This is a genomic window from Dokdonia sp. Hel_I_63 (genome assembly GCF_007827285.1).
GTDB lineage: Bacteria > Bacteroidota > Bacteroidia > Flavobacteriales > Flavobacteriaceae > Dokdonia.
Genome location: NZ_VISD01000001.1, coordinates 2,314,364 through 2,775,736 on the forward strand (window position 1 = coordinate 2,314,364; position 461,373 = coordinate 2,775,736).

Sequence of the window (461,373 nt, forward strand, 5' to 3'; positions counted from 1 at the left end):
TTGCATCTTCTCATTTAACAATGCTCTAATGCGTTAAAACACTCTTATCACCTTCTTAAAATACCATTAAGACCCATGGTAAAGCTGTAAAGTCCACTTAATTTTATAAAAAAACAAAATTATGGAACTTACAAATAAGACAATAATCATAACAGGAGCATCAAGTGGTATAGGTGAAGCAACCGCACACAAACTAGCATCACACGGTGCAAATGTGGTATTAATGGCTCGTAGTGAAGATAAATTGCAAGAGCTACAAAAAGCAATTACCGATAATGGTGGAAAAGCGATTGTAGCAACAGGTGATGTAACAAGCAAAGAAGATTTTGATAAAGGTGTTGCTGCCGCGGTAAAAGAATATGGCAAAGTAGACGGCCTTATTAATAATGCAGGATTAATGCCATTATCTTTTGTAGAAAAGCTCAAAACAGATGAGTGGATGCAAATGGTAGATGTAAATATAAAAGGAGTATTAAATGGAGTTGCAGCCGTTTTACCAGAACTTAAAAAGAATAAAGGAGGCCATATCATAAACATCTCTTCCATGGCAGCACACCGCTATTTCCCAGGTGGAGCTGTGTATTGCGCTACAAAGAGCGCCGTAAAGATGTTTTCTGAAGGACTACGTCAAGAGCTAGCTCCAGAATATGGAATTAATGTTACCTCTATCGAGCCAGGCGCAGTAAGCACTAGCCTTACTGAGACAATCACAGATGAGGATGTCAAGGAAATGATGGAAGGAATGCAAGAAATGACAACGCTAGAAGCAGAGGATATTGCAAGTGCAATTTACTACTCTTTAAGCCAGCCAGCGCGTGTCAATATTAATGATGTGTATATTGTGCCAAGTGAGCAAAAATAAGCTTAGATAAGAATTACAATAGAAATAATGTAGGGTATGCTTTCGCGAAAGCATACCCTATTTTTTTTACCAAATTTCTATACGCTCCTCCTCGGTCTTAAAGTTCTCTTGTCCTTCAGTAACATTAAAGGCTTCGTAAAAAGGCGTAAAGTTCATTAATGGTCCGTTTACACGCCACATAGGTGGTGAGTGTGGGTCTGTAGCAACATAGTTACGCAAATACTCATCTCTTGTCTTTACTCTCCATATGCGAGCTACAGACATGAAAAAACGTTGATTAGGAGTATAACCGCCTATAGAGATTGTGTCTTTTCCTTGCTCTGTCATTTTAAAAGCATCATAAGCTATTGCGATTCCGCCATTATCTGCAGTGTTCTCACCTACTGTGAGTGCTCCTTTAAGGTGTACACTATCTAACACAGTAAAAGAATCATACTGCTCGATAATTTGCTGCGTCTTTGCCTTAAATTTTGTGTAGTCATTATCAGTCCACCAGTTTGTTACATTTCCATCTTTGTCATACTGCGCTCCTTGATCATCAAAAGCATGTGTAAACTCATGTCCTATTACCATACCTATACCTCCATAATTTACAGCATCGTCTGCATAAAGATCAAAATAAGGCGGCTGTAAGATTCCTGCAGGAAACACTATTTCATTAAGAGATGGGTTATAATATGCTGTAACAGTGGATGGAGTTGTACCCCATTCATCACGATTAGGCGCTTTATTCAATTGTTTAAGTTCGTATTCATAACTATCTTTACGCAAGTCTACTACGTTTTCAAAAAACTGCCCTCTGTCGATTGACACATTATACTCGCGCCATACATCTGGATATCCTATTTTCTTGTTGATAGCATATAGCTTTTCTTTAGCTTTTACTTTAGTGCTATCACTCATCCATGCTAGGTTTTCAATGCGAACTTCAAGTGCGCTTTGAAAATTATTTACAAGTTCCAGTGCTCTCTTTTTTGCATCCTCATTGAAGTAACGCTTAACATATAATTGTCCTAATGCAAACCCAATTTGCCTGTCTACATTGCGCACCATACGTTTAGATCGAGATTGTTGCTCAGACTGTCCAGATATCACCTTAGTATAAGCAAATGCCGCATCTTGAAATGGAGTGCTCAACATAGTATCATGACTGCTTAGAGAATGCGCTTTTAGATATAATTTCCATTGCGCTAGTGGCACACTTGATAACATACTATTTAATGCATCATAGTATGCAGGCTGTCTAACGTCTAGAGAGTCTACGCTTGCTCCTAAGTTTTCTAGCATTTTTGGCCAACCTATAGCAGCTTGTTTAGCTGCTAGATCTTCCACAGAAAACTTATTGTAATTATCCTTTATGACTCTGCGCTCGATACGTGTTTTATGAGCGCTCGCAAGTTGTTGTTCAATGCTGTATACTGTTTCCGCTTTCGCGAAAGCGTTATCTTCACCCACTAATTCAAATATGGTAGCTAGGTACTTTTTATAAGCCTCTTGTATAGCTTTTGAAGAGCTATCTTCATTGAAATAATAATCACGGTCAGGTAATCCCAAACCAGTCTGACCAATATGTAAAATATTAATCTTACTGTTTTTTTGATCTGGAGATATATAAGGAGCAATTACCGAATAATCTCCACTCATGATTTGCGTGCTCACAAAGTTCATCATCTCTGAAACATTACCAATGAACTCAATTCGATTGAAAATAGGTTCCATAGGTTCAATCCCTCGTTTATCAATACTTAAAGTATCCATACCTGAAGCATAAAAATCACCTACAAGTTGCTCGACAGAACCTTTAGGATGAGTTTGCGTTGAAACTTCTTCTAAAATATTCTTTAACAACTCTTGTTGCGGAATATTTAAAAATCTATAGGCTCCTACTCCTACTTGGTCATCTGCTATAACGGCTTTGTCATACCAGGTTTTATTGACGTGATTGTAAAAATTATCTCCCGGTGCAATGGAAGTATCTATTCCGTCAAAGGTGATGGCTTGTTGCTTTTTATGAGCTTCGTCTTGACCGTCATTCTTAGTGTTGCAAGAAATTACCAAAACAGCAATGACTGCCGAATAAATGAGATTTTTCATAATGTTATACTTTTAATCTAGATACAATCAATGTAAGAATTAAAATTAATCTTCTGATCCCCATGGAGCTCCAGGAGTTTCTATAGGATTTGTAAGATCCATAACCACTGTAAATAGTCGATCTGTACCCAGTCTTCTTAAATTATATGTAAATGAAGTTTCATCTACGGTAATCCACCATACATTAGTCGCTGCTCCCGGAATCATTTGCTGTGTGTGGACATCTGCAGGAAAAAATTGAATATTAGCTTTTCCAGCATTACTAGCAGTACCTCCATAGAAGTTTACTTCATCCTCGCTACCATCCTCATGACGATGATCATGTTTTAACGAGATAATACCGTCATTCATAGTCAGTATCCACGTACGCGACTTATCATCACCTACAAAAAACGGGATTCTAATCTCGTTTTCATTGCAAAAACGCACATGCATAGTGAGTTGTTTACCACCGAAAGCCTCATCTTCTTTAGGTTCTTCAAGTACTCCTTGGTATGCTTTGCCACAATGAGCCTTGAGCGTATTCCAAAATTGTTGAGAAGGCAGCTCTGTTTGTGAAGTGGCAGAAACTGAAATTAAACTGATTACGAGGAGAAAAAGTAGCTTTTTTATCATTCTCAAATGTAATTAAATTTGAGATGGCTCAGATTATATCATAATCATTAAGAATTTATATGCAAAAATGATACAATTTATCAAATACAAGTCTCCCTAAAAATTGACTAGTTCTTGTTTCTAAACCAGTTAAACTCTGTACTCTTAATTACGTATCCTAACCTAATGATACTACTAGATTGCTGGTAATCTAGCAAGGATTCTGCTTGACCTAAGTACCACTCCAACATGATGTATTGGTTGAGTTTACTGGTTTTAAAAGGATTATAATATAATCTAGAACGTAGTACGCCTCTACCATCAAAACCTAGTCCTTTGCGTAGCATGAGATTAAGAGTAAGCTTATCATGTTTAATCTCATGATTTATATGAACTTCCCCCACTCCTACATAGTCTAACAAATCTGCATTACTTTCTTGATAGCCGAAAGGCAGCCATAGTTCAAATCTTGCCGTTGTATTTTTAAATAGTGGTGTAGTGTATCCGGCTGTAATACGATTCCAACTACGAGAAGAAATACTATCTCTACCGTTAGACTCATGCTCAAACTCAAGTGAGGCAATACCTTTTAAGTGATTATCTTTATTGTAAATCGCTTTACCTATAGCGATAGAAGGATTAAAATTCACATCTCTAAAGGGCAATGACTCTTTATAAATATTCCAGAATGCCTTTTGTGTGTACGTCAAGTATAAATAGGACTCAAATGGAAGTAAATCTCTGGAGATAATTTGCTTGAAACTTACTTGATACTTAGCATCTGCGCTATTGCGATCTATATCTCTGTTAGTAGGTAAGCCCGTTACAAAGTAATTATCTTGGTAACTAGAAAATGAAGGTAAACCTTGTAAAGAATCATTAAACTTTTCACGTGTGATTTCTTGTCCAAATGAAAGGCCGTAAGATAACAGTAGTACAAATATGAGAAGTTGTTTTTTCATCATTTTAAGAGATTAAATTACTAGTGTAAAAGCTGAGCTATTGTAATTTAATACTTAAACTGAATCAGTGAAAGAAAAAAACAACTCTCTATCCTTAGATCCTATTTCCTTTTCTTCTTCTTTGGAAGTACTTTAAGCTCGATACTTTTAATAGCGGTTGCGATACGCTCTGCCATAAGTTTATCAATAAGCTCCTCCTTTGTTAGGTGATGGAAAACTGCGTGAACGCTCTCTTTTAGCTCCGTAGCAATTTCTCTGTTAGGCTTCGTTTTGAAGATTTTCTTAGCCCAAAGCACCGTATTATTATCCTCTATTTGTTGTGGTGACGCTTTCGCGAAAGCGGAAAAAGAAATACCAAGCTCATGTTCAAACTCAGGAATCTCCTTTACTTCCTCTTCTTGCAAAATAGTTAAAGCATATCCAGTTGCACCAGCACGAGCTGTACGACCACTTCTGTGCACATACATGTCGTAAAATTCTGGAAGGTGGTAATTTACTACGTACTCAATCTCCTTTACATCAATACCTCTAGCAGCAAGATCTGTTGCTACAAGAATGTCAATATGCCCTTCTCTAAACTGTCCCATCATACGATCACGTATGGGCTGACTCAAACTTCCATGGATTGCTCCCGAGGAAAATTTATTAATCGCTAGATTTTTGGCTAGCTTGTTTACTGCTGCTTTTGTTTTACAAAAAATGATACCCCTCTGCCCTATTCTTGAGTTCAAGAAATGCATTAAAACGTCCAGTTTTTCAATAGGCTCAACAACTACATATTCATGTGTAATTTTTTGACTACCTAGGGTTGCCATTTCGGCGCTAACTTCTATTGGGTTCTTAGAAAGGTAGTTTTGAACTATTTGTTTGATTGCTCCTGGCATGGTAGCAGATAATAGAAAAGTCCTTCTATTATTAGGCATAGCAGTAACAATAGTATCAAGACTATCTTTAAGTGAGCTTACCATCTCATCTGCCTCATCAAGCACAAGATAATTTGCTTGCGTAATATTGATAGCCTGGCGTTCCATAAGATCTATGAGACGTCCAGGTGTTGCTACGATTATTTGAGCAGGTTCCTTAAGTCGTTCTATTTGATCTTTTACAGGGACCCCACCATAAAAAACGGCAGTCCTCACCTCAGGAAGATGCGCAGCAAGTGCCGCAATGTTAGATTGTATCTGTTGCCCTAATTCCCTAGTAGGCACAAGAATAACAGCTTGTGTAGTTGGGTTTGTGCGATCTATAAGCTGTAATAACGGTACCCCAAAGGCTACCGTTTTTCCAGTCCCAGTTTGTGCGAGCGCTATGACATCCTTTTTAGACGTGAGCATTGCTGGTATAGCCTGCTGCTGTATATCTGTAGGAGAAGTAATCTCTAGTGATTTTAAGGCTTCTTGGATAGCATCCATTACACCTAATGCTGTGAAAGTACTTGTCATAGTCTCAATATTTATTAAATAATAATCTCCTATTTACTGCAATGTGCGATGACTATCTAAGTAAAAGGATGTAGTAATCTTATGCTTCTTGTAAGTGTCTTTTAGACTTACGGTAGTTATGCTTAGGATAAATATTGCGCTTTGCAAAACGATTAAGGTTTCCAGCATTTACCATTTTAATATAAATAGGCTTCGTAACTCCAAAGTACTCATAGGTAGTCCCATCTGTAAATGTGATTTCTAGTAGTAATCCTTTGTGCTGGTAATCTGCGATAGCGGCATTTGTTATCGTATCCGTATATGCTTCTAGGTTTGCAGCTTTGGTCTCTGGTGCCATACTTACTAAAAAATGGTAACCATCAATAATGCGACGGCTCTGTATCTCTGCTTCCTCTTGTTTTACATCGCCATCTTGAAATTTATCTGGGTGCCATTCTTTTACAAGGTTACGGTAGCTCTTTTTGAGCATTTTAAGGTCAATTTCTTTTTCAACTCCAAAGAGTTTCTTGTATTCATTTATTCTCTTCATAATCAGGGCTTTTATCAAAGCGCGAAAATAATCTTTTTTAATGTAATTTTGCTTATTGTAGATTATTAATCTCTTGCACGTTTTTTGAATAAGATATTTATATAATCTATATTATTTTTACTGCTTAGTTCATTGTGAATGAGATTTTTGAAAGCATTCAAAAGGGTTTAGCTTATTGCAACATATTTTTTAAAGAATTACGAGTATCATGTCTGAAGCTTTTCAAAGAAACACAGAAAACGAACTAGCCTCTATTAAGAGTGCTTTTGAGTCTAATCAAGACCTCTCTTACGAGATTTTCCAGCAAATGCCTATTGGTATCTGTATTACAAATCCAAAAGGTTACTTTACAGATGTAAATACTACTTACTGTGACATCTATGGCTATACTCGTGAAGAACTTATAGGAAAGCCATTTACCGTAGTTGTACCAGACCAAAGTCTTGCTGTTTTAGAACAACTGCATGCAGACTTTATGGAACAGGAGCAGGAGTTACAAGGTAGATGGACGGTAAAAAATAAAAATAAGGAAGAGTTTGAAATCATTACAAATGCAGCCTTTTTACAAGATGCAGAGACTAATGAAAACCGAAAAATGACATTAGTCGTAAAAGCTAATGAGCTAGAATTAACCATACAGCGGCTAAAAACCACTATTGATATTCTCGAAAATAAAATAAAAACTCAAGATATTGCAAATAAACTTGCCGAACATGATATGCGTAACCGCATAGGCTCTATGGTTTCTATTGCAGACATTCTTTCAAAATCAGACCTTAATCCGTCACAAAATAAATGGGTACGTATGCTTAAGGACATAGGTAATGATACCCTAAACTTACTTACCTCTGCAAAAGATTATGCAGAGATGGAACGTGGAGAATATACTCCAGAAATTTCTACTTTTGATCTTATAGAGCTCATTGCTAGTACAACTAGCGAGATGAGAGACCTTATAGATGAAAAAGAAACCGAAATTGAGCTATATCTCAATGAAACACTAGCCGAGCCGGAAGAAGATATCTTAGAAATAAAAGGAGATAAGTTCTACATGAGCCATCTATTTCAAAATCTGCTACGCAATGCTATAGAAGCTTCTCCAATAAAAAAGAAAGTTTTAATTCACGTAGAAACCAGTAATGTTATTATAATCAATATAAAAAATACTGGGACTATCCCTCAAAAAATCAGAAACAATTTCTTTGATAAGTACACCACAGATGGTAAAGAAAGAGGAACGGGATTAGGTACTTATATCTCAAAAATGGTTGCCGAAATTCACCACGGTAACCTCTCTTTCCTCACAGGAAAAGATGACACTACTACGCTTATCTTAAAACTACCAGCTACTATCATTGTATAATAGCAAAAAAAATCCCGTCAAATTTGACGGGATTTTCTCTTAATTGAAAGTATATATAACTTAGATAACTCTTACGTTAACTGCATTTAATCCTTTGTTACCTTCTTTAAGGTCAAATTCCACTTCATCACCTTCTCTAATCTCGTCGATTAATCCAGAAATGTGTACAAAGTGATCTTTCTCAACTCCTTCTTCAGTGATGAATCCAAAACCTTTAGTGTCGTTGAAAAATTTTACTGTTCCTTTACTCATTGTATTATAATTTAATTTATTAATAATTAAAGTTATGCAAACATGGTGCCATAAGATATAAGCGTACTGTTGCATTGTGAAAGTAAACACACCAAATTGAAAAAATATAAATTATACACTTCACAAATTCTTTAAGATTATTTTTTGAATTAAAACTTATAATTCTTGAGATAGCTCTCGTGATAGCATATAACAGCAACAATAAAAAGCATCCGCATAAATAAATGATAATAAGGCTTTTATCAGTTTTCATTTCTATCCTAGTCAAGAAACTGCGATATAATTTCACCCAATAGTTTCATAAGAGTAATAGACTCTTCGGGTACTTTGTAAAAGGTCATTTATCGTTAAACTAATTATAAAACGTTCAGCCTTAGATTTTTGTTAACACTTTAGATTTTAAATTTACGAAACCAAAAACATCAAAAGCTATGCAACACTCAAACAACACCATCTTAAAAAGTCTCAATGATTTAATTGAATATTCAACAGATTTTAGGTTTCAACGTAGTGCTAGCTTTCAACAGCTTCACATTGCATTAATCAAACATTTTTTTAATGCATCATCTGTTGTTTTAGATATTGATACAAATAGCGTTTGCTTAGGAATAGATGTACTAAACAAAGGTGCCGAAGTGACTATAGAGTTTGATAATCTAGAAAAATTCTTAAAGTCATGTATTCGCAATAAGCCAAGTAACGTGGCATTTTATAAAAATATACTACACTACTACGCAAGTAATGCTGCGGTAGCTTAATAGTAATTAAAAGCGGTTCTTATTGAGTCGCTTTTTTTATGCTTTCGCGAAAGCGTAAAATCAAAAAATAGCATACACCTCTCACTTGTTAATTCTTAAAAAGCAGGTGTTTATTGCCAAAAATATATTAATTAAAACACAATCTAATCATAGTATTATCAATAGCTCAAATTTGACATTATCTTTATATCACAACAATCAAACCCACTTAATTATGAATAATAACACAAAAGGTATATTAGGACTAATCGCTGTAGCAGCAGGAGCTTTAGGATTATACAAATACAAGAAAATGTCTCCTGAAGAGAAAGCAGCTTTAAAAGACAAAGCGAGAAAAGCCGGAGACGCTCTAAAAGAAAGTTACAATGAAGTTGAAGACCAAGTGTCTGAAAAACTTACAAGCTTAAAAAACGCTTTAGAGCGCGAGACTGCAAAAGCTAAGAACTCTGTAAATAGAAATATAGATCACGCAGAAGATGTAATTGACATCACTGCAGAGAATATTGAAAAGACGGTAAAGTCATAAAACGATTTTAAGTAAAAAAAAGTCCCATCTACACGATGGGACTTTTTTTGTTTTCAAGAGTTTGATTAGACCCTACCCCTTCTAAAACGCATCTTCTTTGTTTGCGTCTTATCATTTTTACACAAACTATTGGATGATTATAGAATAATCTAATTAATCGCTGTTCAGGTTAATAGTTTTTGAAAGGATTTTTGTCATGCACATTTAAAGCACTCTAATTTAGGACGGAATAGCTATATCATTTCAATAGTCCGCTTTCAATCAGAAAGCGGACTTTTTTATGCGCTGTTTTTTTCAACTTCCACTTGTAAAAATTCACTCCAAAATGATGAAATCGGATTAATAAGGTTCAAATGAGCCATAATTTGCCTACAAAAATTCTAAATAGCTCAAAAAGTCCCTACAGAACTAACACAATGAATGATTATTAGCATTGTGGCTAACATATATCAACCAACTTGAAGACATTGGTATTACACATTTTAATCTATGTCATTAATCTAGTTATAATATTCATGTTAATTTCATTAAAAACTTCTTTTCAATTTGTTTTACTGCGTTCAAGATGACTTCTTTGCTTCATCAATAACAAACAACGCATCTAGTAACAATCAAAAAGATCTATTATGAAAACGCAAGCAAACAACAAGCCGCAAGTAAAAACAAACAAAGTTTTAGGAATCTATACCGTATTTATGGTAAGCCTTAGCATCTCTTATATAGTTACTACCTTTTTACAATTAGGGAATTAATCAATCAGCTTTCATCAATCAGCATTCATCAATCATCAATCATTAATCATTACTAATCCATCAAAAACCATCCATTATGAAAACGCAAGCAAACAACAAACCGCAAGTAAAAACAAACAAAGTATTAGGAATCTATACCATCTTCATGGTGAGCCTTAGCATCTCTTATATAGTAACTACATTTTATATTTAGGGAATTAATCACTCCGACATTCATCAATCAACATTCATCAATCAAGATTCATCAATCAGCATTCATCAATCAATCATTACTAATCAATCAAAAACCATCCATTATGAAAACGCAAGTAAACAACAAGCCGCAAGTAAAAACAAACAAAGTACTAGGAATCTATACCGTATTTATGGTGAGCCTTAGCATCTCTTATATAGTAACCACATTCTTGCATTTAGGAAACTAATTATTACGTAATTCATCAATCAACATTCATCAATCAATCATCAATCAAAAAATCTTATTATGATCCAAATTATCATCACTGCATTAGAACTTATCTTCGGATAAATAATTGACCTCTTCACACCGCCGAGTTAAGGCCTGCTCTGTGTGTGTTTTTTAAAAACTTACTTTAGATATAGCACGTTTTCGCGAAAGCGTACTAATCACATCCTTCCCATTCTTTCCGATAGTATATTTTCAGCTACATTTGGGCTTTTATAAATTTGGCACGCTCGTTGGAGTTGTCATCACCAATCAATACCCATTGTACGATGAAAAATTTATTTCTCGCAATCCTTACTACCGTATTTGTAGTAAGCTGCAATTCGGTAAAAAAGACTACTGCAACGCTTAATAGCGGTAATTATGATGATGCCATCGCAATTACTCTTAAGAAGTTGCAACGAAATCCAGATAAAAAGAATAAGCAAGATTTTGTACTCCTTCTTGAAGATGCATTTGCAAAAGCATCTGCGCGCGATACAGATCGTATTTCATTTCTCGTAAAAGAAAATCAGCAGTCAAATCTTGAAGAAATATATGAGACCTATGTATCGTTACAAAGACGTCAAGATCGTATAAGACCTATCTTACCTTTACAAGTAATTGACGAGAATAGATCTGCACGTTTTGAATTTGTAAACTACACAGATAAACTCATATCTTCTAAGGAAAAACTAGCTGCTTCGTTATATAGTAGTAGCCTTGATGCCATAACCGCTGCATCATCAAAAGAGGATTATCGTAATATTTATGATGATCTAGCTTATTTAAATACGCTTAAGCCAGGTTATAAAGACATCAAAAATATGATGGAATCTGTACATCTTAAAGGGACAGACTTTGTTGCTGTTACTTTATTTAATGATAGTAACATAGCGTTACCAGTGCGATTAGAAAACGAGCTGTTAGACTTCTCTACCTACGGCCTTAACGATTTCTGGACCGTGTATCATAGCAATCCGCTTAATGAGGTATCCTACGACTACAATATGGAAGTTGCTTTTACAGAGATTAATATTTCACCAGAACGCATCAAAGAAAGAGAGGTGCAACAAGAAAAACTAATTAAAGACGGTACCATCGTTCTAAAGGATGAAGATGGTAATGTGGTTTATGATGAGGATGGTGAGAAAGTACTGGTAGATAATATGATTACGGTACGTTGCACGTACTTTGAGTTTATCCAGAACAAAGCTGTAAATGTAGTAGGCCGCGTGCGCTATTCTGATAGTAATACTAATCAGGTCTTGCAGTCGCTTCCGCTAGCATCTGAGTTTATTTTTGATCACAGATATGCTACCTATAGAGGTGATAGAAGAGCACTAGAAGATGAGCTTTATGACCGTACTCGCAATAGAGCAGTTCCGTTTCCTACTAATGAGCAAATGGTGTACGACGCTGGTGAAGACCTCAAAAACCGTATAAAAGACATTATTTTAAGAAATAATAACTAGTCTTTATAAATAGATAAAAGCCGTAACGCATAGCGTTACGGCTTTGTTTTTTAGCTACTTTTGACGGTATGCAAACACTCTATAAATTTCTTGCCAAAGTTAATAAGGCAGTACTTCCCTCCTATTCAAAACGTGGTCTCGACCTTACACAAGCTAGTAAAGTACAGCTTGCGATTATCGGGTATAGAATCTGGGTTACAAAAAGAGCGTTAGATTAAATCTTTTCGGCGAGTGCTTGTGCACTTATCGCTCCATGACTATCTGCATAAACCGCTGTCCCATTTTTGATTAAAATCATCTGAGGACTTTGGTGTATTACTTGAAATTTATATCCTACTTCGTTAGACACTTCTCTATACGCCTTAAGGTCTAAATAATAAATATCTAACTGATTAGGGTCTATATCGTACTGAGATTCTAACTGGCGTATTACCATACGGCTTATACCGCAAGTTGTAGAATGCTTGAAAATTGCCTGTGGCTTCGTTTCAGAATCTTTTGCGATTTGATCGAGTTGCTCTAATGTGGTTAATTGCTTCCAAGGCATAGGTGCTTTTTCCTCTTTTGGCTCCTTATCTCCTCCAAACATTGAATTGAATATTCCCATTGTAATTAAGTTCTTTTTTACAAAGGTAGTCGTTGTGTCTGTGTTACGCTTTCGCGAAAGCGTGAAATAGTTCTTAAATAAGTCATAAAGTCAGCTGATACAAGAGTTTACAAGACATTTTGTCTATAAGCCGCTGTGGAATAATAATTGACTTTAGTCCATCAAACAAAGGACAAACCAAGACATTAAAGAGAGGTACTTATCTCTTTTAAAGTCTATTAAACATATACTATGAATATAAATAATTATACCATAAAATCACAGGAGGCCATCCAAAGAGCACAGCAAATTGCTCAGGAAATGGGCCACCAGCAGATAGAAAATGAGCATATTTTTAAAGCAATCTTTGAAATAGATGAGCACGTTACACCATTCTTACTTCAAAAGCTTGATGTAAATATTCCGTTATTCCAGCAAGTTTTAGATAGTACGTTACAGAGCTATCCTAAAGTATCTGGTGGAGATATTGTACTAGGTCGCGAGGCAAATAAAGCACTCACGGAGGCTAGTATTATTGCTAAAAAAATGAACGATGAGTATGTCTCTATCGAGCATTTGATACTCGCAATCTTTAGCACTAAAAGCAAAGTTGCTCAAATCTTAAAAGATCAAGGAGTGACAGAAAAGCATTTACGCGCAGCGATTGACGAAGTACGTAAAGGAAATCGTGTAACTTCTCAAAGCGCTGAAGAAACCTATAATTCTTTAAACAAATACGCAAAAAACTTAAATGAACTTGCGCGTAATGGTAAACTAGATCCTGTAATAGGACGTGACGAAGAGATACGACGCATATTACAAATCTTAACGCGTCGTACAAAGAACAATCCTATACTCGTAGGAGAGCCAGGTACTGGTAAAACAGCCATTGCCGAAGGTCTTGCACATAGAATTGTAGATGGTGACATCCCAGAAAACCTACAGAACAAGCAAATATTTGCCCTCGATATGGGTGCACTTATTGCTGGAGCAAAATTTAAAGGAGAGTTTGAAGAACGTCTTAAAGCGGTTATTAAAGAAGTAACAGAAAGTGATGGCGATATCGTACTCTTTATAGATGAGATACACACACTGGTGGGAGCCGGCGGCGGACAAGGAGCGATGGATGCGGCAAACATCTTAAAACCCGCACTAGCCCGTGGCGAACTGCGCGCCATAGGTGCTACTACGCTTGATGAGTATCAAAAATACTTTGAAGCAGATAAGGCACTTGAACGTAGATTCCAAAAAGTGGTGGTAGATGAGCCAGATACGGAGAGTGCAATTTCTATCTTACGTGGTATCAAAGATAAGTACGAGACACACCACAAAGTGCGTATCAAGGATGATGCAATCATCGCAGCGGTAAAATTATCACAACGCTATATCACGAGCAGATTTTTACCAGACAAGGCGATTGACTTGATGGATGAAGCTGCCGCAAAAATGAGAATGGAAATCAACTCTAAGCCAGAAGAGCTGGATGTGTTAGACCGTCGTGTGATGCAACTAGAGATTGAGATTGAGGCGATAAAGCGTGAGAAAGATGAAGATAAGCTCAAAAGCCTACGTGCAGATCTAGCAAACCTTAAAGAGGAGCGCAACGATCTTAACGCGCAGTGGCAATCTGAAAAGGATATTGTAGAGAGTGTACAAAGTGCAAAACAAGACATAGAAAACTACAAGCTAGAAGCCGAAAAAGCAGAGCGCGAAGGAAACTATGGCCTGGTAGCAGAGCTACGTTACGGTAAAATAAAAGAAGCTCAAGAGCATCTTGAGGAGCTACAAAAGGATCTTGCAAGTCAAGCAGATACTTCGCTTATTAAGGAAGAAGTAACCAGCGAAGACATTGCAGAGGTAGTTGCAAAATGGACAGGAATCCCAGTGCAAAAAATGCTACAGGGAGAACGTGAGAAACTACTCAAGCTAGAAGACGAGTTGCACAAACGTGTGGTGGGACAACGTGAGGCTATTGTTGCCGTAAGTGATGCCGTACGACGTAGTCGTGCAGGTTTACAAGATCAGAAAAAGCCAATAGGTTCGTTCTTATTTTTAGGAACAACCGGTGTAGGTAAAACAGAACTTGCAAAGGCACTGGCAGAGTATCTCTTTGATGATGAGAATGCAATGACCCGCATAGATATGAGTGAGTATCAAGAGCGTCACAGTGTGAGCCGTCTGGTGGGAGCGCCTCCAGGATATGTGGGATATGATGAAGGTGGCCAGCTTACGGAGGCCGTGCGACGTCGCCCCTACTCTGTGGTGTTACTAGATGAGATTGAAAAAGCACACCCAGATACTTTTAACGTGTTATTACAAGTGCTTGATGAAGGTAGACTTACAGATAACAAAGGCCGCACTGCCGACTTTAGAAATGCCATTATAATTATGACTTCAAATATGGGTAGTCATATCATAAAAGAGCGTTTTGAGGCAATTCCAGATGTAGATGCTGCGATGGAGTCTGCAAAGGTTGACGTATTAGGTTTATTAAAACAAAACATAAGACCAGAATTCTTAAATAGAATCGACGATATTGTGATGTTTAGTCCGCTTACGCGAAAGGATATTAGGGATATTGTGAAGTTGCAGTTTAAAGGGATTCAAAAAATGCTCTCTCAACAGAACATTACCCTAGATGCTACAAAACAAGCAATAGACTTTATCTCGGAAGCAGGTTTCCAGCCAGAATATGGTGCAAGACCTGTAAAACGAGCAATGCAGCGCGAGGTGCTCAACCAGTTATCAAAAGAAATTTTGAGCGGTAAAGTTGCATCAGACAGTGTGATATTAGTAGATTCCTTTGACGACAAACTCGTTTTTAGAAACGAAGGAGAACGCACAGGAGAAGAAGAATAAAGATTGATTGATGAATATGTAAAGTGGATATCTAGCAATAGGTATCCACTTTTTTTTGTGTTTTAAAATGACTGCCCTAAAATCCGTTTTTGACTATTCTAGAATGGTCATCTCTACTCTACGATTCTTAGTTTCTTCCCAGTCTAACGGTTCTGTGTAAGCCTTTCCACGATATTCTAATCTATCTGCCGAAATTCCGTTTTTTATGAGATAATCATATACCATTTTACCCCTATCTTCAGATAGTGTCATACTACCTGTTCTGTTATTATATCCATCTAGTTGTGGTTCTCTATCAGGGGAGCAACAAATATGGCCTGTTATTAAATTCTTTCTAGTAGGATATCCTTCTAAAAAACGTACTACTTTTCTAAGCGTTATAACACTGCTACTACCCAGCATTTTGTCTGTTCCACCTTTAAAGAAAACGCCAAATAAAACAGTTGTTTCATTAATTTCTAATTCGCTATAAGAAGTAATATCAAGATTTCGTGAAGACAACATTCGTCTTTTATTTCCTTCATTTTTTGGTTCATTTACAATAAAGTTAGAACTATCTGGAATATTCTTTTCTTTAACTATTACAGAAATATCTACGCGTCGTGCTCTCCACGAAGCATCTTGTAGCTCACCTATTGCTTGAAGCGTATCTATTGTAAAGGCTTTAAGGAACTCTTTTGTTGCTGCTACTCTTCGTTGTGCTAGTTTCAGGTTATAATCTCTTCCTGCAAATTGATCTGTATACCCCTTTAAAACAAGTCTAATAGAATCTCTATCATGATGTTTGACTAAACTATCTAGCTTTACTCTCTCCTTAGATACAACCTCATAACTGTCTGTATTAAAATATATGGATAAGTAGCTTACTTCCTGAGTATGAACAAGCATGGAAGTAAATAGAAGTATAATTGTTAAACGCATAGATAACAGCTTTAACGGTAAAGATGTAGAAAAATTATTTTTTGTGAAATAAAATGGAATAAAAAAAGATTACATAATCAATAGCGATTGAAAGTATAAGATGAATTTTATTAATATTCTCATCATTCGGACTTCCCTATGTTACGCTTTCGCGAAAGCGCCATCTTTATTAAATAAGTGTATATTTAAGCAATCAATTAAAAAATAAAAAAATAGGCACATCATAAAATAAAGCACTCGCTTTGTGTGTTGGCTCGTGGGCCATAATTAAAGAAACATATGAGTAAAGAAAATAAAACTGAAAAGTGTGGAATAGTGATGCCTATTTCAAAATGTGATGGTTGTACACCAGAACATTGGAAAGAAGTTTATAATATTCTTTGTGAAAGTATTTACGATTGCGGCTTTGAACCCAATTTAGTTAGTAATAGTAAAGATGTAGGTGTAATTCAGAAAAGAATCATTCAAAACCTTTATAATAATCCAATTGTAGTTTGCGATGTAAGTGGTAAAAATCCAAATGTTATGTTTGAGTTAGGTTTAAGGCTTGCATTTGATAAACCAACGATTATTATTAAAGATGATAAAACAGATTATACTTTTGATACTTCACCAATTGAACATTTAGAATATCCGAGAGACTTAAGGTTTACTAAGATTAAAAAATTTAAAGACAACCTATCTAAGAAAATCGAACATACCTATAAGGAGTCTCAAGAAAATTCTAACTACACCACATTTTTAAAACATTTTGGTGAATACAAAATTCAGAATTTAGACCAAACAAAAATTTCTTCAGATCAATATATAATTGATTCCCTTGACAGTATTAAAGAAAGAATTGAATCTCTCAAATCAAATCACGACAATAATAGTCTATTAAAATATTTTGATGAAAGAGAAATTGATTCAAGAATAATTGATTCTGCAGTTGGTGAATTTTGTAAAATCCACGGATTTACTGATATATACGATGTAAAACCAGCAGGTTATAAAAAAGACTTAATAGAGTTTTTATTAAATTCAGAAGAGGTTAAACTAACAAATAATACTAGAAAGGATATTACTGAAATGGTTGAGTTTATGACAGAGGATTTACCATTTTAACTGTGCCTAACATCGATTCATCTCAAATAACGGGTTAAGTCTAAAATGCGTTATTTTAGAAACCAAGAAAGAAAATAGTTAATCCAGCAACTCGGCATCCCTACTCCCGCAACTTCCGATAATCGCAACAGTGCCGACGGATTACCTAAGGTCTCGAAGTTCACGACAAAATAAGCCATACAAAAGGCAGTTGTATACTTTGTCATTATTATAAATCGTATAGCTACACTTCAAAATCGGTTTTAGAGCGATTGTAAAGTCGGTGTTAAGGTTCTTTAAATACACTTCAATCCATAATTCACACCTCAATGTCTTCCTCAATTTATCCTTTCGCGAAAGCAACATCTTTCTTAAATACTTGTATATTTAAGCAATCAATTAAAAATAACAAAACAGGCGAAAAAGCAGTTCCGATAGTTACAGGAGATGCACTTGGTTTACGTAGTGGCTTGTTGAGATGCATAATCACTCAGCAAACTGATAAAAACTCTTTTTGTATATTTGATGAGTTAACTCAATTAATATGGATATTCAATCAACAAAAATAGAATTAGTAAAAACTATCTTAGCGATAGAAAATAGTGATTTTATTCAAAAAGTAGCTGACTTTGTAAATGCTGAAAAAGTTGATTTTTGGAATGAATTAACTACTTCTGAACAAAGTGAAATTAATGAAGGAATTAATCAGCTTGATAGTGGAAAACGAGTTTCTTTTGATTCATTCTTGAAAAAGATTTCTTAATGAAGGTATTCTTATCTGAATTAGCAGAAAGAAAACTCCTGATACTATCCGAATATCTTTTAGAAAATTGGAATTCAAAAACACGTGATCAGTTTATTGAAAAGCTAACTGAAAAAATTAAACAGATATCTTTTCAACCAGAAAGCTGCCCTCAATCCTCAGAACTCAAAGGCTTGTATAAATGTGTTGTAACAAAACAAACTACCTTTTATTATAGAATTTCGACAGGACTAGACGAAATTGAAATCATTACAATTTTTGATACAAGACAAAATCCTGACAAACTAAGAAAGGATATTTAAAAAAACTCACCATACATAAAACCGCTGCGGCTGTTTGCCAAAGAGTATACGTCTCATTTATAGAAAGTTCAATATTGGTTGCAACGGTCACAACAATACATGAAGCGTCCCGATTACACTGAAAACTGTATTGTGCACACATACACAAATAAATTTACATTAAATTAATTAAAAATAAAAACAGGCTCACTGCATCCACGACAGCTATCGGGAAATGCGCTTGCTTTATATCGTGGTCATTTAGCTTTAATTGTTTTGAAAAATGAAAATCGTAACCGAAAAAATAAATAACGAACCAAATCATTCTATCTCGAAAAAGGACGTTAAAGCGATTATTGAAATTGTTCCTAATGATTGGATTGGAATTGCTTCCATTTTTTCAATTTCTTCTCAATTATTTGAGAATTCGAATTGGGACAGACCAGTTATTCAGAATAATACAACGTTTAAAATATTATCACGCGGAATTGAACGTAACGAAATAATAAAAGAATTATTAATTGAATTGGCTATTAGACCAACCAAAGCATATCCACCGACAGGACATTCTTTGACTAAATCGCAACGGAAAAAATTAGAAGATTTGATAATGCCATATTACAATAAATTAACTGAATAAAGAGGGGTTATCACTCAAGAGGAATAACAATAAAACGTGCTCAATCTGAAGCGTCAAAACTAAAAGCTCATAAAGAAATGTATTACAAAACAAGTTTCTCACTTTACAGCGCTTTAAACATTGTTTACTAAACTCACCCCTAACCCACACTAAGGCACGATAAATGTATATAGGTGAACGTTAGATACCATTAGTTATCTTTGTTACACATACCTATGATGATGAAAAAAATTCCGTTGCTATTTATTCTATTTGTTGCGTTCTCTTTAAGTGCTCAACAAAACTACTATACCTTTCAAGGTGACACCTATGACGAAGAAAGCTTTCAAGCTAAACTGAGATCTATAGAGGAGGTTTACGGTGCGCAAGGAAGCTGGAAATACACTAAAGCCAACTTTAAAGTTCGCCATTCTCGTGTGCGACAAGATTCAATTATACAAGAGGTCGAGGTGATGCTTTCGCAATCTAATAGCGCGCCTCTAGACATTAATGTAGGAGTAAATGGCTTAATTAATAAACCCCTACCCGACTTTCAGTTGCAAGACCTTGCAAACGGGCTTAAGTCTAAGGAGAGTTATAATGATAAAATTACACTCATCAACTTATGGTTTACAAGCTGCCCTCCTTGTATTGCTGAGATTCCATACCTTAATGATCTTAAAAAGCAATATGAAGATCGCGTAAATTTTGTCGCCATTACTTTTGAGCCAAAAAGTAAAATCGACGATTTTTTAACCAAGAAACCTTTTGATTTTGAACACCTTGTAGATGGTGCTAGCTATTTAAAACAGGACTTAAAAACCAATACGTATCCTAAGCTCGTATTTATGGATCGCAATGGTACGGTGCGCTTTGTAGAAAATGCAGTAATGGCTCAAGGCAGAGGCCCAGCCGCAGAGGTTACAGAAATTCTTAAGGAACACCTAGATTACTTACTTGCAGATAACTAATGGAAAACACTGTACAACCAACTCCAGATTACTCCCCACTTGAGGAAAAGCTTAATATCTGGACGCATGGTTTTGGTTTTGTAGCAAGTGTAGTTGCATTGGGTTTTTTATGCTTTCGCGAAAGCGTATCAACCACAGCAACCATTAGTCTCATTATTTTTGGAGTAAGTATGTCTGTGCTATATTTTGCATCTACGGCTTACCACAGTGCTGTAAAACCTATACGTAGAGCTAGATTAAAGATATTTGATCATGCGGCTATCTATGTGCTCATTGCAGGTACTTACACACCTTTTACACTTGTAACTCTGGAAGGAAGTACTGGATGGTGGATTTTTGGGATTGCATGGTCTATCGCGTTATTCGGTATTGTTTTAAAACTCTTTTTTACAGGAAGGTTTGATATTCTTTCTACCATACTTTATGTGGCGATGGGATGGCTTATCGTTTTTGCATACAAACCATTACTAACAAACCTTGACCCAGCTGGTGTGCAATGGCTTTTTACTGGAGGTATTTTATATACGATAGGTGCTGTTCTTTACAGCATTTCTCGCATTCCTTATAATCATGCTATTTTTCATGTGTTTGTTTTGGGAGGCACAGCCTCTCACTTTATTGCAGTTTACAACTACGTAGGAGTTTAAACCTTTTCGAGGATTATAAAACAAAAAATGCCCCTCAATGAGGGGCATTTTTATTGCTAATAATAAGAATCTACAATAGCTTAGTTAAAGATATAACGTAGTCCTAATTGTGCTTGCCATCTGTTTAAAAGACTTGCATCTGTTCCAAATGTTTGAGTAAGCTCTTCATTGAACGTGTATGTAGGTACACCGTCTGCAACGCTTACACTTACTGGCTGGATACTGTTAGGTTGCTCAACAAGTCCCCAATCAGAATTGATGAAGTTTCCTAAGTTAAGAACGTCAACACTAAACTGGATTGTGTTTTTCTTTCCTTTTACATCAAAATTAAAATCTTGTAATAAACGGAAGTCAACACGGCTTCTCCATGGTGCAAGTGCTCCATAACGCTCTGCATACTGACCACGATTATCACTTAAATAATCATCTTGCTCGATGTACTGGTTAAATGCTGCTGCTTGCTCTGGTGTAGCAAAATTTTGCTGTGATACTTCTCCAGCAGTTGGGATGTAAATAAGGTCGTTAAAGTTACTTCCGTCACCGTTAACATCTCCAGCATACGTATAGTTAAAACGTCCTCCTCTAGCCCACTCTGCAAAAGTAGAAATGGTAGTAGCAAACTTGCCATCGCCATACTCAAATTTCTTTGAAGCTACAGCAATTACTCTGTGCTGATCACCATAACGTGAGTTCGATAGTACTGCATCATTTGCATTACCACGTATTGCATTTGCGTTAAAAGCATCACCTGTAATCTCTGCATCAATAGAGTTTACATTTTTAGAATCTAAGTAGTTATATGCTACACTTGCATAAAGTCCGTTACCAAATGATTTTTCTGCTTTTAACGTAGCGTTAATTGTACGACCGTTATCAGAGTTTGTAAATACATACGCATTTGTAGGTCCTCCAAAAGCATTAGTAGAAAAATCTGAAGCTTGATAGATAGGTCTGTTATCTACTCCTTGTAATGTAGCAGATGGATTATCAAGTGCCCAGTTTTGAACGTGTGCAGCGTTAAGATCTTTTGTGTAAGAGAAGTCTCCTGTAAGTACCACACCATTATCTAGGCGGTAATCTACACCTATGTTAGATCTCCACACTTGTGGCCATTTGAAATCTTGATCTACTGTCTGGTAGAAGAAAAAGTCAACACCTTGTACTTGGTTACCTAACCATACAAAAGGAAAACGACCTGTAAATATCCCTGTTCCTCCACGTACTTGGAAAGTCTTATCGCCTTCTACATCCCAGTTAAAACCTAATCTAGGTGAGAATAAGAATCCATTGTCTGGAAGTACTGTACTATCTAGAAGAATATCTTCTCCAGTTGATGGATCTACATAAACGTTTTCTGGCTGGTACGTTCCTTTACGATCAATGTTCTCTTGAATTTTATCTTCTGTATCAAAGTATAATGGCTTATCAAGACGTAGTCCTAGTGTAAGCGTTAAATCGTCTGTTGCTTTCCATTGATCTTGTCCATAAAGAGAAAACTGCCCTACGTTAGTTTCGGCAAGAGCCCATCCATTAGGGTCGCCAATAGGAAGCCCATTATTCTCGTTAAATTCTGCCTCTGCAGATAAGAAAGTACCTTGATATTGGTTTACTAAGAAATCTTGAAAAGCAACAAGATCAGTTTCTCCCGTTGTATCATTTACATAATCTGTATCAAGCACTCCATCACCATCAAAATCCATGTCTTGATCGATTGCTACACTTCCAAATAAATCAAAACCGTAACCTGTTAAGTTAAATGAGTTGTAAAAGCTAAACTTCTCAAATGATGTTCCTAAAGTAAATGTGTGACTTCCAGAGACAATATTCAAGTTGTTTGTGATTTGGAAAACTTGTTGCTCAAGTACATTTGAAATTGAAAATGGCTCATGACCAGCTATGATATAGTTTTGTCCTCCTTTTGTAATGTTTATAGATGGACCTGGTGTAGAAAAAGGCTTTCTAAAATCATCAAAGAACGTGTACCCTACTTGTAATTTGTTTGAGATGTTACTAGCAATGTCGCTATTCCACTCAAACTGGAAAGAATCTATGTTGTTGTTAATTTCATATCCTGCATTTTCAAACTGCAGTGTAGTCTGGTTAGGTCCACGTAATGCAATAGCATTTGGGTTTGCTGGATTTTCCTTAGAAGAGCGTAGTAAGTTATAAACAAGTGCTACACGGTTCTTGTCATTCACGTTCCAATCTAACTTGAAAAGTGCTTTTGTAGAACCTGCATCAAAGTTAAATCCTTCATATCTTCCTGGCTCATAAAAAGAACCATCTGCATACTGGATACTTCCTAGTGCAGCAGAAACAGCATCAAGATCTGCTGGTAATACGCGAGACTCATTGATTGCTCCAGTATTTCTGTTAGGTGCCCATGGAGCTCCAAGATCTGATCTAGATTCTTTTTCAAAGTTTGCAAAGAAAAATAGTTTGTTTTTGATAATAGGTCCTCCTATAGAGATACCATAAGTATTCTGGCTTTGATCTGCTTTAAAAACATCATCTCCAGCAACTTTGCCTCCTGTAAGATCTTCATTTCTGTAAAAACCGTAAACAGTTCCTTTTACTTCATTAGTTCCACTTTTTGTTACAGCATTTACAGAAGCTCCTGTAAATCCAGATAGCGTTACATCATAAGGAGCAGTACTTACTTGAATTTGCTCAATAGCATCAAGAGATATAGGTTGAGAACCTGTTTGTCCTCCTGGAGTTGCTGCATCAAGTCCAAATGGATTGTTAAAAACCGCGCCATCAAGACTAAAGTTATTGTACTGATCATTACGACCTCCAAAAGATCCGTTACTAGAAGCACTAGGCTCTAAACGGTAAAAATCTGCTGCAGATCTAGATATTGTAGGAAGTGACTTTAATTGTCTCTCACCTACATTTGTCGCTGCACCTGTACGGCCATCACTAAATGTGTTGTTGCGAGAACCTGTAATTACTACTTCTTCTAGCGCATTGTTATCTTCACTAAGAGTTACTTCAACGTTATACGTTTCTCCTAAGTTAAGATTTACACCTGTAAACTCTTGACTTTGGAAACCTACATAACTCATGGTGATCGTATAAGGTCCACCCACACGTAGGTTTAATAGACTAAAACGACCGTCAAAGTCTGTAATAGCACCATACTTTGTACCTGTAGGAGTGTGTACTGCTAGTACGTTTGCTCCCGGCAAAGTCTCGCTACCTCCATTTACTACTCCCGAAATAGAGGAAGTAGTTACTTGTGCTTGCAAACTAAAAGCGCCAAGTACTACAATTAATAAGAAAATTTTTTTGAACATAAAGTTTGAATTTGTTTCCGTAAAAATACTAGAGTAAATCAAGGTAGACGCTCATTTTAGTAACATTTCTTTAGCATTTTCTTAACAATTGTTAAATACTTTTTAGGTGCGCTTTCGCGAAAGCGTAAAATCATCACAAACAATATCAATAACACCTCATTATCATCATGTTATCAATCCAAAATTTTCTAAAATAACTTATTTAATTCACAAACAACAATTACACATGTACTCTATAAAATATGATAACTCATGAATGAATAATTATCTTTGCAGTCTATGACAAGTAACCAAAAAACGCAAAAACAAATCCTTTCTAAGCTAGGGATTAAGACCCTCAATGAGATGCAAGAAGCAGCTCAACTAGCAATACAATCTGCAAGAGAGGTGATATTACTATCTCCTACGGGTACTGGTAAAACACTCGCTTTTTTATTACCTGTAATAGAAGCACTTGATCCAGATTGTGAAGAAGTGCAATTACTTATTGTCGTTCCTTCTCGAGAACTTGCTATCCAGATAGAAAATGTAGCTCGTAACATGGGGACAGGATATAAAATTCATGCTGCTTATGGTGGGCAAAGTTTTAATACAGATAGGCAAGCTATAAAACATCGCCCAGCTATTTTAATAGGTACGCCTGGTAGACTAGCAGACCATATGCGCAGAGAGACATTTTCTACAGATCACATTAAAACTTTAATTCTAGACGAATTTGATAAATCACTAGAGGTAGGTTTTGAAGGAGAAATGACAGAAATCCTTAGTTTTCTACCAGCTCTAGAAAAGAAAGTGCTTACCTCTGCTACACAAGGAATAGAGATCCCAAAGTTTGTAGGCCTTACTACTCCGGTGGAAGTAGACTACTTGCATGAAGGAGGATCAAAACTTGAGATAAAAGCTATTGTATCCCCAGATAAGGATAAGCTAGATATGCTTGTTAAGGCGTTGTGCCATCTAGGCGATCAGCCAGGAATTATCTTTTGTAATTTCAAAGGGACTATCGCACGTATAAGTGAATACCTTAGTGATCGTGGTATTGCTCACGGGACTTTTTATGGCGGTATGGAACAAAGAGAGCGTGAGCTGTCGTTAATTAAGTTTCGTAATGGTACACACCAATTACTACTTGCTACAGACCTTGCAGCCCGTGGTATCGATGTCCCAGAAATAAAATTTATACTTCACTACCACTTACCTATTCATGCAGAAGAATTTACGCACCGTAATGGTCGTACTGCTCGTATGCAGTCTGAAGGTACCGCATATGTATTACACTGGAAAGATGAAAAACTGCCAGAGTTTATGCCACAAATGGATGAAGAGTTTATACATGACAAAGGTATCCCTGACGGATCACAGTGGCATACTTTAGAACTTTCTGGAGGGCGTAAGGATAAGATTTCTAAAGGTGATATTGCTGGTTTCTTTTTTAAAGAAGGAAATATAGACAGAGCACACCTAGGAACTATTGAAGTAAAAAACACACAATCATTTGTATCTGTACATAAAAGTATCGCAGAAGAAATGATAAAAAGACTAGATAACAAGCGACTTAAAAAGGCAAAATTAAGAATACAACACGCTTAGAGAAGCCTTTAAAAAAAAAGGATTGTAAAACTACGTTTTATGAATAGTCTTTACAATCCTTTTTTAATGATAACTAATTTGGTCTATAAGAATTACTTTACCTCTACAAAGCGAGCAAACCATTTATAAAGGTCTCCTCGAGTTATCACAGCACCTTCACTTATAAGTTTAAACTTATCTGCATTACGATCTGCGCTATAATCTTTACTTGCACTCATAAAGACAACATCATCATCCCCTAAGTTTTCTTTAAGCCATGCATAGCCTTCGGCAGTGGTGATGTCTATATCTTCCTTATTGATTTTTACGGCAATAAGTGACATATTATTTTCTCCTAGTAAGAATAAGTGCATCTGGTTAGGAGATACGTGCTCAAGGTATTGCGCTTTAGTAAGCACACCTTCCCACACAAGATCTGAGAAAACATCTATTTCCTCTTCGGCTACTTGTGGTTGTTTTTCTTTGATGGTTGCCCATTCATCACCAGTGATAGATTGCGTTGCTAGAAAATTTATAAATTCTGGCTTTAGTTCTTCTAGTTGTTCTTTTGTAAGGCGAGCGTATTTCATTGTGAATCACTTTTTCGCGTAAGCGTATTAAAAAATAAATTTCATAAAAAAGCCGTCCTTACGGTTGTAAGAACGGCTTTTCATATAATGTCTAATGACTTAGTTAGCCTCTGCTACTACGTCAAAAGGAAGTGTAGCTACCACATTCTTGTGGAAACGTACTTTTGCTTCATAGTTACCTAAGCGTTTTACAACGTTTCCTGCGATAGAAATAAATTTCTTATCGATAGAAACACCTTCTTTTGCTAGGTATTCTGCAACGTCTGCATTGTTAATAGATCCAAAAAGCTTGTCTCCATCTCCAGTTTTTGCAGTAATCTTAACTTCAAGTCCATTAAGTTTATCTGCTTGCTTCTGTGCATCGTCCACAAATTTTTGTTCTTTGTGAGCGCGTTGCTTAAGGTTCTCTGCAAGTACTTTCTTTGCGCTAGGCGTTGCAAGTACAGCATGACCGTTAGGGATTAGGTAGTTTCTACCGTATCCGTTTTTTACTTCTACTAGATCGTCTGCAAATCCTAGATTTTCAACGTCCTTCTTTAATATAAGTTCCATCTGTTATCTAGTTTCTATTTGTATAAATCAGTTACATAAGGCATCAATGCAAGGTGACGTGCGCGTTTTACTGCTACAGACACTTTACGTTGGTACTTTAAAGAAGTTCCTGTAAGACGACGAGGTAACAATTTACCTTGCTCGTTTACAAAACCTGCTAGCCAGTCTGCATCTTTGTAATCTACATACTTGATACCAGATTTCTTAAAGCGACAGTATTTCTTTGCTTTGTTAGTTTCAATATTAAGAGGTGTAAGATATCTGATATCTCCGTCCTTCTTTCCTTTAGCTTGTTGTTGTAAAGATGCCATAACTTACGCTTTTTGCTTTTTTAGTTTTTCACGTCTTCTTTCAGCCCACGAGATCGCGTGCTTATCAAGTGTTACCGTTAAGTAACGCATCACACGTTCGTCACGGCGAAAAGCTAGTTCGTAATCATTGATAGCTTGTCCATCAACAGTAAATTCAAGTAAGTGGTAAAAACCGCTTTTCTTGTTTTGGATAGGATATGCAAGCTTTTTTAAGCCCCAATCCTCTTTACTAATCATCTTAGCGCCCTTTTCTTTAAGAAGACCTTCGTACTTCTTTACTGTTTCCTTTATCTGATCATCAGATAAAACGGGATTCAAGATGAAAACAGTTTCGTAATGGTTCATATAATATGAGTTTAATTAAAAATGAATGCAAAAGTAACGATTTACTTTTAATATTCAAATAGCAATTAGTTTATAAATTTAAAAAAAAAGCTACCTTAATTATAGAACCTCGTTTTTAGCTTTGCTTTCGCGAAAAAGTGAATTTATAAAACCACGCAATTACTATATAATAAGGACACTTCTCAAGTAGTTCTAAGTATCATCTAGTTCATAGATTATAATTAAAGTTAAGTCGTTTAAAAACTGAAATTTTAGGTCTCTTTAATTTGTCTAAACCTACGCTCAATCGTCAATAGTCAAATTTTTACCGATTAAGACGTTAAAATCGCCGTTCCCTATGAGAATAAAGGAAAAATCATTCGACCAATCGCACAAATAATCGACGAAAGTCGCATTTTTGTTGGTAAATAGGTTATTTTTACCTAATATTGACGCACTTAACCTAATTAAATATTGATCGCCGTGGAAGGAGTACTATTAGACTGCGCAGTTGTAGATGATTCAAGTTTACAACGTCTAGCTATCGTAAAGATGATTAATGATCATCCTAATTTACGCCTAGTTGCCGAATATAATAACGCCATAGAAACTAAAAATGGCCTTATCGAGACAAAAGTGGACCTACTTTTTCTTGATATTGAAATGCCTATCCTATCTGGATTTGATTTACTTGATGATCTTATCCATAAGCCACAGATTATATTTGTGACGGGTAAAACAAAATATGCTTACAAAGCTTTTAACTATAACGCAATCGATTACTTACGTAAGCCCCTCACTAAGGATCGCTTTACAAATGCTGTTTACAAAGCCATAAGCCTGCATAAACTTAAAACTGAAGGTGCTGTAGAAGATGATGACTACATCTTTGTAAAAAGTAACCTTAAGAAAAAGAAAGTGATGCTCAATGAGCTTAAATATATCACTGCCCTTGGAGACTATGTAAAATTAGTTACTGTGCATGATCCTATTGTTGTGCTTGCAACGATGAAATCTTTTGTAGCACAATTACCACCGGAACGTTTTATGCGTATACACAAGTCTTATATTATCAATATAGACAAGGTAGATAAATACAATAGTAGAAATATTGAGATAGACGGAGAGAAAATTCCTTTATCAAGACATAAAAAGTCAGAGCTTATAGATGCTCTATCTGCATAAATAGACGTTAGACAAAATTTAGATATAAAATTTAAAATCCCGCTCGTTGAGTGGGATTTTTTATATCTAAAATGAAGTGAAAATTTCATCTAATAACAATCCACATCTATCACAAGCCGTACACTTCTGTAAGGAGCAATCGCATTAAAACTAGTGACAACTCGCTTTATAGCCTTCTTTGTTTCTAAAAGTTTCTGGCGGCGGCTTATCTTAATTAGTACATTACGTCTATATTGATTCCTTATTCTAGCTACAGAAGGCGTCTCAGGCCCTAAAACAGTATCTGCTCCTAGTGTTTGACGCAATGCTTTTGCGAGCCAGATACTCGCCTCTTCTATTTTTTGATAATCTCGATGCTTTAAAGTAATACGTATCAATCTATGAAAAGGTGGATACTTAAAATTACGTCGTTCTTCTAATTGCTCCTTGTACATCTCTTCAAACTTATTTGCAGAAACCTGCTGTAGGATCTGATGGTAAGGATTATAAGTCTGCACGAGTACTTTACCTTGTTTTTCTGTTCGCCCTGCCCTACCCGACACTTGTGCAATCAACTGGTAACTACGTTCATGTGCTCTAAAATCTGGAAAATTAAGCATGCTATCTGCATTCATAATTCCCACAAGAGTCACATTTCTAAAGTCTAAACCTTTAGTTAGCATTTGTGTACCTACAAGAATATCTATTTGCTCTTGTTCAAAGGCAGTAATGAGCTTTTCAAATCCATATTTGCCACGAGTAGTATCAGAATCCATTCTTGCAATAGATTTATCTGGATATAGCTCTTTGAGTTCCAATTCTATTTGCTCTGTACCAAAACCCTTAGTAGTAAGCTCTGCACTTCCACAAGCCATACATTTCTGCTGTAAAGCGATATTATAACCACAATAATGACAACGTAGCTGTGACCTGTATTTATGATAGGTAAGACTTACATCACAATTAGGACATTGTGGCGCGTGACCACAAGTAGTACATTCTAATATAGGTGAGAAACCTCTACGGTTTTGAAAGAGAATTACCTGCTCCCCTAGTGCTAGTGCATCTGTAATTGCGCGTATTAAGGTATCAGAAAAGTGACCCGTCATCTCACGCTTTTTGCTTTTCTCCTTAATATCTACAAGATTAATCTCAGGCATTAAAATACCTCCATGTCTTTGTTTTAAAGACACATAACCATATTTCCCTTGCTGTGCGTTGTATACTGTTTCTATAGATGGCGTTGCAGAACCTAATAACACTTTTGCCTTAAACATGGCACCTAGCACAATAGCAGCATCACGAGCATGATATCTTGGTGCAGGGTCGTATTGCTTGAAACTACTTTCATGCTCCTCATCTACTACAATAAATTTTAAGTCTCTAAAGGGTAATAAAAGAGCACTACGCGCCCCTATAATAATTTGAGCTTTATCTAGCTTTTTCAATACATTATTCCACACCTCTACTCGCTCATTTACTGAGTATTTAGAATGAAAAATCGCTACGCGCTCACCAAAGTATGTTTGTAGCCTAGTTATTAACTGGGTAGTAAGTGCTATTTCCGGAAGTAAATACAGTATTTGATCACCAGAATCAAGCATCTCTTCTATGAGCTGCACATATATTTCTGTCTTTCCTGAAGCAGTTACTCCATGCAACAAGGCGACATCTTTTGTTTCAAAATGACTTTTTATTTCATCATAAGCCGTCTGCTGATATTCGTTGAGAACCTTTGTTTCAAAAACTTCGCCGTCAAAACCTACACGGTCCTGTCGTTTTTGATAGGTTTGAAAAACACCTTTATCAACCAGTGCCTTGAGCTGACTAGCAGTAGCGCCAGATGCTTTTTGTAAGTCCTGAGATGATATTGGTTTATTTGTTTTCGCTTTAAGCGAGAAAAATGTGAGCACCATCTCTCGTTGTTTTGGAGCTCGCGATAATTCCTCTAGCACAGTTGTAAGTCCCTCCTCGCCTTCGTATGCTGGGGCAATAGTGATAAATTTTACAAGCTTAGGTACATATTGCTCATAAATCTCTTCTTGCATCTCGATCACACCTTGATCAATTAAACGCTGTATAGAAGGTAGGATTTTTTTCTTATCAAGAATATCCATTACCTCATGAACCTTTAATTCTGAACGATGCTGTAATGCTTCATATATGAGAAACTCATCATCCTTAAGCGATGTCTCATCTATGTCAAGCCCATCTTCCTTAAGTCTTATCACAGTCTCGCTTTCCAGTAAGAAAGCCTTAGGGAGTGCAGCGCGCATGACCTCTCCTTCGGTACACATATAGTAATCTGCAATCCAACTCCAGAATTTCAGCTGCTCTTCAGTGACTATAGGGTCCTCATCTAGAATTTGCTGTATTTCCTTGGCTTCATAAATGGTAGGTGCCTGCTCATGTTTGTTTTTTACGATAGAAGCATATACTTTCTTTTTACCAAAAGGAACAGCAACCCGCATCCCTTTTTGAATATAGTTATACTCTGCCTCAGAGACGAGGTACGTAAACGTATTCTCTACAGGGATAGGAAGTATAACATCTATAAAATAAGGCATAGTAAATTGTGATAAGAAAGTATGAATATACAAAGTTACAGAAGCAGATCAAACGTAGGTGCTAATCGTAAATAAAAAGACTATTAATGTTTGACATACGCTTTCGCGAAAGCATAAAAAAAGCCGCTCCCAAAAGAAACGGCTTCCTATATTAAACAGCATCATCACTAGCGTCTTACCCACTGTTGCGTTCTAAACAAGAATGCTATATACCCTCGTACGTTTAAGATGTTTTTATCATCCTCGTCAATCCATAATTTAGCTTTATATTCCTTTCCTTTTTCTGGATCAAAAATAGTTCCTCCCTCATATTCGTCATCATCTTTTTCAAGACTCTTAATGATATCAAGACCTATGAGTGGTTTATCATAGTCTTCACCTTTACAGTAAATACAAGTCTTGTCACGATTTGCTGGATTTAATATATCTATAATCTTACCAAATACTTTATCATCCTTTTTATAGATTTCTATGATTGACATTGCCTCACCAGTCTCATCATCTATAGTTTTCCATTGACCAAAAATAGTTCCTTGTTGCGCTTGTATGCTCACTGCAAAAAATAGCAGCATAAGTAGGGTTATGTGTTTTTTCATAGTATTCAAGTTTTAAGATTCTAAAATTAATGTGATTTACAGAGAGATTATAATGCATAAAAAATGGCGAATCACAAGTGATCGCCATTTTTAATATGATTGTGATTATTAGTTTTTACCTAACATCGCATCTTTAAGATCATCATCTGCTGGGTCGTTACCTAACCAGATTCCGAAAAGAGCTTTCTTAAAATCAAGACCTGCAATAGATCCTACTTCTTTTCCGTTTTTATAAACTACAGTTCCTTTACCTTTGATGTAAGCAATATCAAAAACGTTTGTTTTTACAATCTTATCGCTAAAAAAACCTTTGAACTGCTCAATCTTCGCATCTAGCGAACTTGTGTTTCCATTCATTGAAGCATCAAAACCATCATCTACAGCTCCTATCATTTTCTTACTAGAAACCATTCCAGAAACGATGTCTAATTTAAGCGCCATAGTCTCGTCTGCATTTATGATAGCTGCAGCATCACTCTTTTTTGACGCTAGATATAATCCTCCAGCATAAAGGTCAAATACTACCTTCTCTCTCATACCAGCACCGTTAAGGATGAGTTCTGTACCTCCCATTGTTACTGAGTTAGGTAAGGTTGCATCTCCTACTACTGTTTGTGCCTGGCTAACTGTAAGACTACATACGGCTACTAAAGCTAATAAATACTTTTTCATAATTTGTGTGTGTGTGTGTGTGTGTGTGTGTGTTATTTAATTTGTACTAGGGTTTTTATGTAAAATTCGTAATTTTTGAAGGGTAGCGTTAAGCTCATATCCCAATAAAATCAAATTTGAATTTAACCAAATATAAAGCATCATTATTAATAATGCACCAATAGAGCCATACAACTCATTATATGTGCCAAAATTATCAATATAAATACCAAATAAATAAGTAGTTATCATAAATAATATTGTTGTCATCAATGCTCCTGGTGAAAAGAAACGGCTTTTACGCCCTTCTTTGGTTCCAAAATAATATAGCGTAGCAATTACCGAATAAATCATAATGATTAAAAACAGGTTCTTACCTATACTTAATAGCGCGATATCCATATCATTACTCATAAAGTCACGCTCTCTCAATGAATTAAGTAATAATTCAAAATAAATCACTACTGATATAGTAGTAACCAACAACAATGCCAGAATAATAGAAGTCCCTAAAGCAACCGCATATTGTCTAAAGAAATTACGACTTATCTCATTGTAATGAGAACCCTCAAAACCACTAAAAATAGCATTAACACCGTTTGCCGTTAAAAACAAGGCAAGCAAACCAGCAAAGGAAGCAAGACCTGCTCTCTCATTCTGTGAGATATCGATTATGATAGGTTTAAAGAAATCTAAGGATTGCGCAGGTATGAGCTCATAAATAAAAGCCATGAATTTGATATCAAAATTCTCTATAGGCACATAAGGCACTAGATTGAGTAAAAATAACAAAGCCGGAAAAATGGCCATAAAAAAACTATAAGCAATAGAACTTGCGCGGGATCCCAGAGCTCCTTGGATAATCCCATTAAAATATGCGCGTAGCAAGTAAAGAAGCGTCATTCCCTCAAACCCAGGAATAACGACACTATCCAAGATACTCACAAGCCAACAAAAAGGCTTGAATCTCATTAAACGTTGCTCTATCGTCTTATCTGATGCCATTAAACTGCTTTCAGACTAAGATCTAAGTTATAGACAGAGTGCGTGAGCGCTCCACTAGAAATAAAATCTACACCACAAAGAGCGTACTCACGTATCGTCTCTTCATTAATACCACCAGAAGATTCTGTAAGGCATTTATCGCCTATTAGTGCTACTGCTGTGCGAGTATCCTCATAATTAAAATTATCTATAAGAATACGATATACATGCTCGTGATTTTCAAGTATTTCTTTAATCTCTTCTAGACTTCTAGCCTCTACAATAATCTTAAGATCTCGCTGCTCTTCCTTAAGATAATCTACTGTTTTGAGAATCGCTTTTGTAACACCACCCGCAAAATCGATGTGATTATCTTTAAGCATAATCATATCATACAGCGCAAAACGGTGATTCTCACCACCACCTATTTTTACAGCCCATTTTTCTAGCGCTCTTATTCCTGGTGTGGTCTTTCTTGTGTCTAGAATTTTAGTATCTGTTCCTTCTAAAAGGTTCACAAAGAACTTTGTCTTCGTCGCAATAGCACTCATACGCTGCATAGCATTAAGCACTAAGCGTTCCGCTTTGAGAATGCTCTGGCTTGAACCAGATACATAAAATGCAATATCACCATATTTTACAGCGTCTCCATCCTTTAATACGTCCTCTACTTCTAATGAAGGATCTACGTGTGCAAATACCGCTTTTGCGAAAGCGCAACCCGCAAGAATACCTTCATCCTTTACAAGTAATTTTGCTTTTCCAGTGGCGGTGGCTGGTATACAAGCCAGTGAGCTATGGTCTCCATCACCTACATCCTCTCTTATAGCATTTGCAATTATACCTTCTATCTCAATCTGAAATTGTGCTTCTGAAATCATATTTGTATTATTCCTTTGATGTAAAAATAAGCAAAAGGTAAAGCTTCTTACTTCTGTATGGTAGTTTTGTATTTTTGCCACATGAATATTAAACTTCTCTGCGTAGGCAAGACCGATAATAAACAGTTGCAAGCACTGATAGATGCGTATAGTAAACGGCTCAATTTTTATGTGAAATACTCCATAGAAATTCTCCCGGATATTAAGAATGTCAAAAATCTTAGTGAGCAAGAACAGAAAAACAAGGAAGGCGACCTTATTTTATCAAAAATAGGGCCTTATGATCACCTCTTGCTATTTGATGAAAATGGAAAAACGTTTACAAGCGTAGGCTTTTCAAAATTTCTACAAAAGAAAATGAATAGTGGTATTAAGACCCTAGTCTTTGTTATAGGTGGTCCTTATGGATTTTCGCAAGAGGTTTATGCAAAAGCACAAGGAAAAGTATCCTTATCATCCATGACCTTTTCTCACCAGATGGTTAGACTCTTTATTACTGAGCAAATTTATAGAGGTTATACTATATTAAAAGGGGAACCATATCATCATCAATAAGGATAATTTCTAAAATAAGAATGAGCTTACAATTACCTTGAGTTTATAACGTTAAATATTAAACGGGTTTAACCTATATTTATGAGCATAAGTAGCAATATAATTACCGCTACGTGTTATTTTTGTATGCTCAATACGACTACAATTACATGGGATCACAATCAGGTACAAAAAAGAAAAACAGGCTGCAATTATTGCACCAGTACTACGTGTACACTGGTTTTTATACTTTTTTAAAGGACGCTCTTAAAAAAGCACTCCCTCCTATTCTACTTGTAGTAGCAGCTATAGTTCTTATTCACTTCTTTGTAATAGACCTTAATACGGCATTGCAATATGTAATAGACAACTATTCAAACCTGCTTGTCCTTACCTTATTTTTTGTTTCAGAATCTATACTTGGTATAATTCCTCCAGAGCTTTTTATAGCATGGAGTGATAAAACGAGTAATCCTATTTTATACCTAACTCTTATAGCAATATTATCTTATGCTGGAGGGGCAGTTTCCTATTTTACAGGAAGAGCAACTTTAAAAATTCCATCCGTTCATAATTACCTAGAGGTAAAGATGGAGAAGCACTTAAAAAATGCTCGTAAATGGGGAGGCTTTTTAATTCTCGTAGGAGCTTTACTCCCGCTTCCTTTTGCCGTAGCAAGTCTTGCTGCGGGTATGATTCGCTTCGAGTTTAAATATTGGGCATTATTTGGTCTTGCTCGTTTTGTAAGATATGCAATATACGGAGCAGCAATTTTTAGCCTTGTATCATAATGAAACTAGTTTTTGCAACACACAATCACAATAAACTTCGCGAAGTTCAAGCATTAGTGCCTGATCATATTACCCTCCTATCTTTAACAGACATAGGATGCACAGAAGAAATCACTGAAGATGCAGATACCATCGAAGGTAACGCACTTCTTAAAGCAAATCATGTGCTAACTAACTATGGGTATGATTGTTTTGCAGATGATACTGGTCTTGAAGTGGACGCACTTGATGGTGCACCAGGAGTATATTCAGCAAGGTATGCTGGTGAGCAAAAAGATGATTCAGATAACATGAACAAGCTTTTAATTAATCTCGCTACTAAGCAAGACCGTGGAGCACAGTTTAAAACAGTTATCGCTTTCGCGAAAGCAAATAAAACAGAAACCTTTACAGGTATATGCAGAGGTAAAATCACTAAAGAGCGTCATGGTGATGGCGGTTTTGGGTACGATCCTATCTTCCGACCAAAAGGTTACGATGCAACTTTTGCACAAATGGCTCCATCTTTAAAAGGAAAAATAAGCCACAGAGGCTTTGCTGTTTCTGCTTTTCTTGAGTTTCTATATAATCAGGAATAAGTTTTTTGAACCCAAATGCTTTCATTATAGTTTTATTGAGTACTTTTGCACCTTGAAAAACCTCAGGGTGAGGTATTGCCAGATTTTTTGGCACGTGTTGATCGAAGCAATTGGTTTATAAGTCGTTGCGCTTCCTATACACGCTAACACTTATATATACTATTGTCATATGACATTTGATGAACTAGGCCTAAATGCGCCTTTACTCCAGGCTATTGCCGATATGGGATTTGAAACCCCATCAAAAATTCAAGAAGAAGCTATCCCACAATTACTCGCAGAAGACCGCGATATGGTTGCTCTTGCACAAACAGGAACAGGAAAAACAGCTGCATTTGGATTTCCATTATTACAAAATATAGATGAAAATAGTAAGACTACTCAAGGTCTTATTATAGCTCCTACTCGCGAACTATGTCTCCAGATTACAAACGAGATGAAACTGTATTCAAAGCATATGAAAGGTGTGCGTGTTGTTGCAGTTTATGGAGGAGCAAACATACAAGAGCAAGCTCGTGAGATTTCTCGCGGAGCACAAATTGTAGTAGCTACACCTGGACGTATGCAAGATATGATGCGTCGTCGTATGGTAGATATTACAAAATTAAGCTACTGTGTTCTTGATGAAGCAGATGAGATGCTTAACATGGGATTCTATGAGGATATCACAAATATTCTTGCAGATACTCCAGAAGATAAGCTTACATGGTTATTTAGTGCTACAATGCCAAGAGAAGTATCACGTATAGCAAAAGAATTTATGGTAAACCCGTTAGAAATAACGGTAGGACATAAAAATGAAGGTGCAAAGAACGTATCTCATGAGTATTTTGTAGTACACACTAGAGATCGTTACCAAGCACTTAAAAGACTCTCTGATGCAAATCCAGATATCTTCTCTGTAATCTTTTGTCGTACTAAACGCGATACACAAAAAGTTGCCGAGCAACTTATTGAAGATGGATACAACGCAGGAGCATTACACGGAGATTTAAGTCAGAACCAGCGTGACCTGGTAATGAAGAGCTTTAGAAACCGTCAGATACAAATGCTTGTTGCAACAGATGTTGCTGCACGTGGTATTGACGTAGATGATATTACACACGTAGTAAACTACCAATTACCTGACGAGATAGAAACCTATACACACCGTTCTGGTCGTACTGGTCGTGCTGGTAAAACCGGTACTTCTCTAGTGATTGTTACTAAAAGTGAAATGCGTAAAATCAAACAACTTGAGAAAATCTTAGGTAAGAAGTTTGAACAAAAAACCATTCCAGACGGAAAGGAAATCACGCAAGTACAGTTATTTCACCTTGCAAATAGCATTAACACAACAGAGATTAATAACGAGATTGATGCTTATCTTCCAGAAATAGAAGAAGTATTAAAAGATAATACGAAAGAAGAGCTTATTAAAAAAGTATTTTCTGTAGAGTTCACACGTTTCTTTAATTATTATAAGAAATCAAAAGACCTTAATCAAAATGCAGTTGGAGCGGCTAAGGAGCAATCTGGAGACTCTACACGTTACTTTATAAATGTAGGTAGCAAAGATGATTTTGACTGGATGAAACTTAAAGACTTCTTGAAGGAAGAATTAGGATTAGGTCAAGATGGTGTATACCGCGTAGACTGTAAAGATGCCTTTTCATTCTTTAACACAGATACTGAGCACAAAGATAAAATCTTATCTCACTTTGAAAACTTTGAGCTAGATGGTCGTCGCGTGAGCGTTGAGGAAACTCAAGGCGGCGGTGGTCGCAGTAGTGGCGGAGGTCGTAGCGGTGGCGGAGATCGTCGTCGTGGTGGCGGAGGTCGCAGCGGTGGTGGTGATCGTCGTAGAGGTGGTGATGATGGATTTAGATCTAGTGGTCGCAGCGGTGGCGGAGATCGTCGTCGTAGTGGCGGAGGATCTTCAGATAGAAAACGCAGCGATCGCAAATCAAGCTATGGAGATGACCAAGGTGGTCGCTCTAGAAGTAGATCAGAAAGGCCAGCAAGGTCTGAGAGATCAGAACGCAGTTCTTCTCCACGCACGCCAGATAACAGGTCTGAAGGAAACAAGAGCCCATTTTCTGGCAAAAGACGTCGCAGAAGCTAGTCTAACGCACATTAAATGTTAGAATTATTGTAAATAAATAGATTTGGTATGATTTTCCTTATGGAATGCATAAATTGCCTTAGCATATGAAGAAGATCATACTAAACCTACTTATATTCTCTGCCATTGCAGTAGGATATTCACAAGAAATAGATACTACATCAGACCCAACTGAAGCTCAAGAAAAGCTAGAGGATGGATTTATTGATGGAAAAGTATTAAGCAGTAGTACAGATATTGCATTACAGAACGTAAACATTCTCAACCTCTCAAATTTTAAAGGAGCTACTACTAATGAGTATGGTAAATTTGAAATTAAGGCTGAGGTAAATGATACGTTATACTTCTCTTACCTAGGATACAAATCTCTTAAAGTACGCGTCAGCGGTGACTGGATTAAATACGGTGACGTAAAAATCCAAATGACAGAGATAGGTATCGCACTTGAAGAAGTTGTGGTTCAAGAAATTGAGCTTACTGGATATTTAGAAATTGATGCAAAGAGAGTTCCTATTTACAGCAATCAGCGATACAGTATATCTGGTCTAAATTCTGGTTACGAGGTAGGGAAAAGTCAGCCAGGAGCTATATCTAGAGTATTGAGCTCTATTTTCAATCCTGCAGATTTTCTTTATAATATTTTTAGTAGAAAGAAAGGCCAACTTCGCAAGCTTAGGCAAATGAAGGAAGATGATAAAGTGCGTAATCTACTTGAACGAAAATTTGACCGTGAGACACTAAGTGCTTTACTTCAAATAGATCGTGTTGATATAGACGCAATACTTAAAAATTGTAGCTACTCAGATAATTTTATCATGAGCGCAAATGATCTTCAAATTCTCGATGCAATAAGTGAATGTTATGAAGAGTACAGAGTTCTTCAAAGAAAAGATTAATTATCTATTATATATAAACAGAAAGCCCGCTATATTTAGCGGGCTTTCTGTTTTATGTACTATTCTAAATAATACGCTTTCGCAAAAATATGCTTTTTATAATGCAGCTATAATATCTTCTGGATCTGCTCTAAGTTTATAATCTTCTGACAGAAAGTGATAAGAAACCTCTCCGTTTTGATCAATAATATACGTGGCAGCGATAGGAAGCTCATTTGCATCATTACCTTGACTCTCTAAAAGATCAATACCAAAATTCCCATATAATTCTGCAAGCGCCTCTGGAAGTTTAAAAACCAAATTGAGTGATCTTGCTAATTCGTTATTTTCACTAGTAAGGACTTCAAAATCCAGCTCATTTTTCTCCTTAGTAGATAGCGAATTGTCCGGTGTTTCTGGAGTAATAGCAATAAGCGTTGCTCCTTTCTCCTTAATTTGGGGTAACACCTCTTGAAAAGCTTTAAGCTCTAAGTTACAATAAGGACACCATCCACCCCTATAAAAGGTAATCACTACCTTACCTTTTTGTAATTGCTTACTTAGCGTGATAGTTTTTCCTTGAGCATTTGGCAATGTAAAGTCTGGAAATTTATCTCCTGTCTTTACAGCATGCTTCAATATACCTGTAGCATCAAGATCTTCAATAGCTTTTCTCATGATATCTTGAGCAGCGCCAGGATGACGTTTTATACTGTTATCTGCAAGTTCTTTTAGCGATACGGTAAGTTTCATAATTTGAATTTTTCAATTTACATCTTGGTCTTTGAAAGTGCATCAACTTTATACTTATCGACAGCTTATATTTTAAGAAATCAAATTTTCGCAAAAGCGTACTTCTACCCTCTTTCTTCTAGAAATCTTTGCTCAATTCCTTCCACATCTTTAATCATCTTACGTGTCCACTCAAGTTTTTTATCAAAAAGCTCTTGCTCCGTAAATTGCCAAGAATTACTTGATTGCTTGAGCTTAGTCATAATATGCTGTAAGGTTATTGCCGCAGAAACTGAGATATTGAGACTCTCTGTAAAACCCACCATAGGTATATAAATAAAATCGTCTGCCATGTCAAGCACCGTATCACTTAATCCCTCTGTCTCACGACCAAAAAATATAGCCGCCTTTTCAGTAATGTCAAAATCCTCTAATCGATGAGCATCTTTATGAGGTGAAGTGGCAACAATCTTATATCCTTGCTTTCTTAGGTTCTCAATACAATGTTTTGCACTGCTATGGCGCTGCACATCTACCCATTTTTGAGCACCCATTGCAATCTCACGATCTATTCTCTTAACATTAACCTCTTCTATAACGTGTAGTTCTTGAACCCCAAAAGACTCACAGCTACGTATTACAGCGCTGGTGTTATGCAATTGATACACATCCTCCACCGCAACAGTAAAATGATTTGTACGCTCTTTGAGCACTTTATCAAATAATTGAACGCGTCTTTCTGTAAGAAATGATTGTAAATATGCTAGCAGCTCTTGATCCATGATTGTTGTTTACAGGCCAAAGATACTGTACTTTTAAAATGCAAAACAAACTAGAATGTCTAAACAAAATATAGTAGTCCTCTCTGGAGCAGGAATAAGTGCCGAAAGTGGTTTAAAAACCTTTAGAGATGCAGATGGTCTTTGGGAAGGTCACGATGTGATGGAAGTCGCTACTCCAGAAGGATGGCGCAATAATCAAGAACTCGTTTTACGTTTCTATAACGACAGAAGAAGACAACTGCTAGAGGTCACACCTAATGCCGCACACAAAGACCTTGTACAACTAGAAGAGAATTATAATGTTACAATTATCACTCAAAATGTAGACGACTTGCATGAACGCGCAGGTAGCTCAAATGTGATACACCTGCACGGCGAGTTGCTCAAAGTGCGCAGTAGTAAAGATGAAAGCGATATAAAACCATGGACAACCGACTTAAAAAAAGGGGATTTATGTGCACTAGGGTCCCAACTAAGACCACATATAGTATGGTTTGGCGAAGAGGTACCACTTCTAGAAAAAGCTGCAGAGCTTGTGAGTAAAGCAGATTTTATAATCATTGTAGGAACTTCCATGCAGGTATATCCAGCCGCTGGACTTATTGATTTTGCAAAAGCAAGTGCTCAGATTTATTTTATAGATCCAAAACCCTCAATAGCACAGAGAGAACGTCTTACGATAGTGCCAGAAATAGCATCTACAGGTATAAAAAAGGTGGTTACCTCATTATTACATTGAGTCCAAACACTTAATAGATGACGTTATCCGAACTTTATAATGAGCTAGCATATGTAAATCACTCACGTGAGAAGCGTGCGTACTACGCACAGTTAATCTTAAATGAGCCTGGTCTTATGGAGCTCGTTCTAGAAATTCTATTTATGGTAGATGACACTAGATCTCCCAAAGCTGGATGGATAGCAGAATTTGCAACCAAAGAAGATATCACAATCATTTTTCCACACCTTGAATTATTTACAACTAAAATGCATACTGTTTATCAAGATACCGCACTGCGACCCGTGAGTAAAATCTGTGAAGAGCTTGCCATCTCCTATTTCAAAATAAAAAATCTACAAACGAGAGCTTCCCTAACCAAAATTCAAAGGGAGCGCATGGTCACTGCAGCTTTTGACTGGTTAATAACTGACCAAAGAGTCGCTGTCAAAGCATACTCAATGACGTCGCTATATTATCTAGGCACAGAATTTAATTGGATACATGAAGATTTACAACGTATTATGGAGGAAAACTACATGACGAGCAGTGCAGCATATAAAGCAAGATGCAAACACATTACCGCATGGATAAAGAGAGATCATAAGTACAAAAATTCTTAATATCTACATGATGAACAGAAATGAGGGTATATCTCAAATAATTATTGATATTTTCGCAGCTCTACTTTATGATGCAAAAACTACTTACTGCTACAATTGCCTTGCTATTTCTTATACAAGCAAATGCCCAAGATGTAAAACCCTACGAACTAGAAGCCAACTATTTTTATGGTAGCATCCTAAGGCATAATAAAGATGTATCCTCTCTTATTACTGGGCATCCCGAAGGAATTATCCTGAGTTATAATAGAAAAACTTATGGGCTAAAGGAGTGGGAACGACTCTATAATTATCCAGACTGGGGATTTACCCTTGCATATCAAGATCTTAAAAATGAAAATCTAGGAGATACCTACAATGCACTTGCTCATTACAATTTTTATTTCTTGAACCGCAAGCTCATGTTTAGAATAGGTCAAGGTATTGGTTATACTACAAATCCCTTTGACCTAGAAACTAATGTGGAAAACAATGCGTATGGCTCTCGTTTATTTAGCGCAACACTCGTAATGCTTAACTATAAACAAGCCATCACTCCTACGCTTTCATTTCAAACGGGACTTACTTTTTTACACGGCTCTAATGGAAATTTACGAGCACCTAACACTAGCACAAACACACTAGCATTAAATGCTGGTATTATCTATAAATATCAAGCCGTACCAGATTTTATCCCAAAGGGAGAAAAAGTATCTTACAAAGAGCCCATTCATTATAATATTGCCTTAAGCGCTGGACTCAATGAAAGTGATTTTATAGGTTTAGGCAGAGAGCCATTTGTAATAATCTCTGCCTATGCAGATAAGAGATTAAGCAAGAAAAGTACTGTTCTTGCTGGCGCAGAAGCTTTCTTTTCAAAATTCCTTGATAATGAAATTGAATTCTTATCTGTTGCTTTTCCTGGACGTGGTGTAACTGCAGATCAAGACTGGAAACGCGCAGGAGTATTTATTGGCCATGAGCTACACCTCAACAATACAGCATTAATAACACATGCGGGATATTACCTTTATTATCCGTATGATTTTGAAGGTAGATTTTATCAACGCGTAGGACTTAAACGCACCTTTGGCAAAAAGTACTTTGGTAGTGTGGCTGTAAAAACCCACGGAGCAAAAGCAGAGGCAATAGAATTTGGATTAGGGATACGATTATGAGTTTACAAAAACAAAAAATACATTTTTTATGTACGCTTTCGCGAAAGCGTAACCTCATACTACAACTTCTACTTGCTGTTCTGTTATTCTCTTGCGATACAGAAAATGCAAATGATTGCCTTCAAACCGATGGTGATATCATCACTTATGAAATTGAAGTACCTGTTTTTACTAAAATCCAAATGGAAGACGATATTCGGGTGCTCTTAAAGCAGGGAACAGAACAACAAGTAATTATTGAAACAGGAGAAAATCTTGTATCGGACTTAAATTTTGAAGTGATAGAAGAAACACTAGTACTACAAAATAATAATAGCTGTAATATTTTAAGAGAATATGGACGCACACTAGTGACCATAACGTCTCCAGACATTAATTTTATAAGACAGGCATCTTCTTTTGACATAGAAAGTGAAGGAGTCCTCTCCTACCCAGCTCTAACATTATGGAGCAACACAAGTCCAAATGGCGTTAACATAGATGATCCTAATAAAAGCGGTAATGTGTATTTAACTCTAGATGTACCGTCGTTAACAATATCTGCAAATGGTTCTAGCAACTTTAAAATATCCGGCAGAGCAGATCAAATGAATATCAACTTTAGTGATGAGTTTCCGCAGTTTGATGGGAGAGACTTTCTCGTAGATGATATCCAGTTTAGACACACAAGTGCTGCGGCTATGGTAATAAACCCCATAAATAGCCTTAAGGGCACCATACGTGCGACGGGTGATGTATTAGTTGTAAACGAACCACCTTTAGTCGAGGTAGAAGTGCTATTTACAGGACAACTTATCTTTGAAGACTAAAGAGTATCTAATTGTAGAAAACATTGTATCTTTTAATCAGTAATAACAATAAACTTGAATAATGGTAAAAGCAAAATATCAAAACGTTCTTGATCTAGGAGAAAAACTAAACATCCAGAACGGAGATGTAAAAGAAGAAAACGGAGTACTTCACGTAACAGGTACTGCTACAAATCAGTATGAGAAAAACCAACTTTGGGATGCTATTAAAGCTGCTGGAGGAGAAAGTCCAAGTGATATAGTAGCCGATATTAAAGTTGCAGATACATCTGTATATGCACAACACACAGTGGTAAGTGGCGACACTTTAGGAAAAATTGCAAAGCACTATTATGGTGATGCAATAAAGTACAAAGAGATTTTTGAAGCAAACAAAGACATCTTAAAAAACCCAGATGTTATACACCCAGATCAAAATCTTGTGATTCCAAATTTATAAGATAGCATCATTTTCTTATAGATAATTATCTATAAGAAAAGCTCCCAAATTGGGAGCTTTTTTATTTTTAGTCTAAACTAAATTATATGCATAACCATCTATAAATCAAATATATAAATTGACCTATTAAAGTAATTATTTAATTACGTATTTTAGGCTAATCCTGACAAGTAAGACCCATAAAGATCATTAAAACGCATACCAGTCGTAAGCTTATATTTTGACAATTTCTTGAATTCTACTAGTCCGAAAAGTATAAATTCTTTTAAGAAATATGTATCCTCTTTTGCTATTTCAGGTTGATATTTCTTGATTAAATCATCAAGAGGTGTAATACTATCTAGCATAAGTTCATATTCTTTATTGGTAAGCGTATCTTCTAGCTCAAAACCGCTTTGCTCAAAAAACCATGCTAGTACTTCTTCATAAGGATCTTTCTCATCATCCTTAGTTAGTTTTTCAATCTTAGGGAAATAGTCATCAAACAAAGAAGCTGTTGCATCGCCTATTAAAATTTTGGCAACCTCTCCTGCACCTTCTTGTTCCCCTTCGTAAACAAGTTCTACCTTCCCTGTAATTGCAGGAACGATTCCTAGTAGATCTGAGTAACGTATCGTAGTAGTTTCATCTCCCGATAGCAACATACGACGTTCTGCAGTACTCATTAGGTTTTGAAAAGCAGTAATACTCATTCTGGCACTTATCCCACTCTTTTCATCTATAAACTCACTTTCACGAGCAACAAATCCTATTTCTTCAATTAAGTCTTTCACTAGATTAGGAACATGAACCTTCGTTTTTTGACGCTCGTCAAGATTTGCTTCTTGATCTGTTATGGTTCTTGCAATAGCTACTGTTTCTGGATAGTGGGTAAGTATTTGCGAACCTATACGGTCTTTAAGCGGTGTTACAATGCTTCCTCTATTTGTATAATCTTCTGGATTTGCAGTAAATACAAATTGCATGTCAAGTGGCAATCTTAATTTGAATCCGCGTATTTGAATATCTCCTTCTTGTAGGATATTAAATAGCGCCACTTGTATTCTTGCTTGTAAATCCGGTAATTCATTGATTACAAAAATTGATCTGTTTGCACGAGGAATCATCCCATAATGTATCACGCGATCATCTGCATAGCTCAGTTTTAAATTTGCTGCTTTTATAGGATCTACATCCCCTACAATATCTGCAACAGTTACATCTGGAGTCGCTAGTTTCTCTGCAAAGCGCTCAAAGCGATGAATCCATGTAATCGGAGTGTCGCTGCCTTTTTCTTCAATAAGCTCCGTAGCGTATCTAGAAATAGGATTAAGTGGATCATCATTAATTTCAGATCCGCCTACTATAGGCATCCACTCATCAAGTAGATTTACCATTTGACGTGCAAGACGTGTTTTGGCTTGTCCTCTTAGCCCAAGCAAGTTTATGTTATGCTTACTAAGAATAGCTCTCTCAAGCTCAGGGATAACTGTGTGCTCATAACCGTGTATATCTTCAAATGTAGGCTTACCAGATTGTAATCTTTCTATTAAGTGTTCTCGTAACTCATCCTTTATGCTACGAGATATCCATCCGGCTTCTTTAAGTTGTCCTAGTGTATTTATCGTTTCGTAATTCATAATATTTTTTTATTTCCTTTTTGTAATAGCTGCTTGTATCTATAGTCTACAAGCAACGGTATCTTCTTTGTAACAAGTGATTATTATAGAAGTTCTTACTTAATTCTCTTTTTTCTATTAGTCTCGTAGTCTTGAAAAATCATCTCACCTAATCCTTGCAGGCCTGTAAAAAATGCTTTTCCTTGGTTTGCTTCTGTAAAATTATCTACAAACTGTTGTAAATAAGGATCATTTGCTATCATAAAAGTGGTGATAGGTATATGAAGCTTGCGTGCTTGTCTAGCCATGCTGTAACACTTGTTTACAATATACTCGTCTAGTCCGTTAGGATTTTTATAATAGCGCCCATCTTTAAGTTTTAAACAAGATGGCTTCCCGTCTGTAATATTAAATATCTGTTTATTTGAGTTGCGCTTGCGCCTCAAGATATCCATAGCGAGATTAAGACCAGCTACTGTATTGGTGTGGTAAGGTCCTACTTGTAAATACGGTAAGTCTTTAATTTTAATAGGCCAGGCATCATTACCGTACACGATTATGTCAAGAGAGTCCTTGGGATAACGGGTGGTAATAAGCTGTGCGAGTGCCATCGCTACCTTCTTTGCAGGTGTAATACGATCTTCACCATAAAGAATCATACTGTGAGAGATATCAATCATTAACACAGTACTCATTTGAGCTTTAAAATGCGTTTCCTCAACGATTAGGTCACTTTCGCGTAAGCTAAAGTCATCTGCTCCATTATTAATTTGCGCATTACGCAAACTCTCAGTCATAGATATACGATCTAGCGGATCGCCAAATCGATATTCACGATGATCCCCCGTGTGCTCATCACCTCTTCCATTTAGTTTGGAACGGTGGTTTCCCTGGGAGCTTTTCTTGAGTTTACCAAAAATTTGATCAAGAGCACGCTTTCTTATGGCGCGTTCTGTCTTTTCTGTTATCGCGGTACCACTATTGCCGTCGGGCTTTAATTCTTCTCGTATATAGCCTTTATCCTTTAACTCTTGAACAAAGTCGTCTAGAGTGTAGTTCTCGTTTGTTAGTTTATATTCTTTATCCAAGTCTTTAAGCCAATCCATAGCCTCATCAAAGTCTCCAGAGGTATGTGTGATTAGTTCTTGGAAAATATCGAGCAACTGATCAAATAATGATTGTTGCGGAGCATCATAGGTTTTAAAGACAAACCCACTCCTTTCTTGTTGTCTTCTCATAGCTCTATAAAAATACTACCTAATAGTCCAATAAAAAAGCACCTCGACAGAGGTGCTTCATAAATCTTTATTAAGAAAGGTACTTATGCTTTTGGCATAATCACAGTATCAATAGCGTGTATAACTCCGTTTGAAGCTGCTACATCTGTCATAATGATTGTAGACATTCCGCCCTTAGCATCTTTGATTACAACATTCTCTCCATCTAACATTAAAGTAATTTTCTGTCCCATTACTGTATTAGTCTCAAAAGATCCGTTGTTTTCTTTAATTGCTGCGACAACATCACCAGCCATATATTTTCCAGACACTACGTGATATGTAAGAATATCAGTTAACATTGCTTTATTTTCTGGCTTTACCAGAGTTCCAACAGTTCCTTCTGGTAATTTAGCAAATGCATCGTTAGTAGGTGCAAACACAGTAAATGGTCCTGCACTATTTAACGTTTCTACTAATCCAGCCGCTTTTACTGCTGTAACGAGTGTTGAGAAATTCTCATTTCCAACGGCAATCTCTACTATAGTACCAGGCTCATCCATCACTGGCTCCTCTACTTCCATTGTTGCTTCTGCTACTTCGTTGTTTACTTCTGTAGTTTTCTCTTTAGTTCCTTCGGCACATGAAGCAAATAATAATCCTGCTCCTGCAACCATTAATAACATCTTTTTCATAATAATTGGTTTTTTGAATATTAATTTGTTCAAAGATAATGCCATTTCATTAGACAAACCATAATAATATCTCAATTCCTTGTTAATCATTTCATAAAGCTTTCAAAGTTTTAAGTTATGCTTTCGCGAAAGCGTGAATAAAACCTTTACAACATAGCTCATCCATTAACATCCCTTTAAGAATTTCAAATTAGCTTTTCTTTAACTTTAGTCCCTTGACTGTAACGTCATAAAGAATCAACCAAATAATATAAAATGAAACAACTCTTCTCTCTGTTGCTACTGTGCGTCTGTACGGTAGTTTCTGCCCAAAAACTTGACATGTCTTTACTAAAGGACATGCAACCACGTAATATAGGTCCAGGCGGTATGTCTGGTCGTGTGACTGCAATAGATGTAGTTACAGATAATCCAGATGTAATGTACGTAGGTACTGCTTCTGGTGGTCTATGGAAATCTACCTCTGGCGGAATTAAATGGGATCCTATTTTTGAAAACGAGCTTACGGCATCAATAGGGGCTGTTGCGATACAACAATCTAATCCATCTGTGATATGGGTAGGTACGGGAGAAGGTAATCCTCGTAACTCTCTTAATGGTGGTTATGGTGTTTATAAATCTCTTGATGGTGGTAAGTCTTGGAAGTCTATGGGACTTGAGAAAACTAGACATATACACCGCGTAATTATAGATCCTACTAATCCAGATATCGTTTACGTAGGCGCTATAGGTTCGCCATGGGGTGAACACCAAGAAAGAGGTGTTTATAAAACTACAGATGGTGGTAAGACATGGAATAAGATCTTATTTACAAACATAAAGTCTGGCGTTGCAGATATGGTGATGGACCCAACTAATCCTAACAAGCTTATTGTTGCCATGTGGGAACACAAGCGTGATCCATGGTTTTTTAAATCTGGTGGTGAAGGTTCTGGCATCTTCATGACTCATGATGGTGGTGCTACTTGGAAACAATTGAGTGATAAAGATGGTTTACCTAAAGGCGAACTAGGACGTATAGGTTTATCTATCGCCCCAGGAAGCCCTAATGTAGTGTATGCACTTGTAGAGGCAAAAAAGAATGCTCTATACCGTTCTAACGACGGTGGTTTCAACTGGAAGAAGATTAACGATAAGAGTGATATAGGGAACAGACCATTTTACTACAGTGATATTCACGTAGATCCTCAAAATGAGAATCGTGTATTTTCGGTGTTTACGTATGTAAATGTATCTGAAGATGGCGGAAAGAATTTTGACCAACTTATGGGAGCGTATGGAGTAGATAATGGAGTGCACCCAGATCACCACGCATGGTGGATTCATCCTAATAATGGGAAGTTCATGATGGACGGTAATGACGGCGGACTTAACATCACAAAAGATGGTGGTAAAACATGGCGTTTTATAGGAAACTTACCTGTAGCACAGTTCTATCATATTAATGTAGATAATGAATTTCCTTATAATGTATATGGAGGAATGCAAGATAACGGCTCTTGGAGAGGTCCTGCTTATGTGTGGAAAGCTCAAGGAATACGTAATGATTACTGGCAAGAGATTTCCTTTGGAGATGGATTTGATGTAATTCCTGATCCAGATGATAGTCAGTTTGGGTGGACTATGAGTCAGCAGGGATCTGTGAGTCGCTACGATTGGAAAACTGGAAACAACTATGGAGTAAAACCTACACATCCAGACCCAGATGTATTTTTACGTTTTAATTGGAACTCGGCTATAAACATTGATCCTTTTGATAATAGCACTATTTACTTTGGAAGTCAGTTTGTACATAAATCTACAGATAAAGGACTTACGTGGGAAGTGATCTCTCCAGATCTAACGACAAACGATCCAGAGAAACAAAAACAATCAGAATCTGGTGGGCTTTCTATGGATGCTACAGGAGCAGAAAATCATACAACGATTCTTGTAATTGAGCCTTCGCCATTAGAAAAGAATATGTTTTGGGTAGGTACAGATGATGGTCGTGTTCATTATACTCAGAATGGTGGGCAATCTTACACTGATGTATCAAAAAGCCTAAAAGGGCTTCCAGAAGGAAGCTGGATTGTACAAATCAAGGCTAGTAATAAAAATAAAGGGGAAGCACTATTAGTCGCAAATGATTACCGTCGTTTCAACTATACTCCTTATGCATACAGAACTACAAACTATGGTAAATCATGGACTCGCATTGTAGATGAAAATGATGTACAAAGTTATGCGCTAGCTATTATAGAAGATCCAGAAGAGAAAAACCTACTCTTTCTAGGTACAGATGATGGCTTATATGTGTCTATTGATGCTGGTAATAACTGGCAAAAATGGACTAAAGGATTCCCTACCACTTCGGTCAAGGATCTTGTAATTCATCCTAGAGAGCAGGATCTTGTAATTGGAACTTTTGGACGTGCTGCATGGGTTCTTGACGACATAAGACCGTTACGAGCGATTGCAAAGGATAGAAGTACGCTTTCGCGAAAGCTTCAACTCTTCAACCCTCCGACAGCTTATGATGCCGCATACCAGCAACCTACGGGAAGTCGTTTTGGCGCAGATGCTCTTTATAACGGAGAAAATCGCGGAAGTGGAGCGCAAATAGCGTATTACTTTGTAAAAGATGAAACAGCATCTTCAAAAACATCCACAGATGATACTGATGAAGAAGATACTGATAGCGATACAGAAGTTAAAAGTGTAACGTGGGATTCTATCCATTTAAAAGTATACGACGGCGCACGCCAGATTCGTCATTTGAAGTGGAAAACTCCAGACAGTACAGGAATTCATAAAATGACTTGGTATATGCGTGAAGCTGGTGGAGATCGTCCTTCTCGTTCTATTAGAAAATCTAAGAACGAGCCGGGAGGAGTTTCTGTAAAGCCAGGCACTTACAAACTAGTAATGCAATATGGTGATCAATCAAGTGAGTCTTCTATTGAAGTAGCGAGTGATCCTCGTTATGACGTTCCTGCTAAGGCTATTAATGATGCTTATAACACCGGAAAGCAACTTGAAGCAATGACACAAACTGCTGCAGACGCTGTAAAGCAACTAGTACAGAGCAAAACAATCGCTAGTGACTATAAGAAGATGATTAAAAAACTAGATGATGACAAGGCTTATAAAAGCGAACTCAAATCTATAGGAGAAATGACTAAGCGTATTGATAAGGTTATTGCTCTTTATATAGGTACTATAGATAAAAGACAGGGGATTACTCGTAATCCAGAAATCACCGTCATGAATCGCATAAGATCTGCAAGTGGTTACGCTCGTAGTCGTCCTAATGGACTTACATCTACAGAGACTACTTTAATATCGCATGCTCGCAACGAGTTACAAACTGCGCTTGATAAGACAAATACCTTCTTTGCAGAAGAGTGGGCTCCATTTGAGAATAAACTCAAAGCAATGAATGTAAGTGCATTTAAAGAAATCAAAACCTTTACCATAGACTAATGAGAAAAGGAATTCTTTTAATAGTATTTACCATAATTATGACAGCCACCCTTACCGCGCAAGATCGCGGTGAGGACAAGCTAGGATCATGGGGTATGCTCTTTACTACAAATCAAATCTCAGAAAAATTAAGTATACACGCAGAGGCGCAGTATCGTACTTATGAATTTGGGAACAATTTTAATCAGTTGCTATTGCGTACTGCTTTAAATTACCATATTTCTGAGAATGCTATGGCATCTTTTGGCTATGGATATATCACTACAGACACCGACTTTGAGGAGTTTGACGGTGAAAAGAATGTAACTGAAAATAGACTTTATGAGCAATTTGTATTAAAAAACTCCTTGGGTAATTTTAAATTCAGTCATAGGTACCGTTTAGAGCAACGCTTCATTAATAGACCTTTTGGTGAGAACACTACAGAGCATAGAGCACGTTACTTTTTACGAGTAACCTATCCTCTTAATGACACCTGGTTTTTAACGGCTTATGATGAGATTTTTATTAATCTGCAGAATGACTTTTTCGGTCAAAACCGTTTATATGGCGCAGTAGGATATAATTTCAATAAGAATGTGAGCACGCAAGTGGGCTATCTTAAAAATGATTTTTCGGTAGACACCTACGATCGTTTTCAAGTAGCACTGTTTATCAAAACAGATTTAAGAAAGAAAAAAGGGTGACATTATTCACATAGTATTGAAAAACCTCAATCTTATGATTGGGGTTTTCTTTTTTACGCTTTCGCGAAAGCGGGATAAAAATATGATAAAAGTGTAAAAATTATCAAGAACAAGCTCTTTAACTTACTAAGTAGCCGTAATAATCGTACATTAAAATCTTTAAAGATAGGTTGCTCGATTTCCTACGACAGAAGAGCTACAACCATTCAACTAATAACTTATTATGAGATCTAGCAAGATAAATTTTACAAATGCACAAGGAGAAGTACTCTCTGGAAAACTTGACTTACCAGCAAACCAAGACCCACATAACTTTGCCATTTTTGCTCATTGCTTTACATGTACAAAAGATTTTAGCGCAGTGCGCAATGTGAGTCGCGCTTTGGCTTCACAAGGGTTTGGAGTACTTCGCTTTGACTTTACTGGTTTAGGAGATAGCGATGGAGACTTTGCCGATACTAATTTTTCTAGCAATGTAGATGATCTCATAAGCGCTGCAGATTTCCTTGCCAAAGAATACAAAGCTCCTTCCCTACTGGTAGGTCACTCGCTAGGAGGTGCCGCTGCAATTTTTGCTGGAGGCAAGATTGACACTATAAAAGCCGTTGCGACTATAGGCGCTCCTAGCAACCCTGTACACGTTCAAAAACAACTAGGCGCACAGCTCGCAACTATAAGAGAAGAAGGCCAAGCTCAGGTAAAACTAGCTGGGCGTGACTTTACGTTTAAAAAACAATTTATAGACAATCTAGAAGAAAATTCATGTGTAGATGCTGCTCGTGACTTGCACGAAGCGTTACTCATACTTCACTCACCGCAAGATGATACTGTATCTATTAAAAATGCAGAAGAGATTTACCTTGCAGCACATCATCCTAAAAGCTTTGTAACTCTTGATGGGTCTGAGCATTTATTAATTGACAAAGAAAATGCTTCTTATGTAGGAAAGATTATTGCGGGATGGGCTGCTCGATATATCCCTACTGAAGATGAAGCTTCAATAAGCACCACACACCAAGTAGTAGCAAGCCTAGATGCCGAAGATGGATTTTCTACACTTCTTAAGCTTGGAAGCCACCACATGAAAGCAGATGAGCCTGCGCGCGTAGGAGGAAATGACTATGGCCCTACTCCTTATGAATTACTAGCAGGAAGTTTATCTGCCTGTACTGCGATGACCATACAGATGTATGCAAAGCGTAAAAACTGGCATATTGAAAATGTTGAGGTACATACTAGCTATTCAAAAACACATGCTCAAGATTGTGCTGTTTGTGAAGAAAGTGATACAGCAGGTAAAATAGATACGTTCCATAGAGAAATTAAAATCACATCAAATCTTGATGAGAAACAACTTAAACGCATCTTACAAATTGCAGATAAGTGTCCAGTTCATAAAACACTACACAGCGAGACTCAGGTTCTTACGAAGTTAATATAGGATAGTTACGCTTTCGCGAAAGCGTACTTACTTAAATCAATAATACATACATCAAAAGTTCGAAAGGGATGACATATCCTTTTCGAACTTTTTTTATTGCCTACGTTATCAAATTGTAAATTACTTGCGATACACGCAACGCAAAGGAGATTCATGCATCTAGTTATAAACTACAACATTATGAAACACGTATGTATCCTACTACTCGTATCTTTCTCTCTACTGAGCTGTGTCACAGACAGAAGTAGTGATGATATAGATACTATTGATCTATTATCAAACTACGATGCGATTACTCTTGATCGTCCCACTTTTGAAGCAAGCGTCACTCTTGAAAACGCAAGAAACATTATCAACTCAGGGAAAATTTATGTCATTAATGATTTACTCTTTGTAAATGAAAAGAATGAAGGCTTTCACATTTTTGATAATGAAGATCCACAAAATCCTGCTGCCCTGGCATTCATTAAAGCTCCTGGTGCAACAGATCTCGCTATTAAAAACAATGTGTACTATATCAATCAAGCTGTAGATCTCATAGCAGTTACTTATGATAAACTTAATGCAAATCTGGTTGTCACGAAACGCATACGCGATGTGTTTCCCGTAAAACAATCTCCAGATGGATATATTCCAGATGTGGAGGATGGAGCTATAATTATTGATTACGAACTTCAAAACTAATTCAAGATGAGAACATATATTTTTATACTAGTATTTGCAATCGTTTCATTAGGATGCAGTTCAGATAGTAATGAGGGAAGCAGCTTTAATAATGCTGATAGTATAGGTCAAGGTGGTTCACTAGCTACTTTTGTTATTAAAGGAGATTACCTTTATACCGTAGACAATGAAGATTTAAATGTTTTTAATATCACTACAACTACAGATCCCGTACTTGTAAATACAGTTCCTATTGGTTTTGATATTGAAACTCTATTTAGCTACAGAGACTACCTTTATATAGGTTCTCGAAACGGAATGTTTATTTATGATGTGAATAATCCAGAGTTTCCTGTACAATTATCATCTGTGCAACATTTTACTTCTTGTGATCCTGTCGTAGCAAATAGCAATTATGCTTTTGTGACATTATGGAGTGATTTAGGATGTGGAGGTTTTGTAAATCAGCTAGAGGTTTATGACGTATCTGACGTGCTTAACCCTATGCTTGTTAATATTCGCCAACTTACATTCCCAAAAGGTCTAGGACTTTACGGAGACTACTTAATAGTATGCGATGATGAAATCAAAATATTTGACGTAACAAACCCAGCCGAGTCTGTGCTAGTGCATAGCATTGATAGACTGGCATTTGATGTGATAATCCAAGGAGACTTGTTAATTGCTGTAGGAGAAAGTGGCGTTTTTCAATACGCACTAAATGCTCAAGATATTACAGACACACCAGCCCTAAGTATCATAAGTATCTAAAAGGTTTTATAAATGTTTAGTATTTCTTAGCTAACCTTGGTATCTTAGAGGTTATTAAACACTAATCACAAAATTTTAAATTATGAAATTCAAGTATATTACCCTAGCAATACTAGCGACAGCAGCACTTGCAAGTTGTAAAAAAGATGTAAAGACTGTAGAAGAAGTTGAGGAGGTAACTGTAGAGGTTGAAGCTCCTGCAGCACCTCTAGCGCAAAAAATTATAATGAAACTCGAACCTAAAAGCGATAGCAAAGCTACTGGGAGTGTTGTTTTTAAAGAAGAAGATGGCCAAGTAAGTTTTACAGCTGTTATAGGTGGTCTTGATGAAGGAATGCATGCAATACACATACACGAGAGTGCAGATTGCTCTAGCGCAGATGGTTCATCGGCTGGAGGACACTGGAATCCTACTAACGAGCAACACGGTAAGTGGGGAGCAGCAGAAGGCTTCCATAAAGGAGACATAGGAAACTTCCCAGCAGACGAAAGCGGAAATGGAACTATCACTATGAGTACAGATCAGTGGTGTATAGGTTGTGGAGATCCTAAAAAAGATATTGTAGGAAAAGCTATTATTGTACATCAAGGAACAGATGACTTTACATCTCAACCTAGTGGTGCAGCTGGAAAGCGTATCTCTTGTGGAGGTATTATTAAATAAGAAATACCACAAACAAGCTTATAAGAAGAGCCTCACCATAATGGTGAGGCTTTTTTATGCGTTATTGTGACCATATTAATTGGTATTTACGTGTATTAGAATCTTTTTTACATAATACTAGGGAAGTATCACTCGCTATAAATAAGACGTTACATAGTTTCTGTTACATCCATATCTCTATGGTTGATGATATAAACTGAGTTATTTCGCTACATATTACTCATAGCAAACGAGCCATGCTTATTAAAATTTGTAACTAGAAAATATCATCACGCAAAAAAGCCCTCGCAAATGCGAGGGCTTTTTTTTATAGTAAGTTCTTTTAATAAGATTACTTCTTAACTTCTACAGCAGATTTTTTTAAGGCCTGACTCATCTCAATAGATAGAGCAGATCTCTCAAATTTCATTTTACCTGACATTGTTTCCAATACACAAGTACCGTTATCATTAAGCTCAAGAATTTTACCATGTAATCCACTTTTTGTGATCACGCGATCTCCCTTAGCAAGATCTTTATCAAAGTTCTTTTCTTGTTTGAGTTTTTTACGCTGTGGTAATACAATAAAAAATACTATAAATACCGTAAAGAGTAAAAGTGGGCCTAGTATGCCCTGCATTCCTTCGCCCATAGTGCTTATTTAGCTGCTCCAGCAGCAGGGTTTACAAATGCTTTGATAAGTACAGTTTCTGTCCCTTTCTCAGTGTTTGCTTTAATTGTAACAGTTTTAGTTACTTGATTTGCACCACTACCGTTATATTTTACAAGTAGTTCACCTTTTTCTCCTGGAGCTACTGGATTTTTAGAATATTCTGGTACAGTACAACCACAAGAACTCTTTGCATCTACAATTACTAATGGTGCTTTACCAGTGTTTGTAAATGTAAATTTATGCTCTACAGTTGTTCCCTTTTCTATGTTTCCAAAATCAAATTCAGATTCATCAAAAGCAATAACTGGATATACAGTAGCTTGTGCATCTCTCGCTGCAGCAACTTCTACATTTTCTTCTTTTACTTTGCTAGCTGCATCTTCCTTACATGAAGTAAATACCATAGCCGAAAGTACTCCTAAAACTAATAAACCTTTTTTCATTGTTGTTTTTTTATTAAATAATGATATGTAAAAATAAGAAAATTTAATTATTTTAAACCTCTACCCTCTTTCTTTAACCTTTTTTCTGACTCGTACTGTTTTACCAGTTTGTCAAGTATTCCGTTTATAAAAATACTACTCTTAGGGGTTGAGTATTCCTTTGCTATCTCAAGGTACTCATTAATAGTCACTTTCACCGGAATAGTAGGGAATTTCAAAAATTCGCAAAGTGCCATTTTTATCAATACCATGTCTACATCTGCAATACGTTCTTTATCCCAATTAGGTGTGTTTTCTGAGATTTCAGAAGACAAGAACTCTTCATTTGCAATAGTTTTCTCAAGTAAGGTAGTTCCAAATAGTAAATCCTCATCATTCTTAAACAATACTGGAAGCAACGTAGAGTCTGGAGATGCAGGTTTCATCTTCCCTATTCTTTTTAATACAGCCATATTCACCATAGGCACATCATCTACCCAAGTAAGGCGTGAATCTTCTATATAATCGTACAATTTATCATTAGGGGCGATAATTTCTGTGTAAGCCGCAACAAGGAATTTTTTATCTAATTTAAAATCAGCTTCCTCTTGTTCCATGTAAGAGACGTATAATTCACTATTTATAAGCTCATTATAAATAAGAGTTACATACTCATCATTCATTCTCCAGTTCTTGAGTTTACGCTTACTTACCTCGTCGCGTAGATCTGCATTGTCAGATAATTTGACAAGCACTTGGTTTTGGATAAACTTTGTATTGGGATTTTTTTCTTCTTCGGTTGCTAGAATCTTTTTAGAGAATTTTTCTTGTTCCGCTTTCGCGAAAGCGTGAACCTCCACCATTAAATCTAGCATTAAGAGATACAGATTGTACATCTGGTTCATACTCTCTACTGTAAATTTATCTTCTTGTTGAAGATCAAAATGCTCCTTACTACCTAGTGCGTAGATGGTTTGCATTACTTTGACACGGATATGGCGTCTGTTTAACATAGCGACAAAGAACTTTTAGTTTGGTTATAAAATGAAATAAGATCATTTTTAAAATCGGTGCAAAAATACAGTATTTCTAAAAGTATCTCCATGTTTTATGGATTATGTTACACTAAAATTTGGCTCGCATAGGTCTTAAAAAAAACCGACCTTAGCGGTTCAAAAAAACTGCACAATATCGCCATGGGCGCACTACAATCATTAAACAAATATTTCTTACGCTATAGATGGCGTCTTATCGCTGGGTTTTTCATTGTTATTGCTGCAAGATTCTTTGCAGTTTTTAATGTGGATATCGTAGGTGACATCATAAACGACGTAGAGATTTATATCGACGCTGGAGAAGATAACCTTCCTGGACTTAAAAAATCGATGCTTTTTAAACTGGGCTTATTATTAGGAGCGGCATTACTTTCTGGGTTCTTTACATTCTTAATGAGACAACTTATTATCGTAGTCTCTCGATATATAGAAGCTGACCTTAAAAATGATGTGTACCAGCAATACCAGAGACTAAGCTTAGGTTTTTACAAACAGAACAGAACCGGAGATCTCATGAACCGCATCTCTGAGGATGTAACTAAAGTACGTATGTACGTAGGTCCTGCAATTATGTATCTCTTGCAAGCACTTGTTCTATTTGCTGTAGTAATACCTTATATGGTGAGAATGGCTCCTTCCCTAGCCGCTTACACACTTATTCCATTACCTATATTGTCTATTGCTATTTATAAACTAAGTCGTGCGATACATGTAAGGAGTACTATCGTTCAAGAGTATCTCTCAAAACTTACTACGTTTACTCAGGAATCCTTTAGCGGGATATCTGTGATTAAAGCTTACACGCTAGAAGCAAATACCTTTAAAGATTTTGCACAACTTAGTGAAGATAGCAAAGAGAAAAACTTAGATCTTGTAAAGGTACAAGCCTTCTTCTTCCCTCTTATGATAGGATTAATAGGCGCTAGTAACCTTATTGTAATCTTTGTGGGAGGACAGCAATATATAGACGGTACTATACCAGATTTAGGTACACTAGTAGAGTTTATAATGTATGTAAACATGCTTACCTGGCCTGTGGCTACGGTAGGATGGGTTACCTCGATAATTAAAGCTGCAGAGGCTTCACAAATACGTATTAATGAGTTTCTAGAAATAGCACCTCAAATTCAGAATACGGTAAGTAACCACACGCCTATTACAGGTGCTATCGAATTTAAGGATGTTACATTTACCTATGATGACACAAATATCACAGCCTTAAAGAATGTATCTTTCTCTATTAATCCTGGACAGACCCTTGCTATCATAGGTCCTACAGGTTCTGGAAAGTCAACTATACTTGAGCTTATAGGTAGATTATATGACGTCACAGGTGGTGTAATTCAAATAGACGGTTATGCTATGAGAGACGTTAATCTTGACGATTTGCGTTCAGAAATAGGGTATGTACCTCAAGATGCGTTCTTGTTTTCTGATACCATAGGTGAGAATATCAAGTTTGGTGATACAAACGCAAGTGATGAACAGGTTTACGCTTTCGCGAAAGCAGCATCTGTACACCACAACATCATTGATTTTAAAAATGGTTATAACACCATTCTAGGAGAACGAGGAATCACTCTTTCTGGAGGTCAGAAGCAGCGAGTATCTATAGCAAGAGCGCTTATAGGCAACCCTAAAATATTACTTCTAGATGACTGTTTAAGCGCAGTTGACACCGAGACAGAAGAAGAAATACTTAACAATCTAGAGAAACTAACTGTCGATACTACAACCATCATCGTGAGCCATAGAATATCATCTGCAAAAAATGCTGACCAAATTCTTATTATTGAAAATGGAAAAATAACACAGCAAGGCTCTCATAATCAACTAATAGAACAACAGGGATACTATAAAGAACTTTACGTAAAACAACTAGACGAAAAAGAAATGTAGAAATAATTGGGCAATGGCTAATTTTTTATCATTTTTGAAGTAGATAAACACAATCCAAACAATAAGGACTATTATGAGTGATTACGAAGGACGTGACAATGAAGAGATTTTCTCAAAAGTATTAAGAGCAGGAAGACGCACTTACTTTTTTGATGTAAGATCTACGAAGGCAGGAGATTATTACCTTACCATTACAGAGAGCAAGAAGTTTACAAATGATGATGGGTCTTTCCATTTTAAGAAACATAAAATCTACTTATATAAAGAAGACTTCGCAGGTTTTACAGAAAACTTGAATGATATGACTTCATATATTCTTGATGAAAAAGGGGAAGAAGTAATATCAGATCGTCACCAGAATGATTACTCACGCCCAGAGCCAACAGAAGTTGTAGACTCAGGTGCTGTTTCTTCAGAGAAGCCTAGTAGCATGAGCCCAGATAAGTTTACAGATGTAAGCTTTGATGATATTTAAAGATTAAATTGCTTAAAATATTTAAATACCACTTCTCACGAAGTGGTATTTTTTTTTGCTAGTCTCTTATGAAAATTACTTCTTGAGGTCTCACACTATCCGTTTCTAGCGTGAGTATTACTTCCTTATCTAAGCTCATTAATACCACAAGACCATACGTAATATTATCTTCCATATACGTTCCCATCACAACGTATGTTCTCGTATCTAGATCTATTGACGTATTTATAATATTGATCCCTCGACCCGTTTCTTCAAAAATTCTATTTATTAAATCTGTACTATTATAAGTAATAATAGTATCTGTTTCGTAGGAGTAGATACTAGAAACAATCCCATCAAACTCCTTAAAAACCATCTCATTTTGAGAAAAATGCGCCTCATTAAAACCGTCACTTATACTTAATCCCAAAGGAAACGAATTAACCTCGCTAGTAGTAAAAGTATTTATATCAAGAACGACATGAGACACTGCATTGCCATTAAAACTAAATAGATACATCTCATCACGCACATCATTGTACATAAAAACACCATACTCACTTACATCTATAACACCTAAGCGCTCGCCATCTATTGCGCTATTTACATAGAGATTACGCACTCCCGTAAAAGTATCTACAGCTATGGCAAAAGATCTATTATCGCTGGCAAAGACATTAAATTGAACAGGCGCTATATCTGCGTTACCTATATACGACTCTGAAGACGCTCCTGATAGTTGGTTATAGCTATGCACATATATATTACAACAAGTACTAGTAGCATCTAGGTAATAGGTGAGTAAACCTTGATCTGCATTTATAGTATAGAAATTATTTGTAGTATTCTCAGGATTGAAAAAATCTGTTGCACTTCGCATACCGTCTGTAGCCACATCGTAAAATACATAAGAAGTAGTTGGAAAATCTAGAGCAAATGCAAGTTCTGTTCCTATGGTACTTTGCAAAAACCCAAACTCAAATCCTATCGTTTCTTGAAGATTTGTAGTTATCATATCCTCATAAGATGCGGTCCACTTCACTAAGTTAAAGTTTGCTCCTGTATTAAGATCGTCACCTAATATAGCTATCGTAGGTAATGTTATTTGCTCTTCATTAATAGCTGAAGAAAATGCGTCGTCATTATCGCAATTTATAAATACGATACATGTAAGTATGAAAGAGAACCTGGTTAATAGCTTCATTTTTTTCTAAAAGGTACTTATTAATTTTTAACAGCGATCACCTCTATCTCAATTTTTGCACCTAGAGCTAGTGCTTCGACGGCAAAGGTTGTTCTAGCTGGTTTCTGAGGAAAATAAGAGCTATACACTTCAGTAAATGCTTTGAAGTCTTTTATATCATCAAGTATTACTAATGCCTTCACCACATTACTCATATCCATATCGTGCTGCGCTAATACCTCTTTTATGTTTTCAAGGGTTTGCGTTGTTTCGGCAGTTATTCCACCAGGTACTAGTGTGCGGTTTTTTTGATTTAAACCTATTTGACCAGAGAGAAAATACATCTCGCCTACTTGTACTACATCAGAAAAAGGAGCGTCTTTCTTTGTGATCTCGTGAGACTTATGAAAGACAGGTTTTTCATTAATTTCAACCTTGGTTTCTAGTGCTGGTCTTGTAAGAGAATGTCTTTCTTGACAAGACAAAAAAAGTAATAAACACGCGGCGAATAAGGAAAGTCTTTTCATATAGATTGTTTTTTAGACAATAAATGTACACATAGATGAGAACCTTTTTTAAGGATTACGTATTTTTAAACTTTTAGATTACATGATGTAGTACGCTTTCGCGAAAGCGCACTAACAACCTACCCATATGGATAAAAAACAAGAATTTCTAGAATTTATTAAAGCAGGAAATACGTTTAAGGGAGACTTTATAACGATGGGAGCTGCGATGCTAGATGGTGAGACGATTACAAATGCACACGTAAAAGTGCCCCTTAAAACCTTGAATCGTCACGGCCTCATAGCCGGAGCAACTGGAACTGGAAAAACAAAAACACTACAAATAATAGCCGAAAACTTATCTGACAAAGGTATCCCTGTACTTTTAATGGATATGAAAGGTGATCTATCTGGTATTGCAAAAGCAAGCCCAGGACATGCTAAAATAGATGAGCGCCATGCAAAAATTGGAGTTCCCTTTGAAGCAAAAGATTTTCCCGTAGAACTTCTCACACTCTCAGATCAAAATGGGGTGAGATTAAGAGCTACAGTAAGTGAGTTTGGACCTGTGTTATTTTCTCGTATTCTTGATGCTACTGTTGCACAATCTGGTATTATCTCTATTCTCTTTAAATATAGTGATGATAATAAATTGCCTTTACTAGATTTAAAGGATTTCAAAAAAATCTTGCAGTACGCTACTAAGGAAGGTAAAGGAGAGATAGAAGAAAATTACGGAAGAATATCTCCTGCATCTTCTGGATCCATCTTACGCAAGATAGTAGAACTAGAACAACAAGGAGCAGATATCTTTTTTGGAGAAAAATCTTTTAATACAGATGATCTTACTAGAAAAACTGAGGATGGCCGTGGCGTTATAAACGTGATTCGTCTTACAGATATTCAAGATAGACCTAAACTGTTTTCTACATTTATGCTAAGCTTGCTGGCAGAGATTTATTCTACCTTTCCAGAACAAGGAGACAGCGGTAAACCAGAGCTTGTAATCTTTATAGATGAAGCACACCTTATATTTAAAGAAGCCTCAAAAGCACTTCATAGTCAGATAGAAAGTATTGTAAAATTAATACGTTCTAAAGGGGTTGGAATTTATTTTGTAACACAGAACCCAACAGATATTCCAGACGGAGTATTGAGTCAGTTAGGTCTAAAAGTGCAACATGCTTTACGTGCATTTACTGCAAAAGATAGAAAAGCCATAAAACTTACTGCCGAAAACTATCCAGATTCTCCATACTACGATACCAAGTCGGTACTTACCTCGTTAGGTATAGGGGAAGCATTAATTTCTGCCCTTGATGAGAAAGGTCGCCCTACTCCACTTGCTGCAACAATGTTACGTGCTCCTATGTCGCGTATGGACGTGCTTACTCAAAAAGAGATTGATAGTATTAATGATAGATCTGAACTAGTAGAAAAGTATAGCGAACTCACAGACCGTGAGAGTGCTTATGAACTTTTACAGAAAAAGATAGATAAAGCAAACGAGTCTGAAGCAAAGGAAAAAGCCAAAGAAGAACGCGCCAAAGCAACAAAGTCTTCTTCTAGATCATCTAGTTCAAAAAGCACACAAAGTGCTGGAGCAAAAGCATTAATTAAGGTACTTACCAGTGCTACAGTAATACGCGGAGTATTTGGAATACTTGGTAAAATGCTGAAATAATTAGAAATCATTAAAATGATTAAAAGCTAACCTAACGGTAGTTTTATTACAAATAATAGCATCCATCACACATGAGGTGCATCAATATTTTTATGAAAAAACACATTATAACATTATCAATTTTAGGACTTATACTCGCAAGCTGTAGTAATTCTGGCAACTTTAGCATCTCAAAGGAAACTGTAGGGCCACTTACAAAGACTACTAAGGTAAGCGAACTCAAAACAACTTTTGCAAATGATAGTCTTGTAGATGCTACAGGAGCTACAGACTTTAAAACGCCACAAGGATATGTGACCGTTTTTGAAAAAGGAGGTAAAAAGCTATTAGAACTAGGTCCAAGTTCAAATGAAACTGATGCGACTATCAACTATATTCGAGTATATGATGAGCGCTTTAAAACAACCGAAGGTATCACTACCAAAAGCACTTTTAAAGATATTCAAGATGGTTATAAAATCAAGCGCATAGACAACTTGATATCTACTATAGTTGTTCTTATTGAGGATAATGACATCTTCTTTACAATTGATAAAAAGCACCTTCCATCTGAGCTTATGTTTGACACACAATCAAAAGTAGAGTTCTCTCAAATACCAGATGATGCACCTATAAAATATGTTCAAATAAGCTGGTAATGATTAAAAAATATAAGATTCAGAAAAGTCCTTTTGTAGTTCCTACTACAGATGGTAAATTAATAGAAGAACACTGGGGTCGTGCTACAGACGGTAATACTGCTGTAAGTATTGCTCATATGGTTGCTCCGCCAGGATGGAGTGAGCCATTTCAAACTCCAGAGTTTGATGAGTATACTTATATCATACGTGGTAAAAAACAATTTATCATAGAAGACGAAACATTAATACTAGAAACGGGGCAAAGTATTAAAATAGATCGCAACACAAGAGTGCAATACAGCAATCCATTTAATGAGGAATGTGAGTATATGTCTATTTGTACTCCTGCATTTTCGCCAGATTCCGTTAACAGAGAATAATATTACTATTGAAAAAGTCACTACAACGCCTTATACCTAAACTTATAGGGGCAAAAATTAATAGCATTAGTATTGTAAATCCTGCAGCAGCAGCGCAGCAGTCATTTAATATCTTTTGTACGCCACGTAAAGGCAGGCCTTTTGGTGAGCAAATCCCATATTTAGAACAACCAAAATTTGAAAAATTAGATTCTGGATCCTGTGAGCTTCAGTCATATCATTGGGAAGGAACTGGCAAAAAGGTTCTTCTCATTCATGGCTGGGAGAGCAACACCTACAGATGGTATAGACTTATAGAAGATCTACAGAAAGAAAATTACGACATCTATGCAATAGATGCACCTGCTCATGGATACTCAACTGGAAAATTACTTAACGTTCCAAGATATGCTCAGGCAATAGAAACTGCTATCAATACTTATAAACCTGATCACATTATCGGGCACTCGATAGGCGGTCTTGCTACGGTGTTTCATCTGTTTACTTACAAGCCTCAAGGCTTGACATCTGCAGTGATCTTAGGATCTGCTTCAGAGCTTGCAGAAATTATGGTGGGCTATAAGGCAATTCTTGGCTTGAATAATAGAACTATGACTGCCTTAGAAAAATTAGTCAAGGAATTATTTGGTTATAATTTTAAAGAATTTTCTGGAGCTACTTTTGCAAAATCTCTTACCCTACCGGCGTTGATTATTCATGATAAGTATGATAAAATAACGCCTGTCTCTGCTTCACAAAATATCCATAAAAATTGGAAAGGAAGCATCTATATTGAAACCGAAGGCTATGGACATTCCTTGTATCAAGAAGAAGTACGTAAGCATATTATAGATTTTTTAGCTTAAATCTTCTATATCTTCAATGTCATCTTGAGAACTTTTAGGACCTTCATTGTGTACATTTAAATCATAACCCACGTAAAAACCTAATGGTTCATCTATAATTAATTTGACTTGTGAAGCAACTTGACCAGTATGAAATGAAAAATGCTCTACTGCGTGAAGCACAAGTCCTATTCCAGAATAATTGAATCCTTGCACTTGTCTTTTATTCAAAAGATTTTCAGGCAATGCATCTTCTATTATAATAGTTGCAGACTGTACTGTAAGCAACAATTTTTGAAGAAGCTCATCTCTTGTATAACCGTCTTCTGTCGAAAATTCTAACTCACGATCACGCTCATCTGGCTTGCCACCAAGTCCAGATATTATATACTGAGTAAGATTGCCACAGATATGTAATAGTTGGTTACCAAGTGTATTGAGCGCTTGATTTTGCTTTATCCAGATTTCGTCTTCTGAGATTTTGGATAAAGCAATACTAATCATACGCACATTTTCGTCTAATCGAAAAATAGCATTTTCTTTAAAATCTTCGTGCCAGCTACTTTGCATACTACGCCTTTGTTTCTAAAATATAATTCTCTAACTGCTTTAATGAGATTCTATTCTCATAAATAGCTTTTCCTATAATCGTCCCTTCGCAACCCATCGCTGCAAGCTTAGGAAGCTCATCAAATGTCGAAATTCCGCCTGACGCAATTAATTTCAAATCTGGAGTACTTTTTAATATCTCCTCATATAAGTCAAAACTAGGACCTTCAAGCATACCGTCTTTACTTATATCTGTACAAATAGCATAAGACACCCCTTCCTTGTTGTAAGAGTTTATAAACTCTACCACATCATCATCAGACTCTTCAAGCCATCCAGAGATTGCAATTTTTCTATTATGAGCATCTGCTCCCAAGATAATTTTATCACTCCCAAATTTTGATAACCAGCTCTTAAATGTCTCTGGATTTTTTACAGCAATACTTCCACCAGTGATTTGAGAAGCACCACTTTCAAAAGCAATCCTTAAGTCCTCATCTGTTTTCAATCCTCCGCCAAAATCTACTTTTAAACTCGTTTGAGAAGCAATTTGTTCCAGAATTTTATGATTTACAATATGCTTACTCTTTGCGCCATCCAGATCTACAAGGTGTAAGTGTGTAATCCCGTGTGCTTCAAATTGCTTTGCAACCTCAAGCGGATTTTCATTATACACTTTCTTCGTTGCATAATCACCCTTAGAGAGGCGTACACAAGCTCCCTCTATGATATCTATTGCAGGTATAATCCTCATAATTCTAAAAAGTTTTTAAGTATTTGTTCTCCCACAACACTAGATTTCTCTGGGTGAAACTGTGTTCCATAAAAGTTATCCTTTGCAAAAGCACTTCCGTAAGGAATTCCATAAGAGGTGGTTGCTATGGTTTCGGTAGTTACTGGAGCATAAAAACTATGCACCATATAAATAAATGATCCATCCTCTACTCCTTTAAACAATGGAGATTTAAGATCTGTGATCTTGTTCCACTGTATTTGTGGGACTTTTACGCTTTCGCGAAAGCGTATCACATCTACATCAAAGATTCCTAGACCTTCTGTATTACCTTCCTCAGAACGGTTGCACATAAGTTGCATCCCAAGACAAATTCCTAAAACAGGCTGCTTTAAAGTAGGAATTACGTTATCAAGACCCGTTTCTCTCAGTTTTGACATGGCACTACTCGCCTCACCTACTCCAGGGAAAATCACCTTATCTGCCGACCGAATTTCTTCTTCATCATTGCTCAAAGTAGCTTTAAATCCTAAGCGTTCTATCGCAAATTTTATGCTCTGTATATTACCAGCGCCATAATTAATTATTACTATTTTCATTACAGCATACCTTTTGTGGATGGTAAAATCATCTTATCTGCGTCTCTCTTTACCGCTACTTTAATAGCCTTTGCAAATGCTTTAAAGATGGCCTCTATTTTGTGGTGCTCGTTTGTTCCTTCGGCTTTGATATTAAGATTTGCCTTTGCACCATCTGTAAACGATTTAAAGAAGTGATAAAACATTTCTGTAGGCATTTTACCTATCATCTCACGATTAAAATCTGCTTCCCAAACTAGCCAGTTTCTTCCTCCAAAGTCTATAGCAACTTGCGCAAGACAATCATCCATAGGCAAGCAAAAACCGTAACGTTCTATTCCTAATTTATTTCCTAAAGCGATGGCGAACACTTCTCCTAGGGCGATTGCCGTATCTTCTATCGTGTGGTGCTCATCTACTTCAAGGTCTCCTTTTACTTGGATATCTAGATCCATTTGCCCGTGACGAGCAATCTGATCCAGCATATGGTCAAAGAATGAAAGACCAGTATCTATATTTGATTTACCAGTACCATCAAGGTTCAGAGTAATGTTTATGTCTGTTTCATTCGTTTTTCGCGAAAGCGTAGCTACACGTCTTTCTAACTTAAGAAACTCATAAATCTTCTGCCAATCGTTAGTCTCTAGGGCAATATCTTTATTTAAATCATCTTGTGAGATAGTGATTTCTCCCGTACCAAGATTAGTATCATCATTAATAAATATACCCTTTGCCCCTAAGTTTGTTGCAAGTTGCATATCTGTAAGGCGGTCACCTATTACAAAAGAGTTCTCAAGATCATACTCCTCAGAAAAGTATTGCTTTAGTAAACCAGTTCCAGGTTTTCTAGTGTCTTTATTTTCGTGCGGAAATGTGCGGTCTAAAAATACATTATCAAAAACAACACCTTCGTTTTCAAAAGACTTCATTATAAAATTGTGCACTGGCCAGAAGGTGTCTTCTGGAAAAGAGTCTGTACCTAAACCATCTTGATTTGTAATCATTACAAGCTCATAATCGAGCTCCTGCGCAATCTTACCTAACCAAGTAAAACACTTAGGATAGAATATCATTTTTTCAAACGCATCGATTTGTTCATCTACCGTTTCTTTAATCATTGTACCATCACGGTCGATAAAAAGGACTTTTTTAGCCATTATTTTAATGTATTTAATGCGTTTATAAGTTGTGTATTTTCTTCTATAGTTCCTACTGTAAAACGTAGTGTATTCTCACACAAAGGTTGTGTGCTTCTGTTACGTACAACTATCCCAAGAGCTATAAGTTGCTGATATCTCTGGTTTGCATCATCTACTCTCGCAAGTATAAAGTTTGCATCAGATGGGAAAATCTCTTTAACAAATGATACTTCTTGTAAGACCTTTGATAAAGCCGCTCTGTTCTCTAAAAGCGTATTTATTTCTGTATTTATAGTCTCCGTTTGCACCAACCTATTATAAGCTCTTTCTTGTGTAAGAGCGTTTACGTTATAGGGAGGTTTAATTTTATTTAAAACAGTAATAATCTCATCACTTGCAATGCATAAGCCTAAACGTATACCTGCAAGGCCATACGCCTTAGATAGTGTTTGCGTGATTATTAAATTAGGATATTGAGATAATTGTTTTGACCAACTTTCTGTAGTTGCAAAATCTATATATGCTTCATCAAGAATTACTAGAACTTTAAAAGTTTCTAAAATCTCAATAATAGCAGCTGCATCAATAACATTACCCGTTGGATTGTTTGGCGAGCAAATAAAAATAAGCTTTGTATGCTCATTTATGGCAGCCAAAATACCCGCAGTATCAAGTTGGAAATCTTGATTAAGTAAGACTTCTGTATTTTTAATATCATTAGTCCCAGCAAGTACCTTGTACATTCCATATGTAGGTGGTACAGTGATGATTTCATCCTTGCCAGGAATACAAAATGCTCTAAATATTAAATCAAGCACTTCATCACTACCGTTACCCAATAACAGTTGGCTCTCAGAAATACTACGCTGTGCAGCTATAAGGCTCTTTAAAGTGCGTTGCTGCGGATCTGGATATCTATTTACACCATTTTCAAATGGATTTTCATTTGCATCAAGAAATATCATTTCCTCATCAAAATCTGTAAACTCATCTCTAGCAGAGCTATAAGCTTGCATGCTTGCCACGTTAGGACGGACGAGACTAGAGATACTAAAGGTTTTATTCATACTAAAAGGTGTAGCTTATTGTAATTTTTTAAGTCTGAGAGTTACTGCATTTTTATGTGCATCAAGTCCTTCTGCAGCAGCCATAAGCTCAATAGCTGGACCTATATTTTGAATCCCTTTTGGTGATATTTTTTGAAAGGTCATAGACTTCATAAAACTATCAAGATTTACACCGCTGTATTGTTTTGCATAACCATTAGTAGGTAGGGTGTGATTTGTTCCAGATGCATAATCTCCAGCACTCTCAGGCGTATAATTACCTATAAATACAGATCCTGCATTCATGATATTATCCACATAAAAGTCTTCATTTTTCACGCATACAATAAAATGCTCCGGGCCGTACTCATCAATTAGTGCTAAAGCAGTTTCATCGTTTTCAACATATATTAGTTTACTGTTTTCGATGGCTTTTTCTGCAATATGCTTTCGCGAAAGCGTACTCATTTGCATTTCCACTTCTCTTTCTACATCATCTATGAGTTTACGAGAAGTTGCTACTAAAATAACTTGGCTATCAACACCGTGCTCTGCTTGGCTTAATAAGTCTGATGCTACAAAACTCGTATCTGCCGAATCATCTGCCACCACTAATAACTCTGAAGGTCCAGCAGGCATATCAATCGCTACACCATGCTTTGTTGCTATTTGTTTTGCAACTGTGACAAACTGATTTCCTGGACCAAATATTTTATATACTTGGGGTACAGTCTCTGTTCCAAAAGTCATCGCGGCAATCGCCTGGATACCTCCTACTTTAAAAATTTTAGTAACTCCGCTCAGCTTTGCGGTGTATAAAATTGCAGGATTTACATTTCCATTTTTATCTGGAGGTGTACATAATACAATTTCTTTACAACCAGCAATATTTGCTGGTGTCGCAAGCATCAATATTGTCGAAAATAATGGCGCTGTTCCTCCAGGGATATAAAGTCCCACTTTTTGAATAGGTCTTTTTTCTTGCCAGCAATCTACTCCCTCTACTGTAGTAACTGCCACTCTAGACGTTTTTTGTGCTTTATGGAAACCTTCAATGTTTCCTTTTGCTAGCTGTATTGCTTCTTTTAACTCTATAGGTAAAGAATTTTCGGCTTCTTGTATTTCACGATCTGATACAGCAATGGCGTTTAACGTGACCTTATCAAAAATAGCCGTGTATTTTGCAACCGCTACATCGCCGTCTGATTTAACTTCTTTAAATATATTATTTACAGTTGCTTCAATATCATCAACTGTTTGAGTAGGTCTTTTAAGGATACTCTCCCACTCACTTCTTTCTGGATTATAGATCTTATTCATAGCAAAATAAATTTATAGTACCATTTTTTCAATAGGGCATACTAAAATACCTTCGGCTCCTGCAGATTTTAAATTATCTATAACATCCCAGAAACTATTTTTATCTATCACAGAGTGTACACTACTCCAATCTTTTTCTGCTAGAGGTAAAACAGTAGGACTTCTCATTCCAGGAAGCATTGCAATCACTTCATCTAGTTTATTATTAGGTACATTCATAAGTACATACTTACTACGCTCACCTGTAAGTACAGCTCTTATACGAAATTTAAGCGTCTCAAGAATTGCCTCTCTCTCCTTTGAGATGTTAGGCGACACTGTCAGAACAGCTTCTGAAGTAAGCATTTGCTCCACTTCTTTGAGGTTATTCTTAAATAATGTGCTACCACTAGAAACAATATCACAAACAGCATCTGCTAGGCCTATACTTGGGGCAATTTCTACAGAGCCATTGATAATATGTAATTCTGCTTTTACACCTTTACTATCTAGATACTCCTTTACAGTGTTCGGATAAGATGTGGCAATGCGTTTACCTTCAAAGTCCTTAACAGAATTATATTTCTGACCCTTAGGAATAGCTAATGAAACTTTACACTTTGAAAAACCTAATCTCTCTACAATTGGTAAATCCTTACCTTTTTCAATTAAAGTGTTTTCACCTAAGATTGCGATATCTACAACACCATCTCTTAAGTATTGAGGTATATCTCCATTACGTAAATAAAGTACTTCTAACGGAAAGTTTCTAGCCGTTGCTTTGAGCTGGTCTTTTCCATTATCAATAGATACACCACAATTTTTAAGTAGTTGTAACGATTCCTCATTAAGGCGTCCAGATTTTTGAATAGCAATTCTAATTTTTTGACTCATGATAATTTTTTAATGTCCAAATTACTCAAAAGAAAAAACCCGCTTGAGTAATTCAAACGGGTTTTTAATATGAAATATATACATACTCTTTACCTCGCTTGAGCGATGATTGAAGTATGATGGTGATGTGTATTGTTATTATTCATTGTTGTACAAATTTAAGAAGTTCTTTGTTAAAAACAAGTGGATAACCTGATTTAATTAATTCTTAACATTGACAACTTTTCTGTAACTTTGAAAACAGTAGGCTTATATATAGTAATACTCTCTTAGCTTAATCGATGAAGGGATTTTTTGGGGCATTCTTCGTTTTTTTACTATGGACTTCTGGTTGTATTTATTTTATAAGTACAAGAGAGGTTAATAACGACAGTGATATACAACAAGTTCTTTATGAAAAGAATAATTCAAAAAAAAACATTCCTAAATCAAAAGATACTCAATCATCTTCCTCAGAAGTTTCTAAAACAAAGTTTACAACTACTAGTTTTGCTCCAGATAGTTTAGATTTATTTGGAATTGAACATGAGACTTCTTCTATGCTTGCTGAAGAAATTCAAAAATCTATCGCAATTAGTGATACTATAGATATTACAAAGGATGAGCCTGCTTTAGAATTTGAAAAGGAACTTAATTCATTAATGGGGCCTTCTTTTTCAAGTAGTATATTTTATCCTCGTTATAACAATACAGATCTAATATTAGATAAAGAGTTAGTAAAATATACGACAGAACTTAAAGCATTATTAAAAAAACATCCTGAAAAAAAAGTTACCATATTAGGCCACACCGATAATGTAGGCAGTAGTAAAGATAATTTTGATCAAGGCCTTAAGATGTCTAGACAAGTAAAATGGTATCTTACTGCGAGAAGAGGAATACCAAGACATAAGATAACGGCAACTTCCCGAGGGGAAGAAGAACCAATAGCAAATAATAAGAGCCTCTCTGGCAGACAAGAGAACAACAGAATAGAAATTATAGTAGATTAATATGTTTGTATCACAAGAGGCCATATCTATACCAGTCGCATACTTAGAGACATTTATAATGACTCTTGTTGCATTTTTAATTGGTTATATAGGCTCTAATCTGTATAATAAAATTATTCTAAAAAAGAGTCTCGCAGCTCAAAGTGAAACGATACAAAATTTAAAGAAAACTATTATTAATCTTGAGGATGAATTAGATCGCAAGGGAGATGGTGTTTTTAGGAAAGATCGAATGGATGACGAGTTTGACCATCTTAAGGTGAGAAATCGAGCTTTTTCTCAAGAAGTAATCTCTGAAAAATTAGTAGAGAAAGATTATTCTGACATAATTAATTTTGACAGAATAGGCACAGCTTCAGTTTTTGACAAAAATGAACTTCAACAAATTATAGGTATAGGACCTTACACTGAAGCAAAATTAAATGAGTTAGGCATTTACACTTTTGATCAAATAAGCCGATTAACGAAGGAAGATATTGAAATTATAACGAAACTTATTAAGTTTTTTCCGGATAGAATTAAAAATGATCGATGGGTAGCCAAAGCAATCAGGCTCAAAGAACAATTACTGGAAGATGCTCAAGATCCAAAAAAAAAGATGAAACATAAAAAAACCACCTATTAGGTGGTTTTTTTATAAGTACTATTGATGTCTAGTCTTAATTAATCTTAACTCCAGATTCATTAAACTCAACATCCATATTCTTTCCTTTTCTCTTAAACTCTACATCGTAAAACAAGCCTTTTTCAGCACTTTGAACGCGTTCTATTTCTGTTATTTCCTCGTCTGAGTAATTGTTATCTATTGCTTTTTGAACAGCTTTAGGTAAATCATCTTTCTTTATGCTTACCTCAGTCTCAATCCATGAACCGTTAGGACTAAAGTCTGCTCTGTGACGTACTCCATCTACTCTAAACCTAGACTCATAGTTCCCATTTGAATCTACATGCCAGTCTGGGTCATTCTCTCCTGGATATTTTGCTTGAAATGTTTTCTTTACTGCTTCTGGTGCATATCCCTTTTCGCTATTTTGACTTTCTACATTTTGACCACAGCTTATAGTAAGTATGAATCCAAACAAAAAAAGTATTTTCTGATAATTGTACATAAAAGAATCTTTACAATCCACACGTGAATTCGCGCGGATTGTAAAGATATAAGCTTTCGCGAAAGCGTCTTCTTAACGCTTTCTTATAGTTTTATGAAGTATTCTAATTATTTCCTAAAATTAGTGGAAGTCCAGAATCACCAGAACCAACAACGATAACTTTAGAATTAGGTGACTTTGATAACTCTATAGTTGCATCTATTCCTTTGTCTTGAAGAATTTTATCTGTCAAAGAAGCACTTAAAATCTTATTTGCATCTGCTTTACCTTGAGCTTCAATACGTACTTTTTCTGCTTCTTTAGATGCTGTTACAAGTCTAAACTCGTACTCTAGAGATTCTTGCTCTTGTCTTAGTTTTCTTTCAATTGCGTCTTTTATAGTATTAGGAAGCGTCACGTCTCTTACTAATACCTCATTAAGTTGCACATATTGCTTAGACAAAATAGCTTTAGTCTCTACAAATATTTCGTCCTGTATAGCATCTCTTTTACTTGAGTACAATTGCTCAGGTGTATATCTACCTACTACACTACGTGCTGCAGATCGTATAGCTGGCTGGATCACTCGTTGTAAATAATCTTTACCTAGTGTTTGGTGTAGATTTCCTAAATCTTTGCGCACTGGCTCATACCAAGCAGAGGCGTCAATTTGTATTTCTAATCCATTAGACGATAAAACTTTCATTTTTTCAAAAAGCTCTTGTTGTCTTACTTCATAAACGAATACCTTATTCCATGGTGCAACTAAGTGAAACCCTTCACTCATAGGTGGCTCATCTGTCACCACACCATTTCCAAACGTTTTAAATAATACTCCTGCCTCTCCAGAATCTATGGTTACAGCAGATTTTGTAACTAATACTAATAAAATAATGATACCTATAACTATAGGTACGCCAATCTTTGGTAATTTTTCCATAATAATTTTTTGATTTTTATTTACGTGAGTCCATTATACTTGCGCATAAACCACTCAATAGAAAGTAGTAAGGCTATTATAAATAATAACCATTTCCAATCTATTAAAGGTACGATTTTTTCCGTGCTTTTCTGTACAGGTTTGTATCGAGTATCTTTCAAAAGATATTCAATAAGTTGGTCTCCTGTTGCGCTCGTATAAAGGGCTGCTGCGGTATTAGACGCTAGAGTACGTAGTTCTGTTACATTTGCATTTAAGAATTGTTGTTCTATCTCAAAAGGAACTATTGTAAAACTACCAGATCGAGCGAGTCCTTGATCTATAACCGACACGGTAAACTTGTAATTACCCGGCTCTAGATTATTCATCGCAACCTGATATGTATTCTTATTAAGCAATAACGGTATATCTGTCACTTTACCTGTCTCTTCATGGACTAGACGTATGGATAAACGTGCTCGTGTATCAAAGGTGTAATTTTTATCAAAGTACTGCGCATACAATGTAACATCACCATTACCGTAATAAAAGGACTCATAATCTATGTTAAGACGACTCTTTTTCTTATTTGATGCTGCATATTGCACGAGATTATCAATAAAATTATCAAAATCTTCAAAGCTATTATTATTAATAAAACTCTGTGCTCGCCATCGCCACAAACCTTCTCCTAGAATATAAACTTCACGTTGTCCATTTGTATCTGTAGTAGCTATAAGTGGATTTTCTGTATTTAAAGATCCTATAGTTTGGGTCAGTGCGACATCTACTTCTGTCTTAAAATTAACGTCACCAAAGCTTGTTTTTAACGGCGGAAAGTCAGCAAAGCCTATATCTTCTATCACAAAAGCAGAGAAATTCACATTGAGTTCGCCTTGTACTTCTTCTTGCTGTCCAGTGATTTCTTGATTAATGGTATTCTGGAAGGTATTTACAGCATTCCAATCTGTATTTGCGCCAGCGACTATAATACTATTTTTGGATAGCGAAGTAAGTTGCTCATAGACATTCTTGAAACGTGTATCTGGCTGGTACAATATTACTAACTCATAGTCATTAAGCTTACTTATACTTTCTAGAGGATTTGAAAAAGTAACCGTGCGTAGTCTATTACTTTCTATACTCTTTTTAAGCATGCCCACATCTGGATGAATGATGTTACTTACTATAAGAACATTCGTTTTTTGATCAATAACTTCAATCGCAAAGTTCTTACTATTGTTTTTTATGTTTTTCTCTGTCGTACTAGGTGCAAGCTGTATAGCATATTGCCTAACTCCTACGCTCGTTGCAGGTAATAGCAAATTGAAAACCTGTGATTCTTTGTCTGGACTAAAAGTAACTCGCTCAGAATGTACTACTGTCCCTCCTGAACTAACCGTTAATTGTGAGCTTACTGTATTGTTGCCATTATAAGAGGCAAAAATCTCTACCGGAAACTTATTATTGATATACGCATATCTATTTACGTTTACCTGCCCTAATTTAAGATCATCGTATGTAATTGTATCTCCTAGAACTACAGGATATATCTGCTGATTAAGGTTTTTTGAGGTGTATTGATAAGCCTCACCATAGGTTTGGTTTCCATCGGTGAGTAAGATAACTGGTGCTATTTCTGTAGCATAAATGTCTTCAAGACTATGAAGAACATTAGAAATGTTAGTCTGCTTTTCTTGAAAATCTAAGGTGTCTAAACGTTTAAATTCTTGACCGAAACTATAAAACTCTACGTCAAAAGCATTGTTTAAAGGTTCGCTTTCGCGAAAGCGTGAAACTAAATCACTACTCTCATCATCATATTCCAAGTGTTTAATACTTGCCGTATTATCTACAGCTACGGCAAGTGATGGTTTTACGATAACGTATGTAACTTGTTTGTAAGAAGGGTTAATTAAAAGAATAAGCAATCCAAAAACGCTTAAGAATCTAATAAGCGCATAAACTTTATTGCGGCTGGTCTTATATTTTGCCTTATAAAAATACTGAAAAACCGCTATTCCCAAGGCGAGAATAGCAGCTCCAATAATTAATAATAATGTTTCTGTTTGCAAATGTCGTGGTTGTTCTTATCTCAAATATTTTGAGAATGGGCAATAAGCACGTAACTCGTAAATTACGTAAGCATTCCTCCGTCTACATTAATAACTTGACCTGTGATGTATGCACTCATATCACTAGCAAGAAATACGCAAGCGTTTGCAATATCTTCTGGGCTTCCACCGCGTTTTAATGGTATAGACTGTCTCCATCCATCTACAGTAGCTTCATCAAGCTTACCTGTCATCTCAGTTTCGATAAATCCAGGAGCAATCACGTTTGTACGTATGTTACGAGAACCTAGCTCAAGTGCCATAGACTTAGAGAAACCTATCATTCCAGCCTTTGAGGCAGCATAGTTTGCTTGACCAGCATTTCCTTTTACTCCTACTACAGAGCTCATATTAATGATACTTCCTTTGCGAGCTTTAAGCATCGTGCGCTGCACCGCTTTAGTCATATTAAAGATAGACTTAAGGTTTACCTCTATTACGTTATCAAAATCCTCTTCAGACATACGCATAAGGAGATTATCCTTTGTAATACCTGCATTATTTACAAGAATATCAATAGTTCCAAAATCTTCAAGCACGTTCTTTACAAGCTCTTGAGCCTGCTCAAAATCTGCTGCATTACTTTTATATCCTTTGATTTTTACACCTGTACTCTCTAGGCTTTTCTCTAGCTCATCTGCCGCAGCAGATGATGAGCTGTATGTAAAAGCAACATTTGCTCCATGCTGAGCAAATACTTCTGCGATTCCTTTTCCTATGCCACGGCTAGCACCAGTGATGATAGCTGTTTTTCCTTCTAATAATTTCATATATAAATGCTATGAATAGATAGTTAACCAGTATGATTACTATCTGAGGTTATTTTTTATTGATCTAATTAACTTAAATAGTAGGTTGTATCGTCACGCTTTCGCGAAAGCATACATCACTAAATTTACTTACTCAAATATAAGAATTACGATACCGACTAGAAACAAAAAAACCTCCCTAAAAAAGGAGGTTTCTTTATAATATATCGTAAAATTATTTACCTAAAACTTCGGCAACTTTTTTACCTATTTCTGCTGGGCTATCCACAACGTGAATACCACATTCTCTCATGATTGCTTTTTTAGCTTGTGCTGTATCATCAGATCCACCTACAATTGCTCCTGCATGACCCATAGTACGTCCTGCTGGCGCAGTCTCACCTGCGATAAAACCTATCACTGGTTTCTTACTACCGCTTTCTTTATACCACTTTGCAGCGTCACCTTCTAGTTGACCACCTATCTCACCTATCATTACAACAGCTTCAGTTTCTGGATCATTAATAAGTAATTCTACTGCTTCTTTTGTAGTAGTTCCTATAATAGGATCTCCTCCAATACCGATTGCTGTAGTAATACCAAGACCTTGTTTTACAACCTGATCTGCCGCTTCATACGTAAGTGTTCCAGATTTTGAAACAATACCTACAGTACCCTTTTTAAATACAAAACCTGGCATGATACCTACTTTTGCCTCACCTGGAGTGATAACTCCTGGACAGTTAGGTCCTATAAGGCGACACTCTTTTGTTGAGATATAGTCTGATGCTTTGATCATATCTGCAACAGGGATACCTTCTGTAATTGTGATAATCACTTTGATTCCTGCATCTGCAGCTTCCATAATTGCATCTGCAGCAAATGCTGGCGGTACAAAAATAATGGTAGTATCTGCTCCTACTTTTTCTACTGCTTCTTGAACAGTATTAAAAACAGGCTTATCAAGATGTGTTTGTCCTCCTTTTCCTGGAGTTACACCACCTACTACGTTTGTTCCATAATCAATCATCTGGCCCGCGTGGAAAGTTCCCTCGCTACCTGTGAATCCTTGAACAATTATTTTCGAATCTTTATTAACTAAAACGCTCATCGGTTTGTTTTAAAATTTTGCATTGCAAAAGTAACAGTTTGGTTAAGTATTATGAAGTAAAAACAATGAAATTTACTTCCAAGATTTCATGCTCTCTTTTGCTTCTTCTGCTGGTTGGCTCATTTGGTACCCTCTATACATCAAACCATCTTTCATTTCCCATATAGCCATAAAATGTGCCATAGGTTGCTCTGTATCTGGTTGCTCAATCGTAGTTACAAAATACGTGAACCTTATCACTACCTGATCCTCTTTAGAAAGAAGGTGTGTAATCTCTGGACGTACTGCATCAAAAGATTTACCAGCCTCTGCTGCCATTTCTTTTAATCCTGCTATTTCCATATGGTTGTAGCCTGTTTTTGCATTCCAAAAAAGCTGCATATCAGGATGAATATACTCATCAAAAGCAGTTGTGTCATTAAAAAAGTCTGAGCTATAAAACTCTTTTACGATTTTCTTATTACTCTTAGCCATTATTGTTGCTTTAGTTTTTCTAATAATTCTTGCACTTGTCTCAACGCTGCAAGCTCTTTATATTTTGTTCTGAAATCACCTGCTGGTGACCCAAAATAACTTTTTTCTCCTTCTAGGGACTTACTCACACCACTTTGTGCAGATATGATAGCCTTCTTCCCTATAGATATACCACTAGTAACTCCTACCTGACCCCATAACGTCACCTCGTCCTCTATAACGACACAACCAGCTATGGTAGTTTGAGCCGCGATTAAAACACGTTCTCCTATAACAGTATCATGCCCTACATGAACCTGGTTATCAATCTTAGTTCCTTTTCTTACAGTAGTATCACCAGTAACACCCTTGTCTATAGTCGTCCCAGCTCCTATATCTACATTATCTTCTATTACAACACGACCACCAGATTTAAGTTTATCAAAACCTTCTGGACGTTTTTTGTAATAAAAAGCGTCTGCACCTAGTATGCTTCCTGCGTGTATAGTAACGTTATCACCTATAATCGTATTGTCATAGAGACATACATTAGGATGTATGGTACAGTGATCACCTATAACCACATTATTCCCAATGAAGACATTAGGCTGTATAACGGTTCCTTGACCTATAATTGCCGTCTCTGCTATAGCAGCAGCAGCGCTTTTAAAAGGTTTAAAGTGATCTGTAAGCTTATTAAAATCTCTAAAAGGATCATCAGATATTAAAAGTGCTTTACCCTCTGGGCAAGCTACTTCTTTGTTTATAAGCACAATAGTCGCGGCACTTTGTAGCGCCTTGTCGTAATACTTAGGATGATCTACAAAAACAATATCTCCTGGTGTTACTACATGGATCTCATTCATACCCAAAACTGGAAACGAAGGATCACCCACAAAAGTGATATTAAGAAGACTTGCAATATCTTGAAGCGTATGTTGTTTTTTAAATTTCACGATTACGAATATAAAAGAAAATCCCGTCATTTGACGGGATTTATATAATAAGTTAATGGAAGATTATTTACTCCTTAACGCGCTCTTTATAGGTCCCTTTATCGGTCTCTATTTTTATCTTATCTCCTTCATTAATAAACAAAGGAACGTTTACCTCTGCTCCTGTCTCAACAGTTGCTGGCTTTGTAGCGTTAGTTGCTGTATTACCTTTTACTCCTGGCTCTGTGTGACTCACTTCAAGTATTACAGAAGCAGGCATGTCTACAGAAAGTGGTGCGTTATCTTCCGTATTTATAAGTACGGTAACAACCTCTCCTTCCTTTAATAAATCAGAACGATCTAACGCAGTCTCTTGTAAAGCGATTTGCGTGTAGTCTTCTGTATTCATAAAGTGATACCCCTCTCCATCATTATATAAAAACTGGAACTTATGTGTTTCTACACGTACTTCTTCAATCTTATGTCCTGCAGAAAATGTATTATCTAATACTTTTCCAGAGGTAACACTTTTCATTTTTGTTCTTACAAATGCTGGGCCTTTACCCGGCTTTACGTGTAAAAACTCGATGATTTTATAAATATCGTGATTGTAGTGTATACAAAGTCCGTTGCGTATGTCTGATGTTGTTGCCATATATAGTATCAAGTTTCTGCAAATGCAGAATTCTTATTTAATTAAAAGTTAATCTCGCTTTCGCGAAAATATGAAAAGATTATCAATCTCTCCGTTTTATGAATTTCACCGCTCACCTTATGTTAGGCAAAAGCATGAGTGTTATGTTGTCAAATTTTCGCGAAAGCGTAAAAAGAAAACTTATGAATTGAAGTATCCTTTCATAATACCGCGTTGAGAATTACGTATAAATTGCAATATCTCATCACGTTCCTGAGTAGCTTCCATCTCTGCTTCAATAATCGCAACAGCTTGAGAGTTGTTATAATTCTTCTGATACAAGATGCGGAATATATCCTGGATCTCACGTATTTTTTCTGTTGTAAATCCGCGACGACGTAGTCCTATAGAATTAATCCCTACGTAGCTCAACGGCTCGCGACCGGCCTTAACAAAAGGCGGTACATCCTTACGTACTAGTGACCCACCAGTTACAAAAGCATGGCTTCCTATCGTACAAAACTGCTGTATAGCAGCCATACCAGCTAGTACCACGTAGTCACCTACAGTAATGTGCCCAGCAAGCGTACTGTTATTAGAAAAAATACAATTATCACCTACGATACAATCATGAGCAATATGGCAGTATGCCATAATCCAACAATTGTTTCCTACCTGAGTTTTCATACGATCTGAGGTGCCACGGTTAATGGTCACACACTCACGTATCGTTGTATTATCACCTATAATAGTAACGGTATCCTCGTCATTAAACTTTTTATCCTGTGGTACTGCAGAGATTACTGCGCCTGGAAAGATACTTACGTTCTTTCCTATACGAGCACCTTCCATAATAGTCACATTAGACCCTATCCAGCTACCCTCGCCTATTACAACGTTATTATGAATGGTTGTAAATGGCTCGATAACAACATTCTTTGCAATTTTTGCACCTGGGTGTACATATGCTAGTGGTTGATTCATACTAGAGATTTTTTACTTTTACTATTTGCGCCATTATTTCGGCTTCTGAGACAAGTTTACCATTTGCATAAGCGCGAGCTTGCATCTGGCAGATTCCTCTACGTATAGGTGACATTAGGTCTAATTTGAAAATAAGAGTATCACCAGGTACCACCTGATGCTTATATCTTACTTTATCTATTTTAAGTAAATAAGTTAGATAGTTTTCTGGATCTGGAACGGTACTTAAAACTAAAATACCTCCCGTTTGAGCCATTGCTTCTATTTGAAGTACGCCAGGCATTACCGGAGATCCGGGAAAATGCCCCACAAAGAATGGTTCATTCATTGTTACATTTTTCACTCCAATCACATGCTCTTTTGTGAGCTCTAAAATCTTATCTACAAGCAAGAATGGAGGTCTATGAGGTAACATCTCCATTATTTGATTTACGTCCTTTACAGGGGTCGCATGCAAATCTACATCTGGAACATAATTACGGCGTTCATTCTTAATAATTTTCTGAAGTTTTTTTGCAAACTGTGTGTTTATAAAGTGACCAGGCTTATTTGCAATGATTTTACCACGTATTCTTGTACCTACTAGTGCTAAGTCTCCTATAACGTCAAGTAGTTTATGACGTGCTGCTTCATTAGCATGGTGCAGAGTAAGGTTATCTAGTATGCCGTTAGGCTTTACAGCGATATCATCCTTATTAAAGGCTACCTTCAATTTTTCCATTGTACTAGCAGATAATTCTTTATCTACATATACAATCGCATTATTGAGATCTCCACCTTTAATGAGACCGTGCTCAAGCAACATCTCTATCTCATGTAGAAAACTAAATGTTCTACTATCTGAAATTTCCTCCTTAAATTGCGATATGTGTTGTATGCTTGCATTCTGAGTACCTAGCACTTTAGTACCAAAGTCTACCATAGTAGTAACTTGATACTCATCTGCCGGCATTAAAATAATCTCACTCCCAGACTCTTCGTCTAGATAAGTGATAATTTCTTTCACCACATATTCATCACGTACAGCATCCTGTTCTAGAACCCCTGCTTCTTCAAGTGCTTCTACAAAAAACTTCGAAGAGCCATCCATAATAGGAGGCTCAGAAGCATTAAGCTCAATAAGAAGGTTATCTATTTCAAGTCCTACGCAAGCAGCAAGTACGTGCTCTGTAGTTTGAATAGAAACGCCGTTTCTTTCAAGGTTTGTTCCTCGTTGTGTATTGGTTACAAGAGAAGCATCTGCATTTAGTACTGGCTCTCCTTCAAGATCAAGGCGTTTAAATTTATAGCCGTGGTTTTCTGGAGCTGGCTTAAAGGTCATTAGTACATCTGCACCTGTGTGCAAACCTACACCTTGTAAGCTTATTTCTTTAGCTATCGTACGTTGTTGTGCTTTAGCGTTACTCATTATTTTGTTGTTTTTTTAATTCGTTTACCGTTTGTACAATTTTTGGTAAATTTTTAAAGTGTACGTAAGAACGATTCCAATCAGCATAATTAAATGATGGAGATCCCTGCAGCACTTCATTATCCTTTATATTTCTTCCTATTCCAGATTGTGCTTGTATACGCACATTATCACCTATGGTTAGGTGTCCAGAGATACCCACTTGACCACCTATAAGACAGTGCTTTCCTATTTTAGTAGAACCAGCAATACCTGTTTGTGCAGCAATGGCTGTATGAGAACCTATCTCTACATTATGTGCAATCTGAATCTGGTTATCAAGTTTAACACCTGTTCTAATCACAGTAGATCCTAATGTTGCACGATCTATCGTAGTTCCTGCTCCTATATCTACGTGATCTTCTATAATTACATTTCCTGTTTGTGGTACTTTACTATACTCTCCTTTTTCATTTGGAGTAAAGCCAAAACCATCTGCACCTACAATAGCACCACTGTGTATGTAGACCGTGTTACCTATAACACAGTCAGAATACACTTTAGATCCTGCAAAGAGCACACAATTGTCTCCTATAGTAACATTATCCCCTATATAAACATTAGGATAAATTTTTACATTACTCCCTATAGTTACGTTCTCTCCTAGGTATGAAAAAGCTCCTAGATACAGTCCGTCTCCATAAGTAGCTGTTTCAGAAATAAAGCAAGGCTGCTCTATTCCCGACTTATTAAGTTTTACTTGATTATAATATTCTAGAAGTTTTGAAAATGACTTATAGGCATCCTCTACTCGTATAAGCGTAGGCTTAACGGGTTGCTCTGGTTCAAAGTCATTACCTACAATGGCAATACTTGCCTCTGTAGTATATATAAATGATGTGTACTTAGGATTTGCTAAGAAGGTTAGAGACCCTGGGATCCCTTCTTCTATTTTTGCAAGCTTTGATACTTCTACATCGGGGTTACCTTCTATAGTTCCTTCTAGTATTCCTGCGATTTGATTTGCGGTAAATTTCATGGATGACAAAAATAGGAAAAATTAACGTTTAGGTTTTGGGTAACAGAGATAGTTTTTAACTACTTCTTTTGTAAGTGACTTTAAACTTAATTGATCACTTGCTTTTACCACATCTACAATCTTCCCACTATTGAGAAGAATATTGATTCCACCTTTCTCATAATTATATGCTTGGTTTGATATAGTACCTGTAAACACAAAGTATGATGCCTCATGTTCCGTTATATTAAACTTCTCCATTAATAAGGACTTATGTTGCTCAAGCTTAGACGGTGCAAATGGTTTCTTTTTAATTTTTACATTCAAAAGATCTCTATTTATAATCGCCTTAGACAGCTCAGAAAGCACAAAATCCTCATGAAAACACCATTCTTTCATAGCAGAAATAATATCATAATCGTCTAGCTGAGCAAACGTATCAAGGCTATTTTTTATGGTATCACTATCTATTCTATGTTGTAAAAAATACTGTAAAGCTTTACTCGAAGTTAGCACAACTCCGTTATGAGAGAGCTCTTTTGCACGCTTGAGTACCCTCGTTATTAATTGCTCTGCTACAATACCTGTTTTATGTAGGTACACCTGCCAGTACATAAGCCTTCTAGCGACAAGAAACTTCTCTACAGTATAGACTCCTTTTTCTTCTACTACAAGCTTGTCATCCATCACGTTAAGCATAGCAACTATACGCTCCGTATTAATGTTACCCTCGGCCATTCCCGTATAAAAACTATCACGTTTTAAATAGTCGGTACGATCCATATCTAGCTGACCAGAAACCAGCTGATTTAAAAAAGAGCGATGATATGATCCCTTGAAAATCTCTATTGCCAGCGTTAAACTTCCGTTAAACTCCGTATTGAGACCCTCCATAAATAAGCTAGAAATGTGCTCATGACTTACACCCTCTACAATACTATGTTCCATAGCATGAGAGAAAGGACCATGACCTATATCGTGAAGTAAGATTGCTATAAACACACCTTCTTTTTCTTCAGGTGATATCTCAACACCTTTGTCTTCAAGGACTTTGATGGCTTTCTGCATAACGCCCAGACATCCTATCGCGTGCTGAAAACGAGTATGATGCGCACCAGGATATACAAGATATGACAATCCCATCTGCGTGATACGTCGTAGTCTTTGAAAGTATTTGTGCTGTATCAAATCAAAGACTATACCATTAGGTATAGTAATAAACCCATAAATAGGGTCGTTAATAATTGTAACTTTGGGAGACCTCAATATTAAAAATTTTGGATTTCTATTTTTTATGCTTTCGCGAAAGCGTATTACTTACAAATATAAGGTTTCGCCTTGCAAACAAGGAGCCTCTTAAAAACTAACATACTTAACTAATTATATGAGCAACATACAAATACTTTGGGTAGATGACGAAATTGACTTACTTAAGCCACATATTTTATTTCTTGAAAAGAAGAATTACAGCGTAACTACTTGTGATAATGGTGCCGAAGCTGTAGAAATGATAGATGAGCAAAACTTTGACATCATTTTTCTTGATGAAAATATGCCAGGTCTCTCAGGTCTAGAAACTCTGAGCGAAATCAAAAATAAACGGGAAAATGTTCCTGTTGTCATGATCACTAAAAGTGAGGAAGAGTATATTATGGAGGAAGCGATAGGCTCTAAAATAGTAGACTATCTCATTAAACCAGTAAATCCTAACCAGATATTACTGAGTTTAAAGAAAAATCTTGATCATAGTAGATTAATAAGTCAGAAAACTACTTCTTCATATCAGCAAGAATTCCGCAAGATTGCTATGGATTTATCTATGGTAAATAGTTTTGAAGAATGGTCTGAGCTGTACCAAAAGCTTATTTACTGGGAGATGGAGCTTGAGGGGATAGAAGATACTGGAATGTTTGAAATATTAGAATCTCAAAAATCTGAAGCAAATAATCAGTTTTGTAAATTTATTGATAAAAATTACCCAGACTGGTTTAACGGCTATGAGGGACCTACGATGTCTCACACATTATTTAAAGACAAGGTACAACCACACCTTAAAAAAGGTAGTCCTACCCTATTCATTGTCATAGATAACATGCGCTATGATCAATGGAAGGCTTTTGAGCCTCACCTTAATGCGCATTATAAAAAAGTACAAGAAGAACCTTATTACAGCATCTTGCCTACTGCAACTCAGTATGCTCGTAATGCTATATTTTCTGGACTCATGCCAGAAGAGATGAAAAAGAAGCATCCAGACTTATGGCTTGATGATACAGATGAGGGAGGAAAAAATATGCACGAAGCAGATTTTCTTGAGGCACAACTTAAAAGACTACGTCTTGACCTAAGCTGGGAATATCACAAAATCACCAACTTAAAAAACGGTAAAAAACTTGCCGATAATTTTAAATCTCAGAAAAATAATGACCTTACGGTAGTCGTTTACAATTTTGTAGATATGCTTTCTCACTCTAAGACAGAAATGGAAGTAATTAAAGAACTCGCTAGTAATGACAAGGCTTACAGATCACTTACAGAGAGTTGGTTTAAAAATTCACCGTTACTCACGATGATACAGCAAGCGCAAGAGCTAGGCATGAAGCTTATACTTACTACAGATCATGGCACTATTAATGTCAAAAATCCATCTAAAGTTATTGGTGATAAGAATACAAGTCTCAACCTGCGTTATAAAACAGGAAGAAGTCTGACGTATGAAAATAAAGACGTACTCGCTGCCGAAGATCCTCGCACGATACACCTACCTACTATTAATATGAGTAGCTCATTCATATTTGCAAAGGGAGATCTATTCTTTGCGTATCCTAATAATTTTAATCACTACGTAAGTTATTATAGAAATACATACCAGCATGGTGGCGTAAGCCTTGAAGAAATGGTGATTCCTTTTGTCGTGCTTGAACCTAAATAGAAATGTTACGCTTTCGCGAAAGCGTGACCACAAACAAAAAAACCACAGCAATACAAGCTGTGGTTTTTTTATGTTTGTATATAAACTAAAAGAGCTGCTTAACCCGTTTTATTAATTCGCTCTAAAAAATCAATTACATTATCACCCTTTTCTTTCGCAGGAGCCGCTTTAATATTCTCAAGATTTTTTATGAAATAAGTCACCGAAAGCCCAGTAATACGCTTAAAGTGATTAGAAAAAGATTTTGGATTAGAAAAACCAACCTCTTTTGCTAGAGCACTCACTGTGTACGTTCTTATTTTCTCAGAACTATAGAGTAGTTTGAGTATATGATTAATACGCAGGTCATTAATATAAACAGAGAAATTCTCTGATTTGTCATCATTAATATACTTAGATAGATATGTTGAATTAGTACCTACCTGGAGAGCTAGACTCTTAAGCGTGATATTTTCCTCTGTAAACATTAATGTGTCCTCAAAAGTTTTGAGACCAGCTTTAATTTTATCTGTTTGTGTAGACTTTAATTGTGGCGGAGAACTTTTAATAGTTGTCTCAGTCGTGCTAGTAGTATTTATAGGAGATGACACCTCATTTTTAATGCGCTTTTCAATTGCCGCTTTGAGATTATCAAACCTCTTTTTATAAATAAGCCTTTTTCTATATTGAAATATCGCTACGATGACTCCTATACAACTCAAGATTAAGAATAGAATAACACCAGCATTACTTGTTGACTTTTCCTTTTCTAGCTTATGTATTAAAAGTTCCTTCTCAGCTGTAAGCTCAGGGATAGTATACATAGACACGACACCGTTACTCACTGACTCTTTAATACTACCTAATGATTCCTCATAGGCAATCATTTTATTTAGGTATTCTATTTGCTTATCTGTGTTTCCTTCATTCTTATAATGATTAAGTAAATAATCAAATGTATGCTTGAGCTCATCAAAATAATAATCAGATCCTGCTGCTACAAAAAGACTATCTGAAATTATAAATGAAGTAGTCGCCTTTTCTGTTAAATCTAATCCCTCGTAGGCTATTCCTTGCATGGCAAAAGAATGAGACAACTCATCATCTCCTTTTTCATAGTCATTAGAAATATATTGATTGGCTACATCTAACCCTTCTAGGTATTTTTTTTGTTTAATTAAAATAGCCCCTTTAAGCCCTAAGTAAGTGTTCTGATACTCTTTATCATTATCAATATCAGCATAAATCTTCACTTTTTCTATGTAATCGCTTGCAGCATCTAGACTATCTATATCAAAGTAAGAAGATGCAATAGAATATCTAACGGAAGCAAGAATATTCTTGTTCTGAGAATCACTATTGTAGATGTGAATATTCTTAACTTTTCCAGTTGTGTAAATAGACTCTACTTCCTTTAAATTTGAAATACCGCGACTTACATTTCCATAATTTATCTGTAATACCCCAATAAAATTCTTTAGAGTCCATTTGTTAGATAAATTTCCGGATTCTTCAGAATATTTATACGCCTCTTCTGCTAACTGTAAAGACATATCGATTTGATCATTATAATAATATGATATTGCCTTACTCAACAGAGCTGTTTCATACAAAACGAGCAAATTATTTTCTTCAGTAAAATTTAATATGTAATCAAATAAATCAAAATCATTATTTCTTAATTCAGCTAAAACAAGATAAAATTTAACAACATCAGATTTATTCTCACTTCGTGCTGCTCGTTTTATAAGCTCTTTCCCTTTTAATTCTAGCACCAATGAATCAACTGATGTCATATCTTCTTCAAAAAGAGCAAAAAATTCAGTTCTTAATACGGGGTAACTTTTTACAGCTATAGAATCTGGTACAGCAATTTCAGAGAGATACGGAAGTTCTTGTGCACTTATGGAGAGCAAAGAGCACAGAAAAAATATTATAAATAAAGGGGTTCTTATAGTCATTAACTAAACGATTGAGAGCACTATTTTTTAAGAAAAATCTTACTCCTATATATATTAATAATGGTTTCAGGCATAATTAAGAGGGCTGCAAGTTAATAGTTGTATCCCTATAATTAAATCTCATAACTACTAAATTCCTCAATTTTATGATTGGCACCCTTAAAAAACTAAAAATTAAAGGGAAGATTCATAAATATGGAAACAACCATAGATTTAAAAGGAGAATTTAGTGTATTGTTATTGAAGGACAGGACATATAACTGAAGTGTAAAACTGCTTACCCCGTTTTATTAATTCGCTCTAAAAAATCAATCACATTATCACCCTTTTCTTTTGTAGGTGCCGCTTTAATATCCTCAAGATTTTTTATGAAATAAGTCACCGAGAGCCCAGTGATGCGTTTAAAGTGATTTGAAAAAGATTTAGAATTAGAAAAACCAACTTCTCTTGCTAGAGCACTCACTGTGTACGTTCTTATTTTTTCAGAACTATAAAGCAATTTAAGTACATGATTTATACGCAAGTCATTAATATAAACAGAGAAATTCTCTGATTTCTTGTCATTAATATACTTAGACAGATATGCTGTATTAGTACCTACTTGGAGAGCTAAACGCTTAAGCGTAATATTTTCTTCTGTAAACATTAATGTGTCCTCAAAAGTTTTTAGACCAGCTTTAATTTTATCTGTTTGTTGAGACTTTAATTGAGGTGTAGAATTATTTATAGTTGTCTCATTCGCACTAGTAGGTTTTATAGGAGATGACATCTCATTTTCAATGCGCTTCTCGAGTGTTACTCTGAGCTTATTAAACCTCTTTTTATAGATAAGTTTTTTTCTGTACTGAAATATCGCTACGATGACACCTATGCAACTCAAAATTAAGAATAGAATAACACCAGCATGACTTGTTGACTTTTCCTTTTCTAGCTTACGTATTAAAAGTTCTTTCTCAACTATAAGCTCTGGGATTGTATACATAGTCGATACACCGTTGCTCACATATTCCTTCATACTGCCTACTGATTCCTCGTAGGCAATCATTTTATTTAGGTATTCTATTTGCTTTTTTGTGTTTGCTTCTTTCTTATAATGATTAAGTAAATAATTAAATGTTTGCTTGAGTTCATCAAAATAATAATCTGATCCTGCAGCTACGAAAAGGCTATCAGCGGTAAGGAAAGAAGTAGTTGCTTTTTCGTCTAAATTCAACCCTTCATAGGCAATACCCTGCATGGCATAAGAATGAGACAACTCCTGATTACTTTTTTTCAGATCATTAGAAATATATTGATTGGTTACATCTAACCCTTCTAAATATCTCTTTTGTTTGATTAGTATTCCTGCTTTTAAACCAAGGTAATAATCTAAATGATCTTTATTTCCTACTGATTCAGCATATATCCTAACTTTTTCAATATAATCATCTGCCTCATCAAGACTATCAATTTCAAAATATGTCTTTGCAATTGAATATCGAATAGATGCCAGCACATCTTTATTATAGCTATCTGTATTGTAAGGGTGTATTGTTTGAACCTCTCCTGTTATATAAATAGACTCTACCTCTTTTAAATGTTGCAATCCAATAGAAACATTACCATAATCAACTTGTAGATTACCAATAAGACTTTTTAAAACCCATTTATTAGATATATTTTGAGTTTTTTCAGAAAATCTATACGCTTCTTCTGCTACTGCTAAAGCCTCTTTAATTCGCTGATCATAGTAAAGAGCAATAGCTTTTTGCAACAACCCTTCTTCATAGGAATCATCTAACTCATTAGTTCTTGTATACTCAAGTATATATTCAAGTATATCATAATCACCATCTCTTACATTTTCTAAAGTCAAATAGAATTTAGCGACATCGGACTTGTTTCTACTTAATGTAGCCCGTCTTACAAGCTCCTTTCCTTTTAATTCAAGTGCCAATGAATCAACCGAAGTTTTACATTCATTAAAAAGAGCAAAAAATTCAGTTCTTAATACAGGGTAACTTTTTACAGCTATAGAATCAGGTACAGTAATATCTGATAGATATGGAAGCTCTTGTGCACTTATAGAGAAAAAAGAGCACATAAAGATTACTATAAATAAAGGGGACTTTATAATCATTAACGAAACGATTGGGAGCACTATTTTATAAGAAAAATCTTACTCCTCTATATATTAAAAATGGTTTTAGGCTAATTTAAGCGGGCTGCAAGTTAAAGTTTATATCCCTATTATTAAATCTCATGACTACTAAATTCCTCAATTTTATGATAGGCACCGTTAAAAAACGAAGAATTAAAGGGAAGATTCATAAATATGGGAAAAATCATAAATTTAAAGCGAAAATTTATGAATGTTCCTACACAACTCTTGATATCCTCTTAAGTATAGCTGACTTTTACACTCCTAATCATCAATATAGTTAGTTACAAAATAACTATATGTTCATCAATCAAAAAACGGACTTACATCATTTAGTGTTTCATCAAACACAAATTATAGTCTTACAAGTAAGAAGAATTAAAATCGGTGTTTAACAACTAGTTTGAAATTACATTTTAGGGGTTTGCACTTTAACTAGTAATTAGGGAGAATATATTTTCAATACATTCTTCAAACCTATTTATAGGTTGACATCGATTTTTATTTTACACCTACACACCTCTTACCACAACCACTCTATTTATATTATTTTTCTTTCTGTCTTTTTGAATTAAGGACACCACTCCAATAATTATATATTTAAGTATATATCCCTAGAAAAGCGAGAAATTATCGTTTAAAGGCATATAAAATCTACTTTTATAATTTAAAATCTTAAAACTTTAAGATTTTCTTATCTTCGCAACACCCTTAAATACCCTACTAATGCAGATGATTTATAATTTGTCTGAAATTGAGCATATTGCAAAAACAATAATCTCTTCTTCAAAAAGTAATATCCTTCTCTTTTATGGAGAAATGGGAGCAGGAAAGACTACACTTGTAAAATCGCTTGCAAAAGAATTAGGCGTACAAGAGACTGCAAGTAGCCCTACCTTTTCAATTGTTAACGAATATATTTCTGATAATAACGAAGTGTTATACCATTTTGACTTTTATAGGCTAGAAAAAGAAGAAGAGGCTTTGGATCTCGGTTTTGAAGAATATTTAACTCAAGGAGATTGGGTTTTTATTGAATGGCCAGAAAAAATCACCTCCTTTTTACCATTAAATGCACAAAAAATTACGATTACCACAATAAGTGCAGATAAAAGACAGTTGAGATTACATTAGATATGTTAAAAAAAAGTTAAAGCGATTATTTATAATTGTAAGAATTTTCTCTTTAGGGTTTTTTTAACAAAGGCAAAAAACAAAGGTTAAAACCTTTAAACGAAATTAAAGAATTTAATAGATAACCCCTTAAACCGTACACATATAATACTGGGTGCCTTTTTTTTCAAAACGGGCGCGAATATACATAAAAAATTAATTAGCAATATTTTGAGAGATTAGAGTGATGTTTGCAACAACAAATCATTACTCAAAACACTCTAAATTATGAAAATTAAAGCTTTATTTTTAGCACTAGTGATCGCTGGTGCAACAGCGTTATCGTACACAGCAATAACAGATAATGAATCACAAGCAATCGACAGGAGCAAAATCAAAGTACCAAAAGCTGGATAGAATAAAAATTCTATCATCAAGCACAATGATTGCATTATTTATAGTGCTATCGCCAATACTTTTTTATGTATATCAAGGATTCCCAGATGTTAAATCTTGGGAATCCTCTTTATTTGGTACTATAAATAGTTACTATTACGAGAGCATTTACACTTTAGCTTGGGTATTATTTGGCAAAATTGTACCGCTTTTCCTTCTACTTCTTTGGTTCTTTACTTGTAAGCATTGGTGGTATCACTCCATCATTGTACCTATCAGTATGTATGTAATTCAGATTTATATTTCACTTAATCAAGATTTAGAATTTAACGATACAAATGAAATCACTTATATAATTCCTATAATTGCTATTGTCGCAGCTATAACTTACGCCATAAGAACCAAAATCTTTGATCGCTTATACGGCGTAGATCTAGATCAAGAGTTCAAGCGTGTTCGCTGGAATGGAAAAATTGTAAAAATCCCCGCAGACTCTCCACTTAATATTCCCGAAGTAGGTGATGATGAAGTAGATGACGAGCTGGAGGATTAATCAATAACACTATAGTTATACGCTACAGAGGCAATTATATACTTTTATAGCACACTTTCTTTCCCTGAGGGCGTGCCCCTATCCTTCATTCATTTCATTCTTGAAGTTTAGTGACCGGGCTATACGTTTTTACGCTTCGTGCTATGTCGCTATCGCTCCACAACACTGCAGGGTAACCACTGCTATCCCTCACGCGGGTAATTAAAGGTTATCCATGCATTATAAATTGCTAAAGCTTGTTTAAACATTAAGATTGCTTAGCAGATAACTGACTATTTCTATCCTAAATATCAAGACATAAAAAAACCCCCAGTAACACATACTGAGGGCTTTTTGTAATCAATGTATGCTTTGCTTATCGTTTCAACGTAAAGTGTCCGTTTACGGTTCTCTGTGTTCCTAGCTCGTCTACTTCTGTAAACTCTACGCGGAACCAGTAATCGTTTGATGGCATAGGCTGTCCATTAAAAGTACCGTCCCATCCAGCACCTACTGGACTGATTTGCTTTAATAGTTTTCCGTATCTATCAAAGATGAAGATCTTTGCGTTTAAGTTTGGTGCTACTCCCAGTCCTATGATATTCCATGTATCATGGAAACCATCTGCATTTGGCGTGAAGAATCTTGGGTAATCAATTATCCCTATCTCTACTTCTGATACGCTACAGTTACCACTCGCCAGTCTTCCAAAAACAGTGTGTGTCCCCGGTGTTACTCCTGTAAAAGTAGTACTACTCTGGAACGGCCCATCATCTATCGCAAACTCATATGCTGAAGCGACATCTGCTCCTGTAACATTAATTACTTCTACCGTGTATAATCCGCTATTGTTAAAGGAAGATTCTACAACGACGGCTTCAAAAACGGGTGCGCTCTCTGCGCTATACACCGCTTCTGCTACATAATCACAGCTCGTGCCATCTCCATAAGTAGCGGTAATCATCACTTGATACGTCCCTGCAGCATCAATAGTTACCTCAGGGTTTAGCGATACTAATGCGCCGTCACGTGTCCAAACATAACTATAAGTAACCCCAATCTGCGGACTCTCCACCGTACCATCAATGATAAACGGATTAAGCGCTTCGCCTGTAATTTCATCTACACAAATCTGTCCGCCTTCATTAGTTAAATTGGTGTATGGCAACGGTTGTACAAATATCTCAAAACTCTCTATCGTGCTACTCTCACAGCTACTTGCAGTGTTTACCGCTCTAGCATAAATCACCTGCGGATTTATGGTGTTTTCAAAAGCACTAGGAGTAGCAATCGCATTTGTCATCGCCTGCGCATCTGCAAGGCTAGTATAATAACTTACGGAAGTTGCGGCTACGTTTCCAGTGATGACAGCGTTTTGCTGAGTAAGATCAAAAGTTGCCGTACTCTGCTCTGGTGCGATATTTACTCCAAAATCGTCTGCACATTGCACGATATTAAATGCTGGAAATACCTCTGGGCGTGACTCTACCGTAAAGATGATGCTGGTAAAACTCACGCATCCTGTGGTCGCATTTTCTATACGTACAAATAATTCCTGATTATCTGCCACCGTGTATGGCGAGCTAAGCGCTGCTGCATTTGCTGCCGCTTGCACCTCTAGTTCATGGTAAGTGATAATAAAATCACTGGTTACCTGCGGCGCAGCAAGTAATCCAGCCAAATCTGCGAGGGTTGTTAAATCGACACTTCCCATCGCGTCATCACCATCAAATTCTTCACAGAAGGTATAATCTACAGGTCCAGCTGCTGCCAAGATCGGTAGCGGGTTTACCACCACTTCAAAAGGAACAACTACAAAACATAGATTTCCGTCGCTATCCAAGTCACTATCGCCTGGCACATCACGTTCCACTCGTGCGTATAATGTTTGGTTGCCAGTCACGGTATTGATAAACGCAGTCACATCTGCAATGGCTAGCGTGGTGTCTTCTGGGTTCGCTTCCGCGAAAGCGAGCTCTGTATACACTGTTATATTCACAGGTTCTGCTCCAGCAATCTGTGCGATAGCAGGTGTTAAATCAAAGACTTCAAAACCATCTGTTGCCGAACCTGAACCTGCATCAATCACTCCGTCACCATCAGTATCAATATCTGTAGTCGTATCACACACTTCTAGCGCATCTGGGTTGGTATTCGGCGTTGGCAGTGGTAACACTTCAATATTAAAGGTCGTTCCATCACTACATCCTGCTGGGCTTGATACTACTGCCTGGATGGTCTGAGGATTTAATGTATTTGTGTACGCCGAAGGATCTGTAATAGGAGTTCCTGCATTCAAAGCTGCAAGACTCTCATAATACGTTACCGTAAGCAGCGGATCACCACCAGTGAGACCGGCTTGGTTTACGCTCAAGTCAAATACGGTAAAGGTGTCTATATCATCATCACAAATCATCAGGTCTAGCTCATCACCATTCGGATTTGCCGTAGGTGGTGTCTCTACCGATATCTGAAAAGAACCAATGGCAGCACATATATTTGGAGAGCCATCACTTACTTGTAAGCGTACCCAGATAGTTTCTAGTGGTATTATCTGTGTTGCTGTATAAGCGGTAGGGTTTACAATTGGATTGATTCCCAAATCGGCATCTACTTGTGTATTATGGTAGGTAATAACAAGGGTTGCTGGATCTTGCGTTCCTATAATCGCTGACTCATTTTGGGTAAGGTCAATGATTTCCATTAAATCATTGTTATCATCACAAGCAGCAAGAGTTGCTAATGTTGTAGGAAGTTCAGGAATAGGGAACACAATAAGTTCAAACTCATAGATCTTCGTACAACTTGTGGCTGTGGTAGCATCCGTATCTTGTGCAACGACATACAGCGAAGTCATTCCTGAAATGTTATTATAAGGAAGCGTAATATCTATTTGACCTGCTCCTGTATCTGCCGTTGCATTATCTAGTGTTTCATAAAAACGTAAGGCTACATTCGTTACTGTTGCTAGTAAGTCGTCATTATATTGCTGCAGGTCAAATGCTCCAAAGCCATCATTATCTTCATCACAAGCTACTGCCGCTGGTAATGGCTCTCCAATGACTGGCAGCGGATTCACCTGAAGGTCTACCGTAGTTTGAGCACCACACATTCCTGCCTGATTACTAGTAACTAAAATGAAAATGGTCTGCGGACTCATGCCTGTATTTACATAGGCTGTTGGAGTAGAAATCGCATTGGTTGCCCCAGCATCTAAGTCGGCTTGCGATTCATAATAGCTAACACTTAAAGTGGTGTCTCCTCCAGTAATTAAAGTATCAAGGCTCGTTAAATCAAAACTTGTAATCCCATCAGTATCGTTGCCTACCAGTGCTCCTGCGCTATCGCACTGCTCAAAAACTCCAGGAGGTGTGATTACTGGAATCATCGCTATGTTTAGATTGAAAGTGCCAACGACCGTACATCCTGTAGTTGTATTTTCTAGACGCACCCAGATTGGCGTGGTTGGCGCACTTGCTAAGTAATTCAGCGGATCGGCAACTGGCATGTCACTTGCGCTTCCTACCATCGCTTCTGCGCTAGCCAGCGTTTCATGATACGTTAAAGTAACATCAGCAGTAGTTTGTGTTCCTAGAACAATTGCATCATTTTGAGTAAGATCAAAAAGCGCTTGTCCATCTTCATTATCATCACAAGAGGTTAAATCTGGGATTACTGTAGGAAGTACAGGTGCTGGTTGTACGGTAAGTACTAGTTCGATAACACGGTAACACTGGGTTGCTGTTGCTGGGTCCGTATCGGTTGCTCGTACATATATTGTTCTAGATACAGTCTCATAAGCCGCTGGTGTTGCTATCGATGGACTGCCTAGTTCCGCGGAAGCGAGTGTCTCATGAAAAGTGAGTGACATAAACGTCTCTCCATTGATAATATCTGTAGTTACTTGGCCTGTTAGGTCAAATATGGCATCTCCATCATTATCTACATCTCCATCGTTTGCCATGGTATCACATTCTTCTACCGCTGCAATAGTAGTAGGTGATGGTAGTGGGTTTACCACTAAAGTAAGCGTGGTGGTTTCAAAACAGCTAGTTACTATATTTTCTACTCTAGCAAAAATAGTTTGGTTGGCCATTACGGTATTTTGATATACATCTGGAAGCGCTGGTGCACCTGCATCGGCATCGCCTTGGGTAAGGTGATAGCTCACTGCCCAGTCATCATTACCACCAGTAATTTCATCATCACGGCTACGTAGGTCAAAACTCGCAAACTCATCGGTATCACTACCACTGGCTAAATCATCACAAAGCTCATATTCGGCAGGTTGTATTGGTGTAGGAAGCGGATTTACAACAAGAGAAAGGGTCGCTATGTTACTACAAAAAGTAGCTGTGGTCGTTGGTTGCGCCGTATCTGTCACCACTGCAAAAACGGTTGCCGTGTTGCTGGTGTAAGCGGTAGGAGCTGCGATGGCAGGAGTTCCAGCTTCCGCGGAAGCGAGAGAAGAAAACCATACTACACTGTGGGTTGCAGGGTCTAGACCTCCTAAAATATTTACCACTTGCGTGCTTAAATCAAAAATCTGTAGTCCGTCGCTATTATCATCACAAAGCGTAAAAGGAGTTGCATTTTCATTAGGCATTGGAGTGTTAAGCACTCTCAAGGTAAGTGGTGTTGTGTCATAACAACCTATCGCATTAAATACACGAGCAAAAATGATTTGCTCAAAAGGATCGTTGTTGATATACATTGCTGCGTCCAGCTCTTGACCTACAGGCGCATTATCTGCATCTGCCTGGGTAAGGTAGTAGGCAACATTTAAACTAGGGTCACCACCAGTGATTTCGGCATCTCTAGAAGAAAGTACAAAAAAGTCAAATACACCATCATTATCATCATCACAAGCCTCATAATCCGCTGGAGTGACAGCCACAGGCACTGGGAAGCTTCGAATGCTCATACTCGTCGTTGAAAAACAACCTGTTATATTATTAGTCACACGTACCCCTACAATCTGAGGATTGCTCGTGGTGGTAAACATCGTGCTATCTGGAATACTTGCATCGCCAGTAGTAGCGCCAGCAGCGTCCAAGTGATAGGTTACCGTGAGATTTACATTAAAACCACTAGTGATTTCGGCATCTTTTTGAGAAAGATCAACCGTGGTAAATCCATCTACTACGCCATCATCATCACACACTTGAAGCTCTGATGGCGTAATTGCCACAGGATTCTGATTCACAATAATCTCAAAGTTCATTGCTGTATCAAACGTCGTACACGTGCTGCTTGTACTTCTTAGACTATAGAAAATAGTCTGCGGGTTACTACTATTTGAAAAAGAGGCAGGACTTGCAATCGCTACTGGAGGTGTAGCCGTGTAAGCTGCAATGCTCTCATAAAAAGTAACTTCTAGATCTGTATCTCCACCAGTAATCTCCGTTATATTCTGCGTCAAATCAAAAGTAGCAGCATTGGCTACAGCAGAACAGGTTTCAATACTACTGATGCTTGGTAGGAATGTTGGGTTGGGGGTGACGGTGAGTCTCACATGCTCTCCAAGACCTACACATCCACTATCTGTAGCTGCCTCTACACGAACCCAAATGTCTTGAACACCGCTAGCACTTGTAAATAGTGGGTTGTTGCTATAAGCAGCAATATCCGTAATAGGATTAATCTCAGATAAAGCCTCTTGTTCTGTTTCATAATAAGCAACAGATACTACCTGTGGTGAGAACGATGTCATTATCGCGGTGGTAGCAGCAGAGAAATCAAATACAGCGATACCATCACCATCAGTATCACACTCAATCTCATCTGCAAAGAGCGTTCCATCTGAAATTTGAGAAGCACTCACAATCACATTAATAACGCCTTCTCGTGAACATCCATCTAGATTTGTAACTGTTACAGCAATAGCCTCTGTAAAAGGAGAAGCACTATTTACATAAGCCGTTGGATCAGTTATAGGTGCGCCAGAAGCGTCTACGTATGTAAAAGTCTCATTAGCTGAGTTTGTACTTAATTCACTCTGTGACTGTGTTAAGTTTAAAGTCGTAATACCATTTGTATCATCATCACACTGACGTAAGGTTACTGGTGTGGTTATCATTGGGAGTTCACCTACAACAAGAGAAATATTTCTTGTTGCAAAGCAATTTACGTCACTACTATTTTCTACACGGACAACTATAGTTTCTCCACCTGCATTGGAATTAGTATAAGCGAGCGGCAAAGGGTTGTCATTATTATTAGCATCTACACCTCCACTGTGATAACTAACATTAAATAACGCAGGATCTTGGGTTCCTAAAATAGCATCCGTTATACTAGATAAATCAAAAACAGTAATTCCATTAGTATCATCTCCATCTGTAGCATCATCACAAACTAAAAACGGACCAGGATCATTGGCCACGGTTTGATCACTTACAGATATTATAAATGAGCCAACATCAAAACAGCTTTCACTCAGAGTGGTCTCTATACGGACAAAAATTTCTTCAGATGGTGCTGTGTTGCTATAAACCTCTGGATTAGCAATATCATTAATATCCATTTCCGCATCAACTTGTGAGCTATGAAATGTTACAAAGACATCTGTTTGTCCTGACGTTATAGCAGGAATTTGATCTTCTAAGTTGAATATTTCAATCCCATCACCAGATGAATCATCACAAACCATAATATCCATTGGATCATTATAAGTAGCAGATGCGAACTCTATTGTTACTGTATCCTCACCTAAACAACCAGTGCCAGTATCGACTAATACTCTATATTGACCATCACTTGTTACATCAAGGGTCCCATTAACTTGAGCTGGCACAAAGGGCTCAAACATATTGGTCATAGTATTCAGTTGTTGCCACTCAAATATTGTTGATGCAGTTGTATTATTAGTAGCATCCAGGGTTACTGTTTCTCCTTGACAAGCAGCATTAAAGTTAATACCTACTTGGTCTGCTCCAATATCTACCCCTAAACTTAAACTACCTCCACGTAAAAAGACAGCAGAGTCGAAACCGCTATCAGAACGATCTGCTATAACCATTTTAAGTGTGTATGTCTCATTAGGTACAATTGTAACGGTTGTTGTGGTTAGTACCGTAGTTAATCCGTCAAATTGAGTAGGCAAATCGTTAAGATTATCATTTGAATTACTTACATATAATTCTGGAAAATAGTTTACACCTAAGTCTTCTGTACCACATAAAAACCCGTTAACAGCATCTTGGGTGGGATCTAAATGTATTGTTGCTGTGCTTACAGCAACGTTTGATGAGCCTTGGATTGCTGCAATATTAGTACCTCCAAAAGCAGTACCAGAATCATCAGGGATTCCTGGACCTTTTACTAAAAATGCAAAACCATCTCTAAATACGTCATCACACTCAAATTCGTTCTCATACTCTTCAGACGCAAAAATAAATTCAAAATCAACAGTATCAATATTTGAAGAAAATGTAAACTCAAAAACAGTTGCATCATTTGTAGGCACAAAAGTCCCGTACAAATTATCTAAAATTGTTTGAAGATCAGTATCCCCATTCCAACTTCCACCACTGTTACCACCTACATCATCATTAGGTCCTTCAGCCAAACTTGCAAATCCAGAAGTAAGAATTATTCCGTCTTGAAAAGGAAAATTAGATCCATTTGCATTGAAGTAACCCCAACTTTTTTGATTAGGATTACTAACGCCACTAGGATTTTCTTGAAAATTAGTTAGCGATACATCAGCACAAGAAGAGCCACTTATTAATACATTTTGAATGAGCTCTTCTGCAGTGAATGAAGATTCGGGAAAGATTGGATTATTGACAGCTATGCTTTGTCCTAATAGTCCGCCGTAACTAGAAAACGATAAAATAATACCAAGTAAAAATTTTTTCATCAATAAATCCTTAAAATCAAAAAGCAGAAAAACACTTGGTAAATTACGCTAAGCAAATTCTTCAACACCTTCAGTTTATAATTAATATTTACTGTCCTACTATATAGAACAGCTCAAACAATAAAATCCATAACCTTTAATAAATGCACCCAAACTATTACTGAGAATATTGGAATTATCTAAGTTATTGATTGCAAAGTTCGAATATATAAAAATATGGAGCTACAAATAAGTGATTGTATGTCATATTGTTATAATTAGGTTATTTAATTTAGAGGAGCAAAAAAAAAACCACATTCTAAAAAGAATGTGGTTTTTAAAGTGATGTGAGCCCTGCAGGATTCGAACCTGCGACCGCCTCCTTAGAAGGGAGGTGCTCTATCCAGCTGAGCTAAGAGCCCTAATCAACAATAAGTCGGGGTAGCAAGATTCGAACTTGCGACCTCCTCGTCCCAAACGAGGCGCGATAACCGGGCTACGCTATACCCCGAAATATACACTAAGTGTATAAATCTTTAAATAACAAAACAGATGATTACTCATCTGTTTTGTTATGACTTGCGGAGAGACAGGGATTCGAACCCTGGGTAAGTGTTTCCACCTACGACGATTTAGCAAACCGCTCCTTTCGGCCACTCAGGCACCTCTCCTTTAATAAAATAATGAACTTGCTTGTTGTAAGCGGATGCAAATCTACATCAACAAATAGAAGAAAACAAGAATAATTTCAACTTTAATTCAAAAAAAATTAAAGGTCATATATGTCAGTAATCTATTCATTTAAAAATCAGATACTCACCTCTAATTATTGCAAATAAAATAATTTATAAATCATCAAATTTTCGCGAAAGCGGAATACCTTAATATCTTCTTAAAGCAAAATATCCTGTGAAGGTCACGTTTGAACGCGTATTTGCTTTGTACCAAAAGCTATTATCGAATAGCGCTTTACCTTGATAGCTTCCATCCCAACCTTGCCCATATGGAGAAATGGTCTTGAGACGTTTTCCAAAGCGATCATAAATTTCTATACTCGTAACCGTTTCCCCATTTACCACTACTCCCCTCACCTGCCAGGTGTCATTAACACCATCTCCATTAGGAGTGAAGTATTTTGGAAATCCTGGGTCAGGTTTGATACGTCTGCTGTCCATCCCACAACCATTGCGGTCTCTTACATATACCTGAATATCTGTCGCATCAACATCTATAAGTAATGCACTAGATTGATAAGGGCCATTCTCAGTAGTGCTAGAATATTCAAAATCGCCTTCCTCTTCTAATTCTACAAGAACGTTTACTGTGTTTCCTTGATTTGAAATCACTAAGTTATCAATAATAGGAGGATCAATTATAGAAACCTCAAACGAGTGGGTTGCTGTACAAATAATAGTTCCAGAATCAATAACTGTTTCTGTACTCACCTCCACCATATACACTCCTGAGGTATTGATTGTAACTAGAGCGTCTGATGATATACTTACCATTTCACCATCATTTATTGTATTCCACACAATGCGCTCATACGGTTCTAGATAGCTCAGGACTAATGGAGCATTATCTCTGCAAATCTCATAATTTTCGGCGAGATCAATTATGGGATTTAAATCAACCATTTCACCTGTAATTCCATCTGTGTAAGGGCCACAACCATAGGTGGTCGTAAAGCTTGTTTGCGTACAATTTTGTGCCTCTCCAGCAGCATTAAAAGGTGTTATAGTTACAAAGTATAAAGTTCCTTCAAGAAAGTCAAGTACAGCTGTAGATGTAGCTAGACCAATATCTGTATTTGCAAGTACGTCTGATCCTCCGGGTGTTGTACCTATCCTTATAAGGTAACCCTCTACATTAGTCACTGCTGGCCATTCAAGTATTGGTGTTAAGGCAACTTCAGTAGCCCCATTTATCGGCGCGATAAGTTGTGTACATTCTGGAACTTCTGTGGCAACTATTTCTGTAGTAAATGATGTCTCTACACAATTTACCGCTTGTCCATTCTCATTGTATGCTATCACGGTAACATAATACGTCGTATCAGGGTTAAAATTTACAGCGTTATTATACGTCAAAGTATTTCCTAAATTCTGGGCATTTACAACATCGATTCCTCCAGGTGAAGTACCTATATTTATAATGTAACCCGTAGCTCTAGGTGCATAAGGCCAACTTATTGTAGTGTTTAAAGGAACGTCTACTGCTCCATTTACTGGAAAACTTATTTGCGTACAGGACGGAACAACAGTAACATCTTGCGTAGTAAAAGACTGACTATTGCATGACTGCGAGCCACTTACAAAAAAGGCTCGGATCGTAATGTAGATGATTGTACTTTCTGGCATTCCCTGCGGAGGATTAAAACTCGCTGAAATACCTACACTAAAATTATTGAGTATGTCTGCACCTCCTGTAGTAGTACCTAAGTCTATAAAATAATTAACAGCTCCTGCTACTGGCTCAAAACTTATTGGCGCAATTACAGAAACATTGGTTTCTCCTTGAGCGGGAGAAATAAGCAAAGCACAGCTGGTGTCTTGAACGGCCGCTTTCGCGAAAACGTGAAAAACACAAAACAATCCTATTAAACAGAACCGAAGGCAACCCTCTCTACTACTCAAATTCATTCTACAAAGTTTTCAAAATAAAGACCTGTCAATTATACTGACCAGCCGTTAACGCATCTTGTAGGAAAAATTAGATATGATTTTGAATCAATTAGGAGCGATAAAATATTATTTCAAAATCTAAAATAAAGAAGTTTGCGACTTAGAATCATCATCATCGCTACTTACTTCACCGTCTGTTTTTTTTGCGGTTTGAGGAGAACTCTTTTCGGGAGTTACTTCTTCCTCACCTACAACATCTATATTTTCCTTTTCTTCTTCTACTTCTTCTTCATAAGGTAAAGACTCCATCCAGTTTAAACCTTTAAGTTTTTCTGTATAGAAAGTATTACCTAGAGCGGTTAACCCTTTTATTGTTATAAAGTCTTCCATGGATACTATCTCATTTTCCTTGGCTTCCTTACCTCGCTGCTTGTAAAATATCATTTCAGCGACAGGTCGCCAGTCGGTGGAGACAAGCTCTAGCACGCTATTCTCATGATCAGATATAAATGTTTCTTCTTTATCTGGAGAATCTATCAGGAATCGCTTACCATAATAACGATCTTTATTACCATCCCAATATATAGCCGTAATAGGTTTTTGCGGATTCCACTTTTCTAACACAATCATATCTTCATCAAAATGATGTGTTACTTCTGGAATAATTGTGCGCACATTACCATGCTGATTAATAATCAATAGACGATCCTCTGGACGAAATTCCCCAAGTAAATCACCACGTTCATCTAGGTTAAGACGCTGTACCGTATTGTCAAACCAAATTTTACGTGGTTTAAGAGTGGACAATCCTTTTTCCTTAAGCTCTACAGATTTTACTGCATTTTTAGAAACGATGTTACCCTTTGAAGATCTTCCTTTTATGATAACATCTGCAAAGTCTATTTCTAATCGGAGCTTCTTTATGGAGGCAACAGCTCTCAAGTATACCGTAACTAGTTCTGCTTCTCCATTAGGATTTGCACTAAAATAAAGTACCTGAGCACTCTTCTGATCACCAGCTAGCTTATAATCGTTATTACGTGTAACTGAGGTAACGTTAAAGCGCTTAACGTAAGTAGGCAATCCATTACCTGCTCTGTAAATCATATTATAAGTAGTACGCTTATCCTTTTTCTTGAAAATAGCGACATGCAAAATATCCTTACCTATAAATGTTTTAGACTCCACCTTTACCACCATCATCGTTCCAGACTTTGTAAATACAATTACATCATCAATGTCAGAACAATCGGTTACATACTCATCCTTTTTAAGAGATGTTCCCACAAACCCTTCAGCTCTATTTACGTAGAGCTTCGTGTTTCTAAGCACGACTTTGGCTGCTTGAATGTCATCAAAGATTTTAATCTCTGTTTTGCGTTCTTTTCCTTTGCCGTAGTCCTTTTTTAATCTTGTGAAATAATCTATCGCATATTGCGTGAGATTATCTAAATGATATTTCACCTGAGTGATTTGATCCTCTAGCGCATCTATCTTCTGTTGTGCTTTATCTATATCAAACTTAGAAATACGTTTTATACGTATCTCCGTCAATCTTGTTATATCCTCAACCGTAACAGCTCTTTTTAGATGACCTATATGTGGCTTTAAACCGTCATCAATCGCTTTGATTACGCCATCCCAAGTTTCTTGCTCTTCAATGTCACGGTAAATTCTATTTTCAATAAAAATACGCTCTAGTGAAGCATAGTGCCATTGGTTTTCAAATTCACCTAGCTGTATCTCAAGTTCTGCTTTTAATAAATCTTTTGTGCGGTCTGTTGAGCGACGTAACATTTCTGTTACACCTACAAAGAGTGGTTTATTATTTTCTATGACACAACTAAGCGGTGATATAGAAGTCTCACAATTTGTAAATGCATATAATGCATCAATTGTTTTATCTGGTGAAATACCTCCTGGAAGATGTACTAATATCTCCACGTTTGCAGAGGTATTATCTTCTATTTTTTTAATCTTGATCTTACCCTTATCATTTGCTTTAAGAATAGAATCTATAAGCGATGTTGTGGTCTGCCCAAAAGGCAACTCAGTAATGACAAGCGTGTTTTTATCTTGCTGACTTATACGTGCTCTACAACGTACTTTACCACCGCGCATTCCATCTTTATAATCAGTAAAGTCGGCTATACCTGCTGTAGGGAAATCTGGATATAATGTAAATTTCTTATCCTTAAGATGCTTGATAGAAGCATCAATCAGTTCTATAAAATTGTGGGGAAGTACCTTTGTACTTAAACCTACAGCAATACCCTCTGCACCAGACGCTAGAAGCATTGGGAACATTACTGGTAAATTTATAGGCTCCTTCTTACGACCATCGTAAGAAGCTTGCCATTCTGTGATTTTTGGATTGTAAACGACATCAAGTGCAAACTTGGTAAGTCTTGCTTCTATGTAACGAGATGCCGCTGCACGGTCACCAGTTAGAATATTTCCCCAGTTACCTTGAGTATCAATGAGTAAATCTTTTTGGCCTATTTGCACCATGGCATCACCTATACTCGCATCACCGTGAGGGTGATACTGCATCGTGTGACCTACCACATTAGCAACCTTATTATAGCGACCATCATCAAGCTCTTTTAAAGCATGCATAATACGACGTTGTACCGGTTTGAAACCGTCTTCTATAGACGGTACAGCACGTTCTAAGATTACATAAGATGCATAATCTAGAAACCAGTCTTCAAACATCCCCGAAACGCGGGTGATGGTTTCTCCACCTCCATCCACAACTTCTGCTGGAAGTGTCTCTGGATTTAATTCTTCGTCTTCGTTATGGTCGTTTATTTCTTCGCTCATTAATTGGTTATAATAACACTTACTTTTCTAATGGTTGCCTCAATCTTTCTTTATTCACGTTTTCGCGAAAGCGTACTACTAGTCCTCCTCCACTACTCTATCTAGTTCTACCTTGAGATTTTCAATAATAAACTTCTGTCTATCTGGCGTGTTTTTACCCATGTAGAAAGACAATAATTCTTCGATCATCAAAGCTTTATCTAGCATTACTGGCGCTAGCCTTATATCTTCTCCTATAAAAAACTGGAACTCATCTGGAGATATCTCTCCAAGTCCCTTAAATCGGGTAATCTCTGGCTTTGCTCCTAAGCGCGCCATAGCATCTGCCTTTTCTTGATCACTATAACAGTACACTGTTTCTTTCTTATTACGCACTCTAAAAAGAGGTGTTTCAAGAATATATAAATGCCCTTCTTTTATGAGCTCTGGAAAGAACTGCAAGAAGAAGGTTATTAGTAATAGTCGTATGTGCATACCGTCAACATCGGCATCTGTTGCTATCACAATGTTGTTATAACGTAAGTCCTCTATAGACTCTTCTATATTAAGTGCAGCTTGCAAGAGATTAAACTCCTCGTTTTCGTAAACGATTTTCTTTGAAAGTCCGTAGCTATTAAGAGGCTTTCCTTTAAGACTAAAAACAGCTTGTGTGTTTACATCACGTGACTTTGTAATTGATCCAGATGCTGAGTCTCCCTCGGTAATAAACAAGGTAGTCTCGAGGTTACGTTCTTTCTTACTGTCTGTAAGGTGGATACGGCAATCTCTTAATTTCTTATTGTGAAGGTTTGCTTTTTTTGCCCTGTCTTTTGCTAGCTTACGTATTCCAGAAAGATCCTTTCGCTCACGTTCTGCTTGTAATATCTTACGTTGCAGTGCATCGGCTACGGGAGTATTTTTATGTAAAAAGTTATCAAGTGCAGTTTTAAGAAAATCATTAATATACGTTCTCACGGTAGGTAACTCACCTCCCATATCTGTAGATCCTAGTTTGGTCTTCGTTTGCGATTCAAAAACAGGCTCCATCACTTTAATACTAATCGCAGATACAATTGACTTTCTAATATCTGATGCCTCGTAACTCTTATTGTAAAACTCACGAATGGTTTTTACTATGCTTTCGCGAAAAGCTGCCTGGTGCGTTCCACCCTGCGTAGTATTCTGTCCATTTACAAATGAATGATACTCTTCTGAATATTGCGATTTACTGTGTGTTATTGCAACTTCGATATCCTCCCCTTTTAAGTGGATGATATCATATAAGCGATCTCCTTCTGCGATACTTTCTGAAAGTAAATCTTTCAGTCCATTTTCAGAAAAGAACTTTTCACCGTTAAAAACGATGGTAAGTCCTGGATTAAGATATACGTAGTTCTTAATCAAACGCTCTACGTACTCAGAGCGAAATTTAAAGTTCTTAAAAATCTCTGCATCTGGAACAAACGACACTTTAGTACCGCGTCTGCGAGAGGTCTCATCTAGCAAATCTTGATTTGTTAGTTCGCCACGAGCAAACTCTGCACTTGCAGATTTTGCATCTCTAGTAGATTCTACTCTAAAGTAGCTGGATAATGCGTTTACCGCCTTAGTACCTACACCGTTTAGACCTACAGATTTTTTAAATGCACGCGAATCATACTTACCTCCCGTGTTCATTTTTGAAACAACATCCACTACTTTTCCAAGCGGAATACCACGACCGTAATCACGTACAATCACTTTTTCTCCTTGTATAGAAACCTCTATGGTCTTCCCGGCTCCCATTACAAACTCATCGATACAGTTATCAAGCACCTCCTTTACAAGGATATAGATACCGTCGTCTGCGCTAGAACCATCACCTAGTTTACCTATGTACATCCCTGGACGCATGCGGATGTGCTCCTTCCAATCGAGCGATCGGATATTATCTTCGTTGTATTGTGTTTCTTGAGTCATAAAATGTCGTGGAGTCGCTAATATAAGGACTTGCAATGGCTTAAAGAACCTCAAAATAAAGAAATAATTAACAATTTTAAAAATAGCATTGTTGATTACCAAATTCTCTATGCTTTCGCGAAAATATGATTAAATTATTCTCTGTCCTTTTTCCTTACAAACCATGTGATTTGTATCTTTCTATCCTTACAAAGTTAGATTTTATGGCAGTACTAAATGGATTAAATCGAAGATTATTATTAATCGCCTTTGTAGGTGGCGCCATTGCTATACTACTGATTTATAGAAACCAAACAACAACCTCACCCGAAGTTCATACTGCCGAAGATTTATTAGAAAAAGTAATGAACGCCAGTGGTACAAAAGAGCGTTACAAAAACATAAAAAGCATACGCTTTGAAAAAGCTTTTCATCTATACCACGAAGATGGAACTGTAGAAATAGACCGTACTGAGTTACATCAATATGATTTTAGTGATGGAACACAACGCAATGTAAGTTGGTCATCAGATACTACAAATTATGAGCTCATACAAAAGGACTCAGATATATACCAGACTATAAATGGAGCGACAGACACTACCGCAACAAAAGTTTCACTGCAAAATAAACTAAACGCCGCTACTTTCGTTTTAGGATTGCCCTATACTTTAAATACTGATAATTCAACAAAAACATACAATGGCTTACAAGATTTTGAAGGCGTAAGATCACATGAACTGGTCGTTACATTTACAGGTAGCGAAGATGTCTGGAGCCTTTATTATGAGCCAAAAACGTTCGCATGGCTCGGTTACTGGGTGCAAACTTCAGATCACTATAGCCTTGTTATTAATGATGAAATGACAGAGGTGGATGAATTTCAATTTTCGCGAAAGCGTAGCAGTTACCGCACAGATTCCTTAAAAGTGAGACAATACTTAAGAGCAGATTACGACTACTCAAACTATGAAATAAAGTAAATTAAGACTGTACTTTTGCCTCGATAATCTCGATAGCAGACTGCACCGTTTCCATTTTTTCTATCTCATCATCTTCAATAGTAATATCAAAATGATCTTCTACGTCAAGCACGATATCTACAAGGTTTGCAGAATTTACGTTGAGTTCTTGAGTTAAGTGGCTAGTAGGTTTTATATCATCTACAGAGACATCTTCTGGTAGGTAAATTTTGATGATATTCTTTAATGCTTCGTAGTGTTCGTTATTCATAATCTTATGTGTAAGCTGTGATAATTACCACAGTTTGTTATTTTTTTCTCTAGTTATTCAAATTTCTTAAAAATCATACAGCAATTAACATCGCCAAAACCAAAACTAGCTTTTGCTGCTACCTTTACAGGCATATCAATGGTTTGTGTAAGTACTTTAACCTGAGCTACTCGCTCTAATATTTCCGGATGTATGTGAGTAGAGTTAATATTCCCAAAAATACGACCTTCCTTAAGTTCTAAAATAGTCGCTACCGTCTCAATACTCCCAGCCGCCGCGAGACAGTGTCCAGTCATGCTTTTAAGCGAATTGATATAAGGAAAATCCTCTCCTTTCAATTCAAGAGCTTCACTCCAGTTTGCAATTTCTGTTGGGCACATTCCTGTAGAAGTGAGATGCCCATTTATGGTATCAATTTCCGTCGCAGATACTCCTGCATTTTTAACGGCAGTTTTTATACAATGCTGTACTGCCTCACTATTAGGTGCAGTCATGGTACCGCCATTACGCTGTCCTCCACTATTTACTGCACCACCTAAAACTTCGGCATATATCTTTGCGCCTCGTTGTTGTGCACTTTCGAGAGTTTCTAGCACTAATGCTCCTGCACCAGCACCTGGCACAAAACCATTTGCATCTTCCTGCATAGGTCTGCTTCCAGCTTCTGGATCTTCGTTATATTTTTTTGTGAGTACACGCATCGCATCAAAACCTCCCCAAATATAAGGACCGCTATCATTGCAACTGCCTACAAGCATTCGCACTGCATCACCGTTGCGCACACGCTCATACCCCATAAGTACACTTTCTAGTCCCGTAGTGCAAGCACTAGAATTTGTAGTTACTTGGTTTCCACAACCTAGATACCCTCCTAAATATGCACTAATACCACTTGCCATCGTTTGCACAACAGAAGTACTCCCTAAGCGGCGTACTTTGCCTTCATCAGTTAGGTAAATAGCACTTCTAAATTTTTCGGCGCCTAGTAAGGAAACTCCAAAGACGATTCCGCTATCATAATCGACAGTATCTTTATCTGTAGGCGCGAGTCCAGCGTCTGTCCATGCATCTACTCCAGCTATCATTCCGTACTCAATACCAGAGCTCTGTAAATCTCGAAGTTGCAAGGCTGTAAAGTAGTTTTCGAGCATTCCTTCGGGAATTTCTGGCTGTCCAGCAATCTGACACCCAAAATTGAGGTCTGCTAGTTTCTGGTGAAATTTAATTCCACTTTTACCTGAAAAAATGGCATCAGAAAATGCTTTGAGCCCTATTCCATTAGGTGCACAAACGCCCATTCCTGTTATGACTACTCTATGCTTCATTATTTAGTACTAAAAATTCCTGCAAGTGTTCCTTTTACACACACCTCATCTTGCGCATTAAGAAGCTTCACATTACATTTTAATTTATTAAATCTAAAATAGGCCTCCTCTGACACAACGGTCACTTTCTCGCCAGGCATCACAGGTTGTAAAAACTCAACATCTGCGCTAGTAAATGCTACTTTTAAAGCAGCTAGATCTTGACCTGCCAACTTAGAAATACCCAGACTTACTAAACCTATTTGCGCCATGCATTCTGTGAGTATCACGCCAGGTGTAACAGGATTACCCTTAAAGTGTCCTTCATAAAAATAAGATTCTCTAGAAAATGTATAAGAACCAACAATATATGAGTCGCCCAGCTCTTCTATTTGATCTACAAATAGAAAAGGCGCCGTGTAAGGTAATAACGCTATAATCTCTTCACTGCTCATCGTATGTGTTCCCCTCCATCTACGTGAATCACAGCGCCATTAATCCAGGCTGCTTCATCACGTGTTAACAAATACACAGCATTGCCTACATCCTTAGGCAGTGTTAATCGCTTGTAGGGATTACGTTGTTGTGCCATTTCTTTCATATGCTCACTCCCAGGTATGAGGCGTAAGCTCTCTGTATCTGTCACTCCTGCTTGAATACAGTTAGACGTAAGACCTAGTGGTGCAAACTCTAATGCAATCCCTCTCGAGATGGCTTCAAGAGCTGCTTTGGCTGCAGCAACTGCGCCATATTGTGGCCATGCTTTGCTGCTACCTTCACTTGTAAATGCAATGGCTCTTGCAGATGGGGTAAATAATTCCGCTTTCGCGAAAGCGGATACCCAATCATAATAACTCACCGCCATGGCGTCTAGAGTACCTTTAAAATCCTCATTGCTAAGTGTGGCACTATCTTCTGAATATAATGGCTTCAAATTACCACGCGCGATGCTATGCACCACTACTTTTATGGCTCCTGCACCTACAGTATCCTTTATTTCTGAAATAGTAGCTTGACGCTTATCTGCATTAAGGGCATCTGTATTATATGATAAAATGGTCGCTCCAGGTACTTCCATCTCGCGCATAGCGTCTTCAAAAGCTGCTATCACACTACGACGAGATCTGTGAATGATAATAATGTTCATTCCCTCATGCGCTAGTTTCTTTGCGGTGGCTAGCCCAAGACCTGAGCTACCTCCTAATATTACTGCGTATTTATTTTTATAAGATTGACTCATCACTTACCATTTTAATAATACACGTTGCGCCGAAAATCCTGGGCCAAAACTTAGCATAATTCCCAGATCACCTTCCTCACATTCTCTATCAAGAAAACGTTCTAAAACGTACAATACAGTAGCACTACTCATATTCCCATATAACTTAAGTACCTCCTTCGTGTCATCTATATTTTTACCAAGCTTACCAAAAAGATCTTCAACCGTTTCTACAATCTTACGCCCTCCTGGATGAAATATCAAGTGGTTTACATCTTCTATACTGTAGCCGTTTTTTTCTAAAAATGGATGAATTATATCTGGAAACTTATCTGCTATCTGTTGTGGCACCTGTTGATCTAGAATCATCTGTAAACCACTATTTACAAGCTTAAAGCCCATCATTTCCTGCGCATCATAAAAGTGATACATTTCTGTATCCACTATTTGCGGTCCGCTATCTTCTTCTTTACTTGACATGAGAACGCAAGCCGCACCATCTCCAAAGATAGCTGCACTCACCACGTTTACCATCGAGTAATCATCATGTTGAAAAGTAGCCGTAGGACTTTCAATCGCTATAACAGCTGCTCGTTTTCCAGGATTTGCTTTAAGAAATTCATTTGCATATAGCACACCACTTACTCCAGCAGCACAACCCATCTCCGTTACCGGTAATCGTACAATATCTTGGCGTAGTTTGAGCGCATTAATTAAATATGCATCTAGCGAAGGGATCATAATACCCGTACAACTAACTGTAATAATATAGTCAAGGCTAGTACCATCCCATGAAGCTTTAGTAAGCGCTTTAGATAATACCTGCTCTCCTAGCTTTACAACCTCACGAGTATAAATGTCATTCTTCTCTTGAAAACTAGTGGCTGTAAATACCTCTTCTGGCGCCATAATACTATAGCGCTTATCTACTGCTGCATTACCAAAAATCTTCTTAACCTTTCGTTTAAAACGATCTTCTTGCCCATCTAGCCATATGTCTAGAAAAGGCATTATCTCTGCTGTAGTACGTGAATATTGTGGTAACTGTTTTGCTACCGTCGTAATGGTTACGCTCATATAGTTTTTATCACCCACAAATATCTAAAGGCCCATTTCCATTGTATGGAATAGTCGTCTAGTGCAAGTTGTTTTGAATAGGTTTCTAATTCTTTTCTTCTAAAAGAGCGGGCAATGCTCACTCTTCCGTCGTATTTGGCAATCTTACTTTTCATAAATATACCGCTAAAAAGCTGAAATAAACGGTACGCTATCTTACTTCGCTGTAAATCGTTTACTATGACACCTATACTTGCCAATTTTTTAAATTTCTCCATAAACACCAGTAGTTGTTCATCAGAAAAATGGTGCATTGTTAAGGTACAGATAATCACATCACATTCAAACGTAGTTTCATCTATCGTTAATATATTCTGGCGGCTAAAGGTTAAGTTATCATAGTCTTTAGATTTCTCTCGGGCGCTATCAATACTTTTATCATTGATATCAACCCCAAAAAACGAAATATCAATAGTGCTTTTTTGAAAGTGCTTAGCTATGTGTCTCAACACCTCTCCATCGCTACACCCCACATCTACTATCTTCCATTTACTTTTTTCAGGATGCTCACTCATTAATTCTTCTAGCGCCGTAATCGTAATATGATTACCTCCTAAGTATTTATTTACCGTAGCGAGATCCTTTAATGCTAGATGTAAGTCTGCCTCTGGAAGACTGGGGTCATCCATTAACTCTGGGGTTGTACTACGATTCTTAAAATTCATTATGTTATAAGATTTCCATGTGTAGACTGTATCACGCTACTCAATAATCTAGGCGATTTTTGAAGTATCCCTACTCCTAATCTAGTTATCGTTGTATTATGCAACCCACGCTGTATAAGTGCCCCGTTGCGCATTCTAGTCGCAAAGGTTTGCTTCCACTGCTTCGTATATTCTTTTTCTAGCTGCTCCCGCTTTTTTGAAGTACTTATATGGTTACTAAGACACTCACTTGCAATCTTTGCGCTATGAATTGCCATTGCCATACCGTTACCGCATAAAGGATGTATGAGTCCTGCACTATCACCTATCATAAGTATGTGATTTTCCACAACAGATTTATCTTGAAATGAGATCTGACTAATGGTGAGTGGTTTTTCAAAAATAGGTTCCGCTTGCGCGAAAAATTCTTTTAAATAACGATTCTGCTCTAATACCTCAACTCGATATGTGTCTAAATCTTTATGCTTCTTAAATGAATTTACATCTGCTAGATAACAAACATTTATCGCATCTGTTTCCACTTTTGATAATCCGCAGTAACCTCCTGAAAAATTGTGTAAAGCCACTAGATCTTCTGGGAATTGTCCAGCATAATGTGCTTTTACACCCATCCAAGGGGATTTTGTACTTATAAATTTTCGCGAAAGCGTAATATCTAATCCGCTCCTCTTACCATAAGCTCCAAGAGCATAGGGTGCTCTAAAACTTTTATCTTTTGTGGTAACCTCAAATTCCTCTCTCCCGAAAGTAACATTTGTAGCGGTTGCCTGCTCAAATACCAACCCTAAACTTAAAGCTCGTTCGTATAGCACTAGATCTAAAGCATACCTGCTAATCCCAAAACCTCCTAAGGGAAGTGCAATCTCAAGCGCATTACCAGAGAGTCCAGAAAATTGAAAACGGTTTATTTTCTTAGCGCCATTAGTTATGGGATATATACCTAACGCATCTAGATATGGCAACACTTCATTAGAAACGTACTCTCCACATACCTTATGCTTAGGGTATGTATTTTTCTCAATAAGAACCACAGAGAAGTCAGCTTGCAGCAAGTGTACAGCGGCTGTGAGTCCCGCAAGACCTCCACCTATTATAATGATATCGCAATCTTGTTCCACTATGTGAATTTACAGATTACATTGCATAAAAAATCCCCAAAACATAAGTTTTGAGGATTTTGTGATTTCTGTTTAACAGAAGGGTTTAGTTCCCTCCGTTTGCTTCTTTCATTGCGTCTTGCTTCATCTCTTCGTTAGGAACAATAGCAAGTTGTACACGTCTGTTTTGAGCACGTCCCTCTGCAGTATCATTACTTGCAGCTGGCTGCGTTTCACCGTACCATACCGTTGTAAATCTTCCTGCAGATAATCCAGTACCCACCATATAATTAGTAACTGCGTTAGCTCTATTTTGTGATAAGGTCATGTTATTTGTATCAGACCCTACACTATCAGTATGTCCAGCAACTACAACATTAGTTTGATTATATTCTTTCATAATATTAGAAAGCTTATTTAGTAACGTCTGGCTTGCTGTATTCACGTTATACTTCGCAGTATCAAAGTAAACACCCGAATTTTCGTCAAATGTCACTACAATACCATCATCTATACGCTCTACAGTAGCTCCTGGAAGTTCTTGCTCAATTTGTTGTGCTTGCTTATCCATCTTGTTACCAATGAGAACACCTGCTCCACCACCTACTACACCACCTATTACGGCTCCTAGCTCTCCATTTCCACCTTTACCAGCATTGTTCCCAATAATAGCTCCAAGGATTGCTCCACCTGTAGCTCCTATAACAGCTCCTTTCTGTTTGTTGTTTGCATTTTTTGTAGCCTCACAACTTGTGAAACCTGTAAGCATTGCTGCTCCTAATGCTACTGCTGTAATATTTCTTACTATATTTTTCATAATCTTAATTCTTTAAGTTGATTGTTGACTACAGATTACTCTGCTATTTTTGTAAAATTCATTGTGATATTAAATGGCTTTCCTTCTACGCTTACTGTCTGTGACATTTGTAATTGGTCTTCAGAAAGGTAAGAAAGTGCAACCCTAAAACCAGCATTAGTTTCAGACTTCATTTTGGCATCTGTTGGCTTCACAAGGATGTTATAATTCATATCATCACCCTCTGTATCTGGAATACTCCAAACGAAGTAACGTTTCTCCGTATCGCAACCTACTCCAGAAAGTTCGTAGTTTCCAAAGTTATTATTAGGGATAAAACGCCATGTACTTCCTTCCATACATTCTTGTGATGCGTCATTAAAAAGGTTGATATTAAAAGTTCCTTGACGATCATAACTTACTTCGTTAAGCGTCCAAGTTCCTTTAAGTGTTTTTTTAGATTGCTTTACCACTTGAGATGGTCCACAGCTTGCTATAGTAGCAACTAAAAGAACGAGTATTACTGATTTTATATAATTCATAATAATTAGGGTTAAATTAAAAAAAGCAACCTTTCGTAAATGAAAGGCTGCATTTTAAGTATGTTTAAATAGTCTTATCTCTTGAATAATCTACTTACTAAAGAAAGCAAGAAGAGTACAATAAAGATGAAGAATAATATTTTTGCAATGCTTTCCGCACCTGAAGCGATTCCGCCAAATCCGAAGACTGCTGCGATGATTGCAATGATGATAAAAATAACTGTCCAGCGTAACATAATATATTGTTTTTATTGATTAGTATGCTGTAAAAGTATTGGGATATGTCGCTTTATTTTTATTCTTTAGCAGCTTTTAACTAGGATCTGTTAACGATACGCCAATAATACTAGCAATCACTAATTTTTGCTTAAAATATTAACATGCTTGTTTGACCATAATGGGAAAACCCCTAACTATATTCTATAGTTAGGGGTTTGTAAAAATCTCTAATTAATTACTTAGTAATCTAGCAGCTCTTGAAGTGTAGTCGCTAATCGCTCCACAGGTAAGTACTGCTTCTCAAGTTCTGCATCAAAAGGAATAGGAGTATCTATACTCGCCACTCGTCTCACTGGTGCATCTAGGCTTTCAAAACATTCCTCCATAATCATTGCAGAAATATCAGACATTACAGATCCAAAGGCACTGTCTTCTGTAAGTAGTAACACTCTCCCCGTTTTACGTACAGAGGTAATTATTGCTTCTTTATCTAACGGCTGTAACGTACGCAAGTCTAGAAGATCTGCAGAGACATTAATACTATCTAGCAACTCAATTGCCCAGTGTACGCCTGCGCCATAAGTTATAATAGTTACTTGCTCGCCTTCTCTTACTAATGAAGCTTTACCTAGAGGTAATGTATAGTAGTTAGTTGGCACCTCTTGACGTATGCTGCGATATAATTTTTTATGCTCAAAAAACAGCACTGGATTAGGGTCTTCTATTGCAGTCGCTAGCAATCCTTTTGCATCTGCTGGAAACGCTGGATACACCACTTTTAAACCTGGTGTATGGGTAAACCACGCTTCATTAGTTTGCGAGTGAAAAGGACCTGCCCCCACACCAGCACCACAAGGCATACGTATCACCACATCTGCAGGTTGTGACCAGCGATAGTGTGATTTTGCGAGGTAGTTTACAATAGGATTAAAGCCAGAAGTTGCAAAATCTGAGAATTGCATTTCCATTAGTGCTTTTTTACCATTGATTGCAAGACCCATAGCAGTCTCTACAATGGCGCTCTCACATATAGGAGTATTGCGCACACGATCGCGACCAAACTGCTCCACAAAACCATCGGTGATTTTAAATACACCTCCATATTCGGCTACATCTTGCCCCATAATCACAAGATCATCATACTTCTCCATAGACTGTCTTAGTCCTTGGGAAATTGCATCAATCAAGCGGAGCTCTTCTGTGTCTTCGCTAGGCACGCTTTCGCGAAAGCTAAACGGAGCATATACATCCTTCATCTCAGTTTCTAGATTAGGAGTAATACTCTCCTCTGCATATGCCTTATCTAGGTGTTCTGTGATTTCCTCTTTAATAGAGACTTCATAAGCATCTTTTGTCTCTTGAGAGAGAATCCCTTCATGTATTAAGTACTTTTCAAAATTAAGTAGCGGGTCTTTTTCTCCCCATGCTTCCATTAACTCCTCAGGAACATACTTAGTACCACTTGCTTCCTCGTGACCACGCATTCTAAACGTTTTAAACTCTATTAAAACAGGTCGCGGATTGTTACGTATGTCTTCCGCTATTGCCAAAATTTTGGTATAAATCTCTAGAATGTTATTCCCATCAATGATGTGAGATTCCATCCCATAGCCTTTTGCTCTATCTGCAAGATGCTCACAATTATATTGCTCACTAGTAGGTGTCGATAGTCCGTAGCCGTTATTCTCTATACAGAATAGTACAGGTAATTGCCATACTGATGCAACATTGAGCGCCTCATGAAAATCTCCTTCACTTGTTCCTCCTTCGCCAGTAAAAACAGCGGTAACCGCATTCTCATTGCGCAATTTATGTGCAAGTGCAATACCGTCTGCCACGCCAAGTTGTGGACCTAAGTGAGATATCATACCTACAATATTAAATTCTTGTGTCCCAAAGTGAAAACTACGATCGCGTCCCTTTGTAAAGCCGCTCATTTTCCCTTGCCATTGTGTAAATAATCTATATAAAGGAATCTCACGAGTAGTAAAAACACCGAGGTTACGGTGCATAGGTAATATGTACTCTTCTGGCTTCATCGCAGCAGTAACTCCTACGGAGATTGCTTCTTGGCCTATTCCAGAAAACCATTTTGAAACCTTTCCTTGTCTTAGTAAAATAAGCATGCGCTCCTCTATTAATCGAGGTTTAAGCATTGCTCTGTATAGTCTAAGTAAGGTATCGTTATCTAAGGATGCTCTATTGTAAATAAAGGGTATGCTAGATTTTGTTGTAGTCGCCATTAGGTTGTTGTCTATTACCTCAAATGTAGCGAATTATAAGAACGAAAACGATATCGCGATTTTAATTTGATTTCGTTTCTAATTTACCGTTCTCTCTCTAGCATAAAATAGCCCATTAAGATACAAGTACCGTAATGGGCTATTAGTCTATATTCAAAAAACTCTCCTATTCAGGTGCTATGTATTCTTTATGAGTAAGTATCCATAGTTCAACTTCCTCATCCTCGCGCCAGTGTTGGTCACGTTTTGTCTCTTCTGAGGCTTTTCTAACTTTCTTCTTCAAACATTTTTCTAACTGGAACCTTCCACCTTTTTCAAGCTCTTGCTCTATAGGGTGCGTGTCTATTAGGTGTGTGATTTTTGCAAGGTTTGAAAATATGAGTACTAGTTTTCCATCAGGTAATAATGCCTCTTTTGCCTTAGCAAAAAATGTTGGGAAAAGATCTTCATTGTAATACATTGCCTCATCAATATTCTCAAGCTTTTGAGAAGATGGCAACCACGGCGGATTAAAAACAATAAGCTCAGTAGGCTTATTAAATTTACCAAAATACGGCGCATAATCCAACTCAATCTTACGCGAGAGCTTTGTGTCTCCCATAGATTCCTTTAAACCTATAATTGCATTGGGGTTAGTATCTGTACCAAATACTTTTTGAAAACCAGCCTGTACCATCTGTAATGATAACACTCCACTACCTATACCTACATCAATAGCCGTTTTCTTAGGGCCTTCATAACGCTTTAACCAGTTATCAAAAAGCTTGAGATGATCAAAACGAGTTGGAAAATATGTTCCATAATAAGGATGTACCTTATTACGCAATACAGGGATTACAATTCCATTTTTATACCACTGCCATGCACTATTAAGTCCTTGAACTTGAGGAAACGTAAGTAAAAAGTCTTCTGTTTTTGGATATAGTTTTGCAAACCAACCTATGGAAGGTGCTTTTTTTACAGCAAGCGCATGATTTACCACTTCTATCACAATAAAATTTGACATTCGGTGATACGCTTCACGGTGCGCACGCTGCTCTTCAAAAGAATCATTAGGCATTGTTCTGTCTAGATGAACCTTAAGCGCTTTAAGTAGCGTCAACCCATCACTATAAAATGCTGAGATTAACACCTCTTTTCCTTGCTCTAGTAATCTAATGGTGCGTTTTACATCTGTATCACGCTCAAAAGTACCTCTTCTCTTTTCAGAAGTAATAGGAGTCGGTCTATGTAATGGTATGTCTGTACTCATGCTGTTATGTCGTTTAGTATTGGGATTGGAACTCTATAATTATAAGTTGTAGAGAACATCCCATAATCAATTATTGCAGTGCGCGAAGATATAAACTGCTTTTTAAAGGTACGCTATTAAAACCCATCAATATAGGGCGATATAAGGCGATATAAAAAGTAATTGAAGTATTTAAGGGTGACTATAATAATGTTTCCGCCTTCGCGAAAATGTGAGTAAAAGCAGCTCAACTTTTTATAATAAAACACATAGTTGACAATCTCAAACTGTACGCTATTTCCATACTTTTGTAAGATGGTTATAATTATAGGAGCTGGATTATCAGGATTACTTACGGCATATCGATTACAAGAACAAGGGATTCCCTACACCATTCTCGAGGCGAGATCTCGCATAGGAGGAAGAATACACACACTTTACAATGAGAAGCAAGCTCCCGTAGAAATGGGCGCAACATGGTTCGGAGATTATCATACGGAGGTTGTTCGACTTTTGGAGGAGTTAGACATTCCTAGGTTTACACAGCACATGGATGCAACTGTTTTTTATGAGCCTGTGGAAAGCAATGGAGCACAGCAAGTAGAAATCCCACCACAAGCCGCAAGTTATAGAGTAGCCGGCGGAACATCTGCTTTAATCAATGCGATTTATGACAAGCTTGATAGCGCAAATGTATTACTGAATCAATCCGTAAAATCTATACGATACGTCAATAATAAAGTACAAGTTTTAAGCAAAAAAGCCTTTGATGGAGATGTTGTCGTTCTGGCACTACCGCCTAAACTTTGGGGTTCTCAAATCAATTTTGAGCCGCAGTTATCAAATAACTTAAGACTACTTTCATTACAAACCCAAACTTGGATGGAAGACTCCATAAAAGTGGCGATTACCTATCCTACACCTTTCTGGAAAGAAGAGCAAAAGCCTAGTACACTTTTTAGCAACATAGGCCCCGTAACTGAATTTTACAACCATGAAAATGTAGAAAAAACAAGCTTTGCCCTTTGCGGTTTTATAAACGCCTCTTATAGCAAACTGAGTAGTGAAGAACGTCAAAAGCTAGTTATAAATCAGCTGGTGAGTGTTTTTGGTAATGGTGCTCAAGAGTATACAGCATATCATGAATGCGTATGGAGTAAAGAGCCTCAAACTCATGTAGTATCTGAGAGTCCATTATTCCCGCATCAAAACAATGGTAATCCGTTGTTTCGTGAATCTCTATGGAATAACAGTTTATTTATCTCAAGTTCAGAAAGTGCAAAAGAGTTTCCAGGATATATGGATGGTGCAATTTCATCGGCAAATGAAACTGCTACCAAAATCATAAAAAAATTAAGCTTATAATCACCTGCCTGTTCGTCTTAGATAATTATACTATAAAATAAAGAGCAAAAAAAATGCGACTTCCTTAGGGAAGTCGCATTTTTTTAGTCGGTCGTACTTTATTAATGTACGGCTACTTTATTTAAAGCGTCTGCAATGATTGTTTCTCCTTTAATGATTTCAAATGTTGACTTATTAGCTACGTCATCATTTAATGTACGTACTAAGGTTTGTGCAACGTCATTACGGCTTATCTCACCTCTTTTATTCAGCTTTTCGGCAAGCTCTATTTTATTTGTTAGTTCGTTATCTGTAAGACTTCCAGGTCTTACAATAGCATAATTTAATCCGCTATCTTTAAGATATTCATCTGCATTATGCTTTGCTTTCAAGTAATCTTGTAACTCTTCTGCCTCAGATGGATTATCTGCTCCCATGGAGCTTAACATTACAAACTTCTTAATGTCATGCTGTTTTGATGCGTCAATCATTTTCTTTGCACCTTCTTGATCAACCTCTACTACTTTCTTTCCTCCAGATCCTGCTGCAAAAAGTACTTTATCGTATGATTGATTAAAAACGGGACTTACATCCTCTTCTAGATCTCCCATAACCGTATCTACTCCTTGTGATTCGAAAAAGCTTTTTTGCTCTTCTTTTCTCACCATTGCAATCGGGATGAAATATTGAGATTCTTTTAATAAGTTAACTATTTTTTTTCCTGTGGTACCATGTGCACCTGCTACTAATATCTGTTCCATGACCTCAAGGTACGGGCTTACCGCATCTTTTGAAAAAAATGGGGCTCAGTTTAACTATGATTTAATAGTAATACGACAATATTTAAGTTATTCATTAAAGTTATTAACACTATGAGGAAACTTTTAAGAGTGCGCTTTCGCGAAAGCGTAACCCTAAAAAATCACGTCTTCACCCCTATTAACTACTGATAAAACCTATAGAAAATTCTTATCTTCGTAACACAACCCTAAAGAAGGAAAAGATGAATAATATACCAAGTGTAGATCTCGCAGATTTTTTAAGTGAAGATCCTAATCGTAAAGCAAAATTTGTTCAAGAAATAGGTTCTGCATATGAAGACATAGGATTTGTATCACTGAAGAATCACTTTCTAGATGACCAACTTGTAGACGGATTATATAAGAATGTGAAAGGCTTTTTTGCCCTTCCAGAAGATACTAAGAAAAAGTACGAAATAGAAGGTGGTGGTGGCCAGCGTGGTTACATTTCTTTTGGTAAAGAACATGCAAAAGGAAAGAAAGAAGGAGATTTAAAAGAATTTTGGCATTTTGGACAAGAAGCAGACGAAGACGCAAACCTTGCCGAAGCATATCCAGAAAACATTGAAGTAGCAGAATTACCTGAGTTCAATGAAAAAGGTATGGAAGCATATCGCATGCTTGAGAAGACAGGTATTTATGTACTTAGAGCGCTAGCGCTTTATATAGGTCTTGATGAATTCTATTTTGACCACTGGGCAAATAATGGAAATAGCATCTTGCGCCCTATTCATTACCCACCTATCAGTGAAGAGCCTAAAGGAGCAGTACGTGCAGGAGCACATGGAGACATTAACCTGATTACGTTATTAATGGGTGCATCTGCTGGAGGTCTTCAAGTATTACGTAAAGATGGAGAGTGGATAGACGCTATACCTAACGAAGATGAGCTTGTGATTAATGTAGGTGACATGCTGGAGCGCCATACTAATAATAAGTTACGTTCTACCATACACCGTGTGATTAATCCACCTAAAGAAGAATGGGGGACGGCTCGTTACAGCATTCCTTTCTTTATGCACCCACGATCAGATATGAAACTTAACTGTCTTGATGAGTGTGTAAATGAAGAGCACCCTAAAGCATTTGAGGATATCACAGCTGGAGAGTTTTTACACCAGCGCCTTGTAGAAATAGGATTGATTAAAGAATAAGTATGGACTTAGGAGATCAATTAAAGAATCTTTTTCCAGATCACACTCCGGAAAAAGATCCTATAGAAAATCTTGACATAGAAGATACGCTCTGGATTCAAAATGACCCACTCATTTGTAAATATGAGAAACGCAAAGGCAAACCCATTACAATAATTGAAGGTTATACTGGAGAAACATCAGACTTTAAAATCCTTGCTAAAGAGATTAAGGTCTTACTAGGTGTAGGAGGAAGTTTTAAAAATGAAAGTATTATCATTCAAGGCGATTACAGAGATCGCATCATGAGCTTTTTAAAAGAAAAAGGCTTCAAAACAAAGCGTGTAGGCGGCTAGTACATCTATTATTTAACCTGTTGCCATTTTAAAATATCCCTCCGTATTATGAAGAAAACGTTACACGTTACTAATGGTGACAGTCTTAATGACCGCCTATTAACTATGAAAATAGAAGGTGATTATGCAGTATGGAGAGAAATGCTTTGTGAGGGAAAAACCATAGTAGATCTTACGAGTAGCGCTTTTAGAAAAACACGTGTTGATTTTTTTAAAAACAACTACCCTGACCAAGCGGGAGATTATGATGAGAAATTTGGGAGTCAGCTAGCAATTATTGCAGATGCTCATCATTACGAAGAAATTATACTGTGGTTTGAATATGACCTTTTTTGCCATATTAATATGCTCGCCTGTATAAGTTTTATAAAATCTCGTGGATATAAAGGAAACGTTTATCTAGTATGCAGTGGCAGGATCTCTGGAGAAAAGGATTTATTTGCGCTCTCTCAATTATTTGAAAAGCAATTACTGAGTCATTATAATGATAAAGTGCTTCTCAATAATCATGACCTTTTTATTGCAGATGATTTATGGAGACTTTATTGTGGTAAAGACCCTCTTAAGTTGGATCCAAAAAGAGCCAAAGATTCTAATTTCACCTATCTATCTAATTGTATAAGCGCTCATAAAGAACGTTTTCCTAGTGTAATTACAGGGCTCAATACGCTAGAGACAAATATGCTTAGACTCATAAGAAAGTATAATATTAAAACACCACATCAATTATGTGGTTATATGCTCAATTACCAAGGTTACTATGGCTACGGTGATATACAAATCAAAAAAATGATAACTCGCATGTCTTCATTTTTTACGGACATAGAAGGTCGTCTTACCCTCACAGAGAAAGCAAATAACATTCTAGACAATTCATACAATGTTTTTAAAGAAATGAAGTACCCCTGCACATTAGGAGGTGCATCAAAATATGAATACGTTTATAAAAACGATAACCACCAACTTACAAAAGCTTAATACATGGCAATAGCACCATCAGAACTTATACTTAATCCAGACGGTAGTATTTACCACCTAAATTTAAGACCAGAACACCTTGCATCTACAATAATAACTGTAGGAGATCCTGACCGTGTAGATACGGTGACAAAATATTTTGACAGTGTGCGTTTTACAACACAAAAACGCGAATTCAAAACAAGCACCGGAACTTATAAAGGAAAAGAAATCACAGTTATTTCAACTGGAATAGGTACAGATAACATCGACATTGTACTCAATGAACTTGATGCGCTAGTTAATATAAATCTAGAAACAAGAGAGATAAATAAAGAGCACACTAGCTTAGATATTGTACGTATAGGTACAAGTGGTTCTATCCAGGCATACATTCCTGTAAACTCTTTCTTAATGAGCCGCTATGCGATAGGACTAGATGCCCTACTCCACTTTTATGATAGTAAACATGTACAGCATCCAGCAATCCAAAAAGCTTTTATAGAACACATGTCATGGGCACCAGAAAAAAGTGATCCTTATGTAGTGGCTTGCGATGAGCAACTTGCAGATAAATTTGCTTCAGACAAAATGGTCGATGGATTTACTGCTACAAATATTGGATTTTATGGACCGCAAGGAAGAGTGTTAAGACTTAAAACAACTGACGCTAACATGAATGACAAATTGGGAACTTTTTGCTTTCGCGAAAGCGCAACTAACAAAGAACTTAAGGTTACTAATCTAGAGATGGAAACTTCTGGAATATATGGCCTTGCAAAATTACTAGGACACCGTGCTGTGTCTCTTAATTGTATTATTGCCAATAGAGCAAATATGACATTTAGCGAGCAACCTACAGAGCAGACCGAAGCTCTTATCCAGTATACACTTGACGCGATTACTAAAGATTAATACGCTTTAGGTCAATATCATTTACTTTAAGAGGAGCATTTATTGCTCCTCTTTTAACATAGACTTAATCCTTTCAGGGTAGTGCTTTTGTACATTTGAGTAAATACCCTGAGATGATTAAACTTACCGACGATAATTATAGACATAGAGATTTAAACTGGCTTAGTTTTAATGAGCGAGTACTTCAAGAAGCTGAGGATGTTGAGAATAATCCGCTGTATGAGCGTCTTAAATTTCTAGCGATATATTCTACTAATCTCGATGAGTTTTTTAGAGTTCGCGTGTCACAGTTGCGCCAACTCAAAAGAGTAAAAAAAGAAATTAGAAAGCAATTATCCCTCAAACCAAATAAAATTGTAAAAGAGATAAAAGCTACGGTACATGAGCAGCAGCAACGTTTTGGTCACACGTTTAGAAAAGTGATTATCCCAGAACTTGAAAAGCATCATATCCACATCCTTACCTCAAAAACCTACACAGACAAGCATAAAATTCTTGCAGATGGTTGGTACACCTCTACCATAAGAGAACATCTTGATGTAAAAAAGGTTGACCTTGCAGCCAAGAATGATATTTTTCTAGAAGATCAGTCACTGTACTTTTACGTACTTTTTAAGGACAGCTCAAAGGTGGGATTTGTCACTATCCCTACCCATAAAGTAGATCGTTTTGTACACCTACTTAAAGATAATGGCGAGCACTATCTTACTTTTATTGATGACATTATTCATTATAAAATGGATACAATTTTTCCTGATGAGGAAATACGTGGGATTTTTGAAGTGAAAATCTCTAGAGATGCAGAGTTATATCTAGATGATGAGCTTGACGGTATTCTTGCAGATCGTATTTATGAATCCTTAAAGAGACGCCACAAAGGGCAGCCTACAAGATTGCTTTATGATGCATCTATGGATAAAGATGACGCAAAAAAATTGCGCAAGCTCTTGCGTGTAGGTAAAGTTGATATGATGCCAGGCGGTCGCTATCATAACTTTAACGACTTTTTTAAATTTCCGGATCCTACAGAAAATCCTGAGCTACACTTTAAAAAACAACCCTTAATAAAACATAATGCGCTCGAGAAAGCTACAGACTATTTTGAGGTATTAAAAGAACGTGATCATCTCGTACACTTTCCTTTTATGTCTTTTAATTATGTGGAGCGTTTTATAGAGCAGGCCTCAGAGGATAAAGATGTAACAGAAATAAAGATATCCTTGTATCGTGTTGCAAGTGAATCTCCACTTACTTCGGCGCTTCTTAAGGCGTTAGATAATGGTAAAAAGGTGTTCATCTTTATAGAAGCAAAAGCTCGCTTTGATGAAGAGAATAACATTACTTGGGGACGCACTTTTGAAGAAAAAGGAGCTACTGTTATTTATAGCTATCCGCGTATCAAAGTACATTCAAAAATATTACTTGTAAAGCGCAAAGAGGAAGGTAAAAACCGCCGATACATTTATATAGGCACTGGTAACTTTAATGCAAAAACCTCAAAAATCTATGCAGATCATGGTTTCTTTTCGGCAGATAAGAAACTGGGCAAAGAATTAAACCGTGTGTTTAAAGTGCTAGAAGGAGACCTCATTGTACCTCGCAACAAGCATTTATTGGTCTCGCCTTTTACCACGCGACGCACTTTTGAAAAGCTCATCAATGATGAGATTGATTTTGCTCAATCTGGAAAACACGCAGAGATCAAGATAAAAATGAATAGCCTTGAGGATAAGGATATGATTAAATTGCTCTATAAAGCGAGTCAAGCCGGAGTAAAAATCACAATGCTTGTGCGCGGCTTTACCGCTCTTATCCCTGGAGTAAAAGGGCTGAGCGAGAATATCTATATGACTTCAATTTTAGATAGATATCTCGAGCATGGTCGCATTTACTGGTTTAACCATGATGGCGATGAGCAACTTTTTATGGGCAGTGCAGACTGGATGACAAGAAATCTGGATAGACGTATTGAAGTATTAGTGCCTATTACAGACGCAGATTGTCGCAAGGAGTTAAAAGAGATTTTTGACATTCAGCTCTCAGATAATGTCAAGGCTCGTATTCAAAATAAAGAAGAGAATAACGCTTTCGCGAAAGCAGAAAAAGAAACACCAAAAATTAGATCACAATATGCTATTTTTGACTATCTAAAAGCGAAGCACAATTAAGCATATGACTACAGTACGAATAGGTGGAGTACCAGAACATTTTAACCTTCCATGGCATCTTGCGATAGAAGATGAAATGTTTAAAGAACAGGGAGTAGATGTACAGTGGATAGATTTTCCAGAAGGTACTGGCGCTATGAATAAAGCTTTACGTGATAATGAGATTGATCTTGCGGTTATTCTAACTGGTGGGATCATTAAGGATATCGCAAATGGTAACCCGTCAAAAATTTTACAAATATTTGTATCTTCTCCACTGCAATGGGGTGTTCACGTTGCTGGCAGCAGCACATTACAAACTATAGAAGAACTTGAGGACAAAGTATGTGCAATAAGCCGCTATGGCTCTGGATCACACGTAATGGCTCACGTTCAAGCAGAACAAAGAGAGTGGAATACGGATGAACTTAAATTTAAAGTAATTAACACCTTGGATGGCGCTATTACAGCACTTACAGAAGGTACTGCAGATTATTTTATGTGGGAACACTTTACTACAAAACCTATTGTAGACAAAGGAGTCTTCAAGAGATTAGGTGATTTTCCTACGCCTTGGAGTTGCTTTGTGATTGCGGGTAGAGAAGATTTTATTGCTGAACATAATGACGCTATTAATGTCGTACTAGAAACCATCAATACAGTTTCGGCAGATTTTAAAAATATACCTTCTATAGACCGCACGCTTGCAAATAGATATGAGCAACAGCTAGAAGATATTCAGAAATGGCTCACGATGACCACTTGGTCTCAAGAGCAAATCACAAACAAAGAAATTGAGCGCATACAATCTCGACTAGCAGATTTAAAAATGATTGAAAATAAGCTCGAAGCGAGTCTCTTTAAAGCAACGCTGTAATATTTACTACATACTCACGCAACCTTTCCCATAGATATGCATCTATAGGGTACAAACTACACATTTTTTCTAATGACCATTTTTTTTAGTGTGATAGCAATCCTTATTGCTATCAATTTCCTGCTATTGCAATTTTCATGTAATGAAGTTACAGATCCTGAAGCAGAGGAAGAAGAAGAATAACATTCAACCTTTAAAGTAAACGGCGCTGAAAGCTAATTCAAATTTTCGGCGTCGTTTTTTTTTGTCTTAATCTACCATTCAATGGGAGCCTCTCCTTTACTCAATAAAATCTCATTTACCTTACTAAAGTGCTTATTACCGAACCAGTAACCGCGATTTGCACTTAGCGGTGATGGATGCCCAGAGAGTAGTATAAAATGTTTTGAAGCATCTATTTTCTTTCCTTTCCTTTTGGCAAATCCTCCCCAAAGTAGGAAAATAATGTTTTCACGCTTTCGCGAAAGCGTATCTATCACCACATCTGTAAAATGCTCCCATCCTTGTTTTTGATGTGATCCAGCCTCACCTGCTCGTACCGTAAGCGTTGCATTAAGAAGTAAAACCCCTTGAGCTGCCCATTTATCAAGATTTCCAGAAGCTGGTGTAGCTATTCCCACATCTGTTTCTAGCTCCTTAAATATATTCTTAAGTGACGGTGGATGAGCAATACCATCTTGTACAGAAAAACATAATCCGTTAGCCTGCCCTGCTCCATGATACGGATCTTGACCTATAATCACCACCTTAACCTTATCAAAGGGACAATGATCAAAAGCCGAAAAGATCTCTTCGCCGGGTGGATAACAGGTATGTGTATGGTACTCCTGTGTTACAAAATCTGTAAGAGATTTAAAATATGGCTTATCAAATTCTTCCTTGAGTTCTTGCTTCCAGCTTGCTTCTATTTTTACGTGCATTATCCGTATTTTTGTTAAGGAGTTTGTTCTTATTATTAGACAACCCAAAGCTATAGAAAAACAAAATAATTACAAGAGTCGTTTGTGGCTCTATTACGCTTTCGCGAAAGCGAGATCCCTATGATAAAGATCACTAGTAAAACATTACAAGATTTAGAGTTTGACACCGTATGTGAGCAAGTCTCAGAGCGCTGTACTACAGACAAAGGAAAGGCAAAGGCGCTAGCTATAGAGCCTTACCCTACTCCTAAACAAGCAATTTTTGGGCTTCATCAAACTAATGAATATCTCTCTTCTCGCACTGCAGATGCCGCGATACCTAATCATGGTTTTGATAGTCTTGATCATGAGGTGAAGTATCTTGCTATTGAAGATAGTACCTTAGAAAAAGGGAGTTTTAAAAAACTTTCTAGTATTTCTGAGACTGTAAATATTCACCTCAAATTCTTTAAGAAATTTGAGGAGCTCTACCCTACTTTATATAATACGGTAAGAGAGACAGAGTATACTACAGATATTATTGATACCATCACGCGCATTATTGATAAATACGGCGAGGTACGTGATGATGCAACACCTACACTGGGCACATTACGTAGAGCAATTAACCAAACTAAAGGACGTATTAATTCAAGTTTTGCTAGCGCACTAGGTCAGTACGCTGGATATGGATATCTGGACGATATACGAGAAACTATAGTAGATAATGTGCGCGTGCTTGCTGTTACTGCAATGCACAGACGTAAAGTTAAAGGTTCTATTATGGGAAGCTCAAAGACTGGAAGTATTACCTACATCCAGCCAGAAGCGACATTGCAGGCACAAAGAGAGCTTAATAACTTAGTTTTTGAAGAAGATGAAGAGGTAAAACGTATACTCAAAGAGCTTACAAATAGAATGCGACCTTATATTCCGCTTTTTGAGGAATACCAAGAGTTACTAAGTGATATTGATCTGATTGCGGCTAAAATGAAGTACGCCGAAAAGATGAATGGCTTACTGCCTAAAATCACTACAGATCGAGAGCTCACTATAAAAGAAGCCTATCATCCATTATTGCTTTTAAGTAATAATGCTAAAAAAGAAAAAACCTACCCACAAGATATACACCTAGATCAAGGAAGCCGCATTATTGTGATTTCTGGACCTAACGCAGGTGGAAAGAGTATTACACTTAAAACCGTAGGATTACTTCAATTAATGTTACAAAGTGGGATGCTCATACCTGTACACGAGTATTCACGCATGTGCTTATTTGATAAAATCCTCACAGATATAGGTGATAATCAGAGTATAGAAAATCACTTGAGTACCTATAGTTATCGCCTTAAGAACATGAATTACTTCTTAAAGAAGTGCGATAAAAACACGCTTATCCTCATTGACGAATTTGGTACAGGATCAGATCCTGAGCTGGGTGGAGCACTGGCAGAGACGTTTCTAGAAGTTTTTCACGAGCGTGAGGCCTTTGGAATTATTACCACACACTACGCAAACCTCAAGATGATGGCAAATGAAACGCCAGAGATTGTAAATGCAAATATGCTTTTTGATGCACGCACGCTTGAGCCGCTATTTAAATTACACATGGGAGAAGCTGGTAGCTCCTTTACCTTTGAGGTAGCACAAAAAAATGGCATCCCCTACTCGCTTATTAATCGCTCAAAGAAAAAGGTAGAGCGCGGCAAAATACGTTTTGACAAGAGTATAGCAAACCTACAAAAGGAACGCAGCAAACTCTCAAAAACTACGAGTTCGCTTAAAGCGAAAGAACAACAAGCAGCAAAAGAAAAAGCACAGCTTGCCGAAATAAATGAGAAAGTACAAAGTAAGCTAGAGGCGTATCAAGAGCTTTACGACAGTAACCAGCGCTTGATCTATCTAGGTACAAAGCTAGACGGCATAAGCAAAAAATTCTACCACGATAAGAAAAAACGCGAACTCGTAGCAGAGTTTATGAAAATAGTGCAGATAGAAAATAGCAAACGTAAAAAACAAAGTGCTAAGCAAGCAAAAGCTGATAAAGCAAAAGAGCTTGCCACAAAAAAAGAAGCAGAAAAACACGTACAAGTAATACGCGAGAAAAAGAAGGAGGCTAAGAAAAAAGAACCCGAAGCAATGAAGCCAAAGGTGACTTTAAAAGAAGGAGATCGCGTGCGCATGTTTGACGGGAAGGCTGTTGGTGTTATTGATAATATAGAAAAAGGTAAAGCCACTGTAGATTACGGAATGTTTACTACAAATGTCTCTCTGGAGCAACTAGAACTTGTACAACGCAAGAAGAAGAATGCAAAATAAAAAAATCATCCTTTTTGACGGAGTTTGCAACTTGTGCAACGGTGCCATCACTTTTATTATTAAGCGTGATAAAAATGATGTGTTTAGATACGCCCCTTTGCAAAGCGAAGTGGGTAAAAATCTTGCCGCAAAACACAAGATAGATTTAGATAAAGTAGATTCTATCATCCTCGTTACAGATCAAAGTGCCGTCGCAAAGTCTACGGCAGCACTCCGTATTGCAAAGCAACTTTCTGGTGGGTGGCATTTACTGGCTGTGTTTTTAATTCTTCCGAGGTTTTTGCGCAATGCCGTGTATGACTTTATTGCGAGCAATCGCTATAAATGGTTTGGTAAAAAAGATGCTTGCATGATTCCTACTCCGGAGCTTAAAAGTAAGTTTCTGGATTACGAACAGCCACAATAGCTCGTTCACTCATTGAGATGAACCACTCACTCAATAACTATTTTATTTCCAATTGTGTGCTTATAGATTTGACCAACTATAAAAATCACACCAATGAAAAGGACTACATTATTACTCGCCTTATGTTTGATGAGTTACGCTTTCGCGAAAGCGTCTTCTACCCCACCACAAACTAAAAGTACTAACCTATCAAAAGTAACTGTCTACTTAAGCGGCGCACAAATAGAGCGTACTGCGGATGTTATGGTTACAGAGGGAACAAATAGCTTTCTATTTGATAACCTCTCAAACGATATTGATGAAAGTAGCATCCAGATTTCTGGCTTAAAAAATACCTCTATACTCTCTATTAACTTCGGAATTAACTATCTCACAGAACAACTTAATACGAAGAAAGTAGACAGTCTGCGAAGTTTAAAAACTAAACTTGAGACAGATATCCTAAAGCTCAATAGCCTCATGAGTGGTTTACATAAAGAGGAAGAAGTAATTACAGCCAACCAACGACTAGGTAGCAACACCACAGAAATAGATCTAGCTAAAATCAAGGAACTATCTACTTACTACAGAAAACGAGTAACCGAAATCAAAAATGCTATTCTCGATGCCGAAATTGAAAAAACAAATTTACAGCGTCGTGTAAATGACCTCACGAAGCAATTTAATGAGTTTAATGTCACAGAAGAAAAAAGTAAAGGACAGATTACTCTAAAACTTAATGGTGAGCAGCGAGAGACTTTAAAACTTAAAATCACCTATAATGTAAGCGAAGCAGGTTGGTATCCAGAATATGACTTAAAAGCAATTACTACAAATGCACCTTTACAATTATCTTATAAAGCTCATTTATATCAAAAAACAGGAATAGACTGGGATGATGTGAATCTTGTATTATCAACAGGAGATCCTAATACTAATAATCTTAAGCCAACTATTGACACAAAATACTTACGCTTTGTAAATCGTAATTACCGTAATAATAGTAATGCTACAAAGGCCTACAACTATAAATACAATCCAACTATTAAAACCATCACAGGGATAGTAACTGAAACTAATGGACCACTACCAGGAGCAACTGTAGTAGTGAAAGGAACAACAAACGGGACGCAAACTGACTTTGATGGAAAGTACACACTGCAAGTAAACGAAGGAGAAACGTTACAGTTCTCTTTTGTAGGGTACAATACAACTGAAATTCCTATTCATGCGAGTATTATTAATGCAAACCTAGAAGCAGATAATGCGCTGGAAGAGGTAGTTGTTGTCGCTTATGCAACCTCAAGCTCTAGGAGAACACAATCATATGCTGTTACCACTGTGGAATCTGAAGATATAAGTAGAACTTTACAAGGTAAAGCTGTTGGAGTGAGTATAAGCGAGTCAAATAGTATCAAAACGGCTACAGGTGATCAAAAAACAGAAGGAATCACCACCACTACTTTTGAAATAAATAAGAAATACTCAATTGTATCCGACGGAGATGTGACAGTTATAGAAATTGATAAGTTTGAGGTGCCAGCAACCTATGAATATTTTGTCGCTCCTGCTATAAATGAAAATGTATTTCTTACCGCTTCTATTAAAGACTGGGTACGTTATAGTTTACTTCCTGGAGAAGCAAATATCTACTTTGAAGGTAGCTTCTCCGGTAAAACATATATCAATCCGCTAGAGACTACAGAGGAGTTATCTGTATCACTTGGTGTAGATCCTAATATTATTGTAAAGCGCAAACAACTTGATAATTTTAAGTCAACTTCTTTTATTGGTTCGCAACGTATTGTTGACATGGCGTACTCAACAACAGTGAAGAATAATAAAACTACAGGTATCAATCTAAAGATGGTAGATCGTGTTCCTGTATCTCAAAACAAAGAAATCAAAGTAGATGATATCGAAACCTCTGATGCAACTTATGATAAGGATACAGGTTTGCTAGAATGGACTATAAAGCTTGCGCCATCAGATAGTTCTAAAAAGGAATTCAGTTACGAGCTAAAATATTCAAAACATAAAAGAGTAAATCTTTAAAACCTACAAGAAGGTCTTCGCACTGTACACAACAAATTGCAAATGTATGATTCATTTCACATTTTCGTGAAAGCGTGAATACCTATGAATACAAGACGTAACAGTGGTTTTACATTATTGGCACACTGATTGCAAACTACCTAACAAGCGCATACCGAAAGACGGTAACGTACAAACCCTAATACTTTTTAATATGAAAAAGCTATTACTCGCAGTATTGTTCCTAGGAGGAATGACTGCACAAGCAAACACAGTGACAGATCTCGATCACACTATAGAAAAAGGGAAACGTTACAACCAGCCACAGTCTATCACATTTACAGAACGTGGTGTTGAATTTGAAGTTTTTATAAATGGACAGTTTGATTTTGCTCGTTCTGGAGAACGTTTTCAAATTCGCAATCAAGGTCGCAGAGGATATGCTAAAAGTACACCAGGTACAACTTACGGAGTGAGTTTTCCATACAGAGGTAACAGCTTTGTAAAATATGATCGTCGCGGAAACATCTATCAAGTAGGCCGTAATGTCATAAACTATAACCGAAAAGGAAAAGTAAATCAAATAGGTACTGTTGCACTTCGTTATGAAAATGGCAAACTAGCTCTTGTAGGCGACATGCACGTTATTTATAACAGAAGCGGCCGTATTGTAAAGCTTTCAAGATTTGCACGCGAAAACAACGCACCTTATAAAGCAAATAAAATAAAAGTGAATACTAAAAATAATAAGCGTCTCAGAGGTTAGAAATAATCCCGAAGATGACTAAACGATAACTTTGGTTGGTTTTTTAAAGCCTCGGTCTGTTTCATTACAGGCTGGGGTTTTTCTATGTAATGAATTAGCTTCTTTTTCTAACGATGTTGAGTACTTTATCCATAGCAACATTAATGTCGTGAGATAACTTAAATACGTAAGAAATCAATAGATATCCAATAGTGATAACCAAGCCTTTTAAAGCAATTGCTACTAGCGGGTTTATATTAAAATCCCAAAAATAACAAAGAGAAAACACACCTATAATTAGCCCGAAAGTCTTAAGCGAATTCTTAGAAAATGGCTGCATCTTGAATTTAGATTTTACTACAAGAAGTTTGGCAAGTGAATACCCTACTGTAGCAATAAGCGTAGCAACTCCTGCACCATTAATCCCTAATGCTGGAATCAAAATCATATTCAATATGATTGCTACAATCACGGCAACCACACCTATTACTAGCACGATGCGATAATAGTCGCTATTAAAAATGATGGCATTATTGATACCCAGGCAATTATCTAATAATTTTGAAGCACTTATAAAAAGTACCACATACAAGCCAGTAGCATACTCTGGACCTACGAGTAAGTACAAGCTTTTAATGTTACAAACGATAAGGAGAAACAACAAACCAGAAATTACCAGCAAACTCAAGCTACTCTTTTTATATAGCACACTCATCTCACTCCACTGTTTTTTATTAAGCATCTCTGCCACCATAGGATACGTAATCTGATGCATCGCTCTAGAAGGCACACCAATCACCGTAGCGATGTAAATAGCAACAGCATAGTAAGCCACATTCTCTATCGCCACATACTTCCCTATCATAAACTTATCAATATCTATAAGTAAAGTCGCTACAGATCCCGCGATGATTATAAGTGTAGAATATTTAATAATTGAAGTACGTTGCACATCAAGTTTTGAAGTGGTATTCGCACGCTTTCGCGAAAATGTGATTAACGGCCTACGCTGCTTGAAGGCATACACCATCATGATTATCATTCTAACTATATAAATTACGACTGTTAGAATTATAAAGGTATCTACATCAATTGCAGATATTGCTAGTAAAACAAGTAGCAGTGTAACCCCTAAGCGATGAAAAACCTCTTTTAAGAAATTACCAAATGTACTCTTGAGCTGCACCTTTGACCAAGAAAAGAAAATCTCAAAATACGCCGAAGACAACGCTATGATGAAAATATACCAAACATAACCAGCAACAATCTCATTTTTTGACGAAAGGAAATCTGCTATTTGTTGATGTAAGAAATAGGTGATTCCAGTAAGAGGTATAATTAAGAATAATGGCAATAACAGCATCCAACTCAAAAAGCGATCTTGATCTTCTCCTTCAAAAGAAGAATAAAACTTTACCATCGTATTTTGAACACCAAAAGCTAGAAACGGCACTAAAATAAAAGCCGTAGAAAGAATAAAGCTCACTAAACCATAATACGTATCGCTCATGAAATTCACGTACAGAAACAACGTATTTACCGCTCCTAGTCCAAAGCCTAAGTAAGTCGTTATAAGATTCTGAAAAGATTGTTTTAATACAATTCCCACGTTATGACATTATAGATGCGCTATTAAATTACTCAGTTGTGCTGTGAGTTCTCTCCTATGATACTTAGCTACTTCGTTTTCATTACTAGCATACTTATAGCCACCAGTAAATAAATCTTTAATTACTGTTTTTAACTTTTTTTCCTGACTGTAATCTACAAAACTGCCTGTCGCTGTTTTTTCTATAATAGCTCCTAGATCTGCTCCTTCAGGACCTATGGCAACTATAGGTCTTTGTGCGCTTAGGTATTCAAAGAGTTTTCCGGCAATAATGCCTTTTGTTTTTTCGGCATTGATTTCTATAAGAAGTAGGGCGTTTGCTTGTTCTTGTAAACGCTGTGCTTCTTGGTGACTTACATAACCTACAAGGTTTAATTGTGACTTGAGACCTGCTGCCGTTATTTCGTCAATGATTTCTTGACTTACTTTCCCTACAAGTTGTAATTCTAGCGCTTCAGAAAAGGCTGGTAACTCATCACTTAATTCTCTCAACACCTTCCACAACAACTGCGGGTTACGGTCTGAGAGTAAAGAACCAATGTGAGATAATATAAATCGCTCTGTAGGTTTATATCGTGTGATTACTCTATCATCAAACCCGTTTGTGATAACCGTAATAGGTCTTTCGGTAATCGCTTGAAATTCTCTTTTTGTTCCAGGACTGGTTACAATTATATGATCTGCAGTGGTAAGTACTTGCTTTTCTAACTGCTTGTGACGCGCTTTTGTTTTGGCGGTCATTCGCAATTTATCGTGATACCCAATAGTCGACCACGGATCTCTAAAATCGGCTAGCCAATTAAGGCTAGGCTTCCAGTTTTTAAGTTGGTTCCCTATGAGATGTAGGCTGTGTGGTGGTCCTGTAGTGATGATTTTTTCAATATCGTTTTCTTCGATATATTTCTTCAAAAACGTTACAGAAGGTGCTACCCATCCTACTCTAGCATCAGGTACAAAAAAATTACCACGCACGTAGAGCATCGCTTTTTGCAACAGACTCTGCTTTCCTTCTTTGGGTAAAATACCCGATGAGATGGTTTTAGTTTGCTTTCGCGAAAGCGTCCCCGCCCACCCATACGGCTCTTTAATAGGTTGTTTAATCACGGTCACCTTACCTGAAACCTCAGCAACCAAAGAATCATCTATAATAGGGTAACTAGGATTTTCGGGAACATAAACTATAGGTTCTATGCCAAATTCTGGCAGGTACTTTGTAAACTTGAGCCATCGTTGCACGCCGGGACCACCAGCAGGCGGCCAATAATATGCGATGATGAGTACCTTGTTATTCATTAAGCCTGTGCTTCTGTATAACGGTTTTTTACCGTGTAGAATATTCCTCCGGCAACTAGTAAGAAAAGTAATAAACTACTGCCTAGCATAATCATCCCTCCCGTTTTTACCACTTGTGGCTCAAAAGTCATTACTACTTCGTGAGTGCCTGCAGGTACTTTTATGCCTCTCAAGGCATAGTTTACTGGCAAGATGCTAGTCTCAACACCATCTACCGTGGCAATCCATCCATTTTTGTAATAGTTCTCTGCAAAAACCATAAAGCCATCGCTTCCATTTTCTACTTGGTACACGAGTTTGTTAGGTTGCACCTCTTTAGTTTTTACCACAGCCGTGCTATCACGTTGCGGCTGAAAGTTTCCTAATTCCTCACGATATTCTTCACGGATGAGTACTGTATTTTTTGTGTCTACTTTAGTGAGACCATCAAACTCTGCATTATAATCTGGTACATACTGTATCTCATTTACAAACCAAGCTGGACCGTTTGTTTCGGGGTTTTTACTTATTTTCATACCCTGCTCGCTGTCTTGAAGGATGTATTTTACATTATACATATTAAGCACCTCGGTATTCCCTTGAGCAATCTGCTGATTGTATAAATCATCTATCGTACGCGGTTGAACGGCAGAATATCCGTTAAGCGAATTGAAATAGTACGAAGTATGGCTATTATTAAATCCTCTCGCAAGATCAATCACACGAAAGTAGCTATCATCCTTTTTGATTTCTTCATCGATAGGAGTAATCTGGAAGTTCTGATCATACTGTCGCTGGGTGATGAAGTTTTCTTCATTTACAGAACGTCTATCTACACCTACAAGGTCAAAAACTATGAGCGCACCAATGGTGATTATTGCGATATTTTCTGAAATCTTTTTCTTGAGTGTTAACCACAAGGCTACACCTATAAAAAACACAAATAATAAAGACCTCAACACATCACTTTTCAATACAGCAAGTCGATCTTCTTTTATGGCATTTAATATTTCTGGTTGCTCGATGGCCATCTGTCCTTCGGCGGCAGAGCGTAGGTTAAATAAGCTTCCGCTAAAAAGGTAGAGTACCACAAAAAGCCCTGCTAGCGAACCTATAGCGATAAGTAACTTCTTTTGCTTTTCGGCTTGATCTACGCGGTCATAAAAGAATCTGTGCAAGCCTACCATTGCTGCAATAGGTAATAACAACTCTAAAATTACCTGTATACTCGTAACCGCTCTAAACTTATTGTACAACGGCACATAGTCAATAAAGAAACGTGTAATTCCTTCTACGTTCTTTCCCCAACTTAATATTAGGGAAACGATCATACCTGCAAGTAACCACCAGCGCAATCTTCCATTTACTAGAAACAGTCCTAATAATGCAAGTGCAAAAACAGTTACTCCAAGGTATGGAGGAGCTTCTACAAATGGCTGTTCTCCCCAGTATAATCTCGTTCCTTGAGCATAATAACTTACTTCGTTTGCAGGAACTCCTAATGTGCTTAATTTTTTCGCGAAAGCGGAATCACGACCCAAATCGGCAGCGGTACCAGTTCCCATAAAATCTGATGCGATGAGATTGAGAGACTCTAGCTTACCGTAGCTCCACTGTGTGATATAATCAAAACCAAGACCGTCTTCTACGGCGTCTTTGGCAAGGTCATCTTTTAATAATTGCTCGCCACGTATACTTGTCTCTGCATACTCTGCAGTAGCAAGTAAGGTGGTTGCGTTTGTAGCGAGACCTAATAATACAGCAATTACTAGTATTCCCGAAGCTTTGAAGAAATGTGGAAGTTGTTTTTTCTTGATAGCATCTATGAGGTATGCAATCCCTAAAATCACACAAAGCAACCCTAGATAATAGGTCATCTGGTAGTGATTAGCCTGTATTTCTAGTCCCATTGCAACGGCAGTGAGTAAAAATCCCCAGAGATATCTTTTTTGATACGTAAGTATAATACCCGCAAGAACAAGCGGGAAATACCCGATGGCGTGCACCTTTGAATTATGCCCTACGCCTATAATAATAATGAGATACGTAGACAGACCAAAGGCAAGTGCGCCAACTACGGCGAGCTTCCAAGGGACGCGCATCACAAGCATTAATGCATAAAAGGATATAAAATATAGAAAAAGATAATCTGCCGGGCGTGGTAAAAAGCGAATCACACGGTCCAACTTATCCATCATATCATACTCAAACCTCGCTCCCATCTGATAAGTAGGCATCCCTCCAAAGGCACTATTAGTCCAGTAAGTCTCCTCACCCGTCTCTGCTCTAAAATCTCGATGTTGCTTTGCCATCCCTTCATAGAGCTTGATATCATTTTGATAAATGCGCTTTCCAGATAACACCGGATTGAAGTAAACCAGCGCCACGACTATAAAGCCAAGTACAACTAGAATATGCGGAAGGAATTTTTTAAAATCGATGTTCATAGGTGTTAAGTCAATAGTCGTTAGTGGCGGAGCCTTTCCGTTCTTCAAGGTTGGCTCTGTTTAAATTTTATTTCAAAGCGGCTACTAGCTCATCTATACTTACAGTTTCTTGTGAGCCTTCTACCATATTTTTGAGCGTGTATTGTTTTGCTTCCATCTCTTCTTTTCCTGCAAGTACTAAAAACGGAATATTACGTCGGTTTGCGTAGGTCATTTGCTTTTTCATTTGCTTATTGCTCGTCACGGCATCTGGATATAACTCGGCTGAGATTCCTGATTGGCGTAGCTTGCTTATCGCTTTCATTGCATAACCCGCTTCTTGATCACCAAAGTTTACAAAAAACACTTTTACACCTTCTGTCGTCTCTTCTGGAAATAAGCCTAGCTCTTCTATCACGAGGTAAATACGATCTAGACCAAAAGAGATCCCAACGCCACTCATATCTTTAAGCCCAAAAATACCTGTAAGATCTGCATAGCGACCACCGCCACCTATACTTCCCATTTTTACACCTTCTGGAGCACTTACTTCAAAAATAGCTCCCGTGTAATAATTGAGTCCGCGGGCTAGGGTTACGTCTAGTTGTAATGTTGCTGTTTGTAAACCTAAGTTCTCAATGGCATCATTGATAAATAGCAGTTCGTTAATTCCTTCCATTCCCGTCTCAGAATCTGCAAGCAAGGTTTTAAGTGTTGCTAGCTGATCACCAAACGTTCCAGATAATGTAAACAACGGTGCTACCTTATCTATCGCCTCTTGAGTAATGCCTTTGGCAAGCATTTCTTTAGTCACGCCCTCTTCTCCTATTTTATCAAGCTTATCTAGCGCTACGGTAAAATCTATGAGTTTATCACTTGCGCCTATCACCTCTGCAATACCTGAGAGAACCTTGCGGTTGTTCATCTTGATAGTCACTCCTTCTAACTTTAATGCGCTAAAAACAGCATCGTATAACTGTACAAACTCTACTTCTTGCCATAGAGAATCACTTCCTACCACATCTGCATCACACTGATAGAATTCGCGGAAACGTCCTTTCTGTGGGCGGTCTGCTCTCCATACAGGTTGCATCTGGAAACGCTTAAACGGGAATACTATATCATTCTGATGTTGTACTACGTATCTCGCAAAAGGCACGGTAAGATCGTAACGAAGTGCTTTTTCTGAGATATATCCTCCTAGATGAGTTTCTTTTAAATTAAAATAATAATTTCCATAAATAACTAGAGTTAGGTCGGTTAGGACTTCATTATTCGCATTTTTTAAAATCTCTAGCTTATCTTCTTTAATTATAGTTGATTTAATAAAATACCATAAATCGTTCGTTAGCCTCGTAAAATTGGTTTTGCCTTCTTCTAATTTTATTTCTCTAGAAGATTTAATGATTTGAGGTAAAACTTTTGTGAAATACTCTTCGAAATTTTCGAGTTGTAAATCACCCTCCGAGTTCCTTAAAAATTTTTGGAAATCGAACAATGCTTTTTTTATTAGCTCAATAAGAGAGGTGTTGAAACTTTTCAAATAGTCTCCACTATTAAGAATCTTAAATATCAAGCGGTCACCTTCTTCTCCATACTTACCCATCAATGTGCTGCTGTTTTCAAAACTAGGCGTCTCGATAGGCTGAAAACCAAAACGCTGAAACTGCGTGCGTATGGTGTTCATAATATAGCTGCGCTTTGCAACTTCTTCTGGTGAAAAATCTCTGGTTCCTTTAGGTATAGAAGGTTTTGTACTCATATTATATGTTAGACGTTAATCCTTTACGTTTTTATTTTGGTAATCTGGCAATTGATTCTTTTAGAATATCACCTTAAATTTTAATTATGCTAGAGGTAATTACTCTTGCTTCCATTTTCATGACTCTCTCATCAAAGAAATAGATTTTTAGAGATAAGTATCTGTTTTACACTTTCGCGAAAACGTGATAAACACTCACCAAAAGCTATTTGATATAAATAATTACCGAGGTGTTGTTTACAGAAAAATTACTGTAAGCTCAATAGCAACGGTAGCAAACGGCATTGCACAAATATCTTAAAAAATGAGGGGTTGCGAGCAAGATTTTGAAACTTTGACAAGACTTCTTATTTCATTCTCTTTTACTCATGTGAGTCGCTACGCAAAAACAATGCTCTATAGCCCCGATTGTAGTGTAAATCCCGCAAGCAATGGCGTGGCCATGCTGAGGAATTGCAACGGAAAGCGGGAGGAAACGCTAGCAAATACACAGAACTTAATACGCTCCTAAAAGCTAAAACAAAAAAGAATCTAGAAATAATGGTAACGTTTTGACCACTTGATAGTCTTATTGTAAATTGTTCCAACCAATTCTGATCTAAAAATATGTTTTCACTCTTCCGCGAGAATCTTCGTATTGCCTTTGATAGTATCAAAAGTCAGCTTCTTAGAACTGTCTTAACCGTTTTTATTATTGCGATAGGAATTACGGCTTTAGTAGGTATACTTAGCCTTGTAAAGGCGCTTGAGAATACAATAAGCTCAGATTTTGCAAGTATGGGAAGTAATACATTTAACTTACAACGTTATGAGTTTACCTCTAGGCGCTCTGATGAAAAGCAAGTCATAAACCCGATTATAGGCTATCGTCAAGTAAAGGAATTTACAGAACAATACAATTATCCTACTGCGCTTACGGCTATCTCTTTTCAAGGAACACGAAGTGCTGAGGTGAAGTATGAAAATGATAAAACAGATCCAGAAGCAAGCGTAGTTGGTGTTAATGAGAACTTTTTAAACAACTCTGGGCTCAAGCTAGAAAAAGGAAGAAACTTCACTTCTTTTGACGTAGACAATAATACCCGAGTGTGTATACTAGGAAGTGATTTTTATAAAAATATCTTTAAGAATGATAACCCTATAGGAAAAACGATAAGTATACGGGGTACTAAATTTAACGTGATTGGGATGCTTGAGGAAAAGGGTGCCACCTTTGGGAATAATCAAGATTTACGAGTACTTATCCCGATACAAGTAGCAAGAACCATGTTTACACAAGCTAATATCAATTACAATGTGAGTGTAATGGTAGAAGATGCCGAGTATATAGATAGTGCTGAGGAAGAAGCGATCTTAACCTTTAGAAACATACGCGGTCTCTCCCCTGTAGAAGAAAATAACTTTGGTATAGGACGTAGTGATGACCTGATTAATCAGATTAGTGAGATTACTGGTGTATTAGGTGTTGCAGCCTGGGTAATTAGTATTATCACCATTTTTGGTTCATGTATTGCCCTTATGAATATTATGCTAGTTTCTGTAACAGAGCGTACACGTGAGATAGGTGTAAGGAAAGCGCTAGGCGCAAAAAAATCTGTAATTGCTGCACAATTTCTTTATGAAGCGATTATCGTAGGGCAACTAGGCGGACTTCTAGGAATCATACTTGGTATAAGTATAGGAGCACTAATAGCCTCTGTTGCCGGTTTTGTATTTACAACTCCCTGGGGAGCAATCATTGCGGCTACTATTATCACTTTTGTGATTGCAATTCTATCTGGATTATTTCCTGCTATAAAAGCTGCTAAACTCGATCCAGTAGAGTCATTGCGCTATGAGTAGTGCGTAGTAATTATCTAGATAATTTTATTCTTACAATCTGCAATTATTTATCAAAAGGCTATATTCGTATGACCTAACGATTCATGTATGCAACCCATTCATATTTTATTTCTCATTGGAGGATACTTCGGTATCTTAATGCTTATAAGTTTCCTTACAAGTAGAGGAGATTCTAACACAGATTTTTTTAAAGCAGGAAAGCAATCCCCTTGGTACCTTGTCGCTTTTGGGATGATAGGTGCCTCACTATCTGGAGTTACCTTTATTTCTGTACCTGGATGGATTGAAGCTTCTAATTTTAGTTATTTTCAAGTCGTACTTGGGTACACTGTGGGTTATGCTGTGATAAGTCTTGTATTACTACCACTATACTATAAACTAAACCTTACCTCCATTTATACTTATCTTGAAGGAAGATTTGGTATGTACTCTTATAAAACGGGAGCTTCTTTTTTCTTATTAAGCAGAATTATAGGCGCGAGTTTTAGACTATACTTAGTAGCAAACGTATTGCAATTACTTGTTTTTGATGAGATGGGTGTTCCGTTTTTTGTAACCGTAACGATTACTATACTTCTAATTTGGCTATACACCTTTAAAGCAGGTATCAAAACAATTGTATGGACAGATACCTTACAGACACTCTTTATGCTCATCGCGGTAGGTGTTGCTATTTACTTTGTAAGTGACGAGATGGGATTGAATGCTAGTGCCGTAGTGAACCTGATCTCTGAAAGTGACATGAGTCAGATTTTCTTTTTTGACGATTGGAAAAGCGGCGACTTCTTTGTAAAGCAATTCTTATCTGGGGCTTTCATTTCTATTGTAATGACAGGACTTGATCAAGATATGATGCAAAAAAATCTTACCTGTAGAAACCTAGGAGACGCACAAAAAAATATGTTCTGGTTTACCATCGTGCTTACTATTGTAAATCTCGTTTTTCTTGCTTTAGGTTTACTACTTACAGTATATGCTTCTCAAAATGGCATCGATGCACATAAAGATGAACTCTTTCCTACTATTGCCGTAAATAGCGGTTTAGGAATAGGGCTTGCAATTGTTTTCTTACTAGGACTAATTGCTGCAGCATATTCTAGTGCAGACAGCGCCCTTACATCACTTACTACTTCTTTTAGTATAGACATATTAGAGATTGAAAAGAAATACGACGCCATCAAACAAGTTGCCATACGCAAGCGCATACACATCGCTATGTCTATAGTGCTTATACTTGTAATCATCATATTTAAATATGTAATTGCAGATGCTACGGTAATTGCAAAACTCTTCACCTTTGCCGGATATACTTACGGTCCGCTATTAGGACTTTATGCCTTCGGCTTATTTACAAAGTGGAATGTAAACGACAAGTATGTCCCTGTCGTTGCGATAGCTTCGCCTATTCTAGCCTACTTTATAAGCGCTTTTGCTTCAACGGTTGGGTTTGAATTTGGCTTCTTTATTTTGATCTTGAATGGTGCCTTAACGTTCTTAGGACTGCTTATTATTAAAAAATAATAGGTACGCTTTCGCGAAAGCGTGATTAAAAAAAGCCTAGTCTCAATATTGACCAGTAGCGAGCATTACAAGGGTACAAGCAGATTCTGTGAGAATACCTTTTGATTGTAATTTGGCAGCAAATAAAGGATTATCTGTTCCTGGATTAAAAATCACACGCCTCGGGTTGAGGTCTATGATAAAATCATAATACTCCTCTTGACGCTGTGGATTCAGATATAAAGTTACCGTGTCTGTATCTTCTTTGAAGGTGTTTAATTGTGCCACTGCAGTGTCAAATGTTACAATATCTGTAGTGCCTACTCTTCCTTCTCTCAACCCTACGGCAATTACCGGAATGTCTAGAGCGTCTAAACGTATAATAGCGCTGTGCGAATATCTCTGAGGCTTCAATGAAGCGCCTATAACCATGGTTGCTTTTAACATAAGGTAAAGTTAAATAATAATTATGGTGTAACGTTAACTCAATTAAACCGTCTATAGAATAAGTTAACTTATTTGTTAGGAACGTTTTTAATTCGTTTTGATGGTTAGTGTTTATTAAAAACGATACCTAGCAAAGAAATCCCGAGAACTCGAGTCTCGGGATTTTATTTTTGGACATTATTCAGGCCAAATGAGCCTTCCGAGGTTAAAAAATTGTTAATTCAATCCTTGTCTTGAAACTTTGCTCACTTTTTCTCGTCTATGTGTATATACTGTAGTCTCAATACTGGAACTAACATTTGGTTTTATAAATTATTTGAATTAGCCTTTAAAATATTTTAAACCTGTTTTCTAAAGAGTCTATTAGGTTTTAAAAGGTTTTTGCTAGCGCAGAAACCTTTTTTTTATGCTTGCTATTTTCTATAAACACTAGGTAAGCTCCATTTCTTTACTACTGCAAGTGTTCTTATAAGAATAGTAATACTGCCTGCAATAAGCATCGCATATACTTTAGGTAAGCCAGAAGTTTCAAGTGACAAATAGATACTTCCTCCTAGTATACATACGGTTGCATATATCTCCTTATGAAAAATCACAGGAATTTCATTACATAATATATCGCGTAGCACACCTCCAAAACAGGCAGAAATAGTACCTAGCACAATACATATTACAGGATGCAGCCCTGCCGCACTTGCTATTTGAGCTCCTGCAATGGTGTATAAAGCAATACCTATCGTATCAAACAAGAATAGAGAACGCCTCACATACTTAAGCTGACTTCTAAAAATAATAGCGATGATTGTTGCTATAAATATCACATAAACAAACGTCATATTTAGCATCCAGCTTACAGGCGTTTTACCTATAAGTATATCTCTTAGGGTACCACCACCTACAGAGGTGACAAGCGCAATAATAAGAATCCCAAAAACATCCATTTTTTTACGCATAGCCGTAAGCGCACCAGATATTGCAAAGGAGATAGTACCTAGAATATCAATAATTGTAGTAATCTCCATTATTGCTGTGTGTAGTAATTATAATCTGCGAGGACGCGCTCTACAAATTGAATATTATTCTCGTCTGGAGTAATTACATCCATTTTCTCCCTGAGCCTATCTGCTAGTTTTACAATCACATTATGATTACCATTGCGCTTAGCGTTTAAGAATAGTGTTTTAATAAGCTGTACATCTTTATCATTAAATACCGTTACTTGAGGATAGGTAGGCACATAATCTACAGGAATATCTACTATGAGACTATCAGAAAGACGCACGCGTTTCTTTTCTGTTATTACGGTAGTTCCAGCTGCCATATCTCCTAAGCGCTGTCCTTTCTCACTTATTAAGATACTTACAACGGCAATTCCTCCAGAGGAACCCGCGATATCAATAATGCGCATAATCCATCGCACAAAATAGCTTCCAAAACCTGGTTTTGAACCATCTAGTTTTACCACTCTTAGTTTCATTGCTGCTTTCCCTGGTGTTTTACCATCCCAAAATGTTTCAAAAAGAATAAAATATAAGAAAATGGGCAATCCTAATACCATATAGTACACCCATATATCACCCATAGACTGCGAGTCTAAACCAAATTGCGCAATCAAAAACAAAGAAAGAATCCAATAAGCTATCAAAATCAATCCATCAATTAGATATGCAAGAATGCGATCGCCTATGCTCGCAACATTCTGATAAATACTTACATTTTGAGCGGTTTCTATTTGAAAGTTATCCATATATTCTTTTTCTTTACCTCTATAACATAGGGTATATGCGTGAGGCTGCTTTTGTCAAGCAAAATAAGGATAAATGGTTAACATTTGAAAGTGTTCTGGTCAACAAAGATCAGATTCATCCAGATGAGCTATCTAATCTTTACATGGAAGTGACAGATCACCTTAGTTATGCACAAACATTTTATCCTCAAAGTAAGACGCTAGAGTATTTAAATCACCTCGCCTCTCAGTCTCATCAAATCATTTATAAGACAAAGCGGGAGTCAAGCAAGCGCTTTATAACATTCTTTACCGAGGAGTTCCCACTTATTATGTATCGCTACCAGCGACAATTGCTTATAGCTTTCTTAACTTTTTTACTGTTTAGTATTATAGGTGCTTACAGCGCTGCAAATGATGGCTCTTTTGTAAGGGGCATTATGGGTGATGGTTATGTCAATATGACTCTTAGTAATATTGAGAAAGGCGACCCAATGGGTGTTTATAAAAAACAAGGAGAGCTCAATATGTTTTTAGGAATTACCATTAACAATATAAAAGTTGCGTTGATGGCTTTTGTCTACGGGATCTTCTTAACTATAGGCTCTTTATATATCATTATGCGCAACGCTATCATGCTGGGCAGTTTTCAATACTTCTTTTTTGAGCAAGGCGTAGGTTGGGAATCTGTGCGTACTATATGGATACATGGTACTATAGAAATCTCAGTCATAATCATAGCAGGATGCGCAGGCATGGTGCTAGGTAATTCTATTTTATTTCCTCAAACATACACACGCCTAGAATCTTTTAAAAGAGGAATGAAAAATGGTCTCAAAATCGTTGTAAGCACCATACCTCTTTTTGTAATAGCAGGCTTTCTAGAAGGGTTTGTAACACGACACACAGAAATGCCAGACTGGCTTGCTATAGTAATTATTGCTAGCTCCCTCGCTTTAATCATATTTTATTACGTGTACTACCCTATTAAAAAACATAAAGAAGAAGCTGCTAGACTAGCGCTTGTTCCTAATCTTGAAAATCTATAATTAATGACCTTAACTAAACTAGTGGAATTTAGAAAACAGCGTGAACTTGGCCAGATCATAAGTGATACATTCACCTTTTTACGCCGTAATGCAAAACCACTTCTTAGTGTACTTGTGCGCACGTGTGCTATCCCTTTTATTCTCCTCATAGTTGCTGTAGGATTCTATACCAACGCTACGGCAGGCGCAAACTTCTTAACAAGTTTTGGTGACGGATCAGATATGAGTAGTTTCTTTATATCGGTTGTATGTCTTGCCATTGTAGGTATTATTTACAACTCAATGCTTTATGGAAGTGTTTCTGAATATATTAAAGCATACATCGCTGGAGGTGACATTCCAGACACTACTGCAGTGGTAGATACCATTAAATCCAAGACTGGCACTTTTTTAGGATTAGGTTTTACAAACTTATTAATTGTGCTAGTAGTAGCGTTAGTTCCAGTTGTATTAGGTGGCGCCATATTTGCTACGGGATCTGAAGCGGTAGGTGTCTTGGTTGTCATACTAGCTATCTTTCCATTACTTTATGTGTATGTAAAGCTAAGTGTCATCTTTCCTGCACTTATAGACAAGAAACTTAGCATAAAGGAAGCTATAAAAGAAAGTTCAAGCTTGATTAAAAATGAATGGTGGATGACGTTTATAACACTTATCATCATTGGTTTTTTAATAGGTGTAATAGGTTTTGTTTTTCAAGTTCCCGTGGTAATTTATACACTTATTAAGACCATTACAAGTGTGCAATCTGGCTCTATGGGTGATCCAGCAGCACTTTTTGATAACGTTTATCTTGTGTTGCAGGTTCTTGCATCTGCAATGAACTATATCTTATACACTATACTCGCTATCTCTACAAACTTCATTTATTTTAACCTTAACGAGCGTAAAAATCAAACGGGAAGTCTTGATCAGATAAACAATATAGGCAGCACTAATGCATAAACTGTTGTTGCTATGTATGCTGTTTCTATGTTCGCTTTGCGCGAAAGCTACCGCTATACAACAAACTAAAGAAGAAACTACTACTGAGGAAATCGTTGAAGAGAAAGTAATCTATCCCGAAAACACCTATCATGATCCTCGCGGTATTGTTACTTATGATGAGGGAACAGTAATACCGCTTCCCATCTCTGAAAATAGTCTTGATGAGTACAAACAAGACGATGAGTTCAATTATAAAGAAGCGACTCCAGAAGATACCTGGTGGTCACGTTTCAAAAGAAAAATTGATGACTTATATAACGCTTTCATACGCTGGCTTACTGGTGGTAACGAAGCAACAGGTGTCTGGGCAGTCATAGTAGAACTACTACCCTACTTATTAATTGTAGGTTTACTAGTATTCTTTGTATGGCTATTTATGAAAATAGATAGCGGTTCCTTATTAATGGAAAAAATAAAAGCTCCTGAAACGTTACTCTCAGATGATGAGGAGCTCATACAGAGACAAGACCTTGACCAATTAATAGAACAGGCTATTGCTGCTGGTAATTACAGACTAGCTGTCCGTTTTTATTATCTACGTGTACTTCAGAAAATGAGTGAGCACGATCTTATAGATTGGCAAGTACAGAAAACAAATCATGACTATTTATTCGAAATAGAAGACCTAAACTTAAGAAACCAGTTCAGAAAAGTGACAGATATTTACGACTATATCTGGTATGGTAATTTTGAGGTCGATGAGACCGCTTTCGCGAAAGCAAAAACATCTTTCACCCAAATAAATAATCAGCTATGAGCAATAAATTTAAAGTAATTGCCGGTGTGCTGCTACTTGCTCTTGCACTCGTTATTTATATGGAGTCAAGTACTAAGGAAGATATAAACTGGTATCCTAGCTATACGAAGACAGATAAAATTCCATACGGAACGTATGTGTTACACGATCTACTAGAAAACAACTGGCAAAAGGATAAGTTTAAGGAAGTGCGCATACCTCCTTATGAGTTTATGTCAGATAGTACAGATGCACGTGGTACTTACTTATTTGTAAATGATTACATCCTTTTTAGTGAAGATGAATCACTCAAACTGTTATCGTGGGTTAGTGAGGGTAACACGCTATTTATTGCAGCAAGAGGTATTGGAGAGACGATACTAGATACCTTATCACTAGAAACTGATCTATATTATGATTATGATAATTTTGAGCGCAAGCCGCTTGTAAATCTCGTAAACCCAAGCTTACGTAGAGAAACTCCTTATTATCATGACGTAGAGACCACCGCTGGTTTTTTTGAAGAGGTCGACACTATAAATACCCTTGCTTTAGGGGAGTTTGGCCTCATGGTTGACAAAGACACCATAACCGTCGCAGAGCCTAGAATAAATTTTATAAAACAAGATTTTGGCAAAGGTGAGATTATCATCCATCTTATGCCTGAGACATTTACTAACTATTTTATACTGAGAGAGGATAACTATACGTATACAAAAAATGTACTCTCCTATCTAGATCAGAATGAAGTCCTTTACTGGGATAATCACTATAAAAACGGTAAAACCATTTATACGAGTCCGCTGTATATATTCTTTCAGAACAGATATTTGAAGTGGGCTTATTACATCTTGCTCATAGGTGCCTTTTTGTGGGTAGTTTTTGAAGGAAGACGCAAGCAGCGAGCTATCCCAATCATAAAACCACTACCTAACCAGACGCTCACATTTACAAAGACTATTGCGGGAATGTATCTTGACAAGAAAGATCACAAGAGCATCGTAAGCCATCAAATAAGTCATTTTCTAGAATTTATACGCAGTAATTATGCTCTAGACACTAATGTAATAAGTGAAGGTTTTATCAATAAGCTAGCATCTAAAAGTGGCAACACACTAGAGCAAACTAAATTACTGATTAATTATATGGTGGCTCTAAGAGCTAAACAGATCATAAATCAGGAAGAATTATTAGAACTTAATAAACGCATAGAAGCATTTAAAAATCAAAAATAATGGACGATATCACACCACAAGATCCAGAAAATACAACAGATGGAATCACTAATGCTACTCCTACTCCATCGCAAGATGTAAATCAAGCAGATGAAGGAATCGCGTTTACTAATAGAATCCCATTAGAAGAACTACGCAATGCTGCCGAAGCAATACGAGCAGAGCTTGGTAAAATTATTATTGGGCAACACGAATTTATAGAGCTCCTCATTGTTGCTTTACTTTCTGATGGTCACGTACTCATAGAAGGAGTTCCTGGTATTGCAAAAACAGTAACGGCAAAGTTATTTGCAAGGACTCTAGACACACAGTTTGGACGTATACAGTTTACACCGGATTTGATGCCAAGTGACGTATTAGGAACTTCGATTCTTAATATGAAAACTAGCGAATTCGAATTCAAGAAAGGTCCTATATTTTCAAACATCGTCCTTATTGATGAGATTAACCGTGCACCTGCTAAAACACAAGCTGCACTTTTTGAATCTATGGAAGAACGCCAGATTACTATAGATGGCACAAAATATACCATGGAACCTCCTTTTATGGTGATTGCAACTCAAAACCCAGTAGAGCAAGAAGGAACATACGCACTTCCAGAAGCACAACTAGACCGTTTTCTATTTAAGATTAAAGTAGATTACCCTACGCTAGAACAAGAAGTTGCTATACTGCAGAGTCATCACGATCGTAAAGGTGGCGCTCCACAAAAAGGTATTGAAGCCGTACTTAATCCAGCTAAGCTTGCAGATTTTAGAAAGCAAACACAAGAGGTGCTTATAGAAGAAAAGATTTTAAATTATGTCGCAGAGATTGTTGTAAAATCTAGAACGCACCCACATTTATACCTTGGAGGTTCTCCTCGTGCATCACTAGCAATCATGAATGCTTCAAAAGCATTTGCTGCCATTGCAGGTAGAGACTTTGTGATTCCAGAAGATGTAAAACGTGCAGTCATACCAGTAATGCGTCACCGTTTAATACTCTCTCCGGAGCGTGAAATGGAAGGAATGACCACAGAACAAGTTATCGATATGATTGTTCAATCTGTAGAAATACCAAGATAATATTGGCTATTATAAGATTTATAAAAAGTTTTTTTGTTCACCAGCGCCTGTTTTATGCGCTGGGAGTTATCGGTGTGCTTTATTTGATTTCCTACTGGTTTCATAGCCTGTTTGGAATTACTAATAACTTATTGCTTTTACTGGTGCTCGCATTTTTTGTGGATGCCTTAGTTCTTTTTCGCGCAAGCGGAAAAATAAAAGGTGTTAGAGAGCTACCAGAAAAATTCTCAAACAGTGATGCAAACGAGCTTCCTGTCACCCTCGAGAATAAATATCCATTTGCAGTAACACTTGATATCATTGATGAAATACCAGAGCAGTTTCAAAAACGTGATTTTAGTAAAGTAATTGAGATCCCAGCACGAGAAACAAGATCATTTGTATATTCCTTGCGTCCTACAGAGCGTGGTGAGTACACCTTTGGGCATCTCAATGTGTATGTGAGTACGAAGCTTAAACTTGTAAAACGTCGCTACCGCTTTGAGAAAGATCAGATGGTAAAGGTGTACCCATCTTTTATCCAGATGAAAAAGTATGCATTTCTTGCCCTAGATAATAGACTTACTATGCACGGCATGAAAAAAATACGCCGCCTGGGACACACGATGGAGTTTGAGCAAATTAAAGATTACGTCCCTGGTGATGATGCACGTACCGTTAACTGGAAAGCAACTGCGAAACGTGCAAGCCTGATGGTAAATCAGTTTCAAGATGAGAAGTCACAACCTGTATATGCACTCATAGATGCTAGCCGTGTGATGAAGATGCCTTTTAAAGGCCTGACGCTATTAGATTATGCGATTAACAGTACGCTGGCATTTTCTAATATTGCTTTAAAGAAAAAAGACAAAGTAGGCATGCTCACCTTTGCAGAGACTATTAAAAATCACCTTCCTGCGAGTAGTAAGAAAACACACTTACAGACCATTTTAGAGGTGCTTTACAATATTGACACTAAGTTTTTGGACAGTGATTATGGTGCGTTGTACAACCAAGTAAAACGTAAAATCACACAGCGCAGCTTACTACTATTGTACACAAATTTTGAGCACATAACTGCGCTTGAAAGACAGTTGCCTTATTTAAAAGCGCTTTCGCGAAAACATGTCTTGGTGGTTATCTTTTTCCAAAACACAGAACTCGATCAGCTTATTGCAGCACCTGCCGAAACACTTCCCGAGGTGTATCATAAAACGATTGCCCAAAAAGCAGATCTTGATAAAAAAGTAATGGTTGCTCGACTTGAACAATACGGTATTCAAACCATATTAACCAAGCCAGATGATCTCACGGTAAGTACTATTAATAAATATCTAGAAATTAAAGCAAGAGGCCTATTATAATCTGTCGATTTTTGCATTAGAATTCGGATAGACGAAGTCTTCTATATATATTTGTCCCTTAACTAAAATCACAACAAATGTCGTTGTCACCACTTCAAGCCATCTCACCTATTGATGGTCGTTACGCCTCAAAAACAGAAACTTTAGTTCCTTTCTTTTCTGAAGCCGCACTTATCAAATACAGAGTAAAAGTAGAAGTAGAATATTTTATCGCCTTGTGTGAGCTACCACTTCCGCAACTTGAAGGTGTAGATAAAAGTGTTTTTACCGCTTTGCGCGAAATTTACCAAGACTTCACTACAGAAGATGCACAAGCAATAAAAGACATAGAGAAAGTAACAAACCACGATGTAAAAGCGGTTGAATACTTTATCAAAGAAAAATTTGATGCACTTGACCTTGCATCTTACAAGGAGTTTATCCACTTTGGATTAACGTCTCAAGACATTAATAATACTGCGATCCCGATGTCCCTTAAAGACGCGATGAATCAAGTATATATTCCAGAACTATTGGAGGTTGTAGATCACCTGAAGCAGCTTGTAGACGAGTGGGCAAACATTCCTTTATTAGCTCGTACACACGGACAGCCAGCTTCTCCTACTCGTTTAGGAAAAGAGATTGAGGTTTTTGTAGTTCGTATAGAGGAGCAACTTAATTTATTAAATGATATTCCTAGTGCTGCAAAGTTTGGTGGTGCTACAGGAAACTTCAACGCACATAAAGTAGCATACCCATCTATAGATTGGAGAGCATTTGGTAAGTCATTTGTACATGATACGCTTAAAATGCACCACTCCTTCCCTACTACACAAATAGAGCACTATGATCACATGGCTGCATTATTTGATGGATTAAAGCGTATAAATACAATTTTAATAGATCTTGATCGTGATTTCTGGACCTATGTATCGATGGATTACTTCAAGCAGAAAATTAAAGCTGGAGAAGTAGGTTCTAGTGCAATGCCACATAAAGTGAACCCAATTGACTTTGAAAATAGTGAAGGAAACTTAGGTATTGCAAACGCTATTTTTGAGCACCTTTCTGCAAAGCTACCTATCTCAAGATTACAAAGAGATCTTACGGATAGCACGGTATTAAGAAACATAGGTGTTCCATTAGGACATACATTAATAGGATTACGTTCTACCGTAAAAGGATTGAACAAACTATTAATAAATGAAGAAAAAATCGCTGCCGACCTAGAGAATAACTGGGCTGTAGTGGCCGAGGCTATCCAAACAATTTTAAGAAGAGAAGGATATCCTAATCCTTATGAAGCACTTAAAGCTCTTACTAGAGTAAACAGTAAGATTACAAAAAAGTCTATGGCTGAGTTTGTAGATACACTAGAGGTAAGCACTGCAATTAAAAAAGAATTAAAAGCAATTACTCCTCAGAATTATACGGGGATATAGTAGTTCGCTTTCGCGAAAGCGTTTTAAGATTACAAAGGGATAAGCACAATACTTATCCCTTTTTTTATGGCGTATCCAGAAAGTCTCAACTAAACTATAAACCAAAGTATTGTAGAGACAAGAAGTCCTACGATTGCGATAAGTGAAGTCATCACCGTCCATGACTTAAATGTTTCTTTCTCTGTGAGACCTAGGTATTGCTTTACAAGCCAGAAGCCACTGTCATTTACATGAGAAAATATACTAGCACCTGATGCTATTGCAATTACAAGTACTGCTAGCTGTGGCGCACTAGTTTCTGTTAGTCCTAACAACGGAGCTGTTATTCCAGCAGCTGTAATCATAGCAACCGTTGCGCTACCTTGTAACACTCTTACAATAGCTGCAACGAGAAAACCAAAAACCACAGGAGGAAAGAAATCACCGCTTAAACTTTCGGCAATCATTGTGCCTGCACCGGTATCTATTAATATTTGTTTAAAAGCTCCACCAGCACCCGTTAGTAAAATAATAACTCCTGCTGGATAGAGAGATTTTGTAGAAATATCAAGAAGCTCATCCTTAGTAAATCCTTTTCTAATTCCTAAGAAGTACCAAGCAACTACATTTGCAATGATGAGTGCCACAAATGGATGACCTAGTAAATCTGCTCCAAAAATGAGCCAACTAGGTAAAGTTCCTTGATCAAATAGCGGACTATTAAGTACGGTGTTACACACGATTAAGAAAATAGGAATCGCGATTATTAACAGAATAGTTCCGGCACTTGGTGCGTTTGTGGGCACTTCCATTTCGGTCACCATATCTTCAGGCGATGTGATATGCATCCTTTTTGATAAATATCTTGCAAGTAATGGCCCAGCAATAACTGCAGCAGGTAAGCCAGCTAAAAATCCGAATATTATAACATAGCCAAGATCGGCTCCTAAAATTTCGGCTACAGCAATAGGTCCTGGTGTGGGTGGTATAAAAGTATGCGTGATTGCTAGACCCGCAAGCAGCGGAATAGCATAGAGCAGTAAGGATTTTCCCGTTTTCTTCTGTAATGCGTAAACGATAGGTATTAAAATGATAAATGCTACATCAAAAAATACGGGAATAGCCACAAAAAATCCCGTGAGCATGATTGCCCAAGGAGATTTATCTATTCCAAATTTCTTAAGTAATGATTCTGCTAGTCGTTGTGCTCCACCTGAGCGCTCTAAAATGGCACCAAATAAAGCTCCTAATCCTACAACAGTAGCAACAAAACCTAGCGTTCCTCCCATTCCGTTTTTTACAGAATCGAGTATAGATTTCGGTTCCATACCAGCAACAACGCCTACAACGATACAAGTAATTAGTAATGCTAGAAATGCCTGAATTTTGAGCCTAAGGATTAAAAGAAGTAAGACCGAAATCCCAGCAATTACTGCTAGTAGAAGTTGATAATCCATAAACCTATTGTTCTATAATTTGTTGTATTCTTCTAATGATGTATTCTTTTGCTAAAGTAGCTTCTACATGAATACCATATTGTGGTACTTCTAGAGTATCAAACTGAGACTGTAATAACGAAGGATCAAAAAAATGATTCTTTCTTGAAGCTAGCCGTTTACTCAGTGCTTCAAAATTTGCATCAAGATAGATAAAGTTTTGTTTTGCTTTCGCGAAAGCGGATTCAGAAAATAGGCGCTTCCTATAAACCTCCTTAAGTGCAGAGCAGGCAAGCACCGAACCCTTATCACCTGACCACTGCTGTATCTCTAGCGCTAGACTATCAAGCCACGGCCATCTATCTTCATCTTGCAATGGTGTGCCAGATGCCATTTTATCAATATTAGTTTGAGGATGAAAATCATCTGCATCATAAAAAGGAATCTTTAATCGCTCTGATAACATCTTACCTATCGTACTTTTTCCGCAACCGGAAACCCCCATGACTATGTATACATTCTTCATTAAAATAAGGTATTGACTCCACCGCTTGCGCTATGAGGAATGTGCAGATTGATTCCTAATGCTGGATTGAGCTTCTCTATAAAATACGCAGATAGTAAGGTAGACTCGACCTCGACATTTTGATGAATAAAAAAGTGAACTTTACGCAATCCTAGACTCACCCAATACGTTAACCGGTCCACCCAAGCGTCTAGCCGAGCATAATCGCTAGGATGATTTGCTCCTACATATCGTATAAAAGCCTCTCCATTAGTAAGACGCATGTGCATAATATCGCGACGCCCCGCAGTATCTACGAGCACATTTGCCATATTGTGTTCTTCAAGTAAAAGATAAAGACGCTCTGCCACTTCTGGATTGTTAAACCAATCTGTATGACGAAACTCTAAAGCAATAGGCAAATCTTCTGGCCAGTGATTTACAAAATTATCTACCCTGTCAAAATCTTTAGGCTGGAAGTTGTTATGCATTTGTAAAAACACAGTACCAAGCTTCTCCTTAAGGATTGTTGCGTGTTCTACATATTCTGGAATAAAATCTTGTGAATCTATAAGCCGCTTGCGATGGCTTATCATATTTGTGATTTTAGGAAAGAATTTAAAACCCTCTGGAACCTTATCAAACCACTTCTGGAACTGCTCCTTCGGAAATAACCTATAAAACGTAGCATTAAGTTCTATACTATTAAACTGGCTTGCGTAATAACCAAGCTCATCTTTCGTGCCTCTAGGATAAAAGCCTTTAAGCTCTGCTTTATTCCACTTTGCGCAACCTACGTAGACTTGTAATTCTTTGTTTTCTGCTTGCGCGAAAGCATGCTCAATCACACTTCTTGTATCTGGATGGTCAGGAGGTAATGTAAAATCAATTAACTCAGGTTGCTCTACTACGCCAAATTTCATAAACTCTATTTTGTGTAGCTAAGATAAGGTTACTGATGGAATTGAGAAGGAGACATCGAGATATGACTTTTAATACAAACCGCGTTATTTATAGCATACACAAAAAAGCCGATTCATAAGATTATGAATCGGCTTTTTTTTAAATGCGCTTTCGCGAAAGCGAACTACTATTTAATATAAACCGTCTTTTTATTTACAAACTCTTGAATACCGTCTATGGAGAGTTCGCGGCCGTATCCTGAAATTTTTGTTCCTCCAAAAGGAAGGTTAGGATTACTTTTTACCATATCATTTACAAATACAGCTCCATCTTCAAACTGCGGAATCAATGTTTCCATACGTTCTTCACTCTCTGTAAAAATGGATACTCCTAAGCCAAAATCAGATTGATTTACGAGATTTAATGCCTCCTCGTCAGTTTTAAACGTTGTTACTCCTATTACAGGCCCAAAGGTTTCTTCTTTAAATATTGTCATCTCTGGTGTTACTCCCGTGACAATTGTTGGCTCAAAATAAGCCTTCTGTCTATGCCCTCCTATTAATATTTTTGCTCCTTCGGCAATGGATTTATTGAGTTGATCTTCTAGCTCTTCGGCGAGATCTTCACGTGCCATCACTCCTATGTACGTATCTTCATCCATAGGGTCACCAGATTTTAATTCTGTTACCGCTTTCGCGAAAGCTTCTAAAAACTTGTCTTGAATACTTTCATGAATTATAAGTCTCTTTCCAGCGATACAACTCTGCCCTGTATTTTGAAAGCGCGCTTGCACACACGTTTGTACCGTTTCCTCAAAATTACAATCATCAAAAACTACTAGAGCATTACTACCTCCTAACTCAAGCACAGATTTTTTAATCTCGCTTGCTGCCGTGCTTGCTACGGCTGCTCCTGCTGGCTTACTACCTGTAAGTGTTATTGCCTTAATACGAGAATCTCGAACGATATTTTCAATGCGCTCACTTCCTACCGCCATGTTTTGAAAACATCCCTTAGGAAGTCCTGCACGTTCAAAGACTTTTTGAATATTTTCTGCACTTTGCATAACATTACTTGCATGCTTCAACACTCCTATATTACCTGCCATAAGGGCTGGAGCAATGAATCTAAATACTTGCCAGAATGGGTAATTCCATGGCATTACCGCAAGTACAACTCCTATAGGTTCATATCGCACATAACTTTTTGAAGCATCTGTTTTTATCTCCTTAGGTGCTAGTTGTGATGGAGCATTTTCTGCGTAATATTCACACACCCAAGCGCATTTTTCTACTTCGGCAATGGCTTGTGTGATGGGCTTACCCATTTCCTTAGTCATTGTTTCTGCGTACTCTCTTGCATTATCTCTTAATTCTTTGGCTACATTATTAAGGTGTTGTGAGCGCTCTGCAAAAGTGGTATTGCGCCAAGAAAGAAACGTTTGTTGTGCATTTTCAATTTTATCTTCTATCTCTTCTAAGTTGAGTGCTTTTATTTTGGCTACTTCTGTTCCGTTGTACGGATTTGTAGATACTATATTCATAAGTCATTTTTTTATAAAGTTAATACGTGCCTAGTGGTAAATGAGAAAGGTTAAGAGCATTTTAACGCGCTTGTTCTAAAAGGTCTTAACAAAATGTGAATTGATAAGGTTTTAAGAATAAATGCAGGTAGGAGCAGTATTTTTAATGAACCAATCAGAATTATGTCTTTACAAAATACAAAAACGTCTATTACAGAAGCATTTCAAAACTCTGTAAGCAATTTTATCGATCAGCTACCACAAATAGCAATGGGTATTCTTATTGTTGTCTTGGGAATTTTAATAGCTGGGTGGATAGGCAGATTTGCTAGAAGAAGAATTTCTGCCAGAACAGAAGATCCATTAATGAGTAAGTTTTTAGGCACTGCTATTAGATATACCTTTATTATCATAGCTATAATGCTCGCATTACGAGCTGCAGGCTTAGGCGGTATTGCTGCAGGAATATTGACAGCAGCTGGAGCGAGTGCAGTAGTTTTAGGGTTTGCATTTAAAGATATTGGTGAAAATTTTATTGCAGGGATTATACTAGCGTTCAACAGACCCTTTGATGTAGATGATACTGTTGAAATAGGGTCTAATTTTGGCAAAGTCAAAACTTTAGATCTCAGATACACGAAGTTAAAAACCTTTGATGGTAAAGACGTCTACATACCTAATAGTGATGTACTCACTGAACCTGTTACAAATTATACAGAGGATGGCTTCTTTAGATGGGATTTTATCATTGGTATAGCATACGAGGACAATATAGAAGGAGCGAAGGAAACAGTACTCAAAGCATTGCAACAAGAACCAAATGTAATTAATGACAATATCCATGAGAACTTTGTTATTGAAGATGAACTTGCAACAAGTACAGTAAATCTGAAAGTCTATTTTTGGGTAGATACTAAAGATTTTAGAAAACAAGCTTTGATTACAAAAGGAAATGTAGTCCGTAATGTAAAAGAAGCTTTAGAAGATGCTGGATATTATATGCCAGCAGATATACAAGAAATTAAACTTTATGGCGGTGTGAAAGAATTTCCACTTAGCCTTCGTCAGCTAGCTGACAAATAATAACTATCTTAATTAAAAATAAATTCTATGGAAGTAATATTTGAATACCACGATGTAACTGCAAGTGCAGAATTAGAAGCTTTCGCGAAAGCGGAATTAAAAAAATTGAGCGATAAGTATCAATTTGCACATAGAGCAGATGTATTTTTTAAAGTAGAAAATACCTCAAGTGATCAAACAGGAAAAATAGCAGGGGTACAAATAAGTATGCCTGGTCCAAGATTATTTGCAGAACATAGCTCTGACGATTTTTATCCTTCACTAAAAGAAGCTATAAATGAGGTTGATCGCCAACTTAGAAAAAAGAAGGAAAAAATGCAGTCTCACCATTAATCTAAATCACCATGCCAACCGATATGACACTAGCAACAGATAATAATGAATTAATAGTAATCTATTCTTCAGAATCGAGTATTGGAAAACAAACACTTGGTTATGCAAAAAGTAGTGATGCAAAACTAAATCTGATTAATATATCGGATGCGGGACTTACAGGTACGCAGTGGACCGAAGTGGCAGATTTACTAGGTGCGAGTATAGATGAATTAGTATCTAAAGATCACCCAGATGTTGACGACTTTGTTAAAGATGCAACAATGAGTGATGATCACTGGATTAAGTTTATACAGAATAACCCAAATGCTATTCAAAACCCTATTTTGATACAAGGCAAGCGGGCAAAGCAAATAACCTCTCCGTCGCAGGCAATGAAATTTATAGACGTAGATTCTGCTGGGCTTGAAAAACACAACGTAGGTGATAGTCCTGAAATTTCATCTAACACTGATAATGAACATCAAGTAGATTAATTGTTTATACAAGAAATGAAAAGAGCCACATATTATAATATGTGGCTCTTTTCATTTCTTGTAGTAAAGTTTAAATTATTCTCCTTTGAAAATATTTTCATTAAAGTCTCCGTTAAAAGTGAACGAATTTTGATTTTTTCTAGAGCGAGTTTTTGTTTCCTCTTCTTGTAAATCTTCAGGAAGCTTTTCAATATCTCCCCCATAATATCCAACAGCAATACCAGTGGCAATGTGATAATTATCTGGTACATTAAATTCTGACATTGCTTTTTTATAATCTAGCCCAGCCATTTGGTGTAGTGCAATATCCATATGTTGTGCTTGTGCTGAAACGTTACCCATAAATAACCCTAAATCGTGTAAGGCATGAAAACTTTCCTTGCCGTCATCATTAGTTTTTTTATAGCCACCTAAAAAAAGTGCTTGAGCATTCTTTGCCCAAGATTGATTAAACTCATCAAGACAGTCAAAAATTCTATCAAAAGCAGAAGTTCCTTTAATGCCCCATATAATTAACCAAGGTTGCAAATTATTAGAGCTAGCTGCCCATCTACCCGCCTCAAACATAGTTCTTAGCTCTTCCTCTTTAATAACGTCATTAGTAAAAACCCTTGGGCTCCATCTACTTGCTAATATTGGAAGTATTTCAAAATCAGTATTTGCTTTTTTCATTTTATTTTTTTTTAAAAATATTTGTTCAACTAAATATACCTTGTCTATTTAATAATAATTAACAATTACTTAAATAAAATTTTAACATAGCTGTTATTTAAGAGTTTTACTCGTAAAAATGAAAAAAAATATATGAAATTTTATTACTAATCTATCAAGAAGACCTTTGTGTTAAGCTTTTGACAATAAGCCGTTAATAAATACCAAATATCTTGACTAAGATGTAAATATTGGTATTTTTGCACCTTGAATATTTCAAAACAAATACTTTATTATGAAAAAAATTTCACTTGCTATAGTTGCCCTTGTCGGAATGCAATTAGCATCAAATGCACAAGAAACACTTGATACTCCTACAAACGACTTTAATAAGTGGTCTGTAGAGCTTACTGGTGGTGTAAACAAACCTGTAAGACCATTATCTTCTGGATCTTTCTCTAACACGCCTTCTCTTTACACTGTAACTGGTGGAGCGAGATACATGTTCAACGAAAAATTTGGACTTAAAGGAGGTGTTGCTTACAACAGCTTCAAAAATGATGATGAGAGCCGCGAATTTGACACTGCACTTTACAACTTCTCTTTAGAAGGTGTTGTAAACGCTGGTAATATTCTTGGTTTTAGAGAGTGGACAGATACTTTCAATGTACTTGTACATGGAGGTATGGGATATTCTGCCCTTACAACTGACGCTCCTGCTGTTGAAAGAGATTTCGGTGATGCAGATCAAATGTTAAGTTTTATGGTTGGTGTTACTCCACAAATTAAACTTTCAAACAGAATCGCACTTGTTGCAGATCTTACTGCTGTAGGTAATGTACGTCAAGACTTAACTTTTAACGGTGCTCAAGCTGGAGGAACTAAAGGATTTGATGGTTTTTATGTAAATGCAACTGCAGGTATAAACATATACTTAGGTAAAGCTGAAAAACATGCAGATTTTTACTCTAGAGAAAATGTAGCTCAAGAGCAAATCGCAGACTTACAAGATCGTCTTTCTAAAGTAGAGACTGATCTTATTGATACTGACCAAGATGGCGTTGCTGACTATTTAGATCGTGAGCCTAATACTGTTTCTGGTGTTGCTGTAGATACTAAAGGTATCGCTGTAGACAAAAATGGAAACGGAGTTCCTGACGAATTAGAATCTTCTTTAGATGCACGTTACGCTAAGAAAGGTGAAGTTAACGCTCCATCAATCTCTTCTGGAGACGACGTAATCAAGAAACTAATCGAGGATGGATACGTAAACGTATATTTCCAGTTTAATAGCACTAAGCCTGAAACTTACAGTTTAGAGTCTATTAACTACCTTATTAAATATATGACTGAAAACTCAGGTGCTTCTGCTCAATTAGTAGGATATGCTGACGAAATTGGAAATGCTTCTTCAAACCAACGTCTTTCTGAGAAGAGAGCTCAAATGGTAAAAGATATTATGGTTGCTGCAGGTATATCTGCTGACCGTCTTTCTGTTACTGGAAATGGTGAAGATGCTTCTGTAGATAAAGCTTCTGCTCCTGCACGTCAATTAGTACGTAGAGTTACTTTTAAACTTAACTAGTCGTAAGATTATTTTAAGTGTTAATTGCAGAGCCTCCGATTTATCGGGGGCTTTGCTCGTTAATAAACTATTGAGAAGTTATGGTATATCAATTGCTAAGCGCCTAATCATTGCTTAACTTTAAATAAAAACAAAGTGTTATGAATGATAGACCAAACGATATTAAAAGAATTAGACCAGAAGTACCTAAGGCAAAAATACATGACCAGATGAGTGATGAAGAGCGTTTTCAAAATACTACTCTTAGACCTATAGTTAAGCTGCAAAACCCGCTTCTTATTGAGGTATTTAAATCATATATCATAAAGAGAAAGAATGTCTTTCATAATCTGAGCTTAGAAAAACGATTATTATATATCGAGAATGCAGTAAATAAGGATATGAAATTTCGTAATAGCGTGAGAGGTATGATTGTAGGCCACTTTACTGTAGATGAGTATCTGCTATATAATATAGATTCCTCGGCGTACAATAAACGTATCGCCAACTTAATAAGGGAACGCCTCATAAGTCAAGTTCAACTCTTTGATAAACCTATAGAAACAGTACATACCATATAATTATGCAAATACCAACAGAAGTACCTAAACCGCAAAATAATAGCCCTATAGATCCTTCATCACCTATAGAGCTATTAATATTTATAGTACTACCAGTCCTTTTGATTATTGTTTACTTCGTAAACAGAAAAAGGGTCAAAAATAAAAACAAGCAGAAAGAGAACTAGAGTAATGATTCACCATTGAGGTCTGTAGTCAATACATCACTCATATAATCAAAAAAGGGTCTCAATAATCTAAAGTGACTCAAGGCAATTTTTGTGAAGTCTGGAGATGTGATTTCTTTATCTGTGAAATTCTTCCTAACTACAAAGTTTTTGAGTCTTATGAGATCAATATTCGGGTCATTTACGTCAAAGCCCCTAGGTGCTGTCTTGACTGGATTCCATGCATCAAAGGAACCTCCGAACGCTTTCGCGAAAGTGGTATCAGAAAGAATCTCACGTATCTCACTAGCATCCATTTGAAATTCTGTACGTATACGTTTTAAATCTGCTGGTTCTGGATTGAAAAACCCGCCTGCAATTGCAGATTTATTACCGGGCTGAATTCTCAAATAATATCCACCTCGGCGATGTGCTCCTACTCTACTAAAACTTGCAGAACGATGTACGTTATATGGAGTTTTGTCATTACTAAATCTAACATCCCTATTTATACGAAATACCTTGAGTTTTTCAATTTCGTCAGTTTCATTAAGTCCATCTACTATAGATGCATAAACTTGCTTTAAGTCTTTCTCACTAGCTTGGTAATCTTTCTTGTGCTCTGCCATCCACTCACGTGTATTATTCTCACGTAGAGATTCCAGAAATGATAAAGTAGACTGAGGTATCGAAGTAGTCATATTTTGTTTTTGCTGAGTTGCTAAATTAGTTATCTAGCATTAGAGTAGCAATCCTTTACCTTAGGTAAGGTATACATTATCTAAGGTAAAGGCATTAAAAAACCATCACATGAGTGTGATGGTTTTTAAAATTATTGATGTGACAAGTAATTATGCATGTTGTAAATCATGCTTTCCCTCTTTAATTTCCTCAATCAACTTTGCGTTAAATGCTGGTAAATCATCTGGATTTCTACTTGTTACTAAAGCTTCATCAACTACAACTTCTTTATCTACCCATAGGGCTCCCGCGTTTTCTAAGTCAGTTTTAATACTACTAAATGAAGTCATTGTTCTTCCTTTTACCACATCTGCCTCAATTAATAATTGTGGCGCGTGGCATATAGCTGCTACTGGCTTACTTTGCTTAAAGAAGTCTCTAATGAAGATGAGCGCATCATCATTACGTCTTAATTTATCAGGATTAATAACTCCTCCTGGTAACATTAGTGCATTATAATCTTTTGCACTTACATTATCTAATATATCTGTTACATCATAAGAATTAGACCAATTTCCATCTGCCCATCCTTTTATAGTCCCAGCTTTTTCACTTATTATATCTACAGTGAATCCTTCAGCTTTCATAGCCTCCATAGGTGATTTTAACTCACTCTCTTCAAATCCGTCTGTTGCTAATATTGCTATTCTCTTATTCATAATCTTTCTATCTTTTGGTTATACAATTAATTATAATACAAAGATACTAGGACACTAAAGCTGTAGCCGTTAAAGAGAATATAACAATACTGAACTTTGGGTTAAACCTTTATTAATGCAATGATTTATTTGTTAAGATTGTTAAATCTGGACATTTTGAAGAAGTAGTCCGCTGGCTTGAGCAATTCTAGACAGTTTAATATCATTGCTAGCGTCTAATGTTTTCTTGAAAAAATCTAAGTCTACCTTACCCTCGCCTATATCAAACAGCATCCCCATCATTAACCTTATTTGATGCCTCTTAAAACCTTTACCGCTTACGCGAAAGGCAAAACTTTCCTTGGGAAAAAAATTTGCTGTGTATAGTTCGTTTGGCTCTATAAGAGAAGAAGATATATTACCTATAGTCTTTGTCTCTGGGTTGGGCTTATAAGCATAAGACCTAAAATCATGTTCTCCTTCAAATAATCGCGCAGCCTCCTTCATCAACTCAATATCAAGTGATCCAGCAATATTAATCATGTATGGAGCAGCAAATGGATGATTTTTTTCTCCATAAGAAAATAGATACACATACTCCTTAGCTATAGGAGCATCCATCACATTAAATTTCTTATCTACTTGAGTTATCTCAAGGCATCTTATATCTTGAGGTAAATTATCATTAAGAAGCTTGAGAAATCCCTCTTCAGGGAGCGGACTATTATTTAAAAATAACTCAACATAAGCCACATTTGCCGAAACCTTTGCATCTGTTCTTCCAGAAGCGAGCAGTTTAAAATTTTTACGATCTAATACATATGAAAAAGTACGTTCCATCATACGTTCTACAGTGAGAACATCTGGCTGTTTCTGCCAGCCATGATAACGAAATCCTAGATATTGAATTTTAAGAAGGTAATAAAAGCGCTTATCAAACATTCTTCAAAAGTAATTGCCTTACACCAATTAAAGTTTGATAATTAAAAAATAATTGTAAATTAAAACACAACTAATCAAAAACCAATCTCTATGACAACTTCACAAAAACCTTCTACGCTATTTTGGGTAGTAGCATTTGTATTGCTTCTATGGAATTTTATGGGAGCAAGTGCTTTTATAGTAGACAACTTCTTTACCGATGCACTCGCTGGCACTTATAATGAGGAACAAATGGCTGCTATAAATGCAACACCTATATGGTCAAAAATATTATACGGTATTTCAACAATAGGCGGTCTCATTGCAGCTATATTATTGATTACTAGAAAAACAAAAGCTGTTCAAGTATATGCTATATCTCTTATAGCTGTAATTATACATACAGTATATAATATAGGTTTTGCAGGCGCTATGGAACTTTTTGGTGTGGGAGAAGGACTCATATTTCCACTCGTCATTATTGTACTTGCACTTTTTGAATACTGGTGGAGTCATTATAGCGCATCAAAAGGATGGCTCAAGTAAGTCTCCACGCAAATCACTTAAAGAGCTATCACAATTAATGCGGTAGCTCTTTTTGTTTGTTATGGATTCATAATGAGTATTTTTAACATATGAAGCATATCAATGGATTTTTAGCTACGCCATCACTTTGGTCGCAATCAGCATTTGGCCTTTCCCAGTTTGAAATGCCTAGCATTAATCTTTCAACGTTCATTGCGCAGCCTATTCCTTCTAAACTTAGATTAGGCCATCAAATTGAATTTATATTCAAACAACTCTTAGACCATACAGAGCGATACGCGGTGCTGGCACACAATATTCAGATTTTGAGAGGTAAGAACACTATTGGAGAATTAGATTTTATAGTTGAAGACCGCTTTCGCGAAAACAAGAAAATCCACATTGAACTTACCTACAAATTCTACATTCTGGATGACACGATTAAAGATCCTATACATAGACTTATAGGACCCAATAGAAAAGACAGTTTTTTTACCAAAATGGAAAAAACGAGAGATAAACAGTTACCTCTTGTTTTTACTCCAGAAGGACGTGCAACCCTCTCGGCATTTAATATTAATCCTGAGGAATTAGAGCAACAAACCTATTTTCTAGCGCAGGTTTTTAAACCTTATGGCCAGTTATCAACTATTATTGAGCCACTTGACGGGCAGTGCATCGTTGGATATTGGATACGTATGGAAAATTTCGACAGCAGTGATTTTAAGCCACACTCCTTCTATATTACACTCAAAAATGAGTGGCTTCACGAGCCCCATCTAGAGAGAGATTATATAAACCACAAAAATGTACTTAAACTCATAGCTGATAAGCATATCAACAAGAGAGCACCGCTATTATGGATCAAAAAGGATAATAATGTGCTAGAAAAATGCTTTGTAGTTTGGTGGTAAAACTCCTAATTCTTAAGTTTAAGAAATTCTTCGTAGGCAATTTATGGCGATTAACTTTCAGTATAAATTATAGTTACTAGAGAAGTGAATTTTTATAATTTGAAATTAAAATAATCGTATTGAAAAAACACCCTTTCGATCCTTCCGTAAAACATCACCTTATTATAGCCTTAGGCATGGCTTTGTGGATTTTTACATTTCTATATTTTACGGAGCCACTTGATGTTTCTCAGCTACATGATAGTGAACGTCTATTTATCTTATCACTTTACGGTCTTCTGGGCGGACTTTGCTATGTTACCATACTACCATTTCAATATTGGTTATTTAAAAAAACTAAAAACCAATGGTTACTTATTAACGAGATTAGCTTTTTTCTTGTGTTTGTTATTTGGTCATTTGTCGTAATGCGTAGTTTTTACATGTACGTAGTAGTACGTGACGAACCTAACCCATACTCTCTTTACTACTATCTAACTTCTATTTTTCTTCCAGCAATTCTTACTATTTTCCCTATAGTTCTCATAGGGCGTTTTGGATTTGGGAAGTATAAACAAAAGCAGATTGAAGAGCAAAAAATAGAAATAAAAGGTGATGGTAATTATGAAGGAATCAGGTTATTCTTATCAGATTTAATAGCATTAGAAGCGTCAGATAATTATGTAGAAATTCATTTTCAAGACAATGGCTCCTATAGAAAACAATTAATTAGAGCTCGATTATCTCACCTAGAAAAATCACTGCCTAGTATGATGAGAACGCATCGCTCTTATTTAATAAATCCTTCGCATTTTTTATCCTACAAAACAGAAGTTGGTAAGTTAGGCCTCGTTCTCTCGCATGAAATCTTTATACCCGTGTCTAAAACTTTTACACTTAGCACAAAAGAAGCCTTAGATTTTACCACAAACTAAGGACATCTCACCCCAAAGCACTGTATTTATTGAGTTTGTTGATTTTGTAATTCTAGATTTGTCTCATCAAGTTTTTAGAATTAATCTTTAAAATCATCTATTATGAAAACACTTATCACACTTTCAATAGCCGTTTTTTTTCTTTTTTCCGCTTTCGCGAAAGCGCAATCTACTCAAACGTGCAACTGCGTAGAGGAACTCTCTTTTATTAATGAACAAATAAAAGAAATGACTTCATTTAAGAAACAAATGAAAGGAGATAAACTCTCAGAATACACAACCACCTTAAAAAAATTAGAGCGAGAAGTAACTGAACAAATGAATGTGACAGATTGCTTTTCTAAGCTCAACACGCTACTATCTGTTGTAAAGGACAAACATGCTCACATACGCCATATGAAGCCTGTAATCACCTCCGAAATGGTAGATGAGAATGTAGCTTTGAACCGTTTTCGCGAAAGCGAACTATTTAAGAATCATCCTAAGACCAGTACAAGTATTGAAGAGCTTATAGCAACATTATCTGAGAAGTCTTTTGAAAGTCTAGAAGGCATTTATGAGAGAAAAGATTCTATGACCGTAGGCCTTATTAAGAAAGGTGATGCTTATGAAGGAGTTGTACTTACCTCTAGTAATAAAGGCTGGATTCCTGGACAAATCGCTTACAGAATTACTCCAAATGGCGAAAATATGTATGATGTACTTACAAGCGATATTCCAGGCGGTAAGTTAAGATATGTGAGAGGTTTATTACATTCTAATGGACGACTATGGCATCTTAAAAAAGAAGCAACAAATATGATTTCTGAGGTAAAGCAAGACCAAGCTGACTGGGAATTTAAACAACTTACGCCAGACACGCAGTATGTATATATGGGTGCTTTTTCTAATAACGAAGAAAAAGTAAGTGCTTACAAGAAATTTTATGAAGAAACAAAAGATAAGTTTACTGCAAAAAATATTATCGTAGATCTACGTGATAATTCAGGAGGTAATTCTAAATATTCAGATCCATTTTATAAAATATTTAAAAAGAACAAAATGAATGTTTATGTCATTACAAACTTCTGGTGTGGAAGTAATGGTGAGCAATTTACTCTCAAATTGAAAGGATTAAAAAATGCAAAACATTTAGGACAGAGAACTTACGGAGCTCTTGCTTATGGTTCAAATTATGGAAATCTAATTGAAACACCATCGGGTCAATTTGCAATATACCCTACAGATATGAATTTTCATAAATTTATCAATTATGAATATGTAGGTGTACAACCAGAAATTAAATTAAGTTTTGACAAGAATTGGATTACTCAAACCTTAGAAATTATAGCAAATGACAACTAATTAAGTGTGATAGCTGGTCAACTGGAGAAGTAGTATTATTGCTACTTCTCCATTGATTTTTTATTTATGCCTGGAGATAAGAGTTTTCTCTACGTCACGTAAATGGAAACCTTTTGCTTGTAATAGTACCATGATGTGAAAAAGAAGATCTGCACTTTCATTTAAGAATAAGTGATCATTATCATCCTTTGCTTCTATTACAACCTCTACTGCTTCTTCTCCTACTTTTTGGGCTACCTTATTGATACCGCTATTAAATAAGGAGGCAACATATGAATCTGCATTTTCCCTATTATTCCAACGATCTTCTATAATTTCTTCTAGTTGAGTTAAGAAACTGAAGTTACTTTTATTGCGCTCTCCCCAGCAAGTATCTGTTCCTTTGTGACACGTAGGTCCTTGTGGTGTTACCTGGATAAGCAGTGCATCATTATCACAATCGTTCTTGATGTTATCTAGCAATAAGTAATTCTTAGTCTCCTCTCCCTTTGTCCATAGACGTTGCTTAGAGCGACTAAAGAATGTTACTTTATTTGTAGCAATCGTCTTCTCATAAGCCTCATTATTCATAAAACCTAGCATCAAGACATTCTTAGTTCTTGAATCTTGAATGATTGCTGGTACGAGACCATTCTCGTATTTTTTAAAATCTATTTTCATTACTTTTTTTTATGAACGAGTGTTATAATCTCATCGCTATTCCTTGCGAAGTTAACTCTTGTTTTAAATCTGTTATTTCTATTTCTTTAAAGTGAAATACACTTGCCGCTAGTGCTGCGTCTGCCTTACCTTCTATAAAAGTATCTGCAAAGTGTTGCATGTTTCCCGCACCACCACTGGCGATAATCGGTATATTTAAACTTTCAGAAAGTCTTGCTAGTGCTTCATTTGCAAATCCGTCTTTTGTACCATCATTATCCATTGAGGTAAATAAGATTTCTCCTGCTCCACGAACTTCTACCTCTTTTGCCCAATCAAAAAGATTTAGCTCTGTAGGTACTTTACCACCTACTAAATGTACTATCCACTCGCCATCTATAAACTTTGCATCTATAGCTACTACGATACACTGAGAACCAAATTTTGCTACTAATTCATTTATTAATTCTGGTCTTTTTACGGCACTAGAATTAATAGAAACTTTATCTGCTCCATTTTGTAATAAGATATCTACATCTTCTACAGATGAGATTCCTCCTCCCACTGTAAATGGAATATTTACTTGTGATGCTACTCGCAATACTAGGTCTGCAAGGGTCTTACGACGTTCTTCTGTTGCAGATATATCTAGAAAAACAAGCTCATCTGCACCAGTATTAGAGTAGAGCTTTGCAAGCTCTACTGGATCTCCAGCATCACGCAAGTTTACAAAGTTAGTTCCTTTTACAGTTCTACCATTTTTAATATCAAGACAAGGGATAATTCGTTTTGTAATCACGCGGAACGTCTAAAAGATTAGTAATTAAGGTTGCAAATTTAAATAAAAGTGCCGCTACTACCCCACAAAATGAAAACTGCTTTTCCTAAAGATTGCCAAAATGTAGCTCACATTCACAAACTCCTATTAAAACTTTGATAATGTGATGTTAACTAGTAAATCATCACTCCATCATTCAATTACTTTTGACTTTTAAATAATAAATCGAATAAGTTATGATCAAGATTATAGGAGTAATAGCGTTAATTGCAGGTGCCATTATGTTAGTACTTGGTGTTATGGGAATTTTTGGAAGTTTGAGCACAGGGATGAGCCCGTGGGCATTTACAATACTTGGTGTAGTATTTTTCTTTGCAGGCATCTCATTACTTAAACATAGAAAAGATACAGATGCAATTGCATCTGAAAAATAAACAAAGCAAAAAATGGTGTAAATTAGTACTTCAAAACATCCAATATGACAGTACGACCATTCCATCTTGCTATTCCCGTAGATGACGTAGAGAAAGCAAGAGTTTTTTATAGAGATATTTTAAATCTACCTGAAGGCCGCAGTAGCGATCATTGGGTAGATTTTAATTTTTTTGGGCACCAGCTAGTGATTCATTATAAAGAAAAATCAATAGTTGATGAAGTTCACAATGAGGTGGATGGTAAAGCTGTGCCTGTTCCTCATTTTGGAGTGATTTTAGAATGGAATCAATTTCAAAAATTTGCTGAGGAAATTACACCCCACGTCACTTTTGTAATAGCTCCTTATACACGCTTTGAAGGACTTGTAGGAGAGCAATCAACAATGTTTTTTTATGACCCTTGCGGCAATGCTTTAGAATTTAAAGCCTTTAAAGATGATTCTCAAATCTTTGCAACATAATATATGCAATCAATAAAACCTGGATTACTTAGACAAGCCTTTGTTATTTTCCTAATCATACTATTAGGATGGCTTATTTTTAAAGAAATGGCAACCTATCTCTCAGGAGTATTGGGAGCAATCACGCTATTTGTACTAATGCGCAAATGGCAAGGTTATCTTGTAAAAAAACGTAAGTGGAATCCAGGTGTCGCAGCCGGATTGTTAATGACGGCTTCTTTTCTTGTAATCCTTCTCCCTATCGCTGGACTTGTACTTATGCTTACTTCTAAAATAAGTAAGGCTGTAGAAAACAGCGGAAAAGTTATAGATATCGTAAAAACGGAATTATCATCTTTAGAGGCTAGATTTGGCATGGATCTCGCTAGTTCAATAGATACAAGCTCCATTACAGAATGGGTTAGTAATAATCTTCAAGGCCTCGTAGGAAGTACGTTTAACATCTTTATCGCTATAGGAATCATGTACTTCATGCTTTACTATATGCTCACTAATAGAAGAACATTTAGAGAATCCCTATTAGAGTATATCCCGCTTAGTGATAAAAACTTAAAGTTAATAGGAAAAGATAGTGTAGATCTTGTGAAGTCTAATGCAATCGGGATACCGCTAGTAGCGCTCTTACAAGGGGCTGTAGCGCTCATAGGTTTCTTAATTTTAGGTGTAGAAGATCCTTTTTTCTGGTTTGCCATAGTAACCGTTGGCTCTATGATTCCATTTGTCGGGACCGCCTTAGGTGTAATTCCAGTATGTATAATCTTATATGCGGCTGGTGATGTTTGGCAATCTATAGTCCTTGCGTTGTACGGAATTATCGTTGTGGGATCTACAGATAATTTATTTAGACTAGTGATACAGCAACGACTTGCAGATGTGCATCCGTTAGTAACAATTATTGGTGTGATTGTAGGTGTGCCTCTTTTCGGTTTTATCGGTTTGATTTTTGGACCTATTGTAGTTAGTATTTTTCTACTTATCGTTAAGATTTATAAGCATGAATATGGCAAAGAGATTTCTAATAAAAAAACCGAAGTACTTTAAAAAGTTGTAATTAGGATGGTTACGCTTTCGCGAAAGCGTGATTAAGATCATTCTTTAAGTTTTATTCAAAATTCCTATCTTTCACTTCCCAAAGCAAACCATCACTACATGCAAATACTAGGCATAGACATAGGCGGAACCGGAATTAAAGGAGTTCCCGTAGATCTTGAAACTCAAGAATATCTAGGAGAACGTTTTAGAATAGATACACCACGTCCCGCAAAACCCAAGGCTATTGCACAGTGCGTACAAGAACTTGTAGAACATTTTAATTGGACTGGCCCCATAGGTGTAGGTTTTCCTACAGTAGTGGTAGATGGTAAGGCAATGGCTTACGGCAATATGCATAAAAGCTGGCAAGGTGTTCAAATAGACGAACTTTTCACCGAAAAAACAGGACTCCCATGCTCTGCCATAAATGATGCAGATGCAGCCGGCCTTGCAGAAGTAAGATATGGCGCAGGAAAGGATTTAAAAGGTCTTGTTGCTGTGATTACAGTAGGAACTGGAATTGGTTCTGGCTTGTTTTATAATGGCCAGCTCATCCCTAATTTTGAATTAGGTCGTTTACCATACAAGAAAAAGCCTATTGAACAATATGCAGCAAACTCTGTACGCAAAGCAGAAGACTTGACTTACAAAGAATGGGCAGAGCGTTTTAATTTTTTCTTAAAAAATGTAGAGTTGATTTGTACTCCTAACCACTACATCATAGGTGGTGGCATAAGCAAACACATGGAGGAATTTGAAAAATATCTTACTACAGATATCCCTATTGTCGCCGCCAAAACCAAAAATCATGCAGGTATTATAGGAGCAGCTTGTGGGTATCTTGATAAAATGGAACGCAAGTAATATTAATTTTCATTTACTAGTAGTTATTATTTGAGTTTACACTTCTCACGTGCGAGCACGATTTCTTTTGTTTACTTTTAAAGCGTAACAACTTTAAATCGACCAAAAGAATGCGTTTATTACTTACACTTACTACCCTACTATTAAGTTGCCTTAACACACTTGCTCAAACTGGCAGTGTAGATATGGATTACTATCTTCCTAAAGATGTAACTTATGATCAATCTATTCCTACACCAGAAAGCATTATAGGCTATACGCCTGGAGAGTGGCACGTAAGTCATGATAAACTTTCTGAGTACATGCGTACACTCGCAGCTGCTAGTGATAGAATTACAATAGAAAACAGAGGTAAAACTTTTGAGGGTCGCCCTATTCTTTTACTTACAATAACTTCTCCTAGCAATCACAACAACCTAGAAGCAATACGCGCAGAGCATGTAAAACTTACAGAAAACGGAAGCAGATCTTTAAATACTAGTGATATGCCTATCGTAGTATATCAAGGACTTTCTATACATGGTAATGAACCTTCTGGGGCAAACGCTGGACTTGTAGCTGCCTACTATCTTGCCGCTGCACAAGATCCAAAAATCGATGACTTACTTAAGAACACGGTCATCCTTTTTGATCCCTCATTTAATCCAGACGGTTTACAACGATTTGCATACTGGGCAAATACTAATAAGAGTATAAACATCAATCCTGATCCACAAGATCGTGAATATAATGAGGTATGGCCTGGTGGACGTACTAACCACTACTGGTTTGACATGAACCGCGACTGGCTTCCTGTACAACTTCCAGAATCCCGTGCTCGCATCAATACCTTCCATAACTGGTATCCTAATATTCTTACAGATCACCACGAGATGGGATCTAACAGTAGTTTTTTCTTCCAGCCAGGAATACAATCACGTACACACCCACTTACGCCTGCCTTAAACCAAGAGCTCACAAAGCAAATAGGTAATTACCACGCAGCAGCACTAGATAAAATAGGTAGCTTCTACTACACAGAAGAAAGCTTTGATGACTTTTACTATGGAAAAGGATCTACATTTCCAGATATTAATGGAGGTATTGGGATTCTTTTTGAACAAGGAAGTAGCCGCGGCCACGCTCAAGAAACAGAAAATGGATTACTAGAATTTAAATTCACTATACGCAATCAGTTTACTGCTATCTTATCCACATTAGAAGCAGCGCAAGGAATGCGTTCAAAATTATTAGACTATCAGCGCGATTTCTTTAATAACGCTCGAGGCGAAAAAGCGAATGGTGCCTACGTTTTTGGGAGTGAAAAAGATGCAAGTAGCTCTTATCACCTCGCCGAAATACTAAAACGTCATAAAATTAAAGTACATGAAGTTGCCAAAGACTTTACAGAAGGGAATAGCAACTTCAAAAAAGGAATGAGCTATATGGTTCCAAAAAACCAGAGACAAAGCCGCCTTATAAAAGCAATGTTTGAAAAACGAACTACATTTCAAGACAGTTTGTTTTATGATATTAGTGCATGGTCTTTCCCACTAGCTTTTGGTGTAGACTTCTCAGAAAACGCATCTTTAAATAATGCTGGAAATGAGATTCAAGAACTATCAATGAAACCAACGCCTGCCGTAGCTTCAAGTACCTATGCATACTTAATGGAATGGCATGACTACTATACTCCTAAGGCACTTAACAGTATCTTAAATAAAGGAATAAGAGCAAAAGTTGGCATGGAGCAATTCACCCTAGAAGGTGCTACTTATGACTATGGGACTATTATGATTCCTGTGCAAAATCAATCATTGAATCCGCAAGAGTTAAATGCCTTTATAAATGAAGTAGCTCAAGACGCTCATGTAACCATCAAAGCTGTAAGCACCGGACTTACACAAGGAATAGATCTAGGTAGTAATCAATTTAGAGCGCTCAAGCCTGCAAAAGTTGCCATTATTGTAGGAGAAGGCATTAACCCGTACGATGCAGGAGAAATCTGGCATCTATTTGATACACGTTATAATATGCGTATCACAAAACTTGACACTAAGAGTTTAGGACGCACAGACTTATCTCAATACACAGATATCATTCTACCTAATCTATGGGGAAGCGCTATAGATAAAGGGACTACAGAAGATCTTAAACAATGGGTACGCGATGGTGGTACACTTATAGGATATAAAAATGTAGCCAACTGGTTCAAGGGGAACAAAATGCTGAATATTTCCTTTGAGGAAACTAAAAATCCTACTAAGAATGTGAGCTTTGAGCAGCGCAGAGATTTTAGCGGTGCGCAAGTAATAGGAGGAGCAATCTTTGAAGCAAAGCAAGATAGATCTCACCCTATTAACTTTGGATATACAGGAGATAAGGTTTCCTTATTTAGAAACACCACTATTTTTGTTAAAGCCGACTCTACCAGTTATAAAAACCCTATCCAGTATACTAAGACTCCTTTACAAGCTGGTTATATTTCAAAAATTAACCTAAAAGCAATTCCAGAAACAAGACCATTTGTACACCAAAGTAGTGGACGTGGAGAGGTTATTTTATTTACAGATAATACAAACTTTAGAGCGTTCTGGTATGGTACTAATAAATTATTAATGAACGCTATCTTCTTTGGTAGCGAGATGTAATCGTAACTTATAATTTGTTTTTAAATCATATTCACAATCAATATGAAAATAGACCTTTCTAATAAAACCTCTGCCCAACTTCGGTCTAATCTTAACTTGATTACAGTAATTATAGTTGCCTTGCTTATCGTGATATCATTTCTCATTGGTATCTCGATTTACGGGATTACTACAAGAGAAGACTCAAATTCTTTTATAGGTACACTAGTAGTTGGCATTTCTTGCTTGGGTACTGTTCCATTGCAGTTTATTATAAGAAAGGCTATCAAAAAAGAATTGAAATCAAGAGGAGAGATTGTATAAACGGCACGTTTTCGCGAAAGCGTACTCAACTCAATTATTTTTATAACTTTACACATAGTATGATATTAATCACAACATATACATTCATCTCGTGTGCAACGCTGCGCCGGACTTGATATGTTGTCACTATATGATTATAGAGAGTAACAATACAAAAGAGTCCGGCCACCACGCTGGACTCTTTACTTTTATGGTCTAGCGTAGGTCTTGACCATCTAATCTATCATTTATGAAAACACTACTACGCAACTATACAAATACTTTTAAGGGGCTATCTAGAGAAATCTGGTGGCTATCGCTCATCACATTGATAAACAGAGCGGGTGCGATGGTGATTCCTTTTCTTTCTATTTATTTAAATAAAGATCTCCATTTTAGCCTGCCTGATGTTGCATGGATCATGACATCTTATGGTCTTGGGTCTTTTGCAGGAGCATGGCTAGGCGGTAAATTATGTGATGTTATAGGTTATTATAAAGTCATCCTTTTAAGTTTGATTTTTACTGGAATAAACTTTTTATGGGTAATGCATGTAGAGACTTTCTGGGTTATGTGTTTCTCATTTTTTATCCTCATGGTACTAGCAGATATGGGGCGTCCTGCATTTTTTGTAGCGCTTAGTGCATACTCAAAACCAGAAAATAAAACACGCTCGCTTACACTAATACGACTCGCTATTAATCTAGGTTTTTCTGTAGGGCCAGCTGTGGGAGGAATTCTCATTGCTACCGCAGGATATGATGCACTATTCTATGTAGACGGCTTGACGTGTCTCTTTGCTGCAATCTTGATGACTCAAGTATTAAATCCTAAAAAGACTAAGGAACTTGATAAAGAGGTCATGATTGAAAACCCTAAAAAACCTTTACTTGACGCGCCTTATGTACTGTTTCTCGTTGCGCTTGCGCTATTTGGGATTGTCTTTGTGCAATACTTTTCGACAGTACCATTATATTATAAGGATGAATATAAGCTTGGCGAGGATGCCATAGGACTCATTCTTGCTCTTAACGGTATTTTGATTGTATTGTTTGAAATGCCACTCATCGCCTGGATGGAAAAGAAAAACCTCTCTAACGTACAAAGCACCATCTTGGGATTACTCATGACAGGTGCTAGTTTTGTGTTATTACTATGGGAAACATGGGTAGGCATTATAGTCATTGGGATGATTATCGCAACCTTTGGGGAGATGATTTCTTTTCCATTTAGTAATAAATTTGCTTTAGATCGCTCTAAGTTAGGAAGACAAGGTGCTTACATGGGCGTGTACAGCATGTCATTTTCAGTAGCGCATATTTTTGGGCACAATAGTGGTATGCAAATCACAGAAGCATTTGGTTTTCAAACAACGTGGATATTTTTGATAGGTCTCACGCTTATCGCTTGGCTATTGTTATATATTGTTAAGCGCATGCTGGCAAATGAAACACCGCCAGAACCTGTATCTTTAACTTCAAAATAAGATTTATGAGAATTATTATTATCATTTTAAGTGCCCTTTTGGTACAAGCATGCAATATTAATAAGGAAGATCAAAACTCATTACAAGAGCATATTACAAATGAAAATAACGCTTTCGCGAAAGCACAACCTGTATTAGATACATCTAGGTATAACGTAGCTTTCTTAATTATGGATGGCACTTTTAATACGGAACTCACTGCACCGTTTGATATTTTTCAGCACACGATTTACAGAGATAGCATTAAAGCGATGAATGTGTTTACAGTTGCAAATACACTGGATCCTATTAGAACATTTGAAGGTATGTACCTCCTACCCGATTTTGATTATACACAAGAGAAAATGCCTAAGATTGACATTCTGGTAATCCCTAGCGCAGAGCATCACCTAGATATAGATCTAGATGATGAGGCGATGATTTCGTTTGTTCAGAAAGTAGATAAAGAAGCTCTTTTTATGACTTCTCATTGTGATGGTGCTTTTGTGCTTGCACAGGCAGGACTTCTCGATGATAAAGTTTCTACTACTTTCCCGAGTGATATAGATAAAATGAGAGCTAAGTTTCCAGCCCTTGATATTAGAAAAGAAACCCTATTTGTTCACGACGGGAAATACATCACCTCTGCTGGTGGTGCCAAAAGTTTTGAGGCTGCACTCTACCTTACAGAACACTTATATGGTGCAGAAATAGCACGTTCACTAGCAGGAGGATTAGTGATAGACTGGAATCTAGATACCGTCCCACACACGATTATTGACTAAAAAAAGCGCTGTGAAAGAACAAAATATAAATACTATAATATTTGATCTAGGCGGTGTACTCATAGACTGGAGTCCAGAATACGTTTATCTCAAAGAATTTAGAGGAGATCGAGCAAAGATGGATTGGTTTCTCAATCACGTTTGCGCATGGGACTGGAATGTTAACCAAGACGCTGGTTATTCTCTAGAAAAAGCTACACAAGAACGCATAGCAATGTTTCCAGAATATGAAAGGCTCATAAAAATGTATTATGGCCGATGGGAGGAAATGCTAGGTTTTACTCATGAGGGAACTCTCAACATCCTAAAACAGCTTATAGATAATCCCGACTATAGAGTGCTTGCACTTACTAACTGGAGTGGTGAGACATTCCCTATTGCGCTTAAAAAGTTTCCTTGGTTGCAATGGTTTGAGGGAATTCTAGTGTCTGGTGATGAGGGAACTCGCAAACCCTATAAAGATATCTATGATCTTATGCTGGATCGTTATAAGATTGAACCGTCTCAAGCTTTATTTATAGATGATAGTCTAAAAAATATCCAAGGTTGTGAAGTGGCTGGAATAACAGGTATTCATTTTGCAGATGCACAAACACTTGCGGTCCAACTTAGATCAAAAGGAGTGCACGTAACACTACAAAAAAATAACTATTACATATGATTAAAATATATCACAATCCTCGCTGTTCAAAGAGTAGGCAAGGTCTAGCTTTGCTAGAAGAGTCCGGAAAAGAATTTGAGGTAATAAAATATCTTGATAATCCTCTTTCTGAATCAGCGCTTACGTCTCTTATTGATATGCTTGATATAGCTCCTATGGAACTCGTAAGAAAAGGCGAAGCTATCTGGAAGGAAAACTATAAAGGAAAAGAACTTAGCGATACGGATGTTGTAGCCGCTATGTCTCAACATCCTAAATTAATAGAGCGTCCCATTGTAGTTCTCGGAAAAAAGGCCGTTATTGGACGACCTCTAGAAAATATAGAAAAACTATTGAGCTTATAATTTTAAAAATAAATATTATGAAAATAATTATCGCATTAGTACTCTTTGTCTTTGTTGGAATATCAAATGTTCAAGCACAAAGCCCTAGCGTAAGTACTGTAAATAAAGAAAAAGTAAGTGAGATTGACATGCTTACACAGAAACTCAATCTTAGCTCAGAACAAGTAGCAAATATTTCTAAAACTATAAAAGCATTTAAATCTACAGAAGATAGACTTAGAGCTGGAGGTCTTAGCGCTGCAGATAAAAAAGAAGAGCTTGCTAAACTTGCCAAGCGTAAAGATGGTAATATGCAAACGTTTTTAACTAAAGAGCAATATGCTATATACAGCAGTCTCAAAAAACAGTAATTAAAAACTACATTATAATAACATCCAGATGTTCAAGCATCTGGATGTTATGTTTTACAACAGCTTGTTGTCATCATATCTGGAAAGTCAGGATATACATCATTGTTATGTATAATTATGTTACCTTGACTCACTCATAAAACTAAACGACTCTGTGAGTCCCAATCCCTTTAAAATTATAGGCGTAGGCGCCACCTTCTCTCCTAACCTCAAAGCAAACTTGTACGAGGCTGCTAGACTATGTATTCATTTTAATGCAACGTTAGTAGTGATTCACGTAGGTGATCATACAGATGTGAAACATCAATCTTTTGAGAAGTTACTCACTAGTTTTCATCAAGAAGGTCTTAAATCTGAAATAGTATTTAAGCCTGGAGACCCTGTTAAAGTGATGATAGAAGCTGCCAGTACTTTAAAGATTGATTTACTCATTGTTGGTGCCCTTCAAAGAGAAAATTTTGTCAATTACTACTTAGGGTCTATTGCCAGAAAAATAACGCGAGGTGCCTCTTGCTCTGTGCTCTTACTTATCAATCCCTCTGTTACACGTATTCCGTGTAAACATGTAGTTGTAAATGGGCTTGAAGATCCAAAAACAGAACAAACCATTACCACTGCCTTTTACGTTGCTCACGGTCTGAGTGCAGATAAAATGACCATCGTAGAAGAAATTACTGAGAACGAAATTCACGTAAATGTAGATGATGATACCTCACTACGCCGAGCAAATATTGCTAAAGAAAAACTGCGTAGACGAGAGGAAAGCAGAGTACAGCAAATTATAAATAAAGTGCCTAAAGAAATACAGCAACGTGTAGATGCAAGGTCTCAAGCCATTTTTGGAAAACGAGGATACTCCATCGGTCACTATGCAGAGGTCGTAAGAGCAGATTTATTAATCATGAACGCCCCATCAAAAACATCATTTTTGGATCGTTTATTTCCACATGATATTGAGCATATTCTCACAGAACTCCCTACAGATGTTTTAATTGTACGATGAGTCCAAAAGAGAATTCCATAAATAATTTTTTTAAAACGCTTCCGCGAAATATTTTTTCAGGATTCGTGGTAAGTCTTATTGCACTACCATTAGGTCTAGGACTTGCAATGGCTAGTGAGGCTCCGCCTATCTCAGGAATTATTACTGCTGTTGTAGGAGGAATACTAGTCTCCATACTTGGTGGTAGTAATGTGACCATTACAGGACCCGGAAATGGTCTTGTGGGAGTAGTACTCATAGCAATTACAGCTTTAGGCTTAGAAAGCACCTATGCTGCTATTATTTGTTCTGGCGGACTACTTATGTTGTTAGGTTTTCTGCGTATGGGAAAACTAGCAGATTTCTTTCCCTCTTCTGCCATACAAGGGATGTTAGCCGCCATCGGTCTTATTATCCTAGGAAAGCAGTTCCACATCATGCTCGGGAATAAAATTACACGCGACGGGAGCATTGACTATCTACTTGAAATCCCAAATTCAATTATTGGCGTTTTCAGTTATACAGATACAGGACTCATCTTTGCCGCTATTTTTGGCGTAGGCAGTCTTGCAATCATGATTTTTTATGGAAAAATCAGAAACAAATATTTACAACTCGTCCCTGCACCTATGTGGATCGTGTTACTCTCTATAGGTTTTAGTTATTATTATGAGCTTGTACTTGGTTTACCTAATCCTATTGCTCAAGAATATATGATAAGTGGTATCCCAGCACTAGGAGATATCGTAGAGGATTTACCTATACCTAATTTTGGGTCTGTTGGGACATTTACCTTCTGGACAAGTGTCTTGTCACTTACCCTCATCGCAAGTATAGAATCGTTGCTTAGTATAAAAGCAGTAGACAAGCTAGATCCCCTCAAACGTAGATCAAATATTAATCGTGACCTCAAGGCCTTAGGTCTTGCGACTGTAGGCTCTGGGTTTCTAGGTGGACTTAATGTGGTTACTGTAATTGCTAGAAGTTCTGTAAATGTAAATAATGGAGGTACTAATAGAAGTGCCAACTTTAGCCACGCTACATTCTTAGTTATTTTTATTGCATTATTTAGCACACAACTTACACGTATTCCATTGCCGGCTTTAATGGCTATTCTTGTATATACAGGATATAAGCTTGCTTCACCTGTAGTTGTGAGAAAGATGTTTACCATAGGAAAAGAACAAGTACTTATTTTCTTTGTTACATTACTAACTACCTTGTTTGTAGATCTTATATCTGGTATTCTAGCAGGTATTGTCATCACATTTATCATTCATATTCTTTTAAATAAAAGCACAGGGCTATTTCTTAGAAACATGTTTAAGCCTAACGTGTTGATGTTCCAAGAAACTGGAGACAAAGGAGGAAGTAACTATTATGTGAGTGTAAAACACTTTTGTACTTTTTTAAACTTTTACAAACTCAAACAAAAGCTCGAAGCTATTCCTGAGAGCCAGGATGTGGTAGTAGATTTTTCAAAATGTAGCTTTGTAGATCACACAGTCATGGAGAATCTTCACGACTTTCAAGAAGTATTCAGTAAAAAAGGTGGGCACTTTGAGGTTGTAGGTTTAGACATGCATGATACAGACTCTGCTCATCCTTTTGCACTTCGCAAGATGATAACAGTGCCTAAGATGTTTACAAAGAGTAAAACCAAACGCCAAGTATCACTTGAAGAACTTGCTCAAAGCTATAATCTAGAATATCATCCAGAAAAAAATGAAGATGTTCATGAGCTTACAGATTTCCTTTATTTCCAGACAAAACATATAAATCACTCATATAACGAGTTTAAGGATGATGATAATGTGCTGCATCTTTTTGATATTATCTATTCCGAAGGAGAATTTATAGCACAGGGAACCGTACGCTCAACTATGATCACCATAGACTTGCCTACTCCTATTCCATCGTTTACAATAGATAAAGAAGGATTTTTAGAAAAGTTTTATGCAATAACTGGGTGGAATGACATCAACATTGATGGCCATACAGATTTTTCTAATCGATTCTTTTTATTAGGAGAAAACGAGTATGCCATTAAGAGTTTCTTTTCTAATGAGCTTATTCATTTCTTAGAGAGCAATCCTTATTACCACATAGAATCAAAAGGAGATCAGCTACTTATTTTTAACAAAGAGCGACCTGCCACGATTAAAGAAATTAAAGCGTTGCTGGACTATGCTAGAAGATTACAGCAAGTTATCCATAATATTACTGGAGAACTTCTAGCGGTTATTTAAAACAACAAAGCCATCCTTACGGGATGGCTTTGTTGTTTTATAGAGCATGATACTTATGCATCTTTATGCATAAATGATTGTTTTGCTAGCAATACCTCCTCTGTTTCTACATGCTCATCATCCGGTACACAGCAATCTACTGGACATACTGCAGCACATTGTGGCTCGTCATGAAAACCTTTACATTCGGTACACTTATCTGGAATGATATAGTAAATCTCATCACTCACAGGTTGTTGTGCTTCATTTGCATCTACTTCTTTTCCGTTAGGTAAGACAACATTTCCTTCTAGGTCTGTTCCATCTGCATAGCGCCAGTCATCTGCGCCTTCGTAAATGGCAGTGTTAGGACACTCAGGCTCGCAAGCTCCACAGTTTATACATTCGTCTGTTATGATAATTGCCATAGTTTTCTTTTTGGGTAACTTTGCACAAAAATAACGCCTAGACACCGATTTGCCAAAACCTATGACACTTCAACTACGAATTAACGCTTTTATTGAGCTAGGAAAATTTTTAAGTCAGTTTACACGTGACTCAATTGCCCAAAAAGAAGGAGTATTACACAATGATCTCTTCTTTGACGGAATGCAGCATCAGTTTAAACTAGCTAGTGAAAACAACGGCTGGTTCACTAAAGAAAATATACTCTTCGCTTTAGAAGGCTGGGCACAGTCACTTACTCAAGAAAAACTTACTGAGTGGCTTGATGGGTATGATACCGCTTTCGCGAAAGCGCAATCACAACAAACCGTTGCCGTAATCATGGCAGGTAATATTCCATTAGTAGGCTTTCATGACTTTATGTGCGTATTAATTGCTGGGCATAAATTTGTAGGAAAACAATCGTCTAATGATAAGCACCTCCTACCCTTTCTTGCAAAATATCTAGAATATGCAGAACCTGCTTTTAAGGAAACCATAAGCTTCACTGAAGATAAATTACCAGCTTACGATGCAGTGATTGCAACGGGAAGCGATAACACGGCTAGGTATTTTGAATATTACTTTGGTAAAAAGCCTAACATTATCCGTAAAAACAGAAATTCTGTTGCCGTACTTACTGGTAATGAAACAGAAGATGAGCTTGTTGCACTAGGTGAAGATATATTTAGGTATTACGGTTTAGGATGCCGTAATGTATCAAAATTATATGTACCACAAGATTACAATTTTAATGCCTTTTTTAAAGCTATTTATCACTGGAGCGATATTATGAATGGTGCAAAATATGCCAATAATTATGATTACAACAAGGCGGTATATCTAATGAGCCTTTTTGAGCTCTTAGAGAATGGTTTCTTAATGCTTAAGGAAGATGGAAGCTACGGCTCACCTATTGCGACTCTATTTTATGAGAAATATGAGTCTCTAGAAAGCCTAGTTGAAAAGCTTGAAATAGATAAAGATCGTATTCAATGCATCGTTGGTAATACTACACTAGAGGATAAAGTTAAAGAACTCACTCCTATTGGAAAAACTCAGAAACCTGAGCTTTATGATTATGCAGATGGGGTTGATACTATTACATTTTTGACAACATTATAGCCAATATTTTATCAATTTATCTGTGGGTTTTTCTAACGATTTGGGCATCTTTGTAAAGCACAAAACGCATAAAAACGCACACCATGAAGAAGCACAACTTTAGCGCAGGACCTTGTATTTTACCTCAGGATGTTTTTAAAGAAGCATCACAGGCTATATTAGACTTTAATGATTCTGGACTTTCTATTCTAGAGATTTCCCATAGAAGTAAAGACTTTGTAGATGTAATGGACGAGGCTAGAAATCTAGCGTTAGAATTACTAGGCTTAGAAGGTAAAGGCTATAAAGCACTTTTTTTACAAGGTGGAGCGAGTATGCAATTTTTAATGGTCGCTTATAATCTACTAGAAACTAAGGCTGGTTATATAAATACTGGAACTTGGAGTGATAAGGCTATCAAAGAGGCAAAACTTTTTGGAGAAGTTGCTGAGGTTGCATCTAGTAAAGAGGCAAATTTCAATTACATCCCTAAAGGATTTATACTTCCAGAAAACTTAGACTATCTACACCTCACAAGTAACAACACTATTTTTGGGACACAAATTAAGCACTTCCCAGAGGTAGATTGTCCTCTTATATGTGATATGAGTAGTGATATCTTTTCTAGAGAGATTGATTTTAATCAATTTGACCTAATCTATGCAGGTGCTCAGAAAAATATGGGACCAGCAGGAACTACACTTATTATAGTAAGAGAAGATATTCTTGGTAAAGTGACTCGTAAGATTCCATCTATGCTGGATTATCAAACGCACATAAGTAAAGGAAGTATGTTTAATACGCCTCCTGTATATGCAGTATATATCTCAATGCTTACTATGCGCTGGTTAAAAGAACAAGGTGGCGTAAAAGCGATTGAAGAAATCAATAATAAAAAAGCGACATTACTTTATAGTGAGATAGAACTTAATCCACTATTTAAAGGATTTGCTGCCAAAGAAGATCGTTCTACCATGAACGCTACATTCTCACTTACAGATGGTGATCTTAAAGATGCCTTCGATGCCATGTGGAAAGAAGCAGGCATTAATGGTTTAAATGGTCACAGAAGTGTAGGCGGCTACAGAGCTTCTATGTATAATGCTTTATCTATGGATAGTGTAGGTGTACTAGTAGACGTAATGAGCGAACTAGAAAGAAAAGCTTAGATCCACAAGGACAAAACAACAATATTAAACCGCATATAATAGCATTTACGATGAAAGTATTAGCAAACGACGGAATATCACAAACGGGAGTAGACGCTCTTACAGCTGGAGGATTTGAAGTAATTACTACAAATGTTGCTCAGGACCAACTGGAAAACTACATTAATGAAAAACAGATTGATGTCATTTTAGTAAGAAGTGCTACCACAGTACGTAAGGAACTTATTGACGCTTGTCCATCCATAAAAATCATAGGACGTGGTGGCGTAGGAATGGATAATATTGATGTGCAATATGCCAGAGATAAGGGACTCCATGTAATTAATACACCTGCAGCATCGTCTGCATCTGTGGCAGAGCTCGTATTTGCTCACTTGTTTAACGGAGTTCGTTTCTTATTTGATTCTAACCGTAATATGCCACTTGAAGGTGACACAAAATTTAAAGGATTAAAGAAAGCTTACGCGAAAGGAACCGAGCTACGTGGTAAAACACTAGGTGTAATTGGTTTTGGGCGTATAGGTCAAGAAACTGCAAAAATTGCTTTGGGAGTTGGAATGAAAGTTATCTTTCATGATCCGTTTACAGAAAAAGCGACAGTTACTGTTCCTTTTTTTGACGGACAGTCAGTAGCGTTTGATCTTACTTCTGTATCAAAAGAGGAAGTTTTAAAATCTGCAGATTTTATAACACTTCATGTTCCTGCACAAAAAGACTATGTAATAGGTAAAGCAGAGTTTGATCTTATGAAAGATGGCGCTGCACTTGTAAATGCTGCAAGAGGTGGGGTTATAGATGAAGTAGCACTTGTAGCTGCTTTAGATAGCAACAAACTTTCATTTGCAGGTTTAGATGTTTTTGAAAACGAACCTACTCCAGCGGTACAAGTGCTTATGAATCCTAAAGTAAGTTTATCTCCACACATTGGAGCAGCAACTGGTGGAGCACAAGATCGTATAGGTACAGAGCTAGCAGAGCAAATCATCGAAATCCTTAAGTAACAGCACCTTTTTTAAATGCAGTAAGCACCAACATTTAATTTAAAATTTACTGTTTATCGACTTAAAACTGTCTATAATCGACAAGATTCTAAAAATACCATCCGTAAGGGTGGTTTTTTTATATGTGTAATTTTAGGACTTATAATATTTTGTACCTTGAATCTTGTAAACATTAAAAAATAACAACGATGGCAGGATTATTAGATTTATTAAATAGTGATATAGGAAAATCTCTTATTAGCGGAGCAAGTGCAAAGTCAGGACAATCTGAAGGTGCAACTGCACAGGTTTTAAGCATGGCACTTCCAGTACTTATGGGAGCTATGAAGAAAAACGTACAGACACCAGAAGGAGCAGCTGGTTTAATGGGCGCTTTATCAGGAAAACACAGTGGTGGTATTTTAGACCAACTTGGAGACCTTATGGGTAACGGAGGACCTAGTGATGACGTAGTAAATGATGGTGCTGGAATTTTAGGACACCTTTTAGGAAACAAACAACCTGCTGTTGAAAATGCATTGAGTAGCAAGTCTGGTGTAGATGCCGGGTCTGTAGCTCAAATATTAAAAGTTGCTGCGCCTATACTTATGGGAGTATTGGGAAAGCAAACTAAAGAAAATAACGTAAGTGATGGTACTGGTATGAGTGCACTACTAGGCAGCATGCTAGGTGGTCAACCTCAAGAAAACCAAAGCTTAATCACTACCCTACTAGATGCAGATGGAGATGGAAGCATCTTAGATGACGTAGCAGGAATGGTACTAGGAAGCAATAAAAAACAAGGTGGTATAGGAGGCCTTCTAGGAGGACTTTTTGGAAAATAATCCATTAAACATTTATTCATATATAAAGAGTGCCTTTTCAGGCACTCTTTTTTTGTTCCCTCATTGAGAGGTCTCCTTTACTCATTATAGCTTTAAATAAAGGTTACTGCTTAGTAAGTTTACACGGTATAACAATTAGTACTATCGTTAATACTACGATAAAACAAACCTGTATCACAGGTAAAATCTTTAACTTTAAGATTATGAAAAAGATAATTTACTTAGCAATTCTTACCGCAACCATAATAGGTTGCGCAACTACAAGTGGTACAAAAGATATAGGCAATACTGCAGATAATACATCAGACACAGTACGCATTGCAAATGACAGCCTAGAATATGAAATTATTATTATAGAACCAGGGTTTAATACATGGCTAGTTACACAAAGACCTAGAGGGTTTTATGGGCAGTTTTTCTTAGAAAATAAAAATAGGTTTTATGTCACTGAATATAACAACAGAGTAAATAACATATCACAATACGACCCTAATCTATACATCCAGCGCATAGATTACAATTCTAATACCGATTATGGGTATGAAGTTAATTACCTATTATATAATTGGTTTGAATTTTTCCAAGAACGCAACAATCAGAAACTACGATAATCGTATTTTTGCAGCGTTATGAAAGACTTTAAAAAACGCTGGGAAATCACTCAAAATTGGCAGTTTATTCATGTGGTACTTGGATTAATTGCCGCTCTTTTCTCAGGATACTTAATAGCAAGAGCTATTTATATTCCTGCCTATGAAACATCAGTTCCCATAGCCACTATATTACTTAGCTTGCCTATTACATTCTTAATTATATGGATAACGCTTTGGCTATTTAAAAAACTATATTCACGATGGGGAGTGACGTATCGCTGGGAACTTATCGCTATATTTTTAGCATTTGCGGTTACTGGATCTACTGCTGGACGTATTTCAAACCCCTTAATGGAACTTATAGGTTTAGGAAAAGACGCTACAAATGGATGGATTTATTGGCCTGTTAGAATCTTGTTAATTTTTCCCATTTATCAAGTTCTTTTGGTGATATTTGGATGGATATTTGGTCAGTATGCGTTCTTCAAAGCGTTCGCTACTAAAATGGTCTCAAGAATGGGACTAGGATTTTTATTTTCAAAGAAAGCTTGAAAAAAGACAACTCTATTATTATAAGACTTATAGCATTACTTACAATGCTTGTTCTCTTGTTGCCTGCTGTAGTTTCTTTTTCTCACAGCACAGCAAACCATGAACATTATGATACCTGTAAATTCACAGGAGATGTGCATGTTCACGAATCAAAACTAGATTGTGATCTTGGTGATTTGCATATTGTAAAGGCTGGAGTTTACGCTTTCGCGAAAGCGTACCCATCACCCACCATACACATCTCAAAAGAAGTAGATGTTTTATTACAGACATCATACACAACCACCATCTTAAGTTCCTCAGATCGTGGTCCCCCGTTTTGTTAAGCATTGAATTACATTCAATAATTAGCAAAACAATTTTATATGAAATTTTATTTATGGCTTAGCATTGCCTTGCTGAGTATTACGAGTACAGCACAAGAGTGTACCTATACCCTATCTGGTTATATTATAGACCTGCATGATAATGAAGTATTATCTGGTGCAACTATTATAGTTGCCGGGTCTGAAGATGCTGTGATGACTGATAGCCTAGGCAAATATGTTATTACAGGACTTTGTACAAACAATTACACGCTACAAGTGTCGCATCCTGCATGTAAAACTCAAATAGTAAAAGTAGATGTAAACAGCAATACTACTCGTAATATCAACATGGAACATCACCTAGAGTCACTAGGCGATGTCGAAGTTGTAGCACATGCTCATAAAAGTAAAAGTCGCACAGCGACAGAAGCTATTGTAAACCATGATTTTCTAGAAAGTAACAGTGCAGCCTCACTAGGTGATGCGCTTAAAAGTCTAAGCGGTGTCACTTCATTAAACACAGGTAACTCTGTAGTAAAACCAGTAATACAAGGACTACACTCTAGTAGGGTTGTTCTCATTACAGAAGGTACGCGTTTACAAGATCAAGAATGGGGTGTAGAACATGCGCCAAATATTGATGTGAATGCAGCTGGTGAAGTCACTGTTATTAAAGGAGCTGCCGGTTTACAATATGGCGGTGATGCTATAGGTGGTACTATAATTATAGAACCTGAGCAAGTACCTGTTAAAGACACAATTTTTGGGAGAACTATTATTACCGGCGCGACCAATGGTCGTGGAGGTTCTATTACAACTTCATTGATAAAGTCTTATAACAATGGCTGGTACGGAGGCATAAACGGGACTTTAAAACGTTTTGGAGATGCAGAAGCACCAGATTATGTATTGAGTAATACAGCACTTTCAGAGAAAGATATATCTGTACGTTTAGGAGTTAATAAATACCGTTACGGTGTGGAGGGTAGTTACTCGATTTTTGACAAAGAGTCTGGTATTTTACGCTCATCACACGTAGGTAATGCTTCAGATCTCTCGGTTGCAATAAATAGCCAAGAGCCATTTGTGGTAGAGCCATTTACATACGATATTGAGGCCCCTAGACAAGAAGTAACACACCAGATAGCAAAACTTAAATCATTCTATCGCTTTGATAACTTTGGAAAATTGAGCGCTCAAGTAGATTACCAGCGCAACAACAGACTAGAGTTTGATATACGTCGCGATAGTGATGACTTAAGACCTTCTATTGATTTACAACTAGAAACTTTTGGAGGGAAAATAGACTTTGATTATACGGCAGATAATTCCATCAATGCAAAAGTGGGAGTATCTGGTAATTATCAAGATCATTTTCCTGATCCGTCTACCGGAGTGAGAAGACTTATCCCAGATTACCAAGCTTTTGATTTTGGTGTATATGCGTTAGGTTCTAAAAACTTTGGTAAATGGACTTTAGAAGCTGGTGCTAGATTTGATTATAACCGCATCAATGCAGAAAAGTTTTATGCAACAAGCTTATGGGAAGACCGAGGTTATGATGTTCAATTCCCTCAGTTTGAGCGCGAAGAATTTCAGAATCAAATTTTTGTCAAACCTGAGTTTGAGTATCACAACTTTTCGGCAACTGCTGGAGCCTCTTATGAGGTAAATGATGCGACTACAGTTTCCTTAAACTATGCGCTGGCTTCACGGTCGCCTAATGTATCAGAATTATTTTCTGATGGATTACACCAGAGTGCTGCCCGTATAGAACTAGGTGATCTAAGTTTTAATCAAGAAGTCGCAAATAAAATTTCATTGAATTTTACAAGATCTACAGATACTTGGAGTTTTACTATTGCCCCGTTTGCAAACTTTATTGAGGATTTTATCCTTATAGAGCCTACAGGCGTACAGCAAACTATAAGAGGTAGTTTTCCTGTATGGGAGTATAGACAGACACAAGCAAGACTGTTAGGTTTTGACATAGATAACAACGTTCAGGTAACAGATCGTTTTGAATTTTCTAACCAGTTTTCACTGGTAAAAGGGAAGGATAAAACTTTAGACCGTGCTTTAATTAATATGCCTTCGGCAAGTACTCGTAATACGATTACATACCGTATTCCAGAGGTAAATAACTTAAAGCTGTCACTTGAAAGTAACTATGTATTTCGTCAAAATGAATTTCCAGATACAAATTTTGACGTTTTTATACCAGAAACAAACACTACAGAGTTAGTAGATATAAGTACACCTCCCGATGCTTATCATCTACTCAACTTTAGAAGCTCCATTGATTTTGCAATCAGTAATAAGAGTAAACTAAATGTAGGGTTAATGGTAAATAATCTATTTGACACCTCTTATAGAGAGTACTTAAATCGCCAGCGCTACTTTGCAGATGATCTAGGTAGAAATGTATTATTACAACTTAAAATTAATTATTAATATCACGCTTTCGCGAAAGCGTAACAACACACAAACAATGAAAAACTTTAGAAATTACACACTTATCGCCCTTACTGCTATTAGCCTTGCAGCTTGTTCTAGTGATGATGATGGAACAATACCAGAAATTATAAATGAAGAAGAAATTATAACAACAGTTTCTCTTACCTTAACTTCAGGTACTGACACTATCGTTCTTACATCACAAGATCTTGATGGAGATGGACCTAATGCACCTATAGTAACAGTATCTGGTGACTTAGATGTAAGTACTGTCTACAATGGCAGTATTGAGTTTCTGAATGAAACAGAAAGCCCAGCCGAGGATATCACCGAAGAAGTAGTAGAAGAATCTGACGAGCACCAAGTGTTTTATACTCCTAGTACAGGCCTTGACGCTGCTGTGACTTATGAGGATTTTGATGGTAACGGTAATCCACTAGGAACTCAAGTTACACTTACAACTGGCGCTACTGCAGGTTCTGGTACACTTACTATCACACTACGTCATGAGCCTACAAAGCCTAACGATGGAACTTTAGGTAATGCTGGAGGAGAGACAGATGTGCAAGTTTCTTTTCCTGTAGCGATTACAGAATAAGACAACTTTCATGTATAAAAAAATGGATAGCGTTTACACGCTATCCATTTTTTTTTTGATATATCTATAAATTATTGCTGTGGTGCTGCCCCACCTTCTTGCTCTGGTTTTTCAAAGAGACTCATTACTGCTCTTCCTAAAAACTCTGTCACATCACCTGCTATGAGTCCTTCTATTCCATATTGATTTACGGCAACATCTGCTGCAAGTCCGTGAAAATAAACTCCCATCATAGCGGCTTCCATAGGGTGGTAACCTTGAGCTATATGTCCAGTGATAACTCCTGTAAGCACATCTCCAGTACCAGCAGTAGATAATCCAGGATTACCAGTAGTATTTATATAAAGTCTCATATCATAAACAGTAATGGTATGAGCACCTTTAATTACGATAATGACATTATGATTTTTGGCAAATTTTGCTGTTTTCTCTAGCTTATCAAAGTCGTCATCCCACTTCCCTATCAAACGCTCAAGCTCACCTGGATGTGGCGTAAAAATAGATAATGGAGGTACTTGCTCCATAAGTGATGGTCGTTTTGAGATGATATTAATCGCATCTGCATCTATCACTAATGGTTGTTTTTGCTTCTTTAAAAAAGACTCCATTGCTCTTACCGTTTTCTCATCGGTTCCCATTCCTGGGCCTATTGCAATCGCATTTGCTTCGGTTTGAAAATCTATTTCTTCAAACACTTTTCCATTATAATTATCGGTCTCCACCATTACTTCTGGAAGTGCCGTTTGTAATATAGGAACGCCTATTTGCGGTACATAAGCAGTTACCAGACCGCTACCCGCTCTTAAAGCAGCTTTACTAGCAAGTTGCACAGCACCCATTTTTCCAAAACTACCACCTATAATTAAGCTATGACCGTACATTCCCTTATGTGAATATTGTGATCTTCCCTTATACATCTGCTGGAGTTCAGGTTTTGAAATTAGCGTAACGTCGGTAGGAGTTTTTGCAAGAAATTCTGGATCTAGTCCTATATCAATGGTATCCCACATATTGATATATTTACCCGTTTCTGGTAAGAAAAAGGCAAGTTTTGGAGACATAAAACTAAGTACAAAAGTAGCATGTACAATTACGTCTTCTTTTGCTGGTCCTCTATCTGAGTACATTCCAGATGGAATATCAATAGAAAGTGTGTAAGCCTTAGACTCGTTGATTTTTACAAAAAGTGCTTTTACCCAATCATCTGGACATCTATTTAAGCCTATCCCAAAGATTCCATCTACCACAATATCTTGTGGAGTGATTACTGGGAAGTCTTCGGCACTTTTAATGATTTCTGGCCATTTTTTTACTTCGCTCTTGAGGGCATCATACGCTTTTAAAAAATCTGGAGATCGCTTATCATTACAGTGTACTATATAAGTATCTACATTATAGCCATTCTTAAGGAGTAAACGCGCTATTACAAGTGCATCACCACCATTATTACCTATACCACAAAATACTTTTATAGGCACCGGCTGCCCTTGTAAACGCTGGTTCATCCACTCATAAACGTACCCACCGGCACGTTCCATGAGATTATAAGATGGAATCCCTTCTTTTTCAATGGTTGCTTTATCTGCTTCGTAAATTTGTTTGGCGCTGTATATTTTCATTTAGCTATAATTAGGTAGTTTCTTCATCTTCATGAAGAAAAATGTTCTTTAATTCATTAAATATTCACGAAAGTAAACGTCAAATTATCACATTATCAGTATCGTGCTAGATGTAAGACTAGAATTGTCATATCCTCAAAACTCAGAACTACATCTTGCCTCCTTAGGTAAATGTACTACATTTAACATATCATAAACAAGATGAGAACAACACAATACACTTCGATTTTCTTGACTACCACTATTACTATTGGTACAATTACCCCGTTGGGGTTATAGTCGTACATATCATCTATCTATTACTTGCGCGAGCAAGGATCTCTTCCACACACAAAAATTAATTAGTTTATTCATACCATTTTCGCTTTCGCGAAAATGTAAAATTGCATACTATGCGCGTATTAAAATTTGGAGGCACTTCTGTGGGGAGTGTTAAAAACATAGAAAAAGTAATTGCCATTGTAAATAACCAAGCTGCTTCACATCCAGTAGCTGTGGTTGTTTCGGCAGTGGGTGGAATTACAGATTTATTGCTAAAAGCCGGAACGCTTGCTGCTCAAAAAGATGAAACCTATAAAGATGTGTTTTTAGAAATACACCAAAAACACACAGCTTTTGCAAAAGCACTTACCGAAGGTGATGCCATAGTTATGGCTGATATAGGTGCGCTTATGTCGCACTTAGACGACTTACTTAAGGGTATTTTCTTAATCAACGAGCTTTCTCCTAAAACACTAGACAAGCTCGCTGCTTTTGGCGAACTTACAAGTAGTCGTATCATAACGGCAGCCTTCAACCATCAAGGGATTGAAGCTACATTAAAAGACAGTAGACAAGTTATCATTACCGATGGCACTCATACCAAAGCCAGTGTATTGTATGATCTCACTAATGAAAATATCAAGGAATTTTTCGCGAAAGCGTCACAAAACATCACCATCCTAGGAGGATTTATTGCAAGTACTGCTACGGGAGAAACAAGTACGCTAGGCCGCGGCGGCTCAGACTTTACTGCGGCTATAATTGCAGCTGCGCTAGAAGTTGACCAACTAGAAATATGGACAGATGTAAGTGGGATGTTCTCTGCAAATCCGAAGCTTGTAAAACAGGCAAAACCTATACGGGACATATCATATCACGAGGCGATGGAGTTATCGCATTTTGGAGCAAAGGTGCTCTACCCTCCTACTATTGTGCCTGCGCTTAGTAAAAACATCCCTATTTATATCAAAAATACAATGGCTCCAGAAGAAGCTGGAACTCGTATAGGAGAGCAAGAAGGAAGCAATGGAAACCCTATAAAGGGGATTTCTCATATAAGTGACGTTGCGCTACTCACGCTAGAAGGCGCGGGAATGGTGGGTATTTCTGGAATTTCAAAACGTCTTTTTGAAGTACTCTCTTTACAGCAGATTAATGTGATACTCATTACCCAAGCTTCGAGCGAACATAGCATTTGTATCGGTGTTATGGAAGCAGATGCCTTGCGTGCAAAAACAGCAATAGAAACAGAGTTTGCTTACGAGCTTTCGCTAAGAAAGATTGACCCGGTGATTGTTGAAACTTCGCTTGCAATTATTGCACTAGTTGGTGAATCTATGAAAAGTCATCAAGGCATTTCTGGTAAAATGTTTTCTACACTTGGCAAAAACAACGTAAACATACGCGCCATTGCACAAGGAGCGAGTGAGAAAAATATCTCTGCAGTAATTGCCGAGAAAGATGTAAAGAAAGCGCTTAACAGCCTGCACGAAGTCTTCTTTGAAGGAAACAGAAAGCAAATCAACCTTTTTATTACAGGTGTAGGAAATGTGGGAGCAAAACTTCTAGATCAAATTAACACTCAGAAAAAATATCTAAAAGACCACCTTAACCTTAACATAAGAGTGCTAGGACTTTCTAACAGTAGAATGATGCTCGTCTCAGAACGAGCTATCGATTTAAATAATTGGGAAGAAGCGCTGGCTCAAGGTGAAAAGGCAGATATTGTACGCTTTCGCGAAAAAGTAATTGCACTCAACCAGCGCAACTCAGTTTTTGTAGATATTACTGCAAACGAACCAGTAGCGATGGCATATGAGAAATACTTGAGAAATAGTATTGCCGTAGTTGCTTGTAATAAAATTGCCGCTGCTGGAAAACAAGAATACTATGCAAATCTCAAGCGATTGAGCAGAAAATATAATGCTCCCTTTAAGTTTGAAACCAACGTAGGCGCTGGTTTACCTATCATAGATACTTTACAAAACCTTATCGCGTCTGGTGATAGTATTACTAAAGTACAAGCAGTACTTTCTGGAAGTTTAAACTTTGTTTTTAATAACTTTAAAAGTGGTGATAGCTTTTATGATGTAGTTCAACAAGCCAAAGAAGAAGGCTACACAGAGCCAGATCCTCGTATTGATTTAAGTGGTGTAGATGTAGCTCGTAAAATCCTAATACTCGCAAGAGAAAGCGGACTTGAATTAGAGCTAGAAGATATTGTAAATACTCCATTTCTCACAGCAAACAACCTTGAAAGCACAGACGTTCCTCACTTTTTTGAAACACTTAAAGAAGACGCCGCACACTTTGAACAACTAGTTGCCGATGCTACAGCAGCTGGTAAACGCCTTAAATATGTAGCACAGTTAGATAGTGGCAAAGCAAGCGTAGGCTTACAATCTGTAGGTGCAGATAGTCCGTTTTACAACCTTGAAGGTTCTGATAATATTGTATTATTTTACACTGCACGCTACCCAGAGCAACCGCTCATAGTAAAAGGTGCAGGTGCAGGTGGTGACGTTACCGCCAGCGGACTTTTTAGCGATATCATAAGACTTAGATAATAATTATATGTCTCAAGAAATGCATAAAAAAGCCACGGTACAAAGCCTTGATAATCCTACTGAGATACGCGTATTTTGTCCCGCTACAGTGGCAAATGTAAACTGCGGTTTTGATTCGCTAGGATTTGCCCTCGAGGGTATAGGTGACGAGATGGTTTTTAGAAAAACTGAAGGTCGCGGAGTTACGATTACAGAAATTACAGGTGATAAGCTCCCAATGGAAGCTCATAATAATGTGGCTGGTGTGGCGGGTAATGCAATGCTAGAAGGCGTTAATGCAGATTTTGGAGTAGAAATAGAAATTCATAAAAAGATACGCTCCGGTTCTGGAATAGGCAGCAGTAGTGCAAGTGCTGCAGGTGCGGTGTATGGTATTAATCAGTTTTTAGAACAGCCATTATCTAATCTTGAACTCACGCGCTACGCCATGAAAGGCGAAGCACTAGCAAGTGGCAATGAGCATGCAGATAATGTGGCTCCTTGCATTTATGGAGGTACCACGCTCGTTACTGGCTACAATCCATTTAAAGTAATTGCATTACCTCCCATGGATACGGTTTTCGTCGGGATTTTACATCCTCATATTACTATTAAAACTAAAGAAGCGAGGGAGATTTTACCCACGCACGTGCCTCTCAAGGATGCCATTGCACAATCACAACATCTGGCAGGCTTTGTTGCCTCGCTTTATGAATGGGATAAGCAATTATTTAAGGAAAGCATCAAAGATGTACTTGTAGAGCCACATCGCAAGCAATTGATTCCCCATTTTGATGAGATTAAAGCGATTTCTCAAAAAAATGGATGCATAGCCTTTGGTATTTCTGGCAGCGGACCTAGTATGTTTTGTCTCGCTTTCGCGAAAGCGGATATAGATCAATACCTATCTGAAAGTACCGCACTTTATGAAGGTAATGGACTTCAAGTAGACAGCTACTCCAGCCGAATTTCTGGTAAAGGTTGTATAGTGATTAAATAGCCATTAGTAATCTACCGCAAAATAAAAGCCCGAGCAATTGCTCGGGCTTTATTCATTAATATAACTAAGAGTAAGGATTACTCCTTTTGTCCATACTTCTCTGCATAACGCTTTGCAAGCTTGGTCTGGTGAGACTCTAAACTTATATCACGCCCTTGGATAAATGCTCTCGAAAGAATGTTTCCTCTCATGTCTAGTGCATTTCCTTCACTTATAAAAAGTGTTGCATCTTTTCCTACTTCAAGTGTCCCAACAGTGTTTGAAACTCCCATGATTTTTGCAGGATTCATTGTAATCATTTTAAGTGCATCTTCATCACTCATACCAAATTGAGTAACCTGTCCTGCATAAAAAGGAAGATTACGCACTTGCCAGTACTCTGAGTCGTATCCTAGCGCTACAGTAACACCAGCATCTGTAAGTAACTTAGGCAACTTATAAGGTAAATCATAATCGTGATCCTCCATAGAAGGTAGTTCTTGTACACGCTGTAAAATTACTGGCATATTTGCCGCTACAAGTTCTGCAGTTACTTTGTAAGACTGGTATCCTCCCACAAGAACTACATTTTTGAGGTTCATCTCCTTTGCAAATGCTATCACATCAAGTATTTGCTTCTGATCATTTGCAGAGACATATACATTTTGAGTTCCATCAAAAATACCACGCATCGCTTCAAAAGGAAGATTTTTTGATGTGTTTCCTTTTCCATAAGCACGAGCATTATTGAAAAAAGTTTTGATTTCGTTTACATCTTTACTGTAATTTTTATTTGGTTTATAACCTGGCTCCTCACCTAACCACCAGCGACCGCGTCGCATAGAACTAGGCCAGTCCATAAAGATACCTTCGTCTGTCTTATAAGCAGCATCTTCCCAGTTCCATGCATCAAGTTGAACAAGAGATGAAGAACCGGAAATAGTACCTCCTACAGGACGAATTTGCGCCATAAGTACGCCGTTTGGTCTCATGCTCTCTACTACTTTAGATTCTGCATTGTAAGCGATAATACCACGTACGTGCGGTATTAACTCACCTATCTCATCATCATCATTAGATTGCCTCACGGCCGCTGCTTCTACAAGACCTAATGTAGTGTTTGTAGCTATAAAACCAGGGTATATATGCTTTCCAGTAGCATTAATGACTTCACCTTTAGTGGTTGCACCTCCGCTTTGAATCGTGCTTATTTTACCGTTTTCAAAAACAATCGTAGCATTTTCTACTACGGTTCCGTTACCTACGTGAGCGGTTGCTCCTGTAATAGTGTAGGCAGCAGATTGCGCTGAGGCCGGTGTTTGTTGTGCGCTTGCAGTTGCTCCTAAAAGGAAAACAACGGCTACTAATAGTTGTTGTAGTGTCTTCATCTTAGTAAAGTGTTTGTTCTGTATCACAATGCATACGTTGTTTTTCTTTCTTTTTGGCAGGTTGCGTTTGTAAGCCTTTATTCTTTTCTGCAAGCATCATTGCAGTAAGTTGTGCTTTCTCGCGTTGTACTGTATTACGAAGTTCTTCGTCCTTGTTCATATCGAAAAATACTTTTCCTTCTATAATCGTTTTCTCTGCTCTCGCTTTTATACTAAGTGGGTGATCCGTCCATATGACAACATCTCCATCTTTACCAGGCTTTAAACTACCTGCGCGATCATCCATGTGTAATAGTTTTGCTGGATTAAGAGTTACCATTTTCCAAGCATCCTCTTCAGAGATACCACCGTACTTATGAATTTTTGCAGCTTCTTGATTAAGACGTCTAGACATCTCACCATCATCTGAGTTAATAGCAACGGTTACTCCTGCTCTATGCATGATTGCTGCATTATAAGGAATAGCGTCATTTACCTCATATTTGTAAGCCCACCAGTCTGAGAATGTTGATCCTCCTACACCATGTTCTGCCATTTTATCTGCAACTTTATATCCTTCAAGTATGTGTGTGAATGTATTGATATGAAAACCAAACTGCTCTGCCACTTTCATGGTCATGTTAATTTCACTTTGCACATAGGAGTGACAAGAAATTAAACGATCCATATTAAGGATGTCTACAATAGTTTCCATCTCCTCATCCATGCGATAAGGTTGACCGCTCTTTTTCTTTGCTTCGTATTCTTTTCCTCTTGTAAAGTAGTCCACAAATACTTGCTCTACTCCCATTCTCGTTTGTGGGAATCTTGAGAAGCTATTCCAGTTTGCTTGCTTTACGTTTTCACCCAAAGCAAATTTGATAAACTTCTTATCTGAAATCACCATCTCATCAATAGGTGATCCCCACTTTAATTTCATTACTGCACTCTGTCCTCCAATAGGATTTGCAGATCCGTGTAATAATTGAATAGCTGTAACTCCACCAGCAAGATTGCGGTAAATATCAGAATCGTCTGGGTTAACTACATCACTCATGCGAACCTCTGCCGTAGAGTTATGACCAGACTCGTTGATTGCAAATGCAGCAATGTGAGAGTGCTCATCTATAATACCAGAAGTTACATGCTTACCAGTACCATCTACTACCATAGCACCACGAGCAGAAAGGTTTTTACCTATTGCACTAATCTTTCCATCTTTTATTAAGACATCAGTATTTTCTAGAATACCTTCGGCTTCATTTGTCCACACAGTGGCATTTGTGATTAAAATATCTTGCTGTGTCGGTCTTGTTTCAAAACCAAAAGCCATATTAGGGAAGGTAAGTGGCATAACCGTAAGAGGTTTGTCCTCTTCTTTCTTATCGTCTTTATCTTTACTTGCGTCTAATGCTTTCTTAGTAGAAGTAAAGTTTTTCTCAGAACCATCTGCAAGAATTGCTTTACCTCTTAGACCATCTGCAGATGCTCTTGCTACAAGACGTACAAATTTTCCTTCGCTTTGAGGGAAGGTTACTGTTACCCATTCATCGCTATATGAAAATTCGCTTTTTACATCTTCTGTTTCTTTTTTGAGACTAGCTTTTGCTTTTTCTGTTGAATTTTTAATCTCAAGCTCATATGCTGCTCCATCAATATTCATGGTATAAACACCGTCAATATCAACTGTGTTCATATCCTTGATAACTGTTTTGTTACCTTGAATCCAGTGCTCATAAAGCTCTGTGTCTTTTTCAAATACTTCTCCAGAAGTAATCATAAAGTTTGCCCAAGCTCCTGTTTTAAGAACTCCTAGCTGACCGCTCTTTCCAATCATTGTTGCTGGAATAGTAGTGAGTGCTTCTAACGCTCTTTCCTTAGAAAGACCATACTTGATTGCCTTCATCAAGTGGTCTTTAAAATCTTTTGGAGATTTATGTGAGAATGTAGTAAGTGCAAATGTCACGCCTGCATCTTGTAATGCCTTAGGATTAGTAGGTGCTTGATTCCAATGTTTCATATCAGAAAGCGCTACATATTCGGCGGCATATGGGTTTTCCATATCGTAGGCATCTGGAAATTTAAGTGGGAGAATCATCTTACGATTCATCGCCTTAACTTCTCCGATACGCTTATACTCATCACCACCGGCAATAATTACATAGTCGATACCAAACTGGTCTCCTAGTTTATCTATACGAAGGTCATCATATAAACCATCACCTTCAAAAAACTGCGGAAGACCTTTGTTTCGCGAAAGCGCCTCCAAAGAAAGATCCTTAGTGTCTATATTTCCTTTCTCATACCAGTCTAAATCATGCTGCAACTGGCGTAGTAATGCTGTTGCTCCCATTTTAGAAGATGGATATGACTGACGTGAGGTTACACTCTTATCAAATGAGAAATACTGACCAAGGCGATCTTCTATCACGCGGTTTGCAGTATTTCCATCATTATTAAGTGCGATAAGCGCTCCTGTACCACGTGCAATACCATCGTGTTGATGTGTTACAACTACGCCAAAACCAGCCTCAAGATATTCGGATGCTTTTTTTGAGTCGTATTTAAAATCTTGATATCCATCTTGCTCAGATAAGATGTGATCATTCCAGTAAGCTCCCTCGCGAGAGTTATCATATTGTGAAGCACGTCCAGATCCTCCTGCACGCTTAGGCTTATCGATACCAAAATTAGTATAGATGTCTACAAAGGATGGATAGACATGTTTACCATTAAGATCTATAACAATAGCATTTTTTGCATATGATGAAGATTTGCCTACAGAGACCACTTTTCCATCTTGCACTACAAGCGTTCCATTTTTAATGGTTTCTGTAGGAGTGGTGTGAATGGTGGCGTTTGTGAACACCGTGTAATTTTGGTTTTTGGACTTGACTCCAGCGTTTGCTGGAAAATAATCTTGCCCATACATCGTAAATGAGCAGCTTACTAGCCCAAAGACAAGTAATTTTTTAAAGAACATAGGTTGAAAGTTTAGATCCTAAAGATAGCCACCGTATTAACGTTCTATTAAGGTTTAGGAAACTTTTAAGAGACTTTTAACATCAGAATGTATCTGGAAAACGCTGATCATAGTTAACCAAAAGTGCTACCATATAACTATAGCTCTTTAATCCACCTGGTTGATTATTTGCCTTTAAGTAATTGCTGTAAAACAGATCAAACAGTGGTTCCAGCGGATTATCCATCGCATCCCAGAAATCTCTAGAGTCTTGATAGTTTACTAAAATACCTGGATTAAGACGTGCTTTCAAGTCTTCTCCTAATTCCTTATCACGGCTGTACACATCATTGAGCGCATAGCGCAACGCAAAAATACTCCCTGAATATTGAAAATATAAATCCTCGTTATTAAGCGTTGCCATCACAGCAATAAAGTTGGCTTCATTTTCCTTTGCAAAACCGAGCTGATGTGCTTGCTCATGTGAAGAAATCACTGGCCATCGATGAGCTGGCACCATTCCATTAATTTGCGCCTCATTAGTAATAGGATTGAGATAACCACTATACCCCATTATAGACAGAGGGTATCGCAATAGCGAATTCTTAATACCCTGAGGTGGGTAACTAAGCTTTGGGAACTGAGTTTTAAGCGTCTCATAACCATTAAGCGTTCCCTTAAATATTTCTTGAAGACAAGTACTTTCACCTTCTGTATTGTCACAATAAACCACTCGGCTATTTTCATCTTCGGCAAGTTGATTGTGGAGGTTATTGCTATTTGTAATGAGCTTCTCTGTAAGTTGTACTAGCTCTTCGGTGGTGTACTCATTACCGATACCTAAAGATTCGTGCAAGGGAAGCCTATTATAATTCATCCCCCAAAGCAAATTAAAAGCACCATACACTATAGAAGTAATGGCTAGCATTTTTAGAAGAAAGGTTTTAAATCCTCTAAACTTGTTTTTAATGAGTAGTACAATTTCGCGCAAAGCGAGCACAATAAGCACAGCATACATGATTTCACCAAATGAAAACGGCAGCCAGCCAAAAGCATATCGAGACGCCTTTGACATGATAGGATACAATCCGTTGCTATAATATTGCTCTACCAGTTGCGGGTAACTCGCCAGCCAGCGAACCAAGACCATCTGCGGAATGAGAAGTAAGCCAATAATTAATAAGGTTTTATGTTTTTTCAATGTAGATGTGCTCTTTATAGTCTTCCGTAAATTTATGATAAGTTATTTGATTTGTGAGGGTGTGAGTGGTTTGATGTGATGTGATGCTACGTACTCACTCGAACTCAACGCTCCCCTAACCTTATGCATTCCTCTCGGTCGTTTCTCCCTCGTCGGAGGCAAGGAAGAGGAGAACTAAAGAAGTTCTTTTTGCGCAGCAAAAAAACTTAAACCCCACAACAGTGTCCGTCATTGAAGAGGGAGTCAGGGAGATGTTACGTATAGTACATCAACCAAAACTTCCCCAGAGAAGTAAGTAATAAACTTGAATTAAAATTTCAGACTAGGAGATAGTAAATTGTATTTTAGTGCAAAAATTGAATACATGGAAGAAGTTCTTGAGTTTTTAGGTAATATCTCATGGTGGATGTGGCTGATTTTGGTGGTAATAATTGTCGCTATACGAGATATATTTTTCAACAAAAAGCATATTATTACGCGCAACTTCCCAGTTGTGGGACATTTTAGGTATATGCTTGAGAGTATTGGACCAGAGTTACGCCAGTATATTGTCGCAAATAACCGTGAGGAACTTCCTTTTAATCGTATTGAACGTGGGTGGATTTATGCCTCTGCCAAAAATGAAAATAACTACGAAGGTTTTGGTACCGACCGTGACATCAACCAGTCGCATTATATCTTTATTAATAATGCGATGATGCCCTACAAGGTGGAAGAAAATCACCCTAATGCAAAAGACCCTTACTTCCTTGCATGTGCAAAAGTGATGGGGGCTGGCAGAAGAGCGCGCCCTTACAGACCTAGTTCTATTATTAACGTAAGTGCTATGAGTTATGGTAGCCTTTCGGCGAAAGCGGTAGAATCTTTAAATCGAGGTTGTGCAAAAGCATACGCCTATCACAATACTGGTGAAGGCGGACTCTCCCCTTACCATAAAAAAGGCGGTGATGTAGTGTTTCATTTTGGAACAGGTTATTTTGGAGTGCGCACCGAAGACGGCGGATTCTCTATGCCAAAAATGAAAAAACTTGTAGACGAGAACCCACAAGTACGCGCCATAGAAGTAAAACTCTCACAAGGAGCCAAACCTGGAAAAGGAGGTGTACTCCCAGGATCAAAAATTACTAAGGAAATTGCCGAAATACGTGGTGTGGAAGTGGGCAAAGATGTACTCTCTCCTCCTAACCATAAAGCATTTTCTAATGTGCCAGAATTGGTTGACTTTGTAGAAAGTATCGCTCATGAAACAGGACTCCCAGTAGGAATTAAAGCTGCCATAGGAAAACTGGATGCGTGGCGCGAACTAGCAAAAATAATGGCAACTACTGGTAAAGGACCAGATTTTATAACCATAGATGGTGGTGAAGGAGGAACCGGCGCTGCCCCGCCAAGTTTTGCAGATCATGTGGCGCTACCTTGGGTTTATGGATTCTCAGATATTTATAAAATTTTTAAGGAATACCAGCTCACAGAGCGTGTGGTATTTATAGGCTCAGGAAAGTTAGGATTCCCAGCTAAAGCCGCCATGGCTTTTGCGATGGGTGTAGACTGTATCAATGTAGCCCGAGAGGCCATGCTTGCCGTAGGTTGTATACAAGCAAAGGTATGCCACAACAATACCTGCCCTTCTGGTGTTGCGACCCAAAACAAGTGGTTACAGCGCGGTATAGATATTCCAGATAAGGCAGAGCGCACACACTATTACTTTAAAAATTTCAAGAAAGAACTACTAGAAATCACTCGCGCCTGCGGCTATGAGCACCCTTGCCAGCTCACCATGGACGATGTAGATATTAATCTAGGAGATAAAAACCTCACCCAGACCCTAGCAGATGTGTATGGATACAATAAAGTAGCCGTACCCTTTAAAGGAGCCGCTACCCTCATGGCATGCCCAGATCTAGGAGGTAACTATAACAAAGCAGAAGTTGCCGACGAAATTGATATGAAAGACGTGCGTTATTAAAAGTACGCTTTCGCGAAAATGTGAATCCTAATCACATAATTGCATTAAATACCACCATAATACGGATAACCGTATGTAAATAATAAAAAGGAGTTGTATGTTTAACAACTCCTTTTTGGGTTTTAAGAAGTGGTTGATGTGTTATTTTGACATCTATTGAGATGATGTTAAAGCTTTATTTGTAATATTATGCGCGGCACATAACTTTAAAATTTATTGTATGTTTAATCCCACAGCCTATACTCTAAATATTTTTAAATCAGACATCTACACAGTCATTAAGGTACAATCGTTTTGTAATTTTAGGGAATTAACAAAAATTTGTTCAAATTATAAAAATGCAAAAGATAATTAAAAATCGAATTCCAATTCACGTTGACTTAGCTCCAAATCGAAATGAAGTTTATTCTGGAATTTGCCTAAAATCGAATAATAATATTTTTGTCTTTATCAATTTTAATGATGACTCAAAAGAATACGATGGTTTCGCAATAATTAGGAATTTTGAAATACAAAAATATCGAGAATGGGACGACAACGAATTAAGTGAAATAAAGAATAACAATTACACGAATTTTATTGGAAAACTACCGCTCGAAAAAATGAATAATTTCTTTAAGTGCTTGTTGATATTAGAGAATGAAGAGTTGATTACAGTGTTTACAGAAACTGATGATGATTCATATTATGTAGGAAGAATTGAAAATATATCTGAAAACGAAGTGGAATTAAAATTAATAAATGAAAATGCGGAATGGATTGAAAATGAAAAAATTAAAATAAATGCTATTAGTTATATTGGGTTTGGAACGTGTTATGAAAAAGCACTATTAGATAAAAGAGTTTTGGATAACCCCAATAATTAAACTAAATATAAATTTGACTTTTTATAACAATACCATCTTATGAATAAAATAGTTCTATTTATCATTCTTCAACTCATTGTATTTACTGCTTTCGCTCAAACCAATAAAGAGCTAGCTCTAGAAAAAGCAAAGGAGGCCATCACTATAATGGATGAGGGTAGAATTGATGAAAGCATTAAGCTTTTGGAAGAAAGCCAGAAGCTCGATCCTATAAACTATTCCTACCCCTATGAGATTGCTTACGCCCATGTGTTAACTAAAGACTACAACCAAGCTTTAAAAATTCTAAAAAAAATAAAGAAATATGACACTTTAAATAGCCAAGTCTATCAAATGTCTGGTAACTGCTATAGTTATTTAGGCAAACCAGAAAGGGCTATTAAAGAATATGAAGAGGGAATGGAACGCTTTCCTAATGCCGGTAATTTACATCTTGAAAAAGGAAACGTATATCACCATCAAGAAGAATATGATCAGGCAATAGTCAACTATCAAAAAGGGATTGAAGTTGATCCTACATTTGCTTCCAACTACTTTAGACTTGCTAAGCTCTATTTAAATTCTCCTGATAAGCTTTCAGGTCTAATTGATGGAGAGATATTCATGAACTTAGAAAGAACCACCGACCGCACCATCGAGATGAGTGAGCTTCTCTATGAGACCTATAAATCCTCCATTACTTTTGGAGATACAGATATCTCTATTGATTTCTGTGAGATTAACATTGATGCAACAAAAGTAAATATTGACGAGCCTGTAAATCTTCCATTTTGCGGCATTTTTGGTAAGAATATTACCCTAGCTATAATTGAAGAAAAAGAAATTACTTTAAATTCACTATCAAGAATAAGAGAACGATTTATTGAGAATTACTACCAAGAAGATTTGAGCATACATCAAAATATACTTTTTGCTTATCAAAAAGAGCTTCTTGATAAAAATCTATTTGACGCTTATAATCATTACTTGTTCCAAATTGGTAACGAAAAAGAATACAATGAATGGTTAGATACTCATCAAAAAGAATATGACGCATTCGTAGAGTGGTACACTAATGATGAGAACACAATAGATATAAATATTCAAAATAGATTTGTAAAATAAAATATTTTGAAACTGATGTGATTTTAGAAGCTCAAAAAAAAGAAAATGATTAGAACATATAGCTAGTTCTCACTTTCATATATAATATGTGTAGCCTTTTTGCCTTTTGGCATAAGGACAGAAAAAAAACTCATAGAAGATTTATTTGAGTAAATAAAACATAGGCTGTCATAAATTATATAAAATGAGAATGATCACCTTAAAGAGATGACCATTCTATTTTATTTTTAGTAAATTAATTTATTTGGAAATTAGAAGTTATAGCTTATAACCGCAGATAGCGTTCTAGGATCTGTCTGGTTTATAAATCTTGTTCTATAAGCATTATATCCAATCTCATCAAAAAGGTTATTGACTAATAATCTCCCACTCCAATGCTCATTAAAGGTATATGATGCTTGAAGATCTACTTGAGTAAAAGATGCTATGTTAAACGGCTCTTGGTTAGGTATAATTCCCTCATGGCTTATTGCTCCTGCAGACCAATCATTCACAGGTCTATCTCCAGTATAATAAATACCTCCACCTAATGCTAAGCCTTTGAGCTTATTTGTAAAGTTATAATCTAAATAAAGATTTGCTGTATGACTAGGTGTATTGAGAGGTGAAGAACCATACACAAATGAAGTATGCTCTTTATATTGCGCGTCTATGAATGAATACCCAGCTACTGCCGTTAGGTTTTCTAATATACGACCAGTAAGTTCTAATTCTATACCTTGTCTCTGGTCATTACCTCCCTTTTCATAAAATCCTGTTGCGATAAAGTTGCTGTCATAAACTGGTAAATTAATGTTACGATTATTTATTTTAAAATAGGTTGCATTAAAACGTAGTCGATCGTTGTACCAGCTCGTTTTTAGACCTGCTTCAAATTGGTCAAAACGTTCATTTCCTAATGCATTACCATTAATATCTATTCTACTACCTGTACGAGGGTAGGCACTATTTGTATATGAAGCAAAAACATTAAGATGTGATACTGGTGACACTACAAAACCTACAAGAGGACTAAATGTGTCGCTACTTGTAATTTCATTAACAGTTATTGTTTCTGTAGTGCTATAGCGCAAACCAATAAACGTGTTAAGCCATTTATTCCAAGAAATAACATCTTGTACTACAAACCCTAGAGCATTGGTCTCGGCAAAACTTAGATTTTCATTTTGAAAACTTATACTAGGTAATACGCTACTGTTAGCTTTAAATACATTGAGGGTATCTACTACATTTATAGTTTCACTACCAGTAGAAGCGTTTGTTGTCCTGTAGTCTAAACCTATTTGAAATGTATGCTTTATGGCGCCAGTTTGAATATCCTTACCCACTAAGTCTAATTGTAAAGTACTGTTATCATCTTTTCTATATGAATTTGAGTAACCTCTCTGTCTTAGATTGTACTGTATCTCATCATTTGTAGCAATAGCCCCGCCTAGACTTGCCCCTTTATCTTGGAGGTCTAACTGTGATGCATAGTAAGCTGCTTTAAGAGTGAGCTTATCTGAGAGAATACGATCAAATCGTACAGAATATGTTGTATTCTTGGTAATTGCTTTGTCATTTTCAAAACCTAAAAATTGATGATGGGGCAAGTCATAAATTGCATTTGTATCATTCTCGTCAAGATTTACCGTTCCTATATCAGGAGTACGACTATCATAAAAATGATCAAGTTCTAGGGTAAGTTTTGACTTATCATCTATCTTAAACTCAAGTGAGGGATTGATATAAAATCGCTGTGATGAAATTCCAGAACGGTAACTATCTGATCTTTGAATAGCCCCATTGAATCTGTAAGCTATAGTTTCTTTTTCATTAAGCGGTCCATAAACATCTACTGTTGTACGTGTGAGTCCATAACTCCCTAAGCGTTGCGAAACCTGACCTCCAAAGCGGTATTTAGGAGTTTTAGTAACAATATTGACGACTCCACCCGGGCTTCCTAGATCTGTAGCTAAACCTTGAGTTATAGCAGCAGCTCCCTTAAGAACTTGAATATTATCTACTCCTTGCATATCTGTAAGGATACCCACACCTCTAAAATCTGAATGCACACGAACGCCATTTTTTAAAATTGGAATTCCTCTGAAGCCTCTGGAAGAAATACTTTCTCTTTTATTGCCATATGTGGCAAATGTGTAAACTCCAGGTACGTTTTTTGTTGCATCAGAGATTGTCAAAGCTCCTTGCTTTTCTATAAGTTTTTCAGAAATAACAGATATACTTTGTATCTGTTCGTGTGGAGCTAACGGTAACCTAGTTAAAGCTTCTATTTTATCTGGATGACTATTACGTCTTCCAAAGACTTCCACTTGTTCAAGCGAATTATCAAATTCCAGTACAATATTATAAGTGTTTATTTGATTTGATATAAAGCTTGCCTCTATGGTTTTTGTTACAAAACCGATGGCACTTATCTCAATTTTATAAATACCTTCATTCTTTATAGTAAGTGTGTACATACCTTCCTCATCTGCCATTGTACCTTGTTTGAGAGTAGGTATATAAATATTTGCAAATGGTATTGCCTCCTTATGTTTTCCTTTAGCGCTTCCTTCGATAGTAGGATTTGTCTGAGCCATTGTGACTGATAGAAAAAGTAATTGCGTGAAAAGTAATGAATATTTCATTGTTTGTTTTTATTTAGATTAAATATAAATAGAGCGCAAAACTAGCATGATTTCTTTTAGTAAAAAAGCTATTTAGAATTAATCTAAATTATTTTTTTATAATTATGATTAATGTATTAAGAATGAATATGTTTGATAAAGATTGAGAAGGTTGAAAGAGTAAAACGGCAACGACAATTGTATAACAACTCATATTTACACTTAAGAGACTACTAAATCCATAAAGTCTAAAGTCTCGCGATAGAAGATTAATAGTACGCTAATAGATTGTTGGAAGCCAGTTATTTAAGCTTTTGCAAATGATTTCTCTGACTCGAAAACTTGAAGATTGTAACAATAGTTGAATAGTGATACTAATAAAAAATCAACCTAGCTTCCATAATAAAACAAGTAAATCCTGATATTATAGAGTTAACAAATTAATAGTAGTTTCCAACTTATTATGAAGAGCCGACTATCACTCCCAAACCGCATAATACATGGCATTACCATACTTATAACACTAGTGGTACTTATGGATTTTGCCTTGCCTGGAACTCGGTATACAGAAGATGTGGTTTCCGTATCTAGAAAAAAGGAAAAATATTATAATGCTGGTGGAAACTGGCACAATACGTATCATGTAGTGACTGCTACTCGTCAGTTTTCGGTTTCAAAGGATGTTGCTACTACTGCAGAAGATAAACAAATTGATTATGCACTGTCTTTGCTCTTTAAAGAAGTTAATGGGTACAAGCTAGCTACATCAAACAAGAATCAAATTTACTCCTTTAGAGTAGTTTCTGGACTGGTGCTTCCACTGCTTGTTTTTCTTGCAATAGGCATCAGTTATCGCTTTAAAAAAGATTTGAGCCTCCTGCTTTTTATCTTGCAAGTTTTAACGGTAGGGAATCTTGTTATGCTGATACTTTAGAGCGCTTTATCGGTTATTATATTTCACCAATTGTAATGATATCAAGTCTATCATTCTGTTGTTATTAATTTGCTTAATGAATGAGAAGATAATGTTGATTTTTCACATTTTCGCGAAAGCGAATTTTACAAAATCACACTTTAAGTAACGATTAATAATACAATCTAAAATCAAGCAGTTTACAGAGTTTATAATGTTTTTGAAACATCTCCTCCACCACTTCTTTAAAGTCTTCGTTTTCTTGAAACATACTAAAAAACACTCTATCTATAGTATCTGTGCTCGATAATGTGTTCTTGCTAGATCCATAGCCAGAGATTGCACGGGCACCAGTAACATCAAGAAAGTATTGTGATTCTTCGTCAGTTAAGTCGAGTGCTTTTTTATTTGAAAAATGGATGATTTTACCTGTCATTCTTCCTTCAAAAATTTCGGCAATTTCTTCAATGCTGTAGTAATAATCATTGAGCATGATATTATTAGGCTGGCCTGGCATAATAAGGTAAATAATTTCATAATCCTTAAAATTATGGTCATCATAGATGAGGATATTGAGGCTTTCCTCTAGGCTTTCTATAGAATCACAGGTTTTATAAATACTAGCGATTCCTTGTTTTAAAGCAATATCTTCTAACGTAGTAATTACCTCTGTAGTAATCTCGTGATCCACATCTGAAACCGCCTCTAGACAGTAAATAAACTTTTCTGCTTCATTAAAAGGAGCTAGGTGAGACTGGGTATCTTCCATAAGAAGTAGTTATATATTTAAATACTAAATACACGGTGTCGCAGAGAGTATTTGATTGTCTTTTCTTACAAAAATAAAAGAAAACAATCTTTACAACTATTAAAGATTATTAAAAAAATGATGCTTATATTCTATCAGCCAAACAGATAAATGATTTAAAATTAATCTTAATCTATTGCATTTACAAGCCGATAAAGCATTAAATTCTACAAACGTTTGCGACGTTTTTCCGCTTTCGCGAAAGCGGAATCTAATCTTTTTTATTAATGTAAGGAGTATATTATATATTTTTAATAATTTTATTTATTGAATTAGTAATAAGACAATTAGCCGTCTAAATGACAGCATTATGGCTGAAGCTATAACAAATATGGAAATAAATAAAAAGTCTAAGTTTCAAGAATTAGAAAGACAAATAGAGGATTTAGAATCTGCAAGGGAGCACGATTATAAAACGCTGTTTGATAACTCTACAATTTCTATATGGAACGAAGACTTCACTCTCGTATTTGAAGAAATTGAAAGACTTAGAACTCTCAATGTCTCCAATATCAAAAAATATCTTAAGAAAAACCCTGAGACCTTATCTACATTATTAGGAAAGTTAAAAGTAAATAATGTAAATGGGGCTACTTTAAAATTGTTTAAAGCAGAAAATAAAGAGGATTTTTTTAATAATATTCAAAACACATTTGGAAAAGGAGCATCAAAGGTTTTTACAAAACTTATAATTGCGATTTGGAAAAAGAAGAAAGCATTCATCTCTGAAGTAAACTATAAAACCTTAAAGGGAGTTGAATTTAAGGCTTTGTTATCTGTACGTATACCTCAAACTTTATTAGAACAAAAATCAGTGCCAGTCACTATCCAAGACATTAGTGAATTAAAAGCCGTACAATCTGCCAAGAAACAATCTATATTAAAATTACAACAAGCTCAAAAATTAGGGAGAATGGGTAGTTGGGAATGGAAGTGGAAAACAGATGAAGCTTACTGGTCTGATGAAATGTATAAAATTTATGGTGTTAAGAAAGGAGAATTTGATCCTACTAGTGACAATGTAAGGGTGTTAATTTTTGAAGAAGATAGACCTAAGGTAAAGAACGTTATCAAAAAACTTTTCACCGAAAGATCAATGGAGCCGTTCGAATTTAGAATTGTAAGGACAAACAATGAAATAAGACATCTAAGTATCCTAGGTATAGAGTTTATAAAGGATAAAGTTTATGGTGTAACTCAAGATATAACAGATAGGAAAATTATAGAAGACGATCTAAATGAAGCACAAAAACTTGCCAAGGTAGGAAGCTGGATATTTAATACTGATGTAAGAAAAATGGAATGGTCTAAGGTGATGTTCCACATTTGGGGATTTGATCCAAGTCAAGGCACACCTCCCTACAAAGTATTGCTTAATCATGTCCATCCAGATGATATGGAATTGTGGGATAGTTGTATTAAAAGGGCTAGCTCTCAAGGAATTCCATATGATATAGAACATAGGATATGTCTGCCTGATGGAACACAAAAAGTAATAAGGTGTATATGTGAACCTGTACTAGGTCCTAACGGAACTGTTATTGGTTTAAAAGGAACCGGTCAAGATATTACAGAGCAAAAACTTATAGATGAAGCATTAATAGAGGCAAAAGAAAAAGCTGAAGAAAGCAAAAATCATTTAAATAGTATAATAAAGAATATAGGAGATCCAGTCTTTGTAAAAGATGACCAAAGCAGGTTGGTAATAGTTAATGAAGCCTTCTGCACACTTTTTGGATTTGAGAGACAAGAAATTATTGGTAAGACACTCGCTGAGGAGGTCTCACCTGCTGAAAGAGAAGCCTTTTTAAGTATAGATAAACAATTAATAATTGATGGAATAGAAAACATAACAGAAGAGTCACTGACTATAAGAGAGGGTGAAACTCAAAGAATTTCTACAAGAAAGACACGCTTTATTGATTCTAACGGAAATATTTTTATCGTTGGAGTTATACATGACATTACAGAACGCTTTAAAACAGAAAACTTAATAAAAGAAGCAAAAGAACGTGCAGAAGAAAATGAAGAACGCTTTCGTATACTAATGCTTAATCTAGAAGCTGGTGTAGTTGTTCATGCACCAGATACATCAATTGTGCAGTGCAACTATAGAGCATCTCAGATTCTAGGTTTTGATGAGAAGTATGTACAAGGAAAAACAGGTGAAAGTATGGAACTGAAACTTGTAAATCTTAATGCATCCCCACTAGCAATTGCAGATTATCCTGTAAATAAAATTGCAAAGACAAAAGAGTCAATAAAAAACCAAGTTATAGGCTTGAAGCGAGAAGATAAAGAAGATATTACTTGGGTAACTCTCAATGGCTTCCCAGTATTAAGTAGTACTGGGGAGATCAAGGAAATTGTGATGATTTTCATTGATATAACTGCGCAGAGACAGAATGAAAAAGACAAACTAAAAGCTAAGTTATTATTAGATAAAACAGAGAAAGAATTAAGTGATGCTCAAGCCCTAGCTAAAATAGGTAGCTGGCTTGTTAAGCCATTAACTATGAAAATGGAATGGTCTAAGGAAATGTATAACATTTGGGGTTATAAATATGGAAAGGACAACCATGAGTATCTAAGCGTCATTGATAGAGTTCATCCAGATGATAGAGAAATACTTAAAAATGCAGTAGATGAAGCCACTAATTCTGGTGCGCCATATAAGATTGAATATAGAATTTGTATTCCTGACCATCCTCAAAAAACTGTACGGGCAATATGCCAACCTATAATGGATGATGCCGGAAATGTCATAAGTCTTGCAGGAACAAATCAAGATATCACACAACAAAAATTATTATCTAGAGAATTAATAAGTGCCAAGGAAAAAGCGGAAGAAAGTGATAGATTAAAATCTGCTTTTCTTGCAAATTTAAGTCACGAGATGCGTACTCCTATGAACGGTATTTTGGGATTTTCAGAATTATTGAGGAGAAAAAATATATCAGAAGAAAAAAGAGATATCTACTTAGAACTTATAGAAAAAGAGGGACATCGCTTATTAAGTTTTATTTCTAACATTGTTGATATTTCCAAGATTGAATCAAACATTATTCATATTGATAATTCACGAGTTAATCTAAATACTATCATAAAAGATATTTATTCAAAATATCTTTTAAAATTGGAGAATTCAGGAGTGAAACTCATTATAGAAATGGGGCTTGATGACGCAGATAGCTTCATTGAAACAGATGAAAATAAATTAGTACAGATTATATCAAACTTATTAGAGAATGCTATAAAATTTACTAAACAAGGAACAATTGAATTTGGATACTCCCTTTATGAAAAGAACCTTAAATTCTTTGTAAAAGATTCAGGTATTGGAATAGAAGAAGAAGAACAAAAAAACATTTTTGACAGGTTTACACAAGGAAGACGCGAGCAAACTCATAACCTCGGTGTAGGTCTTGGCCTTTCTATTGTAGAAGGTCTCATAAAACTTCTAAATGGAGAAGTGTGGATCGATTCTCAAATAGGAGAAGGATCAACATTTTTCTTTACAATACCTTATAAAAAAATAGTCAGCAAAACTAACTTAGCAAATACATTTAATGAAACTACTTTAGAAAGTGGTGATTTTACAATCTTAATAGCAGAAGATGACAACTTAAGTTTTCTTTATATACAAGCTTGCCTTTCGGATTATGACTGTACCATTTTACGAGCTATTAATGGAAAAGAGGCTGTTGAGCTAGTTCACAAAAATTCTAAAATAGACTTAGTGTTGATGGATATTAATATGCCTATTATGGATGGTAATGAAGCATTAGAGGAAATAAGGAAGACTAATAAAGAACTTACAATCATTGCTCAAACCGGGCTAGCAATGTCAGGAGATAAGGAAAAAATGCTTAATGCTGGCTTTGATGATTACATATCAAAACCAATTTCTACAACCATACTAACCAACACAATAAATAAACATTTGAAAATAACTACATAGCCTAGGATTCGTAATTGTGATAAATTCTTCTTATTGCATCTTATGTTATTTATATACAAATAGCGCTTTCTTTTTTCTCTTATAAATCATTCTGCTATTTACATTAAGCAATCACTTCAGTAAATATTATTTCCATCGATAGCTCCCCAAGCATCAAGGCTTTTTAAAATAGGTATTAAAGAAGCCCCTCTCTTTGTAAGGCTATACTCTACCCTCGGTGGTACAACAGGGAAAACTTTTCTATTAACAAGACCATCTTTTTCTAATTCGCGTACGGTTTGTGTAAACATTTTATTGGAAATTCCTGGCACTTTCTTTTGTAATACACCAGAACGTAAAGCTCCTTCTATTAAGTGAAATAAAACCAATGGTTTCCATTTGGTACCTATTAAATTTATAGTGTAATTAAGCGGGCAGGCAATTTTATTACTCATTTATTAAGTTTATATTATTGTATTTCAGAATTTTACTCTTTTAGTAATGTATATAACATTTTGGTAAGTTATTGACATCTTAAACAATATAGTCTAATTTTGAAGAAAAATATAATTATGAGCACTATTAAGAATTATCCAAAATCATTTTCTCACATTGGTTTATCTGTTCCAGATATCAAAAAAGCGGTTGCGTTTTACTCAGAGGTTATGGGGTGGTATGTCATTATGCCTCCATCTGTCGTAAAAAAAGAAAAAGAGACTGCAATAGGTCAAATGTGCATTGACGTTTTTGGCGACGATTGGGAAACTTTTGAGATAGCACACCTATCTACTTCTGATGGTATAGGAGTAGAGTTATTTTCGTTCCCTCACGGTGTAAAAGAAGCTCCAGAATTCAACCCCTTTAATACAGGACTTTTTCACTTTTGCGTTCAAGACCCAAATATTGAAGAACTCATTGAAAAAATTGTTTCTTATGGAGGAAAGCAAAGAATGCCCATAAGAGAGTACTACCCAAAAGACAAACCTTATAAGATGTGTTACGTAGAAGATCCTTTTGGAATTGTATTTGAAATATACACTCACAGTTATGAGTTGACATATTCTTCTGGAGCCTACGCAGAATAAAAAGTGTTCATACTTCAAAAAAAATCTCCGCTGTTACCAGCGGAGATTTTTTATAGTTTAAAAAGATTACTACTTATGCAGCGTTCTCCTTTTTTATTAAATTAAGGGCACTTCCCTCACGGTACCATGCTATCTGAGCATCGTTGTACGTGTGGTTTACTTCAATAGTATCCTTACTTCCATCTGCATGTACAAGCTCTACTGTAAGTGGCTTGTCTGGTGCAAAGCTAGCAATATCTATAAAGTTGAATGTATCGTCTTCTTGGATTAAGTCATAATCTGCTTCATTTGCAAATGTGAGACCTAACATTCCCTGCTTCTTAAGGTTTGTCTCGTGTATACGTGCAAATGATTTTACAATCACGGCAGCTACACCTAAGTGGCGAGGCTCCATAGCAGCGTGCTCACGTGAAGAACCTTCACCATAGTTATGATCTCCTACTACTACAGTTTTAATTCCCGCTTTCTTATATGCACGTGCAGTATCTGGTACTCCACCAAATTCTCCATCCATCTGGTTCTTAACAAAGTTTGTTTTCTTACCAAATGCATTTACAGCACCTATTAAACAGTTATTAGAAATGTTATCTAAGTGACCTCTATAACGTAACCATGGCCCAGCCATTGAAATGTGATCTGTAGTACATTTCCCAAAAGCTTTAATAAGCAATTTCATTCCTTGCATTTCACTATCAAGGATAGGCTCAAACGGAGTTAATAACTCAAGGCGCTCAGAGTCTGCAGCTACTTTTACAATTACACCACTACCATCTTCTACTGGAGCAAGGTAACCATTATCCTTAACTTCAAATCCTTTTGGAGGAAGCTCCCATCCTGTAGGCTCGTCAAACATAACTTCTTGACCATCTTCATTAAGAAGCGTATCTGTCATAGGGTTAAAATCTAAGCGTCCAGAAATTGCAATTGCTGCAGTAACTTCAGGTGAAGCTACAAATGCGTGTGTATTAGGGTTACCATCTGCACGCTTTGCAAAGTTTCTATTAAATGAGTGTACAATACTGTTTTTAGGAGCATTTTTTGGATCACTGTAACGTGCCCATTGCCCAATACATGGTCCACAAGCATTTGTAAAAATCTTAGCATCTAGTTTTTCAAAGATTCCTAAGATTCCATCACGCTCTGTAGTATAACGTACAAGCTCAGATCCAGGGTTGATCCCAAGTTCTGATTTCATTTTTATTCCTTTATCTAGTGCTTGTTGCGCAATAGATGAAGCTCTTGATAGATCTTCATATGAAGAGTTTGTACAAGAACCTATAAGTCCCCACTCTACATTAAGAGGCCATTCATTTTTAGTAGCTTTCTCAGTCATATCCTTTCCTACCGTTGTAGAAAGGTCTGGAGTAAAAGGTCCATTAAGTAAAGGTCCTAACTCAGAAAGATTAATATCAATTACCTGATCAAAATACTGCTCAGGATTTGCATAAACTTCTTTATCTGCTGTAAGATATTCTTTTACATCATTTGCTGCGTCTGCAACATCTGCACGGTCTGTAGCACGTAAGTAACGCTCCATAGACTCATCATAACCAAAAGTAGAAGTTGTTGCTCCTATCTCTGCTCCCATGTTACAGATAGTACCTTTACCAGTACAAGACATTGCTGTAGCTCCAGGGCCAAAATATTCCACAATTGCTCCGGTTCCTCCTTTTGCAGTAAGAATCTCAGCTACCTTAAGAATTACGTCTTTTGGGGCAGTCCATCCAGAAAGTTTTCCTGTAAGTCTAACTCCTATTAATTTAGGAAATTTAAGTTCCCAAGCCATTCCAGCCATCACATCTACAGCATCTGCTCCACCTACACCTATCGCAACCATTCCTAGTCCGCCAGCGTTTACAGTGTGAGAGTCTGTACCTATCATCATTCCACCTGGGAAAGCATAGTTTTCAAGAACTACTTGGTGTATAATACCAGCTCCTGGTTTCCAGAAACCGATACCATATTTATTAGAAACAGATTCTAAGAAGTTAAAAACCTCACTAGATACATCGTTTGCGTTCTTAAGATCCTTTTCAGCACCTTCTTTTGCTTGAATCAAGTGATCACAGTGTACCGTAGTTGGCACTGCAACTTTATCTTTTCCAGCTTGCATAAATTGCAATAATGCCATCTGTGCAGTAGCATCTTGACAAGCGATACGATCTGGAGCAAAGTCTACATAATCCTTACCACGAGTAAACGCTTTAGAAGCTTTTCCCTCCCATAGGTGAGAATATAAAATCTTTTCAGAAAGTGTCAAGGGCTTACCTACAAGGTCACGAGCGGCGTCTACACGCTCAGTCATATTTGCATAAACCTTCTTGATCATATCAATATCAAATGCCATATATAGTGTATTAGGGTTGTTAATTAGTACCGCTCAAATTTGCGGTTCACGAAAATACAAAATACCTCAAAGAATAACAATAGCTGCAAGCCCCATAGTTAGCCTATAGCGCGTATTGATAAACCATCTTAAATATTGCGAAGTAATTATCAAATTCAAAAAAAGAAGTAACTCAAATTATCATATTGACAATTTAACCCTCATAAAATTTCCTCATTGTAATGGTCCGCTTTCGCGAAAATGTGATTTTATTGAATATAATATCACGCATATACACTTATGCTATCTAGAAAGCATGAAAACTGAAGTAAAATTGACATTTATGAATCCTTTTCAATAATCCCGAAATTATGTGAAATAGAAATAGCCATTATATCACGAGATGGATATAATGGCTTAAGATTTTTAGCAAATTAGCGTATAAATAGGTTGTTATCAAAAGACTGCTTCCGTAGGTATCTTACTTTTGAGATTACAGCAGCAATTTTTCGCGAAAGCGTATTAGAATAAGCTCTTAATAATATCTTCTATACTTAGACCTTCTGCTTCTGCTTTATAATTTTTTATCATTCGGTGGCGAAGTATACCGGTGGCTACTGCCTGAACATCTTCAATATCTGGCGAGAATTTACCTTGCACAGCCGCATGAGTTTTTGCTCCTAGAATTAAGTTTTGTGATGCTCTTGGCCCCGCTCCCCAGTCTATGTAATCATTTACAATCTGAGCCGCCTTGTCTGTTTTAGGTCGGGTTTTACTTACAAGATTTACAGCATATTCAATTACGTTGTCTGGAACTGGAATACGTCTTACTAGCTGTTGAACATCTATAATCTCTTGTGCACTTAGCAGTGCATTTACCGTAGGTTTTGCCGCAGATGTTGTTGCCTTTACCACATCTACCTCTTCTTGAAACGAAGGGTAATCGAGGTTGATAGAAAACATAAAACGGTCTAACTGAGCCTCTGGTAGCGGGTAGGTTCCCTCCTGCTCTATTGGGTTTTGAGTAGCCAGTACAAAGTAAGGAAGCGATAATGGGTATCGTTCTCCAGCTACTGTCACCACGCGCTCTTGCATTGCTTCTAAAAGCGCAGCCTGCGTTTTTGGAGGTGTACGGTTAATCTCATCTGCAAGGACAATATTTGAAAATATAGGTCCTTTAATAAATTTAAACTTACGAGATTCATCCAGAATTTCAGAACCTAGAATATCACTGGGCATTAAATCTGGTGTAAATTGTATTCTCTTAAAATCAAGTCCGAGAGTTGTTGCAATGGTATTTACCATCAAGGTTTTCGCGAGCCCAGGAACACCTATAAGTAAAGCGTGACCTCCAGAAAATATAGATAAAAGAATCTCATCAATTACTTTATCTTGACCTACAATAATCTTTGAAATTTCTGCTTTTAGAATCTTGTGTTTCTCAACTAGATTCTTGATAGCCGCAACGTCAGACATAAATATCTTTTATTTTTTTAACCAATTACTTACAAACTCGCAGTCACGATTGTCTCCATTAATTTTGATGTAAGTCTCTGTTATTTTTTCCTTTTGCCACTTCTCTATTGCAGCAATTTGTTTTTCACGCAGAGCAAGTTCTTTAATCTTAATATAATCTTTTACATAATCTGCTTTGTGTTCTTCAAGTCGATTATCTACCGTATATATTAAAAATTGTTTAGTCCCAGTTCTTGTTTGGTCTGTGTAAACTAATGATACCTCCTCATCTGCTAGGTTATTTACTTTAGGATAAATATCCGGATCTAGTCTACCTAGTTCAAAACGTTTATCTAATGTTTGAGGATTAGTCAGTGTTCCTCCTTCAAATTTTGTTTCCGTCTCATCAGAAAATTCTTTGGCAGCTTCTTCAAAAGTTAGTTCGCCATCTATGATACGTTTTCTCACTTTATTTACAAGATCTTTTGCTTCCTCTTCTTGAGCTTCTTTGATTTCTGGGACAAGCAGTATGTGTCTGATGTCTTTACGCTCACCTTTGGTTTTTTCTACAGTAACAATGTGAAAACCAAATTCTGTTTCAAAAGGCTCACTGATTTCTCCATCTTGTAAACTAAAGGCTACATCTCTAAATTCTTTTACCAAAGGTGTTTTACGGTCTATTACCATTAAACCACCATCAGGTCTTGATGCTCCATCATCTGTATATAAAACAGCTTTTGTTGCAAAACTACTTCCATTTTCAAGAATATCTCTACGGAAACCTTTAAGACGGTCTATAACCTTCTGGCGCTCTTCTTCAGTAGCTTTAGGCTCAATTACGATACGTGCAATCTCTAGCTCTACTCCAAAAGTAGGAAGCTCATCTGCTGGTATTCTATTAAAAAACGTTTTAATCTCATCTGGAGTAACATCTACAGATTCCACTATCTTCTGATTCATACGATCAGAAAGTATATTATTCTTTCTAATAGTAAATAACTCGGCACGTAAGTCTGCCATACTTTCTTTTCTATAAAACTCAACTACTTTCTGCTCAGAACCTAGTTGTGAAGCAAAACGCTGCACCATCTGGTCTACCTCAGAATTTACACGGCTATCTTGTACTACGATACTATCTTGAACTGCTTGGTGTGTAAGAAGTTTATTTTCTAGTAAGCTTCCTAGAACTTGGCAAGATGTGATATCTGCAGAAGCTTGACCTCTTTGCTTTATCTCAATAAGACTTTGATCAATATCACTTTCTAAAATCAAGTAGTCACCAACTACCCCAGCTACACCATCTACCTTAAATTTCTTAAAAGGAGTTTTTACAGTATCCTTTTGAGCAGCTACTGCTGTTTCTGTTATCGCTGTAACTTCTGGAGTTACTGTTGTTTCTTGTGCAAAACTTAGTTGTGTTGCTGCAAGCAGCACTACTATATTAATTGTAAATTTCAAATTGTTTGTTTTTAATAGCATCATCCTTAATCTCCTTTTCAAGCTTTTGTATAAGCGCTAATTTCCTTTTATTCTTAATAATCTGATTGATTGTTGGTCTTACATATTCCAACGGGGCATTTTCACCGCGCTCAAGGGTACTTTTTACAGCTATCAAATATAATCCTAATGAGTCTCGCAGTTGTAAGAAATTTGTTTTTTTTAACAAGTTGTTTGCATTCTCCTTGTTTATAGCATTTATTTGATCAACTACTACACGTCTTTTTATCCAAACAGAGTCATTCAAGAAAAAATTCTTGTATTGAAACTTTAGTGAATCTAAGGCGTACTTATCCTTTTCATCAGTACCAGTAAAATAAGATTTAAGCGATTTAAGATTTTGGTAATCTTCATCTACTTGAATAAATTTAAACTGAACTAACGGCTCATTAAGTAAGAAGTTTACTTTATTATTCTCATAAAAATTCATTGCTTCGCTGTCTGAAACAATACTATCTAATTGCTTATTAATAAGTGCATCTTTATAAAAACGCGTGTACAAATCACTTCGATACGATGAGACGAGCGCCTCAAATTCTTCTTGGTCTTCTTTTGGTAAATTTCTCAATGCTCCGTCTAGCAATAGCTGACTTGTAGCCCACGAATTAATGTAATTTTGCACAAAGGCAGCGCTATCACTTACCACATTCTTTGACATAACATCTTCAATAGTGCGCTGTGATAATGTATGATTATTCACCCGAGCAACTATTGTTTCTGTGTTATCACTCTTGAAATAGCGGCAACTCACCATAGACAGCGAGACTACTGTAAACAGCAGAAATACAACGACCCTAGTGTTTTTAATTCTCATATTTCGTTATTAACCTATTTAAAATCTCTTTATTAATAGTGATTGTGCTTTTATCTCTTAAATTCTTTACAAACTTATTTTCCAACTCTTTCTGATAGTCACTTATAACTACACCTCTCACATTCTTTAGTAATTGATCTCTTGCCTCTATGATGGCAGTAACGTCATAGACTATAAAGTTATCTCCATCTTCTATTAAATCACTTATACCTATAGATAGATACTGTCCTTTCGGAAATTCTTGTTGAGTTAAAACTCTATTAGATAATAGCACAGGAGTGTCACTCTTACTTTTTAAAGATAATACGGCTTCGTCTGGCGAGAGGCCTTTAGAAATAATTTTTCTATAATTTTTTGCTAAACTCTTACTTTTTGTAGTACATACTGTAGCCTCATAAGTCTTTACACTTCTATAATCTTCTTTATTTCTTAAGAAGAATTCTTGTAGACCTTTGCTATCTTGTTGAGCTTTTTTCCAGATATTAGTTTCTAGTAAATCAAATAACAATAAACCCTCTTTGTATTCCTTTAATATATCGGCAAAATCCTGATCTTCCTCTTCCAAGTGCTCCAAATGATAATTTTTAAGTACAACACTAACAAAAGATTGAATTCCCTCTTCTACAAACTGACTCCTAGACCTAAATTTATTACGTGGATACTTCGCCAGTAAATAGTCGGCTACCATTTTATAGGTGTATGCAGCTTTCTTTTTGCCTAAAGTAAATGCCACATTACTTAATGCCGGTTCGTTATTAAGAACAATTTTGGTTTCAGAATATTTCTCTGGGAAGAGACTTTCGAGATATGATTGCAAGCCTTCATTAAGAGCTACATTATATCTATTTCTCAACTTGCTGTCTAACTTGTTTGATATTACCTGTGCTCTAGCATCTCTTGTTACTTTATTGGTAAGTGCAACTCGAGCATCCAAATAGGTTGGCACAGGAGTTTTAGACAGTAATTTTATGATATGCCATCCAAATTCAGTTTTAAAAGGCTGCGAAATAGCACCAATATTTTCAAGTGAAAATGCTGTTTTTTCAAAAGCAGCACTACTCAATTGTCCTTGCTCAAACTCTTCTAGTTTTCCTCCCTTTTTATAAGACGCCCTATCATCACTATAATTAAGTGCTACTGTCTCAAAAGAAGCGCCTTCACTTAATAGCTTCGACACCTCATTAATTCTTTCCTCTGGGATAATAGTACTATCATTTTGATTTAAAGCAACCATTATGTGGGCAACTTGTACTTTCCCCTTTGACTTGCGAGCGGCAATAGGCTGAACGATATGATATCCAAAACTGGTTCGAAAAGGCTTAGAAACTTCATTAATTGCGGTATAATAGGCTGCATTCTCAAACGGATACACCATTTTAAAAGCTTTGAACCATCCTAGGTTACCGCCGTTCTTTTTGGCAGATGGATCTTCACTTATCGCTCTTGCTACTTTTTCAAAGTTTTCACCATTAATAATACGTTCCCTCGCTTGAGTAATGTTTCGGTAGGCCACTAGCGTATCACTAGGTGAAGCATCAGGGCTCACTCTCACGAGAATGTGACGTGCATTAAGTTCATTTACAGTTCTATCGTAAGCTTCCTTTACAAGCTCTTCTGTTACCTTGACGTCATTGAGATAGTTTTTTGCAAGTTGTGCACGATAAGCAGATAACTCATCTTGATAAGACTTTTTATTATTAAGTCCCAATCTGTAGGCCTCTTGGACTTTGAGTTTGTAATCTATAAAAAGCTTTAGATAATCTTCTGGAGCATTAGACTCATCTTCTTTTATGAGTTCGCTATTTTTCTCATAAACCCTCGTAAACTCTTCACTACCAATAACTTCATTATTTATTGTAAGAAAAATATCTTTTTGAGCGTGAGCAAACGAAAATCCACAAAGGAAAATAAGCAATAAAAAAAGGTGCTTCATAGTGTATTAAGTATGTGCAAAAATAAGTATTATGAACTGTTGTACCATAGCAACGAGATTATAGAATATTTAGTACCTACTGAGCTAGGTAGAACATATATGCTATATTTTTGCTAGAAATCAAATCAAATTATGTCTACAGAAGAACGACTTAAACTAATCTGGGATTTTAGAGGTCCAGACGCACATAAAATTGCTTTACATCACGAGACTCACTTAAAGGAGTATGCAACTGCACAGACATTAAACACTCCCATAACAGGTACCCAACAAGTTACAGAAGACCACAGCATTGCATTTTTAGTGGTAGATAGAGAAGCGATGAAGCCCGTAAGAGATGCGCTTAAGCCTCACCGTGGCCAGCTATTTACTTAAATATTACCACTTGGCACAGATATTGTCTTCTATCACATATATTTGCACGCGCAAATGATAATCTTAATAAATACTATACAATGAAAAAAATCGTACTTGGAATGTTTGTAGTGCTATTTACAACAACCGCTTTTGCTCAAAGCAAAATAGGAACTGTAGATGCCGACTTTATCCTCACAAAAATGCCCGAGCTTACAGGAGCAAATGAAAAAGTGAAAGCTTACAATCTTGATCTTGAAACACAAATGAAAGCAAAGATTGAAGACTATGAAGCTAAGGTGAAATTATACCAAAGCGGTCAAGCAACTTTTACAGATGCAGACAAGAAAACAAAACAAGGAGAAATCATTGCTCTTGAAGAAGATATCTCAAAATTTCGTCAGAATGGTGCACAGCTTTTACAATTAAAGCAATCTGAAGTTGTACAGCCACTTTACAAGAAAATAGGAGAAATGGTAACTGTAGTAGCAAAAGAACAAGGCTACTCACACATCCTTACTATAGGTAACAATAACAACTTTGCATATGCAGACCCTGCAGCAGATATTACAATGGCTGTTCTTGCAAAACTAGGAATCACAGTAGAAGAGTAATCTTCCACTATATTTTATAAAAAAGCCGCTTCTACTAGATAGAAGCGGCTTTTTTATGTGATTACTTGTCAAGTATACTCTTAATGTCTGGCTTAAAATAATTAGGCCCCTTAAGCACTTTTCCATCTTCACGATAGATAGGCTTACCATCTGCTCCTAGTTTACTCATATTAGAACGCTGTATTTCATTAAAGACTTCTTCAATTTTATCTTGCATCCCATGCTCGATAATCGTTCCACATAATATGTAAAGCATATCCCCTAGGGCATCTGCCACCTCTACTAGGTCACCAGCGTTTGCAGCTTCTAGGTATTCTTCATTTTCCTCTTTCATGAGGTTAAAGCGTAGCTCATTTTTCGATAGCGGGAGATTTGCAGTAGGTTTATCTTTTCGATCAAGACCATAAGTGTCATGAAATAAGGTTACGGCGGCTATTTTATTTTTCATAAAGGATTTTGTTTTGTTACGCTTTCGCGAAAGCGTACTCAGTCGTATTTTTACAACTCCTAAAATACTTTAAATGTTTAGTACTGGTCAGATTATATTTGTTGTTTTTTTCATTGTGGCTTTCATCCTCCTTATGATATGGAGTTACAGAAAGGATTTATCCCTTCACCAGAAGCAATACAAAGGCAGTAAGTGGGTGCTTGTAGGTTTTATGGGTTTTATCGCTTTACTTGTGATTATAAAACTTGCACTTAAACCTTAATAATACCACTGCAGTATTCATACTGTAAGAAACTATTTTATAATATAAAAGCCCGCTACGTGCGGGCTTTTATATTATAAAGTGACAAATATTATGCTTTAAACAATGGTCTGTGTCCCATCATCTCGTTCACACTTTTTGCTACATTTTGTAGCACATCGTCATTATCGTGATGCTGTATTGCTTTATCTATAAAGTTTGCAATCTCATGCATATCACCTTCTACAAGACCGCGAGTAGTAATTGCAGCTGTACCTATACGTATACCTGAGGTAACAAATGGTGACTTATCATCAAATGGCACCATGTTTTTATTTACCGTGATATCTGCTTTTCCTAATGCTTCTTCGGCTGCTTTACCTGTCACATCTTTGTTGCGAAGATCTATAAGCATCATGTGGTTATCTGTACCTCCAGAGATAATATCATATCCTTTAAGTACAAGTGCATCAGCTAGCATTGTTGCATTTTTCTTAACCTGCACCATATAATGTAAAAACTCATCTGTAAGTGCTTCTCCAAAAGCGATTGCCTTTGCTCCTATCACATGCATTAACGGTCCTCCCTGATTACCAGGAAAAATACCACTATCAAGTAATGAAGACATCATTCTTAGATTTCCATTCTTTAATTTAATCCCAAAAGGATTTTCAAAATCTTTCCCCATCATGATCATTCCGCCGCGAGGTCCTCTTAGGGTTTTGTGTGTAGTAGTTGTTACTACGTGACAGTGTGGGATAGGATCTGCAATGATTCCTTTTGCAATAAGCCCTGCTGGGTGAGCAACATCTGCTAGAAGGATTGCTCCTACTGAGTCTGCAATTTCGCGAAAGCGTTTATAATCTATCTCACGAGAGTAAGCAGAAGCTCCAGCGATAATCATCTTAGGCTGCTCCTTTGTTGCTATCTCTTGAATTTTATCATAGTTAAGTAGTCCCGTCTCCTTCTCTACTCCATAAAAAACTGGATTGTATAAACGTCCAGAAAAGTTTACTGGAGATCCATGAGTAAGATGACCACCGTGTGCAAGATCAAAACCTAAAAATTTATCTCCAGGCTTTAAACAAGCATGAAACACCGCTGTGTTTGCTTGTGATCCAGAGTGTGGCTGTACGTTTGCATATGCTGCTCCAAAGAGTTCCTTTGCGCGCTCTATAGCAAGTGTCTCCACCTCGTCTACTACTTCACAACCACCGTAATATCTTTTTCCCGGGTATCCTTCGGCATATTTGTTTGTTAACACAGAACCTGCAGCTTCCATTACTTGGTCACTTACAAAGTTCTCTGAAGCAATAAGCTCAAGTCCGTTTAATTGGCGTTCTTTTTCTTCTTGGATTAGGTCAAAAATGGCAGTATCACGTTGCATAGTAAAATTGTTTGTTAAAGTGATACAAAAATACTACAAAGACTTTTTAAGAATGCTATAAATCCTATATTTGAAGAGAGAATTACAAACAACTTATCAAAATATAGACAATGCCACTATCTGCTAACGATCCCTCTAGAAAAACTTGGCTCGAAACGCCAAAAAATACAGATTTCCCAATACAGAATATTCCTTTTGGTGTATTCTTAACGCGTGATGACGTTATTACAATAGGGACGCGTATAGGAGATTACGCAATAGATCTTGGTGCTTTACACCAGTTAGGTTACTTTGAAGGTATCCCTCTTACGGATGATATCTTTTTACAAGATACACTCAATGATTTTATTGCAGATGGTCGTAAAACGTGGAGACTAGTACGTAACCGCATTGCCGAAATTTTTGAAGAAACCAATGAATCTTTACGTGGTAATCAGAAAGATCGCGATGTTGTAATTTTCAAAATGGAAGAAGTTGAGATGCAATTACCTGTACAAATAGGTGATTATACAGACTTCTACTCAAGCATAGAACACGCTACAAACGTAGGAACAATGTTCCGCGGTGAGGAAAATGCTTTGATGCCTAACTGGCTGCACTTACCTGTCGCTTATCACGGGAGAAGTTCTTCTGTAATACCATCGGGAATTCCGGTACACCGTCCTAATGGTCAGAAATTACCTAACGGAGCTACAGAGCCTATATTTGGCCCATCAAGACTAGTAGATTTTGAACTAGAGATGGCTTTTATTACTACAGATGCAAATAACTTAGGCGAATCTATCACCACTACAGATGCCGAGGAAAATATTTTTGGACTTGTACTCTTTAATGACTGGAGTGCTCGTGATATTCAAAAATGGGAATATGTGCCACTAGGGCCTTTCCTTGCAAAAAACTTTGCCTCTTCAATCTCTCCGTGGATTGTAACACTAGATGCGCTTGAGCCTTTTAGAGTAGAAAGCCCTAAGCCTAAAAAAGAATTACTTCCTTACTTACAATATGAAGGTAAGAAAAGTTTTGATATTAATCTTGAAGTAGCATTACAACCAGAGGGAAAGAAAGAAACTACGGTTTGTAAATCTAACTTTAAGTACATGTACTGGAACATGAGCCAGCAACTAGCGCACCATACAGTAAATGGATGCCCTGTAAATGCTGGAGACATGATGGGAAGTGGTACACTTTCTGGAAAAACACCAGACTCTTACGGATCTATGCTCGAGTTATCATGGAGAGGAGAAAAGCCTATTAAACTTGAAGAAGGTGGTGATCGTAAGTTTATTGAAGATAATGACACCGTAATTATACGTGGTTACTCTAAAATAAAGGATTATCCTCGCATAGGTTTTGGCGAGGTTTCGACAAAATTACTTCCTGTATTTGAGCCTAAAACTAAATAGTGAAGCGTCTATAAATGATTAAAACGATTGCTTTATACTTAGTCATGTTACTAGCGGTAGCCTTTTATGCTAGCGCCTTTTACTTAGGCTATTTACTTCTTACTCTCATCTTTGGTAACCTTATAAGTATCGTTATCATCTTAAGTTGCGCTGCATGGTATTTCGTGAGAGACTTCAGAAAGAAAAGAAGAGCAAGATTGCTTTAAGGTATAGAATCACGCTTTCGCGAAAGAATATAAAACAAAGAAAAGGTTAGCTATACAGCTAACCTTTTTTTTTAAAATTCTTGTTTTTAAAGATTTACAGACAAGTATAACAATCACCTCCTAAAGCAAAGAGTTGTTGTATTTCGGTGCCGTTTAGTGTGTTTTTATACACTCTAAGATCATCTACATGACCTAGGAAATTATGGCCAAGTGTATATTCATTTAAATCTGCAATCCCTATACCAAGCGTGGCGTTAATTACCTCATTACGAATGATAGCATCCTTGTAAAGTTTTATAGCATTTGTAGCATCTACGGTAATAGCTAGATAATACCAATGTGTATTCATCACCAAATTGAAAACTTTCTAAAAAAAAGAGTAGTATTTAAAGCTAGATACACTTCTTACAAGCCCTTCTTGACTTGGATCTCTACCCTTCTGAAACATAATTTCTACATCACTAAAGAATGAGATTTGTATTTTTAGACTAGAGTCTTACAAAATACTCAAAACCTTGCGCAATACTATTTTCTGCAGTAATAGGATTAGTAAAAGCATCTTGGTTAAAACTAATGTGCAGTAATCTGATCTATTCCTATCCACCACAGATTCATTTGCCGTGGCGCCGTTTAAGTAACCCCTTATAAGCTCTAAAGGAAACACAGATAAAGGCAAATAAATCAAGATGTAATTAAGATTACCTAGGAATCAAATCAACAGTCAACAACAGTAAGATTAATGAAAATTATTTTAAACTCGCTATCATCACTTAAAAGTGTAGCCCTTACCCATAGGAGCTCTGGACTAGTAGTTGTCGTGTAATTAGTTGGATTTGGTATCGCGTTTGTTTGATTACTCGCATCTTCTTGAGTATAGTAGTAAGCAATATCAACTTCTGAGGTATCACAACCTAAAAGTGTTTCTGTAAGATCAAAAGTAGCCTCACCTTCTTGACCATTATCACAAACGTTAAGTACAGCACTCACAAAACAATCTAATGGCTCTTGAAAGCAATTTCGTTGGAGTGTCATTATATCATCACCTTTTGCCAATAGTAGCATCTCTTCATCACACTGCGTTACCGTCCAGTTACCTCCCACTTGTGAATTAAGGATAGGAAGGTTAAAAAAGCTAAGTCTAATACCTGAAGTAGTTGTAGCTGTACTCCATCCAGCCTCTGCAATTACATTCACGTCAAAATATAGAAGGTAATTATTTGCACCAAAAGAAAATACGTAGTTGCTAAGCGTGTCCTCATTATTGTAAGAAGTTATCTGCCAGTAACAATTCATGAGAAAATCATTCACCTCACTCTCTAAACATACATCTTCCTCAAAGTAATAGGTGTCACCTTCATCACAACTTGAAGAAGCCTGTACCAGCGAAGATGATAGCATACTATGGCTTGACATCTCCTCAGTACTATCATCATGAGCTCTCATCTCAATAGGAAAGTTTACAGCCGCCACAAGATTAGTTTCTTGCATGCTATTAACAAATGAAAGCAACTCTCTGTCGCTTTGCACACTTACTGTATTTGTTATCGTAAATTCTGGATTAAAAGTGCTAAATCCAAGCGGATATACAAAATCAACGCATTCTATATCTGCGTCATTTTGGTTAGTTTGTCCACAAGTTCCTATAAGATCATTAAAGGCCGACTGCGACGCAACCGCAACTTGCTCATGTGTAGAAGTGAGTATAGTAATAGGAAAATTAATGGCATAATCGTCTGCATTTCCTTGTTGCTCGAAGAGTGCTGCTACCGTTTGAAAATCTTCGGTGCCATTTACTACAACAATTTCATTATTTATAGTAACAGTAACTGGTAACACAAGTTCTAAGCAAGGAGCTCTATCAATGATATCATCGTGAGACCCATCATTAAGAGCGACATTGTACATTAGTTGCATTAACTGTGCACTCGCATTATCCTCTACGCCTGTTTGACTTGAATCTTCTTCAATAAAATCATCTTGACAACCTATTGTTATACATAGTAGTGCCAGCAACAATAGCCGCTGTAAAGGTCTTAAAGATGAGAGTACTGTGGTTTGCATATTTTTGTAAGGTACTGCAATAATAAAACATCTTTAAAGAAAAAACTCCTACCCTATTTAAGTTATTATTTACAATTCTCTATTATTGTACATAATGAAAAAGGAAAATAAAAAGGGTGTTTGCCAAGAGACTATTTACAATAGAGTCTTTAAGGCGCATTCTAAAAATCTGTTTAATTTTCTTTATTATAAATTCGGGAACGACTACAATCCCGAAGATAAAGTACAAGAGGCTTTTATTAAGCTCTGGGAAAACTGTGCAAAAGTTTCAGAAGATAAGGCAAAAAGTTATCTGTTTACCATAGCAAATAACCTTACGCTTAACACCTATGCACACCAGAAGGTGGTTTTAAAATTTAAAAAGAATACCCCTAAGGGTTATACAAATGAGACTCCAGAATTTGTACTTGAAGAACAAGAGTACCAACAAAAACTTGAAAAAGCGATTGCAAATCTCACAGAGGCACAGCGCACAGCTTTTTTACTTAACCGCGTAGAAGGAAAAAAACACAAGGAAATTGCAGCGCTTTTAGGCATCTCTACAAAGGCAGTAGAAAAAAGAATTTATGGTGCTCTAAAAAAATTAAAAAAAGAAATCACAGAGCTCAGGTAGGAAATATAACAACAACCTTGTTACATATATAGTAACGTTATGGAAAAAGAACAATTAATACGTAAATGGCTCGATAATGAGCTTAGCGAGAGTGAGCTTCAAGCATTTAAAAATCTTGAAGAGTACCATCAATACACGCGTATTTCTAATACCGTCAAACATCTAGAGATTCCTACTTACCATGTAGACAAACAACTTGAGGCGCTACATACCCGTGTGAATGCTAAGAAATCTAAAGTGATTTCGCTGAAACCTTTTTTACGTATCGCAGCAGTATTTTTACTATTTCTAGGGGTTTATTACGTACTATCAGTAAGATCTACTGGTACTAATCATAATACACAAATTGCTCAAAAAGAAACTATCACATTACCCGATAACTCCACAGTGATGCTCAACGCGATGTCTTCTATTTCTTATGATGAAGATACTTGGCAGGCTCAGCGCAATGTATCTCTAGAAGGAGAAGCTTATTTCAAAGTGGCAAAGGGAACTACTTTTAATGTGAAAACTACAAATGGGACTGTAACAGTATTAGGTACACAATTTAATATCAAAAATAGAAATGAATACTTTGACGTGGTATGTTATGAAGGTTCTGTAAAAGTAACAACCGCGGCACAGGAAGAAATATTAAAAGCTGGAGACCGCTTTCGCGAAAGCGTACTTATAACAGGAATTACAACTGCTAGCACTATAAAATCACCTTCGTGGACTCACAATGAAAGCTCCTTTGAAAAAACTCCCTTGAGAGAAGTTATTGCAGAATTAGAAAGACAATATCAAGTAGACGTTGATGTAGACGAAGTATTTGCTCAAGAGCTTTACACAGGAACATTTACACACGACAATATAGATATTGCTCTCAAATCTATAAGTCTACCTTTTAATTTAACCTATACCAAAGAGGAAAATAAGGTAACTTTAGCTCGTGATTAAAAAAGTTTTCTCAATACTTTTTCTTATAATATTCTTTTTATTTTTTTCTGATGTAAGATCTCAAGAGAATAATAGCGAGAGAATACCTCTGGTTGCTGTTTTAAAAAGCATCGAGACAAAGTATGATGTAAGATTTTCATATGTAGATGAACTCGTTTCTTCCATTAAAATACAACGTATTTCAAATGATAAAACTCTTGACGACGCGCTCCTTTTTATAACCAACTATACAGGCTATGATTTTGATAAACTTAATAATCGTTTTATAGTTTTAAGAGATCTCAATCGTCCTAACGAAATTCAAGAACTCGATAATATTTACATCGCATCCCTACTAACTTCGGGAATATCTAAATCTAGCTCTGGGGTTACAATAATAGCTCCAAAGCAATTTGGTATTCTCCCTGGTGTCATAGAGCCAGATGCACTACAAACAGTCCAAGCCTTACCAGGAATTATAAGCACCAACGAGACGGTATCCAATCTAAATATACGAGGAGGAACAAACGATCAAAACCTAATACTCTGGGATGGAATCAAAATGTATCAATCTGGCCATTTTTTCGGTCTCATATCTGCTTTTAATCCTTATTTAACTAAACGAGTTGAAGTCATAAAAAATGGCACAAGCGCAAGGTATGGCGATGGTGTTTCTGGAGTACTCAAAATAGGACTAGAGGACAGCCTTTCTAATGAAAAAAGCGGAAGCATAAGTGCAAACTTGCTGCACGTTAAAGGGTTTGCTAAACTACCGCTCACCAAGAAAGCTTCTTTGCTCCTATCTGCTAGAAGATCTCATACAGATATAACCGAAACGCCTACATATCGCAATTATACAAATCGTATTTTTCAAGACACAGATCTTGAAATGAGCGAAAATCTTCCCATTTCTGCATCAAATATTAATTTCTATTTTTATGATATTAGCGCAAAATACATCTACAACATAAACGATCGTGATTATCTAAGTGTAAGTGCTACCACACTATTTAATAAGTTAGAATACGATGAAAACACGACGGCGGCAGGAGTCTTTGAACGTAGTGGTATAAATCAAGGAAACCGAGGTTTAAAAATTAAATATGCAAGACAGTGGAATCGACAATTTAAAACTGATCTTAATTTATATGCCTCAAACTACAATTTAAGGTCACGTAATTTTAATATAGAAAATAACCAACAACTTGACCAAGAAAACGAAGTTCTTGACCTAGGTCTTACATTAAATACACAATTAAAGCTAGGTGATAATTTTGGTTGGGGAAATGGATATCAATTTACAGAGGTAGGAACCAGAAACCTTGCACAAACTAATAATCCGCTCTTTTTTAGAAATGAGAAACACATTACACGTATTCAAGCGCTATTTACAGAGCTCTCATTTCTCTCTAACAATAATACTACACAATTTATTGTGGGCTCAAGAGCAAGCTACCTAGAGCGTTTTAACAAGCTTATTGTAGAACCAAGACTACGTTTTAGCCAGCGGTTTTCAAATTATTTTAAGTTAAGTGCTCTTGGTGAGAGCAAAAACCAATCTATTTTTCAAATTATTGATCAACCCAATGATTTTTTAGGACTTGAACGAAGAAGATGGGTCGCGGCAGATAACGAAAAGTTACCAGTATTAAGAAGTAAGCAAGCATCTATAAGCCTAGATTATACTAGAAACAAATGGTTATTTAGTATAGAGGGGTATCTAAAAGAAGTTGCAGGGATTTCCTCGAGAAGTCAAGGCTTTCAGAACCAATTTCAATTTACAAATGCTACTGGATCCTATCATGTTACAGGGCTTGATTTTCTGGCACGCAAGCGGTTTGAATCTTTTACTAGTTGGCTCAGTTATTCCTATTCAAAAAACAATTATACTTTTAGCACATTAAATGAAGGCCGTAGATTCCCTAACAACAAAGACATAAGACATTCTATAAGCGCAGGAACTTCGTATAGTCTGGAACGTTTTAAACTTTCGCTAGGATTTAATTGGCGCTCTGGAACACCAATTACACGCCCACAAAATCAAAGTATTCTACAAAATAATCAGATTGTTTATGAGAAACCTAACTCTTCATCATTAGATAGCTTTCTGAGGTTTGATATCTCTACTATATACAATTTCAAAATACTTAAGAATGATGCTCAAATAGGCGCATCTATCTGGAATCTACTAAACAACAATAATATTCTTAATACCTATTATCTTGTTGACAGTAAGAATGAAGTCCAGCAAATGACTGTAAAATCACTTGGCTTTACGCCAAACCTTAGTTTTCAGTATAATTTTTAATAAGTAATTGCGGCTGCTACGTGCTTTCCAACTAGTTTATCTCTACCATTTAAAAAGTCTAGCTCGATAAGAAAGTTACACTGTACTACTTCTCCCCCTAATTTTTCTATAAGTGCTACTACGGCAGCGGCTGTTCCTCCTGTAGCCAACACGTCATCATGTAATAATACTTTATCTCCAGATTTGATAGCATCACTATGTATCTCAAGAATATCTGTACCGTATTCTAAGGCGTACTCTTGTGATATTTTTTCTGATGGTAGTTTATTAGGCTTCCTTACGGGTATGAAACCAGCATTAAGTCTTTTGGCGAGCAACGTACCAAAGAAGAAACCTCTTGCCTCAATCCCTACTACTACATCAATATTAATTTCTGGAACGAGTGTATATAAAATCTCTTCCGCTTTCGCGAAAGCGTTTGCATCACCCAACAATGGGGTAATATCTTTAAACGTAATTCCTTCTTTAGGAAAATCTTGAATATCTCTTATGTAATCTGAAATTTGCATCGGGTAAAGTTAGCATTTTCGATTAAATCCGTTGAGACTACTATCTTAATTATTTACTCTATTTGCGTAATTATTTGACTTCAAGTTTGATAGAAAGATATCAAAAAATAATTGCAATGTTTTTTTCATTTTATTTGTTTAAATAAAAAAAACAGTTGTATATTTGCACCCCGAAACGAATAAGTAATTATTCTCTCAATTAGGCCTCGTGGCGCAACTGAATAGCGCACTTGATTACGGCTCAAGAGGTTACAGGTTTGAATCCTGTCGAGGTCACGAAAAGCTTTGCAAAAAGCACCATAACTGCGCTAATCCTAGGATTAGCGCAGTTTTTTATTTTATATGGTTTCGTTTAATATCATTTAAATGCAAAATGTAAGGTAGCAACTGCTACCACAAAGTACTTTCGAAGTACCTACGTATCTTCATTAGTTAATATACAATAGCTTAATAACTTGCTACAACTAATAGATGAAATTAAATTTCATTCAAAATCTTCCCATTTTCTTACAAATAACAGACTGAAATACTAAGAAAAATATCAATAACTCAAATTATGAGACCTAAAGTTAACTCTATTGATAGATTTGAATACATTTGCTATTGCAAACCCTTAACATACTAACATAATGAGTAATACTAATCTAATACTTAGCAAGACTGATAAGAAGATTTTAAAATTGATGTCAAAAGGAATGACTCAATTAGAGATTTCAAAAAAATTAGCCGCAAACAATGAGTCGCCTAGTAGCGTTTCTCACATAGAGAAACTAGTTATGAAACTTAAGAAAAAATACAAAGCTACAACATCATTTCAATTAGGTGTTTTACTTCACAGTAATGGAGTTGTCTAATAGATTTGTTAATCTATCAAATAGAATTCTTGTACTTTAACATGTCGCTGGTAACTACAGTTAGTTCGCAAATGAAAAGCAATTCCTATCGGTTTCCTAAGACTGATTAGGTGATAAACTTTTACAGCTGTTAGACTTACATGAAATTTTAGTCTCATAAATAAACTATATTTATCTATATGTATCCTTATATTTCAAAACTATAGAGATCACCATTCTACGATAAATATTGACTTTTTATTTTATAAGTTTTTAAATTAATTTAAATAAAAAAAGCTTGCATCATACAAGCTTTTTTTATTGAAATTATTATTTTGATTTTTGTTCTGATACCTTATGATTTTTTTTGTGTACAGCATTTTCCTAGTTGGATAAAGTCTTACTTCCAATTTTACTAGATTCCCCAGCATCTCGTTTAATTTTGGTGGAATACTCATTTTGATCTCTATACTGATTTATGCGCTTTTCTTTATGAACACCATGCTCTTTACTATCGATGTTTGCCGCTCTATCTGTAGTATCCATAATTATTAAGTTACATTAATTTTCTTTTAATTTTTCTCAAGTTTGGAATAAATTTCTCTTTAAAAGACCGTTTATTTTTTACCCAATCGTAAGTGTAATACCCTAATTGAGCGATTGTAACTATTCTGGATAATTTAACTATTAATTTCATGTTAGTTGTTTTAGTTTTTCCTAAAATTAAAAGAAAGCCTAGCTTGATTTAATAAGATTAAGACATTTAAACTTGCAAGAGTTAACGCCTTCTAAATGATTAAACTATGAAGTAATTTATTTAAACTTTCCAAATAGAGACGTCTAGCTTTTGAAAATTCTGAGACAAATATTAATTTAATAACTCTTCTAATTCAACACATCTAACTTTTAGGAATAGTTCTTTCTCCATTGCAACTATACCATTATAATCAGAATGAAAATTGAAGACTTCAAAATAAAATCGTTCGTTATTATAGATACCGTGTTTTTCAAAAACGAAAAGTTTCTTTATTTCCTTCAAACTACAACCTACTGCTTTGAGTAAAGCTTCTTTCCTTACCCAATACCAATAGAATCTATCTAATGGATTATTATCTTCTTTAATATCGCTCCACTCTAAATCCGTGAAGAGATATTTAAATAACTTTAAATCTATATCCTTCCTCTTCTCAATGTCGATGCCCACCTGAAAAACGGTACCAAAAATTAAAACTACGTACCCATTACTATGCGATATTGAAAAATTGACATTAGTAAAACTTGGTTTTCCCTTATCAGAATACGTGATATTTTCTATTGAAAAACTTGAATATTCATTTTCTGAAATTGCTTTTTTCAATAGTAATCTTCCCGTTATAAAGCTTAAGAAACTTTCCTTATTGAGGTACCTTAATGCCCTATTGACTATGGACTCAGGTAAATTTTTTAATAATTCCTCATCGATGAATTGCTGACTGTTATTAGAAAAATTAACGATCCAAATTTCTCCCATTTTATTATTGTTGAAAAACATTTATGATAAAATCTCAATTAGTCTCGTTTATAATTCCTTTTTTTGTGGTACCAACTAATACTTTTTTGGTACCACTTGGTCAAATTTAGGAAAACAATATGATTACCAGGGAACATATCATAGAGATAACAACTCAACTGTATTTAAAAAATGGAGTAAAATCTGTTACCATGGCAGATATCAGTAAGGAGTTGAGTACCTCTAAGCGTACTATCTATAATCACTTTATAGACAAAACTGATTTAATGCAAGCTTGTGTAGAGCAATATCTTGCAGGAATCAGAACTAAAAATGACGATATTATTAATACCTCTAGCTCTGCTATTGAAGCAATGGGTATGATTCAGCAACAGATTTTAAAAAGAGCAGATTACAGCAACGCTAACTTTTATAAAGAGGTACTTAAATATTACCCTAGTATATTAAAAGACTCCTATAAAAAGAATGCAGAGTTTGCTTTTCGAGAGTTACTCTATTTATCTAAATGGGGTGTAAAAGATGGGTTATTCAGGAAAGACTTGGACCCAGAAGTTACGATGGCTACAGTTCAAACTCTTTTGAAATTATGTAATAATAACAAAGTCTTTCCATCAGAACATTTTTCTAAAGCTAGACTTACCGAAGGTATTATGGTTGCTTACTTGAGAGGATTATGTACTGACAAAGGTCTTTTGGAAGTTGAAAAACAAAAGCATCTTTACTTAACTATAGAATAAGAAAATATGGACACTATTAATAGTTCACTCAAAAAAACGCCTGTAGCAATTATTGGCTTATCTGCTATGTTTGCAGATGCAATAAATGTAGAGCAGTTTTGGAATAATATTATAAGTCAAAAAGATAGTATAGTAGATGTTCCTGCATCGCGTTGGAAAATAGAAGATTATTACGATGCAGATCCTATGGTTGCAGATAAAACATACTGCAAAAAAGGTGGTTTTATTCCCGATGTAGACTTTAATCCAATGGAATTTGGATTGCCTCCTAATATTTTGGAAGTAACAGATGCCTCTCAATTACTAGCTTTAATAGCTGCTAGAGATGCATTTGAGGATGCGGGTTATGGTAGAGAATCTGATAAGTTTACAGCGTTATTAAAAGAAAAAACAGGAGTTATTCTCGGTGTAGGTGGTGGACAAAAATTGATTACCCCACTTACTTCTAGATTACAAGCTCCTATTTGGGAAGCTGCTTTGAGAAGTAGTGGAATAAGCGATACAGACATTCCTCACATTGTAGATAAAATGAAGAAAGCATATATAGGATGGAATGAAAATTCTTTTCCAGGTATGTTAGGTAACGTTATTTCTGGCCGTATTACAAATCGTTTTGATCTAGGAGGTATTAACTCTGTAGTAGATGCTGCTTGTGCCGCCTCGCTTTCAGCTGTAAAAATGGCTGTTTCTGAGTTAATAGAAGGAAGATGTGATATGATGTTAACAGGAGGAGTTGATACAGACAATTCTCCTTTTATGTACATGTCCTTTTCTAAAACGCCAGCATTCTCTCGTAAGGGAAGTATTCGTCCATTTGATACAGACTCTGATGGTATGTTAATAGGCGAAGGTGTAGGAATGCTTGTCTTAAAAAGATTAGAAGATGCAGAGCGTGATGGAGATAGAATTTATGGTTTACTTACTGGTGTAGGTTCTTCTAGTGACGGTCGCTATAAATCGGTTTACGCTCCCCGTCCACAAGGACAAGCGCTAGCTATGCAACGCGCCTATGATGAAGCAGGTTATGATGCCTCTACCGTAAGACTAATAGAAGGTCATGGTACTGCTACTGGAGCTGGTGATGCTGCCGAATTTGAGTCTATGTCAATGGTTTTTGGTAAAAACAATGCGACAAAAAATAATATTGGGATAGGCTCTGTAAAATCACAAGTAGGACATACCAAAGCTGCTGCAGGTGCAGCCGGAATGATTAAAGCAGCCTTAGCGCTATATCATAAAGTTTTACCTGGCACCATAAATGTTACAAAGCCGCATGACAAATTTGGAATAGAAAACTCTCCTTTTTACGTAAATTCAGAAACAAGACCTTGGTTTAAAAATGGGGTTCCTCGTAGAGCGGGATTGTCTGCTTTTGGCTTTGGTGGTGTTAATGTCCATTTTGCAATGGAAGAATATGAAAAGAAAAATTCTTTTACAGATAGAATACATCAATCTTTTCATAGTATATACATTAAAGGAGCGAATACAGAAGACTTATTAACGCTTCTTAAAAATGCTCATACTGCGTTAAATAGCAAAGAAGCGAACACTGCATTCTACAATTTAAAAGAAAATTCAAAACAAGGCACAGCAAAGAAAAGTGAAGCCCGTTTAGGCTTTGTAGCCGAGTCTCTCGTTGATTGTATTTCAAAACTTGAAATTGCAATCAAACAATTAGAAAGCAATAAGAATGCTTGGTCTCACCCTAGAGGCGTATTCTTTAGACCTAATGGAATCTCGAGTACTACAAAAGTTGCGTCATTATTCTCAGGTCAAGGTTCGCAGTATGCAAACATGGCAAAAGAAGCTACCTGTAGTTTTGAAAGGATACAACAAACCATTGCAGATTTTGATGCCAAAAAAGGATATGATTTAGCAAATAAAATATATCCAAAACCTGTATTCACAGAAGAGGATAAAGCTATTTTAGAAAAAAACATTACTAATACTGAGTTTGCACAACCCGCAATCGGGGCTATTAGTTTAGGGTACTACAATGTATTCAAAGATGCCGGTTTTATAAGTGATATGGTCGCTGGACATAGTTTTGGTGAACTTACAGCTCTTTGTGCTTCTGGAGTTATAAGTCAAGATGATTATATGACGCTTGCTATCGCACGTGGAAATGCCATGGCAGGTAAAAATACAAGTGGTGACGCTGGCACAATGCTAGCCGTAAAAGCTTCGGCTTCAGAAATCGAACCTTTGATTACCACTATACCAGATATTTCTATTGCGAATATCAACTCTTCGAGTCAAATAGTTTTAGGAGGAACCACAGAAGGTATTACTAAGGCTAAGACACTATTAGATAGTAAAAAATACCGCTCTATCTTATTACCTGTCTCTGCAGCCTTCCACACAGATTGTGTAGGACATGCTCAAAAACCATTTGAAAAAAGTATAGAGACTATAGAATTTACTAGCCCTACCATTCCGGTATACTCAAATTCTACTGGAAATTCTTATCCAACTGAGCCAAGTGAGATTAAGAAAATTTTAGGACAACATATTTTAAATTCAGTTGACTTTAAGAGCGAGGTCGAAAATATGTATGCTGCAGGAGCGAGGGTTTTTGTTGAGTTTGGACCTAAGTCTATTCTTACAAACCTGGTAAAAGATATACTGGCAGACAAAGAGCATTTTGTAGTTACTACAAATGCAAAAGCAACAAAAGACAGTGACTTACAAATCAGAGAAGCAGCAATACAGCTACAAGTACTAGGGTGTAAATTAAATGCAATTGATCGCAATGCTCGTCAAGAAAAGAAGCCTGTAACTGAGCCTAAAGTAGCCGTTAAAATTGCAGGAAACAACTATGTGAGTCCAGCAACGCAAAAAGCCTATAAAGATGTGTTGAATAACGGGTTTAAAGTAAGTTGCGCCACAGATATTATTAAAACTGAAGAAGATATTAAGGAAATAGAAGTTATCTCAGAAGTGATAAACGCAGTTCCTACATACACAAGTGAAGAAGATCTTACAGACCAAGAAACAGAAGAAGATATGATGGTAGATGTTATTAAAAGTGCCATAGAAGGCATCAAAGAGAATCAATCTAAAACATTAGATATGTTCCAAACTATTTTGATGGAACAAAATAAACAAACCGCACAATTACTAAACTTATTATCTGGAAACCTTGCCCCAGATGAAAATATTCTAGAAGCTCCTACAGCTCGACTATCTATTGACACTCCAGCTCCTGAGGCCCCTGTAACAAAACCAATTGTGACTCCTACTGCTGTGCAGCCTACCGTAGAAAAGAATTTTGCAACCCCTGCTTCTGCACCTGTAGTAGAAACTGCCGTTCCTGCTACTGGTAATTCAGAAATGTTAGACCTTATGTTAAGCGTTGTAGCAGACAAAACAGGATATCCTACAGAAATGTTAGAACTAAGCATGGATATGGAAGCAGATCTAGGCATCGATTCTATTAAACGTGTGGAGATTTTTGGAGCAATTACTGAGCAATCTGATAAGCTTTCAAACATCAATCCTAATGACTTAACTGAGCTTAGAACATTACAAGAAATTGTAAACTATATCTCTGCAAAAGCAGGAATTAGTACAACAGCAACTCCAGTTTCTCCTACTGTTAAGGAAATAGTAGCAGCTCCTGTTGCTGCCCCAGTAGCACAAGCGACACCAATCGCTGGAAACTCAGAAATGCTAGACCTTATGTTAAGCGTTGTAGCAGACAAAACAGGGTATCCTGCAGAGATGTTAGAATTAAGCATGGATATGGAAGCTGATCTTGGGATTGATTCTATTAAACGTGTGGAGATTTTTGGAGCGATTACCGAGCAATCGGATAAACTATCAGACATCAACCCTAATGACTTAACAGAGCTTAGAACACTGCAAGAGATTGTAGATTATATCTCAGCAAAAGCAGGAATACGTACAACCGCAACTCCAGTTGCACAAAGGGCAAAAGAGGTTGTTACCGCTCCTGTTGCCGCTCCTGCAGCGCAAACGACAACAACAACTTCTAGCAACTCAGAAATGCTAGACCTTATGTTAAGCGTTGTAGCAGATAAAACGGGATATCCTGGAGAAATGCTAGAACTGAGCATGGATATGGAAGCAGATCTCGGGATCGATTCTATTAAACGTGTTGAGATTTTTGGAGCTATCACAGAACAGTCAGATAAACTATCAGACATCAATCCGAACGACTTAACAGAGCTTAGAACATTACAAGAAATTGTAGATTATATCTCTGTAAAAGCAGGAATAAGCACAACGGCTGCAACAGTTGAAACAGCAGTCACAGCTTCTCCAGAAGTTGTTGGCACCGATTTATTCTCTACTCCTATTGTTGAGACAGCAGCTCCTACTGAAGGAAATTCAGAAATGCTAGACTTGATGTTAAGCGTAGTAGCAGATAAGACGGGATACCCGGCAGAGATGCTAGAACTAAGTATGGACATGGAAGCAGATCTTGGTATCGATTCTATAAAACGTGTAGAAATATTTGGAGCAATCACAGAGCAATCTGACAAGCTATCAGACATCAACCCTAACGACTTAACAGAGCTTAGAACATTGCAAGAAATTGTTGACTACATCTCTGCAAAGGCAGGTATTTCAAGTAAAAAAAAAAGTCTGAGCCTAGCTTAACTACAGAACAAAAAAACAATGTAGGTAAGGAAAATAAAATTCAACAAGAATTCTCCTTACCTACTAATTTTCATGGTGTACCAAGAAAATCAATTGGCTTAAAGGTTATTCCTAGAATTGATGTTTTAGTGCAAGATATTCCTGCTTTAAAACCTGTTGTCATAACAGATGAAGGAGGTCCTATTACACTTGCTGTAAAAACTAAATTAGAGAGTGAAGGACATCAGGTTATTGTACTTCAATTTGACGCAATTAAAAAGAATACATCCATTAAAGATGGAATTTCGATTGCCGAAATAAACAATCAAAACATTAAGAACGCTGTAGATAGCATCTTAGCCAATAATGAAATTGGGGCTTTTATGTATTTACACCCACATTTCACCTTTTCTGGTCATAATTTCACACAGCATTTTGCTATAGAACGCACCTTATTAAAAGCCACATTCTTACTGGCTAAATATTTACAAGCTCCATTAAATGCAACGAGCAAAACACAGCGCACAGCCTTTATGACGGTTTCTCGTTTAGATGGGAAATTTGGTATGGACCAGCGTTCAGATATTTCTATCATCGCAGGCGGATTATCAGGGTTGACTAAGTGTATGAACTTAGAATGGTCTCCTGTATTCTGTAGAGCCATTGATGCACAGCCCGAGTTGTCCCCAGAAGAAATTGCCGATAATTTATTTTTAGAATTACACGATGCAGATGTACGTTATGTTGATGTAGCTATTAATGAAAAAGGCAGAATGACTTACGAGGTTACCCCCAATGAAGTTGCTGCTACAGATGATTATAAACAAACAGTTACAGATAAAGATGTTTTCTTAGTTGCTGGCGGTGGTAGAGGCGTTACGGCTACGTGTATCAAAGAAATGAACGCAGCTTTTAAGTCTAAATTCATCTTACTAGGTAGATCCTCTTTAGATTTTGAATTACCAGCATATGCGTTAAAAGAAAATAACCCTGCCAAGCTGAAGAACGCTATTATGCAGGATTTGAAAGCTAGCGGAGAGAAAGTTTCGATTAAAGGATTAAATAGTCTATTCAATAAATATGTTGCCAAAAAAGAGATAGAAGAAACTATTGCTACGATCAAAGCAGCTGGTGGAGATGCCATATATGTAGCTGGTGATGTGACAAACTTAACCATCAAACCAGAGTTGCTAAAGATAGAAAAGCAGTGGGGTAAAATCACAGGCATCATACACGGTGCTGGCCGACTGGCAGATAAACTCATTCAAGATAAAACAGAAGAAATTTTTGACAATGTCACTTCCGTGAAATTGGACGGTTTATTAAACCTTCTAAAAATGGTAAATATAAATGAGTTGAAACATCTCATTATGTTCTCCTCGGTCGCTGGTTTTTACGGAAACGTAGGACAATCTGATTATGCAATGGCAAATGAAATATTGAGTACTGCCGCACATTTATTTAGTACAAACCACCCTAATACTAAAGTTACCGCAATAAACTGGGGAGCTTGGGAAGGCGGAATGGTAAGTCCAGAACTACAAAAAATGTTTAAAGAGGCTGGTGTTTCTTTAGTAAATCACCCTGGAGGCGCGGCTCGTTTTGTTCAAGAATTAAATGGTGCATATCATAACCAACCTCAAGTGATCATCGGCGGTACATTGCCAGCTGGTATTTCAGATATTTCTGGAGACCTAAAAACGTATACTATTCAACGGAATTTGAGCCTCAAAGAGAATACATTTTTGAATCATCACGTAATTCAAGGAAGCCCTGTATTACCCATGGTAAATGCTACGGCTTGGATGGCAGATTCTTGTGTAAAATTATTTCCAGATTATAAATTGGCAAGCATAGAAGATGTAAAACTCTTCAAAGGAATTGTGTTTGACGGGACTGAGAAGGAGATTTATTTCACGAAAGTGAAAGAACAATTAAAAACAGCAGACACCATCGTCTGTGAGGTAAGCGTGTACAGTAAAGGAGCAAAACTACCACTCAATCACTATAGAGCTACAGTTACGCTTTCGCGAAAGCGTACTGAAAAACCAACATTCAAAACACCAAAACTAGTTGAGAATAAAATAGACGGAGCTACTTTTTATAAAGATGGTTCGTTATTCCACGGTGCTTTTTACCAAGGCATAGAGGAGGTTATTGCGATGGATGAATCGCACGTATTATTAAAATGTAAAGCTCCAGCGGTTTCTTATGAAGATCAAGGTCAGTTCCCTAGTACAAGTTTGAATGCATTCTTCTTAGATATTCAATATCAAGGAATGGTGGTTTGGGTACAAAAATATCATAATGGCGCTAATAGCTTGCCATTACAGACTTTAAAAGGGAAGGTTTACGGAGAAATTCAAGCTAACAAAAGTTACTACGTACACATAAAAATCCAAGAAAACACAGAGACGAAAATGATTGCAGACTGCACCGTTTATGACGATAACGAAGATGTTATTTTGTTTACAAAAGGAGCCGGATTAACTGTTTCAAGAGAATTAGTTTGGTAAAAGTTATTTCTCATGTATTGCAATAATCGTCTCAAGTAGCTACAAAAAATGAAAGAAAAAATAGCAATTATCGGTATGTCATCCCTTTTTCCAGGGTCTAAAACACTTCAAGAGTTTTGGAACAACCTTATGGATAAAAAGGACTTAACTGGTATGGCAACAAAAGATGATTTTGGCGCAGACCCAGAACTCTTTTATAATAAAAACAAAGGTGTTATAGATAGCTGTTACTCCTTACGAGGTGGGTATATACGTGACTATAGTTTTAATAGTGCAGATTTTGGGGCTAAGGATTTAGACAGTTTAGACCAAATGTATCAATGGGGTCTACAGGTTACAAAAGATGCTTTGGTACACGGAGGCTACTGGAAGAATGAAGAAGCTTTAGATCGTTGCGGAGTTATTTTTGGGAATTTATCGTTCCCTACAAAATCGTCACATAAAATTCTTGCGCCTGTCTATACACAAACACTTGAAAAAGGAATTAAAACCTTGTTGAAAGTTGATGATTTTGAAATGCCAGCAACGGAATTTCAGATTCCAGAAAACAATCCTATAGAAGGAGATGTTTCGGAATTAGTGAAGAATACCATTGGTTTAAAGGGAACCAATTTTGACCTAGATGCCGCTTGTGCTTCTTCCTTATATGCTATAAAGATGGCGTGTGATGAGCTATTAACGGGTAAAGCAGATATGATGCTCGCAGGAGCTGTTTGCTCGTCTGATCAGTTGTTTATCCATATGGGGTTTTCTATTTTTCACGCTTATGCAGCACACGATAAAAAATACTCTCCTCTAGATAAAGATTCTGCTGGACTCGTATCTTCTGAAGGTGCTGGAATGATTCTATTAAAACGTTTATCTGATGCAGAGCGAGATGGAGATAATATCATAGGGGTTATTTCTGGAATTGGATTATCAAACGATGGTGCAGGTAAATTCTTATTAAGCCCTAATCCCAAAGGACAAACATTAGCCTACGAAAGAGCCTATAATGGCACGATTAAAAAAGAGGATACTTCTTACATAGAATGTCACGCAACGGGAACTCCGCTGGGTGATGTTACAGAAATCAATTCGCTTGAAACCTTTTTTAGTAACAATCCAGAAAAGGTACGTTTAGGTTCTGTAAAGTCAAATATGGGACATATGCTTACGGCTGCGGGAATGCCTAGCTTAATGAAAGTCTTACTATCTATGGAGCATGATATGATTCCTCCAGGGATTAATATGGAAACGGCGATCCAGTCTGAAAATGGTTGGTTTTCACGTGAGCAAATTATAGAAGAGCCGCTGATATGGGAAGCAAAAGATAAACAAGCCGCTGTAAACTCATTTGGTTTTGGAGGTACAAACGCCCATCTCGTTGTAGAAAGCTATCAAAAAAAGGAAATTAAAAAGCATCAGGATGTCTCTTTGAAAGAAATGGCCATCACGAGTATGGAAGTTCATTTTGGAGATTGTGATAATCTGGAAACGTTTTATCAATCCATTTTTAATGGGAAACAGCACTTCTCTGTAATGCCATCTACGAGATGGAAGGGCTTTGAGAAAAATGACGAACTGCTCGCTACGTTTGGTCTAAATACTCAAAATCCTATTAAAGGAAACTTTATAGAGGACTTTGATATGGATTTGATGCGCTATAAAATCCAGCCTAATGAGATTAGCACTATGGAGCCACAACAGGCGCTTATTCTCAAAGTTGCAGATCAAGCGATTCAAAAATCTAATCTAAAAAGAGGGGAAAACGTAGCGGTGCTAATTGCTATGAATCCTGAACTTGCGATACATCATTATCTAGCGCGTTGGGACAGTCAGTGGCAATTAGACAAAGCGCTGGACAGTGCGGGTATTGCACTAGGAGAAACACAAAAAGAAACATTACTTGCCGAGTGTCGCAATATATTATACCAGATAGGCAATGTACAAACGCCTAGTCAGCACACTAGTTTTGTGGGTAATATTATGTCGAGTCGTATCTCTGCTTTATGGGATTTTAATGGGCCTTCATTTACGATTACAAACGGTGATAACGGAACAACGAGAGCTCTCGAAGTAGCGCAGAATATGCTCTCTCTAGGCGAAGTAGATGCTGTGGTTGTGGGAGCTGTAGATTTTTCGGCTGGTATGGAAGCGGTATTGTTGCGCAATCTAGTGACTAGCATAAATCAAGATAAACAACCAAGTTTATCTTTTAATGTAGATGATTATGGCTGGTTAATAGGTGAAGGAGCCTCTGCTATCGTATTAAAAGCAAGTGACCGCATTGATGAGAAGGATAAGATCTTTGCAAAAATTGAAGCTATAGGAGATATCGCAATCACTGAGAATATCGCCTTACAAGAACTTGTAGCCTCTGGATTTGACCAAGAAAATCAATTGGAACAAACACAGCTACTAGCCAATAATCCTACCAGTAAAATTGCCTTAGGATCTGTAAAAACCAATATTGGTCATACGTTTGCAGCGGCTGGACTCGCTTCTATTGTAAAAACAGCCTTGTGTGTATATCATCAATTTATTCCAGGAATTCCAAATTGGCGATCGGTAAAGAATGATGCTTTTAAAAACAGTAATTACTACTTCCCTAGCCTATCACGACCTTGGGTTAATGAAACAGAACAGCCCAGACAAGCATTGGTAAATTTGAGCGCACATTCTCGTGTAAAATTATCAGAATTTACACAACCTAAACCTCACAACATTGACAATTTCTTGGAGAAGCATTTATTTGTTTTAAAAGGAAATACGCCAGCAGAACTTAAGGTACAGTTACAACAACTTAATGAAGACATACTTACTAATGACTTAGCATTTGTTGCACAAGCTTGTTTTGATAAAGCAGCAACCACAAAAGCAACTTACAGTATTGTTCTTATTGCGTCAACCACAAAAACGATAGCGCAAGACATCGTTTTTATTGATAAAAAACTCGAGCAGTCCTTTGCAGAAAACACAGATATAAAACTACCTAGCGGTTCTTTCTTTAGCCCAAATCCGAGTGGTACAAAAGGAGATTTGGCATTTGTATATCCAGGTTCGGCAACTACTTATGAAGGCTTAGGGCAAGATCTATTTCAGTTTTTTCCTAATCTGCTAAGTGATTTTGAGAATCATATTCCCAACTTGAAAGACTTCTTTGGTTTAGACTATTTATTCCCGAAAAAGCAAGACAGTACAACGCCTTCACCCAACATTCAAGAAGATGCCATCTCTATGATGTCTGCAGGGGTATTGTACTCGACCTTGTACACGCACATATTGACGACTTATTTTGGCGTACAACCCAAAGCTGCGATGGGCTATTCTATGGGAGAATGTAGCTCCATGTGGTACTCCTTTGGTATTTGGAATCCAGGTGAGGGAACAAAAGTATTCCGCAACTCCCCTATTTTTAAAAACAAGTTTTCTGGCAATCTAGAACTCTTAGCCGAAGAATGGAATATCAGCTCAGAAGAAGCAAAAGCAAGATGGCAGAGTTGGATTTTACTAGAAACTAAAGAAAAAGTAGTAACACAAATCTCAGCTTTTGATAAAGTGTCCATCACTTTTGTAAACTCCGAAAAAGAATTAATCGTTTCTGGCGATAAAAGCCAGTGCGAAGCATTGATTGCTGCGCTTAATTGTCCATCGGTATTGGTGCCTTTTCAAAATATTATCCACAATGAGTTCTGTAAAAAAGAGTATGACGGATTGATCGAAATGCATAATTTCCCAATAGAAAATAAACCAGAAATTGATTTTTACTCTAGCTTAACAGGGGAGAAAATCCCTATGGATTCGCTGAAAATCGCAGAGAATTCGACAAAAGTGTGCTATAAGACTGTTGATTTTCCCGCTTTCGCGAAAAAAATGTCTAGCAACGGGTTTAGCACTTTTGTAGAACTTGGTCCTAATAGTACGTGTACTGGCTGGATAAAAGATACACTAGATCAAAACAATCACGCCGCTTGTGCGATTGATAAAAAAGGCACAAGTTCTATACAATCATTATACGAGTGTCTAGCACAATTAATTTCAAACGGGATCGACATTGATTTGAGCTTGCTATATCCTAATGCTAATCAAGAACCCGTCAAAAAACGATTCACTAAAAAAGTAACAACAGGTGGTACCCCTGTATATGACGTGTTATTATCTGAGGAGATGAAGCAACAGTTTGCCACAATCAAACGAAAAGAAAAAACAGCTTCTCTAGAAAAAACTGAAGATGCAAGTATACGCTTTCGCGAAAGCGTAAAAACAACCACCACACATAGAGTAGAAAAAATAGCTAGTATGATAGATACAGAACAGCCAAAAACTGCGACTAAAATCGGAGAAAATGGTTTAAAATTACAAGATTACAATGACCCAAATCATCTAAAAGATAAGAACATCATTTTCACCAAAGAAGATCTTATTGAATTTTCTGAAGGGAAAATTGGTAATGTTTTTGGAGCAGAATACAATGTTATTGACCAGTATAAACGTAGAGTAATGTTACCTATGGATCCTTACTTATTAGTAAGCAGAGTCACAGGTCTTGATGCCAAGCTAGGAGAGTATAAGCCGTCTACCATGCAAACCGAGTATGATATTCCATACAATTCTGGCTATGCGACAGATACACAAATTCCTTGGGCAGTCTCTGTAGAGTCTGGACAATGTGATTTGATGTTGATTTCTTATCTAGGAATTGATCTTGAAAATAAGGGAGAGTATGTGTATCGCCTTCTAGATTGTACGCTTACTTTTCTAGATGATTTACCTTTTGAAGGGCAAACATTACGCTATGATATATCTATCAATTCATTTGTAAGAAATGGCGGTAATTTGCTGTTTTTCTTTAGCTACGAGTGTTTTGTAGAAGATCGTATGGTCTTAAAAATGACGAACGGTGTTGCTGGTTTCTTTACTGATGAAGAATTAAGTAAAGGAAACGGAGTGGTATACACAGACGGTGAAAAGAAAGCACTGGCAGGTGTAGAAAAGAAAACATTCATTCCTTTTTTGACCACTAAGAAAACTGCTTTTGACATAGAAGATCTAAGACATCTCATCAATGGAGATGCACATAAATGTTTTGATGATATTTCATATTTCCCAAATGGCAGAAATGAATCTATACGTCTAGCTCCAGAAAAAATGTTGATGCTAGATCGCATTACCAAAGCAGATGTGCACGGAGGAGCTTATGGTTTAGGAGAAATTATAGCCGAAAAAGACCTGAGTCCAGACGATTGGTATTTTCCTTGTCACTTTAGAGATGACCAAGTGCTAGCAGGTTCTTTGCAAGCAGAAGGCGGCGGTAACTTATTGCGCTTCTTTATGATGATGCTAGGACTACAACGTCTTAAAAAAGATGCTCGTTTTCAGCCTATTTATGGAGTACAGCAAAAAGTACGATGTAGGAAAGAGGTGACGCCTAATGATAAAAAACTAGTGTACCGCTTAGTGATAAAAGATATCGGGTTATTACCTGATCCTTATGTGATAGGAGATTTGGAGATTATTGTAGACGATGTGATTACCGTACATTTTGAAAATCTAGGATTGCAGTTAAGAGAAAAAGACAATCCAAAATACTTAGAGGAACCTAAAAAAATAACCGAGAATGTACTTTTAAACGAGAACGATATTGAAACATTTGCTTTAGGTAGACTTGCAGATTGTTTTGGTCCAGAATATGCGGTGTATGATAACAGATCATTATCGCGCCAACCTAATACCGACTTACAAGTGGTAAGCCGTGTGATTAAAATTGACGGAGAGCGTTTTGATTTTTCAAAGCCAACAAATATCTGGACAGAATATGATGTGCCTCAAGATGCTTGGTATTACAAGCAAAATGCCTCGATGACGATGCCGTATGCGGTATTGATGGAAATCGCTTTACAACCTTGTGGATTATTAGGTGCATATCTAGGAAGTACGCTACAGTTTCCAGACAAGGATTTATACTTTAGAAATCTAGATGGTGATGGAGAAATGTTTGACTTGCCTACCGGTACAGATTTTAGAGGAAAAGTAATCGCAAATAAATCGACGCTAACCTCTTCTACCTCATTGGGAGGTTTTGTGATCCAGAAATACCTATTTGAAGTATCTGTAGACGGACACGTGTTTTATAAAGGATTTTCTTCTTTTGGATTCTTTCCTAAGGAAGCCTTAGCGCAGCAAGTAGGTCTCGATAAAGGAGAGGATGTCGCAGCTTGGTATGTGCAAAACAACTTGACCACCAAAAATTACTTCCAAATCAAGCTTGATTCTCTTTATGCAAAAATGAAGCTGTATAAAGAAAATGATAAAACAAATACCTTCCGCTTGGCCGAAAATCAACTAGATCTTTTAGACAGTGGTTTAGTGGTTAAAAACGGAGGAGAGTTTGGTAAAGGATATATCCATTGTTCTAAAGCAATACATACCTACGACTGGTTCTTTACCTGTCATTTTTATTCTGACCCAGTAATGCCAGGGTCTTTAGGTGTAGAAGCAATCTCACAAGCGATGCAATTATTTGCATTACAACAAGACCTAGGAAAAGATTTTAAAAATCCGCGTTTTGTACAAGTAGAGAACAACAAAACCGAATGGAAATATCGTGGTCAAATAAAAGTGAATGTAGAAAATATGCACCTAGAAGTGCACTTTAAAACCATCGAAAAACGAGGAGATACACTGGTATTAATTGCAAACGCATATCTCTGGAATGAAGGAACAAGAATCTACCAATCGACAGATTTGGCACTAGGGATTCAAGAGGGGTAGGTAAGTGAACATCTCCTCCCAGCCTCCTCTTCAAAGAGGAGGAGCTAAAAAACGTGGAATCGATTTTTGTATCCCCGGCCCTAAAGGAAGCAAAATCAAAGATGAAGAATAAGCCACCCTTTAGGGTTGGGGAATGCTTATTAGAAATCTAGTAGTTTGAGTACGCTTTCGCGAAAGCGTAAAAAATTAGAATATTGAACCAATTTTTGTTTCCCAGCCATGAAGGGAGCAAAAATTAAAGATGATGAATAAGTTACCCTTTAGGGTTGGGGAAAGCTTATTCGATGATTTTTATTTTCCCCTGCCCTAAAGAGAGCAAAAATCAAAGATGAAGAATAAGCCACCCTTTAGGGTTGGGGAAGGCTTATTAGATGATTAATTTATAAAACAATACAGCGCGTCAAAAATCTAAGATTTTACATAAGTGCTGAAATAAAAAAATAAGAAATGATTGACTTAAAATGGATAGGATCTCCGAGAGAGATTTCATTTGACATCCAAGGAATGTCTGAAAAATTAAAAAACACTGCCACTCCTTGTTATATTGTTGAGGATTTATCTGGTCGTACAGGGGTAACAAATACGGGAACTATTCAGTCTGAAGGGAAAGGTTTATTTTTAAAAGCCATCGTACCCGCATTTACTGCTGCCGATTTTGGGGACACTTCGTTTAAAGAAGATTACCAGTTAAAATACGCTTATAAAGGAGGCGCTATGGCTAACGGTATTGCCTCTACAGATATGGTAATCGCTTTAGGAAAGAACGAGATGATAGGTTCTTTTGGTGCTGCAGGGATGATTCCTGCTCGTGTTAAGGAAGCCATTGCAACCATCCAGAACGCCTTACCTACGCAAGCTTATGCGTGTAACCTTATACACAGTCCTATTGAAAAGGCACTAGAAGAAGGCGCTGTAAATTTATATATAGAACACGGTGTAAAGGTGGTAGAAGCTTCGGCTTATATGAACTTATCTGAGCAAATTGTAAAGTATAGAGCGGTAGGGTTGAGTCTTGACGCTCAAGGCGAAATTGTGATTGGCAATAAAGTAATAGCTAAGGTTTCTAGAAAAGAAGTCGCACAACGTTTTATGTCTCCAGCTCCGCTTCAATTTTTAGAAAAGTTATTGGCTGCTGGAAGTATAACGCAAGAACAATATGACCTTGCTCAGAAAGTACCTATGGCAGATGATATTACGGTAGAAGCAGACTCTGGTGGGCATACAGATAATCGTCCTCTGGTAGTGTTGTTTCCTATCATCTTACAACTGCGAGATGAAATTCAGGCAACCTACAATTACAAAAAACAAATTAGAGTGGGCGCCGCAGGAGGAATAGGGACTCCAGCCTCTGCCCTAGCTGCTTTTTCTATGGGAGCTGCTTATGTAGTAACTGGATCCATTAATCAGGCCTGTGTAGAGTCTGGAACTTCTGATGTTGTAAAAGAATTACTTTCTAAGGTTGCCTCGACAGATGTTACGATGGCACCAGCGTCAGATATGTTTGAACTTGGTGTAGAATTACAAGTGTTGAAACGTGGAACCTTGTTTGGTGCGAGAGCAAAAAAACTTTATGAGGTCTACACGCGCTGTGACGGGATTGATGATATCCCAGCAGAAGAACGACTTAAACTGGAGACTAAAACTTTTAAAATGTCACTAGAACAAGTTTGGGATGGTTGTGTGAGCTTCTTTGAAGAAAGAGATCCAGAACAAATAGAAAAAGCACAAGGAAATCCAAAACGTAAAATGGCCTTGATTTTCCGTTGGTATCTAGGCCTGTCTTCCAACTGGGCAAATGCAGGAACTCCAGATAGAGTAATGGATTATCAAATATGGTGTGGCCCAGCTATGGGTGCTTTTAATGAGTGGACAAAAGATTCATACTTAAGCGATGCCAAAAATAGAAAAGTAGCAGATGTTGCTACTCATTTATTAGAAGGTGCGGCATATCTACATAGAATCAACACCATCAGAGATCAAGGGGTAGATTTACCACTTGAGTTGTTGCAGTTAGCTATTTGAAAGGTTGGGTTGTATAACAGTTTAATGAAAACGGAGCACTATATCTATAAAAAGTACGCTTTCGCAAAAGCGTGACTACCACAAGTAGTACTGTTTCACATAATAACTTAGAACTATTCTTATAAACCTTCATCATGCAAAAAATCCTCATCGTCAAATGACAATGAGGATTTATTATATAATCTATACATAACCTTAGTATTGCTTAATCTTATAGAAGTAACAATAACAACAACGTACATCCTAGATTTACTAAGGGATTTACGTACAGAAATAATTCATTAATCAATATATACTTCTAGAAATTGAGCATCTTTTGCAAAGAAAAAAGCTTCTTTAGTATTTGCTGGAAGTAAAACGGTCTCACCTTTAAATACAATTTCTGTCTTATTATTTACGGTTACAGAGGCACAACCCTCTACACACATAAGTATTACAAAAGAATCTAGATTTGCATAAGACTTTTCATAGGCTTTATTAACTCGTAACACGTTGGTTGTAAAGTAATCGCAAGCAACCACATTTGACGAAGTATTACCATCTGTATGGCATTCTTTTTTACACTCCTCATAAAATTCTCTTGTTGCGGCAACAGATTGATCAAGATGCAAATCTCTTTTTTGACCTTCTTTATCTTTGCGATCCCAGTCATATACTCTATACGTGATATCTGAAGTTTGCTGTATCTCTGCTGCGAGTACTCCTGCTCCTATAGCATGAATCTTTCCTGCTGGGATAAAATATGCATCACCTCTTGTTACTTTTTCTTTATTAAATACATCATATACGTTATCTCCTGTTACATCACGTAAGATTTCTGTATTTGCGTTTTTATCTTTAAGGCCTAATATGATCTCTGCTTCTTCTTCGTGATCCATGATGTACCACATTTCGGTTTTACCGTATGAGTTATGATCCCTTTGTGCCATCTCATCATCTGGGTGTACTTGAACAGAAAGATTAGTTTTTGCATCTAAAAACTTTATAAGCAACGGAAACTCATTTCCAAATCGTTCATAATTTGCAGCTCCTACAAACTCGCTTGTGTGGTTTTCTAAAAGAGAAACTAGTGATTCTCCTTCGTATAATCCATTTGCTACCTGTGATATATTTCCTTCTACTCCAGATATTTCCCAGCTCTCACCGGTCGTATCGCTAGTACATTTCTTGTTAAGTACTGATTTTAGTTTAGATCCGCCCCAGATTTTTTCTTGAAGAATAGGCTCAAATTTTATTGGATAGATGTTCATAATAGTAGATTTGATGTGGATAAATGATGTTTTATGGGGACTAGGAAACAGTAATTGTTATGCTGCTATAGAAAATTCTTGAGACATAGTGTCTAATGCAAATTCTGTAGGGATAGCACTGGCTGCTGTATTGCTTTGAAAAGCATAGTTCATCCAGATTTGTGTAAGATTCATTGGGATTTGTAAAGCGTCTTTCATTCCTAACTTAGAATCATCAACATGTACCCATCTCATAAGTGGCTGCTCAAAGATGTTGTTCATTGTGTTATCTTTTCCTAGGTAGCTCTTAAGACGTAAGAAGATCTCAACATCAAATAACCATCTGCTAGTAAAAGCATTGTCATATACTACAGGTACGATACTTCTTGTAAATACTTTTGCTCCACACTGCGTGTCTCTTATAGGTAATCCTAAGATTAATAAGATAAACTGCTTCACAAATTTTGAAAACATGTTTCTCATAAAGTTACGTTCTATCGTACCGCTTCCTAAAGCGTTTCTAGAACCGAATACTACGAGCTTTCCCTCAGTCTTCAGAGTTTTAACGAGGTCCTTAAAATCTCTGAAGTCTGTTGAGAGGTCTGCATCCATAAATCCTATCGTAGAGATAGTAGACTTGCTATATAAGAATCTAGCTCCTGCTCTTACAGCGGTTGCTTTACCAGAGTTCTTTTTAACATCTACAATGCTTATTGAATTAGGCGCTTGTTCTTTCATACTATAAAGTACCTCTAGCGTTTTATCTTTACTTCCGTCATTTACAAAACATAAATGATAATCGCTGTTTTCTTTAATGAATGACACAAATGCGTTTGTGTTAAGTCTCTTTTCTTCGTTGTAGCAAGGGATGATTATTCCAGTTTTCATAATGTGTGTTTTTGTGTGTTGTTATTGTTTTACAGTACAAACATACCTCGCTTTTCTCGTTGACAGCCAGTGTTTTCGACGGCTAACGGCTTACTATAGACGGTTACCACTCGTCGAAGGTTAAACCATTTATCGAAAGAACTATCTTTGATTCAGAATATTAAAAAGGGTATCTTTTCACTCCCAAACAATGCAGTCAAAAACAAACAAATACTTAGTAAGCGCCGTGCTCCTTGGAATGATTTTCCACGGGACGGCTATGTTCTTTACTGTAGAGCGCACATATGACGCGCTTATACATTTGTTTTTTGCAAATCATTATGCAACGAGCTGGTTTGAGCCGTGGAGTTATAGTTGGTATACCGGCTTTACCGTTATGGGCTATCCGCCACTGGTACATCAAACCATTGGTGCCTTGTCTTATATAGGCGGCCTTAAATTTGGGATGTTTACGGTTGCACTTACAGGCGTTGTACTATTTATTACTGGTGTCTATCGCTTTACCGAAGTCTTAATACCTAATAAAAAAGTTGCAGGATATGCTGCTTTAATGGCCGTTTTTAGTTCGTCCTTTGTAGAAACGCTTCACATTTTTGGGCAACTACCTAGTATTATAGGTATCTCCGTATTAATGCACTGTCTTCCCGAAATCTATCTATGGGTAAAGACAGCACGCAAACGACACCTATTTAAAGCTCTTGCATTACTTTCGGTTACTGTTACTTCACATCACGTTACACCTATATTTGGGATGGTCTTTTTTATATTTCCCTTATTAGGTATGGTGGTTATGGATGCTGCAAGAGAAAAGGTGAATAGTACAAAGGAGGTTACTGTTATCGCTTTCGCGAAAGCGGTATGGACTCACTTAAGGCGCATCGTTATATTTGGAGCTTGCTCGCTTGTACTTATCGTAGGTTGCATTTTTCCATATTGGGTAAACACGAAAAATAATCCCATCACACAGGTACCTATTCCGCATGGATCTAGAGATAATTTTCTTGAAGTGCTCTCCTCTGGTTTAGTATTCTTTGTGATTCCTTGGGGGTTTTTAATGTTCTTACTTCCTTACTTTTTCTATAGGTATTACAGTAAGAGACTACTCTTTTTTGGGATATCATTTACCTTGTTATTGATTTTAGGAACCGGCGGAACAACTCCGGTACCTCTAGCAATGCTGGGAGAAAACGCTTTTAATATATTAACCTTAGATCGTTTTACATTATGGGCATCTATTATGGCGCTGCCCGTTTTTGGAGAGTTCTGTTATCGCTTTGTAGAAGGTGACTATAAAGACTACTTGCAAGAAAAATGGGGAACACTAGTGCATAGAGCGTCTGGAGCATTCTTATCACTTTTATTCATCTTTATCGCCATATTCACGATAACCTTAGGGAAGTTTAGACCGAGTCAGCCAGATGCTATAAAAATGACTCCTATTGTAAACTTCTTAAATGAAGATGAGCATTATAAATGGAGATATTTACCTCTAGGTTTTGGAGACCAAATGGCGTGGCTCTCTGCACAAACTAAGGCTACTACGGTAGATGGTGATTATCACTCTGCTAGAAGATTACCAGAGCTTACCACAAGAGCGGTGGAGCGTCTCGAAAACTCAAAATATAGAGGTATAGAAGGTATAGGCTCACTCCAGCAGTTTCTTACGGTACCAGAAAAATACCATTTGAAGTATGTTTTTTCAAACGACAAGTTTTATGATCCTCTACTCTATTTTGCTGGTTGGCATAGATTAAGCTTACTAGAAAATGGTATTATGGTGTGGGAAAAAGCAGGCATCGCTCCTTTGCCAAGTGTATTGCCTCGAGAAGATGCTCCGCTAGTTTTAAAGCTCATGTGGGGAATTATACCATTTACCACAGTGATCATTGCTTTTTTACTTCATTTGGGTTCGCTCTGGACGCGCTCCTTTAAAAGAAAAAAAGAGCTGCCATTATACTTTGCCTTTGCTCCAGTTTACAAGCGTGCACCGTCGCTATTGTATCGGGCATCTGTGGTGTGGACTATTATCTTACTAATTGTGATTGCCTTTGGCGGATATTTATTTTATGTAAAAAACACCACCCAACTTTCGGCTAACAATGTGGTAACGGCATATTATGATGCGGTAGATTTTAAAGAATTTGAGCGAGCACATTCTTATCTAGATCCAGATAGTGACAAGAAACTATCTCAATTTATGTTAGAAATTTCTGTCTCAGATGGTTTATTAAGTTCATATGCGAAGTTGGATAGTCTATACATAGACATTATCCCAAAAACAGATACCACTGCTTTAGGAATTGTAGATGCTACGTGGATTACACCACTTAAAGAAATTGAAACTCACGACGAGTTACAACTGCTTAAAAAGAGAAGCAAATGGTATATCGTTCCTAAAACTGTAGATCCAGATATACCGCCTGAGCAGCTTCTCATACAGAGCGGAACTAGATTTTATAACCACGGAAAACGGGCTGTAACATCAGAGCAAACTTTTCATGAAGATGTACTCAAGCAACCAGTTGTAGAGGTGCTCTCTGCAAGACTGGTGCAACTAGATACAACCTATGCTATCGTAGGAGAAATTCAAAATGTAGATAATATCCCTGCAGATATTTCTGTGACGGGAGCAATATACAATGAGAATAATGAAGAATTAGCCAGATTTAATGCTAAGGATGTAGTTAAACATAAATTGTTACCTAAGGAGACTACACTTTACCGTATCAATTTTGAAGGTATTGCATGGGCTTCTGCCACAGAAGAAAAACCGGCTACCTATGAACCAGATGCTTTTACAGACGTTGATCTTACAGATATCCCTGTAAATTTTGAAGTACAAGTGAGCGCAAATGTTGCTACCACAGATTTATATCAAGCAGTAGATCTTTCTAAGGTGCAGCAAGAAGAGAATACATTTAATGGTTTCCTCTTTAATACAAGTATAGAAGAAGCGACTATACCACAACTGCTTATAGGCTACTATAACAAAGATAAGGAGCTACTATGGGTAGAAAGTAGGTATATAGTTGAGAGTGTGCGCCAGCAACGTAAAAGACCATTTTCTGAGCTATTATACTCAGATATCTTACCTACAGAAGTAGCCTCTGGATTAAAAACAGCTTCTGTAAACGGACTACCCAACCAGAGTATATCTGATAAGGTGGTGCCACAAAGAAATGCATCTGGAAGTGAGCAATCATTTATACCTATCAAAAATATGCCGTATGCATATATTACAATTACCACTAACAATTATGTAGGTAACCCAAAATGATAAAGCGTAGCACACACATATCATCCTTTGCTATCGTTGCACTATTGCTGCTCACGGTGTTCTGTTCATGTTCAGATAAAGCTGCAGTAAAAACAGTGCAACATACTGCAATAACATTAGAAGATATAGGTGATCAAACAGTTACAGATAAGGGATTGTATATACCAATTAGAACAGGCATCGCGCTCGACGAGCAAACTGTTTATCTAATTCTATCAAGTACCTACGCGACCATCGTTATTAAACCAGAATTACTAGATAATACAGCACAGTTTTACATCCCGCCTAGTTTTACTAAACGAAGCGGTGTCGTGAATTATAGCCTTTATAGTACTGAGAACATCACTCAAGAAGGTCAGTTCACCTTATTACCAGACACAAACCAACTAGGCACTATTGAGACATATCTTGGTCCGCGCAGTATTGTTGCAAATGTGCGCGACTACACCATGCTGGTTAGTATCCCGACAGACACACTAGATAACACCCTTCCAGACAATACTCAGGTAGCACTTAAGTCACAATTTAAATCGGCTATTACAACAACTAAGCATCCTATAAACTCTGGTTTTGTGTGGAAACGCATTTCTTCTCCACTACGCACAGGAAGAGTAAGCACAGGAAGTACGCTAGAAAATATCTCGTCAAAAGAACTCGTAGCAGATGTGTTTCCAGATGTTGCTCAAAATTTTCAGATAGAAGCAAATAGTAATCATAACTATGCAGATGGCAACGAGATCATCAGCTTTCAGAGTACACAAATACGCGATGAGCATGGCAATGTGATGACAGATGGAACGCTCGTTACTTTTTATATGACAGATGCTACAGGTGCCCACTGGCAGAATAAAGCGAGTACGGTTAATGGGTACGCTTTCGCGAAAGCGTTACACCCACAATCTCCTACCACGTGGAATGTAAGAGCAGCCGTGACAGGTATTGCACAAAGCAACTCCATAATACAGCAATTTGAATCCATCATTACCTCTATCCCTACTCCAACAATAACAGAAAGAAACTTGATTGTAGGACCGCTTACAAGCTACTTAGGACAATTAGTGCAAAACGGAATTGACGTATCTGTCACCATAGGAAAAGAAACCCGCAACGGACAAACGAAAAATGGTGAGGCTACCTTTTATCTAAAAGAAGAAGATTATCCTACTGGAACGTATGACGTTGTAGTACGTTGTTTAGGACTAGAAAGCAACGCCCAAATATTAATAGATTGAAAAGTAATAAGACGCTATATCGTATTTTAATTTTGGCTGGATTTATTCTCATAAATGCAGGTGTGCTCTATGGCATCAGTCAGGTGATTGCTTTTTTAAACACGGGTGCAGATAGAAGTAAAATGCTCCATCTGGATGAAACAAAAGACCGTCATTATGTGCCAGAAGTTACTTGGGAATCTATTGAAAACCCTGGACGACCTATGGAAGAAGCAAATCTAGCGAGTATAGAAGAAGACTATCTAGATGCTTGGTATGTAAAAAATAGGGCTTTTTACACCGGAGAAGATGCAGGGATTTTTGACCATTATACAGAACGCGCTCGAGGGAAAGTTCTTGACTTACTAGCTCTTAATAATGAAACAAAAACCTATATAGAAAGCACAACGCTTACACATCACCTCTCTGTAGAATTTTATAGTGCAGATGGTACTCTAGTAGTGCTCACAGATCGCAATGTGACTGGTGTAGAGCGTGTTTTTAAAAATGAACAATTTCTCGTACAACGAGCTTTTAATAATGACTATAAAATTATATTGCTGCTAGAAGATGGCTTCTGGAGGGTACGTCATTTTGAAAAAGTAGCCTCACATCCTGTCGAAATTAAAAATGAAACTATCCCTCTAGATCTTGCTATGCTGGAAGGTATGAATTATTACCCACAAGGAAGTCCTTGGGACACCTTTGGCCCTACATTTAGTAAGGACACACTCGCTACAGATTTTAAAATTATTAATGATCTTAAACTTAATTCCATAAGAGTCTTTGTAGGTTTTGAAGATTTTGGAAAAGCACGTGTTCCTAAAGAAAAGCTTGAGAAACTCACCTCACTTCTAGACGAAGCAGAAAAAGCAAAACTTAAGGTTGTAGTCACACTTTTTGACTTTTATGGAGATTATCGCATACAAGACTGGACTATTACAAATGCTCATCTGTATAGTATCGTGACGCATATAAAAGACCATCCTGCATTATTAGGTTGGGATATTAAAAATGAACCTAACCTCGATTTTGAAAGTCGTGGGGAGCGGGAAGTATTATCGTGGCTGAGTCAAACGATAGATTATCTCAAGACTATAGATAATACGCATCCAGTAACTATAGGGTGGTCTTCACCAGAGGCTGCGCTACATCTTGAAAAGCAAGTAGATATTGTCTCTTATCATTATTACAAAGACCTTGAGGATCTTGCAGCAGCTCACAAAGTACTTACAGATGCCACTACTAAGCCTGTGGTTCTGCAAGAATTTGGTCTTGCAGCTTATCACGGATTATGGAATCCTCTAGGACCTAATGAGGACGATCAAGCCGCATATTTTAAGGAGTTTTATATAACCCAGAAAAGAGATAGCTTACACTATCTCTCTTGGACACTTTACGACTTTAGGGACATACCGACTGAAGTGGCTGGTAGATTACCGTGGCGAAAGAACAAACAGGCTTTTTTTGGAATTGTGAATACACTTGGGGTGAAAGACGATGCCTATTTGATTATTAAGAACCGGTAATTATGCTACCTTCAATATTACTTCGTTATTAGTAGTACTTCTTCCAGCAAAAACATCTAGATACATCTGAGCGATACGGCTCATAGGTAATGCTGTTGCTGCTTTGTAGTTAGCTTTTGCTATTTCTGTTCTGTACGTTTCATTCATTACTAGGTTTTCTATACCAGATGCAAGACTGTGCATACTTTCTGGATTAAAGAACTCACCTCTATATCCTTCTTCTTTTACTAAGATGCTCAAATCTCCTAGATCTGGCATTACTACTGCTTTACCATAGCTTCCTGCTTGGTGCAATACTCCAGAACTTCCAGTAGTAGATGTGTATGGAAAAACTACCATCGCACTCTCTGAGAATATCACTGGTACATCTTCTTCTTCTACATAACCTGTAAAAGTAAGATTAGGAACATGCTTATATCTCTCTTGTACTTCGGCTAGATATCCTGGTGTGTTAGGGCTATCTGTTCCCGCAATTACGATTTCAAGATCACGTCCTGTGTTTTCTCTTACCTTTTGTACAGCTTCTATAAGTATTTCTACTTTTTTATAAGTTCCAAATTTTCCAAAAGTCATTATCTTAAGAGGACCCGGAGCAGCTTGGTAAGAAGGTTCTAATGGAATTTCAAAAGTTCCATGAGGGATGAGTACGCAATTTTTTGCGTTATATTTTTCTTCTAGGATAGTTACATACTTACTGATGGTAAGTGCTACAGTATCTGCTTTAAGAACTACACGAGTAAGCATCTCTCCAATAAAGTTATAGGCTTTAATTTTAAGTTTATTAGATGTAAATCCTGCGCTATCAAGATCTACAGTTTCCATAATATTGTGAAGTAACACCGTTGTTTTTACTCCCATTAACTTAGAAACCCAAGGAGAAAACAGTCCTAGAGCCGCTGCTACTTTCTTATCTCCAAACTTCATAAACTGTAGGTTATAAAGTACTGCATCTGGCTTTGTAGTTCTTACTGCCTTTGCAATAGATAGTACATTAGATAAGCTGTTAAATTTCCAGCACTGCTTTACGGTGATTGCACATCCATCTTCTTCAAAAGTGATATCTGCTTGTTCTGGAGTTACATCTGTAAGAAGTACAAGTTCTGTTACTTCTTGGTTTTGACGAAAGTGCTTAACTAAGTGATATGCATATTCGTTTAAAGTTACTTTGCTCGGTGGATAGGCCGTTACGATTGCTAATTTCATGATATATAGATTTGATGTTGTTGTAGTAGTATTCTTTTTTTATGCTGCTGCCTGGTAATAGTTGGCTTCACTATTTAGCTGTGCATATAATTCTTTTACTGCTGGCTCTGGATAGCTAAAAAACTTAAGTGATTTTTCTTCTGAAATTTCAGCTTGTAAGTTTTCTAAAACACTTACTAGCTTCTTAGTTCCCTTTTTCACTTCACATAGGTTGATGATTACATTATCTTGTATTGTAAGTAATGCTTTGAAGTATCCTTTTACTTCTTGAACGTGTGTGCTAGATACTTTTCCTTTGATACAAGTTACTCCGTAAATGTTGTTGATTTCTAAAGCCATGATATTTATTTTTAAGTAGTTATGTTTTTTTGATAGTACAAATATGCGGCTTTGCTTTCGCGAAAGCGGACCAAAAACGTTTACTCGACCATTAGTGTAGACGAATGGTATTTGACCTTCGATAAACGATTTTTGAAAATAGGCGGTTTATCATGTATATAGCTCAACAGACTATATTACAGCACTTAAGAATGCTATCAAAACTATTTTCTATCAATGTAGAACATATTAAAAGGACGACGCTTGCATGGCAATAGCAGTTTTATAAAGTATTGCTAAAACAAAACCCTCTTATCAAAGCAATAGCTTCTATAAGAGGGCAAACTACAATCTGGGGGTATATTTTACTTTACTTGCATTTTCCAGAAGTAAAGTAGTTGTGCGATAAGTAAACCACCCATCGCTGCAACTTGGGCTAACACAACATCAAATAACGAATCGTGGAATAATATGATTAACACTATTTGTAACACTCCAAAAATGGCCGCAATTACAATAGGCTTATAATGATCTAGGGATAAATAGTAGTAGGCAAAAATATTAGATAGAGCAAAAAAAGATGTGGCAAGAGCATACCAACCAAGTAAGGGAGCAATTGCCATATATTGATCTCCAAAGAGGACCTGAACGGCAAATGATGGGAATAGAAAAGTGAATAATACAATCGCACTTGCAAGGGCTGTGATGTAACCTACATACTTCATAAGTACTGGAACAGAGTTTTTACCCTCTTTACGCATGGTTACTACGGTAGGAAGTAATAACATTACAAACATCCAAGTTACGAAATATACAACGCGACCTATAAGAGCTAGTGAGGCATACAATCCTGCATCATACGATGGGAAAAAATGCTTGACTAGCAATATGTCACTATTATTACAAATGATCTGAGTAAGCTCGTAACATGCTGTGAGTACAAAAAACTGAGTTACGGCCTTACTCTCTTTTGAGGTAAGTGCTGTCTCTATTGCTTTTTTTGAAGTGAGTTTCTTAAAAGGAAACACTCCAGCTATAAAAGAAATTGCTATTGCTGTAGATACTGCTACAGAGGATTCTATATTGAAAAACAGTAAGAATGCAAAAGTAAGAGCAAGTCTACATACCATCTCTAGCTGATACGTGACAGAGAGTTCAATAAAAGATTTGCGTCCTTGAAGGTTTCCACGATTTACACTCATCACAAAATATAGTGGAACTGCTAAACCAAAAATGGTAAACATTATAGGAGATGCCGTTTGAAAAAGCGATTGCAATGATGTTGCAAAAACTACAATCATCGCTCCAAGTATAATTCCAAAAGTCGTCGCCTGCTTATAAGCTTTTTTTACAAAAGCTTCTTGTTTTGATGCGTCAAACTCTGTAGTAAACTTTGCAACTGCGAGTTGGAAAGTCATCGCTACAAAAGATAATACTAGAAGTAATGTAATTAATATAGCAGCATCTGCAAAAGCTCCAGGTCCTAGTACTCTACCTAAGCCTAAGTTATAGAGGTAATTCCCTCCATTTACTACAAAGGCACTGAGCATAAATATTTGCTCTGGTGAAAGTGCTTTTTTGATTTTTTGTTGGATTGCGATCATGATTGATGATTAATAAGTCATTAGTTGGATAACTGGCTTATCAACCTTTCTATGCACTACATTTAATGTAGCTCCTGCTGACATCGTTCTTGCGTTGTGCACTATTCTTAATGTGCTTTTGTTGTTTATTACTGTAAGTCCCATAATAGTTTGTTGTTTGATTCTGGTACAAAGATGCAAGCAATTAAGAGGCTTTCGGTTGAAATTTCGATGAGCACATTTTTACTGTAGACGAGTGGTAGGATTTCTTCTTTAAAGTATGTTTTAGGGTTATATCGCTTTCGCGAAAGGTTAACTTGTTACTATATAAGGAGAGGGTTTATAGATTTTTAGGGTGTGAAATATTTAATTTTCAACTTCTCTGTTTCTTACTCGCACGCAAAAAACATCTCCACCCAGCCTCTGTGCATTCCTCTCGGTCGTTCCTCCCTCGTTGGATGCAAGAAAGAGGAGGAGTAAAAAAATAGAAAGCCCCTCTTGGAACTTGCCTCCGACGAATGACTTTAGGAATGAGAGGAAGGCACATTTGGGGAGATGTAGCAACGATTTTCTTACTCGAACGCAAAACATCTCCACCCAGCCTCCTCTTCGAAGAGGAGGAGTAAAAAAAATGAAGCCCCTCTTTGAACCTGCCTCCGACGACTGAAGTATGAAGGAGAGGAAGGCACATTTGGGGAGATATTAGCAACCTAATATATTTAAAAAAATATCTATTTTATTGATTTACATATATTTACAACAAAAACTAATGCGAAGATTGATTCCATACCGTAGAGACTTAAAAGAGCGAGCTCAGGAACTGAGAAAGAATATGACGCTAGCAGAGTTAACTCTTTGGGATAAAATCAGAAGAAAGGCAACCGGAGCAGAATTTCATAGACAAGTGCCGTTATTAGATTACATCGTCGATTTCTATTGTCATGAAATAGGTCTTGCTATTGAATTAGATGGAAGCATTCATGAAAACCAAATCATAGAAGACGGACTTCGTCAAGGTCGTCTAGAGGAGAAAGGTGTACACTTCTTAAGATTTACAAATGAGGAAGTGTTTAAAGATATAGATGCCGTTATTATTGCTATTGAAGATAGAATAGAGGAATGTTTGTAATTGACTTAGTTGTTGTTTTTCTCACTCGAACTCAAAACATCTCCTCCCAGCCTCCTCTTCGAAGAGGAGGAGTTAAAAAATAGAAAGCCCCTCTTCGAAGAGGGGTTTGGGGAGATGTTCGCAACAGTAAGAATTTATCAAACCTTAGAAGGAGAGGAAGGCACATTTGAGGAGATGTTAGCAACAGTAGGAATAATTCAAATCTTAGATTGAGAGCAAGCCACATTTGAAAAATGTGTGCAACATCTACCTAAAACTCATCACTACCCTATTTTCACCTATCTATTTACAACGCAACATAAAAGCCTAAAAATTAGATGGTTCTTGGCTAAATATTGAATATTTTTATTACCTATAAACTCAAAACTACCCTTTACCAGATCTTAACCTCCACCAGTCGACAATAAGTGTCGATGAGTTGCAATTATCTTCAGATTGAAATCTTGATACATGACCATAACTTGCAACTGTAAAACAAACGTAATGAGAATAGCAACATTAATTATCGTCTTCCTTTTAAGTGCAACAACATACGCTCAAGATATGTCTGCAGGTTTCACTTTATTAGAAACTGGAAAATATGAGGAGGCAAAAGTTTTTTTTGGAGAAGTACTTAATGACTATCCAGATAATAAGACAGCAAGACTCTGTTACGGTCGTGCTTTAGGCCTGAGCGGTGATAGCGCAGAAGCTAGATTATTATTTACAACACTAAAAGCAGATTACCCAACAGATTTTGAAGTTGGCTTAAACTATGCCGAATCTCTTTTATGGGATAGCGATTTTGGCGCTGCAAAGGACTTTTATGAAACCCTCGTTGCCAAAGACAGTACAAGCTTCTCTGCCCTACTCGGTTATGCAAACACGCTTTCTAACCTTAAGGAATATGACGCTGCAATCACTTATGTAAACAAAGCACTTACGGTACAACCTGGTAATGCAAATGCTGCCGTGTCAAAAAAGTTTATGCGTTTGGGTAAAGCAAACCAACTTACGACTGCTTTTCAATATGATGCTGCTATACAATTGCTTAAAAGTGCTCTTGAGGATATGCCTAACGATGAGCAAATCATAAGCGCGCTTGCAAATACGTATATCGCAAAGAAGGATTATGAGAATGCAAACACGATGTATAGCCAACTTTCAGATACCTTAACTTCTCAGGTAGGAAAGTCATTAGTTGCTCACTTACAGAAGGACGACAAACTTGCTTTATCACTAGCGCAGGAGAGTATCGCTTTCGCGAAAGCGGACACTACAAAAATCATTACCGCAAACGAGCGCTATATCCAGGCACTTATCTGGAACGGAAAATACGCCACGGCAAGAACTGCCATTGCCGATCTAAAAGTGACATTCCCAACAAACCAGCGCGTCGCTGCACTCAAAGCTACGCTAGGGATGTACACTGGGACTTTCAAGAAGAGTATCGAGGTGTATAACGGTATCCTCGAGAAGGACAGTGCCTCTTTTGACGGAAACCTAGGGATTGCAAATGCATACCGCGCACAGGGGAATCTAGATGAGGCTTACGCTTTCGCGAAAAATACCTTAACCTTCTACCCTAATCAGAAAGATGCTACTGGGTTAATGAAAACAATAGAAAGTAGCCTTGCTCCAGTGATTGAAACACGAGCTGCCTACACTTCTGATAATGGCGATAACCAAGCTTACTCTGCTGGAATGACGGCAACCCTACCATTTACAAGTAGATTTAAAACAGTGTTCTCATATAACTATAGAACTACTGAAAATATGACTACAAATACGATGGCATATAATACAGATGCATCTATAGGTGCTCACTATAGAGTGATTAATAATACGTGGTTAGAAGGTACGCTAGGGTTTGTAAAAGCAAATGCAAGCGAAAATGAATACACCGATGTAAATGGATCTGTTTTTATAAAATCAAGACCACTACCACTACAATATTTAGAGATAGGATATAGCAGAACGTTACAAGATTTTAACGCAGCGCTACTAGACGAAAAGATATTTATGAATAACTACTCCCTTAATTACAATATGGGAACAAACATTAATTTAGGTTGGTATTCTGGTCTTATGCACACGCAGCAAACGGATGGCAACTCTCGTAACTTACTATTTACTTCTTTATACTACAACTTTACAAAAAACCCAACGCTTAAAGGTGGTATCAATTACCAGTATGTAGGTTTTAAGGATCAAGTACCTACCTTATATTTTAGCCCATCAAAATACCAAGCAGTTGAGTTGTTTCTAGATCTTACAGGACAAGCAGGAAAGTGGAGCTATGCAGCAAACGCTGCTGGAGGTTTACAAGTAGTAGAAGAAGATGAGGCTACCACGCTATTTCGCTTAGAAGCTAGACTACAATATGCAATATCTAACCGTTTTCAAGTGGGTGCTTATGGAAAGTACAGTAACATCGCCTCTGCAACCGCAGCAGGATTTGAATTCATGGAAGTAGGCTTAAAACTGAGATGGCAAGTGCTTGAAAAAGGAATTATAAAGATGTAATCTTTAAGATGCTATTTAACAAAAAAAAACGCCCAGCTGGGCGTTTTTTTTTGTTATAACATACAGATTATACTTCTTCATAGAGTTAGTATACTGTTAGTTTTAAGAAGCATAGAACTGCAATAATCATTGTATATTTAAATCAAACTAACACGACTGCAATCTCGATTGATAAAGAGAGCTGCACTGGCTTTATGTTGTAGGTTGTTAAGTATAATTTGACAGATGAAACTAATGGAACACCGAAGAATTATTAATAAGAATCCTCAAGCATATGAAACGGATTTAGAATCTGAACGATTAGTTAAATCAATAATTAACCATATTAGGAATGATTTTTCAAATGTTAGATTCGACAAACAGAAAAGAGAGATTTTAAGAGAAATAGTAATTCTACTTTTTGAGGCTCAAGAGCACAGACCATTTTTTCACGTGGAAGGAACTGAATTACCTCTTTGTTGGAATAGACCTTCGGACTGGAATATTGATTATATAAAATATGAATGGGGACATTTACTATCACAAAATCAAATGCCTGAAAAAAGTAGTTCGATAGAAAATATTGGTCTTTACTCTGCAAGATGTAATCAGCACATTCAAAGTAGTATGAACATTCAAGAACTTATGGTTTATGGAGGACTTTTAGCTCAAAGAATATCTAATGTTTTAACAAATAGAAGAATATTATTTGCTTCTAAAAAATGGAATAACTTAATAACTAGTCTTTATGATTAATTAATATGGCAAATAAATGGGGAATTCCGATTGAAGTAGAAAACTTAGTGTTATCAAGAGATAAATCTTGTGTTTATTGCGGAGTAACGTTTACGGAAGACGACAAATCCAGAAAAACAAAACAATCTTGGGAACATATAGTTAATGATATAAGAATCAATGGAGTTGATAATATTGCACTTTGTTGTATGTCTTGTAATGCTAGTAAAGGTGCTAAATTACTGGAAATATGGCTTGAAAGTAAATACTGTAATGACAAAGGAATTACGAAAGACAGTGTTGCTCAAGTAGTGAAAGAAGCATTAGATAATCAACCTAAACTACAATGAATATCCCCATAAAACAAACAACTCAATTAAAACACAAGCCTAGCTCAACTCCCCTCAGTAAGCACTTCTAAGCTAATCTTAACCTATAATTTTCGCCATTTGATCTTACTACTTCTCTGAAGGTAATAGCTTATTTGAGAGCTTAGTTATTACTGCGATGAAATTGTTTTATTTCTCATACTTGAGGTATGCTTTCGCGAAAGCGAACTAAGCAATGTAGTATTATCGCTCATAAGTACATTTTACCCCACCCCACAAAAAAAGCCACCACCGTCCCCGGTGATGGCTAAACATCAATCAAATCAAATCAAAAAACTACTTATCTTTTTATGACAAACTTGCCACTGTGTTGCTGTGAGGCACTATCTATTATTTTATAAGTGTAGATACCTGTTTGTAAATTTGGAGCGTTATAGGCTGCTGTTAGGCCTCCGTTATTTGTTGTTATATCTTGTACATCTACTATGCGTCCTAGCATATCTACTACTGTGATTTGTACTGTTGCACTTGATTGTGGTAAGCGTATTGTGGTCTGCGATATAAATGGATTAGGGTAATTTATTAATGCATCTGCTACCACTATATTTTCTTCGGTTGAGAGTACTTCTGAGTTTGCAAATTGTATATCATTAACATCCATTTCCTTTGTAACCATCGTTCCATCTTGAGAGACCATGGTAAATACTACCGTTACTAGATCATTAAGCAACAACGGTGTTCCCGACGGACTTGTAAAGTTCTCAAATGAGATATCAAAATCTTGATAGTTGTCTGTAAGTACTATTGTTGCTTTATACTGATCTTCCCAGATTTCTATACTTTCCTTTACAAAAGTGATTTCTAAGTTTCCTGTTCCCTTTGCTGTCATTTGTAATGCATTAAACATGCTTACATCTACTGCTTGAAAACGTGCTGTAAGTGCTCTATATGACGCAACATAACTGTTTGTAGTTGCAGTGAGTGACAGGTTGCGTTCTATAGCATAGGTGTCATCCCCGTATATTTCTTCATTTTCTGAAATCTCATAGGATACTACTTCTGTCCCTTCTTGAGATGCATCTACTCCCCATGGCCCGTCAGATAAGAATAAATCATCTGGAGTATTAATCCCGTCGCCTATTCTAAAGCCTATGTCAAATAAGTATCCAGTATCTATGGTTACTTGTGTGATGTAATTTTCGCCAAGTGAGATGCTAGATGTCGTCGTTACAATCTCGCTTGTTTCTGTTGCTCTTATTCCTGCGTCAAAAGTTACACTTTCGGTTGCGTTTGTATTGATGATTTCTAGTTGTAAAGCTCCGTTGTTATAGTTTCCTTTTTTTACAAATACGGTAGGTGGTGTCGAGGTATTATATGAAGTTACTGCCTTCTGTACTTCTAGAAGATTCAAAACTTGTTGTCCTAGTTTGTGTAAATCATCTATCGAGTTTGCCCATATTTGGAAGTTGTAAAATGTTACATCATCTTCATAGCTATCAAGATTCCAGTGGCTTTCTACAGCAAACTCAGTCTCGTTGTTTACCATTTTCGCCGAAAGGCTTAAAACAAATTCTACACTCCCATCTATATTTTTAATGAGGGACTTAATAAATTGTTGATCATTAATTGCTATGGTAGAGACAGAGATAAGCTCTGCTCCTAATAAACGATCACAGATATACTTAGTGTGCTCATACACGCCATTTTCTGTCTTAAGTGCAAGTATAGATGCGGTTGAGAGCTCTCCTTTTATATAATCTACAGCATATACATCTGTTGCATTTGTGATAGCTACAAGATCTGTAGGTGTAGACTCTACTACATAATCTTCATCAATCTCCTCTAGTGGGATAAGATCTGCTAGCGTAAAGGCCTGTGCAGTTCTTACGGCATAGGTTTCTTTCTTATCTACTAGTGGTGCAAGGTCTTTGTTAAACTCATAACTCTCCTTTGCACGATTAAAATTACGTTTTGCAATGGCGTTAGACAGTCTATTGTTACTTTCTAGTCCTCCTTTATTTCCTGTAGATGCTTCTGGGTCAATAGTCGCACACATCCCGTATCCTGAACATGATGGATCTTCACAATCAATAAGTCCGTCACCGTCATCATCAATTCCGTTATCACAAATTTCTTGTAACACTGGTGCTGTAGGGCAACGTGCGCCATCATTACTTGCACTAGATGGCCCAAAGGCAAAAAGATTTGAATCTATTACTCCTATCCCATCAAGGTCTTGAACACTCTGTATCACGTAGATAGTCCCTGTTTGATTTGCAGATACGTAGAAACGTCCTGATGCATCAAAATAAACGGCTCCATAAGTGTAATTAAGCCCTGATAAGATAGGCACAATACCTAAAGGTTGCACCTGTCCATTTTCTGGGTTAATTCTATATAATATGTTTGTTACTTTCTCTACTGCATATAATTGGTTATCTACAGCATTAAAAGCCCAGTCGTGTATATTTAAACTTTGTGTTAATGATGCAGTTGCAGTAAGCTCTGTGTATGTTTCTGAATTTGGGTCGAGGTCTACAGTGTAGTATGTGCTCCCACCAGCTTTAAAATAATATTGTCCTGTAGCGCTTATGTCACCTACATACTTGTTACCAGAAGGTAATGCATCTATAGTGATAGTAGTAGTCTCAAAGTTCTTACCTATTTTGACAATAGATTTTGCAGGGCTTGATAAGTATCCCCAGATGTACCCATCTGCTGGATTATATGCTGCTGCATTAATGTTTCCTGCTGTGATATCCTTTGCTGCTAGAAAAGAGTTTCCAGAAGCAAGGTCAATAGCGTACACGTCATTGTATTGAAATAAATATGCACTATAATCACAATTAAAAGGTACATCTTGTGCGCTGGCTGTAAATAAATACAACAAGCAGCTTAGTGCGATTAATTGTCTTGTAAGAGAGTAGAAATTTGCAATCATAATGCTTCTATTGATGTGATTATAGAAACAAAATTAGGCAGTTTATACCCTGATTTTCAATTTATTCGACCGCACTGATACTTGTATCGTTGAGTGGTAATTTACTGTAGACGAATGGAATTTGTCGTTTTATAGCAAGTTAAGACGCTTCATAAGTTCAGGTCTGTTAGATCGACTTATTGGGATTACATCTCTAGCTATCAGGACACTATTGTCCTCAATATCAACTATTTTCTTAATATTAATAATGTAAGAGCGATGTATTTTTAAGAAAAGACTATCTGGTAGTTTTTCTCCTATTTTTTTAAGTGTAGAATGTACGGTATAATTTTTTCCTTCGGTTTTTATAAGTACGTAGTCACCTTTTGCTTCTACTAGAAAGACTTTATCAAACTCAATTTTTATGAGACGCCTATCTATGTTTACATACATCTCCTTTTCTGAAGCCTCTTCTTGTTTTGCTTCTTGAGGCAACGCAGTTTTTTGTGCAACCGGAGATTTAAAGTTCTCTACTTTTTGCATGGCTTTGAGAAATCTAGGCAGCGTTATAGGCTTTACTAGATAATCTACAATACAATCATACTCAAAAGCTTCTATCGCAAAGTCGCGATCTGATGTTGTAAGTACAATTTTAGGCGGGTTTTTGAGCGAATCTATAAAGTCAAAACCAGTAAAATCTGGCATGTGTATGTCTAAGAATATGAGGTCAATCTCGTTCTTATTTAAAAACTTGATTGCCTGCATTGCATTAGGAAACTCATCAATTACATTGAGTTCATCTACCTGGCTACATAAATGCGATACGATAGTACGTGCCGCAGTTTCATCATCTACAATTATACAGTTCAACATTTAGATATTTTGTGATTTATTATGCAATTTACAGATTATAAATCTTTTATGAAATGGATTACAGCGGTTAGAATGCTATCAAATTCTTCTTTCAAGGTAGACTTTCCTTCCTTAAGTTCATCTTCATAGGCAATGGCCAGTTCGTACCCTTTTTCTAATCCTACGATTCCTAATTTGTGCTTTATCTTATGTACGTTTTCGGCCGCTTTCGCGAAAGCGGAATCATTCATATTACCTTCATACTCGGCGATTTCTTGAGGTAATTCTGTTTGTACAACGCCTATAAGTTTTTTTTCAAAACCTGCGTCTCCACCTGAAAGTTCCTTTATATAATTAAGATTAGGCTGTTCCATATTATGTAGTTTGAGGTAGTGTAAAATAAAATGTGGTCCCTACACCTTCGGTGCTATCTAACCAAATCTTACCATCATAAAAATGGACAATTTTCTTAACGATAGATAAGCCTATTCCCGTGCTTTCAGAATCATTTTCTAGCTTTTGAAAGACTTGAAAAATCTTATGGAAGTATGCCTGATTAATTCCTTTTCCATTATCCTTTATTTCAAACTGGAAAACGTCATCAAGATTTCGTGCAATTACTTCTACAACTCCCTTAGGCTTATCAATACTACTCACAGCATTACCTATCAAGTTTTGAAACAACTGCTGAATTTTAAAACGATCTGCTAGAATAGTGGGCAGCTTATGTACATTAATAGTAATATGTTCTGGTAGATGCATGAGATCTACAGTCTCTTTTACAAGAATATTTAAATCTATTTTTCGCTCTGTACGAACTTCCTTATCAATAGAAGAGTAATTTAAGATTCCTGTAATAAGGGCATCCATTTTTTCTAAATGGGTTACTATAAGCCCTATTTGTGTTTTTCCCTCCTCGCCTATAGCATCTCCATAATCTTCTTTAAGCCAGCTTACTAATGCCTCAATACTGCGCAGTGGTGACTTGAGGTCATGAGATACAATGTGTGCATAATCATTGAGCTCTTGGTTTTGTAATGCAAGCTCTTTTACAAGTAATTCTTGATCCCTATTTACTAGGATAAGTTGCTCTGCCTGCTGGCTTATATATTCGGCTAGATTTGTTTCTCCAATATCTATGTCTCCATCTTCTTCACCAAAAGGTTGTACAGCATTTATTACAGACTGTAAACGTATTAATAAACCTTGCTGGCGTTCTGATTCTTCTCTAAGCTGCTTATTTGCCTCATATAACTCATCTGAGCTTATTTGCATAGCTCGCTGGTTCATCTTGAATTGATCGTCAAGATTATCATACGATGCTGCCACCGCATTAAAAAAGACCTGCATATCCTCACGCTCTTTAAGATCGTCAGGAAGATATTTACGTATTTGTCTTTTTAACAGTGGATTCATTTACTCGCTTATTAAGGTAATTGTCATGGTCTGGTTGTGCAATTTACAACTACGTTCTCCGTAAAAAGGGGCAATCTCTCCGTAAGAGTACATCCCACTTATCACTACATCATCACCTATCACACTCATTACCTCCTCAACTTCTTCTTCTATACGTTGATCTAATACTAATTTACGTCCTATACAACTTATAAGCAATGCTAATTGTGGCGGATTATTCCTTCCCTCCATAGCCCTCAATGCTGCGGTTTCTGATGCCGAAGCGATGCTATCCATATTTGTCATCATAAGTTGTACCTTAGATTGCTCTGGCACATCTCCTGCTAGAATCATCGCGTTTTTCTCTTCATCTATATTTAAAATAGTACGCACAAATGACTGGTCATTTTCTGCACTTTTTACATTGAGCGGATAAATAAGCGCAGAGCCTGGTAAATCTTTTGCTTTATCGCCTAGGTAGGTTTTGTATAAATCTAATGCTGGTTTACCATCTATCTCGTATAAGATATTACCATCAGATTTTGTAATTAGCCTTTCTGGTCCAAAGGGTGTCCACCCACCATAAATAGAAAATGACGCTTCAAAAGTTTCTCCATAAAAACCTATGACTACAATCTCGCCTTCCTTTGGCGCCTCATTATAAGAAGCAAGTGTTTTTTCAAAACGTGCATCATCTCCACACAGTCCGCCAGTAATTAAAACATTAGGCAATGCTCCTTGCATTCCCTTGGTGAGCGCAGATCCATTTACAAAACTTCCTTCAGATAACACAAATACATGCTTAAGGCCTTCTGCAGTTAACTTCTTAATTATCGTAGATCCCGCCTTCTCACTATCATCTCCTACTTCATGTATATTAAATGTTTGAATCTCAAAGGAAGACTTTTCAAATTCTATGGCAGTTATGGTGATATGTTCATCATTTACTGCTCCAGCTACAATCTCACCACTAGAAGATCCAAAAACAAGATGCCCTGAAGGAAATAAGTCTCTTACTTCCTCAAAAACGCCTTCTTTTTCTAGAAGAAAACGATTTCCTAGAATAAGCACCAGCGGATTATTAAGTGTTATGGATTCACTTAAATAGTGCCATGAACCAGACGAGTCGCGTTGTAGTTGTACTGTTCTCATTATATTATTTTTGTAATGTAAAAAAGAAAGTAGTCCCCTCTCCTACGTTGCTCTCTAACCATATACTTCCTTTATAAAGGTCTACTATTTTCTTAACAATAGAAAGTCCTATACCCGTCGAGTCTTTATGGTTATTAAGTGACTGAAAAATTTTAAATATTTTATCATGGTATTCCTTAGGAATCCCGATTCCATTATCCTTAACCGTAAAGGTATAATGTGTTTTGTTTTCTGTGTATCCTACTTCTATGAAACCTTCTTCTTTATCACAATAACGTATAGCATTACTCATCAAATTCTGAAATAACTGTTGTAACTTGACTTTATCACCATTTACCGTAGGTAAATCTGGATGAATATTTAATGTTATATGTTCTGGACAGTGAAGTAAAGTTTCTATATCTGCTAGTACTTCTTGTAAATTTACTTTTTCTCGAGGTGCATTTTCAGATCCTACACTGGAGTATTCAAGAACATCAGATATAAGCTGCTCCATCTTTTCTAAAGTAGTATCTATCATCTCAAGATGACTCTTTGTTTCTTTAGTGAAGACATCTTCATTATCATCCTTAATCCAATTTACAAGTGCATTTATACTCCTAAGCGGACTTTTAAGATCATGAGAAACTACATGTGCATACTCCTGCAGCTCATCATTACTTTTTTCAAGCTTCTTTAAAAGATTTTCCTTTTGTATCTCTAAACTTTTGAGCTCTGTTATATCGAGGTGTATTCCTATAGAGCCTATGACTTTACCATTAAGATTATAGTTTGGAGCACCACTTATTAGCCAGTGTTTCAATTCACCACTCTTAGTTATAGCATGCACTTCGTATGAATTTGACGCTCCGCTCAACCTATCATTATTCTCTTGAGTGAGTTGTTTTTGAGACGCTGGAGTAAGTAATATCTCCTTCGCTTTTTTACCTAGGAGTTCCTCTTCGGTATAACCAGATAACAATTCAAAACTGTTATTGATCATCAAGACTTCATCATCAAGATTGACCTCAATAAGTCCCAAGTTCATGTTTGCAATAATGTCACTATATTTTTGACGTTCTGCTTCTATGCTTTCGCGAAACTTTCTTCTCAAGGTAACATCTCTATACGTCCAAAGGTGACCTTTATAAATACCTTCTTCATAAATAGGAATAAAATCTCTCTCCAAGATACGACCATCAACTAATTTAAGCTCATCAGATAGCGCTTGTTCTTTTTTTCGCGTAAGCGTATTTATTCTTGATACAAATTCTTCTGGATCTTTAAAAAGATGTTTGCTATCTTCAGCTGCATGCTCGCAGTTTACACCTATAAGTTGCTCTGGACTTGATGGAATATTAAAAAAATCGCAGAAGCGATTATTTGTGATTACAATATTGCGATGCTCATCTTCAAGTAGAATACCACTTTCTAGGTTTAAAATAAGTGCAGATAATCGATTTTCTGAATCTATAAGGCGCTGCTCGGCTGCCTTGTCTTGCGTAATATCCCTTACAATACCTTGAGCAGCGATAGGTTTTCCTTCATCATTAAAAACAATACTTGCATTAATGTGAACCAATTTAATGGATCCTGAAGACATTATTATTTTTATTTGAAAATCTGTTATTGCTCCTTTTGTGGTGAGAACCTCAAAACCTTCAACAACTTTATCATTTTCATCTGGGTGAACAATGTCCCAAAGGTTGAAGTTATCTTCTAGCGTGTACCCAAGAAGTGTAATGGCAGCGTCATTCATTTTGATAACATTGCCAGATAACTCCATAACTACATAGGCATCTACTATGTTTTCAAATACTCCCTCAAGTTCAGAAGTGCGTTCTTTTACAACATCTTCAAGTTTTGAGTTTGAAACTCTTAACTCCTCAGATTTGTGATATAATTCTAATGACTTTTCCTCAAGAATACGCTCGGCTTCTTTTCTAGCGGCCTTTTCACGCGCTAGCGCTCTTTCGTACATCTTAATTTTGGAGTCACTCATATGTTGCTATGCTGAATTTTACTTCGGTTCCGTTTTCTTTTAATTTTTCAACTAAGATAGTAGCTTTTGTATTAAAAAACTCAAAAGTCTTATTCATTAATCCGCGACCGAAGGCATGCATGGCTCTACTTGACTTATAGATCATTACGAGACTTTCTGGAGTCTTCTCTTCTATGGTAAAAGTAGGCAACTCTGCATCTGGATAAATCTTTCTAACTTCCACATGTATGTGGTTTTCTATAGATGAAAGCATCTCTATTGGATCCGTATATTGCTTTAAAAAAGAAGGATAACTTTTCTCTACCACTGAGAAAAAGTGCTCTCCATATACCAGTAATAAATCGTCAATTACAAGTCCCGTTTCCTTACTTAAATTAGTAAGTAAGCTCACCATTTCTGTAAAGCTATACGTTCCTACTGCTGTATAAACACCATTAGAAGGTAGCTCAGATTCATTAAGAATGGTGTCAACCATTTCTAAACCAAATTTTGTTTCAACAAGATCTAAAAACTCTGTAAATACAATTCCTTTCATTATGCTTTGATTAATGCATTCATACTCCAGTACTCTAACGCCGATTTTATTTTCTCAACGTAGTGATCGTACTTCAAAGGTTTGATAATATAACCTGCTACTCCCGTGTCATAACAAGCTAGTATATCCTTGCGGTTACTTGAGGTTGTGAGCATGACTGTAGGTAAAAATCGTAAAATTTCGTCTTTTTTCAAAATCTTCAAGAACTCTATTCCGTTGATTTTTGGCATATTAAGATCGAGAAACAGCACGTCTGGTAAGACCGAGTGGTCTTTAAGTATTTCAAGTGCTTCCTCACCATTTTTTGCCTCTATGAGCTCATGGTTCATTTCTAGCTTTGCTATAGCTCGCTTGAGTTTCATTACCTCAATGGCATCGTCCTCAACGAGCAGTATTCTTAATTTTCTTGTCCCCAAAGTATTGATCTTTATATTTCCAAAGTTGGTCAATTAAAGTCAATATTCTTCAATAATTAAGTTTAACGAGTCCTTTACTATAGACGGATGACGTTTAAGTGTCGACGAGTGGTAAATTACATGTATAATTTATCATTTTTTAAATGAACTACTATTACCGTCCATAAATAGTATTTTCTCAAAAGCTGATATTCATCATATTCTCTGTTTTTGTCATATAGTAATTTTGAAAAAACTCAAAATCAATGTGTACCCTTATATCAAAGTACAATGTGGCAGGACCACGATATACAAGTTATCCTACTGTGCCTTATTGGGATCAAGATAACTTCTCTCTAACCCAGTGGAAAAACACTTTACAAGAAAGCTTTCGCGAAAGCAATACTTCACAAGGAATAAGTCTCTATGTACATTTACCTTATTGTGAGAGTATGTGTACTTTTTGTGGATGTAACAAGCGTATTACAAAGAATCATGATGTTGAGATTCCTTATATACAATCTGTACTTAAGGAACTTGCGATGTACGTAACTTTACTAGGAGACAAGCCGGTGATTAAACAACTACACTTAGGTGGAGGAACTCCTACATTTTTCTCACCAGCACATCTAGAACGTCTTATGGACGGGATTTTTGCACTTACAAAAAAGGTTAGCACTTTTGAACTCAGCTTTGAGGGACACCCTAATAATACTACAAAAGAGCATCTTGAGTCACTATATAACAAAGGGTTTACTAGAGTTTGTTATGGTGTCCAAGACTACAATACAACTGTACAGAAAGCTATAAATCGCGTACAACCATATGCACACGTTCAAAACGCTACAGAAATTGCTCGTGCTACAGGCTATGATTCTGTAGGGCACGATATCATATATGGACTACCTTTCCAGACGCAAGATGATGTTATAAATACCATTAATAAAACCATCTCTCTTCATCCAGACCGTATTGCTTTTTATAGCTATGCTCACGTGCCATGGATAAAAGGAAACGGACAGCGAGGATTTAAGGATGGAGATTTACCTAGCGCAGACCAAAAGAGAATGCAATATGAAATAGGTAAAACAATGCTTATAAAAGCAGGGTATGTCGAGATAGGTATGGATCACTTTGCGCTTAAAACAGATGCTTTATTTGGAGCCCAGCAAGCGGGAACTATACATCGTAATTTTATGGGATATAACGCTAGCAAAACACAGGTTATGATAGGCTTAGGAGTATCTGCCATAAGTGATAGCTGGTATAGTTTTGCTCAGAATGTAAAAAATATAGAAGAGTATCAACAACTTATAGAAGATGGGATTCTACCTATTTTTAGAGGTCATATCCTTACTAAAGAAGATCTTATCATCAGACAACATATTCTTAATTTGATGTGTTCTTTTGAGACTTCCTGGGACGATAATCAAGGGAATTTTGCAGAGCTTCCAGATGTGCTTATAAAATTAAAGGAACTTGAAAACGATGGGCTTCTAGAAATACATGCAAGAAAATTAATTGTTACAGAAAAGGGACGTCCTTTTGTAAGAAATATATGCCTTCCGTTTGACATGAGATTACAGCGCAATAAACCAGAGACTCAGCTATTTTCTATGACTGTTTAAAAGTCACCTCAACATATACTAAAAAAGGGAAGCATTACTGCTTCCCTTTTTTTTATGCTCTTGAAGATTATAAGACCTCATCAAGTTCACGATTATCTTTGCGAACTAATACGATCTTTCTTGTAAGTTAAAAGCCATTGTAATGATATAAATAGGTCGAGACCTTTAAAAACTAAGCAGTTTAATAAAGTACTTGTATATTCTCTTACTATTTGTAATCCTCTACTTTTCATCAGTATCAGATTTTTTTGAGTCTCCCTTTATCATGTTTAGTACGATAAGTACAAGAGTGATACAAACTAAGGCAAATACTCCTATGAGTAGTGCTCCCATTCCCCAGTCTACGAGAAGTATTAAAAAATGTTCCATAATTATAAATGTTTGGTTGTTATTAATGACAAGAATGTTGTGCAGCCACTTTTTCTACACTTACCATCTTTGATGGTGATACGTATGGTATACCAAGACCAAGGCCGCGTACTATAAATAAGACTCCTACGATTACCACAAAAACAGGAATCATTTTAACGATGCGCTGCTTTGCTTTTCCTTTTAAAAAATTACCTAAATAAATAGCAGTGGTCATAAGTGGTATGGTACCTAGTCCAAAAACTGCCATATACAATCCTCCTTCCCAAGCACCACCAGAAGCAAGTGCGCCAAAAATCGCCATATATACAAGTCCGCACGGTAATAAGCCGTTGAGATATCCTATAGTAAAAAACGTACCTGGATCTTTTTTCTTAAGAGCGGTTCCCATGGAGCTCTTTACTTTACCAACTGCCTTATATAATGGTCGTGAGAAGTTGTATTTATTGAAAATTTTAGTGGGTATGAGAATAACTACAATCATAAGTACACCTATGATTATAGATAGTTGCTGCTGGATGCCAAAGAAATTAAAACTTTTACCCACAATCCCAAATACTAAGCCCAAAACACTATAAGTAAGTATACGCCCCGCGTGATAACTCATTAATTGGAAAGCTCTTTTTACAGGACTTTTACGATCTACGGGCAACATAAATGCAATGGGACCACACATTCCCACACAGTGGAAACTGCCCAAAAGACCAAATATGAGTGCAGACCACAGCATTAGTAAACGATTGACTTTTTATACATGTATTCCTCTTCCCCGTCTGTCCACTCTATGATAATGTTCCATCGACCGTCTATCAGCTGATTGTCAGGTATGAGCAAATTAGATCCTGAAATAGCCAAAGGCACTTCAAAATCAAGTTGCTGATTAGACGGTCTGTATAGAAACACTTTTCCTTTATTTGTACTTTCTGAAATAGACGGTGGGAAGGTGAGTAACCACCCTTCTGGCGTGCGTAATCCTGTGATTTCACCCACGAGATTACGCGCATTAGTCTCTGCGTCTATTTCGGTTTGATATGCCATTTCTTTAGCATAATATTCTTCTGTCACAAGATCATGGCTATAATTATCATCTGTGCTCATCGTGATAACCATGTACAGAATAAAGCCCATAAAACAAGCCATCGCCACTAAAATACCCTTTCCCCAGTTCCATTTCATAACTCTTGTGTTTTAGTGATTTCTTGATTATTCTTGAGCGCTTCCATCATCAACTTTGCGCTGCATGCTTCGTTAGTTCCTGGCTGTCCTTTTTTACAGCCATCACAACATTTTTTATGCTCTGTACTCATAGTTTTTTTGTTTTGCTTTCGCGAAAGCGTACTCTTACTTATAACTTCTAGGGCCTAAAAATGCCGTTGTTGTCGTCTCAATCAATTGGTCGCCGCTGTACACTTCTATTTCCAAACGTTCTTTATCGCTTTTAATACCGCTGGCATTGATTTCAATAAATAGTGTTCCCTCTGCTAGTCCCTGTGCATCTACACTGAAACTATTACCAGAAACTACTTCTATAGTCCCTTTATGAGAGCGTAGTTCAAAATGCACATCTTCTATCTCCTCTACCGTTTTATTAACCAGCTTAAAGGTGTAGACATTACTAATCATGTTATTGTCTTTATGCTCATAAAGTTGTCCTGGTAATCTGAGAATGCGAGCTTCTACATCATTACGTAAAAACAACATCCCTATGAGTACCGCAGTAAGTATACCTAGTACGGCAACATACCCCTTGAGACGAGGTGTGAATTTAAATGGCGCTTTCTTTTCAATATTATCTTCACTAGCATAGCGTATAAGACCTTTAGGGAGATTTACCGCTTCCATCATATGATCACAAGCATCTATGCAAGCGGTACAGTTTACACATTCTAACTGTGTACCGTTACGTATGTCTATCCCTGTAGGGCATACATGCACACATGCGAAGCAATCTATACAATCTCCTTTTCCAGTAGATGGTCTGTCTTCATTTTTCTTAAACTTAGCTCTTCCTTCTTCCTTCTCTCCACGTTTATGATCATAAGCAACGATAATAGATTTGTTATCTAGCAACACTCCTTGCAACCTTCCGTAAGGGCAGGCTATGATGCACACCTGCTCTCTAAACCATACAAATATGAAATAGAAAACTCCAGTAAAAATAAGTAGTGATACAAGTGTGCTTGTGTGCTTCTCAGGTCCATCTGTGATGTACCTAATAAGCTGATCGCTCCCTATTAGATACGCAAGAAAAACATTTGCAATTATAAAAGAGATGATAAAAAAGATAGTCCATTTTAAAACTCTCTTTTTGATTTTCTCCTTGTTCCAAGGCATTTTTTTAAGACGTATCTGCTTACCACGATCGCCATCTATCCAGTACTCAATACGACGAAAAACCATTTCCATAAAAATAGTTTGCGGGCAAATCCAGCCACAAAATATTCTACCAAATGCTACCGTAAATAGGATTACAAATACCACCCCAATAATCATCATGATCACAAAGAGATGAAAATCTTGAGGCCAGAATGGATACCCAAAAATATTGAACCTACGCTCCAGCACATTAAACATGAACAGCTGATTCCCTCCTACTTTTATAAACGGTGAGCTAAGTAAGATAGCAAGCAATACATAGCTTACGTACTTGCGGTACTCGTACCATTTCCCACTTGGCTTCTTAGGAAATACCCATGCGCGTTTCCCCTCTTTATCAAGGGTTCCCATAGTATCTCTAAAGTTATCTTTTCCTTGCTCTGCCATTATATATTACTTAGATAAGATTAACAGAAAAATACAGTCTGTATCACCTATGACCTCATGCTCTACCTCTAATGGTATTTCAAAAGTCTCATAGGTGTCTATAGATTTTGAGAAGGTCGCTGTTCTAAAAGTGACCGTTCCCTGTATGATCAAGATTTGCGCTTTGCTAGGTGCTGTATGTTTTTCTAACACCACATCCTTTTTAAGTCCTATTGCTATAATTTTAGTCGTATCATTTTCATAATAAGGCTTCATTATCGGAGCAGTACTTGAACTTAATACAATCGCTATATCTTGAATCATCCGTTTAATATTTAGTTACTCGTTAATTGCACTACTGTGCTATCTGTAACAACATCCTTTATAGGAGCAGCAGGGGCATCTGGATTTACCCATAACTCACCTTCTGACTCCTTAGGCTCTGCTGGAGTGGTGCCTTGTAAGCTTAACACGAAGCTAGCTACTTGCGCCATCTCTGCAGCCTTAAGTTCTGATTTCCATGAGATCATACCTTTACCATCACGACCACCTTCTGAGATAGTTTTGAAGACATTTTTAATTCCTCCACCCAGAATCCAGTGCTGGTCTGTGAGGTTAGGTCCTATACCTCCGCCACCATCTGCTTTATGACAAGCAATACAGTTATTTGTAAAAATGGCTTTACCAGCATTGATATCACTCGCATCTGTGAGGAGTGTTACCGTATTTACATCGACAAGATCTTTTGCCGTTTTTTTCCATTCTTCTATTTCTGCTTTTGCTTCTGCTACAGCAACTTCATATTCTTCGGCTTGGTTGTAGTCGTCTAGTACTTCAAAACGCACTAAGTATATTACTGCAAAGACTATTGATGCGTAGAACATATACACCCACCATGGTGGCAAGTTATTATCAAGCTCTTGTATACCGTCATAGTTATGATCTAGTATAATCTCATGCTCTTGAGCTATCTCTTTACTTCCTAGAGATGCTTTATACTTCTCTTTAATCCACTTAAACTGATTTGCTTCTGCAAGTGCTTCTTGCTCATCAAACTTTGCTTGTGCTTGTGGCTTAAGCGTTTTGTAAAGAACATTGCGCAGCGCAGCCATGCTCACTTCTCCTGCTGTATAAAAAAGCATGATTACGCCTAGTATAGCCCAGACCCACGGTTGCTCTAGAAATATAGAAGTCTCCCCTGTAGTCCCTATGTAATCTATGAGGAAATATCCTAATAGTGAAAAGCCTAGTATTCTTAAAAATGATGCTGTGGTTCTCATTCTTCTATAGTATTTACGTTGAGTGTATCATCATTAAGCGGGATGTTACTTACCTCTGTGATGTGTGCTTTCTTTGCTGTAAATACCCAAAAGAATAGTGCAGCAAAAAAGATGAAAAATATGAGTAATGATACTATAGGATAGATCTCCACTCCATCTATATTTTCTAAGTTTCCTTTTATAAATTTAAACATGGTGCTAGTCGTTTAAGATGGATGTAGTACCATCTGCGTTTTTAACTTTAATATCTGTTCCTAGTCGCTGTATGTAAGCTATAAGAGCTACCACCTCACGGTTACGCATCTCCACAAAGTCTTCACCGTTTTCTTCGGCATACTTTTTATCTGCCTCATAAGTTTTTGCAAAGTCTGGATCTGAGTAGAGGTTCTTCTCTATAGCTATTCCTTGTGCGGTCATAGACTCTTGAGCATTTGCAATATCTTCTGGAGTGTATGGTACTCCTAAGGTTACCATTGCTTCCATTTTTGTCTCTGTGAGATCTTTATCGAGTTCTCTACGTAATAACCATTTATAAGATGGCATTATAGAACCAGACGAAGTACTTTGTGGATCATAGAAGTGATTTAAGTGCCAGTTATCACTGTACTTTCCTCCTACACGCATAAGATCTGGTCCAGTACGCTTACTTCCCCATAAGAATGGGTGATCATACACATACTCTCCCGCTTTTGAGTATTCTCCATAGCGCTCTACCTCACTTCTAAATGGTCGTACCATTTGAGAGTGACACCCTACACACCCTTCACGTATATAAATATCTCTACCCTGTAGCTCTAGTGGTGAATATGGTTTCACACTTGATATCACTGGGATATAATCATCAACAATAAGTGATGGTATAATTTGCACCATACCTCCAATAAGAATAGCGATAGTTGCAAAAATGGTAAGCTTTACCGGGCGTCTTTCTAACCATGTGTGGTATCCTTCTTTTGAAGTACGTTTTTTAGTTACTGTAGATAAAGGCGCAGCTTCTGCAAGTTCATCTGTAACATTTTTCCCTGCGCGAGCAGTCATGATCATATTATAAACACCTATAAGGGCTCCTACAATAAACATACTACCACCTATAGCACGCATCCAGTACATAGGGATAATCTCACTTACTGTTTCTAAGAAGTTACCGTAGGTAAGCGTTCCATCTGGATTAAATTGTTTCCACATAAAGGCTTGTACAAAACCAGCAACATACATAGGTAATGCATATAGTATAATACCTAACGTTCCTATCCAGAAGTGGAAGTTAGCTAACTTAGTAGACCATAATTTTGTCTTGAATAATTTTGGAACCATCCAGTATACCATACCAAATGTGAAGAAACCGTTCCAGGCAAGTGCTCCTACGTGTACGTGAGCAATAATCCAATCACTAAAGTGAGCTATCGCATTTACATTCTTAAGCGAGAGCATAGGCCCTTCAAAGGTTGCCATACCATAACCTGTAATCGCAACAACCATAAATTTAAGAACAGGATCTGTACGTACTTTATCCCACGCTCCACGTAGAGTAAGTAGTCCGTTTATCATTCCTCCCCATGATGGAGCAAGAAGCATGATGGAGAATGCAACACCAAGATTCTGTGCCCAGTCTGGTAGTGCAGAATATAATAAGTGGTGAGGACCCGCCCAGATATAGATAAATATAAGTGACCAGAAGTGTACAATAGAAAGTCTGTAAGAATACACAGGTCTATTTGCCGCCTTAGGTACAAAGTAATACATCAACCCTAAGAAAGGCGTAGTTAAGAAAAATGCAACCGCATTGTGACCGTACCACCACTGTACTAGTGCATCTTGTACTCCAGCATACATCGAGTAACTTTTAAGAGCACTCACTGGCAGCTCCATACTATTTACAATATGCAGTACTGCAACGGTAACAAAAGTTGCTAGGTAAAACCAGATAGCAACATATAAGTGACGCTGTCTTCTTTTAAGGATAGTACCTATCAAATTGGCTCCAAAAGCTACCCATATAAGAGCAATCGCAATATCAAATGGCCATTCTAGCTCTGCATATTCTTTTGATGTAGTAAACCCTAGTGGAAGTGTAATTGCTGCTCCCACGATAATGGCTTGCCATCCCCAGAAGTTTACATTACTGAGCCAGTCTTTCCACATACGAGCTTTAAGCAAACGCTGTGAAGAATAATATACACCTGCAAAAATAGCGTTACCTACAAAGGCAAAGATGACTGCATTAGTGTGTAACGGACGTAAACGCCCAAAACTTAACCACGAGATGCCGTCTGTTACATTAGGGAATAAAAACATAAAGGCTAGAAGTAGCCCTATGCTCATCCCTACGATGCCCCAGAACATTGTAGCCACTATAAATTTTCGTACGATTTTGTTATCGTAATAGAATTGTTGTACTTCCATAGTTTGATTAGTTACTCTTTTATTTGGATGGATTTTTCAATAATATCAGGCGTTGTAGGAGCACTTTTTTCTTTTACTAACTCGTCATCAAAAAGCATACGCACAGATGGCGTATAGGTGTCATCATATTGTCCCTTCTTTACAGACACAATAAATGCGACAAAAAAGACGAGAGCAACAACAACGCTGATTGCGAGAAGCATATAAATAATACTCATACCTACCTGAATTATGGTGTAAAATTAAGATTGAAGTTGTTTTTGAATTATGACAATTGTCAGTTTTAGATAAATAGTTTTGGATATGCTTTCGCGAAAAATGCTTTCCTTAAAGCTTATCTTTTTGCACGTAAGATTATCTCTTAAAACATAGACTAGTCATAATGCTAGCGGCACTTACACTTCCACATACAAAAGCGCTACTTGCGCACTTTGTGATACTTTTTTAAGTCTGTTGAGTATAGGTCCTGCGCCATTTGTAGCACAAGGACAACTCATCATAAACTGCTGTTCAAAACGAGTAATCGCATTTACATACATATTAAGCATGGAAGCAATGCCTAGGCTCACCGTGCTACACACAGATGATCGTCCATATAAGCCACTTTGCAAGCTGTAAATTCGCTTTTCGGTGTCTCTCACCCAACTATTAAAAACCGTCTCATCTGCACCTTTATGTGCAGATTTATGAAAAAGACTTATGAGATCACGCTCCGTATAAGATGCTTTTTTAAATGCTACTTGAGCAAGTTGAGGTGTACTTTGTACATTAATAATACTGTTCATATTATAGTTTTTTTGATGTGAGACTTCCACCCATAAAATGAGTAGCAATCGTTGTAAATAAGACGATACTTATAGAGCTAAGCGGCATTAAAATAGCAGCAACTACGGGAGCAAGATTGCCCGTAACAGCAAAGCCTAAGCCTATAAGATTATAGAATAATGAGAATATAAAAGCATACTTAATGATGCTCACTCCCTTGTGTGAGAGTTTTAAGAAAGTTGCAATATCTGTAAACCTTGAAGCGTCTAGAATACCGTCACAAGCTGGAGAGAAAACATTGACATTCTCAGAGATAGAAATACCCACATGACTCTGCGCTAGCGCTCCTGCGTCATTAAGTCCATCACCCACCATTAAGACATTCTTTCCTTGCTCTTGCAAGCCTTTTATAAAGTCTAATTTATCTCCAGGTTTCTGATTAAATAAAAGTGTGGCGTTCTCAGGCAGTATCTGTGATAGAAAAGTACGTTCTCCAGCATTATCTCCAGAAAGAATAATAACCTCGTAGTTACTTTTTAATTCACTAAAAAGCGATTGCACACCTTCTCTGTACTCATTATAAAAAAGGTAGCATCCTTTATATTCATTATCTGTACTTATATGCACAGCCGTGCGCTCTACGCCTGCTGCTGGAAAAACCGCTTGAGTAGTCGCTACAAATCCGTAAGAACCTACTTTAATCGTATGATTATTGTGAGTTCCTATAATTCCTTGTCCTACCTCTTCGGTAAAGGAGTCAAGTGTTTTTATATCGTGAGATTCTAGTAAGTCATAAAGCGATCTACTCAAGGGATGGTTTGAAGCTCTCAGCGTGCTTGTCAATAGCGATTCTTCTTTTGGTGTAAGCGCCACACCTTCATAAGTGATTACACTTTTTGCACTTGTGGTAAGCGTTCCCGTTTTATCAAAGACTATTGTGTCTATGGGAGCAAGCTGCTCAATAACGCCGCTATTTTTTAAATACAGTTTATGTCTCCCAAAAATGCGCAGTACATTACCTAATGTAAATGGAGCCGCCAGTGCAATAGCACAAGGGCAAGCCACAATGAGAACTGCGGTAAATACTTGAAGTGCTTTTGAGGTATCTATAAATAACCAGCAACCTGTTGCGATAATAGCAATGATGAGCAAACTCACTGTAAAACGCCTACTTATACTATCTGTGAGGGTTTCAAAAACGGTCTGTCTTCCTTTTGAGAATATTTCGTTAGACCATAATTGTGTGAGGTAACTTTGGGCAACTGGCTTGAGCACCTCAACTTCAATAGATCCCGCTTGTTGCCTACCACCAGCAAATAACTGATCGCCAGATTTTTTGGCTACTGGTTCTGCTTCTCCTGTGACAAAACTGTAATCTATGAGCGCATTTCCGTTAATCAAGACGCCATCTACAGGTAATAACTCACTGTTGCGTATTAAAATTCGGTCGCCTTTCTTAAGGTCGTATACTTGTGTTTGCTCTTCCTTTCTTGAAGGTTGCGCTTTCGCGAAAGCGTTATCATCCTTATATAATCGTGTTACAGCAATAGGAAAGTACGACTTATAGTCACGCTCAAAAGAGAGGTATGCATAGGTCTTTTGCTGAAAGAACTTACCCAGCAACAAGAAGAATACAAGTCCCGCCATACTATCAAAAAATCCCGAACCCCAATCCATCAAAATCTCAACGGTAGATCTGATAAATAGTACAGAAATACCAATAGCGATAGGCACGTCTATATTGAGGATGTTGGACCGCAATCCTTTGTAGGCAGAGACAAAATAGTCACGTCCTGAGTAAAAGGCTACCGGAATAGCAAACAAGAGCATTAACCCTCTGAAAACATACTTATACTTATCTAGCCAAAACTCACTTACCTCAAAATACTCCGGAAATGATAGAAACATAATATTTCCAAAAGCAAACCCAGCCACACCTAGCTTATACGTCAAGCTCCTGTCTACCGTCTTTTTCTTCTTTGTGGTATCATCTAACGAAATGTAAGGTTCGTAGCCTATCCTTGCTAGAAGGATAACCAGATCTTGTAGTGACAACTCCTTAGATGTGTAAGTGATTCTTATGGTTTTCTTAGGGAAATCTACTTGCGCGGTTTTGACCGCAGGATTCAATTTGTTAAGATTTTCTAGCACCCAGATGCAAGAGCTACAGTGTATGGTAGGGATTAATAAGGATACAACTTGTGTTCCTTGCTCATCAAACTCTAAAAGTTTGGCAACTACTTGTTCATTTTCTAAAAAGTCAAACTTACCTTCTTGAAGTAGCGGAGACGTACCTGGTGTATTCTCAAGGTCGTAGTAGTACGACATATCGTTATCGCTCAATATGTCATACACCGTCTTACAACCGTGACAACAAAACGATTTTTCTTGATGGTGTATCACTGTTGTACAGGGATCACCACAATGGAAACAATTATCCATAATTCTAATTTGCTCAGACTTTTAAAAAGTCCATTATACCTATGGCAAATTTGAGATTATGTTGGTTTTTAAATTATGACAAATATCATTTTTAGAAGATTTTTATAAATTAATTGGGCAATTTTCGAGCTATTAATGAGTACTGAAGAAGTCATCCCAAAAGCTGATTTATATCATCTTTTTCAAGCAAGCCATCAGCTACTTTTGAGAAATCATTAAAACCTAAAAGATGAAAAAGAGAACGCCCGTTTCTAGCATAATGACCTCAAATATGGTCACACTACATAAAACTGACTCATTAGAGCATGCCGAGCAACTTTTTAAAAATCATAGTATAAGACATATTCCTGTAGTAGACGGTAATAATATTATAGGTATCTTGAGCTATACAGATCTATTGAGAATAAGCTTTGCAGATGCAATAGATGAAGATGAGCAAGATGTAGATACCATCGTCTATAATATGTTTACCATCGAGCAAGTAATGGCAAAAAAACTTGTGACCGTAACCACAGATACAACCGTAAAGGAAGTGGCACAAATTCTTGCTAGCAAAGAGTTTCACGCACTCCCAGTACTACAAAACAATACACTAGTAGGGATTGTTACCACTACAGACTTAATAAATTATTTACTAGATCAATTTTAGAACATAGCTCTATAAAATCATAAAGAGGATATTGCTGTGTGCGATTATCCTCTTTTTCTGTGCTCACTTTTAAATAGTTACAAAAATTATTATCTTTAGTAGAAAAGATAACTATGAAAATTACAGCAATGCACTGGGTAGCGATCACAACCCTACTTTTGATTACAGTCACCATTTTTGCAACAATGAATCTAGCTTTTAACTGGATATTTTATATTACCATGCTAGGTCAAGCATCTGTGGTGGTAATGGTTTACAAAGTTCTTAAGGACAACTATGTTACTGATAAAACTTTTAAGGATAGGTATGAGGACTTCCCACAACGAGGACGTTCTTAAAGTTTAAAAGTTTTATAAAAATTACGCTAGCAACTTGTGGTACTAAAATCGCAGGTTGCTAGCGTTATAAATTATACGCTTAATAATCGACAGGTCCTATTATTAATAATTCTTGCTCTTCAAGCGCCCATACTAACATGCTTATATAATCTTTAATCGCCTTACGGTCGTTATCTGGCTCTGTGACGTCTATAGATCCTTTCCAGATAATCTCACGTTCCTTGGTCGGGCAGATGCAGTACAGTGCACTCTCTGCATGATAGACTGTATACTTTTGCATCTCTTCATCCTCCACATAAATTCCTTGATGTGCATAATAATCGTCCTCAAAACCATTTACACTTTTATCCCAGTTGCGATAAGACTGCACGAGCGTCACCTTATCTTCTGCTCCTAATACTTTTGAAACTAGAATGGCGTCAAATCCCTCTGAGAGCATGGCTCTCTCAAGGTCTCCTAGCTCTTCTTCTGTGCGCGGTCTAGAGGTGAATTCTGGATTAAAAAAAGCATCACTTCCTACCGCGTTAACTCCTTTATCTTTAAGAAGATCTACTAATCGTTTTTCAAACAGTTTTCGGTTTTTTACATCGCTGGTCATTGCAAGCACAAGCACTTTCTCTGCTTGAAAAACATCGATATCTGGATTTTTCCAATTTTCAATAAGCTCTGAGCTGTTACAACTTTGCAACAGACTTATTATACATATACTCACACACACTAAAAATACTCTCATCTTAATACGTTTTAAGCTATTAATTTACTTTTGCTTTTTGCAAAGACAGATTTCATCGTTTTAAATATCTCCTCTTTTAAGAGTTTGTACTTATCTTGATAGTCACCCATTTTAAGTTCTAGCAAGATATGGGCATCTTGAAAAGTGCGCTCCTTCTGGAACTCATCTTTACCATCCATAAGGACTTTTACCTCGTTTAAATGCTCTGTAATACGTTTAAGTAATTTTGGAACTTCTTTTTCAAAAGCATCAAGCTCTACGGCGAGATGTCTTGCATATTCAAAGCTTGTTTCAGAAAGTAGTTGCAGGGTATGCTCGGTTAAAAGCTCTCCTAAAAAAGCTTGCTCAACAGCTATAAATTCTACTTGTGATTTCCACAATAGTGTGACATCATGTATGGCTTGAGCATCATTCCACTCAAGATATTTAAACTTATACTGATTAAAAAATGGATGTTTCATAATAACTATGAGGTTTTGATATTGTTGAGAATACGCTTTCGCAAAAGCAAAAAAAAACCACTCCTGATTCCCCTCTAATCAGGAGGTGGCTCTTCATGTAATCTCCAATTAATATGAAGATTTATATTTTTATACTTTATTTCTTTTTTGTCTTAAGAATATTACCACAGTAGTTAAAAATCTCACTTTTGGTTTTATTATAAGAATCAATAAATTGTCTGTATTGCTCTTTAATTGTCAAGTGTTTTTCTTGAAAAAACACATCACAAGAAACGGTGTCGCACTCTAGCATCCCGCTTAGTTCTGCATCATGTTTTACAAGTAAAACCTCAATACTCTTGAGTAATACTTTGATTTTAGAAACTTCTATTTTGTAATGCTCTAAACGCTCAAAAAGATTAGGTGAACTAGGTTCAAAAATGTAAGAATGTGTCAGATTTTCTATAAACTGAATTTCGTCTCTTGCGAGTGCAACATTAGATTTCCAGACCTTTACATCTTGATGAAACTGGTCTATTGTGAGTGGGAGTGTCGTTTCCATACTAAAAGAGTTTTACGTGTTAACTAGTTTAAAAGTAGCGCAATAGAGCTACCTAAACTATGACAATTATCAGCTATCGAGCAGTATTTATTACTCACTTACATTGCACAGAAATTGTATATCCTTTAAAATTTTTGACTTCCTAGTCTCAGAAATTCCTAGATGATCGAGGTAAAAACTATCTCCTAGTAATTGTTTACACAGCACAACATCTCTACCAAGTAAAAAGTTTTTTTCTCGTTTTGTAAGAAGTGTAGAGACGGTAATGGGATATAAGCCTAATCTGTCTATGCGATCTTTGAGTCCGTTATCTTTAGGGTAATCCCAGCTTAATAAAGTAAGACCTGCGCAGGTTCCATAATCTATAGCATCTTTTGTAAAACGAGTATTAGTAACTACCCATCCTTCAGTACTTATAGCTCCTTTAATTTTGGTCCCAGCAACAATATCATTATATCTCGCATGAATATAAAGCGGCACTTTTACATTACAGTTATGCCCTTCTTCACCGTGAAATTTACACTCTACATAAAGCGTTCGGTTTTCTTTACTTGCCACAACATCCACTTCATGCTGTACGCATTTTCCATCCACAAGAACTCCTACTTCTGTGTCATAGCCACTATGCTTTAACACCTGCCCTATAAATTTTTCAAAGGGAAATCCTGTGGGCCCAAATTCATAAATAGCTTTCTTTAATTTATATTTTGACGCAAAAACAGATTTCTTTTTTTTGAGCAATGCAAAGGCTCTATTGTAAATTTCTTTAGTAGATATGCCTTGATAAAGCTCATCGCGAACTATATTAAGAATGTGATTTACGTCATTTTCTCCAGCGCCGCTGCGATGTAAAGAAGCTTTTAGTTTCTCTAATGAAAAATCTACTTTTTCACCAGAGGACTTTTTGACTTGGATAGACTTTTTAATCACGAGTAAAGCTGGGTTTATGTTATCAATTTATTTTGCAACTACGTAGTTTTCTAAATAGTGCAATTACGCTTTCGCGAAAGCGTAACCATCACACCATTAATTGCGTAAATCATGCATTACTAATAAAGGCACTTTGCTGAACATACCGAGCTCCTTGATCATAGGTGTTGTAAAAACACTCCCAAAAAAGGCATGCTTTCTATTAATGATAGCAACCATATCGCTATCACGACTCTCTACAAAATTTCTCACACCAATAGTAGCATCCGCTCCACTCAGATGGTGGAAACTAAAGGATGCATCTTCTAGACACTCTGCTAGCAGCTCTTTATTTGCTTCTTGATGTTTACTTAACGTATCATCTGGGTTTACATAGAGCACACAGATATTTGCGTCTTGAAGGTTTGCAATTGTTGTGAGATTGCTGAGCTCTTTACGTTTATAATGAGTTTTATATCCTGTAGGCATTACAATCTCTTTGAGACTGGCTACTCGTACATCGAGAGGCACTCCCATTACAGGGCAATTGCGTAGTTTTTCCATCGCGAGAATGGTACTTGTACCAAAAAGAGCTCCCCTACTATTACTTGCTCCTTTAGTACCCATCACCACTAACTCTATGTCTCGTTGCTCAATTATAGCTTCCATCACCTCCATAAGACCACCAAACTTTGTGATGATTTCATACTCATGCTTAGGATTAGTATCCCTGAATTCTATCATACTCACCAGCTTGTCCATGTGCTTCTCTGATGCCGTTTTTGCACTCTCATACGATGGTGTTCCAGGTTCTGGAACCATCAAATCACCTAAGTTGTAACCTTTAGTTCTATAGGTGTTGAGAACAATGAAAGAACATTCTTCATGCTTAAAAAGATCTGCTGCATAAGTGAGCGCGTTCCAAGCATTTTTTGAGAAATCTGTAGGTATTAGAATTTTCTTTTTCATCGTGTAAGTGTTTGATTATTAATTAAATATACAGGAGTACTATTGTATAAACTATGATATATATCAGAATGATTCTGGTAATATGAGTAAGGGTATTTCTGAATGAAAACTTATTTTGTCAACAAATGATTTATTGAAGAGTTTCTTTAAAAGGCCGCTTTTATGGTACATCAATACTAGTAAATTGATATCATGTTCATTAATAAAGACGCCTAGTGCATCTTCCATCTTAGTGATACTAGACAGCCAGTGCGTAGTATAAGAGACGTCTTCCAGTTTGTGCTTAAGTTTTCTATAATTAGTCTCCACAGTTTGACCTGGGCTCATTTGATTATAAATATGCGTGATGTACAGCTTAGATTTATGTGTTCTTATGACTTCCTTTATAATCTCTAGTGGATACTGAGCATAGTCAATTTTAAGATCTGTAGCATAAGCAACCTTTGTAGGCGCTTGAAAAGTGGCGCTTTGAGGCACTACAAACACAGGCACAGGCTTTATTTTCTTAATTAGTTTTACCGTTTGGCTTCCTAAAAATACTTCTCGTATTCCTGAAGAGCCTTTAGTTCCCATCACCACTACATCTATGTTTGTATTTATGATAAGCTTATTTACTATTTTGTATAAAGGCTGTGCGCTCGTTACCATATCAATAACAAGAGAAATGCCCTCACTATCAAGTGTTATTTCATGCTTCAACGTATCAAGCTTATCAAAAGCTGCACGTTCTAACTCATCATATAATTGCTCATTTCTACCTATATCTATACGACTCGTATTGGTGGAAAATAAATTTTCAAAAGAGTGTACTAGCGTTATTATGCATTCCTCATTAGGATACAATCTAGTTGCATAAAATAATGCGTTGTAAGCATTCTCAGAAAAATCTGTGGGTACTAGTATGTGTGCCATTTTCATAAGTTTTATACCTCTAAACTAGTGAGAGATACACTCTTATTCTATGACAATAATCAGTTATGGCTGGGAAGTATAAGAAATGGTAGTGTGGTATGGAATGTCATCTTCTTTATAACAGGCTCGCGCGTGAGTCTTTCAAAAAATGTTTTAGGATAATCAATCATCACCAGTAAATCTATGTTGAGTTCATCATCAAACACATTTATACAATTTTCTAATGATGAAAACTCAGGGACTGTATGAAATCGATAGTCTACCCCTGAAAGTAAGTCTTCTAGTTGTTGTAAATGATCTTTTTTTACTTGGGTAATCTCTGGTTTTTCATAGACCTCTACTATGCGTACCGTTGCTTTCCATAACTTAGTAAGTATGATAAGTGGTTGTAAATCCTCATGGCTATACGCTCTTGCAAAATCTGTTGCAAAGCCTATGCTGTCGGGCTCATTAAATACAGCATTTTCTGGAATGACAAGTAACGGTATCTTTTTGTGAAGTGCTACTATACTATGGGTCATACTACCCATAAAAACTTCTTTAAGTCCCGTTGCTCCTTTTGTTCCCATCACTATATAATCATAAGCGTTTTCCTCTAGCGCTGCAATACCATCCTTAAGGTGGCCAGAGTAGCTTACCGTTTTATAGGTAAATGTGGAGCTATCATCCTTACGCTGTATTTGAGCAAGTAGTGCCTCTAAGTGCTTTGCTGCCTCACCTTTTAAACCATTATACATGGCAGATAATGTGAACGGACTTTTATTACCTAAAAGCTGTAGTGCAGAAGGCTCATAAGCATGATATAATGTAAACGTCACTTTTTCTCCTTTAAAAAGCTGCTGCGCATAAGTAACTGCATGCAATGCATGCTTAGAGAAATCTGTAGGTACTAAAACACGTATCATTATATAGCGGTATTAACGGTTGGTAAAATCATAAAAGGAAGAGCTGCATGATGGACAATCTTATTTACAACAGGTGTAAACAATAGGTTCTCAAAAAAGCTATGCTTATTGTGCACGAGTACCAGTAAATCTATCGCATGCTTAGATTGAAAATCTTCAACGGCTTCAAGCACAGTCATGCCATCTGCTATTTCATTAATATGTGCATCGCGTTCAAAATAAGTATCAAGGCTCTCTTTATTTTCAAGCTGTTCTTCATCTAGAGAAAGACCAAAATACGCGTTTAAAAAAATGAGCCTAGATATATGCTTTCTACAAAGTTCTTCTAAAAGTGAAAGCCCCTTTTGATGGGTTCCCGTGCGATAATCTGTAGCAAACAGAATATCCTTGAGCGCTTTATAAGTATAACCCTCTGGTACGCCTATCACAGGCACTTTTGCATCTTTTACAACATGCATTGTTTGAGAACCTATAAAAACTTCTTTAAGTCCAGATGCTCCACTGGTTCCCATAACGATGGCGTCAATGTTTGAAGTTGTAACAATCTCATCTATTTCCAGTGTTAATACATTATAGCTTGCTATTGGGGTAAATATATGTTTACTGTTTGGGTAGGCATATTTTACTTTATCTATAATAGTCTCGAGTCGCTCTAAAGAGTTGTTTTTATAAATCTCACCTAAGTCTATATTAAGCGCTGTATGATTATCGTAAATAGTGCTTGTGTATAAAGCAACAGGTGTGTAAGTATTCAACACATAAAAAGTACATGCATCGTTTATAAATAACTGCACTGCATACTCAAGTGCGTTATATGAAGCATTAGAAAAGTCTGTAGGCATTAATATATGTTTCATAAAGTGATGGTTTAGCGTGAAAGATTCTGTAAAATTAAAAATGGGATTTTGGTATTAAGACCTACTGTATCAATGGTGGATGTATGTAACAATGTTTCCATATAGGTATGCTTTGAGTTTACTAGCACCACCATGTCAATCTTATTACTACTTATATGCTCATTTATAATTTGAGCTATATCTCCTTCGTCATGACGTGTGTAGATTTGCTCGCTTTCGCGAAAGCAGTATTCCCAACCACTCTTGACATCTTCTTGTCTAAGGGATAATCTATCAAAGTTTGAGATATATAGTAAGTGCAACTCAGAACGAAAGCTCTTTGCCATACAGCTTATGAGCTTTAACTCTCTATTTTTATAAGGAATCAACAATTCTGATGGGAATAAAATACGCTCTGGTCGCTCATAATTGTACCCTAAAGGAATTCCTAATACTGGGCATTTCACATATTTTACAACTTGTAATGTGTTGCTACCATAAGTGATATTACGATTTGCAGTCTTACCTTGAGAACCCATTATTACCAGATCTGCATTCTCACTATTTACGAGACTATTAACCTCATCTATCAAGGTTCCAAATATCGCATGAGATTCCACCTCATGTCTCGGATTAGGCTCTAGACCCATAGCTCGCTCTGAGACTAAGGCAAGAGATGCTTCCGTTTCTTTATGTTTAACTGCTTTATATTCTTCTAGAATATCTCTTGAGAGAACCTCTTTATTCTCATAAACTTCATCTGCATAGGTATGAACTAATATGAATTTACTTTTTTCATATTTAAAATACTGTTGCGCACAACGAAGTGCATTAAAAGCATTTTCTGAAAAATCTGTGGGTATGATGATAACTCTCATAGTAGTAAGTGTTTATTGATACTCAAAGCTAGAAACTTAACACTCTGTAAACTATGACTTTTGTCAGCTCGCCAGTTATTCGTGTACTATGAGAAACGGGATATTTTTGTGATAATCTTTCTCTTCTGAAAGGGCTGGAGAAAAAAGCACATTCTCAGACAGGTTTATATTTTTTGCAAATAAAACCACCAGATCTACCTGCTGCACATCTACAAAAAATTGCAAAGCCTCATCCATTGTTCTTTCCATTACAAAATGAAAACTGTGTGGTATGTCATGAAAAGAAGTCTGCAAGAAGGTTTTATTAGTTTGCTGTGTTTCACTAAGCGCATTACCTGTTTTTGATAATTGTAGAATATTGAGGTGTGCACTTGTGCGCTTTATAAAATTATTAATTACAGAAGTGGGCTCTGCCCTATGATTAAAATTGTAATCTGTAATTAAAACTACCTGCTTAGGATTTTTACATTGAAACTCTCTAGGCACGATAAGTACAGGGCATTTTAAACGAGTAATTACTTCTCGCACATGACTTCCTTTGAGTACATCGCAAAATATATTTGGGTAGCTAGTACTCATCACAATGAGATCTATGTGATTATCTGCAACGGCTCCTCTCATGTCTGATATAAAGTCGCTCTCCCATTTTAATGGAATGATTACCTGACCACTACCTTTTAATTTTTCTAGCTTTTTTACCCAAGAAGAGAGCTGCTGTGCGGGATGCTCACAGATAACGGTTGCCTCACCTGTAGCATAGTCATGCTGCTCCGAAAAGAAAATATAGAATCGTACTCCTGCACTCTTATGCAAGTTAAAGGCGCATAAGGCCGTGTTCCAAGATTGGTCAGAAAAATCTACAGGTATAAGAATATGCTTCATGAGTACTATATATAATAGTACAAATGTATTTTACTGTTGAGCCATAAAATATGACAAAAGTCAGTTTACACGATTTAGTCTATCATCTCAAGTCCTTCCATGTCAATCAACCTGATGTTGCGTCCTTCTATTTCAATAAGACCTTCCTTTTTAAAACCAGATAGTGTTCTGATTAAACTTTCTGTAGCGATACCTGCCACACTTGCTAGATCATTACGTGCAATTTTAATTCCTTCTTCTGGCTTTTTATTAAGAATTACAGCAAACTGTAAGATGGTTTGCGCTGTTTTCTTACGCACAGAGCTGTATGCCATCTGTAACAACTGTCCTTTAACCTCTGCAAGGTTATCTGTAAGAAGTTCCATTAACTCTAAAGATACATTCTTACTTTTCTCAAGTACGTCTTTAAGTTCGTTTTTACTCACTCCCACGACAACGGTATTTTCTATAGCCGTAGCAGACTCGAGGTAAGCTATGTTTTCAATAAATGAGGTAAAACCAAGAAAATCATCTGCTTTTAAAAGTCCGGTGATAAGCTCCTTTCCACTTTCATCCATCTTATGTGTTTTTACCACACCTTTGAGGATGAGGTAAATCATGTTAGAATGTTCTCCTTCCTTATAGATTGATTCACCTTTATTAAAACTTAATTCTTCACCCTCATCATCAAAAAAGTTTTTAAGCTCATTGAGACTACGCAGTGAGTCTTCTTCCTTTGCTACTGGTTCTTCTTTAAATATGTTATTAAGTATCGTTGCCTTTGCAATTCTACTTTCTATGGCACTTATAAGTTCTTCTTCTTCAAAAGGTTTTGTGAGATAATCATCTGCTCCCATATCCATTCCTTTTCTAATTTCCTTGTGCTCTGTTTTAGCCGAAAGAAAAATAAATGGAATATGACTTGTGCTAGGGTTGCTTGATAGCGCTTCTAGTACTCCATAACCGTCTACCTCAGGCATCATGATATCACAAACTACTATTTGTGGTGGGTTTGCTATAGCCAGGTCAATACCAATGCGACCATTAGGAGCCGTCGTAACCTCATAGTTAGAAAGCTCTAGAAGTTCTGCTGTATTCTCACGCAGCGCCATATCATCCTCTATTAAAAGTACTTTTTTCATAATCTATGTGATTGGTATTGTAACTGTAAATGTAGAACCTTCATTATGCTTACTTTCAAAAGTAATAGAAGCTCCAAGGTTTTCTAAATGCGTCTTGACTATGTTAAGTCCTATCCCTGTTCCTGCACTTAACAATGCATTTTCTGCTCTAAAATATCGATTAAAAATAAATTTTTGCTCGTGTTCTGGTATCCCTATTCCTTGATCAATAATCTTAATCTCGAGTCCTTGCTCATTCATTTTGAGTTGTATATCTACTATAGTTCCTTCAGATGAATATTTGATGGCGTTATAAATTAAATTGCTCAACACGAGCTCCATAATTTTCTCATCAAAATTAATAATAAACTCATCTGCATCTGTAGGATACTTAATATGCTGACCATCTTTAAGGTGCATGTTTGCATCATAAATGACCTCGTTAAGCACTTTGCTAAGTGGGAACGTCGTGTATGCATAATTAGTCTTTCCAGTTTCTAACCTCTCAATAGAAAGAAAATCATCTATAATAGTATTGAGATACTTAACCTTGTTCTGTATCGTGGTAAGGTGCTTTACTCTTTTATCTTGTTGCTCTTCTGTTGTATACTTTCCTGCGAGTGTCGCCGAAGTTAAAATACCACTCAATGGTGTTTTAAACTCATGAGAAACAAGAGACAAAAACTTTGTTTTTAGTTCGTTGAGTTCTATTTCTGTTTGCAAGGCTTCTTCTAGCTGATGTGTGCGCTCCTCTACAGTCTTCTCAAGTCTATCTGTATAATTTACACGCTCTGTAATATCAAGGATAATGGCAACAAGCGTATTAGTATCGTCAGCATTTGAAGGTTGTAAGTGTATCTCTACTGGATAATGACTACCGTCCTTGCGCTCGTGCGTGGTTTTAAAAATTAACTTCTTCTCTACTCCATTGAGTAATGGAGCGATATAATCACGAAACTGAGTTTGTGTAAACTCCGGCTTTATGTCAACAGGAGTCATTGATATGAGTTCATCAAGTGTGTATCCTATATTTTCTTGCGCTCCTAGATTTGCATTAATAAACTTTAGACTTGTTGCATCAAAAATAAAAATCTCATTGAGCGACTCATTAAAAATGTTTGCCCATTGTCTAAGTTCCTTTTCTGCGTTTTTACGCACGGTAATATCTGTTACCAGTGCCATTACATACTTCTTTTTGTGAAGAACAAAAGGATTAAGTCCGGCTTCTACAGGTACTTGACTTCCGTCTTTGCATAGCCCATAAAGATCACGTCCCTTGCCCATCTCACGTTTATCACTATGATGCATAAACTTATCAAAGTGCCCCACGTGCTTCTTATGAAAACGCATAGGGATTAAGGTTTCTAGCGACCTGCCTTCTAACTCCTTCTTTTCATAGCCAAAAATGTCGCGAGCAGATTGATTTGTTGCCACAATCATCTGATCTGAATTTACAACTACAATCCCCTCAGACGCTCCTTCAAAGAGAATCATAAAAGCTTCTTCAATACTTTCTTCAAAAAATTCCATACGTCTAAAAGTACAAGAATAATAGAGTATGAAGTAATGAAACTAGAAATTAATACACACCAAAAACAAAATCTGATTTGCGACTTATTAAGAAACTTGCACACCTCATATTAAAGGCACTTTATGATTGTTAATTACAGCGCTTATTACTAATTTTTTACGCTTTCGCGAAAGCGTACTTATACTATTCCATAAATACGGTAATTTCTTGTCTTGGTAATGTGTTGTCTAGTGCTCATGGGTATAACTTTTAATACCCTATAAACTTGAGAATAAAAGCTAGATATGCCTATGATAAATATCATAGACTACACCGTTTCAAGGACTTAATTTGCAGATGTAAATACTATCCTTATGGCTCTTACTAACAAAAAAGACAACACATTTTATCACCAGCTAGGAAAACTCTTTTATGCTGTTGCCGCAGCAGATAATGTTGTAAAAGATGAGGAGTTTTCTAGGCTCCAATCGTGTATTCATGATTACTGGCTAGATCTTGATGATCTGGAGGATGCCTTTGGCTCTGATGCTGCCTATCTTATAGAGATTGTTTTTGAAGGTGTAGAAGCTTTTAATGAAGATCCTCAAGATATGTATGATGCATTTATTACCTATAGAAATGAACAGCCACAGTTTTTTACACTAGAAGTTAAGAACATCATTCTACAAACAGCATGGACAATTGCGCGAGCATTTTCTGGCGTTAATAAATCTGAACTTGTTATACTAGGCAAATTAGAAATGGCGCTCTCACATTAATATATTTTCTTAAAGATGCAATTTATAGATTACTATAAGATACTGGGTATTACCAAAAGTGCAAGCGAAGCAGATATCAAAAAAGCATATCGTAAACTCGCACGCAAATACCATCCTGACCTCAATCCTAATGATAAAGAGGCAGAACATAAGTTTAAGGAAATAAACGAGGCAAATGAAGTTTTAAGCCATCCTGAAAATCGTAAAAAATACGATCAATACGGTGAAAACTGGAAAGATGCAGAGGCTTATGAAAAAGCTAGTAAGCAACGTAATAGCCAGCAATCAGGACAGCAATATCAAAGATATTCTGGAGGTGGTGAAGAGGACTTTTCAGACTTTTTTGAAAATATTTTTGGAGGTGCTGGAAGACAGCAACAGAGAGCTACTTATCGCGGGCAAGATTTGCAAGCAGAGTTGCATCTCAACTTAATGGATGTGTTTAAAACCACAAAGCGTACCCTCACTGTAAATGGCAAAAACATAAGAATTACTATACCTGCCGGTGTAGAACATGGTCAAACCATTAAGATCAAAAATCATGGAGGTAAAAGTCCTAATAACGGTCCTAAAGGGGATTTGTATATCACTTTTGCAATTACAAATAACACTCCTTTTCATCGCGAAAAAGCAGATTTATTTATTACACATAACATCCCGCTCACCACGGCTGTACTAGGTGGAGATATTCAGATAAAAACTTTAGACAGTACCGTAAAGCTCAAGGTGAAACCTGGTACTCAAAATGGCACCAAAGTAAAACTTAGCGGAAAAGGATTTCCCGTTTATAAAAAGGATGACACCTTCGGAAACTTGTTTGTGACTTATCAAATCACCATACCTACTACTCTTACTCCAGCACAAAAAGAGCTTTATGAAGAACTTGCAGCACTTGATTAATTATGGAAAAACACATCTTAATACCCGCCGAAAACTTCTGCACAAGTCATGAGATTGCACTAACTTTTATAGAAGATTTAAACAATTTTGGACTTGTTACTGTAGTGACTAAAGAGAATACGCTCTTTATACCAGAAACAGAGATTCAGAAACTAGAGCGCATTCTTGTTTTTAATCAAGAGCTCGACATTAACCTACCCGGTATTGAAACTATTTTTCATCTTTTAGAACGTCTTGAAAAAATGCAACATCATCTTAGCGAGCTAGAAAACCAACTTAAAAGATTTCAATAATGGCTACACGAACTTCATTATTACTAGCATTATGGGAAGAAGCGCATACACGACTAGAGGATAAACTCCATTTAATTACAGAACAAGATTTACAAAAAAAACTATCTCCATCGCCTAATAGTTTAGGTTTTTTACTAAGACATATTGCAGAGGTGGAATTATTATTTGCCAAAAACGTTTTTGGAGCAAAAGACACAAAAATCATTGCAAAAACAGTAATAGCAAAGCATGATACTGGTGAGTGGGTAGATCCCAAAGCGCTTAATGATATCATAATCAGGGCAAAATCTGTTTTAAAGGCAATTATAGAGAAGCAAACAGATGCAGACTGGGAGACAGTTATTGAAACCAAAGAGTTTGGTGCAAAAACAAAAGCGCAAGCCCTAGGTCGTATCACATCACATACTGCATATCACGCAGGACAAATCGGGATTATTCTCAAATGTGGTGAGGTGAAAAATTAATTATCTTGGATCAACTAGAATACATAAGAAACTGGTTTACGGAGCATCCAGAAGGTGTTCATGTAATACGCTATGTTTTATGGGTACTTTTTATTGTTATAATCGTACAACTAGTACGTAAGTTTCTTAAGAAAAGATTACCCAATACAAACACTCGTTACAAATCTCAAAAGGCGATTGAGATTGTGGGTTACGTCTTTATAGCCTTATTATCAGTTTCATATTTTACTGGAAACATAGAAGACTTTACGCTCGTCATTGGGTTATTTTCTGCGGGAATAGCATTTACTTTACAAGAACTTATCCTCAGTATTGCTGGCTCCTTGTACATTTTTCTAGTAAAAGTATATGCGCCTGGAGACCGCATAGAGATTAATGGGATTAAAGGAGATGTATTTGATATAGATAGCATTTACACCACCATGATGGAAATAGGAGAATGGGTAAGCTCAGATAATTATAGTGACCGAATTGTAAAACTGAGTAATGCCTTTGTTTTTAAAGGACCTATTTATAATTACTCCCAAGATTTTCCTTTTATCTGGGATGAATTTAATCTCCCCATTCATCACAGTTCAGATATGGCACTTACAAAAGAGATTATCACAAAGGTTGCACAAGAGGTACTTGCAGACTATGTAAATTTTGCGCGCGATCACTGGCAGCAAGTTGTTGCAAAGTACTACATAGAAGATGCCCTTGTTGCTCCTACCCTTGCCATCACGCTCACAGATAACTGGGTGCAATTTAATTTGAGATATATAGTAGACTACAAAAAGCGTAGAATCACAAAGGATCTCCTCCAATCTCGTATTCAAGAAGCGATTCTTAAAACCAATGACCAAGTGGTTATCGCCTCTACCACTCTTGAGGTTATTAAAATGCCGCCTACCACCATTAACATGACTACAACTACAACAAAGTAGGTGGATTTTTAAGGTACGCTTTCGCGAAAGCGAATTAAAAAAACATGTACTTCTTCTTGTTGTAAGACATCTAAGCTGACGGATATCATAGTAATCCATCAATCTCAAAATTACATTTACGACACTTAAAAACATTATTATGAAAACCTATCTAACCCTAATCACAATATTATTACTAGCTAGCTGCAAAGAACCTACAGATAAACTGCAGAAAACACCATTAAATACCGAACCTCAGAAGGAAGCTGGTTTACTCGATCCAGACTCTGCAGATTCTCTGTACCTCACAGATAAGGACATCATGGAAATTCAAGCAAAAAGTCAGCTTTCAAAAAAAGAAGCGTTGATCAAAATACCAGATGATCGCACAGTTTTAAAAGCCGTTGTAGAGTCAAAAAATCTATATAAAGAGGCAGACGATTATCTTCTAGATTACACCTATCCTTATCTTAATGAGACTATAAACCCTAAGTACAAGGCGTTTAATGAATATATGGCAGAGAGCTACTTAAATGTAGAGCGCACTGTAAATGAGATTCTTGAGGATAAAGAATTACTATGCGACACTTTAAGTATTAAACGTTTTAGAGATAAACGTATTATAAATTTTAAACTTCACGCAAATGAGAGAAATCTTGTGAGTATACTGCTCTATAAAGAAAATTATTACTCAGGAATGTTGCACTCTACCTACATGTTTGACTGTCTTAATTACAATGTAGATAAGGAGGAGTTCATCTATTTTGACGACTTTTTTATCGCTGGAGCAGAGAAGAAAGTATTTGATTTAATTAATCAAACCATTTATGAGCAAATTCACTCTGGGGAAATGTTTTATGACTGCTGGGAAATATCTGATACCGATTTTAGAGCCTATAAAAATAACTTTGTAATTAACGATAACGCAATTGAGTTTTACTTTGATGACTGTATCATTTGCCCTTCATACACCGGCCAGTATAGCGTTGTAATACCGCTCATAGAAATTATGCATCTTATAGAACGCTATCAACTACCTTTCTTGCTAGCTTCGAGATAATTCATTTTAACGCCAAGCATAAAAAAAGGGTGAGTTTCTTGAAAAACTCACCCTTTTTTATTGAAACTTGTGTGTTACATTTTAAAAGTAAATACTGGTAGTTTAGAATGATTTGCCACATTCTCTGCTACACTACCTGCAAAGAAATGTGCTAGGCCTTTACGACCGTGAGTAGGCATTGCCAGTGCATCTGCTCCTACCTTTTCTGCATATTCATAAAGTCCGCTTTCTATGGTATAACCGTTTACAATCATAAGATCTTCTTGATGTAATTCTGTCCCAAACTCTGCTGCACGCATAAAGGCTGCCATGGTTTCTTCTATCTCCTTTGAGCTTTTAAAGCGATCTGTAGGGAGATTCACATATACAAGATGGATACGAGCCTCCATTTCTTCAAATAGTGGAATTGCGTCTCTATATGCTTTGATATTTTCTAATTTAAAGTCACAAGCAAAAACAACATTCTTAGGTATAAAAGAGGTCATTTTTTCTTTAACTACTAGCACGGGAATTGTGGAGCTACGCACCACTTTCTCAGTATTTGACCCTACAAACTCTTCTCTGAGTCCTTTAACCCCATGCGACCCCATGACTATTAAATCTACTTCCTGCTGAGATGCCAGCTCGTTGATATCTTGAAAAACTGTATGATTTTGAACTTCTTCAGTGACTGTGATATCTTTCATATAAGGTTTGTCCTTAAACTCTTTAAATTGCTTTTCGGCAAGTTTCATATGGAAGACAGCTTGGTTTACTCCTTCGCTTTCATCCTTAGGAAGAAGACTATCTGATAAGCCTAACATGTGGAGTAATATAATCTCTGCGTTGTGCGCTTTCGCGAAAGCGGAAGCAGTCTCAAGTGCATATTCTGAATGTTTCGAAAAGTCTACAGGTACTAATATCTTTTTCATAACAGTTGTTTTAGTGTGCTTTTAATATTGCTTTGCGTTTACTCAGTTGTTTATTGAGGTCTGAGATGGTTTCCTTCATTGCTGTTTCAAAGTGTACAGCAGTTGTAGTGGCAAATAGTCTAGGCCCAGGAGCACTTATTTCTATCTCACATATTTGATGGGCAGCTGCAGAAGTATTTTCTACCTTAAAGTAAACCTGAGCTCTTATAAGTTCTGGATACTTTTTATTAAGTTTATTGAGATGCTCTATCGTAGCAGCACTTAATGTATCACTCTCTTGAATTTTTACGTATTGAAATGTAATTGTCATAATATGTAGTGTTTACAGTAAATCTAGAAAGAAAGAGCAGTGTATACTATGATAATTATCAGCTGCTGTATACTTACTTTTTATCATCATTAATCCTATTAAAAACTCCTTCTCAATGCTGCTGTAATAGAAATATTACCAAAGGAGATATGGCGATATTCACCTGCTTCTTGATATCTGTGTGAAGAGTTTCCGTAGCGCACCTCTGGAAGCACATGCCAGTTCCCTAAGCTTATAATTTTCATCCCCAGCCCTAGATGAGTACCAATTGCGGGATCTGTTTTAATAATAAAATTTCCTTCAGTACGCTCTGTGTCTACGGTCATTAGGGTTAAGCCAGCTCGTACATAAAAAGGATTTTTCTGGGATTCAAGTATAGAGAATGACACCATCCCCCCAAAGAGAAAACCTTTTTGTATAAATTCTATATCAGACTCTTCAAAACCTTCATCCGTATCAAAGCGATTCCAGATAAGACCGCCATATAGATCTGTGCGCTTACCTATAGATAAAACTCCTGTCAACTCTAGTCCATTACCTATGCGCAACTTTTGATTTGCTACTTCCCGAGTAGGAATATGTAAAGTAGGTCGTAACTCTACACTCCATACTTGAGCATAACTGGACATGGTAAGACCTAACAAAAGAAGTTGGAAAAGATGTTTCATATGTCGTAATTATTAAGAGGTATAACTACTCAAAGCTATTGGCTACGTATAGGGAATACTATGACAACGGTCATATTACATACCATAGAACAGAACTATATTTATAATATACATCGCCCTACTAGTATGATAATAATTACTAGAAACATCTGACCTATGGAACTTCCTAATGATATTGTATTAAGACCGCGTTTTACGCTTGAGTATACTGTGCTTCCAGAAACGATTCTACGTGCTTATGAAGATGTAGGGGCAGTCTCAAAAGACTTTATAGTACATCGAGCAGATGATCATATCTTCATAAGCATACCTAAGAATGAGCAACATTTCTGGTCTCCACAACTACATCTTGAAGTCTATAAAATAGATACACAACCTACTGTAATAAAGGGACTTTATGGACCTAGCCCAACGGTATGGACACTATTTATGTTTTTTCATTTTGTAGTTTTTATTCTATTTATGGCAAGTGCAGTATGGTTATACACTAACATTACTTTGACACTATCTTACATATTTCCATTATTAGGCATGATACTGCTTTTTCTTATTTGGATTGGTCTTTATATTGCGGGTAGAATAGGAAAAAAAACAGGTAGAACAGAAATGTACCGACTACAATCCTTTATGTACTCCGTGTTAAAAAAGGTCTTATAAGTCTGCCTTTCTATATATTTATATCTCATTAAAAATTCTTGATATGCACATACACGATTACTCTAAAGATCATTCTATCCTTAACCAGTTTATTTATGAGTTGAGAGACCATGATATTCAGAAAGATGCAATGCGTTTTAGAAAAAATATTGAACGTGTAGGAGAAATTCTAGCTTATGAAATGAGTAAATCATTAGAGTTTGATACTAAAAAGGTACAAACTCCTTTAGGAGAAAAGGAAATGAGTTTACCACAACAAGACATTGTGTTGTGCTCTATATTACGTGCGGGATTACCATTACATCAAGGACTCCTCAATTATTTTGACGGAGCAGAAAATGCATTTATATCTGCCTATAGAAATCACCCTAATGATGATGATGAATTTGAGGTTATTGTAAAATATCTAGCGGCTCCATCGCTTGAGGGTAAGACGTTAATCCTTACGGATCCTATGCTTGCAACGGGTAAAACGCTTAAAAATGTGCTTGATGCATTAAAACCTCATGGCACACCAGCACAAATACACATTATCTCAGTAATTGGTTCTCAAGAAGGAGTTGATTATGTGCAAAAGGAATTTCCAGAGAGCACGCATTTGTGGATTTCGGCTATTGATCATAAGCTTAGTTCAAAAGGATATATTATTCCGGGTCTAGGTGATGCTGGAGATTTGAGTTATGGTGTGAAGTTGTAAGTAAATCTTAAGATATTCCGTTACACGGTTTGCTATCTTAGCATTATAATAAATCAATCATGAATATAGGTCTTTCTTTTTCTGGAGGCGGAATTAAAGGTGTTGCTCATCTGGGCGTACTCAAAGCATTATCAGAACATAATATTAAACCTACGCATATTTCTGGCACTAGTGCTGGCGCTATTGTAGGTGCGCTATATGCTGCTGGTCACGACTGGGAAGCGATTTATGATTTTTTTAAAACAACGCCTGTTTTCTCCATAAAAAGATTTGCTCGAAGGAAACCTGGCTTCTTAGATTCCTTGTTATTTCACAAAGACCTATCGGCATATTTCTCAGAAGATAGTTTTGAGTCGCTACAACTACCATTATCCATTACAGCGACTACGGTGATTACTGGCCAACTGCGCACCTTTGACGCTGGTCCTTTAATTAATCCAGTTATCGCATCTGCTTCTTTTCCTGGGATTTTTACTCCCATAGAGATTGACGGTGTTCATTACTTTGACGGCGGTGTGATAGATGACTTTCCTATAGAACCACTTGTACCCAAGTGTGACGTCATTATCGGTAGTTATGTAAATCCGCTGAGTACTATTGAAATAGGAGATTTAAAATACTCATATCAAGTACTCAATAGAGCTTATGAAATCAACTTACATCAAAAAGGACTGAACAAGTTTAAAGACTGTGATTTATTAATATGCCCAGAGAAGTTAGCCAAATTTGGCACTTTCAGCATGCGAAGTATTCCTGCGATTTTTGAGATTGGTTATGAAGAGGCTTGTAAGCAACTTGAAAATTCTGATCTTTTTAAATAGGTTTTCAAGACTTTGTATAGTGATAATAACGCTTTCGCGAAAGCGTAACAACCTTTTACATCTATCATAGCATTTACAACAGAGAGCTCATAACTCTAGATAGCTGAACTCGTTCAAATATAATCTGACGCAATACTGGCGATACCAACGAGTAAAATCAATACAAGTACAAAACTTCTAAATTGCTCTTGAGAAAAATGGTTTAAAATTTTCTTACCTATCCATGTACCAGCGACTGCTACTACGAGTAATAATGGAGCTAGGTAAAGATCATGCCTATGTATGTATCCGTTATAAAAATAAATGACAGTCCTGCTAAAGTCTACGCCAAGATCAATCACTGCAGAAGTTGCAATAAAAGTTGCCTTATCCATCTTGAAGGCTGCCATAGTAATACCTCGTATGGCTCCTCCTGTACCTAGCAACCCTGCACTCAAACCAGAAAGTATACCTCCCGTGATTGCATTTTTAGGAGAATCTTTGATGGTTAGTTTTTTAAATATCAAAAAAGTAAGACTCAAGAGAATGAGAAATATGCCCAGTATAAGTCCTAGAAATGTAGGGTCTACATACTTGCTTGTAAATGCTCCTATCGTCACAAAAATTACAGCAGGAATACCTAGGTAAAGCAAGAGACGCTTGTCTAATCCTTTTCTAAAAAAAGCGATCTTAGTAACGTTGCTAGACAAGTGAAATAGTGCCGTGATGCCAAGTACAGATTGAAAATCGAAGTAAAGATTTGCTATGGGCACAAAAAATACTGATGACCCAAATCCACCTACGGTTCCTAAAATTTCGGCCAGTAAGGCTAGTAATAAAAATACGGGAAGGTATCTAGTGAGCATACAACCTAAGGTTAAGAGTTACAATCTCTTAATATCAACAAGGGTGTAGTCACAGTATTAACAATCTGTGATAGATGCGAATATGAAAATATACGTTCTAAAAAAGTTTGATTTTTGGCGGATAGTACTTGAAGTTGGCAAGATCTCTTCAATAGAGATTCTCTTATTACCGCTACGGGATTTTCATCTATGTGCCTAGCGTATCTTATGGTTGTGCTTGGAAATAACTTCTGGATTTCTGTATGCTCATATTCAAATTCATGATCTTCCATATGAAAGCCAAAGGTGAGTCTCAGAACATCTATACTAGATGCATATTTATGAGTTATGTCAATTAATGGCTCCTTACCACACATCTCAAAAGTATCATCATAATCAAGTAAATACTGTATTCTTTTAGGAGTTATAAATCTATACTTTTCTGGAATTACGAGTACAGGACACTCCACTTTTCTTATAATTCTAAGAGCATGTGAGCTGAATATATTTTCAACAATCCCGGTTTTGCCATCTGTACCACATACTACTAAATCAATATTATATGCAGTAACAGCCTGGCTTATGGCATCTGTAAATACATCATAATCCACATGACCTTGAAAAGTGAATGAACTACTGTTATAAGTTTCTTTATAATGACCAATCATTGCATCCACCTTGGTTCTATTATCACCAAGTAATGCGTTGTCTATATTCCCTCTAGGACTAGAGGCCATTAAATCATCTGTGGTGTACTCCCACGTTTTTTGAATACTGAGTAAGTGAAACTCGCACTCTTGCCCTTTAAAAAAGTCAAAAGCATATGCATGAGCATTATCAGATTTTAACGTAAAGTCTGTAAGTAAGAGAATATTTTTCATAATAGTAATGGTCTTTCTCAAACCTACATACATCTATGAAAGTAAACTATGACTTATATCAGCTCCTATATTTATGTCTATCTTAAGTATAAAAATGAAAACAAGTCAATTAATGAATGCGCACGCCTTCTAAAAGTTGATCATTAAGTTTGTTGTCTCCGTCGTCATGAAGTACAGACATGTCTCCTGTACTTTCTAGTACAACAGCTCTTACCTCACTGTAGTCGAGCACGTTTGCTTCTCTTAGTTTTGCAATCAAATCTCCCTCACCTACATTTGATTTTTCTAAGTTTTTATAAAGAATCTTCCCGTCCTTCATTAACAATAATGGATCATTAGTAGCTAGATTTTTAAAAAATGTACTTTTCCTCACTAGCAAGGCAAATAAAGTTTGAAAAGCAATAATACCCGCTAGTGCGATTCCTCCTTTAAGAAGTGATTGGTCTGGGTTGAGAATAATGGATGCAAGTACAGAACCTACCGCAATGGTTGATGCAAAGTCAAAGCTTGACATCTTTGCAAATGTGCGTAAACCAGAAATTCTCGTGATAATAATCATTACTGTAAATATGGCTATTATTGATATTAATACTTTACCTAAAATGGGCATTGATGCGGTCATCCAGTTTTCCATGTATTTTTATTTTTAAGATTAAAAAAGCCCTCTTGTGAGGGCTTTACTTTGTGTTTTCTGTGGATTTATTTGGCATTTACCATCCACTCTACTCCAAATTGATCTGTGCAACGTCCATAATGTGCGTTCCAACTAGTCTCTTGAAATGGTGAATTAATTTTTCCTTGCGCGCTTAACGCCTCAAATGCAGATTGAGCCTCTGCGGTATCGCTATAATCTAGACTCATACACACCTTATTACCTGAAGTAAGTGGTGTATCTGGTGCTGCATCATACGCCATAAAGTGAAATCCTTTTCCTTTAAGTTCTGCATGTTGCAGCTTGTTGCGGTAGTGCTCTGGAATATCTGTTTCCTTTCCTTCCCAAGTCTCGCGGTTTACAACCTCTCCACCTAGAATTCCTTTATAAAAATTTAATGCCTCTTGGCAATTTCCGTCAAATGATAAATATGCTTGTGCTTTCATAATAATTGGTTTTATATAAATTTAAAAACATAAAGCCGTGTCTCAATATACATTATAAAAACCTAAAGAATAATTTAACGGGAAGCGGGAGAAGTGTTAATGGTAGCCGCAGTTATTAACGTTAGACTAAAGGTAATATCTGTTTAAAATTATAATCCCAATAACTCATGTTTTCATGCTAGCCTTGCAGAAAGTGCCATGGAATTGAGGATACCTACAACATTTGCTTCAAAGGGATGGTTTGTGGAAATCGAAAGGTATTTATTTATCTCGTTAATCTCATCACTTCCTAGACCTACTCTAAAAGAACTATTGTACGATGAGAAAAATGAACGGTCAATCGTTGTATTAAACAGGTTTAAAATATTTGTATGGCGGTCATCTGCTTGAATTCTTTCAAACAGCTCATTGATTTCCTTTTCCTCTTCTTCTAGTATTTGAAAAAATCGATTTGATGCACTTATAAGAACACCATTTACACCGTGTCCAATATTATAAATTTGAGATCTTTTTAGAAGTATATTTACTTCTGAATGAGTTAAATTACAATGGTGCTCACTGATATAACAAACGGTTTTGAACCTCTTTGGGGAGCTGCCAATCCATTTAAAAAGTTTGCCAAATATCATATTGCTTCATAAGGTAGCAAAAAAAAAGCCACCCGAAGGTGACTTTTTTCTTACTTGATAGGGTCTAGAACAAATCTTCTATCTTTTTTATATCATTTACAGATTTTTTTACCTGTAGTAATTGATTTGTGAGTACGCTTGTAATTTCAACTGGAAACGCTTGGTTTTCCATCACTTCGTTGTACTCCTCTATACTCGCTTTATCTCCACGTATGCATTCTTCAAGGATTCCCTCGTCTGAGTTTGAGCTAAAAGCATCTTTAATACTCATCCATGTTCTATGGATACTTCCTTTTGTGCTTCCAGATTCCTTTGGAGTTTCATTGAGCTTTAAAATAATGTCACTTATTTCTGTGGCAAATGTTGCTCTTGTTGCTGCCTTGTTTTTAAGGTAGTCTTTTAAGTAACTATTATCTGCCTTGAGCATTGCTTCTTTGTATCCTTCCTCTGCATCGTAATTCTTTTCTAGAATTCCTTGTAAGTTGTTTACGATATCTATGTGAGATTGTTCTCTTGCTGCTTCCGCTGTTGTCTGTTTCATAATTGTTAGTTTTAAAAGTGTCTCTTAAAAGAAACACATGATTAGTTAATATGTGCACGTTATCGGTACATCGTAGCAATATTACAAGTGCTACTCTTCCTCGTTCTTACTAAGATCTTTGGATGATGGTTTATCTCTTCCACCATATCCTAATCCGTTGGGACGTTCGTTTGTATCCTTTATATCTGTCTTCGTTATTTTATCTTTTTCCATCTTTTTTTTTCATAAAATTACGAGAGACTCTCAGTTTTGAAATGACATTTAATCTTATTTAACTCCATGTGTTAGAGCGTTCTTAAAATGAAAAGTGCCGTAACAGATATTATTATGACAACCGAAAATGATATTATTTTCGGACAAAAAAATCAACCAAAACAGCTCTTACCTCCTACACACAAGAGGATGTATTAAATAAGAAAAAGTGCCTTTTAATGAACATAAAAACAGCAAAATGGCAGTAAAAAGTTGAATATTGAAGCGCGCTATCTTAAGAAATTTTTAATAACTCCGCGTTTTTTGAGGTGTGTGAGGATACTTCGGCTGGTGTAATACGTATGTTCTTGAGGAATAAGATACGCCTCAAGATCTTCTATGGTATTTACCGTCTCTTGATTTGTAATATATCCATATCCCATATAAATCCCGTCTACCACAAGCACAAATGATCGCTCGTTGCTAGTTCTCCCTATGAGGTCTAGGTAGTAGGTTTCTTCTTTACTCGTGAGAGTTTCCAGCGCTTTGTATACTCTTGCATTGTATATTTCCTTGGGTTCTTCTCCCCTACATACGCCCTTACAAGCTTTGCTAGAGCAAGAACCAGCAGTGCGTTCTACACCCATAAATCTTGGACATAGCGCATGCATTATTTGTAATAGTTTGAGTTGCTGGATTACAGAATCCCTATTAAAAGAAACGGTATGACAGGAGTCTGTGTAGCTCTTTTCTGTGGGTACAATTCTCAAGATTCCTTTGGCATCTATTTTAGATTCCACAATCCAAGGGTTGTTGGTCTCTATCTGTTGCGAATTATAGGTAGGTGCAAGCTGTTTTATCTCTGCCGACTCTTTGAGTAAAGCGATTAACTCGTTTCCGGTTTCAACATATTCTACAGCGACGGTTTCTTTGCACAGTGTCTTTTCAAAAACTAATCTGCTCTTAAAATGCGAAATCACTCGCTTTTTTAAGTCGACTGCTTTTCCTACGTAAATCACTTCGTCGGTTGCATTCCTAAAGTAGTACACGCCACTTGTTTTCGGTAAATGGTCATATAGGCTTGTGGTAGCGATGGTGTTTTGTTCCGCTTTCGCGAAAGCGGAACTCTTATTATCATCCACACTAGCCTTAATTTGAAACAATTGAGACAGTGCTCGAGCATTCATGCCAGCTTTCAAAGAATCATATTCCACCGAATGAATAGCTGCAGTTTCCGCAAAAGATAGTTGTGCAGCGCTGCTACTCTTTCTGGAGGAAGTAGCATTAAAAATAAGGGAAGACTTCCTTAGTGGATACCCAATCTCTCTAAAAGAGCCGCGTAGCAATTGCTGAGAGAAATTATCAAAATATGCAATCTCACAGTCTTCCAAGTTGTCGATGAGTAAACTCGCGATATCTATGAATGATGGTGCTTTGCGCAGTGATATATTAGTAATCCCATAAGTGAATTCCTGATCTGGGGAAAGCACTTGAAGCGGTTTGATAAGGCTCTCATGATAATACAACTCCTCTTCATCATCAAAAACGACCACAGAAAATGCAATAGCGCTCGCTATTTTTAAATTATTGCTGTTAGTTTGTATATCTAAGAAGGCTCTTCTCAATCTTTTGAAGTGTAGGATAAAATCCAAAATTATGAATAATTTCCTATCTTTGAAAATAAAAAAACTGCTATTATAGATTCATATAACACTAAGCAACGTGAGGCCATCACTTTTGATGGCAAACACTTACTACTACTTGCAGGAGCAGGTACTGGTAAAACCAAGACTATTGTAGGTAGAGCAGAGTATCTTATTAATGCTGGTGTACGTCCAGAAAAGATACAGATCCTCACATTTACAAAAAGAGCTGCGAGCGAGATTGTAGAGCGTGTAAAAGCAGGTTTACCTGCTGGTACAAGCGGCGCAATTAATGGTAGCACCTTCCATAGCTGGTGTAACCAGCTTATTGTGAAGTTTCCTAATCTTTTTGGTGCGGCGAGTTTTACGGTAATTGACCCAGATGATCAGTTAAGTTTGATGAAAATGGCTTGCGGTAATGCAAGTGAGGAATACGGGAAAGTAAGAATCAAACCGCAGCAGATTCTCGATATATTTTCCTTTGCCCGTAACACGAGAAGTAATCTCACAGATACCGTACGTAAGTTGCTCTATAAGGGAAAAGATGATCCTCAAGTAACCGAAGATATCGCCACGTTGCGACCACAACTAGAGCATCTTATAAAAGAGTACCAACTACAAAAAAAGAGACAGCAGTACCTAGATTATGACGATTTACTGCTTGTTATAGCAAATAGGCTGAATAAGGATGAGAAAGCTAGAGAGATTCTGGCTTCCTCCTACGAGCATATTTTGATTGATGAGATGCAAGATACTAATCCGCTGCAATGGTTTTTATTAAAGCCTTTTGAGCATATCTGTCACCTGTTTTGTGTGGGAGATGATGCACAATCTATTTACAGTTTCCGTGGCGCAGATTTTAAGAATGTTCACTTATTTAAAGAACGTGTAGCAGATGCTACGGTAAAAGTGCTGGACAAGAATTACCGTTCTACACAAGAGATACTAGATATCTCAAATTGGTTACTAGAAAAATCACCTGTACAGTATAATAAAAAATTGATCTCAAGCAGAGGACCTGGGAAAGTGCCTGTAATCTTGAATGTGAATAACCAATTTGAAGAAGCAAATTATATAGCCAATAAAATTCTAGAGGCCTTTTCTAGTGGCGGAAGTTCATTTTCTGATTTTCTAATTCTGAGCAGATCGCAATATTATACTAGACCATTACAAGCTATTTTTCTGCAAAAGAAGATTCCGTATCAAACCTTTGGCGGACGGAAGTTCCTTGAAGCTGCTCATATCAAGGATTTAGTGGCGGTATTGAGAGTGATTAACAATCCACTAGATGAGATTGCGTGGATTCGCTTTTTTACATTTATTCATGGTATTGGCGCTGTAAAGGCAACCTCTTATATGACTGAGGTGATGCAAATCGCACCAGAAGATATAAGACCAGATACCTTTACCTCTATCATCTCTGGAACCGAAGGAGAAAAAGTATCTAAGTTTTATAAAACCGTATTTGACAATAAAGGCAACGTAAAACAAGCCATTAAAGAACTGTACACCGCGATGGAATTTGACCTCGCTATGAAGTACAGCAAGGACTGGACAGAAAAGCGCAAAGGCGATTTTCCTGTACTAGAAATGCTTTCTGAAAATTATGCGACGCTTGGTGCTTTTATCTCAGAAGGAATTCTAGATAATGCTGCACATGTTTCAGGTCAAAACACCTTAGAAGGCAGTAAATTAACTACCACAGACCATCAGGATCACGTCACCATCTCTACCGTACACTCGGCTAAGGGTCTTGAAGCAGATGTTTGTTTTGTACTTAATGTATCGCCTAAGTCCTACCCTTCCTCCTACAGTCTGGGGAATATAGATGAAGTAGAAGAAGATAGACGTGTATTATATGTGGCGCTCACTAGAGCAAAAAATGAACTCATTATCACAAGAGCAACAGATTCCATCAATGCTTTTCATCATAAAACAGATACACAAGAAGATCAGGGGGAAAATAGCGCCTACTTTCTAGAGGAGCTTCCAGATCACCTTGCTACTCAGACTTCCCCGAAATCTACATTTACTGCCTATAAAGATGCCGCAGTAAAAAATGATATTGATTTAGATTTGGGTATGGATTTTAGTTAATATCATATTTCCCAGACCCTACTGTTACCTTTCTATCCTTTTCTCAAGAGGATGGTTTGTCTATTTATAGATTTTAAACCCCAGACCTTAAGCAAAAAATAGTATTAATAATGCTCTTCTCTTAAAGAAAAGAACGATTGGCCCTTTTGTAGTCACGCTTTCGCGAAAGCTATATTAATTATGTTTTTTTTAACTTCGATTGGTTCGGTTTGTTCCGAACTAACAGTTAATTTTGCCGCGTATTTGAATCTCATCTGTTTGTTCAATGGAGCGATGGGAATAAATTAATGAAATGACAGACACTATTTGTAAAGAAAAAATGTCCCTCGTTGAAAAACTAGGAGTACATATTGAAAAGAGAGAGCAGCTTGCTCCCGTAGCTGCGCGCATATTATCATACACGATTCTCACAGGAAAAAAAGGAAGCACTTTTGAAGATATGGTGAAGACATTATGTGCTAGTAAGAGTACTATCTCTACACATCTTAATCACCTACAAGATCTTAATAAGATAGAGTATTTTACAAAAACTGGTGATCGTAAAAAGTACTTTATTATCAATAAGGATATGGTAGTACACCATGTAGATAACCTGATGAATGAGTGGAAAGAAGTACGAGAGTTACATGAAGAGATTAAGACGTATAAAGAAACAATGAATCTCCAAAATGATGGTGACGATTCAGAAAAATTTGATTTGAATTTTCATAATGACTACATCAAATTTTTAGATGAAGCTACCGCTTCTATAGAAATACTAAGAACAAAATTAACAGACGCCAAATTTGAAATTTAAAGTACCATGAAAAGATATACATCGTTCACCTTACTTGCACTTGTTGCGCTATTTATCACAATAAGTTGTGGTGGTAATCAAGAAGAAACTGCTGCGGCAGCACAACAAGCTCCACCCGCTCCGTTTCCAGTAGTGCAATTACAGCCTAAAACTGTAACCGCTTACCAAGAATACCCTACAAGCCTAGAAGGAATTGTAAACAGTGCTGTAAGAGCTAAAGCATCTGGATATATACAACAAGTACTTGTTGATGAAGGTCAAAAAGTACGTAAGGGTCAAATTTTATTTAGACTAGAAACGCAATCACTTAATCAAGATGCTGGTGCAGCAAAAGCAAGAGTAAATGTAGCTCAAGTTGAAATTGATAAATTGACGCCACTAGTAGAAAAAAATATCATAAGTGCTGTACAATTAGAAACTGCCAAAGCTAATCTTGCGCAAGCAAAAGCAAATTATAGTAGTGTTTCTGCAAACATAGGCTACGCGACTATTAAAAGTCCTGTAGACGGTTTTGTAGGTGCCATTACTTATAGAGAAGGTTCGCTGGTAAGTCCTGCAGATCCTCAACCGCTTACCACCGTAAGTGATATAAGTAAAGTATATGCTTTCTTTAGCCTTAATGAAAAGCAGTATTTAGATTTCTTACAACAAGCAGAAGGAAAAAATCTTGCCGAAAAGCTAGCTAATTTCTCAGAGGTAAGTTTAGTACTTGCAAACGGAAGCACTTATTCTGAGAAAGGAAAAATACAAACTAGCACAGGTCAAATTGACCAACGTACAGGTACGGTAAGCATTAGAGCAGTTTTTGATAACCCTAATCAGCTACTTACAAATGGTAATAGTGGTAAAATTCAAATACCAACTATTTATGAAGATGCTATTGTTATCCCTCAAGAAGCTACCTATGAACAACAAGGAAATATCATGTTCTTCAAAGTTGACAAAGAGAATAAAGTAGCAACTTCAATACTTAAAGTAAAAGCGATAGTAGATAACCTATATGTTGTGGAATCAGGTATCGGTCTTGAAGATACCATTATCGTTTCTGGCGTAGGAAAACTAAGAAGCGGCATGACTATCTCTCCTGAAGTAGTTCCATTTGAAGAAGCGACCAAGCCGATAAAAACGCTATTTAAGAACTAGGTTACCCTAAAAAAATACAAGACATGTTAAAAACATTCATTGAAAGACCCGTGCTTTCAACGGTAATTTCTATTATCATAGTGGTACTAGGTGCTATAAGCATAACTAGCTTACCTATAGAAGAATACCCAGATATTGCGCCACCTACCATAAAAGTACTTGCTTCTTACCCAGGAGCAAATGCCGAAACGGTGCTAGAAAGTGTAATTATCCCTATTGAAGAGCAAATTAATGGTGTAGAAGGGATGACCTACATCACCTCTACTGCCTCAAACAATGGTACTGCCGAGATCACAGTATATTTCAATCAAGAGATTGATGCAGATATTGCAGCGGTAAACGTACAAAACCGTGTTTCTAGAGCTACACCACTATTACCACAGGAGGTAGTACAAACAGGAGTTACTACGCAAAAGCAAGAAACAAGTGCTTTGATGTTTATCTCCATGTATTCTGAAAGTGAAGATTATGATGCTACATTCATCCAGAACTATTTAAAAATAAACGTTATTCCCGCGATGCAGCGTATAAGCGGTGTAGGAGATGTAAGTTTATTTTCTCAGCAAGATTATGCAATGCGTATTTGGTTAAAACCTGAAAAGCTTGCTTCTTACGGATTAATTCCATCAGATATTCAAGCCGTACTACAAGAGCAAAACTTGGAAGCTGCAGCTGGATCATTAGGAGAAAATAATGGAGAGGCTTTTTCATACACACTAACCTATAGTGGTCGTTTTAAAGAACAACAACAATATGGTGATATTATCATTAAGGCATTAGGAAACGGACAGTTTTTACGTCTAGATGATGTTGCGACTATAGAACTTGATGCGCAATCATATGCTGCAAATGCAGAAAGTTTAGGGAATCCAGCCGTTTTTATGGGGATTTTTCAGACTAAAGGATCTAACGCACGAGAAATTATTGAAAATATTAAAGTAACATTAGAATCTGTAAAGAAAGACCTTCCAGAGGGCTTAGATGTTTTTGTTCCTTATGATACTAGTTTATTCCTAAACGCATCTATTGAAAAGGTACTTACTACATTACTAGAAGCATTTATATTAGTATTTCTCGTAGTATTTTTATTCTTACAAGATTTTAGATCTACACTTATCCCAGCGATAGCGGTACCTGTTTCTATTATTGGTACGTTTTTCTTTTTAAGTGTCTTTGGATATTCTATTAACTTACTTACGCTGTTTGCACTCGTGCTCGCCATAGGTATTGTGGTAGATGATGCCATTGTAGTGGTTGAAGCTGTGCATGCTAAGATGGATGAGGGAGAAAAAGATCCTAAAAAAGCGACACTTACTGCCATGAATGAAATCTCTGGGGCGATTATATCAATCACCTTGGTAATGGCGGCTGTATTTATCCCCGTTACTTTTGTGACGGGACCTACAGGAGTGTTTTATGAGCAATTTGGGGTTACACTTATTATTGCGATTCTTATTTCGGCGGTAAATGCTTTAACGCTGAGTCCAGCACTTTGTGCGCTACTCTTAAAGTCACATAAAGATGATGAAGAACTTAAAGGAAAAGGACCATTAAAACGCTTCTATGCCTTATTTAATAGAGGTTTTAATGCCACAGTAACGAGATACGGCCATTCTCTATCTTTCTTATATAGAAAAAAATGGATGCCTGTATTATTACTAGCACTTGCTATCGTTGGTATTGTTTGGGCTTCAAACACAACTCCTACAGGTTTTGTTCCTAATGAAGATAGAGGGATCATCTTCGCAAACATAGAACTACCTGCAGGATCTTCACTAGATAGAACAAACGCTGTTACTACAGATTTATATGACCGTATAAATAGTCTAGATGGTGTTGTTGCTGTCAACTTCATTAAAGGTAGAAGTTTACTGAGTGGTGCCGGAAGTAACTACGGGTTTGGAATTATAAAACTAGCAAACTGGGATGAGCGTGAAGATCCTTCACTATCTGCCACTGCTATCACAGGTAAACTTTTTGGACTTGTTGCAAATATTCCTGAGGCTAAGATTATATTCTTCTCTCCTCCTAGTATTCGAGGGTTTGGTAACTCATCTGGTTTTGAAGTCAACTTATTAGACAAGTTTGGAGGCGAGTTTAAAGACTTAGACATTGCCAATAAAGAATTTGCTGCGGCACTAATGTCCCACCCAGAAATTAAGTATGCTCAGTCTTCTTTTAACACAGAATATCCGCAGTATGAGATGGAGATAAATGTACCTCTTGCTAAGGAAAAAGGAGTTCCTATTAATAGTATCTTCTCCACCTTACAAGGATATATAGGAGGTATTTATGCATCAGACTTTTCAAAGTTTGGAAAGCAGTTTAGAGTATATATTCAGGCGTTACCTGATGATAGAGCTGGTGTTGAGGATTTAAATAGTATGTATGTAAGAACAGACTCTGGAGAGATGACTCCTATCACGCAGTTTGTAAACCTAGAGCGTGTGTATGGACCACAATCTGTTACTCGTTTTAATCTCTTTAATTCTACTTCTATTACTGGTGCTACAAATGAAGGTTTTAGTACTGGAGACGCTATTAGAATTATAGATGAAGAGGCTGCAAAGCTACCTAACAACTATACTGTCGCATATTCTGGTCTTACAAGAGAAGAGGTAAATGCAGGAAATCAAACCGCGTTCATATTTGGTTTGAGTATTCTCTTTGTATACTTCTTATTAAGTGCTCAATATGAAAGCTACTTATTACCATTTGCCGTGATACTTTCATTACCATTTGGAGTTTTTGGAGCTTACATAAGCACTAAGTTGTTTGGTCTCGAAAATAACATCTATTTCCAGATTGCTCTAATCATGCTGATAGGGCTGCTCGCCAAGAATGCCATTCTTATTGTAGAATTTGCGCTCGCTAGGCGTAAAAACGGAGAGGACATAGTGAGTGCCGCCATAAACGGTGCAAAATCTCGACTAAGACCTATTTTAATGACATCCTTCGCATTTATTCTAGGATTGATGCCATTGGTACTCGCCAAAGGTGTAGGATCTGAAGGTAACAACTCTATAGGTACAGGAGCCGTAGGCGGAATGCTTATAGGAACCATTCTAGGGGTATTTGTTATCCCAGTCTTATTTATATTATTTCAGTGGTTACAAGAACGCATTTCTAGTAAACCAGCAGTACAAACTATTGAAACACAAGAATAATGAAATCACCTATCACCTATAAAAATATGAGCAAGCCTATACTCTTGTTACTAGTCGCGGTTGTACTACAAAGTTGCTTTGTAGCACAAGACTATGTGCAACCAGATCTTGCTGCAGAGACAGAAGCTCTCTATAGAACAGACAATTTGCCTACAGATAGTATTTCTGTAGCAAATGTATCCTGGAGAACCTTATTTACAGATGAGCAATTGCAATCGTATATTCAAGAAGGACTTGAAAATAACATGGATGTCCGTATCGCTATACAACAGGTGGTTGCTGCACAAGCTTACGCGAAACAAGGAAAGGCTGGTTATTTACCTACCGTAAATGTGGGAGCAAATTTCACACATCAAGTACTCTCTGAGAACACGCAGTTTGGTCAGTTCCTTACCAATAGAGCTACAGATCAATTTGATATCACAGCAAATCTTTCTTGGGAAGCAGACATCTGGGGAAAAATAAGAAGTAACCAAAGAGCTACGCAAGCAGCATATTTGAAAAGTGTAGCGGGTCACCAAGCTGTAAAAACACAGCTTGTTGCAAGTATCACAAACACCTATTACAACTTACTTGCACTAGATGCTCAAATAGCCATCACTCAAGAAACGATTACTACAAGGGAGCGAAGTGTAGAAACTATAAAAGCATTAAAAGATGCAGGACAGGTTACACAGGTTGCAGTAGATCAAAACATCGCGCAGTATAACAATGCAATGGCGTTGCAAGTAGATCTTGAGACTGCACTTTTTAAAACAGAAAATATCCTTAGTATTTTACTGGGTAAACCTGGACAGCGCTTTGAGAGAAGTACATTAGATAGTCAAATACTTGATGAAGAATTAAAACTAGGAGTACCAGCATCACTATTAACTAATAGACCAGATGTAATGGCAGCCGAGTTTGATCTGATTCAGTCTTTTGAGCTAACTAATGTTGCAAAAAGCAACTTATATCCTTCATTGCGATTAACGGCAGCAGGAGGTTTCCAAAGTCTTGAGATTGATAAGCTACTAAGTGCAAACTCACTATTTGCAACTATTGTAGGTGGATTAACACAACCACTTCTCAATCAGCGAAAGTTGAGAACGCAGCGCGAAGTTGCAATTGCTCAACAAGAAGAGAGCTTACTAGCATTTAAAAAGACATTGCTTGTTGCAGGAACTGAAGTATCAAATGCATTATTTGAATATGAAGCAGAAACTAAAAAGTTCCAATTTATAAACAAAGAAGTTACTGCGCTACGCGCAGCAGAAGCCAACTCTGAGGAGCTCTTAAAAAATGGATATGCAACATACCTAGATTTGCTTACAGCGAGACAAAGTGCTCTTAACGCAGAGCTTAATATCATCGAGAGTAAACTACAGCAGCTTGTATCTATTGTTGATTTATACGAAGCCTTAGGTGGTGGATGGAGATAAAAGTACAAGATGGCTACTAAGGAAATCTTGCTGCAGCATGCCATTACTAAGTTTACACAGCTTGGTAGCAAACATGTGACGCTAGATGAGATAGCAGATGATCTTGGGATTTCTAAAAAAACGATTTATACGTTTTTTAAAACAAAAGGAGATTTAGTGACTGCAAGCGTGATGGCACTGCTTGACGAATATCAAGAGGATATTAATGCCATCACTGATTGTAAAACTACAGATGCGCTTTTAAAAGTAATTCTGATTTATAAAAGAGGGTTTGAGTATATCGCATACTTCAAACCCTCTTTTCTTTCTGACCTTTCGAGATATTATCCTAAGGCAAACAAAGCATATACTGCATTTTTAGAAAAATTATCTAAAGTCACTGTTTATAATCTTCTAGTACAAGCACAAGAAGCTGGTAACATAAGAAGTGATATTAATGTATCGCTTGTAGTAGCCATATATTTTACTAGAATAGACCTGCTCGTGCTAGGTAATAATAATCTAATAGCATTGTATGGAAAAGAGGCAACCTTCCATCATCTAGTAATTTCAAACCTGAGAGGTATTATCTCACCCACGTATACCAATGAGTATTTTCAATCGTGTGGTAATTAACACCTAGTACCGAAATCACAGCATTTTTGGAATCTAGCGCTAGTTAAGAGACGAACTTACTATTAGTCATTAAACAGCATAAATATTGGCTACTCAACTTTTCCCGACAGGGAAAAAATCATAAAACAACATTTACAATCGTTCTAACTTGGGCTATTTGTGTCACTTACCTCGTCACTATGATCCTGCTGCTCCTCTAGTGTTTTTCTAATGTGCTCGCTGTCCCAGTGATTATCATATGCGACGATACCGCGATTAAAATCTTCATTAAGGTAGCGCTCTTGCTTTTCTAACTCTTGACGTGCGACAAAAATATAACTGTCTGTGCCTCTCTTAGGTTCTTTGGCAAGACGTCTCAAAATAGCTTCATCATATTTAATGAAGTTTTGAACCTGCCTATTTAATGTATATTTCCTGAAACCGAGTTTATGCAATACATCGCTGGCCATACTGAGCGAGGTATCTAGGGATTCTCTGTAAATATTTTCGATGCCTAAGTTGAGTAAATCATAAGCGTCATTTCTATTTTTTGCACGTATCATAAGCTCTACGTGTGGATATTTTTCTTTTACAAGCTTTGTCACTTGCGTTGTTACCGTAGGGTTATCTATGGCGCAGATTAAAATTTTTGCCTGAGCAATTCCTGCAGATTCTAGTAAATCGATGCGCGTAGCATCACCATAATACACCTCAAAACCCATCTTACGCAGAAAATCTACACGATTTGAGTCTTGGTCAAGGATGGTAGGCTCTACCCCATGCGACCTCAAAAAACGGCCAATTGTACTTCCAAAGTGCCCAAAACCAACAAGAATCACATTCTGCGACTTTGCGATGTGATCCATAGGTCGTTTTATAGACTCTTTGGTTCCTATTCTAGGTAATATAAAACGCTCGTTTATCATCCCTGTGATGGGTGTAAGTGACATGGTAAGGGCTGTAATCACTAGCATCATATCCATTTGATCTTGCTCTAGTAATTGCAAGCTGAACGCAAAAGAAAGCAAGACGAAGGCAAACTCTCCTATCTGTGATAAGCTAAAGGTGAGCAGTAATTTCTGATCTAATTTTAATTTAAAAACATAACCAGTAATAAATAAGACAATCGCCTTTACGATTACAATCGCGATTAATATTCCACCTATAGTGAGCGGATTTTTGGCAATCACAATAAAGTTAATGGAAGCTCCTACGGCCATAAAAAACAGTCCGAGAAGTAAATTTTTAAAAGGCTCTAGTGTACTCTCTAGTTCATGTTTGAATTCGCTATTTGATAATACGACTCCGCCTAAAAACGCACCCAGCGCAGGGCTGAGCCCTACATATTCCATTAAAAAAGAAATCGAAAATACAATTAATAAAGCAGAGGCTATAAGTAGCTCGCGCACTCCTGTTTTTGCCACTTTGCGCAGCATGGGTACAATTAAAAATTTGCCAACTACGATAATAAGAACTACAGAGAGAATAATAGCGAGCGTTTGAAAACCGATGGGTAAACTATCTAGTAAATTTCCAGAAGTTCCATGACCATCTCCTCTTGCAACGGTAGTCGCTGTAGATAATAGTGGCAACACACCTAGCATGAAAATCACTATGATATCTTGAAAGAGTAAGATAGAAAATGAGGATGCTCCATAGGTAGTATCCATCATTCCTTTCTCCTTGATGGTTTGCAAAGCTATCGCGGTAGATGATAGTGCTACTGCCATGGCGATTACTAGAGATACTTTCCAGTCGTAACCTAGAAAGATAAATAAGAAATAGGTTAACAGCATGGTTGCTCCTACTTGTAATCCTCCCATGCCTATGATGGTCTTACGCATGTTCCAGAAATTCTTAGGCTCAATCTCTAGGCCTATTAAGAACAGCATTACCACCACACCAAACTCGGCAAAGTGTAGTATATCTTCTCCTTCTTGACCTATAAAACCTAATACGTAAGGACCTATAAGCACTCCTGCGAGTAAATAACCTATTACAGAACTTAGTCCTAGACGTTTTGCGATATACACGCAAATTATGGCTCCTGCGAGAAAGACAATCGCATCAAAAAGAATACTTCCTGTCATAATTTACTGAGTTTTTAATTGTGGCAAATCATTTAAAAATACGCAGTTATCTACACCTAGTACAACAGCTTCCTTCTGCAGTAACTCTAATAATGATTTATAAGTACTCGAGTGAGTGTCTAACTGATTGTCACTCAATTGGTGCGTACCCATGACTGCAAATGGCGGATAATACTGCATCCCGCATAAGATTGCTGTCTGTTCAAAGGGTCTTAGAAATTCATTGATGGTAAAGCTATTGCTTCCTTGAGCACAATACACCTCTTTTGAGCCACCTGTGGTAATCACATTTAAGCAAGTTTTTCCTTTAAGGGCATTGCCATTTGGTCCATATGCCCACCCAAATTCTAACACCATATCAATCCACTGCTTCATTAAAGGCGGACAGCTATACCAATATAATGGATGGTGCCATACGATGATATCATGTGCAGCAAGTAACTCCTTTTCGGCATCTACGTCAATATGAAAATCTGGGTATTGCTCATAAAGATCATGAAAAGTAACACCCTCCATATCTTGAATGTGTGATACTAGTGACGTATTTGCCCTAGATTTTTCAAATTTAGGATGCGAGAATAATACAAGTATTTTCTTCATGGGTGGGTATCGTTAATTTTGGCGAAAGCCAACTAGAAAGAGTTATAAGTTTACAACACGTTTTTAGCAAAGATCTCTTCTAGCATACTTGCTGGATCTTCACATAAACCTGGATGCGTTTTGGAGCTTTGTATAATAGTGCTTCTACAAGCAGTAAGCCATCTAAATCTGTCTGACAGTTCCATAGCGCCTATGCGACCTCCAGCAGGTGTTCCTTTACACACAAGTTCCCAGGCTTCTAGATATGCTTGATACTTGGCAATCTCTACATCTGTACAGAAGGCTTTCCACTTGTCTGGACATATATGAAACTTTATCCCTAGGTATTTTTTCTTTTTTGAAAAGACAATGACACCTACATTAAAGAACTCTTCACGTTCTACTTTAGGCACAATTCTAATGGTGGCGTACTCAAAGGTATATTTATCTTGCATCTTCTCCTTCTTTTACTAAGATATCAATTTTTGATAATCTAGAATTTACAAACTCAAGATAGGCCGCTCTCATATCACTAGGAATCATCGTGTCAAACTCAGATATTAACCAGTCTTCTGGAATATGTGCTATAATATCTTCTAGCTTTTCTTGCGTTAATAACTCTTTGATTGCAGTTGCCGCTTCTGGTAAGCGTGTTGCTTTCTCTAGCAATACATGATCTTTTACAAGCGGGAAGGTACGCTCTAGATGATTTTTCCAATTTTTCCAGTCGTGGTGAAAATAAAAACTCGCACCGTTATCTATCACCCATATCTCATTATGCCACTGCAGGAGATTTGTATTTTTTGCCGTTCTGTCTATATTGCTAATGATGCAGTCTAGTAATACAATTTTTGACGCAGTTAGAGCATCTACCGTACTAACCAGCGGATCATAAGTAATCGCCTCTGATAAGAAATGAAGCCCAAAGTTTAACCCTACGCTAAACTTCAATAAATCCTGAATCTCCTCATCTGGCTCTGTTTTACTAAAAGAGTCATCCAGATGCATAAACACAAGCTCTGGAACATGAAGACCTATCGCTCTTGCTATTTCTCCTCCTAGAAGTTCTGAGACAAGCGCCTTCTTTCCTTGCCCAGCTCCTCTAAACTTGAGCACATATAAATAATCATCATCTGCTTTGACTAAAGCTGGAAGTGATCCTCCTTCTCGTAAAGGTTGCAAGTATTGTACAACATTTACAGTTCTTAATTGTAGCATATCCATAGTACAGTATTCTCTTTTCTGAAGTTTTCCTCTTACTGCAAATTTAAGTGATTACTTATTGGTCTTATCTACTATTATTATGGAGCATTTTTAGCTTATAAATGATGTGTATCAACTTTTATACAAGTACAATTTATTCAACAATTCATCGCATTTTAACAGTTTTGTTTAATTATGCTTTCGCGAAAGCGTAACTACATAAATAGCAGTTAAATTATTTTTGTTAAATCTATTGTTTTCTACTTGTAATTTTCTACAAAATGTCTTTTTTCAACGCTTAAGTGTTAATTTATTCTTATTAGTTGTAATTAGTCTTGCTAATAAAAAAACAATTCAATAATTTTCCTACACATTAAACTTGTATAAATCAACATTCTACAACCAATTTTGTACAAGTAAAAGTTCTTAATTACACAAATATCTAACGCTAGTCTTAAACAAAACTGGAGGGAGGTATTACTTTGATTAAACGGACTCTTATACGATTAATCAAATTGCAATTTTATTGTTTTTAATGATGTGTACTCGACATTCATTAGTTAGATGTTTTATTAAAATAATTTAAGACTACTATCATGAAGAGAAAAATTACTTTTCCATCATCCCTGAGCGGCTTTCTATTTATTTTATTATTTGCCTGCTTTTCTGTCAGTGCGCAAGAACAAACTTTTGCGACAACTATAACCAATCAAGAAAATGTTGATGATGCCAATTTGGCTACCAATCAAGATTTAACAGATTTCGCCGAAGTTAGAGCAAATTCTGGAACACTCTTTTTTGGTGCATATGATGGTGTTCTTGAGTTATCATATGGAGAACTACTGCCTGCAAATACAACATCATACATTAAAATAGAAACAGAAGATGACTTGTTACCTTCCTTATTAGGCGGTAGTCTCGGTAATTTACTTGCAGATGTACTGGGGATTGTACTAATAGGTAATCAAGAATTTACCGTAAAGGCATTAAATGGTAATACTACCGTGCTAAGTGCAGTATCATCAGACCCTAATACATTTAGCGGTGCTAGAACACAAATAGTGACCGATGCACAGGGAGATTATTATATAGCACTCACACCAGACCAACCATATAGCAGTATAGAAATTACAAATAGTATAGGTTCCTTAATTGGACTAAATCAAGAACGTTCTCTAAAAGTTTATGGAGCTTTCTACGGCGCAGATGCACCTATTTGTAACACTCCTTCATTTACCTCATTTGACGGGACTGGGCTTAATCTAGATTTAATAAATGTAGGAGGCGCTGGGGTTACAAATATTGAAAATGCAATTGATGGAGATCTCGCTACATTCTCTGAGTTAAGCTTAGGTGTATTATCTGTAGCAGCGACTGTAGAGCAGGTAATTTATTTTCAGAATGCTTCACAACCTACAGAAGATTTCAAAATTAGACTTGCTGTCGATCCTAGTTTATTAGCGCTTGGAGTGGCAAATAATATCCAATTTGAAGCCTATAACGGTTCAAATCTAATTGCATCTAGAGACTTAGGATCCTTATTAAATCTGGAATTGATAAATTTATTACAAAGTAATAGTCCTATTGATATTGGCTTTGATGTATCTGCGCCCGTAGATAGAATTGTCGTTAGTTATTCCTCACTCTTGAATACTTCATTAAGTCAGCGACTTGATTTATATGATGTTGCCGTCACTGCTGCTATTCCTGAAATTGCTGCAGCTTCTCAAAATATCACTTTATGTGAAAATAGCACCGCAGAACTTATTGCTACTACTGATACTACAAACTCACAAATAGAGTGGTATGATGAAGAGCAAGGTGGAAATTTACTAGCTACGGTAGATAGTGGTGAGACATTTACCACCTCATCATTAACAGAAAGCACCACTTTCTATGCCGCTGCTACGGAAAATGGATGTACTGTAGCGTCTGTACGAACTCCAGTTTTAGTAACAATTAACCCTACTCCAAGAGCTTCAGATATTTTAGTAGCAGGTTTTGATACTGCTATATGTTTACCAGAAGTACTAGAGATTGCACCGTCAAGTACGATCTCAAATGACTTCAAATATTACTTTGATCCTAATAAAAATGTAGAGATTACTAATGGGCTTACTGCAGATGGAATCGTATACGTAATCAATGATAGCAAGCTTGAAATAACTGGATTAAATGATGCTAACAATCCTGATAACATATTTATTTCTACAACAGAACCAGCTACTGGCTGTGAGAATAGTCCTGGCGATTTAAGACAAGTCTCTATTATTCTTGCAAACACTCCTAATATCTCTATAAATCTCACAGAGAATATTACAGCCGATGATACTATAAATAGTATTGAGCAAAATAATGACATTACCATTACTGGTACAGTTTCGGGAGATGCTCAAGAAAATGATGAAGTAATAATTACTGTAAATAATACAGAGTACACTACATTATTGGATGCAGGTTTAAACTTTGCTAGAGACATTCCAGGTGCTGAATTAGTACTTGACGCAGATTCAACCATTGACGCTTCGATAACGGTTGTCGGTACATTATGTACTGCCACAGCTATTGATAGTGAGGCTTACACGGTAGATATTGACAATCCCACCATTCCTACTGTAGATGCACAAACCACCAACGACACCACTCCGATAATTACGGGTACAGCAGATTCTGATGATGAGCTAACTGTAATAGTAAATGGTGTTACTTATTTGGAAACTGGAGCGGATCTCACAGATAATGGAGACGACACATGGTCTCTGCAAATACCTGATGGTAGCGAATTAACAGATGGAACTTATGATGTAGATGCTTCTGTGGAAGATACTGTTGGAAATACAGCTTCTGATACTACAACCGATGAATTAATAATTGACGCGACTGCGCCTACTATGCCAACAGTTACTGCACAAATTACGAATGACACCACTCCGCTGATTACAGGAACAGCAGATTCTGATGATGAGCTAACAGTAATTGTAAATGGTGTTACTTATTTGGAAACTGGAGCAGATCTTACAGATAACGGTGATGATACGTGGAGCTTACAAATACCGAATGGAAGTGAAATTCAAGATGGAACCTATGATGTAGATGCCTCTGTAGAAGATACTGTTGGGAATACAGCTTCTGACAATACAATTGATGAATTAACCATTGACACAACTGCGCCTACTACTCCAACTGTTACCGCTCAGACAACAAATGATACAACTCCACTAATTACAGGTACGGCAGATTCTGACGATGAGCTGACTGTAATTGTAAATGGAGTTACCTACACCGAAGGTGACGGTAACCTCATCGACAACGGAGATGATACGTGGAGCTTACAAATTCCTGATGGTAGCGAATTGTCAGATGGAACCTATGATATAGATGCTTCTGTGGAAGATACAGTTGGAAATACCGCTTCGGATACTACTACAGATGAATTAATAATTGACGCAACTGCGCCTACTACTCCAACGGTTGATCCGCAAACTACGAATGATTCTACTCCGATCATTACAGGTACTGCAGATTCTGACGATGAGTTGACCGTAATTGTAAATGGTGTTACATACACCGAAGGTGATGGAAACCTCATCGATAACGGTGATAATACTTGGTCTCTGCAAATTCCTGATGGTAGCGAACTACCAGATGGAACCTATGATATAGGTGCTTCTGTGGAAGATACTGGTGGGAATACTGCTTCAGATAATACAATTGATGAATTAACCATTGACACAACTGCGCCTACTACTCCAACTGTTACCGCTCAGACAACAAATGATACAACTCCACTAATTACAGGTACGGCAGATTCTGACGATGAGCTGACAGTAATTGTAAATGGAGTTACTTATCAGGAAACAGGAGTGGATCTCACGGATAACGGAGATGATACTTGGTCTCTACAAATACCTAATGGTAGCGAACTACCAGATGGAATCTATGATGTAGATGCATCGGTGGAAGATACTGGTGGGAATACTGCTTCAGATAATACAATTGATGAATTAACCATTGACTCTGTTTCTCCAACGACTCCTACGGTTACTGCTCAAACTACGAATGATTCTACTCCGATCATTACAGGTACTGCAGATTCTGATGATGAGCTGACTGTAATTGTAAATGGTGTTACTTATTTGGAAACTGGAGCGGATCTTACAGATAACGGAGATGATACGTGGTCTCTACAAATCCCAGATGGAAGCGAATTATCAGATGGAACCTATGATGTGGATGCTTCTGTTGAAGATACAGTTGGAAATACCGCTTCTGATACTACTACAGATGAATTAGTAATTGATGCTACTGCTCCAACTACTCCAACGGTTACTACTCAAACCACCAACGACACCACTCCGCTGATTACAGGTACAGCAGATTCTGACGATGAGCTAACAGTAATTGTAAATGGTGTTACTTATTTGGAAACTGGAACGGATCTTACAGATAATGGTGATGATACGTGGAGCTTACAAATACCGGATGGAAGTGAACTGCCAGATGGAACTTATGATGTAGATGCTTCTGTAGAAGATACTGTTGGAAACACTGCTTCTGACAATACAATTGATGAATTAACCATTGACACAACTGCGCCTACTACTCCAACGGTTACTGCACAAACTACCAATGACACCACTCCGCTAATTACAGGAACAGCAGATTCTGACGATGAGCTAACAGTAATTGTAAATGGTGTTACTTATTTGGAAACAGGAGTGGATCTAACGGATAACGGAGATGATACTTGGAGCTTACAAATACCCAATGGAAGTGAATTACCAGATGGCACTTATGATGTAGATGCTTCGGTAGAAGATACAGTTGGAAATATGGCTTCTGATATTACTACAGATGAATTAGTCATTGATGCGACTGCGCCTACTACTCCTACAGTAGATTCTCAAACTACGAATGACACTACACCGCTAATTACTGGTACAGCAGATTCTGATGATGAGCTAACTGTAATAGTAAATGGTATTACTTATTTGGAAACTGGAGCGGATCTTACAGATAATGGAGATGATACTTGGAGCTTACAAATTCCGGATGGTAGCGAACTACCAGATGGAACTTTTGATGTAGATGCTTCTGTAGAAGATACTGTTGGAAATACTGCTTCTGATACTACTACAGATGAATTAATAATTGACGCAACTGCGCCTACCACTCCAACGGTTACTGCGCAAACTACCAATGACACCACTCCACTGATTACAGGTACTGCAGATTCTGATGATGAGCTAACGGTAATTGTAAACGGAATAACCTACATCGAAGGTGATACAAACCTCATCGATAATGGTGATGATACTTGGTCTTTACAAATTCCTGATGGAAGTGAGCTACCAGATGGAACCTATGATGTAGATGTTTCTGTTGAAGATACGGTTGGAAATACGGCTTCAGATAATACTACTGATGAATTAACCATCGACGCTACTGCACCAACGACGCCAACGGTTGATCCGCAAACTACCAATGACACCACGCCACTGATTACAGGTACAGCAGATTCGGATGATGAGCTGACAGTGATTGTAAATGGAATCACCTACACTGAAGGTGATGGAAACCTTACCGATAATGGTGATGATACTTGGAGCCTACAAATTCCTGATGGAAATGAATTACCAGATGGAACTTATGATGTAGATGTTTCTGTGGAAGATACGGTTGGAAATACGGCTTCTGATATAACAATTGATGAATTAACCATTGACTCTGCTTCCCCAACGACGCCAACGGTTGATCCGCAAATTACCAATGACACCACACCACTGATTACAGGTACAGCAGATTCGGATGATGAGCTGACAGTGATTGTAAATGGAGTGACCTACACCGAAAGTGATGGAAACCTTACTGATAATGGTGATGACACTTTTAGCTTGCAGATTCCTGATGGAAATGAATTACCAGATGGAACCTATGATGTAGATGTTACTGTGGAAGATACAGTTGGAAATACTGCATCTGATAATACTACTGATGAATTAACCATTGACTCTGTTTCCCCAACGACTCCTACGGTTACTGCACAAACTACAAACGACAGTACTCCCCTTATTACAGGAACAGCAGATTCTGATGATGAGCTGACTGTAATAGTAAATGGTGTTACTTATTTGGAAACTGGAGCGGATCTTACAGATAACGGAGATAATACATGGAGCTTACAAATACCGAATGGAAGTGAATTACTAGATGGAACTTATGATGTAGATGCTTCGGTGGAAGATACTGTTGGAAATACTGCTTCTGATACTACTACAGATGAACTAATCATTGACTCTACTGCGCCTACGACTCCAACGGTTACCGCTCAAACTACGAATGATTCTACTCCAATCATTACAGGTACTGCAGATTCTGACGATGAGCTGACAGTGATTGTAAATGGAGTAACCTACACCGAAGGTGATGGAAACCTTACCGATAATGGTGATGACACTTTTAGCTTGCAGATTCCTGATGGAAATGAACTACCAGATGGAACTTATGATGTAGATGCTTCTGTGGAAGATACGGTTGGAAATACGGCTTCAGATAATACTACTGATGAATTAACCGTTGACGCTACTGCACCAACGACGCCAACGGTTGATCCGCAAACTACCAATGACAACATGCCACTAATTACAGGTACAGCAGATTCTGATGATGAGCTGACTGTACTTGTAAATGGAGCTACCTACACCGAAGGTGATGGAAACCTCATCGATAATGGTGATGATACGTGGAGTCTGCAGATTCCTGATGGAAACGAACTACCAGATGGCACCTATGATGTAGATGCTTCGGTGGAAGATACGGTTGGAAATACTGCTTCTGATAATACTACTGATGAATTAACCATTGATGCTGCTTCCCCAACGACGCCAACGGTTGATCCGCAAACTACCAATGACACCACGCCGCTGATTACAGGTACTGCAGATTCTGATGATGAGCTGACTGTAATTGTAAATGGAATCACCTATACTGAAGGTAATGGAAACCTTACCGATAATGGTGATGATACGTGGAGCCTGCAGATTCCTGATGGAAATGAATTACCAGATGGAACTTATGATGTAGATGCTTCGGTGGAAGATACGGTTGGAAATACGGCTTCTGATACTACTACTGATGAATTAGTAATTGACGCTACTGCACCAACGACGCCAACGGTTACTGCTCAAACTACGAATGACACCACGCCACTGATTACAGGTACAGCAGATTCTGATGATGAGCTGACAGTAATTGTAAATGGAGTTACCTACACCGAAGGTGATGGAAACCTTACCGATAATGGTGATGATACGTGGAACCTGCAGATTCCTGATGGAAATGAATTACCAGATGGAACGTATGATGTAGATGTTTCTGTGGAAGATACGGTTGGAAATACTGCTTCTGATACAACTACAGATGAATTAGTAATTGATGCTACTGCACCTACAACTCCAACAGTAGATCCTCAAACTACAAACGACAGTACTCCCCTGATTACGGGTACTGCAGATTCTGATGATGAGCTGACTGTAATTGTAAATGGAATCACCTATACTGAAGGTGATGGAAACCTTACCGATAATGGTGATGATACGTGGTCTTTACAAATTCCTGATGGAAGTGAATTAGCAGATGGATCTTACGATGTAGATGCTACTGCTGAGGATTTAGCAGGCAATATGGCTTCAGATACTACGGTAGATGAGCTTACCATACAGTCAGGTATCGTAACGACAGAAAATGACCAGCAACTTTTTTGCGAAAGCGAAAACCCAACAATTGCAAATATTCAGGTAAATGAAACCTCTGTAAATTGGTACCTCAGTGCTTCTGGTGGAACTGTTTTAACTACCGATACTGCATTAACGAACAACACGATTTACTATGCGGCGCTTGTTACAAACGGAATAGAGAGTGCAAATAGGCTAGCTATTACTGTTACTATTATCAGTACGCCTACGCCTACTACCACCGCTAGTATGCAATCATTTTGTATAGATGCTATGGCTACGGTAAGTGATATTGACGTAAATGAACCTGATGTAATATGGTATGCTCAAGCAACAGGAGGTACTCCACTAGCTGCAGATGCACTTCTAGTTACTGCTAATTATTACGGAGCTTTAGTAAATAATGGTTGTGAAAGTAGCACTCGTCTAGAAGTGAGTATTACGATAGATGAGACTGCTACGGCAAGCATTATCAGCAGTACTGAAATGACTTGTGTGGGTAATGAAATTACTTACCAGACAGAATCTGACATGAGCGGTTATTTATGGACTATTTCTTCTGGTGGGACAATCATCACTGGTGGTGAGCTCACAGACGATTTTGTTACGGTGATATGGGACGAACTTGGCGAGGAATCTGTTGCTGTAAATTATGAATCTACTAATAGCTGTATGCCTCTAGCAGATGCTACTCTAGACGTGGAAGTTGCCACTTGTTCTGATCTTACGATTCTTAAAACGGTAAATAATGCCCTGCCACAACTTAATACAGAGGTTGTGTATACCATTACTGTGACTAACATAGGCGACACAGATTTTACAGATGTTGAGGTTCAAGAGATATTACCATCCGGACTGCAATTTATATCTGCGGTGACAGATAGCGGGACTTTTGATAATGCAGCAGGTACTTGGATAATTCCTGAGGTGATGGCCAGTGCTACTGTGGTGTTAGAAATTACGGCTGTAGTTCTTGAGGACGGAGATTACCTAAATATCGCAACCATCACGCAATCTAGTCCTACAGATAGTGACCTTACTAACAATGTATCGCAAGTAGATATTGCGCCTAGTTGCATTAAAGTGTTTAATGAATTCTCACCTAATGGTGATGGCTTTAATGACACCTTTACGATACGCTGCATCGAATCTTACCCAGAAAACAACTTGAAAATTTACAATCGAGCTGGAAACATGGTGTTTGAGATGGATGGATATGCAAATGTGTGGAGAGGAACTTCTACTTCTAATGGTACTGTAAATAAAAATGACGGCCTTCCATCATCTACGTACTATTACATTCTAGACTTAAAAGATGGTAGTGAGCCGCTTACTGGCTGGGTATACATTGCACTTTAATAACCTAACTTAAAAACGACGAATATGTTTAAAATATATAAGATTTACTTAGTACTTATTATGTGTTGTGTAAGCATTCATATCAATGCACAACAAGCGCCTAACTATACACAGTACATGTATAATACCATGGCTATAAATCCAGCATATGCAGGATCTTCAGATGGGTTAAATGTGGTGGGAATATATCGTTCTCAGTGGGCTGGTTTTGATGGGGCTCCAGAGACGTATAACCTCAGTGTTGAAACGCCGCTCAATGATCGGGTTGGAATAGGTATAAATGTCACAAAAGATGTAAACGGTCCTGCAGAGAGATTCAACTTTGATGGCAATTTCTCTTATAATATTCAGTTGGATAGGGATCTTAATTTGGCTTTTGGTATAAAAGGAGGTGCTCAGTTACTCAATGTTGACTTTTCAAAAGGGGAGTTTATAAACCAAGGCGATCCCCTACTCACAAATAACATTGATAATAGACTACTCACTACGCTGGGCGCAGGTGCATTCTTATATAAATACAACTGGTACTTGGGTGTCTCTGTGCCAGATTTCTTTAACGATGAGTATTATGATAATGTGGAGGAAGCTGTCGTGGCAGATGAGTTGCAATCGTACCTCACTGCTGGTTATGTTTTTGGCATAAGCGATAACATCCGTTTTAAACCTGCTGTGCTTGTAAACTATGTAAATGGTAGCCCGCTGCGATATAACCTTTCGGCCAATTTTCTTTTTCATGATAAGCTCACCGTAGGTGCTAGTTATCAAGTGGATGCTGCGGTAAGTGCGCTGGCTGGTTTTCAAATTTCAGACAATCTGTTTTTAGGCTACTCCTTTGATTATGCTACTACAGAGTTTACAAATTACAATGATGGAACCCATGAAGTTATTTTAAAGTTCTCTTTATTCAAGAAAAAGGGAATGTCATTCTCACCTAGATTCTTTTAATATTAAACCACTATGAAGAAATCACTATATATTTTATTCATGTTGTGCGTATGTTCTAGTTATGCACAGAATGATTTAAAAAAAGCAGATGAGCTTTATGATAGACATATGTATGCAGATGCCGCAGTGCTTTATGATCAGCATCTCAATGACTCAGAAAAAGTATCGCCTGCAACCTGGCAGCATATAGCAGATACGCATTACAATCTCAAAAATTATGAACGTGCAGAGATTGCATACACAAAAACCTTTGATGCGCTAGGATACACGATGGAACCTGCACATATTTGGCAGTATTTTGATGTGCTTCGCTTCTTAAAAAAGTATGACCAAGCAGATGATTTTTATGTAGCTTATTTAAAGCTCTCCAAAAAAAATAAGGAGCTGAATAGATATTATGAGGAGAAATCTAGATTTAATGATATTCTAGCAAATGACACGCTCTACCAGATTAGAAACCTTGAGATTAACTCTAGCTATGCAGATTTTGGCGGTTCCTTGTATAAAAATAAACTGGTGTTCTCAACAGCTCGCAATGATGAAGAAAACAAACTCTATAAAAGAGATAATACTCCTTACCTATCGCTCTATGAAGCCACGATAGATAGTACTGGTGCATATTCTAATATTAAACTTTTTAGTGAAGATCTAGAGACGCAGTACCACGATGCAACGGCAACCTTTTACAATAATGATCATACCCTCGTATATGCATCAAGTGCACAATCTGGCTCACGTAAAATTTACACAAAGAACAAGAGAAACTTTTTTAAGCTCTACCGTGTGCAGATTAACGATGATAAGTTTGATAAAGAGGAACTCCCTATTAACGGGAATGGCTATTCCATAGGGCAGCCTTTTGTAACTATAGATGGTAGTCAACTGTATTTTGTGTCAGACATGCCAGGTGGTTATGGCCGTGCAGATATTTATGTATGCGATATACGCGAGGATGGCTCGCTCTCCACCCCTCGCAATCTGGGCGATGCGGTAAACACACCATATGATGACTTTTTCCCTTTTGTAAAAAACAAGGAACTCTATTTTGCCTCTAAGGGACACGTAGGTTTTGGCGGCCTAGATATTTACAAAGCGCAGCTTAGAGACGGCATTTACAGTAATGCCCGCAACCTCGGCCTTGGGATTAACAGCAATGCAGACGACTTTGCGTATGTGGCAAGTAACGTTAAAAATGAAGGATACTTTAGCTCAAACAGAGAAGGCGGTAAAGGCGACGATGATATTTACTCCTTTGTATATGATCGCGGCGAGTGCTTCCAGACCTTAGAAGGAACCGTTACAGACTCACAAACAGGCGCACCTTTACCAGCAGTGACTATCATCGCTTATGATACAAGTAATAAGCAAGTAGCCGAAACCTTTACTGACACTGCAGGAACCTACACCCTACAGATGGGTTGTAATATTAAATACAATATTAAGGCATCAAAAATAGGCTACTCAAAAGATGAGCTGGACTTAAATACAGGCACAGAGCCTAATGGGCTTATTAACTTTGTAGATTTTAAACTGGCTAACCTTTCAGACATTTTTGTTACAGATGGTGAGATAGAAAAGATTAAAATCAACCCTATTAATTTTGAGTCTAACCGTTATGCGATTAACATATTTGCCGCACAACAACTCCAGCGCATTATTGATATTATGAACGAATATCCTGCGCTTATCATCAAGATAGAATCTCACACAGATCAACGTGGTGGAGCGTCATATAATCAGACCTTATCAGAAAATAGAGCCATCTCTACCCGTGACTATTTGATTAAAAACGGTATCACGAGTTCGCGCATTGAGAGCGCCAAAGGTTTTGGCGAATCTAGGCCCATACACATTTGTGATGAGGCAGACGATAGCTGTACAGAGGTGCAGTATTTAGAAAATAGACGTTCAGATTTTATTGTGGTTAGAAGGTAGCACACCTTGCTCTTTACCCAATGACTGTAAGCCTTCCTAGTTTCCCCAACGCTAGTGAAGGCTTCTTTTTATGCAAGCCTTTAATAGCTGCAGACTCATGGTGTGTGGAGTTTTCACGCTTTCGCGAAAGCGTACCATAAACACCTCATAAACAGCACCTCATTTGCAAGCTAGGGCGCTATAAAAGATGGTATATTTAGCGCAGTATTCATCTAATCACGCGCCATGAAATATACCCTATTCCTCCTCACCCTACTCTGCATACTCACGGGATGCACACAGAAAGAAGCGACCTCAAAAGAAACCGTTACTGCCTACTACAAGGCCGTTGCCGTAGGAAACTACAATGAAATAAGCAGCTTGATAAGCGATAGCATCACCATCACGGCGGGAGATTATGTGATGCCTTTTGACAAAGAAAGTTACTACGAGCACTTTAAGTGGGACTCCATATTTAAGCCCTCCTATGAGCTGGTTTCCATAGAAAACGACAACGAGCAAGTAATCGCTACGGTAGCCGTGAGCTCACTTCGTTTCGAATTTTTAAAGAACAACCCACTCACCTGCAGTCATAAAATATACCTACATGACGGCAAGATCACTAAACTAGAAGAAATAACCTGCATCGATGTAAACTGGGATGTGTGGCAACAAGAACGCGACTCCCTAGTAGCCTGGACCGCCCGCAACTACCCTGAGCTAGATAATTTTATTAATGACCTGAGTATGAAAGGTGCGATAAAGTATAAGAAAGCGATGGAGTTGTATGTGGGGGGTGGTGTGGAGGATTGAGAAAGGGTTGAAGTATAGACTTTCTGATTATATCTTAGGTTTCTTTGCTTTAGAATATTGTCAACTCTGCTTCTATATTTCTAGAAGATGAGCCGTTTGGAAGTAAAATCTGGATGGTTTGTGGCCTAATCATAAAACAATTACCAGATAGTTAGAATCTACGATCTTTAGATGCTAGGTTCTTTAATAATTTTTACTGGATTAACAACTGGTAAAATCAATCCTTCAAAAAGTGTATTTCTGGTGAAAGTCAATAACATACCTCTGGCAGTTGAAAAAGAAAGACCTACTAAAGTAGCTGCTAGTAAAATATTCATCTTAACGCTATCCTTATCCATAGTTAAATAGTCTTGTAAATTATCAATATGAAACAAAAACAAGAGTTCAAAAAAACTTTTACCCATTAAGCCATTGTTAGTGGATCGTGCATCTGCCTCTATTAATAAAGTGAGTGCTACACGATTATTTGTATCATCCCAAGATAGGTCATGAGCAAACCGTAAGTCAAAATCATCTGCACCAGCAACTATATTTGTATCTGGACTGCGCTCTAATTTTGCATTAATTGTTTTAATGTCTTGTAAATGAATTTTTTCTGGTATAATTTTAACCGCTGCCATTATGATGCTATTTCTAAAGATCTACTGCGTGTAGTTCCTAATCCCCTAAAATTTGCCATATTTATGTCCTGGGATGGTTTTGCAGGAATAGTGAGTTGGATATATCTACCATACTTTAATTGAGCCTCATCACATGTCATGATGATTTTTTCTCCTATAGCAACTTCCATTTTTGAGATGGTAGGTGTGGTAAGATTATGAAAGCCGCTTAGCCACTTGCTTACTTCACTAGGGCTTTTACCTAACTTAATAGCAAGGTCGTTTTGAGACATACCTTTGCGCTGTAAAAGTAAAAGCACTTGATTTGCTATAGCCATATTATTTGACATAGTTGCTTTTTCTTCTGGAGTGATTCTGTTTTTTATTCTTTGTAATGCGTTCATAAGTAGATGTAATGTTGTTAAGATTTAAAAAAGTAATTAAAACTCTATTTTTAAATCTGGTAAAAACGTGATGTCTGTAAAATCATGATTCCATTGTATCTCTTCTTGTTCTTTTAATAAATCATCAATAATGCCAGCTATTTTGTTTGCTTGTAGAAAATACTCTCTGACGTTAGTGCATTCTTGTGCTGTTTGTGCAGTTTTAACGCCACCATTAAATAAGATGACGACACTTTCATTCAATCGTAAAGTATATAATCGTAGTTGAGTCCCTATAAATAAGGTTTTGAATTTTCCTTTATTAGGTGGTAATGCGGTAAGATCGCTATGAAATTGCTCTGGTCTAAAAAAATCTTCTCTTGCTCCATATTTATCACCTATTTCTTGTTCTAAAAATATAATAATCTTGTTAAGATCTTCAAGATGGTCTTTATATTGCTCCATGCGATTTAAAAAGTTGTAAAATTCACTTCTCGTCTCGTCATGCGTAATTTCATTTAACACTACAGAATAGTAAGTCACTTTAGAACTTTCTAAACCTTTAACACGTATTAATGATGCAAATATATTCACTTTAAAGTTAATTATAGTACAATTATAGTTATTTTAATAGTCCTAATCGATGAATAGCTAATGAAATTACGCTCAATTATCATCTATTTATTAATATAAGAGTTGACATTATCATACAACAACCTCTTTTCCACCCTCAAAAACCTCCCTCAAAACACTTTGCTTCATCATCTAGCTATGTTACTAACTTAATTATATTTTTTACAAGAGTCATAAAAACTCTGAATCTCATCGTAATATTTATATCCTTCTAATTTTTCAATTACATCTTCATAATAAAGAGGCCTTATTACTAATTTTTCAAGTACGGGTTTAAACTTTGTTTCAAACCATTTTTTTCTATCTCCATAATCATCTTCATCTTTGTATTGGTCAACCCTTTTTTCAACAGTATCCAAAATATGCTTCTCATTAAAAAGCTCTTTTAAATTCATTTTGTTTTTGTCGTTCTTGTTCTTCTTTTCATATTGGTCTACAGGAACCACTAAATAAAAACCAAGCGATAAGCCATCAAGCGTCTCTAATTTGCCAGCTTTATCAACCGTTTCTGCTATACAAGCAACATATCGCGCTGCTTGATTATAAAATGAAGCATTAGTAACACCTGTAGAGAATCCAGAATTAATTTTTGCTTCGAAAATATTTAATTTGTTTCCTATTAATTTTAAAAGACCTTTATTTTTAGCACTTCCAATTTCAAAATTACCTATTGCACCATCTGCGTGCGTGTGACTCTCTGCTAAGCGTTTTATTTTACCATTTTTCAAAAATGGGCTAGTTAATAACCCCTCGCTAAAAAACTCCTCATTCTTATTTACGTGAAGTGGATGTTTTATTTTGCCAAAATCTGTAATAGCATACACTAAAACTTTTAATAACCAGCCTTCATTGTAAAATTCTGTTGGGTGGGTGTGTTTTTTCCAATACTCAAAAAACTCAAATAGCTTATTTAAATCGTAGCTTTTATCACTCATTTGTATCTCAAGTTAATATTAGTTAGCAACCTCTTTTCTTCCCTCAAAAATCTCCTTCAAAACACTTTGCATCATCATCTCGCTATGTTGCTGGCTTTGTTGTACTTCTTGCTCTAGCGCATCACATAAACCCATTAAAGCGTTGACTTTTTCTACAATGGCTTTTTGTTCTTCTAGTGGTGGAAGTGGAAATAAGAAATTTTTGACAATGGTTCCTGACACTTCCTTAAAAGTAGTTCCAGAAGCATTCTCATTGGCATCTTTAACAATGGAATTTAAGTATATATAGATATACTCGTTCATCTCCATAAAGTATGGCACAGAAGATTTAAATCCTTGATTAGTTGAAAAGTCCTTCAATCCGATTGCGGTATGACCTATTGGTGCTCGACTAGAAAACATTACTGAACCCTTTGGCATAAGCTGAGCTGAACTCTTTTCAAGTCCAAGTTTAGTTATATCTCTTCTACCTCTTTCAACGTATTTTGTTTTGCTTTTTCCAAGGTCGGCTGGCGTGAACCAAGAAATTCCTTCTTCACTAAAATATTCAGGATTACTTGATTTGGGAGTTCCTCCACCGACAATTAGTGATATCATTCCTAATTTACTCCAGACCCAACCTTCCGGTAATTCATAAGGAATTTTATCTTCCGTAATTGGTGGTAAGGCTTTTTCTTTTTTTATTTTTTTATCTGCAATGAGCTGTGCTTTCTCTTTTTGGATGCGATCGAGTAGCTTTTGAGCATGAAAATCTCCTTCGACAAGCTCAGGATGATTGGAGCGCCAGTCTGCTGTTAATTTTCCTTGAACTGCTAATTGTAAAATGGTTTCTCGTAGCTTTTTAATGTTTGTAGTTTCATTAAAGAAGCTTTTAAAATGCTCTTGTAGGTTTATCCATTCTTGGTTTGTGCTATTGGTAGTAAGTTGTTGTAATGCAGATGTAACAAAATCTTCTTTTAACCCAATACGTGCTACCGTTAATTGCTCTAATTGTTCTACTTCTTTAAAAAGCGTTTCTACTACGTTTACAATTTCTTTTTGTTCTTGTAGTGGTGGAATTGGGATTGGTAATGTTTCCCATTTACCTTTGTTTATTATTGGAGTTGCCGAACCAGATGCTTTGTCTAATACACTTTTTTGAAAATAAGGCGATTGACAAATTACTTTGACATAAACTGCTGGCATGAAAACAGGAGTTACCGTATTAATTTGCTGATTGCAACTCACATCAACTTCATTGATATTACATTTCCCAATACTTCCACCTATGCATACCATCATAATTGAATCCTTCGGAATTAATCGCCCAATTGATATTCCTAGTTCAGACAAACCAGAAACTGGGTATTTCATTGAATGATTTGATATATCAGCTGGTCCTATAAATGGGATAAAGTCACCATAATTTTCAGGATTTTTTTTGGGTGGAGTGCTTCCCGTTTGAGTAAAACCTGTATCTCTCAATCTACACCAATTCCAACCTGCAGGAATTTTATAAGGAATTTCATCCTCAATGAGTTTAGGTAGACTTTTTTCTTTATTGATTTTTTTATCCTTAACGAGCTGCTCCTTTTCCTTTTGTATTTTTTTTAATAATTCAGAAGCAGGCTCTACATTAGGATTTTCTTTACGCCAATTTGCCGTCAATTTTCCTTGTATAGCCAATTGTAGAATCAAGCCTTTTAGTTCTTGGGCGTTTTTAGGACGTAGGGTTAATTCTTTAAAGTGTTGTAGTAGTTGCATATGGTTAAGAGGTGGCTTGCTTAGGTTGTTCTTGACTCTAAATTGTTTTTGACTCTAAAACGTTCTCGACTATAAATCGTTCTCGACTGCGCTCGAACTGACATTGTTCTTGATTGCGCTCGAGCTGACATTGTTCTTGACTGCACTCGAACTGACGCTCATTTTTTATTTTTTTGCTTTCGCGAAAGCGTACTTACAATGAGTCTATTTTAATGCTTCTGTTAATACGTCTATGATTTTGTCTTGTATGGAAGAGATCTTAGTTTCGGTAGCTCGATACTTTTCTAAAATCACTTCTGGACTTTCTAAATGATCTGCTTCTTGATGTGGGTTTTTGATATCAAGATTATAACCGCGCTTCTTAATCTCTTCTATAGAAACTTTCCAAGCGTATTCATTTTCTACACGTTTGTTCCACCATTTTTTTTCTACATCAAACTCTTTGATGTTAATAGGTTTGGTTTTATTGTAGCTTTTGGCACCTTTTGGGTATTGGTGCTCATAATACCATACTTCTTTTGTAGGCGTACCTTTTTCAAAAAACAACAAGTTGGTTTTAATACCTGTATACGGGTTAAAAACGCCATTAGGTAAGCGAACTATGGTATGTAGGTTACATTTATCGAGTAGCTCTTCTTTAAGGCGTGTTTTCATCCCTTCGCCAAACAAGGTGCCGTCTGGTAATACAATGGCGCAACGTCCTTTATCTTTTAAGAGCTTAATGATGAGGGCAAGAAATAAATCTGCCGTTTCTTTAGTCCTGAACTTTTTTGGGAAGTTGGTTTCTGTACCATCTTCTTCTACTCCACCAAAAGGAGGATTAGAAAGGATGATATCGAGCTTGTCTTTTGCGCCCCAATCTGCATAGGGTTTACTGAGTAGATTATCTCTGCGCACTACTGGCAAGTCAAAACCGTGTAACATTAAATTTGTGGTACACAGTAAATGCGGTAGTGGTTTCTTTTCTATACCACGTATGGATTGTTGTAATACGCCTCTATCTTTAGGTGTTTTTACTTGGCTACGTACTGCATCAATAGTACAAGTTAAGAAGCCTCCAGTACCACAAGCTGGATCTAAAACGCTTTCTCCTAACTTTGGGTCTATCATATCTACCATAAACTGCGTCACGGCTCTAGGCGTGTAATACTCACCAGAAGAACCAGCAGACTGTAGGTCTTTTAATATGGTCTCGTAAATATCATTAAATAGATGACGCTCTGTTGTGCTATTAAAATCAATCTCATTAATAACATTTATTACCTGACGGAAGAGCGTTCCGTTTTTCATAAAGTTATACGTATCGTCAAAAACGGCACGTATAATTTTTGCTTGTGGGCTGATGGTAATGTCTAAGTCTTTTAAAGTAGGAAATAGCTCGTTTTCTATAAACTCCATAAGGGCATCACCTGTAAGGCCTTCATCGTCTGCCGCCCAGTTTTGCCATTTCAAGTTTTCTGGAATAGGCGATTGGTAATCATCTATGGTGATTTCCCATTCTTCTTCTTTATCGGCAAAAATCTTCATAAAAAGCATCCAGACCATTTGCGAGATGCGTTGTGCATCTCCATCTACTCCTGTGTCTTTACGCATAATATCGCGTATGCCTTTTATGTTTGTTGTTATGTTGCTCATTAAGCTATATTATATATTTCGTTTTCTAAATCTTTTACTGCTTGGTCAAAATCTTTCTTTTTTCCAAAAGCTCTTACTAACTCTACCGCCGAGCCTATTTGGTTAAGCGGTTGTACTTTAAGAATAGAGCCTTGTTCTATAGACACAATTCCTTCTTGCTCATACTTATCTAATAAACTATTCAACACCTTTTGTGCGGTCTCGCTGTATTTTGTGAAGTAATTGCGCTTGCGCACATTATTTGCTCTTTCCTTACGCGTTAATGCAGGTTGATCAAACGCTACGTGACATATTAAATCAAAAGCATCCAGATCTTGTCCTACTTCTTCACGAAGTGCTTCTAGTAAAACGCCGTGCTCTGCGAGCTCTTTGATAAGTTCTTCTTTCTTTTCAGACTCATTCCATTTTTGAATAAAATTATCCAGTGATTTAAACTCTTCCTCAATGTTTTTTTTAGAATAGTCCTTGAGAGATTCTGTTATAAGTTTTCCGTCTTTACCATAATACTGTACCCGCTCATTTACTACAGAAACAGGAATCTGATTTACAAAATACTTACGTATAACTTCTCCTCCCTCATCAATATTCACATTAGGTTGTGTAGGTTGAAAACCACCTAAACTTTCTGGTTGGCTTACATCTTGTGGAGTTTCCTCATTTTCATCTGGTGGGACAACCGGTTCATCTGGCTTAGGTTCATAAATCTGAACAGGATCACCATCAAAATCTGGTCTTGCAAAAATATTTGTTGCTTTTCTAAAATCCATGATGGTAAAATATACTTTCCCTTCTGCTTCTCTTATACGTGTTCCTCTACCTATAATTTGTTTAAACTCGGTCACAGAATTAATATTAGATTCTAAAACAATAAACTTTACCATTTTTGTATCAATACCCGTGGTAAGCATTTTTGAGGTGGTAGCAATTACTGGAAAAGTTTCTTCAACGTCAGTAAAGTTGTCTAATTCTTGTTTACCTACCTCATCATCACCTGTTATTTTCACGCAGTAATTCCAGTTTTTTGCTACGAGGTCTGCGTTTTCATTAATTAGCGCTTGACGCATTCTATTAGCATGATCTATATCTACACAAAAGACAATGGTTTTTGCATAACGGTCGGTTGCTTTAAGGTATTCGGTTATTTTTTTGGCAACTATTTCTGTACGCTCATCTATTGCTAATGTTCTATCGTAATCTTTCAAATTATAAATACGGTCTTCTACTTCGTTACCGTATTTATCTATCAAACCCTTAGTCGGTCGCCATCCTTCGTCAACATTAGTGGTAATTCTCACTACTTTATAAGGAGCTAGAAAACCATCATCTATTCCTTGTTTTAGTGAATACGTATATACAGGTTCTCCGAAATATTCCATATTAGAAACATCTTTAGTTTCTTTTGGAGTAGCCGTTAAACCTACTTGAGTTGCTGCTGTAAAATAATCCAACACATCTCTCCAAGCAGAAGCTTCAGAAGCAGAGCCTCTGTGACACTCGTCAATCACTATTAAATCAAAAAAATCTGGACTGAATTCTTTATATGCATTCTTATCTTCGTCGTTACTAGTAAGCCCTTGGTAAAGTGCAAAATAAATCTGATATGATTTATCAATTTTACGGTTCTTGATAATGTGCATGATATCATTACCAAATGGCGAGAAATCACCGTTTTTAGTTTGTGTTAATAGTGCATTTCTATCGGCTAGAAAAAGGATACGCTTTTTGACGCCTGTTTTCCAAAGGCGCCATATGATATTAAAAGCGGTGTAGGTTTTTCCAGTTCCTGTTGCCATAACCAAGATAATTCTATCTTGCCCTTTGGCAACAGCTTCTATAGTTCTATTGACTGCGTTTTGTTGATAATAACGCGGTGACATACCACTATCATCTGCATAATAATCTTTCTCAACTATTTCTTGCGCTTGTGGTGTGTCTAAATTTTTAAACTTTAAATATTTGTTCCATAACGTTTCTGGAGAAGGGAAATTATCTAAAGAGATTTCTTGTTCTAATGAACCATTAGAGTCTGTTTTATCATGAAAAACAAAAGAATCACCATTTGAGGTAAACACAAATGGAATTTGTAAAATTTCAGAATATTCTAAGGCCTGTTGCATTCCGTGACCAACTGCTTTCTTATTGTCTTTGGCCTCAATAATCGCAATAGGAATGTTGGACTTGTAATAAAGTATATAATCTGCTCTTTTACTTTTACCTCGAGTGTGCATTTTACCTTGCACGATAATTCTACCATCTGTAAAAGAAACCTCTTCTCTTACTTGCGTACGCATATTCCATCCTGCATTTTGAATTGCTGGATTAATGAACTTGGTACAAATATCTCTTTCCGTAAGATTTTTTTTATTCATTGATGATTGATGATGAGTTTGATGATTCAAGATACATATTTTGTAAGAAGTTTATCATTAACTGTGTAAGAATAACAACTTAAATAAGCTTTAACCAGAAACTTACTACACGGAACTTAAAAACAAACTCTAACCCGGAACAAAACAATCATAATTTACGTTCTAGTCTTACATTTAATAAGTATTATCTTCCAAAAAGAGAATATATAATTACTTTTCACAATCAAACCTAACACCCACCAATGACCATAGAAGACCTAGCAGGCACATACACCATCACAGGAAGCAACCAAAGTGCAGATGCAGCGGGTTATGAGGGCGAACTCACACTAGCGCTAGATGAAAACAAAAGAGTTGTTGCTACTTGGCTAATAAGTGATGATCAGCGCCAACAAGGAACTGGTTTCTTTAAAAATAACATCTTGGTGATTAATTTTAACTACGAGGGCGATGACGAGACCATCTACAAAGGTGTCGTCGTCTACCAATGCATCACCAAAGATCTACTAGAAGGCTTTTGGTCAGAAAAATATGGCAATCCGTTATACCTAGGTGAAGAACGCTGCTATAGAAAAGGGGTGAAAAAGGAGGTGCTTAATTAGGGGGTAGTTGGTAGTTGGTAGCGAGTAGTCGGTAGCTTGTAGTCTGTAGTTCTTAGTTGGTAGTCTTTTGACGATATTCAAAATTCATTTTTCCATATTCAATTCTCACTGTCATTCCTTATAAAAATTATAACGGGATTACCTACGGTGATCCCAGAGGGGAATCCTGGGCAAGCATGAAACCCTTAACGAGCGGTGCTCGTTATGTTTTTTGTTTTATCCCATCACCTACCAAGCCAGCTTGACTATTAATAATTGATGAAAAATAGAAAAAGGGATTACCTACGGTGATCCCAGAGTGGGAATCCTGGGCAAGCATGAAACCCTTAACGAGCGGTGCTCGTTAGGTTTTTTGTTTTCTACCCCTACTTTCAAGCGGAGATTACAAATAATTAATTGGTAAAAATTAGAAAGGGATTACCTGCGGTGATCCCAGAGGGGAATCCTGGGCAAGCATGAAACCTTCAACGAGCGGTGCTCGTTAGGTTTTTTGTTTTCTACCCCTACTTTCAAGCGTAGCTTGACGTATGGTTATAAAACAAAAAACCCGCAACAACGTTGCGGGTTTCTTTTGCGGAGAATGAGGGACTACAAATAGCACAAACATCATAATGCAATAATACTAGACGCACTCTGTAAACAACACTAAAAGTCAACAAAACATGACATTCACGTCATATCTTAATATTGTTATTGATGTTAATAGATTGTTTTAATTTGAACACAGCCGTACAAATATCGTACAATAGATTTATATTTGTACGATAAATATTTATATGGCTACAGTTAACTTTTTATATCGCTCCACTAAGGATAAAGCATTTCTTCACTTAAGATTACTTCATCGTGATAACAATATTGATTACGTAATAGGGTCAAATACTAAACTTGAAGTAACTAAGGTATATTGGAGTAAACATCACACAAGTAAACGTCAAAGAGATATTGAGATTGCAAATAAGCAAATTGAGGTTAAAAGTGAATTAAATAAAATTGAGAACCATGTCCTCAAAAATTTTCACAAAACAGAGTCAAGCTCAATTGACAAAAAGTGGCTTCAGAATACAATTGAAGATTACTACAACCCTCCACAACTTACAGACGGTTTACCTAAAGAATTATTAGCCTATATAGATGTTTATATTGACTTTAAAAGACTTGAGCTAGCAGATAGCACCATAACTAAGTTTAATGGCGTAAAAGGGCTTATAAGTAGATTTCAAGTTGAAAAGAATAAGGTCGTGTTAATTAGTGAGGTCAATCTAAAATTCAAGAAAGAATTTGAAGATTATTGTTTTGAAAAGAAATATGCCCCAAATACAGTTGCTAGAGCAATTAGATTTATAAAAACTTTTTGTAGACATGCGTATAGCAATGGACTCGAAGTAAGTTATCAATTGGGTAATATCAAGTCCAAAAATGTCAAAACCGAAAAAGTATATTTAACACGCGAGGAATTAGAAGAAATAGAAAATACCGATTATAACGAACACCTAGATAATGCTAAGGATTGGTTAATTATAAGTTGCTACACGGGTCAGAGAGTATCAGATTTCATGCGTTTCACAAAAGATATGATTAGGTATGAAATGAATAAAACCGATGGCAAAATGAAACCACTAATAGAGTTTACACAAAAGAAGACTAGTAAAATAATGACTGTTCCACTTCACAATAAAGTCATTGAAATACTTGAGAAAAGAAATGGGAATTTCCCATCGTCAGTCTCTGATCAAAAATATAATAAGCATATTAAAATAGTTTGTCGTGATGCTAAAATAAACTCACTTACAAAAGGAAGTAAAAACTTAGAAACAGAAGAAGGAAGTAAAATTTATCGTAAAGTACCTGGAACTTATCCTAAATGGGAATTAGTTACTAGTCATATTGGTAGACGTTCTTTTGCCTCTAATTTTTACGGAGAAATACCTACAACATATTTAACCTATATTACAGGTCATAGCACGGAAGTTATGTTTCTGAACTATATAGGGAAGAGCAATAAAGACAAAGCAATGGAAATGACTAATTTCTTTTAATGCTTTGCAATACCTTATTTTTGGTCTCTATCTTATCTTAATATTATTGTTTTATGTTTAGCATTTGGGAAACTTTTGAATTTAAAATTTACCTAATTGGTAGCATTTATGATGTGGATGAAATCGTGCTGAAATATGGAGATTGTGATTACAAAAATGAGAAAAAGATTGAAAGGTATTTTTCAAAGTATGAGAACAGAAAGCCAAATGAATGGAAAGAAATTTCTGTAACGAAAGAAGAGTATCTAGAATCACGACATATTGAAGAAGAGCAATATATGTCAGACTTAAATTATCAAGACATAGATACCGAGTTCTGCATTATGTGTTTAGAAAGTGAATTTCTTAATAACATAATTCCAGATACTAAGACTATTTTTTTAAATAGAGTAAGCGAGCTAATTATAAATTCAGAATTTGAAGGAAAGTCAAAGGTTTACTTAAATGAGATTCTGGATGGGCTAACTGATTGTATTAAGAATTTAATATTCATTACAACTAAGTCTTACAACAAACCTAATGACATACAAATATTTGTTATAAATTCTTACCTAGAAAGCTACAAAAAGACTATTAGCATCATAATTTCCAAATACAAATTTATTGATCCTTTTCTTATTGAAAACTTTTTAATGAAAAATTCTCAACTATTGGAAATTGATACCATTAGTCAAGAAAACCCGCACCCACTTATCTTTAGAAGTTTAGAAGGATTCCTGATTTTTGAAAAATTACATAATGATTATAAGAAAGAGAAGTATCATTTAGCAAACTATAGCTTTCTTTTTTACGCTTTAGAAAGAGATGGTCTATTAAATTCAACTCAAAAAAGCTTTAGAGATTTCTTAGCAACTCAAAACATTTTCATAGATAAAATTGATGCTAGACAAGCAGGAAGAGATAATAAAAAAGTGAATTATTATAGAACTATATATGACTCAGTCTTAAAAGCACACTAAAAGCACGATCTAAGAACACTACCGTGTCTTTGTAACCTTTAAAGCAGTCGGAAATTTGCACCATAATCAAAACTATTGAAATATGGAAGCAATACAATTTCTTCAAACTACACCCGAGCAGCTCGCAGAGAAAATGTTCAACAACGTTAAAGGTTTATTGATAGATTTTAAAAACTCCTTGCCCACTTCTGATCCCGATGAACTAATGAGTAGAACACAAACCTGCGATTATCTTCAGATAGATTCCTCTACTTTATGGAAATGGACTAAGACAGGTAAAATAAAAGCTTATGGTATTGGAAACCGCAAATATTACAAGAAAAAGGAAATAATTGAAAGTCTTATTCCTGTAACTATCGATGAAAATAGATAAAACTCATCATAGAACCATTTCTCTTGCTAGGATAATTTTAACCTAGAAACAATTCAAAATTTTATCAAAATGACAATCTGTAAAACCTACGGAGTAGAAATCTATTGTCTTAATTCAAATAACAAAATGAAAGTAAAAACTCACAGAAAACCGATTTATATTATAATCGACGACCTCTTATTTAGACAACTGGAGGAGCATGTAACATATTGGAATAATAATCTTCTTAAAGGCTCGACGAAATTAAACCTTGACTTTATGGTTTATTTTATTGATTTAATCAGTAAAAAATCAATTGAGAGAAAAACAAAATTAGTCCATGGTTATATCAGATTAAAGGCCGAATATCTCAAAACAGTTCTGCACAATTATAATTATCAAATTGATTTTCTTTTATCAAAAGGCATCATTAGCCGTATACCTTATTCAAAGGGGAAAAAAGAGTCATTTGGTTATAAAATTAACGTGCCTGATGAATCTTTGAAAGCTAAGAAGTTCAGAGTATATGACTTTAATAGCTTCACCCTAAGAAAGAAATTAAATCTAAAACAAATATCCTCTAAGAAAAACGCAGATTCGACTACAAGTCACATAACAAAATGGTTACGAAACAATATAACCTTTGACTATGAAAATGCAGTTAAATATTTGAATAGCAAAACCATGGAGGATGCAAAACTATATCACAGACTATACTGTTGTGAAGTTTTGAAACAAGGCGTTATCAATTATAGTAGAGAAGGCAAAGACAATAGGTTACACTCTACCTTTACTAGTTTACCAAGTGAGTTAAGGCAGTTTCTGAAATTTAAGAGTAACAAGAATGAATTGGTTTCTTTAGATATTAAAAGTTCACAACCTTTTCACCTGGCAGGAATTATTAATTTGATATTGTTAGAGGATTACAAGAGAATAGAATATCTATCTAACTTTATTAAATTGAGTAGACTAAGAAATAAATTTCTATCCTCCTTGTCTGTAATGATTCCGAAAATGACTATAGAGCCTGCTATCATTGAGCTAAAGGAATTTATTTCCATTGTTACTAATAAAGATTTATATGAATATATAGGCAGTAATTTTTCATCAGAGCATTTAAAAAAAATAGAATCAGGAAAGAGCTTTAAAGATAAGTTTTACAATCCTAGTACACGTAAAAAGTCTATTAAGTCCTTTAATTCGTTAAGAGCCTATTGTAAGCTAGCAATGTTAGAATATATGTACTGCTCAAGCAAATCTAAAGAGATGAGATATTTGGAAATACGAAGAATATTACCAAATGTTTTAAACGAATTCATAGATACCTTAAAAGAAGTAAATACAGGTTTGAAGGATTCTAAAAATGACTTTCCGATTATACTTCAAAATATTGAAGCTGGATTATTTCTAGATGTTCTTTGTAAAGAATTTCATGAGAAACATATAGACACACCATTTATTACAGTGCATGATAGTATTATGGTAGATAAGTCTAAGAAAGAAATCGCCTATGAGATGTTCACCAATGGGTACAATAATATTTTTGGAATAACACCCGTACTTGGTTAGCTTTTAACAACTATAAAAGAAGATATTCTATTATATTGTAGCCTCACCACAAATAAAATTGACAGCTACATTTATGAGCCAAAATATATTACAATACGAATCTAAAGTATGGTCTACTGCCGACCTTCTAATTGGTGCAGGAATAAAAACATCAGACTTTCCAAAATATATGATGCCTTATTTTGCAATGATAATGTTGGAAAGTAGATTGGTAAGACATTATAAAGAATTATTAAAAGATTTTGGAGCAGAAACTATTGATGATATAGAAGATGTTAACGATTTCTTTGAAGAGTTTAAAGATTATAACATCGGTTATAACGAAGTTGTAATAAGGCAAAACAAAACCTTAGCAGACATCTGTAAAAATGATACAACATTCGATAACGATTTTGATACCTACCTAAAAGCATTCGACCCAGAAACAAAAGAACTATTAGGAGTTGATAGAGGAAATACAGAAGAAAAGTATTTAGATATTTCAGGACTTAGCGGACAATTACGTAAAAAGAATATCCTTTTTGATACCGTTAAAAAATGGAGTGAAATAGATTTAACATCTTTTAATAACTCTGATATAACCACTTTAGAAGAACACATAAAACGTAAATGGGCTGATATTTCTGCTGAAACTGCTGGAGAGCAATACACGCCAGATGATATTATAGCATTAATTACAGAAATTATCTTATCTAAAATTGAAGACAACGGAGAGTTTTTAACTATATACGACCCAACGTGTGGTGGAGGAAACTTACTTTTCGGTGTGGAAGATATTATTCAAAAAAGCTATAACAGACCAACAAAAACCTACGGTGAGGATTGGAGTGATAGTTTATATGCATTAGCAAAAATAGAAAGTCGTTTTCGTACAGATTCAGATATTCGTTATGGTAACACATTAACTAATATTTCATTTATAGAAAAACAGTTCGATGTTATTGTAGCAAATCCGCCTTATGGTGTAGATTGGAAGGGCTACAAAAAAGATATTGAAAACGATACTACAGAACGTTTTCACGCATTACCATCCATTTCAGATGGGCAATTTTTATTCACACAACATATTTTATCGCAGTTAGATGCTAAAGGATTAGCAGTTGTAGTTCATAACGGTTCAACCTTATTTAGTGGTGATGCTGGAAGTGGTGAAAGTAATATTAGAAAGTATTTCTTTGATAATGATTGGGTCGAAGCTATTGTACAAATGCCTACAGATGAATTTTTCAATACAGGTATTTACACCTATTTATGGATTTTCAACAAGAATAAAGCAGAAGAACGTAAAGACAAAGTAATCTTAATTAATGGTAGTGATTTTTACGAGCCTTTAAAAAAGAGTAAAGGGAAGAAGCGTAAAGAAATGACACCTGTTAAAAGAGAAACAATTATTGAAGCGCTAACCAATTTTGAAGATACAGATTACGCAAAAGTATTTGATAAATGGCATTTCTATTTTAACAAACAAGCTATAATGTTGACTAATGTTGATGAAGATGGAAAAACATTTGAAAGCCAATTACCTGTTAAGAAAAATGCAGCAGGTGAAGAAATTAGGGCTAAATCTATAAAACTAAATCCTACTAAAATAAAACAAGTTACAGAAGAGGAAACCATAGAAATAACAGACTTTGAAATTAAAACCTTTGATACAGATAAGTACGATAATTTAAAAGAATATTTTGATACTAATATAAAACCTTTAATAAACAGCTTTGATTATAAAGAAGCAGATTTAAAAGTAGCAACAGAAAAATCAAGCTATTATTTTGATGCTGAAAAAGAATCTATAATAGAACAAGTTGGTGGTACTAAAACAGCTTTAGGTTGTGGTAAAATAGTAATTAAAGCATCTTACAAAAAAGCAACTAAAACTAAAGATGCATATATATTAATTACAACCGAATTAACACCAGATTACGAGAAAGATTATGAGATAATACCATACGCACCAAACGAGGTAGACAACCAACAGAATATTGCCAATTTTATGGCAAAATACATTACCAAACCGTTTAGATATATAGAAAATACAATTGGTGTAGAAATCAATTTTAATAAAGTATTCTATAAACCAGAAGAGTTACGTTCGTTAACTAAAATTACAACCGATTTACAAAACTTGGAAGATGATTTGTTGAACCTTGAAAAAGAATTAGCAATTTAATGGAAAAGTATAGCGAATATAAAGATTCTGGTATTGAGTGGCTAGATGAGATTCCTGAAAATTGGAAACTTGATAGAATTAAAAATATTGGAACTGTTAAGGCAAGAGTTGGCTGGAAAGCTTTAAAAGCTTCTGAATATGTCAAGACTGGATATTTTTTTCTATCCACCCCAAACATAAAAAAAGTTAACATTGATTATAAAAATGTAAACTATATAACAAAAGAAAGGTACTATGAATCACCTGAAATTATGTTAAAAGATGGAGATATTCTTTTGGTAAAAGATGGTTCAACATTGGGGATAGTTAATATTATAACAAATCTTGAAGCAGAAGGAACTGTCAACAGCTCTATAGGTGTATTAAGATTGAAAAAACAGCATAATAAATATTTTTATTATTTTTTAAAGTCAAATTATCTTCAAAATATTATAGGCTTAAAAAAGGAAGGAATGGGAGTTCCTCATTTGTTTCAAAAAGATATTAATAACTTTACTTTATCAATCCCACCTCTAAAAGAACAAACCCAAATAGCCAATTACTTAGACGTTAAAACTACAGCAATAGACAAAAAAGTAAACTTATTACAGCAAAAAATTAAACACTACAAAGCCTACCGTAAAACCCTAATTAATGAAACTGTTACCAAAGGTTTAGATAAAACAGTTAAACTAAAAGATAGCGGTATTGATTGGATAGGAGAAATCCCAGAACATTGGGAGGTTAAGAGAATTAAAGATATTTTTAATACACTTGCAGGTGGTACACCATCAACTAAAGAAAAATCATTTTGGATAGGAGAAATTCCTTGGATTCCGTCAGGAGCAGTTCAGAATGGAGAGGTTAATAGTAGTGTCATTAAATCTTATATTTCAGAAGAAGCATTGTTAAAGACTTCTACAAAAATGGCAAGAAAAGATTCAATATTAATAGCTTTGACAGGAGCTACTTGTTCTAATATAGGATATTTAAATTTTGATACAACTATAAATCAATCTATAGTGTCAATTGATTCAAATCAAAAATATACTTCTCATAGATACTATTTCTATTTTTTAATTTCAGCAAAAGAAAAAATCAGAACATTAATGACAGGAGGTGCGCAAGGAGGAATTAATCAAGGTGATGTTAAATATTTCAAAATATGTTTTACTTCTAAAACAGAACAACAACAAATAGCAGATTATTTAGATGCTAAAACAGCAACAATTGATAAAATTGTAAAAAATATAGAAACTCAAATTGTCACATTAAAAGAGTTGCGTAAAACATTAATAAACGAAGTAGTAACAGGTAAAGTAAAAGTAAGCGCATAATTATGGATGAACTAATACTACAAGACAAATACTTAATGAACTTCTTTACCAATCGTGCAGATGGGTTACAATACAAAGAAGTAAAAGCAAATACAGTTTCTAAATTACATTTTGTAGTAGAAGATTTAAAATACTTTATTAGCGAAACAACACTAAATAAAACTGCCTATCGTAAACTATTAAAAAAGTTTGATAATAACGAAAAGCAATTACTACAAGAGTTTCAAGAAGAATTAAACGAGCGTATTGGTAAGTCTAAAAATATGGCGTTGTTTATTGGTAGCAATCAATCTATCACGTTTAAAGGTGTTAAAATCAACTTGTTTTATCCAAGTGGCAGTATAACTCACGGAGATACATTATTTAACGAAAATCAATTTTCAGTAGTACAAGAATTACCATACATATATAAGCATCAAGGTAAAACACAATTTAGTTTTCGTCCAGATATTACCTTTTTCTTAAACGGTATATTTTTAGGCTATTCAGAGTTAAAATCTAATTATAACAACCAAAGCGCACATAAAGATGGAAAGATTAAAATTGCTAATGATTATCAAAAAGCAGTAACCAATTATCTAGATATTGCTGAGGGTAATGATGTATCGCAAACTATCCGTAAAGACTTTTTAAAGATATTCGAAAAAGCAATACATATTACAACTACAGATGTGCAAGACACGTTTATCATTAGAAATATTTCAAATAATTTTGATGAAATTAAATCTAAGGTAGAAGATAATTCTTATGATTTTGATAAATACAAAGCCAATATTAATGATGGCTTAAAATCTTATCCTTTAGCTAATCCAGAAGCTAATAAACAACAACGCTTTGAAGAAGTATTTAAAGCATTGTATGGTAAAAAAATGATAGAACGAGAAATTCTCTATTATAACTTTATTGAACGTGAATTAGTAAAATCTGAAAAAGGAAAGCAAAAAGAATACAAGCATAACGATGGTAGATTAATTGCACCAAGACCAAAACAAAAGTTTGGAGCAGATAAAATTATCAATAAAATTGATGAGTTTTTAGAACACGAAGACGAGCCAGATTACTTTATAAATAAACTACGTAAGCAACTAACTGAAAAAGGCTTAGGGGCTGCTCAGGTTGAAGAATTAATTAATAAAAGACAAAAGTATCAAAATAATAAAAACGTCTATTCTTTACTCTTACAGTACGCAGCAGGTTTTGGTAAAAGTAATATTATAGGTTGGAGTTCTTTAATGCTGAAAGATTTACGTAAAGATGATGAGTTTGTCTACGATAAAATCATGTTGGTTGTAGATAGAGTACAGTTAAGAGACCAATTAGACAGTAAAATGTATAATATGAACATTGCAAATAGTATGTTCATAGAAGCTAACAGTAAAAAGTCTTTTTTAGAAGCTTTAAATACAGATAAACGAATTGTAGTAGTCAATCTTCAAAAGTTCAATTCAATACGAGAGTTTTTAGATGATGAAGTAGTACAAAAATTATCTTCTATGCGTATTGCATTTTTAATCGATGAAATACACCGTTCTAATAGTGGGCAACAACACGAAGAAATGGTATCATTATTTGATGAATTACAAAATAGTTTTGATTCTAATAAAGAGTATAAAAAAACATACAATAAGAAAAATTTAATAATAGGTTTTACAGCAACACCAAGCGATATAACATTAGCACGTTTTGGAGAGTATAACAAATATGCAGAAGCCGAAAAAATATGGGTTCCGTTTGATAGTTATACAATGAAAGAAGCTATTGAAGATGGCTATATTTTAAATCCAATTAAAGGGATTGTTCCCGTATCTGCTAAAATGTATTTTGAAAAACCAGAGGATGCAACAGAAGGTTTTGAGGGAGATACTGGTTACTACAGAGAAATGCCTGATAATCCTGATTCAGGTATTGATGCTAATGGTAAAAAATATAGAATAAGTAAAAGGAAAATATACGAGGATGAAGAACGTATAGAAGCGATTTCAAAGTTTGTAGCAAAACGATTAGTGTCAGCAGTATATCATAATATTAGAGGAACAGCAAAAGCGATGTTTGCAGCATCTTCAATTAAAGCAGCTATTAAATATCGTAAATATATACAGCAATATTATAACGAATTAGTTTCAGAAAAGAAACACGAACGCTTTAAAGATGCACCAATTTACATTGTGTACAGTTCAGATGGTCAGAAGTACGAAAGCGCAACAACTCTAAACGGTGGTTTATCTGAAGCCAAAGTATTACAGAATTTCGCAATTAAAAAGAATGGTTTAGTAATAGTAGTAGATAAATTACAAACAGGATTTGATGAACCTAAATTACATACGCTATTTTTAGATAAAGAAATAAGAGGTATTAATGCAATTCAAACTATTTCAAGAGTAAACCGAACAGCAGGTAAGTATAAAAAGGATTGTAAGATTATAGATTTATCATATAAAAATGTAAACGTAAATAACATAAAACAAGCGTTTGAGCATTTTAGTAATGTAGTCGTAAGTGATTTTGATCCTTTAGGGCAAGAACAATTATTACAAGAGATTTACGAGAATATAAAGCAAGTAGCTATTTTTAAATCATATTTTAAGCTTTTCAAAACATATCAATTAGGCGATAAAAAAGATATATCTACGATTCTTAATTTTGAAAGTGCAGTAACAGAATTAGTAAGAAAGCAACCAGGAGAAGCTAAAAGTCTAAAACAAAACATTAATAAATATTTTAAAATATTAAACTTAATAGCATTTGTTATAGAGATAGACGAAAAATACAGCGAAGAGCATTTTACAGAGTTTTGGTATAGATTCAGTGTGCTGTATAACTCATTAACAGGTACAACAGAGTTAATAGATGATGTTGAAGTATATTTTGATAATAAAATAGGAATTGTAGCACCACCTGAAGAAGTTGAAAAGAAAGAAAAATCGAAAACAAGTGTAAGTGAGCCAGGAGGTGAGTATGGTAAACAATACAAATTCGACATATTAGCAGTAATAGAAAAGCGTAATGAAGAGGAAGAGGAAATAGAAACTTTAATTAAAGATTTTCAAGATAAGATAGAGACCTTTTTTGAGTACGTAAATAAAGAAGGTGTAAGAGTCATTGCAAAGATGAATAGTACAAAGACAGCTTTTGATGACGAAGAGATCTATAAAGACTTTGAAATCATTTTTAAGAGGTATATCAGAAGAAACCGCAAACTATTAGGGTCATTTTTTATAAAAGAGACAGAAGATATAATTAATCAACTTTGTGATGATTTTGAAAAAACTTTAAAAACATCGTAAGATGGAGAAAGCAGTCTTTAATCAAGCTTTAATTTGGTCATTAAAGAAATTATTTAAAAAAGATGCTTTGTTAGTTAATCAAGCATATAATGTTAATGAGCGTTCAGTAAGTCATAAGCTTGCCGTCTATATTGATCAATATTTATTTGATAATAATCTTAGTTTTGATGTAGATATTGAATACAATAGAATGACTGTACCATATGATGAAAATGGAATCGACATAGGTATCGCAGTTGCTAAATCTATTCGATATGATGACCATGAGCAACTAGATAGATTCGTATACCCAGACATTATTATTCACAGAAGAAATGAAAATGTAAATATTGGAATAATTGAAATCAAAATGGCTTGGAAAAACAGCTTAAAGCAACTTGACTATCAAAAAGTAAATAAATACCTAGAACAACTAGACTATCAACACGGTGTTTTTATTGAAATAAATAATACGTTTGAAAGCACTATTATAGAATACGGTCACTTTGATATTAATTAAGATTTTTATTATAATACACCTACCATCAAAATTTTAGAGAGAGACCCTTTCTGTTGATGGACGCCAAAACCTTGGTTTTAAGCTATTTTAGCGCCATCCAAATTTCAATTTATTTCCTTAGAATTCGAACAAACGCATGCGTATAGGGTTTTTGTAGGCTATCTTAAAAATTAAATTATGAGGTTGTATTTACTACGACTATCCGCAATCCAGCTTCAATAGATACTATTTTTTTAGTACCCCCCACTTAATTATTATTAAAGTGATTTTATAATGCATTTCTACATTAAAAAAGATTTATAACATTTTTTAGGCACTACCGTACAGAAACCGTACAATAAATAAAACAAAAAAACCGCAACAGCTTGTAATTGAGCTATATGCGGTTTTAGTAAGCGGAGAATGAGGGATTCGAACCCCCGGAGGTGTGACCCTCAACAGTTTTCAAGACTGCCGCATTCGACCACTCTGCCAATTCTCCTAGAGTGCCTCATCAAGCTATCTGCTTGATTGCGGGTGCAAATATACAGTGCTTTTTCCTTTACAACAACACTTTTTTATAGTTTTTTTTAATCCACCACATAACTCCCACTACCCGAGTACTTTTAGCACTAAAAAAATATAACCTCCCCTTTCCTCAACACCTAATATCCTAACCCAACCAAAAAAAACCTTCCCCGCAAGGGGAACAAAAATGAAGTCTCTCTTCGAAGAGAGATTTAGAGAGATGTTTCACAACAGTAAGCAACAACAACAAGAAAACCTTCCCTGCCAAGGGAAGAAAACCACCCACCACTTCCCCGCAAGGGAAAGAAAAAATGAAGTCTCTCTTCGAAGAGAGATTTAGAGAGATGTCTCACAACAGTGAGCAACAACAGTGAGAAAACACCAGCGAGCAAACAATAAACGTCCACCGCGCGATTCTGTTCATCCAATTTCCAATAACGTCCCTCTAGTTTTAAAAAGAGTTAAACATTTATCATAATCTTTTTATATTTGCCGCAACATCCCTAGTTATGAAATCTGTGTACACCATCTGTTATTTTAGTAAAGCCTCTGAGGATCTATCTGAAGAAGAAATTCAAGAAATCTTTGATCATACTAATGATCGCAATAATGAGCGTGGTGTGCGTGGTATCTTGCTACACTCTTTTGGTAACTTCTTCCAAGTACTAGAAGGTGACGAAGAATATCTTACCAACTTATACACTACTAAAATTAAACCTGATACACGTCACAGCAACGTGTTTGAAGTGATTAATAAAGAAAGTCCTAAGTCACTTTTTGAAGAATATAACTCGCGTTTTCAAACTATTGAAAATAGAGAGCAACTAGATGAGATCAAAGCGTATCTCAAAGTACACTCGATACAATCTACTACCTCAGATAAGCTATCTAGACTTTTACGGTCTTTTGTGATTCTAGACTAATCAGCACACTAACCAATCATCATAAAAAAAGCCTCACTGTTTTCACAGTGAGGCTTTTTAATTCATGATGCTTGTACTTATACGTTAAATAAGAAATGCATAACATCTCCATCCTTAACAATGTATTCTTTTCCTTGTACTGCTAGCTTTCCAGCCTCGCGTACTTTTGACTCGCTCCCATAGGTCACAAAATCTTCATATTGAATTACCTCTGCACGTATAAAGCCTTTCTCAAAGTCTGTGTGAATCACTCCTGCAGCCTGTGGCCCAGTCGCACCTATGTTTACCGTCCATGCACGTACTTCTTTTACTCCTGCAGTAAAGTATGTTTGCTGGTTCAATAACTTGTAGGCTCCACGTATTAAAACAGCGCTTCCTGGCTCTTCGAGACCTATATCTGCAAGAAACATCTGGCGCTCCTCATAATCATCTAGCTCTGTAATATCTGCTTCTGTACCTACCGCAAGTACCACTACCTCTGCATTTTCTTCTTTTACAGCCTCGCGTACCTTTGTTACATACTCATTTCCATTTACCGCAGCGCCTTCATCTACGTTACATACGTACATCACTGGCTTGTCTGTTATAAATTGTAATGGCTTTACATACTCTTCTCTCGCATCATCATCAATCTCAATTGCTCGTACAGACACACCTGCTTCTAGTCCTGCTTTTATTTTTAAAAGCACTGCTTCTTCTGCTTGCGCTTCTTTATTACCAGTACGAGATGCTCTTTTTACCTTTTCAAGCTTCTTATCTGTAGTCTCAAGATCTTTAAGTTGCAGCTCGATATCTATCGTTTCCTTATCTCTTATAGGATTTACGCTTCCATCTACGTGTACAATGTTATCGTTGTCAAAACAACGTAGCACGTGTATAATGGCATCTGTCTCACGTATGTTACCTAGAAATTGGTTTCCTAGTCCTTCTCCTTTACTTGCTCCTTTTACAAGACCTGCGATATCTACAATCTCTACCGTAGCAGGGACTACACGCTCAGGCTTTACAAGCTCTTCAAGTTTTGACAGACGTTCATCTGGTACATTTACCACACCTACGTTAGGTTCTATAGTACAAAACGGATAGTTTGCACTTTGCGCTTTGGCATTAGACAGACAGTTAAAAAGGGTTGACTTCCCTACGTTAGGTAATCCTACGATTCCTGCTTTCATAAAATAATGTGTATTAATAGTACGCTTTCGCGAAAGCGGAAAAAATACCTTTCCACTCTTTTTTCAGGATGCAAAGATAATTCTTATTTATAGATCTACCGACTGCCAAACCAAGCTTATATAAACATCCGAAAGTTGTGATATTTTAAGAGAAAGAGGAGGTTGCTACTTAAACTTTGGCAAAGACTTAGCAAAGCATTACCATAGCCTTAAGCATCATAGACGGATTGCATAAGTACTTTTGTATAGAACCAAAACAAAACAACATGAAGAAGTTAATATATACAGTATGTGCAGCACTTTTTACAATCACCGCAGCACAAGCACAAGAAACGATAGAAGAAACAACAACGACAAGAACGACGGTAAAATCTTCACTAGGTAACGAGACTGTTTATAAAACAGAAAAAGTATCTACAGTAACTCCTACACAACTTGATCCTGCAGAGGAAGGACAATTAAACCAAACGTTACAACGAGGAAATACGATTGTAAAACGCGAGGTAACTTACACTTATAATGATTCTGAATTCGACCTTAAAGAATCTGAAGATGGATATACTATCATGAGAACTCGTGATAATAATACTTCTGAGTATGGGACTATGCGCCAACTAGCAAAAGGTGACGTGTACTTACTTAAAACAGCAAACGGAATTTCTGTAAGTTACTTTGATGAGGATGGTAATATGGTCTCTGAGGAGTATAACAATGGTGATGACTCTGTAACGACAGTAACATATAAAATTAAAAAATCGCCAACTTCTACTAAATTTTAAGAAGTTACGATTGATATTACAGCCATAGACAACTTTGGTTGGTTAGATTCCCGAGAGCGCAAGCCTCGGGTTTCTTTTTGTTAGGCTTTCGCCAAAATTTGAACACTTTACCCTCAATCCATACATTTACAAGTATCTTAGTATTCTATATATTCTTTACTAGTACATTATGAAAGCTTTATTTACACTCATCCTAGGTTTTTTAATCGCGCTTACCTCCTACTCACAAGAAATCACAGGAGACTGGACAGGTACCGTAGACTTTCAAGGAAAAAAGCTGGACTTTGCTTTTCACATTCAAGAAGAAAATAGCGCTCTTACCACCACAATGGATATCCCAAGCCAAGGACTAATGGCGGGAAAAGCAGCAACTACTACTTTTACAAATGACACACTCGTCGCGACTTTTCCAGATTTTAATATCATTTACAAAGGTGCTTTTGAGAATGACAGCTTTACGGGTAATATTATCCAAAATAACGTTCCCGTAGCACTCAACCTCGAGCGTGGTGTGATTACACTAAACAGACCACAACAACCGAAGGCTCCCTTTAACTACACCACAAAAGATCTCGTTTTTAAAAATAAGGAGGACGATATCGAACTTAGCGGTAGACTCACGCTGCCTAATTATATTAAGAATCCTCCCGTAGCTATTATCATAAGTGGTAGCGGCCCGCAGAATAGAGATGGAGATATGTTTGGCCACCAGTTATACTACGTCCTTGCAGATTATCTCACCAGACAAGGGATTGCCGTTTTTAGATACGACGAGCGCGGCGTGGGCGAATCTTCAGGAACTTTTAAAACTGCAGGTATCCCAGAGTTTACGAGAGATGCCACGGCTGCACTTGAGTATCTTAAAAAGCGTTCTTATCTCAAGGAGTCTAAATTTGGGTTTATAGGTCATAGCATCGGAGGGATTATCGCTCCGCAAATTGCGGCAACTAATGATGATGTAGATTTTACAGTCATGCTCGCAGGACCCGGAATAGATGGTGACCAACTCATGCTCTCACAAAAAGCAGCGCTAGAACGGTTACTTAATGTACCAGAAGCTCAAATACAACAAGGACTAGAAATCATAGGACTTGCTTATGAGATTATTGTAAATGCTCCAGAAGATCATAAAGACTTAAAACATGAAGTAAATGCAGCCTTACTTAACAAACTTGGTCCTAATGTACCCGCACAGCAAGTAGAATCCATCACAAATCAAATCACTACTCCAGAAATTATAAGCCTACTGAGAACAAAACCTAGTACGTATCTCAATAAAATTAAGACTCCAATTCTTGCAATGAATGGCAAAAAGGATTTCCAAGTTCCTTATGAGGAAAATCTGGAAGCTATAAAAGAAGCTTTTGCATCTAGTAATAACGAGCGTACAAGAACAGTAGCCTTTGAAGGGCTTAATCATCTCTTTCAAGAAAGCACCACTGGCGCGTTAACAGAATACTCAGAAATAGAGCAAACCATGGCTCCAAGAGCACTAGCTCTCATTGCAAAGTGGATTAAGGAAGAAACAATACGATAATTAATTAAGAACCTTATCTATAACTTCCTCATAAGCAGGAAACTCAATGAGGTCATTATGTCCGCCCTCTGGAATGGTAATTAATACCTTTTCTTCTTGATCAATACTATCAAATAATCGCGTTCCATGATAGTATGCGACCACTTCGTCTTCTGTGCCGTGAAGCACTGTAATAGGTGATTGTACATCGTTTATAAATCGATAGGTAGGGAATTCATATTTGAGTAATTTCTTGACTGGAAGTATAGAAAACCTTGAGCTTGCCTCGTTTTCAATACTGTAAAATGGTGTTTCTAGTACGAGTTGGCTCACATTTTCTTTAGCTGCAACATAGGTTGCAAAGGTTGTCCCAAGACTTCTACCGTAGCTTATTATTGGGGTTGTGGGATATTGCGCTTTCGCGAAAGCGTGCCACAGCAAACTATCATCATATAAATTTTGCTCAGTAAGTGCTCCACCACTCTTTCCATACTGACGATAATCCATCACCACGACATTATATTGTTTCTCAACAAAAAACTGCACAATCTCTCCCCAGCGAGCAAGACTTGAAGCGTTACCGTGAAAGTATAAAATGGTTCCTTTTGCATCGTCTACTTGAAATTTAAGTCCATGTAAGCGCGCTCCATCTTGCGCATCCAGCCAAACCTCCTCAGACGAATGTTCAAAATCAAAGGCATAATCCTGCGGCAACTGCTGCGGATGAAAAATAAGATTATCTTGAAAGAAGTATAAACCTCCACAGAGAATCGCATAAAGGTTTGCAACAATAAATAGTATAATCAATGGTTTTTTGAGCTTTTTCATGAATGCTGCCTTGATGGATGCGCTGCAAAAATACTATTCTTCTGTTCGTTTACAGAAAATACCGCAGCATGAGGCGTGGCTTCAATAAATGCTATAGGATTAAAAATTCATAAATAATGAGGTATTTGTGATACTAGATGAAGTCTATATCGCTACGAAAATAATATTAACAATCTCAGTATCTGCGATTAACATAATTTTATGAAAAGGTTATCAAGTTGCAGATTATCTTACAGAATCTTAAAAAATCAAAAAACACAGATCATGAAAAACTTAAAAACAGCTGCTTTTGTCCTTATGGCAGGAGCCTTTGTTGTTACCTCGTGTAAAGACAATGCCAGTGGTGACAAGGCACAAGCAGCAGATGCAAAACTCTCGATAGACTATGAAAAATACGAACTTGAAAACGGACTAGACGTTATCTTGCATCAAGATAGTAGTGATCCTATTGTATCGCTTGCCATACAATATGCCGTAGGTTCTAACCGTGAAAAGACTGGACGCACTGGTTTTGCACACCTTTTTGAGCATATGCTCTTTCAAGAATCTGAAAATGTACCACAAGATCAGTTCTTTAAAACAGTGCAAGATGCCGGAGGAACATTAAATGGAGGTACCTGGAAGGATGGAACTATATATTATGAAACGGTACCTAACAATGCACTAGAGACCGTATTATGGTTAGAGTCTGACCGCATGGGATTCTTGATTAATACAGTGACAGAATCTGCTTTTGAAAACCAGCAAGAGGTGGTTCAAAACGAAAAGAGACAACGTGTAGACAACAATCCTTACGGTCACACAGGATGGGTACTTGATAAAAACATCTATCCAGAAGGTCACCCATATAACTGGCAAGTTATTGGTGAGCTAGAAGATCTACAAAACGCTACGGTAGCAGACGTAAAAGAATTTTACGACAAGTTTTATGGTCCTAACAATGCAACACTCGTACTTGCAGGAGATTTTAAAACTGAAGATGCAAAGGCACTTATTGAGAAGTACTTTGGTGAGATTAAAAAGCGCCAAGAGGTAGCTCCACTTGAGCCACAGCCAGTAACCATTGCCGAAACAAAGAAACTGTACCACGAAGATAACTTTGCACAAGCACCACAATTACACCGTGTGTACCCAACAGTGCAGCAGTATACAGATGATGCCTACGCATTAGATTTCTTAGCTGAAATTCTTGCTAGCGGAAAAAAAGCTCCTTTATATAAGATTCTTGTAAAAGAAAAAGATCTTACTTCAAGAACAACGGCTTACAACAATAGCCAAGAAATTGCAGGAGAATTTCACGTGATTATCACTGCAAATAGCGGTGTAGATCTTGATCAAATTGAAGCAGCAATAGACGAAGGTCTTGCAAAATTTGAAGCAGAAGGTGTAACAGATAAAGATATAGAGCGTATCAAAGCTGGTCTTGAGACTGGTTTCTATAACGGAATAAGCAGTGTAAACGGTAAAGCGTTCCAACTAGCAAGCTATAATGTATTTGCCGGTGAGCCAGATTTTATTGAAAAAGATATTGAGAACATCAAAGCGGTTACAAAGGAAGATGTAATACGTGTGTATAACACTTACGTAAAAGGGAAGCCATACGTACAAACGAGTTTTGTACCTAAGGGCCAACTTAACCTTATTGTAGAAAACTCTGTAAAAGCAGATGTTATTGAAGAAGAGATTAAAGAGAATGTAACCAAGGTAGTAGAAGACGAAGTTACAGAAGTAGTAAAAACACCATCTAAAATTGATCGTGCTACGCCTCCATCTGTAGGAGATGCTCCTGCTCTTAAAATTCCATCGTCATGGGAAGCAGAACTTTCTAACGGTATTGAAGTGTATGGTATTTCTCAAAATGAGATTCCTACGGTAAACTTTAACCTCGTGATAGAAGGTGGTCACCTACTAGATAGTATGGATAAAAATGGGGTTGCAAACCTAATAACTGATATTATGATGGAGGGTACTGCAAATAAAACTCCAGAACAGTTAGAAGAAGCGATAGAATTACTAGGAGCAAGTATAAATATGTATACTTCTCGTGAGGCGATTACTATTCAGGGAAATACGCTTACTCGTAACTTTGCCGCAACCATGGATCTTATAGAAGAGATTTTATTTGAGCCTAGATGGGATGAGGAAGAGCTAGGACGTATCAAGACCGCTACTATTAACGGTATTAAGCGTAGCGCTGCAAATCCTAATGCAGTAGCAAATAACGTATATAACAAAGTATTATACGGTGAAGACCACATCTTTTCTTACCCTACAAGTGGTACAGAGGAGTCTGTAAATAGCATCACTATGCAGGATTTAAAGGATTTTTACAATACTAACTTCTCTCCTTCTGTAAGTCGTTTCCACATCGTAGGAAAAATTGAAAAAGAAGATGCACTAGCAGCACTTGCAGATCTTGAGTCTAAGTGGGAAGCAAAAGATGTTACAATCCCAGAATATCCAGTAGCAAATAATAGAGATAAATCTTCACTCCTATTCGTTGATATTCCAGAAGCAAAGCAATCTGTGATTAACATAGGATACATAGGAATGGCTCGTACAGACCAAGACTTTTACCCTGCCGAAGTAATGAATTATAAACTAGGAGGATCTTTCTCTGGAGCTGTGAACCTTATTTTACGTGAAGAAAAAGGATATACTTATGGAGCGCGTACCTACTTTAATGGATCTAAACTTCCAGGTACATTTACTGCTTCTTCTAGTGTACGTACTAACACAACTGGAGAATCTGTTGAAATCTTTAGAGATGAGATTAAAAAGTACAAAGAAGGAATCTCTGAGGAGGATCTTGCTTTTACAAAAAATGCACTCATTAAATCTAATGCACGTCGTTTTGAGACACAATTTGCTTTATTAGGAATGTTACAAGAGCGTAGCGCTTATGATCTTCCTACAGATTACATTGAGAAAGAGGAAGACGTAATACGTAATATGACGTTAGAGCAGCACAAAGCGCTTGCAAATAAATATCTTGATGAAAACAAGATGGCTTACCTCGTAGTAGGTGATGCCGCAACACAATTTGCACAGTTCAAAAAAATGGGCTTTGACGAAGTGAAAATGCTAGACAAAGATGGAAATGAAGTAGATCTTAAGAAAGTCAAGCAATAATGTGAATAGAAGTACAGTGAATTTCATTAAAAGAGTCTCCACACGGAGGCTCTTTTTTTTGTGATAATGGATACGCTTTCGCGAAAATATGAACCACAAAAAATTAACTAAAACACCTGAAAAATTTAACTAGAAAAGAAAATCACCAATTCATAATTAGAATAAATTTAGCCCATTTACCGAATGCTTGTAAATTATAAACTAACGTATAATGTATTATGAAAAAGTATTTGTTTTCTTGTTTAGTCGCAGCTGTCCTCCTTACGTCTTGTGACGACAACCTTAGATTTAACGCTAGTACAGACCATTTACCTAGTGTAGATGAAATAAGTCTTACAGCTGTAGGAGTGCTAGAAAAAGAATCATTTGTATTTACTATATCTGAAGTTTCCTTCTTAAATGCGTTTCAAGCAAAAGCACGCACCTTGGGGTTACAGCTTGTACCATCATCCTTAAAGGTGATAGATATGAAAGGCAATAAATACTTAAGAGTATTTAGTAATGACAATTATGTATCCACCTTTGCATTAGAGCTAGATGAGTCTGGAGTTTACAGCACAGGAGCAACCATGTGCACCTCACAAACCACCTTTGGTGAAGCTTGCTTACCAGATGGAATGCAATGTATAAAGTTTGTAGATGAGTTTGGTGACACCTCTGAGGCAGACTGTATTAGATCTACAACCTTAAGAGATCAGCTGGCATTTAATAATTAAGGAAGTATAAAGTTGAGAATAAAGAATGCATAAAAAAACCTTCAACAGCTTGTGTTGAAGGTTTATATATTTTCGCGTATGCGTAAAAAATATCTTAGCTATTTTCTTGCTCTCTTTTAAGCTTGCGCTCTTCTCTTTTCTCTTTCATAAATTCAATAAATGAACCTCCTACCCAGTAAGGGATTACAAATGTAAGAAGGAATATCATTAACCAAAATCCAATAGTAAGGATGGTTAAGAATGCGAGAAAACCTAAATATTGGTCAAAATCGAACATAGGATCGTGTCTTTTCTAGTTTGAAGCAAAGATAGTTGATATTATTTATTTTTCACAAGAGAAAAAACACATTTATTGACAGCTTATCAACGATGTGAAATGAAGCCAAATGTTTAAATTTGTGTACCAATTTTAACACATTCAATTATGGAATATAGAATCGAGAAAGATACGATGGGCGAGGTAAAAGTACCCGCAGATAAACTATGGGGAGCTCAAACAGAGCGCTCAAGAAACAATTTTAAAATAGGTGCTCCTGCATCTATGCCTATCGAGGTTGTACACGGTTTTGCCATTCTTAAAAAAGCAGCTGCTTACACGAACTGTGAGCTAGGTGTCCTTTCTACCGAAAAAAGAGATCTTATTGCACAAGCTTGTGATGAAATCCTCACAGGGATGCATGATGATCAGTTCCCACTAGTAATCTGGCAAACAGGTTCTGGAACTCAAAGTAACATGAATGTAAACGAGGTGATTGCAAACCGTGCTCACCAACTAGCAGGAAAAGTAATAGGTGAAGGTGAAAAAACACTAGCTCCTAACGATGACGTAAATAAATCACAATCTTCTAACGATACATTCCCTACAGGAATGCATATCGCAGGATATAAAAAAGTAGTTGAAACTACAATCCCAGGAGTACGTAAATTAAGAGACACGCTTAAAGCGAAAGCAGTTGCCTTTAAAGATGTAGTAAAAATAGGACGTACGCACTTAATGGACGCTACTCCACTTACACTAGGTCAAGAATTTTCTGGTTATGTATCACAACTTGATCACGGTCTAAAGGCGCTAGACAATACGCTTGACCACCTTTCTGAGCTTGCATTAGGTGGTACAGCAGTAGGAACTGGACTTAACACTCCAAAAGGATATGCTGAGCTTGTAGCTTCTTATATGGCTGATTTTTCTGGTCACCCTTTCCGTACTGCCGAAAATAAATTTGAAGCACTTGCTGCTCACGATGCTATTGTTGAAACTCATGGAGCGCTTAAACAACTAGCCGTATCTCTCAATAAAATAGCAAATGACATTAGAATGCTAGCGTCAGGACCACGTAGTAGTATTGGCGAAATATCGATTCCAGCAAACGAGCCTGGATCATCTATAATGCCTGGTAAGGTAAATCCTACGCAATGTGAAGCCATAACTATGGTTTGCGCCCAAGTCATGGGTAATGATGTTGCAATAAGTGTAGGAGGTATGCAAGGACATTATGAACTGAATGTATTTAAACCAATGATGGCTGCAAACTTATTACAGTCTGCACAACTTATAGGTGATGCTTGCGTGTCATTTTCAGATCATTGCGCTTCAGGCATAGAGCCTAACAATGAGCGTATTAAAGAGCTTCTAGACAATTCTTTGATGCTAGTAACAGCGTTAAATACTAAGATAGGTTACTATAAAGCAGCAGAGATTGCAAACACTGCTCACAAAAATGGAACTACACTTAAAGTAGAAGCTATCAACCTAGGATATGTAACTGCCAAAGAATTTGACGAATGGGTACGTCCTGAAGATATGGTCTAATTTTTGTATCATAATATATCGTTAAAATGCACTAAGAGTACGATAAAGTTGTAACTTAGTGCGTTTTAACGTATTATTGTGTATTAAATTTTAGAAATAATGAAGATATTAATGGTTCTTTTGGCTTTGCTGTGCGTAAGTGCGGGCACTCCATTTGAATCTATTTACTATCTAAGAGACACAAACGGAAGCCTTACTATTGATGAAGTGAAAAATGCTACTTTCACTTCTACCAGTTCAGATAATCTCGGAGCTGAGAATGGCACATACTGGTTTAAAATAGATGATATAACTGCAGATAGAGAGATTCTCGAATTGAAATCTTCGCATGTTAGTTACCTAGAATTATACGATTCTAATGGTAAAGAACTTAACATTATGAAGGACACACGGTTTCCTTCCTATTTCCTAGTCAAAAGAAATCTTGAATTCCCACTTTACCTAAAAGCAAATTTCCCATTAGAAGCCTACTTCCCTATTCATTTATCTGATGAATCTTCTTTTGCTAGCAATGAAAAAAGGAGCTTATTAAGCATTGGTTTCTTTTATGGTACAGCGATAGCACTCATCGTAGCGATTTTAGTTTTTTACTTTATAGTTAGAAATACGCAATTTCTATTTTTTGCATTTTTAGTGTTTGCTGTGCTTTTAAGTATCCTAACAAAAGACAATGTCTTGTATTTATTTGGGGTTAGTAGTGACATATCTACATCTCTTGAAATATTTGGACATTATTTAGTAGGCCTTTCGGCTACAGGTTTCATGCTGTTTTATTTAAAAGTAAGACCACACCAGTTATGGATAAAGTATCTTATGCTTATCATAAGTGGTCTGTCCACTCTATTTCTGATAATTTATTTTGTAACACAGAACATTATTAGTTTCACAGGTGTAGACATTACCTCGATTTCAACAGTGATTCTCATGTGGGTTTTGATGCTTATGATTGCAAAAGGCCTAAGAAAAACAATCCTAATACTAGTGTATAGTATTGACATCTTATTTCTTGCGGACTATTTTATACTTCACATCTTTAATCTATCGTTTATAAATTATGCTCCTGCACAAGTAGCTATAGCTGCATCTTTAAACTTTACTTTAATTGCTATATTGCTTCTTGCTTCTTTTAAAGATATTCAAAGAAAAGGGGTCCTAATGAAACAAAAATTAATGTTTCAAGTCCAAGAATTAAAAGAACTCAGTGCCTACAAAAATGTCCAAGACGCAGATGACAATTATATGGAATCTCTAATATACCAGTATGATCTTGAGAATATGGAGGTGCGTATTTTAAACGATATTTCAAAAGGGCTTAGCAATGAAATGATTGCCTTAAAACACAGTCTATCTGATGACAAACTGCAACAACTTACTACTAGCCTCTATTCAAAGCTCGGGCTTGATAATGGGACAGACTTACAAGAATTATCTTTCTAATATAGGCTTTATACACAAAAGTATTAAGTGAATTCTCTTCTAACACACTTACTCTGAACTAATTAAAACAGCTTAGGAAAACTTATAAAAGATTTCTAGACATAAATTATCTCTTATTGTTTAGATAAGTTAATTAGAAAACACACTTATGAGTACTATTCAACCTTATAAAAATACAGCCACTAACTCAATGTAGAATTAATGGCTGTAATATGGATCATTTTATGAAGTTTGCTACGCTTTACTTTTACTCACGTAAAACTTTCTATATTTTCTGTAAGAGAAGAATCCTAAGACTGAAAGTACTCCTACAGTAATAAATATTTTTTGAGTAGCGATGTCGCCTCCACTTTGGTAAGCATGAAGCCCAGATAGGTAATAGTTCACTCCCCACCAAGTAAAGAGAATACTCCCTAGTGCAATAATAGATGAAAAATTGAACAACCATCTTCCTCTTAATCCTGGTATAAGTCTCATGTGTATGACAAAGGCATATACAATGAGTGAGATAAGCGCCCAAGTTTCCTTAGGATCCCAACCCCAGTAACGTCCCCAGCTCTCATTTGCCCACTGTCCTCCTAAGAAAGTACCTATAGCGAGCAACACCATACCTACAGTAAGCGCAAGCTCATTAATAATGGTAATCTCTTTAATACTGAGATCCATTCTTTCTTTATTCTTCTCTGTAGTAAATATCATTAAAAACAGAGAGACAATACCTAAAATGGCACCAAGTATAAAAGGGCCATAACTTGCAACAATTACGGCTGTGTGAATCATAAGCCAGTAACTATTTAAAACCGCCTGTAGATTTGCAATCTCTGGATTCATCCAGTTTAATGATGCTGCCCATAAAATAAATGCTCCTACAAAAGCAGTACTTGCAATGGTAAGCATACTATCTTTTCCGAAGGCTAGACCAAAGAATACCGTTGCCCATCCTACATATAGTACAGACTCATAGGCATCACTCCAAGGAGCGTGACCTGCAATATACCAACGCCATATAAGACCTCCAGTATGAACTATAAACAACACTATGATAATAGCCGCTCCCAGTTTACCCATAAACCTAATAAACTTACTAGGATTAAAAATAGCAGCAATAACAAAAATCATCATAAACACAGCTGCAAGCATATACATCCAGTATAACTTTGTAAATACATCGTGCTCGTTGTAATATACCTCTGCATCTATCTTTTCTTTAGAAGGCATAATATCATTACTATGCGTACGCTGGAATTTCTCTATTCCTGCAAGCACTTTATCTGCATCAGAGTAGTCTCCAGACTGTCTTCCTTTTTGTAAACTGAGTAAGTATGCAGGAAATATTTGATTTGCAATTACCGAGTCTGTTGCTCTGTAAGCTGCATCTTTAACTTCTATAGGTGATATCCACTTATTATTTGGATCGTTTGGCTTAGGAAAAATCTTTAAAATCTCTTTTACCAATGTTCTATCTAGCAACCCTAGACGCTGATCCATTTCTGTAAGTTCCTTTGAGATCTTAGTCTGATTAATTTCAGAATATGCATCTGCAAGGAATGGCCCTAACTTGTATTTAAAATCTGGAGTAAAGAAGTCCATCTGTTTGAAGTACTTTCTGTCTGATGGCACTCCAACAATATTACGCAAACTGTCATTACCCTTTTTGAGATAGATAAGCTCTGTAAACGTCCATATTTGCGGATTCTCAATCATGGAAAGCATTACTTGATCTGCAGTAAGACCTTCATAAGTATCGCTTCTACTCAACTTACGAAGCAGCATACTAGAAAATGTGTTTACAGGCATCATACGCCCACCATCTTCTTGAATCACAAGTTTACCAAACTTTTGAGCATGCTCTAGAGGCACTGCATTCTCAACAATAAGTTTCTTGATTTCTTCTTGTGTAGGCATCGTTTGCTGGTGCGTCACCTCACTGTGTCCGTCTAGACCTAATATATCCTCAATATTCTCACCGTTTGTAGCAATCGTGTCGCGCACCTCTACATTTCCGTTTGAGACTTCTGGTGCTTTATTAGATAAATCGTCTTGTGCGTATCCCACTTTCGCAAAAGCGAAAAACAACAACACCGCAGCTAGTTTTGATTTTTTAATCTTGATTTTTCCTAAACGCTTTTTGAGTTCGCCAAAACGTGAACCCTTATCAAATAGAATCAACATCATCCCTAGATACAATAAGAAATACCCAATATATGTAACCCACGTACCCCAAAAATCATGACTTACTGAAAGAATTGTTCCACTCTCATCTGGGAAGAAACTAGCTTGAAAAAAACGAAACCCTTTATGATCGAGTACGTTATTCATATAGATATCGTAGTCAAAATTCTCATCTGCATCTTCTACAGTTATCTTACTCTCAAAAGATGCATAGCTGTTTTCTGTACCAGGATAACGTTCTGCAACGAAGTCATTGAGTTTTATAGCAAATGGTAGTGGCATCGCTTTACTTCCGTAAGATAGATACAGCGTATGACCTCCTACTTCAATTTTTTTCTTGTCATTACTATAACCGCGACCTCCTAAAAGACCTACAGTTTTAGTCTCACCCTTAACCGTAACATCCACGAATAAGGCATCTTCTTGATTTTTTTCTGGCACTTCCTTTGCGACAATACCTGTACGGCCATGTATCGCAGGCTCTGGAATAACTAGAAGTTTTCCTCCTAAGTTGTATAATGCTCTAAGTTTAAGTGGTTGTTCTACCGCTTCTGGCACTTCGCTTTTAGCTTGTGTTGCCATCACAGTTACATCACCCGCAAATGGTGATGAAAACGTATAATTTTCTCCATCAAAACCAATATTTATTGCTCCATCTGTAGGCTTATTAAAAGCATATAACACATTGTGAATATTTACGAGCTCCCCTTCTACTAAGAAGTGCTCATGACGTTGATTATCTGTTCCTGTTTCGACAATCTTAAGATGCCAGAGTCCGTTTTCATCTTCTACGAAACCATCTTCTGCACCATCAATAAATTTATTAAAGTTGAAAGAAATATCTGTATAATCACTACGATCTGTAGAACTATGATTAAAGCGCTCAGTCCAGGAGAAATCGTTATTAAGGCGTGGCGATAATGATAATTCCTTTTCTAGCGGTCGACGCATAGGCTCTCCGTCACGTTCACCATCTACAAATACTTCTAAATAAGTTTTTTCACTCATAAAAGAGCTTTCTGACGCACCTTCTTCTATAGGCATGACCCCTTCATAACTAATATATTTTGTGATTCCAGCACCTATTAAAATAATGATAAAAGAAGCGTGAAAAATAAGCGTGGTTATCTTCTCTTTACGTAATAATTTATAACGGAAAATATTCCCTACAAAGTTGATGACAAACATGATGTGGATAAGTGTAAACCACCATGCATCATAAATCCAATATCTGGAGTAAGGTGTAGGAGAAGTTTCTTGCCCTTGATCTAAAAAGGTACCTACTGCCATTGCGACAAAGTAAGCTATAAACAATATCCCCATCAGTCTTGTGGAGAATAAAATAGAGGCGATTTTCTTTTGCATAATATAGGCCAATTTTACCGTGTGCAAAGATAACCTACGAGGCTCGAAAAACCTTAGAGAGACGCTTCATAAAAAATGAAAGCTGAGCACATTTAAAAAAGCCTATTTTTGCATCTATGATTGAAGTAAATATTGTCGGTACTGGTAATGTAGCTTGGCATCTAGCCAAGGCTTTGGGTTCGCAAAATCAAGCAATACTCATGCAGGTTGCAGGTCGCTCTCCTGAAAAGCTCAAAAACTTTAACAATATTGCTCGAGAAACTGTCTCAATACATAATCTTAAGCCTGCAGATGTCACCATTATTACTGTAAGCGATGATGCGATTAAAAGTATCTCTGAGCAGATTCCCTTTGATAACTCCCTGGTGGTACATACTTCTGGATTTACTGCGATGAGTACGCTTTCGCGAAAGCATAACAAAGGAGTTTTTTATCCGCTGCAAAGTTTTTCTAAAGAAGACACATCGATAGACTTTACCGAAATCCCCATTCTAATAGAAGCCGGAGATCCGAAAGATGAAAAAACGCTAAAGACGCTAGCGGCCATCATATCAAATAATGTACAAGTAATAAATAGCAAACAGCGCAGACAACTGCATCTCGCAGCAGTATTTGCAAATAATTTTACAAATCACTGTTACACCATTGCTCAAGAACTCTGTGATGTGCACGGTGTTCCTTTTGACACCTTGTATCCTCTCATACAGAAAACCACCGAAAAAGCGTTACAACAAGGACCTAAAAACAGCCAGACAGGTCCTGCAAAACGTGATGACAAGCAGGTCATAGACCAACAAATTAAATTGCTTACTGATCCTGATCATACAGCGGTTTATAAAAACATAACAAAAGCGATTACACATTTCTATGGAAAAGAGTTATAAAGAATACCTACACCACATTACTACATTTATTTTTGACGTAGATGGAGTACTTACTGACGGGTCATTACACATTACATCAAATGGGCATATGCATCGCACCATGAATGTAAAAGATGGCTATGCTATGAAGGCTGCACTAGAAGCTGGTTACAACCTATGTATAATAAGCGGTGGTACTGACGAAGGTGTACGCTCTAGACTTCAAAAACTAGGCATAGAAGATATTGCACTTGGTGCACACCTTAAAATGGAACACTTACAAGCGTATATAAACAAGAAAAATATACGCTTAGAAAACATCCTCTACATGGGCGATGACATTCCTGATTTTCCAGTGATGAAAAAAGTAGGATTACCTTGTTGTCCTCAAGATGCCGTAAAAGAAATCAAAGAAATATCTAGCTATATTTCTCACAAAAAAGGTGGTCACGGCTGTGTGCGTGATGTGATTGAACAAGTACTTAAAGTGCAAAACAACTGGATGAAAGAAATAGATGCTTCGGCACACTAACAATAGATTTGTGGCATACTTAAAAATCATAAGACCTTTTAATCTGTTTATGATTTTTATAGCTCAGCTTATTTTAAAGTTGTCTTTGAGTTATTTGAGAGATGTAGGCACTCAGCTATCTTTTTTAGAGTTTGCGACACTATCTCTCGCTACGCTTTGTATAGCGGCTGCAGGATATATTCATAACGACATAGTTGATCTTAAAGCAGATCGTATCAACAAGCCTAATGAGGTTTATGTAGTTGACAACATCTCGACACGAAATGCCTACGCCTATTGTATCTCACTGTGGAGCTTAGGAGTTCTATTAGGCATTTATAGTTCGTTTATTTTAGGCCATTGGGACTATTCATTACTGTTTATAGGAGTGAGCGTAGCGCTCTATGCATATAACTCATACTTGCAAAGAATCCCTATTCTAGGAAACGTTGTAACTAGTGGGCTGGTTGCTTTTTCGCTCGTCATTATATGGTTGTTTGAAGCCAGAGCTCTTGAGCTTTCTGGAGTAGAATACATGCTCACAAAAGAAGGTCATACTCTATTTACTTTTGTTGTGGTACTTGCTTTTATGATTAACGTACTGCGAGAACTTGTAAAAGATGTACAAGACATAAATGGGGATTATGCCATGGAGTACCGCACCTTACCTATAATAATTGGTAGTAAACGTACGATGCTATTATGCGCTCTCATTGCACTAGGGTTGTTGTTTAATAGCGCATTATTCACATTTATATTTGCAGATGGGTCGCTACCTATCACTATCGTACTTTTTATCTTTACAATAATCCCACTAGGATATATTGCCTCCCAATGCTGGAATGCAGAAAAAACATCAGATTATAAATATATTGCTAGACTACTTAAAGGAATAATGCTTTTAGGCATTCTCCTTTTTCCACTTATACTAATTATAGAACGCTATGCTTAAAGAAAAACTTAAAAATTACAACCTCATACTTGCCTCAGGATCTCCTAGGCGTCAAGATTTTTTTAAAGAATTAGGACTCGATTTTACTATAGATATTAAACCTGTTGATGAGATATTTCCAGAAGAGCTTGAAGGATCAGATATTACAGATCATCTCGCTAGACTCAAGGCTTCTGCATTTTCAAATTTGAAAGCGCAAGACATCCTAGTTACTAGTGATACCATTGTCTGGTTCAACGGAGTTGCTTTAAATAAACCTGAAGACCGCGATGAAGCATATGCCATGATATCTGCGCTTTCTGGCAGTACACATGAGGTAATCACATCTGTCGCATTTACTACTGCTACAGCACAAACAGTTATTAATGATACCACAAAAGTGACGTTTAAAGACCTCACTGATGAAGAAATAGACTATTATATAGACAACTTCCAGCCGTATGATAAGGCAGGTGGTTACGGTATTCAAGAATGGTTTGGCTACATTGCAGTAACCAGCATTGAGGGATCTTACTTCAATGTCATGGGAATGCCGCTTCATAAAGTTTATGAAACGTTAATGCTGCTCGCAGACTCATAGTATTTCTGTAATTTTAATATTAAAATTTATTTCATGTCTATATCCACAAAACAACATCAAGCATATCGAAGTACATTATTAATAGGTAGCGCTTTAGTCATTGTTACTATGATTTTTGGATGTAAGAACAATGATAAAAATACCACCGCTTTCGCGAAAGCGGACACCGCAACAAGCATTAATACGCCAAAAATAACACAGCGCTCCATCTCACAAGAGTGGAAAGACTATTGGTATGCAGGAACTGCCGAAATCACCAGCTACGAGTTGCAACAAGCTCGTTATGGCGAATTAAGAGAAGGAACAGCAGCACTTATTTTTGTAACTGAAGACTTTTTGCCAGAAAAACAAGTAAAAGCAGATAACCAAGACAGCAATAATATTCCAGTTATCAAGTTAAATGCTACTAAAAATTTTGTGACAGGTATTTATCCTTATTCCATTATGAGTAGTACATTTTTACCAGTAAATGAGGAGTTGCACGCTATTAAGGTATCGCAGAGTATGCAAGAATGGTGTGGTAATACGTACACTCAACTCAATAACAGAGATCAATTTGAGGTGCAGATTCACTCTTATTTTGAAAGCCGAGCAGATGAGGAATATACCTTAGATAAAGCAGTATTAGAAAATGAATTATGGGCATTATTACGCATTGACCCTACCCTATTACCTACTGGGAGTTTTACAAGTATTCCAGACGTGTCTTATGCCGCGATGACGCATACTCCTATAAAAGCTTATAATGTTACGGGAAGCTTAACAGCAACTTCATACACACTTAATTATCCATCATTAGACAGAACACTTACTATACGTTTTTCTAGTGATTTCCCTCACCAGATTGAAGGTTGGGAAGATACATATCCAGACGGTCGTGGCGGAGAGAAAATGACCACAACGGCTACAAAGATGAAAACAATCAGAAGTGCTTACTGGGGTAAAAAAACTAAAGAAGACGAAGCACTACGCACAGAACTTGGCTTATAATGATTAGAAAAAAAATTAAAAGTAAAGTAAACGCTTTAGTGAGAAATAATATTACTAGGGAGACCGTGAAAGAGAAACTCTCTCACGCTCCTGGTCATGTAATCTACACTGGTAATAAAGCGCAAAAGGCTGTAAGTATTGACGTCTTTGATTACAACGACGACTATCTGGATGAGGAAACGCTCGCCAGACTAGAAGAATATCATAAAGATACTGACGAGAAAACGGTTACCTGGATTAATATAAATGGTTTAAGCGATACTGTTGCTCTTACACAAATTGCAGAGCGTTATAAATTGCACCCATTAGTAATGGAAGACGTTGCAAACACTAGCCAGCGACCTAAACTAGATGAGTATAGCGACCACTTATTTATCGTTTTTAAAATGCTCTATTATGATGATCAAAATCAGCTTAATGTCGAGCACATAAGTTTAATTTTAGGTAAGACGTATCTGATATGTTTACAGGAATATGATGGTGACGTTTTTGACGGAGTGCGTGAACGTATAAGACATGCAAAAGGAAGAGTGCGCTCTAATGGCGCAGACTACCTTACCTATGCAATTATGGATGCCGTGATTGACCATTACTTTATTATCATCGAGCAACTGAGTAACAAAATTGAAGAGCTTGAAGATAAAATTTATACAGACAACTCTCAAAATTACTCTCAAGAAATTCAGATTCTCAAAAAAGAGGTGATACAAGTAAGACGATCTATATTTCCACTTAGAGAGGTAGTAAACAAGCTCGAAAAAGTAGAAAATCACCTTGTTCTTAAGAAAACACAGGTATTTGTAAGAGACTTATATGATCACACAATCCAAGTAATTGAGACCGTAGAGGTATACCGAGATACGATTGCTGGATTAATGGATATGAACTCGACAAACATTGCAAACCGTATGAATGAAGTGATGAAGGTGCTTACCATCATCGCTACCATTTTTATACCTATGACCTTTCTTGCAGGAATTTATGGGATGAATTTTGAGCATATACCAGAACTAGCTATCAAGGATGGTTATTATTATTTCTGGGGAGCCATGATTGTTATTTTTGTTGCCTCTCTTGTTTATTTTAAGCGCAAAAAATGGTTGTAATTTATGGAATTGTTTAGACCTGAAATCATACATAGTGCTGTAACGCTAGGGATTCTTATCGTTTTACGCATCATCACTTCTTATTTTGTACGTCGTTTTTCTGAGCGCAAAAACAAAGTAAAGAAGCGTGCAAATCTTATTATGAAATACGTAGATGCAGTGTTATTAATAATTGCGTTTATTATAAGTATTCTCATTTGGGGAATTAAAATAAAGGATATTGGAGTCATTGCTAGCTCTGTCTTTGCTATTATAGGTGTTGCATTTTTTGCGCAGTGGTCAGTGCTAAGTAATCTTACCTCTGGAGTTATCATATTTTTTACGCTCCCTTATAAAATAGGTGACCGTATTAAAATTCACGACAAGGACTTTCCTATCATTGCAATTATAGAAGATATCAAGGCTTTTCACACAAATCTACGTACTTCTGATGGCGGACTACACACCTACCCTAACAGTTTAATTCTTCAAAAAGGAATCACACTTGTAGAGGAGGGAATCTCTACAAATATCTTAGAGCAAAATCAACAAATGGACGAGGATGACCCCTTTAATAAAGCGGTTTAGATTGTTAAAGAAACCTTAAAGGACTTAGGCTACCTTTCATAATCGGTATATTTGAGAAGTATCAAACTCCTCATTACTATGCGTAAATCCTATGCGATTTTAGCCCTCTTATTTGTCTTCGCTTGCGCGAAAATATATGCTCAAGGTATTACCGTTCAACCTGTTAAACCAACAGCTAGCGAAATATATCAAGACCTTCAAAAACTCAACTTTCTTGGCTCCGTACTCTACGTCGCTGCACATCCAGATGACGAGAATACTACGGCTATCTCTTATTTTGCAAACACAGTTAAGGCAAGAACTGCCTATTTATCGCTTACGAGAGGTGATGGTGGTCAGAATATTATAGGTCCAGAATTACGCGAACTACTTGGCGTGATACGTACTAACGAACTACTAGCTGCTCGTGCAACAGATGGTGGAGAACAGCGATTTACAAGAGCAAACGATTTTGGATATTCAAAACACCCAGATGAAACGCTCGCTATCTGGAACAAGGAAGAAGTACTGGGAGATGTAGTCTGGGCAATACGAACTTTCAAACCAGATGTGATTATTAACCGTTTTAATCACAGAACACCGGGAAGTACACATGGTCATCATACTTCAAGCGCGATGCTTTCTGTTGAAGCTTTTGATCTTGCGAGTGATACCTCAAAATATACAGACCAGTTACAATACACAGACACCTGGAAGCCTAGCAGACAGTTTTTTAATACCTCTTGGTGGTTTTACGGAAGCAAAGAAAAATTTGATGAGGCAGATAAATCTAAATTGGTTCAAGTAGACGTAGGTACCTACTACCCTAGTCTCGGACTCTCTAATACAGAAATCTCTTCCCTTAGTAGAAGTCAGCACAAGTCTCAAGGATTTGGAAATACGGGAAGCCGCGGTACAGAAGACACCTATTTTGAATTATTACGCGGTGAGATGCCAACTAATAACGACGTTTTTCAAGGAATCAATACAACCTGGACACGTGTGAAGGGAGGTCAAGCCATTAAAAAATTATTAGATCAAGTCGTTGCCGACTATGATTTTACTGCTCCAGAAAAAAGTATTCCTGAGCTAGCTAAAGCATATGCACTTGTGCAACAATTAGATGATGCTCACTGGAAAGCTATTAAATCTAAAGAACTACAAGATATCATCACTGCCTGCGCAGGTATTTATCTAGAAGCAGCTGCAAATACTGGTTATGCTACTCTAGGGAGCGAAGTAACCTTAAAACTTGAAGCGATAAACAGGAGTATGCAATCTGTTGTACTCAACAGCGCATTTATCACATCAAGCAATCAGCGACTAGCTAGCAACCAATCGCTAACTAACAACAATACACTTACTACAGAAGCAACAGTTTCTATAGATGATTCTTTTAAAGATACTTCTGCTTACTGGTTACGTGAAGAAGGAACTTTAGGAATGTACCGTGTAGACGATCCTACCATGATAGGAAAGCCAGAAACTCCACAACAAAACACAGTGAAGTTTGACCTCACTATTGCTGGCGTACCTATTTCGATTGAAAAACCAATTGTTTTTAAATACAATGATCGCGTTAAGGGCGAAGTGTACGAGCCTTTTGAAATAGTACCAGCAGTTTCATCAAAGCTAGACTCGAAGGTTATAATTTTCGCGAAAGCGGAATCAAAAAACATTCCCGTAACGGTAACAGCACATCAAAATAATTTTAGCGGAAACGTATCGCTCACTGCTCCTAGTGGATGGACCATCACACCAAAAAGTGTAAACATATCCATAGCATCAAAAGGTACAGAACAGAAAGTCATATTCTCAGTAACACCTCCTAGCACTGATAGCGAAGGAGATCTCACTCCCGTAGTGACCGCCGGAAATAAGGCGTATACCAAGGAGCTCGTAACAATAGATTATGCGCATATCCCGTTGCAATCACTTTTCTTGCCTAACAAAGCAAAAATTGTACGACTTGACATCGAGCGTAAAGGGGATTACATAGGCTACATTCAAGGTGCTGGAGATGCAGTGCCAGATAATCTCACACAGATAGGCTACCAAGTTGCCATCATAGAACCTAATACTATCACTCCAGAGCTGCTTGCACAATTTGATGCAGTGGTCGTGGGAATTAGAGCTTATAATGTAGTAGATGAGATGCAGGTAAAGCAGCCACTCTTACTCGATTATGTCAAGGCTGGCGGTACACTTATCGCACAATACAATACCTCTGGTCGCTGGGGTGATACAAAAATAGGAGCTCCTTATGAGATGCAACTTAGTAGAGACCGTGTAACCGATGAGAATAGCGAGGTGAGAATTCTTGCCGTAAATCATCCTATCATGAATTTTCCAAATAAGCTCACCCAAAAGGATTTTGAAGGCTGGACGCAAGAACGTGGCCTTTATTTTCCAAACAAGTGGGATGATGCCTATACTCCTATTCTCTCTATGAATGATAAAGGAGAAACGGCAAAAGATGGTAGTTTGCTAGTCGCTCCATATGGTGACGGGCACTACATATATACAGGGTTGAGCTTTTTTAGAGAACTACCAGCAGGAGTATCTGGAGCTTATAAATTATTTGCAAATATGCTGAGTATAGAAAAGCAAGAAAAGAGCGAGATAAAGCAATGAAAAATGAATCCAAATACCCATGGAAAAAGAAGTACACCATAGTACTGCTCCTTAATCTAGCTTACATTATCGTGTTTTATCTATTAATGACCTCATTCTCATAATATGGAAATAATAGACTGGGCAGTACTAGCATTTACGCTCATTTTTATAGTTGTTTATGGAACCTATAAAACACAAGGGAGCAAAAACGCAGAAGAATATATAAGAGGTGGTAATACCTCAAAATGGTGGACGGTAGGCCTTTCTGTAATGGCTACACAAGCAAGTGCCATCACTTTTTTATCTACCACAGGTCAGGGATTTTATGACGGTATGGGATTTGTCCAGTTTTATTTTGGGCTTCCTATTGCGATGATTGTGATTTGTTTGGTGTTTATACCTATTTATCACAGGCTAAAAGTGTTTACAGCCTATGAATATCTAGAAAGTCGTTTTGATTTAAAAACGAGATCACTCGCAGCTACCTTATTTTTAATACAACGTAGTCTCGCTGCAGGGATTACCATTTATGCACCAGCTATTATTCTCTCGGCAGTATTGGGTTGGGACCTCACTACGCTCAATATTATTATAGGGATTGTTGTGATTATATATACCGTTTCTGGTGGTACGAAAGCAGTTAGCATTACTCAGAAACAGCAAATGGCGGTGATTTTTGCTGGTATGGCAATTGCCTTTTACCTTATTCTTGATAAACTTCCGGAGAACATCAGTTTTACAGATGCCTTGAGTATCGCTGGTGCTGGCGAAAAAATGAATCTGTTAGATTTCTCTTTTGATTTAAGCAATAGATACACGGTGTGGACAGGCTTACTAGGAGGAACTTTTTTAATGCTTTCCTACTTTGGTACAGATCAGAGTCAGGTGCAACGCTACCTTTCTGGGAAGAATGTAAAGGAAATGCAAATGGGTCTTCTCTTTAACGGAGCCTTAAAAATCCCGATGCAGTTTTTCATCCTCCTTGTGGGAGTGATGGTTTTTGTTTTTTATCAGTTTAATAGTGCGCCGCTACACTTTAATCCTGCCGCGACAGAAGCCGTGAAGACTTCTATATATGCGAGCGAATTTGAATCCCTCGAACAACAACTCGCTCAAAACCAAAACAACCAAAAAGAAGCTGCCTTTAATTATTTTAAAGATCCTACACTCGATATTTATGAAGAGAATGGAGCTCAAAAATCTTTAATAGATAAATACGAAGGTATTGACAAGGAAATAAGATCTGTGGGTAAAGTGCTCATTGCAAAAGCAGCTCCAGAGGTCGAAAATAATGACAAAGATTACGTCTTTATCCACTTTATACTCAATAACCTTCCTAACGGACTAATAGGGTTATTACTTGCTGTAATACTGAGCGCTGCAATGTCATCTACTGCGTCAGAACTTAATGCGCTAGGCGCTACTACCTCTGTAGATCTTTATAAACGTAATTATAAAGGAACTATGACAGACAGACATTACGTGCGCAGCACCAAAGGCTTTACACTTATGTGGGGAGTGCTCGCCATAATTGTAGCTTGTACGGCAAGTCTATTTGAAAACTTAATCCAGCTTGTAAATATCATAGGTTCGATTTTTTACGGTAATATTCTTGGGATATTTTTACTTGCATTCTTTATCAAATTTGTAAAAAGTAATGCCGTGTTCATAGCAGCACTCATTACGCAAGTAATCATTATCATCGTTTACGGACTCATACATTTTGAGATTATAGAATTCCCATATCTATGGCTCAACGTGGTAGGGTGCGCCCTCGTAATGGGACTAGCCATGTTACTACAAGTAAGCTTTGGAGGTTCTCAAGATAAGTAGCAATGTGTAATTATGCTTTCGCGAAAATGTGAAACAACTAATTAGTATCGCTATAATTAAATACGATCTACATGACTAAAGAAACTAACTGGGCAATACTAGGCTGTGGAAAGATAGCTGACAAATTTGCAAATGATGTAGAACTTACTCAAGGTGCACATCTTTATGCTGTAGCAAGTAGAAATCTTGACAATGCATCAGCATTTAAGGATACTCATAACGCGACTATCGCATATGGTAGCTATGAGGAAATGCTTCTAGATCCTAAAGTAGATATCGTATACATTGCTACTCCTCACATGTTTCATAAAGAGCAAACGCTTTTGTGTCTCACGCATAAAAAAGCAGTGCTTTGCGAGAAGGCCTTTGCCATGAATCTTGAAGAGGTTGAGGAAATGATCGCTTTCGCGAAAGCGCAACAAACCTTTTTAATGGAAGCACTGTGGACGCACTTCTTACCTCATTACCAATTTGTACTTGATACGGTTAAAAATGGAGATTTAGGAAAGATTAAAAACCTTACTGCCAACTTTGGTTTTGACGCAGTTTACGATGTAAATACACGCTTATATAATAAGTCACTCGGTGGCGGTAGTTTACTAGACGTTGGTATTTATCCAGTGTTTGCAGCACTAACACTTTTGGGATATACTGAAAATATAAGTGCTTGGGCTCTATTGGGTCCCACAGGTGTAGATCATCATTGCTCCATGAAATTAGAATATCCTAATCAAGTAGAAGCAAATTTATTTTCGGCTATTGATGAAAAAACAGACACTACTTGTCACATCACTCTAGAACATGGCGAAATACTCATAAACAGCCGTTTTCATGAGCCAACTAATGTGACAATCATTACCAATGGTACTTCAAAAACATATGATTTCCCAATTCCGGAAAGTGTGAATGGATATCATTATGAGATACTGCATTGCCAGAAAATGCTTGAAAGCAATAAGACCGAGAGTGATATTATGACTTTTGATAAGAGTAAAGACCTTATTAAAATGCTAGATACCATTAGAAAAAACATTGGGTTAGTGTACTGACAAATAACTACAAACGGATTTAGATTACAAATTATCACAGTTCGGTCATTGATTTTTACAGTTGGGTAATGGAAGATTTTTTTCGCGAAAGCGTGATGATATATTTACATCATCAACAAAAAACAATAACTATCTAATACTATCAATTATGAGAACAATTATCTTTTTATTACTCGCAGCTGTTTCAACAATTTCTTTTGGACAAGAAGCAGAAGGAGTTACCATCACGGTAACCATTCCTAACTTAACTAATAATGACGGTTCTGCCTCTGCAGCGCTATATAATGAGGCGACCTTTATGAAAGCTGCCCCAATAGATTCTCAGGCAGCAACGCCAGAAAACAATATGGTTACCTTAGTTTTTGAAAATGTACAGCCTGGAGATTATGGGATTATAACGCTACATGATCAAAATGGAAATAACCGCATGGATTTTGAAGCAAACGGGATGCCTAAGGAGGATTATGCAACTTCTGGTAGTGGTACAGGTTTTGGACCGCCTAGCTGGAACAATGCAAAATTTACAGTAGGTACAGAAGATGTTCAACTAGAAATTAAAATGTAATATTACTTTCTACATATTACAAAGCCAGCAGTCATCTGCTGGCTTTTTTGCTATAAGAAAAAACTTATAAATTGATGTTGTACATAGTTACACTCAATGATTTTCTTACTTTTGTGTTATATATTAGAACATGACTATTACTCAACTTAAATATGTGCTTGCGGTGGCAGAGCACCAAAATTTTACAAGAGCAGCTCAAAAGACATTTGTTACTCAGCCTACGCTTAGTATGCAAATACAAAAGCTTGAAGATGAGCTAGACATCCTTATTTTTGACCGTAGCAAGAAGCCTATTGAACTTACAGAAATAGGGTCAAAAATTGTACACCAAGCCCGTAATATTGTAAACGAAGCAAACCGTATTACAGATATTGTAGATCAACAGAAGGGGTATATAGGAGGTGAGTTTAAACTAGGAGTTATTCCAACGGTAATGCCTACGCTACTCCCGATGTTTCTTACTAATTTTATAAAAAAATACCCTAAGGTTAAGCTCAAAATTGAAGAGCTCAATACAGATCAAATCATGGAAAAACTTGAGGAAGGACATCTAGACGCCGCTATCGCGGCAACTCCTCTTGAGAACCCTATGATTAAAGAGAGACCTCTTTATTACGAACCTTTTGTAGCATACGTTCCACAAAACCATAGACTGAGTAGTAAGAATATTTTGGAAACTACAGATTTAGACATGCAAGATATGCTCGTGCTAGAGGACGGACATTGTTTTAGAGATGGTGTGATTAATCTCTGTGCAACACCTAGAAATATGAATAATGAGAAATTCTCATTAGAAAGCGGAAGTTTTGAAACGCTCGTAAAACTAGCAAATGAAGGTTTAGGCATGACGCTTTTACCGTATCTACATACACTTGATATACCTGTAAAAGAAAAACAACTTTTTAAATCATTTAAAGAACCTTCTCCTGCTAGAGAAATAAGTATTATCTATCATAAGAGCGAACTTAAAATACAAATTATAGAGGCCTTAAGATCTACAATCGCTGGAGTGGTAAAAGGTGCAATTACATTTCAAAATGTGCAAATAATAAGCCCTATTTCAAAATAAGCACTCATTTAACACTAAAAAAGCCCCATTGCTGGGGCTTTTTTTATTGTTTTAAATAAATTAGACAATGACCAAGATCAGGATTGGTTTTTACCAAAGCATTGATCCAGATTCTAAGTTCATCTATTTCATAAGGTAATAGTCGTTTAATTGCTTTCTCTAGTTCTTTACAAAATAGTGTGCTATCAAAACTTACCTTATCTAAAATAGTTTTTGTGTATTCAAACATTGCTCTCGCCATATTCGAAGGGTTTTATAGGGTTAGATTATTAAAAGTAGTTTGATGCTATAGGCTATGATTTAAATTTTTGAACTCTATAAATATAAGATATAAAGAGTAATACAACCTCTATCATACTACTTTTTAACATCTTAAATTAAAGTTAAATACTTGTTAAATAAGTAGTTGCGAGATTTCTCAAAATCGATTATCACCGTCAAGTAAATCTCCTAAGCCTCCTAGTATAGAGCCCTCACCCCTTTGTTTGCCTCCTGCCTTTGGAGCCATTGCTAGCACACGGTTTGCAAGACGACTAAAAGGAAGTGACTGTATATAAACAGTTCCAGGACCGCTTAATGTGGCAAAAAACAACCCTTCTCCACCAAAAATGGTGTTCTTAATACCTCCTACAAATTCTATATCATACGTTACCGTACTATCAAAACCTATGATACATCCAGTATCTACTTTTAAACGCTCCCCAGGAGCAAGTTCTTTTTTAAGAGTTGTTCCTCCTGCGTGTACAAATGCAATACCATCGCCTTCTAGACGCTGCATGATAAATCCTTCTCCACCAAAAAGGCCCCTACCTAGCTTACGCGAAAATTCTATTCCAACAGAAACACCTTTTGCTGCGCAAAGAAACGCATCTTTCTGGCAGATAAACTTCCCTCCTATTTTATCAAGATCTATAGGAATTATTTTACCTGGATATGGAGAAGCAAAGCTTACTTTCTTCTTACCTATTACATCATTATAAAAAGCTGTCATGAATAAACTTTCTCCAGTAAGTAAACGCTTTCCTGCTCCAAAAATTTTCCCCATTAAACCTGTATCCTTTGCAGAGCCATCGCCAAAAATGGTTTCCATGCGGATACCATCTTCCATCATCATAAAGCTACCAGCCTCTGCAATAACACCTTCTTGCGGATCTAACTCTACCTCTACATATTGCATCTCTTCTCCAAAGATCTCGTAATCTATTTCATGTGCATTCATTCTTTTTGATTTTTTGATTGTAGCTATAGGTAGCTATAAACCCAATCTTGTTACACTGATTTAAAAAAGAAAAAGCCCAAAGGTATCTTCGGGCCTAATTTTAAAATAATTTTTAATTACAAGGGTTGTAAAGTATATGACCTAGAAACGGTGATTACATGACACTCATCTTCTTCAACATTAAAAGTCTCTGTTATAATGGTCTGGAAATTCTCTTTTTGAATAATTAAAAAATAACTCCCCGCTCGCTCATCTGGTCCTACGTACACTCCAGAACTTTCTTCTGTAAGCGTAGCTTCAAACTGTTGATCCTTAGCAACGATACTTACTCCTTCTAATAAAGAACTATCTTCTGTATTTCTAACCGTAATTCTAAAGGAAGGCACCACCTCAGTAGTACAAATCACCTCTGCTGGACTAGGTGAATCGTCATCACCACAGGAAATAAACATTACTAGACAGCATATAACAAGTAAATATTTCATAGACTCTAATTATTTTATACTAAGATACTTCTTTACTACTTCAAAATGAATATGTGCACTATAGATTATCTAGCTGGTTGCTGTTTTTATCATCACTTATTGTCCAGAAAAAGCCCACAAAAAAGAACTGATCAGTCGCTGGGCGTAATGCTCTGCGGTCAAAGGTACCTGCAGGATTAGGAGTATCTGCATATTGATAGCCATTTACGTTTCTTAATCCAAGTACATTGTTTACAGAAAAATACAGGATCTTTTGCTGGGATAACAAATAAGCCCAGTTTACACTTAAACTATTAAAAGACTTCGTGTTTGCTTGTAAAAATCCACTTATATTTCTGTCTGTATACGTACGCCCAGAACTATGCTGGAAGCTTACGCCCACCTGTGACTTCCAATCTTTAATAAAATACTTACCCACCACAGATAGGTTATGAGGACTCGCAAAAGATGGTCTTGCCTGTTCCTCAAAATTGAGATATTTCCTTTCTGAATCTAAGTAGGAATAGCTCACCCAGTAATCCATATTTTTTATACTGGTATTATCTCTCCAAAAAACATCCACTCCCTGCGCATAACCATTTCCCTCATTTGCAAAAACGCTCTCTGGACTATTAAACACAGTATTAGAGGTAATCAAATCACTATAACTCTTACGATACGCCTCTGCTCTAAATATCCGACCATTGTTGCTATACTGATAGTTTGCTATGTAGTGCGTCGTCTTTTGAGCATCAAGATCAAGACTAAATTTTAAAAAGTCATTCAGCGGATTTTGATAAAAGTCTCCATAAGCCAAAGAAAACTGACTGTTTTTACCTGTTTTATAGGCTAGGCTCACTCTAGGCGAAAATGTGACTCCTTCCATATAATCTGTATAACTCGCTCTAGCGCCTAGCTTCAAAGCAAAATCACGAGAGAAAATAATATCACTCTCGGCAAAAGCAGCAGAAATATTACTCTTAAAATCATAAGCTGCTACGATATTCTGATCATCAAAGACTCCATTAAAATCCTCCTTAAAATTTGTTATAAAATGCTCCGCACCAAAAGCTAATTTAAGTCTATTTGAAAAACGCTTTTTAAGTTTGACTTTAAGATGTGCACTATTTTCTTTGTTATCGATGTTAGTAGCCGATTGTAGAGATGTATCATTTTGAGCACTCGTATAACTTCCTCCCGTTTGTATACTCCAAGTATTACTTAACATTCCAGTATAATTCGTGTTTATGTAGACATTTGTGTTTTTTAAGCCTAGCGTGAATCCTTCTGGATTATTAATATCTTCTTGGGTAATGTCAAAACTTGTCTTGTCTCCTGCTGCATATAATTTAAACAAACCATTTTCTGTCCTGTAGCGATAGACCGCTTCTCCAGAAAAGGTCTGAAAAGGCTTATTAAAATTATTACGATTAGAAAACAATGCCACATAGGGAGCAAGATTTATGTAGGATGTACTTACACTGAGCGAACTCTTCTCCCATTTTCTGGTAATTCCTAGTCCGCCGCCTACAGACATAAGAGAGATATCTGTCTTATTTTGATCTGGCTCATCTATGGTATTCAGTAATAGAACACTTGACAAAGCCTCTCCATACTCCGCCGAGTATCCTCCAGTGGAAAAAGTAATCCCATCAAAAAGAAAAGGACTATACCTGCCACGAGTAGGCGTATTATTTGCTGTAGGTGTATATGGAGTAAAGACACGTATGCCATCTATAAATATCTGCGTTTCTCCGGCATCTCCTCCACGTACAAAAAGTCTACCATCCTCAGCTACCGTTGTTGTACCAGGTAGCGTTTGTAACGCACCTACAAAATCTCCTAGCGCACTTGCCGTAGTCACAACATCCAAAGGCTTGAGCACAGAAACTTTACTATTATCACTAGCCTCAAAGGTCCCTGCCGAAAGTACAACTGTATCTAGTGAGTTTACGTCTTCCCGCAATGTGATTTTAAGGTCTTTAAAAGTCGTTACTTCCATAAACGACTCATACGGTTCGTATGATAAGAAGGTGACTTTTAGTAGCTGCGTTCCCTCTTCACTTGTGGTAAAAGAGAATGATCCATCTGCTGCGGTACTGGCTCCATCATAAGTGCCATCTATAAAAATATTTGCACCTTCTATGGGAATTCCTTTCGAGTCTGTGACTTTTCCCGAGACGACGGTCTGGGCAGCTAATTGATAACATAATAGGCAAACGAGAATGTGTAAGAGTGATTTCATAAATAGTTCGGTTGATTGATTGTTGAGCAAATATGGAGCGAACTACGCTTTCGCGAAAGCGTAATACTCTCAACCGTCATTTTAGAGTTCCCAGTTGTACTTCATAAGATTAAAGTCCTAATAAAATCATTTTTCTCACAGACGTTAAAGAAGGTTTTAAAGCGAAAAGGACATTTATAACGTTTACGTAACTACCACAACATTTGCTTTTGCCTGAGAAGTAAAAATTTTCAAAAAAAATCAAATTAAAATTAATTTTTTAATGAACTATAAACGTGTTTACTAAAGCTATAATCGGCAATATTCAGTGATTGATTTTACTAAAACGTAACATATGAGGATGTGCTTACACAACTATTATATCTATATTTATCCCGTTGAAAGTTCAAGAATTTAACAAGTAAGAAAAAACCTCTGCAATTAGGGAGCAGAGGTTTTTTTCTTTTTAGGCACTTATTAGTTGATCATCTCAGGCGTCAATTATATAGAGTAACTTGGACGTTACCAGAAATAGACTAAAACTTTTAGAATTATTCTGTAACACTTTGTAAGAAATCTCTACTTACCATTAACTAAGCCACCAACCATTGGATAAAACAGTCGAAGATAATTTTGTAACCCTTCTGGAAGAGAACCAGAACATTGTGCATAAGATTTGCCGATTGTATACCAACAATCGGGATCAACACAATGACCTTTTTCAAGAGATTACGATACAATTATGGCGTGCCTTCCCTAAGTTTAGAGGAGACTCAAAGTTCAGTACGTGGATGTACCGCGTGGGATTAAATACCGCCATCACTTTATATCGTAAATCTAAGAGAACGGTGCAGACTCAGGATTTTGATTCTGTCATGTTTCGTATATCGTCAGAAGAATATGATGATACCGTCGAGCAGCAATTAAAGTTGATGTATAGTGCAGTAAAAGAGCTTAATGATATAGATAAGGCACTCGTCTTTTTATATCTAGAAGATAAAAACTACAGTGAAATCTCTGAAACCCTAGGTATATCAGAGGTAAATGCAAGAGTGAAGATGAACAGAGTGAAGAAAAAGCTCAAAAAAATATTAAATCCATAAGCTATGGTAGATGAACTAGAAATGCTAAAGAAAGATTGGCAAAAGCAGGAAGGATCACTTCCTAAATATACGAAGGAAGACTTGTACCCTATGCTACTTAAGAAATCTTCTTCTGTAGTGAAGTGGATACTTTTTATAAGTATTGCAGAATTTGCTGTATGGATCTTACTCAGCTTCGGAATTAAAATTACAGGAGACGACGCCTCAAATGTAAAAACTGTAATAGGAGATTCAGTAGAATATATTTCAACAGGAATTCACCTAGCAGCGCTTATATTCTTCATTGGTTGGTTTTATAAAAATTATAAAAAAATTGAAAACACGGACTCTCCAAGAGTACTAATGCAAAATATTTTAAACACGCGTAAAACCGTAAAATATTATATATGGTTTAACCTTGCGTTTCTTGTACTTGGGACTGTAGGTGCATTTGTTTTGATAGAGGCAACGCATCCAGAGTTCCTTTCTACAGATAGTCTCTTTCTAGCCGTAATAAGTCTGATTATTATGCTCGCTTTAGCGATTGGTATTCTCCTTATTATTTATAGACTACTGTACGGCCGTCTTTTAAAGAGACTAAGAGTAAATTACAATCAACTTAAAAAATTGGAACTTTAAATCTAGGGGGTTTGAGTTCTGATTAAGGCAATAGGTCAAGCTGTTGCCTTTTTACTATATAAAAAGCGAGAGCGACCTTACGGTCGCTCTCGCTTTTTTTTCTTAGTAAGGTGAGTATATTAATACTCCCACTTTCTCTTTTTATTAAGTTCTTCTTCTGCTTCTATCTCTTCCATAGGAATCACCTTTAAGAAAGATGGATGTTGCTCGATTGCATATTCTAGTTGCTCTACAATCTTCTCTACAGAGTCGTTTTCATAATCAATTACAAGTGGCTCTTTTACTTCAAAAGATTGAAGAATACCACGTTTTTTAATACGTAATCCTTTCTTGTCAAAACTCCTTCTAAAACCATCTATCACAATAGGCACTACGATAGGCTTATAGTTCTTAATAATGTGAGCGGTTCCTTTTCTAATAGGTTTCCATGGTTTTGTAGTTCCTTGCGGGAACGTAATTACCCAGCCATCATCTAGCGCTATTCCTATATTCTCAGTATCCTTAAGGTTTACCTGGCGATCTATTTCTTTACCTTTTTCTCTCCAAGTACGACTCACGGTAATGGCTCCTGCATAAGCCAGTATGCGCGGTAGTAAACCAGCCTTCATCGTTTCTCCAGCGGCTACGTAGTAAAGGTTGAGTTTTGGATCCCACAGGTATCCTATATTTTTTATAGAATCTGTACGACCGCTTAAACTCGCGTTAAATACGTGAAACATGGAAACCACATCTGCAAAATATGTCTGGTGATTTGAAACAAATAATACGTTTCTATCTGGAAGATTAGTCAGTATTTCAGAACCTACTATCTGTAATTCATTAAAACCGCGATAACGTCTATGAGTCATTGCACCAGCAATTCTTATAAGCCAGCGTTTTAAGAATAGTATATGTCCAAATGGATTTTTTTTAAATATCCCCATTGTGTAGTTTAAAAATTGGTTGTGTTTGAGTGCGCTTTCGCGAAAGCGTACTTGGTTACAAACAGCCTGTAAAGATACAAAAGGCGTTACAATTTTAAAGAAGTGTTAAGAAGCGATCGTACCTCACTGAGCATCATTGCTGTAGCTCCCCAAACAATATGACCTTGCAATTTATATGCTGGTACCTCCATATCATCCATATACGAGGTAGAGAGCTTTTGAGTGGTTATACAGTCGTCAGAGAGAAACTCAGAAAGTGGCACAGGTATTAAAGACTCGACCTCGCTTTCTTGAGCAATAAATGCTGGAGTATGATCTAGATGTCCTATAAATGACTGCACCCAGAAATTACTAGGAGGAATGTAAATATTTGTGAGTTTGCGAGAGATTACAACATGAGATTGCGGCACGCCTACCTCCTCTTCTGTCTCTCGCAATGCTGTATGCGCAAGGTTTCTATCTGTGAGTTCTACCTTTCCTCCAGGAAAGCCTACTTGATTAGAATGTACACCTTCATAGGTCTTACGTAAGATGAGTATAAACTCCGTATCACCATCTGGCGTAGGATAAAATAAGCACATCACACCAGCTTGTCTTGGGTTGCGCTTTGTGATTTCTAGTTCCTCGAGTTCTTTAAGTCGTTCTGTGGGTGCCATCTCTAGTTGCACATCGCGCCCTGGAAGCGGGAGATTTCCTATTTTTGAAGCTAATTCTAAAAATGATTCAAATTTCATTTATGCGTACGTATCTCTGGATTATTATAGCGCTGCTAGCGAGCACAAGTTGTCAAGATAAGAAATCTGCACCTAATTCTGTAAAGGAAGAAGTGGCAAAAAAAGACACGCTAGCACTACAACAAAAAGACATCAAAAAAGTAGATCCATCACTGGTAATGGGTACTATAAAAGAGCCTACAATTTCTGGTCAAGAAATGGTCATTGATTTTCTTACGGCTTATGGAGAAGAGAATCCTGAGACTAAGGTTAAGATTACCACCCGTTTTGGAGAAATAGAAGTGGAGCTTTTTACAGATACTCCGCTACACAGAGCAAACTTTATCATGCTCGTAAAAAACGGCTATTTTAATACGACGCAGTTCCACCGAGTGTCACCTAATTTTGTGGTACAAGGAGGTAATAATGATACGCAAGGCACTGCGCGCAACAGAGCGAGTTTTGGGAGTTATTTAATACCAAATGAAGCAAATCCTAGCCATACGCACACGCGAGGAGCATTTTCATCGGCTAAGTATACCGAGCAAAATGTGAGTAATGCGACTGCTCCTTTTGAGTTTTTTATTGTGCAACCAGAACGTGGAGCGCATCACCTTGATGGGGATCACACTGTTTTTGGCAGAGTGACTAAGGGAATGGATGTTGTGGATGAAATTAATAAGTTAAAAGTGGACGGCAGCGAGTGGCCAGTTGCAAATGTATATATGAAAATTGCCCTTATTGATTAAGCGTCTTTTTCTTCTTTACACACATTCTATCCGCGTTGCCTCCGTGCTTCAAAAACTAAGATTCCCGCAGCAACTGAGACATTCATAGAGTCTATTTTACCTCTCATCGGGATTTTAATATTTGTACCTACAGTGCGCCATTCTTGAGATAACCCTGTAGCTTCTGTTCCTACCACTATTGCTGTAGGCGTTGTATAATCTTGTGCTGCATAATCTACCGCCTCTTGTAAAATAGCACTGTAAACCGCTATTCCTTTTTCTTGTAAAAATGAAATCACCTCAGCAGTTGTTCCTGTTGCAATTTGTGTGGTAAACACACAGCCCACGCTTGATCGTATGATATTAGGATTGTATAAATCTGTTTTGGGATTTGCGATAATTACTGCATCTACCCCAGCTGCGTCTGCTGTTCTTAGTAGTGCGCCTATATTTCCTGGTTTCTCTGGTGCTTCGGCAATTAATAGTAGCGGATTTTCAGGTAGCGCCAACTCTTGTAAGGTTTTAGTTTCCGCTTTCGCGAAAGCGATAATTCCCTCCGTTCCTGCTCTATAAGCAACTTTCTGGTATACCTCGGTAGATAAACTTGTCATCATCGCTGTGCCATTTACCATCCCAGCAACCTCATCTTCTGAAATTACAGCTTCATTAAAATAAACCTCTGTAATCTCGTATCCTGCGGCAATAGCAAGTTCTATCTCCCTCACACCTTCTATAATAAAACCACCCTCCTTCTTACGTGCGCGTGACTTATCTTGAAGTTGTAACAGCCTTTTTACAGCTGGATTCTGGATACTAGAAATATATTTTGACATAGCACAAATGTAGAATATTCTGAAGATTAGAGAAAAACTAGAAGAGAATAATTGCTTGTCAACACAAGAGTCTTGATAAGCTTAGCAATTTACATTTATCTCATTATTTTAAAGAATAGGTTCTATGCTTTTATAAACCGGTAAATGAATTTTTCTCTTTATCTGAAAATGATTGACGAGTTTTGTAAGACTATAAATTCAGTACGACTACAATGCAAATTCTAACCAATAATATACTATGAACAAATCTATCTTATTACTTGCTGGGCTTATAGCTTTTGCAAGTTGCAAAAATGAACCAACCGTAAACACCGAAGAAGTTGCTGTCGTAGAAACTCCATCAAGAGTGTACCCAGATCAAATTTCTAAAGTTTTTGAAGCGCACGGAGGTATTGACACTTGGAATAACATGAATAACTTATGTTTTACCTTACCTAAAGGAGACATAAACGAAATACACACGGTTGATCTTAAATCTCGTAAAATACGTATTGAGACTAAAGATTTTGTACTAGGATATGATGGTAAAGACTTATGGTTAAAACAAGATACCATCGCTTTCCAACCAGAGAGAGCTCGTTTTTATCATAATTTGATGTTTTATTTTTATGCAATGCCATTTGTACTAAGTGATGAAGGAATCATATACTCAGAGGTTCCTGCTTTAGAAATGGATGGTGTAAGCTACCCTGGGACTAAAATTAGCTTTGGTAGCGACGTAGGGGATAGTCCTGATGATAATTACATCCTATATAATGATCCTACTACAAATGAAATGGCATGGCTAGCGTATACAGTGACAGCAGGTAGTGATGGACCAAGTGAACGTTACAGCTTTATTAAATATGCAACATGGCAAGATGTAAATGGTCTCAAATTACCTAGCGAACTACAATGGTACAAAGTAGTAGATGGCAAGCCTACAGAAATGAGGAATGCTATGAATTTTACAAACCCTACAGCAACTGCTACGCAACTAGATATTGCTACTTTTTCAAAACCTGAAGGTGGAGTACTTGTAGAGTAATCGGTTACCACATAATTAGCAACACAAACGCCATTCTTGATGAATGGCGTTTTATTTTTACCACAACTCGCTGATTATCAAAATTAAAAGCCATAATCTACCACTATCAGCATATTGCATCTTACTGCTATTTAGGCATATTTCTGATTAAAATCTATTAGATTTACTTTACAAATAAAATGCATAATTTTAGTTAGCTAGTTGTCTATATATGAAATACTACAGCCTTAATAAGCAAGCGCCAGTCGTCACTTTTGATGAAGCAGTAATACGAGGAATTGCTCCAGATAAAGGACTTTACTTTCCTGAAAACATCCCAGTACTTCCTGCTACCTTTTGGGAACATCTTGAGCATTTATCTAAAGAAGAGATCGCTGTAGAAGTTATGAAACCTTTTGTAGGTGATAGTATGGACGAGGTTACACTTACAGAAATTGTAGCAGATGTACTTTCTTTTGAATTCCCGCTAGTTCCTATAGAAGATAATGTGGCAACGCTAGAACTTTTTCATGGACCTACTATGGCCTTTAAAGATGTAGGAGCTCGCTTTATGGCGCGATGTCTAGGTCACTTCTTAAAAGAACGTAATCAACAAGAAGAAGTCACTGTACTTGTAGCAACCAGTGGCGACACCGGTGGAGCTGTTGCTAGAGGTTTTTATAAAGTGCCAGGTATAAAAGTGGTAATCCTCTACCCTTCTGGAAAAGTATCTGATGTGCAAGAGCGACAACTCACCACCTTAGGAGAAAATATCACCGCACTTGAAGTTGACGGTAATTTTGATGATTGCCAGGCGATGGTGAAGAAGGCGTTTTTAGATCAAGAAATTACAAGTACAAAACAACTCACCTCTGCAAATAGTATTAATGTCGCAAGATGGCTTCCGCAGTCGTTGTATTATCTATTTGCTTATAAAGAATTAAAGAAGCAAGGAAAAGCAGATTCCCTCGTGTTTTCTGTCCCTAGTGGAAACTTTGGTAATATATGCGCTGGTATGGTAGCACATATGATGGGAATGCCTGTGCACCAATTTGTAGCCTCTGTAAATAGCAATACAACCATCCCAAGATACATGCAAAGCGGAGTCTATACTCCTACGGCAACGGTTGCGACCATAAGTAATGCGATGGATGTGAGTGACCCTAGCAATTTTATTAGAGTACTTCAACTTTTTGAAAATGACAGACAGTTGTTGTCTCAAAAGTTTTTATCATACTCCTATTGTGATAATGCAACACGTGGTGCGATGCTCGATTTGCATGAAAATCATAATTATATAGCAGATCCTCACGGCGCGGTTGGATACTTAGGACTCAAGGCCTATTTAAAAGATCATCCAGAAGCTTACGGAGTGTTTTTAGAAACTGCACATCCTGTTAAGTTTTTACCAGCAGTTACACCCGTAGTAGGTAACATTGATCTCCCCGAACAAATCAAAGAGTTAATGGATAAAACGATGGATACCATTCCTGTGAAGAATTATGAAGAGTTAAAGACCTATTTGCTGGGATAGTTCGCTTTCGCGAAAATCGTCCCGAATTCACTTCAGGAAGAATTCATAATCTAATACCAATTAAAGAAGAACACTATCTTTTAAAATAATTATAGCCAATGGCATCAATACTGAGGTGTTCTCAAAACAGTCATCAAACGTCACATATGATTACGAACGGATTAGGTAATTAATCCCAATCTACAATTGCTGCTGTATTCCCAGAGAGTACTCGTATGTATTTTGTGCCTTTTACAATCTCTGCGTGTTTCAGGGCAAGACGCTTAATTTTATAGGTATATCTTGTATCTAGAAGATTACCTTGCTCGTCGTAATATTCAAGTCGGTTGAAACGTTTTGCAGCATTTGATCTAAACACTGTGCGCTTTTTCCCAAATCTTTTCTTCAACATTTCATCAAAAGATTCGAGATTCTTAATTCCATAATTAATCACCCAGATATCACTTACCTCCTCTTCTTGTCCATTAGCATTGTCTGAGTCGGCATAGCTCATACCAGAGATGATTACTTCGTTATTTTCCTTTTGTAAAGCACTTGTGAGATATTCTTTACCAGAGCCACCAAGTTCTAGCTCCCATCTTACGATACCTACTTTATTAATTTTAATAATAGAAAAGTCTTCTGTAACTCCGCCATTTTGAGCTGTACGGTATTGATTTTTTGCTATAATTGCTTTTGTGCCTCCTAGTAGAATATCGCCATTATCTAGCTCCTGTAGCGAGGTAAGCTTATCATCTGTAAAATTTCCAAAACTACGCTGCCACAATATATTACCATGACTATCTATCTTAACCACCCACCAATCTGTTCCTCCTAGATTTTTAGTAGTTTTTGTTCCTCCTATTCCAGACTCAGAGATACCACCCAGTATAAAACCTCCATCTTGAGTGGCAATAGTTTTCACAATCTGATCGTCTTTTGCTCCACCTATAGTGGTAGACCATTCTAGATTTCCTGTCTTCCCGTAACTTGCTACATAAAAATCTTTATCGCCTAAGGTAGTAGCGTCGTCAGTTATAGCTTTGGTCGTATATCCTGCAGCTAGTGTACTTCCAGAGGCAGCGGTAGTAACACTACGTAACTTACGTTCCGTACCAGCAAGCTGATTTTTATTCCAATTCATCTGTAAAGCTGGGTCAAGATGTAGTCTCCACAAATCATCTTTGGACGCTGTAACTTCTATTTCAGTAACTTCTTGTTCTAAAAATGTAGGGTCACTGTAGCTATCTTCTAGTGTTTTATAACTTGATCTACTTGAACGCACCATTCTAGATTGAATCTTTTGTGGTGATTCAGGATTTTGAGAAATCGCAAACTCGTCTGTATTTATAATTGCAGAACTATCTGCATTTATCACTGTAGATCTAATGAGCTTAGCCTCTTCTGGCGACTGAAAAATTCTTTTAAGTACGGCTTTATTTCTTGAGGCTACCAGCCGCTCCTAGTCTACAACGCCTTCTCCATCTAGCTTGACCATCCAGACATCTGTCTCTGCAGTTGCATACTGGTCTAATGTGGTTTTCTTATTAGTATGTCCACCTATAATATAACCACCGTCTGTAGTTAATTGAGCCTCCGTAGTTCTATCTACAGGATACGTATCTAATCTCTTCTCCCATATAATTCCTTCTTGCGACCACGCAAGAGCTGGTAACAAGACAAGTAAAAAAAGAACGGTTATATTTCTCATAATCATTACTGTAGCATAACCTTCAAATTTAATTATTAATTAAATAACAGAAGATGCTATATATGCTTATTAGGCATATTGCCACGGACGTCGTTTATTGCGGTATTACATCGATAATTTACTTTTTATTTACCTCGCAAACTGCCACCTTTTCATACATTTGTGTAACCAAAAGAACTATAATAAAGATGAAAAATACAGCCTTAACTGAAGTACATGAATCGCTAGGTGCAAAAATGGTCCCATTTGCTGGTTATAATATGCCAGTTTCTTATGAAGGTGTAAATGCAGAGCACGACGTCGTAAGAAATGGTGTTGGTGTATTTGATGTTTCACACATGGGTGAATTTCTTGTGTCTGGAGAAAATGCACTATCATTATTACAATGGGTTTGTTCTAACGATGTTTCAAAAATAAACGTGGGCGGAGCACAGTATAACTGTTTTCCTAATGACACAGGAGGAATTGTAGATGATCTTATTGTATACCGTATTAAAGAAGATCAATACATGCTTGTAGTAAATGCGAGTAATATCGATAAAGATTGGGCATGGCTAGAAACTCAAAATACACTAAAGAGTTTTAATGCAGAGCTACGTAATATCTCTGAAGGTCACTCACTTCTTGCTATACAGGGACCTAAAGCTATTGAAGCTATGCAATCGCTTACAGAAGTAGATCTTGCAGGTATTAAATTTTATACGTTTGAGGTGGCGCCTTTTGCAGGTATTGAAAATGTTATTATTAGTGCTACAGGGTACACTGGTAGTGGTGGTTTTGAGATTTACTGTAAAAATGAAGATGCTGCACAACTGTGGGAAAATGTTTTTAAAGCTGGCGCAGACTGGGGAATCAAACCTATTGGTCTTGCTGCTCGTGACACATTACGTTTAGAAATGGGATATTGTCTTTATGGTAATGATATAGATGACAGCACTTCTCCACTTGAAGCTGGTTTAGGCTGGGTAACAAAATTCACTAAGGATTTTGTAAACAGTGAGGATTTAAAAGCTCAAAAAGAACAGGGACTTAAACAGAGACTTGTAGGTTTTGAACTTACTGAAAGAGGAATTCCACGTCAAGGATATAATATTGTAGATGCAGATAGTAATAAGATTGGTCACGTAACATCTGGTACTATGGGCCCTTCTGTAAATAAAGGAATAGGTATGGGGTATGTAGATACCGCTTTCGCGAAAGCGGACTCAAAAATTTTCATACAAATACGTAAGAATCTAGTACCTGCAACCGTTGTAAAGACACCTTTCTATAAAGGATAATAAACCGAAAAGCTACTCCCGAATTCCAAAGGACTAACTTTTGGAATTCGGGAGTTTTTTATTTGAAAAATTGTAGTTATCGCATTTAAAAAATCAAAAGATAAAGTTTTAATACTAGGCGCTAGTGGCTTTCTAGGAGGTGCTTTGTACAAGGAATTGTATAGGTACTACAATACCTATGGCACTTATCACTCTGGCAAGATATACAGTGATAACCAGCACTATGTGCGATTTGATCTTGTAGAAGATGATGTGTATGAAGTGCTAATCAAGATAAAGCCATCTGTAATTATAACGGCACTCAGAGGTCCTTTTGGCGACCAGCTAGAGGCTCATGAATCTATGATCGCTTATGCTCAAGAATCTGGCTGTCGTATTGTATTTATCTCTAGTGCAAATGTTTTTGATGCTTTTACAAATTACCCTAGTTATGAGAATGACAAGACACTCTCAGAAAGTATCTATGGTAAACTAAAAATTAGAATAGAGACGCTCTTAATGCGTCATCTACCAGAGTCACAATATGCGATTGTGAGACTGCCTATGGTTTTTGGTGTGGGTTCTCCTAGAATTGAAGAGCTCAAAAACCAATTATTACTAGGAGATGCCATAGAAGTGTTTCCGCATTTGGTAATGAATACTACTACAGATACTAAACTCTGCCAGCAGGTACACTATATTATTAATAGAAAACTATCTGGTATTTTTCACTTAGGAAGTACAGATCTTATACATCATAAAGAATTTATCCATGAGTTAGTAATTATGCTAGACCTCAATAGGAAACCTATGTATAAAAACGTATTTACTAGTAACTCTGATCGTTACCTCGCGGTCTTACCCAGAGACAATAAATTACCTAAGCATTTGCAGGTAACTAATGAAGGTGTTGTAGCAGGTAGCAGAAAATACAACGCAGAGTTTTAAGAAACATCTTTCTTATTTTTCAACTCACAGTTGTACCTTTATAAAACACCCTAATTTACAGCTTATGCCTTGGCATTTTTACGTTATGTCTATTATGTATACCCTTGCGGGTGTCATGCATTTTATAAAACCTCGAGTATATGGAGCTATTATGCCTGCATATATTCCTAAAAAGAAAGCAATGGTCTTTTGGAGTGGCGTGGCAGAAGTTGCTGGAGGCGTAGGATTACTCTTTGAAGAGACCAGAGTTATAGCGACATGGGGAATTATTGCGATGCTCATTGTGTTTTTTACAGTACATATCGATATGCTAAGTAATGAGAAACTCAAGGGTAAATTTCCCGTTTGGGCATTATGGATGCGTTTACCATTACAACTAGGATTAATTTATTGGGCTTATCAATATTTATAGATGTCATTATTTCCACAAGAGCCATATTCACTTGATCTTCCGGATGCCGATGTTACCTATTATAAAAACATGCTTACAGACGAAGAGGCAGCATCTTATTATAAAACGCTTCTAGAAGAAATCTCGTGGCGTCATGATGACATTAAGGTTTTTGGTAAAATATACCCGCAACCAAGACTCACAGCTCTTTATAGTTCTAATGCAAAACCCTACTCTTATTCTAATATTACGATGGTACCTGAACCATTTACTCCTGCATTACAAGCTATTAAAAAACAGGTAGAGGCTATTGCAGGTGTTACTTTTACTACTTGTTTACTTAACTTGTATCGTGATGGAAATGACAGTAATGGGTGGCATGCAGACGATGAAAAAGAATTAGGTAAGAATCCTATAATTGCTTCTGTAAGTCTCGGGGCTCCTCGCCTATTTAAATTTAGAAACAAGATTGATAAAACTCAGCAAGCTAAAATAATTCTCGAGCCTGGAAGCTTACTACTTATGGGAGGAAGCACCCAGCATAACTGGCATCACCAAATACCTAAAACAGCAAAAAAAGTAGCTCCTCGCATCAATCTTACCTTTAGAATTATCGCATAAAAAAAGCAAACGTTTAGGGGAAACGCTTGCTTTTGAAAAAGCTTCTCATTACATGAAGGAACATTGTTCAATTAGGGGTGAAAGCCGTATGTTTTTTAAAAAGCCTTAGAAGATACTTCGCTGTTAGTAATCTAGGGGTTACTCGACATCAATGTAAAAAGTCTCCTAAGGCCAAAATTTGTACAATAAACATTCAAAACGCGACTGTTTAAAATTGTATAAAGTCTTTTAAAATCAGAAAGAAAGAGGTGCTGTATATGAAACTTCAAGACATCATGCTTCACTCTAACACATGTCTAAAAAAAAACCAACAAACTAACCTTAAAAACAAAACTTCACAGCACCTCTGTAGTTTCTTTCTTTAATTCTGATGCAAAGCTATGCGTGCATAGTATATTTTAACTTGTATAAAATTAATTATTAATTGTACAATATTTAAAAAACTTTAATGTTTAGCTAAATGTTTATTTAAAATAAGTTTGTATCTTATAGAGTATCAAATCTTTAATCCCCAACCACATGCAAAGATTCAGTTTACAAGATACTTTTCTAATAAAGAAATTCAAGAAATTAGACAGACATCAAGACGAAGATAAACGCACTTATTTTGAAATTATTTTTATAGAAGAAGGAAAAGGAAAGCATTTTATCAATGAGTTTATCATCTCTTACAACGCAGGTGATATTTTTCTAATAGCCCCAGACGATACTCACTGGTTTGAAATAAATGAAGTAACAACATTCTGTTACTTTCAATTTACAGAATCATTATTTTCAAGTAAGATGAATCTGCCAGATAGGTCTTACTGGTTACACCGTATAGAGCGTATTATACAACATCCTAATCTTATGCCTGGTGATGTAGTCACTGCAGAATCGGATAAGGAGCTTATTTGGCAAATACACAATGCCATTGTTCTAGAGTATGAAATGGCCAAGGAGTTTTACAAGCACAACATCTCTAATATGGTCAGTACTACCTTAAGTATTATTGCTCGAAATATTACCCGTGACTTAAAGCCAAAAGCATTGAAGTCTAAGAGAGATCAACATACTACCATAGACGATATCTTAAACTACATAAGACAACATGTATATGATAGAGATAAAATGAAAGTAGCAGCTATTGCAGAAAAATTATCTATGACAAGTAGTGGGTTAAGTGCATACTTCAAGAAGAAGACAGGAGACTCTCTACATCATTATATTATTATGTATAAACTACACCTTGTAAAGTACAGGTTGAAAAACACTGACTTCACAGTGTCTGAGATCGCCTATCAATTAGGTTTTACAGATGAAAGTCACCTCACTAGAATTTTTAAAAAATACAATGAGATGACTCCAAAACAGTTTAAATCTAAGGAAGATGAAGAACTAGAAAATAATCTTACTTTATCCAAGTAACTCATTAAGAAGTTGAGCTAGGCGCACACCTCCTTTTTGTAGCTGACCTTTAAGAGTATCAAAGTAGTCATACATATAACGGTAGCCTAGTTTATCTCCTTTTTTAGTTTTTGAGTAAATATCTTTTACAAGATTTCTACTATCTTCCATCCACTCTTTGTAGGTGCCCGCTTCCATTGCCTCGCGTTGCCTTTTTGTAATCTTAGGCATGTTATCCGCTAGCTCGGTATAACTCATACCGTAGCTTTCTATCATTTGTGTATCCCACACACGGTGTAAGTTTGTCCCATCATTATACCATTGTACTTGAAAATCATTTCCACCTTTATCTTCTCCTATACCGGTATGAAGTGGCTGATGTAAATCTCCTATAAAATGTACTAGCATGCGTAAGTTAAAAGCCTTCTCCTCCTTAGTTGAAGTTTCAGATTTTATAACATTTATACATGATTCTATTCCTGTAATAATATCACCTCTCTCATTTTTAGGGTGTACATCATAGGTACTATCAAAAGGTACATTTACATAATGTTGTGTACCGTATTTTCTATATTGAGAATCACTTTTAATCTCATCTGCATAGGTAGATACTAGTGCTAGAGACTCGCCATCAAGTATTTCGGCGATGGCTTTTCTTGCTTTTTTAGATAGGTACTTTTCGGCAATGGCTCCTGTTGTTCTGTGGCCTGTCTTTCCCCAGTCGTAAGCAGCGACGTTTGATGTAAATACAAAAACTAATAATAGTGAAATAAGTATACGCATTGAATATTTTTTTGCCAAATGTACAATGAAACTTCTATGTTGCGTGTTATAAAACTATTAAGAATAGATACGCTTTCGCGAAACTCGTCCCGCATTCATTTCGGGAAGAGTGAAACTACACTATCTTTATCATGGCAATAATAAACCTCCTTATGATTACATATACTTTTTTCACTAAAACCAAATTACTCTTAACCCTCTTATTCATTGGGTTTTTACAACAAGTGCTTATCGCGCAAGAATATGGCGGCAGCAGTGATGTGCGTATAAGTGACATGGTGTATGGCACCTTACTTACTCCTGAAGTTCCTACCTCAAAAATTGCGATTATCATTCCTGGATCAGGACCTACAGATCGCAATGGCAACCAGCAAATGATTCGTAACAATAGCCTCAAACTTCTTGCTGAGTCGCTAGCAGAGGAAGGAATAGCAAGCATACGATATGACAAGCGCGTACTCACCCTTCTCAAGAAAAACGCATTGCAAGAAGAACGTCTAGATTTTAATATGTTTATAGAAGATGCGGTAGCTGCCATAAATTATGTAAAACAACAAGGACGTTTTAAAGAGCTATATGTAATAGGCCATGAACAAGGTTCGCTTATAGGAATGGTAGCAGCCCAGCGTGCAGATGTACAAGGTTTTATCTCGCTCTCTGGATCTGGGCAATCAATAGATCAATCTATTATCCATCAGATAGGATTACAAATGCCAGATCTTAAGGATAAAGCTATTAGTGCATTTAGTACGCTCAAAAAAGAAGGACGTGTAAAAGATTACTCTCCTGCTCTCACTTCTATCTTTCGCCCGTCTGTGCAACCATTTATGGCGAGCTGGATGCAATACGATCCAAAAGTTGAAATAGGACATCTTACTATTCCAACTCTCATTATTAATGGTACAAACGACATACAGACTTCTAAAGAGGAAGCCGTTTTATTACAAGAAGGTAATAGTGAAGCAACTCTTGCCATCATAGAAGGGATGAATCACGTCCTTAGAATAATAGATGGTGATGATCTAGAAAACACAAAGTCTTATAATAATACAAAGCTTCCCCTAGCTGAAGAGTTAATAAGTACCGTTGCTGGGTTTATCACAACGCACTAGTACAATACAAAACACCTAGATAAGATAGAATTACTACATTTGACTACTAACAGTCACTCATGTTTACAATCTTCAAGATGAAAAAGATTTATTATGTTATTGCTTGCTCATTACTTATGATGAGTTGTGATATTCTCAATAAACCCCTTGCTAGTTCTCACCAAATAGCTCCAAAAAATAAACTCACCCGTAGTGCCATAGATCTTGTAAGCTTGAGCGAAGACCGTATTAAAGTACGCGTACAACCTGCACCTATATATAAAGAAGTAGCAACTTTTTACATTCCTGAGACGGTGCCTGGCACTTACTCTGATGATGATTATGGGAAGTTTATAGATAGTGTGGCTGCCTATGGAACTTTTGGAAAAAAGCTAAAGGTCACCAAAACTTCAGATAATACGTGGGACATAAAAAATGCTAGTAACCTAGACTACATTGATTACTACGTAAATGACACTTATGATGTAGAGGCAGAACACACTATTTTTTCTCCTGCGGGGACTAATTTTAAAGAGAACGAGCAGTTTATGCTCAATCTACATGGAATTCTTGGATATTTTAAAGATCAAGAGGAAATGCCGTATTATGTAGATATTAATAGACCAGAAGCTATGGAGGCTACTACTAGCCTTCCACGCTTTGCAGACTCACTGTATGTAGCGCAGGATTTTGGGAATACAGGAATTACAGATACTTATAAAGGCAATCGCTATTTTGATATTGTAGATAATCCTATCATGTATAATGTCCCTAACAAAGAGGTTTTTACTATAGATGATATTACGATTGAGCTTAGTGTATACAGTCCTACTGGAACGGTAAAAGCGTCAAGCCTTAGACCCAACATAGAGCGTATGATGAAAGCGCAAAAAAACTATTTAGGTGATTTTAATGCCACAGATCATTATACAATCTTACTATACTTTACCACAGGCGAAGCAGATGACGCACAAGATCTAGGAGCGCTAGAACATCACACCTCTACGGTGGTGGTACTTCCTGAAGCTATGCCACAAGAAAATCTCGATGCAGCTATGGTAGATGTGGTATCACATGAGTTTTTTCATATTGTGACTCCGCTTAATTTACATGCTACGCAGATTCATAAATTTAAGTATAATGATCCTGAGATGAGCATGCACTTATGGATGTATGAAGGGATTACGGAGTACTTTGCTCAGCACTTCCAAGTGCAGCAAGGACTCGTTACTCCAGAAGATTTTTACAACACACTCGTTCAAAAAATAAGCAACGCAAAAGGATATGATGATGCCATGTCATTTACTAAAATGAGCACAAACATACTTGAAGAGCCATATGCATCAAATTATGGGAATGTATATGAAAAAGGAGCCCTTATCGGGATGTGTCTTGATATTCTTATGCGTAAAAACAGTGATGGCGAGCGTGGTGTTCTCGACCTTATGAAGGAGCTTACGTATCAGTATGGACCTCACAGACCTTTTGAAGACAGTAACCTGATCCCGCAAATCACCCAACTCACCTACCCTGAAGTGGGCGAATTCTTTACAAACCACGTGATAGGTACCCAACCAATACAGTACAAAGACTTTTTTGACCTAGTAGGACTTGATTATAGCACTACACTAGTAGACACGGGCTTCTTGTTAGGAAAGAAACGTCCTTATATTAATGGAAACAAAGAAGACAATACCATTTATATACTTCTAGGAAATCTCAATACATTTCTCACTGCGCTGGGCGTACAAGGCAATGATGTGATTACCGCAGTAAATGGAACTGCTTATGATCTTTCTAACGTATACGATTTAATAACAATCTCAAATAGCTGGAAATTAGGCGACGCCATTACTATGACGGTACAAAGAAATGGTGAAGAAGTGGAACTTTCTGGAACGATTATTACGCCACAAACTCTGCAGGCCACACTGGTAGAATTAGAGACGTACGACGATGGCTTAGAGCAAGTTCTACGTGAAAAGTGGCTAAAAGGTTCTTAAGTTTTATCGCTTACAAGACATTTTTTTGATACATTCGGGTGAACTAACCATTCCTGATGTATAAATTGCTACTCTGTGTACTCCTTGCGGGAGTAAGTACAGCGCACTACGCTCAAACCAAAGAAGTAGGTGTATCCTTTATAGAAACACCTATTACGATAGATGGTGTACTTGATGAAACTGCCTGGAACAAAGCAGTTCCAGCAACAAACTTCTGGCAATATTTCCCTACAGATACCATACAGGCACCTTATCAATCTGAGATACGTTTTTTATATAATGACAAAACCTTGTATGTAGGAATCAAAGTCTCTGCGCAGGGCGACGATTATATAGTCCCATCGTTGCGCCGTGACTTTAGAGCAGGCGGAAGTGATAATATCACCTTAATGTTTGACACCTTTAATGATGGTAATAACGCGTTTCTTTTTGGTTCCAATCCTGCTGGCGTGCGCAGGGAAGCGCTAGTCTCTGGCGGCGGAAAAGATTTGAGAGGTTTTACCACTAGCTGGGATACCAAGTGGGTGGGAGAAACCACGGTACATGACGGCTATTACGTTTGTGAGTGGGCAATCCCCATGAGCGCCTTTAAATATAGAGAAGGCGAAACACGATGGCGCTTTAATAGTTACCAGTTTGACACCCAAGATAACTCGCGAAACACGTGGATACAAATACCGCAGAATCAGAATATTTTTAATCTAGCTTACATGGGCGATATGGTTTTTGAGAAACCGCTAGGTAGCTCAAAAAGTCCTATTTCTATAATTCCTTATGTAAATGCCATTGCTGGGCAAGACAGGGAACTAGACGACAACTTTACCGAGATCAAAGTGGGCGGCGATGCTCGCTTTACGATAGGCAATAGTCTTAATCTTGATGTCACTATCAATCCAGACTTCTCCCAAGTAGAGGTAGATAACGCCATTACAAACCTCTCTCGTTTTGAGGTGGGATTGCCAGAACGCAGGCAGTTTTTTATAGAAAACAGTGACCTCTTTGCAGATTTTGGTGATCCTGGGGCGGCAAATCCTTTTTTCTCGAGGCGTATAGGCATAGCCGAAGATCTTGATGGAAACACGGTGCAGAATAATATTGTAGCAGGTGCCCGCTTAAGCGGTAAGCTCACAAACAAGCTACGCGTAGGTATACTCAATATGCAAACGGAAAATGACGAACCCATTGAGATTGCGGCAACAAACAACACAGTGGTTGCCTTACAGCACAGCGTTTTTAGCAGATCAAACATAAGTGCGATTTTTGTAAACAAGCAGAATACTAGTAATGCTGCCTTTGTACAACCTGATGAAGAATACAACAGACTCATAGGTCTTGATTATAACCTAGCCAATAAAGACAATAGCTGGAATGGTAAATTTTATCTCCATAAATCTTTTACTCCAGGTATTGATAGTAAGGACTACTCTGGCGGGGCACGCATGGAGTACAATAAAAACAACTGGCGCGCGACGAGCGCTACGCTATTTATAAATGAAGACTTCAACTCAGAGCTTGGTTTTATACCTCGCAAGGATATCTTCAGGAACTTCAGTAAGGTAGAAAGGCTCTTTTTCCCGAAAGGGGGAACAATCAATAGACACATATTTTCTTTAAACTCCTTCTTTGTATGGCGACCAGAAGTCGCTTTTACCCTTGGCGATCGCACGCTCTCGCCACAGTGGGAAGCCCAGTTTAAAAATACCAGCAGCCTGAGTGCAAAACCTAGAACGCGCTACACAAAACTCTTTGACAGCTTTGACCCATCGCGATCTGACGGACTAGAATTACCAGAAGGAAGCGAGTACCGTTATACCAATCTAGAAGTCGAGTACAAATCTGACCAGCGCAAGAAGTTTTACTACACGGCAAATACAACCTACGGCGAGTTTTTTAACGGTGAGATACTCACCTTGCGAGCAGAAGCTACCTTGCGCCTGCAACCTAAACTTGTGCTAGGGATAAACGCCCGCTATGACAACATAGACCTGCCTGCTCCTTATGCAGATAATCGCATCTGGCTTGTAAGCCCACGGGTGGATGTGACCTTTAGTAAAAACCTGTTCTGGAATACGCTTGTACAGTACAGCACCTTGCAAGATAACTTTGGAATTAACTCACGCTTGCAATGGCGATTTGCCCCACTTTCAGACTTATTTTTGGTGTATAATGACAACTATTTTACAGATACCACCTTTGCTCCTCGCTTCCGGAGTATTAATTTAAAACTTACTTACTGGTTATATTTATAGGGATTTTGGTATTTTCGGATTCCTTTGGCGGTAAGCCTTAGTTTATTTTTTATGTTTCTCGAAGTGAAAGTGATCCCATTTTCGCGAAAGCGTAATTACCCACATTATTATGGAAAACACACCTTATTTTACAAATGACGCCATTGTTTTTGGCCTCATTGCGCTTGCACTTGCATTTATATTTTATACCTCGAGTAAGAAGACAGGCTTCTGGGGGAAATTTTACGGCATTGTACCTGCCCTACTCTTATGCTATCTCATCCCTGCGATTTTTAATAGTCTGGGGCTGATAGATGCAGAGAGTAGCCAACTCTATTATGTGGCGAGTCGTTACTTGCTACCCGCATCGCTGGTGCTTATGACGCTTAGTATAGACCTTAAGGCAATTGTAAACCTAGGCCCTAAGGCACTTATCATGTTTTTTACAGGAACGATAGGGATTGTGATAGGTGGCCCGCTAGCGATACTTCTCATCGCTTCCGTATCACCAGAAACAGTAGGTGGTGCAGGACCAGATGCCATATGGCGTGGCCTCTCTACTCTGGCGGGAAGCTGGATAGGCGGTGGCGCAAATCAAGCTGCGATGCTTGAGATTTATAAATACAATCCAGAAAAATACGGTGGTATGGTGCTGGTAGATATTGTGGTGGCAAATGTGTGGATGGCCATAATTTTACTAGGTATAGGTAAAAGCAACCGCATAGATAAATGGCTTAATGCAGATAATAGTGCGATAGAGGTGCTCAAGGAACGCGTCTCCACCTTTGCCGAAGGCGTGAAGAGAAACCCGACGCTTTCTGATCTTATGGTTATGCTGGGTCTTGCCTTTGGCGCGGTGGGTATTGCACACTGGGGAGCCGGTGGTATGAGCGCTTTATTTTCTGATATCCCAAAGGACTCTGCGCTTGCATCCTTTGGCTCTACTTTTTTCTGGATGGTTACAATTGCTACTGCGATAGGGATTTTACTCTCGTTTACAAAAGCCAAAAATTATGAAGGTGCTGGTGCAAGTAAAATAGGCAGTGTGTTTATTTACATACTTGTTGCGAGTATAGGGATGAAAATGGATCTCACCACTATTTTTGAAAACCCAGGGCTTATTGCCATAGGTTTTGTGTGGATGGGTATACATGCGGGACTCCTCATACTGGTGGCAAAACTTATAAGAGCGCCCTTTTTCTTTCTTGCTGTGGGAAGCCAGGCAAACGTGGGCGGGGCAGCCTCTGCTCCTATTGTTGCGGCAGAGTTTCACCCGTCGCTAGCTAGTGTGGGTGTGTTGCTAGCGGTTTTTGGCTATGTGGTGGGAACTTATGGCGCTATACTCTGTACAATTTTAATGGAAATGGCAGCTGCGGGCTAGTATTATATGTAAAATAGTAGCATATTTGCCGTCTATAATTAAAACCAATTATGAATAAAATAGCATACATTCTCTTATTAAGCATCTTGATGGTTTCATGTTCAAAAACAGGAAATCTTACAGTCACTGGAACGGTAAAAGGTCTTAAAAAAGGAACTTTATATGTACAGCATATACAAGACACCATGCTTGTAAATCTAGACTCACTAGTAATAGATGGTGAGCCAGAATTTGAGTTTATACTTGATGTCAAAGAACCAGAGGTGTATTACTTACATCTTGATAAGGCAGATGAGTCTGGTTATGATGACCGTATTCCTTTCTTTGCAGAGGCTGGTATTATTAATATCACTACTTCTCTCAAAAACTTTGAAGGATTTGCTGCTGTAACAGGATCTGAGAACCAGATGCACTGGACACAGTTTAAAAATATGAACAAGCAGTTTAATGATAAGAATCTTGATCTTATAAAAGGTTCTTTTAACGCTAGACAGCGAGATGATCAAGAAGAGATTCTTGCTTATGATGATTCTTTACAGCAACTACTTAAAAGAAAGTATCTATACACGGGTAACTTTGCAACAACAAACAAGGAACTTGAGATTGCTCCTTACCTTGTAATGACCCAGATACCAGATGCTACCACTCCTTACCTAGACACTTTATATAAAACTTTCCCTAGAAAAACTAGAAATTCTAAATACGGGAAGCAGCTCAAGAAGCTTATAGAGGAGCGCAAGAAACAGTAAGCACCCTAAGATTGTACTTACTATTATAAGTGTGACGTGATTTTACATAAAAATGTAAGGTTCATGATTATAAATTAAACTACTTTTGCAGTCAAAATTAGAACAATGGCAAATATTAGAGATTTAAAAAAGGATATCAATTTTGTACTAGGTGACATCATTGACGCAGTATATGTTTGGGAAGCACTTAATCCTAAGGCAGACAGAAAGGAAAGTGAAGCGATTATAGATGATGCTATCGCAACTTTTGACACTTTAATTACAAAAGTAAACGACCGTAAAGTAGAGAATAGAGGTAAAAATCTAGTGGCAGTACGTGTAGATCTTGAGAAGGAAGGGCAGGCACTTATAGACCGTATTAATAAGCTATAATTTTTTTCAAAAAAAGGGTTGCATATATAATAAATGCTATTATATTTGCACCCGCAATGCCGATGTAGCTCAGCTGGCTAGAGCAGCTGATTTGTAATCAGCAGGTCGTGGGTTCGAGTCCCTCCATCGGCTCAAAAAGGTCTTCTTTTATTAGAAGGCCTTTTTTGTTTTATACAAGTTCTTGATGTGGTGTGGTACGCTTTCGCGAAAATGTGATATTATAACCTCATAAAAGCCGAACTAGACACTTCCCTCCTTCCTCTTCTTATAATCTCCTAGACTGTCTTTAAGTGCCTTAATAACTACTTAAATAAATGATCATACTACCATTTATAAATAAGTGCAGTTATGACCTTCTCGATAAAAGCACAGCTGTAAAATTCATTGTATATTTAATTTTTAAAGACTACACATAAAGCAAAAAAAAATAGTGATTATCATAGTAATTTCGAGTGGAGTTATCTTTATGTTGCGGACTATAGTACTATATTTAAAAAATGACAGATAAAGAGATTATAAAATATATAGATTTATTAATCAATGATATTGATGATTTCGACACATTCAGCGTTAATAATATCATTTTCGAATACATAAATCCTGAATCTAAAGAAGAGGAAGAATCCTTTCTAAATAAAATTGACGAAATAAAATTGTTTGGAAAAAACAACGACTTGTTTGTTCCAATAACAAAAGATGGGTGGTGCAAACTGACTGAAAAAGGAAAAAAGTTGAAATTGTCCAAAAAGTCCTTTAAGAAATTTCAAAAACTAGAAAAAAAATCGGAATGGTATAATAATAATTGGGTTGGATATCTGATTGCATTCATAGTATTTTTATTTACTGTTTACCAACATTTTGATAATCAATCATTAAGTCGTGAGAATAAAATTCTAAACACTCAATATGATTCTCTAAAAATTGAACTTGACTTTTTCAAAGATTCGATTTCAAATTTCAAATCAGTAAATTTTGATGAGACACCATCAAAAAAAATAGATTCATTAGCCAAGAAATAGAGATATCTTTGATAAAATTAAAAAGCATAAAATAAAGGTTTTTAATTACCATAATAATGCAAAGTACTGCCGACTGTTCAAGAATGTCTGAAGATTACATTTAAAGTAATGAAAGCTCGAAACTTTGTTGCGCCTGTGCATTCCTCTCGTTCTTACCTCACTCGTCGGATGCAAGAACTACAGCATAAAGCGAATGTTGTGCCTTATTATAAATCTCATCCAGCATCATTCTCTCAGTCGCTAACTCCTTCGTCGATGATGAGAGAGGCAGGTTTGAAAGCTCTACGCGCGGCGCACAACTCCAAAATTCATTGTATATTTAGATCAAACAAACCTGATCATAAATTAAAGCAAATCAGCAAAATGCCGCACTCGCTTTATGCAGTGGCCTGTTGTGCACAAGTAAAGAAAAATAGAACGCTAAATGAAAACATACCAGAATTTAGAAATACATTTAGATTATTCTGAAAATCTAAATTTCATCAAAGATTTAAAAAATCTAATTGAAAAATCAGAATGGAAAATTAGACAAGATTTTGTGGATAACTACAAAAAAAACACTTTCAGTAAGGAAAAGGAAATTCTTTGTGTTGAAACTACTGAATACAAATATGGTAATAAAGAAATAAAAGGAGCTGTTTGGCTTTGGGATTACAATGGGTTTCTTGAAGTATTTAATATCATACCACTTATAAGGAATAGCTTAGATTTTGACCAATACAATTTTCTTCTCAACGAATTCTATACTTTATTCATTAAAGATTTAGGAGAAAAGTTTAATGCAAAAATTGTCGTTAGTGAACCAGTAAAGAAATTAATAAATACAATTGGAGAAGAGGCATATAGTGCATTAGAATCTTTTTCAATAGGAGCAAATAAAACAACTGGTAACACACATCCATTTGACTTCAAAAGATGGTGTGAATTCATTTTTATAATTTTTAGAAATGACATCGAAATAGGTGTAGATGAACTCATTTTTTGGTTAGAAGAAAATGGTTGGGATAGTGATATGGCTAATCGATTAGGCTTAGAATTTGAATACTCATTAAATCTCTTGAAGAATTATGAGCGAAATTAACGGAAGAGCTGTTATATCTATAGATGATTTTGTTTCAACTATTTATAACACTAACAAACAGCCAATTATTTTTTGGGATACTTGTTCTTTATTAGAAATAATACGATTTCTTTATCGAAAAGGTAATGCAGAGTCATATAGAATTTTGAATAAAATTAATGGTCTAATTCAATCAGACTCATTACACTCTGTTGCTTCTCGCCTTACAATTATAGAATGGAATAATCATCAAAGCGATGTTATCGAAGAAATGAAAAAATCGTTGGCTCTAACAGGGAAATATCACAATAATTGTATTGAAACAATAAATGAAATAAATACATCAACATATATATCCGAAACAATTCACGATAAAAATTTACTCATTGATTTAGAAAGACTTGCTGATGATATTATTTCAAAAACTCATTTCATTGAAACTGATGAAATATCAGATAAAGCTTTAGAACGAGTAGCTTTAAAACAAGCACCTGCTAATAAAAAAAATGAATTTAAGGATTGTGCTGTTTGGGAAACTATGGTTTTATTATCCGACAGAGTAAATACAGTAAACTTACCTGAAGATGATTTCAATAAGATTTTTTATTCCGTCAATACCGCTGATTTTATTGACAAAGGTAAAACACCATTACAATTTTATGCGACTCTACTTACAGAGGCTTCAATGGTAGACTTTATTTGCTGTTCAAAATTAGAAGAAGTAAATTTAAAACTTTAAATACCTGTGCATAACACCGTGTATAATTAATTGCTTGGTTCTAGCCTACTTGTGAAAATTCCTGCGGAATTTTCACGGGTTCGTAAATGTTTACTAACTTAGTTGCTTAACCACGAAACTAACCGTACACAACAACGTGGACGGCTGATTGCCAAAGGACATGTTTTTCATCTCAAGATAAGCACATCCAAGGTATTAGCATACTTGCAAATTCCCGCCGTCGTATGGCTCCGCTTCAAAATAAGAACACCTCAAAAGTCTTTGAAATATCGAAGATTTGGGTATAGATCAAGTAAGGAGTATATCCGTAAGGATTTTAAAGCTCTTTGTGTCTTCTTATTGATAAACGGTTATGGTGTGGCTAAACGGTTCTTTGATGCCTTCCTCTCGCTATGCTCGTCGGAGGCAGGGCTCAAAAATGTCTAAAGTGCACATCATAATTAGAGAAAGCTCGAGACGTGGTTGCGCCTGTGCATTCCTCTCGCTCGTTCCTCACTCGTCGGATGCAAGAACTATTACATAACGCGAATATTATGCCTTCCTCTCGCTGCGCTCGTCGGAGGCAAGTTTGAAAGCTCTACGCGCGGCGACAGAACCACAAATAAGTGTATATTTAGACAATCAATTAATAAACATATAAATACAGGCTACCCAGCAATCCCGATAGCTATCGGGAGCCGCACTCGCTTTATGCAGTGGCCTGTTGTGAGTAATTAATAAAAAAATATGGAATTTCATCATAATAAAGAGTATGAGGAGCTGGTTACTGGTTGTCCACCTGCAAATTACATACAAAAAAATTTAAGCTGTTTTAGATGGGTGTTTTCTGAACTTAGTGACCAAAGGAATTTTCTATCACAGGCAGATAAAAATCCGAAAGTTTTGAATAATAAAAGCGATAGCAAGAAATGTGATTATTATGCGTTATCATTTCACGATAGTGAAGCGAATAGTCAAAAACATTTTGACTATCTTTCAACTGTTGTAAAAAATGCTAAAAAACGACTTGGCACTCATATTGCACAAGGAATTATAAAAGATAATGATGGGTTGGCTGGCGAAATTGAAAATAATGGTCATTTTAATTTTCATTTTGCTAAGAAAAACGAATTAAAGTCAAACTTCAAAATTATAAGACCGTTATGATAAATTTAGAAAAAGCTATTAAGGTTAGCAAATTAGATTTTGAGTTACATAAAAAAGGAGATATCTTATTTTATGATGGTCCATTTTTATCCCATTTTTATGATAATTCAGGCGACGAATTTTTGATGTTGTGGGTTGATAACGATGAGAAATATAATCGTTGGTTAATTATACCCACAGATACATATCTATTAAATTTGTATTTATCAAAAAAGTATACTCTTCGAGAATTAATATTTAAAAATGATAGTCAAATTGTATATTATGTAGATATTAATGAAAATTTAGATTATAAGAGAATTTATATTTCTTCTCAGAAAAATATTCCTGAAGAATATCTACCTGCTAAAAACTCAACATTTGTAGATAAATATGCTGAGGAATATGCTCTTAATATGAAGAAAGAATTTTCAAAAGTTTTCAAAATTCATAGAAATATAAAAAGCCATAGAACATTTAGAAATTTTGAATTAAAAAGAAATCCAAATGACATAAAAGTTTGGAAATTCAAATCTCAATTTAATATCGAAAATTGGTTTGCACCGATAAGCATTATATATAATAATCATAGTGAAATTGGAATTTACAAGTATTTAATTCATAAATCTAATGATGCCTTGATAAATCCAATAACTACTGATTTATACTTTAATCAACTCGAAATTGCTTTAAATAAAACATATTTGGAATATGAAAACCACCTTCCTCAATTAATGAGAAATATGGATGTTTACAATAAACTGATTTATATAACTATACAGGTTGTAAAACGAAATCCAAATTCTAAACATTCATTTGATATCTGGAAAAAAGAACTATCCCAAGAAGATAAGTTGATGACAGAAGTTCAGAACATATTGGATGAAGTTTAACTACACACAACATTGTATATAAAATATAGCCCGAGCAGTTGCCAACACAAGGGTTTGGACACTTTTTTGAGGTCGCCAAATTTTTAAATTTGGCTATTTGAGAAAGGAAAGATAAATAGAAAAATTTAAAAATTCGGCTTGAGTTTAATTGAATGGTTAGCGCACTTTTTCAGCGCTACTTTTCATACACTCGACCGTGGACGGCTGATTGCCAAAGGACATGTTTTTCATCTCAAGATAAGCCACATCCAAGGCAATTGCATACTTGCAAATTCCCGCCATCGTATGGCTACGCTTCAAAATCAAAAAACCTCAAAAGCCATTGAAATATCGAAGAGTTAGGTATAGATCGAGTTAGAGTAAATCCGCTAGGATTTTAAAGCTCCCACCCTACCAATCAGCCGTCCACAGGCCACTGCTCAAAAACGTCTTTATTTATACATCATAATTATAGAAAGCTCGATACGTGGTTGCAACCAGCCACAACTACAGCATAAAGCGAATGAGACATTTTTGAAAGCTCCACGCGCGGCGCACAACTCCAAAATTCATTGTATATTTAGATCAAACAAACAAGACCATAAATTAAAGCAAATCAGCAAAATGCCGCACTCGCTTTATGCAGTGGCCTGTTGTACGCAAGCATGAAAAGCGGAACAAACAAGAAATATTTAAACATCAAGAAAATGAAAAAATCAATTTTCCTCCTATTAATTTTAACCTCTTTATCTGTATTTTCCCAAAACTCAAATTACAAGGTATCCTCATATCTAACAGATGGAACAAAAGCGCCAAATACTCACTATATCGGAGAAGCTTGGTTGAATGCTATTATCCACGATGATGAGGAATTGGGTTATAATATTACAAAAGCAACTTTTAAAGCTAACTCGACCTTGAACTGGCATAAACATGGAACTGCGCAAGTCTTAATAATTGTAGATGGAGAAGCATATTATCAGGAGAAAGGAACTGCGCCTGTAATTTTGAAAAAAGGCGATGTAATTAAATGTGAGAAAGACATTGAACATTGGCATTCTTCTACCAAATTTAGTGATGTAACATATTTAGCTTTATATGGTGGTGGACAACCAACTTCTTGGACTGAAGTAGTTACGCAGGAGTATTATGATGAAGTAGCCGAAAAACTAAAGGGTAATTGAAATAACACACTCGGACGGAAATGCCAGCGTACAACAACACCTATAAACAATACGGGGGCTTAAGCTTAAACGCTAAGGTCTGCGTATTTTTATAAACTCCGCAAAATCTTTGGGATTTTGCTTTGAACAGAAAAAAATAAAACAAAACAAAAAGATTTTGCTATGTGCGTGGCGGAAAGCAAACGCTGGTTTGCCCCCGTACTGTTCATAGCTAAACCGTGGACGGCTGATTGCCAAAGGACATGTTTTTCATCTCAAGATAAGCCACATCCAAGGCAGTAGCATACTTGCAAATTCCCGCCATCGTATGGCTCCGCTTCAAAATCAGAACACCTCAAAAGTCGTTGAAATATCGAAGATTTGGGTATAGATCGAGTTAGAGTAAATCCGCAAGGATTTTAAAGCTCCCACCCTACTAATCAGCCGTCCACAGGCCACTGCTCAAAAACGTCTTTATTTGTACATCATAATTATAGAAAGCTCGAGACGTGGTTGCAACCTGTGCATTCCTCTCGCTCGTACCTAACTCGTCGGATGCAAGAACTACAGCATAAAGCGAATGAGACATTTTTGAAAGCTCTACGTGCGGCGCACAACTCCAAAATTCATTGTATATTTAGATCAAACAAACAAGACCGCAAATTAAAGCAAATCAGCAAAATGCCGCACTCGCTTTATGCAGTGGCCTGTTAGCAAACATATAAACACGAAATGATTAGAATTGAAAAAGTTCCAAACGTATACAATTTTGGTATTTATAAAAATTCATTGATTCTAAAAACAGAAGACAAATTAATTGATTATTATAATGAAAAAGTATTAGAAAATAATATTGAACTTTTTTCTATTATTGATTCTAAATTATTCATTAAAAAAAAGGGGGAACTCGTATTTTTTCAAGAGGAAATAAAAATCGTATTAAATGGTACATTCAATCCCAAAAAAGCAGTTTTTTTTAATGATTTTTTTATTCAATTAGGAAAGATCAAAAAAGAGAAAAAAACCATTAAAGTTAACTTAAGGAATAGTCAAATAAGTACAATTAATATTGAACCTTATTATCCTTCATTGAGTTATAAAAATTACGCGCTTAAAATTGCAAATTTTATTGAATTATATGACCCATTTAACGGCAAATCTTTCTGGAAAAGAGAATTTAAAGATTTATTACATAATGAAAACGCGAGTATTTATGGTAATACCCAAGTAATAGGTAATAGATTATTCTTTTTTCTATTTGATAGGTCGAGAACAACAGCTGACAAATCAACTTATTGCTTAAATGCTGAAACTGGACAAATACTTTGGCAAAGTGATGAGTTTGGAGGATGGCTTACTAAATTTGATGATAGAATATATAGTGTCTTTGATAAGACCGTTCAAATTCTTAATCCGATGACGTTCAATGTAGAAAAAATAGATTTAACTAATTGCTTGTCCGTTTTAGATAAAGAGATTTATTTTAACCCTGATAATAAGAACTACAAGAAAACTTTTTTTCTTTCATCTGCTAGATATCAGATTGAGAAGAGCAATTTGTTTTTTACTGAAGATAGGGGAAGTACTTTTGGAGTAGTCAATCTGCAAACAAAAGAACTAATTGATTATAAAGAGTTAGAAATAAAAAACGAAGATGTTAAATCTATTGGCGTAATTAAAATTGACAGTAAGATGATTTATGTTTCGGACTCAGATTATACCCTACACATTTTTAACAAGCCAAAAAATACGTTTGCTAATCGAGTAGACGGCTCTGCTAGCAACTAGCAGAGTGCGCCTCTCACACCACCGTACATACGGGTCTCGTATACGGCGGTTCAATAATTATACAGCTCGATTATAGTACTCGATTAGACTAACATAACCTCTCATTTTTAACCGTTTAATAGTAATTGTAGTGCCTAGTATAGGGCTTTGAGCGACTGCCCATCCTCCCATTCTTGTGCGACTCCAAGCATAGGCGTGGTCTAAGTTTACTCCTAAACGGATTAGGTTTTTACGCTTCCGTTCTGGTTTCTTCCAGTGATGCCATATGCAGTACCTCAATCGGTTCCTTAGCCATTCTTCTAGCTTCTTAAGCTTCGACTGAATGGAGGCAGGTTTAAAGTAATTTATCCAACCACGTATTAATAGGTTGATACGTTTGATACGCTCATCAAAACTTGCAGGTATCGTCTTTTTGGTCAGGTATTTAAGTTTTGACTTAAAATCTTGCCATTTAGACCTAGTTACCACGAGCTGATACTTCCCTTTTTCCCCTTTCTTATACGTTGGCACAAATCCAAAGCCTAATACTTGGAAATCTAAAGGTCTCCGCACACCGCTCTTTACCCTATTTATGGGAAGTTGGAGGTGGTCTCGCAAATACTTATAGATACTGTTACCTACACGCTTTGCAGCCTCTTTACTTTTAACGTAAATACTAAAATCATCGGCATATCTTACATAACGATGTCCTCGTTGCTCTAATTCTTTATCAAGCTCATTGAGCAGAATATTAGAAAGCAATGGACTTAATGGCGAACCCTGAGGAACGCCTTTTCTGCGTTTTTGTAATCGACCGTTAATCAGTATAGGCGCTCTAAGAAATGAACGCAATAACCGCATCGTAGCTTTGCACTGTACCTTTTTGTAAATCAACTCTAGAAGTATACAGTGTGATACTTCATCAAAGAAACTCTTTAAATCTATATCTACTATATCTTGAAAACCAGCATTGATATTTAAAAGGCTTTGTGCCGTGGCTTGATGGGCATTACGTTGTGGTCTGAACCCGTAACTATGCTTTTGAAAGTCTGGCTCAAATAAAGGTTGCAATACTTGATGTAATGCCTGCTGAAATACTCTATCAACAACTGTAGGAATACCGAGTAATCGTTTCTTGCCATTGCTTTTTGGGATTTCAACACCTAATATAGGAGACACCTGATAGCGCTTTCTTTCTATGTGCGAAACGTATTGCTTTCCATGAATCTGTAGTATAGATTTTAGCTCTTTAATATGAACCTTATCCACTCCAGCAGATCCCTTGTTACGATACACTCGCGCGTAGGCTTCGTTTAGGTTCTTTTTACTTGTTACTTGTTTAATCAATACTCATAATTTGAATTGCTATCTCGCTTAATCGAAGGCTACTGTTTTACTAGAAAACTATCCGTAACATAAAACAACTCCTTTGGTCATTAAAGACAATTATTGTTCTGTCCTTCACTAAAATATCAGGCTTTAGCTACTATGACTTCTGCTGACTTCTCTAATAGACCAACTCGTGGTTATAGAGACCTCCCCAGGTAAGAACATCTTCTTTCTCTCAATCCCTGCCGTATCTACATAATTACCCTTTTGATACTATTTAGAGCGTAACAATGATGTGCTTGCTTACCCAAATAATTATGCCTCATATACGGTTCCTGTTCGTCAGTACCAAGATTTGTAGTCCTGCTTTCTTCAGTCCTAGCTTCACAACTAGCAACCTTGCAGCTTACTAATGGTTCAAGGCGTTACCCCTGCCCATAAGGGACTTGCACCCTCTAGATAAATACACTACTTTTAATAAGTAGTCTAAAGATGCCCATACTGGGCACACACACCGTATAAAAAAAATTGCTAGTTTTAGCTAAACCAAAGTTAGTTGCTCGTTTGCTTGCTTCTGATTTTCCTTCGGAAAATCCTCGCACACAAAGACGCAACTTTCCTTATACATCAACGTGGACGGCTGATTGCCAAAGGACATGTTTTTCAACTCAAGATAAGCCACATCCAAGGCAGTAGCATACTTGCAAATTCCCGCCGTCGTATGGCTCCACTTCAAAATCAGAATACATCTAAAGTCGTTGAAATATCGAAGAGTTGGGTATAGATCAAGTTAGAGTAAATCCGCTAGGATTTTAAAGCTCTAGGTGTCTTTCTATTGATAAACGGTGATGAGGTGACTAAGCGGTTCTTTGATGCCTTCCTCTCGCTATGCTCTTCGGAGGCAGGGCTCAAAAATGTCTAAAGAATAAATCTAAAGCATAGAAAGCTCGAGACGTGGTTGCAACCTGTGCATTCCTCTCGCTCGTAACTCACTCGTCGGATGCAAGAACTACAGCATAAAGCGAATGTTGTGCCTTCCTCTCGCTGCGCTCGTCGGAGGCAAGTTTGAAAGCTCCACGCGCGGCGCACAACTCCAAAATTCATTGTATATTTAGATCAAACAAACAAGACCGCAAATTAAAGCAAATCAGCAAAATGCCGCACTCGCTTTATGCAGTGGCCTGTTAGCCTTCATTATGAACAACTAATAACCAATATAAATTCTGAGTCTAACTTGTGTATTTAGAGTTATATTTAAATCCAAAAAAAATAATGAAATATTACATCTACTTATTTATACTTATCGGATCAATTTTAATGGTAAATCAACATGCAATTGCACAAACAACTGTTCCCCAAACAGAGCAATTTCAAAATCGAATAGTAGATTCCATATTTTCTAAAACTTTAAGTGAAAGCCGTGACTTTTGGGTAAGATTACCAGATAATTTTCGGCCAGATAGTGATGAAAAATATGCCGTGATTTATCTAATTGATGGATTTTCATTAGAAAGTACTTTGGAAGCTGTTTATGGTAATTATTGGGGGCATTACCTGCCACATATGATACTTGTTGGGATTTCTAATCGCAACAACCGAATAAGAGATTTAACTACTTCGCAGATAAAAATGAGACGCGGTAGTGCAATGAACGATGAAACTGGAGGTGCAGAAATCTTTACTAAATTTATGGAGGAGGAACTCATCCCATATATTGATAGTAAGTATCCAACTATGAACTATCGTACATTAATTGGACATTCTTATGCCGGATTGTTTACTATAAATATGTTGATTAATCATAAACATCTCTTTCAAAACTATATAGCCATAGATCCAAGTTTGGATTGGGATGACCAAAAATTATTGAAGGAGGCAAAACAAAAGCTGAGTACAGAAAGTTATGAAGGCAAGTCCCTCTTTGTGTCTTTAGCTGCAGAGCAGCTACATATGTGGAATGAAGAAATAAACATGGAGAATATTATGGATGACTCTTCAGAATTTACTTTGTTTGCGCGTTCAATCATTGAATTTTCAAATTATACTAAATCTCAAAAACAGAATGGATTAAATTTTTCATGGAAAGTTTATAATGAAGATTTACATGGTACAGTTGCCTTACCATCAATAAGAGATGGGCTGATTTTTCTTTTTGAATGGTATCAATTTAAATCACCTCAAAAATATAATAACCCAGAAACCCCTATAGAAGAATTGGTTTCGCTATTGAAGGTGCAGGAACAAATTTATACCGAACATTTTGGTGTTCCTACTGCACCAATGATAGATGAAATGTTAAATGGCTATGGCTACATGAATATGCAAATGGGACAACCTGAAAAGGCCTTCATGTTTTTTGAAATGAATATTAAGTATAATCCAACAAGTGCAAATGCTTATGATTCTATGGCTGAGTACTATGAATATCAAAGCGATAAAGAGAATGCCTTAAAATACTTAAACAAGGCCTATGAATTAAGTGGTGACGATTACTATAAAGAAAGAATTGAAGCTCTAAATAAAAAATAACGAAAGGCTAATCGAGTAGACGGCTCTGCTAGCAACTAGCAGAGTGCGCCTCTCACACCACCGTACGTACGGGTCTCATATACGGCGGTTCAATAATTATACAGCTCGTTTATAGTACTCAATTAAAATTACATAACCTCTCATTTTTAACCGCTTAATAGTAATTGTAGTGCCTAGTATAGGGCTTTGAGCGACTGCCCATCCTCCCATTCTTGTGCGACTCCAAGCATAGGCGCTGTCTTGCAAATTCCCGCCGTCGTATGGCTCCGCTTCAAAATCAGAACACCTCAAAAGTCATTGAAATATCGAAAAGTTGGGTATAGATCGAGTTAGAGTAAATCCGCTAGGATTTTAAAGCTCCCACCCTACCAATCAGCCGTCCACAGGCCACTACTCAAAAATGTCTAAAGTACACATCATAATTACAGAAAGCTCAAACGTAGTTGCAACCAGCCACAACTACAGCATAAAGCGAATGTTGTGCCTTCCTCTCGCTGCGCTCGTCGGAGGCAAGTTTGAAAGCTCTACGCGCGGCGCACAACTCTAAAATTCATTGTATATTTAGATCAAACAATCAATGCCGCAAATTAAAGCAAATCAGCAAAATGCCGCACTCGCTTTATGCAGTGGCCTGTTAGCCTTCATTATGAACAACTAATAACCAATATAAATTCTGAGTCTAACTTGTGTATTTAGATTTATATTTAAATCCAAAAAAAAATAATGAAATATTACATCTACTTATTTATACTTATCGGATCAATTTTAATGGTAAATCAACATGCAATTGCACAAACAACTGTTCCCCAAACAGAGCAATTTCAAAATCGAATAGTGGATTCCATATTTTCTAAAACTTTAAGTGAAAGCCGTGACTTTTGGGTAAGATTACCAGATAATTTTCGGCCAGATAGTGATGAAAAATATGCCGTGATTTATCTAATTGATGGATTTTCATTAGAAAGTACTTTGGAAGCTGTTTATGGTAATTATTGGGGGCATTACCTGCCACATATGATACTTGTTGGGATTTCTAATCGCAACAACCGAATAAGAGATTTAACTACTTCGCAGATAAAAATGAGACGCGGTAGTGCAATGAACGATGAAACTGGAGGTGCAGAAATCTTTACTAAATTTATGGAGGAGGAACTCATCCCATATATTGATAGTAAGTATCCAACTATGAACTATCGTACATTAATTGGACATTCTTATGCCGGATTGTTTACTATAAATATGTTGGTTAATCATAAACATCTCTTTCAAAACTATATAGCCATAGATCCAAGTTTGGATTGGGATGACCAAAAATTATTGAAGGAGGCAAAACAAAAGCTGAGTACAGAAAGTTATAAAGGCAAGTCCCTCTTTGTGTCTTTAGCTGCAGAGCAGCTACATATGTGGAATGAAGAAATAAACATGGAGAATATTATGGATGACTCTTCAGAATTTACTTTGTTTGCGCGTTCAATCATTGAATTTTCAAATTATACTAAATCTCAAAAACAGAATGGATTAAATTTTTCATGGAAAGTTTATAATGAAGATTTACATGGTACAGTTCCCTTACCATCAATAAGAGATGGGCTGATTTTTCTTTTTGAATGGTATCAATTTAAATCACCTCAAAAATATAATAACCCAGAAACCCCTATAGAAGAATTGGTTTCGCTATTGAAGGTGCAGGAACAAATTTATACCGAACATTTTGGTGTTCCTACTGCACCAATGATAGATGAAATGTTAAATGGCTATGGCTACATGAATATGCAAATGGGACAACCTGAAAAGGCCTTCATGTTTTTTGAAATGAATATTAAGTATAATCCAACAAGTGCAAATGCTTATGATTCTATGGCTGAGTATTATGAATCTCAAAGCGATAAAGAGAATGCCTTAAAATACTTAAACAAGGCCTATGAATTAAGTGGTGACGATTACTATAAAGAAAGAATTGAAGCTCTAAATAAAAAATAACGAAAGGCTAATCGAGTAGACGGCTCTGCTAGCAACTAGCAGAGTGCGCCTCTCACACCACCGTACGTACGGGTCTCGTATACGGCGGTTCAATAATTATACAGTTCGCTTGTAGTACTCAATTAAACTAACATAACCTCTGATTTTTAACCGTTTAATAGTAATTGTAGTGCCTAGTATAGGGCTTTGAGCGACTGCCCATCCTCCCATTCTTGTGCGACTCCAAGCATAAGCGCTGTCTTGCAAATTCCCGCCGTCGTATGGCTCCGCTTCAAAATCAGAACACCTCAAAAGTCATTGAAATATCGAAGAGTTGGGTATAGATCGAGTTAGAGTAAATCCGCTAGGATTTTAAAGCTCTTGGTGTCTTCTTATTGATTATCGGTTATGGCATGACTAAGCGGTTCTTTGATGCCTTCCTCTCGCCATGCTCGTCGGAGGCAGGGCTCAAAAATGTCTAGGGTATATATCTAAAACATAGAAAGTGCGAAACGTTGTTGCAACCAGCCACAACTACAGCATAAAGCGAATGTTGTGCCTTCCTCTCGCTGCGCTCGTCGGAGGCAAGTTTGAAAGCTCTACGTGCGGCGCACAACTCTAAAATTCATTGTATATTTAGATCAAACAATTAATGCCGCAAACTAATACAAACAGCAATTCCGATAGCTATTGGGAGCTGCGTTCGGTTTATGCAGTGGCCTGCTAGCAAACATTTAAGTAAAAAAATAGTTTATGAGATTAGCAATTGCATTTATCCTATTCTCTTGTTTGTCTTTTGGACAAACAAAACCAATAGCTTTCTACAATGAAAGCGGAGAAAAAATTGACAAACAGGAATTCATTGAAAACAAAGATTATGTTAAAAATTTGGACTTATATTTTGAGAACGATACAACTCAAATAGCTTTATTAGTGACACGAAAAAAATTCGGACAACTTAACAAAAATACTTTTGAAAATTTGAAATTATACTTAACAGAATTGACTGATAAGCAAATTGACTCGACTCAAAATATTGTAATTAATTACTTAACACCACTTCCAAAAAAAGATAGAAACACTTCCTCAAAATCAGCATGGAATATTTTTGATAGAAATTACACAAAAAAACTGCATAAAATCGCAAATATTAATCAATTCTGGATAAACTCAACTGAATGCGATAATCTCGAATACAATCATTCTAAAAAAATAAATTGGATAGCTGATAAAGATAATTTATTTTCCAAGCTATTTTTCCCTTATAAGGTTCGATATGGAAATTATATTCTGATCAAACCAGATGGAAAATATTATTATTATTTAGGAGAACATAGCAAATATCAAATTTGGGAAAATGCCAAAAAGTATTTTAAATAAAAACGATTTGCCAGCAAAAAACTGAGTTAAAAACAAGCCTACTTCTACAGAGCTCAGCACAAGCTTTTAAGCTAATTTTGATCTATAATTTTCATCACAGGGTCTTCCTGATTTTTATGATGGCAAAGGCTTGTTTATCAAACTTACCCTCTTCTCTACCTTCCATTATGCTTTCAAAAAGTCTATATGAAAGCAGAAACCATGGAAATACTACAGCTGGCATACAACTCCAAAATTCATTGTATATTTAGATCGAACAAATAAAACCATACGTTAAATCAAACCAGCAATCCCGATAACTATCGAGAGCCGCTCTCACTTTATACGGTGGACTGGTGACAATAGTATGACTGAACAACAAGAAAAGACGAAAAAATTGAACAAAACTGAAATTTTGACTAATCTATTGTGGACTGCATTCGGAATGATAGGCGGAATAACTTATTATTCAAAATCGGAATATTTAATTTGCGGAATAACGTCATTAATGGCGATTTTATATGTTTTTAAATTAATTAAATCATTAATAGGAAAATGAAAAAAATAAATTTTGAAAATTTATCTTGGAATTGGACTAGAATTGCTCTTTTAATATTAGCATCGTTATGTTTATCAGTAGGTTTCGGACTACTTTTAAACTATAAAAATGGACTGATTACAAGTTTAGGCTTTGTGATTTTGATTATTATGCTCAGCAAAAGATTTTGGTATAAAAATCATGTAGAGTATAATAAATTAGGAATTGTGATTAAGCTTAATTTGATAACTGATAGAACGATTAAATTTAATGAAATTGACAAGATAAATATCAATGATAATAAGTTAATAGTCAAATTAAACAGTGAACGAAAATTTGAATTTCAAATAAAGGATATAGATAGTTCTGATATAAATAAGCTTCTTAGAATATTAATTGAAAACTCAAAATCCATTTTTACTGATAACAGAACTGAAAAATTATTATTGCCAATCGAGTAGACGGCTCTGCTAGCAACTAACAGAGTACGCCTATCACATCACCGTATCCATTAGGCAAGCTCACGACAAGCTATACGGGTCTGTTGGCGTTAATTGGGGGTAACACTCTCAAAACAATTATAATATGGAACAAAGAGCTCAAAAAAAGAAGTAGATTTTTTTCGTAAGCATTGGAATTGGAATTTTTATGTTTTTAATGACAAAAGACTATGTATGGTCTATGATTTTTGAATAACAGTAAAAGGAGAAAAAGATAAGGCCAAAACCAAAGGACCGACTCTTCATCTTAAAACAAGACCACAAAGCACATTACACTAACCTATTTTAGGGCAATAACAATATGTTTATAGATCAGGAGGAAAAATTTAAAGAGGTATTATCGCAGATAGAAGGACATGTAAATGAACAAAGTTTCTTTAATAAGTTCTTAGAGCTGTATCCAGAGGTTTGGAAAAAACATAAGATTACATTCTCAAAATTCAATAAAAGTAAACAGGCTAGACAGTCAATTCCGTTGCCTAAACCTGAAGTTTCTTTGCGAAAGGAAATCAGGAAATGGTTGCAAAAACAATGATTTCCAATTCGCTATTTTGAAAAAATAGCAATACCATCACCCATTCAAATTTTCGCAAAAGCGTAACTACCCTACTCCGTAATAAGAAGAAGAAGCGGCTGGCTCTTTTTCTTGATTAGAATACTAATCAGCTTTAGATAGTGAGGTTCTTTTTACAAGTTTCTCTACGGTGAGACCTTGTACTAAAATGGAAAATACCACGACAATATAAGTCATCACGAGAAACATATCTCTGTACATATCTTCAGAGAGACTGAGCGCTAGTGCTATAGAAATCCCGCCTCGTAGTCCGCCCCAGGTCATTATGAGGTTTGTTTTTGGCACAAAATCGAGCTTTTCTTTAAAGACTCTTATAGGTAACCACAGTGATATATACCTGCTTATGAGTACGAGAGGTATGGCGATTACTCCGGCAAGTAAATAATTATTTTGATACGTAAGTATGAGCATTTCCATCCCTATGAGTACAAATAAAATGGCGTTGAGCAGGATGTCTATAAGCTCCCAGAATTTATCTACATAATGCTCTGTCGTCTCAGACATTGCTGCTGTGCGCACTCTATCATTCCCTATTAATAATCCAGCAACTACCATTGCTAGTGGTGCAGAAAGGTGCAGCTTTGTTGCTAGCACCGTACCCACCATGACGGCAGCAAGTGTGATAATTACTTCTGTACTAAAATCATCTATAGATTTCATCATTTTATAGGTAATCCACCCTATAATCATCCCTAGCAGTATTCCTCCTAGCACTTCTTGACCAAATAATGTCAATATATCTACCGGTGTCACAGGACTATCTTTCGCGCTCGCAATCCCAAAAATGGTCAAAAACACCACAACTCCTACTCCATCGTTAAAGAGAGATTCTCCTACAATTTTGGTTTCTAGTTTTTTAGGCACTTTTGCTTTTTTAAGAATCCCAAGTACGGCAATAGGATCTGTGGGCGAGATAAGAGACCCAAAAAGTAGACAGTAAATAAAGTCTACCTCGAGCCCTAATAATTGTAGTAGATAAAACACGAGCGTACCTACTAGAAATGTAGAGACAAGTACCCCTAAGGTTGCAAAGGCGAGTATGGGCCAGCGTTGCACTTTAAGCTGTTCAAAATTAGTGTGTAACGCTCCTGCAAATAGTAAGAAACTAAGCATATAGTCCATAAGGACTTTCTCAAAGTCTATCTCCTTAATGAGTTGTATTTCGGCTCTGAGCAAGGTATCATCAAAATAGCTTAAAGCGAAAACAGCTAGGGTGTACACAATGGTGATGAGCATAAGCCCTATGGTAGTAGGCAACTTAAGAAAACGCGCATTTATGAACCCAAATATGGCTGCAAGAAATATCAAAGCTGCTATAATAATGTAATAATCCATAGTTTCTTTTCTTAAATCGCAAGTCCTCTATCACATAGATAGTACCACTGCTATGTTGTGTTAAATTTATTGGTGTAGAGCCAGCTGGCACGCTACAATGTTAAAAATAATAGCGCTACTAGTGCCATAAAAGCTTGTTAAGTTTTCTCTACGTCTGTTTTATAACGGATAACAAAAGTATAGCTCAATGTAAAAAATCTCGATATCTTTAGTGCATTAGGTCGTTATTATAGTGACAGTCTTATTTTAAAAAATCATGCGCCACCTCATCATCATTCTTTATCTATGTTTTAGCGCAACCTTGAGCGCAAATGAGTGGTTACCTGGAACCAAAGAACCCAACATAAAAATCCTTTTTATAGGCAATAGCCTGACCTACACTAATAATCTACCCAAACTTGTAAAAGCACATGCCAAAACCAAGGGTATAAAGATTAAGACACGCATGGTTGCATTACCTAATTATGCACTAGAAGATCACTGGAATGATGGCAACATACAGCAGCTCATCGCCACTGGCAAGTATGACTATGTGGTCGTTCAGCAAGGGCCGTCATCACAACAAGAAGGTCGCGATATGCTCATTGATTATGGTAAAAAGTATGCTGCCCTTTGTAATAAATACCATGCTAGGCTTGCATATTTTATGGTATGGCCATCATTACAATATCTCCATACCCAAGATGCTGTTATACAGAATTATCAAGACGCTGCAACTACAAATAACGCCATTATACTTCCTGTTGGTATCGCTTGGCAGAAACACTATACCTCCAGCAATAACTATGACTACTATGGCCCTGATGGTTTTCATCCTTCGCTTAAAGGAAGTAAAGCAGCTGCGACTACAATTGTCTCTAGATTATTTCAGCCTTAAATCACAGCATCACTTTAAAAGCACTTCTTGCAGCTCTTATTAGTTATGATTGGTTTTAAGTACGCTTTCGCGAAAGCGTAACAACATCCCCTAGTGCTTCTCTAATCACATACTTTTCATTCAAAAGCGCTACTTTCTCCTAAACGCCCATTTATGATGAATGGCAACTCTTAAAATCACTCACAAAGTTTTATTAATTGAACTTCCGTATAAAAAACTAAATTACATTTGCGGCGTGAAAACAACTCTTAGACATATAAGTGTATTTATTCTAGTAGCCCTTTGCAGTATTGAAATGAGTGCTATGGATACATCATTTGTTAATCTAAGTGATAATACTACTACTTCTTCGTCTACAGAAAAAGTAACTGCCGCAGTTTCGGCAACTATTGTTGGAGAGTTACCGCAGTCTGAAGTTGTGATAGAGGTGCCGAGTAGTATTAGTGTTCCTAGTCTCAAGAATTTCGTTTCTAGCTGTGGAACTTTATCACGTACTACAGATGTACTCACTAGCAGTACTTATGCTCAGTACATAAAGACCTCAATCAATGTTTTGACACATCATCGTAAGGCAGATCACATCTTTCCTTTTCATTACTTCTGGTAATATATTTTGTATTGCTTCCGGGACGTTATAATCGCTTCTGGAAAACATTTAAGGCGTTGCAATAAATGCAGTGCCCAGTATACCAATATCAAAAAATAATATCATGGATTTAGGAAGTATTACCGTAGGGACAATAATTGTAGCAATTTGCATCGTGCCATTTGTTATCATGGCCATTAATAAAAAGAAGAAAGAAAATAAAATGCTACAAGCACTTAATCATATCGCAACTGCTCAAAATCACACTATAAGTGATCACGAGTTTTGTGGAGATTTTGTGATAGGAAGAGATAAAGAATTAAATGCCATTTTCTTTTACAAGGAAATTAATGGACAAACGCTATCTTCCTCTGTAGATTTATCCACTATAAAGAACTGCCAGGCAGTAAAAGGGCATAGAAATATAAAGAGTTATGGTGAGCAACTTACTATTACAGAACGTGTAGCTCTAGCTTTTACTCCATCTAATGGCGCTAATCAAGAAGTAAGCTTTACATTATACGACGTAGATAATATGCAACTTAATGGCGAGATACAACTTGCAGATAGCTGGAGTGCCCTTATTAATAAAAAGCTACAGATAGCGAGTTAAAGAAAGAAGCCCTATAAAATTTATAGGGCTTATATATTTTACTCAAAGCTTATCACTTGCTTATATTTAAGGGGTTGCTACGTAGAAATAATAAGTAACACATAATTTAAATCAACCTAATGAACTGGATACTATTAATAATTGCAGGACTTTTTGAAGTGGGCTTCGCAACATGCTTAGGTAAAGCAAAACAAGCCGAGGGAGCTGAGAGTACCTACTGGTACATTGGTTTTTTACTCTGCTTGACGGTGAGTATGCTCTTGCTAGTAAAAGTGACTCGTGTATTACCTATAGGCACTGCATATGCTGTGTGGACGGGTATAGGAGCTGTAGGAACTGTACTACTGGGTATCTTTGTATTTAAAGAACCAGCTACTTTCTGGAGGCTATTCTTTATTTCAACCCTTATTGCTTCTATTGTAGGTTTAAAATTTGTGTCGAATTAATGTAATTACTTAGAATTTTTAAACAGAAAGGTCTAGCATATGCTAGACCTTTCTGTTTATTTTATATAAGTATGATACTTCAAAAGTGATTGTCATTATAGTCTTCGTCTTTTCTTCTCTGCTTTAAGCAATTCCAGTTCACGATTAGTTTGTCCTGCTACTGAGGTATTCTCCTCTGCGCGTCTCATTAAGTAAGGCATCACATCTTTTACAGGACCAAATGGAAGGTATTTTGCCACATTATAGCCTTCCTTAGCGAGGTTAAAGCTTATGTGGTCACTCATTCCATAGAGCTGTCCAAACCACACTCTATTGTCTTCCTTTGCTATTCCCATTTCACCCATCAATTTTACAGCAAGCAATGAGCTATCTTCATTATGAGTTCCTAGAAACAGTGAGATGTCATCTAGGTTTTCAATTATATAACGTGTAGTAGCATTAAAATTCTCATCTGTTGCTTGTTTGCTAGCGCATATAGGTGTTGGGTATCCTTTTTCTTTGGCTCGTTTGTTCTCTTTCTCCATGTAAGCACCACGAACAACCTTTACTCCTATAGTAAATCCGCGAGCGCGAGCTTCTAGGTGTAATTTCTTTAAGTAATCTAAGCGATCATGGCGGTAGCATTGTAATGTGTTATATACAATAGGTTTTTCCTTATTGTAGAGTGCCATCATTTCTGCCACTAGATCATCTGCGGCGCTTTGCATCCATGACTCTTCTCCATCTATCAATACTTCTACATCACGCTCATAAGCAATCTTACAAATTGCGTTTACACGTTCCTTGATACGCTCCCACTCTACTTGCTCTTTGGCATCTAGTTCTTCTCCTTCGGTCAGCTTTTGCCAGATAGCAAAACGACCAACGCCCGTTGGTTTAAAAACAACAATAGGCATCGCCTCTTTCTCGTCTGCAAACTTCACTAGCCCTATTACCTTATTCATACACTCATCAAAAGAGGCTGCTTCTTCTTTTCCTTCTACAGAGTAGTCAAGTACAGAGCATACATTTGCACTATACAGCTTATCTACAGAGGTCATGCAATCTTGCTCATTTACACCACCGCAAAAATGATCAAACACTGTAGAGCGTATAAGACCTTCTACTGGTAAGTTTGCACCAAGAGCAAAACGAGCTGCCGCTGTACCTATGCGCACGAGCGGTTCTTTAGAAATCATTTTAAATAAAAAGTAAGCGCGTTCTAGTTCGCTATCTGATTTAAGAGCAAATGCAGTTTCAGTATTTTCAAAAAGAGAGGTTTGCATATCAATATATTTGTTACACAAATATACACCCACTTTAAACTTTTTTTACTCAAAAGTGAGTAATTTGCAACCGTTAAAATTTCAAAAATAATGACTGCCATACAAGCCGCTTCTTACGACATCGTTTTTAATGAATCTGGATATGATGCCCTTAATGTATTACTACTACAGAGCAACTACAGTAAGATATTCGTTATCGTAGATGAGCATACACACGAGCACTGTCTTGCACCTTTTTTAGGCAATCTCGCCACAGAGATTCCTATTGAGGTTATTGAGATTCCTCATGGAGAAATTAATAAGACTATAGAAACGTGTACTGGAGTATGGGATGCACTAGCAAATCTTGATGCAGACAGAAAAGGACTTATTATCAATGTAGGTGGTGGGGTTGTCACAGACCTTGGCGGTTTTGTAGCAAGTACTTTTAAGCGTGGTATGGATTTTATAAATGTTCCTACCTCTTTACTCTCTATGGTAGATGCTAGTGTAGGTGGTAAGACCGGAGTAGACTTAGGTACTTTAAAAAACTTAATTGGGGTTATTAATAATCCGCAAATGGTATTGATAGATGGTGGGTTTCTTGCTACCTTACCTCCAGAAGAGTTACGTTCTGGACTTGCAGAGATGTATAAACACGGTCTCGTTGCAGATAGAGTGTATTGGGATAAGCTCAAAGATCTAAGTGCATTGACAACAGATGACTTGAGCCAACTCATCTACGAGAGCATTATTATTAAGAATGATATTGTCATAGAAGACCCACGTGAGCAAAATGTGCGCAAAGCGCTTAATTATGGGCACACTTTAGGTCACGCCATTGAGTCGTACTGTCTAGCATCTGAGGATAGAACAACCTTGTTGCATGGAGAAGCCATTGCAATTGGGATGATTTTGGAAAGCTTCATTTCGGTGGCGCTTTCAGGTTTATCACAGGATGAACTGGACGAAATTACTGCAACCTTTAACGATATGTATGATGCGGTAGCTTTCGCGAAAGCGGACATAACCTCCATCATCGAGTACTTAAAGTATGACAAGAAAAATGCCAATGGGCAAATAAACTTCGTACTTCTAGAAAGTATAGGAAAGCCAGTAATAGACAAGCAAGTCTCAAATGACCTTATCCACGCAGCATTTGATTATTACCAGGCTAGCACTATAGATTAAAGATAGCGCTCCTTAATAATTCTAATGTGGTGACGCTCGTGACCAGCTGTGATAAATGCAGCTGCGCGAGGACTCATCGGGCTTCCGCTTGCGGTACCTATGTTTGCAATAGTCTGCGCTGTCATAGACGCATATAATAATAAACTACACTGTCTTACAGAGACATACTCGGCAATAAGAGAGTCTACAGTGCGACTGTTTGCACCACTAGATAGTACAAAATCATCTTGCTCGAAACCTTGTAAAGGCGTGCTATCCATTCTCGAGAAACGTAACGCACGATAACTAAAAATGCGTTCTGTATCTATAATGTGCAACAGCACCTCTTTAGGGGTCCACTTCCCTTCTTCATAACGCAATAACAACTCACTCTGAGAAAGCGACGCAAAGAAGTCTCGGGTCTCTTCCATACCTTTCTCTAGCGCTTGAGCGATACCTAGTGAGCCGGGCACTTGATCTATATACTGTTTGTAATACTCATTGTACTCTCCTGCTTTAACTGCGCTAGTGGTTATCATCATGTTTGTTTTAAAATCTAAAAGTAACAAAAAACCCTTTCTCAACAGAGAAAGGGTTATAGTAAAATGAAGTCTTATTGTAATTACACTAGGTCTTGAAAGATAGAGTGCATTAATCGTTTTTTATCATTGATGCTCTCTTCTAGAGAGATCATCGTTTCTGTACGGTACACTCCGTCAATATCATCTAGCAAGAAGATTACGTTTTTTGCATGATTCGTATCTCTTGCACGTATCTTACAGAAGATATTAAACTTCCCTGTAGTTACGTGAGCCACAGTTACAAATGGAATTTGTGCGATGCGCTCAAGTACAAATGTCGTTTGTGATGTCTTATTAATGTACACTCCTACGTAAGCAATAAAAGAGTAACCTAATTTTCCGTAATCAAGTGTAAGTGAGGAACCTGTAATAATTCCAGCCTCTTCCATTTTCTTAACACGTACATGAACTGTACCTGCCGAAATAAGAAGTTTTTTTGCTATATCTGTAAAAGGAGTCCTTGTATTTTCGATAAGCATATCGAGAATTTGGTGATCTACCTCGTCTAATTTAAATTTTGCCATGCAACTATATATTTTGAGTATAATGCAAAAATAATAGAATAATACTGATTATTCTGTAATATTTTAATCTATTTAACGATAACGTTATCGCAGCCATTTTACCCATTAAAACGGGCTCTAAATCGATAATTATTATGGAAGCTTAAATGCAGGTGCACTATCTAGCAAAGCATGGGCAAATTTACCATTACTTAACGAAGCCTCTAGTGCTGTTGGTTCAAAAACTATCTCCCCACCCTCTACACGCTCTACATAATATATCCCACGCTTGCCGTCTACATCCTTTACATGCGCATCACAGTAACAAGCACTATGCTCAGGTATACCTTTATAGTCACTTACATCATACTCCAGCTCCTTACTGCATGCTTCAATCGCATATAGCATTGCTGCAAATACATAAGCTCTAGTTTTCTCTCTAGCATAATCACCTGGATAGTGACCAGCTTCAAATAACACAGTAGGTACTCCAGCTTCCTGAAAAGCATCACCCACACAATTATTATTAAACGCATCATTATACAACCCTATATTTCCATCAAGATCTTCTTCGAGATTTTTAAAGATATGAGCAATGATACTTGCAGACCGCTTTCGCGAAAATGTGAAACTCCTCTCCACATCTGCCGAAGGTGCAAGGAAGGAAAGTATCGATGGCTTACCTGTTTCTTCAAAACCATAGATGGTTCTTTGACCATGTAAATTGAAACAATAATCAGGTTTAAAAGCATCAAAAACACCACGCAAAATTTTTGATTCTGGCTGGCTCAAATCTTGTGCATCGCGATTGAGATCTACCTCATTTGCATTTACCCTTGTCCAGTTTTTTGAGCCATCTGGATTGAGCATCGGGATCATAAAAAAGGTACAATTTTCAATCACTTTTTTATAGAAATCTGAGTCTTTTTGTTCCTCTAAAAAACAACAAAAATCGAGCATAGATTTTGTGGTTGTAGATTCATTTCCGTGCATCTGTGACCACATAAAAATCTTCGCTTTTCCTGTACCAAAAACTACCGAATGAATAGGTCGTTTCTCTACCGAAGCCCCTAGGGTATCAACGCTAAAATCTGACGATAATTGAGAGACAAAATTAGTGATAAATTCCGGTGATATATATCTACCAGAAATAGATTCTTCACGGCATTGGGAAAACAGTTGTAATAACTCAGGTAACTCCATATGTATTCTTTGGACTACAAAGATACTTTTTTTACAACTCTTCATTAAAACGCACTGTTTACATTTGTAAACAGTGCGTTTTATATACAGAAGTAACGTTTTACTGGAAGATTACTCCCAATTAAACAAAAAATACTATATAAAAACTCTATTTATTTAAAATCAGTATTTTAAAGAGCCATTACTAAAGTATTAATTTAATACAATTACATACCTAGACTAACTATTTACACATAAGAACATCCATAGTTTACATTTGTAACGTATCTTTGCTGTATACAAATGGAAACACTTATAAACAACACAAAATTTGCCCAACGCCTCCAAGAAATCATGGATGCAAACGAATTGAGCGCAACTGCTTTTTCAGAAAAACTACACGTAGGAAGAGCTACCATATCTCATCTTATGGCTGGAAGAAATAAGCCCAGTTTAGACTTTGTAATGACCGTTGTTGCTACCTTTCCAGAAGTGGAATTACAATGGCTTCTGTATGGAACAAAATCAAGTCCGCAAACCACCGCTCCTACTCCATCAAACCACACTACTTTTTCGGCTGATGTACCTTCAAAAAATGCTCAAGAATTTGCGTCAAAAACAAGCGCTATTCCACCATCAAACACGGAGCAAAAAACACTCAAAAACATTACTGCTTTTTCCTCTTCAAAATCACCCATCAAGAGAGTGATTATATTCTTAGAAGATGGAACTTTTGAGAGTTATGAGATGTAAAATTTACCTACGCCTCTTCTTCAAAAATCACCTTAATACGAGTACATTTTTGATAAGAAATTTTCAGTCATTTTACTTCTTTAAAATATCTTAAGACTTACTCTCTATTACTCACATTCCTGTCTTATTTTTGTTACCTATGAAGAATCAATGGAAAGCTTTTTTTGTGATAATTAGTGTTTTCGCTTTAAGCTGCGAAAGTCCAGAACGTGACTGTACAGATTTTAAAACAGGTACATTCACGTTTGAAACATTACTAGATGGGGAACTCGTTGCAACCACTTTTAAACGTAATGATACACTAGAAATTGATTACTTTAAAGGTAAAGCAGACTCCTCTTCTGTGCGATGGATTAACGACTGTGAGTACATCGTCAAGAAGCTCAACCCAAAAAGCATGAGTGAGGAAAAGGCGCTACACATGAAAATAATAGCTACTGACGGAGATTTTTATACCTTTGAGTACTCCCTTGTAGGAGAAACCAACAAACAACGTGGCATCGCCAAAAAAACAACTGACTAATGTTTGACATTCTTACCACTGCAGATGCTTGGGTAGCACTGCTTACACTTACCTTTCTTGAAATCATATTAGGTATTGACAACATCATTTTTATCTCCATAGCCGCCGAAAAGCTCCCACAAAAGGATCGCAAGAAGGCAACAAATATAGGTCTAGCCCTTGCAATGGGTATGCGCATTGCACTGCTCTTTGGTATCTCATGGTTGGTTGCGCTAAGCGCACCATTCTGGCACATTAATCAAAGCTGGATTACGGGAGGAATAAGTTGGCAAGCTGTAATACTACTTGCAGGAGGAATTTTTCTTATCTGGAAATCTGTACACGAGATTCATGAAAAAGTAGATGAGACAGGACTTGAGGAGGAAGAAATTTCAAAAAAGAGCTCTACTACACTAGGTAATGCCATTGTGCAGATTGCAGTAATCAACCTTGTATTCTCCTTTGACTCTATACTGACTGCCGTAGGGATGACTAATGGCCTTTCTGACAATCCAACAGATGCGTTAATCATTATGGTGATTGCAGTAGTAATTTCTGTTGGGATCATGATGCTTTTTGCAAACCCTGTAGGAAACTTTATCGCAAAGCATCCTTCATTACAGATATTAGGCCTCTCATTCTTAATTTTAATAGGTTTTATGCTCATTGCAGAAGGCGCACACCTATCACATCTAGAAATCTTTGGATCAAGCGTAGGAGCTATCCCTAAGGGTTATTTATACTTTACGATTGCGTTCTCGCTTCTAGTAGAGTTTATAAACTTTAAATACCGCGCTATGAAGACTAAAGACTCTGGTGCTCAAATCCAAATGAAGAAAAACGTAGAGCACCTTACAAAAAAGTAATACACTACACGCTCACATAAAAAATCCCCTTGAAACTACGTTTCAAGGGGATTTTTCTTTTCGTTCTGACTATGACAAGCAGTAAGACGTTAGATTAAAAGTTCTCGTCTTCCATAAGCTTTTCTACCTTTTTACGCTCCCACGCCTTGTTAAACAAAGGACTCCACCCAAATACTTCTGATGCATGACCAGCAACTCCCCAGCCCCATCCAAGTATAGGAAATAATGCCCAAGGAAAACTTGTAGACTGCACGTTAAAGTATATAAACACAGGTACCATAATCGCATAAATCGTAAAGTGAATGTAAAAACCTTTAAGGTCTTCTACCTTCTTCTTTGCACGCTGGTAACGTTTATCTGCAAGGAGTTCGCTCTGCCTAGGCTCAAATGTCACTTGCTCTGCTTGTGTTAATAGCGGTATCCCAACTTGAAAAGTCTCACTATCATCTACTATATGCACTTCACTATTAGATAGCAAACTGTATCGCTGCCTGATATTTTGCAAGCCTACACCACTACTCTTCTTTACAACCTGCTTGGCCTGGATGTTATTTTCAATAAAGAGCTTATTACCATCTTCGTATATCTTAATATATAGCTTCTTGTTAGGCGTTACCTGGTTATGTTTTACAGCGTTTTCAAGTAATAATTGCAAGGAAAGTGGCACTACTTTATATTCTTGATGCGAGGCATTTTCTGGGATTTCTACCACAATACTATCTTCAAAACGCATTTTGATGAGATTCATATACGTACGTGCAAAAGTGAGCTCCTCTTCAAGCGGCACTAACTCTTTATTCTTTTGCTCCAGTACATACCTGTACACTTTTGAAAGCGAAGTGGTAAACTTGGTTGCCTGTTTTGGGTTTTCCTCAATAAGACTTGCCAGCACATTTAAACTGTTGAATAAAAAATGTGGATCCAGCTGATTCTTAAGCGCATCAAACTTTGCCGAAGCAGCTCCAGCAATGATTTTAGACTGCTTTACCTTACTCTCCTGCTTATTCTTCCAGCGACTCACCGCATAGAATGAAGAAGTTGCTACGGCTGTTATTAAAAAAGGGAAAATATAATCTTCAAGGCCTTCACTAGCCATATACTCATCAAATGATATTTTATAATATCCTGTAACAAGTATTAATCGAAGCAAAAAAACCGTAATTAAAGTCACAACAATATGCGCAATTAGCGCATAAGTAAGCACCTTTAAATTCAACAGACTGCCTGTAAAACGTTTTCTAAAGTTCACAATAACCATAGTGTTCACTGCATATAGCGCTACAGAGAAGATTTGGTTTTGTATAAAAAAGGTTGTTGCACCATCTCCATACCAAGGATTACCCAGCACATACAATATAATACTGTGAACGATAAATATTGTTAAGCCTACAATATTTGCCTTTGCAAACTCTTTTAGATAATATTTCATTTTTTCTTAATTACAAGCCTCGGCACTTTCTAAAGCTCTTTTTACATTTCCTTTAGGATGGAACTTAGACTCAGGTTTAAAGGTAGCAAAAAGCGTGATGGCACGCTGCAACTCTGCGCAATATGGCGCTATTGAGCTCCCAAAATATCTTGCGCTTCCCATATCCCACTGCGCCTTTTCTGCTATAAAAATAGGATTGTCTGGCTCCTTATTTACCATTTTTTGATTGAGCTCTCCTATAGTACCTGCATATTTCATCCCGTATTTCATGCCATCGTGAGCGACCCAAACTGTATAAAGTTGCGCTTGCAAGTGGTCTGCATACGGATTATCTGGAGCTATCGTACGCATCGTATTTATAAACTCTTGCGCCTTATCTAGCGTCGCCTTCATGGTAGCTTCCTCTCTGTTTTCAAAGTCTCTCCAATTACGTATTATAGCAATTTGAGCAACATAATACGTAGGGAGCCAGTTGTCTTTTTCGACAGTAGCAATACGCTCAAAGAGGTTTGAAGCCTCATCAAGCTTGTTTTCTTCCCAAAGCTCCATCGCTTTTGTCATTCCTTGCTCATATTTGGTTTGAGCCATAAGAAATGTACTGCTGCATAATGCGATAATAAGAAGTAAATGTTTCATAATATATTGTTTTGTGATTGATGATGTAAAGATGGTTTTAAGTACGCTTTCGCGAAAGCGTAACCTACCCAACCGTCATTTATAAAGTCTCAGTTGTAGTTTTCTTGCGAAGTTTTGTTTTACGCAACCAATAACCAATGAATAAAACACCAAATATGGTAGGCAATAACCAGCTTAATAGCGCCGGAAGTACTTGATTTGTGACAAAGAAAGCGGTAAAAGCTGCGATATATCCACCTGTTATTTTACCTATATGAAGTCTAAGATATTTTTTACGCAATGACGCTATATCTCGCATTGCACGTATATCTCCTACGGCATTAAGAACACCAATTCCTCCAAAGATTATAAGAATCCACCCCATAGAAGAACCCGAAAGCAATGACAACGCACCATAAAATATCATTGCCAGACCTATGGTGAGCATAGACCAAGAAATGATTTTATCATAACGCAACTCACTTGCCAATTTTACTTTTTTAAAACGGAGCGCTCTATACCCAGATAGCACTAGATACACACTAAACAGTCCTACCACAAACAGAAACGGATTGTTATGATATGGAAGCAGTGATGCCAAAATACCTGAAATACCAGCGGTAAGCATCCCATAATAAAAAACCATTCCTGACTTTTTATGCCAAGTATTTCCTTTACGAGCAATTACAGATATAGTTCCCGCTATGAGGGAGATAAAACCACCTATAGCGTGTAGTGTTATAAATATCTTGAAGAAAGTATCGTAGTTCATCGGTAAGATTTTTAAATATTGAGACTCTATTTCTCATGATTGACAGTACAAATATGAGCCAGAATTCAGTAATCATAAAAAGGTTGCTACTCAATTGCCATAACAGCCTACCGAATTGTAGTTTTACAGCACCTAGTATAGATACCTATGATAATTAAAGAGCTTTTTCCAAGATTTCATCCAGACCTCATTAAGGAAATAACCACACACGGCATCATAAAGAAACTCCCTGCGCAAACAGAATTACTGCGAGAAGGACAGTATGCAAAGGTAATTCCCATCGTAATACACGGACTCGTAAAGGTATACTCACGCTATGAAGATAGAGAACTTCTACTTTATTACATAGAACCGGCAGAGAGTTGCATCATCTCTTTTTCTTCTGGAATCTCACAATTACCCAGTCGCGGATATGCAATTACAGAAACAGATGCTAAACTTCTTCTTTTACCTGTAGACAAAGTACAGCAATGGCTTAAGACCTACCCTGCGCTCAACACCTTATTCTTTAAAAACTATGATGCGCGTTATCTTGACATGATGAACGCTGTAAATCATCTCCTATTTGATAAAATGGACACGCGCATACTCGATTATCTAAAAGAAAAATCGCGTGTTACAGCAACTCAAACCCTACATATAACTCATAAGGAAATAGCAACAGATCTAGGCACCGCAAGAGAAGTCGTAAGCAGGATCTTAAAAAAACTGGAGATTGAAAATCACATAACCCAAGAAGGACGCACCATAAAAATCATGTAAGTGTGACTACAGTCACCGTTTACAAGAAATCCTCCCATTACATTTGTGTAGTATTACTTCTAAAAAAAAACACTATGAAAAAGAATATGGGAAATTTAGATCGCGGTATACGCATAGCGGCTGCAGTGATTATTGGTATATTATATGCAGCTAACGTTATAAACGGCACGGTGGCAATTATACTGGGTGTGGTTGCACTTATTTTTATTGCGACTAGCTTTATTTCTTTTTGCCCGCTTTATGCTCCCTTTAGACTAAGCACGTACAAAGTAAAAAAATAACATACCCTTACATCTTAAGCCCTTACAAGTTATCTTGTGAGGGTTTCTTTTTTACGCTTGCGCGAAATCGTTACCGTAACTCCCGTAAATGCGCTATAGCTATCCCTTAAGAATACACTATCTTTGCGGCTTCTTAAAAACAGCCTTATGAAGCGTCTTTTCAACAATTTCACCTCTAATCCTAAGAATGATATCGTTTCTGGTATTACGGTTTCTTTAGCCATGATACCTGAAGTAGTTGCATTTGCATTTGTGGCTCAAATAAGTCCAATTGTGGCATTATTTGGGGCATTTGTAATTGGGATTATCTCAGCACTTTTTGGCGGTAGACCAGGATTAATCTCGGGAGCAGCAGGAGCAGTTGCCGTGATTTTTGTACAGATGATTCAAGAAGGGCATGCAAAGGGATTACTCTTTGACCAGCCTGTTGAAAATATGGGATACTTCTATTTACTCGCCGCGGTGGTATTAATGGGAGTTATTCAGGTTTTTGCTGGTTTGTTTAAGTTGGGGAAATTTGTGCGTTTAATTCCGCATCCTGTGATGATGGGATTTGTAAACGGTCTTGCTATTGTGATATTCCTTGCTCAACTAGGAATGTTTAAAGAAAACAAAAAAGACTACGCTGGTGATAATATGCGTAAAACAGCTTCAAAGGAGCTCGTTTATACCGTATCTGATAATGAAGTAAAGGACAAAGTTTCTAATACCGTACTATTTACAATAGAAGGAAACTCTGTAATAAATAAGGCAACTAATAAGGAGGTGTTTGTATTATCTGACGGACAAGTATATGATACAAATACGCAAAAGGTAGTTTTTAATGCTTCACAAGATGGTTTCTACTCTGTAAAAGACAAAGGAGTCGTAAAAACCTGGATGCAAGGAAAGTCACTATATACCATGATAGGGCTAGTGTTACTCACCATGCTCATCGTATGGGGACTACCTAAAATCACCCCAAAGATTCCAGCTGCATTAACGGCTATTCTTATTGTATCGCTCATATCAATTTTTGGCGGATTAGACTCTGTAAACGTTGGCGAATTTATTAGAGATGGTGGTGGCGCAGGGCTCAATGGTATGGCAGAAATATCGAGCAAACTCAATGTTTTTGATTTATGGAGCAGCCTACCTTTTAATTTAGATACGCTTAAGTTTATAGCGCCTTATGCTTTTCTTGCAGCCTCAGTTGGTTTGATTGAAACGCTTATGACCATGAACTTGGTAGACGAGATGACAGACTCAAGAGGTAATGGAAACAGAGAGTGTGTAGCACAAGGAGCTGGAAATATCGTGAGTGGTGTTTTTGGAGGAACTGGTGGTTGTGGTATGATAGGCCAAACGGTAATAAACATTAACGCTGGAGGACGAGGACGACTATCTGGAGTGATGATGGCAATTACACTACTTACCTTTATATTATTTGCAGATCGCTTTATAGAACAAGTACCTATTGCTGCACTAGTGGGTGTAATGTTTATGATGGTTATTGAGACTTTTGCTTGGTCTAGCTTTAGAATTATTAAAAAAATACCAGCATCAGATGCATTTGTTCTCGTTATCGTATCGGCAGTGACTGTATTTTTTGATCTTGCTATTGCTGTATTTGTAGGAGTAATTATAGCAGCTTTATCATTTGCTTGGAGTAGCGCTAAAAAAATTAGAGCTAGAAAGAGATTTAAAGCAGATGGCACAAAGGTTTATGAGATCTGGGGCCCATTATTCTTTGGAAGTATTCAGAGTTTTAACTCTAAGTTTGACATAAACGGTGATCCAGACCATATAGAAATTGACTTCATAGAGGCAAAAGTCGCAGACCACTCTGCCCTAGAAGCTATTTTTGTACTCCTTGAGAAGTATGAAGCCGTAGGTAAAACAATCACACTTAAGCACCTCAGTACAGAGTGTAAAGACTTAATGCGCAAAGCCTCTCCTAAATTTGACAAAGTAATTGAAGAAAGTGTAGATGACCCTCGTTATCACGTACTTTCTGGAGTGCTAGAGACGGAGGCTTAAAAGATGTGATTGAGGAGAGCTTTTCCTTGCGCAAAAGGGTGAGCTTTTTTTAAAAAGCTTTTCCCATCCCTAAAGGGTAAACTTTTTTATACGTAAAGATTTTTAAGTGCGCAGAAAATTGAGCTTTTGCAGATTAACACTTGCATTAACTGCTAGCCCCGATTGCAATGAAAATCCCGCAGTGTAGCAATAGCGGAACGAGGAATTGTAATGTAAAGCGGGAAACTACTTTTGTAAGAAAACAAAACGTGAGCGCTCCTAATACACTCAAAAAACTTAAATGAAAATCCCGCAGTGTAGCGATAGCGAAACGAGGAATTGTAATGAAAGCGGGAAACTACGCTCGCAAAGTAGCGCTACTTATGCGCTCCAAAACCTTACTAGAAATCATAAAAAAACCTCTCAATGTTATTGAGAGGTTCTTTGTTATACTAAAAAGAGGATGCTTATTGATTCATTGAGATCAAGAATTCCTCATTGTTTTTTGTGCTCTTAATACGGTCACTCATAAACTCCATTGCTTCTACTGGGTTCATATCTGCAAGGTATTTACGTAATACCCATAGACGTTGCGTAGTGTCTTTACTGTGCAGCAAGTCATCACGACGTGTAGATGAAGAGGTAAGATCGATTGCTGGGAAAATACGGCGGTTTGCAATATTGCGATCCAGTTGTAGCTCCATGTTACCAGTACCTTTAAATTCCTCAAAGATTACTTCGTCCATTTTTGAACCGGTATCTGTGAGTGCAGTAGCAAGAATGGTAAGTGATCCACCTCCTTCTATGTTACGTGCTGCTCCAAAGAAACGCTTAGGCTTGTGTAATGCATTTGCATCTACACCTCCGGAAAGAATCTTTCCAGATGCTGGCTGTACGGTGTTATATGCACGTGCGAGACGTGTGATAGAGTCAAGAAGTATTACTACATCGTGACCACACTCTACAAGACGTTTTGCTTTTTCAAGAACAATGTTTGCCACTTTTACGTGCTCATGGGCTTCTTTATCAAATGTAGAAGCTACTACTTCTCCATTTACGTTACGCTGCATGTCTGTAACTTCTTCTGGACGTTCATCTATAAGAAGTACAATTTGGTATACTTCAGGATGGTTTGCCGCAATAGCATTTGCCACATCCTTAAGTAACATGGTTTTACCCGTTTTAGGTTGTGATACAATCATACCACGTTGTCCTTTTCCTATGGGTGCAAACATATCCATCACACGAGTTGATATACTCGCTTGACGATTTGCTAGGTTAAATTTTTCTGTAGGAAATAATGGTGTCAAGTGCTCAAAAGAAACACGATCCCTAACGATGTTAGGGTTAAGACCATTAATCTTACTTACTTTAATAAGTGGGAAATACTTCTCTCCTTCTTTTGGAGGGCGTATTACTCCTAATACAGTATCACCAGTTTTAAGGCCAAAAAGTCTTATCTGTGATTGTGATACATAAATATCATCTGGAGATGCAAGGTAATTGTAGTCAGAACTGCGCAAAAAGCCATAGCCATCTTGCATAATATCTAATACTCCTTCACTCTCTATAATGCCTTCAAATTCATAATCTGGCTCGCGGTAGCGATTTCGATTGTCTTTATTTCCATGTGAATTTCCGTCTTTTTGATTACGGTTATTACGTGGCGTGTTATTACGAGAATTTGAATTACGATTATTATCGCGTGGCGCACGCTTATCATTGCCTTGACGGTTGTCATTGCTTGATCGTTTATCGTTGTTACGAGTATCTTTTTGATTATCTCGTTTTTGTGGTGCCTTTGTATCGTCCCCACCTTTTCCTTTTGCAGGTTCACGTTTTACCGCTTCTCTTTTTGCTTGAGGTTCTCTTTTTGCAGGAGCTTCCTTTTTTACAGGAGGTTTTCCTTTTGCCGGAGCATCTTTAGCCTCCTCAGTGTTTGTTGCAGGAGCATCCTTATTATCTTTTGCAGTTTTTGCTGGTCGAGGAGTACGAGGTTTACGCTCTTCTCTAGGCTTACGTTCTGACTTAGGGGCTGTCGCTTTAGGTGTTGCTTCTTTTACTTTAGGCACTACTGCCTCTATTTTTTTTGGATCGGCCGCTTGTAAATCAAGTATTCTGTAAACAAGGTCTAGCTTTTTTAATGTTCTGTATTTAGGAACATTAATCCCTTTTGCAATCTCTTGAAGCTCGGGAAGCTTCTTTGCTTTTAATTCTGAAATATCAAACATCTAGTAATGTGGGTAAATTATTAATCGGGTGATTAGAGCGTACCAAAAGAAGAATTTGATACTAAAAATATTAAGCAATTAAGTAACAAGCGGAGAGCCTTTTACATAATCACAAGACAATGATACAATTTTATTTTCAAAGTTTTCTTAGCAATATCACAAAATGAGACTTATTTTTACCACAGTTTAAAATGAGAATCACGTGATACAACGTATACAAACTATATATCTTTTACTAGCAACCTTAGTCTCACTAGGGTTACCATATGCCTTTAGCCTTTATTCTGATATGGATGGTGAGGCCGTGTGGGCAGTAGATGATATTTCTTATATAACACTTTTTAGTCTTAGTGCTATATTATCATTTATTTCCATATTTTTATGGAATAATCGAAAGAACCAATTCGTCTTAGGACGTCTCAATATCTTATTAAACTTTGCATTATTAGGTATTTTGGTATATCGATCACAAATGTTATCTGGAGGAACGGCGGTTCTTGAGAAGGGTATTGGGATGATCATTCCGCTTGTTTCTATCGTTTTACTAGTCTTGGCAAACAAGGCAATCAAGCGCGATGAAGATCTTGTAAAATCTGTTGATAGGTTACGATAAGTCTATAATCTTAGTTTTATTAGTGCGTAAAGCCTCTCATTTATTTGGGAGGCTTTTTTTATGCTTACGCGAAAATGTGAAACTAATAATCACACGTTATCTAATAAACCCCCTTCCCTCTTGTAGATAATGCTCGTCAATAAGCAGTAAAACTTGGGATTCACTTATGTACTAATTAAATCAGTGATAAAAATATAGAATAAAGAAGTTTAGTAAATTACAAGCTCAATAACCCCACACGCATTAAATTCATTATGACCCAAAAAAACTTAACATACGATTACATTATAATAGGTAGTGGTTTTGGTGGCTCTGTAAGTGCACTACGCCTATCACAAAAAGGATATAAAGTACTCGTGGTTGAAAAAGGAAAATGGTACAAAGCAACCGACTTTCCTAAAACCAACTGGAATATTAGAAAATGGCTCTGGATGCCATACCTGCGCTTTTTTGGGATTATGAAACTATCCATATTTAAACACATTGCCATTATTTCTGGAACTGGTGTAGGTGGCGGCTCCCTAGTATATGCAAATACATTACCTACTCCTAAAAGTGCTTTCTTTAACTCTGGAAGTTGGAAATCGCTTAATGATTGGGAAACCGCCTTAAAACCTTATTATCAGGAAGCATTAAGAATGCTAGGTGCAGCGCAAAATCCTTCCTTATATGATGGAGATAAAGCTCTCAAAGCCGTAGCAAAAGATTTGAATATTGCACAAAAGTTTAATCCTACGCGTGTAGCTGTATTCTTTGGAACTCCTAATAAAACAATAAAAGACCCTTATTTTAATGGAGAAGGGCCAGATCGTTCTGGATGTAATTTTTGTGGAGCTTGTATGACTGGCTGCCGCCACAATGCAAAAAACACGCTTGACAAGAACTACCTATATCTTGCTCAAAAACAAGGAGCCACCATACTAGCCGAAAATGAAGTGTATGATATACAGCCATTAGATAAAAGCGACAGTGCGCTAGGTTATGAAGTCTCTATGAAGAGAAGTACGCGCATCTTTGGTAAACATCAAAAAATCACCACTAAAGGTGTTATCTTTTCTGGAGGCGTACTAGGTACAGTAAAACTCTTGCTAGCTCTAAAAGCTAAGTCACTACCGCATCTATCAGATCATCTAGGTGAGGATATACGTAGCAATAATGAAACACTCATAAGTGTTTCCACTCTAGAAAAAGACAAAAACCTCTCCAAAGGTATCGCAATAGGAAGCATACTTGATACAGATGAAAATAGTCATCTAGAAATATGTAGATATGGAGAAGGATCTAATGCATGGAAACTTGCACACTTACCTTATGTAACGGGATCAAACGTGTTCTCACGACTTTTTAAGACAGCTATTAAGCTAATCAAAAATCCAGTAGACTATTTCAAAATTTACGTTGCTAATGGATGGGCAAAAAATACTGTTGTATTATTATTTATGCAAACGCTGGATAGTACATTACGTTTTAAAAGAAATACCTTGGGAAAGATGACATCTACAGTAAGTTCTGGAAAGGCTCCTACCCCATTTATTCCAGAATCTATAGCGCTTGTAAAATCATACAGTAAGGCTATTAAAGGAGTAAGTACCTCTTTTGCCTTAGAAACACTTGCTGGAATACCATCTACAGCACACATACTAGGCGGTGCAGTTATGGGAGAAAATACAGAAAGTGGAGTTATAGATAAAGACAATAAGGTTTTTGGCTATAAAAATATGCTCGTGGTTGATGGCTCTATGATTTCGGCAAATCCTGGCGTGAATCCTTCACTTACCATTACTGCCATTGCAGAAAGAGCGATGGATCAAATACCAAACAAGCAATAAGACAAAGATTAAGATGCGCCTCCCTTTAACCAACAAGGACACGTCTCAACCTCAAAAAAATCATCTTCCCAGATATAAAAAAGTGATACTTTTCCCTTTTAAACACTACCTTCACCGCCACTATGGAAAAAACAGAATTTTTAGAACAGCACTTATTTAATGGTTTGACTAATCTTAACAAAGAGTCAGAGGCAGATGACTCTTATCAGTTCTCTGAGGCAGATTTTGAGATTGTGCTTCAGCGTGCAGAGCATTTTGGCTTAGGTGTCTTTACCATCGAATCATGGCACAACGGTGTATCTACTGGTGTATCAAAGCATGAAGATTTCAGAAAAAAGGCAACAGATGCCAAGTGGTATAAAAAAGCTTTTTTGACTTCTAGAAAAGGTCAAGCAGGACTTACCTATGCTGGAACTTATAAGATTTCTAGTAAATTATTATCAAGAGAGACTTTTCAAGAAGAGGAAGAGTAAGTGCTAAAGACCATTAACTGAACGTCAACAGGTTTGTAAAATTGACAGCTCATAAAGGCTGGTAATTATTTTACGACTTAGAAATTTTTCGCGAAAGCGTAATAATTACTAAAACCGACACATAAAAAAACGCAACCATTTCTGGTTGCGTTTTCCAATTGAGTGTTTTCACCTTTTACTAATCAAACTTAAACAACATCAACTTCATTCTTTTTTACAGCTAGTGCATAAATCACTAGTCCAAACCCTATCTTATTGATAGCATCTGCAATGTTATAAGCGACATCTACACTTCCTTTTCCTAGGATGCTCGTGTACCATCCATCTGTACCTAACATATATCCTAATGGATAAATAGCCCAACCTACGAGTACGAACCAGCATAGTATTTTATGTGCTTTAAGAATATCTCCACCAGCAGCAACTGCAAGTTTCTTTGCGCTTCCTAACCAGATTTCATATACTATATAAAAATATGCGGCTCCAGAGATAGCTCCCCACAATGCGGCTTGATCTTGGAATACAGCTTCTCCAAAGTATCCTGTTACTAGCATAATAACCGAGAATAAGATAAGCTTCCACATAAGTGCAGGTTTTGCACCGGCAACTTTTAAAATTAAGTAGAATTCAACACACATTAATGGAACTGTAAGTACCCAGTCTACATATCTAAAAAATGTAGGAGACTCTTGAATAGCAAACCAGTAATCTCTCATGTACCAGTAGTGCACTGCGGCAATAAATGTAATTAAACCAGATACAAGGACTGAGGTTCGCCACTTCTTGTTAAATTGGTTAAGCGATAGAAAAAAGAAAGCAGAAGCTGCCATCATCGCCATCGCACCCACAAAGAATGTAAATCCTACATAATCACTTGGATCTAGTTTTGTAGGGTCGGCTAGTAATAGTAATAAAAATTTCATAGCATTGATATTTTTAATTAAACATTTGTTTAAGTAAATTTAAATAATGTTAAACAAATAAATAATTATTTTCTCATAATTTTTTAATTAAAATTATCAACACCTAAATTATTCATGACAAAAATTCTCAATATCACAATCATAGGTAGTTTTGCGGGCTTATGGATCGCCACACTATTTTCTACCAAAGCTGAATTGGTTTTGGGTTTTTTACTCATTCTCACATTTGGGATCATACATGGATCAAATGATTTATTATTAATAGAGAAGTTATTTACTAAAGAGAAAAAACGGAGCTTCATTAAATCGCTCTTATTTTATGTGCTTACAGTACTGCTTACTTTTCTAGCATTTTATACCATCCCTTCTATCACAGTAATTCTCTTTATTATTTTTAGCGCATACCATTTTGGCGAGCAACATTGGGAGTCTAAAGTTGATTCAAAACACAAGTTATTATCTTCTATACTACAACTCAGTTATGGCGCGCTTATACTACTGATATTGTTTTATTTTAATGAGCAGCAAGTGGAGAGTATTGTTTTGGCAATTACTGGAGTAACTTTTCCTCATTTATTTCTCTTATACTCCTTGTACATTGTGCTCGCAGTATTTTTTATAACAGGAGCCATACTAACTTATAAAAGTGATAGTTTTAAAAAACTCATATTAAAAGAACTCTTCTTTTTAGGCTTACTTCTTGTAATCTTCAAAATGTCATCTCTCATTTGGGGCTTTACTATATACTTCGTGTTGTGGCATAGTCTTCCTTCCCTTTTTGAACAAATTCACTTTATATATGGTAGTTTTACTAATCAAACCATATGGCTCTATGTTAAAAATGCACTGCCTTATTGGATTATTTCAATTATCGGGATTGGTATAAGCTATTTTTGGCTCAAGGAAAGTGTGTTATTTTTTGCAATTTTCTTTTCCTTTATTGCTGCGGTAACATTTCCACACTCCTTGATTATATCATTGATGTTTAAAAAGAAAAACGATAACACCAAAACTCACTAGAATGAAATATAGTTTTTTACTTTTTTTTTGTCTCGCTTTTGCGAAAGCGTATGCTCAACAACCTATATCTACTCCAGGTAACGTTATAAGTGATTTTGGTAAAACTTATGAAGTTAATAATCCTGATTTTAAAACAGATACTACCGCAATTTTCAAAGTAGTGTTTGATGTAGCAAAAGCACCTGAAAATCCAAGTTTGCGCAATCCATACATTGAGACGATGGCGAGATTTCTTAATATGCAAGAGAAAGCAGGTGTTCCTGCAACAAATATGCACATACGGGCCGCTATACACGGACAAGCAGCTTATGGAATGCTTACTAATGAATTGTATAAGGAGAAATTTGGCGTAGATAATCCTAACATTGAATTACTAGAAGCCTTAAAAGAAGCAAACGTATCACTCATCCTTTGTGGTCAAACTGCTGGAGCGCGTAATATTACCAAAGAACGAAGACTGGAAATGATTGATGTAGGACTTTCGGCAATGACAGTTTTAAGTCAATCGCAAATGGAAGGTTACACGCTCATTGCTTTTTAAAGCTACTTTAAATTCATAAATCTGCACCATTAGATAATTACACTCACATGCGCTTACTATTTACCCTAGTTTTTTCTTTTATCACACTATCTGTGTTTTCTCAAGAGGCTACCCGTCAAGACAGCCTTCGAGGGTCAATCACTCCACAAAGAGC

The 461,373-nt window shown here is 36.7% G+C and carries 409 protein-coding genes, 6 tRNA genes and 1 pseudogene (1 of these 416 running past the window's edge); 222 read left to right on the forward strand and 194 right to left on the reverse strand.

The window, feature by feature from the left end:
- The first annotated feature begins 121 nt into the window (after positions 1–121).
- Entirely contained in the window at positions 122–862 is a 741-nt protein-coding gene (locus JM84_RS10075; protein WP_013752112.1) for an SDR family oxidoreductase, read from the forward strand.
- Between the two features lie 66 nt (positions 863–928).
- Here the strand turns inward: JM84_RS10075 and JM84_RS10080 are convergent, their stop codons facing one another.
- The 5 genes from JM84_RS10080 to JM84_RS10100 all read right to left on the reverse strand — a co-directional run bounded on the left by JM84_RS10080 (position 929) and on the right by JM84_RS10100 (position 6,483).
- Positions 929–2,956, reverse strand: a complete 2,028-nt coding sequence (locus JM84_RS10080) for a M13 family metallopeptidase (RefSeq protein ID WP_013752111.1) — start codon at positions 2,954–2,956, stop codon at positions 929–931.
- 45 nt (positions 2,957–3,001) lie between these two features.
- On the reverse strand, positions 3,002–3,571 hold the full coding sequence (locus tag JM84_RS10085) for a hypothetical protein (RefSeq protein ID WP_144784107.1): 570 nt from the start codon (positions 3,569–3,571) through the stop codon (positions 3,002–3,004).
- A 107-nt stretch (positions 3,572–3,678) separates the two neighbouring features.
- Positions 3,679–4,515, reverse strand: coding sequence for a phospholipase A (locus JM84_RS10090; protein ID WP_013752109.1), 837 nt, complete (start codon positions 4,513–4,515; stop codon positions 3,679–3,681).
- A gap of 98 nt (positions 4,516–4,613) precedes the next feature.
- Positions 4,614–5,954: a DEAD/DEAH box helicase gene (locus JM84_RS10095; protein ID WP_013752108.1), complete on the reverse strand. Its 1,341-nt coding sequence runs from the start codon at positions 5,952–5,954 to the stop codon at positions 4,614–4,616.
- 79 nt (positions 5,955–6,033) lie between these two features.
- Positions 6,034–6,483, reverse strand: coding sequence for a KTSC domain-containing protein (locus JM84_RS10100; protein WP_013752107.1), 450 nt, complete (start codon positions 6,481–6,483; stop codon positions 6,034–6,036).
- A 208-nt stretch (positions 6,484–6,691) separates the two neighbouring features.
- Here JM84_RS10100 and JM84_RS10105 point away from each other — a divergent pair, with 208 nt between their 5' ends.
- Complete coding sequence (locus JM84_RS10105; protein ID WP_013752106.1) at positions 6,692–7,846, forward strand: PAS domain-containing sensor histidine kinase; 1,155 nt, start codon at positions 6,692–6,694, stop codon at positions 7,844–7,846.
- Between the two features lie 60 nt (positions 7,847–7,906).
- Here JM84_RS10105 and JM84_RS10110 read toward each other — a convergent pair whose 3' ends face one another.
- Positions 7,907–8,098: a cold-shock protein gene (locus JM84_RS10110; RefSeq protein ID WP_013752105.1), complete on the reverse strand. Its 192-nt coding sequence runs from the start codon at positions 8,096–8,098 to the stop codon at positions 7,907–7,909.
- A gap of 431 nt (positions 8,099–8,529) precedes the next feature.
- Here JM84_RS10110 and JM84_RS10115 point away from each other — a divergent pair, with 431 nt between their 5' ends.
- The 6 genes from JM84_RS10115 (at position 8,530) to JM84_RS10130 (ending at position 12,269) form a co-directional block, all read left to right on the forward strand.
- Positions 8,530–8,856 carry a hypothetical protein gene (locus JM84_RS10115; RefSeq protein WP_013752104.1) on the forward strand — a complete coding sequence of 109 codons (327 nt, stop codon included), beginning with the start codon at positions 8,530–8,532 and terminating at the stop codon, positions 8,854–8,856.
- A 214-nt stretch (positions 8,857–9,070) separates the two neighbouring features.
- Positions 9,071–9,382, forward strand: coding sequence for a hypothetical protein (locus tag JM84_RS10120; protein WP_013752103.1), 312 nt, complete (start codon positions 9,071–9,073; stop codon positions 9,380–9,382).
- A 626-nt stretch (positions 9,383–10,008) separates the two neighbouring features.
- Positions 10,009–10,134, forward strand: coding sequence for a hypothetical protein (locus JM84_RS15470; protein WP_013752102.1), 126 nt, complete (start codon positions 10,009–10,011; stop codon positions 10,132–10,134).
- Positions 10,135–10,430: 296 nt separating this feature from the next.
- Positions 10,431–10,556, forward strand: a complete 126-nt coding sequence (locus tag JM84_RS15475) for a hypothetical protein (protein ID WP_013752100.1) — start codon at positions 10,431–10,433, stop codon at positions 10,554–10,556.
- A gap of 310 nt (positions 10,557–10,866) precedes the next feature.
- A complete protein-coding gene (locus JM84_RS10125; protein ID WP_013752099.1) occupies positions 10,867–12,051 on the forward strand; it encodes a hypothetical protein in 1,185 nt (394 codons plus the stop codon).
- A 68-nt stretch (positions 12,052–12,119) separates the two neighbouring features.
- Complete coding sequence (locus JM84_RS10130; RefSeq protein WP_013752098.1) at positions 12,120–12,269, forward strand: hypothetical protein; 150 nt, start codon at positions 12,120–12,122, stop codon at positions 12,267–12,269.
- Here the strand turns inward: JM84_RS10130 and ytxJ are convergent.
- Positions 12,266–12,658, reverse strand: a complete 393-nt coding sequence (gene ytxJ, locus JM84_RS10135; protein ID WP_013752097.1) for a bacillithiol system redox-active protein YtxJ — start codon at positions 12,656–12,658, stop codon at positions 12,266–12,268. The two genes, JM84_RS10130 and ytxJ, sit on opposite strands and share 4 nt — an antisense overlap.
- A 231-nt stretch (positions 12,659–12,889) precedes the next feature.
- Here ytxJ and clpB point away from each other — a divergent pair, with 231 nt between their 5' ends.
- The gene (gene clpB / locus JM84_RS10140; protein ID WP_144784109.1) at positions 12,890–15,496 is read left to right on the forward strand and encodes an ATP-dependent chaperone ClpB; all 2,607 of its coding nucleotides are present in this window, start codon (positions 12,890–12,892) and stop codon (positions 15,494–15,496) included.
- A gap of 93 nt (positions 15,497–15,589) precedes the next feature.
- Here clpB and JM84_RS10145 read toward each other — a convergent pair whose 3' ends face one another.
- Positions 15,590–16,417 carry an OmpA family protein gene (locus tag JM84_RS10145; RefSeq protein ID WP_144784111.1) on the reverse strand — a complete coding sequence of 276 codons (828 nt, stop codon included), beginning with the start codon at positions 16,415–16,417 and terminating at the stop codon, positions 15,590–15,592.
- 279 nt (positions 16,418–16,696) lie between these two features.
- Here JM84_RS10145 and JM84_RS10150 point away from each other — a divergent pair, with 279 nt between their 5' ends.
- A complete protein-coding gene (locus tag JM84_RS10150; protein ID WP_144784113.1) occupies positions 16,697–17,524 on the forward strand; it encodes an RNA helicase in 828 nt (275 codons plus the stop codon).
- Between the two features lie 322 nt (positions 17,525–17,846).
- Here JM84_RS10150 and JM84_RS15390 read toward each other — a convergent pair whose 3' ends face one another.
- Positions 17,847–17,987: a hypothetical protein gene (locus JM84_RS15390; RefSeq protein WP_186439117.1), complete on the reverse strand. Its 141-nt coding sequence runs from the start codon at positions 17,985–17,987 to the stop codon at positions 17,847–17,849.
- 60 nt (positions 17,988–18,047) lie between these two features.
- Here JM84_RS15390 and JM84_RS10155 point away from each other — a divergent pair, with 60 nt between their 5' ends.
- The 5 genes from JM84_RS10155 (at position 18,048) to trhA (ending at position 20,784) form a co-directional block, all read left to right on the forward strand.
- Positions 18,048–18,266 (forward strand): hypothetical protein, encoded by a 219-nt coding sequence (locus JM84_RS10155; RefSeq protein ID WP_144784115.1) that lies wholly within the window; start codon positions 18,048–18,050, stop codon positions 18,264–18,266.
- On the forward strand, positions 18,266–18,568 hold the full coding sequence (locus JM84_RS10160; protein ID WP_144784117.1) for a type II toxin-antitoxin system RelE/ParE family toxin: 303 nt from the start codon (positions 18,266–18,268) through the stop codon (positions 18,566–18,568). The genes JM84_RS10155 and JM84_RS10160 overlap by 1 nt, the downstream gene beginning before the upstream one ends.
- Before the next feature lie 262 nt (positions 18,569–18,830).
- Entirely contained in the window at positions 18,831–19,187 is a 357-nt protein-coding gene (locus tag JM84_RS10165; RefSeq protein ID WP_144784119.1) for a hypothetical protein, read from the forward strand.
- Positions 19,188–19,402: 215 nt separating this feature from the next.
- Positions 19,403–20,137 carry a TlpA family protein disulfide reductase gene (locus JM84_RS10170; RefSeq protein ID WP_144784121.1) on the forward strand — a complete coding sequence of 245 codons (735 nt, stop codon included), beginning with the start codon at positions 19,403–19,405 and terminating at the stop codon, positions 20,135–20,137.
- Positions 20,137–20,784, forward strand: coding sequence for a PAQR family membrane homeostasis protein TrhA (trhA, locus tag JM84_RS10175; RefSeq protein WP_144784123.1), 648 nt, complete (start codon positions 20,137–20,139; stop codon positions 20,782–20,784). The genes JM84_RS10170 and trhA overlap by 1 nt, the downstream gene beginning before the upstream one ends.
- 80 nt (positions 20,785–20,864) lie before the next feature.
- Here the strand turns inward: trhA and JM84_RS10180 are convergent, their stop codons facing one another.
- Complete coding sequence (locus tag JM84_RS10180) at positions 20,865–24,083, reverse strand: TonB-dependent receptor (RefSeq protein WP_144784125.1); 3,219 nt, start codon at positions 24,081–24,083, stop codon at positions 20,865–20,867.
- A 279-nt stretch (positions 24,084–24,362) separates the two neighbouring features.
- Between JM84_RS10180 and JM84_RS10185 the strand changes: the two genes are divergently transcribed.
- Positions 24,363–25,673, forward strand: coding sequence for a DEAD/DEAH box helicase (locus JM84_RS10185; protein ID WP_144784127.1), 1,311 nt, complete (start codon positions 24,363–24,365; stop codon positions 25,671–25,673).
- Between the two features lie 92 nt (positions 25,674–25,765).
- On the opposite strand, the gene JM84_RS10190 is transcribed toward JM84_RS10185, so the two are convergent.
- The 4 genes from JM84_RS10190 to rpsF all read right to left on the reverse strand — a co-directional run bounded on the left by JM84_RS10190 (position 25,766) and on the right by rpsF (position 27,450).
- On the reverse strand, positions 25,766–26,242 hold the full coding sequence (locus JM84_RS10190) for a DUF6495 family protein (RefSeq protein ID WP_013752087.1): 477 nt from the start codon (positions 26,240–26,242) through the stop codon (positions 25,766–25,768).
- Between the two features lie 99 nt (positions 26,243–26,341).
- Positions 26,342–26,794 (reverse strand): 50S ribosomal protein L9, encoded by a 453-nt coding sequence (rplI, locus tag JM84_RS10195; RefSeq protein ID WP_013752086.1) that lies wholly within the window; start codon positions 26,792–26,794, stop codon positions 26,342–26,344.
- 14 nt (positions 26,795–26,808) lie between these two features.
- Positions 26,809–27,105 carry a 30S ribosomal protein S18 gene (rpsR, locus tag JM84_RS10200; RefSeq protein ID WP_013752085.1) on the reverse strand — a complete coding sequence of 99 codons (297 nt, stop codon included), beginning with the start codon at positions 27,103–27,105 and terminating at the stop codon, positions 26,809–26,811.
- A 3-nt stretch (positions 27,106–27,108) separates the two neighbouring features.
- On the reverse strand, positions 27,109–27,450 hold the full coding sequence (gene rpsF / locus JM84_RS10205; RefSeq protein WP_013752084.1) for a 30S ribosomal protein S6: 342 nt from the start codon (positions 27,448–27,450) through the stop codon (positions 27,109–27,111).
- Between the two features lie 462 nt (positions 27,451–27,912).
- Here rpsF and JM84_RS10210 point away from each other — a divergent pair, with 462 nt between their 5' ends.
- Positions 27,913–28,614: a LytR/AlgR family response regulator transcription factor gene (locus tag JM84_RS10210; RefSeq protein ID WP_013752083.1), complete on the forward strand. Its 702-nt coding sequence runs from the start codon at positions 27,913–27,915 to the stop codon at positions 28,612–28,614.
- Positions 28,615–28,703: 89 nt separating this feature from the next.
- Here JM84_RS10210 and priA read toward each other — a convergent pair whose 3' ends face one another.
- The 5 genes from priA to nadC form a co-directional block, all read right to left on the reverse strand.
- Positions 28,704–31,160: a primosomal protein N' gene (gene priA, locus JM84_RS10215; RefSeq protein ID WP_013752082.1), complete on the reverse strand. Its 2,457-nt coding sequence runs from the start codon at positions 31,158–31,160 to the stop codon at positions 28,704–28,706.
- A gap of 167 nt (positions 31,161–31,327) precedes the next feature.
- Positions 31,328–31,756: a DUF2147 domain-containing protein gene (locus tag JM84_RS10220; RefSeq protein ID WP_013752081.1), complete on the reverse strand. Its 429-nt coding sequence runs from the start codon at positions 31,754–31,756 to the stop codon at positions 31,328–31,330.
- A 108-nt stretch (positions 31,757–31,864) separates the two neighbouring features.
- Positions 31,865–32,428 carry a chalcone isomerase family protein gene (locus JM84_RS10225; RefSeq protein ID WP_013752080.1) on the reverse strand — a complete coding sequence of 188 codons (564 nt, stop codon included), beginning with the start codon at positions 32,426–32,428 and terminating at the stop codon, positions 31,865–31,867.
- Between the two features lie 36 nt (positions 32,429–32,464).
- Positions 32,465–33,412 (reverse strand): YihY/virulence factor BrkB family protein, encoded by a 948-nt coding sequence (locus tag JM84_RS10230; protein WP_013752079.1) that lies wholly within the window; start codon positions 33,410–33,412, stop codon positions 32,465–32,467.
- Complete coding sequence (nadC, locus tag JM84_RS10235) at positions 33,412–34,272, reverse strand: carboxylating nicotinate-nucleotide diphosphorylase (RefSeq protein ID WP_013752078.1); 861 nt, start codon at positions 34,270–34,272, stop codon at positions 33,412–33,414. Before nadC ends, JM84_RS10230 begins: the two co-directional genes overlap by 1 nt.
- A gap of 81 nt (positions 34,273–34,353) precedes the next feature.
- Here nadC and rlmH point away from each other — a divergent pair, with 81 nt between their 5' ends.
- The 5 genes from rlmH to JM84_RS10260 all read left to right on the forward strand — a co-directional run bounded on the left by rlmH (position 34,354) and on the right by JM84_RS10260 (position 39,175).
- The gene (gene rlmH / locus JM84_RS10240) at positions 34,354–34,827 is read left to right on the forward strand and encodes a 23S rRNA (pseudouridine(1915)-N(3))-methyltransferase RlmH (protein WP_013752077.1); all 474 of its coding nucleotides are present in this window, start codon (positions 34,354–34,356) and stop codon (positions 34,825–34,827) included.
- Between the two features lie 149 nt (positions 34,828–34,976).
- On the forward strand, positions 34,977–35,597 hold the full coding sequence (locus tag JM84_RS10245; protein ID WP_144784129.1) for a YqaA family protein: 621 nt from the start codon (positions 34,977–34,979) through the stop codon (positions 35,595–35,597).
- Positions 35,597–36,175 carry a non-canonical purine NTP diphosphatase gene (locus tag JM84_RS10250; RefSeq protein ID WP_013752075.1) on the forward strand — a complete coding sequence of 193 codons (579 nt, stop codon included), beginning with the start codon at positions 35,597–35,599 and terminating at the stop codon, positions 36,173–36,175. Before JM84_RS10245 ends, JM84_RS10250 begins: the two co-directional genes overlap by 1 nt.
- A 169-nt stretch (positions 36,176–36,344) precedes the next feature.
- Positions 36,345–38,279 (forward strand): DEAD/DEAH box helicase, encoded by a 1,935-nt coding sequence (locus tag JM84_RS10255; protein WP_013752074.1) that lies wholly within the window; start codon positions 36,345–36,347, stop codon positions 38,277–38,279.
- A gap of 86 nt (positions 38,280–38,365) precedes the next feature.
- Positions 38,366–39,175: a carboxypeptidase-like regulatory domain-containing protein gene (locus JM84_RS10260; RefSeq protein ID WP_013752073.1), complete on the forward strand. Its 810-nt coding sequence runs from the start codon at positions 38,366–38,368 to the stop codon at positions 39,173–39,175.
- 96 nt (positions 39,176–39,271) lie between these two features.
- Here the strand turns inward: JM84_RS10260 and JM84_RS10265 are convergent, their stop codons facing one another.
- Both JM84_RS10265 and JM84_RS10270 read right to left on the reverse strand, forming a co-directional pair.
- Entirely contained in the window at positions 39,272–39,907 is a 636-nt protein-coding gene (locus JM84_RS10265; RefSeq protein WP_144784131.1) for a peroxiredoxin-like family protein, read from the reverse strand.
- A gap of 104 nt (positions 39,908–40,011) precedes the next feature.
- Positions 40,012–40,668: a TrmH family RNA methyltransferase gene (locus JM84_RS10270; RefSeq protein ID WP_013752070.1), complete on the reverse strand. Its 657-nt coding sequence runs from the start codon at positions 40,666–40,668 to the stop codon at positions 40,012–40,014.
- A 55-nt stretch (positions 40,669–40,723) separates the two neighbouring features.
- Between JM84_RS10270 and JM84_RS10275 the strand changes: the two genes are divergently transcribed.
- The 5 genes from JM84_RS10275 (at position 40,724) to JM84_RS10295 (ending at position 44,414) form a co-directional block, all read left to right on the forward strand.
- Positions 40,724–41,407 (forward strand): SIR2 family NAD-dependent protein deacylase, encoded by a 684-nt coding sequence (locus JM84_RS10275; protein WP_144784133.1) that lies wholly within the window; start codon positions 40,724–40,726, stop codon positions 41,405–41,407.
- A gap of 17 nt (positions 41,408–41,424) precedes the next feature.
- Positions 41,425–42,009 carry an adenylosuccinate lyase gene (locus JM84_RS10280; protein ID WP_144784135.1) on the forward strand — a complete coding sequence of 195 codons (585 nt, stop codon included), beginning with the start codon at positions 41,425–41,427 and terminating at the stop codon, positions 42,007–42,009.
- Between the two features lie 68 nt (positions 42,010–42,077).
- On the forward strand, positions 42,078–43,166 hold the full coding sequence (locus JM84_RS10285; RefSeq protein ID WP_144784137.1) for an acyloxyacyl hydrolase: 1,089 nt from the start codon (positions 42,078–42,080) through the stop codon (positions 43,164–43,166).
- Positions 43,163–43,975, forward strand: a complete 813-nt coding sequence (locus JM84_RS10290) for a head GIN domain-containing protein (RefSeq protein WP_144784139.1) — start codon at positions 43,163–43,165, stop codon at positions 43,973–43,975. Before JM84_RS10285 ends, JM84_RS10290 begins: the two co-directional genes overlap by 4 nt.
- A gap of 61 nt (positions 43,976–44,036) precedes the next feature.
- Positions 44,037–44,414, forward strand: a complete 378-nt coding sequence (locus tag JM84_RS10295; protein ID WP_013752065.1) for a LysM peptidoglycan-binding domain-containing protein — start codon at positions 44,037–44,039, stop codon at positions 44,412–44,414.
- A gap of 152 nt (positions 44,415–44,566) precedes the next feature.
- Here JM84_RS10295 and JM84_RS10300 read toward each other — a convergent pair whose 3' ends face one another.
- The 3 genes from JM84_RS10300 to JM84_RS10310 form a co-directional block, all read right to left on the reverse strand.
- Complete coding sequence (locus JM84_RS10300; RefSeq protein ID WP_144784141.1) at positions 44,567–46,033, reverse strand: sigma 54-interacting transcriptional regulator; 1,467 nt, start codon at positions 46,031–46,033, stop codon at positions 44,567–44,569.
- Between the two features lie 95 nt (positions 46,034–46,128).
- On the reverse strand, positions 46,129–47,250 hold the full coding sequence (locus tag JM84_RS10305; RefSeq protein ID WP_013752063.1) for a vWA domain-containing protein: 1,122 nt from the start codon (positions 47,248–47,250) through the stop codon (positions 46,129–46,131).
- Between the two features lie 83 nt (positions 47,251–47,333).
- Complete coding sequence (locus JM84_RS10310) at positions 47,334–47,924, reverse strand: fasciclin domain-containing protein (RefSeq protein ID WP_013752062.1); 591 nt, start codon at positions 47,922–47,924, stop codon at positions 47,334–47,336.
- 255 nt (positions 47,925–48,179) lie between these two features.
- Between JM84_RS10310 and JM84_RS10315 the strand changes: the two genes are divergently transcribed.
- The 6 genes from JM84_RS10315 to JM84_RS10340 all read left to right on the forward strand — a co-directional run bounded on the left by JM84_RS10315 (position 48,180) and on the right by JM84_RS10340 (position 55,614).
- Positions 48,180–51,389: a WD40/YVTN/BNR-like repeat-containing protein gene (locus JM84_RS10315; protein WP_144784143.1), complete on the forward strand. Its 3,210-nt coding sequence runs from the start codon at positions 48,180–48,182 to the stop codon at positions 51,387–51,389.
- Positions 51,389–52,075, forward strand: coding sequence for a DUF2490 domain-containing protein (locus tag JM84_RS10320; protein WP_144784145.1), 687 nt, complete (start codon positions 51,389–51,391; stop codon positions 52,073–52,075). Before JM84_RS10315 ends, JM84_RS10320 begins: the two co-directional genes overlap by 1 nt.
- Before the next feature lie 223 nt (positions 52,076–52,298).
- A complete protein-coding gene (locus JM84_RS10325; RefSeq protein WP_144784147.1) occupies positions 52,299–53,516 on the forward strand; it encodes a bifunctional alpha/beta hydrolase/OsmC family protein in 1,218 nt (405 codons plus the stop codon).
- A 180-nt stretch (positions 53,517–53,696) separates the two neighbouring features.
- The gene (locus JM84_RS10330) at positions 53,697–54,200 is read left to right on the forward strand and encodes a hypothetical protein (RefSeq protein WP_144784149.1); all 504 of its coding nucleotides are present in this window, start codon (positions 53,697–53,699) and stop codon (positions 54,198–54,200) included.
- Between the two features lie 6 nt (positions 54,201–54,206).
- Entirely contained in the window at positions 54,207–54,950 is a 744-nt protein-coding gene (locus tag JM84_RS10335; protein WP_144784151.1) for an LVIVD repeat-containing protein, read from the forward strand.
- Between the two features lie 82 nt (positions 54,951–55,032).
- Positions 55,033–55,614 (forward strand): superoxide dismutase family protein, encoded by a 582-nt coding sequence (locus JM84_RS10340; protein WP_144784153.1) that lies wholly within the window; start codon positions 55,033–55,035, stop codon positions 55,612–55,614.
- Between the two features lie 331 nt (positions 55,615–55,945).
- On the opposite strand, the gene yajC is transcribed toward JM84_RS10340, so the two are convergent.
- The 3 genes from yajC to nusB are packed head-to-tail and all read right to left on the reverse strand — an operon-like array spanning position 55,946 to position 57,668.
- Positions 55,946–56,245 carry a preprotein translocase subunit YajC gene (gene yajC / locus JM84_RS10345; protein ID WP_013752057.1) on the reverse strand — a complete coding sequence of 100 codons (300 nt, stop codon included), beginning with the start codon at positions 56,243–56,245 and terminating at the stop codon, positions 55,946–55,948.
- Positions 56,246–56,250: 5 nt separating this feature from the next.
- Positions 56,251–56,709 carry a DUF1573 domain-containing protein gene (locus tag JM84_RS10350; protein ID WP_013752056.1) on the reverse strand — a complete coding sequence of 153 codons (459 nt, stop codon included), beginning with the start codon at positions 56,707–56,709 and terminating at the stop codon, positions 56,251–56,253.
- A gap of 47 nt (positions 56,710–56,756) precedes the next feature.
- Positions 56,757–57,668: a transcription antitermination factor NusB gene (nusB, locus tag JM84_RS10355; protein ID WP_261375723.1), complete on the reverse strand. Its 912-nt coding sequence runs from the start codon at positions 57,666–57,668 to the stop codon at positions 56,757–56,759.
- 216 nt (positions 57,669–57,884) lie between these two features.
- On the opposite strand from nusB, the gene JM84_RS10360 reads away from it, so the two are divergent.
- Complete coding sequence (locus JM84_RS10360) at positions 57,885–59,642, forward strand: ABC transporter ATP-binding protein (protein ID WP_144784157.1); 1,758 nt, start codon at positions 57,885–57,887, stop codon at positions 59,640–59,642.
- 73 nt (positions 59,643–59,715) lie between these two features.
- Positions 59,716–60,117: a PUR family DNA/RNA-binding protein gene (locus JM84_RS10365; protein ID WP_013752053.1), complete on the forward strand. Its 402-nt coding sequence runs from the start codon at positions 59,716–59,718 to the stop codon at positions 60,115–60,117.
- A 58-nt stretch (positions 60,118–60,175) separates the two neighbouring features.
- Here the strand turns inward: JM84_RS10365 and JM84_RS10370 are convergent, their stop codons facing one another.
- Both JM84_RS10370 and JM84_RS10375 read right to left on the reverse strand, forming a co-directional pair.
- A complete protein-coding gene (locus JM84_RS10370; protein ID WP_144784159.1) occupies positions 60,176–61,303 on the reverse strand; it encodes a hypothetical protein in 1,128 nt (375 codons plus the stop codon).
- A gap of 20 nt (positions 61,304–61,323) precedes the next feature.
- Positions 61,324–61,809 carry a RidA family protein gene (locus tag JM84_RS10375; protein WP_144784161.1) on the reverse strand — a complete coding sequence of 162 codons (486 nt, stop codon included), beginning with the start codon at positions 61,807–61,809 and terminating at the stop codon, positions 61,324–61,326.
- Positions 61,810–61,936: 127 nt separating this feature from the next.
- Here JM84_RS10375 and JM84_RS10380 point away from each other — a divergent pair, with 127 nt between their 5' ends.
- The 4 genes from JM84_RS10380 to JM84_RS10395 all read left to right on the forward strand — a co-directional run bounded on the left by JM84_RS10380 (position 61,937) and on the right by JM84_RS10395 (position 65,317).
- Entirely contained in the window at positions 61,937–63,472 is a 1,536-nt protein-coding gene (locus tag JM84_RS10380; RefSeq protein WP_144784163.1) for a helicase HerA-like domain-containing protein, read from the forward strand.
- A 92-nt stretch (positions 63,473–63,564) separates the two neighbouring features.
- Positions 63,565–64,110: a hypothetical protein gene (locus tag JM84_RS10385; protein ID WP_013752049.1), complete on the forward strand. Its 546-nt coding sequence runs from the start codon at positions 63,565–63,567 to the stop codon at positions 64,108–64,110.
- Positions 64,110–64,472 carry a cupin domain-containing protein gene (locus JM84_RS10390; protein ID WP_144784165.1) on the forward strand — a complete coding sequence of 121 codons (363 nt, stop codon included), beginning with the start codon at positions 64,110–64,112 and terminating at the stop codon, positions 64,470–64,472. Before JM84_RS10385 ends, JM84_RS10390 begins: the two co-directional genes overlap by 1 nt.
- 8 nt (positions 64,473–64,480) lie before the next feature.
- Entirely contained in the window at positions 64,481–65,317 is an 837-nt protein-coding gene (locus JM84_RS10395) for an alpha/beta fold hydrolase (protein ID WP_144784167.1), read from the forward strand.
- On the opposite strand, the gene JM84_RS10400 is transcribed toward JM84_RS10395, so the two are convergent.
- Genes JM84_RS10400 through hisG form a run of 7 tightly spaced genes read right to left on the reverse strand, consistent with a single transcriptional unit; the run spans position 65,309 to position 71,534 of the window.
- Positions 65,309–65,866 carry a DinB family protein gene (locus JM84_RS10400; RefSeq protein WP_013752046.1) on the reverse strand — a complete coding sequence of 186 codons (558 nt, stop codon included), beginning with the start codon at positions 65,864–65,866 and terminating at the stop codon, positions 65,309–65,311. The genes JM84_RS10395 and JM84_RS10400 overlap by 9 nt on opposite strands.
- Before the next feature lies 1 nt (position 65,867).
- Positions 65,868–66,599, reverse strand: coding sequence for a 1-(5-phosphoribosyl)-5-[(5-phosphoribosylamino)methylideneamino]imidazole-4-carboxamide isomerase (gene hisA / locus JM84_RS10405; protein WP_144784169.1), 732 nt, complete (start codon positions 66,597–66,599; stop codon positions 65,868–65,870).
- On the reverse strand, positions 66,596–67,177 hold the full coding sequence (gene hisH / locus JM84_RS10410; protein WP_144784171.1) for an imidazole glycerol phosphate synthase subunit HisH: 582 nt from the start codon (positions 67,175–67,177) through the stop codon (positions 66,596–66,598). Before hisH ends, hisA begins: the two co-directional genes overlap by 4 nt.
- Complete coding sequence (gene hisB / locus JM84_RS10415) at positions 67,177–68,313, reverse strand: bifunctional histidinol-phosphatase/imidazoleglycerol-phosphate dehydratase HisB (protein WP_013752043.1); 1,137 nt, start codon at positions 68,311–68,313, stop codon at positions 67,177–67,179. The genes hisH and hisB overlap by 1 nt, the downstream gene beginning before the upstream one ends.
- Entirely contained in the window at positions 68,313–69,362 is a 1,050-nt protein-coding gene (hisC, locus tag JM84_RS10420; protein ID WP_013752042.1) for a histidinol-phosphate transaminase, read from the reverse strand. The genes hisB and hisC overlap by 1 nt, the downstream gene beginning before the upstream one ends.
- Positions 69,363–69,377: 15 nt before the next feature.
- Entirely contained in the window at positions 69,378–70,661 is a 1,284-nt protein-coding gene (gene hisD, locus JM84_RS10425) for a histidinol dehydrogenase (RefSeq protein ID WP_144784173.1), read from the reverse strand.
- A gap of 12 nt (positions 70,662–70,673) precedes the next feature.
- The gene (gene hisG, locus JM84_RS10430; RefSeq protein ID WP_013752040.1) at positions 70,674–71,534 is read right to left on the reverse strand and encodes an ATP phosphoribosyltransferase; all 861 of its coding nucleotides are present in this window, start codon (positions 71,532–71,534) and stop codon (positions 70,674–70,676) included.
- Between the two features lie 281 nt (positions 71,535–71,815).
- Between hisG and JM84_RS10435 the strand changes: the two genes are divergently transcribed.
- Positions 71,816–72,526, forward strand: coding sequence for an OmpA family protein (locus JM84_RS10435; RefSeq protein ID WP_013752039.1), 711 nt, complete (start codon positions 71,816–71,818; stop codon positions 72,524–72,526).
- Position 72,527: 1 nt separating this feature from the next.
- Positions 72,528–73,151, forward strand: a complete 624-nt coding sequence (locus JM84_RS10440; protein WP_013752038.1) for a hypothetical protein — start codon at positions 72,528–72,530, stop codon at positions 73,149–73,151.
- Between the two features lie 34 nt (positions 73,152–73,185).
- Here JM84_RS10440 and JM84_RS10445 read toward each other — a convergent pair whose 3' ends face one another.
- From JM84_RS10445 to JM84_RS10500, 12 genes are all read right to left on the reverse strand, one after another.
- A complete protein-coding gene (locus JM84_RS10445; protein ID WP_013752037.1) occupies positions 73,186–73,608 on the reverse strand; it encodes a PepSY-like domain-containing protein in 423 nt (140 codons plus the stop codon).
- 130 nt (positions 73,609–73,738) lie between these two features.
- Complete coding sequence (locus JM84_RS10450) at positions 73,739–74,554, reverse strand: prohibitin family protein (RefSeq protein ID WP_013752036.1); 816 nt, start codon at positions 74,552–74,554, stop codon at positions 73,739–73,741.
- A 20-nt stretch (positions 74,555–74,574) separates the two neighbouring features.
- Complete coding sequence (locus JM84_RS10455) at positions 74,575–76,608, reverse strand: hypothetical protein (protein ID WP_013752035.1); 2,034 nt, start codon at positions 76,606–76,608, stop codon at positions 74,575–74,577.
- 62 nt (positions 76,609–76,670) lie between these two features.
- A complete protein-coding gene (gene fabG / locus JM84_RS10460) occupies positions 76,671–77,417 on the reverse strand; it encodes a 3-oxoacyl-[acyl-carrier-protein] reductase (RefSeq protein ID WP_013752034.1) in 747 nt (248 codons plus the stop codon).
- Between the two features lie 214 nt (positions 77,418–77,631).
- Entirely contained in the window at positions 77,632–78,507 is an 876-nt protein-coding gene (gene sucD, locus JM84_RS10465) for a succinate--CoA ligase subunit alpha (protein WP_013752033.1), read from the reverse strand.
- A 72-nt stretch (positions 78,508–78,579) separates the two neighbouring features.
- The gene (locus tag JM84_RS10470) at positions 78,580–78,981 is read right to left on the reverse strand and encodes a nuclear transport factor 2 family protein (RefSeq protein WP_013752032.1); all 402 of its coding nucleotides are present in this window, start codon (positions 78,979–78,981) and stop codon (positions 78,580–78,582) included.
- Complete coding sequence (locus tag JM84_RS10475) at positions 78,981–79,916, reverse strand: UDP-3-O-(3-hydroxymyristoyl)glucosamine N-acyltransferase (RefSeq protein WP_041295930.1); 936 nt, start codon at positions 79,914–79,916, stop codon at positions 78,981–78,983. The genes JM84_RS10470 and JM84_RS10475 overlap by 1 nt, the downstream gene beginning before the upstream one ends.
- 67 nt (positions 79,917–79,983) lie before the next feature.
- Positions 79,984–80,550 carry an elongation factor P gene (gene efp / locus JM84_RS10480; protein WP_013752030.1) on the reverse strand — a complete coding sequence of 189 codons (567 nt, stop codon included), beginning with the start codon at positions 80,548–80,550 and terminating at the stop codon, positions 79,984–79,986.
- A gap of 180 nt (positions 80,551–80,730) precedes the next feature.
- Entirely contained in the window at positions 80,731–81,513 is a 783-nt protein-coding gene (gene lpxA, locus JM84_RS10485; RefSeq protein ID WP_013752029.1) for an acyl-ACP--UDP-N-acetylglucosamine O-acyltransferase, read from the reverse strand.
- Position 81,514: 1 nt separating this feature from the next.
- The gene (locus tag JM84_RS10490; RefSeq protein WP_013752028.1) at positions 81,515–82,921 is read right to left on the reverse strand and encodes a bifunctional UDP-3-O-[3-hydroxymyristoyl] N-acetylglucosamine deacetylase/3-hydroxyacyl-ACP dehydratase; all 1,407 of its coding nucleotides are present in this window, start codon (positions 82,919–82,921) and stop codon (positions 81,515–81,517) included.
- Positions 82,914–83,939, reverse strand: coding sequence for a UDP-3-O-(3-hydroxymyristoyl)glucosamine N-acyltransferase (gene lpxD / locus JM84_RS10495; RefSeq protein ID WP_013752027.1), 1,026 nt, complete (start codon positions 83,937–83,939; stop codon positions 82,914–82,916). Before lpxD ends, JM84_RS10490 begins: the two co-directional genes overlap by 8 nt.
- Positions 83,940–83,960: 21 nt before the next feature.
- Positions 83,961–85,184, reverse strand: a complete 1,224-nt coding sequence (locus JM84_RS10500) for an HD domain-containing protein (protein WP_013752026.1) — start codon at positions 85,182–85,184, stop codon at positions 83,961–83,963.
- 118 nt (positions 85,185–85,302) lie between these two features.
- Between JM84_RS10500 and JM84_RS10505 the strand changes: the two genes are divergently transcribed.
- Positions 85,303–86,850 carry a bifunctional response regulator/alkaline phosphatase family protein gene (locus JM84_RS10505; protein ID WP_013752025.1) on the forward strand — a complete coding sequence of 516 codons (1,548 nt, stop codon included), beginning with the start codon at positions 85,303–85,305 and terminating at the stop codon, positions 86,848–86,850.
- A gap of 98 nt (positions 86,851–86,948) precedes the next feature.
- Here JM84_RS10505 and JM84_RS10510 read toward each other — a convergent pair whose 3' ends face one another.
- Both JM84_RS10510 and JM84_RS10515 read right to left on the reverse strand, forming a co-directional pair.
- Positions 86,949–88,790: a helix-turn-helix domain-containing protein gene (locus tag JM84_RS10510; protein WP_013752024.1), complete on the reverse strand. Its 1,842-nt coding sequence runs from the start codon at positions 88,788–88,790 to the stop codon at positions 86,949–86,951.
- Positions 88,791–89,067: 277 nt separating this feature from the next.
- Positions 89,068–90,909 (reverse strand): helix-turn-helix domain-containing protein, encoded by a 1,842-nt coding sequence (locus JM84_RS10515; RefSeq protein ID WP_013752023.1) that lies wholly within the window; start codon positions 90,907–90,909, stop codon positions 89,068–89,070.
- Between the two features lie 753 nt (positions 90,910–91,662).
- Here JM84_RS10515 and tsaE point away from each other — a divergent pair.
- From tsaE to JM84_RS10525, 3 genes are all read left to right on the forward strand, one after another.
- Complete coding sequence (tsaE, locus tag JM84_RS10520; RefSeq protein ID WP_315897941.1) at positions 91,663–92,064, forward strand: tRNA (adenosine(37)-N6)-threonylcarbamoyltransferase complex ATPase subunit type 1 TsaE; 402 nt, start codon at positions 91,663–91,665, stop codon at positions 92,062–92,064.
- A gap of 267 nt (positions 92,065–92,331) precedes the next feature.
- The gene (locus JM84_RS15480) at positions 92,332–92,460 is read left to right on the forward strand and encodes a hypothetical protein (RefSeq protein ID WP_013752020.1); all 129 of its coding nucleotides are present in this window, start codon (positions 92,332–92,334) and stop codon (positions 92,458–92,460) included.
- 25 nt (positions 92,461–92,485) lie between these two features.
- Positions 92,486–92,992: a hypothetical protein gene (locus JM84_RS10525; protein ID WP_049783452.1), complete on the forward strand. Its 507-nt coding sequence runs from the start codon at positions 92,486–92,488 to the stop codon at positions 92,990–92,992.
- 355 nt (positions 92,993–93,347) lie between these two features.
- On the opposite strand, the gene JM84_RS10530 is transcribed toward JM84_RS10525, so the two are convergent.
- The 7 genes from JM84_RS10530 to JM84_RS10560 all read right to left on the reverse strand — a co-directional run bounded on the left by JM84_RS10530 (position 93,348) and on the right by JM84_RS10560 (position 108,202).
- Complete coding sequence (locus JM84_RS10530) at positions 93,348–100,835, reverse strand: T9SS type B sorting domain-containing protein (RefSeq protein WP_144784177.1); 7,488 nt, start codon at positions 100,833–100,835, stop codon at positions 93,348–93,350.
- A 327-nt stretch (positions 100,836–101,162) separates the two neighbouring features.
- Positions 101,163–101,236, reverse strand: a tRNA-Arg gene (locus JM84_RS10535).
- Between the two features lie 14 nt (positions 101,237–101,250).
- Positions 101,251–101,325 (reverse strand) — tRNA-Pro (locus JM84_RS10540).
- Between the two features lie 71 nt (positions 101,326–101,396).
- Positions 101,397–101,485, reverse strand: a tRNA-Ser gene (locus tag JM84_RS10545).
- Positions 101,486–101,695: 210 nt separating this feature from the next.
- Complete coding sequence (locus JM84_RS10550; RefSeq protein WP_144784179.1) at positions 101,696–103,456, reverse strand: T9SS type B sorting domain-containing protein; 1,761 nt, start codon at positions 103,454–103,456, stop codon at positions 101,696–101,698.
- Positions 103,457–103,576: 120 nt separating this feature from the next.
- The gene (locus tag JM84_RS10555) at positions 103,577–106,264 is read right to left on the reverse strand and encodes a DNA gyrase/topoisomerase IV subunit A (protein ID WP_013752016.1); all 2,688 of its coding nucleotides are present in this window, start codon (positions 106,262–106,264) and stop codon (positions 103,577–103,579) included.
- 78 nt (positions 106,265–106,342) lie between these two features.
- Positions 106,343–108,202: a DNA topoisomerase IV subunit B gene (locus JM84_RS10560; RefSeq protein WP_041295706.1), complete on the reverse strand. Its 1,860-nt coding sequence runs from the start codon at positions 108,200–108,202 to the stop codon at positions 106,343–106,345.
- Positions 108,203–108,405: 203 nt separating this feature from the next.
- On the opposite strand from JM84_RS10560, the gene JM84_RS10565 reads away from it, so the two are divergent.
- Complete coding sequence (locus JM84_RS10565; protein WP_144784181.1) at positions 108,406–109,164, forward strand: hypothetical protein; 759 nt, start codon at positions 108,406–108,408, stop codon at positions 109,162–109,164.
- Between the two features lies 1 nt (position 109,165).
- Here JM84_RS10565 and JM84_RS10570 read toward each other — a convergent pair whose 3' ends face one another.
- The 12 genes from JM84_RS10570 to JM84_RS10625 form a co-directional block, all read right to left on the reverse strand.
- Positions 109,166–109,414: a phosphopantetheine-binding protein gene (locus JM84_RS10570; RefSeq protein ID WP_013752013.1), complete on the reverse strand. Its 249-nt coding sequence runs from the start codon at positions 109,412–109,414 to the stop codon at positions 109,166–109,168.
- A gap of 53 nt (positions 109,415–109,467) precedes the next feature.
- Positions 109,468–110,739 carry a beta-ketoacyl-[acyl-carrier-protein] synthase family protein gene (locus JM84_RS10575; protein WP_013752012.1) on the reverse strand — a complete coding sequence of 424 codons (1,272 nt, stop codon included), beginning with the start codon at positions 110,737–110,739 and terminating at the stop codon, positions 109,468–109,470.
- Positions 110,739–111,173 carry a 3-hydroxyacyl-ACP dehydratase FabZ family protein gene (locus tag JM84_RS10580; protein ID WP_144784183.1) on the reverse strand — a complete coding sequence of 145 codons (435 nt, stop codon included), beginning with the start codon at positions 111,171–111,173 and terminating at the stop codon, positions 110,739–110,741. The genes JM84_RS10575 and JM84_RS10580 overlap by 1 nt, the downstream gene beginning before the upstream one ends.
- Positions 111,170–111,958 carry an SDR family oxidoreductase gene (locus JM84_RS10585; protein ID WP_013752010.1) on the reverse strand — a complete coding sequence of 263 codons (789 nt, stop codon included), beginning with the start codon at positions 111,956–111,958 and terminating at the stop codon, positions 111,170–111,172. The genes JM84_RS10580 and JM84_RS10585 overlap by 4 nt, the downstream gene beginning before the upstream one ends.
- Before the next feature lie 3 nt (positions 111,959–111,961).
- A complete protein-coding gene (locus tag JM84_RS10590; RefSeq protein ID WP_144784185.1) occupies positions 111,962–113,014 on the reverse strand; it encodes a type III polyketide synthase in 1,053 nt (350 codons plus the stop codon).
- Positions 113,011–113,718: a methyltransferase domain-containing protein gene (locus JM84_RS10595; RefSeq protein ID WP_013752008.1), complete on the reverse strand. Its 708-nt coding sequence runs from the start codon at positions 113,716–113,718 to the stop codon at positions 113,011–113,013. The genes JM84_RS10590 and JM84_RS10595 overlap by 4 nt, the downstream gene beginning before the upstream one ends.
- Positions 113,718–114,836: an NAD(P)/FAD-dependent oxidoreductase gene (locus JM84_RS10600; RefSeq protein WP_013752007.1), complete on the reverse strand. Its 1,119-nt coding sequence runs from the start codon at positions 114,834–114,836 to the stop codon at positions 113,718–113,720. The genes JM84_RS10595 and JM84_RS10600 overlap by 1 nt, the downstream gene beginning before the upstream one ends.
- 85 nt (positions 114,837–114,921) lie before the next feature.
- Entirely contained in the window at positions 114,922–115,632 is a 711-nt protein-coding gene (locus JM84_RS10605) for an OmpA family protein (RefSeq protein WP_013752006.1), read from the reverse strand.
- Positions 115,633–115,667: 35 nt separating this feature from the next.
- On the reverse strand, positions 115,668–116,153 hold the full coding sequence (locus tag JM84_RS10610) for a lipocalin family protein (RefSeq protein ID WP_013752005.1): 486 nt from the start codon (positions 116,151–116,153) through the stop codon (positions 115,668–115,670).
- Positions 116,154–116,227: 74 nt separating this feature from the next.
- A complete protein-coding gene (locus JM84_RS10615; protein WP_013752004.1) occupies positions 116,228–116,389 on the reverse strand; it encodes a DUF1328 domain-containing protein in 162 nt (53 codons plus the stop codon).
- A gap of 222 nt (positions 116,390–116,611) precedes the next feature.
- A complete protein-coding gene (locus JM84_RS10620) occupies positions 116,612–118,615 on the reverse strand; it encodes a thiamine pyrophosphate-dependent enzyme (protein ID WP_013752003.1) in 2,004 nt (667 codons plus the stop codon).
- Positions 118,616–118,781: 166 nt separating this feature from the next.
- On the reverse strand, positions 118,782–119,867 hold the full coding sequence (locus tag JM84_RS10625) for a methyltransferase (protein WP_013752002.1): 1,086 nt from the start codon (positions 119,865–119,867) through the stop codon (positions 118,782–118,784).
- A 252-nt stretch (positions 119,868–120,119) separates the two neighbouring features.
- Between JM84_RS10625 and JM84_RS10630 the strand changes: the two genes are divergently transcribed.
- The gene (locus JM84_RS10630; RefSeq protein ID WP_261375726.1) at positions 120,120–121,211 is read left to right on the forward strand and encodes a flavin monoamine oxidase family protein; all 1,092 of its coding nucleotides are present in this window, start codon (positions 120,120–120,122) and stop codon (positions 121,209–121,211) included.
- A 101-nt stretch (positions 121,212–121,312) separates the two neighbouring features.
- Here JM84_RS10630 and JM84_RS10635 read toward each other — a convergent pair whose 3' ends face one another.
- Positions 121,313–121,951, reverse strand: a complete 639-nt coding sequence (locus JM84_RS10635) for an SDR family oxidoreductase (RefSeq protein WP_144784187.1) — start codon at positions 121,949–121,951, stop codon at positions 121,313–121,315.
- Positions 121,952–122,193: 242 nt separating this feature from the next.
- Between JM84_RS10635 and JM84_RS10640 the strand changes: the two genes are divergently transcribed.
- The 6 genes from JM84_RS10640 to JM84_RS10665 all read left to right on the forward strand — a co-directional run bounded on the left by JM84_RS10640 (position 122,194) and on the right by JM84_RS10665 (position 128,375).
- Positions 122,194–123,144 (forward strand): isopenicillin N synthase family dioxygenase, encoded by a 951-nt coding sequence (locus JM84_RS10640; protein ID WP_013751999.1) that lies wholly within the window; start codon positions 122,194–122,196, stop codon positions 123,142–123,144.
- Positions 123,145–123,146: 2 nt separating this feature from the next.
- Positions 123,147–123,479: a translation initiation factor gene (locus JM84_RS10645; protein ID WP_013751998.1), complete on the forward strand. Its 333-nt coding sequence runs from the start codon at positions 123,147–123,149 to the stop codon at positions 123,477–123,479.
- A 48-nt stretch (positions 123,480–123,527) separates the two neighbouring features.
- A complete protein-coding gene (locus JM84_RS10650) occupies positions 123,528–124,457 on the forward strand; it encodes a hypothetical protein (protein WP_013751997.1) in 930 nt (309 codons plus the stop codon).
- A 3-nt stretch (positions 124,458–124,460) separates the two neighbouring features.
- Complete coding sequence (locus JM84_RS10655) at positions 124,461–125,351, forward strand: nucleoside phosphorylase (protein WP_013751996.1); 891 nt, start codon at positions 124,461–124,463, stop codon at positions 125,349–125,351.
- 113 nt (positions 125,352–125,464) lie between these two features.
- Positions 125,465–127,519, forward strand: coding sequence for a polyphosphate kinase 1 (ppk1, locus tag JM84_RS10660; RefSeq protein WP_144784189.1), 2,055 nt, complete (start codon positions 125,465–125,467; stop codon positions 127,517–127,519).
- Between the two features lie 4 nt (positions 127,520–127,523).
- Positions 127,524–128,375 (forward strand): substrate-binding domain-containing protein, encoded by an 852-nt coding sequence (locus JM84_RS10665; protein WP_013751994.1) that lies wholly within the window; start codon positions 127,524–127,526, stop codon positions 128,373–128,375.
- A gap of 254 nt (positions 128,376–128,629) precedes the next feature.
- On the opposite strand, the gene JM84_RS10670 is transcribed toward JM84_RS10665, so the two are convergent.
- Positions 128,630–129,295, reverse strand: a complete 666-nt coding sequence (locus JM84_RS10670) for a uracil-DNA glycosylase (protein ID WP_013751993.1) — start codon at positions 129,293–129,295, stop codon at positions 128,630–128,632.
- A 120-nt stretch (positions 129,296–129,415) separates the two neighbouring features.
- Here JM84_RS10670 and JM84_RS10675 point away from each other — a divergent pair, with 120 nt between their 5' ends.
- The 4 genes from JM84_RS10675 (at position 129,416) to JM84_RS10690 (ending at position 134,778) form a co-directional block, all read left to right on the forward strand.
- Complete coding sequence (locus JM84_RS10675; protein ID WP_144784191.1) at positions 129,416–131,593, forward strand: endonuclease MutS2; 2,178 nt, start codon at positions 129,416–129,418, stop codon at positions 131,591–131,593.
- Positions 131,583–131,999, forward strand: coding sequence for a thiol-disulfide oxidoreductase DCC family protein (locus JM84_RS10680; RefSeq protein ID WP_144784193.1), 417 nt, complete (start codon positions 131,583–131,585; stop codon positions 131,997–131,999). Before JM84_RS10675 ends, JM84_RS10680 begins: the two co-directional genes overlap by 11 nt.
- 93 nt (positions 132,000–132,092) lie before the next feature.
- Positions 132,093–134,033: a DUF4139 domain-containing protein gene (locus tag JM84_RS10685; protein WP_144784195.1), complete on the forward strand. Its 1,941-nt coding sequence runs from the start codon at positions 132,093–132,095 to the stop codon at positions 134,031–134,033.
- Between the two features lie 193 nt (positions 134,034–134,226).
- Entirely contained in the window at positions 134,227–134,778 is a 552-nt protein-coding gene (locus JM84_RS10690; protein WP_144784197.1) for a hypothetical protein, read from the forward strand.
- A 94-nt stretch (positions 134,779–134,872) separates the two neighbouring features.
- Here JM84_RS10690 and JM84_RS10695 read toward each other — a convergent pair whose 3' ends face one another.
- Genes JM84_RS10695 through hisS form a run of 4 tightly spaced genes read right to left on the reverse strand, consistent with a single transcriptional unit; the run spans position 134,873 to position 141,826 of the window.
- Positions 134,873–136,366, reverse strand: a complete 1,494-nt coding sequence (locus tag JM84_RS10695; RefSeq protein ID WP_144784199.1) for a lipopolysaccharide biosynthesis protein — start codon at positions 136,364–136,366, stop codon at positions 134,873–134,875.
- A 9-nt stretch (positions 136,367–136,375) separates the two neighbouring features.
- Positions 136,376–137,659 (reverse strand): glycosyl transferase family 1, encoded by a 1,284-nt coding sequence (locus JM84_RS10700; protein WP_013751987.1) that lies wholly within the window; start codon positions 137,657–137,659, stop codon positions 136,376–136,378.
- Positions 137,659–140,133 carry a YfhO family protein gene (locus tag JM84_RS10705; protein ID WP_013751986.1) on the reverse strand — a complete coding sequence of 825 codons (2,475 nt, stop codon included), beginning with the start codon at positions 140,131–140,133 and terminating at the stop codon, positions 137,659–137,661. Before JM84_RS10705 ends, JM84_RS10700 begins: the two co-directional genes overlap by 1 nt.
- A gap of 19 nt (positions 140,134–140,152) precedes the next feature.
- Complete coding sequence (gene hisS / locus JM84_RS10710) at positions 140,153–141,826, reverse strand: histidine--tRNA ligase (protein ID WP_013751985.1); 1,674 nt, start codon at positions 141,824–141,826, stop codon at positions 140,153–140,155.
- Between the two features lie 606 nt (positions 141,827–142,432).
- On the opposite strand from hisS, the gene JM84_RS10715 reads away from it, so the two are divergent.
- Together JM84_RS10715 and JM84_RS10720 are read left to right on the forward strand one after the other, a co-directional pair.
- Positions 142,433–143,668 (forward strand): ABC transporter permease, encoded by a 1,236-nt coding sequence (locus tag JM84_RS10715; RefSeq protein ID WP_013751984.1) that lies wholly within the window; start codon positions 142,433–142,435, stop codon positions 143,666–143,668.
- An 87-nt stretch (positions 143,669–143,755) separates the two neighbouring features.
- Positions 143,756–145,189 (forward strand): sodium:solute symporter, encoded by a 1,434-nt coding sequence (locus JM84_RS10720; protein WP_013751983.1) that lies wholly within the window; start codon positions 143,756–143,758, stop codon positions 145,187–145,189.
- 42 nt (positions 145,190–145,231) lie between these two features.
- On the opposite strand, the gene JM84_RS10725 is transcribed toward JM84_RS10720, so the two are convergent.
- The 3 genes from JM84_RS10725 to JM84_RS10735 form a co-directional block, all read right to left on the reverse strand.
- Entirely contained in the window at positions 145,232–145,615 is a 384-nt protein-coding gene (locus tag JM84_RS10725; RefSeq protein WP_041295703.1) for a CoA-binding protein, read from the reverse strand.
- Positions 145,616–146,028: 413 nt separating this feature from the next.
- Positions 146,029–146,637 (reverse strand): trimeric intracellular cation channel family protein, encoded by a 609-nt coding sequence (locus JM84_RS10730; protein ID WP_013751981.1) that lies wholly within the window; start codon positions 146,635–146,637, stop codon positions 146,029–146,031.
- Complete coding sequence (locus JM84_RS10735; protein WP_144784201.1) at positions 146,637–147,362, reverse strand: RDD family protein; 726 nt, start codon at positions 147,360–147,362, stop codon at positions 146,637–146,639. The genes JM84_RS10730 and JM84_RS10735 overlap by 1 nt, the downstream gene beginning before the upstream one ends.
- 35 nt (positions 147,363–147,397) lie before the next feature.
- Here JM84_RS10735 and JM84_RS10740 point away from each other — a divergent pair, with 35 nt between their 5' ends.
- The 7 genes from JM84_RS10740 (at position 147,398) to purB (ending at position 155,179) form a co-directional block, all read left to right on the forward strand.
- Positions 147,398–148,390 carry a stage II sporulation protein M gene (locus JM84_RS10740; RefSeq protein WP_013751979.1) on the forward strand — a complete coding sequence of 331 codons (993 nt, stop codon included), beginning with the start codon at positions 147,398–147,400 and terminating at the stop codon, positions 148,388–148,390.
- A 3-nt stretch (positions 148,391–148,393) separates the two neighbouring features.
- A complete protein-coding gene (locus tag JM84_RS10745) occupies positions 148,394–149,335 on the forward strand; it encodes a hypothetical protein (RefSeq protein ID WP_144784203.1) in 942 nt (313 codons plus the stop codon).
- On the forward strand, positions 149,328–150,134 hold the full coding sequence (locus JM84_RS10750; protein WP_144784205.1) for a DUF4129 domain-containing protein: 807 nt from the start codon (positions 149,328–149,330) through the stop codon (positions 150,132–150,134). Before JM84_RS10745 ends, JM84_RS10750 begins: the two co-directional genes overlap by 8 nt.
- Positions 150,131–151,348, forward strand: a complete 1,218-nt coding sequence (locus JM84_RS10755; protein WP_013751976.1) for a DUF4350 domain-containing protein — start codon at positions 150,131–150,133, stop codon at positions 151,346–151,348. Before JM84_RS10750 ends, JM84_RS10755 begins: the two co-directional genes overlap by 4 nt.
- Positions 151,348–152,415, forward strand: coding sequence for an AAA family ATPase (locus JM84_RS10760; RefSeq protein WP_144784207.1), 1,068 nt, complete (start codon positions 151,348–151,350; stop codon positions 152,413–152,415). Before JM84_RS10755 ends, JM84_RS10760 begins: the two co-directional genes overlap by 1 nt.
- A gap of 8 nt (positions 152,416–152,423) precedes the next feature.
- Positions 152,424–153,758, forward strand: coding sequence for a DUF58 domain-containing protein (locus JM84_RS10765; protein ID WP_409994609.1), 1,335 nt, complete (start codon positions 152,424–152,426; stop codon positions 153,756–153,758).
- Between the two features lie 77 nt (positions 153,759–153,835).
- Complete coding sequence (gene purB, locus JM84_RS10770) at positions 153,836–155,179, forward strand: adenylosuccinate lyase (RefSeq protein WP_013751973.1); 1,344 nt, start codon at positions 153,836–153,838, stop codon at positions 155,177–155,179.
- An 89-nt stretch (positions 155,180–155,268) separates the two neighbouring features.
- Here purB and JM84_RS10775 read toward each other — a convergent pair whose 3' ends face one another.
- The 4 genes from JM84_RS10775 to JM84_RS10790 all read right to left on the reverse strand — a co-directional run bounded on the left by JM84_RS10775 (position 155,269) and on the right by JM84_RS10790 (position 159,545).
- Positions 155,269–156,615, reverse strand: coding sequence for a GntP family permease (locus JM84_RS10775; RefSeq protein ID WP_144784211.1), 1,347 nt, complete (start codon positions 156,613–156,615; stop codon positions 155,269–155,271).
- A gap of 4 nt (positions 156,616–156,619) precedes the next feature.
- Complete coding sequence (locus JM84_RS10780; RefSeq protein ID WP_144784213.1) at positions 156,620–157,120, reverse strand: gluconokinase; 501 nt, start codon at positions 157,118–157,120, stop codon at positions 156,620–156,622.
- Positions 157,120–158,022 carry a DUF72 domain-containing protein gene (locus JM84_RS10785; protein WP_144784215.1) on the reverse strand — a complete coding sequence of 301 codons (903 nt, stop codon included), beginning with the start codon at positions 158,020–158,022 and terminating at the stop codon, positions 157,120–157,122. Before JM84_RS10785 ends, JM84_RS10780 begins: the two co-directional genes overlap by 1 nt.
- Positions 158,023–158,189: 167 nt before the next feature.
- A complete protein-coding gene (locus JM84_RS10790) occupies positions 158,190–159,545 on the reverse strand; it encodes an NAD-dependent succinate-semialdehyde dehydrogenase (protein ID WP_144784217.1) in 1,356 nt (451 codons plus the stop codon).
- A gap of 162 nt (positions 159,546–159,707) precedes the next feature.
- Between JM84_RS10790 and JM84_RS10795 the strand changes: the two genes are divergently transcribed.
- From JM84_RS10795 to JM84_RS10805, 3 genes are read left to right on the forward strand one after another with little or no spacing between them, the layout of a single operon-like run.
- Positions 159,708–160,607, forward strand: coding sequence for a mechanosensitive ion channel family protein (locus JM84_RS10795; RefSeq protein WP_013751968.1), 900 nt, complete (start codon positions 159,708–159,710; stop codon positions 160,605–160,607).
- Between the two features lie 27 nt (positions 160,608–160,634).
- The gene (hpf, locus tag JM84_RS10800; protein ID WP_013751967.1) at positions 160,635–160,940 is read left to right on the forward strand and encodes a ribosome hibernation-promoting factor, HPF/YfiA family; all 306 of its coding nucleotides are present in this window, start codon (positions 160,635–160,637) and stop codon (positions 160,938–160,940) included.
- Between the two features lie 23 nt (positions 160,941–160,963).
- Positions 160,964–161,416: an arsenate reductase family protein gene (locus tag JM84_RS10805; RefSeq protein ID WP_186439118.1), complete on the forward strand. Its 453-nt coding sequence runs from the start codon at positions 160,964–160,966 to the stop codon at positions 161,414–161,416.
- 75 nt (positions 161,417–161,491) lie between these two features.
- Here the strand turns inward: JM84_RS10805 and JM84_RS10810 are convergent, their stop codons facing one another.
- Complete coding sequence (locus JM84_RS10810) at positions 161,492–162,088, reverse strand: nitroreductase family protein (protein ID WP_144784219.1); 597 nt, start codon at positions 162,086–162,088, stop codon at positions 161,492–161,494.
- Positions 162,089–162,362: 274 nt separating this feature from the next.
- Between JM84_RS10810 and JM84_RS10815 the strand changes: the two genes are divergently transcribed.
- Both JM84_RS10815 and JM84_RS10820 read left to right on the forward strand, forming a co-directional pair.
- On the forward strand, positions 162,363–163,652 hold the full coding sequence (locus JM84_RS10815; protein WP_013751964.1) for an OmpA family protein: 1,290 nt from the start codon (positions 162,363–162,365) through the stop codon (positions 163,650–163,652).
- A gap of 140 nt (positions 163,653–163,792) precedes the next feature.
- Positions 163,793–164,212 carry a hypothetical protein gene (locus JM84_RS10820; protein ID WP_013751963.1) on the forward strand — a complete coding sequence of 140 codons (420 nt, stop codon included), beginning with the start codon at positions 163,793–163,795 and terminating at the stop codon, positions 164,210–164,212.
- Positions 164,213–164,375: 163 nt separating this feature from the next.
- On the opposite strand, the gene JM84_RS10825 is transcribed toward JM84_RS10820, so the two are convergent.
- From JM84_RS10825 to JM84_RS10835, 3 genes are all read right to left on the reverse strand, one after another.
- Positions 164,376–165,059 (reverse strand): DUF2461 domain-containing protein, encoded by a 684-nt coding sequence (locus JM84_RS10825; RefSeq protein WP_144784221.1) that lies wholly within the window; start codon positions 165,057–165,059, stop codon positions 164,376–164,378.
- A 150-nt stretch (positions 165,060–165,209) separates the two neighbouring features.
- Entirely contained in the window at positions 165,210–165,758 is a 549-nt protein-coding gene (locus JM84_RS10830) for a type 1 glutamine amidotransferase domain-containing protein (RefSeq protein ID WP_144784223.1), read from the reverse strand.
- Positions 165,759–165,899: 141 nt separating this feature from the next.
- Positions 165,900–166,679 carry a tRNA pseudouridine synthase A gene (locus JM84_RS10835; RefSeq protein ID WP_144784225.1) on the reverse strand — a complete coding sequence of 260 codons (780 nt, stop codon included), beginning with the start codon at positions 166,677–166,679 and terminating at the stop codon, positions 165,900–165,902.
- 90 nt (positions 166,680–166,769) lie between these two features.
- On the opposite strand from JM84_RS10835, the gene JM84_RS10840 reads away from it, so the two are divergent.
- The 4 genes from JM84_RS10840 (at position 166,770) to JM84_RS10855 (ending at position 170,355) form a co-directional block, all read left to right on the forward strand.
- Entirely contained in the window at positions 166,770–167,204 is a 435-nt protein-coding gene (locus JM84_RS10840) for a hypothetical protein (RefSeq protein WP_144784227.1), read from the forward strand.
- Between the two features lie 89 nt (positions 167,205–167,293).
- Entirely contained in the window at positions 167,294–168,097 is an 804-nt protein-coding gene (locus JM84_RS10845) for a DUF1853 family protein (RefSeq protein ID WP_013751958.1), read from the forward strand.
- Positions 168,098–168,216: 119 nt separating this feature from the next.
- Positions 168,217–169,011, forward strand: a complete 795-nt coding sequence (locus JM84_RS10850) for a LytTR family DNA-binding domain-containing protein (protein ID WP_144784229.1) — start codon at positions 168,217–168,219, stop codon at positions 169,009–169,011.
- A gap of 102 nt (positions 169,012–169,113) precedes the next feature.
- Entirely contained in the window at positions 169,114–170,355 is a 1,242-nt protein-coding gene (locus tag JM84_RS10855; protein WP_144784231.1) for a S41 family peptidase, read from the forward strand.
- Between the two features lie 60 nt (positions 170,356–170,415).
- On the opposite strand, the gene hisIE is transcribed toward JM84_RS10855, so the two are convergent.
- Positions 170,416–171,015 (reverse strand): bifunctional phosphoribosyl-AMP cyclohydrolase/phosphoribosyl-ATP diphosphatase HisIE, encoded by a 600-nt coding sequence (gene hisIE, locus JM84_RS10860; protein ID WP_144784232.1) that lies wholly within the window; start codon positions 171,013–171,015, stop codon positions 170,416–170,418.
- Positions 171,016–171,037: 22 nt separating this feature from the next.
- Positions 171,038–171,793 (reverse strand): imidazole glycerol phosphate synthase subunit HisF, encoded by a 756-nt coding sequence (hisF, locus tag JM84_RS10865; protein WP_013751954.1) that lies wholly within the window; start codon positions 171,791–171,793, stop codon positions 171,038–171,040.
- A 215-nt stretch (positions 171,794–172,008) separates the two neighbouring features.
- Between hisF and JM84_RS10870 the strand changes: the two genes are divergently transcribed.
- The 13 genes from JM84_RS10870 (at position 172,009) to JM84_RS10930 (ending at position 184,311) form a co-directional block, all read left to right on the forward strand.
- Positions 172,009–172,206, forward strand: coding sequence for a hypothetical protein (locus JM84_RS10870; protein ID WP_144784234.1), 198 nt, complete (start codon positions 172,009–172,011; stop codon positions 172,204–172,206).
- A 44-nt stretch (positions 172,207–172,250) separates the two neighbouring features.
- A complete protein-coding gene (locus tag JM84_RS10875) occupies positions 172,251–172,667 on the forward strand; it encodes a VOC family protein (protein WP_144784236.1) in 417 nt (138 codons plus the stop codon).
- Between the two features lie 3 nt (positions 172,668–172,670).
- Positions 172,671–173,708, forward strand: coding sequence for an AI-2E family transporter (locus tag JM84_RS10880; RefSeq protein ID WP_144784238.1), 1,038 nt, complete (start codon positions 172,671–172,673; stop codon positions 173,706–173,708).
- Between the two features lie 108 nt (positions 173,709–173,816).
- Positions 173,817–174,563 carry a polyphosphate--glucose phosphotransferase gene (gene ppgK / locus JM84_RS10885; protein ID WP_144784240.1) on the forward strand — a complete coding sequence of 249 codons (747 nt, stop codon included), beginning with the start codon at positions 173,817–173,819 and terminating at the stop codon, positions 174,561–174,563.
- 110 nt (positions 174,564–174,673) lie between these two features.
- Positions 174,674–177,193 (forward strand): M14 family zinc carboxypeptidase, encoded by a 2,520-nt coding sequence (locus tag JM84_RS10890; protein ID WP_186439119.1) that lies wholly within the window; start codon positions 174,674–174,676, stop codon positions 177,191–177,193.
- 42 nt (positions 177,194–177,235) lie between these two features.
- The gene (locus JM84_RS10895) at positions 177,236–177,496 is read left to right on the forward strand and encodes a hypothetical protein (protein ID WP_144784242.1); all 261 of its coding nucleotides are present in this window, start codon (positions 177,236–177,238) and stop codon (positions 177,494–177,496) included.
- 229 nt (positions 177,497–177,725) lie between these two features.
- On the forward strand, positions 177,726–178,961 hold the full coding sequence (locus tag JM84_RS10900) for an MDR family MFS transporter (RefSeq protein WP_144784244.1): 1,236 nt from the start codon (positions 177,726–177,728) through the stop codon (positions 178,959–178,961).
- A gap of 5 nt (positions 178,962–178,966) precedes the next feature.
- Positions 178,967–179,725 carry a DJ-1/PfpI family protein gene (locus JM84_RS10905; RefSeq protein ID WP_144784246.1) on the forward strand — a complete coding sequence of 253 codons (759 nt, stop codon included), beginning with the start codon at positions 178,967–178,969 and terminating at the stop codon, positions 179,723–179,725.
- 10 nt (positions 179,726–179,735) lie between these two features.
- Entirely contained in the window at positions 179,736–180,386 is a 651-nt protein-coding gene (locus JM84_RS10910; RefSeq protein WP_013751945.1) for an HAD family hydrolase, read from the forward strand.
- On the forward strand, positions 180,383–180,730 hold the full coding sequence (arsC, locus tag JM84_RS10915) for an arsenate reductase (glutaredoxin) (RefSeq protein ID WP_013751944.1): 348 nt from the start codon (positions 180,383–180,385) through the stop codon (positions 180,728–180,730). The genes JM84_RS10910 and arsC overlap by 4 nt, the downstream gene beginning before the upstream one ends.
- A 17-nt stretch (positions 180,731–180,747) precedes the next feature.
- Positions 180,748–181,080, forward strand: coding sequence for a hypothetical protein (locus JM84_RS10920; protein ID WP_013751943.1), 333 nt, complete (start codon positions 180,748–180,750; stop codon positions 181,078–181,080).
- A 154-nt stretch (positions 181,081–181,234) separates the two neighbouring features.
- A complete protein-coding gene (locus tag JM84_RS10925; RefSeq protein ID WP_013751942.1) occupies positions 181,235–182,083 on the forward strand; it encodes a universal stress protein in 849 nt (282 codons plus the stop codon).
- The gene (locus JM84_RS10930) at positions 182,080–184,311 is read left to right on the forward strand and encodes a SulP family inorganic anion transporter (protein ID WP_013751941.1); all 2,232 of its coding nucleotides are present in this window, start codon (positions 182,080–182,082) and stop codon (positions 184,309–184,311) included. The genes JM84_RS10925 and JM84_RS10930 overlap by 4 nt, the downstream gene beginning before the upstream one ends.
- A 53-nt stretch (positions 184,312–184,364) precedes the next feature.
- On the opposite strand, the gene JM84_RS10935 is transcribed toward JM84_RS10930, so the two are convergent.
- Entirely contained in the window at positions 184,365–184,718 is a 354-nt protein-coding gene (locus tag JM84_RS10935; protein WP_013751940.1) for a 4Fe-4S dicluster domain-containing protein, read from the reverse strand.
- A 61-nt stretch (positions 184,719–184,779) separates the two neighbouring features.
- Here JM84_RS10935 and JM84_RS10940 point away from each other — a divergent pair, with 61 nt between their 5' ends.
- From JM84_RS10940 to JM84_RS10980, 9 genes are all read left to right on the forward strand, one after another.
- The gene (locus tag JM84_RS10940; RefSeq protein WP_013751939.1) at positions 184,780–185,859 is read left to right on the forward strand and encodes an acyl-CoA reductase; all 1,080 of its coding nucleotides are present in this window, start codon (positions 184,780–184,782) and stop codon (positions 185,857–185,859) included.
- An 83-nt stretch (positions 185,860–185,942) separates the two neighbouring features.
- Positions 185,943–187,007 carry a 3-phosphoserine/phosphohydroxythreonine transaminase gene (gene serC / locus JM84_RS10945; RefSeq protein WP_144784248.1) on the forward strand — a complete coding sequence of 355 codons (1,065 nt, stop codon included), beginning with the start codon at positions 185,943–185,945 and terminating at the stop codon, positions 187,005–187,007.
- A gap of 50 nt (positions 187,008–187,057) precedes the next feature.
- Positions 187,058–188,008: a D-2-hydroxyacid dehydrogenase gene (locus JM84_RS10950; RefSeq protein ID WP_013751937.1), complete on the forward strand. Its 951-nt coding sequence runs from the start codon at positions 187,058–187,060 to the stop codon at positions 188,006–188,008.
- Between the two features lie 188 nt (positions 188,009–188,196).
- The gene (locus tag JM84_RS10955; protein ID WP_013751936.1) at positions 188,197–188,832 is read left to right on the forward strand and encodes a DUF937 domain-containing protein; all 636 of its coding nucleotides are present in this window, start codon (positions 188,197–188,199) and stop codon (positions 188,830–188,832) included.
- Positions 188,833–189,035: 203 nt separating this feature from the next.
- Positions 189,036–189,443: a DUF6146 family protein gene (locus JM84_RS10960; RefSeq protein ID WP_013751935.1), complete on the forward strand. Its 408-nt coding sequence runs from the start codon at positions 189,036–189,038 to the stop codon at positions 189,441–189,443.
- A gap of 18 nt (positions 189,444–189,461) precedes the next feature.
- Positions 189,462–189,977: a DUF6787 family protein gene (locus JM84_RS10965; protein ID WP_013751934.1), complete on the forward strand. Its 516-nt coding sequence runs from the start codon at positions 189,462–189,464 to the stop codon at positions 189,975–189,977.
- Entirely contained in the window at positions 189,974–190,303 is a 330-nt protein-coding gene (locus tag JM84_RS10970; RefSeq protein ID WP_013751933.1) for a hypothetical protein, read from the forward strand. Before JM84_RS10965 ends, JM84_RS10970 begins: the two co-directional genes overlap by 4 nt.
- Before the next feature lie 39 nt (positions 190,304–190,342).
- Positions 190,343–192,739 carry a TonB-dependent receptor gene (locus JM84_RS10975; protein ID WP_013751932.1) on the forward strand — a complete coding sequence of 799 codons (2,397 nt, stop codon included), beginning with the start codon at positions 190,343–190,345 and terminating at the stop codon, positions 192,737–192,739.
- Positions 192,740–192,776: 37 nt separating this feature from the next.
- Positions 192,777–193,340, forward strand: a complete 564-nt coding sequence (locus JM84_RS10980) for a hypothetical protein (RefSeq protein WP_013751931.1) — start codon at positions 192,777–192,779, stop codon at positions 193,338–193,340.
- A gap of 71 nt (positions 193,341–193,411) precedes the next feature.
- On the opposite strand, the gene JM84_RS10985 is transcribed toward JM84_RS10980, so the two are convergent.
- Positions 193,412–194,959 carry a bifunctional ADP-dependent NAD(P)H-hydrate dehydratase/NAD(P)H-hydrate epimerase gene (locus JM84_RS10985; RefSeq protein WP_013751930.1) on the reverse strand — a complete coding sequence of 516 codons (1,548 nt, stop codon included), beginning with the start codon at positions 194,957–194,959 and terminating at the stop codon, positions 193,412–193,414.
- 392 nt (positions 194,960–195,351) lie between these two features.
- Between JM84_RS10985 and thrA the strand changes: the two genes are divergently transcribed.
- Together thrA and JM84_RS10995 are read left to right on the forward strand one after the other, a co-directional pair.
- On the forward strand, positions 195,352–197,787 hold the full coding sequence (thrA, locus tag JM84_RS10990) for a bifunctional aspartate kinase/homoserine dehydrogenase I (RefSeq protein ID WP_013751929.1): 2,436 nt from the start codon (positions 195,352–195,354) through the stop codon (positions 197,785–197,787).
- A gap of 7 nt (positions 197,788–197,794) precedes the next feature.
- Complete coding sequence (locus tag JM84_RS10995) at positions 197,795–198,766, forward strand: homoserine kinase (protein ID WP_013751928.1); 972 nt, start codon at positions 197,795–197,797, stop codon at positions 198,764–198,766.
- A 77-nt stretch (positions 198,767–198,843) separates the two neighbouring features.
- On the opposite strand, the gene JM84_RS11000 is transcribed toward JM84_RS10995, so the two are convergent.
- The 3 genes from JM84_RS11000 to JM84_RS11010 form a co-directional block, all read right to left on the reverse strand.
- Positions 198,844–200,133, reverse strand: a complete 1,290-nt coding sequence (locus JM84_RS11000; protein WP_041295702.1) for an amidohydrolase family protein — start codon at positions 200,131–200,133, stop codon at positions 198,844–198,846.
- 1 nt (position 200,134) lies between these two features.
- On the reverse strand, positions 200,135–203,095 hold the full coding sequence (locus JM84_RS11005) for an amidohydrolase family protein (protein ID WP_013751926.1): 2,961 nt from the start codon (positions 203,093–203,095) through the stop codon (positions 200,135–200,137).
- Positions 203,096–203,177: 82 nt separating this feature from the next.
- Entirely contained in the window at positions 203,178–204,275 is a 1,098-nt protein-coding gene (locus JM84_RS11010; protein WP_013751925.1) for a DUF3810 domain-containing protein, read from the reverse strand.
- A gap of 364 nt (positions 204,276–204,639) precedes the next feature.
- Here JM84_RS11010 and JM84_RS11015 point away from each other — a divergent pair, with 364 nt between their 5' ends.
- The 3 genes from JM84_RS11015 (at position 204,640) to JM84_RS11025 (ending at position 208,211) form a co-directional block, all read left to right on the forward strand.
- The gene (locus JM84_RS11015; RefSeq protein WP_144784250.1) at positions 204,640–206,241 is read left to right on the forward strand and encodes an FMN-binding glutamate synthase family protein; all 1,602 of its coding nucleotides are present in this window, start codon (positions 204,640–204,642) and stop codon (positions 206,239–206,241) included.
- A gap of 338 nt (positions 206,242–206,579) precedes the next feature.
- Positions 206,580–207,107, forward strand: a complete 528-nt coding sequence (locus tag JM84_RS11020) for a hypothetical protein (protein WP_144784252.1) — start codon at positions 206,580–206,582, stop codon at positions 207,105–207,107.
- Between the two features lie 39 nt (positions 207,108–207,146).
- Positions 207,147–208,211 carry a tetratricopeptide repeat protein gene (locus JM84_RS11025; protein ID WP_013751922.1) on the forward strand — a complete coding sequence of 355 codons (1,065 nt, stop codon included), beginning with the start codon at positions 207,147–207,149 and terminating at the stop codon, positions 208,209–208,211.
- Between the two features lie 251 nt (positions 208,212–208,462).
- On the opposite strand, the gene JM84_RS11030 is transcribed toward JM84_RS11025, so the two are convergent.
- Positions 208,463–210,841, reverse strand: coding sequence for a TonB-dependent receptor (locus tag JM84_RS11030; RefSeq protein ID WP_144784254.1), 2,379 nt, complete (start codon positions 210,839–210,841; stop codon positions 208,463–208,465).
- Between the two features lie 442 nt (positions 210,842–211,283).
- Between JM84_RS11030 and JM84_RS11035 the strand changes: the two genes are divergently transcribed.
- Positions 211,284–211,754, forward strand: a complete 471-nt coding sequence (locus JM84_RS11035; protein WP_144784255.1) for a hypothetical protein — start codon at positions 211,284–211,286, stop codon at positions 211,752–211,754.
- A 151-nt stretch (positions 211,755–211,905) separates the two neighbouring features.
- Here the strand turns inward: JM84_RS11035 and JM84_RS11040 are convergent, their stop codons facing one another.
- Positions 211,906–212,502: a DUF6642 family protein gene (locus JM84_RS11040; protein WP_144784257.1), complete on the reverse strand. Its 597-nt coding sequence runs from the start codon at positions 212,500–212,502 to the stop codon at positions 211,906–211,908.
- Positions 212,503–212,851: 349 nt separating this feature from the next.
- Here JM84_RS11040 and JM84_RS11045 point away from each other — a divergent pair, with 349 nt between their 5' ends.
- Complete coding sequence (locus JM84_RS11045; protein WP_144784259.1) at positions 212,852–216,502, forward strand: PAS domain-containing protein; 3,651 nt, start codon at positions 212,852–212,854, stop codon at positions 216,500–216,502.
- A gap of 116 nt (positions 216,503–216,618) precedes the next feature.
- Here the strand turns inward: JM84_RS11045 and JM84_RS11050 are convergent, their stop codons facing one another.
- Positions 216,619–216,936 (reverse strand): winged helix-turn-helix transcriptional regulator, encoded by a 318-nt coding sequence (locus tag JM84_RS11050; RefSeq protein ID WP_144784261.1) that lies wholly within the window; start codon positions 216,934–216,936, stop codon positions 216,619–216,621.
- A 117-nt stretch (positions 216,937–217,053) separates the two neighbouring features.
- Here JM84_RS11050 and JM84_RS11055 point away from each other — a divergent pair, with 117 nt between their 5' ends.
- A complete protein-coding gene (locus JM84_RS11055; RefSeq protein WP_013751916.1) occupies positions 217,054–217,566 on the forward strand; it encodes a lactoylglutathione lyase family protein in 513 nt (170 codons plus the stop codon).
- A 73-nt stretch (positions 217,567–217,639) separates the two neighbouring features.
- Here JM84_RS11055 and JM84_RS11060 read toward each other — a convergent pair whose 3' ends face one another.
- The 5 genes from JM84_RS11060 to JM84_RS11080 all read right to left on the reverse strand — a co-directional run bounded on the left by JM84_RS11060 (position 217,640) and on the right by JM84_RS11080 (position 225,591).
- Positions 217,640–219,913 carry an aconitate hydratase gene (locus JM84_RS11060; RefSeq protein ID WP_013751915.1) on the reverse strand — a complete coding sequence of 758 codons (2,274 nt, stop codon included), beginning with the start codon at positions 219,911–219,913 and terminating at the stop codon, positions 217,640–217,642.
- 501 nt (positions 219,914–220,414) lie between these two features.
- Positions 220,415–221,368, reverse strand: a complete 954-nt coding sequence (locus JM84_RS11065; protein WP_144784263.1) for an AAA family ATPase — start codon at positions 221,366–221,368, stop codon at positions 220,415–220,417.
- Between the two features lie 9 nt (positions 221,369–221,377).
- On the reverse strand, positions 221,378–222,829 hold the full coding sequence (locus JM84_RS11070; protein ID WP_144784265.1) for a peptidylprolyl isomerase: 1,452 nt from the start codon (positions 222,827–222,829) through the stop codon (positions 221,378–221,380).
- The gene (locus JM84_RS11075; RefSeq protein WP_144784267.1) at positions 222,789–223,658 is read right to left on the reverse strand and encodes a peptidyl-prolyl cis-trans isomerase; all 870 of its coding nucleotides are present in this window, start codon (positions 223,656–223,658) and stop codon (positions 222,789–222,791) included. Before JM84_RS11075 ends, JM84_RS11070 begins: the two co-directional genes overlap by 41 nt.
- On the reverse strand, positions 223,648–225,591 hold the full coding sequence (locus tag JM84_RS11080) for a peptidylprolyl isomerase (protein WP_144784269.1): 1,944 nt from the start codon (positions 225,589–225,591) through the stop codon (positions 223,648–223,650). Before JM84_RS11080 ends, JM84_RS11075 begins: the two co-directional genes overlap by 11 nt.
- Before the next feature lie 132 nt (positions 225,592–225,723).
- Between JM84_RS11080 and JM84_RS11085 the strand changes: the two genes are divergently transcribed.
- The gene (locus tag JM84_RS11085) at positions 225,724–225,966 is read left to right on the forward strand and encodes a hypothetical protein (RefSeq protein ID WP_144784271.1); all 243 of its coding nucleotides are present in this window, start codon (positions 225,724–225,726) and stop codon (positions 225,964–225,966) included.
- Between the two features lie 80 nt (positions 225,967–226,046).
- Positions 226,047–226,559, forward strand: coding sequence for an OmpH family outer membrane protein (locus JM84_RS11090; protein WP_013751909.1), 513 nt, complete (start codon positions 226,047–226,049; stop codon positions 226,557–226,559).
- A gap of 61 nt (positions 226,560–226,620) precedes the next feature.
- Here JM84_RS11090 and JM84_RS11095 read toward each other — a convergent pair whose 3' ends face one another.
- Entirely contained in the window at positions 226,621–227,007 is a 387-nt protein-coding gene (locus JM84_RS11095; RefSeq protein ID WP_013751908.1) for a nucleoside triphosphate pyrophosphohydrolase family protein, read from the reverse strand.
- 73 nt (positions 227,008–227,080) lie between these two features.
- Between JM84_RS11095 and JM84_RS11100 the strand changes: the two genes are divergently transcribed.
- Positions 227,081–227,269 carry a hypothetical protein gene (locus tag JM84_RS11100; RefSeq protein ID WP_144784273.1) on the forward strand — a complete coding sequence of 63 codons (189 nt, stop codon included), beginning with the start codon at positions 227,081–227,083 and terminating at the stop codon, positions 227,267–227,269.
- Positions 227,270–227,360: 91 nt separating this feature from the next.
- Here the strand turns inward: JM84_RS11100 and glyA are convergent, their stop codons facing one another.
- Positions 227,361–228,635: a serine hydroxymethyltransferase gene (glyA, locus tag JM84_RS11105; RefSeq protein WP_144784275.1), complete on the reverse strand. Its 1,275-nt coding sequence runs from the start codon at positions 228,633–228,635 to the stop codon at positions 227,361–227,363.
- A 110-nt stretch (positions 228,636–228,745) separates the two neighbouring features.
- Here glyA and fahA point away from each other — a divergent pair, with 110 nt between their 5' ends.
- Positions 228,746–230,038 (forward strand): fumarylacetoacetase, encoded by a 1,293-nt coding sequence (fahA, locus tag JM84_RS11110; protein ID WP_144784277.1) that lies wholly within the window; start codon positions 228,746–228,748, stop codon positions 230,036–230,038.
- Positions 230,039–230,338: 300 nt separating this feature from the next.
- Here the strand turns inward: fahA and JM84_RS11115 are convergent, their stop codons facing one another.
- Together JM84_RS11115 and JM84_RS11120 are read right to left on the reverse strand one after the other, a co-directional pair.
- Positions 230,339–230,593, reverse strand: a complete 255-nt coding sequence (locus JM84_RS11115) for a LamG domain-containing protein (protein WP_144784279.1) — start codon at positions 230,591–230,593, stop codon at positions 230,339–230,341.
- 365 nt (positions 230,594–230,958) lie between these two features.
- Positions 230,959–232,305, reverse strand: a complete 1,347-nt coding sequence (locus JM84_RS11120; RefSeq protein WP_144784281.1) for a hypothetical protein — start codon at positions 232,303–232,305, stop codon at positions 230,959–230,961.
- Between the two features lie 94 nt (positions 232,306–232,399).
- On the opposite strand from JM84_RS11120, the gene JM84_RS11125 reads away from it, so the two are divergent.
- The 3 genes from JM84_RS11125 to JM84_RS11135 are packed head-to-tail and all read left to right on the forward strand — an operon-like array spanning position 232,400 to position 236,144.
- Entirely contained in the window at positions 232,400–232,918 is a 519-nt protein-coding gene (locus JM84_RS11125; RefSeq protein WP_144784283.1) for an RNA polymerase sigma factor, read from the forward strand.
- A 39-nt stretch (positions 232,919–232,957) separates the two neighbouring features.
- Positions 232,958–233,857: a FecR family protein gene (locus JM84_RS11130; protein WP_144784285.1), complete on the forward strand. Its 900-nt coding sequence runs from the start codon at positions 232,958–232,960 to the stop codon at positions 233,855–233,857.
- Positions 233,850–236,144 (forward strand): TonB-dependent receptor plug domain-containing protein, encoded by a 2,295-nt coding sequence (locus JM84_RS11135; RefSeq protein WP_144784287.1) that lies wholly within the window; start codon positions 233,850–233,852, stop codon positions 236,142–236,144. The genes JM84_RS11130 and JM84_RS11135 overlap by 8 nt, the downstream gene beginning before the upstream one ends.
- On the opposite strand, the gene JM84_RS11140 is transcribed toward JM84_RS11135, so the two are convergent.
- Complete coding sequence (locus tag JM84_RS11140; RefSeq protein ID WP_144784289.1) at positions 236,141–236,653, reverse strand: adenine phosphoribosyltransferase; 513 nt, start codon at positions 236,651–236,653, stop codon at positions 236,141–236,143. The genes JM84_RS11135 and JM84_RS11140 overlap by 4 nt on opposite strands.
- 202 nt (positions 236,654–236,855) lie before the next feature.
- Here JM84_RS11140 and JM84_RS11145 point away from each other — a divergent pair.
- Both JM84_RS11145 and JM84_RS11150 read left to right on the forward strand, forming a co-directional pair.
- Positions 236,856–236,929: transfer RNA gene (locus tag JM84_RS11145), tRNA-Arg, on the forward strand.
- A gap of 353 nt (positions 236,930–237,282) precedes the next feature.
- Positions 237,283–237,507, forward strand: a complete 225-nt coding sequence (locus JM84_RS11150) for a helix-turn-helix transcriptional regulator (protein ID WP_013751899.1) — start codon at positions 237,283–237,285, stop codon at positions 237,505–237,507.
- A 363-nt stretch (positions 237,508–237,870) separates the two neighbouring features.
- Here JM84_RS11150 and JM84_RS15395 read toward each other — a convergent pair whose 3' ends face one another.
- Together JM84_RS15395 and JM84_RS11155 are read right to left on the reverse strand one after the other, a co-directional pair.
- Positions 237,871–238,032, reverse strand: a complete 162-nt coding sequence (locus tag JM84_RS15395; RefSeq protein WP_186439120.1) for a hypothetical protein — start codon at positions 238,030–238,032, stop codon at positions 237,871–237,873.
- 322 nt (positions 238,033–238,354) lie between these two features.
- Complete coding sequence (locus JM84_RS11155; RefSeq protein ID WP_144784291.1) at positions 238,355–238,996, reverse strand: 4'-phosphopantetheinyl transferase family protein; 642 nt, start codon at positions 238,994–238,996, stop codon at positions 238,355–238,357.
- 119 nt (positions 238,997–239,115) lie between these two features.
- On the opposite strand from JM84_RS11155, the gene JM84_RS11160 reads away from it, so the two are divergent.
- From JM84_RS11160 to JM84_RS11180, 5 genes are all read left to right on the forward strand, one after another.
- Positions 239,116–239,733, forward strand: coding sequence for a TetR/AcrR family transcriptional regulator (locus JM84_RS11160; protein ID WP_013751895.1), 618 nt, complete (start codon positions 239,116–239,118; stop codon positions 239,731–239,733).
- 6 nt (positions 239,734–239,739) lie between these two features.
- Entirely contained in the window at positions 239,740–244,359 is a 4,620-nt protein-coding gene (locus JM84_RS11165) for a type I polyketide synthase (protein WP_144784293.1), read from the forward strand.
- Between the two features lie 128 nt (positions 244,360–244,487).
- Positions 244,488–246,854 (forward strand): SDR family NAD(P)-dependent oxidoreductase, encoded by a 2,367-nt coding sequence (locus JM84_RS11170; protein ID WP_144784296.1) that lies wholly within the window; start codon positions 244,488–244,490, stop codon positions 246,852–246,854.
- A 48-nt stretch (positions 246,855–246,902) separates the two neighbouring features.
- Positions 246,903–253,607 carry a PfaB family protein gene (locus JM84_RS11175; protein ID WP_144784298.1) on the forward strand — a complete coding sequence of 2,235 codons (6,705 nt, stop codon included), beginning with the start codon at positions 246,903–246,905 and terminating at the stop codon, positions 253,605–253,607.
- Between the two features lie 447 nt (positions 253,608–254,054).
- Positions 254,055–255,629 (forward strand): PfaD family polyunsaturated fatty acid/polyketide biosynthesis protein, encoded by a 1,575-nt coding sequence (locus tag JM84_RS11180; protein WP_144784300.1) that lies wholly within the window; start codon positions 254,055–254,057, stop codon positions 255,627–255,629.
- 281 nt (positions 255,630–255,910) lie between these two features.
- On the opposite strand, the gene JM84_RS11185 is transcribed toward JM84_RS11180, so the two are convergent.
- Together JM84_RS11185 and JM84_RS11190 are read right to left on the reverse strand one after the other, a co-directional pair.
- Complete coding sequence (locus tag JM84_RS11185) at positions 255,911–256,879, reverse strand: type I phosphomannose isomerase catalytic subunit (protein WP_144784302.1); 969 nt, start codon at positions 256,877–256,879, stop codon at positions 255,911–255,913.
- A 57-nt stretch (positions 256,880–256,936) separates the two neighbouring features.
- The gene (locus JM84_RS11190) at positions 256,937–257,746 is read right to left on the reverse strand and encodes a dolichyl-phosphate beta-glucosyltransferase (RefSeq protein WP_144784304.1); all 810 of its coding nucleotides are present in this window, start codon (positions 257,744–257,746) and stop codon (positions 256,937–256,939) included.
- A gap of 190 nt (positions 257,747–257,936) precedes the next feature.
- On the opposite strand from JM84_RS11190, the gene JM84_RS11195 reads away from it, so the two are divergent.
- From JM84_RS11195 to JM84_RS11205, 3 genes are read left to right on the forward strand one after another with little or no spacing between them, the layout of a single operon-like run.
- Positions 257,937–261,023, forward strand: a complete 3,087-nt coding sequence (locus JM84_RS11195) for a hypothetical protein (RefSeq protein ID WP_144784306.1) — start codon at positions 257,937–257,939, stop codon at positions 261,021–261,023.
- Positions 261,020–262,255: a hypothetical protein gene (locus JM84_RS11200; protein WP_013751879.1), complete on the forward strand. Its 1,236-nt coding sequence runs from the start codon at positions 261,020–261,022 to the stop codon at positions 262,253–262,255. Before JM84_RS11195 ends, JM84_RS11200 begins: the two co-directional genes overlap by 4 nt.
- A complete protein-coding gene (locus JM84_RS11205; RefSeq protein ID WP_013751878.1) occupies positions 262,252–263,763 on the forward strand; it encodes a glycoside hydrolase family 2 TIM barrel-domain containing protein in 1,512 nt (503 codons plus the stop codon). Before JM84_RS11200 ends, JM84_RS11205 begins: the two co-directional genes overlap by 4 nt.
- Here JM84_RS11205 and JM84_RS11210 read toward each other — a convergent pair whose 3' ends face one another.
- The 4 genes from JM84_RS11210 to JM84_RS15485 all read right to left on the reverse strand — a co-directional run bounded on the left by JM84_RS11210 (position 263,764) and on the right by JM84_RS15485 (position 267,032).
- Positions 263,764–264,966 (reverse strand): glycosyltransferase, encoded by a 1,203-nt coding sequence (locus JM84_RS11210; RefSeq protein WP_013751877.1) that lies wholly within the window; start codon positions 264,964–264,966, stop codon positions 263,764–263,766.
- Positions 264,967–265,005: 39 nt separating this feature from the next.
- A complete protein-coding gene (locus JM84_RS11215) occupies positions 265,006–265,305 on the reverse strand; it encodes a hypothetical protein (protein WP_013751876.1) in 300 nt (99 codons plus the stop codon).
- A 344-nt stretch (positions 265,306–265,649) separates the two neighbouring features.
- The gene (locus JM84_RS11220) at positions 265,650–266,888 is read right to left on the reverse strand and encodes an oligosaccharide flippase family protein (RefSeq protein ID WP_013751875.1); all 1,239 of its coding nucleotides are present in this window, start codon (positions 266,886–266,888) and stop codon (positions 265,650–265,652) included.
- A 9-nt stretch (positions 266,889–266,897) separates the two neighbouring features.
- On the reverse strand, positions 266,898–267,032 hold the full coding sequence (locus JM84_RS15485; RefSeq protein ID WP_013751874.1) for a hypothetical protein: 135 nt from the start codon (positions 267,030–267,032) through the stop codon (positions 266,898–266,900).
- A 604-nt stretch (positions 267,033–267,636) separates the two neighbouring features.
- Here JM84_RS15485 and JM84_RS11225 point away from each other — a divergent pair.
- The 4 genes from JM84_RS11225 to JM84_RS11240 all read left to right on the forward strand — a co-directional run bounded on the left by JM84_RS11225 (position 267,637) and on the right by JM84_RS11240 (position 271,565).
- A complete protein-coding gene (locus JM84_RS11225; RefSeq protein ID WP_013751873.1) occupies positions 267,637–267,996 on the forward strand; it encodes an endonuclease domain-containing protein in 360 nt (119 codons plus the stop codon).
- Between the two features lie 483 nt (positions 267,997–268,479).
- Positions 268,480–270,501 (forward strand): tetratricopeptide repeat protein, encoded by a 2,022-nt coding sequence (locus JM84_RS11230; protein ID WP_013751872.1) that lies wholly within the window; start codon positions 268,480–268,482, stop codon positions 270,499–270,501.
- 234 nt (positions 270,502–270,735) lie between these two features.
- Positions 270,736–271,236 (forward strand): hypothetical protein, encoded by a 501-nt coding sequence (locus JM84_RS11235; RefSeq protein WP_013751871.1) that lies wholly within the window; start codon positions 270,736–270,738, stop codon positions 271,234–271,236.
- 5 nt (positions 271,237–271,241) lie between these two features.
- A complete protein-coding gene (locus tag JM84_RS11240; RefSeq protein ID WP_013751870.1) occupies positions 271,242–271,565 on the forward strand; it encodes a hypothetical protein in 324 nt (107 codons plus the stop codon).
- A gap of 319 nt (positions 271,566–271,884) precedes the next feature.
- On the opposite strand, the gene JM84_RS11245 is transcribed toward JM84_RS11240, so the two are convergent.
- From JM84_RS11245 to JM84_RS11280, 8 genes are all read right to left on the reverse strand, one after another.
- Positions 271,885–274,485, reverse strand: a complete 2,601-nt coding sequence (locus JM84_RS11245) for a DUF6923 family protein (RefSeq protein ID WP_013751869.1) — start codon at positions 274,483–274,485, stop codon at positions 271,885–271,887.
- A gap of 129 nt (positions 274,486–274,614) precedes the next feature.
- Positions 274,615–275,334, reverse strand: a complete 720-nt coding sequence (locus tag JM84_RS11250; protein WP_041295911.1) for a LytR/AlgR family response regulator transcription factor — start codon at positions 275,332–275,334, stop codon at positions 274,615–274,617.
- Positions 275,335–275,372: 38 nt separating this feature from the next.
- Entirely contained in the window at positions 275,373–275,690 is a 318-nt protein-coding gene (locus JM84_RS11255; protein ID WP_013751867.1) for an Hpt domain-containing protein, read from the reverse strand.
- 1 nt (position 275,691) lies between these two features.
- Positions 275,692–276,732 carry a sensor histidine kinase gene (locus tag JM84_RS11260; protein WP_013751866.1) on the reverse strand — a complete coding sequence of 347 codons (1,041 nt, stop codon included), beginning with the start codon at positions 276,730–276,732 and terminating at the stop codon, positions 275,692–275,694.
- The gene (locus JM84_RS11265; protein ID WP_144784308.1) at positions 276,733–277,863 is read right to left on the reverse strand and encodes an FIST signal transduction protein; all 1,131 of its coding nucleotides are present in this window, start codon (positions 277,861–277,863) and stop codon (positions 276,733–276,735) included.
- A gap of 4 nt (positions 277,864–277,867) precedes the next feature.
- Positions 277,868–279,844, reverse strand: a complete 1,977-nt coding sequence (locus tag JM84_RS11270; protein WP_186439121.1) for a PAS domain-containing sensor histidine kinase — start codon at positions 279,842–279,844, stop codon at positions 277,868–277,870.
- Positions 279,837–280,379 carry a heme NO-binding domain-containing protein gene (locus tag JM84_RS11275; RefSeq protein WP_013751863.1) on the reverse strand — a complete coding sequence of 181 codons (543 nt, stop codon included), beginning with the start codon at positions 280,377–280,379 and terminating at the stop codon, positions 279,837–279,839. The genes JM84_RS11270 and JM84_RS11275 overlap by 8 nt, the downstream gene beginning before the upstream one ends.
- Entirely contained in the window at positions 280,379–280,795 is a 417-nt protein-coding gene (locus JM84_RS11280; protein ID WP_144784310.1) for a response regulator, read from the reverse strand. Before JM84_RS11280 ends, JM84_RS11275 begins: the two co-directional genes overlap by 1 nt.
- 245 nt (positions 280,796–281,040) lie before the next feature.
- On the opposite strand from JM84_RS11280, the gene hemN reads away from it, so the two are divergent.
- Complete coding sequence (gene hemN, locus JM84_RS11285; RefSeq protein WP_144784311.1) at positions 281,041–282,402, forward strand: oxygen-independent coproporphyrinogen III oxidase; 1,362 nt, start codon at positions 281,041–281,043, stop codon at positions 282,400–282,402.
- 222 nt (positions 282,403–282,624) lie between these two features.
- Here the strand turns inward: hemN and JM84_RS15400 are convergent, their stop codons facing one another.
- From JM84_RS15400 to JM84_RS11335, 12 genes are all read right to left on the reverse strand, one after another.
- Entirely contained in the window at positions 282,625–282,771 is a 147-nt protein-coding gene (locus tag JM84_RS15400; protein WP_013751859.1) for a hypothetical protein, read from the reverse strand.
- Positions 282,772–282,793: 22 nt separating this feature from the next.
- Positions 282,794–283,501 (reverse strand): sulfite exporter TauE/SafE family protein, encoded by a 708-nt coding sequence (locus JM84_RS11290; protein ID WP_013751858.1) that lies wholly within the window; start codon positions 283,499–283,501, stop codon positions 282,794–282,796.
- Positions 283,501–283,947: a FixH family protein gene (locus JM84_RS11295; RefSeq protein ID WP_144784313.1), complete on the reverse strand. Its 447-nt coding sequence runs from the start codon at positions 283,945–283,947 to the stop codon at positions 283,501–283,503. The genes JM84_RS11290 and JM84_RS11295 overlap by 1 nt, the downstream gene beginning before the upstream one ends.
- Positions 283,944–284,078 carry a hypothetical protein gene (locus tag JM84_RS15490; protein WP_261375735.1) on the reverse strand — a complete coding sequence of 45 codons (135 nt, stop codon included), beginning with the start codon at positions 284,076–284,078 and terminating at the stop codon, positions 283,944–283,946. The genes JM84_RS11295 and JM84_RS15490 overlap by 4 nt, the downstream gene beginning before the upstream one ends.
- A 34-nt stretch (positions 284,079–284,112) precedes the next feature.
- Positions 284,113–285,534, reverse strand: coding sequence for a cytochrome c oxidase accessory protein CcoG (ccoG, locus tag JM84_RS11300; RefSeq protein ID WP_144784315.1), 1,422 nt, complete (start codon positions 285,532–285,534; stop codon positions 284,113–284,115).
- A 6-nt stretch (positions 285,535–285,540) separates the two neighbouring features.
- Positions 285,541–285,837 carry a hypothetical protein gene (locus JM84_RS11305; RefSeq protein ID WP_013751854.1) on the reverse strand — a complete coding sequence of 99 codons (297 nt, stop codon included), beginning with the start codon at positions 285,835–285,837 and terminating at the stop codon, positions 285,541–285,543.
- 11 nt (positions 285,838–285,848) lie between these two features.
- Positions 285,849–286,793, reverse strand: a complete 945-nt coding sequence (locus JM84_RS11310) for a cbb3-type cytochrome c oxidase N-terminal domain-containing protein (protein ID WP_144784317.1) — start codon at positions 286,791–286,793, stop codon at positions 285,849–285,851.
- On the reverse strand, positions 286,790–286,987 hold the full coding sequence (locus tag JM84_RS11315) for a CcoQ/FixQ family Cbb3-type cytochrome c oxidase assembly chaperone (protein WP_013751852.1): 198 nt from the start codon (positions 286,985–286,987) through the stop codon (positions 286,790–286,792). Before JM84_RS11315 ends, JM84_RS11310 begins: the two co-directional genes overlap by 4 nt.
- A 4-nt stretch (positions 286,988–286,991) precedes the next feature.
- Positions 286,992–289,196, reverse strand: a complete 2,205-nt coding sequence (gene ccoN, locus JM84_RS11320) for a cytochrome-c oxidase, cbb3-type subunit I (protein ID WP_144784319.1) — start codon at positions 289,194–289,196, stop codon at positions 286,992–286,994.
- Between the two features lie 11 nt (positions 289,197–289,207).
- Positions 289,208–289,414, reverse strand: coding sequence for a cbb3-type cytochrome oxidase assembly protein CcoS (gene ccoS, locus JM84_RS11325; protein ID WP_013751850.1), 207 nt, complete (start codon positions 289,412–289,414; stop codon positions 289,208–289,210).
- A 177-nt stretch (positions 289,415–289,591) separates the two neighbouring features.
- Entirely contained in the window at positions 289,592–289,981 is a 390-nt protein-coding gene (locus tag JM84_RS11330) for a hypothetical protein (RefSeq protein ID WP_144784321.1), read from the reverse strand.
- A 1-nt stretch (position 289,982) separates the two neighbouring features.
- Positions 289,983–292,403 (reverse strand): heavy metal translocating P-type ATPase, encoded by a 2,421-nt coding sequence (locus JM84_RS11335; RefSeq protein WP_144784324.1) that lies wholly within the window; start codon positions 292,401–292,403, stop codon positions 289,983–289,985.
- 229 nt (positions 292,404–292,632) lie between these two features.
- Here JM84_RS11335 and JM84_RS11340 point away from each other — a divergent pair, with 229 nt between their 5' ends.
- On the forward strand, positions 292,633–293,052 hold the full coding sequence (locus JM84_RS11340) for a CBS domain-containing protein (RefSeq protein ID WP_144784326.1): 420 nt from the start codon (positions 292,633–292,635) through the stop codon (positions 293,050–293,052).
- Between the two features lie 113 nt (positions 293,053–293,165).
- Positions 293,166–293,390, forward strand: a complete 225-nt coding sequence (locus JM84_RS11345) for a hypothetical protein (RefSeq protein ID WP_186439122.1) — start codon at positions 293,166–293,168, stop codon at positions 293,388–293,390.
- A gap of 79 nt (positions 293,391–293,469) precedes the next feature.
- Here JM84_RS11345 and JM84_RS11350 read toward each other — a convergent pair whose 3' ends face one another.
- The 12 genes from JM84_RS11350 to JM84_RS11405 form a co-directional block, all read right to left on the reverse strand.
- Positions 293,470–294,123, reverse strand: coding sequence for a hypothetical protein (locus JM84_RS11350; protein WP_144784328.1), 654 nt, complete (start codon positions 294,121–294,123; stop codon positions 293,470–293,472).
- Between the two features lie 11 nt (positions 294,124–294,134).
- Positions 294,135–294,584 (reverse strand): hypothetical protein, encoded by a 450-nt coding sequence (locus tag JM84_RS11355; protein ID WP_144784330.1) that lies wholly within the window; start codon positions 294,582–294,584, stop codon positions 294,135–294,137.
- Positions 294,585–294,720: 136 nt separating this feature from the next.
- Entirely contained in the window at positions 294,721–295,125 is a 405-nt protein-coding gene (locus JM84_RS11360) for a hypothetical protein (RefSeq protein WP_144784332.1), read from the reverse strand.
- Between the two features lie 90 nt (positions 295,126–295,215).
- Positions 295,216–296,055 carry a restriction endonuclease gene (locus JM84_RS11365; protein ID WP_144784334.1) on the reverse strand — a complete coding sequence of 280 codons (840 nt, stop codon included), beginning with the start codon at positions 296,053–296,055 and terminating at the stop codon, positions 295,216–295,218.
- Between the two features lie 96 nt (positions 296,056–296,151).
- The gene (locus tag JM84_RS11370; protein ID WP_144784336.1) at positions 296,152–297,003 is read right to left on the reverse strand and encodes a universal stress protein; all 852 of its coding nucleotides are present in this window, start codon (positions 297,001–297,003) and stop codon (positions 296,152–296,154) included.
- Positions 297,004–297,066: 63 nt separating this feature from the next.
- Positions 297,067–297,915, reverse strand: a complete 849-nt coding sequence (locus JM84_RS11375) for a universal stress protein (protein WP_186439123.1) — start codon at positions 297,913–297,915, stop codon at positions 297,067–297,069.
- 59 nt (positions 297,916–297,974) lie between these two features.
- A complete protein-coding gene (locus tag JM84_RS11380) occupies positions 297,975–298,820 on the reverse strand; it encodes a universal stress protein (RefSeq protein ID WP_144784339.1) in 846 nt (281 codons plus the stop codon).
- Entirely contained in the window at positions 298,820–299,677 is an 858-nt protein-coding gene (locus JM84_RS11385) for a universal stress protein (protein ID WP_144784341.1), read from the reverse strand. The genes JM84_RS11380 and JM84_RS11385 overlap by 1 nt, the downstream gene beginning before the upstream one ends.
- An 11-nt stretch (positions 299,678–299,688) precedes the next feature.
- Positions 299,689–300,534 (reverse strand): universal stress protein, encoded by an 846-nt coding sequence (locus JM84_RS11390; protein WP_144784343.1) that lies wholly within the window; start codon positions 300,532–300,534, stop codon positions 299,689–299,691.
- Between the two features lie 75 nt (positions 300,535–300,609).
- Complete coding sequence (locus JM84_RS11395; RefSeq protein ID WP_144784345.1) at positions 300,610–301,416, reverse strand: universal stress protein; 807 nt, start codon at positions 301,414–301,416, stop codon at positions 300,610–300,612.
- A 74-nt stretch (positions 301,417–301,490) separates the two neighbouring features.
- Positions 301,491–302,537, reverse strand: a complete 1,047-nt coding sequence (locus JM84_RS11400; protein WP_144784347.1) for a response regulator — start codon at positions 302,535–302,537, stop codon at positions 301,491–301,493.
- A 3-nt stretch (positions 302,538–302,540) separates the two neighbouring features.
- Positions 302,541–304,046 carry a PAS domain-containing sensor histidine kinase gene (locus JM84_RS11405; protein WP_144784349.1) on the reverse strand — a complete coding sequence of 502 codons (1,506 nt, stop codon included), beginning with the start codon at positions 304,044–304,046 and terminating at the stop codon, positions 302,541–302,543.
- Positions 304,047–304,400: 354 nt separating this feature from the next.
- On the opposite strand from JM84_RS11405, the gene JM84_RS11410 reads away from it, so the two are divergent.
- From JM84_RS11410 to JM84_RS11435, 6 genes are all read left to right on the forward strand, one after another.
- Positions 304,401–304,805 (forward strand): hypothetical protein, encoded by a 405-nt coding sequence (locus tag JM84_RS11410; RefSeq protein WP_144784351.1) that lies wholly within the window; start codon positions 304,401–304,403, stop codon positions 304,803–304,805.
- Between the two features lie 15 nt (positions 304,806–304,820).
- Positions 304,821–305,705: a DnaJ C-terminal domain-containing protein gene (locus JM84_RS11415; RefSeq protein ID WP_144784353.1), complete on the forward strand. Its 885-nt coding sequence runs from the start codon at positions 304,821–304,823 to the stop codon at positions 305,703–305,705.
- A gap of 2 nt (positions 305,706–305,707) precedes the next feature.
- Complete coding sequence (locus JM84_RS11420) at positions 305,708–305,998, forward strand: chaperone modulator CbpM (protein ID WP_144784355.1); 291 nt, start codon at positions 305,708–305,710, stop codon at positions 305,996–305,998.
- On the forward strand, positions 305,998–306,462 hold the full coding sequence (locus JM84_RS11425) for a DinB family protein (RefSeq protein WP_144784357.1): 465 nt from the start codon (positions 305,998–306,000) through the stop codon (positions 306,460–306,462). The genes JM84_RS11420 and JM84_RS11425 overlap by 1 nt, the downstream gene beginning before the upstream one ends.
- 5 nt (positions 306,463–306,467) lie before the next feature.
- Positions 306,468–307,388 (forward strand): mechanosensitive ion channel family protein, encoded by a 921-nt coding sequence (locus JM84_RS11430; protein ID WP_144784359.1) that lies wholly within the window; start codon positions 306,468–306,470, stop codon positions 307,386–307,388.
- 139 nt (positions 307,389–307,527) lie between these two features.
- Positions 307,528–308,427, forward strand: a complete 900-nt coding sequence (locus tag JM84_RS11435; RefSeq protein WP_013751828.1) for an RsiV family protein — start codon at positions 307,528–307,530, stop codon at positions 308,425–308,427.
- A 74-nt stretch (positions 308,428–308,501) separates the two neighbouring features.
- Here the strand turns inward: JM84_RS11435 and JM84_RS11440 are convergent, their stop codons facing one another.
- The 3 genes from JM84_RS11440 to JM84_RS11450 all read right to left on the reverse strand — a co-directional run bounded on the left by JM84_RS11440 (position 308,502) and on the right by JM84_RS11450 (position 310,316).
- The gene (locus JM84_RS11440) at positions 308,502–309,338 is read right to left on the reverse strand and encodes a universal stress protein (protein WP_013751827.1); all 837 of its coding nucleotides are present in this window, start codon (positions 309,336–309,338) and stop codon (positions 308,502–308,504) included.
- A gap of 10 nt (positions 309,339–309,348) precedes the next feature.
- On the reverse strand, positions 309,349–309,648 hold the full coding sequence (locus JM84_RS11445; protein ID WP_013751826.1) for an HPF/RaiA family ribosome-associated protein: 300 nt from the start codon (positions 309,646–309,648) through the stop codon (positions 309,349–309,351).
- A 98-nt stretch (positions 309,649–309,746) separates the two neighbouring features.
- Complete coding sequence (locus JM84_RS11450; protein ID WP_013751825.1) at positions 309,747–310,316, reverse strand: hypothetical protein; 570 nt, start codon at positions 310,314–310,316, stop codon at positions 309,747–309,749.
- Positions 310,317–310,472: 156 nt separating this feature from the next.
- On the opposite strand from JM84_RS11450, the gene JM84_RS11455 reads away from it, so the two are divergent.
- The 3 genes from JM84_RS11455 to JM84_RS11465 are packed head-to-tail and all read left to right on the forward strand — an operon-like array spanning position 310,473 to position 312,491.
- On the forward strand, positions 310,473–310,973 hold the full coding sequence (locus JM84_RS11455) for a hypothetical protein (protein WP_013751824.1): 501 nt from the start codon (positions 310,473–310,475) through the stop codon (positions 310,971–310,973).
- 43 nt (positions 310,974–311,016) lie between these two features.
- Positions 311,017–311,670, forward strand: a complete 654-nt coding sequence (upp, locus tag JM84_RS11460; RefSeq protein WP_013751823.1) for a uracil phosphoribosyltransferase — start codon at positions 311,017–311,019, stop codon at positions 311,668–311,670.
- A gap of 59 nt (positions 311,671–311,729) precedes the next feature.
- Positions 311,730–312,491: a patatin-like phospholipase family protein gene (locus JM84_RS11465; protein WP_013751822.1), complete on the forward strand. Its 762-nt coding sequence runs from the start codon at positions 311,730–311,732 to the stop codon at positions 312,489–312,491.
- A 113-nt stretch (positions 312,492–312,604) separates the two neighbouring features.
- Here the strand turns inward: JM84_RS11465 and JM84_RS11470 are convergent, their stop codons facing one another.
- The 7 genes from JM84_RS11470 to JM84_RS11500 all read right to left on the reverse strand — a co-directional run bounded on the left by JM84_RS11470 (position 312,605) and on the right by JM84_RS11500 (position 318,281).
- Positions 312,605–313,336, reverse strand: a complete 732-nt coding sequence (locus tag JM84_RS11470) for a sulfite exporter TauE/SafE family protein (RefSeq protein WP_013751821.1) — start codon at positions 313,334–313,336, stop codon at positions 312,605–312,607.
- An 11-nt stretch (positions 313,337–313,347) separates the two neighbouring features.
- The gene (locus JM84_RS11475) at positions 313,348–314,196 is read right to left on the reverse strand and encodes a universal stress protein (protein WP_144784361.1); all 849 of its coding nucleotides are present in this window, start codon (positions 314,194–314,196) and stop codon (positions 313,348–313,350) included.
- 109 nt (positions 314,197–314,305) lie between these two features.
- A complete protein-coding gene (locus JM84_RS11480) occupies positions 314,306–314,830 on the reverse strand; it encodes a DUF421 domain-containing protein (RefSeq protein WP_013751819.1) in 525 nt (174 codons plus the stop codon).
- 65 nt (positions 314,831–314,895) lie between these two features.
- Positions 314,896–315,294 carry a VOC family protein gene (locus tag JM84_RS11485; protein WP_013751818.1) on the reverse strand — a complete coding sequence of 133 codons (399 nt, stop codon included), beginning with the start codon at positions 315,292–315,294 and terminating at the stop codon, positions 314,896–314,898.
- Positions 315,295–315,467: 173 nt separating this feature from the next.
- Complete coding sequence (locus tag JM84_RS11490) at positions 315,468–315,923, reverse strand: BLUF domain-containing protein (protein WP_144784362.1); 456 nt, start codon at positions 315,921–315,923, stop codon at positions 315,468–315,470.
- A 64-nt stretch (positions 315,924–315,987) separates the two neighbouring features.
- Positions 315,988–316,464: a ferritin-like domain-containing protein gene (locus tag JM84_RS11495; protein ID WP_013751816.1), complete on the reverse strand. Its 477-nt coding sequence runs from the start codon at positions 316,462–316,464 to the stop codon at positions 315,988–315,990.
- Positions 316,465–316,946: 482 nt separating this feature from the next.
- Positions 316,947–318,281, reverse strand: a complete 1,335-nt coding sequence (locus tag JM84_RS11500; RefSeq protein WP_186439124.1) for a GIY-YIG nuclease family protein — start codon at positions 318,279–318,281, stop codon at positions 316,947–316,949.
- A gap of 72 nt (positions 318,282–318,353) precedes the next feature.
- Between JM84_RS11500 and JM84_RS11505 the strand changes: the two genes are divergently transcribed.
- The 6 genes from JM84_RS11505 to JM84_RS11530 all read left to right on the forward strand — a co-directional run bounded on the left by JM84_RS11505 (position 318,354) and on the right by JM84_RS11530 (position 327,538).
- On the forward strand, positions 318,354–320,396 hold the full coding sequence (locus JM84_RS11505; RefSeq protein ID WP_261375783.1) for an ATP-dependent helicase: 2,043 nt from the start codon (positions 318,354–318,356) through the stop codon (positions 320,394–320,396).
- Between the two features lie 292 nt (positions 320,397–320,688).
- Complete coding sequence (locus tag JM84_RS11510; RefSeq protein WP_144784368.1) at positions 320,689–321,192, forward strand: GbsR/MarR family transcriptional regulator; 504 nt, start codon at positions 320,689–320,691, stop codon at positions 321,190–321,192.
- 6 nt (positions 321,193–321,198) lie between these two features.
- Entirely contained in the window at positions 321,199–322,335 is a 1,137-nt protein-coding gene (locus tag JM84_RS11515; RefSeq protein ID WP_144784370.1) for an efflux RND transporter periplasmic adaptor subunit, read from the forward strand.
- Positions 322,336–322,358: 23 nt separating this feature from the next.
- Positions 322,359–325,502 (forward strand): efflux RND transporter permease subunit, encoded by a 3,144-nt coding sequence (locus JM84_RS11520; RefSeq protein ID WP_144784372.1) that lies wholly within the window; start codon positions 322,359–322,361, stop codon positions 325,500–325,502.
- A complete protein-coding gene (locus JM84_RS11525; protein ID WP_144784374.1) occupies positions 325,502–326,923 on the forward strand; it encodes an efflux transporter outer membrane subunit in 1,422 nt (473 codons plus the stop codon). The genes JM84_RS11520 and JM84_RS11525 overlap by 1 nt, the downstream gene beginning before the upstream one ends.
- Before the next feature lie 9 nt (positions 326,924–326,932).
- A complete protein-coding gene (locus JM84_RS11530; RefSeq protein ID WP_144784375.1) occupies positions 326,933–327,538 on the forward strand; it encodes a TetR/AcrR family transcriptional regulator in 606 nt (201 codons plus the stop codon).
- Between the two features lie 143 nt (positions 327,539–327,681).
- Here the strand turns inward: JM84_RS11530 and JM84_RS11535 are convergent, their stop codons facing one another.
- Genes JM84_RS11535 through JM84_RS11550 form a run of 4 tightly spaced genes read right to left on the reverse strand, consistent with a single transcriptional unit; the run spans position 327,682 to position 331,410 of the window.
- Entirely contained in the window at positions 327,682–329,607 is a 1,926-nt protein-coding gene (locus tag JM84_RS11535; protein WP_144784377.1) for a monovalent cation:proton antiporter-2 (CPA2) family protein, read from the reverse strand.
- 3 nt (positions 329,608–329,610) lie between these two features.
- Positions 329,611–330,207: an NAD(P)H-dependent oxidoreductase gene (locus JM84_RS11540; protein ID WP_144784379.1), complete on the reverse strand. Its 597-nt coding sequence runs from the start codon at positions 330,205–330,207 to the stop codon at positions 329,611–329,613.
- A 50-nt stretch (positions 330,208–330,257) separates the two neighbouring features.
- The gene (locus JM84_RS11545; protein WP_013751810.1) at positions 330,258–330,641 is read right to left on the reverse strand and encodes a DUF3037 domain-containing protein; all 384 of its coding nucleotides are present in this window, start codon (positions 330,639–330,641) and stop codon (positions 330,258–330,260) included.
- On the reverse strand, positions 330,631–331,410 hold the full coding sequence (locus JM84_RS11550) for a HipA family kinase (protein WP_144784381.1): 780 nt from the start codon (positions 331,408–331,410) through the stop codon (positions 330,631–330,633). The genes JM84_RS11545 and JM84_RS11550 overlap by 11 nt, the downstream gene beginning before the upstream one ends.
- A 575-nt stretch (positions 331,411–331,985) precedes the next feature.
- Between JM84_RS11550 and JM84_RS11555 the strand changes: the two genes are divergently transcribed.
- From JM84_RS11555 to JM84_RS11570, 4 genes are all read left to right on the forward strand, one after another.
- Positions 331,986–340,481 carry an Ig-like domain-containing protein gene (locus JM84_RS11555; RefSeq protein ID WP_144784383.1) on the forward strand — a complete coding sequence of 2,832 codons (8,496 nt, stop codon included), beginning with the start codon at positions 331,986–331,988 and terminating at the stop codon, positions 340,479–340,481.
- A gap of 24 nt (positions 340,482–340,505) precedes the next feature.
- A complete protein-coding gene (locus tag JM84_RS11560; RefSeq protein WP_144784385.1) occupies positions 340,506–341,426 on the forward strand; it encodes a type IX secretion system membrane protein PorP/SprF in 921 nt (306 codons plus the stop codon).
- Positions 341,427–341,438: 12 nt separating this feature from the next.
- A complete protein-coding gene (locus JM84_RS11565; RefSeq protein ID WP_144784387.1) occupies positions 341,439–343,361 on the forward strand; it encodes an OmpA family protein in 1,923 nt (640 codons plus the stop codon).
- 225 nt (positions 343,362–343,586) lie between these two features.
- Positions 343,587–344,153, forward strand: a complete 567-nt coding sequence (locus JM84_RS11570) for a hypothetical protein (protein WP_144784389.1) — start codon at positions 343,587–343,589, stop codon at positions 344,151–344,153.
- 167 nt (positions 344,154–344,320) lie between these two features.
- Here JM84_RS11570 and JM84_RS11575 read toward each other — a convergent pair whose 3' ends face one another.
- The 7 genes from JM84_RS11575 to hsdR form a co-directional block, all read right to left on the reverse strand.
- Positions 344,321–344,773 carry a hypothetical protein gene (locus JM84_RS11575; RefSeq protein WP_144784391.1) on the reverse strand — a complete coding sequence of 151 codons (453 nt, stop codon included), beginning with the start codon at positions 344,771–344,773 and terminating at the stop codon, positions 344,321–344,323.
- Positions 344,773–345,156, reverse strand: coding sequence for a helix-turn-helix domain-containing protein (locus JM84_RS11580; RefSeq protein WP_144784393.1), 384 nt, complete (start codon positions 345,154–345,156; stop codon positions 344,773–344,775). The genes JM84_RS11575 and JM84_RS11580 overlap by 1 nt, the downstream gene beginning before the upstream one ends.
- A gap of 36 nt (positions 345,157–345,192) precedes the next feature.
- Entirely contained in the window at positions 345,193–345,729 is a 537-nt protein-coding gene (locus JM84_RS11585; protein WP_144784395.1) for a hypothetical protein, read from the reverse strand.
- Positions 345,730–345,917: 188 nt separating this feature from the next.
- Complete coding sequence (locus JM84_RS11590) at positions 345,918–346,703, reverse strand: hypothetical protein (protein ID WP_144784396.1); 786 nt, start codon at positions 346,701–346,703, stop codon at positions 345,918–345,920.
- Between the two features lie 18 nt (positions 346,704–346,721).
- Positions 346,722–348,446 (reverse strand): restriction endonuclease subunit S, encoded by a 1,725-nt coding sequence (locus tag JM84_RS11595; RefSeq protein ID WP_144784398.1) that lies wholly within the window; start codon positions 348,444–348,446, stop codon positions 346,722–346,724.
- A 204-nt stretch (positions 348,447–348,650) separates the two neighbouring features.
- Positions 348,651–350,081, reverse strand: coding sequence for a class I SAM-dependent DNA methyltransferase (locus JM84_RS11600; RefSeq protein ID WP_144784400.1), 1,431 nt, complete (start codon positions 350,079–350,081; stop codon positions 348,651–348,653).
- The gene (hsdR, locus tag JM84_RS11605) at positions 350,081–352,450 is read right to left on the reverse strand and encodes an EcoAI/FtnUII family type I restriction enzme subunit R (RefSeq protein ID WP_144784402.1); all 2,370 of its coding nucleotides are present in this window, start codon (positions 352,448–352,450) and stop codon (positions 350,081–350,083) included. Before hsdR ends, JM84_RS11600 begins: the two co-directional genes overlap by 1 nt.
- A gap of 242 nt (positions 352,451–352,692) precedes the next feature.
- Here hsdR and JM84_RS11610 point away from each other — a divergent pair, with 242 nt between their 5' ends.
- The 9 genes from JM84_RS11610 to JM84_RS11650 all read left to right on the forward strand — a co-directional run bounded on the left by JM84_RS11610 (position 352,693) and on the right by JM84_RS11650 (position 365,237).
- Positions 352,693–353,052 (forward strand): hypothetical protein, encoded by a 360-nt coding sequence (locus tag JM84_RS11610; protein WP_144784404.1) that lies wholly within the window; start codon positions 352,693–352,695, stop codon positions 353,050–353,052.
- Between the two features lie 776 nt (positions 353,053–353,828).
- Positions 353,829–355,091, forward strand: a complete 1,263-nt coding sequence (locus tag JM84_RS11615; RefSeq protein ID WP_144784406.1) for a tyrosine-type recombinase/integrase — start codon at positions 353,829–353,831, stop codon at positions 355,089–355,091.
- Between the two features lie 53 nt (positions 355,092–355,144).
- The gene (locus JM84_RS11620; RefSeq protein WP_144784408.1) at positions 355,145–356,050 is read left to right on the forward strand and encodes a hypothetical protein; all 906 of its coding nucleotides are present in this window, start codon (positions 355,145–355,147) and stop codon (positions 356,048–356,050) included.
- An 82-nt stretch (positions 356,051–356,132) separates the two neighbouring features.
- The gene (locus JM84_RS11625; RefSeq protein ID WP_144784410.1) at positions 356,133–356,423 is read left to right on the forward strand and encodes a helix-turn-helix domain-containing protein; all 291 of its coding nucleotides are present in this window, start codon (positions 356,133–356,135) and stop codon (positions 356,421–356,423) included.
- 258 nt (positions 356,424–356,681) lie between these two features.
- Positions 356,682–357,971: a hypothetical protein gene (locus JM84_RS11630; RefSeq protein WP_144784412.1), complete on the forward strand. Its 1,290-nt coding sequence runs from the start codon at positions 356,682–356,684 to the stop codon at positions 357,969–357,971.
- A 73-nt stretch (positions 357,972–358,044) separates the two neighbouring features.
- On the forward strand, positions 358,045–360,138 hold the full coding sequence (locus JM84_RS11635; RefSeq protein ID WP_144784414.1) for a class I SAM-dependent DNA methyltransferase: 2,094 nt from the start codon (positions 358,045–358,047) through the stop codon (positions 360,136–360,138).
- Complete coding sequence (locus JM84_RS11640; protein ID WP_144784416.1) at positions 360,138–361,454, forward strand: restriction endonuclease subunit S; 1,317 nt, start codon at positions 360,138–360,140, stop codon at positions 361,452–361,454. Before JM84_RS11635 ends, JM84_RS11640 begins: the two co-directional genes overlap by 1 nt.
- Positions 361,455–361,456: 2 nt before the next feature.
- A complete protein-coding gene (locus JM84_RS11645) occupies positions 361,457–364,738 on the forward strand; it encodes a DEAD/DEAH box helicase family protein (protein ID WP_144784418.1) in 3,282 nt (1,093 codons plus the stop codon).
- Between the two features lies 1 nt (position 364,739).
- Positions 364,740–365,237, forward strand: coding sequence for a hypothetical protein (locus JM84_RS11650; protein ID WP_144784420.1), 498 nt, complete (start codon positions 364,740–364,742; stop codon positions 365,235–365,237).
- Positions 365,238–365,633: 396 nt separating this feature from the next.
- Here JM84_RS11650 and JM84_RS11655 read toward each other — a convergent pair.
- Positions 365,634–365,718: transfer RNA gene (locus JM84_RS11655), tRNA-Ser, on the reverse strand.
- Between the two features lie 535 nt (positions 365,719–366,253).
- On the opposite strand from JM84_RS11655, the gene JM84_RS11660 reads away from it, so the two are divergent.
- Positions 366,254–366,667: a BLUF domain-containing protein gene (locus JM84_RS11660; RefSeq protein WP_144784422.1), complete on the forward strand. Its 414-nt coding sequence runs from the start codon at positions 366,254–366,256 to the stop codon at positions 366,665–366,667.
- 77 nt (positions 366,668–366,744) lie between these two features.
- Here the strand turns inward: JM84_RS11660 and ychF are convergent, their stop codons facing one another.
- Positions 366,745–367,839 carry a redox-regulated ATPase YchF gene (ychF, locus tag JM84_RS11665; protein WP_144784425.1) on the reverse strand — a complete coding sequence of 365 codons (1,095 nt, stop codon included), beginning with the start codon at positions 367,837–367,839 and terminating at the stop codon, positions 366,745–366,747.
- A gap of 266 nt (positions 367,840–368,105) precedes the next feature.
- Here ychF and JM84_RS11670 point away from each other — a divergent pair, with 266 nt between their 5' ends.
- Positions 368,106–368,618, forward strand: a complete 513-nt coding sequence (locus JM84_RS11670) for a hypothetical protein (RefSeq protein WP_144784427.1) — start codon at positions 368,106–368,108, stop codon at positions 368,616–368,618.
- Between the two features lie 169 nt (positions 368,619–368,787).
- The gene (locus JM84_RS11675; RefSeq protein WP_144784429.1) at positions 368,788–370,155 is read left to right on the forward strand and encodes an alpha/beta hydrolase family protein; all 1,368 of its coding nucleotides are present in this window, start codon (positions 368,788–368,790) and stop codon (positions 370,153–370,155) included.
- Here the strand turns inward: JM84_RS11675 and JM84_RS11680 are convergent, their stop codons facing one another.
- Complete coding sequence (locus JM84_RS11680; RefSeq protein WP_144784431.1) at positions 370,156–370,962, reverse strand: alpha/beta hydrolase; 807 nt, start codon at positions 370,960–370,962, stop codon at positions 370,156–370,158.
- Between the two features lie 264 nt (positions 370,963–371,226).
- On the opposite strand from JM84_RS11680, the gene JM84_RS11685 reads away from it, so the two are divergent.
- Positions 371,227–374,094 (forward strand): M16 family metallopeptidase, encoded by a 2,868-nt coding sequence (locus JM84_RS11685; protein ID WP_144784433.1) that lies wholly within the window; start codon positions 371,227–371,229, stop codon positions 374,092–374,094.
- Between the two features lie 218 nt (positions 374,095–374,312).
- Positions 374,313–374,810, forward strand: coding sequence for a hypothetical protein (locus JM84_RS11690; protein ID WP_144784434.1), 498 nt, complete (start codon positions 374,313–374,315; stop codon positions 374,808–374,810).
- Positions 374,811–374,904: 94 nt separating this feature from the next.
- Here JM84_RS11690 and JM84_RS11695 read toward each other — a convergent pair whose 3' ends face one another.
- Positions 374,905–375,087: a hypothetical protein gene (locus tag JM84_RS11695; RefSeq protein ID WP_013751789.1), complete on the reverse strand. Its 183-nt coding sequence runs from the start codon at positions 375,085–375,087 to the stop codon at positions 374,905–374,907.
- A gap of 147 nt (positions 375,088–375,234) precedes the next feature.
- Between JM84_RS11695 and fumC the strand changes: the two genes are divergently transcribed.
- The gene (gene fumC, locus JM84_RS11700) at positions 375,235–376,620 is read left to right on the forward strand and encodes a class II fumarate hydratase (protein ID WP_144784437.1); all 1,386 of its coding nucleotides are present in this window, start codon (positions 375,235–375,237) and stop codon (positions 376,618–376,620) included.
- A gap of 99 nt (positions 376,621–376,719) precedes the next feature.
- A complete protein-coding gene (locus JM84_RS11705; RefSeq protein WP_144784439.1) occupies positions 376,720–378,057 on the forward strand; it encodes a 7TM-DISM domain-containing protein in 1,338 nt (445 codons plus the stop codon).
- 234 nt (positions 378,058–378,291) lie between these two features.
- On the opposite strand, the gene ccsA is transcribed toward JM84_RS11705, so the two are convergent.
- Positions 378,292–381,594 (reverse strand): cytochrome c biogenesis protein CcsA, encoded by a 3,303-nt coding sequence (gene ccsA / locus JM84_RS11710; protein WP_144784441.1) that lies wholly within the window; start codon positions 381,592–381,594, stop codon positions 378,292–378,294.
- A 116-nt stretch (positions 381,595–381,710) separates the two neighbouring features.
- Between ccsA and JM84_RS11715 the strand changes: the two genes are divergently transcribed.
- The 12 genes from JM84_RS11715 to JM84_RS11770 all read left to right on the forward strand — a co-directional run bounded on the left by JM84_RS11715 (position 381,711) and on the right by JM84_RS11770 (position 394,274).
- Complete coding sequence (locus JM84_RS11715) at positions 381,711–382,478, forward strand: Rossmann-like and DUF2520 domain-containing protein (protein WP_144784443.1); 768 nt, start codon at positions 381,711–381,713, stop codon at positions 382,476–382,478.
- Entirely contained in the window at positions 382,462–382,989 is a 528-nt protein-coding gene (locus JM84_RS11720; protein ID WP_144784445.1) for a KdsC family phosphatase, read from the forward strand. The genes JM84_RS11715 and JM84_RS11720 overlap by 17 nt, the downstream gene beginning before the upstream one ends.
- Positions 382,990–382,999: 10 nt before the next feature.
- Positions 383,000–383,920 carry a geranylgeranylglycerol-phosphate geranylgeranyltransferase gene (locus JM84_RS11725; RefSeq protein WP_186439125.1) on the forward strand — a complete coding sequence of 307 codons (921 nt, stop codon included), beginning with the start codon at positions 383,000–383,002 and terminating at the stop codon, positions 383,918–383,920.
- Entirely contained in the window at positions 383,913–384,500 is a 588-nt protein-coding gene (locus JM84_RS11730; RefSeq protein ID WP_144784449.1) for a Maf-like protein, read from the forward strand. Before JM84_RS11725 ends, JM84_RS11730 begins: the two co-directional genes overlap by 8 nt.
- Positions 384,501–384,533: 33 nt before the next feature.
- Positions 384,534–385,490: a septum formation inhibitor Maf gene (locus JM84_RS11735; protein ID WP_144784451.1), complete on the forward strand. Its 957-nt coding sequence runs from the start codon at positions 384,534–384,536 to the stop codon at positions 385,488–385,490.
- Positions 385,490–386,596, forward strand: coding sequence for a magnesium/cobalt transporter CorA (gene corA / locus JM84_RS11740; protein ID WP_144784453.1), 1,107 nt, complete (start codon positions 385,490–385,492; stop codon positions 386,594–386,596). Before JM84_RS11735 ends, corA begins: the two co-directional genes overlap by 1 nt.
- 3 nt (positions 386,597–386,599) lie before the next feature.
- Positions 386,600–387,163, forward strand: coding sequence for a mechanosensitive ion channel domain-containing protein (locus JM84_RS11745; RefSeq protein WP_013751779.1), 564 nt, complete (start codon positions 386,600–386,602; stop codon positions 387,161–387,163).
- A 78-nt stretch (positions 387,164–387,241) separates the two neighbouring features.
- Positions 387,242–389,776: a PIG-L family deacetylase gene (locus JM84_RS11750; protein WP_144784454.1), complete on the forward strand. Its 2,535-nt coding sequence runs from the start codon at positions 387,242–387,244 to the stop codon at positions 389,774–389,776.
- Between the two features lie 105 nt (positions 389,777–389,881).
- A complete protein-coding gene (locus JM84_RS11755; RefSeq protein ID WP_144784456.1) occupies positions 389,882–391,591 on the forward strand; it encodes a sodium:solute symporter in 1,710 nt (569 codons plus the stop codon).
- 71 nt (positions 391,592–391,662) lie between these two features.
- A complete protein-coding gene (locus JM84_RS11760; protein ID WP_144784458.1) occupies positions 391,663–392,640 on the forward strand; it encodes a Gfo/Idh/MocA family protein in 978 nt (325 codons plus the stop codon).
- A 148-nt stretch (positions 392,641–392,788) separates the two neighbouring features.
- Complete coding sequence (locus tag JM84_RS11765; RefSeq protein WP_144784460.1) at positions 392,789–393,205, forward strand: DUF2141 domain-containing protein; 417 nt, start codon at positions 392,789–392,791, stop codon at positions 393,203–393,205.
- A gap of 130 nt (positions 393,206–393,335) precedes the next feature.
- Positions 393,336–394,274 carry a hydrogen peroxide-inducible genes activator gene (locus tag JM84_RS11770; RefSeq protein WP_144784462.1) on the forward strand — a complete coding sequence of 313 codons (939 nt, stop codon included), beginning with the start codon at positions 393,336–393,338 and terminating at the stop codon, positions 394,272–394,274.
- Positions 394,275–394,317: 43 nt separating this feature from the next.
- On the opposite strand, the gene JM84_RS11775 is transcribed toward JM84_RS11770, so the two are convergent.
- From JM84_RS11775 to JM84_RS11790, 4 genes are all read right to left on the reverse strand, one after another.
- Positions 394,318–394,515 (reverse strand): hypothetical protein, encoded by a 198-nt coding sequence (locus JM84_RS11775; RefSeq protein WP_013751773.1) that lies wholly within the window; start codon positions 394,513–394,515, stop codon positions 394,318–394,320.
- A 177-nt stretch (positions 394,516–394,692) separates the two neighbouring features.
- Positions 394,693–395,493 carry a TIGR00266 family protein gene (locus JM84_RS11780; protein ID WP_013751772.1) on the reverse strand — a complete coding sequence of 267 codons (801 nt, stop codon included), beginning with the start codon at positions 395,491–395,493 and terminating at the stop codon, positions 394,693–394,695.
- Between the two features lie 116 nt (positions 395,494–395,609).
- Positions 395,610–395,978 (reverse strand): hypothetical protein, encoded by a 369-nt coding sequence (locus JM84_RS11785; protein WP_144784464.1) that lies wholly within the window; start codon positions 395,976–395,978, stop codon positions 395,610–395,612.
- A 58-nt stretch (positions 395,979–396,036) separates the two neighbouring features.
- Positions 396,037–398,202: a TonB-dependent receptor gene (locus JM84_RS11790; protein ID WP_144784466.1), complete on the reverse strand. Its 2,166-nt coding sequence runs from the start codon at positions 398,200–398,202 to the stop codon at positions 396,037–396,039.
- A 587-nt stretch (positions 398,203–398,789) separates the two neighbouring features.
- Here JM84_RS11790 and JM84_RS11795 point away from each other — a divergent pair.
- Both JM84_RS11795 and JM84_RS11800 read left to right on the forward strand, forming a co-directional pair.
- Positions 398,790–399,284 (forward strand): RNA polymerase sigma factor, encoded by a 495-nt coding sequence (locus tag JM84_RS11795; RefSeq protein ID WP_144784468.1) that lies wholly within the window; start codon positions 398,790–398,792, stop codon positions 399,282–399,284.
- A gap of 3 nt (positions 399,285–399,287) precedes the next feature.
- Positions 399,288–399,902, forward strand: coding sequence for a hypothetical protein (locus JM84_RS11800; RefSeq protein ID WP_144784470.1), 615 nt, complete (start codon positions 399,288–399,290; stop codon positions 399,900–399,902).
- Positions 399,903–400,021: 119 nt separating this feature from the next.
- Here the strand turns inward: JM84_RS11800 and JM84_RS11805 are convergent, their stop codons facing one another.
- The gene (locus JM84_RS11805; protein ID WP_144784472.1) at positions 400,022–400,825 is read right to left on the reverse strand and encodes a lysophospholipid acyltransferase family protein; all 804 of its coding nucleotides are present in this window, start codon (positions 400,823–400,825) and stop codon (positions 400,022–400,024) included.
- Positions 400,826–400,911: 86 nt separating this feature from the next.
- The gene (locus JM84_RS11810; RefSeq protein WP_144784474.1) at positions 400,912–401,559 is read right to left on the reverse strand and encodes an NUDIX hydrolase; all 648 of its coding nucleotides are present in this window, start codon (positions 401,557–401,559) and stop codon (positions 400,912–400,914) included.
- 2 nt (positions 401,560–401,561) lie between these two features.
- Between JM84_RS11810 and JM84_RS11815 the strand changes: the two genes are divergently transcribed.
- Entirely contained in the window at positions 401,562–402,287 is a 726-nt protein-coding gene (locus JM84_RS11815; RefSeq protein WP_013751765.1) for a peptidylprolyl isomerase, read from the forward strand.
- A 26-nt stretch (positions 402,288–402,313) separates the two neighbouring features.
- On the opposite strand, the gene JM84_RS11820 is transcribed toward JM84_RS11815, so the two are convergent.
- The gene (locus JM84_RS11820) at positions 402,314–403,099 is read right to left on the reverse strand and encodes a TrmH family RNA methyltransferase (protein WP_013751764.1); all 786 of its coding nucleotides are present in this window, start codon (positions 403,097–403,099) and stop codon (positions 402,314–402,316) included.
- A 238-nt stretch (positions 403,100–403,337) separates the two neighbouring features.
- On the opposite strand from JM84_RS11820, the gene JM84_RS11825 reads away from it, so the two are divergent.
- Entirely contained in the window at positions 403,338–404,126 is a 789-nt protein-coding gene (locus JM84_RS11825; RefSeq protein ID WP_144784476.1) for a DUF6503 family protein, read from the forward strand.
- A 211-nt stretch (positions 404,127–404,337) separates the two neighbouring features.
- A complete protein-coding gene (gene thrC / locus JM84_RS11830; protein WP_144784477.1) occupies positions 404,338–405,639 on the forward strand; it encodes a threonine synthase in 1,302 nt (433 codons plus the stop codon).
- A 169-nt stretch (positions 405,640–405,808) separates the two neighbouring features.
- On the opposite strand, the gene JM84_RS11835 is transcribed toward thrC, so the two are convergent.
- On the reverse strand, positions 405,809–406,996 hold the full coding sequence (locus JM84_RS11835; protein WP_144784479.1) for a hypothetical protein: 1,188 nt from the start codon (positions 406,994–406,996) through the stop codon (positions 405,809–405,811).
- 84 nt (positions 406,997–407,080) lie between these two features.
- Positions 407,081–407,329, reverse strand: a complete 249-nt coding sequence (locus JM84_RS11840) for a hypothetical protein (protein WP_144784481.1) — start codon at positions 407,327–407,329, stop codon at positions 407,081–407,083.
- A gap of 188 nt (positions 407,330–407,517) precedes the next feature.
- On the opposite strand from JM84_RS11840, the gene gcvT reads away from it, so the two are divergent.
- The 5 genes from gcvT to JM84_RS11865 all read left to right on the forward strand — a co-directional run bounded on the left by gcvT (position 407,518) and on the right by JM84_RS11865 (position 411,955).
- Positions 407,518–408,609: a glycine cleavage system aminomethyltransferase GcvT gene (gene gcvT / locus JM84_RS11845; RefSeq protein WP_144784483.1), complete on the forward strand. Its 1,092-nt coding sequence runs from the start codon at positions 407,518–407,520 to the stop codon at positions 408,607–408,609.
- 111 nt (positions 408,610–408,720) lie between these two features.
- Positions 408,721–409,536, forward strand: a complete 816-nt coding sequence (locus JM84_RS11850) for a sugar nucleotide-binding protein (RefSeq protein ID WP_144784485.1) — start codon at positions 408,721–408,723, stop codon at positions 409,534–409,536.
- A 64-nt stretch (positions 409,537–409,600) separates the two neighbouring features.
- On the forward strand, positions 409,601–409,948 hold the full coding sequence (locus tag JM84_RS11855) for a hypothetical protein (RefSeq protein WP_013751756.1): 348 nt from the start codon (positions 409,601–409,603) through the stop codon (positions 409,946–409,948).
- Positions 409,949–410,548: an alpha-ketoglutarate-dependent dioxygenase AlkB family protein gene (locus JM84_RS11860; RefSeq protein WP_144784488.1), complete on the forward strand. Its 600-nt coding sequence runs from the start codon at positions 409,949–409,951 to the stop codon at positions 410,546–410,548.
- Positions 410,549–411,067: 519 nt separating this feature from the next.
- Positions 411,068–411,955, forward strand: coding sequence for a helix-turn-helix domain-containing protein (locus JM84_RS11865; protein WP_013751754.1), 888 nt, complete (start codon positions 411,068–411,070; stop codon positions 411,953–411,955).
- Here the strand turns inward: JM84_RS11865 and JM84_RS11870 are convergent.
- A complete protein-coding gene (locus JM84_RS11870) occupies positions 411,944–412,717 on the reverse strand; it encodes a S1/P1 nuclease (protein ID WP_144784490.1) in 774 nt (257 codons plus the stop codon). The two genes, JM84_RS11865 and JM84_RS11870, sit on opposite strands and share 12 nt — an antisense overlap.
- 152 nt (positions 412,718–412,869) lie before the next feature.
- Here JM84_RS11870 and JM84_RS11875 point away from each other — a divergent pair, with 152 nt between their 5' ends.
- From JM84_RS11875 to JM84_RS11940, 14 genes are all read left to right on the forward strand, one after another.
- Positions 412,870–413,829 (forward strand): alpha/beta hydrolase, encoded by a 960-nt coding sequence (locus JM84_RS11875; protein ID WP_186439126.1) that lies wholly within the window; start codon positions 412,870–412,872, stop codon positions 413,827–413,829.
- A gap of 77 nt (positions 413,830–413,906) precedes the next feature.
- On the forward strand, positions 413,907–415,811 hold the full coding sequence (locus tag JM84_RS11880; RefSeq protein ID WP_186439127.1) for a peptidase M61: 1,905 nt from the start codon (positions 413,907–413,909) through the stop codon (positions 415,809–415,811).
- A gap of 56 nt (positions 415,812–415,867) precedes the next feature.
- Complete coding sequence (locus JM84_RS11885; protein WP_144784496.1) at positions 415,868–418,060, forward strand: DUF5916 domain-containing protein; 2,193 nt, start codon at positions 415,868–415,870, stop codon at positions 418,058–418,060.
- Between the two features lie 109 nt (positions 418,061–418,169).
- Positions 418,170–419,420: a DUF819 domain-containing protein gene (locus tag JM84_RS11890; RefSeq protein ID WP_144784498.1), complete on the forward strand. Its 1,251-nt coding sequence runs from the start codon at positions 418,170–418,172 to the stop codon at positions 419,418–419,420.
- 50 nt (positions 419,421–419,470) lie between these two features.
- Entirely contained in the window at positions 419,471–420,169 is a 699-nt protein-coding gene (locus JM84_RS11895; RefSeq protein WP_144784500.1) for a DUF4369 domain-containing protein, read from the forward strand.
- Between the two features lie 105 nt (positions 420,170–420,274).
- Entirely contained in the window at positions 420,275–420,541 is a 267-nt protein-coding gene (locus JM84_RS11900; protein ID WP_013751747.1) for a hypothetical protein, read from the forward strand.
- Between the two features lie 58 nt (positions 420,542–420,599).
- Positions 420,600–420,673: transfer RNA gene (locus JM84_RS11905), tRNA-Thr, on the forward strand.
- Between the two features lie 365 nt (positions 420,674–421,038).
- Positions 421,039–421,560 carry a hypothetical protein gene (locus JM84_RS11910; protein WP_144784503.1) on the forward strand — a complete coding sequence of 174 codons (522 nt, stop codon included), beginning with the start codon at positions 421,039–421,041 and terminating at the stop codon, positions 421,558–421,560.
- A 424-nt stretch (positions 421,561–421,984) separates the two neighbouring features.
- Entirely contained in the window at positions 421,985–422,641 is a 657-nt protein-coding gene (locus JM84_RS11915) for a hypothetical protein (protein ID WP_144784505.1), read from the forward strand.
- Entirely contained in the window at positions 422,628–423,359 is a 732-nt protein-coding gene (locus tag JM84_RS11920) for a PIN domain-containing protein (protein WP_144784507.1), read from the forward strand. Before JM84_RS11915 ends, JM84_RS11920 begins: the two co-directional genes overlap by 14 nt.
- Before the next feature lie 726 nt (positions 423,360–424,085).
- Positions 424,086–424,505: a hypothetical protein gene (locus JM84_RS11925; protein ID WP_144784509.1), complete on the forward strand. Its 420-nt coding sequence runs from the start codon at positions 424,086–424,088 to the stop codon at positions 424,503–424,505.
- Positions 424,502–425,377 carry a DUF6575 domain-containing protein gene (locus JM84_RS11930; protein WP_144784511.1) on the forward strand — a complete coding sequence of 292 codons (876 nt, stop codon included), beginning with the start codon at positions 424,502–424,504 and terminating at the stop codon, positions 425,375–425,377. The genes JM84_RS11925 and JM84_RS11930 overlap by 4 nt, the downstream gene beginning before the upstream one ends.
- 686 nt (positions 425,378–426,063) lie before the next feature.
- The gene (locus tag JM84_RS11935) at positions 426,064–426,540 is read left to right on the forward strand and encodes a cupin domain-containing protein (protein WP_144784513.1); all 477 of its coding nucleotides are present in this window, start codon (positions 426,064–426,066) and stop codon (positions 426,538–426,540) included.
- Positions 426,541–427,251: 711 nt separating this feature from the next.
- A complete protein-coding gene (locus JM84_RS11940; protein ID WP_144784522.1) occupies positions 427,252–428,307 on the forward strand; it encodes a hypothetical protein in 1,056 nt (351 codons plus the stop codon).
- Between the two features lie 57 nt (positions 428,308–428,364).
- On the opposite strand, the gene ltrA is transcribed toward JM84_RS11940, so the two are convergent.
- Positions 428,365–429,633, reverse strand: a complete 1,269-nt coding sequence (ltrA, locus tag JM84_RS11945) for a group II intron reverse transcriptase/maturase (RefSeq protein WP_144783505.1) — start codon at positions 429,631–429,633, stop codon at positions 428,365–428,367.
- 1,254 nt (positions 429,634–430,887) lie between these two features.
- On the opposite strand from ltrA, the gene JM84_RS11950 reads away from it, so the two are divergent.
- The gene (locus JM84_RS11950) at positions 430,888–432,144 is read left to right on the forward strand and encodes an alpha/beta hydrolase-fold protein (RefSeq protein ID WP_144784525.1); all 1,257 of its coding nucleotides are present in this window, start codon (positions 430,888–430,890) and stop codon (positions 432,142–432,144) included.
- 96 nt (positions 432,145–432,240) lie between these two features.
- On the opposite strand, the pseudogene JM84_RS15495 reads toward JM84_RS11950, so the two are convergent.
- Positions 432,241–432,387 (reverse strand): annotated as a pseudogene (locus JM84_RS15495) (group II intron reverse transcriptase/maturase); the annotation flags it as partial.
- 480 nt (positions 432,388–432,867) lie between these two features.
- Here JM84_RS15495 and JM84_RS11960 point away from each other — a divergent pair.
- From JM84_RS11960 to JM84_RS11980, 4 genes are all read left to right on the forward strand, one after another.
- The gene (locus JM84_RS11960; protein ID WP_013751735.1) at positions 432,868–434,124 is read left to right on the forward strand and encodes an alpha/beta hydrolase-fold protein; all 1,257 of its coding nucleotides are present in this window, start codon (positions 432,868–432,870) and stop codon (positions 434,122–434,124) included.
- 732 nt (positions 434,125–434,856) lie between these two features.
- Entirely contained in the window at positions 434,857–435,483 is a 627-nt protein-coding gene (locus JM84_RS11970; RefSeq protein WP_013751734.1) for a hypothetical protein, read from the forward strand.
- Positions 435,484–436,017: 534 nt separating this feature from the next.
- Positions 436,018–436,461 (forward strand): hypothetical protein, encoded by a 444-nt coding sequence (locus JM84_RS11975; RefSeq protein ID WP_013751733.1) that lies wholly within the window; start codon positions 436,018–436,020, stop codon positions 436,459–436,461.
- A 340-nt stretch (positions 436,462–436,801) separates the two neighbouring features.
- Positions 436,802–437,035, forward strand: a complete 234-nt coding sequence (locus JM84_RS11980; RefSeq protein ID WP_144784527.1) for a hypothetical protein — start codon at positions 436,802–436,804, stop codon at positions 437,033–437,035.
- A 123-nt stretch (positions 437,036–437,158) separates the two neighbouring features.
- On the opposite strand, the gene JM84_RS11985 is transcribed toward JM84_RS11980, so the two are convergent.
- Positions 437,159–438,409: a cation:proton antiporter gene (locus JM84_RS11985; RefSeq protein WP_144784529.1), complete on the reverse strand. Its 1,251-nt coding sequence runs from the start codon at positions 438,407–438,409 to the stop codon at positions 437,159–437,161.
- Positions 438,410–438,665: 256 nt separating this feature from the next.
- On the opposite strand from JM84_RS11985, the gene JM84_RS11990 reads away from it, so the two are divergent.
- The 4 genes from JM84_RS11990 to JM84_RS12005 all read left to right on the forward strand — a co-directional run bounded on the left by JM84_RS11990 (position 438,666) and on the right by JM84_RS12005 (position 440,931).
- Positions 438,666–439,286, forward strand: a complete 621-nt coding sequence (locus tag JM84_RS11990) for a hypothetical protein (RefSeq protein WP_013751730.1) — start codon at positions 438,666–438,668, stop codon at positions 439,284–439,286.
- Between the two features lie 304 nt (positions 439,287–439,590).
- Entirely contained in the window at positions 439,591–439,893 is a 303-nt protein-coding gene (locus JM84_RS11995; RefSeq protein WP_144784531.1) for a hypothetical protein, read from the forward strand.
- Between the two features lie 103 nt (positions 439,894–439,996).
- Positions 439,997–440,485, forward strand: a complete 489-nt coding sequence (locus JM84_RS12000; protein WP_144784533.1) for a hypothetical protein — start codon at positions 439,997–439,999, stop codon at positions 440,483–440,485.
- 119 nt (positions 440,486–440,604) lie between these two features.
- On the forward strand, positions 440,605–440,931 hold the full coding sequence (locus JM84_RS12005) for a DMT family transporter (RefSeq protein ID WP_144784535.1): 327 nt from the start codon (positions 440,605–440,607) through the stop codon (positions 440,929–440,931).
- A gap of 95 nt (positions 440,932–441,026) precedes the next feature.
- Here JM84_RS12005 and JM84_RS12010 read toward each other — a convergent pair whose 3' ends face one another.
- Entirely contained in the window at positions 441,027–442,196 is a 1,170-nt protein-coding gene (locus JM84_RS12010) for a proline dehydrogenase family protein (protein WP_144784537.1), read from the reverse strand.
- 90 nt (positions 442,197–442,286) lie between these two features.
- On the opposite strand from JM84_RS12010, the gene aroB reads away from it, so the two are divergent.
- The gene (aroB, locus tag JM84_RS12015) at positions 442,287–443,366 is read left to right on the forward strand and encodes a 3-dehydroquinate synthase (protein WP_144784539.1); all 1,080 of its coding nucleotides are present in this window, start codon (positions 442,287–442,289) and stop codon (positions 443,364–443,366) included.
- Here aroB and JM84_RS12020 read toward each other — a convergent pair.
- The 3 genes from JM84_RS12020 to JM84_RS12030 form a co-directional block, all read right to left on the reverse strand.
- Positions 443,363–443,887, reverse strand: coding sequence for a DinB family protein (locus tag JM84_RS12020; protein WP_261375744.1), 525 nt, complete (start codon positions 443,885–443,887; stop codon positions 443,363–443,365). The genes aroB and JM84_RS12020 overlap by 4 nt on opposite strands.
- An 80-nt stretch (positions 443,888–443,967) precedes the next feature.
- Positions 443,968–444,450 carry an Lrp/AsnC family transcriptional regulator gene (locus JM84_RS12025; RefSeq protein WP_013751723.1) on the reverse strand — a complete coding sequence of 161 codons (483 nt, stop codon included), beginning with the start codon at positions 444,448–444,450 and terminating at the stop codon, positions 443,968–443,970.
- 132 nt (positions 444,451–444,582) lie between these two features.
- On the reverse strand, positions 444,583–445,632 hold the full coding sequence (locus JM84_RS12030) for a M14 family zinc carboxypeptidase (protein ID WP_186439128.1): 1,050 nt from the start codon (positions 445,630–445,632) through the stop codon (positions 444,583–444,585).
- A 282-nt stretch (positions 445,633–445,914) separates the two neighbouring features.
- Between JM84_RS12030 and JM84_RS12035 the strand changes: the two genes are divergently transcribed.
- The 3 genes from JM84_RS12035 to JM84_RS12045 all read left to right on the forward strand — a co-directional run bounded on the left by JM84_RS12035 (position 445,915) and on the right by JM84_RS12045 (position 447,732).
- A complete protein-coding gene (locus JM84_RS12035) occupies positions 445,915–446,364 on the forward strand; it encodes a helix-turn-helix domain-containing protein (protein ID WP_144784544.1) in 450 nt (149 codons plus the stop codon).
- Positions 446,365–446,503: 139 nt separating this feature from the next.
- On the forward strand, positions 446,504–446,887 hold the full coding sequence (locus JM84_RS12040; protein ID WP_144784546.1) for a DNA topoisomerase IV: 384 nt from the start codon (positions 446,504–446,506) through the stop codon (positions 446,885–446,887).
- Positions 446,887–447,732, forward strand: a complete 846-nt coding sequence (locus JM84_RS12045; protein ID WP_144784548.1) for a TerC family protein — start codon at positions 446,887–446,889, stop codon at positions 447,730–447,732. Before JM84_RS12040 ends, JM84_RS12045 begins: the two co-directional genes overlap by 1 nt.
- 94 nt (positions 447,733–447,826) lie before the next feature.
- Here the strand turns inward: JM84_RS12045 and JM84_RS12050 are convergent, their stop codons facing one another.
- The 3 genes from JM84_RS12050 to JM84_RS12060 all read right to left on the reverse strand — a co-directional run bounded on the left by JM84_RS12050 (position 447,827) and on the right by JM84_RS12060 (position 450,548).
- Positions 447,827–449,161: a histidine kinase gene (locus tag JM84_RS12050; RefSeq protein ID WP_144784550.1), complete on the reverse strand. Its 1,335-nt coding sequence runs from the start codon at positions 449,159–449,161 to the stop codon at positions 447,827–447,829.
- A 6-nt stretch (positions 449,162–449,167) separates the two neighbouring features.
- A complete protein-coding gene (locus JM84_RS12055) occupies positions 449,168–449,797 on the reverse strand; it encodes a hypothetical protein (RefSeq protein WP_013751717.1) in 630 nt (209 codons plus the stop codon).
- Between the two features lie 79 nt (positions 449,798–449,876).
- Positions 449,877–450,548, reverse strand: a complete 672-nt coding sequence (locus tag JM84_RS12060) for a hypothetical protein (RefSeq protein ID WP_013751716.1) — start codon at positions 450,546–450,548, stop codon at positions 449,877–449,879.
- A gap of 147 nt (positions 450,549–450,695) precedes the next feature.
- On the opposite strand from JM84_RS12060, the gene JM84_RS12065 reads away from it, so the two are divergent.
- The 3 genes from JM84_RS12065 to JM84_RS12075 all read left to right on the forward strand — a co-directional run bounded on the left by JM84_RS12065 (position 450,696) and on the right by JM84_RS12075 (position 453,610).
- Positions 450,696–451,310, forward strand: a complete 615-nt coding sequence (locus JM84_RS12065; RefSeq protein WP_013751715.1) for a Crp/Fnr family transcriptional regulator — start codon at positions 450,696–450,698, stop codon at positions 451,308–451,310.
- Positions 451,311–451,384: 74 nt separating this feature from the next.
- On the forward strand, positions 451,385–451,591 hold the full coding sequence (locus JM84_RS12070; protein WP_013751714.1) for a DUF2892 domain-containing protein: 207 nt from the start codon (positions 451,385–451,387) through the stop codon (positions 451,589–451,591).
- A 147-nt stretch (positions 451,592–451,738) separates the two neighbouring features.
- Positions 451,739–453,610 (forward strand): SulP family inorganic anion transporter, encoded by a 1,872-nt coding sequence (locus JM84_RS12075; protein WP_144784553.1) that lies wholly within the window; start codon positions 451,739–451,741, stop codon positions 453,608–453,610.
- A gap of 446 nt (positions 453,611–454,056) precedes the next feature.
- Here JM84_RS12075 and rho read toward each other — a convergent pair whose 3' ends face one another.
- Positions 454,057–455,820 (reverse strand): transcription termination factor Rho, encoded by a 1,764-nt coding sequence (gene rho, locus JM84_RS12080; protein WP_144784555.1) that lies wholly within the window; start codon positions 455,818–455,820, stop codon positions 454,057–454,059.
- A gap of 202 nt (positions 455,821–456,022) precedes the next feature.
- Here rho and JM84_RS12085 point away from each other — a divergent pair, with 202 nt between their 5' ends.
- The 3 genes from JM84_RS12085 to JM84_RS12095 all read left to right on the forward strand — a co-directional run bounded on the left by JM84_RS12085 (position 456,023) and on the right by JM84_RS12095 (position 458,735).
- Positions 456,023–456,433: a DUF4293 domain-containing protein gene (locus JM84_RS12085; RefSeq protein ID WP_144784557.1), complete on the forward strand. Its 411-nt coding sequence runs from the start codon at positions 456,023–456,025 to the stop codon at positions 456,431–456,433.
- Between the two features lie 254 nt (positions 456,434–456,687).
- The gene (locus tag JM84_RS12090; RefSeq protein WP_144784559.1) at positions 456,688–458,262 is read left to right on the forward strand and encodes a GMC oxidoreductase; all 1,575 of its coding nucleotides are present in this window, start codon (positions 456,688–456,690) and stop codon (positions 458,260–458,262) included.
- A gap of 122 nt (positions 458,263–458,384) precedes the next feature.
- On the forward strand, positions 458,385–458,735 hold the full coding sequence (locus tag JM84_RS12095; RefSeq protein ID WP_144784561.1) for a hypothetical protein: 351 nt from the start codon (positions 458,385–458,387) through the stop codon (positions 458,733–458,735).
- Positions 458,736–458,923: 188 nt separating this feature from the next.
- On the opposite strand, the gene JM84_RS12100 is transcribed toward JM84_RS12095, so the two are convergent.
- Entirely contained in the window at positions 458,924–459,658 is a 735-nt protein-coding gene (locus tag JM84_RS12100) for a bacteriorhodopsin-like (RefSeq protein WP_013751708.1), read from the reverse strand.
- A gap of 114 nt (positions 459,659–459,772) precedes the next feature.
- Between JM84_RS12100 and JM84_RS12105 the strand changes: the two genes are divergently transcribed.
- The 3 genes in view from JM84_RS12105 to JM84_RS12115 are tightly spaced (at most 47 nt apart) and all read left to right on the forward strand, a layout consistent with a single transcriptional unit that may run on beyond the window.
- Positions 459,773–460,678: a Brp/Blh family beta-carotene 15,15'-dioxygenase gene (locus tag JM84_RS12105; protein ID WP_144784563.1), complete on the forward strand. Its 906-nt coding sequence runs from the start codon at positions 459,773–459,775 to the stop codon at positions 460,676–460,678.
- Position 460,679: 1 nt separating this feature from the next.
- Positions 460,680–461,219, forward strand: coding sequence for a DsrE family protein (locus JM84_RS12110; RefSeq protein ID WP_013751706.1), 540 nt, complete (start codon positions 460,680–460,682; stop codon positions 461,217–461,219).
- Between the two features lie 47 nt (positions 461,220–461,266).
- A protein-coding gene (locus tag JM84_RS12115) for a M1 family metallopeptidase (RefSeq protein ID WP_144784565.1) crosses the window boundary here: on the forward strand, positions 461,267–461,373 show its 5' end (the start). 1,513 nt of this gene lie beyond the right edge of the window; the window shows 107 of its 1,620 coding nt (coding positions 1–107); it begins with the start codon at positions 461,267–461,269; the stop codon falls past the right edge of the window.

What these genes read in the sequence shown, in the direction of transcription:
- JM84_RS10075 (WP_013752112.1), top strand. Translation starts at nt 122, where the DNA reads ATGGAACTTACAAATAAGACAATAATCATAACAGGAGCATCAAGTGGT.
- JM84_RS10080 (WP_013752111.1), bottom strand. Translation starts at nt 2,956, where the DNA reads ATGAAAAATCTCATTTATTCGGCAGTCATTGCTGTTTTGGTAATTTCT.
- JM84_RS10085 (WP_144784107.1), bottom strand. Translation starts at nt 3,571, where the DNA reads ATGATAAAAAAGCTACTTTTTCTCCTCGTAATCAGTTTAATTTCAGTT.
- JM84_RS10090 (WP_013752109.1), bottom strand. Translation starts at nt 4,515, where the DNA reads ATGATGAAAAAACAACTTCTCATATTTGTACTACTGTTATCTTACGGC.
- JM84_RS10095 (WP_013752108.1), bottom strand. Translation starts at nt 5,954, where the DNA reads ATGACAAGTACTTTCACAGCATTAGGTGTAATGGATGCTATCCAAGAA.
- JM84_RS10100 (WP_013752107.1), bottom strand. Translation starts at nt 6,483, where the DNA reads ATGAAGAGAATAAATGAATACAAGAAACTCTTTGGAGTTGAAAAAGAA.
- JM84_RS10105 (WP_013752106.1), top strand. Translation starts at nt 6,692, where the DNA reads ATGTCTGAAGCTTTTCAAAGAAACACAGAAAACGAACTAGCCTCTATT.
- JM84_RS10110 (WP_013752105.1), bottom strand. Translation starts at nt 8,098, where the DNA reads ATGAGTAAAGGAACAGTAAAATTTTTCAACGACACTAAAGGTTTTGGA.
- JM84_RS10115 (WP_013752104.1), top strand. Translation starts at nt 8,530, where the DNA reads ATGCAACACTCAAACAACACCATCTTAAAAAGTCTCAATGATTTAATT.
- JM84_RS10120 (WP_013752103.1), top strand. Translation starts at nt 9,071, where the DNA reads ATGAATAATAACACAAAAGGTATATTAGGACTAATCGCTGTAGCAGCA.
- JM84_RS15470 (WP_013752102.1), top strand. Translation starts at nt 10,009, where the DNA reads ATGAAAACGCAAGCAAACAACAAGCCGCAAGTAAAAACAAACAAAGTT.
- JM84_RS15475 (WP_013752100.1), top strand. Translation starts at nt 10,431, where the DNA reads ATGAAAACGCAAGTAAACAACAAGCCGCAAGTAAAAACAAACAAAGTA.
- JM84_RS10125 (WP_013752099.1), top strand. Translation starts at nt 10,867, where the DNA reads ATGAAAAATTTATTTCTCGCAATCCTTACTACCGTATTTGTAGTAAGC.
- JM84_RS10130 (WP_013752098.1), top strand. Translation starts at nt 12,120, where the DNA reads ATGCAAACACTCTATAAATTTCTTGCCAAAGTTAATAAGGCAGTACTT.
- ytxJ (WP_013752097.1), bottom strand. Translation starts at nt 12,658, where the DNA reads ATGGGAATATTCAATTCAATGTTTGGAGGAGATAAGGAGCCAAAAGAG.
- clpB (WP_144784109.1), top strand. Translation starts at nt 12,890, where the DNA reads ATGAATATAAATAATTATACCATAAAATCACAGGAGGCCATCCAAAGA.
- JM84_RS10145 (WP_144784111.1), bottom strand. Translation starts at nt 16,417, where the DNA reads ATGCGTTTAACAATTATACTTCTATTTACTTCCATGCTTGTTCATACT.
- JM84_RS10150 (WP_144784113.1), top strand. Translation starts at nt 16,697, where the DNA reads ATGAGTAAAGAAAATAAAACTGAAAAGTGTGGAATAGTGATGCCTATT.
- JM84_RS15390 (WP_186439117.1), bottom strand. Translation starts at nt 17,987, where the DNA reads ATGCATCTCAACAAGCCACTACGTAAACCAAGTGCATCTCCTGTAACT.
- JM84_RS10155 (WP_144784115.1), top strand. Translation starts at nt 18,048, where the DNA reads ATGGATATTCAATCAACAAAAATAGAATTAGTAAAAACTATCTTAGCG.
- JM84_RS10160 (WP_144784117.1), top strand. Translation starts at nt 18,266, where the DNA reads ATGAAGGTATTCTTATCTGAATTAGCAGAAAGAAAACTCCTGATACTA.
- JM84_RS10165 (WP_144784119.1), top strand. Translation starts at nt 18,831, where the DNA reads ATGAAAATCGTAACCGAAAAAATAAATAACGAACCAAATCATTCTATC.
- JM84_RS10170 (WP_144784121.1), top strand. Translation starts at nt 19,403, where the DNA reads ATGATGATGAAAAAAATTCCGTTGCTATTTATTCTATTTGTTGCGTTC.
- trhA (WP_144784123.1), top strand. Translation starts at nt 20,137, where the DNA reads ATGGAAAACACTGTACAACCAACTCCAGATTACTCCCCACTTGAGGAA.
- JM84_RS10180 (WP_144784125.1), bottom strand. Translation starts at nt 24,083, where the DNA reads ATGTTCAAAAAAATTTTCTTATTAATTGTAGTACTTGGCGCTTTTAGT.
- JM84_RS10185 (WP_144784127.1), top strand. Translation starts at nt 24,363, where the DNA reads ATGACAAGTAACCAAAAAACGCAAAAACAAATCCTTTCTAAGCTAGGG.
- JM84_RS10190 (WP_013752087.1), bottom strand. Translation starts at nt 26,242, where the DNA reads ATGAAATACGCTCGCCTTACAAAAGAACAACTAGAAGAACTAAAGCCA.
- rplI (WP_013752086.1), bottom strand. Translation starts at nt 26,794, where the DNA reads ATGGAACTTATATTAAAGAAGGACGTTGAAAATCTAGGATTTGCAGAC.
- rpsR (WP_013752085.1), bottom strand. Translation starts at nt 27,105, where the DNA reads ATGGCATCTTTACAACAACAAGCTAAAGGAAAGAAGGACGGAGATATC.
- rpsF (WP_013752084.1), bottom strand. Translation starts at nt 27,450, where the DNA reads ATGAACCATTACGAAACTGTTTTCATCTTGAATCCCGTTTTATCTGAT.
- priA (WP_013752082.1), bottom strand. Translation starts at nt 31,160, where the DNA reads ATGCCTTATTTTATAGATGTTATACTTCCTATCCCTGTAGAGAATACG.
- JM84_RS10220 (WP_013752081.1), bottom strand. Translation starts at nt 31,756, where the DNA reads ATGAAAAAACACATAACCCTACTTATGCTGCTATTTTTTGCAGTGAGC.
- JM84_RS10225 (WP_013752080.1), bottom strand. Translation starts at nt 32,428, where the DNA reads ATGAAAAAGTATTTATTAGCTTTAGTAGCCGTATGTAGTCTTACAGTT.
- JM84_RS10230 (WP_013752079.1), bottom strand. Translation starts at nt 33,412, where the DNA reads ATGGCATCAGATAAGACGATAGAGCAACGTTTAATGAGATTCAAGCCT.
- nadC (WP_013752078.1), bottom strand. Translation starts at nt 34,272, where the DNA reads ATGATTTCAGAAGCACAATTTCAGATTGAGATAGAAGGTATAATTGCA.
- rlmH (WP_013752077.1), top strand. Translation starts at nt 34,354, where the DNA reads ATGAATATTAAACTTCTCTGCGTAGGCAAGACCGATAATAAACAGTTG.
- JM84_RS10245 (WP_144784129.1), top strand. Translation starts at nt 34,977, where the DNA reads ATGGGATCACAATCAGGTACAAAAAAGAAAAACAGGCTGCAATTATTG.
- JM84_RS10250 (WP_013752075.1), top strand. Translation starts at nt 35,597, where the DNA reads ATGAAACTAGTTTTTGCAACACACAATCACAATAAACTTCGCGAAGTT.
- JM84_RS10255 (WP_013752074.1), top strand. Translation starts at nt 36,345, where the DNA reads ATGACATTTGATGAACTAGGCCTAAATGCGCCTTTACTCCAGGCTATT.
- JM84_RS10260 (WP_013752073.1), top strand. Translation starts at nt 38,366, where the DNA reads ATGAAGAAGATCATACTAAACCTACTTATATTCTCTGCCATTGCAGTA.
- JM84_RS10265 (WP_144784131.1), bottom strand. Translation starts at nt 39,907, where the DNA reads ATGAAACTTACCGTATCGCTAAAAGAACTTGCAGATAACAGTATAAAA.
- JM84_RS10270 (WP_013752070.1), bottom strand. Translation starts at nt 40,668, where the DNA reads ATGGATCAAGAGCTGCTAGCATATTTACAATCATTTCTTACAGAAAGA.
- JM84_RS10275 (WP_144784133.1), top strand. Translation starts at nt 40,724, where the DNA reads ATGTCTAAACAAAATATAGTAGTCCTCTCTGGAGCAGGAATAAGTGCC.
- JM84_RS10280 (WP_144784135.1), top strand. Translation starts at nt 41,425, where the DNA reads ATGACGTTATCCGAACTTTATAATGAGCTAGCATATGTAAATCACTCA.
- JM84_RS10285 (WP_144784137.1), top strand. Translation starts at nt 42,078, where the DNA reads ATGATGCAAAAACTACTTACTGCTACAATTGCCTTGCTATTTCTTATA.
- JM84_RS10290 (WP_144784139.1), top strand. Translation starts at nt 43,163, where the DNA reads ATGAGTTTACAAAAACAAAAAATACATTTTTTATGTACGCTTTCGCGA.
- JM84_RS10295 (WP_013752065.1), top strand. Translation starts at nt 44,037, where the DNA reads ATGGTAAAAGCAAAATATCAAAACGTTCTTGATCTAGGAGAAAAACTA.
- JM84_RS10300 (WP_144784141.1), bottom strand. Translation starts at nt 46,033, where the DNA reads ATGAATTACGAAACGATAAATACACTAGGACAACTTAAAGAAGCCGGA.
- JM84_RS10305 (WP_013752063.1), bottom strand. Translation starts at nt 47,250, where the DNA reads ATGAGAAGACAACAAGAAAGGAGTGGGTTTGTCTTTAAAACCTATGAT.
- JM84_RS10310 (WP_013752062.1), bottom strand. Translation starts at nt 47,924, where the DNA reads ATGAAAAAGATGTTATTAATGGTTGCAGGAGCAGGATTATTATTTGCT.
- JM84_RS10315 (WP_144784143.1), top strand. Translation starts at nt 48,180, where the DNA reads ATGAAACAACTCTTCTCTCTGTTGCTACTGTGCGTCTGTACGGTAGTT.
- JM84_RS10320 (WP_144784145.1), top strand. Translation starts at nt 51,389, where the DNA reads ATGAGAAAAGGAATTCTTTTAATAGTATTTACCATAATTATGACAGCC.
- JM84_RS10325 (WP_144784147.1), top strand. Translation starts at nt 52,299, where the DNA reads ATGAGATCTAGCAAGATAAATTTTACAAATGCACAAGGAGAAGTACTC.
- JM84_RS10330 (WP_144784149.1), top strand. Translation starts at nt 53,697, where the DNA reads ATGAAACACGTATGTATCCTACTACTCGTATCTTTCTCTCTACTGAGC.
- JM84_RS10335 (WP_144784151.1), top strand. Translation starts at nt 54,207, where the DNA reads ATGAGAACATATATTTTTATACTAGTATTTGCAATCGTTTCATTAGGA.
- JM84_RS10340 (WP_144784153.1), top strand. Translation starts at nt 55,033, where the DNA reads ATGAAATTCAAGTATATTACCCTAGCAATACTAGCGACAGCAGCACTT.
- yajC (WP_013752057.1), bottom strand. Translation starts at nt 56,245, where the DNA reads ATGGGCGAAGGAATGCAGGGCATACTAGGCCCACTTTTACTCTTTACG.
- JM84_RS10350 (WP_013752056.1), bottom strand. Translation starts at nt 56,709, where the DNA reads ATGAAAAAAGGTTTATTAGTTTTAGGAGTACTTTCGGCTATGGTATTT.
- nusB (WP_261375723.1), bottom strand. Translation starts at nt 57,668, where the DNA reads ATGCAAACCATCTACGCACTAGGTAGTAAGGAGCATTTTGATCTTCAA.
- JM84_RS10360 (WP_144784157.1), top strand. Translation starts at nt 57,885, where the DNA reads ATGGGCGCACTACAATCATTAAACAAATATTTCTTACGCTATAGATGG.
- JM84_RS10365 (WP_013752053.1), top strand. Translation starts at nt 59,716, where the DNA reads ATGAGTGATTACGAAGGACGTGACAATGAAGAGATTTTCTCAAAAGTA.
- JM84_RS10370 (WP_144784159.1), bottom strand. Translation starts at nt 61,303, where the DNA reads ATGAAGCTATTAACCAGGTTCTCTTTCATACTTACATGTATCGTATTT.
- JM84_RS10375 (WP_144784161.1), bottom strand. Translation starts at nt 61,809, where the DNA reads ATGAAAAGACTTTCCTTATTCGCCGCGTGTTTATTACTTTTTTTGTCT.
- JM84_RS10380 (WP_144784163.1), top strand. Translation starts at nt 61,937, where the DNA reads ATGGATAAAAAACAAGAATTTCTAGAATTTATTAAAGCAGGAAATACG.
- JM84_RS10385 (WP_013752049.1), top strand. Translation starts at nt 63,565, where the DNA reads ATGAAAAAACACATTATAACATTATCAATTTTAGGACTTATACTCGCA.
- JM84_RS10390 (WP_144784165.1), top strand. Translation starts at nt 64,110, where the DNA reads ATGATTAAAAAATATAAGATTCAGAAAAGTCCTTTTGTAGTTCCTACT.
- JM84_RS10400 (WP_013752046.1), bottom strand. Translation starts at nt 65,866, where the DNA reads ATGCAAAGTAGCTGGCACGAAGATTTTAAAGAAAATGCTATTTTTCGA.
- hisA (WP_144784169.1), bottom strand. Translation starts at nt 66,599, where the DNA reads ATGAGGATTATACCTGCAATAGATATCATAGAGGGAGCTTGTGTACGC.
- hisH (WP_144784171.1), bottom strand. Translation starts at nt 67,177, where the DNA reads ATGAAAATAGTAATAATTAATTATGGCGCTGGTAATATACAGAGCATA.
- hisB (WP_013752043.1), bottom strand. Translation starts at nt 68,313, where the DNA reads ATGGCTAAAAAAGTCCTTTTTATCGACCGTGATGGTACAATGATTAAA.
- hisC (WP_013752042.1), bottom strand. Translation starts at nt 69,362, where the DNA reads ATGAATAAAACCTTTAGTATCTCTAGTCTCGTCCGTCCTAACGTGGCA.
- hisD (WP_144784173.1), bottom strand. Translation starts at nt 70,661, where the DNA reads ATGAATAAGATCTATAATCCAGAAAGAAGTGAGTGGGAGAGTATCCTT.
- hisG (WP_013752040.1), bottom strand. Translation starts at nt 71,534, where the DNA reads ATGAGTCAAAAAATTAGAATTGCTATTCAAAAATCTGGACGCCTTAAT.
- JM84_RS10435 (WP_013752039.1), top strand. Translation starts at nt 71,816, where the DNA reads ATGAAGGGATTTTTTGGGGCATTCTTCGTTTTTTTACTATGGACTTCT.
- JM84_RS10440 (WP_013752038.1), top strand. Translation starts at nt 72,528, where the DNA reads ATGTTTGTATCACAAGAGGCCATATCTATACCAGTCGCATACTTAGAG.
- JM84_RS10450 (WP_013752036.1), bottom strand. Translation starts at nt 74,554, where the DNA reads ATGGAAAAATTACCAAAGATTGGCGTACCTATAGTTATAGGTATCATT.
- fabG (WP_013752034.1), bottom strand. Translation starts at nt 77,417, where the DNA reads ATGAAATTATTAGAAGGAAAAACAGCTATCATCACTGGTGCTAGCCGT.
- sucD (WP_013752033.1), bottom strand. Translation starts at nt 78,507, where the DNA reads ATGAGCGTTTTAGTTAATAAAGATTCGAAAATAATTGTTCAAGGATTC.
- JM84_RS10470 (WP_013752032.1), bottom strand. Translation starts at nt 78,981, where the DNA reads ATGGCTAAGAGTAATAAGAAAATCGTAAAAGAGTTTTATAGCTCAGAC.
- efp (WP_013752030.1), bottom strand. Translation starts at nt 80,550, where the DNA reads ATGGCAACAACATCAGACATACGCAACGGACTTTGTATACACTACAAT.
- lpxA (WP_013752029.1), bottom strand. Translation starts at nt 81,513, where the DNA reads ATGAATCAACCACTAGCATATGTACACCCAGGTGCAAAAATTGCAAAG.
- JM84_RS10490 (WP_013752028.1), bottom strand. Translation starts at nt 82,921, where the DNA reads ATGAGTAACGCTAAAGCACAACAACGTACGATAGCTAAAGAAATAAGC.
- lpxD (WP_013752027.1), bottom strand. Translation starts at nt 83,939, where the DNA reads ATGAAATTTACCGCAAATCAAATCGCAGGAATACTAGAAGGAACTATA.
- JM84_RS10505 (WP_013752025.1), top strand. Translation starts at nt 85,303, where the DNA reads ATGAGCAACATACAAATACTTTGGGTAGATGACGAAATTGACTTACTT.
- JM84_RS10510 (WP_013752024.1), bottom strand. Translation starts at nt 88,790, where the DNA reads ATGACTATAAGAACCCCTTTATTTATAATATTTTTTCTGTGCTCTTTG.
- JM84_RS10515 (WP_013752023.1), bottom strand. Translation starts at nt 90,909, where the DNA reads ATGATTATAAAGTCCCCTTTATTTATAGTAATCTTTATGTGCTCTTTT.
- tsaE (WP_315897941.1), top strand. Translation starts at nt 91,663, where the DNA reads ATGATTTATAATTTGTCTGAAATTGAGCATATTGCAAAAACAATAATC.
- JM84_RS15480 (WP_013752020.1), top strand. Translation starts at nt 92,332, where the DNA reads ATGAAAATTAAAGCTTTATTTTTAGCACTAGTGATCGCTGGTGCAACA.
- JM84_RS10525 (WP_049783452.1), top strand. Translation starts at nt 92,486, where the DNA reads ATGATTGCATTATTTATAGTGCTATCGCCAATACTTTTTTATGTATAT.
- JM84_RS10530 (WP_144784177.1), bottom strand. Translation starts at nt 100,835, where the DNA reads ATGAAAAAATTTTTACTTGGTATTATTTTATCGTTTTCTAGTTACGGC.
- JM84_RS10550 (WP_144784179.1), bottom strand. Translation starts at nt 103,456, where the DNA reads ATGAATTTGAGTAGTAGAGAGGGTTGCCTTCGGTTCTGTTTAATAGGA.
- JM84_RS10555 (WP_013752016.1), bottom strand. Translation starts at nt 106,264, where the DNA reads ATGAGCGAAGAAATAAACGACCATAACGAAGACGAAGAATTAAATCCA.
- JM84_RS10560 (WP_041295706.1), bottom strand. Translation starts at nt 108,202, where the DNA reads ATGACTCAAGAAACACAATACAACGAAGATAATATCCGATCGCTCGAT.
- JM84_RS10565 (WP_144784181.1), top strand. Translation starts at nt 108,406, where the DNA reads ATGGCAGTACTAAATGGATTAAATCGAAGATTATTATTAATCGCCTTT.
- JM84_RS10570 (WP_013752013.1), bottom strand. Translation starts at nt 109,414, where the DNA reads ATGAATAACGAACACTACGAAGCATTAAAGAATATCATCAAAATTTAC.
- JM84_RS10575 (WP_013752012.1), bottom strand. Translation starts at nt 110,739, where the DNA reads ATGAAGCATAGAGTAGTCATAACAGGAATGGGCGTTTGTGCACCTAAT.
- JM84_RS10580 (WP_144784183.1), bottom strand. Translation starts at nt 111,173, where the DNA reads ATGAGCAGTGAAGAGATTATAGCGTTATTACCTTACACGGCGCCTTTT.
- JM84_RS10585 (WP_013752010.1), bottom strand. Translation starts at nt 111,958, where the DNA reads ATGAGTCAATCTTATAAAAATAAATACGCAGTAATATTAGGAGGTAGC.
- JM84_RS10590 (WP_144784185.1), bottom strand. Translation starts at nt 113,014, where the DNA reads ATGAGCGTAACCATTACGACGGTAGCAAAACAGTTACCACAATATTCA.
- JM84_RS10595 (WP_013752008.1), bottom strand. Translation starts at nt 113,718, where the DNA reads ATGAATTTTAAGAATCGTAGTACAACCCCAGAGTTAATGGATGACCCC.
- JM84_RS10605 (WP_013752006.1), bottom strand. Translation starts at nt 115,632, where the DNA reads ATGAAAAATATAGTAAGAAATATTACAGCAGTAGCATTAGGAGCAGCA.
- JM84_RS10610 (WP_013752005.1), bottom strand. Translation starts at nt 116,153, where the DNA reads ATGAATTATATAAAATCAGTAATACTCGTTCTTTTAGTTGCTACTATA.
- JM84_RS10615 (WP_013752004.1), bottom strand. Translation starts at nt 116,389, where the DNA reads ATGTTACGCTGGACAGTTATTTTTATCATCATTGCAATCATCGCAGCA.
- JM84_RS10620 (WP_013752003.1), bottom strand. Translation starts at nt 118,615, where the DNA reads ATGGCGACTACAACAAAATCTAGCATACCCTTTATTTACAATAGAGCA.
- JM84_RS10625 (WP_013752002.1), bottom strand. Translation starts at nt 119,867, where the DNA reads ATGAGTACAGACATACCATTACATAGACCGACTCCTATTACTTCTGAA.
- JM84_RS10635 (WP_144784187.1), bottom strand. Translation starts at nt 121,951, where the DNA reads ATGGAACAGATATTAGTAGCAGGTGCACATGGTACCACAGGAAAAAAA.
- JM84_RS10640 (WP_013751999.1), top strand. Translation starts at nt 122,194, where the DNA reads ATGAATAATATACCAAGTGTAGATCTCGCAGATTTTTTAAGTGAAGAT.
- JM84_RS10645 (WP_013751998.1), top strand. Translation starts at nt 123,147, where the DNA reads ATGGACTTAGGAGATCAATTAAAGAATCTTTTTCCAGATCACACTCCG.
- JM84_RS10650 (WP_013751997.1), top strand. Translation starts at nt 123,528, where the DNA reads ATGAAGAAAACGTTACACGTTACTAATGGTGACAGTCTTAATGACCGC.
- JM84_RS10655 (WP_013751996.1), top strand. Translation starts at nt 124,461, where the DNA reads ATGGCAATAGCACCATCAGAACTTATACTTAATCCAGACGGTAGTATT.
- ppk1 (WP_144784189.1), top strand. Translation starts at nt 125,465, where the DNA reads ATGATTAAACTTACCGACGATAATTATAGACATAGAGATTTAAACTGG.
- JM84_RS10665 (WP_013751994.1), top strand. Translation starts at nt 127,524, where the DNA reads ATGACTACAGTACGAATAGGTGGAGTACCAGAACATTTTAACCTTCCA.
- JM84_RS10670 (WP_013751993.1), bottom strand. Translation starts at nt 129,295, where the DNA reads ATGCACGTAAAAATAGAAGCAAGCTGGAAGCAAGAACTCAAGGAAGAA.
- JM84_RS10675 (WP_144784191.1), top strand. Translation starts at nt 129,416, where the DNA reads ATGATAAAGATCACTAGTAAAACATTACAAGATTTAGAGTTTGACACC.
- JM84_RS10680 (WP_144784193.1), top strand. Translation starts at nt 131,583, where the DNA reads ATGCAAAATAAAAAAATCATCCTTTTTGACGGAGTTTGCAACTTGTGC.
- JM84_RS10685 (WP_144784195.1), top strand. Translation starts at nt 132,093, where the DNA reads ATGAAAAGGACTACATTATTACTCGCCTTATGTTTGATGAGTTACGCT.
- JM84_RS10690 (WP_144784197.1), top strand. Translation starts at nt 134,227, where the DNA reads ATGAAAAAGCTATTACTCGCAGTATTGTTCCTAGGAGGAATGACTGCA.
- JM84_RS10700 (WP_013751987.1), bottom strand. Translation starts at nt 137,659, where the DNA reads ATGAATAACAAGGTACTCATCATCGCATATTATTGGCCGCCTGCTGGT.
- hisS (WP_013751985.1), bottom strand. Translation starts at nt 141,826, where the DNA reads ATGAGTACAAAACCTTCTATACCTAAAGGAACCAGAGATTTTTCACCA.
- JM84_RS10715 (WP_013751984.1), top strand. Translation starts at nt 142,433, where the DNA reads ATGTTTTCACTCTTCCGCGAGAATCTTCGTATTGCCTTTGATAGTATC.
- JM84_RS10720 (WP_013751983.1), top strand. Translation starts at nt 143,756, where the DNA reads ATGCAACCCATTCATATTTTATTTCTCATTGGAGGATACTTCGGTATC.
- JM84_RS10725 (WP_041295703.1), bottom strand. Translation starts at nt 145,615, where the DNA reads ATGTTAAAAGCAACCATGGTTATAGGCGCTTCATTGAAGCCTCAGAGA.
- JM84_RS10730 (WP_013751981.1), bottom strand. Translation starts at nt 146,637, where the DNA reads ATGGAGATTACTACAATTATTGATATTCTAGGTACTATCTCCTTTGCA.
- JM84_RS10735 (WP_144784201.1), bottom strand. Translation starts at nt 147,362, where the DNA reads ATGGATAACTTTCAAATAGAAACCGCTCAAAATGTAAGTATTTATCAG.
- JM84_RS10740 (WP_013751979.1), top strand. Translation starts at nt 147,398, where the DNA reads ATGCGTGAGGCTGCTTTTGTCAAGCAAAATAAGGATAAATGGTTAACA.
- JM84_RS10745 (WP_144784203.1), top strand. Translation starts at nt 148,394, where the DNA reads ATGACCTTAACTAAACTAGTGGAATTTAGAAAACAGCGTGAACTTGGC.
- JM84_RS10750 (WP_144784205.1), top strand. Translation starts at nt 149,328, where the DNA reads ATGCATAAACTGTTGTTGCTATGTATGCTGTTTCTATGTTCGCTTTGC.
- JM84_RS10755 (WP_013751976.1), top strand. Translation starts at nt 150,131, where the DNA reads ATGAGCAATAAATTTAAAGTAATTGCCGGTGTGCTGCTACTTGCTCTT.
- JM84_RS10760 (WP_144784207.1), top strand. Translation starts at nt 151,348, where the DNA reads ATGGACGATATCACACCACAAGATCCAGAAAATACAACAGATGGAATC.
- purB (WP_013751973.1), top strand. Translation starts at nt 153,836, where the DNA reads ATGTCGTTGTCACCACTTCAAGCCATCTCACCTATTGATGGTCGTTAC.
- JM84_RS10775 (WP_144784211.1), bottom strand. Translation starts at nt 156,615, where the DNA reads ATGGATTATCAACTTCTACTAGCAGTAATTGCTGGGATTTCGGTCTTA.
- JM84_RS10780 (WP_144784213.1), bottom strand. Translation starts at nt 157,120, where the DNA reads ATGAAGAATGTATACATAGTCATGGGGGTTTCCGGTTGCGGAAAAAGT.
- JM84_RS10785 (WP_144784215.1), bottom strand. Translation starts at nt 158,022, where the DNA reads ATGAAATTTGGCGTAGTAGAGCAACCTGAGTTAATTGATTTTACATTA.
- JM84_RS10790 (WP_144784217.1), bottom strand. Translation starts at nt 159,545, where the DNA reads ATGAATATAGTATCTACAAATCCGTACAACGGAACAGAAGTAGCCAAA.
- JM84_RS10795 (WP_013751968.1), top strand. Translation starts at nt 159,708, where the DNA reads ATGTCTTTACAAAATACAAAAACGTCTATTACAGAAGCATTTCAAAAC.
- hpf (WP_013751967.1), top strand. Translation starts at nt 160,635, where the DNA reads ATGGAAGTAATATTTGAATACCACGATGTAACTGCAAGTGCAGAATTA.
- JM84_RS10805 (WP_186439118.1), top strand. Translation starts at nt 160,964, where the DNA reads ATGACACTAGCAACAGATAATAATGAATTAATAGTAATCTATTCTTCA.
- JM84_RS10810 (WP_144784219.1), bottom strand. Translation starts at nt 162,088, where the DNA reads ATGAAAAAAGCAAATACTGATTTTGAAATACTTCCAATATTAGCAAGT.
- JM84_RS10815 (WP_013751964.1), top strand. Translation starts at nt 162,363, where the DNA reads ATGAAAAAAATTTCACTTGCTATAGTTGCCCTTGTCGGAATGCAATTA.
- JM84_RS10820 (WP_013751963.1), top strand. Translation starts at nt 163,793, where the DNA reads ATGAATGATAGACCAAACGATATTAAAAGAATTAGACCAGAAGTACCT.
- JM84_RS10825 (WP_144784221.1), bottom strand. Translation starts at nt 165,059, where the DNA reads ATGACTACTTCGATACCTCAGTCTACTTTATCATTTCTGGAATCTCTA.
- JM84_RS10830 (WP_144784223.1), bottom strand. Translation starts at nt 165,758, where the DNA reads ATGAATAAGAGAATAGCAATATTAGCAACAGACGGATTTGAAGAGAGT.
- JM84_RS10835 (WP_144784225.1), bottom strand. Translation starts at nt 166,679, where the DNA reads ATGTTTGATAAGCGCTTTTATTACCTTCTTAAAATTCAATATCTAGGA.
- JM84_RS10840 (WP_144784227.1), top strand. Translation starts at nt 166,770, where the DNA reads ATGACAACTTCACAAAAACCTTCTACGCTATTTTGGGTAGTAGCATTT.
- JM84_RS10845 (WP_013751958.1), top strand. Translation starts at nt 167,294, where the DNA reads ATGAAGCATATCAATGGATTTTTAGCTACGCCATCACTTTGGTCGCAA.
- JM84_RS10855 (WP_144784231.1), top strand. Translation starts at nt 169,114, where the DNA reads ATGAAAACACTTATCACACTTTCAATAGCCGTTTTTTTTCTTTTTTCC.
- hisIE (WP_144784232.1), bottom strand. Translation starts at nt 171,015, where the DNA reads ATGAAAATAGATTTTAAAAAATACGAGAATGGTCTCGTACCAGCAATC.
- JM84_RS10870 (WP_144784234.1), top strand. Translation starts at nt 172,009, where the DNA reads ATGATCAAGATTATAGGAGTAATAGCGTTAATTGCAGGTGCCATTATG.
- JM84_RS10875 (WP_144784236.1), top strand. Translation starts at nt 172,251, where the DNA reads ATGACAGTACGACCATTCCATCTTGCTATTCCCGTAGATGACGTAGAG.
- JM84_RS10880 (WP_144784238.1), top strand. Translation starts at nt 172,671, where the DNA reads ATGCAATCAATAAAACCTGGATTACTTAGACAAGCCTTTGTTATTTTC.
- ppgK (WP_144784240.1), top strand. Translation starts at nt 173,817, where the DNA reads ATGCAAATACTAGGCATAGACATAGGCGGAACCGGAATTAAAGGAGTT.
- JM84_RS10890 (WP_186439119.1), top strand. Translation starts at nt 174,674, where the DNA reads ATGCGTTTATTACTTACACTTACTACCCTACTATTAAGTTGCCTTAAC.
- JM84_RS10895 (WP_144784242.1), top strand. Translation starts at nt 177,236, where the DNA reads ATGAAAATAGACCTTTCTAATAAAACCTCTGCCCAACTTCGGTCTAAT.
- JM84_RS10900 (WP_144784244.1), top strand. Translation starts at nt 177,726, where the DNA reads ATGAAAACACTACTACGCAACTATACAAATACTTTTAAGGGGCTATCT.
- JM84_RS10905 (WP_144784246.1), top strand. Translation starts at nt 178,967, where the DNA reads ATGAGAATTATTATTATCATTTTAAGTGCCCTTTTGGTACAAGCATGC.
- arsC (WP_013751944.1), top strand. Translation starts at nt 180,383, where the DNA reads ATGATTAAAATATATCACAATCCTCGCTGTTCAAAGAGTAGGCAAGGT.
- JM84_RS10920 (WP_013751943.1), top strand. Translation starts at nt 180,748, where the DNA reads ATGAAAATAATTATCGCATTAGTACTCTTTGTCTTTGTTGGAATATCA.
- JM84_RS10930 (WP_013751941.1), top strand. Translation starts at nt 182,080, where the DNA reads ATGAGTCCAAAAGAGAATTCCATAAATAATTTTTTTAAAACGCTTCCG.
- JM84_RS10935 (WP_013751940.1), bottom strand. Translation starts at nt 184,718, where the DNA reads ATGGCAATTATCATAACAGACGAATGTATAAACTGTGGAGCTTGCGAG.
- JM84_RS10940 (WP_013751939.1), top strand. Translation starts at nt 184,780, where the DNA reads ATGACACTTCAACTACGAATTAACGCTTTTATTGAGCTAGGAAAATTT.
- serC (WP_144784248.1), top strand. Translation starts at nt 185,943, where the DNA reads ATGAAGAAGCACAACTTTAGCGCAGGACCTTGTATTTTACCTCAGGAT.
- JM84_RS10950 (WP_013751937.1), top strand. Translation starts at nt 187,058, where the DNA reads ATGAAAGTATTAGCAAACGACGGAATATCACAAACGGGAGTAGACGCT.
- JM84_RS10955 (WP_013751936.1), top strand. Translation starts at nt 188,197, where the DNA reads ATGGCAGGATTATTAGATTTATTAAATAGTGATATAGGAAAATCTCTT.
- JM84_RS10960 (WP_013751935.1), top strand. Translation starts at nt 189,036, where the DNA reads ATGAAAAAGATAATTTACTTAGCAATTCTTACCGCAACCATAATAGGT.
- JM84_RS10965 (WP_013751934.1), top strand. Translation starts at nt 189,462, where the DNA reads ATGAAAGACTTTAAAAAACGCTGGGAAATCACTCAAAATTGGCAGTTT.
- JM84_RS10975 (WP_013751932.1), top strand. Translation starts at nt 190,343, where the DNA reads ATGAAATTTTATTTATGGCTTAGCATTGCCTTGCTGAGTATTACGAGT.
- JM84_RS10980 (WP_013751931.1), top strand. Translation starts at nt 192,777, where the DNA reads ATGAAAAACTTTAGAAATTACACACTTATCGCCCTTACTGCTATTAGC.
- JM84_RS10985 (WP_013751930.1), bottom strand. Translation starts at nt 194,959, where the DNA reads ATGAAAATATACAGCGCCAAACAAATTTACGAAGCAGATAAAGCAACC.
- thrA (WP_013751929.1), top strand. Translation starts at nt 195,352, where the DNA reads ATGCGCGTATTAAAATTTGGAGGCACTTCTGTGGGGAGTGTTAAAAAC.
- JM84_RS10995 (WP_013751928.1), top strand. Translation starts at nt 197,795, where the DNA reads ATGTCTCAAGAAATGCATAAAAAAGCCACGGTACAAAGCCTTGATAAT.
- JM84_RS11000 (WP_041295702.1), bottom strand. Translation starts at nt 200,133, where the DNA reads ATGAAGACACTACAACAACTATTAGTAGCCGTTGTTTTCCTTTTAGGA.
- JM84_RS11005 (WP_013751926.1), bottom strand. Translation starts at nt 203,095, where the DNA reads ATGTTCTTTAAAAAATTACTTGTCTTTGGGCTAGTAAGCTGCTCATTT.
- JM84_RS11015 (WP_144784250.1), top strand. Translation starts at nt 204,640, where the DNA reads ATGGAAGAAGTTCTTGAGTTTTTAGGTAATATCTCATGGTGGATGTGG.
- JM84_RS11020 (WP_144784252.1), top strand. Translation starts at nt 206,580, where the DNA reads ATGCAAAAGATAATTAAAAATCGAATTCCAATTCACGTTGACTTAGCT.
- JM84_RS11025 (WP_013751922.1), top strand. Translation starts at nt 207,147, where the DNA reads ATGAATAAAATAGTTCTATTTATCATTCTTCAACTCATTGTATTTACT.
- JM84_RS11030 (WP_144784254.1), bottom strand. Translation starts at nt 210,841, where the DNA reads ATGAAATATTCATTACTTTTCACGCAATTACTTTTTCTATCAGTCACA.
- JM84_RS11035 (WP_144784255.1), top strand. Translation starts at nt 211,284, where the DNA reads ATGAAGAGCCGACTATCACTCCCAAACCGCATAATACATGGCATTACC.
- JM84_RS11040 (WP_144784257.1), bottom strand. Translation starts at nt 212,502, where the DNA reads ATGGAAGATACCCAGTCTCACCTAGCTCCTTTTAATGAAGCAGAAAAG.
- JM84_RS11045 (WP_144784259.1), top strand. Translation starts at nt 212,852, where the DNA reads ATGGCTGAAGCTATAACAAATATGGAAATAAATAAAAAGTCTAAGTTT.
- JM84_RS11050 (WP_144784261.1), bottom strand. Translation starts at nt 216,936, where the DNA reads ATGAGTAATAAAATTGCCTGCCCGCTTAATTACACTATAAATTTAATA.
- JM84_RS11055 (WP_013751916.1), top strand. Translation starts at nt 217,054, where the DNA reads ATGAGCACTATTAAGAATTATCCAAAATCATTTTCTCACATTGGTTTA.
- JM84_RS11060 (WP_013751915.1), bottom strand. Translation starts at nt 219,913, where the DNA reads ATGGCATTTGATATTGATATGATCAAGAAGGTTTATGCAAATATGACT.
- JM84_RS11065 (WP_144784263.1), bottom strand. Translation starts at nt 221,368, where the DNA reads ATGTCTGACGTTGCGGCTATCAAGAATCTAGTTGAGAAACACAAGATT.
- JM84_RS11070 (WP_144784265.1), bottom strand. Translation starts at nt 222,829, where the DNA reads ATGATGCTATTAAAAACAAACAATTTGAAATTTACAATTAATATAGTA.
- JM84_RS11075 (WP_144784267.1), bottom strand. Translation starts at nt 223,658, where the DNA reads ATGAGAATTAAAAACACTAGGGTCGTTGTATTTCTGCTGTTTACAGTA.
- JM84_RS11080 (WP_144784269.1), bottom strand. Translation starts at nt 225,591, where the DNA reads ATGAAGCACCTTTTTTTATTGCTTATTTTCCTTTGTGGATTTTCGTTT.
- JM84_RS11085 (WP_144784271.1), top strand. Translation starts at nt 225,724, where the DNA reads ATGTCTACAGAAGAACGACTTAAACTAATCTGGGATTTTAGAGGTCCA.
- JM84_RS11090 (WP_013751909.1), top strand. Translation starts at nt 226,047, where the DNA reads ATGAAAAAAATCGTACTTGGAATGTTTGTAGTGCTATTTACAACAACC.
- JM84_RS11095 (WP_013751908.1), bottom strand. Translation starts at nt 227,007, where the DNA reads ATGAAAAATAAAATAGCCGCCGTAACCTTATTTCATGACACTTATGGT.
- JM84_RS11100 (WP_144784273.1), top strand. Translation starts at nt 227,081, where the DNA reads ATGTTTAGTACTGGTCAGATTATATTTGTTGTTTTTTTCATTGTGGCT.
- glyA (WP_144784275.1), bottom strand. Translation starts at nt 228,635, where the DNA reads ATGCAACGTGATACTGCCATTTTTGACCTAATCCAAGAAGAAAAAGAA.
- fahA (WP_144784277.1), top strand. Translation starts at nt 228,746, where the DNA reads ATGCCACTATCTGCTAACGATCCCTCTAGAAAAACTTGGCTCGAAACG.
- JM84_RS11115 (WP_144784279.1), bottom strand. Translation starts at nt 230,593, where the DNA reads ATGAATACACATTGGTATTATCTAGCTATTACCGTAGATGCTACAAAT.
- JM84_RS11120 (WP_144784281.1), bottom strand. Translation starts at nt 232,305, where the DNA reads ATGCAAACCACAGTACTCTCATCTTTAAGACCTTTACAGCGGCTATTG.
- JM84_RS11125 (WP_144784283.1), top strand. Translation starts at nt 232,400, where the DNA reads ATGAAAAAGGAAAATAAAAAGGGTGTTTGCCAAGAGACTATTTACAAT.
- JM84_RS11130 (WP_144784285.1), top strand. Translation starts at nt 232,958, where the DNA reads ATGGAAAAAGAACAATTAATACGTAAATGGCTCGATAATGAGCTTAGC.
- JM84_RS11140 (WP_144784289.1), bottom strand. Translation starts at nt 236,653, where the DNA reads ATGCAAATTTCAGATTACATAAGAGATATTCAAGATTTTCCTAAAGAA.
- JM84_RS11150 (WP_013751899.1), top strand. Translation starts at nt 237,283, where the DNA reads ATGAGTAATACTAATCTAATACTTAGCAAGACTGATAAGAAGATTTTA.
- JM84_RS15395 (WP_186439120.1), bottom strand. Translation starts at nt 238,032, where the DNA reads ATGGATACTACAGATAGAGCGGCAAACATCGATAGTAAAGAGCATGGT.
- JM84_RS11155 (WP_144784291.1), bottom strand. Translation starts at nt 238,996, where the DNA reads ATGGGAGAAATTTGGATCGTTAATTTTTCTAATAACAGTCAGCAATTC.
- JM84_RS11160 (WP_013751895.1), top strand. Translation starts at nt 239,116, where the DNA reads ATGATTACCAGGGAACATATCATAGAGATAACAACTCAACTGTATTTA.
- JM84_RS11165 (WP_144784293.1), top strand. Translation starts at nt 239,740, where the DNA reads ATGGACACTATTAATAGTTCACTCAAAAAAACGCCTGTAGCAATTATT.
- JM84_RS11175 (WP_144784298.1), top strand. Translation starts at nt 246,903, where the DNA reads ATGAAAGAAAAAATAGCAATTATCGGTATGTCATCCCTTTTTCCAGGG.
- JM84_RS11180 (WP_144784300.1), top strand. Translation starts at nt 254,055, where the DNA reads ATGATTGACTTAAAATGGATAGGATCTCCGAGAGAGATTTCATTTGAC.
- JM84_RS11185 (WP_144784302.1), bottom strand. Translation starts at nt 256,879, where the DNA reads ATGAACATCTATCCAATAAAATTTGAGCCTATTCTTCAAGAAAAAATC.
- JM84_RS11190 (WP_144784304.1), bottom strand. Translation starts at nt 257,746, where the DNA reads ATGAAAACTGGAATAATCATCCCTTGCTACAACGAAGAAAAGAGACTT.
- JM84_RS11195 (WP_144784306.1), top strand. Translation starts at nt 257,937, where the DNA reads ATGCAGTCAAAAACAAACAAATACTTAGTAAGCGCCGTGCTCCTTGGA.
- JM84_RS11200 (WP_013751879.1), top strand. Translation starts at nt 261,020, where the DNA reads ATGATAAAGCGTAGCACACACATATCATCCTTTGCTATCGTTGCACTA.
- JM84_RS11210 (WP_013751877.1), bottom strand. Translation starts at nt 264,966, where the DNA reads ATGAAATTAGCAATCGTAACGGCCTATCCACCGAGCAAAGTAACTTTA.
- JM84_RS11215 (WP_013751876.1), bottom strand. Translation starts at nt 265,305, where the DNA reads ATGGCTTTAGAAATCAACAACATTTACGGAGTAACTTGTATCAAAGGA.
- JM84_RS11220 (WP_013751875.1), bottom strand. Translation starts at nt 266,888, where the DNA reads ATGATCGCAATCCAACAAAAAATCAAAAAAGCACTTTCACCAGAGCAA.
- JM84_RS15485 (WP_013751874.1), bottom strand. Translation starts at nt 267,032, where the DNA reads ATGGGACTTACAGTAATAAACAACAAAAGCACATTAAGAATAGTGCAC.
- JM84_RS11225 (WP_013751873.1), top strand. Translation starts at nt 267,637, where the DNA reads ATGCGAAGATTGATTCCATACCGTAGAGACTTAAAAGAGCGAGCTCAG.
- JM84_RS11230 (WP_013751872.1), top strand. Translation starts at nt 268,480, where the DNA reads ATGAGAATAGCAACATTAATTATCGTCTTCCTTTTAAGTGCAACAACA.
- JM84_RS11235 (WP_013751871.1), top strand. Translation starts at nt 270,736, where the DNA reads ATGGAACACCGAAGAATTATTAATAAGAATCCTCAAGCATATGAAACG.
- JM84_RS11240 (WP_013751870.1), top strand. Translation starts at nt 271,242, where the DNA reads ATGGCAAATAAATGGGGAATTCCGATTGAAGTAGAAAACTTAGTGTTA.
- JM84_RS11245 (WP_013751869.1), bottom strand. Translation starts at nt 274,485, where the DNA reads ATGATTGCAAATTTCTACTCTCTTACAAGACAATTAATCGCACTAAGC.
- JM84_RS11255 (WP_013751867.1), bottom strand. Translation starts at nt 275,690, where the DNA reads ATGGAACAGCCTAATCTTAATTATATAAAGGAACTTTCAGGTGGAGAC.
- JM84_RS11260 (WP_013751866.1), bottom strand. Translation starts at nt 276,732, where the DNA reads ATGAATCCACTGTTAAAAAGACAAATACGTAAATATCTTCCTGACGAT.
- JM84_RS11265 (WP_144784308.1), bottom strand. Translation starts at nt 277,863, where the DNA reads ATGAGAACAGTACAACTACAACGCGACTCGTCTGGTTCATGGCACTAT.
- JM84_RS11270 (WP_186439121.1), bottom strand. Translation starts at nt 279,844, where the DNA reads ATGAGTGACTCCAAAATTAAGATGTACGAAAGAGCGCTAGCGCGTGAA.
- JM84_RS11275 (WP_013751863.1), bottom strand. Translation starts at nt 280,379, where the DNA reads ATGAAAGGAATTGTATTTACAGAGTTTTTAGATCTTGTTGAAACAAAA.
- hemN (WP_144784311.1), top strand. Translation starts at nt 281,041, where the DNA reads ATGTGTACCCTTATATCAAAGTACAATGTGGCAGGACCACGATATACA.
- JM84_RS15400 (WP_013751859.1), bottom strand. Translation starts at nt 282,771, where the DNA reads ATGGAACATTTTTTAATACTTCTCGTAGACTGGGGAATGGGAGCACTA.
- JM84_RS11290 (WP_013751858.1), bottom strand. Translation starts at nt 283,501, where the DNA reads ATGCTGTGGTCTGCACTCATATTTGGTCTTTTGGGCAGTTTCCACTGT.
- JM84_RS11295 (WP_144784313.1), bottom strand. Translation starts at nt 283,947, where the DNA reads ATGAAATGGAACTGGGGAAAGGGTATTTTAGTGGCGATGGCTTGTTTT.
- JM84_RS15490 (WP_261375735.1), bottom strand. Translation starts at nt 284,078, where the DNA reads ATGAGTACAGAGCATAAAAAATGTTGTGATGGCTGTAAAAAAGGACAG.
- ccoG (WP_144784315.1), bottom strand. Translation starts at nt 285,534, where the DNA reads ATGGCAGAGCAAGGAAAAGATAACTTTAGAGATACTATGGGAACCCTT.
- JM84_RS11305 (WP_013751854.1), bottom strand. Translation starts at nt 285,837, where the DNA reads ATGATTCAAGATATAGCGATTGTATTAAGTTCAAGTACTGCTCCGATA.
- JM84_RS11310 (WP_144784317.1), bottom strand. Translation starts at nt 286,793, where the DNA reads ATGAGAACCACAGCATCATTTTTAAGAATACTAGGCTTTTCACTATTA.
- JM84_RS11315 (WP_013751852.1), bottom strand. Translation starts at nt 286,987, where the DNA reads ATGTTTAAATTTATAAAAGGAAACTTAGAAAATATAGATGGAGTGGAG.
- ccoN (WP_144784319.1), bottom strand. Translation starts at nt 289,196, where the DNA reads ATGGAAGTACAACAATTCTATTACGATAACAAAATCGTACGAAAATTT.
- ccoS (WP_013751850.1), bottom strand. Translation starts at nt 289,414, where the DNA reads ATGAGTATTATTTATATGCTTCTCGCAATCAGCGTTGTTGTTGCTCTC.
- JM84_RS11330 (WP_144784321.1), bottom strand. Translation starts at nt 289,981, where the DNA reads ATGAACAGTATTATTAATGTACAAAGTACACCTCAACTTGCTCAAGTA.
- JM84_RS11335 (WP_144784324.1), bottom strand. Translation starts at nt 292,403, where the DNA reads ATGGATAATTGTTTCCATTGTGGTGATCCCTGTACAACAGTGATACAC.
- JM84_RS11340 (WP_144784326.1), top strand. Translation starts at nt 292,633, where the DNA reads ATGAAAAAGAGAACGCCCGTTTCTAGCATAATGACCTCAAATATGGTC.
- JM84_RS11345 (WP_186439122.1), top strand. Translation starts at nt 293,166, where the DNA reads ATGAAAATTACAGCAATGCACTGGGTAGCGATCACAACCCTACTTTTG.
- JM84_RS11350 (WP_144784328.1), bottom strand. Translation starts at nt 294,123, where the DNA reads ATGAGAGTATTTTTAGTGTGTGTGAGTATATGTATAATAAGTCTGTTG.
- JM84_RS11355 (WP_144784330.1), bottom strand. Translation starts at nt 294,584, where the DNA reads ATGAAACATCCATTTTTTAATCAGTATAAGTTTAAATATCTTGAGTGG.
- JM84_RS11360 (WP_144784332.1), bottom strand. Translation starts at nt 295,125, where the DNA reads ATGGAAACGACACTCCCACTCACAATAGACCAGTTTCATCAAGATGTA.
- JM84_RS11370 (WP_144784336.1), bottom strand. Translation starts at nt 297,003, where the DNA reads ATGAAAAAGAAAATTCTAATACCTACAGATTTCTCAAAAAATGCTTGG.
- JM84_RS11375 (WP_186439123.1), bottom strand. Translation starts at nt 297,915, where the DNA reads ATGGCACACATACTAGTACCCACAGATTTTTCTGAGAATGCTTACAAC.
- JM84_RS11380 (WP_144784339.1), bottom strand. Translation starts at nt 298,820, where the DNA reads ATGATACGTGTTTTAGTACCTACAGATTTCTCTAAGCATGCATTGCAT.
- JM84_RS11385 (WP_144784341.1), bottom strand. Translation starts at nt 299,677, where the DNA reads ATGAAACATATATTAATGCCTACAGACTTTTCTAATGCTTCATATAAC.
- JM84_RS11390 (WP_144784343.1), bottom strand. Translation starts at nt 300,534, where the DNA reads ATGAGAGTTATCATCATACCCACAGATTTTTCAGAAAATGCTTTTAAT.
- JM84_RS11395 (WP_144784345.1), bottom strand. Translation starts at nt 301,416, where the DNA reads ATGAAGCATATTCTTATACCTGTAGATTTTTCTGACCAATCTTGGAAC.
- JM84_RS11400 (WP_144784347.1), bottom strand. Translation starts at nt 302,537, where the DNA reads ATGAAAAAAGTACTTTTAATAGAGGATGATATGGCGCTGCGTGAGAAT.
- JM84_RS11405 (WP_144784349.1), bottom strand. Translation starts at nt 304,046, where the DNA reads ATGGAATTTTTTGAAGAAAGTATTGAAGAAGCTTTTATGATTCTCTTT.
- JM84_RS11410 (WP_144784351.1), top strand. Translation starts at nt 304,401, where the DNA reads ATGGCTCTTACTAACAAAAAAGACAACACATTTTATCACCAGCTAGGA.
- JM84_RS11415 (WP_144784353.1), top strand. Translation starts at nt 304,821, where the DNA reads ATGCAATTTATAGATTACTATAAGATACTGGGTATTACCAAAAGTGCA.
- JM84_RS11420 (WP_144784355.1), top strand. Translation starts at nt 305,708, where the DNA reads ATGGAAAAACACATCTTAATACCCGCCGAAAACTTCTGCACAAGTCAT.
- JM84_RS11425 (WP_144784357.1), top strand. Translation starts at nt 305,998, where the DNA reads ATGGCTACACGAACTTCATTATTACTAGCATTATGGGAAGAAGCGCAT.
- JM84_RS11435 (WP_013751828.1), top strand. Translation starts at nt 307,528, where the DNA reads ATGAAAACCTATCTAACCCTAATCACAATATTATTACTAGCTAGCTGC.
- JM84_RS11440 (WP_013751827.1), bottom strand. Translation starts at nt 309,338, where the DNA reads ATGAAAAAGATATTAGTACCTGTAGACTTTTCGAAACATTCAGAATAT.
- JM84_RS11445 (WP_013751826.1), bottom strand. Translation starts at nt 309,648, where the DNA reads ATGACAATTACATTTCAATACGTAAAAATTCAAGAGAGTGATACATTA.
- JM84_RS11450 (WP_013751825.1), bottom strand. Translation starts at nt 310,316, where the DNA reads ATGAAACATCTTTTCCAACTTCTTTTGTTAGGTCTTACCATGTCCAGT.
- JM84_RS11455 (WP_013751824.1), top strand. Translation starts at nt 310,473, where the DNA reads ATGGAACTTCCTAATGATATTGTATTAAGACCGCGTTTTACGCTTGAG.
- upp (WP_013751823.1), top strand. Translation starts at nt 311,017, where the DNA reads ATGCACATACACGATTACTCTAAAGATCATTCTATCCTTAACCAGTTT.
- JM84_RS11465 (WP_013751822.1), top strand. Translation starts at nt 311,730, where the DNA reads ATGAATATAGGTCTTTCTTTTTCTGGAGGCGGAATTAAAGGTGTTGCT.
- JM84_RS11470 (WP_013751821.1), bottom strand. Translation starts at nt 313,336, where the DNA reads ATGCTCACTAGATACCTTCCCGTATTTTTATTACTAGCCTTACTGGCC.
- JM84_RS11475 (WP_144784361.1), bottom strand. Translation starts at nt 314,196, where the DNA reads ATGAAAAATATTCTCTTACTTACAGACTTTACGTTAAAATCTGATAAT.
- JM84_RS11480 (WP_013751819.1), bottom strand. Translation starts at nt 314,830, where the DNA reads ATGGAAAACTGGATGACCGCATCAATGCCCATTTTAGGTAAAGTATTA.
- JM84_RS11485 (WP_013751818.1), bottom strand. Translation starts at nt 315,294, where the DNA reads ATGAAAGCACAAGCATATTTATCATTTGACGGAAATTGCCAAGAGGCA.
- JM84_RS11490 (WP_144784362.1), bottom strand. Translation starts at nt 315,923, where the DNA reads ATGATATTTGGCAAACTTTTTAAATGGATTGGCAGCTCCCCAAAGAGG.
- JM84_RS11495 (WP_013751816.1), bottom strand. Translation starts at nt 316,464, where the DNA reads ATGAAACAGACAACAGCGGAAGCAGCAAGAGAACAATCTCACATAGAT.
- JM84_RS11510 (WP_144784368.1), top strand. Translation starts at nt 320,689, where the DNA reads ATGACAGACACTATTTGTAAAGAAAAAATGTCCCTCGTTGAAAAACTA.
- JM84_RS11515 (WP_144784370.1), top strand. Translation starts at nt 321,199, where the DNA reads ATGAAAAGATATACATCGTTCACCTTACTTGCACTTGTTGCGCTATTT.
- JM84_RS11520 (WP_144784372.1), top strand. Translation starts at nt 322,359, where the DNA reads ATGTTAAAAACATTCATTGAAAGACCCGTGCTTTCAACGGTAATTTCT.
- JM84_RS11525 (WP_144784374.1), top strand. Translation starts at nt 325,502, where the DNA reads ATGAAATCACCTATCACCTATAAAAATATGAGCAAGCCTATACTCTTG.
- JM84_RS11530 (WP_144784375.1), top strand. Translation starts at nt 326,933, where the DNA reads ATGGCTACTAAGGAAATCTTGCTGCAGCATGCCATTACTAAGTTTACA.
- JM84_RS11535 (WP_144784377.1), bottom strand. Translation starts at nt 329,607, where the DNA reads ATGACAGGAAGTATTCTTTTTGATGCGATTGTCTTTCTCGCAGGAGCC.
- JM84_RS11540 (WP_144784379.1), bottom strand. Translation starts at nt 330,207, where the DNA reads ATGAAGAAAATACTTGTATTATTCTCGCATCCTAAATTTGAAAAATCT.
- JM84_RS11545 (WP_013751810.1), bottom strand. Translation starts at nt 330,641, where the DNA reads ATGCAAGATAAATATACCTTTGAGTACGCCACCATTAGAATTGTGCCT.
- JM84_RS11550 (WP_144784381.1), bottom strand. Translation starts at nt 331,410, where the DNA reads ATGGATATGCTACAATTAAGAACTGTAAATGTTGTACAATACTTGCAA.
- JM84_RS11555 (WP_144784383.1), top strand. Translation starts at nt 331,986, where the DNA reads ATGAAGAGAAAAATTACTTTTCCATCATCCCTGAGCGGCTTTCTATTT.
- JM84_RS11560 (WP_144784385.1), top strand. Translation starts at nt 340,506, where the DNA reads ATGTTTAAAATATATAAGATTTACTTAGTACTTATTATGTGTTGTGTA.
- JM84_RS11565 (WP_144784387.1), top strand. Translation starts at nt 341,439, where the DNA reads ATGAAGAAATCACTATATATTTTATTCATGTTGTGCGTATGTTCTAGT.
- JM84_RS11570 (WP_144784389.1), top strand. Translation starts at nt 343,587, where the DNA reads ATGAAATATACCCTATTCCTCCTCACCCTACTCTGCATACTCACGGGA.
- JM84_RS11575 (WP_144784391.1), bottom strand. Translation starts at nt 344,773, where the DNA reads ATGGCAGCGGTTAAAATTATACCAGAAAAAATTCATTTACAAGACATT.
- JM84_RS11580 (WP_144784393.1), bottom strand. Translation starts at nt 345,156, where the DNA reads ATGAACGCATTACAAAGAATAAAAAACAGAATCACTCCAGAAGAAAAA.
- JM84_RS11590 (WP_144784396.1), bottom strand. Translation starts at nt 346,703, where the DNA reads ATGAGTGATAAAAGCTACGATTTAAATAAGCTATTTGAGTTTTTTGAG.
- JM84_RS11595 (WP_144784398.1), bottom strand. Translation starts at nt 348,446, where the DNA reads ATGCAACTACTACAACACTTTAAAGAATTAACCCTACGTCCTAAAAAC.
- JM84_RS11600 (WP_144784400.1), bottom strand. Translation starts at nt 350,081, where the DNA reads ATGAGCAACATAACAACAAACATAAAAGGCATACGCGATATTATGCGT.
- hsdR (WP_144784402.1), bottom strand. Translation starts at nt 352,450, where the DNA reads ATGAATAAAAAAAATCTTACGGAAAGAGATATTTGTACCAAGTTCATT.
- JM84_RS11610 (WP_144784404.1), top strand. Translation starts at nt 352,693, where the DNA reads ATGACCATAGAAGACCTAGCAGGCACATACACCATCACAGGAAGCAAC.
- JM84_RS11615 (WP_144784406.1), top strand. Translation starts at nt 353,829, where the DNA reads ATGGCTACAGTTAACTTTTTATATCGCTCCACTAAGGATAAAGCATTT.
- JM84_RS11620 (WP_144784408.1), top strand. Translation starts at nt 355,145, where the DNA reads ATGTTTAGCATTTGGGAAACTTTTGAATTTAAAATTTACCTAATTGGT.
- JM84_RS11625 (WP_144784410.1), top strand. Translation starts at nt 356,133, where the DNA reads ATGGAAGCAATACAATTTCTTCAAACTACACCCGAGCAGCTCGCAGAG.
- JM84_RS11630 (WP_144784412.1), top strand. Translation starts at nt 356,682, where the DNA reads ATGGTTTATTTTATTGATTTAATCAGTAAAAAATCAATTGAGAGAAAA.
- JM84_RS11635 (WP_144784414.1), top strand. Translation starts at nt 358,045, where the DNA reads ATGAGCCAAAATATATTACAATACGAATCTAAAGTATGGTCTACTGCC.
- JM84_RS11640 (WP_144784416.1), top strand. Translation starts at nt 360,138, where the DNA reads ATGGAAAAGTATAGCGAATATAAAGATTCTGGTATTGAGTGGCTAGAT.
- JM84_RS11645 (WP_144784418.1), top strand. Translation starts at nt 361,457, where the DNA reads ATGGATGAACTAATACTACAAGACAAATACTTAATGAACTTCTTTACC.
- JM84_RS11650 (WP_144784420.1), top strand. Translation starts at nt 364,740, where the DNA reads ATGGAGAAAGCAGTCTTTAATCAAGCTTTAATTTGGTCATTAAAGAAA.
- JM84_RS11660 (WP_144784422.1), top strand. Translation starts at nt 366,254, where the DNA reads ATGAAATCTGTGTACACCATCTGTTATTTTAGTAAAGCCTCTGAGGAT.
- ychF (WP_144784425.1), bottom strand. Translation starts at nt 367,839, where the DNA reads ATGAAAGCAGGAATCGTAGGATTACCTAACGTAGGGAAGTCAACCCTT.
- JM84_RS11670 (WP_144784427.1), top strand. Translation starts at nt 368,106, where the DNA reads ATGAAGAAGTTAATATATACAGTATGTGCAGCACTTTTTACAATCACC.
- JM84_RS11675 (WP_144784429.1), top strand. Translation starts at nt 368,788, where the DNA reads ATGAAAGCTTTATTTACACTCATCCTAGGTTTTTTAATCGCGCTTACC.
- JM84_RS11680 (WP_144784431.1), bottom strand. Translation starts at nt 370,962, where the DNA reads ATGAAAAAGCTCAAAAAACCATTGATTATACTATTTATTGTTGCAAAC.
- JM84_RS11685 (WP_144784433.1), top strand. Translation starts at nt 371,227, where the DNA reads ATGAAAAACTTAAAAACAGCTGCTTTTGTCCTTATGGCAGGAGCCTTT.
- JM84_RS11690 (WP_144784434.1), top strand. Translation starts at nt 374,313, where the DNA reads ATGAAAAAGTATTTGTTTTCTTGTTTAGTCGCAGCTGTCCTCCTTACG.
- JM84_RS11695 (WP_013751789.1), bottom strand. Translation starts at nt 375,087, where the DNA reads ATGTTCGATTTTGACCAATATTTAGGTTTTCTCGCATTCTTAACCATC.
- fumC (WP_144784437.1), top strand. Translation starts at nt 375,235, where the DNA reads ATGGAATATAGAATCGAGAAAGATACGATGGGCGAGGTAAAAGTACCC.
- JM84_RS11705 (WP_144784439.1), top strand. Translation starts at nt 376,720, where the DNA reads ATGAAGATATTAATGGTTCTTTTGGCTTTGCTGTGCGTAAGTGCGGGC.
- ccsA (WP_144784441.1), bottom strand. Translation starts at nt 381,594, where the DNA reads ATGCAAAAGAAAATCGCCTCTATTTTATTCTCCACAAGACTGATGGGG.
- JM84_RS11715 (WP_144784443.1), top strand. Translation starts at nt 381,711, where the DNA reads ATGATTGAAGTAAATATTGTCGGTACTGGTAATGTAGCTTGGCATCTA.
- JM84_RS11720 (WP_144784445.1), top strand. Translation starts at nt 382,462, where the DNA reads ATGGAAAAGAGTTATAAAGAATACCTACACCACATTACTACATTTATT.
- JM84_RS11730 (WP_144784449.1), top strand. Translation starts at nt 383,913, where the DNA reads ATGCTTAAAGAAAAACTTAAAAATTACAACCTCATACTTGCCTCAGGA.
- JM84_RS11735 (WP_144784451.1), top strand. Translation starts at nt 384,534, where the DNA reads ATGTCTATATCCACAAAACAACATCAAGCATATCGAAGTACATTATTA.
- corA (WP_144784453.1), top strand. Translation starts at nt 385,490, where the DNA reads ATGATTAGAAAAAAAATTAAAAGTAAAGTAAACGCTTTAGTGAGAAAT.
- JM84_RS11745 (WP_013751779.1), top strand. Translation starts at nt 386,600, where the DNA reads ATGGAATTGTTTAGACCTGAAATCATACATAGTGCTGTAACGCTAGGG.
- JM84_RS11750 (WP_144784454.1), top strand. Translation starts at nt 387,242, where the DNA reads ATGCGTAAATCCTATGCGATTTTAGCCCTCTTATTTGTCTTCGCTTGC.
- JM84_RS11755 (WP_144784456.1), top strand. Translation starts at nt 389,882, where the DNA reads ATGGAAATAATAGACTGGGCAGTACTAGCATTTACGCTCATTTTTATA.
- JM84_RS11760 (WP_144784458.1), top strand. Translation starts at nt 391,663, where the DNA reads ATGACTAAAGAAACTAACTGGGCAATACTAGGCTGTGGAAAGATAGCT.
- JM84_RS11765 (WP_144784460.1), top strand. Translation starts at nt 392,789, where the DNA reads ATGAGAACAATTATCTTTTTATTACTCGCAGCTGTTTCAACAATTTCT.
- JM84_RS11770 (WP_144784462.1), top strand. Translation starts at nt 393,336, where the DNA reads ATGACTATTACTCAACTTAAATATGTGCTTGCGGTGGCAGAGCACCAA.
- JM84_RS11775 (WP_013751773.1), bottom strand. Translation starts at nt 394,515, where the DNA reads ATGGCGAGAGCAATGTTTGAATACACAAAAACTATTTTAGATAAGGTA.
- JM84_RS11780 (WP_013751772.1), bottom strand. Translation starts at nt 395,493, where the DNA reads ATGAATGCACATGAAATAGATTACGAGATCTTTGGAGAAGAGATGCAA.
- JM84_RS11785 (WP_144784464.1), bottom strand. Translation starts at nt 395,978, where the DNA reads ATGAAATATTTACTTGTTATATGCTGTCTAGTAATGTTTATTTCCTGT.
- JM84_RS11790 (WP_144784466.1), bottom strand. Translation starts at nt 398,202, where the DNA reads ATGAAATCACTCTTACACATTCTCGTTTGCCTATTATGTTATCAATTA.
- JM84_RS11800 (WP_144784470.1), top strand. Translation starts at nt 399,288, where the DNA reads ATGGTAGATGAACTAGAAATGCTAAAGAAAGATTGGCAAAAGCAGGAA.
- JM84_RS11805 (WP_144784472.1), bottom strand. Translation starts at nt 400,825, where the DNA reads ATGGGGATATTTAAAAAAAATCCATTTGGACATATACTATTCTTAAAA.
- JM84_RS11810 (WP_144784474.1), bottom strand. Translation starts at nt 401,559, where the DNA reads ATGAAATTTGAATCATTTTTAGAATTAGCTTCAAAAATAGGAAATCTC.
- JM84_RS11815 (WP_013751765.1), top strand. Translation starts at nt 401,562, where the DNA reads ATGCGTACGTATCTCTGGATTATTATAGCGCTGCTAGCGAGCACAAGT.
- JM84_RS11820 (WP_013751764.1), bottom strand. Translation starts at nt 403,099, where the DNA reads ATGTCAAAATATATTTCTAGTATCCAGAATCCAGCTGTAAAAAGGCTG.
- JM84_RS11825 (WP_144784476.1), top strand. Translation starts at nt 403,338, where the DNA reads ATGAACAAATCTATCTTATTACTTGCTGGGCTTATAGCTTTTGCAAGT.
- thrC (WP_144784477.1), top strand. Translation starts at nt 404,338, where the DNA reads ATGAAATACTACAGCCTTAATAAGCAAGCGCCAGTCGTCACTTTTGAT.
- JM84_RS11840 (WP_144784481.1), bottom strand. Translation starts at nt 407,329, where the DNA reads ATGAGAAATATAACCGTTCTTTTTTTACTTGTCTTGTTACCAGCTCTT.
- gcvT (WP_144784483.1), top strand. Translation starts at nt 407,518, where the DNA reads ATGAAAAATACAGCCTTAACTGAAGTACATGAATCGCTAGGTGCAAAA.
- JM84_RS11855 (WP_013751756.1), top strand. Translation starts at nt 409,601, where the DNA reads ATGCCTTGGCATTTTTACGTTATGTCTATTATGTATACCCTTGCGGGT.
- JM84_RS11860 (WP_144784488.1), top strand. Translation starts at nt 409,949, where the DNA reads ATGTCATTATTTCCACAAGAGCCATATTCACTTGATCTTCCGGATGCC.
- JM84_RS11865 (WP_013751754.1), top strand. Translation starts at nt 411,068, where the DNA reads ATGCAAAGATTCAGTTTACAAGATACTTTTCTAATAAAGAAATTCAAG.
- JM84_RS11870 (WP_144784490.1), bottom strand. Translation starts at nt 412,717, where the DNA reads ATGCGTATACTTATTTCACTATTATTAGTTTTTGTATTTACATCAAAC.
- JM84_RS11875 (WP_186439126.1), top strand. Translation starts at nt 412,870, where the DNA reads ATGATTACATATACTTTTTTCACTAAAACCAAATTACTCTTAACCCTC.
- JM84_RS11880 (WP_186439127.1), top strand. Translation starts at nt 413,907, where the DNA reads ATGAAAAAGATTTATTATGTTATTGCTTGCTCATTACTTATGATGAGT.
- JM84_RS11885 (WP_144784496.1), top strand. Translation starts at nt 415,868, where the DNA reads ATGTATAAATTGCTACTCTGTGTACTCCTTGCGGGAGTAAGTACAGCG.
- JM84_RS11890 (WP_144784498.1), top strand. Translation starts at nt 418,170, where the DNA reads ATGGAAAACACACCTTATTTTACAAATGACGCCATTGTTTTTGGCCTC.
- JM84_RS11895 (WP_144784500.1), top strand. Translation starts at nt 419,471, where the DNA reads ATGAATAAAATAGCATACATTCTCTTATTAAGCATCTTGATGGTTTCA.
- JM84_RS11900 (WP_013751747.1), top strand. Translation starts at nt 420,275, where the DNA reads ATGGCAAATATTAGAGATTTAAAAAAGGATATCAATTTTGTACTAGGT.
- JM84_RS11910 (WP_144784503.1), top strand. Translation starts at nt 421,039, where the DNA reads ATGACAGATAAAGAGATTATAAAATATATAGATTTATTAATCAATGAT.
- JM84_RS11915 (WP_144784505.1), top strand. Translation starts at nt 421,985, where the DNA reads ATGAAAACATACCAGAATTTAGAAATACATTTAGATTATTCTGAAAAT.
- JM84_RS11920 (WP_144784507.1), top strand. Translation starts at nt 422,628, where the DNA reads ATGAGCGAAATTAACGGAAGAGCTGTTATATCTATAGATGATTTTGTT.
- JM84_RS11925 (WP_144784509.1), top strand. Translation starts at nt 424,086, where the DNA reads ATGGAATTTCATCATAATAAAGAGTATGAGGAGCTGGTTACTGGTTGT.
- JM84_RS11930 (WP_144784511.1), top strand. Translation starts at nt 424,502, where the DNA reads ATGATAAATTTAGAAAAAGCTATTAAGGTTAGCAAATTAGATTTTGAG.
- JM84_RS11935 (WP_144784513.1), top strand. Translation starts at nt 426,064, where the DNA reads ATGAAAAAATCAATTTTCCTCCTATTAATTTTAACCTCTTTATCTGTA.
- JM84_RS11940 (WP_144784522.1), top strand. Translation starts at nt 427,252, where the DNA reads ATGATTAGAATTGAAAAAGTTCCAAACGTATACAATTTTGGTATTTAT.
- JM84_RS11950 (WP_144784525.1), top strand. Translation starts at nt 430,888, where the DNA reads ATGAAATATTACATCTACTTATTTATACTTATCGGATCAATTTTAATG.
- JM84_RS11960 (WP_013751735.1), top strand. Translation starts at nt 432,868, where the DNA reads ATGAAATATTACATCTACTTATTTATACTTATCGGATCAATTTTAATG.
- JM84_RS11970 (WP_013751734.1), top strand. Translation starts at nt 434,857, where the DNA reads ATGAGATTAGCAATTGCATTTATCCTATTCTCTTGTTTGTCTTTTGGA.
- JM84_RS11975 (WP_013751733.1), top strand. Translation starts at nt 436,018, where the DNA reads ATGAAAAAAATAAATTTTGAAAATTTATCTTGGAATTGGACTAGAATT.
- JM84_RS11980 (WP_144784527.1), top strand. Translation starts at nt 436,802, where the DNA reads ATGTTTATAGATCAGGAGGAAAAATTTAAAGAGGTATTATCGCAGATA.
- JM84_RS11985 (WP_144784529.1), bottom strand. Translation starts at nt 438,409, where the DNA reads ATGGATTATTACATTATTATAGCAGCTTTGATATTTCTTGCAGCCATA.
- JM84_RS11990 (WP_013751730.1), top strand. Translation starts at nt 438,666, where the DNA reads ATGCGCCACCTCATCATCATTCTTTATCTATGTTTTAGCGCAACCTTG.
- JM84_RS11995 (WP_144784531.1), top strand. Translation starts at nt 439,591, where the DNA reads ATGGATACATCATTTGTTAATCTAAGTGATAATACTACTACTTCTTCG.
- JM84_RS12000 (WP_144784533.1), top strand. Translation starts at nt 439,997, where the DNA reads ATGGATTTAGGAAGTATTACCGTAGGGACAATAATTGTAGCAATTTGC.
- JM84_RS12005 (WP_144784535.1), top strand. Translation starts at nt 440,605, where the DNA reads ATGAACTGGATACTATTAATAATTGCAGGACTTTTTGAAGTGGGCTTC.
- JM84_RS12010 (WP_144784537.1), bottom strand. Translation starts at nt 442,196, where the DNA reads ATGCAAACCTCTCTTTTTGAAAATACTGAAACTGCATTTGCTCTTAAA.
- aroB (WP_144784539.1), top strand. Translation starts at nt 442,287, where the DNA reads ATGACTGCCATACAAGCCGCTTCTTACGACATCGTTTTTAATGAATCT.
- JM84_RS12020 (WP_261375744.1), bottom strand. Translation starts at nt 443,887, where the DNA reads ATGATGATAACCACTAGCGCAGTTAAAGCAGGAGAGTACAATGAGTAT.
- JM84_RS12025 (WP_013751723.1), bottom strand. Translation starts at nt 444,450, where the DNA reads ATGGCAAAATTTAAATTAGACGAGGTAGATCACCAAATTCTCGATATG.
- JM84_RS12030 (WP_186439128.1), bottom strand. Translation starts at nt 445,632, where the DNA reads ATGGAGTTACCTGAGTTATTACAACTGTTTTCCCAATGCCGTGAAGAA.
- JM84_RS12035 (WP_144784544.1), top strand. Translation starts at nt 445,915, where the DNA reads ATGGAAACACTTATAAACAACACAAAATTTGCCCAACGCCTCCAAGAA.
- JM84_RS12040 (WP_144784546.1), top strand. Translation starts at nt 446,504, where the DNA reads ATGAAGAATCAATGGAAAGCTTTTTTTGTGATAATTAGTGTTTTCGCT.
- JM84_RS12045 (WP_144784548.1), top strand. Translation starts at nt 446,887, where the DNA reads ATGTTTGACATTCTTACCACTGCAGATGCTTGGGTAGCACTGCTTACA.
- JM84_RS12050 (WP_144784550.1), bottom strand. Translation starts at nt 449,161, where the DNA reads ATGAAATATTATCTAAAAGAGTTTGCAAAGGCAAATATTGTAGGCTTA.
- JM84_RS12055 (WP_013751717.1), bottom strand. Translation starts at nt 449,797, where the DNA reads ATGAAACATTTACTTCTTATTATCGCATTATGCAGCAGTACATTTCTT.
- JM84_RS12060 (WP_013751716.1), bottom strand. Translation starts at nt 450,548, where the DNA reads ATGAACTACGATACTTTCTTCAAGATATTTATAACACTACACGCTATA.
- JM84_RS12065 (WP_013751715.1), top strand. Translation starts at nt 450,696, where the DNA reads ATGATAATTAAAGAGCTTTTTCCAAGATTTCATCCAGACCTCATTAAG.
- JM84_RS12070 (WP_013751714.1), top strand. Translation starts at nt 451,385, where the DNA reads ATGAAAAAGAATATGGGAAATTTAGATCGCGGTATACGCATAGCGGCT.
- JM84_RS12075 (WP_144784553.1), top strand. Translation starts at nt 451,739, where the DNA reads ATGAAGCGTCTTTTCAACAATTTCACCTCTAATCCTAAGAATGATATC.
- rho (WP_144784555.1), bottom strand. Translation starts at nt 455,820, where the DNA reads ATGTTTGATATTTCAGAATTAAAAGCAAAGAAGCTTCCCGAGCTTCAA.
- JM84_RS12090 (WP_144784559.1), top strand. Translation starts at nt 456,688, where the DNA reads ATGACCCAAAAAAACTTAACATACGATTACATTATAATAGGTAGTGGT.
- JM84_RS12095 (WP_144784561.1), top strand. Translation starts at nt 458,385, where the DNA reads ATGGAAAAAACAGAATTTTTAGAACAGCACTTATTTAATGGTTTGACT.
- JM84_RS12100 (WP_013751708.1), bottom strand. Translation starts at nt 459,658, where the DNA reads ATGAAATTTTTATTACTATTACTAGCCGACCCTACAAAACTAGATCCA.
- JM84_RS12105 (WP_144784563.1), top strand. Translation starts at nt 459,773, where the DNA reads ATGACAAAAATTCTCAATATCACAATCATAGGTAGTTTTGCGGGCTTA.
- JM84_RS12110 (WP_013751706.1), top strand. Translation starts at nt 460,680, where the DNA reads ATGAAATATAGTTTTTTACTTTTTTTTTGTCTCGCTTTTGCGAAAGCG.